411 protein-coding genes, 5 tRNA genes and 19 pseudogenes (2 of these 435 only partly in view) are annotated in these 456641 nt (G+C 69.4%); 221 read left to right on the top strand and 214 right to left on the bottom strand.

The window, feature by feature from the left end:
• The 7 genes and pseudogenes from AB0H86_RS05785 to AB0H86_RS05755 form a co-directional block, all read right to left on the bottom strand.
• A protein-coding gene (locus AB0H86_RS05785) for an acyltransferase (protein ID WP_362433366.1) crosses the window boundary here: on the bottom strand, positions 1–467 show its start. Its footprint begins 748 nt before the window's first position; the window shows 467 of its 1215 coding nt (coding positions 1–467); its start codon is at positions 465–467; its stop codon lies beyond the left edge, outside the window.
• Positions 460–1350, bottom strand: coding sequence for an alpha/beta hydrolase (locus AB0H86_RS05780; protein ID WP_362433363.1), 891 nt, complete (start codon positions 1348–1350; stop codon positions 460–462). Before AB0H86_RS05780 ends, AB0H86_RS05785 begins: the two co-directional genes overlap by 8 nt.
• Before the next feature lie 433 nt (positions 1351–1783).
• Positions 1784–2677 (bottom strand): alpha/beta hydrolase, encoded by an 894-nt coding sequence (locus AB0H86_RS05775; protein ID WP_362433360.1) that lies wholly within the window; start codon positions 2675–2677, stop codon positions 1784–1786.
• A 295-nt stretch (positions 2678–2972) separates the two neighbouring features.
• Positions 2973–4184 (bottom strand): kynureninase, encoded by a 1212-nt coding sequence (gene kynU / locus AB0H86_RS05770; RefSeq protein ID WP_362433358.1) that lies wholly within the window; start codon positions 4182–4184, stop codon positions 2973–2975.
• Positions 4177–5016 carry a tryptophan 2,3-dioxygenase family protein gene (locus AB0H86_RS05765; protein WP_362433356.1) on the bottom strand — a complete coding sequence of 280 codons (840 nt, stop codon included), beginning with the start codon at positions 5014–5016 and terminating at the stop codon, positions 4177–4179. The genes kynU and AB0H86_RS05765 overlap by 8 nt, the downstream gene beginning before the upstream one ends.
• A gap of 368 nt (positions 5017–5384) precedes the next feature.
• Positions 5385–5721, bottom strand: a pseudogene (locus tag AB0H86_RS05760) (SDR family NAD(P)-dependent oxidoreductase); the annotation flags it as partial.
• 101 nt (positions 5722–5822) lie between these two features.
• Positions 5823–6518, bottom strand: coding sequence for an alpha/beta hydrolase (locus AB0H86_RS05755; RefSeq protein ID WP_362433354.1), 696 nt, complete (start codon positions 6516–6518; stop codon positions 5823–5825).
• 94 nt (positions 6519–6612) lie between these two features.
• Between AB0H86_RS05755 and AB0H86_RS05750 the strand changes: the two genes are divergently transcribed.
• Both AB0H86_RS05750 and AB0H86_RS05745 read left to right on the top strand, forming a co-directional pair.
• Positions 6613–7245, top strand: a complete 633-nt coding sequence (locus AB0H86_RS05750; RefSeq protein WP_362433352.1) for a TetR/AcrR family transcriptional regulator — start codon at positions 6613–6615, stop codon at positions 7243–7245.
• A 71-nt stretch (positions 7246–7316) separates the two neighbouring features.
• On the top strand, positions 7317–7736 hold the full coding sequence (locus AB0H86_RS05745; RefSeq protein WP_362433349.1) for a DUF3151 domain-containing protein: 420 nt from the start codon (positions 7317–7319) through the stop codon (positions 7734–7736).
• Between the two features lie 124 nt (positions 7737–7860).
• On the opposite strand, the gene AB0H86_RS05740 is transcribed toward AB0H86_RS05745, so the two are convergent.
• The 8 genes from AB0H86_RS05740 to AB0H86_RS05705 form a co-directional block, all read right to left on the bottom strand.
• Entirely contained in the window at positions 7861–9327 is a 1467-nt protein-coding gene (locus tag AB0H86_RS05740; RefSeq protein ID WP_362433347.1) for an MFS transporter, read from the bottom strand.
• A gap of 89 nt (positions 9328–9416) precedes the next feature.
• The gene (gene fbaA, locus AB0H86_RS05735) at positions 9417–10448 is read right to left on the bottom strand and encodes a class II fructose-bisphosphate aldolase (RefSeq protein ID WP_362433345.1); all 1032 of its coding nucleotides are present in this window, start codon (positions 10446–10448) and stop codon (positions 9417–9419) included.
• A 206-nt stretch (positions 10449–10654) separates the two neighbouring features.
• Entirely contained in the window at positions 10655–11203 is a 549-nt protein-coding gene (gene pyrE, locus AB0H86_RS05730) for an orotate phosphoribosyltransferase (protein WP_362433342.1), read from the bottom strand.
• 10 nt (positions 11204–11213) lie between these two features.
• Complete coding sequence (locus AB0H86_RS05725) at positions 11214–12002, bottom strand: aldose 1-epimerase (protein WP_362433340.1); 789 nt, start codon at positions 12000–12002, stop codon at positions 11214–11216.
• Between the two features lie 32 nt (positions 12003–12034).
• Positions 12035–12859, bottom strand: a complete 825-nt coding sequence (locus tag AB0H86_RS05720) for an SRPBCC domain-containing protein (protein ID WP_362433337.1) — start codon at positions 12857–12859, stop codon at positions 12035–12037.
• Between the two features lie 234 nt (positions 12860–13093).
• Entirely contained in the window at positions 13094–14731 is a 1638-nt protein-coding gene (locus AB0H86_RS05715) for a polyamine aminopropyltransferase (RefSeq protein ID WP_362433335.1), read from the bottom strand.
• Positions 14732–14899: 168 nt separating this feature from the next.
• Positions 14900–15457: a DUF2617 family protein gene (locus AB0H86_RS05710; protein ID WP_362433332.1), complete on the bottom strand. Its 558-nt coding sequence runs from the start codon at positions 15455–15457 to the stop codon at positions 14900–14902.
• Between the two features lie 435 nt (positions 15458–15892).
• Positions 15893–16216: a hypothetical protein gene (locus AB0H86_RS05705; protein WP_362433330.1), complete on the bottom strand. Its 324-nt coding sequence runs from the start codon at positions 16214–16216 to the stop codon at positions 15893–15895.
• Between the two features lie 129 nt (positions 16217–16345).
• On the opposite strand from AB0H86_RS05705, the gene AB0H86_RS05700 reads away from it, so the two are divergent.
• A complete protein-coding gene (locus AB0H86_RS05700) occupies positions 16346–17536 on the top strand; it encodes a pyridoxal phosphate-dependent aminotransferase (RefSeq protein ID WP_362433327.1) in 1191 nt (396 codons plus the stop codon).
• Between the two features lie 567 nt (positions 17537–18103).
• Here AB0H86_RS05700 and AB0H86_RS05695 read toward each other — a convergent pair.
• From AB0H86_RS05695 to AB0H86_RS05685, 3 genes are all read right to left on the bottom strand, one after another.
• Positions 18104–18634 (bottom strand): YbjN domain-containing protein, encoded by a 531-nt coding sequence (locus AB0H86_RS05695; protein WP_362433324.1) that lies wholly within the window; start codon positions 18632–18634, stop codon positions 18104–18106.
• A 148-nt stretch (positions 18635–18782) separates the two neighbouring features.
• Complete coding sequence (gene clpB / locus AB0H86_RS05690) at positions 18783–21380, bottom strand: ATP-dependent chaperone ClpB (RefSeq protein WP_362433321.1); 2598 nt, start codon at positions 21378–21380, stop codon at positions 18783–18785.
• A 350-nt stretch (positions 21381–21730) separates the two neighbouring features.
• Positions 21731–22027 (bottom strand): (2Fe-2S)-binding protein, encoded by a 297-nt coding sequence (locus AB0H86_RS05685; RefSeq protein ID WP_362433706.1) that lies wholly within the window; start codon positions 22025–22027, stop codon positions 21731–21733.
• A 405-nt stretch (positions 22028–22432) separates the two neighbouring features.
• On the opposite strand from AB0H86_RS05685, the gene AB0H86_RS05680 reads away from it, so the two are divergent.
• Complete coding sequence (locus AB0H86_RS05680; protein ID WP_362433319.1) at positions 22433–23377, top strand: helix-turn-helix transcriptional regulator; 945 nt, start codon at positions 22433–22435, stop codon at positions 23375–23377.
• Here the strand turns inward: AB0H86_RS05680 and AB0H86_RS05675 are convergent.
• Positions 23340–24377 carry a helix-turn-helix transcriptional regulator gene (locus AB0H86_RS05675; RefSeq protein ID WP_362433316.1) on the bottom strand — a complete coding sequence of 346 codons (1038 nt, stop codon included), beginning with the start codon at positions 24375–24377 and terminating at the stop codon, positions 23340–23342. The two genes, AB0H86_RS05680 and AB0H86_RS05675, sit on opposite strands and share 38 nt — an antisense overlap.
• 389 nt (positions 24378–24766) lie before the next feature.
• Here AB0H86_RS05675 and AB0H86_RS05670 point away from each other — a divergent pair.
• Positions 24767–25178 (top strand): annotated as a pseudogene (locus AB0H86_RS05670) (TetR-like C-terminal domain-containing protein); the annotation flags it as partial.
• Complete coding sequence (locus AB0H86_RS05665) at positions 25175–26338, top strand: GDSL-type esterase/lipase family protein (protein ID WP_362433314.1); 1164 nt, start codon at positions 25175–25177, stop codon at positions 26336–26338. The pseudogene AB0H86_RS05670 and the gene AB0H86_RS05665, both read left to right, overlap by 4 nt.
• Before the next feature lie 105 nt (positions 26339–26443).
• Here the strand turns inward: AB0H86_RS05665 and AB0H86_RS05660 are convergent, their stop codons facing one another.
• Positions 26444–27562 (bottom strand): substrate-binding domain-containing protein, encoded by a 1119-nt coding sequence (locus AB0H86_RS05660; RefSeq protein ID WP_362433311.1) that lies wholly within the window; start codon positions 27560–27562, stop codon positions 26444–26446.
• Positions 27563–27812: 250 nt separating this feature from the next.
• On the opposite strand from AB0H86_RS05660, the gene AB0H86_RS05655 reads away from it, so the two are divergent.
• Positions 27813–29519, top strand: a complete 1707-nt coding sequence (locus AB0H86_RS05655; RefSeq protein ID WP_362433309.1) for a PA14 domain-containing protein — start codon at positions 27813–27815, stop codon at positions 29517–29519.
• Positions 29516–31255, top strand: a complete 1740-nt coding sequence (locus AB0H86_RS05650; RefSeq protein ID WP_362433306.1) for a PA14 domain-containing protein — start codon at positions 29516–29518, stop codon at positions 31253–31255. The genes AB0H86_RS05655 and AB0H86_RS05650 overlap by 4 nt, the downstream gene beginning before the upstream one ends.
• Before the next feature lie 30 nt (positions 31256–31285).
• On the opposite strand, the gene AB0H86_RS05645 is transcribed toward AB0H86_RS05650, so the two are convergent.
• Together AB0H86_RS05645 and AB0H86_RS05640 are read right to left on the bottom strand one after the other, a co-directional pair.
• Positions 31286–31876 carry a Uma2 family endonuclease gene (locus AB0H86_RS05645; protein WP_362433304.1) on the bottom strand — a complete coding sequence of 197 codons (591 nt, stop codon included), beginning with the start codon at positions 31874–31876 and terminating at the stop codon, positions 31286–31288.
• A gap of 81 nt (positions 31877–31957) precedes the next feature.
• A complete protein-coding gene (locus AB0H86_RS05640) occupies positions 31958–32416 on the bottom strand; it encodes an ATP-binding protein (RefSeq protein ID WP_362433302.1) in 459 nt (152 codons plus the stop codon).
• A gap of 166 nt (positions 32417–32582) precedes the next feature.
• Here AB0H86_RS05640 and AB0H86_RS05635 point away from each other — a divergent pair, with 166 nt between their 5' ends.
• Positions 32583–33464, top strand: coding sequence for a helix-turn-helix transcriptional regulator (locus tag AB0H86_RS05635; RefSeq protein ID WP_362433299.1), 882 nt, complete (start codon positions 32583–32585; stop codon positions 33462–33464).
• Positions 33465–33474: 10 nt separating this feature from the next.
• Complete coding sequence (locus AB0H86_RS05630) at positions 33475–33657, top strand: DUF397 domain-containing protein (protein WP_362433297.1); 183 nt, start codon at positions 33475–33477, stop codon at positions 33655–33657.
• A 56-nt stretch (positions 33658–33713) separates the two neighbouring features.
• On the opposite strand, the gene AB0H86_RS05625 is transcribed toward AB0H86_RS05630, so the two are convergent.
• The 5 genes from AB0H86_RS05625 to AB0H86_RS05605 form a co-directional block, all read right to left on the bottom strand.
• On the bottom strand, positions 33714–34166 hold the full coding sequence (locus AB0H86_RS05625; RefSeq protein ID WP_362433704.1) for a helix-turn-helix domain-containing protein: 453 nt from the start codon (positions 34164–34166) through the stop codon (positions 33714–33716).
• Between the two features lie 5 nt (positions 34167–34171).
• Positions 34172–35353, bottom strand: coding sequence for a molecular chaperone DnaJ (gene dnaJ, locus AB0H86_RS05620; protein ID WP_362433295.1), 1182 nt, complete (start codon positions 35351–35353; stop codon positions 34172–34174).
• A gap of 33 nt (positions 35354–35386) precedes the next feature.
• Complete coding sequence (gene grpE, locus AB0H86_RS05615; RefSeq protein ID WP_362433293.1) at positions 35387–36046, bottom strand: nucleotide exchange factor GrpE; 660 nt, start codon at positions 36044–36046, stop codon at positions 35387–35389.
• Positions 36043–37908, bottom strand: a complete 1866-nt coding sequence (dnaK, locus tag AB0H86_RS05610; RefSeq protein ID WP_362433290.1) for a molecular chaperone DnaK — start codon at positions 37906–37908, stop codon at positions 36043–36045. The genes grpE and dnaK overlap by 4 nt, the downstream gene beginning before the upstream one ends.
• A gap of 95 nt (positions 37909–38003) precedes the next feature.
• On the bottom strand, positions 38004–39029 hold the full coding sequence (locus AB0H86_RS05605) for an MraY family glycosyltransferase (protein ID WP_362433288.1): 1026 nt from the start codon (positions 39027–39029) through the stop codon (positions 38004–38006).
• A gap of 217 nt (positions 39030–39246) precedes the next feature.
• Between AB0H86_RS05605 and AB0H86_RS05600 the strand changes: the two genes are divergently transcribed.
• The 5 genes from AB0H86_RS05600 (at position 39247) to AB0H86_RS05580 (ending at position 45953) form a co-directional block, all read left to right on the top strand.
• Positions 39247–41544: a (Fe-S)-binding protein gene (locus AB0H86_RS05600; RefSeq protein WP_362433286.1), complete on the top strand. Its 2298-nt coding sequence runs from the start codon at positions 39247–39249 to the stop codon at positions 41542–41544.
• A 252-nt stretch (positions 41545–41796) separates the two neighbouring features.
• Entirely contained in the window at positions 41797–41919 is a 123-nt protein-coding gene (locus AB0H86_RS05595) for a hypothetical protein (RefSeq protein WP_362433283.1), read from the top strand.
• An 81-nt stretch (positions 41920–42000) separates the two neighbouring features.
• Positions 42001–43440: an FG-GAP-like repeat-containing protein gene (locus AB0H86_RS05590; RefSeq protein WP_362433281.1), complete on the top strand. Its 1440-nt coding sequence runs from the start codon at positions 42001–42003 to the stop codon at positions 43438–43440.
• The gene (locus tag AB0H86_RS05585; RefSeq protein ID WP_362433278.1) at positions 43437–44885 is read left to right on the top strand and encodes an FG-GAP-like repeat-containing protein; all 1449 of its coding nucleotides are present in this window, start codon (positions 43437–43439) and stop codon (positions 44883–44885) included. The genes AB0H86_RS05590 and AB0H86_RS05585 overlap by 4 nt, the downstream gene beginning before the upstream one ends.
• A 48-nt stretch (positions 44886–44933) precedes the next feature.
• Positions 44934–45953, top strand: a complete 1020-nt coding sequence (locus AB0H86_RS05580; RefSeq protein ID WP_362433276.1) for a YIP1 family protein — start codon at positions 44934–44936, stop codon at positions 45951–45953.
• Positions 45954–46046: 93 nt separating this feature from the next.
• Here the strand turns inward: AB0H86_RS05580 and AB0H86_RS05575 are convergent, their stop codons facing one another.
• The 3 genes from AB0H86_RS05575 to dcd form a co-directional block, all read right to left on the bottom strand.
• A complete protein-coding gene (locus AB0H86_RS05575) occupies positions 46047–46448 on the bottom strand; it encodes a DUF4234 domain-containing protein (RefSeq protein ID WP_362433274.1) in 402 nt (133 codons plus the stop codon).
• Positions 46449–46527: 79 nt separating this feature from the next.
• Complete coding sequence (locus tag AB0H86_RS05570) at positions 46528–47037, bottom strand: phosphoribosyltransferase (RefSeq protein ID WP_362433272.1); 510 nt, start codon at positions 47035–47037, stop codon at positions 46528–46530.
• Positions 47038–47056: 19 nt separating this feature from the next.
• On the bottom strand, positions 47057–47632 hold the full coding sequence (gene dcd, locus AB0H86_RS05565; protein ID WP_362433271.1) for a dCTP deaminase: 576 nt from the start codon (positions 47630–47632) through the stop codon (positions 47057–47059).
• A 643-nt stretch (positions 47633–48275) separates the two neighbouring features.
• Here dcd and AB0H86_RS05560 point away from each other — a divergent pair.
• Positions 48276–48349: transfer RNA gene (locus tag AB0H86_RS05560), tRNA-Gly, on the top strand.
• Positions 48350–48429: 80 nt separating this feature from the next.
• On the opposite strand, the pseudogene AB0H86_RS05555 reads toward AB0H86_RS05560, so the two are convergent.
• From AB0H86_RS05555 to AB0H86_RS05535, 5 genes and pseudogenes are all read right to left on the bottom strand, one after another.
• Positions 48430–48761, bottom strand: a pseudogene (locus tag AB0H86_RS05555) (conjugal transfer protein TraS); the annotation flags it as partial.
• 5 nt (positions 48762–48766) lie between these two features.
• The gene (locus tag AB0H86_RS05550) at positions 48767–49117 is read right to left on the bottom strand and encodes a hypothetical protein (protein ID WP_362433268.1); all 351 of its coding nucleotides are present in this window, start codon (positions 49115–49117) and stop codon (positions 48767–48769) included.
• A 125-nt stretch (positions 49118–49242) separates the two neighbouring features.
• On the bottom strand, positions 49243–49971 hold the full coding sequence (locus AB0H86_RS05545) for a GntR family transcriptional regulator (RefSeq protein WP_362433265.1): 729 nt from the start codon (positions 49969–49971) through the stop codon (positions 49243–49245).
• 89 nt (positions 49972–50060) lie between these two features.
• Positions 50061–50498: an ATP-binding protein gene (locus AB0H86_RS05540; RefSeq protein WP_362433262.1), complete on the bottom strand. Its 438-nt coding sequence runs from the start codon at positions 50496–50498 to the stop codon at positions 50061–50063.
• A gap of 276 nt (positions 50499–50774) precedes the next feature.
• Complete coding sequence (locus AB0H86_RS05535; RefSeq protein WP_362433260.1) at positions 50775–51515, bottom strand: GntR family transcriptional regulator; 741 nt, start codon at positions 51513–51515, stop codon at positions 50775–50777.
• Positions 51516–51596: 81 nt separating this feature from the next.
• Between AB0H86_RS05535 and AB0H86_RS05530 the strand changes: the two genes are divergently transcribed.
• Positions 51597–52691, top strand: coding sequence for a DUF1152 domain-containing protein (locus tag AB0H86_RS05530; protein WP_362433257.1), 1095 nt, complete (start codon positions 51597–51599; stop codon positions 52689–52691).
• A 197-nt stretch (positions 52692–52888) separates the two neighbouring features.
• Here the strand turns inward: AB0H86_RS05530 and AB0H86_RS05525 are convergent, their stop codons facing one another.
• Positions 52889–54991 (bottom strand): AAA family ATPase, encoded by a 2103-nt coding sequence (locus tag AB0H86_RS05525; protein ID WP_362433255.1) that lies wholly within the window; start codon positions 54989–54991, stop codon positions 52889–52891.
• 1167 nt (positions 54992–56158) lie between these two features.
• Between AB0H86_RS05525 and AB0H86_RS05520 the strand changes: the two genes are divergently transcribed.
• Positions 56159–56842, top strand: a complete 684-nt coding sequence (locus AB0H86_RS05520; protein WP_362433253.1) for a hypothetical protein — start codon at positions 56159–56161, stop codon at positions 56840–56842.
• 143 nt (positions 56843–56985) lie between these two features.
• Here AB0H86_RS05520 and AB0H86_RS05515 read toward each other — a convergent pair whose 3' ends face one another.
• The gene (locus AB0H86_RS05515; RefSeq protein WP_362433251.1) at positions 56986–57807 is read right to left on the bottom strand and encodes a hypothetical protein; all 822 of its coding nucleotides are present in this window, start codon (positions 57805–57807) and stop codon (positions 56986–56988) included.
• A 940-nt stretch (positions 57808–58747) separates the two neighbouring features.
• Here AB0H86_RS05515 and AB0H86_RS05510 point away from each other — a divergent pair.
• Complete coding sequence (locus AB0H86_RS05510; RefSeq protein ID WP_362433248.1) at positions 58748–58981, top strand: hypothetical protein; 234 nt, start codon at positions 58748–58750, stop codon at positions 58979–58981.
• Positions 58982–59093: 112 nt separating this feature from the next.
• Here AB0H86_RS05510 and AB0H86_RS05505 read toward each other — a convergent pair.
• A pseudogene (locus AB0H86_RS05505) lies at positions 59094–59422 on the bottom strand (hypothetical protein).
• Positions 59423–59967: 545 nt separating this feature from the next.
• On the opposite strand from AB0H86_RS05505, the gene AB0H86_RS05500 reads away from it, so the two are divergent.
• Positions 59968–60216 carry a transposase gene (locus tag AB0H86_RS05500; RefSeq protein ID WP_362433245.1) on the top strand — a complete coding sequence of 83 codons (249 nt, stop codon included), beginning with the start codon at positions 59968–59970 and terminating at the stop codon, positions 60214–60216.
• A gap of 358 nt (positions 60217–60574) precedes the next feature.
• Complete coding sequence (locus tag AB0H86_RS05495; RefSeq protein WP_362433242.1) at positions 60575–60964, top strand: hypothetical protein; 390 nt, start codon at positions 60575–60577, stop codon at positions 60962–60964.
• 30 nt (positions 60965–60994) lie between these two features.
• Here the strand turns inward: AB0H86_RS05495 and AB0H86_RS05490 are convergent, their stop codons facing one another.
• The 3 genes from AB0H86_RS05490 to AB0H86_RS05480 all read right to left on the bottom strand — a co-directional run bounded on the left by AB0H86_RS05490 (position 60995) and on the right by AB0H86_RS05480 (position 63847).
• Positions 60995–61549, bottom strand: a complete 555-nt coding sequence (locus tag AB0H86_RS05490; RefSeq protein WP_362433239.1) for a hypothetical protein — start codon at positions 61547–61549, stop codon at positions 60995–60997.
• Between the two features lie 238 nt (positions 61550–61787).
• Positions 61788–62647 (bottom strand): IS5 family transposase gene (locus tag AB0H86_RS05485; RefSeq protein WP_362433702.1). Its coding sequence is split into 2 segments (ribosomal slippage): positions 61788–62291 and positions 62294–62647, totalling 858 coding nucleotides; the frame shifts between segments, so codons are not numbered across the junction.
• Between the two features lie 438 nt (positions 62648–63085).
• Entirely contained in the window at positions 63086–63847 is a 762-nt protein-coding gene (locus AB0H86_RS05480; protein ID WP_362433236.1) for a DeoR/GlpR family DNA-binding transcription regulator, read from the bottom strand.
• A gap of 89 nt (positions 63848–63936) precedes the next feature.
• Here AB0H86_RS05480 and AB0H86_RS05475 point away from each other — a divergent pair, with 89 nt between their 5' ends.
• Both AB0H86_RS05475 and AB0H86_RS05470 read left to right on the top strand, forming a co-directional pair.
• A complete protein-coding gene (locus tag AB0H86_RS05475; RefSeq protein ID WP_362433234.1) occupies positions 63937–65139 on the top strand; it encodes an MFS transporter in 1203 nt (400 codons plus the stop codon).
• Positions 65140–65221: 82 nt separating this feature from the next.
• Positions 65222–65854 carry an HAD family phosphatase gene (locus AB0H86_RS05470; protein WP_362433232.1) on the top strand — a complete coding sequence of 211 codons (633 nt, stop codon included), beginning with the start codon at positions 65222–65224 and terminating at the stop codon, positions 65852–65854.
• 64 nt (positions 65855–65918) lie between these two features.
• On the opposite strand, the gene AB0H86_RS05465 is transcribed toward AB0H86_RS05470, so the two are convergent.
• The 4 genes and pseudogenes from AB0H86_RS05465 to AB0H86_RS05450 form a co-directional block, all read right to left on the bottom strand.
• The gene (locus AB0H86_RS05465) at positions 65919–66389 is read right to left on the bottom strand and encodes a zinc-binding dehydrogenase (protein ID WP_362433229.1); all 471 of its coding nucleotides are present in this window, start codon (positions 66387–66389) and stop codon (positions 65919–65921) included.
• Between the two features lie 656 nt (positions 66390–67045).
• Positions 67046–67427, bottom strand: a pseudogene (locus AB0H86_RS05460) (flavodoxin family protein); the annotation flags it as partial.
• Between the two features lie 76 nt (positions 67428–67503).
• On the bottom strand, positions 67504–67914 hold the full coding sequence (locus AB0H86_RS05455; protein WP_362433227.1) for a PIN domain-containing protein: 411 nt from the start codon (positions 67912–67914) through the stop codon (positions 67504–67506).
• A complete protein-coding gene (locus AB0H86_RS05450) occupies positions 67911–68132 on the bottom strand; it encodes a type II toxin-antitoxin system VapB family antitoxin (RefSeq protein WP_180989643.1) in 222 nt (73 codons plus the stop codon). Before AB0H86_RS05450 ends, AB0H86_RS05455 begins: the two co-directional genes overlap by 4 nt.
• A 410-nt stretch (positions 68133–68542) precedes the next feature.
• On the opposite strand from AB0H86_RS05450, the gene AB0H86_RS05445 reads away from it, so the two are divergent.
• Positions 68543–69220 (top strand): DUF4232 domain-containing protein, encoded by a 678-nt coding sequence (locus tag AB0H86_RS05445; RefSeq protein WP_362433224.1) that lies wholly within the window; start codon positions 68543–68545, stop codon positions 69218–69220.
• 130 nt (positions 69221–69350) lie between these two features.
• On the opposite strand, the pseudogene AB0H86_RS05440 reads toward AB0H86_RS05445, so the two are convergent.
• Positions 69351–69512: pseudogene (locus tag AB0H86_RS05440) on the bottom strand (IS5/IS1182 family transposase); the annotation flags it as partial.
• A gap of 322 nt (positions 69513–69834) precedes the next feature.
• On the opposite strand from AB0H86_RS05440, the gene AB0H86_RS05435 reads away from it, so the two are divergent.
• A complete protein-coding gene (locus AB0H86_RS05435; protein ID WP_362433222.1) occupies positions 69835–71199 on the top strand; it encodes a glutamate decarboxylase in 1365 nt (454 codons plus the stop codon).
• Positions 71200–71230: 31 nt separating this feature from the next.
• On the opposite strand, the gene AB0H86_RS05430 is transcribed toward AB0H86_RS05435, so the two are convergent.
• The 3 genes and pseudogenes from AB0H86_RS05430 to AB0H86_RS05420 form a co-directional block, all read right to left on the bottom strand.
• On the bottom strand, positions 71231–72064 hold the full coding sequence (locus AB0H86_RS05430; protein WP_362433220.1) for a class II glutamine amidotransferase: 834 nt from the start codon (positions 72062–72064) through the stop codon (positions 71231–71233).
• Between the two features lie 316 nt (positions 72065–72380).
• Positions 72381–72620: pseudogene (locus tag AB0H86_RS05425) on the bottom strand (potassium channel family protein); the annotation flags it as partial.
• 1 nt (position 72621) lies between these two features.
• A pseudogene (locus tag AB0H86_RS05420) lies at positions 72622–72861 on the bottom strand (VapC toxin family PIN domain ribonuclease); the annotation flags it as partial.
• A gap of 259 nt (positions 72862–73120) precedes the next feature.
• Here AB0H86_RS05420 and AB0H86_RS05415 point away from each other — a divergent pair.
• On the top strand, positions 73121–75367 hold the full coding sequence (locus tag AB0H86_RS05415) for a serine/threonine-protein kinase (protein WP_362433218.1): 2247 nt from the start codon (positions 73121–73123) through the stop codon (positions 75365–75367).
• A gap of 332 nt (positions 75368–75699) precedes the next feature.
• Here the strand turns inward: AB0H86_RS05415 and AB0H86_RS05410 are convergent, their stop codons facing one another.
• From AB0H86_RS05410 to AB0H86_RS05400, 3 genes are all read right to left on the bottom strand, one after another.
• On the bottom strand, positions 75700–77862 hold the full coding sequence (locus AB0H86_RS05410) for a SpoIIE family protein phosphatase (protein WP_362433215.1): 2163 nt from the start codon (positions 77860–77862) through the stop codon (positions 75700–75702).
• Positions 77863–78111: 249 nt separating this feature from the next.
• Entirely contained in the window at positions 78112–78363 is a 252-nt protein-coding gene (locus tag AB0H86_RS05405) for a hypothetical protein (RefSeq protein ID WP_362433213.1), read from the bottom strand.
• 33 nt (positions 78364–78396) lie between these two features.
• A complete protein-coding gene (locus AB0H86_RS05400) occupies positions 78397–79608 on the bottom strand; it encodes a hypothetical protein (RefSeq protein ID WP_362433210.1) in 1212 nt (403 codons plus the stop codon).
• A gap of 612 nt (positions 79609–80220) precedes the next feature.
• On the opposite strand from AB0H86_RS05400, the gene AB0H86_RS05395 reads away from it, so the two are divergent.
• The 4 genes from AB0H86_RS05395 to AB0H86_RS05380 all read left to right on the top strand — a co-directional run bounded on the left by AB0H86_RS05395 (position 80221) and on the right by AB0H86_RS05380 (position 85682).
• A complete protein-coding gene (locus tag AB0H86_RS05395; protein ID WP_362433208.1) occupies positions 80221–81465 on the top strand; it encodes an extracellular solute-binding protein in 1245 nt (414 codons plus the stop codon).
• Positions 81466–81563: 98 nt separating this feature from the next.
• On the top strand, positions 81564–82415 hold the full coding sequence (locus tag AB0H86_RS05390; protein ID WP_362433700.1) for a sugar ABC transporter permease: 852 nt from the start codon (positions 81564–81566) through the stop codon (positions 82413–82415).
• Complete coding sequence (locus AB0H86_RS05385; RefSeq protein ID WP_362433206.1) at positions 82412–83242, top strand: carbohydrate ABC transporter permease; 831 nt, start codon at positions 82412–82414, stop codon at positions 83240–83242. The genes AB0H86_RS05390 and AB0H86_RS05385 overlap by 4 nt, the downstream gene beginning before the upstream one ends.
• Before the next feature lie 85 nt (positions 83243–83327).
• The gene (locus tag AB0H86_RS05380; RefSeq protein WP_362433204.1) at positions 83328–85682 is read left to right on the top strand and encodes a glycoside hydrolase family 3 N-terminal domain-containing protein; all 2355 of its coding nucleotides are present in this window, start codon (positions 83328–83330) and stop codon (positions 85680–85682) included.
• A 113-nt stretch (positions 85683–85795) separates the two neighbouring features.
• On the opposite strand, the gene AB0H86_RS05375 is transcribed toward AB0H86_RS05380, so the two are convergent.
• The 3 genes from AB0H86_RS05375 to AB0H86_RS05365 form a co-directional block, all read right to left on the bottom strand.
• Complete coding sequence (locus AB0H86_RS05375) at positions 85796–86830, bottom strand: LacI family DNA-binding transcriptional regulator (protein ID WP_362433201.1); 1035 nt, start codon at positions 86828–86830, stop codon at positions 85796–85798.
• A gap of 84 nt (positions 86831–86914) precedes the next feature.
• Positions 86915–88948: an RICIN domain-containing protein gene (locus AB0H86_RS05370; RefSeq protein WP_362433697.1), complete on the bottom strand. Its 2034-nt coding sequence runs from the start codon at positions 88946–88948 to the stop codon at positions 86915–86917.
• Positions 88949–89358: 410 nt separating this feature from the next.
• Positions 89359–90585: a helix-turn-helix domain-containing protein gene (locus tag AB0H86_RS05365; protein WP_362433198.1), complete on the bottom strand. Its 1227-nt coding sequence runs from the start codon at positions 90583–90585 to the stop codon at positions 89359–89361.
• A gap of 313 nt (positions 90586–90898) precedes the next feature.
• On the opposite strand from AB0H86_RS05365, the gene AB0H86_RS05360 reads away from it, so the two are divergent.
• The 3 genes from AB0H86_RS05360 (at position 90899) to AB0H86_RS05350 (ending at position 93255) form a co-directional block, all read left to right on the top strand.
• Positions 90899–91729: a DUF4394 domain-containing protein gene (locus AB0H86_RS05360; protein ID WP_362433196.1), complete on the top strand. Its 831-nt coding sequence runs from the start codon at positions 90899–90901 to the stop codon at positions 91727–91729.
• A gap of 271 nt (positions 91730–92000) precedes the next feature.
• Complete coding sequence (locus tag AB0H86_RS05355; protein WP_362433194.1) at positions 92001–92774, top strand: polysaccharide deacetylase family protein; 774 nt, start codon at positions 92001–92003, stop codon at positions 92772–92774.
• A 43-nt stretch (positions 92775–92817) separates the two neighbouring features.
• A complete protein-coding gene (locus tag AB0H86_RS05350; RefSeq protein WP_362433191.1) occupies positions 92818–93255 on the top strand; it encodes a hypothetical protein in 438 nt (145 codons plus the stop codon).
• A gap of 113 nt (positions 93256–93368) precedes the next feature.
• On the opposite strand, the gene AB0H86_RS05345 is transcribed toward AB0H86_RS05350, so the two are convergent.
• Entirely contained in the window at positions 93369–93665 is a 297-nt protein-coding gene (locus AB0H86_RS05345) for a GYD domain-containing protein (RefSeq protein ID WP_362433189.1), read from the bottom strand.
• 210 nt (positions 93666–93875) lie between these two features.
• Here AB0H86_RS05345 and AB0H86_RS05340 point away from each other — a divergent pair, with 210 nt between their 5' ends.
• The 6 genes from AB0H86_RS05340 to AB0H86_RS05315 all read left to right on the top strand — a co-directional run bounded on the left by AB0H86_RS05340 (position 93876) and on the right by AB0H86_RS05315 (position 101776).
• Positions 93876–94976 carry a LacI family DNA-binding transcriptional regulator gene (locus tag AB0H86_RS05340; RefSeq protein ID WP_362433187.1) on the top strand — a complete coding sequence of 367 codons (1101 nt, stop codon included), beginning with the start codon at positions 93876–93878 and terminating at the stop codon, positions 94974–94976.
• A gap of 54 nt (positions 94977–95030) precedes the next feature.
• Entirely contained in the window at positions 95031–96629 is a 1599-nt protein-coding gene (locus AB0H86_RS05335) for an FAD-dependent oxidoreductase (protein ID WP_362433185.1), read from the top strand.
• Positions 96630–96740: 111 nt separating this feature from the next.
• Positions 96741–98870 (top strand): hydantoinase/oxoprolinase family protein, encoded by a 2130-nt coding sequence (locus AB0H86_RS05330; RefSeq protein WP_362433183.1) that lies wholly within the window; start codon positions 96741–96743, stop codon positions 98868–98870.
• Positions 98867–99466: a hypothetical protein gene (locus AB0H86_RS05325; RefSeq protein WP_362433181.1), complete on the top strand. Its 600-nt coding sequence runs from the start codon at positions 98867–98869 to the stop codon at positions 99464–99466. Before AB0H86_RS05330 ends, AB0H86_RS05325 begins: the two co-directional genes overlap by 4 nt.
• Positions 99467–99469: 3 nt before the next feature.
• The gene (locus AB0H86_RS05320; protein WP_362433179.1) at positions 99470–100750 is read left to right on the top strand and encodes a TRAP transporter large permease subunit; all 1281 of its coding nucleotides are present in this window, start codon (positions 99470–99472) and stop codon (positions 100748–100750) included.
• A gap of 24 nt (positions 100751–100774) precedes the next feature.
• On the top strand, positions 100775–101776 hold the full coding sequence (locus AB0H86_RS05315) for a hypothetical protein (RefSeq protein WP_362433177.1): 1002 nt from the start codon (positions 100775–100777) through the stop codon (positions 101774–101776).
• Positions 101777–101870: 94 nt separating this feature from the next.
• Here the strand turns inward: AB0H86_RS05315 and AB0H86_RS05310 are convergent, their stop codons facing one another.
• Entirely contained in the window at positions 101871–102557 is a 687-nt protein-coding gene (locus AB0H86_RS05310) for a DUF2848 domain-containing protein (RefSeq protein ID WP_362433175.1), read from the bottom strand.
• A gap of 169 nt (positions 102558–102726) precedes the next feature.
• Here AB0H86_RS05310 and AB0H86_RS05305 point away from each other — a divergent pair, with 169 nt between their 5' ends.
• Genes AB0H86_RS05305 through AB0H86_RS05295 form a run of 3 tightly spaced genes read left to right on the top strand, consistent with a single transcriptional unit; the run spans position 102727 to position 105277 of the window.
• Positions 102727–104091: an MFS transporter gene (locus AB0H86_RS05305; RefSeq protein WP_362433172.1), complete on the top strand. Its 1365-nt coding sequence runs from the start codon at positions 102727–102729 to the stop codon at positions 104089–104091.
• 59 nt (positions 104092–104150) lie between these two features.
• Positions 104151–104942, top strand: coding sequence for a carbon-nitrogen hydrolase family protein (locus tag AB0H86_RS05300; protein ID WP_362433171.1), 792 nt, complete (start codon positions 104151–104153; stop codon positions 104940–104942).
• Positions 104939–105277, top strand: a complete 339-nt coding sequence (locus AB0H86_RS05295) for a cupin domain-containing protein (protein ID WP_362433169.1) — start codon at positions 104939–104941, stop codon at positions 105275–105277. The genes AB0H86_RS05300 and AB0H86_RS05295 overlap by 4 nt, the downstream gene beginning before the upstream one ends.
• Positions 105278–105296: 19 nt before the next feature.
• Here AB0H86_RS05295 and AB0H86_RS05290 read toward each other — a convergent pair whose 3' ends face one another.
• The 3 genes from AB0H86_RS05290 to AB0H86_RS05280 all read right to left on the bottom strand — a co-directional run bounded on the left by AB0H86_RS05290 (position 105297) and on the right by AB0H86_RS05280 (position 108398).
• Positions 105297–105944 carry a GntR family transcriptional regulator gene (locus AB0H86_RS05290; protein WP_362433167.1) on the bottom strand — a complete coding sequence of 216 codons (648 nt, stop codon included), beginning with the start codon at positions 105942–105944 and terminating at the stop codon, positions 105297–105299.
• Positions 105945–106482: 538 nt separating this feature from the next.
• Positions 106483–106956 (bottom strand): hypothetical protein, encoded by a 474-nt coding sequence (locus AB0H86_RS05285; protein WP_362433165.1) that lies wholly within the window; start codon positions 106954–106956, stop codon positions 106483–106485.
• A gap of 167 nt (positions 106957–107123) precedes the next feature.
• Positions 107124–108398 (bottom strand): phosphatase PAP2 family protein, encoded by a 1275-nt coding sequence (locus tag AB0H86_RS05280; RefSeq protein ID WP_362433163.1) that lies wholly within the window; start codon positions 108396–108398, stop codon positions 107124–107126.
• A gap of 316 nt (positions 108399–108714) precedes the next feature.
• Between AB0H86_RS05280 and AB0H86_RS05275 the strand changes: the two genes are divergently transcribed.
• From AB0H86_RS05275 to AB0H86_RS05255, 5 genes are all read left to right on the top strand, one after another.
• A complete protein-coding gene (locus AB0H86_RS05275) occupies positions 108715–111423 on the top strand; it encodes a LuxR C-terminal-related transcriptional regulator (RefSeq protein ID WP_362433161.1) in 2709 nt (902 codons plus the stop codon).
• Positions 111424–111554: 131 nt separating this feature from the next.
• Positions 111555–111752: a hypothetical protein gene (locus tag AB0H86_RS05270; RefSeq protein ID WP_362433159.1), complete on the top strand. Its 198-nt coding sequence runs from the start codon at positions 111555–111557 to the stop codon at positions 111750–111752.
• 182 nt (positions 111753–111934) lie between these two features.
• Positions 111935–112624 carry an HdeD family acid-resistance protein gene (locus AB0H86_RS05265; protein ID WP_362433157.1) on the top strand — a complete coding sequence of 230 codons (690 nt, stop codon included), beginning with the start codon at positions 111935–111937 and terminating at the stop codon, positions 112622–112624.
• A gap of 280 nt (positions 112625–112904) precedes the next feature.
• Positions 112905–113387 (top strand): SHOCT domain-containing protein, encoded by a 483-nt coding sequence (locus AB0H86_RS05260; RefSeq protein ID WP_362433155.1) that lies wholly within the window; start codon positions 112905–112907, stop codon positions 113385–113387.
• A 32-nt stretch (positions 113388–113419) separates the two neighbouring features.
• On the top strand, positions 113420–113881 hold the full coding sequence (locus AB0H86_RS05255) for a hypothetical protein (protein WP_362433152.1): 462 nt from the start codon (positions 113420–113422) through the stop codon (positions 113879–113881).
• 152 nt (positions 113882–114033) lie between these two features.
• Here AB0H86_RS05255 and AB0H86_RS05250 read toward each other — a convergent pair whose 3' ends face one another.
• The gene (locus tag AB0H86_RS05250) at positions 114034–114612 is read right to left on the bottom strand and encodes a YceI family protein (protein WP_362433149.1); all 579 of its coding nucleotides are present in this window, start codon (positions 114610–114612) and stop codon (positions 114034–114036) included.
• A gap of 99 nt (positions 114613–114711) precedes the next feature.
• Here AB0H86_RS05250 and AB0H86_RS05245 point away from each other — a divergent pair, with 99 nt between their 5' ends.
• On the top strand, positions 114712–115566 hold the full coding sequence (locus AB0H86_RS05245; protein WP_362433147.1) for a helix-turn-helix transcriptional regulator: 855 nt from the start codon (positions 114712–114714) through the stop codon (positions 115564–115566).
• A 54-nt stretch (positions 115567–115620) separates the two neighbouring features.
• Here AB0H86_RS05245 and AB0H86_RS05240 read toward each other — a convergent pair whose 3' ends face one another.
• Both AB0H86_RS05240 and AB0H86_RS05235 read right to left on the bottom strand, forming a co-directional pair.
• Positions 115621–116538 (bottom strand): MFS transporter, encoded by a 918-nt coding sequence (locus AB0H86_RS05240; RefSeq protein ID WP_362433145.1) that lies wholly within the window; start codon positions 116536–116538, stop codon positions 115621–115623.
• A 119-nt stretch (positions 116539–116657) separates the two neighbouring features.
• Complete coding sequence (locus AB0H86_RS05235) at positions 116658–117065, bottom strand: hypothetical protein (RefSeq protein ID WP_362433143.1); 408 nt, start codon at positions 117063–117065, stop codon at positions 116658–116660.
• 207 nt (positions 117066–117272) lie between these two features.
• Here AB0H86_RS05235 and AB0H86_RS05230 point away from each other — a divergent pair, with 207 nt between their 5' ends.
• The 4 genes from AB0H86_RS05230 to AB0H86_RS05215 all read left to right on the top strand — a co-directional run bounded on the left by AB0H86_RS05230 (position 117273) and on the right by AB0H86_RS05215 (position 123486).
• Entirely contained in the window at positions 117273–118412 is a 1140-nt protein-coding gene (locus AB0H86_RS05230; RefSeq protein ID WP_362433141.1) for a substrate-binding domain-containing protein, read from the top strand.
• A gap of 30 nt (positions 118413–118442) precedes the next feature.
• A complete protein-coding gene (locus AB0H86_RS05225; RefSeq protein WP_362433139.1) occupies positions 118443–119219 on the top strand; it encodes an ATP-binding cassette domain-containing protein in 777 nt (258 codons plus the stop codon).
• A 182-nt stretch (positions 119220–119401) separates the two neighbouring features.
• Complete coding sequence (locus AB0H86_RS05220; protein ID WP_362433694.1) at positions 119402–120547, top strand: sugar ABC transporter permease; 1146 nt, start codon at positions 119402–119404, stop codon at positions 120545–120547.
• A 476-nt stretch (positions 120548–121023) separates the two neighbouring features.
• Positions 121024–123486 (top strand): SpoIIE family protein phosphatase, encoded by a 2463-nt coding sequence (locus AB0H86_RS05215; protein WP_362433137.1) that lies wholly within the window; start codon positions 121024–121026, stop codon positions 123484–123486.
• Positions 123487–123555: 69 nt separating this feature from the next.
• Here the strand turns inward: AB0H86_RS05215 and AB0H86_RS05210 are convergent, their stop codons facing one another.
• Entirely contained in the window at positions 123556–124944 is a 1389-nt protein-coding gene (locus tag AB0H86_RS05210; protein ID WP_362433134.1) for an MFS transporter, read from the bottom strand.
• A 489-nt stretch (positions 124945–125433) separates the two neighbouring features.
• On the opposite strand from AB0H86_RS05210, the gene AB0H86_RS05205 reads away from it, so the two are divergent.
• The 12 genes from AB0H86_RS05205 (at position 125434) to fabG (ending at position 137020) form a co-directional block, all read left to right on the top strand.
• A complete protein-coding gene (locus AB0H86_RS05205; protein ID WP_362433132.1) occupies positions 125434–126270 on the top strand; it encodes a 2-amino-3,7-dideoxy-D-threo-hept-6-ulosonate synthase in 837 nt (278 codons plus the stop codon).
• A complete protein-coding gene (locus AB0H86_RS05200; protein ID WP_362433129.1) occupies positions 126267–127481 on the top strand; it encodes a 3-dehydroquinate synthase II family protein in 1215 nt (404 codons plus the stop codon). Before AB0H86_RS05205 ends, AB0H86_RS05200 begins: the two co-directional genes overlap by 4 nt.
• A complete protein-coding gene (locus tag AB0H86_RS05195) occupies positions 127481–128935 on the top strand; it encodes a fatty acid--CoA ligase family protein (protein ID WP_362433127.1) in 1455 nt (484 codons plus the stop codon). The genes AB0H86_RS05200 and AB0H86_RS05195 overlap by 1 nt, the downstream gene beginning before the upstream one ends.
• Before the next feature lie 66 nt (positions 128936–129001).
• Entirely contained in the window at positions 129002–129277 is a 276-nt protein-coding gene (locus AB0H86_RS05190; protein WP_362433125.1) for a phosphopantetheine-binding protein, read from the top strand.
• Positions 129274–129633: an acyl carrier protein gene (locus tag AB0H86_RS05185; protein WP_362433122.1), complete on the top strand. Its 360-nt coding sequence runs from the start codon at positions 129274–129276 to the stop codon at positions 129631–129633. Before AB0H86_RS05190 ends, AB0H86_RS05185 begins: the two co-directional genes overlap by 4 nt.
• On the top strand, positions 129630–130925 hold the full coding sequence (locus AB0H86_RS05180; protein WP_362433120.1) for a beta-ketoacyl-[acyl-carrier-protein] synthase family protein: 1296 nt from the start codon (positions 129630–129632) through the stop codon (positions 130923–130925). Before AB0H86_RS05185 ends, AB0H86_RS05180 begins: the two co-directional genes overlap by 4 nt.
• Positions 130922–131788: a hypothetical protein gene (locus AB0H86_RS05175; RefSeq protein WP_362433118.1), complete on the top strand. Its 867-nt coding sequence runs from the start codon at positions 130922–130924 to the stop codon at positions 131786–131788. Before AB0H86_RS05180 ends, AB0H86_RS05175 begins: the two co-directional genes overlap by 4 nt.
• On the top strand, positions 131775–133502 hold the full coding sequence (locus tag AB0H86_RS05170) for a long-chain fatty acid--CoA ligase (RefSeq protein WP_362433115.1): 1728 nt from the start codon (positions 131775–131777) through the stop codon (positions 133500–133502). The genes AB0H86_RS05175 and AB0H86_RS05170 overlap by 14 nt, the downstream gene beginning before the upstream one ends.
• A complete protein-coding gene (locus tag AB0H86_RS05165) occupies positions 133499–134047 on the top strand; it encodes a hypothetical protein (protein ID WP_362433112.1) in 549 nt (182 codons plus the stop codon). The genes AB0H86_RS05170 and AB0H86_RS05165 overlap by 4 nt, the downstream gene beginning before the upstream one ends.
• A 3-nt stretch (positions 134048–134050) precedes the next feature.
• Positions 134051–134449 (top strand): NAD(P)H-binding protein, encoded by a 399-nt coding sequence (locus AB0H86_RS05160; RefSeq protein ID WP_362433109.1) that lies wholly within the window; start codon positions 134051–134053, stop codon positions 134447–134449.
• Positions 134450–134696: 247 nt separating this feature from the next.
• Positions 134697–136304 carry an MFS transporter gene (locus AB0H86_RS05155; protein ID WP_362433106.1) on the top strand — a complete coding sequence of 536 codons (1608 nt, stop codon included), beginning with the start codon at positions 134697–134699 and terminating at the stop codon, positions 136302–136304.
• A complete protein-coding gene (fabG, locus tag AB0H86_RS05150; protein WP_362433103.1) occupies positions 136301–137020 on the top strand; it encodes a 3-oxoacyl-ACP reductase FabG in 720 nt (239 codons plus the stop codon). The genes AB0H86_RS05155 and fabG overlap by 4 nt, the downstream gene beginning before the upstream one ends.
• A gap of 34 nt (positions 137021–137054) precedes the next feature.
• Here fabG and AB0H86_RS05145 read toward each other — a convergent pair whose 3' ends face one another.
• The 5 genes from AB0H86_RS05145 to AB0H86_RS05125 all read right to left on the bottom strand — a co-directional run bounded on the left by AB0H86_RS05145 (position 137055) and on the right by AB0H86_RS05125 (position 142260).
• Positions 137055–137993 (bottom strand): hypothetical protein, encoded by a 939-nt coding sequence (locus tag AB0H86_RS05145; RefSeq protein WP_362433100.1) that lies wholly within the window; start codon positions 137991–137993, stop codon positions 137055–137057.
• Positions 137990–138628, bottom strand: coding sequence for an RNA polymerase sigma factor (locus tag AB0H86_RS05140; RefSeq protein ID WP_362433098.1), 639 nt, complete (start codon positions 138626–138628; stop codon positions 137990–137992). The genes AB0H86_RS05145 and AB0H86_RS05140 overlap by 4 nt, the downstream gene beginning before the upstream one ends.
• A 148-nt stretch (positions 138629–138776) precedes the next feature.
• Complete coding sequence (locus tag AB0H86_RS05135) at positions 138777–141335, bottom strand: FtsX-like permease family protein (RefSeq protein ID WP_362433096.1); 2559 nt, start codon at positions 141333–141335, stop codon at positions 138777–138779.
• A gap of 5 nt (positions 141336–141340) precedes the next feature.
• On the bottom strand, positions 141341–142057 hold the full coding sequence (locus AB0H86_RS05130) for an ABC transporter ATP-binding protein (RefSeq protein ID WP_362433094.1): 717 nt from the start codon (positions 142055–142057) through the stop codon (positions 141341–141343).
• On the bottom strand, positions 142054–142260 hold the full coding sequence (locus AB0H86_RS05125) for a hypothetical protein (RefSeq protein WP_362433092.1): 207 nt from the start codon (positions 142258–142260) through the stop codon (positions 142054–142056). Before AB0H86_RS05125 ends, AB0H86_RS05130 begins: the two co-directional genes overlap by 4 nt.
• Before the next feature lie 224 nt (positions 142261–142484).
• On the opposite strand from AB0H86_RS05125, the gene AB0H86_RS05120 reads away from it, so the two are divergent.
• The 4 genes and pseudogenes from AB0H86_RS05120 to AB0H86_RS05105 all read left to right on the top strand — a co-directional run bounded on the left by AB0H86_RS05120 (position 142485) and on the right by AB0H86_RS05105 (position 145095).
• Positions 142485–143798: a sensor domain-containing protein gene (locus AB0H86_RS05120; RefSeq protein WP_362433089.1), complete on the top strand. Its 1314-nt coding sequence runs from the start codon at positions 142485–142487 to the stop codon at positions 143796–143798.
• Positions 143799–143808: 10 nt separating this feature from the next.
• A complete protein-coding gene (locus AB0H86_RS05115) occupies positions 143809–144468 on the top strand; it encodes a response regulator transcription factor (RefSeq protein WP_356775978.1) in 660 nt (219 codons plus the stop codon).
• A gap of 19 nt (positions 144469–144487) precedes the next feature.
• A pseudogene (locus AB0H86_RS05110) lies at positions 144488–144577 on the top strand (polysaccharide deacetylase family protein); the annotation flags it as partial.
• Positions 144578–144591: 14 nt separating this feature from the next.
• Entirely contained in the window at positions 144592–145095 is a 504-nt protein-coding gene (locus tag AB0H86_RS05105) for a DUF5990 family protein (protein WP_362433086.1), read from the top strand.
• A 15-nt stretch (positions 145096–145110) separates the two neighbouring features.
• Here AB0H86_RS05105 and AB0H86_RS05100 read toward each other — a convergent pair whose 3' ends face one another.
• The 3 genes from AB0H86_RS05100 to AB0H86_RS05090 form a co-directional block, all read right to left on the bottom strand.
• Positions 145111–145791: a response regulator transcription factor gene (locus AB0H86_RS05100; protein ID WP_362433084.1), complete on the bottom strand. Its 681-nt coding sequence runs from the start codon at positions 145789–145791 to the stop codon at positions 145111–145113.
• Positions 145788–147017: a sensor histidine kinase gene (locus AB0H86_RS05095; RefSeq protein WP_362433082.1), complete on the bottom strand. Its 1230-nt coding sequence runs from the start codon at positions 147015–147017 to the stop codon at positions 145788–145790. The genes AB0H86_RS05100 and AB0H86_RS05095 overlap by 4 nt, the downstream gene beginning before the upstream one ends.
• 115 nt (positions 147018–147132) lie before the next feature.
• Entirely contained in the window at positions 147133–149349 is a 2217-nt protein-coding gene (locus AB0H86_RS05090; protein ID WP_362433080.1) for an MMPL family transporter, read from the bottom strand.
• A gap of 561 nt (positions 149350–149910) precedes the next feature.
• Here AB0H86_RS05090 and AB0H86_RS05085 point away from each other — a divergent pair.
• The 6 genes from AB0H86_RS05085 to AB0H86_RS05060 all read left to right on the top strand — a co-directional run bounded on the left by AB0H86_RS05085 (position 149911) and on the right by AB0H86_RS05060 (position 154272).
• Positions 149911–150486, top strand: a complete 576-nt coding sequence (locus AB0H86_RS05085; RefSeq protein WP_362433078.1) for a hypothetical protein — start codon at positions 149911–149913, stop codon at positions 150484–150486.
• A gap of 145 nt (positions 150487–150631) precedes the next feature.
• Positions 150632–150988: a PRC-barrel domain-containing protein gene (locus tag AB0H86_RS05080; protein WP_362433076.1), complete on the top strand. Its 357-nt coding sequence runs from the start codon at positions 150632–150634 to the stop codon at positions 150986–150988.
• 77 nt (positions 150989–151065) lie between these two features.
• A complete protein-coding gene (locus AB0H86_RS05075) occupies positions 151066–151239 on the top strand; it encodes a hypothetical protein (protein WP_362433073.1) in 174 nt (57 codons plus the stop codon).
• A gap of 345 nt (positions 151240–151584) precedes the next feature.
• The gene (locus tag AB0H86_RS05070; RefSeq protein WP_362433071.1) at positions 151585–151788 is read left to right on the top strand and encodes a cold-shock protein; all 204 of its coding nucleotides are present in this window, start codon (positions 151585–151587) and stop codon (positions 151786–151788) included.
• A gap of 253 nt (positions 151789–152041) precedes the next feature.
• Positions 152042–153688, top strand: coding sequence for a DEAD/DEAH box helicase (locus AB0H86_RS05065; RefSeq protein WP_362433069.1), 1647 nt, complete (start codon positions 152042–152044; stop codon positions 153686–153688).
• A 248-nt stretch (positions 153689–153936) separates the two neighbouring features.
• Entirely contained in the window at positions 153937–154272 is a 336-nt protein-coding gene (locus AB0H86_RS05060) for an SCO5918 family protein (RefSeq protein ID WP_362433067.1), read from the top strand.
• Between the two features lie 103 nt (positions 154273–154375).
• Here the strand turns inward: AB0H86_RS05060 and AB0H86_RS05055 are convergent, their stop codons facing one another.
• The gene (locus AB0H86_RS05055; protein ID WP_362433064.1) at positions 154376–154750 is read right to left on the bottom strand and encodes a hypothetical protein; all 375 of its coding nucleotides are present in this window, start codon (positions 154748–154750) and stop codon (positions 154376–154378) included.
• 206 nt (positions 154751–154956) lie between these two features.
• Between AB0H86_RS05055 and AB0H86_RS05050 the strand changes: the two genes are divergently transcribed.
• Positions 154957–155301 (top strand): MerR family transcriptional regulator, encoded by a 345-nt coding sequence (locus AB0H86_RS05050; RefSeq protein ID WP_362433062.1) that lies wholly within the window; start codon positions 154957–154959, stop codon positions 155299–155301.
• Between the two features lie 47 nt (positions 155302–155348).
• On the opposite strand, the gene AB0H86_RS05045 is transcribed toward AB0H86_RS05050, so the two are convergent.
• From AB0H86_RS05045 to AB0H86_RS05035, 3 genes are all read right to left on the bottom strand, one after another.
• Entirely contained in the window at positions 155349–155960 is a 612-nt protein-coding gene (locus AB0H86_RS05045) for a phosphoribosylanthranilate isomerase (protein ID WP_362433060.1), read from the bottom strand.
• A 123-nt stretch (positions 155961–156083) separates the two neighbouring features.
• A complete protein-coding gene (locus tag AB0H86_RS05040) occupies positions 156084–157169 on the bottom strand; it encodes a substrate-binding domain-containing protein (RefSeq protein WP_362433057.1) in 1086 nt (361 codons plus the stop codon).
• 330 nt (positions 157170–157499) lie between these two features.
• Positions 157500–160721 (bottom strand): AAA family ATPase, encoded by a 3222-nt coding sequence (locus AB0H86_RS05035; RefSeq protein ID WP_362433055.1) that lies wholly within the window; start codon positions 160719–160721, stop codon positions 157500–157502.
• Between the two features lie 422 nt (positions 160722–161143).
• Between AB0H86_RS05035 and AB0H86_RS05030 the strand changes: the two genes are divergently transcribed.
• The 3 genes from AB0H86_RS05030 to AB0H86_RS05020 all read left to right on the top strand — a co-directional run bounded on the left by AB0H86_RS05030 (position 161144) and on the right by AB0H86_RS05020 (position 164655).
• Positions 161144–161785 carry a response regulator transcription factor gene (locus AB0H86_RS05030; protein ID WP_362433053.1) on the top strand — a complete coding sequence of 214 codons (642 nt, stop codon included), beginning with the start codon at positions 161144–161146 and terminating at the stop codon, positions 161783–161785.
• 192 nt (positions 161786–161977) lie between these two features.
• Complete coding sequence (locus AB0H86_RS05025; protein ID WP_362433051.1) at positions 161978–162655, top strand: DUF4255 domain-containing protein; 678 nt, start codon at positions 161978–161980, stop codon at positions 162653–162655.
• Entirely contained in the window at positions 162652–164655 is a 2004-nt protein-coding gene (locus AB0H86_RS05020; RefSeq protein ID WP_362433049.1) for an ATP-binding protein, read from the top strand. Before AB0H86_RS05025 ends, AB0H86_RS05020 begins: the two co-directional genes overlap by 4 nt.
• Before the next feature lie 105 nt (positions 164656–164760).
• Here the strand turns inward: AB0H86_RS05020 and AB0H86_RS05015 are convergent, their stop codons facing one another.
• A complete protein-coding gene (locus tag AB0H86_RS05015; protein ID WP_362433046.1) occupies positions 164761–166194 on the bottom strand; it encodes a hydrolase in 1434 nt (477 codons plus the stop codon).
• A 96-nt stretch (positions 166195–166290) separates the two neighbouring features.
• The gene (locus AB0H86_RS05010; protein WP_362433044.1) at positions 166291–167652 is read right to left on the bottom strand and encodes a DUF4157 domain-containing protein; all 1362 of its coding nucleotides are present in this window, start codon (positions 167650–167652) and stop codon (positions 166291–166293) included.
• Between the two features lie 244 nt (positions 167653–167896).
• On the opposite strand from AB0H86_RS05010, the gene AB0H86_RS05005 reads away from it, so the two are divergent.
• From AB0H86_RS05005 to AB0H86_RS04990, 4 genes are read left to right on the top strand one after another with little or no spacing between them, the layout of a single operon-like run.
• The gene (locus AB0H86_RS05005; RefSeq protein WP_362433041.1) at positions 167897–169486 is read left to right on the top strand and encodes a phage tail sheath subtilisin-like domain-containing protein; all 1590 of its coding nucleotides are present in this window, start codon (positions 167897–167899) and stop codon (positions 169484–169486) included.
• Positions 169487–169537: 51 nt separating this feature from the next.
• Positions 169538–169981 carry a phage tail protein gene (locus tag AB0H86_RS05000; protein ID WP_073499531.1) on the top strand — a complete coding sequence of 148 codons (444 nt, stop codon included), beginning with the start codon at positions 169538–169540 and terminating at the stop codon, positions 169979–169981.
• Positions 169981–170469, top strand: a complete 489-nt coding sequence (locus tag AB0H86_RS04995) for a hypothetical protein (RefSeq protein ID WP_362433039.1) — start codon at positions 169981–169983, stop codon at positions 170467–170469. The genes AB0H86_RS05000 and AB0H86_RS04995 overlap by 1 nt, the downstream gene beginning before the upstream one ends.
• Positions 170466–170624, top strand: coding sequence for a DUF6760 family protein (locus AB0H86_RS04990; RefSeq protein ID WP_356773893.1), 159 nt, complete (start codon positions 170466–170468; stop codon positions 170622–170624). The genes AB0H86_RS04995 and AB0H86_RS04990 overlap by 4 nt, the downstream gene beginning before the upstream one ends.
• A 2429-nt stretch (positions 170625–173053) precedes the next feature.
• Here AB0H86_RS04990 and AB0H86_RS04985 read toward each other — a convergent pair.
• Positions 173054–173242, bottom strand: a complete 189-nt coding sequence (locus AB0H86_RS04985; RefSeq protein ID WP_362433036.1) for a hypothetical protein — start codon at positions 173240–173242, stop codon at positions 173054–173056.
• 691 nt (positions 173243–173933) lie between these two features.
• On the opposite strand from AB0H86_RS04985, the gene AB0H86_RS04980 reads away from it, so the two are divergent.
• From AB0H86_RS04980 to AB0H86_RS04945, 8 genes are all read left to right on the top strand, one after another.
• On the top strand, positions 173934–174566 hold the full coding sequence (locus tag AB0H86_RS04980; protein ID WP_362433034.1) for an extensin: 633 nt from the start codon (positions 173934–173936) through the stop codon (positions 174564–174566).
• A 77-nt stretch (positions 174567–174643) separates the two neighbouring features.
• A complete protein-coding gene (locus tag AB0H86_RS04975; protein ID WP_362433032.1) occupies positions 174644–175069 on the top strand; it encodes a phage tail protein in 426 nt (141 codons plus the stop codon).
• 16 nt (positions 175070–175085) lie between these two features.
• The gene (locus AB0H86_RS04970) at positions 175086–175811 is read left to right on the top strand and encodes a LysM peptidoglycan-binding domain-containing protein (RefSeq protein ID WP_362433030.1); all 726 of its coding nucleotides are present in this window, start codon (positions 175086–175088) and stop codon (positions 175809–175811) included.
• A complete protein-coding gene (locus AB0H86_RS04965) occupies positions 175811–177715 on the top strand; it encodes a VgrG-related protein (protein WP_362433028.1) in 1905 nt (634 codons plus the stop codon). Before AB0H86_RS04970 ends, AB0H86_RS04965 begins: the two co-directional genes overlap by 1 nt.
• A gap of 55 nt (positions 177716–177770) precedes the next feature.
• Positions 177771–178214, top strand: coding sequence for a GPW/gp25 family protein (locus tag AB0H86_RS04960; protein ID WP_362433026.1), 444 nt, complete (start codon positions 177771–177773; stop codon positions 178212–178214).
• Complete coding sequence (locus AB0H86_RS04955; RefSeq protein ID WP_362433024.1) at positions 178214–180172, top strand: putative baseplate assembly protein; 1959 nt, start codon at positions 178214–178216, stop codon at positions 180170–180172. Before AB0H86_RS04960 ends, AB0H86_RS04955 begins: the two co-directional genes overlap by 1 nt.
• 58 nt (positions 180173–180230) lie before the next feature.
• Entirely contained in the window at positions 180231–180788 is a 558-nt protein-coding gene (locus tag AB0H86_RS04950; RefSeq protein ID WP_362433022.1) for a phage tail protein, read from the top strand.
• Positions 180785–182284 (top strand): zinc ribbon domain-containing protein, encoded by a 1500-nt coding sequence (locus AB0H86_RS04945; RefSeq protein ID WP_362433019.1) that lies wholly within the window; start codon positions 180785–180787, stop codon positions 182282–182284. Before AB0H86_RS04950 ends, AB0H86_RS04945 begins: the two co-directional genes overlap by 4 nt.
• A gap of 172 nt (positions 182285–182456) precedes the next feature.
• On the opposite strand, the gene AB0H86_RS04940 is transcribed toward AB0H86_RS04945, so the two are convergent.
• The 4 genes from AB0H86_RS04940 to AB0H86_RS04925 all read right to left on the bottom strand — a co-directional run bounded on the left by AB0H86_RS04940 (position 182457) and on the right by AB0H86_RS04925 (position 184737).
• Complete coding sequence (locus tag AB0H86_RS04940) at positions 182457–182738, bottom strand: SCO5918 family protein (RefSeq protein ID WP_362433017.1); 282 nt, start codon at positions 182736–182738, stop codon at positions 182457–182459.
• Positions 182739–183128: 390 nt separating this feature from the next.
• The gene (locus AB0H86_RS04935) at positions 183129–183332 is read right to left on the bottom strand and encodes a cold-shock protein (RefSeq protein WP_010986199.1); all 204 of its coding nucleotides are present in this window, start codon (positions 183330–183332) and stop codon (positions 183129–183131) included.
• Positions 183333–183589: 257 nt separating this feature from the next.
• Positions 183590–183949 (bottom strand): MerR family transcriptional regulator, encoded by a 360-nt coding sequence (locus AB0H86_RS04930; protein ID WP_362433014.1) that lies wholly within the window; start codon positions 183947–183949, stop codon positions 183590–183592.
• Positions 183950–184089: 140 nt separating this feature from the next.
• Positions 184090–184737 carry a hypothetical protein gene (locus AB0H86_RS04925; RefSeq protein WP_362433012.1) on the bottom strand — a complete coding sequence of 216 codons (648 nt, stop codon included), beginning with the start codon at positions 184735–184737 and terminating at the stop codon, positions 184090–184092.
• A gap of 220 nt (positions 184738–184957) precedes the next feature.
• On the opposite strand from AB0H86_RS04925, the gene AB0H86_RS04920 reads away from it, so the two are divergent.
• A complete protein-coding gene (locus tag AB0H86_RS04920) occupies positions 184958–185329 on the top strand; it encodes a hypothetical protein (protein ID WP_362433010.1) in 372 nt (123 codons plus the stop codon).
• Positions 185330–185355: 26 nt separating this feature from the next.
• Here the strand turns inward: AB0H86_RS04920 and AB0H86_RS04915 are convergent, their stop codons facing one another.
• Positions 185356–187491 (bottom strand): TerD family protein, encoded by a 2136-nt coding sequence (locus AB0H86_RS04915; protein WP_362433691.1) that lies wholly within the window; start codon positions 187489–187491, stop codon positions 185356–185358.
• Positions 187492–187756: 265 nt separating this feature from the next.
• Positions 187757–188434, bottom strand: a complete 678-nt coding sequence (locus AB0H86_RS04910; RefSeq protein ID WP_362433008.1) for a DUF4328 domain-containing protein — start codon at positions 188432–188434, stop codon at positions 187757–187759.
• Positions 188435–188600: 166 nt separating this feature from the next.
• Between AB0H86_RS04910 and AB0H86_RS04905 the strand changes: the two genes are divergently transcribed.
• Positions 188601–188972: a DUF6479 family protein gene (locus AB0H86_RS04905; RefSeq protein ID WP_362433006.1), complete on the top strand. Its 372-nt coding sequence runs from the start codon at positions 188601–188603 to the stop codon at positions 188970–188972.
• Positions 188973–189082: 110 nt separating this feature from the next.
• Here AB0H86_RS04905 and AB0H86_RS04900 read toward each other — a convergent pair whose 3' ends face one another.
• Positions 189083–189637 carry a hypothetical protein gene (locus tag AB0H86_RS04900; protein WP_362433003.1) on the bottom strand — a complete coding sequence of 185 codons (555 nt, stop codon included), beginning with the start codon at positions 189635–189637 and terminating at the stop codon, positions 189083–189085.
• 197 nt (positions 189638–189834) lie between these two features.
• Between AB0H86_RS04900 and AB0H86_RS04895 the strand changes: the two genes are divergently transcribed.
• Both AB0H86_RS04895 and AB0H86_RS04890 read left to right on the top strand, forming a co-directional pair.
• A complete protein-coding gene (locus AB0H86_RS04895) occupies positions 189835–190380 on the top strand; it encodes an FxLYD domain-containing protein (RefSeq protein WP_362433000.1) in 546 nt (181 codons plus the stop codon).
• Between the two features lie 172 nt (positions 190381–190552).
• Positions 190553–191632: an aminopeptidase P family protein gene (locus AB0H86_RS04890; RefSeq protein WP_362433688.1), complete on the top strand. Its 1080-nt coding sequence runs from the start codon at positions 190553–190555 to the stop codon at positions 191630–191632.
• Between the two features lie 9 nt (positions 191633–191641).
• Here AB0H86_RS04890 and AB0H86_RS04885 read toward each other — a convergent pair whose 3' ends face one another.
• The 3 genes from AB0H86_RS04885 to AB0H86_RS04875 all read right to left on the bottom strand — a co-directional run bounded on the left by AB0H86_RS04885 (position 191642) and on the right by AB0H86_RS04875 (position 194342).
• Positions 191642–192334, bottom strand: coding sequence for a DUF6445 family protein (locus tag AB0H86_RS04885; RefSeq protein WP_362433686.1), 693 nt, complete (start codon positions 192332–192334; stop codon positions 191642–191644).
• Positions 192335–192446: 112 nt separating this feature from the next.
• Positions 192447–193406 (bottom strand): chlorophyllase, encoded by a 960-nt coding sequence (locus tag AB0H86_RS04880; protein ID WP_362432997.1) that lies wholly within the window; start codon positions 193404–193406, stop codon positions 192447–192449.
• A 183-nt stretch (positions 193407–193589) separates the two neighbouring features.
• A complete protein-coding gene (locus AB0H86_RS04875; RefSeq protein WP_362432995.1) occupies positions 193590–194342 on the bottom strand; it encodes a carboxypeptidase regulatory-like domain-containing protein in 753 nt (250 codons plus the stop codon).
• A 312-nt stretch (positions 194343–194654) separates the two neighbouring features.
• Here AB0H86_RS04875 and AB0H86_RS04870 point away from each other — a divergent pair, with 312 nt between their 5' ends.
• A complete protein-coding gene (locus tag AB0H86_RS04870) occupies positions 194655–195362 on the top strand; it encodes a DUF4142 domain-containing protein (protein WP_362432993.1) in 708 nt (235 codons plus the stop codon).
• Between the two features lie 18 nt (positions 195363–195380).
• On the opposite strand, the gene AB0H86_RS04865 is transcribed toward AB0H86_RS04870, so the two are convergent.
• Positions 195381–197066 carry a glycoside hydrolase family 13 protein gene (locus tag AB0H86_RS04865; protein WP_362432990.1) on the bottom strand — a complete coding sequence of 562 codons (1686 nt, stop codon included), beginning with the start codon at positions 197064–197066 and terminating at the stop codon, positions 195381–195383.
• Between the two features lie 302 nt (positions 197067–197368).
• Here AB0H86_RS04865 and AB0H86_RS04860 point away from each other — a divergent pair, with 302 nt between their 5' ends.
• From AB0H86_RS04860 to AB0H86_RS04825, 8 genes are all read left to right on the top strand, one after another.
• Positions 197369–198304 (top strand): LAETG motif-containing sortase-dependent surface protein, encoded by a 936-nt coding sequence (locus AB0H86_RS04860; RefSeq protein WP_362432988.1) that lies wholly within the window; start codon positions 197369–197371, stop codon positions 198302–198304.
• Between the two features lie 197 nt (positions 198305–198501).
• Entirely contained in the window at positions 198502–199029 is a 528-nt protein-coding gene (locus AB0H86_RS04855; protein ID WP_362432986.1) for a hypothetical protein, read from the top strand.
• Entirely contained in the window at positions 199029–200588 is a 1560-nt protein-coding gene (locus tag AB0H86_RS04850) for a translation initiation factor IF-2 (RefSeq protein WP_362432983.1), read from the top strand. The genes AB0H86_RS04855 and AB0H86_RS04850 overlap by 1 nt, the downstream gene beginning before the upstream one ends.
• A 98-nt stretch (positions 200589–200686) precedes the next feature.
• The gene (gene mycP, locus AB0H86_RS04845) at positions 200687–202036 is read left to right on the top strand and encodes a type VII secretion-associated serine protease mycosin (RefSeq protein WP_362432981.1); all 1350 of its coding nucleotides are present in this window, start codon (positions 200687–200689) and stop codon (positions 202034–202036) included.
• Positions 202037–202213: 177 nt separating this feature from the next.
• Positions 202214–202687: a hypothetical protein gene (locus tag AB0H86_RS04840; protein WP_362432978.1), complete on the top strand. Its 474-nt coding sequence runs from the start codon at positions 202214–202216 to the stop codon at positions 202685–202687.
• 10 nt (positions 202688–202697) lie between these two features.
• On the top strand, positions 202698–204977 hold the full coding sequence (locus tag AB0H86_RS04835; RefSeq protein WP_362432977.1) for a DUF6571 family protein: 2280 nt from the start codon (positions 202698–202700) through the stop codon (positions 204975–204977).
• 38 nt (positions 204978–205015) lie between these two features.
• A complete protein-coding gene (locus AB0H86_RS04830; RefSeq protein WP_362432975.1) occupies positions 205016–205651 on the top strand; it encodes a hypothetical protein in 636 nt (211 codons plus the stop codon).
• 386 nt (positions 205652–206037) lie between these two features.
• Positions 206038–206691 (top strand): hypothetical protein, encoded by a 654-nt coding sequence (locus AB0H86_RS04825; protein ID WP_362432973.1) that lies wholly within the window; start codon positions 206038–206040, stop codon positions 206689–206691.
• Positions 206692–206787: 96 nt separating this feature from the next.
• Here AB0H86_RS04825 and AB0H86_RS04820 read toward each other — a convergent pair whose 3' ends face one another.
• Together AB0H86_RS04820 and AB0H86_RS04815 are read right to left on the bottom strand one after the other, a co-directional pair.
• The gene (locus AB0H86_RS04820) at positions 206788–207009 is read right to left on the bottom strand and encodes a DUF397 domain-containing protein (protein ID WP_362432970.1); all 222 of its coding nucleotides are present in this window, start codon (positions 207007–207009) and stop codon (positions 206788–206790) included.
• 126 nt (positions 207010–207135) lie between these two features.
• Entirely contained in the window at positions 207136–207894 is a 759-nt protein-coding gene (locus AB0H86_RS04815) for a GntR family transcriptional regulator (protein WP_362432967.1), read from the bottom strand.
• A gap of 127 nt (positions 207895–208021) precedes the next feature.
• On the opposite strand from AB0H86_RS04815, the gene AB0H86_RS04810 reads away from it, so the two are divergent.
• The 4 genes from AB0H86_RS04810 (at position 208022) to infA (ending at position 210712) form a co-directional block, all read left to right on the top strand.
• A complete protein-coding gene (locus tag AB0H86_RS04810; protein WP_362432964.1) occupies positions 208022–208315 on the top strand; it encodes a hypothetical protein in 294 nt (97 codons plus the stop codon).
• A gap of 297 nt (positions 208316–208612) precedes the next feature.
• On the top strand, positions 208613–209362 hold the full coding sequence (locus AB0H86_RS04805) for an ATP-binding protein (RefSeq protein WP_362432962.1): 750 nt from the start codon (positions 208613–208615) through the stop codon (positions 209360–209362).
• Between the two features lie 337 nt (positions 209363–209699).
• Positions 209700–210491: a GNAT family N-acetyltransferase gene (locus AB0H86_RS04800; RefSeq protein WP_362432960.1), complete on the top strand. Its 792-nt coding sequence runs from the start codon at positions 209700–209702 to the stop codon at positions 210489–210491.
• On the top strand, positions 210488–210712 hold the full coding sequence (gene infA, locus AB0H86_RS04795) for a translation initiation factor IF-1 (protein WP_093909198.1): 225 nt from the start codon (positions 210488–210490) through the stop codon (positions 210710–210712). The genes AB0H86_RS04800 and infA overlap by 4 nt, the downstream gene beginning before the upstream one ends.
• 87 nt (positions 210713–210799) lie before the next feature.
• On the opposite strand, the gene AB0H86_RS04790 is transcribed toward infA, so the two are convergent.
• Complete coding sequence (locus tag AB0H86_RS04790; protein WP_362432957.1) at positions 210800–211762, bottom strand: nucleoside hydrolase; 963 nt, start codon at positions 211760–211762, stop codon at positions 210800–210802.
• Between the two features lie 176 nt (positions 211763–211938).
• Positions 211939–213159: a threonine--tRNA ligase gene (thrS, locus tag AB0H86_RS04785; protein ID WP_362432955.1), complete on the bottom strand. Its 1221-nt coding sequence runs from the start codon at positions 213157–213159 to the stop codon at positions 211939–211941.
• Positions 213160–213532: 373 nt separating this feature from the next.
• Between thrS and AB0H86_RS04780 the strand changes: the two genes are divergently transcribed.
• Positions 213533–214312, top strand: coding sequence for a hypothetical protein (locus AB0H86_RS04780; RefSeq protein ID WP_362432952.1), 780 nt, complete (start codon positions 213533–213535; stop codon positions 214310–214312).
• Positions 214313–214345: 33 nt separating this feature from the next.
• Here the strand turns inward: AB0H86_RS04780 and AB0H86_RS04775 are convergent, their stop codons facing one another.
• On the bottom strand, positions 214346–215047 hold the full coding sequence (locus tag AB0H86_RS04775; protein ID WP_362433684.1) for a GAF and ANTAR domain-containing protein: 702 nt from the start codon (positions 215045–215047) through the stop codon (positions 214346–214348).
• Positions 215048–215481: 434 nt separating this feature from the next.
• Positions 215482–216825, bottom strand: coding sequence for a helix-turn-helix transcriptional regulator (locus tag AB0H86_RS04770; protein WP_362432950.1), 1344 nt, complete (start codon positions 216823–216825; stop codon positions 215482–215484).
• 120 nt (positions 216826–216945) lie between these two features.
• On the opposite strand from AB0H86_RS04770, the gene AB0H86_RS04765 reads away from it, so the two are divergent.
• Positions 216946–217134, top strand: coding sequence for a hypothetical protein (locus AB0H86_RS04765; RefSeq protein WP_362432947.1), 189 nt, complete (start codon positions 216946–216948; stop codon positions 217132–217134).
• Positions 217135–217195: 61 nt separating this feature from the next.
• Here AB0H86_RS04765 and AB0H86_RS04760 read toward each other — a convergent pair whose 3' ends face one another.
• Together AB0H86_RS04760 and AB0H86_RS04755 are read right to left on the bottom strand one after the other, a co-directional pair.
• Positions 217196–217741, bottom strand: a complete 546-nt coding sequence (locus tag AB0H86_RS04760; RefSeq protein ID WP_362433681.1) for a TerB family tellurite resistance protein — start codon at positions 217739–217741, stop codon at positions 217196–217198.
• A gap of 83 nt (positions 217742–217824) precedes the next feature.
• Positions 217825–219309, bottom strand: a complete 1485-nt coding sequence (locus AB0H86_RS04755) for a hypothetical protein (RefSeq protein WP_362432945.1) — start codon at positions 219307–219309, stop codon at positions 217825–217827.
• A gap of 283 nt (positions 219310–219592) precedes the next feature.
• On the opposite strand from AB0H86_RS04755, the gene AB0H86_RS04750 reads away from it, so the two are divergent.
• Together AB0H86_RS04750 and AB0H86_RS04745 are read left to right on the top strand one after the other, a co-directional pair.
• The gene (locus AB0H86_RS04750) at positions 219593–220003 is read left to right on the top strand and encodes a hypothetical protein (RefSeq protein WP_362432943.1); all 411 of its coding nucleotides are present in this window, start codon (positions 219593–219595) and stop codon (positions 220001–220003) included.
• Between the two features lie 398 nt (positions 220004–220401).
• A complete protein-coding gene (locus tag AB0H86_RS04745) occupies positions 220402–221298 on the top strand; it encodes a hypothetical protein (RefSeq protein ID WP_362432941.1) in 897 nt (298 codons plus the stop codon).
• On the opposite strand, the gene AB0H86_RS04740 is transcribed toward AB0H86_RS04745, so the two are convergent.
• Positions 221204–222544, bottom strand: a complete 1341-nt coding sequence (locus AB0H86_RS04740) for a PLP-dependent aminotransferase family protein (RefSeq protein ID WP_362432939.1) — start codon at positions 222542–222544, stop codon at positions 221204–221206. The two genes, AB0H86_RS04745 and AB0H86_RS04740, sit on opposite strands and share 95 nt — an antisense overlap.
• Positions 222545–222633: 89 nt before the next feature.
• Between AB0H86_RS04740 and AB0H86_RS04735 the strand changes: the two genes are divergently transcribed.
• From AB0H86_RS04735 to AB0H86_RS04715, 5 genes are all read left to right on the top strand, one after another.
• Positions 222634–223428, top strand: coding sequence for an alpha/beta hydrolase (locus tag AB0H86_RS04735; RefSeq protein WP_362432937.1), 795 nt, complete (start codon positions 222634–222636; stop codon positions 223426–223428).
• Positions 223429–223438: 10 nt separating this feature from the next.
• Positions 223439–224395: an endonuclease/exonuclease/phosphatase family protein gene (locus AB0H86_RS04730; protein ID WP_362432934.1), complete on the top strand. Its 957-nt coding sequence runs from the start codon at positions 223439–223441 to the stop codon at positions 224393–224395.
• Between the two features lie 222 nt (positions 224396–224617).
• Positions 224618–226480, top strand: coding sequence for a VWA domain-containing protein (locus tag AB0H86_RS04725; protein WP_362432932.1), 1863 nt, complete (start codon positions 224618–224620; stop codon positions 226478–226480).
• A 128-nt stretch (positions 226481–226608) separates the two neighbouring features.
• Positions 226609–228324 (top strand): methionine--tRNA ligase, encoded by a 1716-nt coding sequence (metG, locus tag AB0H86_RS04720; protein WP_362432929.1) that lies wholly within the window; start codon positions 226609–226611, stop codon positions 228322–228324.
• Between the two features lie 122 nt (positions 228325–228446).
• Complete coding sequence (locus tag AB0H86_RS04715) at positions 228447–228923, top strand: hypothetical protein (protein ID WP_362433679.1); 477 nt, start codon at positions 228447–228449, stop codon at positions 228921–228923.
• Between the two features lie 28 nt (positions 228924–228951).
• On the opposite strand, the gene AB0H86_RS04710 is transcribed toward AB0H86_RS04715, so the two are convergent.
• Complete coding sequence (locus AB0H86_RS04710) at positions 228952–229164, bottom strand: DUF397 domain-containing protein (RefSeq protein ID WP_362432927.1); 213 nt, start codon at positions 229162–229164, stop codon at positions 228952–228954.
• A complete protein-coding gene (locus AB0H86_RS04705) occupies positions 229161–230039 on the bottom strand; it encodes a helix-turn-helix transcriptional regulator (RefSeq protein WP_362432924.1) in 879 nt (292 codons plus the stop codon). The genes AB0H86_RS04710 and AB0H86_RS04705 overlap by 4 nt, the downstream gene beginning before the upstream one ends.
• 156 nt (positions 230040–230195) lie before the next feature.
• On the opposite strand from AB0H86_RS04705, the gene AB0H86_RS04700 reads away from it, so the two are divergent.
• The 5 genes from AB0H86_RS04700 to AB0H86_RS04680 all read left to right on the top strand — a co-directional run bounded on the left by AB0H86_RS04700 (position 230196) and on the right by AB0H86_RS04680 (position 233673).
• Positions 230196–230669, top strand: coding sequence for an ATP-binding protein (locus tag AB0H86_RS04700; protein ID WP_362432922.1), 474 nt, complete (start codon positions 230196–230198; stop codon positions 230667–230669).
• 231 nt (positions 230670–230900) lie between these two features.
• Entirely contained in the window at positions 230901–231764 is an 864-nt protein-coding gene (locus AB0H86_RS04695; RefSeq protein ID WP_362432920.1) for a helix-turn-helix domain-containing protein, read from the top strand.
• Positions 231765–231813: 49 nt separating this feature from the next.
• Positions 231814–232431 (top strand): Uma2 family endonuclease, encoded by a 618-nt coding sequence (locus AB0H86_RS04690; protein ID WP_362432917.1) that lies wholly within the window; start codon positions 231814–231816, stop codon positions 232429–232431.
• A gap of 88 nt (positions 232432–232519) precedes the next feature.
• On the top strand, positions 232520–232741 hold the full coding sequence (locus tag AB0H86_RS04685; protein WP_362432915.1) for a hypothetical protein: 222 nt from the start codon (positions 232520–232522) through the stop codon (positions 232739–232741).
• Positions 232738–233673, top strand: coding sequence for a hypothetical protein (locus AB0H86_RS04680; RefSeq protein WP_362432913.1), 936 nt, complete (start codon positions 232738–232740; stop codon positions 233671–233673). The genes AB0H86_RS04685 and AB0H86_RS04680 overlap by 4 nt, the downstream gene beginning before the upstream one ends.
• 178 nt (positions 233674–233851) lie before the next feature.
• Here AB0H86_RS04680 and AB0H86_RS04675 read toward each other — a convergent pair.
• Positions 233852–234046 (bottom strand): annotated as a pseudogene (locus AB0H86_RS04675) (pectate lyase); the annotation flags it as partial.
• 84 nt (positions 234047–234130) lie between these two features.
• Here AB0H86_RS04675 and AB0H86_RS04670 point away from each other — a divergent pair.
• The 4 genes from AB0H86_RS04670 to AB0H86_RS04655 all read left to right on the top strand — a co-directional run bounded on the left by AB0H86_RS04670 (position 234131) and on the right by AB0H86_RS04655 (position 237606).
• A complete protein-coding gene (locus tag AB0H86_RS04670) occupies positions 234131–234598 on the top strand; it encodes a hypothetical protein (RefSeq protein ID WP_362432910.1) in 468 nt (155 codons plus the stop codon).
• Positions 234599–234667: 69 nt separating this feature from the next.
• Positions 234668–236098: a hypothetical protein gene (locus AB0H86_RS04665; protein ID WP_362432908.1), complete on the top strand. Its 1431-nt coding sequence runs from the start codon at positions 234668–234670 to the stop codon at positions 236096–236098.
• A gap of 11 nt (positions 236099–236109) precedes the next feature.
• The gene (locus AB0H86_RS04660) at positions 236110–236721 is read left to right on the top strand and encodes a hypothetical protein (RefSeq protein ID WP_362432906.1); all 612 of its coding nucleotides are present in this window, start codon (positions 236110–236112) and stop codon (positions 236719–236721) included.
• Between the two features lie 21 nt (positions 236722–236742).
• Positions 236743–237606 (top strand): histidine kinase, encoded by an 864-nt coding sequence (locus AB0H86_RS04655; protein ID WP_362432903.1) that lies wholly within the window; start codon positions 236743–236745, stop codon positions 237604–237606.
• 76 nt (positions 237607–237682) lie between these two features.
• Here the strand turns inward: AB0H86_RS04655 and AB0H86_RS04650 are convergent, their stop codons facing one another.
• The gene (locus AB0H86_RS04650; protein ID WP_362432901.1) at positions 237683–239029 is read right to left on the bottom strand and encodes a polysaccharide lyase family 1 protein; all 1347 of its coding nucleotides are present in this window, start codon (positions 239027–239029) and stop codon (positions 237683–237685) included.
• Positions 239030–239232: 203 nt separating this feature from the next.
• Between AB0H86_RS04650 and AB0H86_RS04645 the strand changes: the two genes are divergently transcribed.
• The gene (locus tag AB0H86_RS04645; protein ID WP_362432898.1) at positions 239233–239598 is read left to right on the top strand and encodes a PH domain-containing protein; all 366 of its coding nucleotides are present in this window, start codon (positions 239233–239235) and stop codon (positions 239596–239598) included.
• 27 nt (positions 239599–239625) lie between these two features.
• Here the strand turns inward: AB0H86_RS04645 and AB0H86_RS04640 are convergent, their stop codons facing one another.
• Both AB0H86_RS04640 and AB0H86_RS04635 read right to left on the bottom strand, forming a co-directional pair.
• A complete protein-coding gene (locus AB0H86_RS04640; RefSeq protein WP_362432895.1) occupies positions 239626–239814 on the bottom strand; it encodes a DUF397 domain-containing protein in 189 nt (62 codons plus the stop codon).
• A 3-nt stretch (positions 239815–239817) separates the two neighbouring features.
• Positions 239818–239988: pseudogene (locus tag AB0H86_RS04635) on the bottom strand (Scr1 family TA system antitoxin-like transcriptional regulator); the annotation flags it as partial.
• A 4-nt stretch (positions 239989–239992) separates the two neighbouring features.
• Here AB0H86_RS04635 and AB0H86_RS04630 point away from each other — a divergent pair.
• Both AB0H86_RS04630 and AB0H86_RS04625 read left to right on the top strand, forming a co-directional pair.
• Positions 239993–240241 (top strand): annotated as a pseudogene (locus tag AB0H86_RS04630) (ATP-binding protein); the annotation flags it as partial.
• Positions 240242–240313: 72 nt separating this feature from the next.
• A complete protein-coding gene (locus AB0H86_RS04625) occupies positions 240314–241765 on the top strand; it encodes an ATP-binding protein (protein WP_362433676.1) in 1452 nt (483 codons plus the stop codon).
• Positions 241766–241809: 44 nt separating this feature from the next.
• Here the strand turns inward: AB0H86_RS04625 and AB0H86_RS04620 are convergent, their stop codons facing one another.
• From AB0H86_RS04620 to aspS, 5 genes are all read right to left on the bottom strand, one after another.
• Positions 241810–242232 carry a hypothetical protein gene (locus AB0H86_RS04620; protein ID WP_362432892.1) on the bottom strand — a complete coding sequence of 141 codons (423 nt, stop codon included), beginning with the start codon at positions 242230–242232 and terminating at the stop codon, positions 241810–241812.
• 231 nt (positions 242233–242463) lie between these two features.
• Entirely contained in the window at positions 242464–243807 is a 1344-nt protein-coding gene (locus tag AB0H86_RS04615; RefSeq protein WP_362432890.1) for an MFS transporter, read from the bottom strand.
• Between the two features lie 164 nt (positions 243808–243971).
• Positions 243972–244919 (bottom strand): intradiol ring-cleavage dioxygenase, encoded by a 948-nt coding sequence (locus AB0H86_RS04610; RefSeq protein ID WP_362432887.1) that lies wholly within the window; start codon positions 244917–244919, stop codon positions 243972–243974.
• Between the two features lie 160 nt (positions 244920–245079).
• Positions 245080–246051 carry an intradiol ring-cleavage dioxygenase gene (locus AB0H86_RS04605; protein ID WP_362432885.1) on the bottom strand — a complete coding sequence of 324 codons (972 nt, stop codon included), beginning with the start codon at positions 246049–246051 and terminating at the stop codon, positions 245080–245082.
• A 133-nt stretch (positions 246052–246184) separates the two neighbouring features.
• On the bottom strand, positions 246185–247948 hold the full coding sequence (gene aspS, locus AB0H86_RS04600) for an aspartate--tRNA ligase (RefSeq protein WP_362432883.1): 1764 nt from the start codon (positions 247946–247948) through the stop codon (positions 246185–246187).
• Between the two features lie 170 nt (positions 247949–248118).
• Here aspS and AB0H86_RS04595 point away from each other — a divergent pair.
• Positions 248119–250266, top strand: a pseudogene (locus AB0H86_RS04595) (SpoIIE family protein phosphatase); the annotation flags it as partial.
• Here the strand turns inward: AB0H86_RS04595 and AB0H86_RS04590 are convergent.
• A complete protein-coding gene (locus AB0H86_RS04590; protein WP_362432880.1) occupies positions 250248–251408 on the bottom strand; it encodes an AI-2E family transporter in 1161 nt (386 codons plus the stop codon). The pseudogene AB0H86_RS04595 and the gene AB0H86_RS04590 sit on opposite strands and share 19 nt — an antisense overlap.
• 162 nt (positions 251409–251570) lie before the next feature.
• Here AB0H86_RS04590 and AB0H86_RS04585 point away from each other — a divergent pair, with 162 nt between their 5' ends.
• The gene (locus AB0H86_RS04585; protein WP_362432878.1) at positions 251571–252509 is read left to right on the top strand and encodes a Bro-N domain-containing protein; all 939 of its coding nucleotides are present in this window, start codon (positions 251571–251573) and stop codon (positions 252507–252509) included.
• 92 nt (positions 252510–252601) lie between these two features.
• On the opposite strand, the gene AB0H86_RS04580 is transcribed toward AB0H86_RS04585, so the two are convergent.
• The 3 genes from AB0H86_RS04580 to AB0H86_RS04570 form a co-directional block, all read right to left on the bottom strand.
• Positions 252602–253573 (bottom strand): pirin family protein, encoded by a 972-nt coding sequence (locus AB0H86_RS04580; protein ID WP_362432875.1) that lies wholly within the window; start codon positions 253571–253573, stop codon positions 252602–252604.
• 167 nt (positions 253574–253740) lie between these two features.
• Positions 253741–254088, bottom strand: a complete 348-nt coding sequence (locus tag AB0H86_RS04575) for a hypothetical protein (RefSeq protein ID WP_362432873.1) — start codon at positions 254086–254088, stop codon at positions 253741–253743.
• A gap of 49 nt (positions 254089–254137) precedes the next feature.
• On the bottom strand, positions 254138–254608 hold the full coding sequence (locus AB0H86_RS04570; RefSeq protein WP_362432871.1) for an SseB family protein: 471 nt from the start codon (positions 254606–254608) through the stop codon (positions 254138–254140).
• Between the two features lie 152 nt (positions 254609–254760).
• Here AB0H86_RS04570 and AB0H86_RS04565 point away from each other — a divergent pair, with 152 nt between their 5' ends.
• The 5 genes from AB0H86_RS04565 to AB0H86_RS04545 all read left to right on the top strand — a co-directional run bounded on the left by AB0H86_RS04565 (position 254761) and on the right by AB0H86_RS04545 (position 260064).
• Positions 254761–256602 carry an acyl-CoA dehydrogenase gene (locus AB0H86_RS04565; protein ID WP_362432868.1) on the top strand — a complete coding sequence of 614 codons (1842 nt, stop codon included), beginning with the start codon at positions 254761–254763 and terminating at the stop codon, positions 256600–256602.
• Between the two features lie 129 nt (positions 256603–256731).
• Entirely contained in the window at positions 256732–258048 is a 1317-nt protein-coding gene (locus AB0H86_RS04560; RefSeq protein WP_362432866.1) for a M18 family aminopeptidase, read from the top strand.
• 98 nt (positions 258049–258146) lie between these two features.
• Complete coding sequence (locus AB0H86_RS04555) at positions 258147–258392, top strand: DUF6458 family protein (protein ID WP_362432864.1); 246 nt, start codon at positions 258147–258149, stop codon at positions 258390–258392.
• 423 nt (positions 258393–258815) lie between these two features.
• Positions 258816–259853 carry a glycosyltransferase family 2 protein gene (locus tag AB0H86_RS04550; protein ID WP_362433674.1) on the top strand — a complete coding sequence of 346 codons (1038 nt, stop codon included), beginning with the start codon at positions 258816–258818 and terminating at the stop codon, positions 259851–259853.
• A gap of 46 nt (positions 259854–259899) precedes the next feature.
• A complete protein-coding gene (locus AB0H86_RS04545; RefSeq protein WP_362432862.1) occupies positions 259900–260064 on the top strand; it encodes a hypothetical protein in 165 nt (54 codons plus the stop codon).
• A 330-nt stretch (positions 260065–260394) separates the two neighbouring features.
• On the opposite strand, the gene AB0H86_RS04540 is transcribed toward AB0H86_RS04545, so the two are convergent.
• Genes AB0H86_RS04540 through AB0H86_RS04525 form a run of 4 tightly spaced genes read right to left on the bottom strand, consistent with a single transcriptional unit; the run spans position 260395 to position 263851 of the window.
• Positions 260395–261420: a hypothetical protein gene (locus tag AB0H86_RS04540; protein WP_362432860.1), complete on the bottom strand. Its 1026-nt coding sequence runs from the start codon at positions 261418–261420 to the stop codon at positions 260395–260397.
• Entirely contained in the window at positions 261401–262522 is a 1122-nt protein-coding gene (locus AB0H86_RS04535; RefSeq protein WP_362432858.1) for a DUF3696 domain-containing protein, read from the bottom strand. The genes AB0H86_RS04540 and AB0H86_RS04535 overlap by 20 nt, the downstream gene beginning before the upstream one ends.
• Entirely contained in the window at positions 262519–263688 is a 1170-nt protein-coding gene (locus tag AB0H86_RS04530) for a DUF262 domain-containing protein (protein WP_362432855.1), read from the bottom strand. The genes AB0H86_RS04535 and AB0H86_RS04530 overlap by 4 nt, the downstream gene beginning before the upstream one ends.
• 10 nt (positions 263689–263698) lie before the next feature.
• Positions 263699–263851, bottom strand: a complete 153-nt coding sequence (locus tag AB0H86_RS04525; protein WP_362432853.1) for a hypothetical protein — start codon at positions 263849–263851, stop codon at positions 263699–263701.
• 93 nt (positions 263852–263944) lie between these two features.
• Between AB0H86_RS04525 and AB0H86_RS04520 the strand changes: the two genes are divergently transcribed.
• Both AB0H86_RS04520 and AB0H86_RS04515 read left to right on the top strand, forming a co-directional pair.
• Positions 263945–264679 (top strand): DUF5753 domain-containing protein, encoded by a 735-nt coding sequence (locus AB0H86_RS04520; protein ID WP_362432851.1) that lies wholly within the window; start codon positions 263945–263947, stop codon positions 264677–264679.
• Between the two features lie 10 nt (positions 264680–264689).
• Positions 264690–264893: a DUF397 domain-containing protein gene (locus AB0H86_RS04515; protein ID WP_362432849.1), complete on the top strand. Its 204-nt coding sequence runs from the start codon at positions 264690–264692 to the stop codon at positions 264891–264893.
• 36 nt (positions 264894–264929) lie between these two features.
• Here the strand turns inward: AB0H86_RS04515 and AB0H86_RS04510 are convergent, their stop codons facing one another.
• Entirely contained in the window at positions 264930–265316 is a 387-nt protein-coding gene (locus tag AB0H86_RS04510; RefSeq protein ID WP_362432846.1) for a cupin domain-containing protein, read from the bottom strand.
• Between the two features lie 52 nt (positions 265317–265368).
• Here AB0H86_RS04510 and AB0H86_RS04505 point away from each other — a divergent pair, with 52 nt between their 5' ends.
• Positions 265369–266373, top strand: coding sequence for a helix-turn-helix domain-containing protein (locus tag AB0H86_RS04505; protein WP_362432844.1), 1005 nt, complete (start codon positions 265369–265371; stop codon positions 266371–266373).
• Entirely contained in the window at positions 266370–266867 is a 498-nt protein-coding gene (locus AB0H86_RS04500) for an LURP-one-related family protein (RefSeq protein WP_362432841.1), read from the top strand. Before AB0H86_RS04505 ends, AB0H86_RS04500 begins: the two co-directional genes overlap by 4 nt.
• Positions 266868–266970: 103 nt before the next feature.
• Here AB0H86_RS04500 and AB0H86_RS04495 read toward each other — a convergent pair whose 3' ends face one another.
• Positions 266971–267744, bottom strand: a complete 774-nt coding sequence (locus tag AB0H86_RS04495) for a carbon-nitrogen family hydrolase (protein ID WP_362432839.1) — start codon at positions 267742–267744, stop codon at positions 266971–266973.
• 181 nt (positions 267745–267925) lie between these two features.
• On the opposite strand from AB0H86_RS04495, the gene AB0H86_RS04490 reads away from it, so the two are divergent.
• Positions 267926–268750, top strand: coding sequence for a maleylpyruvate isomerase family mycothiol-dependent enzyme (locus tag AB0H86_RS04490; RefSeq protein WP_362432837.1), 825 nt, complete (start codon positions 267926–267928; stop codon positions 268748–268750).
• A 120-nt stretch (positions 268751–268870) separates the two neighbouring features.
• Here AB0H86_RS04490 and AB0H86_RS04485 read toward each other — a convergent pair whose 3' ends face one another.
• Together AB0H86_RS04485 and AB0H86_RS04480 are read right to left on the bottom strand one after the other, a co-directional pair.
• A complete protein-coding gene (locus AB0H86_RS04485) occupies positions 268871–270181 on the bottom strand; it encodes an MFS transporter (RefSeq protein ID WP_362432835.1) in 1311 nt (436 codons plus the stop codon).
• Positions 270178–270828: a GntR family transcriptional regulator gene (locus AB0H86_RS04480; RefSeq protein WP_362432832.1), complete on the bottom strand. Its 651-nt coding sequence runs from the start codon at positions 270826–270828 to the stop codon at positions 270178–270180. The genes AB0H86_RS04485 and AB0H86_RS04480 overlap by 4 nt, the downstream gene beginning before the upstream one ends.
• 244 nt (positions 270829–271072) lie before the next feature.
• Between AB0H86_RS04480 and AB0H86_RS04475 the strand changes: the two genes are divergently transcribed.
• The 3 genes from AB0H86_RS04475 (at position 271073) to AB0H86_RS04465 (ending at position 274832) form a co-directional block, all read left to right on the top strand.
• Positions 271073–271975 carry a D-alanyl-D-alanine carboxypeptidase gene (locus AB0H86_RS04475; RefSeq protein ID WP_362433672.1) on the top strand — a complete coding sequence of 301 codons (903 nt, stop codon included), beginning with the start codon at positions 271073–271075 and terminating at the stop codon, positions 271973–271975.
• Between the two features lie 197 nt (positions 271976–272172).
• Positions 272173–273714, top strand: a complete 1542-nt coding sequence (locus AB0H86_RS04470; protein ID WP_362432830.1) for a PQQ-binding-like beta-propeller repeat protein — start codon at positions 272173–272175, stop codon at positions 273712–273714.
• 158 nt (positions 273715–273872) lie between these two features.
• Positions 273873–274832 carry a Bro-N domain-containing protein gene (locus tag AB0H86_RS04465; protein ID WP_362432827.1) on the top strand — a complete coding sequence of 320 codons (960 nt, stop codon included), beginning with the start codon at positions 273873–273875 and terminating at the stop codon, positions 274830–274832.
• A 102-nt stretch (positions 274833–274934) separates the two neighbouring features.
• Here AB0H86_RS04465 and AB0H86_RS04460 read toward each other — a convergent pair whose 3' ends face one another.
• Genes AB0H86_RS04460 through pdhA (AB0H86_RS04450) form a run of 3 tightly spaced genes read right to left on the bottom strand, consistent with a single transcriptional unit; the run spans position 274935 to position 278614 of the window.
• A complete protein-coding gene (locus AB0H86_RS04460; protein WP_362432825.1) occupies positions 274935–276383 on the bottom strand; it encodes a dihydrolipoamide acetyltransferase family protein in 1449 nt (482 codons plus the stop codon).
• A gap of 10 nt (positions 276384–276393) precedes the next feature.
• Entirely contained in the window at positions 276394–277401 is a 1008-nt protein-coding gene (locus AB0H86_RS04455) for an alpha-ketoacid dehydrogenase subunit beta (RefSeq protein ID WP_362432823.1), read from the bottom strand.
• A 1-nt stretch (position 277402) separates the two neighbouring features.
• Positions 277403–278614 (bottom strand): pyruvate dehydrogenase (acetyl-transferring) E1 component subunit alpha, encoded by a 1212-nt coding sequence (gene pdhA / locus AB0H86_RS04450; protein WP_362432821.1) that lies wholly within the window; start codon positions 278612–278614, stop codon positions 277403–277405.
• 342 nt (positions 278615–278956) lie between these two features.
• Here pdhA (AB0H86_RS04450) and AB0H86_RS04445 point away from each other — a divergent pair.
• Positions 278957–279054, top strand: a pseudogene (locus tag AB0H86_RS04445) (DNA-binding response regulator); the annotation flags it as partial.
• Between the two features lie 304 nt (positions 279055–279358).
• Positions 279359–280675, top strand: a complete 1317-nt coding sequence (locus AB0H86_RS04440; protein WP_362432819.1) for a phosphotransferase — start codon at positions 279359–279361, stop codon at positions 280673–280675.
• Between the two features lie 117 nt (positions 280676–280792).
• Here AB0H86_RS04440 and AB0H86_RS04435 read toward each other — a convergent pair whose 3' ends face one another.
• Positions 280793–282388, bottom strand: a complete 1596-nt coding sequence (locus AB0H86_RS04435; protein ID WP_362432816.1) for a protein kinase — start codon at positions 282386–282388, stop codon at positions 280793–280795.
• Between the two features lie 334 nt (positions 282389–282722).
• On the opposite strand from AB0H86_RS04435, the gene AB0H86_RS04430 reads away from it, so the two are divergent.
• Positions 282723–284360: a protein kinase gene (locus AB0H86_RS04430; protein WP_362433669.1), complete on the top strand. Its 1638-nt coding sequence runs from the start codon at positions 282723–282725 to the stop codon at positions 284358–284360.
• Positions 284361–284484: 124 nt separating this feature from the next.
• On the opposite strand, the gene AB0H86_RS04425 is transcribed toward AB0H86_RS04430, so the two are convergent.
• Complete coding sequence (locus tag AB0H86_RS04425; RefSeq protein ID WP_362432814.1) at positions 284485–285027, bottom strand: bacterial proteasome activator family protein; 543 nt, start codon at positions 285025–285027, stop codon at positions 284485–284487.
• A 493-nt stretch (positions 285028–285520) separates the two neighbouring features.
• Between AB0H86_RS04425 and AB0H86_RS04420 the strand changes: the two genes are divergently transcribed.
• Positions 285521–285760 carry a hypothetical protein gene (locus AB0H86_RS04420; RefSeq protein WP_362432812.1) on the top strand — a complete coding sequence of 80 codons (240 nt, stop codon included), beginning with the start codon at positions 285521–285523 and terminating at the stop codon, positions 285758–285760.
• 48 nt (positions 285761–285808) lie between these two features.
• Here the strand turns inward: AB0H86_RS04420 and AB0H86_RS04415 are convergent, their stop codons facing one another.
• Positions 285809–286789: an NAD(P)H-quinone oxidoreductase gene (locus tag AB0H86_RS04415; RefSeq protein WP_362432810.1), complete on the bottom strand. Its 981-nt coding sequence runs from the start codon at positions 286787–286789 to the stop codon at positions 285809–285811.
• A 285-nt stretch (positions 286790–287074) separates the two neighbouring features.
• On the opposite strand from AB0H86_RS04415, the gene AB0H86_RS04410 reads away from it, so the two are divergent.
• Both AB0H86_RS04410 and AB0H86_RS04405 read left to right on the top strand, forming a co-directional pair.
• Complete coding sequence (locus AB0H86_RS04410; RefSeq protein ID WP_362432808.1) at positions 287075–288130, top strand: ATP-binding cassette domain-containing protein; 1056 nt, start codon at positions 287075–287077, stop codon at positions 288128–288130.
• Entirely contained in the window at positions 288127–288975 is an 849-nt protein-coding gene (locus AB0H86_RS04405; RefSeq protein WP_362432806.1) for an ABC transporter permease, read from the top strand. The genes AB0H86_RS04410 and AB0H86_RS04405 overlap by 4 nt, the downstream gene beginning before the upstream one ends.
• An 88-nt stretch (positions 288976–289063) precedes the next feature.
• Here the strand turns inward: AB0H86_RS04405 and AB0H86_RS04400 are convergent, their stop codons facing one another.
• The 6 genes from AB0H86_RS04400 to pdhA (AB0H86_RS04375) all read right to left on the bottom strand — a co-directional run bounded on the left by AB0H86_RS04400 (position 289064) and on the right by pdhA (AB0H86_RS04375) (position 296083).
• A complete protein-coding gene (locus tag AB0H86_RS04400; protein ID WP_362432803.1) occupies positions 289064–290161 on the bottom strand; it encodes a potassium channel family protein in 1098 nt (365 codons plus the stop codon).
• Complete coding sequence (locus AB0H86_RS04395; protein WP_362432801.1) at positions 290158–291555, bottom strand: molybdopterin molybdotransferase MoeA; 1398 nt, start codon at positions 291553–291555, stop codon at positions 290158–290160. Before AB0H86_RS04395 ends, AB0H86_RS04400 begins: the two co-directional genes overlap by 4 nt.
• Positions 291555–292442 carry an NTP transferase domain-containing protein gene (locus AB0H86_RS04390; RefSeq protein WP_362432798.1) on the bottom strand — a complete coding sequence of 296 codons (888 nt, stop codon included), beginning with the start codon at positions 292440–292442 and terminating at the stop codon, positions 291555–291557. Before AB0H86_RS04390 ends, AB0H86_RS04395 begins: the two co-directional genes overlap by 1 nt.
• Before the next feature lie 76 nt (positions 292443–292518).
• A complete protein-coding gene (locus tag AB0H86_RS04385; RefSeq protein ID WP_362432796.1) occupies positions 292519–293946 on the bottom strand; it encodes a dihydrolipoamide acetyltransferase family protein in 1428 nt (475 codons plus the stop codon).
• A complete protein-coding gene (locus AB0H86_RS04380; RefSeq protein ID WP_362432794.1) occupies positions 293946–294950 on the bottom strand; it encodes an alpha-ketoacid dehydrogenase subunit beta in 1005 nt (334 codons plus the stop codon). Before AB0H86_RS04380 ends, AB0H86_RS04385 begins: the two co-directional genes overlap by 1 nt.
• Positions 294947–296083: a pyruvate dehydrogenase (acetyl-transferring) E1 component subunit alpha gene (gene pdhA / locus AB0H86_RS04375; RefSeq protein WP_362432791.1), complete on the bottom strand. Its 1137-nt coding sequence runs from the start codon at positions 296081–296083 to the stop codon at positions 294947–294949. The genes AB0H86_RS04380 and pdhA (AB0H86_RS04375) overlap by 4 nt, the downstream gene beginning before the upstream one ends.
• 189 nt (positions 296084–296272) lie before the next feature.
• Between pdhA (AB0H86_RS04375) and AB0H86_RS04370 the strand changes: the two genes are divergently transcribed.
• A complete protein-coding gene (locus AB0H86_RS04370) occupies positions 296273–296758 on the top strand; it encodes an Lrp/AsnC family transcriptional regulator (protein WP_362433667.1) in 486 nt (161 codons plus the stop codon).
• Between the two features lie 14 nt (positions 296759–296772).
• Here AB0H86_RS04370 and AB0H86_RS04365 read toward each other — a convergent pair whose 3' ends face one another.
• Together AB0H86_RS04365 and AB0H86_RS04360 are read right to left on the bottom strand one after the other, a co-directional pair.
• A complete protein-coding gene (locus tag AB0H86_RS04365; RefSeq protein WP_362432789.1) occupies positions 296773–297363 on the bottom strand; it encodes a TetR/AcrR family transcriptional regulator in 591 nt (196 codons plus the stop codon).
• Complete coding sequence (locus tag AB0H86_RS04360; RefSeq protein ID WP_362432786.1) at positions 297360–298877, bottom strand: 3-hydroxyacyl-CoA dehydrogenase; 1518 nt, start codon at positions 298875–298877, stop codon at positions 297360–297362. The genes AB0H86_RS04365 and AB0H86_RS04360 overlap by 4 nt, the downstream gene beginning before the upstream one ends.
• Before the next feature lie 160 nt (positions 298878–299037).
• On the opposite strand from AB0H86_RS04360, the gene paaN reads away from it, so the two are divergent.
• A complete protein-coding gene (gene paaN / locus AB0H86_RS04355) occupies positions 299038–300744 on the top strand; it encodes a phenylacetic acid degradation protein PaaN (RefSeq protein WP_362432783.1) in 1707 nt (568 codons plus the stop codon).
• A gap of 32 nt (positions 300745–300776) precedes the next feature.
• Here paaN and AB0H86_RS04350 read toward each other — a convergent pair whose 3' ends face one another.
• The 3 genes from AB0H86_RS04350 to AB0H86_RS04340 form a co-directional block, all read right to left on the bottom strand.
• Entirely contained in the window at positions 300777–301541 is a 765-nt protein-coding gene (locus AB0H86_RS04350; protein WP_362432781.1) for a TrmH family RNA methyltransferase, read from the bottom strand.
• 121 nt (positions 301542–301662) lie between these two features.
• A complete protein-coding gene (locus AB0H86_RS04345) occupies positions 301663–302994 on the bottom strand; it encodes an HTTM domain-containing protein (protein ID WP_362432779.1) in 1332 nt (443 codons plus the stop codon).
• Positions 302991–303782: a DUF5819 family protein gene (locus AB0H86_RS04340; protein ID WP_362432777.1), complete on the bottom strand. Its 792-nt coding sequence runs from the start codon at positions 303780–303782 to the stop codon at positions 302991–302993. The genes AB0H86_RS04345 and AB0H86_RS04340 overlap by 4 nt, the downstream gene beginning before the upstream one ends.
• A gap of 364 nt (positions 303783–304146) precedes the next feature.
• Between AB0H86_RS04340 and paaA the strand changes: the two genes are divergently transcribed.
• From paaA to AB0H86_RS04310, 6 genes are all read left to right on the top strand, one after another.
• Positions 304147–305181: a 1,2-phenylacetyl-CoA epoxidase subunit PaaA gene (gene paaA / locus AB0H86_RS04335; RefSeq protein WP_362432775.1), complete on the top strand. Its 1035-nt coding sequence runs from the start codon at positions 304147–304149 to the stop codon at positions 305179–305181.
• Positions 305178–305465, top strand: coding sequence for a 1,2-phenylacetyl-CoA epoxidase subunit PaaB (paaB, locus tag AB0H86_RS04330; RefSeq protein WP_362432773.1), 288 nt, complete (start codon positions 305178–305180; stop codon positions 305463–305465). The genes paaA and paaB overlap by 4 nt, the downstream gene beginning before the upstream one ends.
• A complete protein-coding gene (paaC, locus tag AB0H86_RS04325; protein WP_362432770.1) occupies positions 305462–306196 on the top strand; it encodes a 1,2-phenylacetyl-CoA epoxidase subunit PaaC in 735 nt (244 codons plus the stop codon). The genes paaB and paaC overlap by 4 nt, the downstream gene beginning before the upstream one ends.
• Entirely contained in the window at positions 306190–306780 is a 591-nt protein-coding gene (paaD, locus tag AB0H86_RS04320) for a 1,2-phenylacetyl-CoA epoxidase subunit PaaD (protein ID WP_362432768.1), read from the top strand. Before paaC ends, paaD begins: the two co-directional genes overlap by 7 nt.
• Positions 306780–307841 (top strand): 2Fe-2S iron-sulfur cluster-binding protein, encoded by a 1062-nt coding sequence (locus AB0H86_RS04315; RefSeq protein ID WP_362432766.1) that lies wholly within the window; start codon positions 306780–306782, stop codon positions 307839–307841. Before paaD ends, AB0H86_RS04315 begins: the two co-directional genes overlap by 1 nt.
• A gap of 119 nt (positions 307842–307960) precedes the next feature.
• Positions 307961–309094, top strand: a complete 1134-nt coding sequence (locus AB0H86_RS04310) for an acyl-CoA dehydrogenase family protein (RefSeq protein WP_362432763.1) — start codon at positions 307961–307963, stop codon at positions 309092–309094.
• Between the two features lie 37 nt (positions 309095–309131).
• Here the strand turns inward: AB0H86_RS04310 and AB0H86_RS04305 are convergent, their stop codons facing one another.
• The 4 genes from AB0H86_RS04305 to AB0H86_RS04290 all read right to left on the bottom strand — a co-directional run bounded on the left by AB0H86_RS04305 (position 309132) and on the right by AB0H86_RS04290 (position 312500).
• Positions 309132–309461 (bottom strand): rhodanese-like domain-containing protein, encoded by a 330-nt coding sequence (locus tag AB0H86_RS04305; protein ID WP_362433664.1) that lies wholly within the window; start codon positions 309459–309461, stop codon positions 309132–309134.
• A gap of 82 nt (positions 309462–309543) precedes the next feature.
• Positions 309544–310386 carry a hypothetical protein gene (locus AB0H86_RS04300; RefSeq protein ID WP_362432761.1) on the bottom strand — a complete coding sequence of 281 codons (843 nt, stop codon included), beginning with the start codon at positions 310384–310386 and terminating at the stop codon, positions 309544–309546.
• Positions 310387–310489: 103 nt separating this feature from the next.
• Complete coding sequence (locus AB0H86_RS04295) at positions 310490–311968, bottom strand: DUF2252 domain-containing protein (protein WP_362432759.1); 1479 nt, start codon at positions 311966–311968, stop codon at positions 310490–310492.
• Between the two features lie 448 nt (positions 311969–312416).
• Positions 312417–312500, bottom strand: a tRNA-Leu gene (locus AB0H86_RS04290).
• Between the two features lie 534 nt (positions 312501–313034).
• On the opposite strand from AB0H86_RS04290, the gene AB0H86_RS04285 reads away from it, so the two are divergent.
• From AB0H86_RS04285 to pknB, 6 genes are all read left to right on the top strand, one after another.
• Complete coding sequence (locus tag AB0H86_RS04285; protein WP_362432757.1) at positions 313035–313910, top strand: DUF3662 and FHA domain-containing protein; 876 nt, start codon at positions 313035–313037, stop codon at positions 313908–313910.
• 10 nt (positions 313911–313920) lie between these two features.
• Positions 313921–314433: an FHA domain-containing protein gene (locus AB0H86_RS04280; protein WP_362432755.1), complete on the top strand. Its 513-nt coding sequence runs from the start codon at positions 313921–313923 to the stop codon at positions 314431–314433.
• Between the two features lie 90 nt (positions 314434–314523).
• A complete protein-coding gene (locus tag AB0H86_RS04275; RefSeq protein ID WP_362433662.1) occupies positions 314524–316092 on the top strand; it encodes a Stp1/IreP family PP2C-type Ser/Thr phosphatase in 1569 nt (522 codons plus the stop codon).
• A 27-nt stretch (positions 316093–316119) separates the two neighbouring features.
• Positions 316120–317562, top strand: coding sequence for an FtsW/RodA/SpoVE family cell cycle protein (locus AB0H86_RS04270; RefSeq protein ID WP_362432753.1), 1443 nt, complete (start codon positions 316120–316122; stop codon positions 317560–317562).
• A complete protein-coding gene (locus tag AB0H86_RS04265; protein WP_362432751.1) occupies positions 317559–319034 on the top strand; it encodes a penicillin-binding transpeptidase domain-containing protein in 1476 nt (491 codons plus the stop codon). Before AB0H86_RS04270 ends, AB0H86_RS04265 begins: the two co-directional genes overlap by 4 nt.
• A 171-nt stretch (positions 319035–319205) precedes the next feature.
• Positions 319206–321200 carry a Stk1 family PASTA domain-containing Ser/Thr kinase gene (gene pknB, locus AB0H86_RS04260; protein ID WP_362432749.1) on the top strand — a complete coding sequence of 665 codons (1995 nt, stop codon included), beginning with the start codon at positions 319206–319208 and terminating at the stop codon, positions 321198–321200.
• A 101-nt stretch (positions 321201–321301) separates the two neighbouring features.
• Here pknB and AB0H86_RS04255 read toward each other — a convergent pair whose 3' ends face one another.
• Genes AB0H86_RS04255 through AB0H86_RS04230 form a run of 6 tightly spaced genes read right to left on the bottom strand, consistent with a single transcriptional unit; the run spans position 321302 to position 325611 of the window.
• Positions 321302–322057 (bottom strand): class E sortase, encoded by a 756-nt coding sequence (locus tag AB0H86_RS04255; protein ID WP_362432746.1) that lies wholly within the window; start codon positions 322055–322057, stop codon positions 321302–321304.
• Between the two features lie 12 nt (positions 322058–322069).
• Positions 322070–323233, bottom strand: a complete 1164-nt coding sequence (locus tag AB0H86_RS04250; protein WP_362432743.1) for a class E sortase — start codon at positions 323231–323233, stop codon at positions 322070–322072.
• Positions 323230–323868, bottom strand: coding sequence for an aminodeoxychorismate/anthranilate synthase component II (locus AB0H86_RS04245; protein WP_362432740.1), 639 nt, complete (start codon positions 323866–323868; stop codon positions 323230–323232). Before AB0H86_RS04245 ends, AB0H86_RS04250 begins: the two co-directional genes overlap by 4 nt.
• A complete protein-coding gene (locus AB0H86_RS04240; protein ID WP_362432738.1) occupies positions 323865–324062 on the bottom strand; it encodes a hypothetical protein in 198 nt (65 codons plus the stop codon). Before AB0H86_RS04240 ends, AB0H86_RS04245 begins: the two co-directional genes overlap by 4 nt.
• A gap of 16 nt (positions 324063–324078) precedes the next feature.
• A complete protein-coding gene (locus tag AB0H86_RS04235; protein ID WP_362433660.1) occupies positions 324079–324807 on the bottom strand; it encodes a class E sortase in 729 nt (242 codons plus the stop codon).
• 24 nt (positions 324808–324831) lie between these two features.
• On the bottom strand, positions 324832–325611 hold the full coding sequence (locus tag AB0H86_RS04230) for a DUF881 domain-containing protein (protein ID WP_362432735.1): 780 nt from the start codon (positions 325609–325611) through the stop codon (positions 324832–324834).
• Positions 325612–325751: 140 nt separating this feature from the next.
• Between AB0H86_RS04230 and crgA the strand changes: the two genes are divergently transcribed.
• Positions 325752–326006, top strand: coding sequence for a cell division protein CrgA (gene crgA, locus AB0H86_RS04225; protein WP_030665812.1), 255 nt, complete (start codon positions 325752–325754; stop codon positions 326004–326006).
• A 279-nt stretch (positions 326007–326285) separates the two neighbouring features.
• On the opposite strand, the gene AB0H86_RS04220 is transcribed toward crgA, so the two are convergent.
• Both AB0H86_RS04220 and AB0H86_RS04215 read right to left on the bottom strand, forming a co-directional pair.
• Positions 326286–327173: a rhomboid family intramembrane serine protease gene (locus AB0H86_RS04220; protein WP_362432732.1), complete on the bottom strand. Its 888-nt coding sequence runs from the start codon at positions 327171–327173 to the stop codon at positions 326286–326288.
• Positions 327174–327302: 129 nt separating this feature from the next.
• Complete coding sequence (locus AB0H86_RS04215) at positions 327303–327830, bottom strand: peptidylprolyl isomerase (RefSeq protein ID WP_362432729.1); 528 nt, start codon at positions 327828–327830, stop codon at positions 327303–327305.
• A 363-nt stretch (positions 327831–328193) separates the two neighbouring features.
• On the opposite strand from AB0H86_RS04215, the gene AB0H86_RS04210 reads away from it, so the two are divergent.
• Entirely contained in the window at positions 328194–328907 is a 714-nt protein-coding gene (locus tag AB0H86_RS04210) for a DUF5324 family protein (protein ID WP_362432727.1), read from the top strand.
• A gap of 946 nt (positions 328908–329853) precedes the next feature.
• A pseudogene (locus tag AB0H86_RS04205) lies at positions 329854–329979 on the top strand (IS701 family transposase); the annotation flags it as partial.
• 159 nt (positions 329980–330138) lie between these two features.
• Here the strand turns inward: AB0H86_RS04205 and AB0H86_RS04200 are convergent.
• A complete protein-coding gene (locus AB0H86_RS04200) occupies positions 330139–330630 on the bottom strand; it encodes an FBP domain-containing protein (RefSeq protein ID WP_362432725.1) in 492 nt (163 codons plus the stop codon).
• A gap of 71 nt (positions 330631–330701) precedes the next feature.
• Between AB0H86_RS04200 and AB0H86_RS04195 the strand changes: the two genes are divergently transcribed.
• On the top strand, positions 330702–331271 hold the full coding sequence (locus AB0H86_RS04195) for a WHG domain-containing protein (RefSeq protein ID WP_362432723.1): 570 nt from the start codon (positions 330702–330704) through the stop codon (positions 331269–331271).
• Positions 331272–331346: 75 nt separating this feature from the next.
• Positions 331347–332525 (top strand): GDSL-type esterase/lipase family protein, encoded by a 1179-nt coding sequence (locus tag AB0H86_RS04190; RefSeq protein WP_362432720.1) that lies wholly within the window; start codon positions 331347–331349, stop codon positions 332523–332525.
• 189 nt (positions 332526–332714) lie between these two features.
• Here AB0H86_RS04190 and AB0H86_RS04185 read toward each other — a convergent pair whose 3' ends face one another.
• Both AB0H86_RS04185 and AB0H86_RS04180 read right to left on the bottom strand, forming a co-directional pair.
• On the bottom strand, positions 332715–333038 hold the full coding sequence (locus AB0H86_RS04185) for a hypothetical protein (protein WP_362433658.1): 324 nt from the start codon (positions 333036–333038) through the stop codon (positions 332715–332717).
• 130 nt (positions 333039–333168) lie between these two features.
• Positions 333169–333241: transfer RNA gene (locus AB0H86_RS04180), tRNA-Ala, on the bottom strand.
• Between the two features lie 179 nt (positions 333242–333420).
• On the opposite strand from AB0H86_RS04180, the gene AB0H86_RS04175 reads away from it, so the two are divergent.
• Together AB0H86_RS04175 and AB0H86_RS04170 are read left to right on the top strand one after the other, a co-directional pair.
• On the top strand, positions 333421–333969 hold the full coding sequence (locus AB0H86_RS04175; protein WP_362432718.1) for a DNA-binding protein: 549 nt from the start codon (positions 333421–333423) through the stop codon (positions 333967–333969).
• Positions 333970–334165: 196 nt separating this feature from the next.
• Positions 334166–335728, top strand: coding sequence for a serine/threonine-protein kinase (locus AB0H86_RS04170; protein WP_362432716.1), 1563 nt, complete (start codon positions 334166–334168; stop codon positions 335726–335728).
• 57 nt (positions 335729–335785) lie between these two features.
• Here AB0H86_RS04170 and AB0H86_RS04165 read toward each other — a convergent pair whose 3' ends face one another.
• The gene (locus AB0H86_RS04165; RefSeq protein ID WP_362432713.1) at positions 335786–337066 is read right to left on the bottom strand and encodes a hypothetical protein; all 1281 of its coding nucleotides are present in this window, start codon (positions 337064–337066) and stop codon (positions 335786–335788) included.
• Between the two features lie 305 nt (positions 337067–337371).
• Entirely contained in the window at positions 337372–337500 is a 129-nt protein-coding gene (locus tag AB0H86_RS04160) for a DLW-39 family protein (RefSeq protein WP_003999697.1), read from the bottom strand.
• 337 nt (positions 337501–337837) lie between these two features.
• Between AB0H86_RS04160 and AB0H86_RS04155 the strand changes: the two genes are divergently transcribed.
• Entirely contained in the window at positions 337838–338218 is a 381-nt protein-coding gene (locus tag AB0H86_RS04155) for a DUF6344 domain-containing protein (protein ID WP_362432710.1), read from the top strand.
• Positions 338219–338616: 398 nt separating this feature from the next.
• On the opposite strand, the gene AB0H86_RS04150 is transcribed toward AB0H86_RS04155, so the two are convergent.
• From AB0H86_RS04150 to dnaA, 9 genes are all read right to left on the bottom strand, one after another.
• Positions 338617–338693: transfer RNA gene (locus AB0H86_RS04150), tRNA-Ile, on the bottom strand.
• Between the two features lie 108 nt (positions 338694–338801).
• Positions 338802–339674 (bottom strand): DUF3566 domain-containing protein, encoded by an 873-nt coding sequence (locus AB0H86_RS04145; protein WP_362432708.1) that lies wholly within the window; start codon positions 339672–339674, stop codon positions 338802–338804.
• Between the two features lie 18 nt (positions 339675–339692).
• Complete coding sequence (gyrA, locus tag AB0H86_RS04140; protein WP_362432706.1) at positions 339693–342287, bottom strand: DNA gyrase subunit A; 2595 nt, start codon at positions 342285–342287, stop codon at positions 339693–339695.
• A gap of 42 nt (positions 342288–342329) precedes the next feature.
• Positions 342330–344435 (bottom strand): DNA topoisomerase (ATP-hydrolyzing) subunit B, encoded by a 2106-nt coding sequence (gene gyrB, locus AB0H86_RS04135; RefSeq protein WP_362432704.1) that lies wholly within the window; start codon positions 344433–344435, stop codon positions 342330–342332.
• 362 nt (positions 344436–344797) lie between these two features.
• The gene (locus AB0H86_RS04130; RefSeq protein ID WP_362432702.1) at positions 344798–345373 is read right to left on the bottom strand and encodes a DciA family protein; all 576 of its coding nucleotides are present in this window, start codon (positions 345371–345373) and stop codon (positions 344798–344800) included.
• Positions 345370–346491: a DNA replication/repair protein RecF gene (gene recF / locus AB0H86_RS04125; RefSeq protein WP_362432699.1), complete on the bottom strand. Its 1122-nt coding sequence runs from the start codon at positions 346489–346491 to the stop codon at positions 345370–345372. Before recF ends, AB0H86_RS04130 begins: the two co-directional genes overlap by 4 nt.
• Positions 346492–346544: 53 nt before the next feature.
• Positions 346545–347420 (bottom strand): phosphogluconate dehydrogenase (NAD(+)-dependent, decarboxylating), encoded by an 876-nt coding sequence (gene gnd, locus AB0H86_RS04120; protein WP_362432697.1) that lies wholly within the window; start codon positions 347418–347420, stop codon positions 346545–346547.
• Between the two features lie 157 nt (positions 347421–347577).
• Entirely contained in the window at positions 347578–348708 is a 1131-nt protein-coding gene (dnaN, locus tag AB0H86_RS04115; protein WP_362432695.1) for a DNA polymerase III subunit beta, read from the bottom strand.
• 856 nt (positions 348709–349564) lie between these two features.
• Positions 349565–351559 (bottom strand): chromosomal replication initiator protein DnaA, encoded by a 1995-nt coding sequence (gene dnaA, locus AB0H86_RS04110; RefSeq protein ID WP_362432693.1) that lies wholly within the window; start codon positions 351557–351559, stop codon positions 349565–349567.
• A 372-nt stretch (positions 351560–351931) separates the two neighbouring features.
• Here dnaA and rpmH point away from each other — a divergent pair, with 372 nt between their 5' ends.
• The 9 genes from rpmH (at position 351932) to AB0H86_RS04065 (ending at position 358840) form a co-directional block, all read left to right on the top strand.
• The gene (gene rpmH / locus AB0H86_RS04105) at positions 351932–352069 is read left to right on the top strand and encodes a 50S ribosomal protein L34 (protein ID WP_005482975.1); all 138 of its coding nucleotides are present in this window, start codon (positions 351932–351934) and stop codon (positions 352067–352069) included.
• A 21-nt stretch (positions 352070–352090) separates the two neighbouring features.
• On the top strand, positions 352091–352462 hold the full coding sequence (rnpA, locus tag AB0H86_RS04100; RefSeq protein WP_362432691.1) for a ribonuclease P protein component: 372 nt from the start codon (positions 352091–352093) through the stop codon (positions 352460–352462).
• Positions 352459–352812 (top strand): membrane protein insertion efficiency factor YidD, encoded by a 354-nt coding sequence (gene yidD / locus AB0H86_RS04095; protein WP_362432689.1) that lies wholly within the window; start codon positions 352459–352461, stop codon positions 352810–352812. Before rnpA ends, yidD begins: the two co-directional genes overlap by 4 nt.
• Before the next feature lie 3 nt (positions 352813–352815).
• Positions 352816–354081 (top strand): membrane protein insertase YidC, encoded by a 1266-nt coding sequence (yidC, locus tag AB0H86_RS04090; protein WP_362432687.1) that lies wholly within the window; start codon positions 352816–352818, stop codon positions 354079–354081.
• A gap of 15 nt (positions 354082–354096) precedes the next feature.
• Complete coding sequence (locus tag AB0H86_RS04085; RefSeq protein WP_362432684.1) at positions 354097–354609, top strand: R3H domain-containing nucleic acid-binding protein; 513 nt, start codon at positions 354097–354099, stop codon at positions 354607–354609.
• Between the two features lie 115 nt (positions 354610–354724).
• Positions 354725–355444 carry a 16S rRNA (guanine(527)-N(7))-methyltransferase RsmG gene (gene rsmG / locus AB0H86_RS04080; protein ID WP_362432682.1) on the top strand — a complete coding sequence of 240 codons (720 nt, stop codon included), beginning with the start codon at positions 354725–354727 and terminating at the stop codon, positions 355442–355444.
• Between the two features lie 286 nt (positions 355445–355730).
• Positions 355731–356804 carry a ParA family protein gene (locus tag AB0H86_RS04075; RefSeq protein ID WP_362433655.1) on the top strand — a complete coding sequence of 358 codons (1074 nt, stop codon included), beginning with the start codon at positions 355731–355733 and terminating at the stop codon, positions 356802–356804.
• Positions 356801–357901, top strand: a complete 1101-nt coding sequence (locus tag AB0H86_RS04070) for a ParB/RepB/Spo0J family partition protein (protein WP_362432680.1) — start codon at positions 356801–356803, stop codon at positions 357899–357901. Before AB0H86_RS04075 ends, AB0H86_RS04070 begins: the two co-directional genes overlap by 4 nt.
• Before the next feature lie 321 nt (positions 357902–358222).
• The gene (locus AB0H86_RS04065; RefSeq protein WP_362432678.1) at positions 358223–358840 is read left to right on the top strand and encodes a GNAT family N-acetyltransferase; all 618 of its coding nucleotides are present in this window, start codon (positions 358223–358225) and stop codon (positions 358838–358840) included.
• Between the two features lie 52 nt (positions 358841–358892).
• Here the strand turns inward: AB0H86_RS04065 and trxA are convergent, their stop codons facing one another.
• The 7 genes from trxA to AB0H86_RS04030 form a co-directional block, all read right to left on the bottom strand.
• Positions 358893–359225 (bottom strand): thioredoxin, encoded by a 333-nt coding sequence (trxA, locus tag AB0H86_RS04060; protein WP_362432675.1) that lies wholly within the window; start codon positions 359223–359225, stop codon positions 358893–358895.
• Between the two features lie 41 nt (positions 359226–359266).
• Complete coding sequence (trxB, locus tag AB0H86_RS04055; protein ID WP_362432673.1) at positions 359267–360235, bottom strand: thioredoxin-disulfide reductase; 969 nt, start codon at positions 360233–360235, stop codon at positions 359267–359269.
• Positions 360236–360439: 204 nt separating this feature from the next.
• On the bottom strand, positions 360440–361372 hold the full coding sequence (locus AB0H86_RS04050; protein WP_362432670.1) for a hypothetical protein: 933 nt from the start codon (positions 361370–361372) through the stop codon (positions 360440–360442).
• Positions 361369–362094: an RNA polymerase sigma factor SigM gene (gene sigM / locus AB0H86_RS04045; protein WP_362432667.1), complete on the bottom strand. Its 726-nt coding sequence runs from the start codon at positions 362092–362094 to the stop codon at positions 361369–361371. Before sigM ends, AB0H86_RS04050 begins: the two co-directional genes overlap by 4 nt.
• Before the next feature lie 26 nt (positions 362095–362120).
• Positions 362121–363842: a protein kinase family protein gene (locus tag AB0H86_RS04040; RefSeq protein ID WP_362432665.1), complete on the bottom strand. Its 1722-nt coding sequence runs from the start codon at positions 363840–363842 to the stop codon at positions 362121–362123.
• Between the two features lie 118 nt (positions 363843–363960).
• Entirely contained in the window at positions 363961–366276 is a 2316-nt protein-coding gene (murJ, locus tag AB0H86_RS04035; RefSeq protein ID WP_362432664.1) for a murein biosynthesis integral membrane protein MurJ, read from the bottom strand.
• Between the two features lie 44 nt (positions 366277–366320).
• Positions 366321–368681 carry a DUF6049 family protein gene (locus tag AB0H86_RS04030; RefSeq protein WP_362432663.1) on the bottom strand — a complete coding sequence of 787 codons (2361 nt, stop codon included), beginning with the start codon at positions 368679–368681 and terminating at the stop codon, positions 366321–366323.
• 257 nt (positions 368682–368938) lie between these two features.
• Between AB0H86_RS04030 and AB0H86_RS04025 the strand changes: the two genes are divergently transcribed.
• Complete coding sequence (locus AB0H86_RS04025; RefSeq protein ID WP_362432662.1) at positions 368939–370381, top strand: CCA tRNA nucleotidyltransferase; 1443 nt, start codon at positions 368939–368941, stop codon at positions 370379–370381.
• A 47-nt stretch (positions 370382–370428) separates the two neighbouring features.
• On the opposite strand, the gene AB0H86_RS04020 is transcribed toward AB0H86_RS04025, so the two are convergent.
• The 3 genes from AB0H86_RS04020 to AB0H86_RS04010 form a co-directional block, all read right to left on the bottom strand.
• On the bottom strand, positions 370429–371715 hold the full coding sequence (locus AB0H86_RS04020; protein ID WP_362432659.1) for an MFS transporter: 1287 nt from the start codon (positions 371713–371715) through the stop codon (positions 370429–370431).
• A 148-nt stretch (positions 371716–371863) separates the two neighbouring features.
• Positions 371864–372946, bottom strand: a complete 1083-nt coding sequence (locus AB0H86_RS04015; protein WP_362432657.1) for an inositol-3-phosphate synthase — start codon at positions 372944–372946, stop codon at positions 371864–371866.
• Positions 372947–372990: 44 nt separating this feature from the next.
• Complete coding sequence (locus AB0H86_RS04010; protein ID WP_362432655.1) at positions 372991–373671, bottom strand: PadR family transcriptional regulator; 681 nt, start codon at positions 373669–373671, stop codon at positions 372991–372993.
• A 375-nt stretch (positions 373672–374046) separates the two neighbouring features.
• Between AB0H86_RS04010 and AB0H86_RS04005 the strand changes: the two genes are divergently transcribed.
• The 4 genes from AB0H86_RS04005 to AB0H86_RS03990 all read left to right on the top strand — a co-directional run bounded on the left by AB0H86_RS04005 (position 374047) and on the right by AB0H86_RS03990 (position 379548).
• Complete coding sequence (locus AB0H86_RS04005) at positions 374047–376740, top strand: transglycosylase domain-containing protein (RefSeq protein ID WP_362432653.1); 2694 nt, start codon at positions 374047–374049, stop codon at positions 376738–376740.
• Positions 376741–376936: 196 nt separating this feature from the next.
• Positions 376937–377317, top strand: coding sequence for a hypothetical protein (locus tag AB0H86_RS04000; protein ID WP_362432651.1), 381 nt, complete (start codon positions 376937–376939; stop codon positions 377315–377317).
• 162 nt (positions 377318–377479) lie between these two features.
• Complete coding sequence (locus AB0H86_RS03995; protein WP_362432648.1) at positions 377480–377860, top strand: hypothetical protein; 381 nt, start codon at positions 377480–377482, stop codon at positions 377858–377860.
• 152 nt (positions 377861–378012) lie between these two features.
• A complete protein-coding gene (locus AB0H86_RS03990) occupies positions 378013–379548 on the top strand; it encodes a glycosyltransferase 87 family protein (protein ID WP_362432645.1) in 1536 nt (511 codons plus the stop codon).
• Between the two features lie 87 nt (positions 379549–379635).
• On the opposite strand, the gene AB0H86_RS03985 is transcribed toward AB0H86_RS03990, so the two are convergent.
• From AB0H86_RS03985 to AB0H86_RS03975, 3 genes are all read right to left on the bottom strand, one after another.
• The gene (locus tag AB0H86_RS03985; RefSeq protein WP_362432642.1) at positions 379636–380667 is read right to left on the bottom strand and encodes an alanine racemase; all 1032 of its coding nucleotides are present in this window, start codon (positions 380665–380667) and stop codon (positions 379636–379638) included.
• A gap of 74 nt (positions 380668–380741) precedes the next feature.
• Entirely contained in the window at positions 380742–381863 is a 1122-nt protein-coding gene (locus AB0H86_RS03980) for a peptidoglycan bridge formation glycyltransferase FemA/FemB family protein (protein WP_362432640.1), read from the bottom strand.
• A 179-nt stretch (positions 381864–382042) separates the two neighbouring features.
• On the bottom strand, positions 382043–382357 hold the full coding sequence (locus AB0H86_RS03975; protein ID WP_362432638.1) for a hypothetical protein: 315 nt from the start codon (positions 382355–382357) through the stop codon (positions 382043–382045).
• Between the two features lie 264 nt (positions 382358–382621).
• On the opposite strand from AB0H86_RS03975, the gene rpsF reads away from it, so the two are divergent.
• The 4 genes from rpsF to rplI all read left to right on the top strand — a co-directional run bounded on the left by rpsF (position 382622) and on the right by rplI (position 384360).
• Positions 382622–382912: a 30S ribosomal protein S6 gene (gene rpsF, locus AB0H86_RS03970; protein WP_266400014.1), complete on the top strand. Its 291-nt coding sequence runs from the start codon at positions 382622–382624 to the stop codon at positions 382910–382912.
• A 75-nt stretch (positions 382913–382987) separates the two neighbouring features.
• Entirely contained in the window at positions 382988–383602 is a 615-nt protein-coding gene (locus AB0H86_RS03965; protein WP_362432634.1) for a single-stranded DNA-binding protein, read from the top strand.
• Between the two features lie 56 nt (positions 383603–383658).
• Complete coding sequence (gene rpsR / locus AB0H86_RS03960) at positions 383659–383895, top strand: 30S ribosomal protein S18 (protein WP_003949403.1); 237 nt, start codon at positions 383659–383661, stop codon at positions 383893–383895.
• Between the two features lie 18 nt (positions 383896–383913).
• Positions 383914–384360, top strand: a complete 447-nt coding sequence (gene rplI / locus AB0H86_RS03955) for a 50S ribosomal protein L9 (protein ID WP_286063466.1) — start codon at positions 383914–383916, stop codon at positions 384358–384360.
• Between the two features lie 131 nt (positions 384361–384491).
• Here rplI and AB0H86_RS03950 read toward each other — a convergent pair whose 3' ends face one another.
• Positions 384492–385838, bottom strand: a complete 1347-nt coding sequence (locus tag AB0H86_RS03950; RefSeq protein WP_362432631.1) for an MATE family efflux transporter — start codon at positions 385836–385838, stop codon at positions 384492–384494.
• A 452-nt stretch (positions 385839–386290) separates the two neighbouring features.
• Between AB0H86_RS03950 and dnaB the strand changes: the two genes are divergently transcribed.
• Entirely contained in the window at positions 386291–387772 is a 1482-nt protein-coding gene (gene dnaB, locus AB0H86_RS03945; protein WP_362432628.1) for a replicative DNA helicase, read from the top strand.
• A gap of 106 nt (positions 387773–387878) precedes the next feature.
• Here the strand turns inward: dnaB and AB0H86_RS03940 are convergent, their stop codons facing one another.
• On the bottom strand, positions 387879–388442 hold the full coding sequence (locus tag AB0H86_RS03940; RefSeq protein WP_362432625.1) for a dihydrofolate reductase family protein: 564 nt from the start codon (positions 388440–388442) through the stop codon (positions 387879–387881).
• Between the two features lie 215 nt (positions 388443–388657).
• On the opposite strand from AB0H86_RS03940, the gene AB0H86_RS03935 reads away from it, so the two are divergent.
• A complete protein-coding gene (locus AB0H86_RS03935; RefSeq protein WP_362432623.1) occupies positions 388658–390043 on the top strand; it encodes a serine hydrolase domain-containing protein in 1386 nt (461 codons plus the stop codon).
• Positions 390044–390109: 66 nt separating this feature from the next.
• On the opposite strand, the gene AB0H86_RS03930 is transcribed toward AB0H86_RS03935, so the two are convergent.
• Entirely contained in the window at positions 390110–390562 is a 453-nt protein-coding gene (locus AB0H86_RS03930) for a GNAT family N-acetyltransferase (RefSeq protein ID WP_362432620.1), read from the bottom strand.
• Positions 390563–390582: 20 nt separating this feature from the next.
• Between AB0H86_RS03930 and AB0H86_RS03925 the strand changes: the two are divergent.
• Positions 390583–390789, top strand: a pseudogene (locus AB0H86_RS03925) (MFS transporter); the annotation flags it as partial.
• Between the two features lie 67 nt (positions 390790–390856).
• Here AB0H86_RS03925 and AB0H86_RS03920 read toward each other — a convergent pair.
• On the bottom strand, positions 390857–391723 hold the full coding sequence (locus tag AB0H86_RS03920; protein WP_362432617.1) for a GNAT family N-acetyltransferase: 867 nt from the start codon (positions 391721–391723) through the stop codon (positions 390857–390859).
• A 195-nt stretch (positions 391724–391918) separates the two neighbouring features.
• Here AB0H86_RS03920 and AB0H86_RS03915 point away from each other — a divergent pair, with 195 nt between their 5' ends.
• Both AB0H86_RS03915 and AB0H86_RS03910 read left to right on the top strand, forming a co-directional pair.
• A complete protein-coding gene (locus tag AB0H86_RS03915) occupies positions 391919–392551 on the top strand; it encodes a haloacid dehalogenase-like hydrolase (protein WP_362432615.1) in 633 nt (210 codons plus the stop codon).
• Positions 392552–392969: 418 nt separating this feature from the next.
• Positions 392970–394619, top strand: coding sequence for a globin domain-containing protein (locus tag AB0H86_RS03910; protein ID WP_362432613.1), 1650 nt, complete (start codon positions 392970–392972; stop codon positions 394617–394619).
• Positions 394620–394671: 52 nt separating this feature from the next.
• Here the strand turns inward: AB0H86_RS03910 and AB0H86_RS03905 are convergent, their stop codons facing one another.
• From AB0H86_RS03905 to AB0H86_RS03885, 5 genes are all read right to left on the bottom strand, one after another.
• Positions 394672–395154 carry an NUDIX hydrolase gene (locus tag AB0H86_RS03905; protein WP_362432610.1) on the bottom strand — a complete coding sequence of 161 codons (483 nt, stop codon included), beginning with the start codon at positions 395152–395154 and terminating at the stop codon, positions 394672–394674.
• Positions 395155–395241: 87 nt separating this feature from the next.
• The gene (locus AB0H86_RS03900) at positions 395242–396183 is read right to left on the bottom strand and encodes a LysR family transcriptional regulator (RefSeq protein WP_362432608.1); all 942 of its coding nucleotides are present in this window, start codon (positions 396181–396183) and stop codon (positions 395242–395244) included.
• 224 nt (positions 396184–396407) lie between these two features.
• On the bottom strand, positions 396408–397577 hold the full coding sequence (locus AB0H86_RS03895) for a cystathionine gamma-lyase (RefSeq protein WP_362432606.1): 1170 nt from the start codon (positions 397575–397577) through the stop codon (positions 396408–396410).
• The gene (locus AB0H86_RS03890; protein ID WP_362432604.1) at positions 397574–398065 is read right to left on the bottom strand and encodes a low molecular weight protein-tyrosine-phosphatase; all 492 of its coding nucleotides are present in this window, start codon (positions 398063–398065) and stop codon (positions 397574–397576) included. Before AB0H86_RS03890 ends, AB0H86_RS03895 begins: the two co-directional genes overlap by 4 nt.
• A gap of 7 nt (positions 398066–398072) precedes the next feature.
• Positions 398073–398450 carry a phage holin family protein gene (locus AB0H86_RS03885; protein WP_362432601.1) on the bottom strand — a complete coding sequence of 126 codons (378 nt, stop codon included), beginning with the start codon at positions 398448–398450 and terminating at the stop codon, positions 398073–398075.
• A gap of 58 nt (positions 398451–398508) precedes the next feature.
• Here AB0H86_RS03885 and AB0H86_RS03880 point away from each other — a divergent pair, with 58 nt between their 5' ends.
• The 4 genes from AB0H86_RS03880 (at position 398509) to AB0H86_RS03865 (ending at position 400976) form a co-directional block, all read left to right on the top strand.
• Positions 398509–398826, top strand: coding sequence for a cupin domain-containing protein (locus AB0H86_RS03880; RefSeq protein WP_362433652.1), 318 nt, complete (start codon positions 398509–398511; stop codon positions 398824–398826).
• A gap of 157 nt (positions 398827–398983) precedes the next feature.
• Positions 398984–399196, top strand: coding sequence for a DUF5326 family protein (locus AB0H86_RS03875; protein WP_003991465.1), 213 nt, complete (start codon positions 398984–398986; stop codon positions 399194–399196).
• Positions 399197–399701: 505 nt separating this feature from the next.
• Positions 399702–400439: an IclR family transcriptional regulator C-terminal domain-containing protein gene (locus tag AB0H86_RS03870; protein ID WP_362433650.1), complete on the top strand. Its 738-nt coding sequence runs from the start codon at positions 399702–399704 to the stop codon at positions 400437–400439.
• A 99-nt stretch (positions 400440–400538) separates the two neighbouring features.
• Positions 400539–400976, top strand: coding sequence for an SsgA family sporulation/cell division regulator (locus AB0H86_RS03865; protein WP_362432599.1), 438 nt, complete (start codon positions 400539–400541; stop codon positions 400974–400976).
• A gap of 162 nt (positions 400977–401138) precedes the next feature.
• Here the strand turns inward: AB0H86_RS03865 and AB0H86_RS03860 are convergent, their stop codons facing one another.
• Positions 401139–402626, bottom strand: a complete 1488-nt coding sequence (locus AB0H86_RS03860; protein ID WP_362432597.1) for a YibE/F family protein — start codon at positions 402624–402626, stop codon at positions 401139–401141.
• A gap of 253 nt (positions 402627–402879) precedes the next feature.
• On the opposite strand from AB0H86_RS03860, the gene thiC reads away from it, so the two are divergent.
• On the top strand, positions 402880–404682 hold the full coding sequence (gene thiC / locus AB0H86_RS03855; RefSeq protein ID WP_362432595.1) for a phosphomethylpyrimidine synthase ThiC: 1803 nt from the start codon (positions 402880–402882) through the stop codon (positions 404680–404682).
• Positions 404683–405261: 579 nt separating this feature from the next.
• Here thiC and AB0H86_RS03850 read toward each other — a convergent pair.
• Positions 405262–407433 (bottom strand): tetratricopeptide repeat protein, encoded by a 2172-nt coding sequence (locus AB0H86_RS03850; RefSeq protein ID WP_362432593.1) that lies wholly within the window; start codon positions 407431–407433, stop codon positions 405262–405264.
• 205 nt (positions 407434–407638) lie between these two features.
• Between AB0H86_RS03850 and AB0H86_RS03845 the strand changes: the two genes are divergently transcribed.
• Positions 407639–408556, top strand: a complete 918-nt coding sequence (locus AB0H86_RS03845) for an aminoglycoside phosphotransferase family protein (protein ID WP_362432591.1) — start codon at positions 407639–407641, stop codon at positions 408554–408556.
• Between the two features lie 4 nt (positions 408557–408560).
• Here the strand turns inward: AB0H86_RS03845 and AB0H86_RS03840 are convergent, their stop codons facing one another.
• Entirely contained in the window at positions 408561–409937 is a 1377-nt protein-coding gene (locus tag AB0H86_RS03840) for a sporulation protein (RefSeq protein WP_362432588.1), read from the bottom strand.
• 210 nt (positions 409938–410147) lie between these two features.
• Here AB0H86_RS03840 and AB0H86_RS03835 point away from each other — a divergent pair, with 210 nt between their 5' ends.
• A complete protein-coding gene (locus tag AB0H86_RS03835; RefSeq protein ID WP_362433647.1) occupies positions 410148–410705 on the top strand; it encodes an ATP-binding protein in 558 nt (185 codons plus the stop codon).
• 326 nt (positions 410706–411031) lie between these two features.
• On the top strand, positions 411032–411328 hold the full coding sequence (locus AB0H86_RS03830) for a hypothetical protein (RefSeq protein WP_362432586.1): 297 nt from the start codon (positions 411032–411034) through the stop codon (positions 411326–411328).
• Between the two features lie 407 nt (positions 411329–411735).
• Here AB0H86_RS03830 and AB0H86_RS03825 read toward each other — a convergent pair whose 3' ends face one another.
• Positions 411736–412512: a GntR family transcriptional regulator gene (locus AB0H86_RS03825; protein ID WP_362432583.1), complete on the bottom strand. Its 777-nt coding sequence runs from the start codon at positions 412510–412512 to the stop codon at positions 411736–411738.
• A 164-nt stretch (positions 412513–412676) separates the two neighbouring features.
• On the opposite strand from AB0H86_RS03825, the gene AB0H86_RS03820 reads away from it, so the two are divergent.
• From AB0H86_RS03820 to AB0H86_RS03805, 4 genes are all read left to right on the top strand, one after another.
• The gene (locus tag AB0H86_RS03820) at positions 412677–413024 is read left to right on the top strand and encodes a hypothetical protein (RefSeq protein WP_362432581.1); all 348 of its coding nucleotides are present in this window, start codon (positions 412677–412679) and stop codon (positions 413022–413024) included.
• Complete coding sequence (locus tag AB0H86_RS03815; protein ID WP_362432578.1) at positions 413024–414325, top strand: FtsK/SpoIIIE domain-containing protein; 1302 nt, start codon at positions 413024–413026, stop codon at positions 414323–414325. The genes AB0H86_RS03820 and AB0H86_RS03815 overlap by 1 nt, the downstream gene beginning before the upstream one ends.
• Positions 414322–414519 carry a hypothetical protein gene (locus AB0H86_RS03810; RefSeq protein ID WP_362432576.1) on the top strand — a complete coding sequence of 66 codons (198 nt, stop codon included), beginning with the start codon at positions 414322–414324 and terminating at the stop codon, positions 414517–414519. The genes AB0H86_RS03815 and AB0H86_RS03810 overlap by 4 nt, the downstream gene beginning before the upstream one ends.
• 235 nt (positions 414520–414754) lie before the next feature.
• A complete protein-coding gene (locus tag AB0H86_RS03805) occupies positions 414755–416170 on the top strand; it encodes a replication initiator (RefSeq protein WP_362433645.1) in 1416 nt (471 codons plus the stop codon).
• Between the two features lie 138 nt (positions 416171–416308).
• Here AB0H86_RS03805 and AB0H86_RS03800 read toward each other — a convergent pair whose 3' ends face one another.
• Positions 416309–417874, bottom strand: coding sequence for a recombinase family protein (locus AB0H86_RS03800; RefSeq protein ID WP_362432573.1), 1566 nt, complete (start codon positions 417872–417874; stop codon positions 416309–416311).
• A 76-nt stretch (positions 417875–417950) separates the two neighbouring features.
• On the opposite strand from AB0H86_RS03800, the gene AB0H86_RS03795 reads away from it, so the two are divergent.
• A complete protein-coding gene (locus AB0H86_RS03795) occupies positions 417951–418079 on the top strand; it encodes a hypothetical protein (RefSeq protein ID WP_362433734.1) in 129 nt (42 codons plus the stop codon).
• Positions 418080–418253: 174 nt separating this feature from the next.
• Here the strand turns inward: AB0H86_RS03795 and AB0H86_RS03790 are convergent, their stop codons facing one another.
• The 3 genes from AB0H86_RS03790 to AB0H86_RS03780 all read right to left on the bottom strand — a co-directional run bounded on the left by AB0H86_RS03790 (position 418254) and on the right by AB0H86_RS03780 (position 421773).
• On the bottom strand, positions 418254–419117 hold the full coding sequence (locus AB0H86_RS03790; RefSeq protein ID WP_362432571.1) for a hypothetical protein: 864 nt from the start codon (positions 419115–419117) through the stop codon (positions 418254–418256).
• 193 nt (positions 419118–419310) lie between these two features.
• A complete protein-coding gene (locus AB0H86_RS03785) occupies positions 419311–420393 on the bottom strand; it encodes a metallophosphoesterase (RefSeq protein WP_362432569.1) in 1083 nt (360 codons plus the stop codon).
• 267 nt (positions 420394–420660) lie between these two features.
• Positions 420661–421773: a LacI family DNA-binding transcriptional regulator gene (locus AB0H86_RS03780; protein ID WP_362432566.1), complete on the bottom strand. Its 1113-nt coding sequence runs from the start codon at positions 421771–421773 to the stop codon at positions 420661–420663.
• A 453-nt stretch (positions 421774–422226) separates the two neighbouring features.
• Between AB0H86_RS03780 and hisC the strand changes: the two genes are divergently transcribed.
• From hisC to AB0H86_RS03755, 5 genes are all read left to right on the top strand, one after another.
• Positions 422227–423306: a histidinol-phosphate transaminase gene (gene hisC, locus AB0H86_RS03775; RefSeq protein WP_362432563.1), complete on the top strand. Its 1080-nt coding sequence runs from the start codon at positions 422227–422229 to the stop codon at positions 423304–423306.
• A gap of 184 nt (positions 423307–423490) precedes the next feature.
• Positions 423491–424999 carry a cytochrome ubiquinol oxidase subunit I gene (locus tag AB0H86_RS03770; protein ID WP_362432560.1) on the top strand — a complete coding sequence of 503 codons (1509 nt, stop codon included), beginning with the start codon at positions 423491–423493 and terminating at the stop codon, positions 424997–424999.
• Positions 425000–425019: 20 nt separating this feature from the next.
• Positions 425020–426027, top strand: a complete 1008-nt coding sequence (gene cydB / locus AB0H86_RS03765) for a cytochrome d ubiquinol oxidase subunit II (protein ID WP_362432558.1) — start codon at positions 425020–425022, stop codon at positions 426025–426027.
• Positions 426028–426106: 79 nt separating this feature from the next.
• Positions 426107–429607 (top strand): thiol reductant ABC exporter subunit CydD, encoded by a 3501-nt coding sequence (gene cydD, locus AB0H86_RS03760; RefSeq protein WP_362432555.1) that lies wholly within the window; start codon positions 426107–426109, stop codon positions 429605–429607.
• Between the two features lie 224 nt (positions 429608–429831).
• Positions 429832–430902: a M23 family metallopeptidase gene (locus tag AB0H86_RS03755; RefSeq protein ID WP_362432553.1), complete on the top strand. Its 1071-nt coding sequence runs from the start codon at positions 429832–429834 to the stop codon at positions 430900–430902.
• Between the two features lie 98 nt (positions 430903–431000).
• On the opposite strand, the gene AB0H86_RS03750 is transcribed toward AB0H86_RS03755, so the two are convergent.
• The 7 genes and pseudogenes from AB0H86_RS03750 to AB0H86_RS03720 all read right to left on the bottom strand — a co-directional run.
• Entirely contained in the window at positions 431001–431870 is an 870-nt protein-coding gene (locus AB0H86_RS03750; RefSeq protein WP_362432550.1) for an HAD hydrolase family protein, read from the bottom strand.
• Between the two features lie 80 nt (positions 431871–431950).
• Positions 431951–432862 carry an LLM class flavin-dependent oxidoreductase gene (locus AB0H86_RS03745; protein ID WP_362432548.1) on the bottom strand — a complete coding sequence of 304 codons (912 nt, stop codon included), beginning with the start codon at positions 432860–432862 and terminating at the stop codon, positions 431951–431953.
• 132 nt (positions 432863–432994) lie between these two features.
• Positions 432995–433564 (bottom strand): RNA 2'-phosphotransferase, encoded by a 570-nt coding sequence (locus AB0H86_RS03740; protein ID WP_362432546.1) that lies wholly within the window; start codon positions 433562–433564, stop codon positions 432995–432997.
• Between the two features lie 122 nt (positions 433565–433686).
• Positions 433687–434601, bottom strand: a complete 915-nt coding sequence (locus AB0H86_RS03735) for a MerR family transcriptional regulator (protein WP_362433642.1) — start codon at positions 434599–434601, stop codon at positions 433687–433689.
• Between the two features lie 281 nt (positions 434602–434882).
• Positions 434883–435029: pseudogene (locus AB0H86_RS03730) on the bottom strand (metal-dependent hydrolase); the annotation flags it as partial.
• Positions 435026–436810 carry an SDR family oxidoreductase gene (locus AB0H86_RS03725; protein ID WP_362432543.1) on the bottom strand — a complete coding sequence of 595 codons (1785 nt, stop codon included), beginning with the start codon at positions 436808–436810 and terminating at the stop codon, positions 435026–435028. The gene AB0H86_RS03725 and the pseudogene AB0H86_RS03730, both read right to left, overlap by 4 nt.
• Before the next feature lie 62 nt (positions 436811–436872).
• A pseudogene (locus tag AB0H86_RS03720) lies at positions 436873–437088 on the bottom strand (Xaa-Pro aminopeptidase); the annotation flags it as partial.
• Positions 437089–437350: 262 nt separating this feature from the next.
• On the opposite strand from AB0H86_RS03720, the gene AB0H86_RS03715 reads away from it, so the two are divergent.
• From AB0H86_RS03715 to AB0H86_RS03690, 6 genes are all read left to right on the top strand, one after another.
• Positions 437351–438328: an ABC transporter ATP-binding protein gene (locus tag AB0H86_RS03715; protein ID WP_362433640.1), complete on the top strand. Its 978-nt coding sequence runs from the start codon at positions 437351–437353 to the stop codon at positions 438326–438328.
• Positions 438318–439226 carry an ABC transporter permease gene (locus tag AB0H86_RS03710; RefSeq protein ID WP_362432541.1) on the top strand — a complete coding sequence of 303 codons (909 nt, stop codon included), beginning with the start codon at positions 438318–438320 and terminating at the stop codon, positions 439224–439226. Before AB0H86_RS03715 ends, AB0H86_RS03710 begins: the two co-directional genes overlap by 11 nt.
• Entirely contained in the window at positions 439223–440134 is a 912-nt protein-coding gene (locus AB0H86_RS03705; protein WP_362432538.1) for an ABC transporter ATP-binding protein, read from the top strand. Before AB0H86_RS03710 ends, AB0H86_RS03705 begins: the two co-directional genes overlap by 4 nt.
• Before the next feature lie 10 nt (positions 440135–440144).
• Complete coding sequence (locus tag AB0H86_RS03700; protein ID WP_362432536.1) at positions 440145–440864, top strand: ABC transporter permease; 720 nt, start codon at positions 440145–440147, stop codon at positions 440862–440864.
• 80 nt (positions 440865–440944) lie between these two features.
• Positions 440945–441184 carry a hypothetical protein gene (locus AB0H86_RS03695; RefSeq protein ID WP_362432534.1) on the top strand — a complete coding sequence of 80 codons (240 nt, stop codon included), beginning with the start codon at positions 440945–440947 and terminating at the stop codon, positions 441182–441184.
• A gap of 270 nt (positions 441185–441454) precedes the next feature.
• Positions 441455–441558 (top strand) — tRNA-OTHER (locus AB0H86_RS03690).
• Positions 441559–441656: 98 nt separating this feature from the next.
• On the opposite strand, the gene AB0H86_RS03685 is transcribed toward AB0H86_RS03690, so the two are convergent.
• The 9 genes from AB0H86_RS03685 to AB0H86_RS03645 form a co-directional block, all read right to left on the bottom strand.
• A complete protein-coding gene (locus tag AB0H86_RS03685; protein ID WP_362432531.1) occupies positions 441657–442475 on the bottom strand; it encodes an HAD family hydrolase in 819 nt (272 codons plus the stop codon).
• The gene (serS, locus tag AB0H86_RS03680; protein WP_362432529.1) at positions 442472–443749 is read right to left on the bottom strand and encodes a serine--tRNA ligase; all 1278 of its coding nucleotides are present in this window, start codon (positions 443747–443749) and stop codon (positions 442472–442474) included. Before serS ends, AB0H86_RS03685 begins: the two co-directional genes overlap by 4 nt.
• Positions 443750–444288: 539 nt before the next feature.
• On the bottom strand, positions 444289–445221 hold the full coding sequence (pheA, locus tag AB0H86_RS03675) for a prephenate dehydratase (protein ID WP_362432526.1): 933 nt from the start codon (positions 445219–445221) through the stop codon (positions 444289–444291).
• Positions 445222–445290: 69 nt separating this feature from the next.
• A complete protein-coding gene (gene efeB, locus AB0H86_RS03670; protein ID WP_362432523.1) occupies positions 445291–446628 on the bottom strand; it encodes an iron uptake transporter deferrochelatase/peroxidase subunit in 1338 nt (445 codons plus the stop codon).
• An 8-nt stretch (positions 446629–446636) separates the two neighbouring features.
• Positions 446637–448622 carry a copper resistance protein CopC gene (locus AB0H86_RS03665; protein ID WP_362432521.1) on the bottom strand — a complete coding sequence of 662 codons (1986 nt, stop codon included), beginning with the start codon at positions 448620–448622 and terminating at the stop codon, positions 446637–446639.
• A gap of 12 nt (positions 448623–448634) precedes the next feature.
• A complete protein-coding gene (locus tag AB0H86_RS03660; protein ID WP_362432518.1) occupies positions 448635–449102 on the bottom strand; it encodes a copper chaperone PCu(A)C in 468 nt (155 codons plus the stop codon).
• A complete protein-coding gene (locus AB0H86_RS03655) occupies positions 449099–449752 on the bottom strand; it encodes an SCO family protein (protein ID WP_362432516.1) in 654 nt (217 codons plus the stop codon). The genes AB0H86_RS03660 and AB0H86_RS03655 overlap by 4 nt, the downstream gene beginning before the upstream one ends.
• 139 nt (positions 449753–449891) lie before the next feature.
• Positions 449892–450629, bottom strand: a complete 738-nt coding sequence (locus tag AB0H86_RS03650) for a YcnI family protein (protein ID WP_362432514.1) — start codon at positions 450627–450629, stop codon at positions 449892–449894.
• A 160-nt stretch (positions 450630–450789) separates the two neighbouring features.
• Entirely contained in the window at positions 450790–451677 is an 888-nt protein-coding gene (locus AB0H86_RS03645; RefSeq protein ID WP_362432511.1) for a hypothetical protein, read from the bottom strand.
• A 230-nt stretch (positions 451678–451907) separates the two neighbouring features.
• Here AB0H86_RS03645 and AB0H86_RS03640 point away from each other — a divergent pair, with 230 nt between their 5' ends.
• The 3 genes from AB0H86_RS03640 to AB0H86_RS03630 all read left to right on the top strand — a co-directional run bounded on the left by AB0H86_RS03640 (position 451908) and on the right by AB0H86_RS03630 (position 454279).
• Positions 451908–452354 (top strand): ATP-binding protein, encoded by a 447-nt coding sequence (locus AB0H86_RS03640; protein ID WP_362432508.1) that lies wholly within the window; start codon positions 451908–451910, stop codon positions 452352–452354.
• A gap of 125 nt (positions 452355–452479) precedes the next feature.
• Positions 452480–453427, top strand: coding sequence for an intradiol ring-cleavage dioxygenase (locus tag AB0H86_RS03635; RefSeq protein WP_362432505.1), 948 nt, complete (start codon positions 452480–452482; stop codon positions 453425–453427).
• A 3-nt stretch (positions 453428–453430) separates the two neighbouring features.
• A complete protein-coding gene (locus AB0H86_RS03630) occupies positions 453431–454279 on the top strand; it encodes a triphosphoribosyl-dephospho-CoA synthase (protein ID WP_362432502.1) in 849 nt (282 codons plus the stop codon).
• Positions 454280–454553: 274 nt separating this feature from the next.
• On the opposite strand, the pseudogene AB0H86_RS03625 reads toward AB0H86_RS03630, so the two are convergent.
• The 3 genes and pseudogenes from AB0H86_RS03625 to AB0H86_RS03615 all read right to left on the bottom strand — a co-directional run.
• Positions 454554–454792: pseudogene (locus tag AB0H86_RS03625) on the bottom strand (GntR family transcriptional regulator); the annotation flags it as partial.
• Between the two features lie 13 nt (positions 454793–454805).
• A complete protein-coding gene (locus tag AB0H86_RS03620) occupies positions 454806–456299 on the bottom strand; it encodes an aminopeptidase P family protein (protein ID WP_362432500.1) in 1494 nt (497 codons plus the stop codon).
• 150 nt (positions 456300–456449) lie between these two features.
• Positions 456450–456641: the final stretch of a PP2C family protein-serine/threonine phosphatase gene (locus AB0H86_RS03615; protein ID WP_362432498.1), read on the bottom strand. Its footprint extends 1413 nt past the window's final position; the window shows 192 of its 1605 coding nt (coding positions 1414–1605); its start codon lies off the right edge, out of view — the gene reads right to left on this strand; it ends in the stop codon at positions 456450–456452.

The following is a 456641-nucleotide window of genomic DNA, read 5'->3' as shown; positions in this document are numbered from 1 at the left end:
GACAGCGCCAGCTTGACCAGTGTGCGCACCGTCGCGAACTCGGCGCCCGTCAGCAGGAGGGCCGTCGCCGTCACCGTCCACAGAGCCAGGACGGCCGCGACCGGTCTGAACAGGCGGGACAGCCGGGACGCCAGCCACTGGCCGTACGTCATGCCGCGGGCGCGGGCCGAGGTGTAGCCGAGGGTCGCCACATGGCCGCCCACCAGGAAGAACACGGCGAGTGTCTGGAACGCCCAGGAGATCGGGGCCAGCCAGGGCATGTGCTGGAGCGGGCTCGCGGTGCGCAGTCCACCGCCGTCCGCGACCAGGGCGGTCACCAGCCAGTGGCCGAGGACCACGCCGAGGATCGCGAGGGCGCGCAGCGTGTCGACCGCGCGGTCACGCTCGGCGGGGGTGGCGGCGTCGACCCGGTCGGCGCCCTGTCGTATGACCTCCCACACGCGGTGCGGGGTCTTCGTCTCACGCACGGGTGACCTCCGAGGTCGCTCCGAGGACGATCCGGGCCAGGTTGGTCAGGGAGGCCGAGCCCGGTGCGAAGTAGTCGCTGTGGCCTCCGTCGCCCGCGGCGAAGACACGGGCCCCGAAGGACGGGGAGAGCGGGTCGGTGCCGAAGCCGACGGTGGTGCCGAACAGGTCGGCCCTGACGTGCGGCACCTCGCCCACCCAGTCGTCGGAGCCGCGGGCCGCCCACACCCGGGCCCGGGTGTGCAGGCCGGCCACGGTGTCGGCGCCGGTGCCGGGGCTGCCGACCAGGGCGATGTCGTCCACGTCCAGGCCGGCGGCGGCACGCCCGCAGACGACCGAGCCGTACGAGTGGCACAGCAGGGAGAGCCGGGCCTTCTCGCCGACGATGCCGCGCAGTTGCCGTATGAACTCCCGCAGGTGCGGGGCGGCCTGCTCGGCGCGGCCGCTGGTGGCGACCGTGGTGCTGACGGTGTCCGGTGTCTCGTAGCCGAGCCAGGCCACGACCGCAACGCGGGGGTCCCGGTCCAGTGCCGTCCACAGGTGGGTCGCCGTCGCGCGGAAGCGGTCGTATGTGTCGAGTGAGGTGTCGGAGCCGGGGACCAGGACCGCGACGCGGTCGGCGTGGGCCAGGTCGCCGAGGACCTCCGCCGTACGACCGGAACCGCGGCCGTCGAAGGCGAGAAAGCGACGGGAAGGGGCGGCCATCGCACGGTCCGTCGCGGCGCGTGCCCGGTCGCCGTGGGCGTCGGCCATCCGGGACGCCTCCCCGGCGTTGGCCCGGTTCGCCGCGTACGCCTCGTCCAGCGTGGCCCCTGTCACCGGGGCCAGGGCGACGGGAGCCGGCGCGGGGATCTCCGGTCGGGCGGCGCCGGAGAGGGGAACCACGACGGCCGCGGTGACGAGGGCGGCGAGAAGACCACGACGCCACCCCTGCGAGCGTCGCCGCCCGTCAGGATCCCGACGCCCGCCAAGTCGGCGGCGCGGCCCGTCACTTCCAGGCCCCCGGTGCCGCTCCCCGCCCCCGGCCGGTCCCTCCCCTGCCCCTGCCCCTGCCCCTGCCCCTGCCCCCGACTCAAGCCCCACCGTCGTCGTCCTTCCAGTCCGCCCGGTCATCGGGCTTGTATGGAAGGGAAGTTACGGATCCGTGCTCGTCGTCCGCGTCACGCCAGGGAGCTCATCTGCGCTGTAGCTCTCAGGTATTACGGGTACGACCGGGGCGGGTCAGGGACAGCCGGAACCGGGCCGGACCACGGGCACGCGTACAGGCCCGCACAGGTCACGCGGGCACGCGTACAGGTCACACGGGCTCCCATACAGGTCACCACGCCAACTGCGCGATCTCCTCCCCCACCACCGCGCAGGCGTCGGCCACCGGATCGATCAGTGGGAAGTGGCCGACGTCCTCCAGGAGCGTCAGGCCCACCACCTCGCCCGCCTTCGCTGCCGCGTCCGCGTACGCCTCGGCGACCGCCTCCGGGACGACCTCGTCCGCGCGGCCCTGGACGAGGGTGGTCGCGATGCCGGTGGGGAGCAGGAGCGCCGGGTCGGCGTAGGGCCGGCGTTCGGTGAACCCCTCGTCACCGCCCAGCAGTTGCCGGCAGGCACCGCCGCACACGTCCAGCTTCTCCGCGACCGCGAAGTCGGCGATCGGGGCGAGGGCGACCACGCCGCGCAGCGGGACCGGACGGTCGACGCGCCACGGGGCGTCGGCGGGCAGCAGGTGCCGGGCCGCCGCCCACAGGGCGAGGTGGCCGCCCGCCGAGTGGCCGGTGATCACCATGCGGCGCGGGTCGGCCTGCGGGAGGGACACCCGGGCGAGGTCCGGCATCGCGTCGAGCGCGGCGGCGATGTCGTCGAAGGTGTCCGGCCAGCGGCCCGCGACCGGCCCGGACCCGCCCTCGCTCGCGCCCCCGCGCCGGTACTCCACGTTCGCCACCCCGAAGCCCCGACGTGCCAGGTAGTCCGCGAACGGGGAGATGTGGCGGCGGTCGTACGGTGCCCGCCAGGCGCCTCCGTGCAGCACGACGACCAGCGGTACCGGACCGCCCGGGCCCACCCCCTCGTGCGGGGCGTAGAAGTCGATCACCTGGTCGGGGTGATCGCCGTACGCCGCGGTGGAGTCGGGGTCGACCGCCGGGTGCGAGAAGGCCGACTCCTCTTCGGCAGCGGCACGGGCAGCTACTCCATCGCGAGCTGCGGCGTCGTCCGGCATGCTCCAACCTCTCAGCGTCGAAACGGATTTGGCGGACCGGGAAGACTCCAGGAGAGGACTCGGCCGTTGGCCGGGACGGTATCAGGCCCATGACGTGCACGGACCAGGGGATGTCACGCTCGGTGAGGCTCAAGCGGTTCTGCTTCTTCGTTGCGCCGACGGGCCGTCCGCCCAGGAGATCGGCCCGTGCACCGTGCGGGCCGCTATGTCCGCCGCGTCCGACACCGTGCGTCCCAAAGGTCGCACCGCCCGTGTCCGTACGGCCGTGCTCAGTACACCCGTACGGTCGTGATCGTCAGCCGCCGCCCCCACCCCGAAGGGTCCCCGCAAGCACCCCCGCCGCCCGCTCCACATCCGCGAACCCGACGTACAACGGTGTGAACCCGAAGCGAAGGACGTCCGGGTGCCGGAAGTCTCCGACGACGCCCTGTTCGATCAGCCGCTCCATGACCTGGCCGGCATCCGCACAGCGCAGCGCGACCTGGCTGCCCCGCTCCCCGTGGGGCACCGGCGTCAGCGACTCCACGCTGCCCGCCGGAACGTACTCGGCCACGCACTCCAGGAAGAAGTCCGTGAGCGCGAGGGACTTGGTGCGGACGCTCTCGATCGAGACGCCGTCCCACACCTCCAGGGCGGCCTCCAGGGCGAGCATGGACAGGATGTCGGGCGTGCCGACGCGACCACGCGGGGCGCCGGTGGCCGGTGTGTAGTCCGCACGCATGCCGAAGGGGTCGGCGTGCGAGTTCCAGCCGGGCAGCGGGGAGTCGAAGCGGTCCTGCAGTTCGCCGCGTACGTACAGGTACGCCGGTGAACCCGGGCCGCCGTTCAGGTACTTGTAGGTGCAGCCGACCGCCAGGTCTACCCCGTGCTCGTCGAGTCCGACCGGCAGGGCGCCCGCGCTGTGGCACAGGTCCCAGACGGCGATCGCGCCCGCCGCGTGCACGGCGGCCGTCAGAGCGGGCAGGTCGTGCAGCCGGCCGGTGCGGTAGTCGACGTGGTTCAGCAGCACGGCGGCGGTACGGTCGCCCAGCGCGCCGGGCACCTCCGCCGGCGTCACCGGGCGCAGGGCGCAACCCGTCATCCGGGCGGCGGACCCGGCGATGTACCCGTCGGTGGGGAACGTGGTCGCGTCGACGAGGATCTCGTCACGAGCATCGCCGTCGGCGAGCCGCGCCAGCCGTACCGCACCCACAAGTGCCTTGAACACGTTGACACTTGTGGAGTCGCCGACCACGATCTGTCCGGCCGCCGCGCCGATCAGCGGGGCGATCCGGTCGCCGATCCGCTCGGGCGCGGTCCACCAGCCGCTCTCCTCCCAGGAACGGATGCGCAGCTCGCCCCACTGCCGCCGTACGACATCCTCGACGCGCCCGGGGACGGCCGCCGGCAGCGCGCCGAGCGAGTTCCCGTCCAGGTACACGGCCTCGTCCAGGACGAACCGCGCACGCACTCCCGCCAGTGCGTCACCGGCGTCCAACTCCCGTGCTTTGAAAGCTAGTTCAGACATGGGAGCGCGCCGTCCACAGCTCCGGGAACACGTTGTTCCGGGCGCGTTTCTCCAGCCAGGCGACCCCGGCGGAGCCGCCTGTGCCGGCCTTGGAGCCCATCGCGCGGCGGGTGGCGACCAGGTGGTCGTTGCGCCAGCGCCACACCAGCTCGGCCACATCGGTCAACGCCTCGCCGAGGCGGGCCAGTTCGTCGCTCTCGTCACCGGAGTAGAGGGCCGTCCAGACGGCCTCGACCTCGTCGGACGGCTGGTACCGGCGCGAGACGTCACGTTCCAGCACCGCCCCCGGCACGGCATGCCCGCGCCGGGCCAGCAGCCGCAGCACCTCGTCGTACAGGCTCGGCTCGTGCAGCGCCTTCTCCAGCTCCGCGTGCACACGCGGCGCGCCGCGGTGCGGGACCAGCATGGAGGCGGACTTCTCGCCGAGCAGGAACTCCATCCGGCGGTACATCGCCGACTGGAAGCCGGAGCCCTCGCCGAGGGCGCTGCGGTACGCGTTGAACTGGGCCGGGGTGAGCTGTCCGAGTGGCCTCCAGGAGGCGTTCAGCGCCTCCAGCTCCCGTACGGAACGCTTCAGCGCGGCGACCGCCACCGGCACGTCGTCCTCGCGCAGGGCCCGCGCCGCGGTCTCCCACTCGTGGACGATGACGGTGAACCACAGCTCCATCACCTGGGTCGTGACCAGGAAGACCATCTCTCCGGGATCGTCGGAGAGGGTGTGCTGCAGGTGAGTGAGCACGTCCGCCTGTACGTAGTCCTCGTACGGGGTCGTGCCGTTGAAGTCGAGATGCGGGGTCTCGGGCTCCTGCGCTTCTTGAGCCTCTTGGGACATCGCTGTCTCCTGTTGTGTACTCCGGGTAGCGGTCCGCCCCTGCCGTTGTCGACACGGTGGCCCCGGTCCCCGCCGGGCATCTTCTTCGATGGTCCGCCAAAAACGCAAGGCCCGCCTGATCGCCCAGGCGGGCCCGGAGGGGAGGCGACGACTCAGCCCAGGGTCTGGGCGGCCGCCGGGGAGGAGTCCTTCAGGAACTGGGAGCAGCGCTCGTACAGGGAGTTGGAGAACGAGCAGATGCGGCAGTCCGGCCGGCACCCGGTGATCCGTCTCGATCCACGTCACTGCCGACACCTGCCGACGGCCTGTCGCGCTGGGAGCGGTAGTACCCCACGCCGCTGGCACGCCAGGGCGCGGCAGCTTTGGGGTTACCAGGGGATGACGCCCTCGTCCTCGAAGAACGAACCCGTCGGGCCGCCGTCGGGCAGCGTGGCGAGCCGGATCGCTGTGGCCGCGCCCTGCTCGGGGGGGCCCGTGGAAGTCGGTGAAGTCGGTCGCGACCAGGCCCGGGCAGGCGGCGTTGATCAGGATGTTCGTACCGGCGAACTGGCGGGCGTACTGCACGGTGACGGCGTTGAGGAAGGACTTCGACGGTGCGTAGGCCGCCATGATGGGGCCGATCTCGATGTCCGGGTCCGCCTGCCGGGTCAGGGAGCCGACGTAGCTGGAGACGTGCGGTCGAGGGGTGTTCGGTCGCTGGTCGAGACAGGTCAGCGGCACTCCGCCAAGCGGCTCAGGGACGGGCGAGGGTGGATCGCCGATCTCCTGGCCCTCGGATCACCGGCCCGGCTCGTCCGCGGCTGCCGTCACAAGCTCAGCAGCAGGTCCCGGACCGCTGCGGGCTGGGACAGGAACGGGTGGTGGCCGGCGTCGAGCTCGACGACGTTGCCGGCCCGGCGGGCGAACTCGCGCTGCAGCCGCGGCGGGGTGCCCCGGTCCTGAGCGCAGACGAGGTACGTCGAGGGCACCTGCTGCCATGCGGCGGCCCCGACCGGCTGCCCGGTCACCTGCACGCTCTGCCGGGCGAGGTGGTCCGCCGCCCGCGCCTGGACCTCGGGGTCGCAGTCCTGCAGGAACGTGTCCACGAGCAGCTCGGGGCGGACCCCGAACGTGCCGGCGTCGGGGTCGACGTCGAGGAACGGGGCGGGGCCGCCGTCCGCGAACTCCGACAGGCTCTGCCCGACCTCGGGCAGGTAGCTGGAGACCAGCAGCAGATGGCGCACCGACCCGATTCCCGCGGCGGCTTCCGCGGTGACGATGCCGCCGTAGCTGTGGGCGACCACGACGGTCGGCTCGTCGCCGGCCCGCAGCACCTGCCGCACCGCGGCGACATCCTCGGGCAGCCCCGGACCGTCGACGCCGCCGGGCAGGCCCGTCTCGCCGCAACTCGGCAGCGCCGGGGTCACGCTCGGCACCCCTCGCTCCCGCAGCAGCTCGGCGGTGCGGTGCCACCACCACGACCCGTCCCGCACGCACGCCCCATGCACGAAGACGACCCTCATCGCTACCTCCACGTCCGCCTTGACTGGCCTTGACTGGCTTGACTGCCCCCAGCCGACGATAGACGTAGCATTCGTTACGTGAAAAAGTAGGGTCATGGGCAGACGACCGCAACCGCACATCAAGGAGAAGCTGCTCGATGCCTGCGCCGATCACGCCCTCGCGCACGGCCTCCCCGACCGGCTCGAGCCGCTGGCCACCGCCACCGGCACCTCAGCCCGCATGCTGATCTATCACTTCGGCACCCGCGACGCCCTGCTGCGGGCCGTCCTCGGGCACGCGCGGCAACGTCAGCTCGACACCTTCGGCGACCTTCTGCGGGTGCGACCCGAGGAGCCCTACACGGCCACCCTGAACCGCGCCTGGATCTCCATCACCGGCCCGGACGGGCAGCCGTACCTGCGGATGTTCGGTCAGCTGCGCGAGAGTGCGGAGCAGCAGTTGTGGCCCAACTTCCGGCGCACCGCGACGACCGACTGGCTCGGGCCGCTCGAGGACGGCCTGCGCAGTATCGGCCGGCCGGATCTCGCGACGCTCGTTCTCGCCGTCATCCGTGGTCTCCTCATGGACCTCGACGCCACCGGCGACACCACCCGCACCGACCAGGCCTTCCGCGACTTCCTCGGATCGGTCGAGCACCTGCCCAGCGGCTACCGCTCAACCGCCTACGGCTCCCAGGAGCGCGCCGGCAGCAGCACGACCAGCACCGACACGGCGTCGGGCACATAGCGCGGCCGCAGGGTTCGCCTGCCCTGGCCGCTCCCCCGCATCCCCTGCCGCGCAAGTGGCAGACTGCTTCCATGACGACGCACAAGAACCTGCTCGGCGGCCCGGAGCCGACCTACCTGCCGGAGAACGAAGAGGCGTACCGCCTGCTGGGCGAGGAGTCCCAGCCCCCGGCCGAGGTCGCGGCGAAGTACCCCACGTTCTCGCTCGCCTGGGCGATGCTCGCCGACGACGCCTTCGAGGCGGGGCGAGTGGTCGAGTCGTACGCGTACGCACGCACCGGCTATCACCGCGGCCTGGACTCGCTGCGCCGGGCCGGGTGGAAGGGGCATGGCCCCATCCCTTGGGAGCACCGGGCCAATCGCGGGTTTCTGCGCTGCCTCGCCGCACTCGCTCGTGCCGCCAGGGAGATCAATGAGAAGGACGAGGCGGAACGTTGCCAACAGTTCCTTCAGGACAGCAGCGCGGAAGCGTACGCCGAGCTGAGGCGCTGAGCCGGTAACAGCCACCGCGGCTGAAGCGTCCGTGCCGCCGCCGTCACTCAGCCACGGCGACGGCACGGAACGCAGATAACGCAGAAACTCCCGCTACGGCACACCCCCGAGCCCGTAGTCCCCACTACGACAAACGCCCCCGCGCCCGCTCTCCCTCCAGCGGCGGCGCCGTAACGGACCCGTGCCTCAGGCACTCCGGCCTCTGGCAGCCCGGCGGAGGCCTCCGTACCGTCGCGAAGGCCACCGCCGCCCCGACCACCAGCACCCCCGCGCACACCACCATCGCCCGCCCGAACGCGGCGTCGAAGGCCTCCGGTGACCGGTACGCCTCCTCCCCCATCCCGACGATCAGCGGCAGCGCGGCCACCGCGATCAGCCCCGCCGCCCGGGCCGCCGCGTTGTTGACGCCGCTGGCAAGACCGGCCCGCGCGGTCTCCACGGACCCGAGGACACTCGCCGTCAGCGGAGCCACCAGGGTCACCATGCCCAGCCCCAGCACCAGCAGCGCGGGCAGCACATCGGTGACGTACGAGGCCCCCGGCCCGACCCGCAGCATCAGCAGCATCCCGGCGGCGCACAGCAGCGGCCCCACCGTCAACGGGATCCGTGGCCCGATCCGGTCCGCCAGCTCACCGGAGCGCGCGGACAGCAGCAGCATCAGGGCGGTCGTCGGCAGCAGGGCCGTGCCGGCGCCGAGTGCCGAGTAGCCGACGGCCACCTGGAGCTGGACCGCGGAGAGGAAGAAGAACCCGCCGAAGGCCGCGTACACACACAGCGTGACCAGGTTGACCGCGGTGAACTGGCGGGACGCGAAGATGTCGAGCGGCATCATCGGATCGGTCCGGTGCCCCTCGACGTACACGAAGGCCACCGCGGCCACCAGACCGGCGACGGCCGAGACAACGACGGTGAGGGTTGCCGAGCGGGCCTCGATCAGCGCGTACGTGAGCAGCGCGAGCGCCGCCGCGCCGAGGACCGCGCCGAGCACGTCGAAGCGGCCGTGGGTACGACTGTCCGCGGACTCCGGAACATGCCGTACGGCGATCGGCGCGCACAGCAGCGCCAGCGGGACGTTGAGCAGGAACACCCACCGCCAGCCCGGGCCGTCGACCAGCCAGCCGCCGACGAACGGCCCGACGGCCGCCCCGATCCCGCCGAATCCCGACCACAGGCCGACGGCCCGCCCCCGGTCGTCGGGATGGAAGGAGGCCTGGATGAGCGCGAGGGAGCCGGGGGTGAGGAGGGCGCCCCCGATCCCCTGCAGGGCACGGGCGGCGATCAGCACACCGGCGTTCGGGGCGATGCCGCACAGCAGGGAGGCCGCGGCGAACCAGACGACACCGACGACGAAGACCTTGCGGCGGCCGAGGCGGTCGCCCAGGGAGCCGCCGAGCAGGATCAGCCCGGCCAGCGTCAGCGTGTACGCGTTGACCGTCCACTGGAGGGCGGCGAGGTCCGCGTCGAGGTCACGGCCGATGGAGGGCAGGGCGACGTTGATGACGGTCGAGTCCAGCATGGCCATGCTGGAGCCGAGGACGGTGGTCAGCAGGATCCATCTGCCCTGCGGTGAGGCCAGCCGGACATCGGGCATGCCCCAGATATACAACGCGCCCGGTGCCGTGGCACCGGGCGCGCCGGAATCCGCCGGGGAAAGGTCGCGAGCGACCTCGACCAAGCGGGTTACTTGATCTTCGTGCCCGCCGAACGCAGGTGCTGCGTCGCCTCGACGACGCGCGCGGCCATGCTCGCCTCGGCCAGCTTGCCCCAGGTACGCGGGTCGTAGATCTTCTTGGAGCCGACCTCGCCGTCGACCTTCAGCACGCCGTCGTAGTTGCGGAGCACGTGGTCGGCGACCGGACGCGTGAAGGCGTACTGCGTGTCGGTGTCGATGTTCATCTTGACGACGCCGTTCTCCAGCGCGGTCGCGATCTCTCCCTCCGAGGAGCCGGAGCCGCCGTGGAAGACGAAGTCGAACGGCTGGGAGCCGGCCGACTGGCCGTACTTGGCGGCCACGCCCTCGTTCAGCTGCTTCAGGAGCTCGGGACGCAGCACCACGTTGCCCGGCTTGTACACGCCGTGGACGTTTCCGAAGGAGGCGGCCAGCAGGTAGCGGCCCTTCTCGCCCAGGCCCAGCGCCTCGACCGTACGCACCGCGTCGTCGACCGTCGTGTACAGGGAGTCGTTGATCTCGTGCGAGACGCCGTCCTCCTCGCCACCGGTCGGGGTGATCTCCACCTCGAGGATGATCTTGGCGGCGCGGGCCTTCTCCAGCAGCTCCTGCGCGATGGTCAGGTTGTCCGCCAGGGTCTCCGCGGAACCGTCCCACATGTGGGACTGGAACAGCGGGCCCAGACCGGCCTGGACACGCTTCTCGGAGATCGCGATCAGCGGACGGACGTAGGTGTCGAGCTTGTCCTTGGGGCAGTGGTCCGTGTGCAGGGCGACGGTGACCGGGTACTTCTCGGCGACGATGTGCGCGAACTCGGCGAGCGCGACCGAGCCCGTCACCATGTCCTTGCTGTACTGGCCGCCCAGGAACTCGGCGCCACCCGTGGAGATCTGGATGATGCCGTCGCTCTCGGCCTCCGCGAAGCCGCGCAGGGCAGCGTGCAGGGTCTGGGTCGAGGTGACATTGATGGCCGGGTAGGCGAACTTGCCTGCCTTCGCCCGGTCGAGCATCTCGTTGTAGACCTCGGGGGTTGCGATCGGCATCTGTCCGCTCCTTGGTATGTGCGGGTTGGCGTTCTGCTGCTACGGCCCTGACCTAGACCTTGGGGGTGACGTCGTCGTCGGCCCCATCTTTCCAGACTTGACCGAATGGTCGATGCCGCAGGTCAAGTCGTTATCTCAGGCGTTGCGTCAGTCGTTGTGCAGGCGTTGTGTCAGTTGTTGTGTCAGTCGTTGTGTCGGGCGTTGTGTCAGTCCAGGCCCAACTCGTCCTTGGAGTAGGCGAAGAGGTACGGGACGCCCGCGCCCTGCTCGATCTTCTCGGCGGCGCCGGTAGCCCGGTCGACGATGGTCGCGACGGCGACGACCTCGGCACCCGCCTCGCGCACGGCCTCGACGGCGGCGAGCGGGGAGCCGCCGGTGGTGGAGGTGTCCTCGACGACCAGGACCCGGCGGCCCGCGATCTCCGGCCCCTCGACCTGCCGCTGCAGGCCGTGCGCCTTGGCCGCCTTCCGTACGACGAAGGCGTCCAGCTTCCGGCCGCGGGCGGCGGCGGCGTGCAGCATGGCGCCGGCCACGGGGTCGGCGCCCATGGTCAGCCCGCCCACCGCGTCGAAGTCCAGGTCGGCGGTCAGGTCCAGCAGCACCTGCCCCACCAGCGGGGCGGCCTCGCCGTCGAGGGTGATGCGCCGCAGGTCGACGTAGTAGTCGGCCTCGAGACCCGACGACAGGGTCACCTTGCCGTGCACGACGGCCTTGTCCTTGATCTGCTGCAGCAGGGCGCCGCGAACGTCAGTCATGCCTGTCAGCTTAGAGGCGGCGCCAAGTCCACGTGGTGGTGGCTTCGAGCGGCTCCAGCGGCGTGACCAGCCGCGGGAGAGTGTTCAGTCCGTTGGGCGGCCCGGTCTGCGGCTCCACGCACACGGCCGCCTGCTGCTCGTCGTACACGACGACCCACTGTTCGGGGCTGGTGACCTTCAGCTCGAGTCGCTCGGGCCAGGTCAGCGTGACGTCGACGCCTCCCGGCATGCCGAAGCAGTCGTCCCAGGGACCGGGCGCCGGGTCGAGACGGGTGCCGGTGGGCAGATGGTCGGCGCCGCGCTCCTCCTGCCAGGCGGGGCTGAAGTCGAGCCGTACGTCGTCCTGTCCCAGGTTCCGGTTGAACCAGGGGTGCCAGCCGATCTGGGCCGGGAAGGAGGAGTCGTACGTCTCCACGGACATCGTCAGCGTCAGCGCGTCCCCGGTGAGACCGACCACCTGCGTGACCCGGCCCGGGTAGGGCCACGGCTCGACCAGGTCGTACGTGATGACCGCCTCGTCGTCGGTCACGCGGGCGGTGCGCCAGGCACCGTCGCGGGCGGTGCCGTGGATGGCGTGCGGCGGGGAGTTGAGCGGCATCTGGTGGACGGACCCGCCGTCCCGGAACCGGCCGTCCCTGGTCCGGCCGCACCAGGGAACCATCGGGAAGCAGCCGAAGCGGTCGCCCTGCCGGAGGAGCTCGACCCCGTCGACCCGGAGCCCTCCGATACGGCCACCATTGCCCGGCTGCACGGTCACTTCCGCGTCACCCGCGGTCAGTGTGATGTCTTCGTTACTCACGGGACGACCCTACTGGGGTGATCAAGCGGCGGTCACCGGCGTTTGCGCAGCACCCTGGTCACGACGATCGCCGACGCCAGCGCCGCCGCGGCTGCCGGCGCGGCCCAGCGGAGCGTCTGGTTGGGGGAGATCGTCTGCGGGGCGGGGACGGGGGCGTAGCGGCCCCGCGGCGGCGCGTGGTCGACCTCCTCCGCGCTGCGGCCGATCATCGTCCGCCGCGCGTGCGCCGCCTCGGCGGGCGGTCCACCGGCGTCCTCGAAGCGCTCGGGGAGGGACGACGGAGGGACGTCGGCCTCGAAGGCGGGGGACGACTCGGGAGGGGAGGGAGGGGTGGGAGGCGGAGGAAGCTCGGCGACCTGCGGCTCCTCGGGCGTCTGCCCCTCCGGCGTCTGCCCTTCCGGCGTCTCCCGCTCCCCCTCCGCCGCGGCCCCCGGGCTCTGAACGGCTCCCAGGTTCTCCGCGAACCGGGTGAGCAGACGGGTGGCGGCCGAGGCCACCGCGTCCGGCGGCAGTTCCGTGACCCGGCCGTCCGCGGAGGCGGTTCCCTCGAAGGTCACCGTGGAGCCGCCGTCCGCTTCCCGGACGGAGATCGTGAGCGTCAGCTTCACCGCGCCGGTGCCTCGGGCCTCGGTCGCGTCGCCCTCGGCGGCGTACGAACCGTCGTCCCGCCCGGAGATCCGCACCGAGCCGCGGTAGGTGATGGAGTGACTGCCGACGCGCACCTTCAGCCGCCCCGTGACGGGTTCGGCGCCGGCGTCCTGGTGGAGCCCCGGAACGGCCCGGGCGACCCGTGCGGGGTCGGCCAGTGCTTCCCTGAGCCGCTCGGCCGGAACCGGAACGAACACCTCATGCTCCATATCAGCGGACTCTACCCAGTGGCCGCCGTCGTGCACCTCGGTTGGCCGAAAGTGACCGCGCGTGGCCCCTGGTGTCAGGCCCGTGGCCCGTCGTGGTCAGTACCCGAGGCCCGTCGTGGTCAGTACCCGAGGCCCGTCGTGGTCAGTACCCGAGGCCCGTCGTGGTCAGTACCCGAGGCCCGTCGTGGTCAGTACCCGTGGCCCATGGTGGTCAGCCCCGTGGCCCCACGGTGGTCAGTACCGCGGATGCGCCAGCGTCGACACCGGCAGCCCCCCGATCCTCGTCCCGGCCGCCGCCCGCGCGTCCGCCGCCAGGAACGCCTGGGTCAGTGTGCGCGGCCGCGGTCCGTCCGGGGCGAGTCGCAGGGGTGGTCGGGGCGCGGCGGACGCGAGGACGAAACCCCAGTCGCGCGGGGCCCGTTCCGGGCCGGCCGTGCGGTCGGGGCCCGCGGTGAAGCCGGAGTCGCGGCCGCCGACGCGGTAGGGCGCGGTGTGCAGTCCGGCCGCCCGGATCGTCGTGTCCACGGTCCAGAACACGCGCGGGCGGGAGGCGACCGGCCCGGCGTGCACCGCCAGCCGGCCGTCGTCCGCCAGGACGCGGCGTGCGAGGTCGTAGAACTCCTGCGAGTACAGCTTCGTACTCGCGGTGATGCCCGGGTCGGGCAGGTCCGCGATCACCACGTCGTACACCGCCGAGGGCGCCTGACGCAGCCAGCCGAAGGCGTCCGCCGTGCTCACGCGGACGCGCGCGTCGCCGTACACATGGCCGTTGAGCTTCGCCAGCGCCGGGTCCTGACGGGCCAGCCGTACGACGCCCTCGTCGAGTTCGACGATGTCGACGCCGCGTACGTCCGGGTAGCGCAGCACCTCCCGCGCGGCCAGTCCGTCGCCGCCGCCGAGGACGAGCACCCGTGCGTGGGGGCCGTTCATCGCGGGGTGGACCAGCGCCTCGTGGTAGCGGTGCTGGTCCCGGCCGCTGACCCGGAGCCGGCCGTCGAGGAAGAGGCCGAATGGCCGACCGCCGGTGCCGCCGGTGAGGACGACCTCCTGGATGTCCGTCTGCACCGCCACCCGTACGTCGTCGCCGTACACCGCCTGCCGCGCGGCCCGTTCGAAGTCGTCGACGAGTACGGCGGCCGTGGCGAGGAGGGCGAGCACGGCGAGGTTGGCCGCCAGGAGCAGGCAGCGGGCCCGGCAGCTCAGGTCGCGGCGGAACAGGCCGAGGACGAGCACGGCACCGGCGACCGCGTTGACGGTGCCGGTGAGCAGGGCGCCGGTCAGCTGACCGAGGAGCGGCAGCAGCAGGAAGGGGAAGGCCAGACCGCCGACGAGGGCGCCCACGTAGTCCGCGGCGAACAGGTCGGCGACCGCGCCGCCGGCGTCCTGGCGGCGGATGCGCTGGATCAGCTCCATGAGGAGGGGGACTTCGGCGCCGATCAGCAGGCCGATGGCGAGGGAGAAGGCGACCAGGAGACAGCGGGGGCCGCTGGCCCACAGGCCGCCCCAGGCGCCGGTCCAGGCGAACACCGCGTACAGGGCCATCGCGCTGCATCCGCCGACGAGGGCGAGCGCGGCCTCCAGGGCGCCGAACGCGGCCGCCGCGTGCCAGCGCAGGCGTTTCGCGGCGAGCGAGCCGATGCCCATCGCGAAGACCATCACGGACAGGACGACCGAGGCCTGGGTGACCGAGTCGCCGATCAGATAAGAGGCCAGCGCGACGAGTTCGAGTTCGTACACGAGTCCGCAGGCCGCGCAGACGAAGACACAGGCGAGGACGAAGAACCTGCCCGTGTCGGGGCGGACGGGCAGCCGCGCGGGGCCTGCCCAGGGCGGCGTGGTGCCGGGCGGGGCGGGCGCGTGCGGTTCGATCACGCTGCGACGTTACGTCACGGAAACGGCACGCTTCGTCACCCACACGTGTGGAACTCCGAGTCAATCGGGCGCCCGGTGTTTGCGTGGGCGCCCCCGAGGACGTGCGAGACGGCGCCCCCGCGGACCGCCGCCCCAGGACTCCCGCCGTCGGCCTGAGCCGCCGTGCTCTCAGACGCCGGAGGGGCTCAGACGCGTCCGGCGTCGGCCGGGTCGAGCCGCCGCCACCCGGGCCCCCACCCTCGTCCGCGTGGCCACCAACTGCCCGTCCTGCGGGTACGCGTGCCAGGTCCGCCAGTGCATCTGTCCCTCGTGGCACTGGGCCAGCAGCGCGGTGAAGGCGTTCGGGCTGCCGGGGAAGACGCCCGCCAGGCCGTTGGGGTGATCGGTGACCAGGGCCAGCAACTCCTGGGCGCGGGCCGCGAACTGGCCCGGCGAGAGGACCTCGACGCGGGCGGCGAACTCGTACTCCCAGTCACCGACACGCTTGGCCACGCCGAGCGGGAGGGGCATGCTGCTGCCCTGGATGCATGCCACGGTCTCCGAACAACTGCCCCGCGCCTCTTCCAGAAGCACCTGGTGGGAGGCGCCGAGGAGCCTCAACTGGAGCTTGGACTGGGCCAGTTCGAGGTCGAGCGTGGCCAGTGCGGGAAGCGGCTCGCGCCCCAGGGCCCAGGCGAGGTCGGCCGCACGCGTGTCGGTGTAGGAGGTGTTCAGGGTCGTGAGCATGGATCGGCTCCGCTAGCACGCAACGAAAGGGAGGTGTGGGTCCGGCGCACCCCGGTCGGCACCGGGGGATTCGGCCAGGTCGGACCAGTCGGAGTGTCAGGGAGGGCTCCGCGGGAGGTCCGAGGCCGCGTTGGCGATTTAGAGGGAATCATGAACTGTGCTGCCGCCACAGCGTTTTTACCCAACTTCGTGCGGTTTCCATCCCTCAGAGGGCTCCACAGCTCAACTGTTCAACCACGGCGTGCGCCGGGGCGGCCGGAGCGTGCGCCGGAGCAGTGCTATGCCCGCCGGGAGCAGTACCCGGCGGGCATATGGAATGAGTAGCGCGGTGTGCGGTGAGTGGCGACGGGCGGGGGACTCGGTGGCGTACCCGCTTCCCCCCGCCGGGAGCTCAGCTGCCCCGTGTCAGCTGCCTCCCGGGAGCGGCCGCCCGTCTCAGCCGCCGCCTCCCCCGCACCCGCCCCCGCCGCCCCCGCAGGAGGACCCGCCGCCGCAGGACGAGCCGCCACCGCAGGAGTGGCCGCCGTGGTGCCCGCCCGACGATCCTCCGTCGGACGAGCCCGAGCCGCTGTCACCGATGAACGGCGCGCCCCCCGCGACCCACCAGCTGCCGTCGCCGGACCCGCTCCCCGACGACCGGTGGATCCGGCCGCCACGGCCTCCCGCGCGCACCGCGCTTCGCCGACGGTTCCGGGTCGAGGCGCGGAACGCGACGATCAGGACGATGCAGACAACCGCCAGGATGATGCCGATGAACATGGCGTCACCCTCCTTCCAATTCCCCCGAAGCGGCCCCCCGTGGGCGCCTCGCTGGGTGCGTGCCGAGGAGATGCCCCTCCGACTCACCGGCCAAAGCAGAGTTGAGGAACTCCAGAGCTTGGGCGCAGGATGACTGGCATGACCTCCAGCGCACGCCCTCTCCTGAACCGCCGGCTCGCCGAGTTCGGGACGACGATCTTCGCCGAGATGTCCGCCCTGGCCGTGAGCACCGGGGCGATCAACCTGGGCCAGGGCTTCCCCGACACGGACGGCCCCGAGGAGGTCAGAGAGGCGGCCGTACGGGCGCTGCGGGACGGTCGCGGCAACCAGTATCCGCCGGGTCCGGGCGTGCCCGAGCTGCGTACGGCGATCGCCGCCCACCAGGAGCGGCGGTACGGGCTGTCGTACGACCCGGACACCGAGGTGCTCGTCACCGCGGGCGCCACGGAGGCGATCGCCGCCGCGCTGCTCGCCCTGGTGGAGCCCGGGGACGAGGTCGTCGCCCTGGAGCCGTACTACGACTCGTACGCGGCCTGCATCGCGATGGCGGGCGGCACGCGCGTGCCGGTCACCCTGCGTCCGCACGAGGGCCGCTTCCGGCTCGATCTCGACGAGCTGCGCGCCGCCGTCACCGACCGCACCCGCCTGCTGCTGATCAACACGCCCCACAACCCCACCGGCACCGTCCTCACCCGTGCGGAGCTGACCGCGATCGCCGAGCTGGCCGTGGAGCGGGATCTGCTCGTGGTCACGGACGAGGTGTACGAGCACCTGGTCTTCGACGAGGCCGAGCACGTGCCGCTGGCGACCTTCCCGGGGATGCGTGAGCGGACCGTCTCGATCAGTTCGGCCGGCAAGACGTTCTCGTTCACCGGCTGGAAGGTGGGGTGGGTGACGGCCGCGTCCGGGCTGGTCGGCGCCGTGCGGTCGGCGAAGCAGTACCTGACGTACGTCTCGGCGGGGCCCTTCCAGTACGCGGTGGCCGAGGCGCTGCGCCTGCCGGACGCGTACTTCGACGGCCTCCGCGCCGACCTCCTCCGCAAGCGCGACCTGCTGGGCGACGGCCTCCGCGCGGCCGGCTTCGAGGTCTACCAGCCCAAGGGCACCTACTTCATCACCACCGACATCACCCCGTTCGGTGAGAAGGACGCCTACGCCTTCTGCCGCGCCCTCCCCGCACGCTGCGGCGTCGTCGCCATCCCCAACTCCGTCTTCTACGACGACCCCGACGCCGGCCGCAGCCAGGTCCGCTTCGCCTTCTGCAAGAAGGACGACGTTCTCCACGAGGCGGCCGGCCGCCTGCGAAGCCTGGTCAGCTAGGGCCTGTCGTTTGGATCAGGCCGCAGGAAAGCAGCGGTGCTTCCTGGCCGACCTGAGCGGGGTGTGGTGCGTGCAGCTGCAAGGCGGAGGAGGGCGTCGACGCGGAGCATCGGCAACCGACGACAACGCGGCAGATGTGCGTGCCACACCCCGCGTCTGCGGCGTGATCCAAACGACAGGCCCTAGCGCCCGCCTCGGGCTCCGGGCGAGGAAGCTCGTCGAGGTCGAGGGTGAAGGTACGGCCGTCGGTCAGAGGGATGGGGAGCTTCCCCGTGCGTGCGGAGGAGGTCGAGACGACCTCGGAGATCAGCAGGACGTCCTCGAAGCTGTAGTGCTTGCCTTCCGGTGCTGGAGATCCCCTCGGCACGTTGGGCCTCTTCGAGTCCGAGCCCCGTTTCCTGCTCCCCGCCCGCTGCCGCCCTCGCGCGGGCGTTGGTGCGGATAGCGAGAGCCCGGCCCTGGCACCGGCCGTGGTGGCCGGTGCCCTGGCCGGGCTCTCGTTCGACTACGGCGCGTATCTGGTCGTGATCGCCGACGCGCCGCTGTTGTTCTGGGGGGCCGAGAGGACTACTCCTCGTCGTCCTCGGGCTTCTCGGCCTCGTTGACCTCCTGCTCCAGGCCGAGCTGCTCCACGAGCCACTTGTCGAACTCGATGGCGGCCCGTACCCAGCTGACCGTGGAGGAGACGAAGTGCTCCAGGCTCACACCGGTGCCGATCAGCATCTGCGCCTCGCCGATGAGGCGGACGGTGCCGTCGTCGTGGGTGTGGCTGTAGACCTTGGGCCACAGGGTCCGCCGGTTCCAGTCGTCGATGGACTCCAGCAGCAGCGGCTTCTCGTCGATCTTGTGGGGCCGGTCGTAGAACGTCCGGACGGAGAAGACCTGCTGGTCCCCTTCGCCGCGGAACATGAAGTACGTACGGAACTGCTCCCACGGCGCCGCGAGGTCACCCTCATCGTCGACGACGTACTTGAGCTCCATCTGGTCGAGGAGCTGCTTCACAAGATCCTGATCCGGGACGACGGGGCCCGCCGGTCCTTGCGGCTGCGGCTCGGGCTGGCCCCCGAAGTTCGGAATCGAGGACGGGTCGATGGTCACCGTGATTTTCCCTTCGTACGGATCCCGCCATCCTCCCCCATGCGGGGAGGGGGGTGGCAAGCCCCGTCGGGGCCTGTCAGCCCTCGGCTGACAGGATCCGGTCGGTGCGGACGTACCGCCGGCGTACTGCGGACGTACCGCTGACGTACTACAGAGTCTTCCCCGTTACGGGGCCCACGATCAGCCCGTCTCCGAAGGCGTCCACCCGGACCGTGTCGCCGTCCTTGATCTCGCCGGAGAGGATCTCCTTGGCGAGGCGGTCGCCGATGGCGGTCTGGACGAGGCGACGCAGGGGGCGGGCGCCGTAGGCCGGGTCGTTGCCCTCGTCGGCGAGCCAGGCGAGGGCCTCGTCGGTGATCTCCAGGGACAGGCGGCGTTCGGCGAGCCGCTGGGCCAGACGGTTGGTCTGGAGGCGGGCGATCCGGGCCAGCTCGTCCTTGCTGAGCGCCGAGAAGACGACCAGGTCGTCGAGCCGGTTGAGGAACTCCGGCTTGAAAGAGGCGCGGACCACCTCCAGCACCTGTTCCTTCTTCTCCTGCTCGCTGGTGATCGGATCCACCAGGAACTGACTGCCCAGGTTGGACGTCAGCACCAGGATGGTGTTGCGGAAGTCGACCGTACGGCCCTGACCGTCCGTCAGGCGGCCGTCGTCCAGCACCTGGAGGAGGATGTCAAAGACCTCCGGGTGCGCCTTCTCCACCTCGTCCAACAGCACCACGCTGTACGGGCGTCGGCGCACCGCCTCCGTCAGCTGGCCGCCCTCCTCGTAGCCGATGTAACCGGGCGGGGCGCCGACCAGGCGGGACACGGTGTGCTTCTCGCCGTACTCCGACATGTCGATGCGGATCATCGCCCGCTCGTCGTCGAACAGGAAGTCCGCGAGCGCCTTGGCGAGTTCGGTCTTGCCGACGCCGGTGGGGCCCAGGAAGAGGAACGAACCGGTCGGACGGTCCGGGTCGGCGATGCCGGCGCGGGTGCGGCGCACGGCGTCGGACACGGCCCGCACGGCCTCGCCCTGGCCGATCAGCCGCCTGCCCAGCTCCTCCTCCATCCGCAGCAACTTCTGCGTCTCGCCCTCCAGGAGGCGGCCGGCCGGGATGCCGGTCCACGCGGCGACGGTGTCGGCGATGTCGTCGGCGCCGACCTCATCCTTGACCATGGTGTCCTTGGCTGCCTCCTCCTCGGCCTCCGAGGCGGCCTCCAAGTCCCGTTCCAGGGACGGGATCTCGCCGTAGAGCAGCTTGGACGCGGTGTCGAAGTCGCCGTCCCGCTGGGCGCGTTCGGCCTGGCCGCGCAACTCGTCCAGCTTCTCCTTCAGTTCACCGACCCGGTTGAGGGACTGCTTCTCCTTGTCCCAGCGGGCGGTGAGGCCGCGCAGCTCCTCCTCCTTGTCGGCGAGGTCGCGGCGCAGCTTCTCCAGACGCTCGCGGGAGGCGGGGTCGGTCTCCTTGCTGAGGGCCAGCTCCTCCATCTTCAGCCGGTCCACGGCACGCTGGAGCTCGTCGATCTCGACGGGCGAGGAGTCGATCTCCATACGGAGGCGGGAGGCCGCCTCGTCGACCAGGTCGATGGCCTTGTCGGGGAGGAAGCGGGAGGTGATGTACCGGTCGGAGAGGGTGGCCGCGGCGACCAGCGCGCTGTCCGCGATCTGCACCTTGTGGTGGGCCTCGTAGCGGCCCTTGAGACCGCGCAGGATCGCGATGGTGTCCTCGACGGTCGGCTCGGCGACCAGCACCTGCTGGAAGCGCCGCTCCAGCGCCGGGTCCTTCTCGATCCGCTCGCGGTACTCGTCCAGGGTCGTCGCGCCGACCATGCGCAGCTCACCGCGGGCCAGCATCGGCTTGAGCATGTTGCCGGCGTCCATGGCGGAGTCCCCGCCGGCGCCCGCGCCGACCACGGTGTGCAGCTCGTCGATGAAGGTGATGATCTGCCCGTCGGAGTCCTTGATCTCCGCGAGCACGGTCTTCAGCCGCTCCTCGAACTCACCCCGGTACTTCGCCCCCGCGACCATCGCGCCCAGATCCAGCGCGACCAGTCGCTTGTTCTTGAGGGACTCGGGCACGTCGCCCTTCACGATCCGCTGGGCCAGCCCCTCGACCACGGCGGTCTTGCCGACGCCGGGCTCGCCGATGAGGACCGGGTTGTTCTTGGTGCGGCGGGAGAGCACCTGCACGACCCGCCGGATCTCCTGGTCCCGCCCGATGACGGGGTCGAGCTTGCCCTCCCGCGCGGCGGCGGTGAAATCGGTCCCGAACTTCTCCAGGGCCTTGTACTGGCCCTCGGGATCTGCTGTCGTCACCCGGCGTCCTCCCCTTGCCTTACGGAACGCCTCCAGCAGCTTCTTCGCCGTGGCGCCCTGACCGGAGAGTACGTCGCCGGCCGCGCCGCCCTTCGCGGCGATACCGAGGAGCAGGTGCTCGGTGGAGAGGTACTCGTCCCCGAGCTCCGTGGCCCGCTCACCGGCGTCCGCGATCACCGCGAGCAGCTCACGGTTGGGCTGCGGGGGCGCGACGGTGGACCCGGTCACGCTGGGCAGGCCGGCCAGCACCCGCTCGACGCCGGAGCGTACGGCCGCCTGGTCGGCGTCGACCGCGGCGAGCAGGTCGGTGATGTTCTCGTTGTCCTGGCCCTGGAGCAGGGCGAGGAGCAGATGGGCGGGTGTGAGGTCCGGGTGCCCGTCGGACAGGGCGCGGTTTCCGGCAGCGTTGATCGCGTCCCGGCTCCGGTTGGTCAGCTCGGCGTCCACGTTCGCGTTCTCCTCCTGGCGTCATCCCCGTGCCGACTCAGCTCGCCGGCTCAGCTCGCTGACTCAGGCAGCGTACACAAACTTGAGTCTATTCCACTCAAGGTGCGGAGCGGGCGGGGTCGGCCCGTCCTGGGCGGGCGAGGTTCGCCCAGGAGGCGGGTACCCAAGAAGGAAAGCGCACGAGCGGTCGGTAAGAAGGCAGCGATGATCGACCAGTTCCAGCCACTACGAGATTCGGTCGAGATCCCGAAATATCCCGTGAAACTGCAGCGGCGTCACCGTGTTCAGGTCACGGTGACGCCGCTGCGGGGGGAAGCACCTGAGCGATCTGTTACGACGGGGGAATCGCGTCAGGCACTGCGGGGGGTGGCTGAGATGGTGTGCAGATCGGGAACGTCAGGCTCCACCAGACGATGGTCCCGCTGATCCAGATTCACAAAGATCATTCCGTATCGGATGGCACACCGCACGGGCTGTGGCGCCCCGCGAGGCTTCCGTAGACACCGGTACGCCCGTACGTCCTCGTCGTCGTCCCGCGTCACGACGACCGGCTCACCGAACACGGTCACCATCAACGAGTCACCGGCGTGGGGGATCGCGGTGGCAAGGTCGATGAAGTGCCAGCCCGAGCGGTAGGCGGTCGCCATTTCACGGCGGAAGGAGCGGTCGTCCGGTGGAGTGGTCACATCAGCTCCCGGCTTCTTCTGCCACAGAACCCGCCTCACCGGTGGTACCTGTGGCGCCGGAGTCCACTGGCGCCACCGGCCAGCTGCTGTTCGCCCGAACGTCTTCCTTCCCACCGGTCGCGCCACCCAGCGCTCCTAGGGCCACTACGGCGGAGAAGGCGGCGACAAGTACCGAGCGAAGCATTTTATTACGCATAGTCGGCTTCGTCCTCACTTGAAAGTCCCCTTATCCCCCGTCGAGTACGACGATGGCTCATTCGGGCACGTCATGGCCACACAATCGATGCATCATGTTCCTGCACGTTCAGGACCCTGGGGGGTGGAGATTTGGCAACGAATCGCACTAAAGGCATACATCCCCATGCGATGACGGAGTTGTGCGAGGAAGCCAGTCACCTTTACGCCACCGCTCTGCGAGTCGGCCGCGTCGCCCGTGCAGACGCGGAAGCCGCCCCGTGTCTGATGGAGTTCGCCCTCCTGCACCCGGACCCGGACGACCCCGAGTTGCTGCGCCCGGTGCCCCCGGCGGTGGCACTGGCCCAGCGGCTCAACCCGCTGGAACGCGAGATCAGCGAACGCCGACGCCGGTCCGTCCAACTCTCGGACGCCTTCGAGCCGTTCATGGCCCTCAGCACACAGGTGACGACGACGAGCGACTCCCTCACGGTTCTTGAGGGCGGCGACCGGATCAACGCGGCGCTCAACATGGCCACCGCCCAGTGCCAGTCGGTGATGCTCACGGTCCAGCCGAGCGACCGCATGTCCGAGGCCAGCCTGCTGCAGGGAATGGAACGCGACCGACCGCTGATCGAACGAGGCGTGCGCATCCGCACGCTGTACCAGCACACGGCCCGCTACAGCCAGGAGAAGCTGGCCTACGCCTCCCATCTCGCCGACGGCAAGGCGGAGTACCGCACCATCGACGAGCTGGTGGAGCGCCTGATCATCTGCGACGAGACCGTCGCCTTCATCCCCACCCGGGACGACCAGCAGGTCGCCCTTGAGCTTCGCCACCCCGGCCTCGTGCGCTATCTGATCAAGGTCTTCGAGTACCTGTGGGACCGCGCCGTCCCACTGAGCACCGGCGCCCCCTACGAGACCGCTCCCGACGGCATCACGGAGATCCAGCACTCCATCGCCAAGCTTCTCGTCGAAGGCCACGTCGACGAGGCGATCGCCCGCCGACTGGGCATGAACGTGCGCACCTGCCGAGCCCACATCGCCAAACTCGCCTCCGCCCTGGGCAGCGGCAGCCGCGCCCAACTCGGCTACCTCATCGCCCAGTCCGGGATCCTTGATCGGGCAGAGTGAGACGGGTGACCTGCGGCCGCGGCGACCCGTCCAGGCCCACCTGGGCGATCCGGACGCCGAGTTGGGTGCGGCTGGCCGCGCCGAGGGTCTCCGACAGCCGCGCGATGTGGGCCCGGCAGGTGCGGACGCTTATCCCCAGCCGTTCCGCGATCACCGCGTCCTGGTGGCCCTCCGCCAACAGGGCCGCGATGGACTGCTCGCGGTGGGAGATCCCCTCGATGCCGGTGTCGGGCAGCGGGGCGGTGAGCGGGATCGCCAGGCGCCAGAGGCGTTCGAAGACCGTGACCAGGTAGCCGACGAGGGCTGGGTGACGCAGTTCCAGGGCCAGCGTGCGGTCCGCGTTCGCCGGGATGAAGGCGACCGTGCGGTCGAAGAGGATGAGGCGTTCGATCACCTCGTCCAGCGTGCGCGCCTGGACCGTGCCGTCCATCAACTCCAGGTAGGTGAGCAGGCCTTGGCCGTGCCGGGCCACGTGGGTGTACAGGTCGCGCATGCGCACGCCCCGGCCGCGCAGGGCCAGCGCCCGGTGCAGACCCTCCGTCAGTTCGTGCTCGGGGCGGATGCCGCCGGGCTGCACGCTGATGACCTCGGTCGTGCACGCCTCGGTCGCCTCGTCCATCGCGGCCTGGATGCGGGACAGTCCGTCCAGGACCCGGATCGCGCTGCCCTCCGCGGCGGGCGCCTGCGGCCGCCGGCCGCCGAGACCGGCGTACCACTCGAAGGCCGCCACCGCCGAACCCACCCGCCGCTGGCTCGTACTGACCTCGTCGTACAGCCCGCGCAGCAGCCGTGTCATGACCTCCTGCGGGGCGGTCGGAACCAGCCAGTCCATGTCGTCGGGGTCCGGGTGCAGCAGGGCCAACTCCAGCAGACAGGGCACCGGTTCCGCGTCACGGCGCGGCACCCGACCTCGCCGTACGGCCCGGGAATACACGCGATCCCCGGCCTCGCACAGTCGGTCGGCACCGTGTGGATGCTGCTCCGCCGTGTGCCCGGCCATCGCCCGTTCCACCCCCGGTTCCAGCGTCTTCCGCAGCGCAACTATGCGCGGACCGGACCGGCTCCGCAACACGGCTCTCCGCGCCACCACCGCCGAAAAGCGGCCATTCGACCCGTTATTCACGGGCCCCCGACCAGCTCGCCGCAACAAGCCGACGGCCGCCCCGCGTACCCGCGGAAAGCCCCGGGGAACCCGCCCGTACAGGCGCCCGCGTCACCGTCAGCCAGACGGCCACCACCTGGTTGTACCGCACCGGCCCCTCCCCCAGGCACCGCACTGGCCGGAAATCACCGGCCGCCCCCGACCGCTCCCGTTTGCCTAAAACTCTTGGGAATCTCCGCAATTACTTCTGGCGAACAGGAGGAAGCTTGTGGGTGCGTACGACCCCGGAGGAGCTCGCCGACCGGGGCGCCGCCGCGCCGTCCGGCCGATCCGGCAAGGACGCGCCGACCGCCCTTGCCGACGTCTACCGCGACTACGCCCGCGAGCGCCCCGGCCGCTACGCGGCGGCCCGGTACCGGCGCGGTACCGGCTCGGTCCGGAGGCAGCCGCGGCGAGCGCCGGCGGACGGCACAGCGCGATGCCCCGGGCCATCCTGCGCGGCTACGACCTGACCGAGCCGGACCAGACCCACGCGGTCCGGCTGCCCGGCAGCGTCTTCCACGGTTACGTCAGCCTGGAGCCGGCCGGCGGTTTCAGCCACGGCGCCCCGGACAGTCAGGAGAGCTGGACAGTCAGGAGAGTTGGACACGGATCCTGGACGCCCTCAACACCCTGCTACGGAGCTGGCCCACACCATGACCTGGATCACCACGCCCCTCACCGAGGACCTGCTGCGCGGCGCCCTCGACCTCGAACGCACCGAGCACGGCCTGCTCCCCCACCGGCTGCCCGCCCGGGCCCGCGCCCAGTGCGCCGATCCGCAGCTGGCCATGGCCGAGTCCCAGCCCTCCGGCGTACGCCTGGTCTTCCGCACCCGGGCCACCGCCGTCGAGCTGGACACCCACCCCACCAAGCGGGTCTACGTGGGCGCACCGCCCCGCCCGGACGGTGTGTACGAACTGCTCGTCGAAGGCCGCCCGGCCGGCCAGGGCAGCGTGACCGGCGGTGACACCCTCACCATCGACATGACCACCGGAACCACCGAGCACCGGTCCGGCCCGTACGGCACCGTCCGCTTCACGGGCCTGCCGGACACCGAGAAGAACGTCGAGATCTGGCTGCCGCACAACGAGACCACCGAGCTGGTCGCCCTGCGCACCGACGCCCCTGTCGAACCCGCCCCGCCGTCGGACCGCCGGGTCTGGCTGCACCACGGCAGCTCCATCAGCCACGGCTCCGACGACACCGGACCCACCACCACCTGGCCCGCGCTCGCCGCCTCCCTCGGCGGGGCGGAGCTGATCAACCTGGGCCTGGCCGGCAGCGCCCTGCTCGACCCGTTCACCGCCCGCGCCCTGCGGGACACCCCCGCCGACCTGATCAGCGTCAAAATCGGCATCAATGTGGTCAACGCGGACCTGATGCGCCTGCGCGCCTTCGGCCCCGCCGTCCACGGCTTCCTCGACACCATCCGCGACGGGCACCCCACCGCCCCGCTGCTGGTCGTCTCGCCGATCCTGTGCCCCATCCACGAGGACACGCCCGGCCCGAGCGCCCCCGACCTCGGCCCCCTCGGCGCCGGAACGTTGCGGTTCCGGGCCATGGGCGACCCGGCGGAACGCGCGAGCGGGAAGCTCACCCTCGGTGTCATCCGCGACGAGCTGGCCCGGATCGTCGCCCAGCGGGCCGCCGACGACCCGAACCTGCACCACCTCGACGGCCGCGACCTCTACGGCGAGCGCGACCACGCCGAGCTGCCGCTGCCCGACGATCTCCACCCGGACGCCGCCGCCCACCGCCGCATCGGTGAACGCTTCGCCGAACTGGCCTTCACCAAGGGCCCCTTCGCCGACGCCTGACCCTGGATCCGCCGAGGCAGGCCGCGCGAGGGGGCCCCGACGCCAAAGGGCCGGGGAACCCTCCCCGGCCCTTCACCACGCCCCGTGGGGCCATGCCCCGTACGGCTACTGCAGCTTGGCGGACTTGCAGGCGCTCTCGAACTTGCTGGTGCAGATGTCGGACACCTTGTAGATGCTGTCCTCGATCACCGTGCTGCTGATGTTGCTCTTGGTCAGGGCGACCACGGGGACCAGCTGCGCGGGGATGTCCTTGTCGGTGGGGCTGTCGACCCGGTCCGAGGCGAGGGCGTCGAACTGGATGTCCTTGCCCTGGACCTTCGCCACCGCCATCTCGGCGGCGGCCTCGGCCTCCTGCGGGTACGACTTGTACACGCTCATGTACTGCTCGCCGGTCAGGATCCGCTGCACGGCCGCCAGTTCGGCGTCCTGGCCGGTGACCGGCGGCAGGTTGGTCACGCCCGCGCTCTTCAGGGCGTCGATGACGGCGCCGGCCATACCGTCGTTGGCGGAGTAGACGGCGGCGATGTTGCTCGCGCCGAGGGCATTGATCGCCTTCACCATGTTGGCCTCGGCGTTCTCCGGCTTCCAGTCCACGGTGTCGTAGGTCCTGGCGATCGTCACCTTGCCCTCCAGCTCGGAGAGCGCACCCGCCTTGAACTGCTTGGCGTTCGGGTCGGTGGACGAGCCGTTCATCATGACGATCTTGTCAGAACTGTCGATGCCCGAGCCCAGAGCGTCGACGACGGAGCGGCCCTGGACCTCGCCGACCAGCTCGTTGTCGAAGGAGACGTACGCGTCGATCGGCCCCTCGGCGAGCCGGTCGTAGGCGATGACGGGGATGCCCGCGTCCTTCGCCTTCGTCACACCGCCGGCTATCGCGTGCGCGTCGACGGCGTCCAGCAGGATCACATCGACCTGGTCGTCGATCATCTGCTGCAGCTGCTCGGCCTGCCGGCTCGCGCTCGCGTCGGCGTTGGCGTACTCGACCTTGCCCTGCTTGTCGGTGAGTTGGGCGACCTTGGCCTCGATGATCGGCTGGTCGAACTTGTCATAGCGGGTGTTCGCCTTCTCAGGGAGCAACAGGCCCACCGTGACGTCGTTCCCCTTGGTCGGGCTGGCCTCGCTGCTGCTCCCGGCCACTCCCAGCGCCCCGCAGGCGGAGAGGGAGAGCGTGAGGGAACCTACGGCAACTGCGATGCCGCTACGACGGGTACGGGTGTTCACTGCGCCTTGCCTTCCGAACGAGGGTGCTGTCGCGACCCAGGTGAAGGGAAGCCAACGTGGCCTTCACCAAATCGTCAAGGATCAACCACGCATTGAGATAGCAACGTTAATTTGTGCGGCTTCTGTGAAAACGTGAGGTGGCGGGGGTGACGGACGGGTTCCAAAAGTCGCGTACAACCAATCTCCGACATCGTCGGTCCTGATCATCAACGGCTCTGCCGGCCGTTTTCGATCAGGACTGAAGGACCGGATGAACCCAGCCAGACGCACGACCGCCGCGGCCTCGGCCGCCGTCGTGCTCGCCACCGCGGGCGGCCTGCTCACCGCGGTCGCCACGCCCGCCACCGCCGCCACGACCTGCGCCTCCCCCGTGTTCAAGCGGCAGTTCTTCGCCAACACCAGCTTCTCCGGCACCCCGAAGAAGACCGACTGCGACAGCGCGGTCGACCAGAACTGGGGCACCGGCGCCCCCGCCTCCGGCCTTCCGTCGAACAACTTCGGCGTCCGCTGGAGCGTGACGCGGGACTTCGGCTCCGGGGGGCCCTTCGCCTTCGCCGCCGAGGCGCAGGACGGTATACGGGTCTACCTCGACGGCGTCCGCAAGGTCGACCTGTGGAAGAACGTGTCGACGACGGTCAGCAAGACCGTGAACCTCACGATCCCCTCCGGCCCGCACACCCTGCGCGTCGACCACGTCAACTGGACCGGCACCGCCCGCGTCAAGTTCGGCTACACCCCACGCACCTCCGCCACCGTGGACAAAGTCAAGCCCCTCGCCCCGACAGGAACCGCGGTCAGCTACGACCAGGCCACCGGCAAGGCGAAGCTGACCTGGGCGAAGAACAAGGAGATGGACCTCGCGGGGTACCGCCTCTACCGGCGCCTGAAGGCCAGCGCCACCTGGAAGCAGGTCACCACCACCACCGCCGCCACGTACACCGACACCCCGCCGGCGACCGGCGACACCTACTACTACGAGGTCCGCGCCCACGACAAGGCCGGCAACGAGTCGGCCGGCGGCACCGACCGCCCGGTCGCAACCGTCGACCGGACCGCACCAGCTGTCCCCTCCGGGGTCGAGGCGTCCGACAGTCAGCCGGGCATAACGGTGTCCTGGAAGGCGGTGCCGGGGGCGACGCAGTACCTGGTGCACCGGCGGTGGGACGACGACGGCGGCGACAACCCGGTCGTGCAGGTGGCGAAGGTGACGACCACGTCCTGGCTGGACGCCACCGCCAAGGAGGGCCTGTACTACAGCTACTGGGTCAGCGCGGTCGACGGCGTCGGCAACAAGTCCGCGAAGGCGCCCGCGGACCAGATCTATCGGGGCGACTTCGCGCCCTCGGCTCCCACGGGCCTGACGGCCACGACGAAGGCGGGCGCCGGCGTCGCACTGACCTGGAAGACGCCCACCTCGCCCGTCACGAACGACCTGGCACGCTTTTGGATCTACCGCAACGGCAGGAAGGTCGACGAGGTCCGCGCCACGCAGACCTCCTTCACCGACATCTACGTGCGGCAGGGCACCACGTACACCTACACCGTGACCGCCGTGGACCTGCTGCGACACGAGTCCGCCCCGTCGACACCGGCCGACGGCACGGCCCCCGCCACCGGAATCGCGCCGGCTGCCGTCACCGGGCTGCGGGGAGCTGTCAAGGGCGAAGAGATCATGCTGAGTTGGCAGCGCAGCCCCGAGGAAGACGACGTCGACCACTACGACGTGTACGAGGCCGAACTGGTCGACGGGATCTGGCAGTACGGACGCCGCGCCAAGGCCTACGACCACGGCCTGGACGACACAACGACCCTTGCCTTCTTCTACGAGCTGTACGAGCCGCACGGCGAGACCAAGCGCTGGGCCGTCGTCGCCGTGGACTCCTACGGCAACTCCCGCTTCGACAGTGGCGAGGACTTCTCCTACGTCACCGTCACCGAACCCGAGAGCACGGAATGATCCAGACCCGTCGCACGACGGCCGCGGCCTCGGCCGCCGTCGTGCTCGCGACCGCCGGCGGCCTGCTCACCGCGGTCGCCGCCCCCGCGTCCGCCGCCACGACCTGCGCCTCGCCGGTCTTCAAGCGGCAGTTCTTCGCGAACACCGAATTCTCCGGCACACCGAAGAAGACCGACTGCGACAGCGCGGTCGACCAGAACTGGGGCACCGGCGCCCCCGCCTCCGGCCTTCCGTCGAACAACTTCGGCGTCCGCTGGAGCGTGACGCGGGACTTCGGCTCCGGGGGACCGTTCACCTTCACCGCTGCCGCGCAGGACGGCATACGGGTCTACCTCGACGGCGTCCGCAAGGTGGACCTGTGGAAGAACGTGTCGACGACCGTGAAGAAGACGGTCAACGTCACCATCCCCTCCGGCAGCCACACCCTGCGCGTCGACTTCGTCAACTGGACCGGCACCGCGAACGTGTCGTTCGCCTACGCGCCCCGCACCTCCGCCACCGTCGACACCGTCAAGCCGCTCACGCCGACCGGCACTTCGGTGTCGTACGACAAGGCCACCGGCAAGGCGAAGCTGACCTGGGCGAAGAACAGGGAGATGGACCTCGCGGGGTACAGGGTCTACCGGCGCCTGAAGGGCACCTCGTTCGGGGCCACGGCACTCGCGACGACGACCTCCACGTCGTACACCGACACCACCCTTCCCAAGACGGGCGCGACCTACTACTACGAAGTCCGCGCCCACGACAAGGCCGGCAACGAGTCGTCGGGCACGGCCGACCAGGGTGTGACCACCGCCGACCTGGTCGCGCCCGTCACACCCACCATCGTGCGCGCGACAGGTGAGGTGACCCCGACCGGCGGTACGGGCGGGCTGGAGGTCGGTTGGAACAAGGTCGCGGACGCCGTGTCGTACCGCGTCCACCGGGCGGCGAGCGCGGGTGGCACGTACACCGCGCTCGACAGCACGGACCAGCTCTCGTACCTGGACACCTCGGCCGTCGAGGGGACCGTCTACTACTACCGCGTCACGGCCGTCGACGCGGCGGGCAACGAGTCCGCCCGGTCCGAGCCCCAGCGGGGCAAGATCTGGGACAACGATCCACCGTCGCTCGTCACCGGGCTGCGAGTCACCCCGACCGAGTACGGCTTCCAGCTGAACTGGGACAAGAACCCGGCCCAGGATCTGCGGCACTACACGATCCACTGGGGCGAGTTGGCGGGCGACGAGGGCGAACAGGTCTGCTACGGCAGCCTGGTGGACTATGTCTCTCCCAACGACACGTCCTACGCGTACACCACGCTCCCGGACGGCGACGAGGTCTGCTTCTTCGTCGACGCCGTGGACGACGAGGGCAACTCCGCCATCAAGTGGAACGGTCCGACCGAGGCCGTGTCCGTCACCGAGCTCGACATGACGCCGAGCGTGCCGACGCCCGAGGGCTCGCCGCTCCACCTGGCGGCGACCGGGGCCGAGGGCGACGAGGGCAACCACCTCACGTGGTCCGGGCTCGGGTCCGACTCTCCGCAGGCCGCGGGCGGCTACCGCGTCTACCGGTGGGACCCCGCCACCTCCACGTACGCGAAGATCGCCGACCTCGGTGCCGGTGCCTTCGAGTACGTCGACACCGGCGCCCGCCACGGCACGACGTCCTACTACTGGGTGACCGCGGTGACCGCCGACGACACCGAGTCCCTACCCGCGGGTGACTGGGCCGTCACCGCGCCGACCAACTGACCCGACCCGCCAGGAACATCCGCACGACCGTCAGCCCCGCTTCGGACCCGTGATCGCCTCGCCGATCACGAAGCCCTTGGCGGGGCCTTCGGGGATGGTGACGTCGGTGCCGTAGGGGACACGGTGGATGTCCTCCCAGTCGGCCTTGTCTGGGCGGGGCCCGGTCAAGAGGGTGACGGCGCCTTGGCCGTCGTGGTCGTCGACGAGGACGTAGACGGGGATGCCTGCGCGAGCGTATTCGCGGCGCTTGCGGATGCGGTCGCGGTCTTGATTGGCCTTGCCGGGGGAGACGACTTCGACGATGAGGTGTACGGCTTCCGCGTCAACGCCGAGTCCGTCTTCGTCCACGTATGCGTCCAGAGCTTCGGGTGCTACGAAGACGTCTGGCACCCAACCCTTGCGCCTGCAGATGACGTCCATGACCTGGTAGGCCGAGTGCTCATCGCCCCTCAGAAAGCACTCCAGGGCGTCGCGTACTCGGTTGGCAACCAGGGCGTGGGGCAGGCGGCCAGCGGGCCACACCTCGATGGCTCCCTCGACGATCTCAGCGCGGTAGCCCTCGGGAAGCTCCAGGGCTTTCCACGCCTGCCACACGACCTCGTCCAGGTCGGGATCGGTCAAGATGGCACCTTCTCTCCAAGGGGTCGGCTGTGCCCCACGGTAAGTACGACATTGCAGCTGACCAGGTGACATATCCCTAGTTCACCCGTTCGAGCGAAGCCGGAACGATCCGCTGGTCCCGCCCAACTCGAACCACACCCCCTTCGCATACCGCCCCGCCCTCTCGTCGGCGACGCCCCACCCGTCCGCCATCTCCTCGACCAGCGCGAGCCCCCTCCCCCAGCAGGCGACAGCCCCGGCGGCGGGGTACGTGACGACGGGCGGGTCCGGACTCTCGTCGAAGACGCTGACCCGGAGGCCGGCCGGAGTGAGCCGGATGCGGAGCATGGCCGCGCCCTTGGTGTGCAGGTGCACGTTGGTCACCAGTTCCGAGGTGCACAGTGCGGCGGGCATGACGAGGCGCTCCCGGTCGTGGGTGAAGAGGACGGCGCGTACGAAGTCCCGGCAGACGCGGGGCGCGGTGGCGTCACCCGGGGCGAACAGGCTGTATTCGTGGGTGAGTTGGGCGGGGCGGTGGGCTGCGCGGCGGGACGGGTCCATGGGTGGCGGCTCCTGGTGGGCAGGGGAGGTTGCATGATTTCAGCGCGTGATCAGCTCAGCACTCAAGGTAGCGACAAAGGGTTCTCGCGAGCAACCTGATCGCAGAACCCGGTGGACTAACTCCCGCCGACGGGGCAGACTTTGGGTCGATCACCAAGGAGAATCCGTGGGACTGCGCACCACCATCAGTGAACGGCAGCGGCGGCTCGGCTTCGAACTCAAACAACTGCGCGAGCAGGCCGGTTTGACCACCAGCGAAGCCGCCGAGCGGATCGGCATGACGCGCGGACAACTGGGACACATCGAGGCCGGCCGAACCTCCGTCCTCACCGAACGACTGCTCGACCTCTGCCACGTCTACGGTTGCACGGGGGAGCCCTACGTCGAGGCGCTGGTCGCCATGTCCGAGTCCAGTGGCAAAGGCTGGTGGAGTGCATACCGGAAGCACATGGGGCCCGACTCCCTGAATCTGGCCGAGCTCGAATCAGAGGCCGTGGCCATCAGGACGCACGAGCCACTGTTCATTCCGGGTCTCTTCCAGACCGAGGACTACACGCGCTCCATCTTCACGAGCCCCAACCTGGGCTTCGCGAACATCGAGGAGGGGTTGAGGTTCCGCATGGAACGTCAGCACATCCTGACGCGCGACAACCCGCCGTCCGTGCATGCCGTCATCCACGAGTCCGCGTTGCACATGCGGTTCGGCGACACCAAGGTCGTTCGGGAGCAGTTGCTGCGTCTGATCGAGTTGGCGCGACTGCCGAACGTGACCATCCAGATCTATCCGTTCACAGCCCAGGCACACGCCGCACTGACCGGCAATTTCACACATGTCATCCCCGGCAACCCGAGCTTGGGCACGGTCGTGGTCGAACAGCTCCTGGGCTCCCACTACTTGGTGCAGCAGCGCCAGCTTGCGGAGTACGACTCCTTGTTCGACCGCATCGCGGAAAACGCCCTCGCGCCCATCGACGTATCGTTGGCCCCCGAAGCACACTCGGTGAAGGACTCGCTGACCCTTGTCCAGCATGTGCTCTACACCGCCTGAGGAGGCACGCATGTCTGAGCCGCACTGGCAGAAGTCGTCGTACAGCGGCGGCCCCGAAGGTAACTGCCTCTACCTCGCCCCCACCCCCGACGGAACGATCCGCCTCCGGGAGAGCGACACCCCCGACGTCATCCTGACCGCCGCCCCCGAGGGCCTCGCCGCTCTCCTGCGGAGCCTCAAGGCCGACGACTGAGGGGCCCGAAGGTTCAGGTGAACCTCCGGGCCCCTCACGTCAGTTGACTCGCGGCGTCAGTCCGACGCCTGCTGCCGCTTCGGTCGCCACACCACCAGCGCGCTGGTCTGCTGCACCTCCTGGTACGGGACCAGATCGCGGCGGTACGACGCGTGCACCGCCGCCTCGCGCTGCTGCATCGCGGCCGCCGCGCCGTCCAGGGCCGCCTGCATCTCCGCCATCCGGGACTGGAGGGCGACGACCTGGTTCTCCAGCTCGATGATCCGCTTGATGCCGGCCAGGTTGATGCCCTCGTCCTGCGACAACTGCTGGACGGTACGCAGCAGTTCGATGTCGCGGGCCGAGTAGCGCCGGCCCCGGCCGGGGGTGCGGTCCGGGGAGACCAGGCCGAGACGGTCGTACTGGCGCAAGGTCTGCGGGTGCAGGCCGGAGAGTTGGGCCGCCACCGAGATGACGTAGACCGGGGTCTCCTCGGTCAGTTCATACGGATTGCGTCGACGACCGTCCATCTCACTCATGCTCCCTTCGCGGCCTGAAACAGCTCCGCCCGCGGATCCTCACCCGCGGTCGCCTCGCGATACGCCTCCAGTGCGTCACGAGCCTTCCCCGTCACGTCCTTCGGGACACTCACCTCGACGGTGACCAACAGGTCGCCACGGGTGCCGTCCTTGCGGACCGCGCCCTTGCCGCGGGCGCGCATGGTGCGGCCGTTGGGCGTACCCGGCGGCAGCTTCAGGGTCACCGACGGTCCGCCCAGGGTGGGCACCCTGACCTCGCCGCCGAGCGCCGCCTCCGCGAACGTGACCGGGACGGTCACCGTGAGGTTGTCGCCCTTGCGGCCGAAGACCGGGTGGGCGTCGACATGCACGGTCACGTACAGGTCGCCCGACGGGCCGCCCCGTTCGCCGGGTGCTCCCTTGGCGCGCAGGCGGATGCGCTGGCCGTCGGAGACTCCCGCGGGGATGCGGACCTGCATGGTCCGCGAGGACTTGGCCCGTCCGCTGCCGTGGCAGATCTCGCAGGGGTCCTCGGAGATCAGTCCGCGGCCCTTGCAGTCCGGGCAGGGGTCCGTCAGCGAGAAACCGCCGCCCGAACCCCTCGCGACCTGCCCGGTCCCGACGCAGGTCGGGCACACCCGCGGGTTGCCGTTCTTGTCGCCGGTGCCGGAGCACGCCTTGCAGGGCTGCTGCGAGGACATCCGCAGCGGGACCGTCGCGCCCTCGATCGCCTCGGTGAAGCTGAGAGTGACCTCGGACTCGATGTCCTGGCCGCGCCGGGGCTGCGTACGCGTCCCCGTGCCCGCGCCGCCCCGGTTGAACAGGCCCCCGAAGACGTCACCGATCCCGCCGCCGAAACCGCCGGCGTTCTGGCCGCCCTGGGGGCCGCCTCCGAAGAGGTCACCCAGGTCGAAGTTGAAGGAGCCGCCGCTGCCTGCCTGCCCCGGACGGTAGCCACCGCTTCCGAACAGGGCGCGCGCCTCGTCGTACTCCTTGCGCTTCTTCGGGTCGCCGAGGATGTCGTTCGCCTCGGAGACCTCCTTGAAGCGGTCCTCCGCCTTGAGGTTCCCCTTGTTGGCGTCCGGGTGGAATTCGCGGGCGAGCTTCCGGTACGCCTTCTTGATCTCGGCCTCGGTGGCGTCCTTGGGGACGCCGAGAACCTTGTAGTAGTCCTTCTCGATGAAGTCCTTGGTGCTCATCCTCGACGTCCCTCCTTCCTTCTCGGTTCAAGCTCAGCCCTTGTCCGGGCCACCGGTCTCCTCGTCGTCGGCCGTCTCCGCGGAGTCCTCCGCCTTGACGGTCTGCGCCCCGGGCTGTGGTTCGGCCACGGCCACCCGCGCGGGGCGGATGGTGCGTTCGCCGAATCGGTACCCGGGCTGGAGAATCGCCACGCACGTCGTCTCGGTGACGTCCGGCGCGTAGCTGTGCATCAGGGCCTCGTGGATCGTCGGGTCGAAGGGCTCACCCTCCTTGCCGAACTGCTGAAGGCCCATCTTCGCCGCGACGGACTCCAGCGACTCGGCGACGGACTTGAATCCGCCGAGGAGTTCGCCGTGGTCCCGCGCGCGGCCGATGTCGTCGAGCACGGGCAGGAGCTCGGTCAGGAGGTTCGCGATGGCGATCTCCTTGACCGTGATCCGGTCCCGCTCGACCCGGCGGCGGTAGTTCTGGAACTCGGCCTGGAGCCGCTGGAGGTCGGCGGTGCGCTCGTCAAGTGCCGTGCGTACCTGGTCCAGCTGGGCCGTCAGGCCTGCGATCTGTGCTGAAGCGTCCCCGGCCGGGGCCGCCGCCTCCCCCGAGGAGGGGGCGGCGGCCTGCGGCTCGGCGTCGTCGGGGGTGGCGCCGGAAGGGACGTCGGGCTTCTCGTCGAAGCCCGGGGTCTCCTCCGTCACGCGGCACCGTCCTTGCGCTCGTCGTCCACGATCTCGGCGTCCACGACGTCGTCGTCGGCCTTCGATTCACCGCCGGCGGCACCCTCGGAGGCGCCGCCCGCGGCCTGACCGGCCTGGGCGTCGGCGTACATGGCCTGGCCGAGCTTCTGCGAAACGGCCGCGACCTTCTCGGTGGCGGTACGGATCTCGGCGGTGTTGTCGCCTTCGGCGGACTCGCCCTTGAGCGCTTCCTTCAGCTCGTCGACCGCGGCCTCGACCTCGGTCTTGATCTCGCCCGGGACCTTGTCCTCGTTGTCCTTGAGGAACTTCTCGGTCTGGTAGACGAGCTGCTCGCCCTGGTTGCGGGTCTCGGCGGCCTCGCGGCGGCGGTGGTCCTCCTCCGCGTACTGCTCGGCCTCCTGGCGCATCCGGTCGACCTCGTCCTTCGGCAGCGAGGAGCCGCCGGTGACGGTCATCTTCTGCTCCTTGCCCGTGCCGAGGTCCTTCGCGGTCACGTGCATGATGCCGTTGGCGTCGATGTCGAACGCCACCTGGATCTGCGGGACGCCACGCGGCGCCGGCGGCAGACCGGTCAGCTCGAACATCCCGAGCTTCTTGTTGTACGCCGCGATCTCGCGCTCGCCCTGGTAGACCTGGATCTGCACGGACGGCTGGTTGTCCTCGGCCGTCGTGAAGATCTCGGAGCGCTCGGTCGGAATCGTGGTGTTCCGGTCGATGAGCTTGGTCATGATGCCGCCCTTGGTCTCGATACCCAGGGACAGCGGGGTCACGTCGAGGAGCAGGACGTCCTTGACCTCGCCCTTGAGGACACCGGCCTGCAGGGCGGCGCCGATGGCGACGACCTCGTCCGGGTTGACGCCCTTGTTGGCCTCCTTGCCGCCGGTCAGCTCCTTGACGAGCTCGGCGACGGCGGGCATCCGGGTGGAGCCACCGACGAGGACGACGTGGTCGATCTCGTTGATGGAGATGCCGGCGTCCTTGATGACGTTGTGGAACGGCGTCTTGCAGCGCTCCAGCAGGTCGGCCGTCAGCTGCTGGAACTGAGCCCGGGTGAGCTTCTCGTCCAGGTGCAGCGGGCCCTCGGCGGACGCGGTGATGTAGGGCAGGTTGATCGAGGTCTCGGTGGACGAGGACAGCTCGATCTTGGCCTTCTCCGCCGCCTCACGCAGGCGCTGGAGGGCCATCTTGTCCTTGGCCAGGTCCACGCCGTGGCCGGACTTGAACTGCTGGACCAGGTAGTCGACGACCCGCTGGTCCCAGTCGTCGCCGCCGAGGTGGTTGTCACCGTTGGTGGCCTTCACCTCGACCAGGCCCTCGTCGATGTCGAGCAGCGACACGTCGAACGTGCCACCGCCGAGGTCGAAGACGAGGATCGTCTGCTCTTCCTTGTCCAGGCCGTACGCCAGCGCGGCCGCGGTGGGCTCGTTGACGATACGCAGGACATTGAGACCGGCGATCTCGCCGGCTTCCTTCGTCGCCTGACGCTCGGAGTCGTTGAAGTACGCCGGGACGGTGATGACCGCGTCCGTGACCTTCTCGCCCAGGTACGACTCGGCGTCCCGCTTCAGCTTCTGCAGGATGAACGCCGAGATCTGCTGCGGGTTGAAGGGCTTCCCGTCGAGCTCGATGTTCCAGTCCGTGCCCATGTGGCGCTTCACGGAGCGGATGGTCCGGTCCACGTTCGTGACCGCCTGGCGCTTGGCGACCTCGCCGACGAGCACCTCACCGTTCTTCGCGAAGGCGACGACGGACGGCGTGGTCCTGGCACCCTCGGCGTTGGTGATGACGGTGGGCTCGCCGCCCTCCAGAACGCTGACGACGGAGTTAGTCGTGCCCAGGTCGATGCCGACCGCACGTGCCATGGTGATCTTCCTCCAGCTGACTTGAGTGGAACGGGCTCAAGTGTGCACGACGTCCAGCCTCCGGTCAACAGACCTGAGTCGGACGGACTCAACTCTTATCCGTTCCTTACACGCAACTGGGCTCTGACCTGTGTGTTCACCGGGCGGCGAGGGGCATACGGCTGCACTCGAAGGAGTCCCAGTACGACCACCAGGGCACCCGCCGCCACCCAGTACACCCCCGACCCGGCCACCCACCCCAGATGCGCGAGGACCGCGACGAGTACCCCGGAGAACGCCCCCACACCGAGCACGACCGTCGCCCCGCAGGAGGTGAGCCCGAGCCGCCGCAGCCGGTGCGCGAGATGGTCCGGGCCACCGCGCAGCAGGGGCCGCCCGGCCAGTCGGCGGGAGAGCAGCACGAGGACCACATCGGCGCCCGCGAGGGCCGTCAGCGAGAACAACACCCCCGCGCTGGACGCCGGTTCGTGTCCGGTACGGGTGACCACGGCCGCCGACGCGAGCACGAACCCCGCGAACAGCGCCCCGCAGGAACCGAGTCCCGCGCGCGCGGGAGGCCGGTTGTGCATCAGGAACCCGGTCAGCGCGGCGGCCAGCACGCTCAGCAGCGCGGCCAGCCCGTCCATCATCTCGGCCGCCGCCAGCACCCCCACCCCGAAGGCGGTCACCACGGCCACGGTCCCGGCCAGCGCGTCCGCGTGATCGAGCGCCTTGAAGCCGACGGCGACGAACACGATCCAGCCGGCCGCCAACACCCCACCGCCGAAGCCGAGTTCGCCGTACGGCACCACCCAGGCCGCCGCCAGGGCCGTACCGCCCACGAGGAGCCGGGCCTTGACCCGCCGCACGTCGGCGACCAGCCCGAGCGCGGCGACCGCGGCCCCGGCCACGAGCAGTTCGCGAACCCCGCCGTCGAGCGGCGCGACCCCGGTCCACTCGCCGGCCGCCGCGACCAGACAGGTGACGAACGCGACGGCGATCCCGCCGCACTGCGGAACGGTCCGCTGGCGCCGCCGGTCGACGATCCCGAGCCGCCGGGCCGGGGCCCGGAGCAGGGCCGTGAGCACGGCGGTGAGGAGCAGGGCGGCGGTGGCGGCGGCGGCGGCGATCCCGTAGAGCACGGATCTAAATTAGGGGTGAATGTACCAATTTGGTATGAATAACACGATCGGATCGCCACAGATCTTTAAGGCAACCCTCAGCGACACAGATCACCGCACGGCTGGCTACAGTGCGACGGAAGATGGGGGTAATCTCAAACCGACCGGGTAAGTTACCGCTTAGTAATGTCGAGGACCCCCCTCGAAAGATCCCCTCGCAGGCCCGAGGAGCCCCGAAATGCAACTCGCCGCGATCATCGTGTCGCTGGTGCTGACCGTGGTCGGCGTTGCGCTGCTCGCACGCGCCATCGGCCAGTTCTTCCGGTATTTCAAGCTCGGCCAGCCCGTGCCCGCCGGCGCCCGGACCGACAACCCCTACCAGCGCAGTGTGACCCTGGTGCGGGAGTTCCTCGGCCACACCCGGATGAACCGCTGGGGCATCGTGGGCTTCGCCCACTGGTTCGTGGCCGTCGGCTTCCTGACGCTGCCGCCGACCATCATCACCGCGTACGGCCAGCTCTTCCAGGCCGACTGGACGCTGCCGGTGATCGGCGGCTTCCTGCCGTACGAGCTGTACATCGAGTTCATCGCCGCGATGACGACCGTCGGCATCGTCACGCTGATGGTCATCCGGCTGCTGAACCTGCCCTCGCGCCCCGGCCGCAAGTCCCGCTTCGCGGGCTCGAAGATGGGCCAGGCGTACTTCGTCGAGTACGTCATCCTCACCATCGGTCTGGCCATCTACGTCCTGCGCGGTCTCGAGGGCGCGCTGCACCACGTGGACCACTTCGAGGCCGCGTACTTCGCCTCGTACCCGCTGGTCCTGGCCTTCAAGGGACTGAGCGTCGCCACGCTGCAGAACCTGGTCTACCTGACCGCCATGATCAAGCTGGGCACCACCATGATCTGGATGATCACGGTCTCGCTCAACACGAACATGGGCGTCGCCTGGCACCGCTTCCTCGCCTTCCCGAACATCTGGTTCAAGCGCGAGGCGACCGGCGGGACCGCCCTCGGCGCACTCCAGCCGATGACCTCCGGCGGCGAGCCGATCGACTTCACCGACCCGGGCGACGACGACGTCTTCGGCGTCTCCCAGGTCGAGCAGTTCTCCTGGAAGGGCCTTCTCGACTTCTCCACCTGCACCGAGTGCGGGCGTTGCCAGTCGCAGTGCCCCGCCTGGAACACCGGCAAGCCGCTCTCCCCCAAGCTGCTGATCATGTCCCTGCGGGACCACGCGCACGCCAAGGCGCCCTACCTGCTCGCGGGTGGCGGCAAGACCATGGAGGGCGAGGAGAAGGCGTCCGCCGAGCAGCTGAAGGACGTGCCCGCCGCGGCTCTCGCCGAGGCCGAGCGCCCCCTCATCGGCACCGCCGAAGAGAACGGCGTCATCGACCCGGACGTCCTGTGGTCCTGCACCACCTGCGGCGCCTGCGTCGAGCAGTGCCCGGTGGACATCGAGCATGTCGACCACATCGTCGACATGCGCCGCTACCAGGTGATGATCGAGAGCGCGTTCCCGTCCGAGGCGGGCACCATGCTCAAGAACCTGGAGAAGAAGGGCAACCCCTGGGGCCTCGCCAAGAAGCAGCGCCTGGAGTGGCTCAAGGAGCTCGACTTCGAGGTGCCGGTCGTCGGCAAGGACATCGAGGACCTGTCCGAGGTCGAGTACCTGTACTGGGTCGGCTGCGCCGGCGCCCTGGAGGACCGCGCCAAGAAGACCACCAAGGCCTTCGCCGAACTGCTCCACATGGCGGGCGTCAAGTTCGCGATCATGGGCGGCGACGAGAAGTGCACGGGTGACTCGGCGCGCAGGCTGGGCAACGAGCCCCTCTTCCAGGAGCTCGGCATGGAGAACGTCGCCGCGCTGAACATGGCCTTCGGCGAGGAGCTGGACGACGAGGGCAACGTCACCGCGGAGTCGAGGAAGCCGAAGTCCGCGAAGAAGATCGTCGCGACCTGCCCGCACTGCCTCAACACGATCGGCAACGAGTACCCGCAGATCGGCGGCGACTACGAGGTCATCCACCACACCCAGTTGCTCCAGCGCCTGGTGGACGAGGGCAAGCTGATCCCGGTCACGCCGGTCGAGGGCATCATCACGTACCACGACCCCTGCTACCTGGGCCGCCACAACAAGATCTACACGCCGCCTCGCGAGATCATCGCCAGCGTCCCCGGTCTCCGGAACGAGGAGATGCACCGCCACAAGGAACGCGGCTTCTGCTGCGGCGCCGGTGGCGCGCGGATGTGGATGGAGGAGCGGATCGGCAAGCGCATCAACAACGAGCGTGTCGATGAGGCGCTGTCGTTGAACCCCGACATCGTCTCCACCGCCTGCCCGTTCTGCCTGGTCATGCTCACGGACTCCGTGAACGGCAAGAAGAACGACGGCCAGGCCAAGGAGTCCGTCCAGGTCGTCGACGTCGCCCAGCTGCTCCTGCAGTCCGTCAAGACCCCTGTCTCCGACTCCGACGAGCCCCCGGCGGGCACATCCGAGTCGGAGAACGAGCCGGAGCCGCAGCCGGTGAAGTAGCCGGAGAAGTAGTCTCTACGGCCGTCCGACGCCCCGTGCCCTTCCGGCGCGGGGCGTCTTCGTCTACCTCTGCGTCCGCCTCGAGAATTTACCGAACTCACGTACAACCCTTACGCGTCAGCGAAGGTCTCCTGATCGCCGCCCGCCCCGTGGAACCCGGGCCGACCACTGGAACCGACCACGGACGGCGGACGCTCATCATCGACTGCGGATGCCCGCCAGGCATCCCCCGCATGCCGCAGGAGACCTCGCATGCACAAGCGTTTCAGGCTGACCTTCGCGACGGCCACCGTTGGCTTGCGCACGATCTCCCCGAGCGCCTCGGGCGTCTCGACGACGGGTTCGCCGGACTTCGGCGCGAACTTCGCCGACTGACCTCGCCGACCGACCCGTACCCCTTCAGCACCGGCCGGGCACTCACGGGCCCGGCCTCACCCCTCTTCCGGAGACCCTGCCTTGCGCAAGCGCACACTCCTCCTCGCGACCACCCTCGCCACCGGCCTGCTCACCGCTCTGCCCGTCACCCCGGCCACCGCCGCACCCTCCGGTCTCGCCGGGGACTTCAACGGTGACGGCTACCGGGACGTCGCCATCGGCGCCATGAGCGCCGACGTCGGCTCGGTGCAGAGCGCGGGGGCCGTCGTCGTCCTGTACGGCTCGTCGTCCGGGGTTTCCGCCGCCAAGAAGACCGTGATCACCCAGAACTCCACCGGCGTCCCGGGCACGGCCGAGTACGGCGACCGCTTCGGCAACAGCCTCGCCGCCGGCGACCTGAACGCGGACGGCTACGCCGACCTGGTCGTCGGCTCCCAGTACGAGAGCATCGGCGACCGTGACGGCGTCGGCTCGGTCACCGTGATCTGGGGCGGCAAGTCCGGCCTCTCCGGCGGCTCGGGGCTGCCCGCGCCGTCGTCCCAGCTCTCCGAGTGGGGCGGCTACGGCGCCGGCATCGCGACCGGTGACTTCGACGGCGACGGCAAGACGGACGTCACCGTCACCGGCCAGAGCTACACCGGCCTGTACAAGGGCCCCTTCGCCCGTACCGGCGCGCCCACCGGCCAGACCTCCGTCTACGAGGTCGGCTCGACGTACGACGTGATCGCCGGCGACATCAACGGCGACAAGGCGGCGGAGCGCGTGTACCCGTACAGCGTCAGCAGCGACCACGGCGGCGTCATCGGCTACCTGGGCTACGACCCCGCGGGCTGGGAGAGCCACCCCGAGTCCAGCTACGCCCAGACCATGCTGCCGAAGGCCGACGGCGCCCTGGGCTCGGTCGGCGACATCAACGGCGACGGCTACGGCGACCTCGTTCTCGGTGACTACGAGGACCCGCGCAGCGACAAGCCCGGCGGCCACAAGGGCGGCCAGATCAGCGTCTGGTACGGCGGCCCGAACGGCCCCGACCCGGAGCAGCAGCCGACCGTCATCCACCAGGACACGGCCGGTGTGCCCGGCGCGGGCGAGGCGGAGGACCGCTTCGGCGCGGCGGTGAGCGTCGGCGACGTCAACGGCGACAAGTTCGCCGACGTCGCGGTCGGCGCCTGGGGTGAGGACAACGGCACGGCCAAGGACTCGGGTTCCGTGACGATCCTGTTCGGCTCGGCCACCGGGCTGAAGGGCTCGGGCGCCAAGTCGTACACGCAGAACACCGCGGGCGTCCCCGGCAGCAGCGAGAAGGACGACGCCTTCGGCATGGCGGTCCGCCTGGTCGACCTCGACAAGAACGGCAAGGCCGACCTGGTCACCGGCTCCGGCTACGAGAACGGCTACGGCGCGATCACCGTCCTGCGCGGCGCCGCCTCCGGCCTCACCGCCACCGGCGCCACGTCCTTCACCGCCCGTGGCGTCTCCCTCAAGGGCGGCGCGGACTTCGGCTGGGTGATCTCCCAGTGACGTACCGCCGACTCGCCGTCCTGCTCGCGGCCTCCCTCACCCCGCTCGCGCTGTCCGCCCCCGCCGCACAGGCGGCGACGCCCGCCACCCCGTTCGACTTCAACGGCGACGGCCGGGCCGACCTGGCGATCGGTGCCCCCGGCGCCACCGTCGGCGGCAAGGCGAAGGCGGGCGCCGTCTCCGTCGTCTACGGCAGCTCGACCGGCCTCAAGAGCTCCACGTACAAGCTGATCACCCAGAACACGGCGGGCATCCCGGGCACCGCCGAGACCGACGACGCCTTCGGCTCCGCGCTCGCCTCCGCCGACCTGAACCGCGACGGTTACGCCGACCTCGTGGTCGGCACCCCCGGCGAGGACCTCGACGGCGACACCAACGACGGCATGGTGGCCATCGTCTGGGGCTCGAAGACCGGTCTGTCCGGCGGCCGTGAGCTGCGCAACGACAACCATCGCGAGAACGACCGCTACGGCAAGGCCGTGGCCGCGGGCGACTTCAACGGCGACGGAACACCCGAGGTCGCGACCGGCTCGACCGGCAGGTTCGAGCTCAACTTCGTGTCCGGCCCCTTCACCAGGACCGGCGCCTTCGGCGGCGGCAACGGCGGGTCCATGGCCGGTGGCTCCCACCCGTTCTCGACGTCGTACGGCGTCGAGTACCTCTCCTCCGGAGACGTCATGAAGAGGGGGTTCCCGCAGCTGATCGCGCACGGTCGCCTCGACGGCACCGACGACGCCGTCACGACCCTGGTGGACGGCAGCATCGGCAACTTCAACGACTGGCTGGTGAACCTGCCCGCCGGTTACGTCTCCGCGGTCGGCGACATCGACCACGACGGCTACGCGGACATCGCCGTCGGCAACCACCGCGAGACGTCAGCCGACCCGGCGGGCGCGAAAGGCGGCAAGGTCACCGTCTGGTACGGCGGCCCGGACGGCCACGACAGCAACCGCGCCCCGCTCGTCATCACCCAGGACACGGCGGGCGTGCCCGGCGCCGCCGAGACCGGCGACGCCTTCGGCTCCGGTGTCTCCCTCGGCGACATCAACGGCGACACCTACGCCGACCTGGCGATCGGCGCGTCCGGCGAGTCCACCGGCGCCGCGGCCACCACCGGCTCGGTCACCGTCCTGTACGGCTCGGCCTCCGGCCTGACCACCAAGGGCGCCACGTCCTACACCCAGAACACGGCGGGCGTACCCGGCGCCGACGAGAAGTCCGACCGCTTCGGCGGCCGTACCAGCCTGCTGGACCACACCGGCGACCGCCGTGCCGACCTCTCCGTCTCCGCGCCGGGCGAGAACTCCGGCGACGGCGCGGTCTGGGCCCTGCGCTCCACGGCGACCGGCCCCACCACCAGCGGCGCGACCAGCTTCGGCCCCTCGACGACGGGCGTGTCCACGGCGGGCAGCCCCGGCTACGGTTCGACGCTGGGCAACTCCTGAGCGAACCCCGAGCAAACCCTGATCAACCCGTGATTCTCCCCTTAGGGGATGTCACAGCTCGGCCGCAAAGCCGGGTCCGGAACGCCGGGCCCGGCACCTCACTCACGGAGACCAGGTACGTTCGAAGACGTGGCTGGATTCAGGATCGGACGCGGCCGGGACAACGGCGCTCCTCAAGCGCGACCGCAACAACCTCCGTACGGGCAGCGGCAGGCGCCCCACGGGAACGGGCAGCAGGCGCCCCAGGGCCAGACGTACGGCTCGCCCCAGGGGCGTCCGTCGTACGGCTCCCCACCGGCGCCGCAGCCCTACCCCGGGCAGCAGCAGTACGGGGGCGGCGGCACCCAGGCCGGTGGTTATGACGAACCGGAGTACTTCGGCGACGGCGGCACCTACCCGCCGCAGCCGGGCCCGGACCCGTACGCCGCCAACAACCCTGGGAGCACCCAGGCGTTCTCGGTCGGCGACGACCCCTACAACCAGAGCGGAACGTACCGCGCGGGCGCGGCTCCGGCCGGACCGATCGGGCCGCGTCTGCCGTGGAAGGACCTGCTGAGGGGCATCTTCCTGGCCCCCAACCAGACCTTCCTCCAGATGCGCGACTACACGATGTGGGGCCCCGCCCTCATCGTGTCCTTCCTCTACGGCCTGCTCGCGGTCTTCGGCTTCGACGGCGCCCGCGAGGACGCGATAAACGCCACACTCTCGAACGCCGTTCCCATCGTCCTGGTCACCTCCGTGGCGATGGTCCTGTCGTCCTTCATCCTGGGCGTGGTCACCCACACCCTGGCCCGCCAGCTCGGCGGCGACGGCGCGTGGCAACCGACGGTCGGCCTGTCGATGCTGATCATGTCCCTCACGGACGCCCCCCGCCTGGTCTTCGCGATGTTCCTCGGCGGCGACGCGCCCTTCGTGCAGATCCTGGGCTGGGTCACCTGGATCGCGGCCGGCGTCCTGCTGACCCTGATGGTCCGCCACTCCCACGACCTGGCGTGGCCGAAGGCCCTGGGCGCGTCGGCGATCCAGCTGATCGCCCTGCTGTCGATCGTGAAGCTGGGCACGTTCTAGTAGTCCGCTAGTCCGCTAGTCCGCGGCGGTACGGATCGCGGTAGTACGGAGAGGGGCTCCCGGCACGCATGCCGGGAGCCCCTCTCTCGCACCTCAGGCTGCGAGAGGCACCTGCTCGCCCTCTTGTGGGATCTGGTAGTGAGCCCAGATCTGGTTCAACTCGTGCTGGTAGTAAAGCGGGTACAGAGCGGCCACGATGAAAAGGATCAGTCCGATCCAGGGATTGCAGTCCCGCTGCATCCCGGCCGACTGCTGCATGCGGGAAATTCGCAGACCGGTGTTGTAGACCGATACGAAGGGCGGAATTATCACCAGCCAGCCGACGGTGACAGCCAGAAGGGCCATCACCGGATTGACCTCGATCCGGTGATCAAAGTCCCGAGCTTCGCGATTGATTTTGTAGTACCACACCAGGTGGTAGATGCCCAGTGTGATCAGCGGCCAGATCAGCCAAACGAGAAAGATGTTGCGGGTCCTGCCAGCGCGACCTGACATGACGCACCTCCCATAAACCCAGTGCATCACGACCGGCCGCGCCGCGCGCGTCGGGCGTGTTGGGCAGGGAGTCCGCAGGTCAGACGGCTTCCTCGTTCTCCTTCGGTAGCTCTCCCGACCTATGTACCGGAGGCAACACACTCCACGGGAAGTTGATCCACTCCTCGGTCCGCTTCCACACGTACTCGCACTTCACCAGCGACTGCGACTTCTCGTAGATCACGGCGCTGCGGACCTCGGCGACGGTGTCGAGGCAGAAGTCGCGCACCAGCTTGAGCGTCCTGCCGGTGTCGGCGACGTCGTCGGTGATCAGGACCTTCTTGTCGGAGAAGTCGATGACGTCGGGCACGGGAGCGAGCATGACGGGCATATCGAGGGTGGTCCCCACGCCCGTGTAGAACTCGACGTTCACGAGCGAGATGTTCTTGCAGTCGAGGGCGTAGGCGAGCCCGCCGGCGACGAAGACGCCCCCGCGGGCGATGCTGAGCACGATGTCGGGCTCGTACCCGTCGTCCGCGATGGTCTGCGCGAGCTCGCGCACGGCGACACCGAAGCGCTCGTAGGACAGATTCTCGCGTACGTCACTCATGTCGCTGCCGCCCCGTTCGTCACACCTGGGTCCGATGGAAGTTGAGGAAGGACCGGGAGGCCGTGGGCCCCCGCTGCCCCTGGTACCGCGATCCGTACCGCTCACTCCCGTAGGGGGACTCGGCGGGCGAGCTGAGCCGGAACATGCACAGCTGGCCGATCTTCATCCCGGGCCAGAGCTTGATGGGGAGCGTGGCGAGGTTGGACAGTTCGAGCGTGACGTGCCCGGAGAAACCGGGGTCGATGAACCCGGCGGTGGAGTGGGTGACGAGCCCGAGCCGCCCGAGGGAACTCTTCCCTTCGAGCCGCGAGGCGAGATCGTCGGGGAGCGAGATGACCTCGTACGTCGAGGCGAGCACGAACTCCCCGGGGTGGAGGATGAACGGCTCGTCCCCCTCCGGCTCCACGAGCCGCGTCAGATCCACCTGCTCGACGGATGGATCGATGTGGGGGTACCGGTGATTCTCAAACACCCGAAAATACCGATCAAGCCGTACATCGATGCTGGACGGCTGCACCATGGATTCGTCGTAGGGATCGATCCGTACGCGTCCGGCGTCGATCTCGGCCCGGAGGTCCTTGTCTGAGAGAAGCACGCCCCGAGGATACGCAAGGCGCGCGGACCGGCCACAATCGGACGCCGCGCGCCTGCGCTACTGCCTGTGCGTGTCTACTGCTTCTGGCTACTGCTTCTGGCTACCGCTTCTCACTGCGACCCCTCACCACGGCTTCTCACCACCGCTTCTCGTCAGCGCTTCTCGTCAGCGCTTGCGGCCACTGCTTCCGGATGCTGCCTCCGACCGCTGCCGCTGGTCCTCCAAGGCCACCGGCACCACACTGCGGAGCCGGGCACACCGTGGACACCGCAGCAGCCGACCGGGGCCGAGCCGCTCGGCCTGCTGCATCGGGAACGAAGCGGTACTGAACACGTGCCCATCGGCACATCGGACGACGGTGCGCTCCATCAAGTCCTAGAGTTCCTTCCCCAAAGAGCCTCGTCGGGCTACTGCTCACCCGACGATAAATGCCACGTTACGGGATCAAAGGGACGACTCTACAGGCGGCACTCCGGCCTCGCCCGGACCCTCTCCCACCCCTCCACCGTACGCCCCAACTCCCGCACCCCGCAGCCCCGTCCCACCCCTGAAACGCAGTCAGCCCCCACTGCTTCAGCACCGGGGGCCGGACATGAGGTAAAGTGACAGAGCGTTCCGACACCGGCCCTGACCGGCGTCTTTCGCGGGTGTAGTTTAGTGGTAGAACATCAGCTTCCCAAGCTGAGAGTGCGAGTTCGATTCTCGTCACCCGCTCCATGAAGAAGGCCCAGGTCATCGACCCGGGCCTTTTTGCTGTCCGCTGTGATCACTCGCCGCGTGCCAGATTCGTGCCAGAACGAGGCGGCGACGTCCGCGGGCTCCTGGCCCGGAGCCAGCCGCAGCCGGACACACAGGCCCGTCGTGGTGGGCCGGATGATGCCCCGACGGGGCGGAACAGGATCTCCCGACAGCTGGTCACCTTGATGGCCAGCACCCGCAGCCGGGACGGCGCGACGGTCAGGCCACAGGCGTCCATGGTCGAGGAGTACGAGGCCAGCAGCCGGGCCACCGAGACCGGCAGCCCGACCGTGGACCAGTACGCGGCCGGGTTGGCGTGCCGGACGTAGGCCGCGCCGCCTATCGCAGCGAGCGAGCCGCCCAGCTCAGCCAACGTGATCAGGTCCGTCACGGCGATCAGCCCGCCTGAGCGACCGGGAAGGCGCCCGGCGCAATCGCGGTGGCTCGGTAGGCGATGCCGTGCCGCTGCTGGCCGTTGAACACGCTCTCCCACGGCCGGGCGATGAGGCCCGGCAGCGATACCGGAGAACCAACGCTCAGGCCCTCCGTCACACCGCTTTCGGGAACGGTGACCTGGATGAGCGACGAGTCCCCCTCGTCGATGAAGACAACGCCGACGGTCATCAGCGCCTCACCGCTCACGGTGTCCTTGGCAACCTCACCGGTCTGCCGGTGACGCACCTTCGGTGCCGGCGCTTCGGTGAGCAGGATCGTGGCGGTCGAGGCGTCAACGCGGATCACACGCACAGAGAGTTCTCCTTCTGAGATCGATCAACCCATCACCTGACAGGTTGACTTAGCAAGTTCGAAGTTAGAGTTGCCAAGTTGACTTGTCAAGTGTGAATGGAGCTCAACTGCCCATGCACTTGGGCTCAGTTCAAGCGATACGTGTCTTCGAGCTCCTGCCCATCCGCAGGAAGCAGCACGTCGGAGACCTGCAAAGCCCGCCCCGACGCGTCATGGGCGATGACCAGGACGCTGAGAACAGGCACACCGTCGGCCAGACCGAGAAGCTCGGCTTCACCCGCACCGGGCAGTCGAGCCGAGACCCGCTCCGTCACGTGGTCGAAGCGGAGCTTCTTCCGAGTTTCCAGGTATTCCCGGACGCCGGCGCCCAGCGGTTCGGAGCTCTCCAGTTCGGTGCCCTCGACGAGGTCGGCGGGGAAGTACGACGAGACGAGCTCGACCGCCTCCCCCTCCTCCTCGACCAGGAATTGACGCATCAGGACTTGGGCCCGCTTCGGCAGCCCGAGCGCGGAGGCGATGCGCGCCGGAACCGGCACCTGGTCGACTGCAACGAGACGGCCCGGAATCTGGGACTCGTTGCGCTCCAGCGCTTCGCGCCCTCGGCGGTCCTTCTGCTCGACGACGGCCGGCCGCCCGCGCACCGTAGTGCCGAACCCCTGCCGGGACTCCACCCAGCCGTCCCGTTTCAGCAGCTCAAGAGCGCGCACGACGGTTGGCCGAGACATCCCGAATGCTTGGACCAGCTGATTCTCACTGGGGACCCGGGTGCCCGGCGGGTACGTGCCATCCTCGATGCGGCGTTGGATCGTCTGGGCGAGGCGTACGTACTTGGGTGCCTCCACTTCATACGCCATGAACGCCGCCTGTCGAGATTGGCCAAGTCAACTGGTCAACCAGACTAGCGATAAATCCAATTGCGCAATACTGCGGCGCCACACCTTCCTCAGGCAGGCCACGCATCGGTCATCACGAAGGAAACGACTGTCCCGCCGAGGCGGCTGGGCCCAAGGTGCCACGACTCGGCGATGGAGTCGACGAGGAGCAGTCCGCGGCCGTGAGCGTCATTGGCCTCCGGGTGCCGGAGTCGGACGTTCGCCGGGAAACCCGGGTTGTGCACCTCGACTCGGAGCGAGGCCCCCTCCCGGAACCACTCGCCCCGCACGGCCCACTCGTCTTCCGAGCGTCCGTAGGAGATGGCGTTGGTCACCAACTCCGAGATCATCAACGTGCAGTCGTCGACTGAGCAGGCCGGGTTGTACGGGGCGATGAACTTACGGAACCAGCGCCGGGCGCGGGGCACCGACTCCGGGACAGGGTGCAAGGTCATCGCTCCGAGTCGTGGCGAGTCCTGGCAGGGGTAGCGGTCGATCGTGTAGCCCATCCGTGCTCACTCCTTGCCGCTGCCGTCGCAGTCGAGGCAGCGCCGCTTCGATGTGGCACGAGCACGGTCAGCAGTGGTGGCAAGCGCCAAGGACGTACGCGAACCGACGCGTTTCCAGCCGCGCCCCCGGCAACCCCGGCAAGGTAAGTGCGTGCCCTGATCCGGCCGCTGACTCGTCACACCGTGCCCCCTTCCGATGAAGTGGCCTTAGCCACTTAATGGATAGTGGCATTAGCCACTCACGCTGTGCAAGCGATTCGCCGAAATGACGATCCGTCAGGTAAGGGGGTAGCCCTGCTCGAACGCCCAGCGATGCGGCGGATACGTGGCTTCGGCGAACTCCAACGGCCGGTCCTGCAGGTCGAACACGACGTGGTGCACGATCAAGACCGCCGATCCGGGCTCCAGTTGCAGGTCAGCCGTCTCTTCACCGGTCGCCTGCCGGGCACACATACGGTCTTCGGCGTAACTCCCCTGTCGTCCCGTCATGTTCTCGACGTACATCAACGTGCCCTCTTGGATCCGTTCAGGCTCCAGAAGCCTGGGCGCCCGTTGACCGACGTCCGGCGCGAACCACGAAGTGGACAGCGTGATGGGGCCGTCCTGATTATTGGTCACGCGCCGGCGGTGCACCGCCCGACGGTCCTTGACCAGGCCCAGCGCCTCAGCAACGTGATCCGGCGCCTCCAGCCAACCCGCTGAGGTGATCACCGCATACTCGCCAGGGGTGTAGATCTTCCCTGTCTGCCTCGTCCGTCCGTACAACTCCCGGGCCCGCCGGTTGACTTCAAGGCTCCGCACATACGTGCCCGAACCCTGCCGCTTCTCGACGAGCCCCTGATGACTCAGCGCCTCCAACGACCGCGCTGCCGTCGGCCTGGACACCTTCCAGTTCGCCGCCAGTTGCCGCTCCGAGGGGACCTCGTCCCCCGGCCTCAGGTCGCCCCGAAGGATCTGATCGCGGATGTAGTGAGCGATCTGGAGATACTTCGGCTGCGCCTCTTCGATCTGAGGCATGTCCCCTCCTCGTCCAAGTGGCTATGGCCTCTAGCCACTATAGGGTGAGCGGCCAGGGGCCGAGCCCGTAATGTTGAGCACATGACGCGGTTGATCGTCGCAGCAGGAGGAGGGGGCGACGCAGTCGCCGCCGCAATGCTTGACGCCGCCCTTTACGGCGCCGACGACCAGGCGGTGATCCTCACCTACGCGTGGGACCGTTTGTTGGTCGACCCTGTCCCAGGCCCCCGAGGCCCGTCCGACTTCACGGGACTTGAACCGCTCACTCCGTTTGTCTGGTCAGTGCCGGCCGAGGCCCGTCCGATCTCTCCAGCAGGATCAACCCTCCCCCGGCTTGCGGCAGAGCTCCCGTACACCTTCGCCCTGATCGACCCGCATCACGGCGCCGAGGGCGTCACCCGCCAACTCGAAGAGCTGGTGCGCCACTTCGAGCCGACGTCGATCGATCTCCTGGACGTGGGCGGTGACGTCCTCGCGCGAGGCGACGAACCGACGTTGAAGAGCCCGCTTGCCGACGCCCTCACGCTGGCCGCATGCTGCCAGGTGAACGCTCCCGTCAGGCTCCTGGTCGCCGGTCCCGGCCTGGACGGTGAACTCCCGCTCGACGAAGTGCGGAGTCTGCTCGGGCCTCTCGTCCGCACCTTGACCGCGAAGGATGCAGAGCCAGTGAGGTCGGTCCTGGAGTGGCACCCCTCCGAGGCGACCGGGATACTCGCCGCAACAGCGCGAGGGGTACGAGGCATCTGCGAGGTACGAGACGCCGGACTCTCCATTCCCCTCACGAACGAAAGCCCGACGGTGCGCAAGGTCGACCTGGACGAGGCCCTAAACCGCAACGAGCTGGCTCGCGCCATCCTGTCGACCACCAGCCTGGATGAGGTCGAGGCGCACAGCCGCGAGGTCTGCGGCTACTCGGAAATCGACTACGAGCGCAACAAGGCCGCATGGCTCAAGGACCAGCCAGCGGTGGAGCTCGATCCCGGCACCGTGCTGCCCCAACTCGACGAGTTCGAGAACGAGGCCCGAAGCCGCGGAGTCACCCACACGACGTTCCGCCACCTCACGGAGGTCCTGAATCTCAGCGGCTCACAACGCGATGACCTGCGCCAACTCCTCATCAGCAGCCGACCAGAGCGCTACGTCGCGCCACTGTGGCAGATCCCAGCCGAAGCCTGAGTAACAACCTTCTCTACGGGTTCAAGGCGGCTCGCTCCGCTCCCCGCGCGCGGCCCGGCCCCCGGCCGGGCCTGAGCTCCTGTCTCCGCCCCGCTCCAGCCCGGCCGGGGGCCGGGCCGCGCTGATAACGGTCAGCTACCGGACGTCAAGGAAGGGGTCGTCGTAGCTGAAGTGGCTGGCCGCCTCAGGACTGAGCTCTACTCCTCAAAGAAGCTTCGGAAGATCAAGTCGAATTCGCACTCGCCAGCAGGGGCATCTTGCGCAATAGCGGATCTAATCGCGCTAGCCGTTCGATGCTCATCGCAAAAGCTCTGCGCTGCCGTCAGCTTGTCTCCTGAAATCGCATCGGGGTAGTAGTCTTCAATTGCACCCCGTTCAAGCACATAAATCTTCTCAGTTCGCAAAGACAAGAGAAGATCATTTTTTGCCTCAGAAATCTCCGCCGAGGGCGGATATTTAACGAGAATCGTTCGCAAGTCGCGAGTCACCGCTCGGGTAAAGAAGTCCTCAACTTTCTTCTGCAGCTCGGGCCACTCACAACCCCCCTCGATAAAAAGATCACCAAACTGCTTCGCATCTCTCCAGAGTTCCTTCATGGCAGGAGCATCACGCAACCTACGGGCCTGATTATTGGAAATTTCGTCAGACGCTGCACCGTTGGCTGAGATATTCTCCCCAACCAACTGCATGAGGTGACGTTGCTTTTCTAGTGAAGCCTGGCCGGCACCCAGCTTGCCAAAGCCCTCGGAGATGGCGTCAAGATCCACTAGGACGGCTACCGAGACACCAAACCGCTCAAAGAATTCCCGATACCTTGCAATGCTCGACTTTCCGTTAACGCGCGCGATAGCCACAGACTGTTTATCGAAGTCCCAATCCGGGTGTAGCATATGCGCGATATGCGGAATTAGAATATGATCACTATCTCCTTCTACAAGAAGTACCTTGTCGGAGAAGAAGGCTGCATCGTTGTTCTCTTGACGAATCATCTGGAACTGATCCTTCGCCTTGAGGTGGGAAAGATCTACCGGATACGCAACGGCAGTTGGAGGCGTCGTGGTCCGATTCTTCGCGATCTTGACGAAAGTACCCGTCGCTTGAGGACTATAGAAAGCGGTGGAATGCGTGCTGACGAGGACATGATTGTCCTGCGCGAAAATGCGCAGCGCCTCGAATAGTTGGCGCTGAGCACGTGGGTGCAGGAAGAGTTCGGGCTCCTCGAACAGGAGCAAATAGGGTCTCGGCCTAACCTCTGCGGCGTCTCCTCGCACAGCAGCTCGCAACTCTGCGTAGGACCGCAGAATAGCGAACGTCACAGACCTGCGGAGTCCGTCACCTTTGCTCTTGAAAGCCCCACGGATTCCGTCATCGACCGTAACGGTCGCATTTGACAAGATACTCCGAAGGTCAGGAGGAGGAATTTCGATGCTCACCGAAGTATCGGGAAAGGCAGCTTGCAAATTTCCTTGCACCAAAGATTCGATTTGGCGAACCTCGTGAAGCCGATTGTCGCTCAACGTGCCGTCAGGCAAGACCTCGGTATTGAGATAATTACGCAGCTGCCCAAACAATGTGTCGATGTCGGAAAGTTGAGGCTTGATCTGCTCAAACAGAATTCCCAAAAGCTTCCCGAAAGAGCTACTCTCGGAAGTTTTAAGATCATCAGAGAGCTCTTTCACGGCCGGGATATAGATGACCTCAGGCAAAAGCGCTTGGATGGATCTATCCATTCCCGTTACAAGATCAACGTCGCCTTTGATCCGCGCGGCGGGCGGAAGGTTGGCGGACAGTTCGGAGATTGCCTCCTTCACCTCCTTCTGTGACGGCTTCGGTGACAATTTTTCACGAAGCTCAGGAAATGCGTAAATGGCACCTTGCCTAAGCTCCTCCCCACGCTTACCCGCCACAAGTTCCTGAACAGAAGAAGGCCAGTAGCGCTTATCTGACGGGATATCGTCAACTTGTTTGAGTACGCCCTTGCCAGGGGCAGCGTACACTCGTGACAGTGTCAACTTTCCACCTTCGGCTACCTTTTCAATGCGACCCCTATGCTCCTCTGCAAGTCGCGCAAGGTCCTCATCTTTGATCTCGTCGAACGTGACCTCGATGCGCAATGGGCTACGCGCATCATAGAAATCCGAGTCCTTCAAGGTAGGACCACTGAAGAAAATATCGAAGGCTTGCAGAATGGAGGATTTACCCGCGTTGTTCTCTCCGATGATGCAGCCGAATTGAGAGACTGGAATCTGGAGATCTCGAAGTCCGCGATAATTCTGGACATGTACATGCGAGATCCGCATCGCTGTGCCTCTCATGGATCATGGGCCCCAAGCCCGCCTGTGCCCTGGTTCTTGAGCTAACTAGCGTAGATCTATGAGGCTCATGTGAGTGCCGGTTTCCCCGAGTTGGCTGATCCTGCCGACAGCTCCCCTACATACAGGGGGCGTTGGCAAACGATAGGCCCAGGCCACACGCCTCGCGACGAAGGAAGCTTCCGCAGGCGCGCTGTTGGCCCAGGACCGTGTGCCACGCGACGAGGCCACGACCAAGCTGTTACCGATCAGCGCCCTATCAGTCCCAAGGTGATCGCAGCTTCCTGAGCTGACAACGTTCTGGCGGATGCGCCCGAGTCGCCTTCGCGGGCTGGCCGTCGTGGCATGCTCTGGTCGACGGCACCGATAGCGTGGCTGAGGTCGGTGGGGGCGCAGGGACACACGCGCGCCCCGTCGGCTGGCTGACCCGTCGTCGTGGCTGACTGTCGTCGGCTGAGGCTCAATCGGACAGCATCAAGGCGCACCGCCGTCAGCTGAACGCGGAGTGCACCGGTCCAGGTTGAGCCATTGCCGGGGCCGCTCGAGGTTGCTCAACAGTGCCCTACGGAGGGCTACCGGCTAACGGACTATACAGGCCGAATCGATGGGGGGGGTTATGCACGAGAATGAACTGCGTCAGCTTGAAGAGCAACTGCATCAAGTGCTTATCGCGTCAGGATTTGAGTGGCTAACGGACGCCGTACAAGATTCAGCCGCCGCGGGAGTACCGCAGGAGAAGTTGCTTAGGCGGCGACGGCAGTCGCGGCCTACAGAAAGCGCTATCGACGGAGGGGGATCTGAGGAGCCTGAATACACGACTGTATCCAACTACACACAGCGTCAGTACCGGGCTGGACAGCGTACTGGAAGCGTGGTGATTTCAACACGCCCAATGGAAACGCGAGAACGTGTCGAGCTACTCCTCGATTCGCTGCATCGAATGTTCGTGGAACTGCCCGAGGTAGAGGAAAGCACCTTGTCAGTTCTCGAGGAAGGGGATGGGCGGCGACCTCCCGTGTTCAGCGTTAGGTTCATCCCAGCTGACACCGATCGACGTCGACCTACAGAGGAAAGGGTGCTCTCACGCGAACGTGCTGAGCTTCACCGTCGAGACATCTCGCAAATCATCGTTGCTCTACGGGAAGGCATCCGCGGATGAGTGGGATCGACGACCTTCTCAACGAGGTTAAGTGGCTGATCGCTGCTCAGAGCCTCTCGTACACATCCGCTTCTGACGCCTGTGACGTTTACGAGGGATTCCTATTCTCCCTAGTGGTCAGCACCGCCAGCAAGTGGAGCGCGCAGGTGCACTATGAGGACGTGCACGGCAACACTGTCCAGGACCTCTTGTTCCGTACCGGCCCGGGTCAGCTATATCAAAAGGCAAAACCGTTCACTCATGCCGTGATCGAGTTCGACCGTGCCCCAGCCTTGGAGGCGCACGTGGGTGTACGAGTCCAAGGAGGCTCTGGTGTGCTCCACGAGTGCGACGTTGTCGTACTTCAAGCAGACGAGGCAGCGCTAAGTCGTCGCGAGGGCATCGCACCGCGCGGCAACAAGTGCCTCCTCGCCATCGAATGCAAGTACTACGCCACTCACTTGGGAATCGAACTTGCGCGCAACTTCGAAGGGCTGCATGCGGACCTGAAGGCGCAGCACGAACTATTCGTTTCCAACACGAGTGCACCGAACGTTCTCCGGTACTTGTCCGCGCGCAAGCGCGAGTACGAGCCTCTCGTGGCACCCAGCGCGCCCGACCGCGTCCAAGAAGTCCGATCCCAGATTCGCCGAGCCTTCAAATCTTACCTCAGCGGGTACACGGGTTCAGCCCTCATTTGAGCACCAGCAGGTACCGCTTGCCGACATCCCACCTGGCCGTCCATGCACGCCCAATCCGTCGGCCCGGCTACGTACTCCTAAGACAGATGTGAGCGCGGTCGGCCCAGCTTAGTGACAGCCTCTGTCAATTATACGGATTTGCCTTATTTCTCGAACAAACGCTCCTGGCCATCACTGACGCGCAAGAATCGGTATTCAGTCGACCGCGCGTGGCCAAGCCTGTCTGTCTTTCGGGCTACCTCGACAACGAATGAGACCGTCATGCCGAGTTCCAAGTGCATACCGATAAGCCCTTCCGGGTCAATTCGAACCTCGTATGCAGAGGACGTCCTTGAGACACCCGTCTTGATCTTAACGACGCCGGACTCCCTAAGCTCTGTAATCCGGCCGGTGATGCCCATCTTGGATTTCTGCACCTCTGTGTTCCGGAGGCTACGGACGTAATCCTTCCCTCGCCTTGATAGGTGCGATGACCTAACGGTTCCATCCAGACTGAACCAGCGCATATCCATGGACAGGTCGAATTTATCAAGCGCTTCGACTACGCCGTCCAAGCCGGGCACTATGCGCTCCCACCGGCGCACGTCCTGCTCTTTTTCCGCAGCGTCAACCAGCTTGAGAAAGTCACGCATTGCAGGGTCAGCGATGGATGAATCAACGACCGCGAGATCCTCGTCGGTGTCACTGACGATCTCAGGAACGCTGGGTCGCACATGCAGAATAGTGCTTCCCCTAGATACACCCGTCAGTTCAAGTTCAACGTCTTTTCGGGCAGCCGCAGAAACACCTTCCCTGAGTGGCTTTAGTAATGCGTCGCCGATTCGGAAATCAAGAGCGCCCCGGTCGGCCGCCTCACCTCGAAGGCGCACAACTAGCTCTTCGTGAAGCTGTGCAGCGGGATCGTAGTGACGTACTGCCTCAAGCCAGTGCCGGCGTAGCTCCTCGTCGTAAGCGTCTTCGCTCAAATGCTCTGGATCTTGATCAGCGAAGAAGCGAGCGTTGGCCTCACGGTTTCGCTCAAGGGCACGTTGTCGCCAGCTAGTGCTCACAACGTCACCTCCACGTAGCCACGCCGGGGGGCCGCACTGTGTAGCGTCGGCTTACCCTTGTCTACCCCATTGGACCGACAACGCTGCCACCAGTCGTCCCAGGCTCCACGCTCACGTAGGTAGGCCTGCTCAGCCGGATCGAGCCGCTCTGAGCGAAAAACGGACACTATCGGCCGGTACCCGACCCTGAGGGGCGAAACCCCAAGCTCCGCCAGACGTGCTTTGCGGTTGAAGGCCGACGCGAGCCACCGTGTCCCCTCCAGACCACGGATAGCGGCCACAGCGCCCTCATCTATCAACACCGTTAGATCTATGTTCTGAGGGTTCAACTTCGTGCTGACGTAGCTGCCACCCAACCAGATGGCATGGATGAGGGAACCGTCTCCGATCGCCGCTCGATATCGGTCCTCAAGATCTAAAAAACGACTCAGGTAGGTCTCCAGACCTACCCATAACGACTGTCGAGTATCCGAACCAGCGAAGCGCGGATCATGAACCAGCTGCTGTTCGGCTTGCTCGGGATCCAGTCGGTACCGGCCGGGTGCGAGAAAACCGTTTTCCCCCCACTCGAGAACCACGTGCCCCCCTCAGCGTTGTTGCCTCCCGCCTTCATGATCGGTGCACTGGCGCTCGTCGACAAGAGCGCTGATGGGCCTTTGCTCGCGCCGCAGCCTCCATGGTGTGCAGGCCCATCGAGTGTCTAACTGCGTGACAACGTCCACGAACAACAGCGGACAAGCGCGAACGTCTACGGACCATCAGCGCAGGTGAAGAAGACTGCAACCAAGGCAGCACCCCAGCCCAAGTTGCTTCGGGACGAAGAGGTCGGTGCCGAGCTCAGCCCTAAGGTGAGGGCGTGCGAAACGACCGACACGACGAACCGCTCTCCGATGAGGAGCTGGTGCTCTTCTTGCAGTACCTCCATCGCTTTGCCGACCACGACGTCGATCAGTTCGCGCTCATGGAGGTAGGCGACGCTGAGTACCCGTGCTACGTGACCATCTCCCGGGCTTTGGAGCCCGGGATCGACCGCGCCGTCTACCGCCGTCCAGAACCAGACCGTGTGGTGCTATCCGACATCCACGACTGACATCAACAGCGCCGGACGCCGGCAGTTTCCGGCGATCGTTGGTGTCGATTCAGGCCCCGCAGCATCCCACCGCAGAGGCGACCTGATCGAACTCCTAAGGCGGTGCTCCCGCTCAAAACGAGGCTGTGAAGCCGGCGGACCGGTCCAGGTGGAACGAGGAGCCCGAAGCCGTCGGGGTCCAACCCTCACGCAGGGCGAGCCGTACCGCCATGGCAACACCAGACGGCAGTGCAGCTCAGCCTCGCGACCGATCCAGTTGCTCGGATGCGGCTGGTCGGTGGTGACCACGAGCGTCGTGCCTGGGGTGGCCACATGCTCGACCGCGAACGTGCACGGCGACCAGGCCAGGCCCTGGAAGTACGTCGGTCGGCCTCGCAAACGCCAGCGGTAGGTCATGCCGTCGACGACGATCCGTCGTGATCCCTTGCGGACCAGTGCCATGGCTCCCCCTTCAACAGCGACGATGCTAGCGAGCCAGGCCCCGCCCTCCGTCTCAGTTTCCGTCTCATTCAGCGCCGTTCACGGCCGTTCAGGCCGGACCGAAGCCGGTAGCCGCCCCCACGATCGACCGCCCATGAATGTAGGTGAACAGCCCTGTACGCGGCCAAGCGGGGCACCACCACAGTTGGAAAGCGTGCACACGAGACCGTGCACCGGCTGTACCGACTCGCGTGCGCGTGGAGCTTCCATGCAGTCAGGCATGCGCCCTCCCCCGAGACGGGCGAGGAAGTGCACGCTGGGCTCCGGCCCGTGAAGCGAACTACCGGGGGTGGACGGTGGGTGAGTGGAAGCAAGGCAAGTGCGGTTGGCCGACCGCGGCTGGGCACCGTTGTCAGAACAAGACGATGAAGGGCACGGCAGGCTGCTACCTCCATCAAGGCGACTGGACGAAGCGCGGCCAGGCCGAACTGAAGAAGCGAGCTAGCAAGCGTCGCAGGAAGTGAACTCCTGTCGCAGCACTAGGGTCCGTCTTCAAAGATCATCGGATGGTGGATCATTGTGGGGTGATATGCCGTCATGAACTCACCGATCAGGAGTGGGAGTTACTCGCTCCGCTGATACCGCGGGCCGTCACTGGCCGGCCGCGTGTGTCTGACCGGCAGGTCGTCAACGGGATGGTCTACAAGATCCGGACTGGTATCTCCTGGCGCGACCACTGCTCTCCATGCCCAGCCACCTCGGCTGAAGGCCGTGCCGCGGCCAGTCCACATCCTCGGGAACCCGTATGGGAGTAGGGCGGTCCCGTCCGTGCTCCGCCCAGAGCCGCAACGCCCGATCGCGCTCGGATCCGGGCTCCGGCTGACCGATTGGGACCGGCACCAGGCCGGCGGCTGCGCTGCTCATCGCACCCCAGGTCAGGAACGGCGGCAAGGATACTGCGCACAGTGCGCGAACTGTGCACTCAGGGCGCGCAGGGTCGGTTACGGCTCAGGGAGGGGTTACGGCCAGTCGATACGCCGTCCGTACGGTGACGCGCCACCCCCTACTGGGGAATGGCCGGTTCCTTCCCTGTAGGGACTTCGATGCCGTGCGCATGATGAGCAGGTCAGCTATCGACTGCGAGGGGCGATCATGCGGATACGGACAGCGGTCATGGCTGCGGCTAGCGCGACCGCACTTACCATCGGCTTTGCGGGCTCAGCGGAAGCCAACGCCTGGGCTTTTTACACCGCTGTGACGACGGATCCAGCGGCAGCGGGGTCCGCAAGACTGGAATACCGATACGAGCCCGACGGCTCTGGCGCCTACACCGCCTACGTCAGAGGCGGTGGTGTGACGTCGTATTACAGCGACGGGCACGGTGCCATTCTGCGGATGCATGACGGAAGCGCGACGATCGACAAATGGAAGACCGTCGACGCTGGCACTGCTGGCACTGGGAGCGTGGAGTATCCCGGCGTGCAAAGCGTGTGGTTCGAGGTCTGCAACTACAACCTGTCGACGAACGCAACGTACTCCTGCGCCCGACTGCGCAAGGAGTAAGCGCTGCCAGGCCGCCACTCAGCCACCTCGTCACTTCGCGTTGTCCCCGCACTCAGGCGCGGAGATTCTCTTCGGCGTCCCTACGAGCTCCACCGCCACTTTGTTGTGCACTGGCTCGTACTTGGCGAGCGCCTTCATCGAGACAAGCCGGTCGTCGAGCCGCCCCCAGCCACGGCCGTTCCGATCGCGAAACGCGAAGTACCGGTCAGTGACATACATGATCCGGCGTGGCAACTTGGCCCGCTCGCCGTCCGCACTACGTGTCCGTAGTTGGCCTGGCTCGATGGTCTGGAGAGAGCACGGCGGCAAGGGGTCGAGGATGATCTGCGCTGATGCCATCGTGTCCGGCTCCGACTCATCCGCCGAGAAGATGCGGAGCTGGAACCTCATTTGGGAGGCACCGACCGGGTCAGGCGATCTGTTCATCACGTGGAGCACAAGGTTCTCTGTCCCTTGGCCTTCAAACCAGAACGAGACCTGCGTCGCTTGACTGCGCGCTTCCCGCTCGGAGTCCTCTATCGACTGGTCCAGTTGATCCTGTGACACCCGAGCGCCGTAGTACGTGGCGACGCCTGTGAAAGCCACGCTTCCGATACCTGCAAAGACAGTGAGGACGGTGCCGATACCGACCCACGGGGTCCGCCGCCACCACCGTTCCGGACGCCCTCTGCGCGCCCGGACGCGGTTCAGCCTGGTTCGCTGCCTCGCAAGTCGTGACTCCACACGCCTCAGTAACCCGTTCGCCACAAGTCCCCCCTGTCTCACCAGGACGATAGCTTCCAATGCGGCGCAACTCACAATTGAGAGGTGCTAGAGTCCGTCTTCAAACGGATCTTGCCCAGAGCAGGAATGACGCCAGACTGACCGCTGCTTCGTAGGAGGTGGCGGTCTTGTCATATCTGGTGGCGATGCCACGGAAGCCTTTGAGCTGGTTGAAGCAGCGTTCAACAATGTTGCGTCGGCGGTAGATCTGGCGGTCGAATGCCGGTGGCCGGCCTCCGTGGCGGCCACGGTTGTGACGGTGTCGCTGTTGGTCGTTCTTCTCCGGGATGGTGCACGCGATGCCTCGTTTGCGCAGGTAGGCGCGGAAGCCGCGGGAGCTGTAGGCCTTGTAGGCGACGACCTGGTCGGGTCGGCAGCGGGGGCGGCCCAGGCCGGTGCGGGGGACCCGGATCCGTTCCAGGAAGGGGCGTGCGCAGATGCTGTCGTGGCGGTGGCCGGGTGTCAGCAGGATGGCGAGGGGTCGGCCGCGGCCGTCGCAGGCGAGGTGGACTTTGGTGGTCAGTCCGCCTCGGGATCGACCGAGGGCGTGATCGTCCGGTTCGTCCGGTCGGTGGATCCCCCTTTTCTTCCCGTCGCAGCGGCGTGCTGGTGGGCGCGGACGATGGTGGAGTCGATCTGGACGAGCCAGTCGATGTCGCCGCCCGCGTCCGCGCGGGCCTGGATCTGCTGGAGAGCTCGGGTGAACACACCGTCCAGGGCGTAGCGGCGGAAGCGGGTGTAGACCGTCTGCCATGAGCCATAACGTTCCGGTAGGTCGCGCCAGGAGATCCCGGTGCGGATCTTGTAGACCATCCCATTGACGACCTGCCGATCCTCCACGCGCGGGCGGCCTGTTACTGCCCGCGGTATGAGAGGAGCGAGTAACTCCCACTCCTGATCGGTGAGTTCATGACGGCGTATCACCCCACCATGATCCACCATCCAGCGATCTTTGAAGACGGACCCTAGCGGCGACGCCGACGAGGGCTCGCACCACAAGCGCACCAGATGGAGCGGGGAGCAAGGGGGAATCACGGGGAAAGTAGTGCAGCCCGACGAGGCCGCGACTCGACAGTTTGCCCAGGTCAGCGCCAAATGCAGATTCAAATGACCGCAGCTTCCCAAGCTGAGAGTGCGAGTTCGATTCTCGTCACCCGCTCCAAAAATCGCCCCCAGGTCAACGGCCTGGGGGTTGTTTGTTGCCTGGTCCAATTTGGGGGTGGCGCGCCCTCTGCGTTGGGCAAATGGGATCCAAGTCACGTGCGCGAAGGGCGATTTGCCGGGCGGCGTGCAGTCGCTCGGCCTGAGGCAGCCGGCCGCCCGACCCGCTCTTGGCGGAAGACGTCGGCTCACGTCTTGTCAGACGGCCTTGACGGCGATGCCGGTGCCTTCGAGTGCGGTGACCTCGTCGGCGGGTGCCGTGGTGTCGGTGACGAGGGTGTGCAGGAGTGTGGCGGGGCCGACGTGGGCGTAGGCGGTGTGGCCGAGCTTGCTGCCGTCGGCGGCGACGATGATGCGGCGCGTGGAGGCGATGCCGGCCTTCTTCACGGCCGCGTCGTCGAGGTCGTAGGCGGTGAGGCCCTGAGCTGCGCTGAGACCGCAGCAGCCCATGACGGCGGTGTCGAAGCGCAGTGCTGCCAGGGACGTGAGAGTGAGGGGGCCGGTGAGGGCTCCCTCGGCGGCGCGAGGCTGCCCGCCGGGCACCATCAGCGTGGCCGGGCCCGGGCCCTCGCCGAGTACATGGATGGCCTGCAATGACAGAGGCATCACCGTGACCGGCCGTCGGCGCAGCAGGTGGGCGATCTCCAGGCATGTGGTGCCGCTGTCGAGGAGGACGGTCTCGCCGTCGGCGATGAGCGAGGACACCTCCGCCGCGATGCGGCGCTTGGCATCGACGGCCTCGTGAGCACGCAGCGCGAAGGGCGGCTCCTCGCCCCTGAGCAGCAGAGTGCGCGCCCCGCCACGGACGCGCTCAAGGACGCCTTGCGCCGCCAGCGTGTCGAGGTCGCGCCGGATGGTCATCTCGGAGGCGCCGGTCAGTTCGGCGAGTTCCTGGACCGTGATCCTTCCCGACTCTCTGACGGCCTGCGCGATCATCCCGTGCCGGTCTGCGTTGCTCATGCCGCGATTGAACACCACACGAAACGAACATTCAATGTGTGTGAAGTGACAGTATTCAATCGCGATTGATGTTCGTTACGGTGGCTTTCATGAATCATTCGCTTCGAGCCGCCCGCGTAGCGACCTTTGTCTACTTCAGCCTGTGCGGCACTCTGATGGGCACCTGGGTGGTGAACATCCCCGCCATCGAGGAGCGCGTGGGCATCAGTCACGCGACGCTCGGGGGACTGCTGGTGCTGCTGGGGCTGGGGGCCTTCATCGGTATGCAGGTGGCCGGGCGTCTGACCGACTCTCTCGGGGCGCGCACAGTCGTCCCCGCCACCGGCGTGCTGTGCAGCGTGGCCCTGGTGCTGCCCGGCCTTCCCCGAGAGCCGTGGACGCTGGCAGGTGCCCTGCTGGTCTTCGGTTTCTGCAACGGCTGCCTGGACGTGAGCATGAACGCCCACGCCGTGCACGTGGAGAAGGCGTACGGACGGCCCGTCATGTCGGCCTTCCACGCCACGTTCTCGGTCGGCGGTGTGCTCGCCGCACTCGTCGGAGCGGCCACGGCGAGCGCCGGTCTGAGCCCTGCCGCGGGCATGGCCGCCATGGGAGCCCTGGGCATCGTGATCGCCCTGGTGTCGGCACGCGCACTGCTGCCGGCCGTACCCACGGCCGCCGACACCGATTCCGCGGGGCAGGTCGAGCAGGCGCCGGCCGCCGAGCGCCGCAGCACCAGCGGGCGCATCTGGATCCTCGCCGCCCTGGCTCTGATGGTCATGCTGTGCGAGGGAGCCGCCAACGACTGGAGCGCGCTGCACCTGAAGGACGTCCTCGGAGCACCCGCGAGCACTGCCGCCTTCGCTTACGGCACCTTCGCGGCGACCATGACCATCGGCCGGCTGCTCGCCGACCGCCTCGTCGCCCGGTTCGGGTCCATGGCGATCCTGCGATACGGCGCGGCGACGGCTGCCGTCGGCATCACGATCGTGGCCGCCTCCCCGTGGATCTGGGCCGCGTTCGCGGGATGGGCGCTGTTCGGTCTGGGGCTGTCCGGCTGTGTCCCGCAGTTGTTCAGCGCGGCCGGGCACGCCGACCCCTCCGCCGCGGGGGCCAATGTCTCCCGCGTCGCCGGGCTCGGCTACGTCGGCATGCTCGCCGGCCCAGCCGTCATCGGCTGGCTGACCCACTTCGTCGCCCTGAACCACACCTTCGTACTGCTGACCCTGCTGTGCGCGATCACCGCTGTGGCCGCCCGGATCCTGCGCACCGAATCCGACCGCACGCGCGAGATGGCACACGGCAGTCACTGACCGCCTGTGCGGCACGGCTCACTCCGTGCCGCACAGGCTTTTCCTCTCGCCCCGGCCGTCAGAACCCGGAGGAACCCTCACCATGCCCACCGACCGACGCATCGTGCTGTTCGACCTCTTCGGGGTCCTCGCCCGCCACCAACGCCCGGGCGCCCTGGAAAAGATGGCCGCCCGCTGTCACACACCCACCGAAGCCTTCACCACGGCCTACTGGACCTGCCGCCCGCCCTACGACGCCGGTCAGCAGTCCGCGCCCGAGTACTGGAGCGCCGTACTGCGACGGCTGTCCCTGTCCGTCGACGCCGACACGATCGAGGAACTGCGCGTCACCGACATCGACAGTTGGTCACGCGTCGACGACCGGATGGTCGCCTACGCCCTGTCCCTCCGCGACGTCGCCGAGGTCGCCCTGCTGTCCAACATCCCCTCGGACCACGCGGACGCCTTCCTCGCCGCGCAGCCCTGGCTGCACGATCTGGACCACGTGGCCTTCTCCGGGAAGATCAAAGCGGCGAAGCCGCACCCGGCAGCCTTCCATCACTGCGTCGTCACCATGCGGGCCGCCCCGGCCGACTTCCTCTTCGTAGACGACCGCGAGGAGAACGTACGCGCCGCGCGGGCCACCGGTATGAACGGACACGTCTTCACCGATCGCGACGAACTGGCAGCCGTCATCGACACCTGGTTGCCCGCTCGACGACCCGCGGAGAAGTGACACCTGACATGAGACACCGTGAGCATGCCCAGGTCACGGCGTCGGAGGATGACGCGGGATTCCGTCAAGCACCGATCCGCAGAACGATGCGTCCCTTGCCGTGCCGTGTCGCGGCAAGGCGGTGCGCGTCGGCTGCCTCGGACAGGGGGAGAACCGCTCCGACGTGCGGGAGGAGGTGGCCGCGTGCGGCGAGTTCGGTCACCGCGTGCAGGTCTGCGGGTACCAGCCGCGCGAACACCGGGCGGGTGCGGGGATCAGTGATGTCGACGGTCGACGCATAGCGCGTGACGTCGTGTCCGGCCGCGGTCGCGCGCGCGAGCATGCCTCGGCCGACGGTGTCGAACACCGCGTCGATCCCGCCGGGGACGATGGTGCGGACCCGCTCGGTGACCTGTTCGTCGTCGCCGACCGGTGTCGCGTCGAGGCCCCGTAGGAACTCGGCGCGATCAGCCGCGTAGGCACCCAGCACTGTCGCCCCGCGAGCCACCGCGATCTGGACGGCCATCGATCCGACGCCGCCCGCGGCGCCGTGCACCAGAAGGGACTCCCCCGGCGGTGGCGCCGGAACGCTTACGAAATCCTGACCAGGCGCGCGGGTCCCGGGATACCCGCCGCGGAGCGTGCCACTCTCGTTCTGCTCGTCTCCGAACAGGCGGGCAGCTCCGTGGTGTTGGGAAGCGGCCGCCACGGAAGGGGAGCCCCGGGCCGCCCGGGGCTCCCCGCGCACGCGTCGGGCGTTGTCGAGACCGGTGCGTACGGCTCGATGCCGGACCACGCCTCGGCGGCTCACACCCAGACGTCGTCGCCCGGATCGCCGTCCTGCGCTGCAATGGCGAGCTGCGCCAACGCAGTCGCCCCGCCCCCCTCGTACGCGGCGCATGCCTCCGGGGAGGGCAGGTCGCGATGGACCAGGCGGAGCAGGGTCCCGCCGGAGACGGCTTCGAGGGCCAGGGTCCGCGGATCGGACTGCGCCAGAACCCGGGTGGGAACGGCTCTGGGGAAGGGGGCAGCTACCCGATGCGCTGCGTCGCCGTACGGGTACGAGCGGTGGCCTCAGACAGCGCAGCCGCTCCGACAGTCAGTACAGGCTTCAGCCGCTCCCGCACGTGTTTCTCGGCTCATCTTCGGCGTCGCGATCCACCGGGTGGCGCCCAACCCTGCGGCCGGTAGCGACTTGTCTTCGGCATCTCGCTACCGGCGCTCGGGGTTCTCGTAGTCGCGGCGGCAGCCGGCGTCCCAGGCGGTGCGCTGGTTGCCGTAGGCGGGGATGCCTCCGAGATCCTTCAGCGCCCAGGCCAGGTGCAGCAGGTTTCCAGGTCATGAAGGTGGTGTTGCGGTTGGTGAAGTCGTTCTCCGGGCCGCCCGAGCCTGGGTCGAGGTAGGAGGGGCCGGGGCCTGCCTCGCCGATCCATCCGGCGTCCGCCTGGGGCGGGATGGTGTAGCCCAGATGCTGCACGCTGTAGAGGACGTTCATGGCGCAGTGCTTGACGCCGTCCTCATTGCCGGTGATCAGGCAGCCCCCGACGCGGCCGTAATAGGCGTACTGTCCCTCGCCGTTGAGCAGGCTGGAGCAGGAACCCCCTTGGCGGGTGCGCCGCACCGCATACCGTCGGGACGGGTGTCGTCAACCTGTCGGGCGACAACGCGGCTCAGGCCACCTCGTGGATGTTGTGCTCGGTCAGGTCGGATGCGTGCCGGGCAACAGCGCGGTAGTCGGCATCGTCATGGAGGACGGCCAGACCGTGGTGGGCCGCGGTGGCAGCGATGACGAGGTCCACAGCCGAGGCACTGCGATGCTCCCCGGCCTGGGCCATACGGTGTTGCACCGCGCTGATCCAGCGCCCCGCGTTCTTCGGCACCGAGACGTCGGGGTAGAGGTCGGTGAACATCTCCGCGATCTCGTCGTACTCGCGTCCGTTCCGGGCACTGTGGAGAAACTCGGCGCGCTGCACATAGCAGGACGCGATGGCTCCTGCGTCGATCGCGTCGTGCCAGGCCGATTGCAGTTTTGGATCGCGGAGCAGCCGGACCAGGCCGGACGTGTCGAGCAGGTAGATCACCGGCTGTGCTTCTCCGCTCGGTGCAGGCGTTCGGCGTCCTCGACGGCACCCCACTCACGCGCACGCTCGAAGTGACGGCTGATGCGCGCCGCACGCTCCTGCTGCTCGGCGTAGAAGTGCAGAGCGAGATTGACCGCCTCCTTCTTGGTCCTGACCTTGGCCAGAGCCATGGCACGTTCCAGGGCGTCGTCGTCGATGTCGATCTGGGTCACAGACATGCAACACCTCCCGCACAATGTTGGTGATGTACATAGAAGAATACGTCACCAACATTCACGGGTCGACGTTTCAGTGCCGGATCCCGGCATGTGCAGTCGCGGTTGCAGCAAGCTGCTACGCATGTCGGTGTGGTCGCCGTTCCGGCGCAACGTGTCCTGGGCCATAGCGCCGAGGGAGCGGAGTAGCCATTGCACGTCCCTGGCACGTGCCCTAATGCCGTGAGCACGGCATGACGGCGTTCCTCAGGACCTGAACGCGCAGGCCGACGAGGTCGTGGCCGAGGAGCCCGGTGATCTGCTGCGTCGGCCGCCTGTGACAGAACGAAGACGTCGTGGAGGACGGCCTGTAACTCGGTGCGAGATACAAATACTTCAGACCACACGCACCGCGCTCCTTCTGGGGGAACACCGTGAAGTACACCCGCATCGCCGCTCTCGCCGCCATCGGCGTTGCCGCCTCCCTCTCGCTCACCGCCTGTGGCGGCACTGACTCCGGGAAGGACTCGTCCTCCAAGGGCTCCTCTTCCTCGTCTTCGTCGTCCTCGGAAAACGGCTCGAAGGCGGAGAGCGGCTCGGACTCCGACAGCTCGCAGTCGGAGTCCGACGACACGAAGACGGGTTCCGGACAGGACACCAAGGCCAACGCCGGCGCCGCGAACGGCGCGACGGAGACCGGCAGCAAGGTCGAGTTCTGCAAGACGCAGGACCTGGCCATCGACGCCAGGGACGCCGCGACCGACGAGGCCTCCGGCAGGATCGACATCACCATGATCAACCGGGGTTCGGCCACCTGCTCGGTGACGGGCTTCGCGGGCGTCGACATCAAGGACACCGACAACACCTCGAACCCCATCGAGCGCGGCCAGGCCCAGCCGCGTATCACCACCCTGAAGTCCGGCGACGCCGCTGTCTTCAACCTGGCCTACGACATCGACAACACCGGCGACAGCCTCACGCGCCCGACCAACATCCTGGTGACGCCCCCCAACGAGACCCACTCCGTGAGCCTGGAGTGGCCCGCGGGCGCGGGAGAGATCAAGGGCGCCTACACCGATGTTCAGGTCTACCCCACGCACACGACCAAGTAGGGGTCGCGGCCAGCCCGGTGGCTGGTAGTTGTGGTGTATCGAGCCGCCACTGGCCTTCACGATCCGAAGCGCCAGTGCTTGGCGAAGCATCCAGCCTCGGCGACTTCGGCCTGGGCGCTTCCGCAGCATCGATGCCCTTGCGGGCGATGCGGGGCCGGATGCCGCGTTCGCGCAGCCATTTCCGGAGGTGGTCGTAGTCGTAGCCCTTGTCGGCATGCAGCTTGGCCGGACGGCGCCGACGAGGGCCGCGGCGGGAGCGGATGGGCGGGATCCCACGCACGAGCGGCTGCAGGCCGAGACTGTCGTGGGTGTCAGGGGAAGGTCAGACCGCTCGCTTGGTGGCGCCGTCCATGTAGGCGTCGTACTCGCGTTGAGTGATCCCCGTCTGGGCACGATGCGCCGACCGGACCTCCTTGGGAGAGGCCACCTGGCCGGACCGTAGACGTTCGTCTGGCACGTCCGTCCGGTGCGCTTCGTGGCTGTGGTCGGCCGGGCCTGTCACGTGTCGCGGCTCACCCTGGCGGCTGGGGTCTCGTTCGTGATCGGCGGCTCGCTGTTCCGTCTCGGTGTGTCCCCCACCGGGGGAGGATCCGTCACTGTTTGAATCGCTTTTCATGACCAAGCGCGACGACGGGGCTCTCTTCGGTAACCGATTCCTGACCGTGCCCGCTCCCTCGGAGACCTTCCCCGAGGAAGGCATGGCCGCGACGGACGCGATGAGGCTGGTGGGTGAGGACCTCGCCATGGAGGGCGACCCGCAGCGCAACCTCGCCACGTTTGTCACCACCTGGATGGAGCCGGAGGCGCAACGGATCATCGCCGAGAATCTCCACCGCAACTTCATCGACCATGCGGAGTACCCCATTTCCGCCGAGATCGAGCAGCGCTGCGTGCGCATGCTCGCCGACCTCTTCCACGCGCCGGGCAAGGCGACCGGATGTCGAACCCAGGGCTCGTCCGAGGCGATCATGCTCGGCGCGCTGTCGCTGAAGTGGAAGTGGCGGGAGCGCCACCAGGCGGCCAACCTGTCGGTCGACCGGCCCAACCTGGTCTTCGGCGGGGACGTCCACGTCGTGTGGGAGAAGTTCTGCCGCTACTTCGACGTCGAGCCGCGGATCGTGCCGCTCGCCGAGGACAAGTACACGATCGGCCCGGAGGACGTGGAGCCCCACCTCGACGAGAACACGATCGGCGTGGTCGCCGTCCTCGGCACCACGTTCACCGGTCACAAGGACGACGTCGTCGGGATCGACAAACTCCTGCGGGACATCCGCAAGGAGCGGGACCTCGACATCCCGATCCACGTCGACGGCGCCAGCGGCGGCTTCGTATGGCCCTTCCTCTACCCGGACTCGAAATGGGACTTCCGGCTCGAGCAGGTCCGTTCGATCAACGTCTCGGGACACAAGTACGGCCTGGTCTACCCCGGCATCGGCTGGCTGGTCTTCCGCGAGGAGTCCGACCTGGCCGAGGACCTCGTGTTCTACGAGAACTACCTGGGCAAGACCGACGCGACGTTCACGCTGAACTTCTCGACCGGCGCTTCGATGGTGCTCGCGCAGTACTACAACTTCGTGCGGCTCGGCCGCCAGGGCTACACCTACGTCATGGAGACGATGCAGGAGAACACCCGCGCGTTGGCGGACAACCTGCGCAGCGGCGGCCGCTTCGAAGTGATCGGCAGCGACCTCGAGCAACTGCCGCTGGTCGCTTTCCGCCTCGCCGGCAAGAACGCCTACGACGAGTCCGACATCGCCTGGCAGCTGTCGGCCGAGCGCGGCTGGATGGTGCCGGCATACACGCTCCCGCCCAACGCGGAGCGGGTGAAGATCCTCCGTGCCCTGGTCAAGGAAACCCTGAGCCGCGAGCAGATCGACCGTCTGAGCCAGGACATCGCCGACGCGTGTCGCACTTTGGACGACAAGGGTGCGGCCCACGGGACCGAGCGGGCCAAGGTCAAGCGCGGTACCGGCTACTGACCCAGGGGCGGGCGACGAAGTCGCTCCATCACTACACGGGTTGCGGGGCGAAGGGGAGCAGGTCGTCCGCTCCGGGCCCCACCACGCCGTAGCTGCTCTCGGGGACCTCGTTCCAGGCGCCGGGCAGATCGCCCAGCGGCTCGGACACGATGAGGCGGGTCTCGTCGGACACCTCCTTCAGGACTGCCACGTCGGGGTGGAGTGCTCGTAGCGCCTCCACCTCGGTGCTGTAGTACAGCGAGCGGGAGGCTCCCTGGCTGGAGTAGCGGAAGGCCCACATCCGCTGCCCGTCGGTCACGGCGACCGTCATCTGCAGTGGAAACTCCACCCCGTGCTCATGACCGGTCCGTTCCACCATGCCGACCATTCGCGCGACGGCGCCCGGCGGGTCCTGCTCCAGACCGAAGGTCAGTGCCAGGTAGAACATCATCTCGGAGTCCGTCGATCCCTCGATGTCGAGGAAGAGTTCCGGGTCGACCGCCAGGGCGAGATCACGCCGTACCTGGTGAAAGTCGGTGATCCCACCGTTGTGCATCCACATCCAACGGCCGTGGCGGAACGGGTGACAGTTGGTCTGCTGCACCGGGGTGCCGGTCGTGGCCCGGATATGAGCGAAGAACAGCGGGGACCGGACGTGGTCGGCGATCTCCCGCAGATTGCGATTGCTCCATGCCGGGCCGGTGTCCCGGACGACCGCGGGGGTGCCGTTGTCCGGTGCGTACCAGCCGACGCCGAACCCGTCGCCGTTGGTCGTTTCGACGCCCATCCGGGAGTGCAGGCTCTGGTCGATCAGCGAGTGGACCGGTTTGTAGAGCACGGTGTCGAGCAGGACGGGCGTTCCTGTGTAGGCGAGCCACCGGCACATCGGCTACCACCTTTCCGGTGTTCGGAATTACGCCGCGGGGGTCATCCCCCGACGGAGGCCCAGCGGCTGCCGCTCATCAGGGCGATCTCCACTGTGGGCCCGCTGAATGTGGTTCCGCATCACCCGGGACAGGTGAGTGACGAAAGTGGTCCCCTCGATGGCCTCGGCGGCTCCGCGTGAACGCACGGCTCCGTCGGCCGTCGCGCCGATGCGGTCGCAGAAGGCTCGGACCGTCAGCCCGGAGATCACTGCTCCGATGCCCTTGGCCCACAGACCTGCCAGGACGGCTGGCGACTGCGAGGAGCTCAGAGCACAGTCACATGTTCTTCGGGTCCCGTCGCCGCCTGCCGGTATCGACGGCCTTGACCACCACCCGGGCCGCGATCCCGACGAGCAGGATTCCGCCGGCCATCTGGATCATCGTCATGACGCGTGCCGTTTCGGTGCGGGCGGTGATGTCGCCGAAGCCCACGGTGCTGAACACGGTGAGCGCGAAGTACAGGGCGTCGGTGCGGGTGAGGGGCTCGGTGAAGCTGCCGGGTGTGGCCCGCTCCAGCGTCGTGGAGGACGGCCAAGCCGTGGTGGGCCGCGGTGGCGGCGATGACGAGGTCCACCGCCGAAGCACTGCGATGCTCCCCGGCCTGGGCCATACGGTGTTGCACCGCGCTGATCCAGCGCCCCGCGTTCTTCGGCACCGAGGCGTCGGGGTAGAGGTCGGTGAACATCTCCGCGATCTCGTCGTACTCGCGACCGTTTCGGGCGCTGTACAGGAACTCGGCGCGCTGCGCGTAGCAGGATGTATCAACGCAGGCCAAAGCCATGAAGTCCGTTCAAGCGCCATCGCTTCCCACGCTGATGTCGCGAGTTCGATAGCTGATGTCGCGAGTTCGATTCTCGTCACCCGCTCTTCCTTGTCTGGGCCTCAGCGCTTCCAGCACTGCCCACTCGTCGTCCGTCAGATCCCCACCGATCCGCGGTACGGGCGGCTCCGGTTCCGGGGCGGCAGGCCCTACCCTGATCACCGAGGCAGGCCGGCGCTGGGAAGGATGATCTGCGATGACGCCCCTGAGCACCGGAGACCCGGAGTCCATAGGCGGTTACACCCTTCTCGGTCGGCTCGGGGCGGGCGGTATGGGAGTGGTCTATCTGGGCGTCTCCTCCTCGGGACGGCAGGTCGCGGTCAAGCTCGTGCACACGTCGTACGCCCAGGAAGAGGAGTTCCGAACACGCTTCCGGCAGGAGATCGTGGCAGCGCGCAGGGTGAGCGGTGCTTTCACCGCGCCTGTCGTGGATGCCGACCCGGATGCCGAAGTGCCGTGGATGGCGACGCTCTACGTGCCGGGGCACAGCCTTGCCGAACTTGTGAAGAAGGACGGCCCGCTGAGCCAGCGGGAACTGCGCGCGCTGGGACTGGGGCTCACCGAGGCGCTGCGCGACATCCACCGGGCGGGCCTGGTGCACCGGGACCTCAAACCGGCCAACGTCCTGATGACCGAGGACGGTTCGCGCGTCATCGACTTCGGTATATCGCGCGCTGCCGACAACCAGAGCCTCACCATGACCGGGCGGGTGATCGGCACTCCGCCCTTCATGTCGCCGGAACAGCTCGCCTCTCCCCGAGACGTCACCCCGGCCTCGGACGTGTTCTCGCTGGGGTCACTGATGGTGTTCGCGGCCGTCGGCACGGGGCCGTTCGACGCCGACAGCCCCTACCTGACCGGCTATCAGGTGATGTACGAACCCCCGGACCTCGCCGGGGTGCCCGAGGCGCTCCTGCGCATTGTCGAGCGCTGTCTCGACAAGGACCCGGCTGCCCGGCCGGAACTGGCGGATCTGTACCGCATGATCGAGGCACTGCCGGAATCCGACGCCGCCGCGCCCCCGGAGACCAGGGAGGAGTCCGCGAGACCCCGGCTCCGCCCCACTCTGCGGGGCGCGGCCACCACCTCCGCGGCCACCACCTCCGCGGGCGCCACCTCCGCGGGCGCCACCTCCGCGGGCGCCGCGACCGCGGGCGCCGCGACCGGCACCGGCACCGGCACCGGCACCGGCACCGGCACCGGCGGCAAGGGACGCCGACCCCGGAGGCTGCTCGTCGGCCTCGGCACGGCGCTGGCCGTCACGGGGCTGGGTGTCGGGGTGGCTGTCTTTATGTCGGGCTCGGACACCATCGCCGCCTCCGACACCAGCGGCACGACCACCGCCCGTGCCGCGTCCCTGCCCGACGGCTGGCGGCCCTGGCGCACGGCCCTGCGGTACGACGTGAAGGGTGTCCCTCTCGACTACGGGACCACCGGGTGCGTGGCGGACGGGAGCAGCGCTCTGTTCTGCGGCGGTACGGGCTTCACGGTCGCCAGGATCGACGCGGCCTCCGGCCGCACCCTGTGGCGGACCGGGACCCGCCCTCAGGGGGCGCGGCCGATCGGCGTTCGCGACGGGCTGGTCTACGTGTACGAGGATCCGGACGATGCGACCAGGCGCGTGGTGGCCCTCGACGCCGATACCGGGCACCGGCGCTGGCAGCGCGACATCAACAAGTCCGCGGACCCGGTCCTGTACGACGGCGGACTGCTGACCCTGTCTCCGGACTACTCGTCATTCGTCGCCTACGGGCAGTCCGGCAAGGAACTGTGGCGGGCGCCCTCGCTGGACGAAGTATGCACTCCGTCGGCGCTGGGCGGCGTCCCCTACGCCCTGTGCTCGGCCGGCACCGAGCCCGGCCAGGCCCCGGTCGACCTGATGAAGCTCGAACCCGACAGCCTGACCGAAACCGCCACACTGCCCCAGAAGGCGGAAGCGCTCGGCGCTGTCGGCGGGCAACCCCTGTTCCTCGCCCCCCAGACCGCGAAGGACGTGTACGAAGCCGGGTACGAACGGCCGTACAACGCGCTGCTGCGAGTGGACCCGGAAACCGGGCAGGTCAGACGGATACCCCTGGCACGTCCGCTGACCGGCGCGGCCACCCTTGTGGACGGCGTCGTCTACTTCGTCCGGTCCAACGGGTCGGTCACCGCGGTGTCCGCGGACAGCGGCAGACAGCTCTGGCAGAAGGCGACGGACATGGAGAGTCTGTCCGCGCCCGCGGTGTCAGCGACGTACAAGCGGGTCTATTTCTCCAACCGCTTCGGCCGCCTGCTGGCACTGGACAGCCGCACCGGAGCGGAGGTATGGCGCGCCTCCGCACTGAACGACCCCGGGGACAAGGCGCAGAACACCCCGCCGCGCGTGCTGCTCGTCAAGGACGCGATCGTGGCGACGGCCGGAGACACGGCCTTCTCCCGGAGCCCGGACGGGCCCGACTGACCGGCCGACAGATCTGCGTCCATGACTACCGCGTGTCGGCGCGGAAGAGGTCGAGCGGGCTTCGGGGAGTGGCTCGGTGATGGTGGCCGCGGGCCGCGGCAGTAATTCCGGCCCGGGCCGCGCGCCGTGCGGGAGACGGTCACCGCGATGTGGGAGTGGCTGCGCGTCCACTACCAGGACGACCCCGACTCCTGGCACCCCGCCACCCGTACCAACGGTCGCCACCCATACCAACGGTCGCCGCCCGTACCTGCGGTCGCCGCTCGTACCTGCGGTCGCCGTCGGTGGCGCCGCCTGACGAGCGCGCGCCGCCCGACCCACCCGCAGCCGCGTCACCTCGCGACTGACGCCCAGACCACCTTGCCGGTGTCTGTCCACCGCACCCCCCACCGGGTGGTGAGTCCATGCACGACGCGCAAGCCACGACCACCGTCGTCGAGGAGCCCGCGCCGGCCCAGCCGCGGCCTGCCGCTGCCGGTGTCGCCCACCTCGCACAGCAGCCCGTGACCGGTCCTGATCAGCCGTACCGTGAGGGGGCCGTCGGCGAAGCGGACCGCGTTGGTGACCAGTTCGCTGGCCACCAGCAGCACGCTGTCCCGGGTGTCGTCTCTGATGCGCCATCGCCCCAGCAGCGCGGAGACCAGCGTGCGGGCCCGGGCGGCCGCGTCGGCGCGGGCGGGCAGACGCCAGGTCGCGGTGTCCCCCTTGCGATAGCCGACCATGCGCGCGAGCAGCAGGGTCACGTCGTCGCGCTGGCGCCCGGGCGCCAGCGCGGAGACCACGCGCCGCGCGGCCGGCTGCAGGGCATCCCAGGGGTGCACCGCGGACGCGGCGTCCGCCAGCCTGCCGATGCCCTCGTCGATCGACAGGTCGGGATCCTCCACCAGGCCGTCGGTGTAGAGGGCGAGCAGCGAGCCCGGAGGTGCGGCGAACGCGTGCACGTCGAACGGCTCCCGCAGCGCGAACTCGGCGCCCAGCCCGGGGTGGGGGCGTACGGCGACCGGGCCGGCGGGCCCGTCCGGGGGCACCAGGATCGGGGGGAGGTGGCCGGCGCTGGACAGCGCCACGTGGTGGCTGACCGGGTCGTAGACGGCGATGCAGCAGGTCGACCCGAGGGCGCTGTAACCGGCCGCCAGCCCGGTATCCGCGTCGTCCAGCAGCGTGACGGTCTCGTCCAGGTGCTCCAGCACCTCGTCGGGCGCCAGCCCCGCGGACAGCAGCGCGCGGGCCTCCATGCTCAGCTGTCCCATGGTCGCCGCGGCTCCCAGGCCGTGCCCGACGACGTCACCGACCATCAGCGCGGTACGGCCGTCCGGCAGCGGAAAGCTGTTCGCCCAGTCACCGCCGACGCCCGCGCTGTCGGGGGTGGCGGGCTGGTAGACGCCGGCAGTCTCGATGGTGTCATCGCCGGACCGTGGCAGCAGTCGGCGCTGCAACGCCAGCACCTGCGTGTGCTCGCGCTGGTGCTGACGGGCCAGGTCGACGTGATGGGAGGTCCTGGCCACCAGCTCCTGCAGGTCCAACAGCTCGCTGTCGTCGAAGGGGCGGTCCGCCCGCCGCCAGACCTCCGCCACACCCAGAACGACGGGCGGCGCGCCGTCCAGGACCAGCGGTACGCACGCCACACCCGCCGCCTGGTCACCGGGCACCAGGGCACGTACCAGCCGCGGACTGCCGAGTACCCGCTCGATCGCCTCCCGGCCGGGTATGACGATGGCCTGCGCGGCATCGTCACGCCGTATCGCCTGCGACAGCAAGCGGCTCGCATCGCCGGGAAGGTCGTCGCCCGGCGTTACGTAGCCGTCGGGCCACGCCCGGTCCGGCACCAGGGCCGCCCGCCGCAGATGGATGCGCCCCTGCGGCCGCTCGGTGAGCATCTCGCCCGTCCACACGGCGAAGTCGAGGTCGATGGCGGCCACGTCTCCCCAGGCCAGCAGTGACTCCGCCAGTGACTGCGCGGTCTCGCCGATGTCCAACGAGGTGCCGATCGCGGTTTCGGCGGCGTACAGGTGCAGCCTCCTGGCCATGGCGATCAGCGTGACGGTCAGGCCCTCCTGAGGCGCCGCGGCGGCCAGGATGCTCATCGAGACCACCAGCTCCGACCCGTCGCTGCGCCGCAGCCGCTGGACCCGGGCGACGTGCGGCTCACCGGTCTCGAGGACCTGCAGCAACCGCCGAGTGACCGTCGGTACGTCCCAGGGAGGCAGAAGATCGACGAACCGGCTCCCGGTCACGGCCTCCACTCCCGCGAACACGGGGGCGTCCAGATTGCAGCGGGTGATTCTCAGATCCCGGTCCAGGTTGACCGCGCCGAGGATCTGCTCCTGACGGCCCGGGGCCGGGTTGGCGTGTACGCGTTGGCGTGCGGCGCTGTCGCCCTGCGGATCGGCAGAACCGGCGGCCGCTGCCGCTCCGCCGCGTGGCATGTACTGCCCCAAAGCGCCGCTGACCATGTCGAACGGCGACGCAGACGAGGGGGAGGGGGTGGAGTCCATGCCGGTCTCTCAGCTCGCTCGCCAACCCCAGCACAGCGCCGGGGCCGTACCAGAACCCGGGCGACAGGGTCCTAGCTCCTGACCGCACATCCTCACATCTCATTCAATAACACCCGGGGCCACTTCGCCTATATCAGCGGACCGCACAGTTGGTACTTTGATCGGTCCGCAGGCGTCGAGGCTCAGCATCCCCTTGATCACGGACATCCGGAGGGGTGTCGCGGGCGATGAACAGCGCACTACTGCGAATCATCCGTCCGTGCCGTCGTCGCCGCTCCGCCCGACCTCCGAATCCCTGGCGAGCCGGGTCGCAAGGTGGTAGGCGACGGTGACGTCCTGGTACTCCTGACCGGGGATGACCGGGTCCGGCAGGTGGGTGCGGTCACTGTGGCTCGTCGACTCCCGCTTCCCGGTGCCGGGGAAGCGGACGGCTGTCCGGGGTTCCCGCGTGAAGCGGAGCCGTTCGGCGCGAACCGTGGACCGGAACAGGATGTCCCCCACGCCCACGGGGCTCTCGGCTCCCGTGCCTCGCGTTCAGGGCGGCTCCTCCGGCTTCCTGGCGGCATGACGGCGACTGGACCTTGGTGGCAGCTTCCCGTCCTCTCCGCGTACCCGGCGCGTGCGGGTGCCGTCTTGGCTCCGGCCGGCTCGGCCCCGCTCACCCTCCGCGCCCTTGCGCGCCGCACGCGGCTCGGCCGGCTCGGTACCTTCCGCGGTGGCGTTCGCCGTCTCCGCGGCGTCCGCAACGGCGCGGCCGCCGTCCCGTGCCGTGTCGCCTGCCGCTTCCGCCCCACCCGCGCCCTGTTCGGCCACACTCCCAGCGGTGCCGCCCACCGCCTCGCCGGCGCCTCCGACGGTCCGGCCCGTCTCCTGGCCGACACCCTCCACCGCGCGCCCCGCACCACCGCCCGCCGCCTCACCGGCGCCTCCGACGGTCCGGCCCGTCTCCTGGCCGACACCCTCCACCGCGCGCCCCGCACCGCCGCCCACGTCCTGAACGGCCCGGCCGGCTCCCTGACCGACATCCTGCGCGACGGAGCCGGCGCCCCGGCCCACGTCCTGGACAGCGGCACCGGCCCCCTGCCCCACATCCTGGACAGCAGCACCGGCCCCCTGCCCCACATCCTGTACGGCGGCTCCGGCCCCCTGCCCCACATCCTGTACGGCCGCACCAGCGCCCTGCCCCACGTCCCGGACGGCGGTCCCCGCGCCCTGGCCGACCTCCTGGACGGCCCTTCCGGCACCCGTACCCAGCTCCCCCACGGCCTGGCGGGCTCCGCCGCCGACGTCCTGCACGGCGGACCCGACTCCACGCGCCAGCTCGTGCAGGATCTCCGGGTTGCGGTCGAGCGTGGCGAGCACTCGGTCGATGATCTTCGCGACGTGGTGGAGACGCACCTTGAGCTGGGCCTGTGCCTCGACGCCCGAGATACCCAGGTGCACCCGGCCGAGCGTGACGTCGGCGCCCACATTCAGTTTGAGCAGATCCAGCACCTCGGCCTGCAGCGAGACATGCGCCCGCAGGTCCTCGACGTCCAGGTCGATCTCGTCGACCTTCAGGATCGGAACGTCGAGGTAGACGTCAGGGCTCGCACCGGCCGCGTCCTCCTCGTCGTAGAGCACCGGCTCCTCGTCATAAGCCTCGGGATCGGCGTGCTCGTCACTGTCCTCGGCGTCGAGTTCGTCACCGCGCTCGTCGTCATACTCCTCGACGGAGCCCTCGTCGTTCTCGGCGTTGCCGCGCATCGCCACGCCTCCGCAGTTTCGGCGTACGTTTCGACCATTTTCATCCACTATGGCAATCGATGCGCGGTCAGTACCGTCCGTCCAGCGAGGGTGATGGCCGCCAGGCGGGCTTGGATGGGCTCGTCGAACCAAGCTGAGTCGGGTTGACGCGCAGGTCAGAGGGGTCAAACGACTAAGCCGGCACGTCGCCACGGTGAGAGTCGGCAGTACTGAGCGTGCGACCGCACCGGATCGCGGCGGTCGTGGGCCGGCGGGGCCGTGTGGAGTACGCCCGGCGGCAACGACGGCAACGGCGCCAGGGCCCATGGGAAGAACCGGCCCGTTCGATCCACGGTCACGCTCGGGCGCGAAAATGTTTCGTAACCGAGGAATTTCCCTCCCTTGTCGCCGCTGTGAATTCCGTGTCAGTGTCCCGGTCCAGCAGGCAGGCCGTCCGCGGTGTTGACGTCCGAAAGCATTTCGCACCAGCCGCCCATCTGCCTGGCGCATGAATACGGCATGCCAAGAGAAGAGAGGCAGATTATGCGCGGAATTCCGGCACTCGGAGTCAGCGGTGCGAGTATTCCGAGAGGGCGACGCGGGGTCGCTGCCGCCATCGCCGTAGCGGCGGCCATGTCCCTTGCCGCGTGCGGGACTTCGGGGCCGGCGGGCTCGTCCGCGGGTTCGTCGTCGAAGGGCCTGACCCTGTGGGCGCTCAACGACCAGACGATCCTCAAGGAGTCCGTGGAGGCCTACAACAAGGACCACCCGGACCAGAAACTCACCCTGCGGCTCTTCGCCAACGACGACTACAAGCAGAAGCTGCGCGTGGCCTTCGGCGCGAACCAGGCCCCGGACCTCTTCTTCAACTGGGGCGGCGGCGCGCTGGACGACTACGTGAAGGCGGGCAAGGTCGACACCGTCACCGACGCCAAGGTGGACCTGCTGCGGTTCACACCCAGCGTGCTGAAGAGCGCCACCTTCGACGGCCAGGTCTACGGCGTCCCGGCGAACGGTCTCGCACCCGTCGTCCTCTACTACAACAAGAAGGTCCTGAAGGACGCGGGCGTCGAACCGCCGAAGACGTACGACGACCTGCTCGCGGCCGTGAAGAAGCTGAAGGGCGACGGCGTCACCCCGATATCCCTCGCCGCGAACTCCAAGTGGCCGACGCTGATGTACCTGGAGTACCTGCTGGACCGCACGGGTGGCCCCGAGGTGTTCGACAAGATCGCCTCCGGTGTCGCCGCGGGCTGGAAGGACCCGGCGGTCACCGCGGCGGGCACCCGCCTCCAGGAACTCGCCGAGGCCGGTGCCTTCGGCAACAACGCCTCGTCCGTGAACTACGACCAGGGGGCCTCCACCGCCCTGCTCTACACCGGCAAGGCCGGCATGGAGCTGATGGGCACCTGGGAGTACGCCAACCTGGTCAAGGCCGCGCCGGACTTCGCGAAGAAGGACCTCGGCTACGTCGCCTTCCCGTCGCTCTCCGGCGGCAAGGGGGACGCGAAGGACATCGTCGGCAACCCGTCCAACTTCCTGTCGCTGAACGCGGCGAGCAAGAACAAGTCCGCGGCGCTGACGTACCTGAAGGACTACGTCATGAACGGCGACCAGATCGACGCCTACCTCGCTTCCGGCAGCGTGCCGCCGGTCAACGGGCTCGACTCGAAACTGGCGAACGCCAAGTCGGACGACAAGGCGTGGCTGACCTTCGTCTACAAGCTGGTGCAGGACTCCCCGAACTTCCAGCTCTCCTGGGACCAGGCCCTGCCCTCCGACCAGGCCGACCCGCTGCTGACGAACGTGGACAAGTCGTTCCTGCGGCAGACCACGCCCGAGGGGTTCGGTACGGACATGAGCAAGGCGGCGAAGTAGTGGCCACCGCGGTTCGTACGTCGCGTCCGGTCGCGTCCCACAGGGCGCGGCCGGGCACGGCCCGTGGCGGGCGGCGCCGCGGTTTCAGCGGCCTGCTGATGGCCGCCCCGGCGCTGCTCCTGTTCGGCCTGTTCGGCCTGGTCCCGCTGGTCGGCGTGCTGGTGCTCAGCCTCTCCCGCTGGGACGGCCTGGGTTCCGTCGGCTGGGCCGGCCTCGCCAGCTGGACCGGCGTCCTGGGCGACGGCGCCACCTGGCAGGCGCTGTGGCTCACCCTCAAGGTGATGGTGATCAGCTGGCTGGTGCAGACGCCGCTCGCCCTCGCGCTCGGCGTCTTCCAGGCCCCCCGGGGACGGCTGCGCGCACTGTTCGCCGTGCTGTGGTTCCTGCCCCTGCTGCTGTCCGCCGTGGCGATCGGCCTGACCTGGCAGGCGCTGCTGGACCCGTCCTTCGGTATCGGCGCCACGCCCGGCCTGCACTGGCTGGCCCAGCCCCTGCTCGGTTCGCCCGACCTCGCCCTCTATACGGTCATTTTCGTGATCGCCTGGCAGTTCACGCCGTTCCACGCGCTGCTCTACCAGGCCGGGATACGGCAGATCCCGGTCTCCCTCTACGAGGCCGCCGCGCTCGACGGCGCCGGACCCGTGACCCGCTTCCTCCGCATCACCCTCCCGCAGCTGAAGTACACCTTCGTCACGTCGAGCACGCTGATGCTGGTGGGCTCGCTGACCTACTTCGACCTGCTCTTCGTTCTCTCCGGAGGCACCGGCGGCCCCGGCACCGCGACCCGCGTGCTGCCGCTGGCCATGTACATCACGGGCTTCCAGGTCCACGACATGGGCCGGGCCAGCGCGCTCGCCACCCTCCTGGTGGTCTTCGGTCTCGCGCTGTCGCTGCTCACCACCCGCCTGTCCGGCTTCACCCGGATGGACAGCCAGCAGGAGGGCCTGTGAGTACCGCCGTCGCCACCGTGCGCCGCACCGTCACCGGCGGTGCCACGCTCGTATGGACCGCGCTCGTCGTCGTACCCGTCTACTGGCTGGTCGTGACCAGTCTGCGCGGCGCCACCGACTTCACGACCGCGAGTCCCCTGGCCCCTCCTGCCCACCCGACACTGGACAACTACCAGACGGTCCTCGACGGCGACTTCACGAGCTACCTGCTCAACAGCGTGGTGGTCACGGCGGCGGCGGTCGCGATCACCGTGGTCGTCGCGCTGATGGCGGCCTTCTCGATCGTCCGCTACAACAATCCCTGGTCGCGGCTGTCCTTCCGCCTCTACCTCCTGGGCCTGGCGATCCCCCTCCAGGCGGTGATCATCCCGGTGTACCTGCTGATCATCCGGCTCCACATGTACGACAGCCTGCTCGCGATCGTGCTGCCCTCGGCGGCGTTCGCGCTGCCGGTGACGGTGATGATCCTGGTCAGCTTCCTGCGGGACGTGCCGCGTTCGCTGTTCGAGGCGATGGTCGTGGACGGCGCCGGCGACTGGCGGATGCTGTTCTCGCTCGCCGCGCCGCTGGCCAGGCCCGCGCTGGTGACGGTCGCGGTGTACGACGGCCTCCAGGTCTGGAACGGCTTCCTCTTCCCTCTCATCCTCACCCAGAGCGGCGACAAGGCCGTCCTGCCACTCGCCCTGACCCTCTACCGGGGCCAGTTCGGCATCAACGTGCCCGCGACCATGGCGGCGGTCGTCCTGTCCACCCTTCCCATGCTGGTCGTGTTCGTCCTCGCCAGACGGCAGCTGGTCGCCGGACTGACCGCCGGATTCTCCAAGTAGCCAACGCCCGAAGGGAGTCGGTCGGGGCATCAACGCCGCCGGCCGCCCTCGGTATGCCCGCGCAACAACCCCCGAGGAGTCGTGTATGACGACCACCACGCCGGACCACGCCGATCTCTCCCCGGCGGACGACGACCGCCCCTGGGCCGACCCCGCCGGCCCGGTCGACGAACGCGTCGAGGCGCTGCTGGCGAGGCTCACCCTGGAGGAGAAGGTCGCCCAGCTCGGCAGCGCCTGGGAGGACGTCGAGCCGGCCGGCCCCGAAGTCGCCCCCGGCACCAACCTGTTCGGCCGGGTCGGTGACCTCGACGAGACCGCCCGGCTCGGCCTCGGCCAGCTCACCCGCCCCTACGGCACCGTCCCGCGCCCCGCCCTGGAACACGCCCGGCTGCTGGCCGCACGCCAGCGGCAGATCATGGCGCTGAGCCGCTTCGGCATCCCGGCGATGGCCCACGACGAGTGCCTCACCGGCTTCACGGCCTACGGCGCCACCATCTACCCCACCTCCCTGGCCATGGCCGCCACCTTCGACCCCGCCCTGATTCGGCGGGTCGGCGCCGCCATCGGCACCGACATGGCCGCGGCCGGGGTCCACCAGGGCCTCGCCCCGGTCGTCGACGTCATCCGCGACTACCGCTGGGGGCGCTGCGAGGAGACGTACGGCGAAGACCCGTACCTGGTCGGGGAGATGGGCGAGGCGTATGTCCTCGGCCTGCAGGGCGCCGGGGTGTACGCCACCCTCAAGCACTTCGCCGGCTACTCCTCCTCCATGGGCGGCCGCAACCACGCCCCGGTCGGCATCGGCCACCGCGAGCTCACCGACGTCATCCTGCCGCCCTTCGAGCGGGCCGTCGCCGCCGGAGTGGGCTCGGTCATGAACTCGTACGCCGAGATCGACGGCGAGGCCCCCGCCGCGAGCCGCCGGCTGCTGACCGGTGTGCTGCGCGAGCGGTGGGGTTTCCAGGGCACCGTCGTCTCCGACTACTGGTCGCTCCCGTTCCTGGTGAGCGCGCACCGGGTGGCCGCCGATCTGCCGGGCGCGGGAGCGCTGGCTCTCCGCGCGGGCCTGGACGTCGAACTGCCCGACCAGCGCGGCTTCGGCGCCGCGCTCGTCGACGCCGTCCGCGACGGAGCCGTCGACGAGGCCGATGTCGACCTGGCCGTGCGGCGGGTCCTGCGGCAGAAGGTCGCCCTCGGGCTCCTCGACCCCGACTGGGACCCCCAGTCGCCCGCCCTGCGCGAGGGAACCCTGGACCTGGACAAGCCGGAGAACCGTCAACTCGCCCACGCCGTCGCCCAGTCCAGTGCCGTGCTGCTGCACAACGCCGGGGGCCTCCCGCTGCCCTCCGCCGGCCGGATCGCGCTGATCGGCCCGTGCGCCGACGACGTCCGCACGATGTTCGGCTGCTACAGCTTCCCCAACCACGTCCTCTCCGACCGCGACGACCTCGGCAACGGGGTGGAGGCGGTGTCGCTCCGGGCCGCGTTGGCGGATGAACTCCCGGGTGTGACATGGCTGTTCGCGCCGGGGTGCCCGATACGGGACGAGGACCGGGGCGGCATTCCGGCCGCGGTGGAGGCGAGTTCCACGGCCGACCTCACCGTCCTGGTCGTCGGCGACAAGCCCGGCATGTTCGGCATCGGCACCTCGGGAGAGGGCTGCGACGTCGAGGACCTGCGGCTGCCGGGCGTGCAGGAGGAACTGGTCGAGGCGGTGCTCACGACGGGCAAGCCCGTCGTCCTCGTCGTCGTCAGCGGACGCCCGTACGCCGTGGGGCGGTTCGCGGCCGGTACGGCGGCCATGGTGCAGGTCTTCCTGCCGGGCGAGGAAGGGGGCCGAGCGGTCGCCGAACTCCTCTCCGGCAGCGCGAACTTCAGCGGCAGGCTGCCGGTACAGATCCCCAACTCGCCCGCCGGACAGCCGTACACCTATCTGCACCCGCCGCTCGGCGACCGGCAGAGCTGGCTGTCCAACCTGGACCCGACCCCCGCGTTCCCCTTCGGGCACGGCCTGTCCTACACCGGGTTCGAGATCCACGGCCTGGAGGCGGACCGTCAACTCGTGCCCACGGATGGCGAGTTCACGGTCCGCGTGAAGGTGCGGAACACCGGCGCCGTCCCCGGCGCCGAGACCGTCCAGCTGTACTTCACCGACCCGGTCGCCCAGGTCACCCGGCCGGTCCGGGCACTGCTGGTCTTCGCCAAGGTGCCGCTGGAGCCGGGGGAGGAGGCGAGCGTCCGCTTCGACGTCCACACCGACCGCCTGGCCTTCACCGGCCTGGACGGCCGACGCGTCGTCGAGCCCGGCGAGATCCTGCTCTGTGCCGGGTCCTCCAGCGGGGACACCCCGAACGAGGTGAGCGTGCGGCTCGTCGGTGCGCAGCGGGACGCGAGCGTCATACGGCAGCACGGAGTGCCGGCGGCGGTCGAGCGGAACTGAGGGCGGAACCGAGGGCGGAACTCAGGGTCGGAACTCAGGGTCGGAACTGAGGAAGGACCCACACCGCGAGGGCGGGCAGTTTCCGCACGGGACCGCCCGCCCTTTCGTGCCGCTCAGCGAAGGTCGCGCGGGGCGGCCGTGGAGGCTCGGAGGATCAGCTCCGTGGCCAGTTCGATGCGCGGCGAGGCGGGCGGGCGGCCCTCGGCCGCCGACAGCAGTACCCGGGTGGCCTCGCGCCCCAGCTCCTCGAACGGCTGGCGCACCGCGCTCAGCGGCGGGGAGGCCATGGCCGCCACCAGGGTGTCGTCGAAGGACATCACCGCCAGGTCGTCGGGCACCCGCAGTCCCCGCTGGCGGGCGGCCTCCAGCACACCGAGCGCCTGGGCGTCACTGGCCGCGAAGACGGCCGTGGGCGGCCGCTCGCCGCGCAGGATCTTCAGACCGGCCAAGAGCGCCTCGTCGTAGTCGAAGTCGGTCGAGCTCACGATCGCCGGGTCGTAACCGATGCCCGCCTCCTCCAGCGCCGCCCGGTAGCCGTGCAGCCTCGCCGCGCCGGCCAGCGAGTGCGAGCGTCCCGCGACCATGGCGATCCGGGTGTGGCCCAGACCTAGGAGGTGCTGGACCGCTTCCCTGGCCCCGCTCCAGTTGGTGACCCCGATGCTCGGGATGTCGGCCGACGGCGCGCTCAACGGGTCCACCAGCACCACCGGCAGCCGTTGCTCGACGATCCGCCGCTGGTCGTCCTCGGCCAGCATGGAGATCACGATGATCAGCCCGGCGGCGCCGAGCGCCAGACACTCCTCCAGCCACTGGGAGATGGACCGCCGGCTCGTGGTCCCGGTCACCACGTCGACGCCGAGCTCACCGGCCGCGTCCACGATCCCGCGGACGACCTCCAGGGTGTACGGGCCCGACAGGTCCCGGAAGACGGCGATGATCTGCCGGGACGCGGCGGACTCCTGGTCCCAGGAGCGCACGTACCCGTACCGCCCCAGCAGTTCCTCGACCCGGGACCGGGTCTTCGCGCCCACGTCACGGCGCCGGTGCACCACCTTGGACACGGTGCTGAGCGACACCCCCGCCTCCTGGGCGATGCTCGTCAGCAGGCCGTACTGCGCGTCCAGCTGCCCCTTGTCCTGAACGGTCACTGTCCTCGTTCTCCCGTTGGCGGCCTGGCGCAATGCAACAGCAGCGGGCGCCGGCAGACAAGACTCCGGCGCCCGCTGGTGCGACTACTGGACTCTGCTCCACTGCTGGGTGGCGTTGCCGAGGCCGGTCCACAGCTCGACCTTCGAACCGTTGGCGGTGCCCCAGTCGGTCACGTCGATGACCAGACCGTTGGAGCGGTTGACGATCGTGCCGTCCACGCGGAACGCCCACTGCTGGCTGGTCCTGCCGTTGCAGGCCCACAGGATCAGCGTGGTGCCCGCGGTGGTGCCGTCGCCGTTCGCGGCCAGGCACTTGCCGGAGATCCGCAGCTCGCCCGCGCTGGTCCGGGTGATGGTCTGGTTGGCGTTGCCCGAGCAGTCGTAGATCTGGACCTGGACGCCGGTCTGGCCGTTCGGGACGTCGAGGCAGCGGCCGGAGTAGCTGCCCTTGAGCGTGAACGTCGAGTCCGTGGGGAGCGGGTCCTGGACCAGTTTCCAGTCCTGCGAGCCGTCGTTGGCCGAGGCGGCCAGGGTGACGGAGCCGCCCGCGGTCGCGCCCGCCATGTAGAGGCTCGTGTTCCGCACCGAGCGGAGCTTGTAGTACCCGCTGGTGGAGGCGGCGACCAGCGTCCACCGCTTGTCGGTGGCGTCGTCGTCCACCCACTGGGCCAGCTTCTGGCCGGCTGTCGCGCTGCCGGTCCAGACGGCGAGGGCGCGCCCGCCGGCCTTGTTGAGGAGGGTGACGTCGGAGCCCTTGGCCTGGGTGTGCCAGCGCTGGGTGGTGTCCGAGGAGCTCACGGCACTCGTGACCAGGTCGGCGGCATTGCCGGTGAGGTTCGCGTCCTGCGTCTTGCCGGAGGCGGGGGCGAGGGCCTGACCGGTCAGCCGGTTGACGAGGGTGTAGTAGGCGCCGTCGGACCGGCCGAGGTCGACCTCGGCGTACTTCACCGGCCCCACGCTGGCGCCGCTCCAGGACGCCTGCAGGATCAGCACGCGTCCGGTCCCGTCGACGTACTGGAGGTGACGGCTGTACCCCGCGGCGATCGGCGTCTGGTACTGCTTCCAGGTGCCGGTGCTCAGCCCGGACTCGTTCACCCACACACTTCCGCTGCCGGCCGCGTTGTAGACGATCCGCCCGTCGGGCATGGGGAGCAGGACCGGACTGCCGCCGGTGGCGAGGGTGTTGCCGCCCGACGGCACGGGCAGCGAGGTGATCGCCGCGTCCGTGCCCGCGTAGAACTTCGTCGGGTCGTCGGCGATCCGGTACCGGACGTTCGTCCCACCACCCCAGTACTCGTACGTCATGATCCACTTGCCGTCGGTGGTCGGCGCGACCGTCGTCATGCCGGGCCGTCCGCCGCCGATCTCCGTCTTGCCGCCTCCCATGGCCACCGTCGAGCCGGGGACGTCGACGACCGGGCCGCTCCAGGCGGACGTGCCGGTGCCGTTCCAGGTCCGGTGCATGAGGATCTGGCCGCCGGAGTCCGTCGCCGTGGTGTTGGCGGGGTCGAGGGCCGGGGCGCCGGTGCCGGTGTCGTAGCCGGTGTAGTCGTCCTCGTCGGAGTAGTAGGCGATCAACTGCCCGTTGTGGGCGAGCAGATGCGGTTCCCAGACCGGGTCGACCTGCTTGTACGTGTTGGCGGTCGAGGTGCGGCCGACGTTGCCCGCGCTGCCGCCCTGCCAGCCACCGGCGGCGATGATGTTCCGGAAACTCCAGGTCGCCCCGTCGTCGGTGCTGGAGTACAGGGCGAGCGCCACGTCCTTGCGGTCGCCGTCGCTGGTCGGTGTCCAGCCGGCGTTCGCGGCCTTCTGCTCCTTGTAGTAGAGGTCGTCCCCCGAGACGATGCTCGCGAGCAGCAGCGTGCCGGCGCTCAGGTTGCCCACGCTCTGCGGAAGAACGTAGAGATACGGGTTCGTCCAGTTGCTCGTGTACTTCGCGTACGCGGAGTCGGTGGACAGGTAGGCGGGGGCCTTGACGTCGGCAAGCTTCGCCCAGGTCGTGCCGTCGTCGTCGCTCTTGTAGACGGGCATGGTCTGCCCCACCGGAGCGGTCTCGCTGTCCTCGAACGTCGCCACGATCCGGCCGCTCGGCAACTGGGCCGACTTCGGGTAGAGCACGCAGGGGCTCTTGTTGCAGGCGGCCGAATTCGTCGCCGTGTAAAGGTTCGCGGGACCGGGCTGATATGCCGACGCGGTCCCCGCGGAGGCGATGGTGAATGCCACACCGATGCCCGCGGCCGCTGCCGCCGCGAACACCCTCCGTATCCATGAATGAATCAACGCGGCTCCTTCGGGGCCTGGGCGGTTCCTCCGGCAGAAAATGCCGGACGAAAGGTGAGGACAGTATTGGGACGCGGCAGCGGTGTGTCACGGGCACGTTTCCGAAAGTGTTTCGCGTACGGGCGGTCACCGGGTGTTGACGAGACGACCGCGCGTGCTGACGAGTGCCGGGGCCGGCGGCGAGGTCCTTGGACGCGGCAACCCGGAACCGGACGAGAGGACGGGGTGGGGCAGGGCCGCCCGTCGGGTCAGCGCCACGCTCCCGACAGGCGCCGCGTGACCACCGCGCTGAGGGTCCGTACGCCATGGGTCGAGACCGGGTCGATGTCGGTGAGCTCCCTTACCCGGCGGAGGCGGTAGTCCAGGGTGCGCTGGTGGACGTTCAGGGCTGCCGCCGTGGCAGCGCGGTTCATGTCGTGGCGGTAGTACGCGTCGAGCGTGCGGATGAGGTCCGGGCCGGGTTCGAGGCGCCCGGCCACCTTTTGGAGCCAGTCGTCGACGAACGGCACGTCATCGACCGCGAGTTCGACGAAGACGTCCGCCATGGTGTGCGGCCGCAGCCGCGCGGACGCCTGCCTCAGCGGGGCCGCCCTGCTGATCCGACGGGCCCGGTCGAGGGCGTCGGCGAGCTCGGGCAGCGGTGCGGTGGCGGTGCCGGCGGCACAGGGGCGGCCGAGAGCCTCGGCGAAGTTCCGTACGAGATCCGATACGAGATCCGATACGAGATCGGGGCTTTCGGGCCGTGAGGTCGGTTCGGCCGTGTCGAGGGTCAGGGGGGTCAGCGCGATCAGCTCGCCGCCCCTGCCGCCGCCCTCCGGGCACCAGGTCACCGGTACCCGGTACGTCTTCACCAGCGCCTCGATCTCGCTTTCCAGGTCACGGTCGCCGGCGGGGCGGTCCGGCACCCGGATCACGGTCACCGCGCAGCGCTCGGGCACTTCCATGTCCAGGAAGGGGGCGAGTTCCGCCGCCATGGGGTCGCCGGTCAGCAGCGACCTGGCCAGCAGGGCGACCTGCTCGACGTACGGCAGTCGGCGTCGCAGCACCGTCACGAATCCCTGGCGGTAGGCGACGATGCCCCGCTCGCCCTGCGGGGCGAACCAGGTCATCACCTGCATGAGTTCGTCGACACCACCGCCGCGCTGCCTCTCGGTCGCCTCGTTGATCTCACGCAGCATGAGCTCGGTGTGCAGGCGCAGGACCCGCTGCCGTGAGTCCACCGACATTCCGGCCCCGGCCCGTAACTCGCCGATCGAGGCGATGTAGCCGAGGTCGGCCTCACTCAACTGGCTGTTGTCCGGCGACAATTCGATCGTGCGGCGCCTGAGCCACACCGAGTACTCCATCGTCTCGGCCCTGGCCCGGGGGTTCGCGTCCAGGATGCCGAGTTCCGGGATCTCGCGCGCATACGTATCGACCTCCCGGCGTGCGCTGGCGGGCACCTGCCGGGCCAGCTCGGCGAAGAGGCTGCCCATGGACGTGAGCATGCCATTCCCGGCAATGGGTGGACAGGCGAGATCCGGACGACATTTATCACTTGGCGTAAATCGGGGGCGGGTGCGTCGGCAGCGAATTGTCACGGTGCGCAAAGTTCCCTGATCCGGGCCCTGTTGTTGTTCGATTCACTTGTGGAGCCACGGTGAAGGCTGCTTAATGAGTGCCATCGGAATTCCCGAATTCGCATGCGCAGAGAGTTCACCCTGCGTGCGTAATGAAATTCGCTCGAACGGGAGGGAAACAGTCATGAAAGCAGGAATCAGAAAGAGACTCGCGGCGGCGGTCGCGGTCATGTCCGTTTCGACAGCGCTCATGCTGAGCGTGCCGGGAACCAGCTCGGCCGCCCCCGCCGCGACCCCGAGCCTGCGGGCGTACGGGATCACCGGCGACGGCACCCTCATGGCCACCTTCACCACCGACCAGCCGAACGTGCTCAACTGGGTCAGGACCATCAACGGCCTCGTCGGCGACAAGAAGCTGGTCGGGATCGACTTCCGTCCCCAGGACGGTCTGCTGTACGGCGTCGGCGACGCCGGCGGCATCTACACGATCAAGATGCCGCCGGTCACCACGGACGTCGTCGTCACCAAGGTCTCCCAGCTCCAGGTCGCCCTGTACGGCACCAACTTCGACATCGACTTCAACCCGGCGGCCGACCGGCTCCGCCTGATCAGCGACAACGGGCAGAACCTGCGGCACAACCTCAATGACCACACCACGATCGAGGACACCACCCTCACCACCCCGCCGCTCACCGGGCCGACCAGGGGCGTCACCGCGGCCGCCTACACGAACAACGACCTGAACGCGGCCACCGCGACAGCGCTGTTCGACATCGACACCACCCTGGACCAGGTCGTCATCCAGGCGCCGGCCAACAACGGCACCTTGTCCCCGATCGGCTCCCTCGGCTTCGACGCGGGTGCCAACGCCGGCCTGGACATCTTCAGCTATCTGACCAACGGCAAGACGACCTCGGTAGTCGCCTTCGCCTCGCTCACCCCGTACGGCGCGAGCACGCCGTCCCTCTACAGCGTCAACCTCTTCACCGGCGAGCCGACTCTCGTCGGCCAGTTCCCACTGAACCTCACGGACCTGGCCATCACCCTCACCGGGAGCTGAGCCCCAACCGAAGCTCACGCCTTCGCCGCGGCCCTGCTGCTCCCGGGTCGCGGCGAGTTCGGGTGTGGGCCGTGCCGGACGTCGGCTCCGGCGGGCCACCGCGGTGGGCGCGCGCCGGTTCCGCCCGCTGCTCGCCCGGTTGTCGGCGAACTGCCCCGGGATTGTCCTTGATCGGTAACGGACGCATCCCTTTGCCGCCGCTTCTCGTCCTTCCAGTTGGTCGCGAGGTGACCAGGGAATTGGCGAGGAACTGCGGGAAAGCGGGGCGGACATGGCGCGACACGGCGGCGGGCGTGGCTGGTACGGCAAGATGCTCGGCGCGGCGCTCGGGGTGACGTTGCTCGCCTCCGGTGCCTCGATGTGGACCGCGCAGGCCGGTGTCGTGGGCGGCTCGTCGCCGAAGGCGAACGCGTCGGCCAAGCCGGGCAGTGACGGCAAGCCGGTCGCGGTAACCATCGCGCACGCCTCGGAAAAGGGGGCGCGCGGCGTCAACATCACCATCGACGACGGCCCCGACCCCGTGTGGACCCCTCAAATGCTCGACGTGCTGCGGGAGTACGGGGTGAAGGCCACGTTCTGCATGGTGGGGACGCAGGCGCAGGCCCACCCGGACCTCGTGAAGAAGGTGGTCGCGGCCGGGCACCGGTTGTGCGACCACTCGGTGTCGCACGACACCACCATGGACAAGCAGTCCGAGTCCTACCAGTCGCAGCAGATCCTCGACGCCGAGCGCATGATCACCAAGGCGTCCGGGGGCGTACGACCGATGTACTACCGGGCGCCCGGCGGGGCTTTCACCCCGTACAGCCGCAAGCTCGCCGCCTCCCGCGGCATGCGCCCGCTGGGCTGGAACGTGGACACCAAGGACTTCGAGCGGCCGGGCACGGACGCCATCGTCGCCACCGTCGAGCGGGAGCTGCCGGACGGGCCGACGCTCCTCTTCCACGACGCGGGAGGCGACCGCTCCCAGACCGTCGAAGCCCTGCGCCGGGTCCTCCCCCGACTCAAGGAGCAGGGCTACGCCTTCGGCTTCCCGGTGCGCTGAGCCCCGGTCCAGGAGATCCTCACCCAGCGCGGACAGCACCGCGGTGCTGGGCCGGTCGACCTGGTGGTGTGCGCCGGCTGAGCAATCCCCCAAGGACGAGACCGATTCTGGTGACGTTTCTCGCCTTGCCTGGATCACCGTCCGCGACGGCACGACGCTGAGCTACTGGATCTTCCCGCAGTCCGACGCCACCACTCCATGGGTGTCCGCCGGCTCCGACGACAGCACCTGCGTCGCCGTCGACTTGATCTTCACCGACGGCAGTGATCTGCGGGACTCGGATGCCACCGACCAGTCCGGCACCGGTATGCATCCGGCCGACCAGTGCGGCCATCTCACGCTCGACGCGTGGAACCACGTCACCGTGAACCTCGGCGCGGTCAAGGCGGGGCAGGCGATCAGCAAGATCCTCGTCGGGTACGACCGTCCGGGCGCCACAGGTGGCTATCGCGGCTACCTCGACGACTTGAGCATCGCCTGACATCGAGAATCCGCTTGGTGGGCCGGCACCTGCCGTCGGCCCACCTGACATCGACGACGCCGGACGGGGACGCACACCAGCGCCCTCGTCCGGCGTCAAGGTCTGCCCTGCCCTCAGCCGGCGGCCTTGGCGACGATGCGGTCCATCTCCTCTCGGCCGAAGGCCCGCAGGGTCGTGCTACGGACGTTGCCCACCCCGCCGAGCTGCAGGAGCACCGCGGTCGCGGTTTCGTCGTCGGGCGCGTCGACAACGGCCACGAGGTCGTACGAACCGACGGTCCAGTAGAGGTTCAGGACCTTCGTCCCGAGCTTCTGTGCCGCCGCGGCGAAGGCCTCGGCCCGCTGTGCGGTGTCCTTGTAGTGCCGGATCCCTTGATCGGTCCAGTTCAGCAACGTGACATACGTCGGCATGGTCTTTCACCTTCGTGAGGGAACACATCGCAAGGTTGATCCTGTGCGTAGTGGCTGAAACACGCACAATCTGCGCACCCGAATGAGCGACGGCAGCCGATCACCACTTCTGTCCCAAGCCTTGACCCGCCGGACGGCGAGGGGCACTCTCCAGTTATGCGCATTAGGTAATACGCATTAACGGCGCCGCCGCGGAGGAGAGAAGTCACTGTGGAACCCAGGAAGCGGCCCGGACGTACGCCCGCTCCGGCCGGACGTACGTCGCGGCCACGGCAGGCCGAGGTGGCCCGGCTCGCGGGGGTGTCGCAGGCGACCGTGTCCCTGGTGCTCTCCCCGAAGCCGGACGGGAAGGGCCGCATCATCTCCGAGGAGACCCGCCGGCGGGTCCTGGAGGCGGCCCGCAGTCTCGGCTACGTGCCCGATCCTGCCGCCCGGCGGCTGGCCGCCGCCCGCAACAACCTTCTCGGCGTCTTCAGCTTCACCGCCACGTTCCCCACCGATGTGCAGCACTCGTACTACCCCTTCCTGGTCGGCGTGGAGCGCGAGGCGGCGGCGCTCGGCTACGACCTGGTGCTGTTCACCGGGTCGAGCACCGGCGGCGCGGGGGCCGCGGGCCCCGACGCCCTGAGCCGGGTCCGGCTCGCGGACGGCTGTCTGTTCATCGGCCGGCACACGCCCCGGACGGAGCTCAAGCGGCTGGTCGAGGACGGCTTCCCGGTCGTGCACCTGGGCCGCCGCGAGGAGTTGGAGGGTGTGGCATGGGTGGGTGCGGACTATGTCGAGGCCACACGTGACGTCGTGGGCCGGCTGGCCGAGTCGGGGCATCGACGGATCGTCCTCGTCCGCGAGGACGACGACGCGCCCGCCTCGGCGGACCGTCAGCGCGGCTTCCTGGAAGGGCTGGAGGCGGCAGGTCTGCCCTCCGGTCCCACGACAGTCTTCCGGTCCGCGGATCCGCGGCGGGAGCTCACGCCCGAACGGCTGCGTGCCTGGGCCGACGAGGGGGTGACGGCCTTCGTCGCGGAGGAGACCGACACCGGGGCGGCCTGGCGAAGCCTGCTCTCCGCCGTGCGCGAGGCGGGCCTCGACTGCCCCGCGGAGGTGTCCCTCGCCCTGCTCGGCAGCCCGCCCTCCGATCTGGCGAGCGAGCCCGTACCGACCGGATTCGACATCCCCCGGCCGCGGTTGGGCGCCGCGGCCGTGCGGCTGCTGGCCGCGCTCGTCGCGGGCGAGGAGGCGCGCGAGCCACTCGTCAGCTGTGTCTTCCGCCCGGGCCCGACGACCGGACCTCCGCCGCCTGCCCGTCCCTGAGCACGGTCCATACGGACCTCCCCCCATGAACCTGATCCGGCAGCAAGGAGAAGCGTGATACCCGAAGCGGACATCCTCGTCGTGGGCGGCGGCCTCGGTGGCGTGGCCGCCGCACTCGCCGCCTGCCGGGCGGGACGCAGCGTCGTACTCACCGAGGAGACGGACTGGATCGGCGGCCAGCTCACCAGCCAGGCCGTACCGCCCGACGAGCACCCATGGGTGGAGCGGTTCGGCACGACCGCCTCGTACCGGCGGCTGCGTGAGGAGATCCGGCGGTACTACCGCCACTGGTACCCGCTGCGGGCCGAGGCCCTGGCGCTCACGGACCTCAACCCGGGAGCGGGCCGCGTCAGCAAGCTCTGCCACGAGCCGAGGGTCGCCCTCGCCGTCCTGGAGGGCATGCTCGCGCCCCACCGTGCGGCGGGCCGGCTGACGGTACTCACCGAGCACCGGCCGGTCTCCGCCGAGTCCGACAACGATGTCGTACGGTCGGTGACCCTGAAGAACCAGCGCGACGGGACGCATCGCACCCTCACAGCGCGCTACGTCCTGGACGCCACCGAGACGGGCGAACTCCTCCACCTCGCGGGAGTCGAGCACGCGAACGGGGCCGAGGCACGCGCCGAGTTCGACGAGCCGCACGCCCCGGACGAGGCCCAGCCCGACAACCAGCAGGGCATCACGGTCTGCTTCGCGCTCTCCCATCACGAGGGCGAGGACCACACGATCGACCGCCCGCAGGACTTCGACTTCTGGCGCGCCTACCGGCCCTCGTTCTGGCCCGGTCCGCTGCTCGGCTTCGAGGCGCCCGACCCGCGCACGCTGGAGCCGGTGCCGCGGACCTTCGTACCGAATCCGGATCTCGACCCGCTCGGTGTCTCCGCCGACCAGAGCGCCGACGCCGGCGACAAGGAACTGTGGGGCTTTCGCCGTGTCCTCGCCCGCAAGCTGCACACGCCGGGCGCCTTCGACTCCGACATCACACTCGTCAACTGGCCGCTCAACGACTACTGGCTCAAGCCGTACATCGGCCAGGAGGCCGAAGCGCTGTGCGAGGCACGGCAGTTGTCGCTGTCGCTGCTGTACTGGCTGCAGACCGAGGCGCCGCGCCCGGACGGCGGCACCGGCTTCCCGGGCCTGCGGATCCGCCCGGATGTGACCGGTACGGCGGACGGCCTGGCCAAGGCGGCGTACGTCCGCGAGTCCCGCCGTATCAAGGCCGTCACCACGGTCACCGAGCACGATGTGGCGATCGACCTGGTCGGCCCGTACGGCGGCACCCGGCACCGCGACTCGGTGGGTATCGGTAGCTACCGCATCGACCTGCATCCCTCGACCGGCGGCGACAGTTACGTCGACATCGGTTCCGTGCCGTTCGAGATCCCGCTCGGGGCGCTGGTGCCGCGGCGGGTCCGCAACCTGCTGCCCGCGGGCAAGAACATCGGCACCACCCACATCACCAACGGCTGCTACCGGCTCCACCCGGTGGAGTGGAACGTCGGCGAGGTCGCCGGCGCACTGGCCGCACACTGCGTGGCCGAGGACGTCGAGCCGCACCAGGTGCAGGCCGAGGACAAGCGGTTCGAGGAGTTCGCGCGGCTGCTCGACCGCGACGGAGTGCAACGCCACTGGCCGGACGTACGCGGCTACTGAACGACCCCCGCGCGGACGGGAGTTGCGGGCCGGGCGGCTCCATGCGCCCCGCCCGGCGACGGCCCGCGCGAACCGATCCAGCGCAAGTCCAGCACAAGGAGGTGCCCGGACATGAACACACCCCGCATCCGCGTCGGCATCGACGTGGGCGGAACCTTCACCGACGCGGTGGCCGTGGACGCCACGACCCTCGAACTCCTGGGGCAGGTCAAGGTCCCCACCAGCCACCATCACGAGGACGGCGTCGCACACGGCATCGTCGAGGCGCTCGACCGACTCCTGGGGCAGACCGGCCGCGCCCCGACCGACGTCGCTTTCCTCGCGCACGGCACGACCCAGGCCACCAATGCCCTCCTGGAGGGCGACGTGGCGACCGTCGGACTGATCGGCATCGGGACCGGCCCCTCGGCGGCGTTCACCCGGCGCCTCGCCTCGTTCGGCAAGCTCGAACTCGCCCCCGGCAAAAGGCTCCCGCTGGCCTACGCGCATGTCAGCGACCCTGACGACACGGCGGCCGTCCGCCGCGCCGTCGAACAGCTGAAGGGCGAAGGCGCATCGGTCCTCGTCGCCAGCCAGCCGTTCAGCGTCGACCGCCCCGAGGGCGAGCAGGCCGTCCTGGACGCGGCACGGCCGTACGGGCTGCCGATGACCGCCGCGCACGAGATCACCTCGCTGTACGGGCTGCACAAGCGCACCCGCACCGCCGTGGTCAACGCGGCGATCCTGCCCCGCATGCTGGCCACCGCCGACCTCGTCGACGCCTCCATCACCAAGGCGGGCGTGACCGCGCCCCTGATGGTGATGCGCTGCGACGGCGGCGTGATGGCCCTCGACGAGATGCGCCGCCGACCGCTCCTGACGGTGCTGTCGGGACCGGCCGCCGGAGTCGCGGGCGCGCTGATGCAGGAGCGGGTGAGCGAAGGGGCGTTCCTGGAGACCGGAGGCACGTCGACCGACATCAGCGTCGTACGCCGCGGCAAGGTCGCCGTCCGGCACGCCACCATCCTCGGCAAAACCTCGTACCTGAGCGCCCTCGACGTGCGCACGGTCGGCGTCGGCGGCGGCTCCATGGTGCGGATCGGCGACGGCCGGGTGACGGACGTGGGACCGCGCAGCGCCCACATCGCGGGACTGCCGTACGCCTGCTTCGCCTCCCCCGACCAGCTGCGCGACGCCACGGTGGACACCGTCCGGCCCATGGACGGCGACCCCGCCGACTATGTCGTGCTCGACGCGGCGGGCGGGCGGTTCGCCGTCACCATGACGTGTGCCGCCAACGCCCTCGGCCGTGTCCCCGAGGGCGACTTCGCCCACTGCGACCCTCAGACCGCGCGTGCCGCGATCGCGCCGCTGGCCACCGTGCTCGGCACCGACATCGCGACCGCGGCCACGCGGATCCTCGACGCGGGCGTCGCCCAGGTGAAGACGGTGGTGGACGCCATGATCCGCGACTACCGCCTCGACAAGGACACGGCCGTCCTCGTCGGCGGAGGCGGCGGTGCCGCGTCCGTCACCCCGCATCTCGCCCGCACCAGCGGCATGGAGGGGCGGATCGCCCGCCACAACGAGGTCATCAGCCCCATCGGCGTCGCCCTCGCGCTCGTACGGGAACAGGTCGAGCGGATCGTGCCCGGCGCCTCGCAGGAGCAGATCCTCGCCGTCCGGGCCGAGGCGGAGCGGGCGGTCGTCGCCCAGGGCGCCGCCGCCGAAGGCGTCGAGGTCGAGGTCACCGTCGACCCGCAGACCAACACCGTGCGCGCGGTCGCGACCGGCGCCACCGAACTGCGCACCCAGGACCGGTCCCACCGCGCCGACGACACCGAGCGACTGCGTGCCGCGGCGGCCAGTCTCAGGACCGACCCCGCGGACGTCCACGTCCTGGCGGGCACCGCCGCCCACACCGTCTACGGCACGCGGACGCACCGCCGCCTGCGGCCGACCCGCCGGCCCGTACGGATCGTCGACATGGACGGCGTCGTACGCCACCACGCCGCCGACGCCCGCGTGGAGACCACCACCGTGGCCGGCGCCCCCGAGGTGCTCGCCCGGCTGGTGGGCGAGTCCACCTCGTACGGCGACGGCGGGGTCCGCGCTCCCGCCCTGCGGCTGCTGCTCGGCTCCCGCATCGCCGACCTGTCCGGCGTCCTCGACCCTCAGCCTCTGCTCGCACTGGCCCGCAGCGAGTTGCGGACCCGCACGGCCGACGAGCCGGTGGTCGCGGTCCTGGAGGTGCGGTCATGACGGCCACTGAACTCACCTCGAACGACCGGGAGTTGATGGACCTCACGTCCGTCGACGACATCGAATGGGCCGTCCGACTGCTGGCCGCCACGCCCACCCACGAGGGCCGTGACCGCGAACTGCTGCGCCAATGGGCCCGTAGAGCCGACGAGTTCGGATCCCGGCTCGCCCCCGTCCCGTCCACCGCGCGCGTGATCGAGCGGGACGACGGCCTGGAGCGGATGCTGCTCGCCCGCTACACGTCACGGCCGGCGACGGTCGAGCTGTACACCGACACGCTCACGCTCGCCGAGGAGTTGGTCGACGCCCGCGGCTGGCGTGCCTGGTACCCGCCGGGCTCGGTGCGCGCGGCCGCGCTCGCCCACGAGGCCGTGCACGCCCACCTGCACCACGGCACCGCGAAGGCGGCGCTCAAGCAGGCACTCGACCACACCGTGCTGCGCGTCGGACGCCACCGCGTGGCCGGCCATGTCGCCGGTGCCGAAGAGGTCGCCGCCCACGCCTACGCCCGAACCGTCTGCGGGCTCGGCCGCAGCCCCCTGCTCCTCACCGCGGCGCTGCGTGCGGCGCTCACCCGGCCCGGAAGAGAGAACTGACCCATGGGTGTCGTGATCCTCCTCGTCATGGCGGCCGGCGTCGGCCTGATGCTCACCCGCAGACTGCCCACCGCCTTCGCGCTGGTGCTGCTCGCCGTCGTCATCGCCTTCCTCGCCGGGGCACCGCTCACCGGCGAGAACAGTGTGCTGGACACCGTTCTCCAGGAAGGCGCGCCGGCCCTGGCCGCCACCATGATCGCGATCATTCTGGGCTCCTGGCTGGGCAAGCTCCTCGACGAGACCGGTATCGCGGGCACCCTCGTCCGCAAGATCGTCGAGTTCGGCGGTGACCGTCCGACCGTGGTGGCCCTCGGCGTCCTCGCCGTGTCCGCGCTCGTCGGCACGGTGACCGGCTCGGCACCCGCCGCCATGCTCGCCGGCATCATCGGCATCCCCGCCATGATCGCCGTCGGCGTGCCCAAGGTGACCGCCGCGGGCACGGTGCTGATGGGCATCGCCGTGGGCATCCCCTTCGAGCTGCCGGTGTGGCAGTTCTTCTCCACCGCGCTGGAACTGCCGATCCCGACCGTGCGCGGCTTCATGGTGAAGCTCTTCCCGTTCGCCCTGGTCGCCGCCCTCGCGTTCGTCCTCGTAGAGACACGACGGCGTGGCACGGAGCACGCCTGGTCGCTCAAGTCCGTCGACGCGAAGCCTCGTTCACGGCGCCAGGAACTGGGCGACGCGCCCTGGTACGCGCTGCTCGCCCCCGCCGTCCCGCTCGTTCTCGCCCTGGGCCTCGAACTCGCCATCATCCCCTCGCTGTTGGCGGGCATCCTGTACGCGCTGGTCACCACGACCCGGCCCGGCGCGATGAACAAGCGGCTGCTGCGCACCCTGTACGGCGGCTTCGAGGTGGCCGCCCCGCCGATCGCCCTGTTCATCGCCATCGGCATCCTGCTCGCGGCCGTGAAACTGCCGGGTGCCGTGGACGCGCTCGAACCGCTCGTCAAGGCCCTCAGTCCGCACAACCCCGTGGTGTTCGTCCTCGTCTTCACGCTCCTCGTCCCGCTGTGCCTCTACCGCGGCCCGCTCAATGTGTTCGGGCTCGGCGCGGGCATCGCGGGCGTCCTCATCGCCACCGGCATCTACCCCGCGGCCGCCGTCCTCGGCATGGCCACCTCGTACAACCAGGTCTTCGGCGTCGCCGACCCCACCAGCACACAGACCGTGTGGAGCGCCCAGTACGCGGGCGTCACTCCCCAACAGGTCATGGTGCGCACCCTGCCGTACGTCTGGGCGGTCGCCCTCGGCGGTCTGTGCGTCACCGCCGCCACCTACCTCTGAGTCCTTCCGTCATTGGAGCCCACCATGCAGGAGCACCACCTCGACCGGCGTCTCTTCTTGCGCACCACCGCCGCCACCGGAGCCGCTCTCGCCGTCGGTACGGCCGTGGGTGCCCAGCCCGCGGCCGCGGCGCCCGGCGGATTCCCCGACCACACCTACGTCCGCACGCTTCTGACAGCGTCTCAGCTGAAGTACAACCCCACCGGCGAGATCATCTTTCCCTGCGTCCGAGGCGTGTACGACAAGCTGAGCTCCCCCCTCGGCCGCTACTACCTGTACTACGCGCCGCACGACGCGCCCGGTGGGATCTGCCTGGCCTACGGCAACTCGCTGGAAGGACCGTTCACGGAGTACCCGTCGAACCCGATCGTCTCCAACACGTGGTCACCGCACTACTCCGTCAGCCATGTCTCGTCGCCCCATGTGCTGTGGAACCAGGACGCCAAGGAATTCTGGCTGTACTTCCACGGAGAGAACACCACGACCCGCCTCGCCCGCTCGGCCGACGGGATCCACTTCACGTACGACAAGGTCGTGCTGTCGGCGTCCATGCTCCCGACAGGCACCACGGAGACGTCGTACGCCCGGGTCTTCCGCCACGACCTGCCCTCGCGCGGCGCCCGCTACGTGATGGTCTTCATGCTCAACAACACCACCGACCACCGTGACATCCACTGGGGTTGGTCCGCCGACGGCCGCACCTGGACCTACGACCAGCAGCCGCTGATCCGGCACGGCGACGTAGGCGCCGTCAACGTCGGCGGTCCGCACCTTCTGCACCGGAACAACAGCACCTACGTCGTCTACAACAAGGACAAGGCGAGCGGCGGCGACATCATGATCACCGAAGTGGGCAACGACTTCAGCAAGCGCACCCACCTCGGCGTCTTCTACGACTCGCGCGGCGCGGCTCCGGAGAACGGGCGCGCCGCGGCGCCGTCCTTCGGCACCGATGGCGGCGTCCCGTACATGATCTACGAGGCCGGAGAGCGGCTCGCGGGATCCATCGCGGTGGCCCGGGGCTGACCCGGCGGACCGACTCCCCGGGTATCCGGACCAGGGGGCGGCCGCACACCACAACCGCACCACAGGGCGTGGCCGGCTGCCCCGGGCCGTCGCGTCAGCCGATGGGCGCCGGCATGGGCTGGACGTCGTACTGGAGGCGGATCGTGTCGCCGGTGGCGGGGTCGGCCAGTTCCACGCTCCAGCCGTCGGCGAATTGGTCGACGCCGGGGGCCATGGGGATGGTGCCGGAGATCAGGACGGTGCCGGGCGTGAGCGCGCCGCGCGAGCGCAGGACGTCGATCCAGTAGGCGGGGGCGAGGAGTTCGGCGAGGGTGCCGTGCTGGATCTCCGTCGGCGTGCCGCCGTGGGTGACCCAGGCGTGCAGGGTGAGGTCGTCGAGGCGGGACTCCACATCGGCCAGCCGCCAGGCGCGGCGGGCGAGGACGTCGGGGCCGGCGTTCTTGCTCCAGGCCACGCCGTGCACCTCCAGGTCGCGGTCGGTGTGGTCGCAGGCGGCCGTCAGCAGCAGCTCCCCGTCGTTCGCCACGACGAGCGCCCACTCCGCCTCGCCGGAGGTGTGCCCGTGCTGCGCGTGGACCCGGTCCGTCTGCTGGGCGAGGTAGGGGGAGACGGGGTAGAGGGCGGGCGTCACGGACGGGCCGGGCACGCCCAGCTCGGCGAGCTCCGCGACGTGTGCGGCGACGTCCTCCTGGCTGCGTCCGGCATACCCGGCGTTGAGGACCTGGACGACGTCGACCTCGCGCGTCGATCCGTCGGGCAGTTCGAAGGTCAGCACGGCCATGAGGGGCACTCCAGAGATCGGGTGACGGGACCGCGGCGGCGGTGCGTCCGGTTTCGCCGCGGTGAAGTTCTCGTCGCGGTCGAAGTTCTCGTCGCGCAGGGCTTGCGCATACGACCTGTATACAAGAAGTATGCCGAAAGGTCGATGTCTCCGAGCAAGGATGGGAACCATGCCCGAAACCCTGAAGGACGACGCGAAGGCGTTCGATCGGCACTCCGGCGTCCGCCGGGCCTTCGTCGCGAGCCTGACCGGCACGGCCCTGGAGTGGTACGACTTCGCCGTCTACTCCGCCGCGGCCGCCCTGGTCTTCGGCGACCTGTTCTTCCCCTCGGAGGACCCGCTCACCGGCACGCTCCTGGCGTTCTCCACCTATGCGGTCGGCTATCTGTCGCGCCCGCTGGGCGGGTTCGTCTTCGGTCGCCTCGGTGATGTGATCGGCCGCAAGAAGGTGCTGATCGCCACGCTGATCCTGATCGGCGTGGCCACGTTCCTGATCGGCGTCCTGCCCGCGTACTCGTCGGCCGGCGTGGCCGCCCCGATCGCCCTGGTCGTGCTGCGCTTCGCGCAGGGCGTCGGCGTCGGTGGCGAGTGGGGCGGCGCCGTACTGCTGTCCAGTGAGTTCGGGGACCCGCGCCGCCGCGGTTTCTACGCCTCCGCCGCCCAGGTCGGCCCGCCCGCCGGCAATCTGCTGGCCAACGGCGTCCTGGCCGCCCTCGGCGCGTTGCTGACCGAGGCGCAGTTCGAGTCGTGGGGCTGGCGTGTGGCGTTCCTGTTCTCCGGCGTTCTCGTCGCGTTCGGGCTGTGGATCCGGGCGAAGCTGGAGGAGACTCCGGTGTTCAAGGCGATGGAGGCCGAGCACTCCCGGCCGCAGGCACCCGTCCGCGAGGTGTTCGCCACGCAGCGCCGCGCCCTGCTCGCCGCGATCCTGTGCCGCGTCGGCCCCGACGTGCTGTACGCCATGTTCACCGTCTTCGTCCTCACGTACGCCACCGAGGAACTCGGCATGTCACGCGGCTCCGCCCTCGCGGCCGTGCTCATCGGCTCCTCGATCCAGGTCTTCCTCATGCCGCTGGCCGGTGCCCTCTCCGACCGGATCAACCGCCGTCTGCTGTACGGCGGTGCCGCGGTGGCCGCCGGTGTGTGGCCCTTCGTGTTCTTCCCGATGATCGGCGGTGGCACCTGGCTGCCGCTCGCCACGGGGGTCGTCGTCGGCCTGGTGATCCACTGTTGTCTGTACGGTCCGCAGGCCGCCTTCATCGCCGAACAGTTCACGCCCCGGCTGCGCTACACCGGCTCGTCCCTGGCCTACACCCTGGCCGGGATCATCGGCGGCGCCGTCGCCCCGCTGCTGTTCACCAGCCTGCTGAGCGTCTACGGCAGCTGGGCGCCGCTGGCCGTGTACATCGCCCTCGCCTCGGCCGTCTCCCTCGTCGGCGTCTTTCTGGGGCGCGGCCCCGAAGCCGCCGTCGACGAGGACGCCGCCCTCGCCGCGCCGAAGGCGCCGCACACGGCGGACGCCACCCCCTCCCACTGACCCGCAAGTTCGGCGTTCGAAGTTCTTTCGGCGTTCGAAGTTCTAAGGAGGACCGCACCGTGCGGATCGCCCTGAGTCAGCTCACCACCGGCCCCGGCCCCGAGAAGAACCTCCGGCTCGTCGAAGAATGGACACGGCGGGCAGCGGACGCCGGAGCTCGCGTCGTCGTCTTCCCGGAGGCGTCGATGGCCTGCTTCGGCACCCCATTGGCACCGCTCGCCGAGCCCCTGGACGGACCGTGGGCCGACGGCGTGCGGCGGATCGCCCGCGCCACCGGAACGGTCGTCGTGGCCGGCCTGTTCACCCCGGCCACCGGGGGCCGCGTGACCAACACCCTGCTCGCCACCGGGCCCGGGGTCGAGGCGTCGTACGACAAGATCCATCTCTACGACGCCTTCGGCTTCCGCGAGTCCGACACCGTCGCCGCGGGTTCCGCTACGACGGTCATCGACGTGGACGGCGTACGGCTGGGCCTGGCCACCTGCTACGACATCCGTTTCCCGGAGCTGTTCCGGGCGCACGCCGATGCCGGAGCCGTCGCCACCCTGCTGGCCGCCTCCTGGGGCGCCGGGCCCGGCAAGCGCGAGCAGTGGGAGCTGTTGGCGCGGGCCCGTGCGCTGGACGCCACCGTATGGCTCGCCGCCGTCGGCCAGGCCGACCCCGGCACCGGCCCGGGTCCTGCCCCGACGGGGATCGGGCACAGTCTCGTCGTCGGACCCGACGGGACCGTACGGCACGCTCTGGGCGCCGAGCCCGAGCTGCTGGTGGCCGACCTGGACATCGACGAGGTCGCCGCGGTCCGGCAGCGGACCTCCGTGCTGGCCAACAGGCGCCCGGAGGTGTGGCGGTGAGCAAGCCCGAGCTGGAGTTCCATCTGCCCGACGGACCGTGGCGGACCCCGGCCGGCGCCGGCCCGGGTGTCGAGGAGCGCGTCCTGGCGGACGACCCCGAGCGCCGGTCCCGTACGGCGCTCGTCCGCTGGGCGCCGGGCACCGACACCTCGGCGGACGGCGTGACCCGCCACGACTTCTGGGAGGAGGTCTACCTCGTCGAGGGAGCGCTGCACGACCTGACGCTCGACCGGACCTTCACCGCGGGCATGTACGCCTGCCGCCCGCCCGGGATGCCGCACGGCCCCTGGACCTCCCGGGACGGCGTCACCATGCTGGTGATCACATACCCGTAGCCCCGGATCGGCAGGGGCCCTAACCCGCGAGCAGTACCTTGAGCGTCGACTCCAGATGGTGGTCGATGGCGGCCCACGCGGCCTGCGCGTCACCGGCGGCCAGGGCGTCCAGGATGGCCTCGTGTTCCTCCAGCACCGCCTGCTGACGGCCCTGCTGGTTGAAGAGGGCGACCACTCCGGCACGGACTTGGCGGCTGCGCAGGCCGTCGTAGTGCCGGTCGAGGAGGGCATTGCCGACGGCGGACACCAGGGCCGAGTGGAAGCGGTGGTCCACGGCGATGAACTCCCGGGCCTGGTCGGCACCGGTGAGCTCGCGCTGCCGTTCCAGCAGGGACCGCAGCTCCGCCACCGACGCTGCTCCCGCGGAGACGAGCTGCTGGGCGGCGTACCGCTCGACGATCCCCCGCAGCTCCATGAGCTCGCGGATCTCCCGTCCCGTCAGGGGGGACACCCGGGCACCCCGCTTGGGCACCAGCTCGACCAGGTCCTCGGCGGCGAGCTGCAGCAGCGCTTCCCGGACGGGCGTGCGGGAGACGCCGATACGGTCCGCGAGCTCCTGCTCCGACAGGAAGGCGCCCTGCATCCCGGGATCCGTCAGCACCGTGTCCTTGAGATACGCGTACGCCTTGTCCCGACCCGACGTCACGGCAACCCCCAGCTGTCGCATACACCTTGTATACGGACGCTACCACGCGCCTTTCGTGGGGAGCCTCCGACGGCGACGCATTCGTGGAGCGGGCCGCGTCCACGCCCTGCCGCGAGCTGCCGTGGAGGGTCAGCCAGGTCCGCAGGGGTGTCGAGGAGGACCGGGGCGCCTGGTGGGCCGGCCCGGTCCAGGGGGGCGAAGCGGGTGCGGGCGAGTTCGCGGGCGTCGGACGGGGCGACGAGCGCGTGGAGGGTGAGGGGGTCGGTGGTGTGGACGACGGCGGGCGTCCCGGCGGCGATGGCGCGTCGCAGGGCGCGTTCGGCCTGCGTACCGGCGTGCGGCAGGTCGCACGTGGACGCGGGTGCGCTGTCGCCGAGGACCCATCCGAGCTCGGCCGCCTGGGCGGAACGCTCGGCCGGGTGTCAGCGGCGCAGGGGGCCAGTGCCTTGAGCTCGGGGCCGTCGATGTGCACGTCCACGGCCGGTACCCCGACGGGATGCCTCCCGTCGGCCCGGCTCAACTGGCCGCCCTGGCCGCCCCGTTGTCGGGACCCTGGAGATCAGTTCTCCGTCACGCGGAACCATTCGGTGCCGCCGACCAGGTACTCGTAGAGGGGGCGGCCCTGGCTGCCGCTGGTGCGGAACGGTTTTCCGTGGTCGTCGATGCGGGTGGTGCCCTGACGGCCGCCGCTGGACCACTGCAGCTCCACGTACCAGTGCACATCGTGGGCGTCGGCATGGGCGGTGATGTACAGCACCTCGGGGTCGGACTGGCTGACCTTGTAGGGGACACCGCGTTGGCCGGCCTTCGGCACGATGGTGGGGTGACCGGCGTCGAGGTCCGTGTCGAACGACCTGGTCTCCACGCCGCCGCCGCAGCCCGACGACCCCAGGTAGGCGTTCCAGGCCTGGGGCGCGCTGGAGTCGACCACACGGACGTGCAGGGACTCGATGACGACGGTTTCGTCCCCGGTGCCCTGGACGGTCAGCGCCACCCGCTGCTCGTCGGCGGCGATGGCGCCGTGCGCATTCACCCAGCCCGGCAGGTACTGGCAGGACAACCCGGCGGACGCCCTCGCCTGGTAGCCGCCCGGTATCCCACGACACAGCCGCCGTCCGGCCGCACCGCGCGTCCCGCCTTCACCGGGGGCGCGGTGGCGTCGGCGGCGGCAGCGACGCCCGCAATCCGAGGCACCATGCCTCAAGCCGGTTCGAGTCGCGGTTCCGATCGCTGCGCCGGTACGGCCTTCGGATCCCACAGCTTGGTGGTCCGCATATAGCCGTAGACCACTGAGGCCACCGCCAGAAGGAGAAGTGGGCCGAACACCCACGGATATTCGGCCATCTCCATCGGCAGATAGCGATACGACACCAGGAGCGCGGCGAAGACCGTCGCACCGTAGGTGACCAGTTGGATTCCTGACCGGTCCCAGCCGCGGTCGAAGGAGCGCAGCGCCGCCTCGATCGTGAGCGCGAAGACCACGCCGGCCACGAGATCCACGCCGTAGTGGTAGCCGAATCCCAGCGTCGCGGCGAGCGTGGCGATCAGCCAGAACGTGCCGGCGTAGCGCAGAAACCGTGGGCCCTTGCGGGAATGAATGAAGATCGCGGTGGCCCACGCCGTGTGCAGGCTGGGCACGCAGTTGCGGGGGGTGATCCCGTCGTAGGGCATCGGTTGCGGGATGGCGAGCGGCGGCGGCGTGTGGGGCCACAGGTTGGCCAGTGCCCACTGCACGCCGCCGGTGCCGGAGGCGCCCGGGCCGTAGGCGAAGACCGGTCCCACCACCGGGAAGAGCATGTAGATGCCCGGCCCGAGGAGGCCGATCACCAGAAAGGTGCGCACCAGATGGTGGCCCGGGAAGCGGCGCTCGGCGGCCACATCGCGCAGCTGGTACAGCGCGACGACGACCGCGGCCACCGCGAGCTGACCGTAGACGAAGTGAAGGACATGGCTGCCGATCGGGCCGGTGGCCGTGACGATCCGGCCCGCCAGCCAGGACGGGTCGCCCAGGGCGTGATCGGCGGTTGCCACGTACTGGTCGAGCACCAGCGGGCGGGTCTTCGACGTGATGAGCAGCCAGGTGTCGCCCGTCTTGCGGCCGGCCACCAGCAGCAGGCCCAGCCCGACGCCCTTCAGCAGCAGGACACGTTCCTGGCCGGTGCGGCGCGTGACGGCGATGACCGCGCAACCCAGCATCACCCACAACGCGCCGTTGCCGAAGAAACGACCGTCGGTCACCTTGGCGTCGAGCGCCCACCGTGCCAGTACGAAGACGATGTCGATGCCGATCGCGACACCGGCCGCGACGAACCGCTGCCGCCAGGTGAGCACCACCATCATCAACGCCATACCGGCGTACAGCGGTCCCGGTTTGGGGGCGAATATCACCTCTCCCACCTGGGTGGTGAGCGGCCCCGGTATGCCGTAGCGACGCGCGACGATCTCCATCGCGACGAGGAACCCGAGAGTCGCCACACCCGCCAAGGCCCATAGTCCCGCCCGTGGTTGACGCCACTCGGAGAACTTGGGCGCCTCAGTTCCGCGGCTTATTCGTGAAAACACCCATGCCGGTATATATCTCAATTTTCAGTCGATTTCATATCTTTTGGTTTCCCACGAAAAGGTCGCTTTCTCCTCCACGCAGAAGAAGACGGCGGGATCATAGTCCGGGTTCCGGCGGGCCGGGAGGGCGTACCGCGCGGAGGGGCCGAAACACTGCGATGCTGAGTCAGGAAGCGCTGCTCATGACCTGACCTGACCCTGACCCTGACGGACAGTGGTGGTGGGCGCCGTGGCACAGACCGAGGAGAACGCTCCAGGACCGACCGCTCGGACCGTTCCGGACGCCGATCCCCTGGGGGATCCGTTTCTGCTCAGCCGGTTCGCCCTGCCGACGCGGCCCGGCACCTTCCTGCGGCGGCAGCGCCTGGTCCAGCACCTCGACCAGGCTCTACGGACGCCGTTGACGCTGGTGATCGGAGCGGCCGGCGCGGGCAAGACCCTGCTGGCCGCCGACTGGGCCGCCGGCCTGCGGCAGCCGGTCGCCTGGCTCACCGCCGAGGTGGGGGACCAGCGTCCCGGAGTGTTCTGGTCGTACGTCCTCCAGGCCCTGCGCGCCTGCGGTGCCCTGGCGCCCGGCGCGGTCGGGTTTCCGGCGGACGCGACCCAGGTGGACCACGGGCTGCTGGCAGCGCTCGCCGCCGAACTGGACGCTCGTGACCAGCCCGTGGTCGTCCTGCTCGACGAGTACGACCGCGTGAGTGCCCCGGAGGTCGCGGAACAGCTGGAGTTCGTCCTGCACCACGCCGGGCGGGGCATACGCCTGATCCTCGTCACCCGCACCGAACCACTGCTTCCGCTGCACCGTTACCGGGCGGACGGCCGGCTGACGGAGATCCGCGCCGCGGAGCTGGCCTTCACCCCGGAGGAGGCCGACTCCCTGCTGGAGATGCACGGTCTGAGCCTTCCCGCCCCCGCCACACGCGCCCTGGTAAACCGCACCCGGGGCTGGGCCGCCGGCTTGCGCCTGTGCGCCCTGGCCGCTCTGGAGAGCGCCGACCCGGAGGTCTACCTCAAGGAGTTCGAGGCGGACCGGAGCACGGTCGCGGACTTCCTGCTGGCCGAGGTGCTCAAGCGGCAGACGGAGCAGACCCAGGACCTCCTGCTGCGCGTCAGCGTCCTGGAGGACTTCTGTCCCGATCTGGCGAACGTGCTGACCGACCGGAGCGATGCCGAGCCCCTCCTGGTCGAGCTGCACCGCGCGAACGCCTTCGTCGAGCACGTCGGACACGCGTGGTACCGGCTCCACCCACTGTTCCGGGAGATTCTCCGGGCCCATCTGCGCGTACGTCTGCCCGGGCTGGAGCCAGAACTGCACCGACGGGCCGCGCAGTGGCTGCGCCGCTCCGGGACCCTGCCCGAGGCACTCGCCCACGGCGCCGCCGCGAGCGACTGGGATCTCACCGCCGCCGTCCTCGTCGACGACCTGGCGATCGGACAGCTCTTCACCGGCCCGCGCTCCGACGACCTGGCCCAGCTGTTCTCCCGGATGGGCCCCGAAGCCGCGAGCCCCGCCACGGAGCTCGTACGGGCGGCCCGCGACCTCTCCCGGTTCGACCTCGACCACGGCCTCGCCCACCTGCGTCAGGCCGAACAGCGTCTGGCCGCCGACGCGCCCGACTCGGCGGCCCCGCGACTGAGCTGTGCGCTGCTGGAGGCACTGGCCGCCCGGCTGACCGGTTCTCCCCCACAGGCCGAAAAGGCCGCCGAGGCGGCCGGTGAACTGCGGAAGGAGATCCCCGCGAGCCTCCTGGACAAGCATCCCGAGCTCACCGCGCTCCTGCTCACACACCTGGGCTCCGCGCGCCTGTGGGCCGGGCGGTTCGAGGACGCCCGCGCCGCCCTGTCCGCCGTGGCCGGTGCTCCCGGCGAAGCCTCCACCGTGCTTCCCCGGGAGGAGTCGATGGGACACCTGGCGCTGATCGACTACCTGAACGGCTGGCTCGGCAGGGCGGAGCGAAAGGCACTGGCGGCGGTGTCCGAGGCGGAGCGGCTCAACCTGCCGCGGCCGAACGGGTCCGAGATCGGGCGGCTGGTCCTGGCCGCCGTGGCCGTCGACCGTGACGAACTGGGGCCGGCCCAGGCGCTCCTCGACGAGACGGCCCACCCGCGCCCGGACACTCGCGATCCGGTGCCGGCGGCGGCACGCGCCCTCGCCACGGCCCGTCTCCTGCTGGTCCGGGGCAACGCCGGAGCCGCCGTCGAGGCGGCGACTCCGGCCGTCTCGGCCGCCGTAGTCTCACCCTGGGCGGCGAGCCACGAAGCGCTGGTCGCCTCCGCGGCACACCTGGCCCAAGGACAGCCGGAGAAGGCCGCGGAGTACCTGCGAGGCGTGTCCGAGGACCAGCCGACGTGGGCCGTGGAGGCCGCCCGGATACACCTCGCCGCAGGCCACCCCGAGGCAGCGATCGACCTGCTCGACGGCGTCCGCACCGGGTCCCGGACCGGTCCGGCCGTGACCGTCCGGGCGGCGCTGGTGAGGGCTCAGGCCGCGGCGGGGGCGGGCGACGCGGCCACCGCCCGGAGGCTCGTCGCACAGGCCCTGCTCGACGCCCGGCGTGAGCGGTTGCGGCGTCCGTTCCTCGACGCCCTGGCGTGGCTCCGGCCTCTCCTGGCCACGCCGCCGCTCCACGAGCTGGCCGCGGGCTGGCTCGTCCCCGGCCCGCCGCGACGCGGTGAGCCGCACGGGCCCGAAGCGTTCCGGCCCGAAGCGTGCCGGCCAGAAACGCCGTCCTCGCCGCTCGTCGCGGTGGAGCTGAGCGGGCGCGAACTCGACGTTCTGCGGCGGCTGGCCGCGATGATGTCGACGCAGGAGATCGCCGCCGACCTCTACGTGTCGGTGAACACGGTGAAGACCCACCTCAAGAGCGCCTACCGGAAGCTGGGGGTGAACCGGCGCAACGACGCGGTACGCCGCGCACGCGACCTCCGGCTGCTGTGAAGCGCCTTCTGACGCCGAGGGCCGGGCGGCAGGTCACCTGTGCCGGGTGATGCCCCGCGAGGCGCTGAGACGGACGATCGCCGGGAACGGGCCCGTCAACAGTCCCCAGGCTCCCCGTCGGAGGACAGCTCATGCGCTACGAGATCCGGATCGACGGACACCTGTCGGAAACGCTCGCCAAGGCATTCCCGGAGCTGGGCCACGTGGCGATGTCCGGCCAGACCGTCCTGTACGGCCCTGTCGTGGACGAGGCGCACCTGTACGGGCTGCTGGCCCGCTGCCAGTCGCTGGGACTGCGCGTCGTGGAGATGCGGCAGCTGCCGGAGTGATCGGGTCCCGTTGCCACCCACCGCCACGGTGGTGCGGGCGGATCACCCGCCGTGGGTGACGCGGTGGTCCGCGGCGCGCGGAACGCTGAAGCGGTCAGGTCCCCGCGCACCGCCCCGTCGGCCTCCCTCGGCGGTCCGGTCGCATCCTTCGATCGCATCCTTCGATCTCCCGAGGAGGAGCCATGGCCATACCGCATGGTCCGGCACCGGGTACCGGACCGGGACACGGGCCCGACGGGACGGCCCCCGGCCCGGTGGGCGACCAGGCCGGCCTCGGCCCGATGGGCGACCCCGCCGACGTACTGGCGCGCCTCGGCCGGTCCTGGACCTGGATCCTGGGCTCGGCGGTCGCGACGCTGGTGCCGGGCATCCTGGTACTGGTCTGGCCGGACGAGACCCTGCATGTCATGGCGGTCCTCGTCGGCCTGTATCTGCTGGTGAACGGGGCGTTCCGATTCGTGGCCGTGTTCGCCGGGGAAGGGCACGGCGAACGGCTTCCGGGAGTGCTCCTGGCCGTGCTGTACGTCCTGGCCGGAGTGCTGTGCCTGCGGAACCCGCTGCAGACCATCGCCGCGCTCTCACTGGTCGTCGGGCTCCTCTGGCTCGTGTCCGGCATCGTCACCCTCTACACGGCCATCGCCGCCAAGGACCTGCCGCATCGTGGTGTCGTCCTCGCCAGCGCGGTGCTCGGCATCGTCGCGGGAATCGTGGTGCTCGCCCTGCCGACCGAGTCGGCCCGCGCCCTGACCCGGCTGCTCGGCCTGTGGCTCGTCCTGCTCGGCCTGGCCGAGGCGATGGTCGCGATCGCGTGGCGGGCCGCACTCCGCAAGGCGCGCGCCACGGGCCCGCCCGGCCCCACCACGCCGGTCTGACACCGCAGCGCCTGCCGCCCCGGCGGCTGCAGACACCGGACGCGCACCGGGCGCGCACCGGTGTCGGCAGCCGTCGCACCGGTCAGCGCCCGTACCAGCGGGCCACCGCACCCGGCGAGCGCACGAAGTCCGACTCATGACCCGACCGCGGAACGCGTCGTCCAGGGCCCGCGGCTCGCACATTCACCCGCGTCGGGTGAGGCCGCCCGGTGGTTGCCGTGGGCACGCTGAGACGGCACAGAACGGCTGCCGGGCGAGCGCCCGGGACGGAGGACGGACCATGAGCGCGCAGATGAACCTGGCGTACGACTATCCGCTGCTGAGCGCCTTCTGGACCATGCTCGTGTTCTTCCTGTGGATCATGTGGTTCGTCCTGCTCTTCCGCATCATCGTCGACATCTTCCGTGACGACACCATGGGCGGCTGGACGAAAACCGGCTGGCTGGTGTTCGTCATCGTGCTGCCCTTCCTGGGCGTCTTCGTCTACGTGATCGCCCGCGGCAAGAACATGGGCCGCCGGGAAATGGCGCAGGCGCGCGCACAGCAGGAGGCGTTCGACAGCTACGTCGGGGAGACCGCCCACGGCGAGGGCCGGCCCAGCAGCGCCGACGAACTCGCCAAGCTGTCCCAGATCCGCGCCAGCGGCGACATCACCGACGAGGAGTTCCGCAGGGCGAAGGAACTGGTCCTGACCGGCCACGGTCCGACGGAACGCCAGGGCGCCGCCACCAGCTCCACCCACACCTCGACCTCCGATCGCTGAGCACGCAGGACGACACGAAACGAGGCAGCAGGATGACCGCGACACACACCCCCTCGGCGCACACCGCGAAGCAGGAATGGGCAAGCGGCCTGACAGTCTTCGCAGCCGTCATGCTCATGCTTGCGGGCGTACTCGACATCTTCCGGGGCATCATGGGGATCGCCGAGGACGACGTCTTCGTCACGACGAACGACTACGTCTTCAAGTTCGACCTGACCAGCTGGGGCTGGATCCATCTCGTCCTGGGCGTGCTCGCCGTGCTCGTCGGCTTCGGACTGATCCGGACCGCGACGTGGGCGCGTTTCGCCGGCGTGGCCATCGCCGGACTCGTCATGATCGCCAACTTCCTCTCCCTGCCGTACTACCCGGTCTGGTCGGTCGTGATGATCGCGATCTCGGGCTTCATCATCTGGGCACTGTGCGTGGTCCGACAGGACGACTCCTACGTCCCGTACGAGAGCACCCCGTACGAGCGCACCCCGCACCACGTGTGAGCGACGCCGTGCCCGGCGGGCTGTGAACGCCCAACGGAGTCAACCGACTTGACCGGCCGAGGCCGGAGTGGAACGTGCGGCGCCCCTGAAGGACGCCGCACGTTCCGCCGTCAGCCACCAGTCACCAGCCGTCAGCCCTCAGCCACCAGCCCTCATCCGTTCTGGCTCTGCGGTTCGACGAACTGAATGTCAAGGTGGATCTTGACGACATCGCCGAGGAGCCCGGTCCCGAAGTCCAGTCCGAAGTCGCCGCGCCGGATCTCACCCGTCGCCTCGAACCCGGCGTGCCTGCGCTGATCCAGAGGGAAGTCCACCACCCCGCCCAGTTCGACGGCGAGCGTGAGCGGACGGGTCACGTCCCCGATGGTCAGGTCCCCCGCCACCGTCCAGTTCTCGCCCTCCCCGGACACCCGCGTCGAGCGGAACGTCATCGTCGGCCGCTTCTCCACGTCGAGCAGTTCGGCCGAGCGGGTGTGCGCGTCGCGGTCGGAGTTCCCGGTGTCGATGGAGGCAAGGGCGACCTCGGCGCTCACCCGCGTGTCGTCGAGCGTCTCACCGACGTACAGCCCGGCCGTGAAACCGGTGAACCGGCCGCGCACCTTGGCGATCCCGAGGTGGCGGATGCTGAAGTTGACCGCCGAGTGAAGGGGATCGAGTTCCCAGTCGCCGGGGGAAAGGGGCAGTGCGGCGACGGAAGTGGCAGCGGTGTTCGCGGAGTTGTCATTGCTCATGCCTCATCGTGCGAGCTCCGTGGCGGGGTAGGGAGGCCGGGCGAAGAGTCGTACTGGCAGGGCCACCCTCCGCGACGGCAGGCGTTGTACGTTCGGCAGGTGAAGGACAACGAGTTGGGCGTCTTCCTGCGTGCTCGTCGCGAAGCCGTGACCCCCGCCGAGGTGGGCCTGCCCGCGGGCTTCCGCCGCCGCACACCGGGGCTGCGCCGCGCCGAGCTCGCCGGCCTCGCCGGCATCAGCGTCGAGTACCTCGCCCGGCTTGAGCAGGGCCGCGACCGCAACCCCTCGCCCCAGGTGCTCACCGCGATCGGCGACGCCCTTCACCTGGACACGGCGGACCATGTCCTGTTGCACCGGCTGGCCAAGGACCACGGCGCGAACAAGTGGCTGTGCCAGTCGGTCACCGCACCGCGGACGCGCACGGTGCGCGCCACCCTCCGGTCGCTCCTCGACCGCCTGGAGCCCACACCGGCCGTCCTGCTCAACTGGATGGGGGACATCGTGGCGTACACCGGGGGCTACGAGCGGTACGCCCGCCCGCTCGGCCTCCTCGACGCGGACCCACCCAACCTGCTGCGGTATCTGTTCACCGACGAGCGGGCTCGCGCGGTGTACCCCGGATGGGACAGGCTGGCCGACGAGCAGGTCGCCCATCTGCGCGAGGAGACCTCGCTGCACGACCCTCATGTGGCCGCCCTGGCCGAGGAACTGACGGCGGCGGGTGCGCCGTTCAGCGACCGGCTCGCCGCCGTTCCGGTACGGCCCGCCCGGTTCGGGACCGAGCTCGTGGACCACCCCGAGGTGGGCCGCCTACGTCTGTCGTACGAGACGCTCGCGCTCCCGGACGAGGGCCAGCGCCTGGTGGTGCACACCCCGGCCGACGAAGCCACAGCCACCGCGCTCGACCGTCTCAACGGCCGCAGGCCAGGAGCGCTGCGCGCGGTGAGCGGCTGACCTCCGTGAGCCGCATCCCGCATGCGTAGGGGCGGCTGCCGTGGGGGGACGACCTCAGCGCCGGCGCAGCGCCAGCACCGCGTTGTGGCCGCCGAAGCCGAAGGAGTTGCTCAGGGCCAGGTCGCCGTGTTCGGGCAGGAGGCGGCTGACGTTCCTGACCACATCGAGCGGAATCGCGGTGCGGCTCTCCACCGCCCAGAAGGCGCCGAGCAGGACGGCGGCGGCGATCAGGGCGAGGCCCGCGACCAGGTCGAGGCCGTCCTCGCCGACGCGGGTGACGCCGTAGATCCCGGCGAACAGGCCCAGGGTGATCAGCACCGCGCCGGGGAGATCGATCCGGCTGCGCTGTTCGGCGCGGCTCTCGTCGACGACCATCGGCACGATGACGATGGCCGCGATGGCCACGGGGATGTTGATGAAGAAGGCCCAGCGCCAGGAGAACACGTCCGCGAGGACACCGCCGAGGATCGCGCCGACGCTGAAGCCGGAGCTCATCATCACGCTGTTGAGGCCGAGCGCGCGGGTGCGCATGCCGGGCTCGGTGAAGGCGGTGGTGAGCAGGGCGAGCGCGGCGGGCGTGACGGCGGCGGTGGCCAGGCCCTGGAGAGTGCGCGCGATCAGCAGCATCGTGGCGGAGTCCGCGACGCCGCCGATCAGCGAGGAGACGGCCAGGACGACCATCCCGGCGGTGAAGACGCGCCGCCGTCCCACGTAGTCCCCGACACGTCCGAACACCAGCGTGCATCCGGCGGCGCACAACGCGAACGTCGTGGTGATCCACTGCAGGCTGCCCGTGGAGAACCCGAGCGACGTGCCGACCTCGGGCAGCGCCACGTTCAACGCGGAGAAGTCGGCGGCCATCATGAACTGCGACGCCAGCAGCACGATCAGAGCGGCGACCTGACGCCCGGTCATACGTACGGCGGTCGGCTGCGCGGCGGTGGCCGTCGCGGTGGTATCAGCGGTAGTCATGCCACCAGGCTCTGGCGCACGGCCCTCACCAGCCAGACCCCCCTTGACAGCACCCCTGGGGAGACTGTCACCGGCAGTGTCACCCTCAGCCGGTCGGGGAATCCCGACGCGACGTGCCGTCAGGCTCCGTTCAGTCGTCCGGCTCGCTTCGTGGAGGCGATCACGGCGGAAGCGGCGGCGGTCGCGACGAGGGTCCCCATCATGACCATCCCCACGCCGATCACGAAGAGGCCGCTGGAATCGTCCGACCAGTCGGAAAAGGCGGCGATGGTCAGGCCGACCGTGGTGCCGAGCACGGCGCCCGCGAAGTAGCGCCGGGATGCCGCCAGGTACACCGGCAGCAGCAGGGTCAGCACCAGCCCGATCACCTGCCACGCCTCGTACGGGCCGGTCGTCGCGCCATCAGGCTGTACGTCACGATGCTGGTCCCAGCCCAGCCAGGCGGCCCACGCCGCCACTGACACGCCTGCGAGCACGAGGATCAGCAGCAGCTGGAGAAGAACTGGTTTCAGTGATTTCGGGTGCATGTTCCCAGCGTGTCGGCTCGCCCCTTCGCCGACCAGAGCGCAAGTACTCAGCTCCACCCGAGTACATGAGCCCGTGGGCTCCAGGAGGAGCGGCAGCGGGGAGCGGGCGGTCGGAACTCAACGGGACGAAACCGTCGTCTTGGTTAGGCTTGGTATCAAACGCCTATTACCCGATATGTTCGGAAAAATGTCTCTAAGGAACCGACGATGGGTCTCGGTGTCAGCCTTCCGGCCATGAAGCGCAGGTGGGTCACCCGCGCCTCCCGCGCTTCCCGTGTGTCTGTGGCGGTCGCCGTTGCCGCCGGTCTGGCGATGACCGGAGCCTGCGGCGAGAGCAGCGGGAGCGGAGGCGGTGGTGACGACAGCATCAGTGTCGGGGTGCTGCTCCCGGGTGGCGGGGCCTCTCGCTTCGGGCAGTTCGACAGGCCCCTGATGGAGAAGCAGCTGAAGCGGCTGTGTCCGCACTGTCCGGCGGCGACCGTCGCGGCCACGCCCGAGGCGGCGGTCCAGCGGCAGCAGCTCGAAGCCATGATCACCCGGGGTGTGGACGTCCTGATCGTCGCCGCCATCGACCCCGAGGCGCTGCGCTCGTCGATCGAGTCCGCGGACCGGGCCGGTATCCCGGTCGTCGCCTACGACCGACTCGCGCAGGGCCCCATCTCCGGCTACGTCACCTTCGACGGCGCGACGGTCGGCAGGCTCCAGGGCCAGGCGCTCCTGACGGCCATGGGAGCGAAGGCGCGCGGCGGCCAGATCGTCATGATGAACGGCGCCACGATCGATCCCAACGCCGGCTGGTTCAAGCGGGGAGCGCTCTCCGTCCTCAACGGCAAGGTGAGGATCGGCAAGTCGTACGACACCGTCGGATGGCGGCCGGAGAACGCCTACGTCAACATGACCGGCGCCATCGCCTCTCTGGGCCCGGGCAATATCGACGGCGTTCTGGCCGCCAACGACAGCCTCGCCGGAGCCGTCATCGCCGCCTTGAACGCCAGCTCGGTCAGGCCGCTGCCCCCGGTCACCGGCCAGGACGCCGACCTCGCGGCCGTGCGGCGCATCGTCAAGGGCGACCAGTACATGACCGTATACAAGCCGTACAAGCCCGCGGCCGACGCCGCCGTCGACATGGCCGTCGCCCTGGGCCGCGACAAGTCGGTCGCCTCCATTGCCACCGGCACCGTCGACAGCGCCACCACCAAGGACATCCCGGCGGTCCTGCTGCCGTCGGTCTCGGTGACGGTCGGCAACATCAAGGACACTCTGGTGAAGGACGGTATGTACACCATTGACCAGATCTGCACCCCGAAGCTCCGGTCCGCCTGCGACAAGGCCGGACTCACCCCATGAGCTTCCCCGAAGGCGGAAGGAGGTGGCCCCGTGGTTCAGCCCCTGCTGGCGTTGCGTGGCGTCTCCAAGCGCTTCGCCGCCGTCCAGGCGCTGGTGGACATCGAGCTGGAAATCAGGGCCGGGGAGGTGGTCGCCCTGGTGGGCGACAACGCCGCCGGCAAGTCCACCCTGGTCAAGGTGATCTCGGGGGTCGGTCCCGCCGACAAGGGCGTCATCGAGTGGGAGGGCAGGGCCGTCCAGATCAAGCGTCCCCAGGACGCCCAGCTCCTCGGGATCGCGACCGTCTACCAGGACCTCGCGATGTGCGGCAACCTCGATGTCGTCGGCAATCTCTACCTCGGCCGGGAGATCCACCGGTTCGGCATCCTCGACGAGGTGGCGATGGAGCGCCGGACCCGTGAGCTGCTGCAAACCCTGTCCATCCGCATCCCCGACGTGCGGGCGCCGCTCGCCACCCTGTCCGGCGGCCAGCGGCAGGTCGTCGCGATCACCCGCTCGTTCCTCAGCGCGCCGAGGCTGCTCCTGCTCGACGAGCCCACCGCCTCCCTGGGCCTCGAGCAGACCAACCAACTGCTCGACCTCATCGAGGAACTGCGCGACCGGGGCGCCGGGGTGCTCCTCATCAGCCACAACATGGGCGACATCAAGGCCGTCGCCGACCGGGTGGCCGTCCTGCGCCTCGGCCGCAACAACGGCGTCTTCGACGTGAACACCACCTCCCAGGAACAGATCATCTCCTCCATCACCGGCGCGGTGGACAATGCCGTCCCGCGCCGCCCGCCGAGCCCGGAGGAGGTGTGGCCGTGAGATGGAAAGGGAGGCGGAGGGGGAGCCATGTGCGCTCCTCCGACGCCGCGCCCGTCTCCGGTACCGCTCCCTCCGACGCCCCGCCCGCCGCGGACACCACACCCGCCGCCCACCGGCACCGCGACGCGGGCCGGTGGTACACCGGACGTCTCAAAACGTCCGCGGGCACCGTACGCCGCAGACTGCACGAGGGTGAACTGGGCCCGGTCCCGGCTCTGCTCGCTCTCGCCGTGACCTGGATCGTCTTCCAGAGCCTCAACGACAACTTCCTCTCGCCGCGCAACCTGTCCGTCCTCAGCGTGGACATCGTCGGCACCGGCATGGTCGCCGTCGGTGTCGTCTTCGTGCTGCTGATCGGCGAGATCGACCTGTCGGTGGGCTCGCTCGCCGGCCTGTCGGGCGCCATGTTCGCGGCGCTGAACGTGAACCTCGGAATGGCGGAATGGCTCGCCGTGATCATCGCGGTGATCGGCGGTGCGGCGGCCGGGGGATTCCAGGGGTTCGTCTTCACCAAGATCGGCGTACCCGCGTTCGTCGTGACCCTCGCGGGCCTGCTGGCCTGGAACGGCCTGATGCTCTACCTGCTGGGGCCGGAGAGCTCCATCGCCTTCAGCGAGGACGGACTGGTCTCCATGCTGACCAGCCGCTACTTCAGCGCCGTCGTCTTCACCTACGGCCTGGCGGCCCTCGGCACCGCCGCGTACCTCGTCGTCTCCTACGACGACCGCAGGCGGCGCGGCGCCGCCGGGATGCCGTACCGGCCGGTGGGCGAGATCTGGGCGCGTACGGCTCTCCTCGCGGTGGTCGCGTTCACCGCCGTCTACGTGCTGGGCCGGTTCGAGGGCCTGCCGCTCGCGCTCCTGATCTTCCTCGGCGCCATCGTCGCCTCCGACCTCTTTCTGCGCCGCACGCCCTACGGCCGTCAGGTCCTCGCACTCGGCGGCGGCGTGGAGGCGGCCCGGCGGTCCGGCGTCCGTGTGTCGCGCGTGCGGATCTCGGTGTTCCTGGTGTCGGGGACCCTGGCCGCGGTCGGCGGCCTGTTCGTCGCGTCGCGGCTCTCCTCGGCGACCACGGTCCCGGGCTCCGGCATGCTGCTGATCAACGCCATCGCCGCCGCCGTCATCGGCGGCACCAGCCTGTTCGGCGGACGGGGCTCGACCTGGTCGGCGCTGCTGGGGGTGCTCATCATCCAGTCGATCGCCTCGGGCATGGCGCTGCTGGGAGTCGAACCCGCGGTCCAGTTCATGATCACCGGTGGAGTGCTGCTCACCGCGGTGGTCTTCGACTCGTTGGCGCGACGCGCGGCGGAGTCACGCGGTCGGGCCTGAGGGAGGCCGGGCCTGAGAGCGAGGCCGGACCTGAGAGCGAGGTCGGGCCTGAGAGCGAGGTCGGGCCTGAGAGCGAGGTCGGGCCTGAGGAAGGCCGGACCTGAGAACGAGGCCGGACCTGAGGAAGGCCTGACCTGAGAGCGAGGCCGGACCTGAGAACGAGGTCGGGCCCGAGGAAGGCCTGACCTGAGAGCGAGGCCGGACCTGAGAACGAGGTCGGGCCCGAGGAAGGCCTGACCTGAGAGCGAGGTCGGCCTGAGGGAGGCCCGGTCGGCCACCCGGCCGGGGCGGTGGCGACGGCGGCGTGCCGGATGAGCGCGGCAGGGCTCGCTCGTACGCCCCGTTCCCCCGTCCCTCGTGCGGGGGCGCGGGCGTGGGCCCGCACAGTCGTCGTCCCGCTGCCAGACTGGTCGAGAGGAGAGGGCTCCGGCCACCGCGACCCGCACGGGTCGGGCGAGAGCGAGGCGAAGAGGTCCATGGACCGTAGGGGCGTCACATCCGGAGGCACTGCGTCGGGACGCGTACCGGAGGACTTCGCGGTCGTCGTCGACGCCGGTGGGACGATCATGGTGTGGAGCGCCGGAGCCGAGCGGCTGCTGGGATACGAACCCGCCGAGATCGTGGGCCGGCCGGCCGCCGGCCTGCTCGCCGCCCGCCTGCCCGAGTCCACGCGGCGGAACGTGGCCGACGGCCACCGGGCGGTCAGTGAGGTGGCGCTGCGGGACCGGGGCGGAGACCGGATCGTGGTGCGGCTGCAGGGAACGCCGTTGGCGGACGCGGGCGGCGGTCGGCCCTGGCTCGTGACGGGAGTCGCACCGATCAGCGGGGCCGGGCTGGCCGGGCCGGGGACGGAGGCCCTGTGGGACCTCACGCTCGCGCAGCTCCCCGTGCCGGTGGCGGTCTACGACCGCGAGGCCCGGCTGGTGGCCGCCAACGCGGTCATGGCGCAGGTGATGGGAATGACGATGGACATGACCATGACGGAGATGCGGGGCCGGACCCTGTGGGAGATCCAGCCCACCCCGCCCTTCGACGAGTACGAGCGCCTCCAGCGAGAGGCCCTGCGCACCGGGGAGACGCTGTTCCACGAGGACCACGGCAAGGCTCCCGGTGAGACCCGGGAGCACGCCTGGTCGATGTTCGTCTCACCGTTGAAGGACGAGACCGGCACGGTCCAGGGGGTGTCCGCCGCCGCCTTCGACACCACGGAGCAGTACTGGGCCCGCAGGCGCCTCGTGGTCCTCAACGACGCCGGTGTGCGCATCGGCAGCACCCTGGACGTGATCAGGACGGCCGAGGAGCTGGCCGAGGTGGCCGTGACCGGGTTCGCGGACTTCGTCACGGTGGATCTGCTGGAGTCCGTGGCCCTGGGTGACGAACCGGCACCGGTACCGCCGGGCGAGCCCGTCACCGTACGCCGCACGGCACAGCGGTCGGTGCTCGAGGGCGTTCCCGAGTCGGTGGTCGCCTCGGGTGAGACGACCGTCTACCCGGTGGGGACACCGCCGATGCAGTCGCTGATAGTCGGCCGGGGCACCCGGCACACACCGGGAGAGCCGGGGATGCAGGAGTGGATCAGGTCCTCCGAGGCCCGCGCCAGGACCGTGACCGAGTACATGATCCACTCGGTGATGCTGGTGCCGCTGCGCGCCCGCGGGGTGACCCTGGGCCTGGCGCACTTCCTGCGGCACCGGACAACGGAGTCCTTCAGCGACGACGACCTGCTGCTCGCGGAGGAGATCGTCGCCCGAGCGGCGGTGAGTGTGGACAACGCCCGCCGCTACACCCATGAACGCCGGACGGCGCTGGCGCTCCAGCGCAGCCTCCTGCCCGACCGGCCGCGGGATCTGGCGGCGGTGGAGGTGGCCCACCGCCATCTGCCGGCCGGTTCCGGCGCGGACGTGGGCGGGGACTGGTTCGACGTGATCCCGCTGTCCGGCGCCCGGGTCGCCCTGGTCGTGGGCGACGTGGTGGGCCACGGCATCCACGCGTCGGCCACGATAGGCCGCCTGCGGACCGCCGTACGGACTCTCGCCGACGTCGACCTGGCCCCCGACGAACTGCTCACCCAGCTGGACGACCTCGTCATCAGGCTCGACCGGGAGGAGGGGCCCCAGGCCCGCGGGCGCTCGCGGGACGCGTCGGGGGAGGTCGGGGCCACCTGCGTGTACGCCGTGTACGACCCCGTCTCCCGGCACTGCACCATCGCCCGCGCCGGACATCCGCCGCCCGCCGTGGTGACCCCCGACGGCGGCGTACGGTTCCTGGATCTGCCGGCCGGGCCACCGCTCGGCCTCGGCGGCCTGCCGTTCGAGGCCGTCGAGGTGGAGTTGGACGAGGACAGCCTGCTCGCCTTCTACACCGACGGCCTTCTCGAGGCGGCCGACCGTGACGTCGACGCCGGTCTCGCCCTGCTGCGCCAGGCGTTGAGCGGCCCGGCCGCACCGCTGGAGGACACCTGCGACCAGGTGCTGCGTACGGTGCTGAGCGACCGTCCCGGCGACGACATCGTGCTGATGCTGGCTCGCACCGCCGCGTTCGACGCCGGAAAGGTACGCACCTGGCAGCTGCCGCGGGACCCGGCGGCCGTGGCCGGGGCCCGCAAGGAGGCGGGTGAACAACTGGCCGCCTGGGGGCTGACGGAGGCGGCGTTCGCCACCGAACTGATCGTCAGCGAGTTGGTCACCAACGCCGTCCGGTACGGCGACGACCCCGTCGTGCTGCGGCTCATCCGCGACGCGACGCTCATCTGCGAGGTCTCCGACGGCAGCGGCACCGCCCCGCACCTGCGGCGGGCCCGCGTCTTCGACGAGGGCGGGCGCGGGCTGATGCTCGTCGCCCGGATCGCCGAGCGCTGGGGCACCCGCCAGACTCCCACTGGAAAGACCATCTGGGCGGAACAGGAACTGCCCACCGGGACACTCCCCGCCCCGTCCTGACGGTCAGCCGGTACGAGCGTGCCAGGTGACGAGCGTGCCAGGTGACGAGGGCGTCAGGTGTCGAGGGCGTCAGGTGTCGAACTCGTGGCCGCGGGTCTCCGGAAGGGCCAGCAGGCACAGCAGGCTCAGCAGGCAGAGGCCGCCGGTGTAGAAGCCCAGGACGAGCGGGGACTCCCACCGGCTGTTCAGCCAGGTGGCGACGAGCGGGGCGAAGCCGCCGCCGAGCGTGTTGGCGAGGATGAAGGCCGCGGAGGCACCGGTGTAGCGCAGCCGGGCGGGGAACAGCTCGGGGAGGAAGGCCGCCACCGGGGAGAACATCAGCGCGAGCAGCATGAGTCCGACCGTGTAGGCGCCGGTGATCACCCAGGCGTCGCGCGAACTCAGGGAGGCGTACATGGGCACCGCCCACAGCACGCAGCCGACGGCTCCGGCCAGCATCACCGGGCGTCGGCCGATCCGGTCGGACAGCCTGGCGACCGGGAGGGTGATGGCGATTCCGGCCGCCGCGCCGACGCCTGCGGCGGTCAGCATCGTGTTCTGGGGGATGCCGAGTTCCTTCGGCCCGTACGAGATGCTGTAGACGATCGTCAGGTAGTAGACGGCCGAGCCGCCGATCGCCGCGCCGGTGCCGAGCAGCACTCGGCCGGGATACCGCTTGAGCAGCGCGCCCAGCGGGAAGCGGGACTCCGCTGCCGACATCGGCGCCTGTGCCGTACGGCGGGCCGCGGAGCTGAACACCGGTGACTCGGAGACCCTCACCCGCACCCACAGGCCGATCACCACGAGCACGGTGCTGAGCAGGAACGGGATCCGCCAGGCCCATTCGACGAAGCCGTCCCGGCCCACGATGTTCAGGGTGGGCAGGATGACCGCGGTGGACAGCAGGAAGCCGAGCGAGGGGCCGGCCTGCGGGATGGACGCGTACAGCGCGCGGCGTCCGGGCGGCGCGTGCTCCGCGGCGAGCAGCACCGCCCCGCCCCACTCACCGCCCATGCTGACGCCCTGCAGCAGACGGAGCGTCACCAGCAGTACGGGAGCGAGGAGTCCGGCGGTCTCGTACGTGGGCAGCAGTCCGACGCCGATCGTGGCCACGCCCATCAGCAGGAGCGAGCCGACCAGGGCCTGTCTGCGGCCCAGCCGGTCACCGATCGTCCCGAACAGGACGACACCGAGGGGACGGGACAGGAAGGCCGCGGCGAACGTGAGGAACGCGGCCAGGGAAGAGACGGTGGCGTTGCCGGAGGGGAAGAAGGCGGGGCCGAGGACGAGCGCGGAGGCGGTGCCGTACACGGCGAAGTCGTAGTACTCGATCGTGGTGCCGACCAGGCTCGCGACGGCGACCCGAGGGGCCTCGGTCTTCGCGGTGGCCTTCGTGGCGGTCTCCGTTGTCCGCGGTGGGGGCGCGGCCGGTCTGGGGCCGACGGTCTCGGGAACGGTGTCGGACGGTAATTCGGGCATGGGGGGTCACTTTCCGGTATGCCCGGAGCGAGGGAATGGTCCGGGTCCAGGCGGGGAGGGGGAAGGACTCACGTGCAAGACGAACCGGAACGCCTGTCACCCTAGGCCCGGAAATTCAATTTCGACAAGGACGTCCGACGAGAATTCGCTCCGTCCGAATTACCGAACGAGACCGCGAGAACCGGCGGAAGAACCAGGCGGAAGAACCGGGCGGAAAAATAATCAACTCGCACATCAACCCACGAACAGTACCCATGGGCGCAGTCAACCCCGTCATACCTGTCGAATCACTGTCAATATAGATGTCTGACTCCGCATAAAAATTCACGTGGGGTCACGCCTTGCCAACCGGCAGTCACGCGGGAATGCTCATGGCGGCTGAGATTGAAAGTTCTACAACCATCGATTTTCGGACACGGAGAATCGCAACAGGATGTCGCGGTTCGGCTTTCTTAAATGCGGCCCCCGGGCTGGGAAGGCTCATTACCCATGCTGAAAACCGGCAAGCTATTACGCTTGAGAAGACTTTCGCTGGCGGGTGACGACCGACATCTGCTCGTGCCACTCGACCACAGCGTTTCGGACGGCCCGATCGTCCCCGCCGACAAGTGGGACGACCTGCTGCGAGCACTGGTGGCCGGCGGCGCCGACGGGATCATCGTCCACAAGGGACGTGCCCGTGCCTTCGCGCCGGACATCCTCAGAAGCTGCGCGCTGGTGGTGCACCTGAGCGCCAGTACCGCCCGCTCCGCCGACGTCAACGCCAAGGTGCTGGTCGCCGACGTCGAGGAGGCCCTGCGGCTCGGCGCGGACGCGGTGAGCGTCCATGTGAACATCGGCTCGGACACCGAGGCGCAGCAGCTGGCCGATCTGGGGGCGGTGGCCCGTTCCTGCGACGCGTGGGGCATGCCGTTGATCGCGATGGTCTACCCCCGCGGCCCCCGGATCGAGGACCCGCGCGACCCCGCCCTTCTCGCGCACCTGGCCAACGTCGCCGCGGACCTGGGCGCGGACATGGTGAAGACCTCCGTCGCCCTGCCGCTCGAACGGATGGCCGAGGTGGTGGCGGGCAGCCCCATTCCCGTCCTGGCGGCCGGCGGTCCCCCGGACGGCTCCGACCTCGTCGAGTACGGCACCGCCGTGATGGCCACCGGCTGCCGGGGCCTGGCCATCGGCCGCCGGATCTTCTCGGCCCCCTCGCCCGCCTCGCTGGTGTCCCGGCTCTCCGCGGTCGTGCACGGCGGCGGCGACAGCATTCCGCATGACATGGACATGACTCAATCCGAATATTCGACGATCGTGGCAGGAGTGGCAGGAGTCGCATGAGGTTCGCATGGATCGATCTCCGTGAAGTCCCCCGTCCGCAGCTCCAGGCAGTGGTGGACGCGGCCGTTCACGCCCGGATGGCCGGAGTGGTGGCCGCCGACGCCGAACTGCTCGGGACCCTCCCCCCTACCGTCACCCGGGTGCTCGTCTCCGAGGGCGGTCCGGTCCCGGCCGCCGCGAAGAAGCCCGGCGAGAAGTCCGGTGACAGGGGGGTGAAGGGTGGCGACGGTGCCAAGGAGGCCAACTCCCCTACTGGGAAAGGCAGTTTCCCGCTCGTCACCGGATTCGACGTCCTCCTCCGGAAGTTCGGGACCCAGGAAGAGCTGGACGCCCTCGCCGCCGGCCACCGCGCCGCCGACCGCGCCCCCGTCGCGGGCACCATCGACGTACGGGACGACCGCACCCTGCAACTGTCGTGCGCGGGCGCCCTGGTGCTGCCGTACACCGTCATCCGGTTCGCCGACCCGACCAAGATCCCGCTGGAGATCGTGCTCGCCGCGGCCGAGTCCGCCGACGGCAAGCTGGTGACCGTCGTCGACGGACTGGAAGAGGCGGCGATCGTCTTCGACGTCCTTGAACGCGGCTCGGACGGCATCCTGTTCACTCCCCGCAGTGCCGACGAGGTGTTCGCGCTGGCACGGCTGCTGGAGGCCACCACGCCCCAGTTGGAGCTGTCCACGCTGACCGTGGAGAGCATCCGGCACGTCGGGCTCGGCGACCGGGTCTGCGTGGACACCTGCTCGCACTTCGAGGAGGACGAGGGCATCCTCGTCGGCTCGTACTCCTCCGGGTTCGTGCTGTGCTGCAGCGAGACGCATCCGCTGCCGTACATGCCGACCAGGCCGTTCCGGGTCAACGCCGGCGCCCTGCACTCGTACACCCTCGGGCCGGACAACCGCACCAACTACCTGAGCGAGGTGGGCTCCGGCAGCGCCCTGCTGGCGGTCGGCGCCGACGGCCGCACCCGGCGGGTCGTGGTCGGCCGCGCCAAGCTGGAGTCCCGGCCGCTGCTGGAGATCCGTACCCACGCCGAGGACGGGCGGCTGGTCAGTCTGACCGTGCAGGACGACTGGCACGTACGGGTGCTCGGCCCGGGCGGGAAGGTCCTCAACGTCACCGAACTGCGGACCGGTGACGAGTTGCTCGGCTACCTGGCCGCGGACAAGCGCCATGTCGGGCTGCCCATCGGCGAGTTCTGCAAGGAGGTCTGATGGGCGGCCTGTTGGACGGCCTGCGGGACGATCTGTCCGGTGGCCGGGCGGGCGACGGGATGAGCTCCCTGGTCAAGGCGCTGTTCGACGCGCGCGACGACGGTCTGCCGTATCTGACGCACCAGCAGGAGACTGTCACGCGGGCGGAGTTACGGGAACGGGTGAGCAAGCAGGCCGCGGTCTTCGCCGGGTACGGTATCGGCCCCGGCAGCACCGTGGGCCTGCGGACACCGCCCAGTTTCACCCAGCTCGAGGTACTGCTCGCGCTGTGGCGGCTCGGCGCCCAGGTGCTGCTCTTCGACTTCCGGCTCAAACCGCCCGAGGTGGCGGCGCTCTGCGCGTCCTGCCGGCCGCAGTTCATGGTCGGCGCCGGTTCCAACGTCCGGGCGGCGTTCGGTTTCCGGTCCGAGTACGAGGTCGTCACCGAGTGCCGCAGAGCCGGCCGGCAGGCCACCACCGGGCACCGGCTGGTCCAGTTCAGCTCGGGCTCCACCGGGCGGCCGAAGGTGATCGGCAGGACCGCCCGGTCGCTCGCCGCCGAGGTGGACCGGTTCGCCCGGATCCCCGGTATGCCGGGCGAGGGCGACCGGCTGCTGCTGCTCAGCTCGACGGCGCACAGCTTCGGTCTGATCGGCGGGCTGCTGCACTCCCTCGCCGCCGGTGCCCGCGTGGTCTTCGCGCCCCGGGCCCTGGCCCGCGACATCCTGCGCACCGCGGTGGAGCACCGGATCACCGCCCTGTTCGGGGTGCCGACGCACTACGAACTGCTCGCCGCGGCCACCGAATCCGCCGCGCTGCCCGAGCTGCGGGTCGCGGTGTCGGGCGGCGAGATCATGCCCCCGCGGGCCGCGGCACAGTTCGCCGAGCGGTACGGCGTCGCGGTCGGCGAGGCGTACGGGACCACGGAGACCGGCATCGTCGCGATCGACGTCGGCGGCGCGCTGCGGCCGTCGGTCGGCCGGGCCGCGCCGGGTGTGGTGGTCCGCGAGCGGCGGGGCGAACTGGACGTCGCCCTCGACGAGTCGCCATATCTCTTCGACTCGGGAGGCGCCCAGTACGCGGACGGCTGGCTGCACACCCGGGACCGGGCCACGGTGGCGGACACCGGGCTGGTCCTGGTGCACGGACGCGCGGACTCCCTCGTCGTGATCGGCGGCCTCAAGGTGGACCTCACCGAGGTGGAGAACGTCCTGCGTGAGCACCCTGCGGTCGAGCAGGCGGTGCTGGTGCACGAGGACGTGACCGAGGCGTACGTCGCCCTGGCCGCCGGCGTCGAACGCCCGTCGGATCAGGAGCTGCTGCGCTGGTGCAGGGAGCGGCTGGCCGACTACAAGGTGCCCCGGGTCGTACGGCTGCTGGAGTCCCTGCCGCGTACCTCCAACGGGAAGCTGGTGCGCCAGGCGGCCACGCTCCAGGCAGCCACGCTCCATGCGGCCGTGACGGGTGACACGTAGCCCGGCCGAGGCTGTCCGCAATCCTTCCCGAACATTTTCGCCACCTCTCACACGGAGATCTTGATCATGAGCACGTCACTCTTGGAAGACGAGATCCGCGAGTTCGTCCTGACCGCGGTCATCGACGAGATGAACATCCTGATGAGCCGCGACGGCATCACGGACGACAGTCCGGTGACCGTCGGCGGGCTGGATGTGGACTCACTGAGCCTGATCGAGCTCACGCTGCGGCTGGAGTCGCGGTTCGGCGTGGAGATCCCGGACACCGACATCGAGCCCCTGGCCACCCTGACTCTCGGCGGGCTCGTCGCCGAGGTCGTCCGACGCGGTGCGAAGGCATGAGCGCGAGAACCACGGCGAGCGACGCGGACCCCGCGCTGCGCCCCGTCACCACCGACACCGTCCGGGAGCTGCTGTCGGACCGCAAGATCTTCCCAGGGCTGCCCGACGACCTCGGCGAGGACGCCGAACTGGTGCTGGACTCCCTGGGGTTGGTGTGGCTGCTGCACGTGGTGGAGGAGCGCTACGGCCTGATCGTGGAGCCCACCGACGAGGACATCGCCGGGCTGACCTCGCTCCGGCGGCTCACCCGATATCTGCGCACGGCCCAGACGAACCCGCCGGACCGTGCGGAGGGGGCGGGACCGGCGCGACAGGCCGGAGCGACCGGAGCGACCGGAGAGGGGCGGCCGGGATGAGCGGTGAGGTGACGGTGACCGGATTCGGCGTACGCACCGCGTTCGGCACGGGCGCCGAGGCCCTCCGGCGCGGAGTCTTCGCGGGAGTCCCCGCGTTCGAGCCCACCACCCGGTTCGACACCGGCCCGTACCGTACGCCCGTGGCGGCCGCCGCCCCCGACGGACCCGACGCGGTCGAGGACTGGGCGCTGCGGCACGCTCTCGGCCGGTGCGGAGCGGATGCGTTGGGCATGGCCGGGCTCGGGGCGGGTGCGGAGGCGGCGGTGCTGCTGGGGGTCGCCGGTGATCATCGCAGCGTCACGCGGTACTGGGCCTCTCGCGCCCACGCGGCGGAGCCGCACTTGTCACAGCCCCGCATCCCTGAAGGGGCGCTCCACCGCGGCGAGTTCGACCGATCCCGCTCGGGCACCGCGAACGTACCGCTGCACGTGCCCGGGCCCCGGCCGGACGCGGGCCACGCCGCGGAGCGGGTCGCCGACGCGGTGCCCGCTCAGCTCACCGAACTGCTGGCCGACGGCCTGGGGCTGACCGGGCCCCGGCTCACCTTCACCAATGCCTGCGTCGCCTCCGCCGCCGCGATCATTCACGCCTGCCGGCTGATCTCCTCCGGGCGGATCGACACCGCCGTCTGTGCGGGCGGATACCTGGTGGAGGAGGAGACCTTCGGGAAGTTCGACTCCGGCCGGGCGCTGTCCCGCGACGGCATGGTGCGCCCGTTCAGCGCCGACCGCAGTGGTCTCCTGCTGGGCGACGGGGTGGCGGCCGTCGTGCTGGAGTCCACCGAGCACGCGCGGCGCCGCGGTGCCCGGCCGCTGGCGACCGTGGTGGGCTGGGGCGCGGCGACGGACGCCCACCACATCGCCCAGCCGCACCCGGAAGGTGTCGGGCTGGCCCGCGCGACACGGCAGGCCCTGCGGCTCGCCGGCGACCCGGACGGGGTGACACTCGGCTACGTCAACGCCCACGGCACAGGCACGAAGTACAACGACGGGGCCGAGACCCGTGGCCTGCGGGCCGCGTTCCCGGAGCGTGCCGAGTCGATCCCGGTCAGCTCCACCAAGAGCACCACCGGCCACCTCCTGGAGGCGGCGGGCGTCGTCGAGTTCGTGATCACGATGCTGGCTCTGCTGGACGGCGTACTGCCGCCGACCGCCGGATTCGGCCGGCCCGACCCGGAGTGCGACCTCGACTACGTACCGAACCGGCCCCGTCCTGCCGATCCGCGGCGGGCTCTCACCGTCAACGCGGCCTTCGGGGGCGCCAACACCGCACTCGTCCTGGAGCGGCCATGACCACGACCGACAAGACGGTCCCGCGCTCCCCCCTCGGCATCCTCGCCACCGCCACCGCCACCCACGACACCGGGCGGGACGACGACATCGCGCTGCCGAAACTGCCCGGCTTCGTGGAGTCGGCCTTCAGTCCGCTGGCCTACGAGGTCAGCGGGCGGTGCCTGACCGAGCGGCCCGGGGACGGCTCCCGTACCGCCGTCGCGCTGGCGAGCCTGATGGGTGACACCACCACCGCGGACCTGGCCAGCCGGCGGGTGGTGTCCGGCCGGGTCCACAACCCGCTGCTGTTCATGCAAGCCACCGCCAACTCCGTACTGGGGCACACGAGTCGCGAGTTCTCAATCACCGGGCAGATGTTCAGTCTCTCCACCCTCGACGACCCGGTGACCGAACTGCTGGCCATGGCGGATCTCCTGCTGGAGGACCCGGACCTGGACCGGGTCCTGGTGGTGGGCGTGGAACTGGGCGGCGGCGATCGCGTGGCCGCCGTACACCACGAACTGGCCGCGCACAGCGGGCGTCCGCTCCCGGCACTCCCGGCACTCCCCGCGTCCGCCGGTCTCGCGGCGGCGGTGCTGCTCGGCCGTCCCGGCGCGGGGGCACCGGTGTCGGTCCGGTCGGCCGAGACGACGTACGACACCGGCGAGGCACGACAACTCGGAGGAATCCAGGGACTGTTCGAGCTGGCCGCCGCCCACCGGCGGCTGCGGCGGGACGGCGGCAGCCACCTCCTGGTGACGGCACCGGACGCGCCCGCATTCATCCTCACCGCCGCCACCGAAACCGCGTCAACCGAAGCCACGTCCACCGAAGCCACGTCCACCGAAGCGGGAAACGAGACGGAGACCCATGCTCATCAGTAGGCAGGAGCGGGCGCGGATCTGCTCCGACCCCGAACTGGGCGCCGGCAACGTCCTGGAGCGCCTGACGGCATACGGCCGTCCACTCGACGAAGTCGTGCTGCGGACGGACGGCAACTGGCGCGCGCCCGACGGAAGTTGCCCCGAGGCGCTGACCCTCGGGCAGCTGCACGAGGTCGTCGGGACCTACGCGGGCTGGTACGCCGCCCAGGGTGTGCGCCCCCGCGACCCCGTCGCCCTCCACTCCTTCTCCAGCACCGAGTTCGCGGTGAACTTCCTCGCGCTGACGTCCCTCGGCGCGATCCCCTCGTTCGTCAACGGCAACCTGCCGCCCGACATCGCCCGGGAGTACGTACGCCGGCAGGGCGCCGTAGGTGCCTTCACGGACCGGGAGCATCACACCGTCCTGTCGGCGGCCCCGGAGCTCGGCTTCCGCGCGACCGCCGCCGACATCCACCCCGAGCACCGCGCGTCGCTCCCGCCCTCCCACCCGTACCGGCACGACCCCACCGACCCGGTGCTCATCTCGCACTCGTCCGGAACCACCGGGATGCCCAAGGGAGTTCCGCACACCCACCGCACCCTGATGTACGCGCAGACGCACCGGCTGCGCTACTCCACCGGCACCGACATGGAACGCACCCTGGTCGCACTGCCCGGCGCGCACAACGCGATGGTGGCCACGCTGCTGTACTGCCTCCTGCTGCGCACCGACATCAAACTGCTCTCCAGCCAGCGCGGCACCGACGTACTGGACGCCATCGAGGAGTTCAGGCCCACCACCGTGCTGGCCTTCGCCGGGACCTTCGGCGAGATGGCCGCCGAGGACCTGACGACGCGTGATCTGTCCAGTGTGCAGGTGTGGTTCAACACCGGGGACGCGGCACACGAGGCGCACATCCGGGCCCTGGTGGAGCACGGCAGCCATCAGACGATCGGAAAGGACCTGCGCCGCACACGGGTCGACGGCTCGGTCTTCGTGGACGGGCTCGGCTCGTCGGAGGCCGGCTATTCGGTCTTCCACAACCGGCACACCAAGGACACCTCCGCCTACTCACGCTGCGTCGGCAAGCCGATCAGCTTCGCCGAGGCCGCCGTGCTCGCGGAGGACGGCACCCCGCTGCCGCCCGGGCGGATCGGCCGCCTCGGCCTCAAGTCGCCCACCCTCACGCCCGGTTACTGGAACGACTCGCTGACCTGGAACCGGACGCGGCTGGGCGGCTACTGGCTCACCGGGGACCTCGCCCACCAGGACGAGGACGGCAACTTCTACCACCTCGACCGGGCACCGGACGCCATCCGCACCCGCGCCGGCATCGTCTTCAGCACCCGGACCGAGGAACTGCTGCTGCGGGAGCTGCCCGAGCTGGCCGACTGCACGGTCGTCGGGGCGGCCCCCGAGGACGTACGGGCCGACTGGGACGGCGACGGCGAGGCCGAGGCGTACGCACTGCTCCAACTCGCGGACGAGCGGAGCGATGACGGTGCGTGGACCGACGACGGTGCGTCGACCGACGGCGGCACGTCGACCGACGACGGTGCGTGGACCGACGACGGTGCGTGGACCGAGCGGGTCAACGCCGTCCTCACAGCCGCCGGGTTTCCCCCGGTCGCCCGCGCCCTGCGGATGAAGCCCGACGACGTGGCCAAGGGGGCCACCGGCAAGGTCCTGAAACGAGTGATGCGCGACCGGTTCGCCGCCAGGGGGCAGGTGTGAGCGCCGACGAGATCAACCACCGCGCCCAGACCGTGGAGGCGTACCGGCTGTGGTGGCAGCACGACGCCCACTGGTACCAAGGGGTGGCCGCTCGGTTCGGGCAGCAGGTCGCGAACGAGATCAACGCCGAGGCGCTGCGCAAGGTCGCCCTGCACGTCGGGCAGCGCGTCGCCCGCCGGTCCGGCCCGCTCCCCGACAGCGGGGACGGCCGCAAGGACCTGGAGGAACTGCGCCGCCGCTACGACGAGTGCGGTGACCGGATGTTCCCGCCGGAACTGCGCAACGCCTCCACCGAGGTGGCGGACGACGACCTGATCGTGCTCACACTGCGGCGGAACTTCGCCATCACCATGGTGCGGATGGCCGGTTCGCTGGAGGGCTATCAGTGCCCGTGCACCGCCATCCACGCCGGTTGGTCCGAGGGACTCGGCGTGACCCTGACGGAGAACCGGGCCGAGAGCTGTCTGCGCGACGGCGACACGGCGTGCCGCCTGCTGATGCGGCTGCGGTCGCCCGCCCCTCTTACCCACGGTACGGAGGACTGATCCGTGCGGGTACTTGTCGCCGGGGCCACCGGAGTTGTCGGACATCCGCTGGTGGGTGCGCTGCGGGCGCGGGGTCACCAGGTGAGCGCGCTGGTACGGGAGGAGTCCCAGGCCCGGGCCCCCGAGGCGGACGCCGTCGTGGTCGCCGACGCCCTCGACCGGGAGAGCCTGCTGGCGGCGGTGTCGGCCGCCCGGCCCGAGGTGGTCGTCCATCAGATGTCGGCGCTGCGGCGGCTGCGCGACGACCCGCCGGGAGCCTTCGCGCGGACCGCGCGGCTGCGCACCGAGGGCACCGCCCACCTGGTCGCGGCGGCGCGCGGCGCGGCGGGCGACCGGGCCCGTACGGCGCTGGGCTGGAAGCCGCTGCGGCCGAGCTGGCGCGACGGGCTGGGCCAGGAATGACGGGGCCCGGTGACACCGACGGGGCCGTTCGGCCGGGCGCGCTGTCAACGCACACGGTCGCGTCCCGGGCGACCTCCACCCGCGACACGGTCGCATCCCAGATGCCCGCCACCGGCGACACGGTCACATGCCCGGCGACCTCCACGTGCGACACGGACACACGCCCGGTGACCACAACCGGCGACACGGACACACGCCCGATAACCACCACCGCCGACACGGACACCACACCCGACGGAGGCCCCCGATGAGCACGGCAAGCCGGGCGGAAGAGGGAGAGAAGGCCCCCGCCCCGTCCCGGTCGTGGGCTGTTCTCCTGGTCGTGGTCTGCGCGCAGATGCTGATCTGGCTGGACACGTCGATCCTCAACGTCGCCGTCACCACCCTGGCCGACCCGGCCGAGGGGCTGGGCGCGACCCCCGCCGAGTTGGAGTGGGTGGCGAGCGCCTACACCCTGGTCTTCGCCGGCGCCCTCTTCGCGGGCGGCGCGCTGGCCGACCGGTTCGGTCCCCGGACCACGCTCCTCGCCGGCCTGGCGCTGTTCGGCGCCGCCTCCGCCGCCGGGGCGTTCGCGGTGAACCCGGCCTGGCTCATCGTGGCGCGCGCCTTCATGGGCGCGGGCAGTGCGCTGCTGATGCCGGCGACCCTGTCGGTCATCGTGCAGAGCACCCCGGAGGACAAACGCACCCGGGCGATCGCGATCTGGAGCTCGTCCAGCGGTCTGGGCGTGGCCGTCGGCCCGGTCGTGGGCGGGGCACTGCTCGGCAGCTTCTGGTGGGGTTCGGTGTTCCTGGTCAACGTGCCGATCGTCGCCCTGTGCCTGGCCGGAGTGGCGACCGTCGTACCCGGGCTGAGGAGTCCCCGGCGCAGGCCGCTCGACCTTCCGGGCCTGGCTCTGTCGGTGCTCGGCCTCGGCGGCGTGGTCTACGGGATCATCGAACTCGGCAACGGACAGGACTGGTACGGGCCGCACGTCCTGCTGCCCCTCGTCCTCGGCGGCGCCCTGCTCACCGCCTTCGTGGCCGGTCAGCGCAGGTCCCCGGCGCCCAGTCTGGATCTGCGGCTTTTCCGGCAGCCCGGGTTCACGGCCGGGAGTGTGGTGCTGCTGATCGCGTTCATGGCGCTGGCCGGGCACCTGTTCTACGCGGCCTTCTATCTCCAGGGGCCGCGTGGGCTCTCCCCCGCCGACGCCGGAACCGTGATGATCTCCGCCGCGGTCGGCATCGTCCTCGGCAGTCAGGTGTCCCCGGCGCTGAGCAGGCTGCTGACGGCACGGTGGACGGTCGCGGTCGGCGTCCTGGCCACGGCGGCCACCTACGTCGCCTACGCCTGGCTCGACGGGCGGACCCCGGTCTGGGTCATCGTCGCGCTGCTGTGGATCCAGGGCTTCGGGATGGGCCTGGTCGGTACGCCGGTCACGGCCGCGATGATGAGCGGGGTGCCGCCGCGACTGGCGGGCGCCGGCTCGGCCGTCAACAGCGTCACCCGGCAGGTCGGCGGAACGCTCGGGGTGGCGATGGCCGGTTCGATCCTCTCCGGGGTGTACCGGGAGCGGATGGCGGATGCCGAACTGCCCGGCCCCGCCCAGGGGTTGTCGCCGGCCGCCGCGGAGCAGGCCCGGACCTCCGCCGAGGCGGCCCGTTCACTGGCCGGTGCACTGCGCCTGCCCGACCTGGCGACCACGGCCGACCGCGCCTTCCTCGACGCGATGTACGCCGCCACCCTCTCCATCGCCGCGCTGGCGCTCGTCGGATGCGTGGTGTCCGTCGCGGGCCTGCGCACCCGGGCGCCGCGTCCCCCGAACGCCCCGGCCGCAGAACCCAGGAGTCCACACGACAGGAGAGGGACAGCATGACGGCGCAGGCAACGGCCCGTTCGGTCCTCGTCACCGGGGGAAACAGGGGCATCGGGCTGGCCATAGCCCGCCACTTCGCGGCGGCCGGTGACCGGGTCGCGGTGACCTACCGAGGTGAGGAGCCGCCCGTGTCCGCGGGATTCCTCGCCGTACGCTGCGATGTGACGGACAGTCAACAGGTGGACCGGGCCTTCAAGGAGGCCGAGGCGGCGCACGGTCCGGTCACCGTCCTGGTGGCGAACGCGGGCGCCGCCAACGACCGCCTGCTGGTGCGGATGAGCGAGGCGGACTTCACCTCCGTCCTCGACACCAACCTCACGGGGGCCTTCCGGGTCGCCAAACGAGCGATGCGCGGGATGCTCGGAGAAGGCCACGGCCGTATCGTCCTGATCTCCTCCACGGCGGCCCTGCACGGCTCCCCCGGGCAGACCAACTACGCGGCGGCGAAGGCCGGACTGGTCGGTTTCGCACGGTCACTGACCCGCGAACTCGGCCCCCGGGACATCACCTGCAACGTGGTGGCGCCCGGTCTGACCGAGTCGGACATGAGCCGTGCGCTCACCGCCCAGCAGCGCCAGGATCTGCTGCGGCAGACCCCTGCCGGACGTCTGGCCCGCCCCGAGGAGGTCGCCGACGCGGTCGCGTTCCTGGCCGACGCCGGCTATGTGCGCGGTGCCGTGATCCCGGTCGACGGAGGCGCCGGGCTGGGGCACTGAGGCCGTACCGGGCACACGGGACGTGGCGTGCGGGTCAGCCGATCTTGTCCGTGAAGCCCGCCGACAGGTACGTCTGGTGGGTGGCCTTTCCCTTGCTGGGGCCGGCGGTCCACGTGAAGGTGTACTCCAGGATCGCGCTCGTCTTCGGGTCGACGATCACCCGGCCGACGCTCTTGGCCTCCGCGAACTCCACGGCCGTCCCACGGCGCCCGGTGCTGTCCTTGACGGTGCCGAGCAGTTTGACGCCCTTCAGTCCCGCCATCGCCCTGAACAAACCCGCCCGCAGTTTCGGGCTCGCGGGGGAATCACCGAGCAGGGTGGCCGCCTGGTCGAAGGGGGAGATGCTCTTGGGCCGCGGCGGAGTCTGCAGCAGTTGGAGCAGCTTCGCCGGATCCGTGGTCAGCTGGTCCAGGCTCTTCCAGTCGAGGTCCTTCGGCCCGAACTGCCAGTCGGGCCGCTGCCCCTTCTTGTAGGCCTTGCCGTCCTTGACGACGTAGAAGTCCATGGATGCCGAGAGGTACGCGTCGCCGACGTTCGTCCGTGTCTTCCAGTACTTCCCCGAGGAGACCGACTGGGTGGCGGCCACCGTGGAGATGTCGTTCAGGAAGACGGACGCGGTGTCCGCGCTCGCCTCGCTCCGGGTGCCCGGGCCCGCGGGGGCTGTGCCGGTGTTCGCGTACGTCACCACGCCGGTCGCCACCGCGGCTGTGGTCAACAGGCCGATCAGGGCCCGGCGGCGCCCCGACAGCCGCCGGATCGGCGTCGCCACGACAGCGCCCGTGTCCGGACCGGCCCGGCCCGTGGTCCCCTCCGCGGCCACCGCCGCCTCCACCTCCGCCAGCACCCTGGCCAGGGCCCGCTCCGACGGCGGCTCGACCCGTCCCGCGGCCATCAGTTCATCGGCGCCGGGGAAGTCCAGCAGCGCCCCTCGCTCGTTCATCCCGTTCTCCTCCACGTCGTTGTTCGTACTCATGCCAGGTCTCCTGTCGCGGACAGGTTTCGTCCGGCCGGGCGGGGCGCCGCGAGCCGGTCACGCAGCCGGCCGCGGGCCCGGTGCAACCGCGAACGTGCGGTACCCGCCGGGATGCCCACGACGGCGGCGGCCTCGGCCGGGGTGAGCTGCTCCCAGCTGATCAGGAGCAGCACCTCCCGCTCCTCGACGGGCAGTTCGGCCAGCGCCCGGCGCAGTGCGGGGGCCAACGCCGCCGCGTCCAGCCGCTGGTCCACCGCCTGCCAGGGGTCGGTGACGTCCGGTCCCGCTACGACCTCTGTCCGTCCCGCCCGCCGCAGATACTGGGCGAGCACGTTGTGGGCCACCCCGAACAGCCAGCCACGGGCCGAGCCGCGTGAGGGGTCGAACGTGCGCCGCGCGGCGAACGCCTGCAACCAGGCCTCGGACAGCAGATCGTCCGCCGCGCCGGGCATGCGCCGGGCGAAGTAGCCGTGCAGGGCGGACGAGTGCGTCTCCACGAGCCGGGTGAACGCCGCCGCGTCGCCGGACGCCGACCGCGTCAACTGGGCGTCGCTGTCGCCGTGATCGTCACTGTCGCGGTAGCCGTGCCGGCCACGTCGCCGATTGCCCGGTTTATCCGGTTTATCCGGTTTCACCGAATCTCCGTCTCCGACCGCCGGACGACGGTCTCACCCTGTACTTGTCATCTGACGCGACTAGCGTTCGCGCTCCCGGCCGTACGTCCCGCCTCCATGTGGTGTCCGGCTCGCTCCGGGAGGGCTCGGCCCGTTTCACATGGCTCGCTCACTGGGCGCGGATCGCGTCGGCGGGTGGGGTGCGGAGGGCCTGGCGGGTGGGGAGTTCGATGGTGAGGAAGGCCGTGAGGGTGACCGTGAGAGCGAGGGCGGGGAGGAGCCAGGCCGGGCCGGCTGGCCAGGGGCGGCCGAGGAAGACCTGGCCCAGGAGGGCGAGGGGGAGGCCGGACAGGAGCAGGGCCGTGACGAGGGCGGTGGCGGCAGTGACCGCGGCCTCGCGGCGCATCATCGCGCGGATCTGGCGTGGTGTGGTGCCGTTGAGGCGGAGGGCGCCCATCTCGACGCCACGCTGGGCGGTGGCGGCGACGAGCTTGTTGGCGATGCTGAGCAGGAGATAGACGAGCAGGACCACGATGACGGCCAGGTTGATCCACACCTCGGGCGGGGCGTCCTTCAGGCCGCCGACGGACGTGGGATTCGTGTCCTCGACGGTCAGGCCGGGGCGGGACGCGGCCAGGGCCGTGAGGTGCTGACGGGCGGTGTCCGTGCCGTCGGTGCGGACGAGGAGGGACTGGTCGAGCCCGGTCGAGGTGTGTCCGGCCGCCAGGTCGTGGGAGAGGGCGACCGTGCCGAAGCCGAGACCACGGGCGTACACGGCGACAACCTTGGCGTCGACCCGTGCGCCGTCGCCCAGGACCAGGTTCATCCTGCTGCCCGGTTCCGCTCCGCGCGCGCGGGCGACCTCGCTGCTGACGGCGACGGTGGCGCCGGTGAGACCGCTGAGGCTGCCGTCCCGTACGTCGAGGTCGAGGACGTCCGCCGCGTCCGGAGTGAGGATCATCGCGGAGCCGGCCTCGGTCGCCGGCTCGCCGAACTCCTCGTACGTCCACACGACGGTGGTGTCACCGACGGGCACCGCCGCCCGTACGCCGGGGGTCTTCCGTACGGCGGCCAGGGTGCCGTCGGGCAGCGCGCCCAGTCCCGGCGCGCTGAGGCGCTGCTGAGCGAGGGTGCCGGCGCGGGTGTCGTTCGCGGTGGCGGCCAGCACGGTGGTCTGGGCGAAGGTGTAGGTCAGAACGAACATGACCGCCATGGCCAAAGCGCTGACGATCCCGGCGTTGCGCAGGGCGTAGGCGCGGACGTTGGACATCGCCAGCCAGGTCGGCGCGGACGCGCGGGAGCGGGTACGACGGGACGCGGCGGCTCCGACTGTCCGGACCAGGGCCGGGCCGGCCAGGGCCAGGCCGATCGCGCCGACGATGCCCGCCATGGAGGTGCCGGTGGCGCCGATGACCGTACGTGAGAAGAGCGGCAGGACCGACATGGTGAGCGCCGCGAGGATGACCAGCAGTCCGGCACGGGTACGGGCCTTCGACGGGTCGCGGGGTTCGCTGCGGGATTCCGCGACCGCCTCGGTGGCCGGCCTGCGGGAGGTGCGCCAGGCCGCGCCTCGCGCCGACAGCTGCACGGCCAGGGCCGTCAGGAGGATCGTCGCGAGGGCGGGCAACGGGCTGTAGGTGAGCGGCAGTTCGGACGGTACGACACCCCGGTCCGCCAGCAGGTCACGGAACTGCCCGGCCAGCGGATAGCCCAGCGCCACACCGGGCACCAGCGCCACGGCCGCGATGACCGTGGCCTGGGCGGCGGCAAGTCGACGGATCTGCCGCGGAGTCGCCCCGACGGCCCGCATCAGCGCCAGGTCGCGGCGCTGCCCGCCGACCGACACGGCCAGCGCGCTCGCCATCACGAACCCGGTGATCAGCAGGACGATCCCGGAGAGGGAGGAGGCGAGGAGGATCAGCAGCGAGCGGGACGCGCCCGAGCCGGGTGCGACCAGGTCCCCGCGGCCCGCGCCGGTGACCGTCACCAGCCCGGTGCCCTTCAGCTTCGTAAGCCGTGCGCGTACCTCCGCGGCGACCCGTTCCTCGGCGCCCGGTGCGGTGCGCAGGCCGATCAGGTCGACGGTTGTGGCACGCGCCCCGGCGTCGCCGCTCGCGCGACCTGACAGTCGTACGGCCGTCGTGTCGGCGAAGAGGATCCCGGCGCCCGGGGCGTCGACCACCGCCGAGACGCGGTAGCCGGCGGCGGGGCGGGCGCCCGCGACGACCTTGACCCTGTCGCCGACCCGGACCCCCGCCGCGGCGGCGGTGACGCTGTCCACGGCGACCTCGCCGGAACCGGTGGGCTCGCCGCCGTCGACCTTCGGGGCGTTCAGCAGGCCGGTCGAGGACCAGCCGTGTCCGGCGGACGCGGGGTCCTCGGTCGGTACGACCCGGCCGCGGGCGTCGACGAGGGCGGCGGGGAAGCCGATGTCGCCGACCGTGGCCTCGACCCCCGGCAGCCCGGACAGTTCGGTGACGAGGCGGGCCGGGACCCTACGGCGCTCCGGGAGCGCGATCGGCAGGTCGCCGCTCGAGTGGAACACCTGGTCGGCCGCGACCACGACATCCGCGCCGGCCAGGCGGCCGGCCGGCAGGTGGGAGCGCAGACCGGACTCGGCCAGCACTCCGGTGCCGGTGATCAGGGCGGCGCCGCCGAGGACCGCGCAGGCAACGGCGATCAGCGCGGTGATCCGGTGCCCGGCCATACGTATCGCGAGACGGAACACGGCTCTCACACCTCTCCCAACTCGACTAGACGGTGGGCCAGTTCGGGGGCGGTCGGCTTGTCGAGGGCCTCGACCACCCGGCCGTCGGCCATCACCAGCACCTGGTGGGCGCGGGCCGCCGCGGCCGGATCGTGGGTGACCATCACCACCGTCTGGTTCAGGTCGTCGACCAGATCCCGCAGCAGGTCGAGGACCTCGTGGGCGCTGCGCAGATCCAGCGCGCCGGTCGGCTCGTCGGCGAACACGACGGCCGGTTTGGCCACCAACGCCCGGACGACCGCGGCCCGTTGCTGCTGGCCGCCGGAGAGCTCCGCCGGCCGGTGGGCCAGCCGGTCGGCGAGACCGACCCGCCGCACCAGCGTCCGCACCCAGTCCTGGTCGGGGGCGCGTCCCGCCAGCCGCAGCGGCAGCGTGATGTTGTCCTCGACGCTGAGCGACGGGATCAGGTTGTACGCCTGGAACACGAACCCGACGCGTTCCCGGCGCAGTTCGGTACGGCGGGTCTCGTTCAGTCCGCCGATCTCCCGGCCGTCGATACGGATGCTCCCCGACGTCGGGGAGTCCAGCCCGGCCGCGCAGTGCATCAGCGTGCTCTTGCCGGAGCCCGAAGGCCCCATCACGGCGAGAAACGTTCCGCGGTCCACGGTCAGGGACACGTTGTCGAGGGCGCGTACCCCTCCCGCGTACTCCTTGCTGACGTCCACGAGGGCGATGGCGCTCATCGACGGCCCCGCAGGCTGCGCACGACGAGGGCCCCGCCGCAGAGCACGGTGAGGGCGCCGCAGGCCAGGTGCACCCAGGTGTCCGCACCGCCGAAGGAAGCCGCCATGTTGGCGACCGCGCTGACCACGACCACGATCCACAGGAGCGTGCGGGCGACGTCTCCTCGGGTGAGGCGGTCGGAGTCGGCGGTTGTGTTCGTCATGGGGCTTCTCCCGTGGTCGTGGGCGGTCGATGTGCGGTCCGTCAGGGGCCCGTGTGCGGTCCGTCGGCGGGCCTCGCTGTCGTCACCGACGCTATGGATCGGCACCCCTCCCGGCCGATCCCGCAGCCGGGCCGGTTCAGGTACAGCAGGCTGTACTTCCCGGCCTCGGGGCCACCCGCCGACCGGCAAGCGACATAGGGTCGTTCGCGAACGAGGGAGGGTGGATGGCACCGCACGAAAACAGCGCTGACACCGCTGCCGCCGGCCGGGGCGCGGGCTTCAAGGACATCTCCGTACGCACCCTGAACGCCGCCGGCACCGCGATCGGACAGCTCGCGTCCGGGCTCAACACCGCACTGCTCGCCCTGCTGGTGCTGCTCTGTACGGCCGTCGCCGCCGTGACGAGCCTGGTCGGGGTGGGGCTGCTCATGGCGCCCGTCGTGCTGCGCGCGCTGCATGCCGTCGCCGGACGGGAACGCGTACGGCTGGCCCGCTGGGGCCCGGAGGTCGTCGCCCCGGAGCCCCCGCCGACCCGGCTACGGCCCGCCCTGGTCGACCCCACCACCCGACGGGAACTGCGCTGGCTGGTCCGGCACGCGACCCTCGGGTTCCTCCTGGGGCTGCTCGGGGTCCTCCTGCCGCTCCTGGCCGTGCGGGACAGCGCCTTTCCGCTGTACTGGAAGCTCCTGCCGGGGGATACAACCGCCACGTCTCTGGGAATCGGGCTCGCGCGATCCTGGCCCGACGCCCTCGCCGTGGCGCTGCTGGGCCTGAGCTGGGTCATCATCGTTCTCGGGCTCGCGCCCGGCATGGCCCGTCTGCAGGCCCGGCCCGGCAGGCAGCTCCTCGCCGCCGGTCCCGACGTCGATCTCTCCCTGCGCGTCGCGGAGTTGACGGCCACCCGCGCCGCCGCGCTCGACGCCCACGCCACCGAACTGCGCCGTATCGAACGCTCGTTGCACGACGGCACCCAGAACCGCATCGTCAGCGTCACCGTCCTGCTGGGCGCGGCCCGACGCATGGTGGCCCGCGACCCGGCCGGCGCCGACGAACTCCTCGAACGCGCCCAGTCGGCCGCCGAACAGGCCCTCGCGGAGCTGCGTACGGTCTCCCGGAGCATCCTGCCCCCCGTGCTCGCCGATCGCGGACTGGCCGGCGCGCTCTCCGGCCTGGCCGTGAACTGCGCGGTGCCGTGCCGGGTCGACGTGGACGTACCCGCGCGGTGCGCCGCCTCCGTCGAGGCGACCGCCTACTTCGTGGTGGCCGAGGCCCTGACCAACATCGCCAAGCACAGCGGCGCCGCCCACGCCACCGTCACCGCCCGCAGCCGCGGCGGCCGACTGCGCCTGCGCGTCGAGGACGACGGCCGGGGCGGCGCTGGGGGCACCTCCCAGGCATTCGGCTCTGGGGGAGAGGACGGCGGCTCCGGGCTCACCGGTATCCGCCGCCGGATCGCGGCGCTCGACGGTAGCCTCACTCTGGCCAGCCCGCCGGGCGGCCCGACAACCCTTGAAGTGGACCTTCCCTGTGGATCGTGACGATCGTGTCCTGCGGATCGTGATAGCCGAGGACGACCCGTTGCTGCGTGAGGGGCTGGCCCTGCTGCTGCGGGCCGAGGGCCTCGACGTGGTGGCCACCGCCGGTACCCCGGACGGGGTGCTGGACGCCATCGACGTACACAAGCCGGACGTCGCCATCCTCGACGTACGGATGCCGCCGACCCACACCGACGAGGGGATCGTCGCGGCGGTCGAGGCCCGGCGCCGACGGCCCGACCTGGCCGTCCTCGTGCTGTCCGCGTACGTCGAGCAGAGCTTCGCCACCGAGTTGCTCGGCGGCGGTGTCACCGGCCTCGGCTATCTGCTCAAGGAGCGGGTCGGGCGGGTGGAGGAGTTCCTGGACGCCCTGCACCGGGTGGCCGACGGCGGCACCGCCATCGACCCCGAGGTCGTCGCGCAGCTGTTCACCCGCTCCCGCCAGGACCCCCGGCTGGAACGGCTCAGCCCCCGCGAGCGTGACGTACTGGCCCTGATGGCCGAGGGGTTGGGCAACACGGCCATCGCCGAACGGCTCGTCGTCACCGACGGCGCGGTCCACAAGCACATCCGCAGCATCTTCGCCAAGCTCGACCTGTCCCCCGCCGACCAGGTGGACCGCCGGGTCGCCGCGGTTCTGCGGTATCTGGAGGATGTCCGTCGCTTGGGGTGAGGGGTGAGCGCCTCGGATGAGTACGTCGGTGAAGGCGGTCGCGGCCGAGTACGGTCTGACCGAGATCATCTGGAGCGTCGACTCGCAGGACTGGAACGGCGCCGGTACGGCGATGATGGCGGGATGCGCATCCGTATCGACGCAGTCGACCTGCCCGGCCGCACCTGCCGGGCCCCCACCTCCGCCCTCACCCCCGCGGACGCCAACACCGACGCCGACGCCGACGCCCCGGTGTACGGCAACGTCCACGTCGCCGTGCAACGCCGGGACCGTCCGGCCGAGCTCCTCGAACCACGGCCCGGCGACGCCGCGTCCGCGACCTGGACCCTGGAGTGCACCGCGGACTCCTCGCCGACGGGCACGGACGTCAAAGGCCCGTACGTGCAGGACCGGTTGGGCCGCCGGTTCGTCTACCTCTCGTGGGGCACGGTCGACGAAGCGGGCGTCTTCACCATGTTCCGCCGCGCCAAGCTCATGCTGGACGTCATCCCCGCCGACGTGCTCGCCGCCGCCGCCCGTGACGGCCTGCTGGTCGGACGCCTCGGCCTGACCGACCCCTCCGGCAACCCCGTCTGCGCACGGGTCGAACCCCCGCGGATCACCTGGACCGCCGAGACCGCCCGCTAGGAACGGCCGGCCAGGTCAGGAGCCGGACGGGGCCGCCCGTACCAGGCCGGTCTGGTAGGCGATGACGACCAGTTGGGCACGGTCGCGGGCACCCAGTTTCGTCATGGCCCGGTGGACGTGGGTGCGTACGGTCAGCGGGCTCAGCGTGAGGTCGTCGGCGATCTCGGTGTTGGAGAGGCCCTCCGCGGCCAGGGCCATGACCTCGCGTTCGCGGACCGTGAGCTCGGCCAGGCGTTCCGGGGGCGCCAGCTGGGTGCCGGGGGCGGGAGAGGTGAGGAAGCGGGTGATCAGGGTGCGGGTGGCGCCGGGTGACAGGAGTGCCTCGCCGGAGGCCACGGTGCGCAGGCCGGCCAGCAGGGTGTCGGCGGTGACGTCCTTGCCGAGGAAGCCGCTGGCACCGGCGCGCAGTGCCTGGGCGACGTAGTCCTCGGTCTCGAAGGTGGTGAGGATGAGGACGCGGGTGTCGACCAGTTCCGGGTCGGCGCAGATCGCGGAGGTGGCGGCGAGGCCGTCCATGCCCGGCATGCGGATGTCCATGAGGACGATGTCGGGGCGGTGGGCGTGGGCGAGCTCGACGGCCTCCTTGCCGTCGGACGCCTCGCCGACCACCTCCATGTCGTCGTTGGAGTCGATCAGGATCCGGAACGTGGCCCGCAGCAGGGCCTGGTCGTCGGCCAGCAGTACCCGAACGGTCATGGTGTGTCGCTTTCTCGGACGGCGGAGGGCTGAAGCGGCAGCGCGGTGGTGACCTCGAAGCCGCCCTCGGGGCGGGGGCCCGCGCACAGCTGGCCGCCGATGGAGTGGGCACGTTCGCGCATGCCCATGACGCCGAAGCCGGTGCCTCGCGGGGTCGCGGGGGCGACGGGGGGACCGTCGTTGCTGACGGTGATCTGCAGCCGGGAGTCGGCGTAGGCCAGCCGCACGTGTGCGCTCTCCGTCGCGGCGTGCTTGGTCACGTTGGTCAGCGCCTCCTGCACGATCCGGAACGCCGTCAGGTCCACGCCGGGGGACAGCGGCTGCGGCTCCCCGTCCGTGGTGACCGCGACGGTGAGCCCCGCGGACGCGCACGCCGAGACCAGCTCCGGCAGACGGGCGAGGCCGGGGGACGGCTCCAGGGGCACGGAGTCCTGGTCGTCGCTGTGCCGCAGCAGTCCGAGGGTGGCCTTCAGCTCGCGCAGCGCGGCGGACGTGGTTCCGGTCAGGTCCGTGAGGATCTCCTTGGTCTGGAGCGGATCGGCGAGCACGATGTGGGCGGCGGTGCCCGCCTGGGCGTTGGCCAGGGCCAGGTGGTGGGCGACGACGTCGTGCAGTTCGCGGGCGATGCGCATGCGTTCCTCGGTGACGCGCAGCCGGGCCTCCTCCTCACGGGTGCGCTCCGCGTGTTCGGCACGGGCCTGCACGGACCGCAGATAGGCGCGCCGCAGCTGGGTCATGCGGCCGAGGGCGAGGGGCAGCAGCAGCCAGAAGAAGGGGCCGATCGTCCTGAGCAGCAGGGAGACCTTGTCCATCGAGTCGGAGACGGCGGCCGCGACGATCAGCGCCACCATGGTGGCGATGCCGTAGTCACGGGTGGTCTTCCGATCGGTGAGGGTGGCCAGCCAGTAGAGCGCGGCCATGATGGGCCCCAGCAGCAGAGGGGTGAGCAGGTACCCGAGGCAGACCGCGACCACCGTGCAGGCCGCGGTCACGACAACGGAGGTGCGCGGGTGGGCGCGGTGCCTCAGCAGGGCGAGGCAGGACACGCCCATGAGGATGACCGCGGCCTTGTCCTGGTCGGGCGGTTCGGCGCCCGGCAGGGTGAGCGCGCTGCCGAGGGTCGCGCAGCCCATCAGGGCCAGGACCACGACCACGTGAAGGGCGTGGGGATGGCGGTCCGAGTACTGCTCGACGCGGTCCGTGTAGCGCTCCAGGCTGGTGCTCATCGTGCTCTCCGGTCGGTGGACTGGGCCCATCGTGGACGCTTCGGACGGGAACGGCCGACGGGGCCGCCCGTGTCCTTCGCCACGGGCGGCCCCTGGTGGGGGGTGGTCGGTCGGATCAGGTGCGCACGGTTTCCAGGTCTGCGGTTTCGGACGGCGTCGGGTGCGGGTCCGCCTCGGGTCGTCGGCTGAGCGCCTCGCCCTCCACGTCGACGCGGGGCAGCAGCCGGTCCAGCCAGCCCGGCAGCCACCAGGCCTTGTGGCCGAGCAGGGCGAGCACGGCGGGCACGATCGCCATCCGGACGACGAAGGCGTCGAAGAGAACGGCGCCGGCCAGCCCGAACCCGATCATCTTGATCATGGAGTCGCTCTCGCCGATGAACCCGGCGAAGACCGCGATCATGATCATCGCGGCGGCCGCGACGACCCGGGCGCTGTGCCGGAATCCGCTGGTGACGGCCTCGGCGGGCGAGTCGCCGTGGACGTACGCCTCCCGCATCCGGGAGACCAGGAACACCTCGTAGTCCATGGCCAGGCCGAACACGATGCCCACCAGGAAGATCGGCATCAGGCTCATGATCGGCCCGGTCTGCTCCACGCCGAGGAGTTCGGCGCCGTGGCCCTGCTGGAAGACCAGGACGACCACGCCGAGGGAGGCCAGCACCGACAGCAGGAAGCCGAGGGCTGCCTTCAGCGGGACGAGCAGGGACCGGAAGACCACCATCAGGAGCACGATCGCCAGACCGACCACGACGATCAGATACGGGACCAGCGCCGACTGGACCTTGTCGGAGATGTCGATGTTCAGCGCGGTGGTGCCGGTGACCTCGAAGGTCGCCCCGGTCTTCGACTCGACCCCGGGACGCTCGTCCCGGATCGTCGTCACCAGGTCCTTGGTCTTCTCGTCGGTCGGCGCGGTCGAGGGCACGACCGAGAAGACCGCCGTGTCACCGGCCTCGTTGAACCGCGACGGGGAGACGGACACGACACCCTCGGTGGCGCCGATCTCCTTCGCGACCGTGTCCGCGGCGCCCTTCGGGTCGGAGTCGCCCTTGGCGTCCACGACGACGGTCAGCGGACCGTTGAAGCCCGGCCCGAAGCCCTCGGCGAGCGCGTCGTAGGCCCGGCGTTCGGTGGTGGAGGTCGGCTTCGCCTCGTCGCCGGGCATGCCCAGCTGCAGGTCGGTCATCGGTATCGCGAGGGCCCCGAGGCCGACCACGCCGAGGAGCAGCACGGGCACCGGGCGGCGCAGCACGAACCGCGCCCAGCGGGTGCCCCCGTTGTCCCGGGGGCCCAGCTCGATCCGGCCGCTCTTGCGGGCCCGGCGGGCGAGCACCGCGTTCGGCCAGAAGCCGAGGAGCGCCGGGACCAGCGTCAGCGCGATCAGTACAGCGACGACGACCGCGCCGGCCGCGGCCAGGCCCATCTTGGTGAGCATCGGGATGCCGACGACCGCGAGCCCGGCGAGCGCGATGACGACGGTGAGCCCCGCGAAGACGACCGCGGATCCGGCCGTGCCGACCGCCAGGCCGGTCGCCTCCTGTGGGGTACGGCCCTTGGCGCGCTCCTCGCGATAGCGGGAGACCACGAACAGGGCGTAGTCGATGCCGACCGCGAGGCCCAGCATCATCGCCAGGGTGCCGGTGGTCGTGGACAGGCCGAGCGCACTGGACAGGGCCATGATCGTGGCCATGCTCACGCCGACACCGATGATGGCGGTCAGCAGCGGCAGTCCGGCCGCGGTGAGGGAACCGAAGGTGATCAGCAGCACGACCGCGGCTATCGCGACACCGATCAGCTCGGCCGCGCCGCCCGCCCCACCGGCGTCGGACATCGCGCTCCCGCCGGCGTCGACGGTCAGTCCGGAGTCCCGCGCCTCCTCCAGGGCCTTCTCCAGCCCGCTCTTGCTCGTGTCGGTGAGGTCGGTGGCGGCGACCTTGTAGGTGACGGTCGCGTACGCCGTCGTACCGTCCTTGCTGACCGCCTTCGCCTGGAAGGGGTCGACGGCGCCCGCGACCTGCGAACCGTCGCCCAGTTCGGCCACGGTCCGCTCGACGATCCGCTTGTTCTCGGCGGCGGTGACCTTCTCGCCGCTCGGCGCGACGAAGACGACCCGGGCGGTCGCGCCGTCGGCGGTGGCGCCGGGGAAGCGCTGTTCCATCAGGTCGAACGCCTTCTGGGACTCGATGCCCGGCATGGAGAACCCCTCGTCGGATGCTCCCGGCGCCTTGACGGCGCCCAGCCCGACGGCGGCCAGGACGGCCGCCCAGACCAGAGCGACGTACCAGCGCCGCCGGAAGGCCAGACGGCCCACTCGATAAAGGAAAGTAGCCACGGCAGGAGGTCTCCACATCTGGTGCCGAATGTGGGTCCAGGCTGTCCGGTGCGGGGCCGTCCTGTCGTCGTGCGGCTGCCGTCACTCCGCGCTACTCAGAACGCAGTACGGACCGGCCGCCGGGTCCGCCGCTGGTACGAGGGGGCGGGCTCTCGGGTCAGACCGAGGTATCGCCGGTATCGCCGGATCGGCGACACGGCCAACGCGGTAACTGCCGCCGGGTAGTGGAGAGATCCCGTAGAAGCATGGTCGTGAACTGTGTCCGCAGGCCGTTTCCCCTCCGATTGAGCTCGGGTTGGGCTGGACATTCCCGAACCCACCCTCACCGGTGGGTTCTTGGCCTGAAGGTCCCGGCCCGCGGCACGACCTGCGCCGACGAGACCCAGCCGCCGTCCTCCACGCCCACGGTGCCGGGCCCTTCCCGGGCCCGGCGCCTCCCGCATGCCGAAAGCGCTTCCCGGCGGCGTGCAACCTTCCGGGATACCAAGCCGTCTCCTCCAATAACATCTTTACTGGACGAAGCGACACCAAGACAGAACAAGCCAGACCAAGGGGGACAACATGCGACGAATTGGAGCAGCCGTTGCGGCGCTCGCCCTCGCGGGCGGCATGCTGGCGGCCGGAGCGGCCACAGCGGGCGCCTCGCCGTCGACCGCCGCACGCGCCTCGGCCTGCCCGACGGGCTGGGGCAGCGGCGTCAAGGGATCGGTCGACACCGGCGCCGTGCCGCTGAAGGACATCAGGACCGGACAGCACGACTGCTACGACCGTCTGGTGTTCGACGTCCCCGGCGGCGGCACCGTCGGCTACTACGTCCAGTACGTCGACCAGCTCCACCAGGTCGGTTCCGGTGAGTACATCCCGGTGGGCGGCGGCGCCGTACTCGAAGTCCGGGTCGCCGCGCCCAGCTACTCCCCGGACAGCGGCACGCCCACCTACCCGGCCCGGGCGGGCCTCCCGCTGCCCGGTGTGGACATCACCGGATACAGCACCTTCAAGGACACCCGGTTCGCCGGCAGCTTCGAGGGCGAGACCCAGATCGGCGTCGGCGTCCGCGCCCGGCTGCCGTTCCGGGTGACCCAACTGCCCGACCGACTGGTGGTCGACGTGGCCCACAGCTGGACGAGCGGCGCCTGACCTTCCGCTGCCCGAACTCACCGGCACCGTGAGCGTCTTCGTCCAGGCGCCCCAGGTGCCGGTGCTCTCGACAGACGCCTCCCCCGGTGCCGGAAGGGCGTCGTGGTTCTACGATGAAAAGTGGGCCGGCAGACAGGGAGCAGGCATGATCCGTTCAGCCGACATCCGCGAGTGGCGCAACCACGACGTGGTCGATCCCAAGGGCCGCAAGATCGGCATGCTCGAAGCGGTCTATGTGGACACGGCGACGGACCAACCCGCCATGGCCACGGTCCGCACCGGGCTGCCCACCCGCCAGCGACTGGCCTTCGTCCCGCTCGACGAGGCCGTCCTCGGGCCCGACTATGTGCGGGTCTCCCACCCCAAGACAGCGGTACGGAAGGCTCCTTCGATCGGGACGGACGACGTTCTGCCCGCCGAACGGGAGGAATCGATCTTCCGGCACTACGGCATGGCGTATCAGCCGGGCGTCAACGGGGAACGTCGCCTCGCCCGCCGCTGACCTCGCGACCGAGCGACCTCGCGACCGCTCGGCTATTCGGCCATTCGACCAAACCGTTCGACCAGGAGGTGTTCGGGATGTTGGTGGCCTTCCTGCTACTGGTCCTCGTGGCCGTCGCCCTGGGCATCATCGGTGCGGCGGCGGACGGTCTGGGTTATCTGCTGGCCATCGGAATCGTGCTGTTCATCGGCGCTGTGGCCTTCATCACGGTACGAGGGGCGCGGCGGGTCCGACGGCGGCCCGTGCGCTGACGCGGGCGGCGGCACATCGGCCCCCGGAAACCCGCTCATGGGCAGGTGGGAGGGGGTACGGCCACGACTGCCGGACGCGGACCGCAGCGACGCTGCGGTCCGGGCGGAGCAATATCTGTGGCCATGAAGTGAGAATTCGACGCCACGCGCGATGAGTATTCCCGGACCCGCGACCCGATCCCCTCCGGATCCGAATTACCGACCCGACACAGCCGATCACCACATGCTACTGTCGTTCCCAGTTGCAGTTGTGGTGGCCAGAAGGTTTTTTCCGACGGGCTGATCATCACGGCGACCGGAGTGCGCACACCGCGGACTCCGAACACCGTACCGAAGGAGATAAACATGGCTACCGGAACCGTGAAGTGGTTCAACTCTGAAAAGGGCTTCGGCTTCATCGAGCAGGACGGCGGCGGCGCCGACGTCTTCGCGCACTACTCGAACATTTCCGCCTCTGGCTTCCGCGAGCTGCTGGAAGGCCAGAAGGTGAGCTTCGACATCGCTCAGGGTCAGAAGGGCCCGACGGCCGAGAACATCGTTCCCGTCTGATTTGGCCTCTGACGCTTGATCGCAGCTGGGGCCCGCACCTTGGGGTGCGGGCCCCAGCTCGCTGCATTTCAGAAATACTCGGAGATTCTACGCGCATCTCCGCGAATCCCCAAAGGAATTCTGGGGATTCTCCACGCCGCATTCACCGCTCTGGGCGTTTGAAACGTCAGAGCCTCGGCTCGTTCTTGCGATTCCCTGCCGCTTATTCGCCGCGGGAATTCCTTGATACGTGCCATATCAAGGAAGGTTCCGCATGAACCGCGTACGAACGAACGACCGATACGCCCGCAAGCGCACCGGGGCGCCTTCGAGCGCCGGGAACTCCGGCTCCGGCTACGGCGGCGGCAGCCGCTCCGGCGGTCCGCGCCGCTCCAAGGGCCAGGGAAGCCGACCGGCAGCCCTCCAGGGTGAGTTCGCCCCGCCGAAGACGATCACGCCCGCCCTGCCCGCCGTCGAGGCATTCGCCGAACTCGACATGCCGGCCGGGCTGTTGACCGCGCTCGGCCACGAGGGTGTGAGCGTGCCGTTCCCGATCCAGGCGGCGACCCTCCCGAACTCCCTCGCCGGACGTGACGTCCTCGGCCGTGGCCGCACCGGTTCGGGCAAGACCCTCGCCTTCGGCCTCGCGATGCTCGCCCGTACGGCCGGCCGACGGGCCGAGCCGCGACAGCCGCTCGCCCTGGTCCTGGTCCCCACCCGCGAGCTGGCCCAGCAGGTCACCGACGCGCTCACTCCGTACGCCCGCGCCGTGAGCCTGCGACTGGCCACCGTGGTCGGCGGAATGTCGATCGGCAGGCAGGCCGGGGCCCTGCGGGGCGGGGCCGAGGTCGTCGTGGCGACGCCCGGGCGGCTGAAGGACCTCATCGACCGCGGCGACTGCCGACTGGACGACGTCACCATCACGGTCCTCGACGAGGCCGACCAGATGGCCGACATGGGCTTCATGCCGCAGGTCACCGCGCTTCTCGACCAGGTGCGCGAGGGGGGCCAGCGGATGCTGTTCTCGGCCACCCTCGACCGCAACGTGGACCTGCTGGTCCGCCGGTACCTGTCCGACCCGGTGGTGCACTCCGTCGACCCCTCCAAGGGCGCGGTCACCACGATGGACCACCACGTGCTCCATGTGCACGGCACGGACAAGCAGCGCACGACCACCGAGATCGCCGCGCGCGACGGCCGGGTGATCATGTTCCTGGACACCAAGCACGCGGTGGACAAGCTGACCAAGCACCTCCTGAGCAACGGTGTCCGCGCCGCGGGCCTGCACGGGGGCAAGTCCCAGCCGCAGCGCACCCGGACCCTGTCGCAGTTCAAGGACGGACATGTGAGCGTGCTGGTGGCGACCAACGTCGCCGCCCGCGGTATCCACGTCGACAACCTCGACCTGGTCGTCAACGTGGATCCGCCCACCGACCCCAAGGACTACCTGCACCGCGGCGGCCGTACCGCCCGGGCCGGCGAGTCCGGCACCGTCGTCACCCTGGTGACCCCCGAGCAGCGCCGCGACATGAGCCGGCTGATGCAGTCCGCGGGCGTCACCGCGCAGATCACCCAGGTCCGGTCGGGCGAGGAGGAGTTGACCCGCATCACGGGCGCCCAGGCCCCGTCCGGTGTCCCGGTCGTCATCTCGGTGCCGGCGCCGGCGACCGAACGTCCGCGCCGCAGCACGCGCTCCTCGTCCCGGGGCCGCCGACGCGCTCCGGGCAGCGGCGCCGGCGGCGAGGCCGGGCGTCGCGGCGGTACCACGAGCGAGGGCGGACGCCGCGGCGGCTCGACCGGCGAGACCGGGCGTCGCGGCGGCGCCACGGGCGAGGGCGGACGCCGTGCCGGTTCCACCGGCGAGGCCGGGCGTCGCGGTACGGAGTCGCGGCGACGGTCCACCTTCGACTCGGCCGCCTAGGACCTGCCGACCGGTCACGTCGCAGGAAACCACGGTGCCTGCGACGTGCCGGTGCGCGGGGTGTGGTGCATACAGCCGCAAGGTGGAGGAGGGAGTCGACGCGGAGCGTCGGCGACCGACTACCACGCGGCAGATGTGCGTGCCACACCCCGCGTCTGCGGCATGATCGGCCGGACAGGCCTTGAGCGCGGCACCCCGCCGTTCCCGCTCCCTCCCCCAACCCACCCTTCCGCCCCCTGTGAGGCATCATGCGCTGTGTCATCGCTCGGTACCCGTTCGAACTCACCAAGGACGGAGTGCTGGAATCGATGAAGGGCATCAAGCCCGAGCTCGTCGTCGGTGAGTCCGTGACCATCGGACGCCGCCGTTACCCCGTCAAGCAGGTGGGTCAGGTCCTCACCCGGCAGGACCGCCGCGACTTCACCAGCGGTGAGGTCGTGCGGGCCATGACCCGGCTCGGCTTCACCTGCCACGAGGACGTCGCGGCCGCGCCCGCCCCCGAGCCCGCGCTCAACCCGATCCAGGCGGCGTCGGCGATGCTCGGTGGCGTTCCCGCCGCCGAGGCCGGTAGCCAGGCCGTGTAGCCAGGCTGGGTAGCCGGCATCCGCACAGCCACCAGAGCCACGAGGGCCCTGCCGACGCGCGTCGGCAGGGCCCTCGTTCTCGTGCTCGTTCCGCCCGCTCAGGTCACTGGTCGGAGTAGCTGAAGTCGCCCACGGTCCAGGCGCTGACGTCCTCGATGGCGACCCGGTACATGCCGCCCGTCTCGGGGATGCCGGTGGTGCCCTGCAGGATCCTGGCGAGATGGAAGTGCAGGTGCGTGGGCGTCCCGCCGGGGTCGGGCCGGGGTTCCGTCCGGTCGGTGGTGAAGACGTCGGAGAACGGGCCTAGACGGTCCGAGTCCTTGAGGACCTCCGACACTCGCTCCCTCCACAAGGATTCGGGAGCCAGTCGTCCGGTGATGACGGCACCTGCGACGACGACGGTCAGCGACATCTGGTTGCTCTGGTCCCGCTCCACCATGGTGGAAAGGGCGACGAGCAGTTCGTCGGGGTTCGACATGAGAGCCGATTCTATGCCGGACCAGCCCCATCAACCCCGAACTCGATCAGAGAGCGAGCATTCCTGCGCCTCTGGCGAGCTGAAATCTATGCTGATCAACGTAGACATTGCTGATTTGCATGGGTATGGTTTTTGCGTTCAGTTTTCTCGGGGCCCTGGTGCCGTACGGCGTCAGGGCCCTTCCACGCGTTGCTCAACGAGGTGACATGCCAGCGGAAACTCCGCTCAGCGATCGTCTGGACGACGACGACTACCCCGCTTACACGATGGGCCGGGCCGCCGAGATGCTCGGTACCACCCCCGGTTTCCTCCGGGCCATCGGTGAGGCCCGTCTGATCACTCCGCTGCGTTCGGAGGGCGGACACCGCCGCTACTCGCGCTACCAGCTCCGGATCGCCGCGCGCGCCCGTGAACTGGTCGACAACGGCACCCCGATCGAGGCCGCCTGCCGCATCGTCATTCTCGAGGACCAGCTGGAGGAGGCCCAGCGCATCAACGCCGAGTACCGCCGGGCCGCGCGGGACGCGTCCGGCTCCGCCGGCGCCGGCTGACCCGACAGGCCGGCGGCCGCCCGCGTACACCGCGCTCAGGACCGCGCTCAGGACCGCGCCCGGGCCGCCTTCACGAACGCCGTGATCAGGGCGGGGTCCTTCACACCCCGGGTGTGCTCCACGCCGCTGGACACGTCGACGCCCCACGGACGCGTGGTGTCGACGGCGTCCCGGACGTTGTCCGGGCTGAGGCCGCCGGCCAGCAGCCACTTCTCCCCGGGGGCGGCCGACGGCCCGCCGGACCAGTCCCAGGCGAGGCCGGAGCCCGGGACGGGGGCGTCGAGCAGGAGCATGTCCTCGCCCAGCTCCCCGCAGCGCGGCACGGGGTCGCCGAACGCCGTCGCACGGATCAGGGTCCACCCGCCCGCCGCGAGGTCGTCGTAGTAGCCGCGGTCCTCCGGCCCGTGCAGCTGGACGGCGCGAATGCCCGCCTCCGTGGCCAGGGAGCGCACCTCGGACAGGGGCTCGGCCCGGAAGACGCCGACCGTCAGTACGTGCTCCGGTACCCGACGGCACAGCCGTGCGGCCGTGGCGGCGTCGACGCGGCGCGGGCTGTCCGAGAAGACGAACCCGATGGCGTCCGCGCCCGCCTCGACGGCCGTGTCGACGTCCCGCTCGGTCCTCAGGCCACAGATCTTGACGAACAGGGGGTCGCTCACGTGCTGCTCCATCGCGTTCGGCGTACATCCTCGGACCGAGGCAACGCTACTGGGCCCCCTGGTCGTCTCCCGGACCGGCCGGTCGGCCCACCGTGACGGCGGCGGCGGGCCTTCGGCGGGTGGCTACTCCAGGCCGATCGCGGCGCAGTCCGACGCGTACTTCGACGTGCAGATCTGCTTGGCGGTGTAGACGCCGTCCTGGATCACCGTGTCCTTGATGTTGTCCTTCGTGAGCGCCACGACCTTCACCAGCTGCGACGGGATGTCCTTCTGCGTCGGGCTGTCGACCGAGTCTGGGGTCAGCGCCTCGAACTCGATCGAGCGGCCCTGGACCTTGGCGACCGCCATCTCCGCGGCGTTGTCCGCCTCCAGCAGGAACGACTTGTACACGGTCATGAACTGCTCGCCGGAGACGATCCGCTGCACCGCGTCCAGATTCGCGTCCTGACCGGTCACCGGCGGGATCTTGGTCGCGCCGGCCTCCTTCATCGCGTCGATGACGGCGCCCGCCATGCCGTCGTTGGCCGAGTACACGGCGGCGATGTTGCTGAGCCCGATGGACTGGATCGCCTGCTTCATGTTGGCCTCGGCGACCTCGGGCAGCCACTCCCTGGTGTCGTACTGCTTGGCTATGACCACGCGGCCCTCGAGCTCGCTGAGCGCGCCCTGCTTGAAGCGGGCGGTGTTGGGGTCGGCGACCGAGCCGTTCATCATAACGACCTTGCTGGTCGCCGCCTTGTCACCGAGGGCACCGACGATCGCGCGGCCCTGTACCTCACCGACGAGCTCGTTGTCGTGCGAGACGTACGCGTCGATCGGGCCCTGCGCGAGCCTGTCGTACGCGATGACGGGGATGCCGGCGTCCTTGGCCTTCTGGACGGCCGGCGCGATGGCCTTCGAGTCCACCGCGTCCACCAGGATCACGTCCGCCTTGTCGGCGACCATCGTGGCCATCTGCCCGCTCTGCTTGGACTGGCTCGCCCCGGCGTTGGCGTAGAGGACCTTGCCCTTGTTGTTGGTCAGGGCGGCGACCCGCTTCTTGATGAGGGGGTAGTCGAACTTCTCGAAGCGTGCCGTCTCCTTGTCGGGCAGGAGGAGTCCCACAGTGATGTCGTTGCCCTTCTTCGGGACCGCGGAGCTGCTGCTCCCGCCGATGCCGTCGATCACACCGCATGCGGCGAGTACAAGTGCCGATGTGGAGGCGGTCATGGCGACGGCGATCCGACGGACCGCGGGACTACGGGTGGGGGAATCGTTCACAGCAGGTGCCTTCCGAGGGCGAACAACCTGGCGACCAGGGTGGCTGAAAGCCAACGCGGTTGTGGTACATACCGTCAAGTGTTCCGGTTAACGAGATCGCAACAGCAACTACTGACGAGTTTCACAACCAGGCGTTCACGTGCGGGTTTGGTGTTTGGACACCCATCAGCGCACTGCGGCGGATCCAGGCGGACGCCGGGAAGCAGCCGGACGTACGGAAGTTGAAGCCCGTGCGAACCGGGGCGCGGCACGTGGCGGGTCGGGCGGAGTCCCGCGCCGCTATCCCTCCGCCGTCTCCAGCACGGCCCTCAACTGCGCCCTGCGGCGGATGCCGAGTTTGCGGTAGGTGCTGGTCAGGTGGGTCTCCACGGTGCGTCGGGCGACGTGCAGGAGATCCGCTATCTCGGTGTTCGTACGGCCGCCCGCGGCGAGTTCCGCGATACGGCGCTCGCTGCCGGTGAGCGATCCGGAGCCGGTGAACGCGGCGGCGGAGCGACGGGCACCGCCCGCCCGCAGGGCCTCCTCGACGCGGGCCCGCAGCCGTGGCGCGCCGAGTCGTTCGGCACGCTCGGCCGCCTCGCGCAGACAGTCACGGCCCCGCGCCCGGTCCCCGGCGGCGGTCAACAGCCGTCCCTGCGCGAGCAGCGCGGAGACCAGTTCGTGCTCGGCGGGTGCGGGACGCAGCAGGACGACGGCCTCCTCGGCCAGCTCCAGACCGCGTCGCCCACCGGTCGCGAGTCCCAGCACCCGCAGGGCCCGCCCCATAGTGCGCGGGGTGTTCCACACCCGGGCCAGCCGCAGTTCCTCCTCCGCCAGCACCAGCGCCTCCCGGGCCAGGCCCATCGCGAGCCGGCACTCCGCGGCGGCTGTCCGCCAGGGCGTGACGACAGGACTGACCACGGCCCGGGCCGCCTGGCGCCGGCCGCACTCCAGGAAGTCGTGCAGGGCGCCCGTGACGTCACCCTCGGCGCGACGCAGCACGCCGCGCGCGTACAGGAAGCGGTTCATCTCCCAGGAGTCCGGCGCCCGGCCCGGATCGAAGCGGTCCGCGAGCCGCCGTGCCGCGTCGGCGCGCCCGGTTTCCACGAGCGCGACCACGGCGTGCGCGTCGGCGTTGGTCGGGCCCGTACGGTGCTCCGGCAGGGTCCGCTCGGAGTGCGCGGCGAGGACCTGGCCGTACTGCCCGCGGGCGGCGGCGATGTCGGCGCGTACGTCCAGCAGGGCCCACTCCATCGGGTGCAGCAGCGGGGTGTGCCGCACGGCCAGGCCGCGCTCCACCAGCCGTTCGGCGTGGTCGAGTTCGTCGGCCCACTGGGCGACGGCGGCTGCCGTGCCCATCAGGAAGGGCTCGGCCAGTGCTTCGGCGGGGCGCTCCAGCAGCGTTCCCAGCCGGGCCATCGCGTCCTGGGCCGAGAGGGCGCCGGCGGTGGCCGCGTACCGCACGAGCAGGGCCCGGCCGGAGGGGCCGGCCGCCTCCGGGGAACGTTCGGCGACGTCGATCAGCGCCCGGTAGGCCTCCTGGCGGACCGTGTGGTCGTGGTCGGACAGCAGCGCGGACGCCGTCTGCACGGTGTGGGCCAGGTCGGGGTGGCCGGTCAGCCGGTCCTCAAGAGTGCGCAGCACGTCCACGGCCGTTCGCACCTCGCCCCGGCGGGCCAGCGCGGTGCCGAGGGCTATCGCCGTGCGGACCCGGTCGTCGGGGCGGGCCGGCAGCTGGAGCGCCTCGGCGAAGCGGGGGATGCCGGGGGCATCGGTGGCGGCGTACTCGAGGGAGCCCAGCTCGGTCAGCAGCCGCTGCCTGAGGCCGTCGTCCAGCGGCTCCTCCAGGGCCCGGCGCAGATAGCCGACGGCGTCTTCGGGGCGGGACTCGCGCAGGGCCACCCGCGCCGCGTCCCGCAGCACGCGCGCCACCCAGGGCATGCCGACGGCGCGGGTCCGCAGTAACGTCCGGGCCACCGCCTCGGCACGGTCACCGCGCCGCACCATCGCCTCCGCCGCCGCCAGATACACCTCCTGCCGCCGCCCGACCGGCCACCCGGCCAGCACCGCGTCCCGCAGCAACGGATGCGCGTAGCGCGGGCGCCCGCCGACATCGGTCCGCAGCACCCCCAGCCACACCATCGCGGTGAGCCACCCCCCGACCCGAGCGGGATCGGCGCCCACGGTCTCGGCGAGGAGATCGACGAAGTCGGGCGCGGGGCCTGTCGGTTCGGGGGCGGGATCGACTGATTGGGGTGCGGGGGCCGGGGATTCGGCCGCGTGACCCGTCGACTCGGGTGCGGGGGCCTGGGGTTCGGCCGCGTGACCCGTCGGCTCAGGCGCGGGGGCCGGGGGTTCGGCCGCATAATCCGCCGACTCAGGCGCGGGGGCCGGGAGTTCGACCGTGGGTTGTGGCGATTCCGGCGCCGGGCCCACCTGGGGAGCCGGGGAACCAGGTGTCGGGCCTGCGGACCCTGGTGCCCCGCGCGCGGATCCCCGTACCGTACGCGCCGGGAAACCGGCCTCGCCGAACGCCGCCCCGTCCGCCAGGAGACCGGCCGCACCAGGCGCCCCTTCCCCCGGCACCCCCACCGAGGCGGCCACGCCCGCCACGTCGACCGCGTCAATCACGCCGATCGGACGCCCCATCACACCGCCCGCCGAAGCGCCCGGTGTCTCCTCGCCCCCGTCCACAGGCCATGTCTGTTCGAGGGCGGCGAGGGCTCGGGCGACCTCCGTTGTCGCCGGGCCGGTGCTGTCCAGCCACCACTGGACGGCTGCCGGGTACGCGCCCGGGTAGAGGGCGGCGCAGGTGTCCGGCAGGGTCGGGGGGAGGGTCTGAGGCGGCATGGCGACCAGGTCGTCCAGCAGGGCCCGCAGCAGGAGCGGGCTGCCCGCACCGGCGCGTACACAGTCCGCCGTCCACCGCGGCGAGGCCGAGGGCAAGGCGGCGCGGACGAGTTCGGCCGCCGCGGTGTGGGTGAGCGGGGCGAGGGTGTGCGAGCGGACGAGGGAGGGGGACAACGCGTGGGCGAGGCCGGCCGACGGCGGGTCGATGTCGTACTGGCTGCGCTCGGTGGCCACGAGCAGTACCGGTAATCGGTCGATACGGCGGGCCACCTCGACGAGCCAGCGACGCGAGGCGGCGTCGGCGAGATGGACGTCGTCGACGGCCATCAGCAGCGGGGCCTCGTCGGCGTACGAACGCAGCAGCCGCCACAGCCGGGCCGCGCTGACACGCTCGTCGTCGCCCGCCGTCAGGTCCGCGAACTCCGGTATGGAGCCCAGCAGTTGGAGCACCGCGGAGAAGGGCGCGGTGGAGTCCTCGGGGGAGCAGCGCCCCCGCAGTACGCGCATCCCGCGGGCCGCGGCGGCCTCCGAGGCGGCCTCCAGGACGGCCGTGCGGCCGGTGCCCGTGGCGCCGCGCAGCAGGACGAGGCCGCCGTTCCCGGCCCGGGCCCGTTCGGCCTGGGCCGCCAACAGCGCGTGCGCGTCCTCGCGTTCGTGCAGCGGTACGGTCATCCCTGGCTCCCCTGGTGGATGCGTCGTCCTTGGTGACCAGGACGCGGAGGCACCGGATCCGGTGCTGTGACGTGCGCCACGGATCGGGCCCGTCCCAGGCGCCGTGCCCTGCCCGGCGGGCGGACGCGCTCCCTCCAGTTGCTGTGGCGAGACTCACGGCGGTGTCCGCGGAGAGCCCACCGGCCCGCCCACCCTTCCAAACACCCACGCTGACCTGCGACGATGCCCACGCACGGCGCCACTCGTGGTGTTCGCGCCGCTGGTCTCGTGGTCCGCCTCGTGGTGCTCCACGATTGCGCATGCCACAGCAGTCCCAGAAGTGTGGAGCACGCCCACCCGCCACCGGTCCGCACCGGACGGCGGGATCGCGAACTTGGGGGAACCGGTTGCTCAGCTCACCCCGGACCACACACGGCGGCGCCATGGACACCGGCGCCGTCGGCCCCGGGCGCCGCATACCCGTGGCGGTGGCGGCTTCCGACCCGCTGTCCCGCGAGGGTGCCGTCAGCCAGCTGCGCCGGCACCCGGAGATCGAACTCCGCGAGGAGACCGGCCCCGACACCGTGGCGCTGCTGATCGAGGACACCCTTGACGAAGTGGCGCTCACCCGGCTGCGCCGGACCGTGCGCAGCGAGGGGGCCCGTGCCGTGCTCGTCGTGGGCACGATCCGCGAGAACGAACTGCTGGATGTCATCGAGTGCGGAGTCGGGGCGATCGTCTGGCGCCGCGAGGCCACCCCGCACCGGCTGGTCCAGGCGGTCCTCGCCGCCGCCCGCGGGGACGGCGACCTGCCCTCCGACCTGCTCGGCAGACTCATCAGCCAGGTGGGAACACTGCACCGGGGCGCGGCGGGCAGACCCGGCACACCGTCCCTGGGCCTCGCACCCCGCGAGGTGGACGTCCTGCGACTGGTCGCCGAGGGCCTCGACACCGGAGAGATCGCCAGCAAGCTGTCCTACTCCGAACGCACCGTCAAGAACGTCATGCACGGGCTCACCACCCGACTGCATCTGCGTAACCGGGCACACGCCGTGGCCTATGCCCTGCGCGAAGGCTACCTCTGACCGGACGGGCAGACTCCGCCGCCCCGGCGGGCAGTACGGCTGCCCGGCCGCCGACCCCAGGGTGCCTGCGGCCCGGACACCGCAGGAGGGACGATCGGTGACGGACGATCAGTGACGCACGATCGGTGACGCACGATCAGTGACGGACGACATCGAGCGGGTCCGACAGCACGGCAGGGCAGGAGCGAGACAGTGATCCACGAGGTGGACGAGGTCCTCAAGAGCCTGCTCGGCGGCGGTGCGCTCACGGGTTCCGGCATCGAGGTCTCCTTCGAGGCCCCGACCCGGGACTGGGCGGCCCGGCGCAACGCGCCCGTCGTCAACGCCTACTTGTACGACATCCGGGAGGACGTGGCCCGGCGTCAGCGCGGCCAGATGGCCGTGCGCGACGAGCGGGACGTGGTGGTACGGCGGCGCCAGCCGCCGCGCTGGTTCCGGCTGTCGTATCTGGTGACCGCCTGGACCAAGACGCCGCAGGACGAACACCGGCTGCTGTCGGCGGTGCTGGCCACGATGCTGCCGCGCGAGCTGCTGGCCGCCGATGAACTCCCCGGATCCCTAGGCGCGTTGGGCCTCGCGGTGCCGGTGACGGTGGCCGGCAGCCAGACCGAGTCCCGTTCCCTCGCCGAGATCTGGTCCGCCCTGGGTGGCGAACTCAAGCCCTCCCTGGACCTGGTGGTGACCGCGCCCTTCCCGTCGTTCCCCGAGTACGACGCCGGGCCGCCGGTCACCGAGGGCGCGGCGGTACGGGTCCGCGGCCTGGACGGAGACCCGCCCGAGTCCGCCGAACGCGCCCACCGTCCCCACCAGGTGGCAGCGGCCCGAGCCGCCCGCGCCGAGGCCGCCGCCCGCCGACCGGGCCCCCGATGACCACCGGGGACGGGGTGGTCACCGACCCCGCCCACTCACTGCTCGTACGCCTCGCCGTGCTGCGGGAGCGGGTCGGCGCGCTGGTGGACCAGCGGACCGTCGACGACCCCACCGCCGGTGATCCGCTGCGCGGCCTGTACCTGTCCGAGGAAGCAGTACGGCATCTGCTGCACACTGTCCCGGCCGCCCTCGCCCCCGGCCCCGACTCCGCCGACTCCGCCGAGGACGCGACGGTCGTACCCGGGCCCGGTGACCGTCTGGCCGCGCTGGCCGCCCGGACGGATCTGACCGAGCTGGACACCGCCATCCTGCTGGTGGCCCTGGCCCCGGACATCGACCGCGCCTTCGAACCGCTCTACGGCTACCTCAACGACGACGTCAGCCGGCGCCGCGCCACCACCGGACTCGCCCTAGACCTGTGCGCGACGCCCGTACACCTGGCGGCGGCCCGCGCCCGCTTCCACCGCTCGGCGCCCCTGCGCGCGCTCGGCCTGCTGGACGTCGAGGAGCCTGAACGCCCCTTCCTGTCCCGCTCCTTGCGCGTGCCCGACCGGCTGATCGCCCATCTGCTCGGCGACGACACCCCGGACCCGGCACTGCTCCCCCACCTGAGCCCGATGGCCGAACCCCTGTCCGTCGACGACGACTTCGTGCACCGGCTGGCCGCCCGCCTGCGCGTCGGTCCGCTCACCGCCTACCTTCGCGAACACCGCGAGGGCGACGGACTCGCCGCGATCGGCTGCGCCCTGCGCGCCGCCGGTCTCGACGCCCTGCACTTCTCGGGTCCCGAGGACCGTGTCCCCGACCTGCTGCGCGAGGCACGGCTCGGCGGCGGCGCCGTCGTACTGTCCGGTCTGCCGGACAAACCGGGTCCGCTGGTGCGGGCGTTGTCGGCGGCGACGGACGTCACCGTGCTGCTGAGCGACCCGCACCCCTACGACCCGCAGTGGAGCGTGTGCGACCCGCTGGTGCTGGAGGCGCCCCGGCGCGGTGCCGGCGGTACGGCCGTCTGGTCGGCGGCGCTCGGGCCGGACGCCCCCGGATTCGACCTGGCCGCCACCGTGGCCCCGTACCGCCTCGGCGGCAACCAGGTGGCCCGGGCCGCGCGGTCCGCCCTTACCCTCGCCGCCTTCGAGGGCACCCCCCTCACCGCGGCCCACGTACGGTTGGCCGCCCGTCAGCAGTCGGCGTCCGGTCTTGAGCGGCACGCCCGCCGGATCCGGCCCGAGGTCGGCTGGCAGGACCTGGTGCTGCCCGACCGGCCCCTGACCCAGCTGCGTGAACTCGCCCTGCGCGCCCGCCACCGCGACCGTGTCCTCGGCGAGTGGCGGCTGAGCGCGGGCGGCGGCCGGGGCCGGGGCGTGCTCGGGTTGTTCGCGGGCGAGTCCGGCACCGGCAAGACCCTGTCGGCCGAGGTCGTCGCCGCCGAACTCGGGCTCGACCTCTACGTGGTGCAGTTGTCCTCCGTCGTCGACAAGTACGTAGGCGAGACCGAGAAGAACCTGGAACGCATCTTCACCGAGGCCGACCGCACCGACGCCGTGCTCCTCTTCGACGAGGCCGACGCCGTCTTCGGCAAGCGGTCGGAGGTGAAGGACGCGCACGACAAGTACGCCAACATGGAGAGCGCCTACCTGCTCCAGCGCCTGGAGTCCTTCGACGGCATCGCGCTGCTCACCACCAACCTGCGCGCCAACATCGACGAGGCGTTCACCCGCCGTCTGGACCTGGTGGTCGACTTCCCGTTCCCGGACCCCGAACAGCGCCTGGCCCTGTGGCGGCACGGACTCTCGCACGTCCCGTGTACCGCCGGCATCGACCCGGCCCCGCTGGCCAAGGACTTCGAACTGGCCGGCGGCTCGATCCGCAGCGCGGTCGTCACCGCCGCCTATCTCGCCGCCGGCCGGGACTCGCCGGTCGGCGCGGACGACCTGCTGGAGGGGGCCCGCCGCGAGTACCGCAAGGCGGGCCGGCTGGTGCCCGGCGAGGCCAACTGGTAGCTGCGGTACCGGACTCAGGGGTGCGGGTCGACCAGGCCCCCGGCGGTGCTCAGCACACCGCCGGGCCGAGCACCGTCAGACCGAGCACCCTCAGACCAAGCACCCTCAGACCGTGAACTTGACGGCTTCGAGCCAGCGGTCGTTCTCCAGGGCTCCGCCGAAGATGTAGCGGGGGCGCGGATCGGCGCACCCCTGGGCGCCCCAGTCGAAGCCGTGGACACGGGCGGTCTGGCAGACCTTGCCGCTGCCGATGTTGATGGCGAAGCCCAGCATGTCCGGCGCGTCCTTCTTGCTGCTGCCGATGTAGTTGTTCTTGCCGTCGGCGACGATGGCCGTCCACGAAGGCGACCAGCGCCCCTTGCCGTCGGTCGACTCGGGGTTGTGGAGGAAGGCGTTGGCCGCCGAGCCGCCGGCGCCGTACACCGCGATGTTGAGGGCCTTGATCGGCTTGTTCTGGCCCGTCGTACCGGCGAACGTGCCGTCGCACACCGGCTTCTGCCAGCCGTCGCCGGTCACGAAGGCGCGGTAGCAGATGTGCCGTCCGGTCGGGTCGTCCTTGGCCAGGCGGTTCACGGCGGTGGCGGCGGTGTCCTGCGGGGGCTGCGCGGTCACGGTGGCCGTGCCTCCGCCTCCGCCGCCGCCTCCGCCGCCCCCCTCACCGGCCGCCGCGTCCTGCGTTTCCTCCACCACCGGGGTCGTGGGCGTCACGCTGGGCTGCGGCGGCGGGGTCGGTGTCGCGGAGGGGCTCGGCGGCGCGAGGGTGCTGCCGACCTCCTGGGACTGCGCGTCCGCCAGGCTGGCCACCCGTGGCTGGTACGAGATCCAGATCATGACGAACGCGATCGCCAGGGCCAGCATGATGCTCAGCGCGGTCGCCAGCCAGCGCGGCAGGAACCCGCGCTGCACATAGGTGCCGTCCACCTCCGTCGGCTGGACGCCCGACCGGCGGACCGCCAGCCGGTACGGCTGCTCCTCCTTCGACCCGAACCAGATGATCTGCCGGGGCCGCAGCGTGGTGTTCACGAACGTGGCCCGGCCGGGCTCGATCTGCACGTTGGCCGGCTGGATCTCGTACGACAGCCGGTCCCCGGTGTCGCTGCCGCTGAGGGAGGCGGTGACCTTGGTGTTGCCCAGGTTGTCGATGGCGAGCCGCGGCCGCCCCCGGAACCGTCCCTTCACGGTGTGCGGCACCAGCTCGGCCCGCACCTCGCTGAACGGCGTGATCGTGAGGGTGCCCTCCGGCACGGTCACCGCGTCCGGATGCTCGGTCGGCGTGATCCGCACCGCGAACGGATTCGGCCCCGCCGTCGCGTCCGGGGTACGCGGCGGCGCGAACGTCAGCTCCACCGTGCCCGTAGTCCCCGGATAGAGCCGCAGCGTCGGCGGCTCCACCGTCGTCCAGGGCGCCACCGCCCCCACCGGCTCGAAGCGGTACTCGTCGACGACATCACCGGTGTTGCGCAGCCGCAGGCGTATGCGCGTACTGCTGCCGGGGTCGACGGTGGCGGAGGCGGGTTCGAGGGAGGTCCACAGGCTCACGTAAGGACGCTACGGCCGGTGCCGGGTGCGGGGCAGCGGACCGAGGGGCAGACGTGGGTGCGGAAAGTTCCGTACGCGCTGCCCGGAAGTTCCTTCCTAGCGCGCTTCGTTGTCGACGAGGTCGTTGTCGTTCGCCTGTTCCACCAGAGCCGTGACGCTGGCCATCAGGGTGAGCACCGTGTTCCACGTCCTCTCCGTGTCCCGGTTACCGGGGTCACGGCTGTGGTAGTACTCGTACACCTGAGCCTCCTTCATCACGCGGGCCTCACAACTCAGGTACTGCGAAATGCAGTTGCCCGGGTACCTGCTGTCCCAGACGTACGACGGCCCGCTGACGCCGATCTTCACCGCGATCCCGTAGCTGAGCCGGTCGATGGGCACATAGAGGCGGGACAGGTGCTCGTAGACGTTCTTGAGGTAGCCGACGGCGGTCTTGATGGGGTTGTCGAAGCGTTTGTGGGCCGAGTTGGCCCGGGGCGTGAGAATCGTGAGGTTCGCCGCCGCCGTGCCGTCGCCGCCGAAGTCCGCGTTGAGCAGATGGCCCGCGATGAAGGGGATGCGGTAATGGCTCCTGGCATCGTCGATCGCGGCGGGCAGCCGGCTGTCGGCGTCGGTGCCCATGCCGAAGAGGCTCCTCGGCCCGAGGATCGCCTTCGACATCGCACCGCCCGCGCCCCGTGGGCTCCCGCGGGTGTATTCCGGAGCCGAGACGAAGAGCGGCAGGGACTCGACTCGTACGCGGGCACGCCGGGTCGACGTGCCGGCGGTGACGGACGAGTACACCCGCTGCACGGGCGCGGGCCCCGGCCCGGTCGCCCGCTGGACGGACCCGGGAACCCCCAGCTCGGGCGCCGCCCCCTGGGCCAGCCGCCTGCCGTTGGCGGCTGACTGGACCTCGAAGGGGTCGTTGCGGGAGGAGACCTTCGCGCCCGCGCCGTTGTCGGTGCCGGCCACGGGCCCCAGGCTCTGCTGCCGGACGTGGTCGATCTCGTGGTAGATCGTCTCGTCGTCCAGCTGCGGGGACGCGGAGACGATGTGCGCGCCGGTGGTGTAGGCGAGGGCGCCGAGCTCCACCGCCGAGCGCTGCGCGACCGGGCCGGTGTGCACCCGTACATGGCCCAGGTCCATGCCGTAGGCCTGCTCCGCCGTCTCCCGGATGCGCGCGTCCAGGGGCCGCCAGGGGGACGCGACGGCCTCGTCCACCGACGAGCGCCGCTGCACGGCGGGCCCCCCGACGGCCGACTGCGGGACCGTGGACTGCTCGACGGCCGACTGCGCGTGTCCGCACCCGGGAGCGTGCTCGTGCCGCTCCTCCTCGATGGCGCGGGCCACGGCCGCGTTCCCCGCCATGCGCTGCAGGGTCAGCAACCGCTGGGCGGGCCCGCTCGGCGCGCCGCTCACCCGGCGGGCCTGATCCTTCTCACCGGTCTGCTGGGACCGTGTTCCGTGTGCGCGCACGACGCTCCCTTCGACACCGGACGACTGGCCATCCAGCTCTACCGGACCGGCCCGGCCCGTCGAAACGTCCTCCGGGGCAACATCGCGGGCAGCGACACCACCCCTACGGACCGACGGCCGAGGGGAAGTGCCCTTGAGGGCAGGAGAGTTGCCCCCGATCCGGCACCCGAGGACGTTTCGACGGACGCGCTTCGCGCGTGACGGTGAGAGGCGACCTGACTCGTACCCCGAGGAGAGCACAGCTATGCCGTCCTACCTGTCGCCCGGCGTATACGTCGAGGAGGTGGCCAGCGGCTCCCGCCCGATCGAGGGGGTGGGCACCTCGGTGGCGGCCTTCGTCGGGCTCGCCCCGACCGGCCCGCTGAACGAGCCGACCCTGGTGACCAACTGGACGCAGTACGTGGCGGCCTTCGGTGACTTCACCGACGGGTACTACCTCGCCCACTCCGTCTACGGCTTCTTCAACAACGGCGGCTCCGCGGCGTACGTCGTCCGGGTGGGCGGTTCCTCCGCGGGCGCCTCCGGCGACTCGGCCTCCCCCGCCGCGGTGTCCGCCTCGGCCGCCCCGGCCGCGCTGCCCTCCGGTGAGCCCAGGCAGCTCGGCACGTTCGCCGTGACCGCCAACGCGACCGGCCAGAACGGCAACCCGCTGAGCGTGGAGGTCGCCGACCCGGAGGGCGAGGGTCCGGCCGAGCGGTTCAAGCTGATCGTCAAGGACGGCGACAAGCCGGTCGAGACGTTCGACGTGACGGCCAAGAAGGGCAACCGCAACTACGTCGTCACGCAGGTCAAGGAGCGCTCCAAGCTCATCACCGTGACCGAGGCCGCGCCCTCCGCGCAGCTGGCCCGCCCGGACAACCAGACCGTGGCACTGGCCGCGCCGCCCGCCGTTCCGGCCGGTGTCGAGGAGCCGCCCGCGCAGTCGGTGGGCCCGGCGCAGTACCTCGGCGACAGCGCCGACCGCACCGGCTTCGGCGGCCTGGAGGCGGTCGACGAGATCTCCATGGTCGCGGTGCCCGACCTGATGGCCGCCTACCAGCGCGGCGCGATCGACCTGGAGGCCGTCAAGGCCGTCCAGCTCGGCCTGATCGCGCACTGCGAGCTGATGGGCGACCGGGTCGCCATCATCGACCCGCCGCCGAGCCTGAACGCCCGTCAGATCCGGGTCTGGCGCCAGGAGACGGCCGGCTACGACTCCAAGTACGCGGCCCTGTACTACCCCTGGATCAAGTCCTTCGACCCGGCCACCGGGCAGGCCCGGCTGGTCCCGCCGAGCGGCCACGTGGCCGGCGTCTGGGCCCGCAACGACTCCGAGCGCGGCGTGCACAAGGCCCCGGCGAACGAGGTCGTACGCGGCGCGGTGGACCTGGAGATCCAGATCACCCGGGGCGAGCAGGACCTGCTCAACCCGATCGGCGTCAACTGCATCCGTGCCTTCCCCGGCCGCGGCATCCGGATCTGGGGTGCCCGCACCCTGTCCTCCGACCCGGCCTGGCGCTACCTGAACGTCCGCCGGTACTTCAACTACCTGGAGGAGTCGATCCTGATCGGCACCCAGTGGGTGGTGTTCGAGCCGAACGACCACGCCCTGTGGGCCCGGATCCGGCGCAACGTCTCGGCGTTCCTGGTCAACGAGTGGCGCGCCGGCGCCCTGTTCGGCGCCAAGCCCGAGGACGCCTACTACGTCAAGTGCGACGAGGAGACCAACCCGCACGAGTCGGTCGACGTCGGCCGGGTGGTGTGCGAGATCGGTATCGCGCCGGTCAAGCCCGCCGAGTTCGTGATCTTCCGGCTGGCCCAGTTCTCCAGCGGCAACGGAGAGCTGGAGGAGTAGACGCGCCTTCACTTCCGTACACCGAGTCAACTCCCCTAGAAGGACGAACAGATGAGTCTCCAGCCGGGTGACGCCCTTACATCGCACAACTTCGGGCTCCAGATCGACGGCGTGATGGTCGAGTACCTCGCCGAGGTCAGCGGTCTCAGCCTGGAACAGGACGTCATCGAGTACCAGCAGGTCTCCGCGCAGGGCAAGCCGGTCACCAAGAAGCTGCCCGGCGTGAAGAAGGCCGGTACCTGCACGGTCGTACGCGGTATGACGCAGTCCGCGGCGTTCAACACGTGGATCACCGAGTCGATCAACGGTGTGATGGGCAGCGCCCGCAAGAACGCCACGATCATGGTGATGGACTACCAGAACAACCCGGTCAAGCGTTACAACATGCGCAACGCCTGGTGCAGCAAGATCGACACCAGCACGGTGAAGGCCGGCGAGGCCGCGGCGCTGACCGAGACCGTGACGATCACATTCGAAGAACTGGTCATCGAGTAATGCGGCGTACTGCTGTCCGGGCGGCGGGCGGGGAGCAGGTCGCTCCCGCGCCCGCCGCCGCGCCCGTCCCGGCGCCCGCGTCCGCTCCCGCTCCCGTGCCGACGGCGCCGGCGTACCGCCTGCAGACGGAGTTCCCCTTCGAACTGCCGCGCGGCTACGTCGACGATGCGGGCACGGTCCACCGGGACGGCGTGATGCGGCTGGCGACGGCGAGGGACGAACTCGTGCCGTTGCGGGACATCCGCGTCCAGGAGAACCCCGCGTACCTGTCGGTGGTGCTGCTGGGCCGGGTCATCACCCGCCTGGGCACGCTGGCGATGGTGCACGACGGGATCGTGGAGAACATGTTCGCCTCCGACCTGGCGTTCCTCCAGGACTTCTACCGCCAGATCAACGCCGAGGGCCACACCCGCGCCTCGGTGCAGTGCCCGCACTGCGCGGAGCCCTTCGAGGTGGAACTCGGCGGGAGCCGCCTGGGGGAATCGTGACGTACGCGACCGACCGGCTGCACGAGGAGATCGCGTACGTCGCCTTCCACTTCCACTGGAGCCAGGACGAGATCCTGGACCTGGAACACCACGACCGGCGCCGCTACGCCGACCGCATCGCGTCTCTCGTGACGCGGGGCGGGGCGGAGGGCTGAGCCATGGGGCTTCTGAACCGATTCCGGGGCCGGGGTTCCCGTCCGGCCTCTGGCACGGAAGGGGCCGGGACCGGTGGTTCGAGTGCCGGTCCGGCGGCTGGTCCCGGGTCTCGGGGTGAGGCTGAGGGTGGGGCTGAGGGTGGGGTGCCGCCGACTGGTTCCACGGCTGCCGATGTGGTCCGACCGCGCCCGGCCGCCTGGCCCACTCTGCCGCCCATCCAACGCTCGGCCCGGGGCACGTCAGGTGTCGCCGACGCCGACTTCGGCAACCGCCTGGCCACCTGGCGCAACCCCTCCTTCGGCGACACGCGCCCACATGTCGTCCTGAACACGGCACCGGCCGGCATGACGGGCAACCGACTGTCCACACCGGCGCGGTCTGCGGAGCGTGGGGGTGCGGGGGGTTCGGCGGGTCCGGAGGGTTCGGGGGGTCCGGGGGATTCGGGGGGTGCTGTGGGCTCTGCGGGTTCTACGGGTGCTGTGGGATCCGCGGGATCTACGGGCTCTGCGGGTGCTGTCGAGCAGCCCGTCGCCGTTCAGCCGGTGGCCGCACCGCCGTCACCGGCCAACCCCGTTCCTCCCGTCCAGGGGCGGGGCATCCGCGTGCTCCCGACACCGCCCCGTCCGACCACGGCAGCGGCCCCGCTGACCAGGTCGACCACGCCTCCGGTACAGCGGCGCACGCTGCCCGCCCGGATCCCGGGCACGGCAGCGCCCGCCGGGGGCGACGGCGGGGGCTCGGAAACGGGCGGTGGCGGGGACACCGGTGGCGGCGGGGCGGCCACCGGCAAGGAGCCCGCCCCGGGCAGCGGCCCACTGCCGGATGCCGGTGGTCTGCCCACGCCGGACGGTTCGGCCCGGGAGTACGACACCGTGGCACCGGCCGTCCAACGGACACAGCCCGTGCGGCCCGGCCCGACGGGTGGTTCGTCCGACGCGTCGGACACAGCCGGCTCCGCCCGTACGGCACCGGTTTCCCACCCGAACGTTCCGCACTCCGACACAGGGTCGACGTACGCGGTCCGGCCGGGGGAGACATCTGCGTCCGTCGCCCCCGTCGCGTCCGTCACGTCGACCGGCCTGCAGCGGTCAGTGAACTCTGTGGCCGCCTCCACGGCTACGTCCACGGCGCCCAAGTCGGCTTCCTCGGCGGCCGGTTCGGTCCCTGACGTCCAGCGGAGCGCGTCCAGTACGACGCCGCGTCGCGCAGGCTTGGGCGCGCCGACCCCACGGGGGGCTGCGCCCGGGTCTGACGGGGTGGTCGGGGCGTTGTTTCACGTGAAACAACGCCCCTCGCCCCCGTCGTCCGTCCAGCCATCGGCCCCGCAGACCTCGCCGTCCACCGAGAGGGCGGTCACCGGGTCCGCCCGGCCGGTCACGCCGCACAGCACGCAGGGCACACCTCCGGCCTCGCCCGCCGCCGCGCAGGCCCGGCCCTCCGTCCAGCGGACCACACCATCGACTCCGCAGCCCGCCCCCTCCACCAGGCCCACGCCACAAGGGACTTCACCTACCGCGCAAGAGACGGCGCCCGCCTCCCAAGGCACGCCGACCTCCGCGCAGGGGACTGCACCCGCCTCGCACAGCACACCTACGACCACCCCCTCCGCCCAACGCGCCACGCCACCGAACCCGCAGACACCCCCCTCCACCGCGCCCGCCCCGAACGGGACTTCGCCCGCGCCGCAAGCAACCGCGTCCGCCTCCCAAGGCACGCCGACCGCCCCGCCGGGACCCGCAGCCGCCACGCAGGGCTCACCCTCCGCACAGCGATCCGCCGCACCTGCCCCACACCAGACTTCGCCCGCGCCACAACCACAAGCAGCCGCGCCCGCCCCCCAAGGCACGCCGACCGCCCCGCCGGGACCCGCACCCGCCTCGCACGGCACGTCAGCGGTGTCACCGATCGCGCCCTCCGCACAGCGATCCACCGCGCCCACCCCACACGGAACTCCACCCGCGCCGCAAGCAGCCGCACCCGCCTCACACGGCACGTCAGCGGCCACCCCGACCGCGCCCCACGCCCAGCGATCCACCGCGACCGCCCCACACGGAACTCCACCCGCGCCGCAAGGCACAACCTCGTCCCCGCGGGGGACCACGGCCACCCCACGCGGGACCGCCCCCACCTCGCACGGCACGCCTCGGGCGGCCACACAGACCACCCCCGCCGCGCCCCAGCCCTCGCCATCCGTGCAGCGGGCTCTGCCGACGGCTGCGCGGACACTCCCCCCCGTGCAGAGATCCACCGCGCCTGCCCCACACGGGACTTCACCCACCGCGCGACAGTCCACAGCCGCTCCCCAAGGCGCCCCCTCCACCCCGCAGGGCACCTCAGCCACCCCACACGACACACCTCCGGCCGCACAGGCCACACCCTCCTCCCAGTGGTCCACCGTGCAGGCCTCGCAAGGGACTTGGTCGCACTCTCAGTCCACGCCCGCAGCCCAGCCGTCCGGCGCGCCCACCCCGCAGGGAACGTCGTCCGCCACGCACGGCACGTCTCCGGTCGCACCGCCCGCGTCCCACGTCCAGCGAGCCACGTCGTCGGCCACGTCATCCGTACAGCGAGCCACGTCGTCGATCACGCAGCCGACGCCGGCCGCCGGGCAGGCCACCGGACCCTCTCCACACGGGGCATCGACCGCTCGACAGGCCACCACGCCTGCCCCGAACGGGACTTCATCCACTCCGCGGACCACACCGCACGTACAGCGAGCCACACCATCGCCTCCGCCCGCCCAGCAGGCGACTCCGCCTGCCCAGCAGGCCATCGCACCCGCGCCGCAAGGGACGCCGCCCGCCCCCGTCGCCGCCACAACGGGCACGCCCCTTCAAGCCCCGCCGTCCGCTGAGGCATCCCGCCCGGCGGCCGCGCCCCAACACACCGAACCCGCTGCCACGACACGGAGCCCACGGGGTGCACGGGGTCCACAGGGTCCACAGGGTCCCCAGGATCCACGGCCACTACCCCCGATCCAGCGCAGCACCTCCGCCCTGGGCGCCCCCCTGCCGCACCCCACCACCGCCCCGCCCCGAACCCGTACCGCACCGGCCGCCCGCCACGCCCCCACGTCACCCGCCCGTCCTCCGCTCGGCGCCCCCCTCTCCTCCCGCCCCGTCGACGCGAAGCCGCTCGGCACGACGGGAGCCGTACCCGCCGTACAGCGCACCGCGACCACCCGCCCGGCAGGAGCGCGACGTTCGGATGCCGCGGTCCCGCCACTCCCCGCCGCGCTCACCACTCCCCGTGCGGCCACCCCGCTCCCCCCGCACGCCAAGCCGCCGTCCGCAGCCGAAGGCAACACCGTGCCCACACCCACACCCACACCCGCGCCCTTCCCCCTCACCACACCGACGGCCCCCACCGTCCCCAACGCCTCGACCAGCACCACCCCGACGCCCATGAAGCCCACACCGCAGACACCGCCCCGCCCGCCGGCGGCAAGCACCGCACCCATCATCCAGCGCCGCCCGACCCCCACGGCCGCCGTGCCCCTGCGTCGTACCGCACCCGGCGCCGAAGCCCGGCCCGTCGTCCACCCCCAGCACGCGCCGACACAGACCGCTGCCCCCTTGGTGAGCCCCCCGCCCGCCATCCCTTCCACGCAGCCCCCCGCCATCCAGCGCACCCCGGCGACGCCGGCCCCCACGGCAGCCCCGCCCGCCACCCCGCCACCCCCGTACGCACCGCCCGGAAACCAACCCCCCGGAAGCCCGCCCCCGTACTCCGAAGGCGCGCCCCCGCCGGCCTACAGCCCGGGACCCGCGCCGCCCTCGTACTCGGCGGTCCCCAAGGACGCATTCGACCCCCGTGCCCTGACCGACTTCCAGCTCGACGAACTCACGCACCGCCTGACCGGCCGCATCACCCGGCTCCTGCGCACCGAACTACGCCTCGACCGGGAACGCATCGGCAGACTCCGCGACCCCCGCAACTGACCCGCACCACCCGCGGCGCCACCAGCAGCAGCCGCAGCGCACCACCCCGCGAAACCCGCCCCAGAAAGGCCCCCGCGATGTCCCGCGATCTCGACCCGGGCTCCACCATCTTCTTCACCCTGACCATCGACGGCGAGAGCCTCGGTTTCTTCAACGGGTGCGAGGGGCTGTCGTCCCAGGTGGAGGTCGAGCACCGGCAGGAGGGCGGCAACAACGGCTTCGTGTGGCAACTCCCCTCCCGCGTCACCTTCTCCACGATCCGGCTGACCCGCCCGCTCACCCCGGACACCACCAAGGTCGCCAAGTGGATCTCCTCGGTCACCACCGGTGTCACCCGCCCCACCGCCCAGATCGCCGCGCTGCGCGCGGACGGTTCGGAGGTCGCCCGGTGGGGCCTGATCGATGTGCTGCCGGTCAGCTGGAAGGGGCCGTCCCTGGATCCGGCCAGTCCGGGTGTCGCGACCGAGGTCCTGGAAATCGCCCACCACGGGTTCACGGACTGACGGGGAGGAACGAACCATGGCCAAGGGAAACAAGGGCGGGGCCGGCAAGAGCCTGGTCCGCGCCACCCTCGCGATCCACGAACCGCCGGTGGGGACGAGCACCACGCCGGGCGGCCTGATCAAGTCGTTCGCGCTCGACTTCAACCCGTCACAGCTGTCGCTGTCGCGCCGCTCCCAGTGGAAGGCGACGCCGACACCGGCCGTACGCGACGGCGCCACACCGGAGTTCATGGGGCCCGAGCCCCGCGAGATGACCGTGGAGATCTTCCTGGACTCCTCCGACCAGCCGAGCAGCAACAGCGTGCTCAAGAAGGTCGAGTCGCTGCTGGAGTGCTGCGAGGTGACCACCAAGAGCATCGCGGCCAAGCAGCCCTCCCCGCCCTGGGTGGTCTTCCAGTGGGGCTCCTTCTCCACGGCCCGGTTCACCGCCTACGTCAGCAGCGTCGAGGCCACGTACTCCCTCTTCGGGACGACCGGCGTGCCGATCCGCGCCACCTGTCAGGTGCGCCTGCACGAGATCCCCAGCAAGACCAAGGGCCAGAACCCGACCTCCGGCGCGCTGACCGCCCAGCGGGTGCACCGGGTCGTGGCCGGCGACTCCCTCCAGTCCCTCGCGTGGCGCGAGTACGGCGAGGCGTCCGCCTGGCGGTCGATCGCCGAGGCCAACGGCATCGACGACCCGAACCGGCTGCCCCCCGGCATCGAACTCGTCCTGCCCGCCGCCGAGGAGGTGAGGTTCTGATGGTGCAGTCCGCCTACTCCAGCGTCATCCAGGTCAAGCTCGGCGGCCGTCCGCTGCCCCCGGACTTCGCCCCGCTGCTGGTGGACGGCTGGGTCGACCAGGGTCTCGGGGTGCCGGCCGCGTTCCGGCTCACCTTCCGCGACCCCTACCGGCTGGTCCTCGGCAAACTCGGCGTGAAGTTCGGCACGCCGGTGGTGATCACCCCCATCGCCGACGGCAAGGGCGGCTCCGACCCGCTGCTGACGGGCGAGGTGAGCGGCCTGGAGGCCGACTACGACGGCACCGGCTCCTTCACCGTCATCCGCGGCTACGACCACGGGCACCGGCTGATGCGCCAGCGCCGGGTGGCCGCCTACCGCAACCAGAGCGCCTCCGACATCGCCCGCAAGCTGGCCGCCCAGGACGGCGTCCCGATCGGGCGGATCCAGTCGACGAAGACGGTGTACGAGTTCATCAGCCAGGCCAACGTGACCGACTGGGACTTCCTGGCCCGGCTCGCCGACGAGAACGAGATGGTGATGTCGGTCGACGCGAAGGGGAAGTTCCAGTTCGTGAAGCCGGACCCGGCGTCCGGCGCCCCGGCGGTCAGCACTCCCGGCGACAAGAGCCCGTTCGTCCTGGAGGCCGGCACCGACATCCTGCGGCTGCGGGCCTCGGTGACCGCCGCCGAGCAGGTCGGCACCGTCGAGACCCGCGGCTGGGACGTGACGACGAAGAAGAAGCTCACCGCGACCGCGCCCGCCAAGTCCAACCCGGGCATCAGCATCGGCACCACACCCGGCGAGGCGGCCGCGAAGTTCAAGCCGGCCAAGCTGGTCGACCCGCAGACACCGTACGACCGGCAGTCGGAGGTGAAGTTCGCCGCCGAGGCCCTCGCCGACGACGTCACCGGCTCGTTCGCCGAACTGGAGGTCATCGCGCGCGGCACGCCCAAGCTGCGGCCCGGCCTGCCGGTCACCCTCGCCGATGTCGGCGCGCCCTTCGAGGGCAAGTACACGGCGACCTCCGTACGGCACGTCTTCGGCGACGGCAAGCACTACGAGGCCTGGGTCACCGTCAGCGGACGGCAGTGGCGTTCGCTGTACGGGCTGTCCTCCGGTGGCGGCGGCACGGGCAACGGCCTACGGCTGCCCGGCACCGCCAACGCCCTGGTCACCGACGTCCGGGACCCGCTCAGGCAGGGGCGCGTCAAGCTCCAGTTCCCCTGGCTCGACGACGCCTACGTCAGCGACTGGACGCGCGTGGTGCAGTGGGGCGGCAAACGCGGCGGCTCGATCTTCCCCCTCGACGTCGGCGACGAGGTGCTGGTCGGCTTCGACCGGGGCGCCCTTGACCACCCCTACGTCATCGGCGGCCTCTACAACGGCAAGGACAAACCGACCCCCGTCAAGGACGTGCCCCTGCACGACGGCGCCCGGCAGCGCGCCTCCCGGCACACCCTGTCCGACCGCGAAGGCAACCGCCTGGACCTGCTCAGCCAGCGGACCGGCGGCAAGCAGGGCGTACGGCTGACCAGCGGCGACGACAAACTCGTCATCAACCTGGACCGGGCGCAGACCGAGATCACCGTCGACAGCAAGGGCACCGTCAGCATCACGGGCAGCCGCTCGGTGTCCATCGAGGCCGGCACGGACCTGTCGCTGAGCGCACGGCGGAACCTGACCATCAAGAGCGGCGGGATGCTCACCATGCAGGGCCGCGGCATGGTCAACCTCAAGTCGCTCGCCGGCGCCGTGACGGTGGACGCGATGGGCGCCCTCAACCTCAAGGCGGTGGGCTCCACGCTGGTCTCTTCCGGTGGCACCCTCCAGGTCAACTCCCTGGCGAACGTGGGCATTCGAGCCGCCACCCTGCTGCTGCAGGGCGTGGTGCTGGTCAACAACAAGCCGTATCCGCTGCCGTGACGGCGAAGCGGTCGGTCGAGAGAAGCCGAGACAAGGAAAGGCGGGTGGCCCTCTGATGGCCGAGCAGTTCGTCGGATCCGGGTGGGCGTTCCCGTTGCGCATCGGGCCCACCGGAGGCATCGCCCTGGTCAGCGGGGAACGGGAGATCGAGGAGGCGATCCGGCTGGTGCTGGCCACCGCGCCGGGCGAGCGGCCGATGCGCCCGGAGTTCGGCTGCGCCATCCACGACCTGGTGTTCGCGCCGGTCAACGAGGCCACCGCGGGCCGCATCCAGCACGAGGTGTACGGCAGCCTCGACCGCTGGGAGCCGCGCATCGAGGTCAATGACGTCGAGGTCACCGCCGGCGCCGAGCAGGGCGTGCTGTTCATCGACGTCCGCTACTCGATCCGCGGCACCAACAACCCGCGCAGCCTCGTCTTCCCCTTCTATGTCATCCCCTCCCACGAGGAGCCGGGTACGCCCGACGGCCCCGGCAACTCCCCTGAAAGCGACCGCTGATGGCCCTGCCCTCCCCCAACCTCGACGACCGCCGCTTCCAGCAGTTCGTCGACGACGCCAAGCGCTACATCCAGCAGCGCGCCCCGGAGTGGACCGACCACAACGTCTCCGACCCGGGCGTGACCCTGGTCGAGACAGTGGCCCACATGGCCGACCAGATCGTCTACCGCCTCAACCGCGTCCCGGACAAGAACCACTTGGCGTTCCTGGACCTGGTCGGCATCCGTCTCTTCCCGCCCTCCGCCGCCCGCACCGACGTCACCTTCTGGCTGTCGGCACCACAGGAGGAGCCGGTGCTGCTGCCGGTGGGCACGGAGGTGGCGACGGTCCGCACGGAGAGCGAGGAGGCGGTCGTCTTCGCCACGGAACGCGAACTGACCGTCGTGCCCTGCTCGTTGACGTATCTGGTGGTCCAGCTCCAGGGCGAGCCGGTGGTCGACCGCACCACTGACCTCGTCGAGGGCAAGGACCTGACGTGCTTCGCGGAGGCGCCCCGGCCCGGCGACTGCATGCTGCTCGGGCTGAGCTCCGCCGTCCCGCACTGCGCCCTCGCCCTGGAGCTGGACAGCAGGGTGGACGGCGTCGGCGTCGACCCGCGCCAGCCGCCCCTGGTGTGGGAGGCGTGGACAGAGGACGGCTGGCAGGACTGCGAGGTGGAACGCGACGGCACCGGCGGCCTCAACCGCCCCGGCGAGGTGATCCTGCACATCCCCGGCGGCCATGTCCTGTCGCGCTCCGGCGGCCAGGAGGCGGGCTGGCTGCGCTGCCGCGTCACCGAACCGCTCCCGGCCCAGCCCTTCTACACCACCTCCCCGACGGTCCGCTCGGCGGAGGCCTTCACGATCGGGGGCACGGCCCCGGCCCTGCACGCCGAGACGGTGTACGACGAGGCCCTCGGCGAGTCGACGGGCCTGCCCGGCCAGCGACTGCGCCTGACCCACGCGCCGGTCGTGGGGGACGACCCCCCGCTGCTCCTGCAGACCGCCGAACACGAGGGCTGGACCGACTGGCAGGTCGTCCCGCACTTCGCCGCCTCCGGCCCGTACGACCGTCACCTCACCCTCGACGCCGCCACCGGCGAGATCGCCTTCGGCCCGTCCGTACGCGAACCCGACGGCACCCTGCGCCAGTACGGCGCCGTCGCGCCCAAGGGCTCGGTGATCCGCGCCCGCCGCTACCGCACCGGCGGCGGCCGCGCGGGCAACGTGGCCCGGGGTGCCGTACAGGTGCTGCGCACCTCCGTGCCGTACGTCTCGGAGGTCGTCAACCGGGAGGCCGCGCGCGGCGGGGTCGACGGCGAGACCGTGGACGAGGCGAAGGTCCGCGCGCCCATCACGCTGCGCGCCCAGGAGCGGGCGGTGACCCTGCGCGACTACGAGCAGCTGGCCCGCCGCGCCGCGCCGGAGACCGCGCGGATCACTTGCCTGGAGGGCCAGGAGGGGGAGCACGGGGCGTACGCGGTACGGGTGTTGGTGGTGCCGCAGGCCGTCGCCGACCCGGGCGGTCGACTGCGCTTCGAGCAACTCGTGCCTGGTGACGCCCTGTTGGAGCGCATCACCCGGTACCTGGACGAACGCCGCCTGATCGGAACGAGGTTGGCGGTCGGGCCGCCGTACTACCAGGGCGTCACGGTGGTGGCCACCGTGCACGCGTTCCGAGGGGTCGACACCGACCGGGTGCGCCGCCAGGCCCACGACGCCCTCTACCGCCACCTCGACCCTCTGACCGGCGGCACGGACGGGCGGGGCTGGCCGTTCGGGCGGCCGGTGCAGTCCGGGGAGGTCTTCGCGGTACTGCAACGGGTGCCGGGAGTGGAGCTGGTCGACCAGGTCACCCTGCACCCCGCGGACCCCCTCACGGGCAAACGCGGCGACGCGACCGACCGCATCGACCTGGACGCGCCGGCGCTGGTGTTCTCGTACGACCACCGCGTCCGGGTGATCGGGGACGGGTCGTGAACGGGCGTAGCGCTGGTCGGGGACGGCTCATGGGCGGGCGTATCAAGGGGGCCGGCCGATGAGGGGCTCCGTCGACGGGCTCGGCTCGTCCGCGCCGATCGGGATGATGCTGCCCGCGGTGTTCGCCGACGACGACCTGGCGCAGCGCTTCGTCGCCGGGCTCGACGAGGTGATCGCGCCGATCCTGAACGTCCTCGACTGTCTGCCCGCCTACTTCGACCCTGCCCTGGCGCCGGTCGACTTCACCCGCTGGCTCTCCGGCTGGATCGGCGCCGAGACCGACGGCACCGAACCGGAGCCGAGGCTGCGGGCCGCCGTCGCCGCCGCCGCGTATCTGCACCGGGTCCGGGGCACCCGGCGGGGTCTCGCCGAGGCGGTGCGGCTCGCGTTCGGCGTGGAGCCGGAGATCTCCGAGAGCGGCGGTGCCGCCTGGAGCGCCCGCCCGCTCGGCCCGGTCCCCGGCGAACCCCGCCCCCACCTGCACGTCACCGTCCGGCTGCCCGACCCGGGCCCGGCCGACGAACACCGCCTGGACGCCCTCGTGGCGGCCGCCCGCCCCGCCCATATGCCGTACACGGTCAAGGTGACCGCCGCCGAAAGGATTCCGGAGAGATGACCACCCAGAACTGCGCCGAGTGCGGCACCCGGGCAGAACCGGGCCAGTCGTTCTGCGACGCGTGCGGCGCCGTACTGAGCTGGACGGACCGGGGACGGACGGGTACGGCGGAACGGACCGGCGAGCGGGCGGGAGGAGTCGCTTCGGGCGCCGGTACGAACGCCGGTGCGGGCTCCGCTGCGAGCGCCGGTGCGGTCGGCACGGCCACGGCGAGCGGGGGCGATCCGGCGGGCACCGGCGCCCCCGTCGGCACCACTGACGCCTGGTCCGCCCAGGGCGCCGCGGGAACCGCCGCCGACAGCGGCGAGCCGACCTCCCACCCCGCCACCGTGGTCTCCACCGCCGCGCCCTACGCCCCCAACGCCCACGATCCGTCCCCGCGACCCACGGACACGGAACGCACGAGCGCTGATCCCATGAGCGCGGGACACGCTCCGGCCGGAGGAACCGCGGCCGACGCCAGCGGCTTCCCCGCCCATCCCGGCACCGGGCAACCGCCGTACGCCGCGCGCCAGGGAAGCGCACCGCACGCCATCGACGACACGGCACCCACCGAACCCGTCCCCCCGGTCGCGTCCCCCGCGCTCGGGGACACCATGGCCGCCCGCGCCCGTTCCCTGCTCGTCCCCGTCGCCGATCCGGAGGCCCCGCCTCCGGCGCCGCAGCCCGTCGCGCCGGTGCTGCCGGGCCGGCCGGTGGCGGACCGGCCGCAGGTGCGGGCGCCAGGGCCCGAGCAGGGTGCCGAGACCGGGCCGCCGTGCCCGTGGTGCGCCACCCCCAACCGGCCCGACCGGCACTACTGCGCACGCTGCGCGATGCCGATGGCCGGGGACGACCGCGCACCGGAGCGCCACCGCCCGTGGTGGCGCCGCCTGTTCGGCTTCGGCAACAACGAGATCCCGTGGGCCGGGGAGCGCCCCCGGCTGCGGCGGACCTTCGACCGCGTGGTCACCTGGGTCACGGGCGCGGTGGTCCTCGCCCTCCTGATCACCGCCGCGATCTACACACCGGACGCCATCCAGGCCACCCGGGACCACTTCGCCAAGCGCGCCCCGGTCCCCCCGGACCGGGTCGCGGCGTCGCGCTCCTACCCGCAGCACAAGCCCGAACTGGCCTTCGACATGCTCAACAACACCTGGTGGGGCCCGGGCGTCTCGGAGTCGGCGGAGGGCGAGTGGATCGAGGCCAACTTCGACGAGCCGACCCGGCTGCTGGACGTGATCATCACGTCGGGCATCTCCACCCGTGCCGAAGACCGCACCAAGGCGGCGCTGCCGCACCGTCTCAAGGCGACGATCACCACGAAGGACGGCAGGACGACGACCCGGCAGCTCACCCTGGACCAGTCCTCGGGCGGCCAGCGTCGCGCGTTCCGCGTCGGTGAGGTCACCAAGGTCCGCTTCACGATCGAGTCGGCATTCCAGACCTCCGGAAGCAAGCAGGTGTCCATCGCGGAGATCGAGTTCTTCGGCCGGTCGAGCGCGAACTCGTCCTGACCGCACCACCCGGGCAGTGCCGGGCCGCGGGGGCGCCTCCGCGGCCCGGGACCCGTACCCCGACTCCCACGCAACGGCGCCGACGCAACGACGCCGACGCAACGACGCCGACCCGTCAGCCTGAGGGCCGGCGGATCGGCGTCGGAACGCTGCGTGGAGGGCGCGGGGCGGGTCAGCCCAGGGTCGGGAAGGACTCCGAGCGTGGCGCGGGGGTCTCCAGGGGCGCTGTGTGACAGGTGAAGCCGAGGCGGGTGAGCGCCCTGGTGACCTCGAAGGCGGTGAAGTCGCGGCGGTCCTGGCGGGTGATGATCTCGCCCACCTGCTTGACCGGGAACACCTTGCGCCCGATGGCCACGCAGGCCCCGGTGGCGGCCTCCGGTCGGACGCCCTCCATCTGTGTCTCCACCTCGGACTTGATCAGGTCAAAGGGGTAACGGGCGATCACGCAGCGCATGGGGGCCTCACCAAGGGTCGAGGGAACGGCAGAGGGTGCCTTCGGGGCCGGTGTCGGTCAGTGTCGGCCGGGACGGTGCCAGGCCGTGACCGTGATCCGCGGACGGTGGTCGGCGGGGTGGTGGTTCGCGGACCGGGATCAGCGAGGGCTGGGGATCCGCGAGGTGGGCGAGTCAGCGGGGGCTGTGGTCAGGGGGGCTGTCCAGGACGCCCGGCGCGTATTCGCGAGGGTCGATCACGGGGGACACACCCGACATCGCAGCGCGGGCGGCGCCAATTCGGGGGGCTGGATCCGGCTGGGCTTCCCGGCGGGAAACAGGGGAAACAAACGGGGCCCGCACCCAAGGTGCGGGCCCCGTTTCGCCGTAGCGCGCGAGCGATCGCGGATAAATCAGGCAGGGACGATGTTCTCGGCCTGCGGGCCCTTCTGGCCCTGCGTGACGTCGAACGTCACCTTCTGACCTTCCTGGAGCTCACGGAAGCCCTGGGTGGCGATGTTCGAGTAGTGAGCGAAAACGTCGGCGCCGCCGCCGTCCTGCTCGATGAAGCCGAAGCCCTTTTCCGCGTTGAACCACTTCACGGTACCGGTGGCCATGTCATATCTCCTGAAGGCAGTGCTTGGAAACCCGCACTGCGCGAGCCTCCTCATCGCTGCGATGATCACCTGCCCGGAAAAACCGGCAGCAAAATGGCAACCACAACTGCAACTGCGACTGAGCCTAGCACGGGAGGTCCCGAAGCAAATCGGAGGCGAGAGCGAAGTAATGCGGGTGAAAAAATATGCACTAAAATCCTGCCGGGATCACCAAGGAATTCTTTTCCACCGCGGCCCGCAATCCTGCTCCGGCGATGTCAGTTTTTCACTCGCGGCTCGCCCCGGCTCCGGAAACCCTCCTCCGGGCGACGCAGCTCCTCGTTGTCCCGCAGGGCGTCCTCCAGCCGGTCCTCCAGGCCGATGATGCGGCAGGCGGCATCGACGGGCGTGCCCTGGTCGACCAGTTCCCGGGCCCTGACGGCCAGCCGCAACTGCTGCCGCGAGTAGCGGCGGTGACCGCCGTCCGACCTGGTCGGAGTGATCAGCCCGGCCTCGCCGAGGGTCCGCAGGAAGGCGGGCGTGGCGCCGATCAGCTCAGCCGCCCGGCCCATCGTGTACGCCGGGTAGTGGTCGTCGTCTAGCGGGTCGCCGGCGGCCGGCTGCTCTTGTGAGGGCATGTGCGTCTTCCCGCGGGTCGCCGGGGCGCGGCCCGCCACAGGGGCTGGTCCCCGCCCGGAACTCTAGTCGCCCGGGTGGAATCCCTGCTATGGCGAGCACAGATATTCCGCTCGATGTTCAGCTGCTGTACGCGTCCCGCTCAGGGGTCGACGACCAGGGCCCGGCGCGGGCCGGACGGGACCCCGAGCAGGCCGTCGTCCCGGGGCTCGGCGGCGACGGATCGCCAGCCCCAGGACCGCAGCGCGTCCAGGGTCCCGGTGTCGCCCCGGTCGACCAGGAAGACACCGAGCGCGCCGTCGTGGTCGGTGAGCAGCCGCTTCTGCAGTCGCCGGGCAAGGTTCCATTCGCGGTCCTGGTCGTAGGCCCGCACCCGTTCCGGCACCAGGATCCCGGAGACCGCGAAGAGCCCGCCGGAGGCGGCGAGGCTGAGCAGGGGCCGGGGGAGGCATCCGTCCAGGCCCTGCCACCAGGGGCCGTCGACGCGTACCGGAAAGCCGTACGCGCACCCCGTCAGCACGGACGTCTCGTCGCGGACGACGGCCTCCGCGATCAGCAACCCGAACCCGGGCTGCCGTACGTCGACCGCCAGCCGCCGCAGGAAGGCGGTGCGGGACCGGGCCCACTGCCCCGGCCCGACGCCTGAGGTCTCCGCGTACAGATCACCGAGTTCCTGCCAACGGTCCTCGACCTGGCCTCGGCTCAGCGGGCGGACGCGTTCCCCTTCGAGGGGCGAGGGGCCCCGACGCCGGCGCGGCGACGAGGCGAGAGACTGCACGTTCAAAGTCATCGCCCGACCCCTGCCCCAGGCGCGGACGGATCCGGCCCGGCGTCGTGGTGCGCCGAGAACGGCGCCGGTGAGAGGGGCGCACGAAGAGTCCTCGGCTCTTTCACGGTACTCCCGCCCGCACGCCCCCTGCCCGGGCCGGCCCTGTCCGACCGACCGGAAGCGTCCGGGCGTACGGTGGACATATTGGGGCATGTGGCGGAACCGGAGACAGGTGACCGTGATGCGCACGAGGCCCGACAGCTCCCCCCGCACCCAGGGTGCGCGGACGGCCCTGCCCGTCTCCACCCCCGTACGAACCGAAGCGGACGCGCACTTCGCCGCGGGCATGTTCCCACCCGAGGGCGAGGAACTCGCCGAGGTCCGCATCATCGCGACGGACCCCGATGTCGCCCAACGGGTCGCGCTGCTGCTCCGCCAGGGCTTCCACTGCGACGAACCGCGCAGCTATCCGGCGGGCCCGGACGGCCACGGCACCCTGCTCCACCTGACGGTCGACCCCCACCGCCCCCCGGACGAGCCACCCACCGACTCCCCCTGGCTGATCAGCAGCCGCTCCCAGGCGTCCCGCTCCCACACGGACGAACCGGGCTGAGACAAGGGGTTCGACGTCGGATCAGGTCAGACCAGGTCAGGCCGGGGCGACGCGGGACGGTCCAGGTCGGTCACCACCGTGGCGTAGAAGCGGTGTACCGCGTCGTCGACGCTGCGGATGAAGCTCGACTCCGTGTTGCCGCGGGTGTTGCCCATGCTCTTGAAGAGGGACAGGCGGAAGCCGGTGATCTCCGTGCCGTTCTTGGGAAGCAGGTCCGCCGGTTCCGGGCGCAGGCGTTCCAGGGTGCCGCGAGGGCCGCCCGTGTCACCGTCGACCAGCGTTTCGACATGGAGGTCCGCCGGGGCCTGGGAGAGGCGTTTGACGAGGCGCTTGACCCAGGTCAGGGGGTAGCCCTGGTCGGGGGCGGGGATCTCGACGGAGGTGCGGAGCTTCCCGGTGCGCAGGTCGGCGGTGAGGGCGAGGACACCGGGCGTGCCCTCGATACGCAGCTCCGAGTGCAGCCTCCCCGCCAGGCACAGCTCGTCCGCCATCCGCGCCCGCCGGGCCGCCGGGTCCGTGCCGCGCTTCGCGCGTCGTACGGGGAGCATCTTCTGGCCGAGTTCACCGCCCATCCGCAGACAGACCTGACGGATCAGCCGCTCCCAGCTCTCGACCACCTCCAGCGCGCGGGGGTCGCCCTGGCACAGGGTCTCGTCGTCGATCCCCTTGCGGACGGGGACCCAGGCCGCGCCCATGTTCTGGAAGCCGTGGCAGCCGGAGTTCTCGTGCTGGAGGTAGTGCAGGAGCTCCTGGAGCAGCCAGGCGTGCGCGCTGTTGCCGACGCCCTCGTGCCTGATCAACAGCTGGGCCTGGTGGGCGACTTCGGCCCAGGAGAGGTGCCGGAGCGCCACCTTGTGCTTGCGCCGGCCGTCGATCTTGACGTCGACCAGCGGGCTGCCCTCCAGGGCGACATCGTTCGACAGCGTGATCACGGCCTCGTAGCCCCGTCGTGCGGCGATGTCCATGTACGCCTGCACCTGGTCGGCCTTCAGCCCGTTGCCGTTGGTCTTCGTCTCCACCAGCGCCGTCCACAGCTTTCCGGCCCGCTCCACGCGGATCACACCGTCCGGTCGTCGTGGTGAGTCGCCGTGCGCCAGCGTGACCTCGGTGAACGTCTCCATACGGCCCGCGGGGGCGCCGAAGGCCGCCGTGAGCCGTCTGCCGAACTCCGGTACCTGCGCCATCACCGACAGCAGCACGGACGTGGCGCGTGTCTCCCGGTCCCGGTCGCTCTTGAGCACCGGAACCGGGAAGAGGCGGGCCCCCTTCCAGGACTCGTTCTCCGCGAGGGACCTTGTCACCGCCTTGGGCAGGACGACCTTCTTCTTGGCGGTACGGGGGCGTGCGGACGTCTTCTTCGCCGCCGCCGTGTCCTCGTCCGAGCGGCGGGGAGCGGGGACGGCGTCCAGCGTGACCCGCGCCTGCTGCTCCACAGCCGTGAGGCCGGGTTCCGTAGCGGGTACGGGGTGCGAGGCCGACTCGGGGTGCGAAGGGAGCCCGGGGCGCGGAGCAGCCCCACTCGCGGCCGAAGTACCGTCGGTAGCCGCCACACCCGACGACGCTTCGCCCTCGTCGACCTGCTCGACCCCGTGGGCCTCGGCGACCGCCTCCGCCTCGTCCCCGGCGTCATCCTCGATGTCGACCCCGAAGTCCGTCGCCAGTCCGGCGAGGCCGCTGTCGTAGCCCTGTCCGACGGCGCGGAACTTCCACTCGCCCTCACGCCGGTACAGCTCGCCGAAGATGAACGCGCTCACCGCTCCGGCGTCCTCGATCGCGAACCTCAGCAGATCGTCGCCGGAGCCGTCGGCCAACGTCACGCGCAGGTCGTCCAGTTCGGCGAAGCGGGCTGCCTCGTACCGGCTCGCGGCGACGACGATCCGTCCGACGTCGGCCGGGATCGCCGTGAGGTCGAAGCAGATGCGGTCCTCGCTGCCCTCCTCGGCGGGCTTCTTGCCCAGGAGTTGCACGCTGCCGTCGGCGGCGACCGGGTTGTTGTAGAAGTAGAAGTCGCTGTCGCTGCGCACCTTTCCGTGCGCGCCCAGCAGCATGACGGAGACGTCCGCGTCACCCTCACCCGTCGAACTGGCCCATCCCAGGCTCACGATCACGGAGTCGACGTTCTCGCTCAGCGCCGTCAGACCGACGTTGGCGCCCTTGACCATCTCGTACACAAAGCCCCCCCAGAGCCCTCACGCGGGCGCACGGGCGAGCCGAGGATCCCCCCACCGACCGCCCCGCACCCTGTGTGACATGACGCACACTCAACGCACGGCGAAACTCTAGTCCCCAGGCGGGCGGCCTGTGGTGATCCGCCGGAATCTCCACAGCGGGAGGGAAGAGACGGAAAGTCTGCCCGGGAGGGCCTTCGGGAGCGGGCCGGATGCGGCAGGCCGTGGGGCGGACGCCCGCCCTGCGCCCCCTCGCCTGTCATTCGTCCGTCATCCGCTCAAGCTGCGCCGCCGTGACCGCGCGGACGACGAAGACTGCTGCCACGGCCGCGCCCACGATCGCCGCGTCGGAGGCCAGGAGCATCCATACGTCGGTGTAGGCGCGGGCGATGATCTCGTCCGTGTCGTCGGCGTATATGAGGCCGACGCCGCCGGCCAGGCCTATCAGCCACAGGCCCCACCACCAGTTCACCGAGCTCGGCAGCCGCCTGCCGGGGGCGCTCGCGCGGTGGATGTCGACGACGAGGCCGCGCGGGATCCAAAGGTTGGCGAGGGGCAGGATCCAGCCCAGGTACATCCAGATCCAGGAGTAGCGGGGCGGTTCACCGGACAGGGCGCGGGCGTTGTCCCGTACGCGCCACAGCCAGGACAGGAACAGGAGCGCGCAGAGCACGGCGGTGGCGCTGCCCAGGGTGTTGACGATGTGGTACGCGTCCTCCAGCGGGGTCAGTTTCCGGTGCTCGCCGCCGCCCTGGTCCGGCGGCCCGGACGCCGGCTGCCCCGCCGCCGCGAGGCGTGCCTCCCACAACGCCCGGGCCAGCCAGGCGACCCCGGTGAGGGCGAGGGCCGCGACGGCACAGCGCGCCGTCCACAGAACGGGCCGCAGGGCGGAGGGATCGGCGGCAGAGCTGGAGGGCTGCACATCTTGATCATTCACCCGGTCAATCCTGGGGGCCACGGCACCCGTAGGCCATCACGAAATCACTCCTCCATTGTCACAGTCATGCCATACGCCCCGCCCTCCTGGTCGGCGGAGCACCTTGTGACAAAGCCTTGAATGACCCGGATCACGCAAGCCATTGGTTTTCGGTCATAATCGACATATGAGTACGGCGACGTTTGAACTAGCGGCTACGTCGAGCGAAGTACTCAACGTGGTCGCCGCCTTTGCCGGTGGGCTGGTCATCGCCGGCGCACTGGTGTGGGCCGTGGTGTTCGGCATGCGGGTCCGGGACCGGGAACTGCCGCGGCCCAGCCCCGAGGAGCAGCCGCGGCTTCCTCTGAACGGCCCGATCCACGAGGTCCGGGAGATGCGGGAGCCGGACGAGGTGCCGGTGCCCGCGGACAAGCGGGAACGGCTCATGCCGTACCAGCTCCACTCCTCCGGAACCCGACGAGGAAAGGACCAGGTCAGAAAGCGCTGGCTGCCGGGTTCCAGCGGCTCCTTCGGCAGCGGCGGCATCGGTCACACCTGAGGACGTCACACCTGAGGACGTCACACCTGAGGACGTCACACCTGAGGACGTCACACCTGAGGACGTCACACCTGAGGACGTCACACCTGACGGAGCTGAACAGGTCGCGGTCAGGTCTGCCCGCGGGTCGGTCGGTACGTCGCGAGCGCCCAGATCACGAAGACGTTCACGGCGATCATGATGATCGACCAGACCGGCGCGTACGGCAGGAACAGGAAGTGGGCGACCATGCTCAGCGCCGCCAGGAAGATGCCGGTCAGCCGGGCCCACGCGGCGCCCTTCAGGATCCCCGCGCCGGTGAGCGCGGCGAGCGCGCCCAGGACGATCAGGATCACGCCCCAGCCGGTGAGGTTGATCTTGTAGACGTAGTCGCCGAGGTTGGCCCAGACATCGTCCTTGGCGAGCGCGGAGATGCCCTGGAAGATCGCCAGGACGCCGTCCACCAGCATCAGGACACCGGCGAAGACGACCCCGCCGGTGGCCCAGGCGGTCTCGGTCGGCGTGAGCGCGTCGCCGTAGTCGGGTCGCCCGGAGGGTCCACCGGCCGGCCGGTGGGTGTCGTCCCAGACCGGCGGTGGCCGCTCTCCGCCGGTCGGTCGCTGTCCGCCGGTCGGTTGCTGTCCCCCACCGGTGGGCGGCTGCGTGGTGTGCGGCTGTTGGGTCATGGCCGGACCCCGTTCCTTCCGGGGCGGCAGGCGCGGGACGCCGTCCGCCGGTGCCGAGTGGTGTGTCCTGCGGTTCGACCATCAAGCGGGGCAGGGGCCCCCGCCACGGGGACTGAGCCGTATGGGTGACATCCGGCATGCGCCCGTCCGCGCTCGGACCTTCACTGGACAGAACACATCGCACCCCGGGAGGCGAAATGACCGGTACCCGTGCGCGCCGGGCGACGGGCGCGGCACCGACGGCGGTCACGGCCGCCGTCCTGACCGGTCTGACCCTGGTCGCGGTGACCGGCCTGACCGGCTGCTCCGACGGCGACAGCGCGTCGAGCACGGTCAGCAAGGCCGCGTCCGCCGCCCGGTCGGCCGGCGAGGAGGCGACCGCCGCCGCGTCCTCGCTCGCCTCCGAGGCCTCCTCGGCGCTGGCGTCGGCGACGGCGGAGGCGGGCCGGAGGCTCGACGACATCAAGGGCGGCGTGGACGCGAAGGGCTCCGTCGAACTGGGCAAGCCGACCGCCGACGGCGACCGTACGAAGGTGGAGGTCACCGCGAAGAACTCCACCGACTCCACGAAGTCGTTCGCGGTCCAGGTCGACTTCACCGACCAGGCCGGCAACCTGCTCGACACGGTCGTGTTGACGGTCTCCGACGTCCCCGCGGGCGACTCCGGCAAGGCGACCGCCCGCAGCAACCGTCAGCTGACCGGCGAGGCGAGGGCGGAGGTGGCGCGGGCGGTGCGGTACTGACCGGCGTACGACCGAAGGGAACGGCCGAGACGCGGGCCGCGTGGCAGGACGGCGAGGCAGGACCATGACTGAGACACCGAGGGGCGGGACACCGAAGGGCGGGACACCGGAAGGCCGGGCACCGAGGGACGCGTCACCGGTGCCCTTCACCGAGCAGGACTACGCGGCCCGCATGGACCGTGCCGCCCGCGCCGCCGCGGCCGTCGGACTGTCCGGACTCCTCGTGCCCCCCGGCCCCGACATGGTCTGGCTCTGCGGCTACCGCCCGATCGCGATCACCGAACGCCTCACCCTCCTCGTCCTCACCCCCGACTCCTCCGACTCCCGGCTGCTGGTCCCGGCGTTGGAGCGCCCGGACGCGGAGGAGTCGCCCGGGGCGGGTGCCCTGCGGATCTCCACGTGGCGGGACGGCCAGGACCCGTACGCGGCGGCAGCCGGGCTGCTGCGTCCGCACGGCCGTTACGGCGTCTCCGACTCGGCCTGGGCCCTGCATCTGCTGGGCCTCCAGGAGGCGCTGCCGCTGACCACGTACCGCGCGCTGACCGTCGCGCTGCCGATGCTGCGGGCCGTCAAGGACGAGCACGAGGTGGCCCGGCTCGCGGCGGCCGGTGCGGCGGCGGACGCGACGTACGAGGAGATCCTCTCCGTACGGTTCGCGGGGCGCCGCGAGACCGACCTGGCCGCCGACCTCGCCCGTCTGCTGCGCGAACACGGCCACAGCCAGGTCGACTTCACGGTGGTGGGCGCCGGGCCCAACGGCGCGAACCCGCACCACGAGGCGGGCGGGCGGGTGATCGCCGACGGTGACATGGTGGTCCTGGACTTCGGCGGTCTCAAGGACGGCTACGGCTCCGACACCACCCGTACCGTGCATGTGGGCGAGCCGACGGACGAGGAGCGCGCGGTCCACGAGATCGTCCGCGCGGCGCAGCAGGCCGCCTTCGAGGCCGTACGGCCCGATGTGCCCTGCCAGGAGGTCGACCGGATGGCCCGCGCGGTGATCGAGGACGCCGGATACGGCGAGCACTTCGTCCACCGCACCGGCCACGGCATCGGCGTCACGACCCACGAACCGCCGTACCTGGTCGAGGGGGAGGACCAGCCCCTCGTCCCCGGCATGTGCTTCTCCATCGAACCGGGCGTGTATCTCCCGGGCCGCTTCGGCGTCCGCATCGAGGACATCGTGACGTGCACGGAGACGGGCGGGCGCCGCCTGAACGCGACCCCGCACGAGATGGCGATCGTGAACTGACGCCGCCGCTCAGGCCATCCAGAAGAAGACGGCGGTCATCCGCTTCTCCGCCGTCGTGCGGCCGAAGTAACCGGTCGCGCTGTGCACGAGGTTGGCGTTGTAGAGGAGCAGGCGGTTGTACCGGTGAGGCACGCGTACGTCCTCCTCGAAGGCGTCGGGCGCGACGAACCGCGTACCGAGCGCGTCGACGAGGTTGTTGTGCGGGGCCTGCACGACATTGCCGCCGAGCCGCCCGCCGGGCAGGGACTGCCTGTAGAAACTGGTCCCGCAGTCCTTGGGCACACCGGGGTTGAGATACAGGACGGCGGCGTACCGGCACAGCGACCGCGAGTCCGTGTGCGGCCGGGGCGTGCTCTCCCCCTCTCCCACCACCTGCACGCAGTTGTGGTTGAGGGTGCCCCCGCCGGGCGCTTCCTGCACCCACAGTTCCTTGACCCCGGTCGCCTTCCTCACCGCCCGCTCCACCCGCGCGAGTTGCCCCGGCTCGAGCCCGGGCATCGCGCGCAGCCCCGGCCACGCCTCCGGCTTGTGCGGATACCCCTCGACCCAGTCGTCCTTGCCGAGACAGCCCTCCCGCACGGCGTCGACGTCCGGCAGCACGTCGTCGATCACCCAGTAGTCGCGGCCCTTGGTGGGCTTGCGGTAGGGAAGCACGGGGAGGGACGCGGCGGCCCTCCCGGGCCGTGAGGGCCGATGCGGCATGGACATGCCGCGAATCTAGGGCCGAGGCCCGTCAGGACTCTCCCGCGTTTGCCTCCGGAGTCTCCCGCGAAGTGGTCAATGTTCGGTCAACCGGGCAAGCCAACTGGTGCGCCTACTTGGATTCGACGCGTCCGAGCGGGTCGGGGCCGGCCGTCAGCGCGTCGCACGCCGCCTTCCAGGCGGAGTCCCCTGGGTAGAGCTCGGTGCGGAGGTAGGCCCAGGTGAGGCGTTGGACCGCGGACACGCGCTCGGGGTTCTCGTCCGTGGTCTCGGCGACGTCGTATCCGGAGATCCCGCCGAGCCCGTGTTCCGCGTCGAACAGGGTGAGCAGGGACTTGGGGCCCGGGGCCAGGACGTACGGGTCGGCGTGCCAGTCCGGGCCCCGGACCGTCAGGTGGGCGGAGGCGTCCTTGTCGCCGGCGACCACGAGTGCGGGCGTCGTCATCCCGGAGAAGTCCGTGGTCAGGAAGAAGGGGAGGTTCTCGGCCACGGACTCGGTGAGGGCGTCACCGCCCCTGCCGGGCGCGGCAAGCAGTACACCGGCCTTGATCCGGGGCTCGGCCAGGTTCACCTCCGTTCCGTCGTGCGGATCGGTGAGCCGGGCGCCCAGCAGCAGGCTCGCGGTGTGCCCGCCCATCGAGTGCCCGGCCACGGCGACCTTGCCGTGGTCCAGTCGCCCGAGGAGCTGTGGGACGGCGGCCTCGATCACGTCGAGGCGGTCGAGGACGCGCTTCATGTCCTCGGCTCGGGATCGCCAGTACAGCGGTGCCCCGGGGGTGTCGGGATCCAGGCTCAGCGTCCTCGAGCTGAGATGGGTGGGCTGGATCACGACGAAGCCGTGCGCCGCCCAGAAGTTGGCGAGGGGGGCGTAGCCGTTCAGGGAGGAGAGGTGGTTGGAGTAGCCCTGCCCGTGCGAGAGGAGGATGACCGGCAGGTCGCTTCCGGTCACGGGCGCGGAGACCCGTACCTCCAGGTCCACGGCTCGGTCGGGCGCCGGCAGCACCACCGGACCGACCGAGAGGACGGGCGTGGGAGAGCCGAAGGTGTCGGCCGCGTAAGTCGGTTCACTCATGATGCGACTTCCGTTGAATGGCCTCTGCCGCCTGTTGCCGGATCATCCGGTCGGCGGCGGGTGAGGCGGTCAGGAGCGCCCGGCTTCAGGCACGCTGAAAGCGGAGCGACGTTCCGTTTAACATACGGAACACCGTTCCGTTTTGTCAACGGCGATCGGGAACCCCTGCCCAACCCCCGGCCCTCACCGACCCACCGCACCCACCGTGATGGCGATCTGCTCGCTCACCGCGCTCACCCCGTTGAAGCTCGCCGTCACCTGGAGGCGTCCCGAGCCGGTGGGCAGGGCCACGGACGGGACGCAGGACCAGGCACCCTTCGCTGTGGCCGTCGTCGCGCAGACCTCGTTCTCCTCCCCGTCCCGCACCGTGACCTGGGCGCCCGGGAAGGCCGTACCGGAAGCCTTCGGCAGGGCGAGCAGCGGGACCCCGGACTCCGGTCGGGTCAGGGCCGGCTCGGGCAGGCCGACGGTCACCGCGCAGGTGCCCTCGTCGCGTACGGCTCCCCCCGCCTCCGTGAGCCGCACGGCGCAGCCGCTCAGCCGGGTGCCCGGGACGGCGTCGCGCGGCACCGACAGCACGAACGGGAAGGTGCGCCCCTGCCACGCCCGCGTCGCCACCCCCTCGTCGAAGGTGTACGTCCCGCTGCCCCGGTCGGACGCCACCGCGCCCCGGAAGCCGTGGGCGTCCAGCGGCGCGTCCGCGACCTCCGCGCCCTCGGGTGCCGTCAGGGTCAGCACGGAACCGGCGCCGAGCGGTGCCCCCTGGTAGCCGGTCACCTCGACCGTGCCCTCACGGCCGGGCACGATCGTCACGGCGCCCCACAACTCACGGCCGAGCCCGGCGGCCTGGGCCCGCTCCTGCGGCGACCCCGACCACGCGATCGTTCCCGCCACGGCGATACCTGTCAGCGCGGCTGCCTTCCTGGTCCTGTTCATCGACGGCTTCATCGTCGGCGGAGCTCCTCACGGGGACATCGGCGACACTTCTCCGTGCGATTCTCGCGGCCGTTTCCGCAGGTGGCGTTTGCTGTGCGGCCGTACGGGCGAGAGCGGGCGCGAGAGGCCCCCCAGCCGAACGTGACTCCCGCCCGGCCAGGCCCCCACCGAGACCGGAGATCACCCTTTGCCTATTCTTTACCAAATCAAAAGACTTCTGGGTGGCTCGTCTCCGTACTCCTGTCCGTCAGGCCCGCCGATCGGTGGGCACCCGGCCGGGCAGGAGGCACCGTGGGTATCTCGCGGAACGCAATGGGAACTCTCTTCGTGGGTGGTGCTCTCACGTTGACCCTGGCAGCGCTCGCCTATCCCTCGATGCTCGGTCTCGACACCGTGTCCAGCGCTCAGGACAGAGTCATCTCCCAGACCCAGTGGGGGCCGTTGACGGAGGGGGACCGCGACTTCGTGGTCAAGGTGCGCGCGGCCGGGCTGTGGGAGTACCCGGTGGGGCAGATCGGACTGGGCAAGGGGACGTCAAAGGAGGTCGTGACGGCCTCCAACCACCTGATCGACGGCCACGCCGCGCTGGACACCACCTGTCGCAAGATCGCCCCCATGCTCAACATCACCCTGCCCAACGTGGCCAGTCCGCAACAGGTGGGCTTCGTCAACCAGCTGACCGCGGACCCCAAGGGCACGCAGTTCGACTCCGACTTCGCCAACATCCTTCGAGTGACGCACGGTTCGATCTTCAACACGATCGCGAAGGTCCGGTCCACCACGAAGAACAGCCTGGTGCGGCAGCTGGCCGACCAGGCCAACGCCACCGTCCTGGACCACATCACGGTCATGGAGAACACCGGCATGGTCAACTTCGACCAGGCACTCTTCACCCAGACCACCCCACCGAAGCTGCCCTCGGACCAGCTCACCCCGCCCGCGGCGCAGGCCGGCGAACCGATGATCGTCCTCACCCCGCCGCCGACCGCAACGACGACCCCGCCGACCATCAAGCAGTAGTCGGCCGGCTGAAGGGTCCTACGCGACCCACACCGTGGTGTCCGGGCCGAGCCGCCCGTCCGCCAGGGGAGCGCTGCTCAGCAGAACCTCTCCGGGCGGCAGCGGTACGGCCGCCCCGGACAGGTTGGTGACACAGCGCCAGCCGCCGTGGCGGGCGAAGTCCAGCACCCCCGGCGGGCTGTCGTCCGCCCAGGTCAGCGACTCGCCCTCCTGCAGTTTGCGACGCAGCCTGAGGGCCGTGCGGTAGAACTCCAGGGTCGAGCCGTCGGTCCCGTCCTGTGCCTCGACGGCGTACCGCGCGAAGCTCTCCGGCTGCGGCAGCCAGGCACCACCCGCCCCGAAGCCGTACGACGGTCCCGTCGTCGCCCACGGCAGCGGCACCCGGCATCCGTCGCGCCCCTTGTGGACATGTCCCGTCTGTGCCCAGATCGGGTCCTGGAGCACCTCGACGGGCAGGTCGGCGACCTCGGGCAGGCCGAGTTCCTCGCCCTGGTAGACGTACGACGATCCGGGCAGCGCCAGCATCAGCAGCGTGGCCGCCCGGGCCCGTCGTAGGCCCGCCGCCTCGTCCACCGACGGGGCGCGGCCGCCGGACAGCAGCCAGGCGTTGTCGTCGGTGCCGGGCGGGAGCATCAGGCGGGAGGCGTGCCGGACGACGTCGTGGTTGGAGAGCACCCAGGTGGCGGAGGCGCCGGCCGCTCGTGCGGTGAGCATCGAGTCGGTGATGACCTGGCGGAGTCCGTCCGCGTCCCAACCGGCCTGGAGATACTCGAAGTTGAAGGCCTGGCCGAGTTCGTCCGAGCGGGCGTACAGCGCGCGTCGGGCGCCCGGGACCCATGCCTCGGCGACGGCCATCCGGGGCGGGCGGTAGGCGTCGAGGATCTTGCGCCAGTCGCGGTAGATCTCGTGGACGTCGTCGCGGTCGTAGAAGGGGTGGGTGCCGGGCGGGAACTCGGCCAGGGCCGCCTCGCCGCTGAGTGCGGGGGCGCCGAGGTCACGCAGCGGTTCGGCGAGGTCCTTGGCGAGGGCGTGGGCGACATCGACGCGGAAGCCGTCGACCCCGCGGTCGGACCAGAAGCGCAGGGTGGTGCGGAAGTCGGCGCGGATCTCCTCGTTCGCCCAGTTCAGGTCGGGCTGCTGGGGCGCGAACAGGTGCAGGTACCACTGGCCGTCCGGCACCCGCTGCCAGGCGCTGCCGCCGAAGACGGACTGCCAGTCGGTGGGCGGGAGTTCGCCGTGCGTGCCGCGTCCGTCGCGGAAGACATAGCGGTCGCGGGCGGCGGAGCCGGGGCCGGCGGCGAGGGCCTCCTGGAACCAGACGTGCTGGTGGGAGGTGTGGTTGGGGACGAGGTCGACGATCACCTTGAGGCCGAGGCGGTGGGCCTCGGCAGCCAGGGCGTCGAAGTCGTCGAGGCTGCCCAGGCGCGGGTCGACGTCCCGGTAGTCGGCGACGTCGTAGCCGCCGTCGGCGAGTTCGGAGGGGTAGAAGGGGCTCAGCCACAGGGCGTCGACGCCGAGGGCGGCGAGGTGGGTCAGCCGCTGGGCGACGCCCTTCAGGTCCCCGAGTCCGTCGCCGTCGGCGTCGGCGAAGCTGCGGGGATAGACCTGGTAGACGACGGCCTGCCGCCACCAGTCGGGGTCACGGGAGGACAGATCGGGAGGCAGGTCGGGGCGGACGGAACGGTCGGCGTGGGCGTCGGTCACGCGGTCTCCCTCGGGGCGGTGGTCCACGGCAGGCACTGCGCCACTCACGTACCTGTCCCCATTGTCGGTAAAGCGAACTCGAACGCGGTCCGGAGTATTTCATTCCCTGTGTGATGAGATTGTGATGACCTCTTGAACTATCCCTGTATTGCCGCAGGTTGACAGGGTTACGCAGTGAGATCCACGATGTGCGAACACCGTGATTCATGTGATTCCTGTGAATCATGTGACCAGTGAGTCCGGTGTTCTCATGCCCGGTGCTCTGTGGAGCACCCGCCACCCCCTCACCCGATGGGAACCGCATGTCCATAGTCAGACGTGTCTCCGCGCGCCGCCTGCTGGGGACGGGTGCCGCGGCGCTCGTCCTCTGTGCCGTCTCCGCCCCGACCTCCTGGGCCCACGGAACCCCCGGCGGCGATGGATGGAAGTCCGGCGGCACCTACAAGCCCGGCACAGGCGCGGGCACGGAGACCGCCACCGACCGCTGCCAGTTCTCCCTGGACGGCTCGAGCTTCTTCGACTCGGTCAAGGTCGATGACCAGAACCTCAAGCCCACCGACGACGGCAAGATCCACGTCAAGGTCCGCACCGCCGGTGACGCCGAGTCCTGCACGGCCTCCCTCGCGTCCTACCTCGCCCACGGCGCCACCTTCAACACCTCCGGCGAGCAGATCTTCGTCGACTTCGACACGGTGACCGTGAAGCCGGGGCAGACCGAGTCCCTCGACATCGCGGTGCCGGACGCGGGCTGCTTCGCGCAGGTCGACCTGTACCGGGGCGCGGTCAAGTTCGACGGCGAGCTCGACTCCAAGGACGGCTTCGTCCACGGCGAGGTGCCCATCGGCCCGGAGCGCCCGGTCATCAAGGAAAAGCTGATCGCGGGCTGGAACGGCGGCACGAAGGAGTGCACGGAGGTTCCGTCCGAGCCGCCGGCCACCCCGACCTCCCCGCCCGCGACGACCCCGGAGGAGCCGGAGCCCTCGACCCCGGCCGAGGAGACCACGCCTCCGGCCACCGAGCCCCCGGCCAGCGAGACCCCGGGCACCGAGACCCCCACCCCCTCGGCCTCCGAGTCCACCACCGCCCCGGCCACCACGCCGAAGGGCGGCGGCGACGACCTCGCGGAGACCGGTGCCAACAGCAACACGGGCCCGATCGCGATCGGCGCGGCAGTGCTGCTGGCTGGCGGAGCGGGCATCGTGGTGATGACGCGGCGTCGCAAGGCGACTCGCGCCTGATCCACGCGGACTGAACAGTCCTGAACCTGAAGAGGCCGCCCGCCGTCCTGGCGCGGGCGGTCTCTTCGGCGTTCTCGTCACGGTGTTGGCCGGAATCACCTCGCTCTCCGACAACGGTCTGGATGTTCGTTGTCACTGCTGGTAGTTAGAGTTACTCATCAGTCGTCGACTGCTGATGGTGTACGGGGGAGGACAGGGTGTTATCGAGCGACGGTGGCGCGACGGCGGGGCCGTCATGGGTGTTCGACGTCTTCGACATGGCACGGGAAGCTGCCGGCGCCGCGAACGAAGTGGCCGCCGAGCTCTCGTCGTTCACAAAGTTCCGGACCCGCGTCGACGAGCTGATCCGAGACCTGAAGGGTTCGGCCGCGGGCCCCGACAAGGTCGGCCAGGAGCAGCTCGTACGCCATCAACTCGGTGGCGGGGACGGGGCATGGGCGGAGGCGGCCGGACTCCACGGCGCGTACGAGACGGTGATCCGCGAACTGGAGGCCCTGTCCAAGCTCCTGTCCGACTCCATGGAAGGCATGGGCATCGCCGTGCTGGCCTCGCACAAGGGCTACCAGAACATCGACCTGGATGTCCGTGACCGGATGACGGCGATCAGCGCGGAGACGACGAAGCACTACGGCGGGAGCTACGACCCCGAGCAGGCGCGCACAGGCCAACGCGGCGTCGACAAGGGCAACAGCCCGTCCGGCGACGACGCCGGAGGCTCGATCTGATGCCGGCCACCGGACCCACGGGCGGCACGCCCTTCGAGGACATGAGCCACGAGCAGATGCTGGCATGGCTGGATCGGGCCAACTCCGGCACGGTGCAGGCAGCGGCCGACCGCCTGATCGCGGCGGCCAAGGAGATCCGCGCCATCGCCGAGGAACTCAAGGTCCGCCCGCAGTACGTGGAGTGGAAGGGCGAGGGCGCACAGGCCTTCCGCACCTGGACCGGCGACCTGGCCAACTCCACCCTCCGCCTGGGCGACTTCAGCGAGGACGCGGCGAAGTGGCTGGGCCAGGCGTCGGGGGCGATCGCCGTGGCGCAGGCTTCCATTCCGCGCGATACGCCGGGCGCGCGGGCCAACCTCGCGGCGGCGCAGTCCGCGCACAATGACCCGGACGCGGCGGCGGTCAGCGCCAAGTCCCGCAGCGAACTGGCCGCGCTGACGGCGGACCGGGAGAGGGTCCGCCTGGAGGCGGCCGCGCAGATGCGGAAGCTGGGGCAGACGTATCAGGTTTCGGCTGCGCAGATGGAGGGGTTGGAGCGGCCTCGGTTTCCGCCGCCGCCGGAGGCGTTTGTGCCGGATCCCAGCGCGGCGGTCCACACCGGCACATCTGAGGCCCGCTCCAGCGGCCCCTCGGCAGGGGCTTCCTCGTCGAGTGCCGTCTCATCCACAAACCTGGGCTCTGCCCGAGAGAGTTCCTCCGGCACTCCCGACCCGCGGCATCCCTCAGGCGCAGCATCACCGGAACGCCATCCGCAGCTGAACGTGGATCAGCCCACACGGATGGGCATCGACTCCGTCGACACTCTGCCTCCGCGTACGCAACCCTCACCTGGTGTGCCGGGCGCCCTGCCCAGCCCCGACCAGTTGAAGGGCGGTGTCACGACGGGCACGGCTCCTCCGGCGTTCGGCCTCCCGGTCAACACCCCGGCACGGCAAGGGCGGACTCCTGGCATGGGCCGGATGCCCTTCCAGCCTGGGCAAGGGGCAACGGCGAATCCCGTACGCATGCCAGGTGGTGGCGGCGGAAGCGGCAACGGTGTCGTCGGGGGTCGCCCTGTGCCACAGTCCCCGGGCAAGTCAATGGGCATCCCGCGCGGCACCGTCGTAGGCGGCGAGGGCACGTCCGCGCGCGGACCGTTGGGGCCGACCGCCGGTTCGACGAATCCAGTCGGCCGTACGACAGGCCAGCAGGGCCAGACGCCTGGTCGTCGTCCCTCGGTCTCGAACGGCGGCGTCATCGGCGGCCGTCCACTCCCGAACGACGGTGCGGGTAGCGCCCGTCCCCAGCAGCCGGGACGTGCGGGAGCGGCAGTGCCCAGACCTGGCAACCCAGGCACCGCGACGAGTCCCGGCACAGCGGGCCGCGGTGTCGTAGGCGGCACGTCCAGCGCGGGGCGCCCGGGCGGGAGTCAGGGTGTCGGCGGATCTGGTGCTTCCCAGCAGACTTCGGCGAACAGAACGCGCAACGGCAACGGCAATGGGCGACCACATGGCGTGGTCGAGGATGAGGAGACCTGGCGTCAGGGCATCCGCCCCGCTATGCCGCCTGTCATCGACTGACGTATCCGGGATCGAAGAGAGCGAAGTTCATGCGTACCAGTGGCACTCGACACAGGGCCCACCGCGCGACGGTCACGGCGGTCCTCGGCCTGCTACTGGTGGGCACCGCAGGCACGCCGGCCAGCGCGGAGTCCACCCGCGAGAAGCAGTGGTTCCTCGACGCCATGAAGGCCGAGCAGATGTGGCAGACCAGCACCGGCAAGGGCATCACTGTCGCCGTCCTCGACACCGGCGTGGACCCCAGCAATCCCGACCTTAAGGGGCGCATTCTGCCGGGCAGGGACTTCGCCGAAGACCAGCCCGGAGACGAGCACACCGACTACGAGGGCCACGGCACGGGCATGGCCGGCCTGATCGCCGGAACCGGCGGGTACAACGGCGGCAACGGCGCCTTCGGACTCGCCCCCGGTGCCAAGATCCTTCCGATCCGTCTGCCTAAGAGCGGCACGGCCGCCAACTTGGCCGAGGGAAACAAGGCCTTCAACGCAGCGCTCGCGCCGGCGATCCGCTACGCCGCTGATGAGGGCGCCGAGATCATCAACGTCTCGCAGGCCATTTCAGAAGGCTCACCGCAAGTGACCGCAGCGGTTGAATACGCTCTCGAAAAGGGATCGTTGATCTTTGCCGGCGTGGGAAACGACGGGGATCAGGCCAATCAGGTCATGTATCCCGCAGCAACATCAGGCGTCGTAGGCGTCGCAGCGGTGGGCAAGGACCTACGCAGAACCGCCGAGTCCGAGTACGGCCCGCAGGTCGACATGGCCGCACCCGGCGAGGACATGGTCGCCGCCTGCGGGAGCGAAACCGGCCTTTGCCGCACTCACGGCACCAGCGATTCCACGGCCCTGGCCTCCGCCAGCGCCGCCCTGATCTGGTCCGCGCACCCGACCTGGACCAACAACCAGGTCCTCCGCGTCCTGCTCAACACCATCGGCGCCCCGACAGACGGCAAGAAGCGCAACGACGCCATCGGCTACGGCATCGTCCGGCCCCGGATCGCCTTGCAGAACCCGGGCGATCCGGGCAAGGCCGATGTGTACCCGCTCCCGGACTTGGCAGCCGCGGCAGCGGCATCTCCCTCTCCCCGTGGCTCCGCTTCGGAGTCGGAGGACACTTCGGCTTCGGACACGGCCAAGGCAAAGAGCGAGGACAACAACACCGCACTCTGGGCGGTATTGGGGGCGGTCGGCGTAGCGGTGCTGGTGGGAACACTCGCTGTCTTTGTTCTCGTACGCAGGCGTTCGACCGCACCGCAGCATGCGGTCCCGGCTCAGCAGCCGACCCACCCGGGAGGCCCGTATCCGTACCCGGTCCAGTCGGCCCGACCGCCCTACCCGGTGGACGCGCAGCATCCGACCCACCCGAACCCCATCGCGCAAACGCCACAGACATGGCATGACACGGGTGCACAGCCACAGCCCCAACAAGATCCAGGCACTCATCAGTAATTTCGCGTCATGTGAATGCAATGTCGTGCGGGCGGCACGAGTGTGAAGTACTGATGAGAGGTGACGCTTGAGCAATCAGGCTGTCACCGCCCTTGATGATTTTAAGACGTTGGTAAGAACCCCGCGATCAGTCCTGACGGGCTGACGCGGCACAGGGATCGCGGGAGGGCACGGGGGATGGCCTGGGACGAGTGGGAGCAGCTCAAGGCCGATTCGGCCCAGAGAAGCTCGACACACATGCAGCTCAACCAGCTTGCCGCGGATGGCGGCGGAGGCGGGGGCAGCAGCAGCAATCTGGTGGTGAACCAGGACGACCTCGGCGCCGTCGGGCATGAGGCGCACACCCTCTTTGAGGACCTCCGCACAGGAACGGACATCGCTGGCCTGCACACAAACGGTGCCGGCTTCACGATGCAAGCCGCCACCTCGCTGAAGTCACACGGCTTCGAGATCGGCGGAGCCCTGGAGTTGACGGTCGAGGTATGGACCTCCCAGGCCAAGACAGTCCTCCAGGCGTGCGCGCACATCTCCAACCACCTCGACTACAGCAAGAAGCAGCACGCACACGACGACGACAAGATCGCGGCCCAGGTCCGGCACCGAGACGGCTCCGCGGCATCCGTGTCCGAACTCAGCAAGTACTTCAAGTAGGAGCAGACCCGTGGCCCTCACCTACATGGACTTGATCGAGGTCGACCTCGGCAAGCTCGGCACGGCCGTCTCCGACTGGAAGGACAAGGTCGGCAAGCTCAAGACCGCGGCGGACAACGCCCGAGAGGGCATGAAAGCCAAGTCGGACAAGGCCCGATGGGCCGGCGTGAACGCCACAGTGACGCGCGACTTCGTCAATAAGACGACGAAGGAGATCGCCGACCTCCACACCGAGGCGAACAGCATCTACCACGTGCTCGACGACGCCCACCGCGAGCTGGTGGCGCTGCAGCGCAAGGTGAAGACCCTGAAGGACGAGGCTGGCAAGAAGGGGTTCACCATCCACGACAACGGTGACTGCACGGTCACCGTCTCCCTGTACATCCCGCCCGGCACGCCGCCGGATAAGGAAGACGACTCGGACGCCCGGCAGCGCTACGCCGACGAAATCAGTGCGAGCCTCGGCCGTGCCAACGATATCGACCAGTCGGTGAAGTTGGCGCTCAAGCTCAGCCACGGCAGCGATCCCAACAACGCCGGCCATAGCTCGTACGACTCGCTGAACGACGCCCAGGTCGACCGTGCCCTCGAACTCGCCAAAAGGGGCGAGCACATGACCAATGGCGAACTCGCCGAGTTCAACCGGCTGGTGAAGTTCAATGGCCAGGACAAGGACGGCGAGTTCGCGACTGAGTTCTACAAGGGACTGGGCGACCCGAAGAAGGCCCTTGAGTTCTACGGAACCATGGCCCTCGATGGCACGGCGGGCGACGACAAGTCCCGGCTCGCGCTGACGAGGGACCTGCAGAAGAGCATGGGAATGACCCTGGCCGTCGCTACCGACCCAGACACCAGGACACACTTGCCCGGCAGTTGGGGTGATGAGTTCCGCAAGCTCGGTGCCGAGCGGTTGAACATCCCGCGCGCAGGGCTCACCCAACCGTACGGCTATCAGGTTCTAGGCGGTCTCCTGCGCTACGGCGACTACGACACCCGGTTCCTCAAGCCCATCGCGGAGCATGTCGTTCAGATGCACCACACGGAACCCAACCTCTTTGCACTGGCCAGGCCCTCAACGGGAGGAGTGGACCTCGACTACGGCTACAACCCTTCGGGACGGGTCGGCGCCGGGTACGACCCGCTGACCAGCGTTCTCGAAGCACTGGGGCACAGCCCGGAGGCGTCCAAGGCGTTCTTCTCGGACGACGACCCGACCGTCTACAACACCGACGGGACGGAGAGCAAGAACAAGGACGCCTTACTCGGTTACACGTACTTCGACGAGCTGACCGGCAAGGACTTCCACTGGCCGACAGACAGCCTTGGCGTCGTCAGCAAGGCCCACGGCGTAGACGCACTGGGGCACGCGCTGGAGGCCGCGACACTCGGGCACGCCTGGGACGACACGACCCCTACGCTGGCCCGCGACGAGCACTCGGCCAAGATCATGGAGCAGGTCGTCCACAGGTACGGCAGCGATCCCAAGTTCACCAAGGAACAGGAAATCCTGTCGGACAGCCTCGGCCGGATGGGGGCGGGCTACATCGACGACCTGAATTGGGGACTCGACGAGAACCGCAAGGGCAGTACCTTCGCACCCACTTCGGGGGCCGACGAGCATGCCAGGTTCGGGCAGAGCGACACCATCAGTTTCCTCAGCACCATCGGACAACATCCGGACGCGTACGCCGATGTCTCCACCGCCGGGCAGGTGTACACCACCAGCGTGCTGGAGGGGCAGGTGAGTGCTGACGGCTCCATCAGCGAGGGTCCTGCGCGCGACGCGACTCGTAGTGGCGCCCAGATCCAGGGGATCCTGGACCAGGCTCGAGCGGACCAGCTCAAGGCCGAGGGGGTCGCGGCGGACAAGGAGTACAACGAGGCACTCGAGAAACGCAACGGCTGGGTCGAGTTCGGAACCGGCGCGGCCGTCGCGGCCGGTGTGGCCTTCTTGCCTGAGGTAGCCGCAGTAGGTGTCGTGGCCACGGCAATCCCAGTGCTGACTGACACGGGACAGGGCATGTTGGAGCAGCAGATCGGCAATGTCATCGGAGACTGGACCGAGGCGAAGCAGCAGGACAGCAGCGATGACGTCCAGGGGCAGGCCAGGAACATCTTCACTGCTGGCAGGGAGAACTCCGAGGCTCCGGCCAGGAATTTCATGGCCAACCATCACATCCAGGACAACTCCGTCTTCGGACAGGACCTGGAAGATGCGTGGACTGGCGGCTACAACGACGGCACCAACCGAGAGGACCAGCAGGGGCAGTTGCCCCAAACCGGAGAATGAACGTACTGAGAAGCAACCCCACACGTCGACTTGCTGTGATGACAGCTGCTGTCGTCATTCTGACGTTCCCCGTCGCGGCCTGCGACAGCCAGGAACAGGCGAAGGAGCCGAAGGCGGAGGCCACCCCGTCGACGCTGTGCGGAGTGCAGCTCTCCGCGGGAGCAAGGAAAGCGCTGCTGAATCTGGTCGGGGGCAAGGAGCTCGATTCAAACGGGTCCAAGGAAAGCCTTTCCGACACCGCTCGGGCACTGGCCTCCGGCTATCACGAGAACGGGGCCGACGACTACGAGGAGTACGACCTCTGCACGGCCTTCGGTTCCGCGACCACCGCCGGTGCCGACCTATCCTTCTACCTTTCAGAAAAGGTACCAACGTCGATTTCTCCGAAGTTCACCCAGTACGACATGGGTGAATTGACTCTCTCCAGGCCGTCGCACGCGGCCCTGTACATGAAATGCTCCAGCGACAAATTCCGTTCGAGTAGCAAGCCCATATTGATCGAAGGGAAGCTGACCAACGCTCAGGCTCCCCCGGGTGACGCAGAAAAGGTACGGGAAGAGAACCTGAACGTACTACATGCGGTCACCCTCGCGATGGCCAAGCAGCTCGGTTGCGAGCGTGACGCCGACTTGCCGCAGCAGTTCAGTTCGCCGCCAAAGCTGACCGAAGACTGACCGGCATTATCTTGCTTGGAATTTGGCCAGCTTCCTCATTTCCAGCACAGCATTCTGATTCGCTGCACAAGAGAGCATCTCTCAGTGCCGTCGCGGCCATTGCCGTACCGGTCCTGGTGAAGTCGGGCGGCGAGGCGTTCAACGCCGCCTATGGCAACCACGCCATTCACCATCTAGAGGACAACGAGTTCAAGAACGACCCGGAGGCCCTGCAAGCAGTACAGGGTCATGAGGGCGGTCGGTGAGCGCGGAGCTTGGGTGCCCGTCTCCAATTATGCCGACGCCATCGGCATAACCCAGCAGGAGAAGGACGTACTCAACCGAGAGATTGAAGGTTCGTACAGGGATGGGAAGGACGCCATCTCAGACGCGGAGAAGGTGTCACAGTGAGGTGTAGTAATAGGGCTGTTGCAGCCCTGGGTATTGTCGTCTCTGCTGCCATGCTTTCCGCCTGCTCCGGAGACGAGGAAGCCAGTCGGGACAGGAGCGACGCTCCGAAGGGCTGGAGCGTGTGCAATGATCTATTCGGCTCCAGCAGGATCGATGCACTGCAGGACGAGTTGGGCAGTGGCACCTTGACGGTCCTGAACGAGCTCACGCCTTTAGATGAGTTGATGTCCAACCGGGCAAGCATTGCAAAATCCTGGGAGCCCGGTAGCGAGGTGCACTACTCGAACACGAGCCAACCTTGTGACCTAGGTATCGACGGAACAGGCAAGAGATTCAATTCCTATGTGAGCTGGTCCGTTGATTCAGCGAGGGACATTAGTTCCGGTGATGACTCAGGTGGTGATTGGCATTCCTTGGGGAACGTCAAACGCGAGGACGGGGGCCTGCACCTGACCGCAGTGATCCCGTGCAAGGTCAAGGGATCCCAAGAGGCCCAGGAGTCGGAACTGCCCCTGGAAGTGGAGACCGAAGTCAAGAACGTCCCCGACTTCGACACCAAGCTCCTGAGCGAGATGACCGCCAAGCTCGCAGGCAAGTTGGCGGACGGTCTCCCGTGCGCCAATAACCCTGCCATACCGAGTAAAGTCTGATCTATTGGCACACCTTGGGTACCGACCGGTGGCAGCGTGCGGGACACCTTGCGCATCAGCGCTGGGTGGTTCCGTGCAGTTGAGGAGCAACAGGCTTCAACTGATACGGATGCCGGAGCTGGCTTTCAGACCATCGATGAATACGGCGAACGTATCGGTACCTACGGTGAATCCGCCCCGCCCCAGGGTTTTGGAGTCGCGTATCCCCACCCGTGTCACAGCATGGGCTATCTCCAGGCACTCGTTGTCTGCCGCGCTGTAGCTGCTCTTGAACCAATCTCCTGCTGTGAGTTGGTGTGCGGCCGGCGTCTCGTTCATCGGGTGAGCTCCTGTTTGACTGCGGCTAGCAACTCAAGGCTGACCGACGTGTCGGCCGCTTGTGACCGCAGGTAGTCAAACACGTCTGCAGGTTCGCCGCTCATGACGTCTGAGAAGCTCAGAGAGCTACGCCCGGTCGGCCCCGAACTCATAGGCCACTTCCCAGCGAACGTCCGGAACGACGATGTCCGCGGTCTCTACAGGCCGCCCATCGGTGTCGTAGTACGTTCGCTCGATCTCAATCACCAAGTCCCCCACGCTGATGCCCAGCAGGTTGGCCTGGGCCTGGGTTGCCCTGGCGGGGCGCGGTACTTCCACCGCGGTCTCGACCTGCACGCCGATGGAGTGCATACGCTCGACCACTCCCGTGCCGGCCAGGGGCCCCATTTCGGGGAGCACGACCGGTGTTCCGTCCGTGATGGCCATCGGCTCCCAGGACTCGGACAGTTGGACCGGGCGCCCGTCTGCCAGGAACTCGTATCGGGTGGTCACGCAGAGATCCCCCGGTTTGATGGCGAGCCGCTCCGCGATGGATTCCGGGGCGGGAACCCGGGCCTGACTGTGCGATTCCCAGGTCCCGGCCTGACCCCGCTCCTTCATGTCGGCGCGGAAAGGGGACCCTCCTCGGCGTTCGCGGTGTCGTGAGCGGACCATGCGCATCCGCTCGCGCGGCTTGCGGACATACGTGCCCGATCCCGCGCGTCCCTCGAGGAGCCCCTCGATGATGAGGCGGTCCATGGCTCGCTGCGTGACGTTGCGTCCGACGCCGTACTCCTCGGCGAGCTGCGCCCGCGAGGGGAGGCGGAAGCCGACCTCCCACTCTCCCCCGAGGATCCGGGCGCGCAGTGAGTCGGCTACTTCGAGGTACGGCGCCTCTCGGGGCATGGACGGCTCTCCGATTCCTCCGCGTTGCGGTGGGTCTCTCCAATGACATTGACAAGCTACTGCATCAGGTAGAAGCTACTGAAGTAGAAACACTCTCCGCATTCACTGCGTCACAGGAGGCTTCTTCGTGTGTTCTGCGAAGTCACGAGCGGTCGCACTGGCCGCCCAACTCACTGCTCTGGCAGGGAGCGCGGCGCACACCGAGGAGTTCTCCGACCGGATCCGCGTCCGGATCACGCTTCCCCCACACCTCCCCGATGGCCGGCGCCGCGCGCTCCTCACCGCGCTCGCCGGCGCCGACCGATACGGCCACGACGTGACGGCGGATCACTCGGTCATCTGGGTCGAGGTCAAGGTCGACGACGACGGTGAGAGCGGAGTGGCGCAGGACCCGACAACGGCTCGCCCAGATCGGAGTTGACCACATGGCCCATGCGATCGCTCGCACACTGGACCGCGTCCGAACCCTCTTCGCTCCATGGGGGAAACTCCGTGTCCAAGCGCTGCCGTCGCATCCCGACCCGTGGAGATGGGCCACGGCAAGCATCGACCGTGCGGCTCCGCTCTCTGATCAGTCGCAGGCAGAGAGCGCCCCCACCGCCCACGAGCGCGAGGAGAAGGCCCGTCTCCAGAGGTTGCGCCGTGACACCCTCTGGTGGGCCACGTATGGCGTCGACCTCGATACCCGGGACATCCACGCCTGTCTGGGGGCGGCGTCATGAACGGCGACGCGAGCCACGTACGGCTCCTGCCCTGGACCGGCGTCCACGGGAAGCCCTGTCTGCTCGTCACCGACGGGGACGGGGCCGTCTCACGGCTCGCCGACCGGATCGAGGGCGTACAGCTCGGGTTGGCGGAGCGGCTGTTGGTGCGGGCGCGGGAGATGGTCGCGACGCCAGAGCTGTCGGGCGGTGAACTGAGCGCGCTGGCAGTCCAGTTGGTTGATGCCCTGCACGATGCGCTGCTCATCGCCGGGTGCCGGAGCGCTCGTCTCGAGAGGACGGAGCAGTCAGGAGTGCGCCGGGTGGACGGGACAACAGGGCCTGTTCCCAGCGGTGTCGAGGCGCCGGTCTTCGCCCTGCTCACCCTCCCAGGTCCCGACCGCGCCTCCGCCGGCATCGCCCGACGCCATGTGCGCGACACCGCGCGGTCGTGGGAGCTGCCTGCGCGTGTGACGGACGACCTGGAGACGATCGCCGGAGAGCTCGTCGCCAACGCCCTGGAGCACAGCGGGAGTCACGCCATCACGGTCACCTGCGCCCTCTCCGCCCGGTCGGCCACGATCAGCGTGACGGACCAAGGCGGCGGGGGCCGTATGCCCGTGGCCCCCACCGAACCGTCCCGCCCGGACCAGGAGCACGGACGCGGTCTGCTGATCACCGACGCGCTGGCCGACCGATGGGGAACGCGACGGGCGGGCGGCGAGCTGACGGTATGGGCCGAGGTCAGCCTCACGTCCCTCGAGTGATCCCCGACATCGCCTGGCAACTCCTCCCGCTGGAGCTGAGGTTCGGGTCCGGGCAGACCTGTCGGCGGTGCCTGGGCCCGGGCCGGAGTCTTCGTGCGGTTGCGCCGGATCCTGCTCGCCGAGCTCAACCTGATCGCGTTACGAGCTCATGGAAAAGGGTTTGAGCGAGGCGGCGCCCCGCTGCTAATTTCGTGGTGGACCGTTAAGTCGTCGTATGGAGGTGAGTCCCGTGAACACAGTTACCCATGGGTGCTCCCTCAACCCGTCACGGTCCGGCGGCTGACAATCGGTGTCGCCAGGAGCGCCTGAGATCGAGGCACTCCTGAAGGAGACTCCGATGAATACGAAGCCTTTCACATCTGGCCTGAGCGAGAACGCGGTGATGATCACGCGCGTCGCGGACAGGCAATGGCATGCACTCGATGACGACCTGGTGGTCGGCCGCGGGCATGCGCAGCACCGGCCCGACGGGCGCTTGTTCGTCAGCATCGACGCCTGGCACGACGCCGCTTTCGGCCTGCTCGCCGAGGCGATGCTTTCGGACCTGCCGGCACCGCTGTACACGGTGGTCGACGAAGCCGACGTAGAGCTGACGGCCGGCTGGCGACGGGCCGGTTTCACGATCCGGCGCCGCGAGTGGGAGTACGTCGTGCCGACCGACCCGCGGGTCACAGGGCTCGAAAGTGTCCTGCCGCCTTCGGGCGTGACGATCGTGCCCGCCGGTCGGGCGGACGAGAGTCTGCTGCGGGCGGTGGACCGCGCGATCCGTGACGAAGTCGAGGCGACCGTCGGGTGGCAGTCGATGCCCGCGGAGGTAATTCCCCGCCTCGAAGGCGACACCATCGTCGACCCGTCGAAGTACGCGGTGGCCGCGGCGCCGGACCGCTACCTGGGTCTGATCCGGGTGGTGACGGTGATCCGGCCGCGCGTCGGGCTGGTCGCGGTCCGGGCCGGCGAGCAGCGCCGCGGCATCGCGCGGGCGCTGCTCGCCCACGCGCTGGGGACGCTGCACCGCTCCGGGTTCGCCGCGGCCTGGACCGAGGTCCACGAGTCCAACCAAGCCGCCTCGGCGCTGTTCGAGGGCATCGGCGCCCGGCCGATGAGCAGCAACCTGGAGCTGGTGCGATGACGAAGAACAAGAACGTCATCGAAGTCGAGGGCAAGGTCGTCGAGTGCCTGCGCAGCGCCATGTTCACCGTGGAGCTCGAGAACGGCCACCAGGTGCTCGCGCACATCAGCGGAAAGATCCGCAAGAACTACATCAAGATCGTGCTGGAAGACCGGGTGCTGGTGGAGCTCCCGCCGTACGACCTGACGCGCGGCCGGATCGTGTTCCGGTACCGGAACTAGGGCCTGTCGGCGGTCGGCACCTTCCGCGGTAGCTGATCCTGGGCCCCGGTCACCTGCGTGGTCTTGAATACCCGCGCAGGTGACCACCTACGGCGTCTCCACGGTCGTCAGCCACAGCTTCACGTAGCGCTCCACGTCGACGCCCAACGCCACGTCCACCAGGGGCTGTTCGCGGAAGCCCTCGTGGATCTCGGACTCGCCGGGGCGTGGGCGGCGGTCGACAATGGTCTGGCCGCGGGCGGGGCCGGGGGCCAGGTTCACCTCGACCGGCAGCGGTTCGGTGGTGATGCCCTGCGGGTCGACGACCGCGCAGACCGCGCCCGCGTCACCGAGGCCGCCCATGGGGGTGGGGTCGCCGGAGGTGGCCGGGTCACGGTGGGCGAGGAGTTCGCCGGCCAGCCGGAGCCGGGGTTCCGAACTGGCGCGCAGCCGCTGGACGTCGGCGGCCGGGACGAGGACCTGCTTGAACACGTCGAGGCCGTACATCGTGATCGGTACCCCGGCGGTGAGCAGGACCGCCGCCGCCTCCGGGTCGTGCCACACGTTGAACTCCGCGACCGGCGTGGCGTTCCCGGTGGCGACCGCGCCGCCCATGAACACGATCCGCTCGATGTTGCGCACCACCTCGGGGTGGGTGCGCAACAGGAGGGCGATGTTCGTCAGGGGCGCGGTGGGGATGAGCGTGACCGGGCGCGGGCATGCGAGGATCTCGCGGCGCAGCAGTGTCACCGCGTCGACGTCCACCGGGACCCGGGTCGGCGCGGGCAGCCCCAGGTCGCCCATCCCGTCCTCTCCGTGCACATGCCGAGCCGTGCGGACGGGCTCGATCAGCGGGCGTTCGGCGCCCCGGGCGACCGGTATCCCGGGCGCACCCGCCTGCTCCAGCACGGTCAGGGTGTTGCGGACGACCCCGTCCACGTCGGTGTTCCCGGCCACACAGGTCACCGCCCGCAGGTCGAGCGCGGGGTGCCGTACGGCGAACAGCAGGGCCAGGGCGTCGTCGACACCGGTGTCGCAGTCGATGATCACCGGGATGGGCTGACCGGTCACGGCTGGGGTCCTCTCGCCACGGGCTGGGAAACCGACCTTACGCAGCCGACACTACGTAGCCGACATTACGTAGCCGACCCACCGTGGTCGACCCACCGTGGTCGACCCACCGTGGTCGACCCACCGTGGTCGACCCACCGTGGTCGATCTGCGGCGGTCGACCTACGGCGCTCGATCTACGCAGCCGCCCACAGTTCCGCGCCGCGAGCACCGACGCGGGCCGCGATCCGGTCCAGCAACTCCCCGACGGGTACCGCCCCGGGGCGCCTGCCGTCCCTCAGCCGTACGGCCACCAGCCCGTCGTCGGCCTCCCGTTGCCCGACCACCGCCTGGTACGGCACGAGCCGCGCCGCGCGGATCCGGGCGCCGAGGGTGCCCTCGCCGGGGCCGTGGAGTTCCGCGCGCAATCCCCGGGCCAGGGCCTGCCGTACGACCTCGTGGGCCTGCTCCTGCTGTGCCTCGGCCACCGGCAGCACCGCCAGCTGCACGGGGGCCAGCCAGGCCGGGAACGCGCCGCCGTGTTGCTCGATGAGGTGCGCGACCGCCCGTTCCACGCTGCCGATGATGCTGCGGTGCACCATGACGGGCCGGTGTTTGGCCCCGTCGGCGCCGATGTAGTGCAGGTCGAAGCGTTCGGGCTGGTGGAAGTCGATCTGGACGGTGGAGAGGGTGGACTCGCGGCCGACGGGATCGGTGATCTGCACGTCGATCTTGGGGCCGTAGAAGGCGGCCTCGCCCTCGACGGCGTCGTACTCCACGCCGGAGGCGTCGAGCACCTCCCTCAGCAAGGCGGTGGCCCGCCGCCACAGTCGCGGGTCGGCGACGTACTTGCCGCCCTCGCCGGGGAGGGAGAGCCGGTGGCGGGAGGCGCGGATACCGAGGTCGGCGTAGGCCCGCCCGATCAGCTCCAGGGCGGCCCCGGCCTCCACGGCGGCCTGGTCCAGGGTGCAGAAGATGTGGGCGTCGTTGAGCTGGATGGACCGCACGCGGGTCAGGCCGCCGAGCACTCCGGAGGGCTCGGAGCGGTACATGCCGCCCAACTCGGCCATCCGCAGGGGCAGTTCGCGGTAGCTGTGGGAGCGGGAGCGGTAGATGAGCGCGTGGTGGGGACAGAGGCTGGGCCGGAGCACGACCTCCTCCGCGCCCAGTTCCATCGGCGGGAACATGTCGTCGCTGTAGTGGGACCAGTGGCCCGAGATCTCGTACAGCTCCCGCTTGCCGAGGACGGGCGAGTACACGTGCCGGTACCCGGCCGCTCGCTCGGCCTCCCGGACGTACTCCTCCAGGGCGTGCCGTACGACGGCCCCGTCGGGCAGCCAGTACGGCAGCCCCGCGCCCATCAGCGGGTCGGTGTCGAACAGGTCGAGATCACGGCCGAGTCGTCGGTGGTCGTACACGGTGGGCTCTCCTCACGGTCGCCCGGCCCGAGCCCCCGCACGACAAAGCCCCGGGGCACTCGCCCCGGGGCTCGGAAACTGACTCAACGATCAGCGCGCCGGGACATTCTCCGGCGTCGTCGTGGAAGACGGGCGTACTGCGTGGGCGCGCTGCATGGGGGGACGGTAGCAACGGGGCGGCGGGCGGGGCGACGGAATTTCCCGGGCCATGTGTCGGCGTCAGCAGGCCCGGCCACACGTCAGCGCCGACGCCGGCGGCACGTGTCGGTGGCCGTCCCCTCACCCGGACGGACCGGCTCGCTGGTGGAGCGTCGGTGGTGGTGGTGCCGTAAGAGGGCGTACTCGATCTTGGATGCCCCAAGGAGGCACCCCGATGACCCCGTCCCCGGCCCGCGCCCTCGCCCTCGCCTCCTCCGCTCTCGCCCTGGGCGCCCTCCTCGGCACCGCCTCCTGCTCCGCCCTCAGCACCCCGCCCACCGCCGAGAAGCCCGACTTCGCCCCTACGACCACCACGCCCACGGCATCGCCGGGAGGCGCCCCCGCGCTCACCCAGGCGCAGGCGCAGGCCGCCCTCGTCACGGCGGCCGACCTGGGGGAACCGTGGGCGCCCACGCAGGGCGTGGCCACCTGGCACGACGGGCTGCTGAAGGCGACGGCCCAGCAGCCCGACTGCCGGCGCCTGGTCGACACCCTGTACGCGGAGGATCTGTTCGGCGCGAACACCCGCGCCCGTGCCGTGATCGGCCTCGACGACGTCTGGAACGGGTCCCAGCTGCGCTACCAGGTCGTCACCCAGAGCCCGGCCGACGTGAACCGCACCCTGGCCTGGCTGAAGACCCTCCCGGAGAGGTGCGCCGAGTTCACGGTGACCACGGACGGCGGCACCGTGCAGGACGTCCAGGTCACCGACGCGGGCCTGCCGGAGGTGGGGGACGCGCGGCAGGGGCTGCGGATCACCCTGTCGGGTGCGACGCTGAACGACGAACCGGTCCTGCTCACCCTGGACGTCGCCGTCGTCCGGGTCGGCGACGACGCGATCGGGCTCACCCACGGCGGCCTCGGCGATGTCTCGCCCGACGTCACACAGGCTGCCGTACAGCTGGGGGCGCAGCGCCTGGCGGATGTCCGCAAGCGCGGCCGGGCACAGATCTGATCCAGGCACGTCGCCGTGCGGGAGCGTCCTCAGTCACGGCTCGCGGTCGAATCTCTCCTTGTGCGAGACCACGTCGTGCGCCAGCTCCAGGGCGGTGCGGTTGTTCGCGAAGGCGTGGGCGCGCAACCGGGCCAGCGCCTCGTCCGAGGCGACACCGAGCTGCACCATGATCATGCCGATGGCCTGGTAGATCTCGTCGTGATCGGTGGCCAGGCCGCTCAACCAGGGCTCTTCTCCTCCATAGCCGTTCTCCTCCCCCCGGGGCAGCGCCATCAGGGCCGCCGTCATGACATCGGCCACGAGTTGCGCGGTGCGCACTTCCTCGGCGGTGAGCCCGCCGGGGGCGCGGCGGTAGAGGTCGATCGTGCCCACGCACACGGCGTCGTTTCCGAGGGGAAGCGAGTACACGGCCTGTACCCCGGCGGCTGTCGCCTGTTGGGCGAAGACCGGCCAGCGCCGTGCGTCCCGCCCGCTCGTGAGGTCGGAGGCGAGCACCGGGGCGCCGATCTCGGCCGCGTACGTGCAGGGCCCCTCGCCCAGGGTGGCCTGGACCTCCGACAGGTGGGAGGCCTGGTCGCTGCTCGCGCCCAGCTGGACGGGCATGCCGTCACTGCGCAGCGACACGCTCGCGCCGATCACCGGCAACAGCTCGACCGCCACCGTGCACAGCCGTCCGGGAATCTCCACGGGCACCGCGCCCCGCACGCCCTCCGCGATCACGTCGACCGCCCGCACGTGCTCTCGTTCCCGCGCCTGTGCCTGGTCGCGTGCCTGGTCGCGTGCCTGGTCGCGTTCCCGCTCCCGTTCCCGCTCTCGTCTCTGCTCGCGAGGGTCGTCGCGGCCGTTCTGGCGTGGATCGCCGCTGTTCGACGCGCCATGCGGACCGGAGTCGTCGCCACCGGGGTCCCTCGGCCGCACGTCCACCGCCTCCTTCGATCAGCGCGGCCATCATCGTCCATGGCCTCCCACGGCGGGAGCATCCGAAGCAGGGTCAAGATTCGTGGCGCCCGCGCGGGGCGCCGCCCGACTACCCGCCGTCCGAGGGTCGAAACGCACCGCGAACGCCGGAAGCGGGGCGCCGGAAGCGGGGCGCCGGAGGCAGGGCGCCGTGCACGCCCTGTCACCGCTGCTCGTACGAGCCCGTCGCCAGCTCGTCAGGTCAGGTCAGGTCACAGCGAAGGCTGTGCGGGGGCGGGCCCCAGGGTGGTCGTCCCGGGGGCCGTACGGTGCCCCAGTCCCGTCCGGTAGGCGTCCAGCGCCGCCTCCACGCGTCCCGTACGACGCAGCAGGTCGCCCAGCAGCCGGCACAGGTCGGCCAGGTCACCGGCGGCGCCCGCGCGTTCCAGCAGGCTGAGCGCACGGACGTAGTGCTCCTCGGCGGACTCGGTGTCCCGGGCGTCCTCGGCGATGATGCCGAGGAGGCGGTGGGCGGCGGCGGAGTGCAGTGCGCCGCGTTCGGGGCTGAGGTCGCTGAGCACGTCGTGCAGCAGGACCGCGGCCTCCTCGGACTTGCCGCGCCGGTGGAGTACGTCGGCGAGCTCGACGGCGGCCTGGCTGGAGTAGAGGGCGGCGCGGCGGGCCGTGAGCATGGTGAGGGCCTGCCTCAACTCGTCCTCGGCGCGCTCCAGTTGGCCGTTCTGCGCATACACGTACCCGCGCATCCAGTGGCAGTTGGCCAGCTCGGTGCGCAGTTGCAGCTGCCGGTACAGCTCGGCGGCCTTGGCCAGTGAGGCGTCGGCCTCTGCGACCCGGCCCTCGGCGATGAGGGTGCGGGCGACGGAGCGGTGCATGCGGGCGACCAGGGCCGGGTCACCGGACTGCGGGGCGAGAGCGAGGGCGAACTCGGCGGCCTGGGCGGCGCGGGCGTGCGCGCCCATGTCCATGTAGGGGCCGATGACGCTGGCGTAGAGGAGGAGCAGGGCGTCCGGGTCGTGCAGGCCGGCGCGGTTGAGCTCGTCGATCGTGGACTCCAGCAGGTAGACGGAGTACCGGAGTTCACCCGCCAGGTAGTGCGATACGGCCCGTCCGCGCAGGGCCGGGACGCGGACCGGTAGCGGGACGTCCCCGAACGCCTCCCCGGCCCGCTCGAAGTAGCGGCGCCCCTCCTCCAACTCGCCGGTCTCCAGGGAGCATTCGCCGAGCCCGAGCAGGGCCGCCGCGCGCACCTCCCCGAGGTCGAACGACTCGGCCTCGGCGAGCAGGAGGGCGTACTGCTCGGCGGCCGCCTCGGCCTCTCCGGTGGCGAGGGTGCGCTGGGCCTCGGTGAGCCTGAGCCGCAGATCGATGACGAGCCGGGCCGGCCGCCCGGTCGCCAGCTCCTCGAAACCGACGCCGAGCCGGTCGGAGAGATGCCGGAGCGCGTCGTCGGAGGGGCGGACCCGGCCGGCCTCCAGGGTGGAGATGTACGCCGGGGTGTAGGCGGGCTCGGCCAACTGTTTCTGGGTCAGCCCGCGTTCCACGCGCAGTAACTGCACTCTGCGCCCGATCGTCACCGGGTCGTCGCGGTCCGACATCGCCCAACTCCCCTTGTGCCTCTTGCCGTTCGACTCTGACAGCCCCTAGGTTAAACGGCGTATTAAGCGTGCTTAAGCTGTCGCTGAGCTGTTCCGAGCTGTCGTCGCTGCGAGGTCGCCGTGCTTGAACGCCCCAGCACCACCGAGCGTTACACCCGAGGTCTGGCTGCCGCCGTGATCGCGGTCGCCGCCCTGGTCCTGGCGGCGAACGCGGGCCCGGCGAGGGCGGCGGAGCCGACGCAGGTCCAGGGACAGCATGCCGTCCATGCCATGGGCCCCGCCGCCGGTTCGGGGAGTCAGCGGTCGTAAGCCCTGGCCTGCCGGGTCCCCTTCCGGGCCCGCTGCCGGACCTCGACGGCCGTGGCGCGACTCAGAGCTGGAACTCCGCCGGAGACACCCCCAGTGCCGCGCAGGCCTCCCTGAGGACCGTCTGCTCGGCCTGGGAGAGGTGGCCGTCGGCACCGGCGATGACGATGCCGGTCTGGATCACCGCGCGTGCCTCGGTCGGCTTCTTGGCGGCCTTGGCGATCTCCTGCAACGCCTCGGCCCTGCCCTGCTGGAAGTCCCTGGTGAGCTGGCTGACGTGCTTGTGGAAGCGCTGCCGCAGCTGCTCCGGCGGGAAGTTCTGCAACACCTCGTTGCTGAGGATCAGCGACTCCACCTGCTGCTGCTCGGTCGCGTCCACGTGCCCGTCGGCGGCCGCGACCAGTGCGCACATCGCCATGCTCGCGTCCCGGTAGGCACCGCTCTTCAGCTCGGTCTTGAGAGTGCCGAGCTGTGTCTTCAGGACACCGACCAACTGGGCCCGCGAACCACCACCGGACCCGGTGCCGCCGCGCCCACCGGTCGGGCCGCGCCCGCTCTGGGACTGCTGCATCGTCTTGGCCTGGTCCTTGAGCTTGTCCCACAGCGGCAATGCCGTCACCTCGGTAGTAGTCGGAGCCATCACCCGACCAACGGCCACCCCAAAGTAAAGGTTCCACCAAGTGCCACGGGACGCTAACTCTGTGTCTGCAGCTGCCGCAGCTGTCGGTGGATGTTCTCCAGGGCGCCCTGCCGTCGCCCGGGCACCCTGCCCCGCAACTCCGCGAGCCCGGAGCCGAGTTCACGAGCGAGCGCCAGGTCACGGATCTGGCTCCACTGGTGGTGCGCCCGGTCGACGGCCGCCTCCACGGCGGGCGAGTCCGGCGTCTGCCCGGCGGTCAGCCGAGCCTCGGCCACCGCCAGCCAGGTACGGCAACTACGCACCGGATCCCCAGCGAACATCGCCAGGTCCGCCCGCACCTCAGCCCAGTGCAGGGCCTGCTCGGACCCGGGCCCATGCGCACGTACGGCAGCCTGCTCATGCTCAGCGGCAAGAGCATCGGCATCACCGTGCCGACCGGTCTGAACGGCGGCGGTGATGTAGGTGTGCGGATCGTCGTCAATTTCCGGGCGCCGGTCGAGTGCATTCAGCCCGTCGAAACCGTCCGGGCGCCGGTCCGCTGCTTTCAGCCCGTCGACACCCTCCGAACGCCGGTCGACTGCTTTCAGCCCGTCGCCACTTTCCGGGTGCCGGTCGACTGCCTTCAGCCCGTCGCCACTTTCCGGGCGCCGGTCCGCTGCTTTCAGCCCGTCGCCACTTTCCGGGCGCCGGTCCGCTGCTTTCAGCCCGTGGTCACTTTCCGGGTGCCGGTCGAGTGCCGTCAGCCCGTCGCCACCTTCCGAACGCCGGTCAGCCATTTTCAGCCCGTCCGGCGTTTGAGGACGAGGCCGTTCAGGCCGATACGGGGGTCTGGGGGCGGAGCCCCCAGAGACGGGCACCACAACGCCAGGCACCGCAGGAGGAACGGGCACCGCAACCCCGCGCACCGCAAGACCCGGCACCGTCAGCACGATGTCCCCGTACGCCTCACTCCCCAACCGCCCCAACGCCTGTTGATGCAACTCCGTGAGATCAGGCCGCCACCCGCTGCGCAAAATCGTCGCGATCGCCTTCATGTACGCCGGCACCGCCACCGTCCGCCGTGACGGCGGCGGCGCTATCCGCCCGTACACCGCGACGCCCCTGCCGCAGTCCAGCGGATTGGCCCGCAGCCACGCCCAGGTCTCCGCGTCCGCGTGCAGATCGAGGAACAGGGCCGTCGACCCGGGCGCACGCAGCCGCAGTTCCTCGCGGATCCAGTGCCAGGGGAAGGCGGTGTAGCGGGCGGTGGACGTGGTGGTGCGGGCCAGCGCCAGGTGGGGCAGGTGCTGACGGCGGTCGAGCAGGAGCTGGCCGGTGACGAACACGGTCAGCGGTCCGGGCGCGGTCGCGGCGGCCCGCAAGCGGGTGAGGACGGCCTGCGGCTCCAGCGGGTCGGCGAGCTCGACGACGTTCGCCGTGTCGGTCCCCGACAGCACCGCGGGCGACACGGCCGCGAGGACGGGAAGCACGGACGCCGCGTCCACCAGACAGCCCTTGCCCACCGGTGCGGCGGCGAGCAGCAGCACGGTCCCCGGCATCGGTCCCTCCCCATCCCCCGTCGATCACGTACCTCAGCACCGTAACCGCTGCGGCTGCAAAGGAGGACCTCAGGACTGCAAACGTCCCTTCCGAGGGAGCGTCCGCGCGAGGAAACTCCCCGTTCCCCGAAAAGAAGCCGCTCCGGCCGACTTGCCGGCGCCTGTCTCCAGGTGTGCTCTGGAAGGGCGAGGAGAGAGGAGTCCTCTCATGGCTCATGCGGCACCCACGCCCGGCGGCACGCGCGACACACCCAGTACCCGCAGAACACGCGCGACGAACCGGATGACCAGGCCGATTCACACGCCCGACGTCTTCGACGAGCGGTTCCACCGGATCGCGAGATTCGCCATCCCGGTGGTCCTCGGACTTGTCTACGGCTACTGGGCCGCGGCCAACCGACGCGGCGGCGGCCCCATCACCGGCTGGAACATCCTGTTCGGCTTCGTCACCGCACTCGCGTTCATCGTGCTGTGCATCGCCGTGGCGACCCTGGCCCCCCTGCTGAAACGCGAACTGCACTCGGGCGTCAAGTCCGCCTTCGCCGGCGCGTCCGTCGGCTTCCTCTACAGCCAGAGCGACGACAGCGTCCTGCGCTCCGCGGTACTTGGCCTGGTGGTCGCCGCGGCCATCTTCGTCGTGTTCTTCTACCGCTACTACACACGCGAGGACGCGGAGGGCAACCGCATCCGCTGACCCGGATCCGCTGCCCCGGCGACACCACATGGGCCCCGGGCGACACCACGTGGGCCCGGGGGCGACACCACATGGACCCCGGCGAGTCGACCGGGGCCCACGTGTTTCCCTCATCCCTCCACTCACCGGTCGACCGGGACCCGGTCCCAGCCGGCCGACGAGGTTCCGAAGACACTCCACGTCCGCGGGGCCGGAGTGGTGCGCAGGAATCGGCCTCTTTCGCACCCACACCTCCCCAACACCAGGAAACACCCGTTCGGGTGAACCCTCCACCGGAGAGCGGACTCCCCAGTTCCGCCAAGGCTCGCGGCAGATCGGCGACCCGTTCGGTCCGCTCTCCGCGCCCGGATGCAGTCACCCCGCTCGCGGCCCCCGTGCCCCGGGTCTTGCCTGGAAGGGTGCTCCCACGTCTCCGGAACACCCTGTCGGCCGTGCTGATCGCCCTGGCCTGCCTCCTCGTGCCCTTCGGCGCGCTGGCGGCCTGGGCGACGTACGGGCTGGCCGACACGGGCCGGTACGTCAGCACGATGGCGCCGCTCGCCACCGACCCGGCCGTACGGGACGCCGTCGCGGACGAGGTCGGCGCCGGAATCACGCACGAGGTCCGCATGGAACGGTCGCTGCGCCCCTTCGTGCAGGACGCGGTCCGCTCGTTCACCCGCACCGAGGCCTTCCACACGGTCTGGGACGCGGGCAACCGGGCCGTCCACGCCGCGGTGCTGCGGGCGGTGCGCGACGGCGACGAGCACGCGGTGACCGTCGACCTCGCTCCCGTCACCGCGCAGCTGAAAGAGCAACTGGCCCACGACCACGTGCCGTTGGCCCAGCGCATCCCGGTCCGGCACACCGAGGTCGCGGTGCTCCCGGCCGCGGATCTGGCCCGGCTCCGAAAGGGGTACGACGTGCTCGACATCGCCAGTTTCTGGCTGCCCGTCACAGCGGCCGCCCTCGCCGTCACCGGGATCGCCGTCGCGGCCTGCCGCCGCCGCGCGGTCACCGCGACCGCGCTCGGCACCGCGCTCGGCGGCGTGCTCCTCGCCCTCGCGGTCGCGATCGGCCGCCGGCTCACCCTCGCCGACCTGCCCGACCCGGCCCACCAGCAGGCCGCCGGAGCGATCTACGACGCCCTGACGGCCACTTTGCGCACGGTCTCCTGGCTGCTGGTCGCGCTCGGTCTCATGGTGGCCCTGACCTGCTGGCTCACCGGCCGCTACGGCCCCCTCGCGCGACGTCGGCGAGGGTCCGCAGGGCCCGCTCCAGATCCGGCTCGGCGGCCGACGCGAGTCCGAGCCTGACCGCGTCCGGGGTGCGGCTGGGATCCACCGCGAAGGCGGGCCCCGGGGTGACGGCGATCCCGTGCGCCGCCGCGGCGGCCGTGAAGGTGTCCGCGCGCCACGGGGCCGGCAACTCCCACCAGGCGTAGTACGCGCGCGGATCGGACCGTACGCGAAAGCCGTGCCCGTGCAGCTCCCGGGCGAGGATCCGCTGCCGGTGCGCCGCGTCCGCCCGCTTCGCGGCGACCAGCCGGGCCACCGTCCCGTCCCCGGCCCAGCGCACCGCCGCCTCCAGCGCGAACCGCCCCGGGCTCCAGCCGCCGGACCGCACGGCGGCCGCCACGGCGTCCACCCGGTGCGGCGGTACGACGAGGAAGCCGACGGTGAGCCCGGGCGCGACCCGCTTGGAGAGACCGTCGACGACATGGGTGAGGGCGGGCGCGTGCACGGCCAGCGGAGCGCCCGGATCGGCCAGGAAGGACCAGATGCGGTCCTCGACGACCGGGATGTTCAACTCGACGATCGAGTCCGCGAGTTGGCGCTTGCGCTGGTCGCTCGTGGTCAGGGACGTCGGGTTGTGCAGGGTCGGCTGGAGGTAGAGGGCGGACAAGGGCGTGGCGCGGTGGGCGGCGGCGACGGCCTCCGGGCGGACCCCCTCCTCGTCCGAGACCAACGGCACCAGCACGACGCCGAGCCGGGCCGCGATCTCCTTGACCACGGGATACGTCAGCGCCTCGACACCGACCCGGCCGCCCGGCCGGACGAGGGAGGCGAGGGCGGCGGCGATGGCCTGGCGGGCGTTGCCGGCGAACAGGAACTGGTCGGGAGCGGGGCGCCAGCCGGGACCGGCCAGGACACCGGCGGCCGCCTCCCGGGCGGCGCGGGTGCCGGTGGCGGCGGACGGGCGGAGCGCCTCGGTCAGTACGTCGGGCCGCAGCAGGGACGCGAGCGTGGGGGCCAGCAGCTCCGACTGGCCGGGCACGGACGGGTAGTTGAGCTCCAGGTTGACGGGAGCGGACGCGATCGGCTCGGTCAGCGCCCGGCCGGTGGGCGCGGCCGGAGCCGCCCGCACGAACGTCCCGCGCCCCACCTCGCCGACGACCAGTCCCCGGCGCACGAGTTCGCCGTACACCCGCCCGGCCGTGGACCCGGCGATCCCGCGCCGACGAGCGAACACCCGCTGCGGTGGCAGCCGTTCACCGGGCGCGAGCCGTCCGGCGGCGATGTCGTCGGCGAGCCGGTCGGCGATACGCCGGTAGTCGTTCACGAAGTCCCCCGTGGAGCCGTGCCGTTGGATTGCACCGAGAGCAAAGATCTTATTGCACCGAGGAGTTGGGGCACTATAAGGTCGCTCACATGCCCCCTTTCCAGGAGTTCCTCGCATACGATGACAAAGGCACCGATACCTCCCGTGTCCCCCTGATTCTGGTCCACGGCCATCCCTTCGACCACACGATGTGGGCCCCGCAGATCGCGGAGTTCTCCGCCACCCGCCGGGTGATCGCCCCCGACCTGCGCGGCTACGGCGCCTCCCCGCGCACACCCGCGGTCACCCGCTTCACACGGTTCGCCCAGGACATCGAGGAACTGCTGGACGACCTCAAGGTGGAGACCTTCGTCCTCGCCGGACTCTCCATGGGCGGCCAGATCGCGATGGACGGCTACCGCCGGTTCGGCGACCGGGTCCGCGGCCTGGTCCTCGCGGACACCTTCCCGGCGGCGGAGACCCCGGACGGCAGGCGGGCCCGCGACGCGATGGCGGACCGGCTCCTCAAGGAGGGCATGCGGGGGTACGCCGACGAGGTCCTGGACAAGATGGTCGCCCCGTACGCCGACGCCGAGGTCAAGGCCCACGTCCACCGCATGATGACGTCCACGCCCCCACAGGGCGCCGCGGCGGCCCTGCGCGCCCGCGCCGAACGCGCCGACCACCGCGAGCTGCTGACCCGGGTCACCGTCCCCGCGCTGGTCGTGGTGGGCGCCGACGACGACTACACCCCGGTCTCCGACGCCCGGGACATGCACGCGGCCCTCCCCCACTCCACGCTCCGGGTCATCGAGGGCGCCGCCCACCTGCCGAACCTGGAGCGGCCGGCGGAGTTCAACGAGGCGCTGGGGGAGTTCCTGGCGCGGGTGGACGCCACCTCGTAGCCTCAGGACGGTGAAAGACCAGCGGAGACGGCGACTCGGCGGCTGGAGTGCCGCCCTGCTGTTCGCCGGGGTCAGCGTGGTCGTCGGATGCCGGGTCGCCGACACCGACGGCATCACCCCCGTCCCCCAGCTCCTCGCCTTCCTCCCCTGGCTGCTCGCGCCCGCCGGACTGGGTCTGGCCCTCGCGCTGCTCGCCCGGTGGTGGACCGGAGTGGTGTGGGCGGTCGTGATCCTCGGAGCGCTGGCCTGGTTCATCGAGCCGTACGGCAAGAGCACCGAACCCCACGGGCCACCGCTCGCCACACTCCGCGTGCTCACCTCGAACGTCGAGTTCGGGCGGGCCACCACCCCCCTCGTCACCGCCGTCCGCCGTGAGCACCCGGACGTCGTGTTCGTGGAGGAGTGCGAGTACAGCTGCGACGCCACGCTGAAGCGGGACCTCGCCACCGCCTACCCGTACCGGCGGGCCGTCGCGGCGGGCGGTTCGGAGGGCTCCGTCATCCTCAGCCGCTTCCTCCTGAAGGGCACCGACGGCGTGCCCGGCACCATGGGCATGCCCGGCGCCCTCGCCGACGTGGACGGGCACCCCGTACGGCTGCAACTCGCGCACCCCATGCCCCCGCTGCCCGGCCAGCTCGACGTCTGGCGGCGGGAGCTGGGCGCTCTGCGCGACTTCGCCGCCGACCGCGCGGACACCCCGACCGTCCTGGCCGGCGACTTCAACGCCTCCCAGGACCACGCGGCCTTCCGCAGCGTCCTCGACACCGGCCTACGTGACACCGCCCGCCTCGCCGGAGCCGACCGCACCCCCACCTGGCCCGCCCGCACCGCGCCCACACTCGGCGCGCAGATCGACCACGTCCTCGTCTCCGAGGACTTCTCCGCACGCGACGCCCGCTTCCTCCACCTGGCCGACACCGACCACCGCGCCCTGCTCGTCGACATCACGCTGCATGGGCGGGAATGACGGGAATGGGACGACGGCAAGGTGTGGGAGCGGGGCCCGCCGATCAATTAGGGGTGAATCCGGGTTGGCTGCAGGCCGGTTGACGGTGACCGGATGTGAGCCTTGACGGGGCAGACACCGTGTGGGCCGCCCCTGCCAATGATCATCGACAAGGGCCGCTAACCTTACGTGTCCGTCCTGGCCAGGGATTGACGGCTTCAACTCACGCGAAGGGTTGCGCACATGGGCATTCTCACTCTCCTGCGGAATGCGTTGGGCAGGTCCCGCAAGGGGCGTACCGCCGAGGCAGAGGGTGTGGAACCCACTCCTTCGCAGGAAACCGAGCTGATTCCTTCACAGGGGGCGGACCGGGCTCCCTCGGAGGAGACGGACCGTACTCCCTCACAGGAAGCGGCGCCGAAGGTACCTTCCCCGGCGACCGAACCCACCCCCGAACCGGCCCCCGAGCCGCAGCCGACGGCCGCCACGACGGCGCCGACATCAGCTCCCGCACCAGCGCCGAAGCCGGCACAGGTCCCGGAGCCCCGCACGTCCCCGCTCTCCGCGAAGGAGGAGCACGACCTGGTCGCCGCCGCCTTCGACAACATCGCGGTCCCCCAGCAGAACGCTCCGACGGACCCGTCGACGGCGGGCGACGACGGCGAGCCGGCGGGGGAGGCCGTGGTCGAGAAGCCGGTGGTCGAGGAACCGGTGGTCGAGGAACCGGTCGTCGAGAAGCCGGTAGCTGAGGAACCGGTCGTCGAGGAACCGGTGGTCGAGAAGCCGGTCGTCGAGAAGCCGGTAGCTGAGGAACCGGTCGTCGAGGAACCGGTGGTCGAGAAGCCGGTCGTCGAGAAGCCGGTCGTCGAGGAACCGCAGGCGGAGAAGCCGGTGGTCGAGAAGCCGGTCGTCGAGAAGCCGGTCGTCGAGGAACCGCAGGCGGAGAAGCCGGTGGTCGAGAAGCCGGTCGCGGTAGAGCCGGCGGTCAAGCCGGTCGCCGAGGCGGAGCCGAAGCCCAAGCCGAAGCCGGTCGCGGCGGCGGAGACCGCTCCCGAGCCGGAGCCCGCCGCCGAAGTCACTCCCGAGCCGGAGCCCGAGCCCGAGCCGAAGGCAGCGGCGGAGCCCGTCGCCGAGGTCGCCGCGGAGGCCACCCCGGAACCGGAGCCCGTGGTGGACACCGTCTCCGCCCCCGCCTCCGAGCCGGTAGCGGAAGTCACCCCCGAGCCCGAGCCGGTGATCGAACCGACGCCGGAGCCGGAAGCGACGGCCGAGGACACCCCTGACCCGACCCCCGACCCGGCACCGGAACCGGCATCGGAACCGACCCCCCAGCCGGCCGCCGCGGCCGCCGACGGCGAGGACGCCCCACAGGGGCCACCCGCAGCCGAGAACGAACCCGTCACGGGTGGTGCGGGTGGGAACGAACCGGCCGAAGGCGAAGCCGAGGCCACCGCACCCCCCGCAACCGTCCCCGTAACCCTCCGCACCGCCTACACCGCCGCCGCCACCACCCTCGCCGCCAAGAACCTCACCGGCACCACCGCGAAGGTCTACCTCGTCCTCGACCGCTCCGCGTCCATGCGCGCGTACTACAAGGACGGCTCCGCCCAGGCCCTCGCCGAGCAGACCCTCGCCCTCGCCGCCCACCTCGACCCCGCGGCCCCGGACGCCAAGGTCCACGTCACGTTCTTCTCCACGGAAGTGGACGGCACCGGCGAGCTGACCCTCACCGACCACGACAACAAGATCGACGAGTTGCACGCGGGCCTCGGCCGCATGGGCCGTACCAGCTACCACGTCGCGGTCACGGAAGTCCTCGCCCACCACGACAAGGAAGCCCCCGGCACCCCCGCCCTGGTCGTCTTCCAGACGGACGGCGCCCCCGACGCGAAGACCCCCGCCACCCAGTCCCTCACGGACGCGGCGGCGAACCATCCCGGCGTCTTCTTCTCCTTCGTCGCCTTCGGTGAGCACGACAACAAGGCGTTCGACTACCTGCGGAAACTGAAGACCGACAACACGTCCTTCTTCCACGCCGGCCCGACCCCCCGCGAGCTCACGGACAAGGAGCTCTACGAGGGCGTACTGGCGACCTGGCGCCCGTAACCCGGCACCACCCCGTCGGACGACGAACGGCCGCCCCTTCCCACTGCGTAAAACGGGAAGCGGGCGGCCGACCCATGTCGGCTACGATTTCAAGGTTCGTAAGACGACCGACTTGGGAGCAGCCCCCGATGGCTCGACACCTCATCACCAGCGCCCTTCCGTACATCAACGGAATCAAGCACCTGGGCAACATGGTGGGGTCCATGCTCCCGGCAGACGTGTACTCCCGCTACCTGCGCCAGCGTGGCCACGACGTCCTGTACATCTGCGCGACCGACGAGCACGGCACCCCGGCCGAGCTGGCGGCGAAGGAGCAGGGCATCCCGGTGGCGGAGTTCTGCGCGCAGGCCCACGACCAGCAGAAGGCGATCTACAACGGCTTCAACCTGGCCTTCGACTACTTCGGCCGCAGCTCGTCCCAGCAGAACCACGAGATCACGCAGGAGATCGCCCGCGAGCTGAAGTCCAACGGCTTCATCGAGGAGCGGGCCATCCGCCAGGTGTACTCCGTCACCGACGGCCGTTTCCTCCCCGACCGCTACATCATCGGCACCTGCCCCCACTGCGGCTACGACAAGGCCCGCGGCGACCAGTGCGAGAACTGCACGCGTGTGCTGGACCCGACCGACCTGATCGAACCGCGTTCGGCGATCAGCGGCAGCAGCGACCTGGAGGTCCGCGAGACCAAGCACCTCTTCCTCCTCCAGTCGGCCCTGGCCGACGAGGTCGAGGCCTGGGTCGACGAGCGCGCCGACAACTGGCCGGTGCTCGCCTCCTCCATCGCCCGCAAGTGGCTCACCGAGGGCCTGCACGACCGGGCGATCACCCGTGACCTGGACTGGGGTGTGCCGGTCCCGGCCGACACCTGGCCGGACCTGGCCGCCGAGGGCAAGGTCTTCTACGTCTGGTTCGACGCCCCGATCGAGTACATCGGCTCGACGAAGGAGTGGGCGGACCAGGACCCGGAAAACCGCGACTGGCGCTCATGGTGGTGGGAGTCGGACGCGAACGTCCACTACACGCAGTTCATGGGCAAGGACAACGTTCCCTTCCACAGCGTGATGTTCCCGGCGACCCTGCTGGGCACCCGCGCGCCATGGAAGAAAGTCGACGTCATCAAGGCCTTCAACTGGCTGAACTACTACGGCGGCAAGTTCTCCACCTCGCAGAAGCGAGGCGTCTTCACGCACGACGCCCTCGAAATCCTCCCCGCCGACTACTGGCGTTACTTCATGATGGCCAACGCCCCCGAGTCGGACGACTCGTCGTTCACCTGGGAGCACTTCACGGCCACGGTGAACAAGGACCTGGCGGACACCCTCGGTAACTTCGTCAACCGCGTCCTGTCCTTCTCCCGCAAGCGCTTCGGCGACGAGGTCCCGGCGGGCGCGGAGCCGGGCGAGGCGGAGACGAAGCTGGGCGAGGAGATCGCGCGCCTGCTCACCGAGTACGAGGGCCACATGGAGGCCATCCAGTTCCGCAAGGCGGCCGCGTCCCTGCGCGCCCTGTGGTCGGCGGGCAACTCCTACCTGGAGGAGAAGGCGCCCTGGCTGGAGATCAAGACCGACCAGGACGGCGCCGCCCTCACCCTCCGTACGGCGATGAACCTCATCCACCTCTACGCGGTGGTCTCCGAGCCCTTCATCCCGACATCCGCGGCGGCCATGCGCGGCGCCTTCGCCCTGAAGGACGACACCGCGACCTGGGTGACCGCGGACGAGGCCCGCACTCTCACCTCGGTTCCCGCCGGCACCCCCTTCACAGTCCCGCCCGTTCTCTTCGCGAAGATCACAGACGAGGACCTGGCGGCGTACAAGGAGCGTTTCGGCGGCGAGCCGGCGTAACACCGGCCGGAAGAACGTAGGGGCCCGGGAAACGCGCCACTTCCCGGGCCCTTCTCGATACCCCATACCCCATACCCCCTGCCATGACGTCCGCGCCAGACCGTATGGTTTCCGCCATGGCAATGGCAGTTCCCGAGGTCATTCCGATCGCTTACGTACCCAGAAGCCACACGGAGAGCATCGGCCGGTACGCGGACGGTCAGTTTCTGGCGTCGATCACGTATGCCTTCCCCGAGGGGTTCCGTCCCGACGAGGGCTGGGAAGAGCAGAAGCGCCTCTACACGGTGCTCCACACCTTCGACGCCGAGGGCCACTACCGGGACTCGGAGATCTGGTGCGCGGGCACCTGGGCCGAGCAGCAGCGCGCCCCGATCGGCGACGACTCGGTCCTCGGCCGCGCCCGGATCCACCTGGCGAAACTCCTGCGCAGCCTCCCCCGCCGCTCCTACACCCACATCGCCGTCCGCCCCTTCCAAGTCACCGTCGACGGCGTCCGTTTCGGCCTGGTGATCCGCGATTCGGAGGGCGAGTCCTGGGCCGAGCTCTACCCCGACCGCCTCGAATTCGCCGAACCGTGGGACGGGCGGTACGTGACCTGAGCCGGCGCCTCGAGTCGGGCGGTTGCCGTCAGCTTCCCGACGCGTACGTCACGAAGGCTGCCCACGCGTCAGCCGTGAGCGCGAGCTGAGGGCCTCCGATGTTCTTGGAGTCGCGGACGTGGATCGCGCGTTGAGCGATCGCGATCTCGACGCAGCTGTCTCCCTCGGTGCCATCGCTGTAGCTGCTCTTGAACCACCGCAGCTCAGAGGCGGCGTCCCCGGCAGTGGCTTTGCGGATCATGTCTCTCCCAGCACCTGCTCGATGAAAGCGAGTGACTCCCCCGGCGTGAGAGCCTGAGCCCGGATGATGCCATACCGCATTTCCAAGATCCGAAGCTGCTTCGGGTCGGAGGTCGGGCGGCCACCGTACGCGCCGTCGGAGCGACCCACCGCTGTGCCGTCCGCGAACTTCAGCACCTCGATCTTGCCGTCCACGCCAGGGTGGGCATCCGTTTCCGTCGGCATCACCTGGAACGTCACGTTGCGCAACTGCGCCACCTCCAGCAGGTGTTCGAGCTGTCGGCGTCGCGCCATTGTCCCTCCGATGCGACGACGCAGTGCCGCCTCTTCCTGGACAAAGCTGAGTACCGGCATGGGAGACCGCTCGAAGACAGACTTCCGCTCCACTCGGGCGGCCACCAAGCGCTCCACCTCCTCGCCCGCGTAAGGCGGTTGCCGCGCCTCGAACAGGGCCCGAGCATGCTCAGGCGTCTGCAACAACCCATGAACACTGAGCCCGACGTACACCCCGATCTCGACTGCCTGAGCCTCCAGCTTCGCCAGATCCCGAACCTTCTTCGGATACCGGACCCTGGCCACGTCCTCCTTCATCGCCGAGATCAGCCCATCCGCCCCCAACACCTCGTCCGCCCTGTCCAGGAACTCAAGCTGAGGGATCCGCTTGCCCCCTTCGATTTTGTAGACCATGTCCTCCCCGTACCCCACCGCCACCCCGAACTCGGCGGCCCGCATCCCCTTCGCCTCGCGCCGCAGTTTCAACTGCCGACCCACCGTCGCGACGACCGCCACACCCCAGTCGTCGTCTGGGTCCACCTCCCAGCCCGGCTCGTCCGCCTCGCCCTTGAGCCGACCCGTGTCGCCGTTCACCTGCTGCATCCCGCGCCCCCTCCGTCGTCCGTCCGCGCCGCAACGCCCCGTACCCGCACAGCCCGTGCCGACAGCCCAGACAGCCTCGGACAAACTCCGGACAGTCACGGTACGTACCGCACGAGTCACCACTCACGGTAGGCACGGACCGCCACGCTCAGTGATGTGAACCAGAAAAAGTCCACCCAACTCGGCTCCCCCACCCGTCACTTCAGCGTGCTTCTGTCCCCCACTCCACGCGGCGCCCGCCTCGCCCGCCTCCTCGCCACGGAGTGGCTGCGCACCTGGGATTTGCCGACCGGCCTGACCGACACCGCCGCACACCTCGTCGCCGAGCTCGCCTCGAACGCCGCCACCCACGGCCGACTCCCCGGCCGGGACTTCTGTCTCGTCCTCCACGCCACCGCCGACGTCCTCCGCATCGAGGTGACGGACACGCGCGGTGACGACCTCCCGTGCCCTCAACACCCGTCCGCCGAGGCCGAATCAGGGCGCGGACTCCTCCTCGTCGAGGCACTCGCCGACCGCTGGGGCGTCGAACCAGGCCCTGTCCCACGCAAGACCGTCTGGGCCGAACTAAATCTTCAGACACCGGAGCATGAGGCTTCGTGCTCCGGTGCGACCGGCGGTCTTTTCTAAGAACCACGAGAGAGAAAGAACCCCACCAAGCCCCACCCCTCCCGCCCGCAGCGCAAACTCACTCGCCCGAGTGAATATGCCCAACTCGGCTAGGTTTGCGACGGGTTGCCTGCCCTACGCTCAGCGCGACAGAGCACGACCGCAGACATGCGGCAGGACATGCGACGGCCCCCGCCGGGACTGCAATCCCACTGCGAGGGCCTGACCACCGAGGAAGTTCGGAGCTTCCTGATGGACACCGAAAACCCTAGCGCGCCCCCGCGCGCCCAGTCCCGTATCCCGGGCAAAAACCACCCCCGCAGGCACCCTCATTCCGGCGTCGTCCACGACAACGCCCGCCACACCACCCGCTTCACGGTGATCGGCAACCACCTCGCCCAGCACCCGGAGCTGTCCGGACTCGCGATCGGCCTGGCGGTCTACATCCAGTCCCTCCCCGCCGGCGCCCCCGCCGACATCAAGACCCTCGCCGCCCGTTTCCCCGAGGGCACGACCCGTATCGCCGCCGCCCTGCGCGAACTCGAAGCCCACGGCTACCTCCGCCGCACCCGCGTGCGCACCGAGACGGGCCGCATCGTCACCCGCACGGTCTCCTGCAACCAGCCCGGCCACCAAGGCACGGCACCCGACACCACCAGGCCACCCACCCGACGGCCCGCCCCGGACAACCGTCCACCCCGCAAGAAACTCCCGCTGGTCCCCAGACCCACGAACCCCTTCCCCAGCCTCCTCCAAACAGCCACCGACCTCCTCGCCGGCCTCCGCCGCGAAGACCCCCGCCTCCTCCTCTCCGCCTCCGACGCCGAGCACCTCGCACCCGGAGTCGCCGCCTGGATGGAACGGGACCTCACCCCCACCGCCGTACGCCACGCCCTCACCACGAACCTCCCCCAGGAGCCCCTGTACCGCCCGGCCGCCTTCCTGGCCCACCGCCTGGCCGAGCAGCTCCCACCCCCGCCCCCGTTCCGAGCTCCAGCACCGCCACCGGCCGTCCGGCACCCGCTTCGGAATTGCGACGGCTGCGACCGCGGCTTCCGTGACCCCGGACCCGGCCGCTGCCACGACTGCCGATCCGATCTCCCCGAGTTTGCCTAGCATGAACGTGACGATCCTTGCCCCTGGGCACAGACGAGGAGCGAGCGCCATGACCGTCGCCCCGGACAACGCGCAGCAGGGCGCCTCCCGTCAATACCGGGCCATGAGGGACTTCCTCGAGGTCATGGACGACACCCTCCCGGGCAAGTTCGAGATCACCCGGGAAGGGATCGTCCACGACATGAGGGAGCCCGTCGGTCCCCACGAGCTGACCACGCTGCACCTTCGAAAACGCCTTGAGAGGGTCATGCCGGAAGACCTGGTCGCTCACACAGGGAGGCCTGACGTCGAGGCCGAACTCGAAGGCATCATGCGCCGCCCCGACGTCATGGTGATCGCTTGGGCGGACATGGATGTCCCGGGCTCCTTCGATCCGCAGACCCTCATCGCCGCCATCGAGGTCGTCTCCCGGTCCAACCCCGACAACGACTGGGTGACCAAACTGCGCGACTACTCCCTGATCGGCGTCCCCGTCTACGCGATCTTCGACCCCCGCACCGGAACGGGTGCCGTCCTGACCGGCATCCACCCCACCCCCGACGGCCCCCGCTACGCCACCCGCAAGAACTTCGTCTACGGCGAAGACGTCACCATCGCCGACTGGACGATCTCGACCAACGGGCTGCCTCGGTACAGGAGCCAAGAGAGCGAGCGCCCCGGACACTAAGGCACAGCCAGCTGGACAGCCCGAGCGCGTCGTACGGGGAAAGCCCGGGTCGAAGTGGCTGACCACCGCCTTCCAGAGTCGGACCAGGATGAGAGAGAAGTTCGGCGTCTCGCCGCTTCGCATCGGGTACCAGCCCGTTGCCCATATCTTCGAGCCGGAGCGCTTCACGTCCGACGAACGGACATACTTCACGCAACGGGGTGTGTGGGACGACTGGTGGCAGCGCTGCAGACTGCCCGACCGGAACGACCGCTCACCGTCCGAAGAGAGTGCCGCCCCGGCACGCGGCTACCTGGAGGTGCGACTGTGACCGGCGACAGCTGGCGTGAGCGCAGGCGCGCGCTCCGGGAAGACGACGACTCTGCCGAGGCTGAGCGCGCCGCACGTCTCCTCGGCATGCTGGGCACAGAGGACCGGGACGACGAGGAGATCGAGGCAGAACACCGGGCCAGTCGGCTGGCCGCGGCACGCGAGTACGCGCCGGACGCCCGGCTCGACGAGGAACTTCAGCTCCGACTGACCGGGCCGGACACCGACGGCGGCGCTCTCCGCTTCCAGTGGGGCGACGCGCTGCTCGAACCCGTGGAACACATGGTCTCCGTCGCCGCGGGCACTCCAGTACAACTGGAACTCACGGGGATCTCCACAGGCAGCACTGTCGTGCACGCCCGACCCGTCACCGCCCCTGTCGATTCCGGCGAACCCGACACCCTGGACGCCCCCGCCACTTCCGCCGCTTCCACGGGCCTCGGCGCCCTCACCACGCTGCTCGACGCTCTGGAGTCGGAGCACGACATCCGCGAATGGGCAAGGCTCTTCGACGCGGTCGAAGCGGTGTCCAGGGCACTGAGCCGGTACGCACTGGACCTCGGCGTGACCTGGTACGACGCCGACGGCCACATGCGCCGCGCCCGACTGACAGAGCGGGGCAGGAACTACGTGAAACGGCTCCGGGAAACCAGGGACCGCGACCAGGAGATCACCATCTCCGGCCGCATCACGGAACTGCGCGAGAGCGGCCTGGTGAAAGTGAAGACAGGCACGGCCAAGAACGCGCCCGCCTACGACGTCCGCTTCGAGGAGCCCGCGGAACTGCTGCGCATGCGCCCCGGCCTCGGGGACAACGTCCACTTCCGGGTCCGCTTCCGCCAGCAACTGGACTCCATGGGCATCGCACGGTCCACGGAATACACGTACCTCGGAGCGGCCCCCGAACAGACGTCACTCTCACTCGGTCCGTAGGCGTGCCTTCTCTCCCGGACCGTCACCGGGGACAGTCCGCCAGGGGGCGCTGCCCCGGCTGAACCGCGAACACCGTCACTCGCCGCCTCCGCACACCCGTCCCCTTCGCATGTGCACGCTCCCTGGGACGCGAGGGCCGGGGGGCTCGTGGTCACCCGGCCCTCGCGCGTCTCGTGTGCTACTGGAGCACGCCCGCCCCCGTCGTCGCCCCCAGTGAGGTCGGCAGGTTCTTCGCCGAGGACTCCAGCCCGGTCGTGAGGGTCGGGGTCCAGTCGACCGTCGTCATCAGGTCCTTCGAGGACGCGGCGTTGTAGGCGGCGACGACATCCGTCACCGTCCCGTTCACGAGGTTTCCGCTGCCTGCCACGGATCCGTGCCGGCGGGAACCGAAGCCGAGCTTCCGCGTGATCGATTTTGGTGCGCTACGGTGTCGGATACGCAAAGGGAACGCAAAGTCGTGATCACCAGCATCGGGGGGTGGCCCGTCATGGGCTTCGATGAGGAATGGGCCGAACTGCGAGCCGAAGCGGCCGAACGGCGCTCCACGGCCATGCGATTGAACCGACTTCCCGAGGCCGGCCCGGTCCCCGGCGGCACGCCGATGCTCGTGTCGACGCCGGCCGAGAAGAACGCCGCCGCCAGCACCATTGAGAACGAGCTGCTGACCAGTACCAAGAAGGCGGCCGAACATGCAGACGAGGCCAACGGCAAGGTGGTCAGCGCGTTCAGCGGATGGGCGACCGCAACCGCGCTGAAAAAGGTGCAAACCGCCTGGGACGGGCAGGTGAAGACGCTCATGGGCCGCCTGGGCAACGAACGAGACGGCCTTAGGAACACCGTCACCACCCTGACGGGAGTCGACATCGGCCGCCGCGACGACATCGCCGGAGTCAAGACGCCGTCCGTGTTCAACGGCTACGAGTGAGCCACCGCAGGCCACTACACGACTCCGAAGCGCCCCAGGGGAATGAGCATGCTCACCTATCACGAAGCCATGACGACCGACTTCGGGAAGCTCTCCACCGCTGCCGACAAGTGGACGTCGATGGCGGGAGAATTCGCGAAGGTCGAGAAGCGCTACCGGGACAGCGTCCAGAAAATCACGTTGGGCGACGGCTGGCAGGGCGAGAGCGCGAACGCGGCCTCCATGAACTTCGCCGCAACCCGGTACGAGTACCAGGCCGCCCAGACCCAGGCGAAAGCGACGGCGACACTGCTGCTGAACGCGCACGCCCAGTTCGTCGAACTGAAGAATCAACTGGAGACCGCACGCGCCGACGCCATCAAGGCGGGCATGAAGGTTTCCGAGCAGGGCAACGTCGCCTTTGATCACGAGAGGGCCACCGAGAGCGAGCGCAACGCCCTCCACCACGACCCGGACTACGCCAAGAGCGTCCGGGAGAGCGAGCAATCCTGGGCCGACTACATCAAGTCCTGCGTCAAGGCGGTCGACGACGCCGACCAGGACCTCCAGAAGGACCTCGTCGCCGTTGTCAAGGACAGCGGCGACGGCAAGAACGACGGCACGCCGGGCGGCTTCAACGGCAATGCCGACAAGGTCGCGAAGTTGGACGACCAGCAGAAGCAGGAGCGCATGGAGCTCGCCTCGCTGGCGATGCGGGACGGCGAGACCCTGGACGACTATCTCCAACGCCTCCAAAAGGATGGCGTGGAGAAGGCAACCGGCAGCAGGAGGCTCGCGGAACTCTTCGCCGCCGTCCAGAAGGGCACGATCACCGCCTCGGCGTTCGCCGCCTCGGCCGGCGGAACCCTGGGCGGGTCCTGGAAACTATTCAAGTACCTGAAGCAGGGCAAGGACATCACCGCGCCCGGCACCTTCCTCAACACCTTCATCAACAACCGCATGGCCGGGGCCGCGCCCGGAAGCCTGTTGGGCAAGGTTCCTCCCGGTATGGTCAACGCCCTCACCGGGTCCGACGAAGCAGCCATGTTCGGCGGATACATGCGCAACGGCTCCTTCTTCATGCCGTCGGCGGCGGAGGCCAACCTGGCCAAGGTCGCGCAGAACGGCGGCCTCGCGAACGCCGCCAAGGCCGCCGGATGGATCCGGGGCGCGGGTGTCGTCGGCGGTGTCGCGGCGACCGCGTACGGCGTGGCGAACCTCGCCACGTATGACACCGACATGATCAAGGCCAATCCCTCGAAGTTCGCCAGCGACCTCAGCGGAACGGCGTTCAGCGCGTCGATGACCGCGTTGACCGTGGCGCCCAATCCGGTCACGGCCGGCCTGGCGGTCGGCACAGGCGTGGTGTACGCCGGTTGCCTGATCTGGGACAACCACGAGGCCATCGGCGACGGAATCGACAAGGCCGGGGACTGGATGGGCGACAAGGCCTCGGACATCAAGGACGGCATCGCCGGCGAGGCGAAAAAGCTGGGCAGCGCCCTCAACCCGTTCGACTAGCGAGGGACGACATGCACACGACTATCAGCCCTTTCACACTCGCGTACTGGAAGGAGAAGCAGCCCACCGGGCGAACGAAGTTCGGCTGGGAGGGCACTTCTCCGGAGCTCGGCGACATCCAGGTGGTGTATCCGGCGGGTCGGGACGTGCCGAACTCGATCGTCACGGATGTGCGCGGTGCTCTGATCCCCACGGCCACGTTCGAGACGCGTGGCGTGCACACGGACGTCCTGGCGATGCCGACCCTCAACCGCGCGACGCTCCGGGTGGGCGACGGGCTCGTGCGAACGAGCCGGAACCGGTGGGCGCTTACGCACCGGGGGCGCTCCCTGCACATGACGTATCTGGGCGACGCGTACAGGCTCACGGCGATCAACCGCCGGGCGTACACGCTGTCCCGGCAGCCCGATGCCGAAGACCCCGGTGTCGTCATCACGGTGCGGCAGTCGGGTCTTGGAAGCGGCAGGAAGGTGACCATGCAGGCGGCGGGCCGGGTCCTGCCCGCCGACGTCTCCCTCGCGGTTGTCTTCTCCGGAGTCGACCGGTCCGTGCTGACGCGGCGCGGCGCCGTACGGGCGGGCTTCTCAAGGATCTTCAACTTCTGGGCCGATGCCCAGTCCTGAGCCACTACCAAGTGAGTGTGTATGCCTTCGTTCGACATTTCCCGGTGCCGCTTCCGGCTGGCCGACGAGCATGTGATCGTGCTGTCCGAACTGGCCGCGGGGGACGCGGTGCCCGACGAGTTCGCGGCGGCCCGGAAGGAACTGCTGGACTGCGGTCTGATCGATGAGGCCGGGAAGCTGTCCCCTTTGCTGCTGCCGCTGATGAAGACCGTCCTCACACCGGGGGTGGTCATCTCGCTGGAGGCCGCCGGCCGGCAGGGCAAGCTGCACCACGGCATGCTCATCGGTGAGGAGCACGTCGTCGCACACGAGGCGTGGCCGGGGGTGACCGAGGCCGAGTACTCCTGCGTCGCGCCGAAGATGCTGGTCTGGAAGCTCGCCGACATGGTGAACCTCCAGCAGTCCCCGGCCGGTCGGGACACGGCTCTCTCCGCCGTCGAGACGACCATCAGCACCATCGAGGCGGGTCTCGCGGTCCTGGAAGGCGAGGGCCTCGTCCGGTCCGCCGACGACGAGCGCAAGGCGATCCGCCGGGCCCTCGCGACGGGCGTCGGCCTCGGCGAACCGGCGCTGACGCTCGTCGTCGACCTGATCTCCGAACTCCGCTCGAGCTGGCGCCTGACCTCGGCCTGGCAGGCCAGCCACGAGGGCCAGGACGGTGTGGAGACGCGCGGCTTCGCCGTCTGGGACTGCGGCCCCCTCGGCTACTGGCTGCGGGAGCTGCCGACCGAGCCTGTGCCCGCGGAGCGGATCACCCCGACAAGCACCTTCAGGCTCGTCCGCGTGGATGCCAAGACGATCTGGACGCGGATCACCGGCCTCCTGCCCGACGAGGGTGAGCTCGGGCACGCGGCATCGGAGAACAACGTCATGCGCCTTGCATGAACCGCCTTGCGGACGGCCTGCCCGGCAGACGCCGCAAAGGCCCCGGGAAATCACACCGGAGCCCCTCACCCATGCGCTACTGCAGAACGCCCGCCCCCGTCGTCGTCCCCAGCGACGTCGGCAGGTTCTTCGCCGAGGACTCCAGCCCGGTCGCGAGCGTCGGGGTCCAGTTGACGGTCGTCTTCAGCTTCTTCGACGTGGCGGCGTTGTAGGCCGCAACGACGTCCGTCACCGTCCCGTTCACGAGGTTTCCGCTGCCCGCCACGGACCCCGTGCCGTCGCCGCTCAGCAGCTTGGCGACCTTTGTGTCCGACGGGAGCTTCCAGTAGTTGTTCTGGGCGACGACCTGGGCCTTGGCGCGGGAGTTGATGCTGTACTGCGTCGCGTAGCCGTTGAGGGTCGTGACGTCGTAGTAGTTGTTGTAGATGTGGATCTGGCCGATGCGGGCCAGCGGCGCACGCTGGACGATGCCCTTCCAGACGTTGTGGTGGATGGAGACGCGTAGCTTGCCGACGCTGTCGGTGTCGCTGCTGCCGATCAGCATCGTCTTGTCGTGGTTGGTGAACTGGCTGTGCGAGACGGTCACCAGGTCGGAGCCCTTGGTGATGTCGAGGGCGCCGTCGTGGATCTGGTACTCGCGGCCGTAGTACGTCGGGTTGGCGCCATCGAGGTGGGGCGCGTCGGTGAACGTGTTGTGGTCCGCCCAGACGTGGGTCGCTCCGCGCAGGGTGACGGAGTCGTAGTTGGAGTTCCAGTTGCCGTCGTCGCCGTCGGTCGGGTCCCACTGCGGGAAGCAGTCCTCGGTGGCGGCGAAGGTGAGGTTGCGGACGACTACGTTGTCCACGTTCTGGATCTGGAGCATGCCGCCGGTGATGCTCGCCTTGGTGCCGGGGACACCGACGACGGACGTGTTGGCCGGCACCTTGAAGACGATGTTCCTCGCCTGCTTGCTCTGGGCGGCGGCCCGCGCCGTCTCCTGGGTGCCCGACGGCAGCTTCGAGGTGCCGTAGCTCGCGGGGTCGAACGCCTTCAGGTAGGCGGAGAGCGAGTAGCCGGTGCCCGACGCGTAGTCGGCGCAGGTCAGCTTCTTGCCGGCGTCGTCGGTGTTGGCGTCGATCGTGCCCTTGACCTTGATGATCCGCGGGGTGGTGTCGGAGGCCGACCCCAGCGCCTTCACCAGCTGCGCGCGCGTGCTGACGGTGAAGGTGTGCGCGGCGTCGGCCTTCGTACCGCCGGTGGTTCCGGTGCCGGAGGACGCCCAGCCGTCCTTCGCGGCGAGGCTCTGGTGGTACAGGTCGACGGCTTCCGCGTTCGCGTTCATCACGAGGAAGGAGGCGCCGAGACCGGCGGCCGCGACGGCGGCGGAGCAGACCACGAGGGTGCGCCGCTTGCGAAGGGACCGGCGGTGGGAGGGGGTTGCCACGAAGGAGGGTCCTTACGGGTGGGTGGGACGTGCTGTCACCCCGTCAGTGGCCGCGGACCTCAGAAGGGTTGCCGTTCGCGATCACATCTCCCGTCCCTCTGTACACAGTTGCCCATCGAACGGTATACAGCACGAAGATCATGTGAAGCCGGGCGAAACGGAACGCGCCCGGCCACATGCGCCAACCAAGTGGGGGGATTTACATGGGAATGTTCGGAAACGCGCACACCGTCGACCCGAGTCAGGCGCAGCAGGACTACGCCCGTCTGCTGGGCGCCGGTGAGGGAGTACAGGCCGCCTTCCAACTGGTGCGCGACGTCATCCTGTTCACCGACCGCCGACTGATCCTGGTCGACAAGCAGGGCATCACCGGCAAGAAGGTGGAGTACCACTCCATCCCGTACCGCAGCATCACCCACTTCGCGGTGGAGACGGCCGGCACCTTCGACCTCGACGCCGAGCTGAAGATCTGGGTGTCGGGCAATTCGGTGCCGATCGAGAAGACCTTCACCAAGGGCGTGGACATCTACGAGGTGCAGGCGATCCTCACGCAGTTCGTGGCGCGGTAACCGCCACCGTCTCGACCCGCCCGGGCACTACCGCCCGGGCGGTGTCGCGTCGCGGAGGTGATCCAGGAGGGCGGCCACTCCCGTGGGACCAACGGAAAGTATCCGGACCGGATCGTCACTCTCACGGAGGAGCAACGAGGCTTGGCCGTGGGCGAGTTCGACGCACTCGTTGCCGTCCGCTCCGCCGGAGAACGAGGACTTCTGCCACTCAGCCATGTCTCACAGCTCCTTCGCCAACCGGTGGATGTAGTCGCGCGACCTCGAGTGATCCAGGGACGCCGACTCCACCTTACGGAAGAGTGTTCGCATGGATTGCAGTTGGGCAGCGGCGTCCAGGAAGGCCGAACCGTACGGCGTGTCCCGCTGAACGGTGTCCAGCGCGGGCACACGCGGCAACGCCGTACGCCACACCAAGGGCCCCGCCGCCCTGCGCGTCCGCTGGTCGGCCGGCATCCTGCGGATCGGCGCGTGGGACGCGGACCCCGAACCACCCGAGCCACCCGGCGAGCTGACGTGCCTGACCGACGCCGAAGAAGGCCGCGGCTTCGCCCTCGTCCGCGCCTGCGCCGACGTATGGGGCTGGCAGCCGCTGTCGAGACACGGGAACCGAGGAAAGTACGTGTGGTGCGGACTCCTGGTTGCGAAACTGCGCGTGTTATGTAGATTCATTCTACGTAGAATGAATCTACATAACTGTTCCTGCTCGGGAGGTCTCATGCCCACCCCTTTCGTAGGCCGCCAGGCTGAGCTGGCCCTCCTCCGCAAGCGCCTCGACCGGGTCACATCGGACGGTGCCGGGGTGGCCGTCGCCATGAGGGGGCGGCGGCAGGTCGGGAAGTCGCGGCTGGTGCAGGAGTTCTGCGATCGGGCCCGGCGGCCGTACGTCTTCTTCACCGCGACGAAGGGCGCCTCCCCACGGGAAGGCATCGCCGACTTCATGGCCGAGCTGAGAGAGTCCTCCCTCCCGGCCGACCCGGAACTGGTACCGAAAAGCGCCCCGATCAACTGGCCTGATGCCTTTCGCGCACTCGCCGCCGTCCTGCCCGACTCGCCCAGCGTCGTGGTCCTCGACGAGCTGCCCTGGCTGGCCGAGCAGGACCCCGTGTTCGACGGGGCCATGCAGACAGCCTGGGACAGACTGCTGGCCGGCAGACCCGTGCTCCTGCTACTGCTCGGCAGCGACCTGCACATGATGGAGCGGTTCACCGCGTACGACCGGCCCTTCTACGGGCGGGCCGACAGCCTGGTCCTCGGGCCGCTCAACCCGGCCGAGACCGGGGACGCACTGGGGCTGGACGCGTCGGATGCCATCGACGCGCATCTCGTCTCCGGAGGCCTGCCGGGGATTCTGCGTGCGTGGCCGCAGGCGACCCCGGCGCTCGATTTCATCGAGGCGGAGTGCGCGGACCCGGCCTCCCCGCTCTTCGGCGTCCCGGAGGCGGCACTCATGGCCGAGTTTCCCGCGCCCGACCAGTCCCGCCGGGTACTGGAGGCGGTGGGCAGCGGAGACCGTACGCACGCCAACATCGCGGCGACGGCAGGGAGTCAGAGTGGTGCGCTGCCGTCGGGGATACTGTCCCCCCTGTTGCGACGGCTCACCGAGGAGAAGCGGGTCCTCGCCACCGACACCCCGCTGTCCACCAGCCCGGGCAAGCCCGCCCTCTACCGCGTGGCGGACAGCAACCTCCGCCTCTACCTGGCCGCCATGCGTTCCGCGCAGGCCTTGTCACGACGCGGCCGCCCCGAGTCCGCGTACCGGCTCGTCGTACGACGCTGGGCCGCCTGGCGGGGCAGGGCCGTCGAGCCCTTGATCCGGGAAGCGTTGGAACTGGCCGCCGCGTCCGGGGACTTCCCCTGGCCGGACACCGCGGTGGTGGGCGGCTGGTGGAACCGGAGGTTCTCCCCGGAGATCGACCTGATCGGCGCCGACCGCGACCCCGTCGCGCACACCCTCCACTTCGCCGGCTCCGTGAAGTGGCTCTCCTCCCCGTTCGACCATCACGACCTGGCCGCCCTGCAGACGGGCGCCGCCCAAGTGCCCGGCTTCGTCCCCGGCTCCACCGGTCTTGCCGTGGTGTCCCTCTCCGGTACGACGGGGCCCATGGCCGACGCCGGCGTCGAGCTGGTGTGGAGTGCGCGGAACGTGGTCTCCGCCTGGCGGGCCTGAAGCCCTGAGGTTCGGGACCACAACCGCCGGACAGCGAAGGCCGCTCACCCCGACCTGGCGAGACCCCGCGCGTCACTCCGCCGCTCCTGCCCCAGCACCGGCGCCGGCTGGTCGCTGTCGAGCCCGAGGGCGGTCCGGGCCTCGTGGACGTGCTGGAGTCCTTCCACAGCCGTGCGCTTCACCTGGGCATACTCCGCACCGGAGTGGGCGGTGGCGAGTTGGGCGCGGGCGGTGCGGAGTCGTTCGGTGGCGTCCGTCAGGGACTGGACCGCGTGACGGTCGGCGCGTGCCAGGGTCCGCACGTCGAGAGCTGACAGGCTGCCGCCGAGGTGTACCACCCACCGGTTGGCCTCGGCCTCCTCGTCCAGGTCGGACAGGGCGTCCGACCGGCGGGCACGGCGGTGCGCGACGACCGCGCCCACCGCACCTGCGATCAGCAGCAGGGAGAGCAGGACTGCGAATGCCACGGTTTCCACCTCCGGCGGCTCAGGGTCGTACGCGAGTCGTACGGCTTTCGTGTACCCCATGAGACCGCCTGCCTCTGTGCCTCCCCCGCGATAAATCTGTGCGGCGCCCATGAGGGTCCCGAGAGCGCCCGGCCACCGGACGGCCATGTCCGGCCACAGGCCCGACGGGCCGGTCGTACGCGGGCGCCCGGGGTGCCGTCACCCCGGGCGCCTACTCGTGGTTTCCGGTGTTCAGGAGACGACCGGTCGCGCGTCCGGCTCCGGGGTGGTGGTCCGTGCGGGGGCGTCGGGGGTTCCGCGTGTGTTCCTGACGTAGAACACCCCGATCACCGCGAGCAGTGACGCGGCGGAGAGGGTGTACAGGCCGCCGTTAGTGCTGCCGGTGGTGTCCTTGAGGTAGCCGAAGAGCGTGGGGGAGACGAAACCGCCCAGGTTTCCTATGGAGTTGACCACCGCCAGCCCCGGCGCGGCGACTTTGAGGTCGAGTCCGGACTGGGCCATCGGCCAGTACAGGGTGGCCGCGCACTTCCCGCCGACCGCGGCGAGCGTGAGGGCGGCGAGTCCGAACCAGGGGGAGCCCAGGGTGGCGAGGAAGGTGCCCACGGCCGACAGGACCAGGGCGATCGCCAGATACGGGCGGCGGTCGGGCGCCTTGTCGGTGTAGTGGCTCACCGTGTACATCGCGATCACGGCGCAGATCCACGGGACGGCCGTGAGCAGCCCGACCTGGAAGGGGGAGAGACCGCCGATGTCGTCGACCAGGCTCGGCAGCCAGAAGGTGATCGCGTAGCCGGTGAGCGCCATCGCGAAGAAGACGCCGGTCAGCAGGGCGACCTGCGGGTGGAGGATGAGCTTGAGGCGGGACACCTTGGGGGCCCGTGCGCGGGCCTCCTCGTCACGGGCGACCGCCGCGCTCAGCGCGTCCTTCTCCGCCCGGGTGAGCCAGCCGGCGTCCTCGATCCTGGAGACCAGGAAGAATCCGGCGATGACACCGACGAGGATCGAGAAGGCGCCCTCCAGCGCGAACATCCAGCGCCAGCCGGCGAATCCGCCCGCTCCGTGCAGTTCGAGCAGCGCGCCCGTGATGGGCCCCGTCACGATGTACGCCGTGGCCGAGCCGCCGAGGAAGATCGCGCTCGCCCGGCCCCGGCTGGAGTCGGGCAGCCACTGGGTGAAGTAGAGGAGCACTCCGGGGAAGAAGCCCGCCTCCGCGACACCGAGGAGGAAACGCAGGGCGTAGAACATCGTGACGTTGTGGATGAAGCACATCGCCACGATCACCAGGCCCCAGGTGATCATGATGCGGGTCAGCCAGACCCGGGCGCCGAACCGCTCCAGGAGCATGTTGCTCGGCACCTCGAAGAGCGCGTACCCGATGAAGAAGAGGCCGGCGCCGAGACCGTACGCGGTGGCGCTCACCCCTACATCGGCCCGCAGTTCGTCCTGGACGAAGCCGACGTTCGTCCGGTCCATCTGGTTGACCAGCAGCATCAGGACCAGGATCGGCAGCATGCGTCGCAGGAACTTGCCGACGGCTCGCTGTTCGGCGTCGGGTGGTGTCACGGCTTCTGACATCGTTGTCTCCCTCGTGTGCACATACGTGAACTACAATCACGTACGCGGGCACTGAGGGACGTTACGGAGGCTCATGTTCCGGGTCAATGGGTTGGGTCGAGGTTCATGTATGCGAACCGGATGAACCTCGTAAACCATGCGATACCCATTGACCCGGGCGATGATCAGGTGCCGTCGTTCGTCTCGTCCGGCGTGACGCCCATCGTGATGGTGCCGAGCACGCCCTTGGCGATGTTCTTCTTGTTGTACTTCAGCTTGAGCAGACCGCCCTGGGTGCCGCTCTGGTCGTAGATGGTGTCCTCGGTGAGCGTGGTGCGCTCGGTGGTGCTGGTGGAGTACGGCTCGACCTCGGCGGAGGCGAGCACGGACTCCTCGTCGAAGAAGAACTGGCCGGTGTGGCAGGCGTGCCCGCCCTCGTAGCCGGCGTCGGTCCACGTGCCGTCGACGTGCACCTTGGTGTGGATGTGAACGGTGCGGCCCTGGTACCAGCCGGGGAACACCGTCTTGAAGGTGACCTGGCCCTTCTTGTCGGTCTTCCAGGTGCCGCGCAGATACCGCTCGTCGTCGGTGGGCTCCTGGTGGCCCCCGCCCCCGCCGGTACCGCCGGACGGCCCGCCCGACGGCGGCTCACCCGTCGGGGTGCCGGTGGGCGTGCCCGAGGGAGCGTCGGTCGGGGCGCTGCCGCCGCCGGTCGACAGGCTCTCGTAGCCGGAGTAGAGGCCCAGCGCGTCGCAGTGCCAGATGTCGACGGCCGCGTTCTGGACCGGCTTGCAGGTCTCGGAGTCGATCACCTTGAGGGTGAGGGTGAGCGGGATGCCCTCCCGGTCCTCGGTGATGTCCTGGCGGAGCTTGTCCGCGTCGATGTAGTACGGGCCCTCAGTGGTCTCCGAGGTCAGCTTGTAGCAGGTCTCCGCGGCACTCGACGTACTCGAAGCCGTGCTCGACGCCGTGCTCGACGCCGCGGTCTCCTTCACCTCGTCCGCGGAGGCCGTCATGGCGAGTCCGCCGGCCACGCCCACCGCGGCCACCGCGGCACTGCCCGCCACGACTACCTTGCGACGCGTCAGGTCCTGCTTGTGTTTCGGCCCTTGAGCCGTGTGGTTTCCCGTCATGACTCGGGAATTTAGGTAAGAAGGCTGTCAACGCGGTGGGAAAGGACTGTGGTTTCCCATGGCTTTCCCGCGCACAGGCAAAAGGGGCTTGAAAGCAGTGCCGATTCAAGCCCCTTCTCACCTCACCATCCCACATGTAATTTAGGAAAGGCTTCCCTTATTAGGAGGTCGCGGAGGTCGAGGCGCTCGGCTGCGGCGGGAGGTCCTGACCCTCGTTCGTGGACTCGGGGTCCACACCGACCGTGAGTGACGCGTGGACGCCCTTGGCGATGTTCCGCTTGTCGTACCTCAGCCGGAGCAGGCCGCCCTGGGTGCCGCTGCCGTCGTAGATCGTGTCCTCGTCGAGCGTGGTGCGCTCGGCGGCGTTGGACACATACGGCTCCAGCTCCGCCGAGGCCAGGACCGACTCCTCGTCGAAGAAGAACTGGCCGGTGTGGCAGGCGTGCCCGCCCTCGTAGCCGGCGTCCGTCCACTCACCGTCCACGTGCACCTTGGTGTGGATGTGAACGGTGCGGCCCCGGTACCAGCCCGGGAACACCGTCCGGAAGGTGACCTGGCCGTGCCGGTCCGTCCGCCAAGTGCCGCGCAGATAGCGGGTGTCGTCGGTCGGCTCCTGGTGGCCGCCGCCCGGGGGCGGGCCGGTGGGGGCATCGGTGGGCGTACCCGTGGGGGCGTCGGTGGGCGTACCGGTGGGGGCGTCCGTGGGGGCTCCGGTGGGGGCCGGTCCGCCCCCGCCCCCGTTGCCCTGGCCCTCGTACCCGGAGTAGACGCCCGCCGCGTCGCAGTGCCAGATGTCGACGGCCGCGTTCCTGACCGGTCTGCACGTCTCGGAGTCGATCACCTTGAGGCTGAGGAGAAGCGGGATGCCCTCCCGGTCCTCGGTGACGTCCCGGCGGAGCTTGTCCGCGTCGATGTAGTACGGGCCCTCGGTGGTCTCCGAGGTCAGCTTGTAGCAGTCCTCGGCCGAACTCGCGGAAGCGGTGCCCTCCTCGTGGCCGTCGGTCGCGTTCGTCGCGAAGGCGGTGCCACCAAGGCCCACCACCGCGATCGCTCCGGCGCCCACGGCAACGACCTTACGGCGCGTCAGATCCTGGGATTCCTGCGGCTGTTGAGGCTGTTGATTCACTGTCATGCGCCGGGAAGTTAGATAAGAACCCTGTCAACGAGCTGAGAAAACGGCCCGTTTTCCGCGCGCACGCAAAAGGGACCGGAAATCGACGTCGATTTCCGGTCCCTTTGCGATCAGCCCAGTTAAAAGGCTTGCCTTACTTCGGCTGCGGCTTGCGCACCGACAGGTGCAGCTCCCTGAGCCGCGTCTCCTCCAGCTCCGTCGGCGCGCCCATCATCAGGTCCTGGGCGTTGCCGTTGAGCGGGAAGGCGATCGTCTCGCGGATGTTGGGCTCGTCCGCCAGCAGCATCACGATGCGGTCGACGCCGGGCGCGATGCCACCGTGCGGCGGGGCGCCGAAGCGGAGCGCGCGCAGCATGCCGGCGAACTCGCGCTCCACCGTCTCGTTGTCGTAGCCCGCGATGTTGAAGGCCTTGAGCATGATGTCCGGCTCGTGGTTCCGGATCGCGCCGGAGGACAGCTCGACGCCGTTGCACACGATGTCGTACTGCCAGGCCAGGATGTCCAGCGGGTCCTGGTTCTCCAGAACGTCCATGCCGCCCTGGGGCATCGAGAACGGGTTGTGCGAGAAGTCGATCTTCCCGGTTTCCTCGTCCTTCTCGAACATCGGGAAGTCGACGATCCAGCAGAACCGGAAGACGTTCTCCTCGAAGTGCCCGGCGCGCTGAGCGGCCTCGACCCGCACCGCACCCATGATCTTCGAGACCTCGTCGAACTCGCCCGCGCCGAAGAACACGGCGTGACCGGCGGCCAGTTGGAGCCGCTTCGTCAGCTCGGCGACGTTCTCCTCGGTCAGGAACTTGGCGATCGGGCCGGACAGCGAGCCGTCCTCGGCGACGCGCACCCAGGCCAGGCCCTTCGCGCCCTGCGAGACGGCGTAGTCACCGAGCTGGTCGAAGAACTTGCGGGGCTGCGCCGAGACGTCCGGCACCGGCAGGGCGCGCACGTGCTTGCCGGCGAACGCCTTGAACTCCGAGCCCTCGAAGATGTCGGTGATGTCGACGAGCTCCAGCTTGGCGCGCAGGTCCGGCTTGTCGGAGCCGTACTTCAGCATCGCCTCGCGGAACGGGATCCGCGGGAACGGCGAGGTGACCTCACGGCCGCCGCCGAACTCCGTGAACAGCTCGGTCATCAGCTGCTCGATCGGCTGGAAGACGTCCTCCTGCTCGACGAAGCTCATCTCGACGTCGAGCTGGTAGAACTCGCCCGGCGAACGGTCCGCGCGCGCGTCCTCGTCCCGGAAGCAGGGCGCGATCTGGAAGTAGCGGTCGAAGCCGGAGATCATCAGCAGCTGCTTGAACTGCTGCGGCGCCTGCGGCAGGGCGTAGAACCTGCCCGCGTGCAGACGGGACGGGACGACGAAGTCGCGGGCGCCCTCGGGGGAGGTCGCCGTCAGGATCGGCGTCGCCATCTCGTTGAAGCCGAGGGTGACCATCTTGTGCCGGATCGCGGAGATGACCGCCGTCCGCAGCATGATGTTGCGGTGCATGCGCTCGCGGCGCAGGTCCAGGAAGCGGTACTCCAGGCGCCGCTCCTCGTTGACACCGTCCTCGGTGTTGATGGTGAAGGGGAGCGGCTGGGCGGCACCGAGCAGCTCGACCTCGTTCACCTCGACCTCAACCTCACCGGTCGGCAGGTCCGGGTTCACGTTCTCCGTGCCACGGGAGACGACTTGGCCGTCGACGCGGACCGTGGACTCCTTGGTCAGCCCGTCGAGGGCCTCGTACGCGGGTGTCCCGGGACGGGCGACGAGCTGCGTGATGCCGTAGTGGTCGCGCAGATCGATGAAGAGGATGCCGCCCAGGTCGCGCCGATTGTGCAGCCAGCCACTCAGCCGGACGTCGGTGCCGACGTCAGAGGCGCGGAGCTCGCCGCAGGTGTGGGACCTGTACCGGTGCATCGTCGTTTCATCCAGTCTTCGCGGATCGGGGTCTGTTGCACGAGTCTGTTTCGCGCGTCTGTTTCACGTGAAACTCCGCCCAGCGTACCGGGCACCCCAAGATCGGCTCCCCACCATTTGGATCTGCTGATCAGTAGCACTCTCCATCCGCCTCTCCATAAAGTGGGTCAATGCGTACTGGAGAGCCCCTGCCCGCCGTGGGGGAGGCCCTCGTCGCTCTCGCGACAGGCCTGTGGCGCTGGGACAACGACGCGGGGCTCGTCATCTTGGACGCCGAGGCCGCGCGGCTGGTCGGGTTGCCCGCCCGGCAGACCACCCTCACTGAGGGCGCGATGCGCTCCCGCTTCCACCCCGTCGACTGGAACGAGATCGACGGCATAGTCCAGCTCGCCGTCGCCGAGGGCACCCTCGCCGAGGCCCGGCTGCGGATCATGGACGAACACGGCCATGTCATCCGTACCGTGCGCAGCCGCTCCAAGCCGATCGTCGACCCGACGACCGGCGATTACGAGCTGATCGGCACCCTCCAGGAGGTCGCCGAGCCGCCGCCGGGCACCGCCGCGCGCACCCCGATCACCGGCGACTGGCGCCGCTCCCGCGAGGCGTTCCTGCTGGACGCGGGCCGTGCGCTGGCCGAGGCCCGCTCCACGGCGGAGGTTCTGCGGGTCGCGGCCGGCCTGTCCATGCCGGGCTTCTCCCCGGACGGCCTGGCCGTCTTCGGTGTGCAGGGCGACCGCCTCACGATCATCGGCCACCACGGTCAGCAGGCCGGCGACGAGAGCCCCTTCTCCCACATGGCCCTCGCCACGGACTACCCGGCCGCCGAGGTGGTCCGCACCGGCCGTGCCGTCTACCTCTCCACACCCGAGCACTACAAGACCCGCTACCCGGTCACCTGGCCGCTCGCCCAGTCCTTCGGCCGTCATTCCTGGGCGTTCCTGCCGCTGACGGTGGCCGGCCGCACCATGGGCGCGTGGATGGCGGCCTTCGCCTACCCGGTGGCGTTCACGCCGGACGAGCGCTCGGTCCTGACGACGGTGGCGAGAATGCTCGCGCAGGCGCTGTCCCGGGCCGGCGTGGCGGAGTCGGAACGGGAGCTGACGGACGGCCTCCAGCGCTCGATGCTCCCCTCCCTCGGCCCCGGGATTCCGGGCATGAGCGTCGCGGCACGCTATGTGCCCACCGGCGGCGGTCTCCAGGTCGGCGGCGACTGGTACGACATGATCCCGCTGCCCAACGGGCGCTTCGCCCTGGTCATCGGTGACGTCCAGGGCCACGACGTCCGGGCGGCGGGCGTGATGGGGCAGCTCCGGATCGCGCTGCGCGCGTACGCCTCGGAGGGCCACCGCCCCGACGCGGTCCTCTCCCGCGCGTCCCGCTTCCTGCACGGGATCACCTACGGCGACCCGGACGGTGCCGACCTCCGCTTCGCGACCTGTCTGTACGTGGAGGTCGACCCGGCGACCGGCATCCTGGACGTCGCCCGGGCCGGCCATCCCGACCCGGCGATCCGTATGGCGGACGGCACGGTCATGGCCCGCCCGACGGCCGGCGGCCTCCCGCTGGGCATCGACCCGGACGCCGACTACCCCACCACCCGGATCACCCTGGAACCCGGCGAGACGCTCCTGCTCTGCACCGACGGACTGATCGAGACCGGCGGCCACGACATCGAGACCGGCTGGAAACGCATCCGCGCCATCCTCGAGGGACACGACGGCGACCTGGAGGAACTGGCCGACGCCCTGGTCCAGGCCGTCCACGGCCCGTCCTCCCACCACACCACCGGCACGCTGGCCGACCGCCGCGAGGACGACATAGCCGTACTCCTGCTGTGCCGGCAGGGGGAGGGCTACGGCCGGGCCGACACGGCGGTCATCCACCCCATGGTCCGCCGCACGATGCTGTCGGTGGCCCAGGCGGAACCGGAACGGGTGGCGGTGGCCCGCCAGCAGCTGCGGGAGCTGTTGCACGACTGGACGTCGGCGGACCAGGTCGACTCGGCGGTGTTGCTGTTGTCCGAGATGCTGACCAACGTCCTGGTCCACACCGACGCCGACGCGCTGCTGCTGGCCGAGGTGCGGGGCGGTCGGAGCGGGGCGGTCGGGCCGGACGGGCCGGACAGGCAGGGCAGACGCCGGGTGCGGGTGGAGGTCACCGACACGAGCGACGACCTTCCGCACAAGCGCAGGCCCGGCGAGCTGGCCTCCTCCGGGCGTGGTCTGATGCTGATCGAACTGCTCGCGAACGCGTGGGGGGTGGATCCGCGGGGCGAGGGGAAGAGCATCTGGTTCGAGCTCTACGAGGCGTCGGACGGGCCCGGAGGGGACTCATCGGACGGGCCCGGAGTGGACTCATCCGGCGTCTCCGCCAGGGAGTTGTTCGGTGACTCCGCCGGTGACTCCACCGGTGACTCCGCCGGAACTTCGTAGCGCGTCCGCAGCTCGTGTACGACCCCGAAGGCGGCGGCGGTCAGCGGTACGGCGAGTAGTATCCCGAGGACCCCCGCCACCGAAGCCCCCGCCGTGATGGCGACCATCACCAGCGCCGGATGCATCTGCACGGTCCGACTCTGGATCGCCGGCTGCAGCACATGCCCCTCCATCACCTGCACCGCGAGCACCACCCCGAGCGCCCACAACGCGATCACGAACCCCCGGTCGGCGAGCGCGACGAGCACGGCGAGGGCGCCGGAGAGGAACGCGCCGAGATAGGGGATGTAGGCCCCCACGAAGACAAGCGCCCCCAGCCCGACGGCCCCCGGCACATCGAGGACGAGCAGCCCGACGGTGATGCAGACGGCGTCGATGAAGGCGATCAGCGTGGTCCCCCGCATGAACCCCTCGACGGCCTTGAACGCCCGCCGGGCCATGGCTTCCATGAGGTCACCACTCTGCCGCGGGGCGACGGACCGCAGGCTGTCCATGGCCTTGTCGGAGTCCCGCAGGAAGAAGAAGACGAGCAGCAGGGCGAGTACGGCCATGGCGATGGACTCGCCGACGACACTGACCCCGCTGATGACACCGGAGGCCGCCGTACCCCCGAACTTGCCCAGGAGTTCCCGCGCGTTGGAGGCGAGGTCGTCCAGGGAGGTGCCGGCGGACCCGAAGTGGTCCGTGAGCCCCCGAGCCGCCTGCTTGAGCGAGGTGACGATCTCGTCCCCGGTGTCGATGAGCGCGGCCACCACGATGTACACGGCTCCGCCGACGACGGCGACCACCGCGACACAGGTGAGCCCGGCGGCGAGGGACCGGTTGACCTTCGCCTTCACCAGCCGCCGGTGGAACGGCCTGAGCAACGCGGTCCCGAGCAGCGCGAGCAACACGGGCACGACGGCGGTACGGAACTCCGCACAGAGCCGGATCGCGAGGTAGACGACTCCGGAGACGAGCAGGGCCACGGCACACCAGGCTCCGAGACGGCGAACGGGCTCGGGGAGCAGCGGTTGCGGTGCGGACACCCTCTCATCTGGCCATACGTCAGATGCGGTGTCGCGCTGGGGAGCCCGAACGGGGGCCACTGTGCAGAATCGACACTTCTGCACACTTTCGGATGAACATCCTTGCGCTGGACGTGAGTTGTACCTACTTGTGCCTACCTTCCGGAGCGGAGGTGATGCTCGATGTACGAGCAGAACAACATGCCGCCGGACGAGTCGGCTGAACAGCAGCGGGACGCGATCGACGTCAACGACTTCGTGTTCGCGGCGACGGGGGCGCGGGTACGGAGGCTGACGACCCCGGCCCGGGAGCACTGGTTCGTCGCGGCGGACGTGGCGGCGGATCTCGGCTACGCAAACACGCGGCAGGCACTCATCGCACATGTTCCAGCAAGTTGGCAGATGAGCCTGAGCGATCTTGCACGAAGCGTCTATGGAACAGACGCTTCGCACAAAATTGCAGGTCACGGCCTCAAGAAGTCGATGCGCATGGTGAACCTCAAGGGTCTCATCAGCCTGGTCACCGGTTGCACCAAACCAGAGTGCGCGCCTTTCAAGGCCTGGGTGGGCGAGGTCATCCTGACCGTCCAGCGCGAAGGCTCCTACTCCCTGGAACCGGCCCCCGCACCACCCCCCGCCACCGGTGGCACCGCCTACCTGATGCCCCAGCAGGTCGCCGACGCCATCATGCGACTCGAAGACCGCAACCTGGCGGCGGACGAGATGCTGGCGGCCTCCGCCGGGGAGCGCAATGAACTGCTACGGCAGATCAGCCGCAGCCAGGACGCGATCGCCGATGCGCTTCAGAACCTCGCCTGGGCTCTGAGCCGACCCGGCGAACGAACCGGCCCCACCCCGGAACCGAGGTTGACGGCCCAACAACTCCTCGCCGCCTGGAAGGCGAAGAACCTCGTCATCACCGACGATGTCCACTCGGTCGCAGCCTGCCTCGCCCCGGCGCTGGTGCAGGGCCGGACCAGCCCTCGCATCGAGGAGATCGCCAACCGCACGGGCCTGCCCCAGGACCGCGTCCACGACTGCCTGCGGATGCTGCTGAAGCGGGGGTGCATGCGACAGGTGGACTGCAGCCCGGAGGGAGCGCCGATCTACGTACTGCCGTAACGCCGTAACGCCACCGGACTGAGACAGGCCCGAAGCCGCAAAACAGAGTTGCGGCTTCGGGCCTGTTCGTAGGGTACTGAACTACACGAGCTCTACAGTCCGCCTTCCGACATTCCGTGCACCGCCGGGATCGTGCCCAGCCGGCCCTTCTGGAAGTCGTCGAACGCCTGCTGGAGCTCGTCCTTGGTGTTCATGACGAACGGGCCGTAGTGAGCCATCGGCTCGCGGATCGGCCGGCCGCCCAGGAGGACGACCTCCAGGTCCGGCGTGTGGGAGTCCTGCTTCTCGTCCGCGCGGACGGTCAGCGAGGAACCCGCGCCGAAGACCGCGGTCTGCCCCAGGTGGATCGGACGCCGCTCCGCGCCCACCGCACCCTTGCCCGCGAGCACGTACGCGAGCCCGTTGAAGTCCTCGCGCCACGGCAGGGTGAGTTCCGCACCCGGTGCCAGCGTCGCGTGGACCATCGTGATCGGGGTGTGGGTGACTCCGGGACCGTCGTGACCGTCCAGCTCGCCCGCGATGACGCGCAGGAGCGTGCCACCGTCGGGGGTGCTGAGCAGCTGGACGTTGCCGCCGCGGATGTCCTGGTAGCGCGGCGCCATCATCTTGTCCTTGGCCGGGAGGTTCACCCACAGCTGGAGCCCGTGGAAGAGACCGCCGGACATCACCAGGGACTCCGGCGGGGCCTCGATGTGCAGCAGGCCCGAGCCGGCCGTCATCCACTGGGTGTCGCCGTTGGTGATGGTGCCGCCGCCACCCTGGCTGTCCTGGTGGTCGAAGACGCCGTCGATGATGTAGGTGACGGTCTCGAAGCCGCGGTGCGGATGCCACGGGGTGCCCTTCGGCTCCCCGGGCGCGTAGTCCACCTCGCCCATCTGATCCATCATGATGAACGGGTCCAGGTGACGGTAGTTGATCCCGGCGAACGCCCGGCGCACCGGGAAGCCCTCACCCTCGAAACCGCTCGGCGCGGTCGTGACAGTGAGTACGGGACGGGCCACGGCGTCCGCGGGTGCGGCGACTCGCGGCAGCGCCAGCGGGTTCTCGACGGTCACTGCAGGCATGTCGGTACCTCCTTGTGCTCCGAGTTTAGTTGAGCGTTGAACTTTCTGCTACCCCTAACCCACACAGCGGGGCAGGCATTCCCACTCGGCTTCAAAAAAAGGGGGCGGCGGGCGCGAACAACGCCAGGAGGCCGGTGCCCGACGGGGCACCGGCCTCCTGTGACCACTCAATCAGGCTCGGGCGACCGACTCGATCTCCTTGGCCGAGCCCGCCCCGGCCTCCGCCGGTTCCACCTCGTCTGTGCCGGTCCGGTCTCCACCGCCGGCATCGCCAGACAAGCGCCGAGGCCGAGCAGCCCGAGGGCGATCTCCGGGGCCGTGAAGCCGGAGTCGGCGTCCACCGTGGTCAACAGGGCGAAGCAGGCCACGGCCACCATCACCGGCATGCCCGCGAGGATCACCCACCGATTGCCGTACTTCGCGGCGAGCGTGACGCCCACGCCGTTGCCGAGCAGGGCCGTGACCGCCAGCGGCAGGAAGGCGGGGCCCGCCTTGACCGGGGAGTAGCCGAGCACACTGCCGGCGGTCCGGCAGGCGACGGCGCCCTACAAGCGGTAAGCAGACTCAGCCGTACATCCGGCGCATCGCGAACTCGACCATCTGTTCGACCGCCTTCGCGTCGAACACCATCCGGTGCTCGCCCTCCATGTCGAGGACGAAGCCGTACCCGGTCGGGAGCAGGTCGATCACCTCGGAGCCGGTGATCACGAAGTACTTGGACTCCTTGCCCGCGTACCGGCGCAGCTCCTTGAGCGAGGTGAACATCGGGATCACCGGCTGCTGGGTGTTGTGCAGGGCGAGGAAGCCGGGGTTGTCACCGCGCGGGCAGTAGACCTTCGAGGTCGCGAAGACCTGCTGGAAGTCCTCCGCGGTCACCTGGCCGGTGGTGAAGGCACGCACCGCGTCGGCGAGCGAGGGCGGGGACGGCTCCGGGTACAGCGGCGACTGCTGCCCATAGCCGCCCGCGCCGGACATGGGCTGCTGCGGCGGGGCGTACTGCTGCTGAGCGCCGACGTTCTGGTCGTAGCCGTACATGCGCGCAAGCGTACCGACTAGACCCTTCTCACACTTGACCGAGTAGGGGTTGCTTCTTATTACCGACGGGTAGCATCATCGGAGCTACTGATTGGTACGTGAACTACGTTGCGAGGAGTCATGCCTCGCCGATCCCTTACGGAGCCGTCGCCATGGGGCACTACAAGTCGAATCTCCGCGACATCGAGTTCAACCTCTTCGAGGTGCTCGGGCGCGACAAGCTGTACGGGACCGGTCCGTTCGCGGAGATGGACACGGACACCGCGAAAAGCATCCTGGAGGAGCTGACGCGCCTCTCGGAGAACGAGCTGGCGGAGTCCTTCGTCGAAGCCGACCGCAACCCGCCGGTCTTCGACCCGGAGACCAACACCGCGCCGGTCCCCGCCTCCTTCAAGAAGAGCTACAAGGCTTTCATGGACTCGGAGTACTGGCGGCTCGGTGTGCCCGAGGAGATCGGCGGCACCACCTCCCCTCGCTCCCTGATCTGGGCGTTCGCGGAGCTCATCCTCGGTTCCAACCCGGCCGTGTGGATGTACTCCTCCGGTCCGGCGTTCGCCGGCATCCTCTACGAAGAGGGCAACGAGGTCCAGAAGAAGATCGCGCAGATCGCGGTCGAGAAGACCTGGGGCTCCACCATGGTGCTGACCGAGCCGGACGCCGGCTCGGACGTCGGCGCCGGCCGCACCAAGGCGGTACAGCAGGAGGACGGCTCCTGGCACATCGAGGGCGTCAAGCGCTTCATCACGTCCGGTGAGCACGACATGGAGGAGAACATCCTCCACTACGTGCTGGCGCGCCCCGAGGGTGCCGGCCCCGGCACCAAGGGCCTGTCCCTCTTCCTCGTCCCGAAGTACCTCTTCGACTTCGAGACCGGCGAGCTGGGCGAGCGCAACGGCGTCTACGCGACGAACGTCGAGCACAAGATGGGCCTGAAGGCCTCCAACACCTGCGAGATGACCTTCGGCGACCGCCACCCGGCCAAGGGCTGGCTGATCGGCGACAAGCACGACGGCATCCGCCAGATGTTCCGGATCATCGAGTTCGCGCGGATGATGGTCGGCACGAAGGCGATCTCCACGCTGTCGACGGGCTACCTGAACGCGCTGGAGTACGCCAAGGAGCGCGTCCAGGGTCCGGACCTCGCGAACTTCATGGACAAGGCAGCGCCCAAGGTCACCATCACGCACCACCCTGACGTGCGCCGCTCGCTGATGACGCAGAAGGCGTACGCGGAGGGCATGCGCGCCCTCGTCCTCTACACCGCGTCCGTCCAGGACGAGATCCAGGTCAAGGAGTCCGCCGACGAGGACACCTCCGCGCTGGAGGCCCTCAACGACCTGCTCCTGCCGATCGTCAAGGGCTACGGCTCGGAGAAGGGCTACGAGCAGCTCGCCCAGTCGCTGCAGACCTTCGGCGGCTCCGGCTTCCTGCAGGAGTACCCGATCGAGCAGTACATCCGCGACGCCAAGATCGACACCCTGTACGAGGGCACCACCGCGATCCAGGGCCAGGACTTCTTCTTCCGGAAGATCGTCCGCAACCAGGGCGCGGCCCTGAACTCCCTCGCCGAGGACATCAAGAAGTTCCTGGCACTGGGCACCGGTGGCGAGCAGCTCTCCGCGGCCCGCGAGCACCTCGCCAAGGCCGCCGTGGAGCTGGAGGCCATCGTCGGCCTGATGCTGACCGACCTCGCGGCCACCGAGCAGGACGTCAAGAACATCTACAAGGTGGGCCTGAACACCACCCGCCTGCTGCTGGCCTCCGGTGACGTGGTCGTCGGCTACCTGCTCCTCAAGGGCGCCGCGATCGCCGCCGAGAAGCTGGAGACGGCCTCGTCGAAGGCGCTGTCCTCCAAGGACGTGGCGTTCTACACCGGCAAGATCGCGGCGGCGAAGTTCTTCGCGGCCGACGTCCTGCCCGGTGTGACCCTGGCCCGCAAGATCGCCGAGGGCGTCGAGCTGGACCTGATGGAGCTGGACGAGGCCGCGTTCTGAGCTCCGTACCGTCCCGATCCTTCCGATCCTTCTGACCTTCTGATCCCCGCGATCATTCCGATCAGCTGTCGCGAAGGCCCGCTCCCCGGCTCCGGGGAGCGGGCCTTCGCCCGTCGTTAAGGTGAACCCATGAGCGAACCCTCCCGCTTCGACCGCGGACTCACCGATGACCTGATGTCCTTCCTCGCGGCGAGCCCGTCGCCCTACCACGCGGTGGCCAACGCCGCCGCGCGGCTGGAGAAGGCCGGCTTCCGGCAGGTCTCGGAGACGGACGCCTGGGACGGGACGAGCGGCGGCAAGTACGTGCTGCGCGGCGGGGCGATCGTGGCCTGGTACGTCCCCGAGGGCGCCGCCGCGCACACACCGTTCCGGATCGTCGGCGCGCACACCGACTCCCCCAACCTGCGGGTCAAGCCGCTGCCGGACATGGGGGCCCAGGGCTGGCGGCAGGTGGCCGTGGAGATCTACGGCGGTCCGCTGCTGAACACCTGGCTCGACCGCGACCTGGGGCTGGCGGGCCGACTGTCCCTGCGGGACGGTTCGACGCGTCTGGTGAACATCGACCGGCCGCTGCTGCGGGTGCCCCAACTCGCCATCCACCTGGACCGTTCCGTGACGGCCGAGGGCCTCAAGCTGGACAAGCAGCGGCATCTGCAGCCCATCTGGGGACTGGGCAACGACGTACGCGACGGTGACCTGATCGCCTTCCTGGAGCAGGAGAACGGGCTCGGCGCGGGCGAGGTGACCGGCTGGGACCTGATGACCCACTCCGTGGAACCGCCGGCCTACCTGGGCCGCGACAACGAACTGGTCGCCGGACCGCGCATGGACAACCTGCTGTCGGTGCACGCCGGGGTGTCCGCGCTGGTCGCCGTCTCCGGCAACGACCGGGCCTCCGCGCTGGAAGGGCACGGCCCGTACATCCCGGTACTGGCCGCCTTCGACCACGAGGAGAGCGGCTCTCAGTCGGACACGGGCGCGGACGGGCCGCTGCTCGGCGGTGTGCTGGAGCGTTCGGTGTTCGCGCGCGGAGGATCGTACGAGGACCGGGCGAGGGCCTTCGCCGGCACCGTCTGTCTGTCCTCGGACACCGGCCACGCGGTGCACCCCAACTACGCGGAGCGGCACGACCCGACGCACCACCCACGCGTCAACGGCGGCCCGATCCTCAAGGTCAACGTCAACAACCGCTACGCCACGGACGGTTCGGGGCGTGCGGTCTTCGCCGCCGCCTGCGAGAGGGCCGGCGTGCCCTTCCAGTCCTTCGTGTCCAACAACTCCATGCCCTGCGGCACCACGATCGGCCCGATCACCGCGGCCCGGCACGGCATCCACACCGTCGACATCGGTGTCGCCATCCTGTCCATGCACAGCGCCCGGGAGTTGTGCGGCGCGGACGACCCGCATCTGCTGGCGAACGCGCTGGTGGCGTTCCTGGAGGGGTAGGGATCGTTCCGGAACGGCTCGGCGCGGCATGGGGGTTGACAACCGGGGTACTCGCAGTCACGGACCGGAACGACCGGACCGGACAGGGAGGCAACACCATGGGCCTCGGCGGATGCATCATCCTCATCGCCGTGGGAGCCATCCTCACGTTCGCGACCGACTGGGACATGCAGGGGGTAAACCTCGACCTGGTCGGCATCATTCTGATGATCGTGGGTCTGATCGGCGTCTCGACATTCAGCAGCATCGCCCGGCGCAGGCGGGTCGTGGCACCTCCCACGACCACGGTCGTCGAGGAGCGCCACCACACGCGCGACGGATACAGCGACGGCTACGGCCTCTGACAGCTCGGCAGGTGGACGGCCGGAACCTCGATTTCGGTCACAAGCGACACGGGCATAACAGCACAGGCACAACCAGCACAGGCACAATCAACACGACACAACCATTTCGGGCACAAGCACCGGAGCGGCACAGGACCCCCGGCACGGTATGCACAGGGCAAGAACCGACAACCTTGAGCATTCCGTGACCTGGGGTGTCTTGTGTGGTTGTGTGAAAGTCGTGAAGACTCTGGGTTCTGAAGCCCGGAGGTGGACGCAGCGCCGGGCTCTACCACTGCACTTCGGGGGGTCCACGTGCTCGACCTCGCTTCCCCTGCGGCGACCGCCCCGGCCCGCGATCCGTACCGAAGCCACCACGGCCGGCACGCCGCCCGCCGGGCCCACGCCGCCCCCGAAGCACCCGGCCCCGTACCGCGGCTCGCGGTGCTGATACCGGCTCACAACGAGCAGGACCGCATCGCCGCCGCCATCCAGGGCCTGTGGGACCAGACGCGGCGCCCGGACCTCGTCGTGGTCGTCGCCGACAACTGCACCGACGACACCGCCGTGATCGCCGAGGCGTACGGCGCGCAGGTCTTTTACACGCACGGCAACACCCACAAGAAGGCCGGCGCCCTCAACCAGGCCATCGCCTGGATCCTGCCCCACCTGGACGACCGGGACCTGCTGTTGGTGCAGGACGCCGACACCGTTCTCGACGCGTCGTTCGCCGAGACCGCTCTCGCCACCTTCAACCGCAAGGTCGGCGCCGTCGGCGGCGTCTTCTACGGCGAACCGGGCGGCGGCCTCCTCGGTCTGCTCCAACGCATGGAGTTCCACCGCTACGCCTGGGAGCTGGAGCGCACCGGCGGCAAGGCCCAGGTCCTCACCGGCACCGGGACCATGTTCCGCGCGCGGGTGCTGCGCGAGGTGCGCGCCGCCCGCCGTGACGGGGTGATCGGCGGTGGCACGAGCTACTACAGTCTCGCCTCGCTCACCGAGGACGACGAGATGACCAAGGCCGTCAAGACCCTCGGCTACCGCGCCATGTCACCGGCGGGCTGCGCGGTCACCACCGAGGTCATGCCCACTCTGGGCAAGCTGTGGCACCAGCGTCTGCGCTGGCAGCGCGGCGCCCTGGAGAACCTGCGCGACTACGGCTGGACCCGGGTCACCGCCCGCTACTTCGTCCAGCAGTTCCTGATGGGCTTCGGCGCGCTGTCCTTCCTCGTCTATCTGACCTTCATGGCCACGTACACGACCATGTACGGCTGGCCCGGCTACTCGCCGTTCTGGACCACGATCGGCCTGATCTTCATGGTCGAGAAGACCGTCTCCGTACGCCGCGCCGGCCCCCGGGCCGTCCTGGTCGCGGCGTTGATGATCCCGGAGATGCTCTACGACCTGTTCCAGCACGCCGTCTTCTTCTCCTCGCTGTGGGGCCTGCTGCGCCGCAGCGAGGAGAAGTGGGTGGCCACCTGAACCCGCCCCCCACGCGTCAACGCACGACCCTCCGAGGAGAACGACCATGTACGGAAGAGTGATCGGCGCTGGTACCACCGGCGCGGGCGGTGCCACCCTTGCCGCCACCGGCATGTGGCTGAACAGCATGGCGCTGATGGTCACGGCCACCACGCTGGTGGCCGCGGGTGTGGCCCTGTACAAGCTGGCGCCGCGCCCGCGCCGGCGCTGACCGCGACGCCCGCCCGGCGTCGTCCAGGCCCGCGAGTACCCGTGCCGACCGGTCCGCCGCGCCCTCGGTGAGGCGGACCGGGACGCCCCGGTCCCGCCGCTGGCAGTGGCCGGCCGGATACTCGTCGGCTCCCGCGGCGGAGCCGGTGTCACCTGCCGTGTCGGCGCAGGATGCGGCCCTGGGCTCGCACGGATCCGTCGCGAGGGTGGTGACCTCGCCGGTCGCCGGGTCCTGGGGGCCGCAGGGGGTGGTTCGAGGCGGACCTCGTGGCTCGCCCTGGCCCCATGGCCCGCGACCGTGCCCGAGTCGGCGCGGATGGGCTGAGCCGACTCAGGTCGACAGATGCCCCACGAAGATCCCGACGAGGATCCGGTCGTCGTACGCGGAGATCGGCAGGGAGAAGTGCACCCGATCGCGATCCCACAGTCGCTTGCCGTGCCACTCGCAGCGGTAGGTGGCTCCCCCGTGGTCGACGTTGCGTTGCTCCCACGCCTTCGCGTTCTTCTTCGTGTTCGCGTTCTCGGGGGAGATGTCCAGGCCCAGCGCGTCGAATCGGCGTATGACCTGCCTCTGGTCGCCGCCGCAGTCGGCGAGTATCCGGGTGAAGTGGTCGTTGAGCGCACCGAGCAGCTTCACCAGCCAGGGCAGGACCTCGGCGTAGGAGCCCTTGAAGTGGTGCAGCCGCAGGGAGCCGGCGAACAGCAGCCGGGGAAAGGCGTCCTCGGTGAGGGTGAAGAAGCGCTCGGCCGGGACGTGTTCGTGGGTGAGCACACCTCTCCAGAAGCCCTGTGCGTCCTCCGGTGACCGCAGGATGTGCGCCTTCACCTCGTCGTGGCCCGCGTCCGTCGTCCGCGTGACGGTGAGCCATCCGGACGGCCAGTCGGGTTCCGTGGCGTACGGCGCGAGGAGGCAGGACATGGCCCGGCCTTCCGCTGCCCTGGCCAGGGCGTGGGCCATGCCCCAGGACGGCTCTCGCCAGGGGCCGTCGGCCACCCGGACCGGCTGCGGAAGATCCGTCTCTTCGGGTTCCACGCTCCTGCACTTGTTCAGGAGTTGCAGCAGACGGACCCGTTCGTCATGGGGCAGTTCACCGTCGCAGGAGTACAGGGCGTCGATCAGCGGGACCGACGGCAGGCACTCTCTGTCGTACGCGGGTTCCATGAACGCGGCCCTGCGTCCGTCGGCGAAGGGCTGGAGCAGATCCCCGAGCGTGTCGAGGGCGTCCCGCAGGCCGGATCGCGTCAGCTCCCGCCAGTCGAAGCACTCCTCACCGACGACGACGCGGTAGTCGTCGGCCTCATGGACCGATGTCTCAGCCGATAAGTCCTGTCCGTTCCTACCCGCCGCGTCGGGCACGGGCCAGCCTCCCCAGGTCCGTCTCGATCTGGTCGAAGAAGCCGCTGGGCCAGTGGCTGAGCTCGCCCTTGTCATTGATGCCGATGGGCAGGGTCCGGTCATGGTCGAAGTAGTGCGTGATCATGTTCTGCGCCGGCAGGGAACGGTCCTGCGCGACGGCGAGCCGGGCTCCGTTGAGCACATGGTCGCTGTGCGTCTCCACCAGGACCTGCACCCCGCTGCCCGCCACCCGCGCGAGGAACCGGCCCAGCCGGGACTGTCCAGCCGGGTGCAGATGCGCCTCCGGGTTCTCCACGATCAGCAGGTCGCCCGGCTCGGTGAGCAGACCGGCGACGATGACGGGGAGGGCGTAGGAGACGCCGAAGCCGGTGTTGGCGGGGCGGATCTCCTCGCCGCTCAGGCCCGTCTCGCCGAACCGGATCGTCCCGGCCATGATGCCCACGGCCACCCGAGCGGTGATCCGCAGCGGGCGGATGATCTCCGAGGCCCATGCCTCGGCCTGGACCCTCAGTTGAGGGCCGGCGGCCTCAGGGTGGTGCAGCGGACTCCGGACCGCCCTGCGGACACCGACCGCGCGCGACTCGCGCAGCGCCAGCACCTGTGCCGTGAACTCGCCCCGCACCCCCACGCCGATCCGGTCGGGCTCCTCGGCGGACACGGACAGTGTGTCGCGCGGCCCGAGGCGTTCCGCGCACAGGTAGGTGAAGGCGGGATCCGCGACGCCCGGCCCGATTCCAGGTACGACCGCCACCGGCAGCCGCCGTACGTCCAGGTGCAGCGCCTGTTCGGCATCGGGCAGGCCGAAGCCGAACACCCATGACTCACCGCCCGGCCCGCCCAGTCGTACGGTGATCTCCCGCGCGTCGGCCGTCCAGTTCAGCACGTCCCGGGCCTCGCCGAGGGCGAGGCCGAGCGGGCCGTTCAACCGGACCGTGCCACCCGCCGTACGGCCCGACACAGCCGCCAGCCGCGCCAGTAGCAGGGACTGGATCGCGGTGCTCTTGCCCCCGCCGTTGACACCGGTGAGGACGGTCAGCGGGCACAGCTCGAACGACTCCGACTCGAACCGCTTGAAGCCCCGGATCTCCAGGGAGGTGATCATCGGTCGGCTCCCGCGTCCGCCACGGCGGCCTTGAAGCGGTAGTCCACCCGGAACCGGTCGGCGGTCGAGGAGGTGATGGCGTTGAGATAGCTGACGTCGACGGTCATCCGCTCGCGGGCGGCCGTCACGATCGCCTTGCGGCGCGCGCGCAGGTCCGCGGTCGTGTGGTCGGGGCCAGCCAGGGCCATGGACCACGTCTCGAACAGGGCGCGGTTGATCGGACGGCGGTAGTCGTCACCCTTCGGCCACTTGCGGAAGGCGTGCTCGCCGAAGACGAGGTAGGCGTGGGTCATCGCCCGCTCGAAAGCGGCCTCCAGCTCCGCCACCCGCTCGTCCGGCACGGCTTTCGGTGAGTCGAGCATCTCGGTGGCGTCCATGAGGAACTGCTCCATGACCGGCCGCTCGTGATACGCCTCGACGCCCTTCAGCCAGAACGCGGCGAACCTCAGCGCCATCTCCCGGTCGTTCATCCGGATGTGGTCGGTGAGGCGGCCTCCGGTGGCCTTGGCGAAGGCGTCTGTGTGGGTCATCCGGTGCAGGATGTCCCGGCTGCGCGGACTGCTCATGCAGTGCCGGATCTCCTGGGCGTTGAGCGGAGTGCCACCGGTGTTGATCCGCTTGAAGATTTCGTACGTGACCCCGCGCGGCGTCGTGGGATCGATCACGTTGACGATCAACTGGGTGTTGTTGATCCGCCGTTGGAAAGGCACGGGGAGGTCGCTGAAGCGCAGGTCCTTCAGATCGTCCAGGTGCTCCAGCTTCCCCAGCGCGAAACCGGTCTCCCCGCCCCTGACGAACGCGTGCAGCGTGGACAGCCGTTGAAGGCCGTCGACGACCCGGAACGACCCGTCCGCGTCCTCGGCGAAGTAGAACGCGGGCAGCGGGATCTGCAGCAGCAGGGACTCGACGAGCAGGGACTTCTGGTCGGCGCGCCAGACCCGCAACCGCTGGAAGTCCGGGGCGAGTTCGATGGAACCCTCGTCGATCTGGTCGAGGATGTTGCGCAGGGAGAACTGGCTGGTGTTCACCCGGATCTGGTCCGGGTTCCATGGCCGCTGGATCCGGGCGGTGTCCTCCCCGGCATCCTCCACCTCGATGTCCGTGGCGTACCCCTCGAACACGTCCTCGACCACGTCAGGGGTCGTCTGCGCGCCATCCATAGCCATGCGAGCCATCCTAGGGGCGGGGTGTCCCGGGGCGTGGAGGGTTGCCCTGGCTGATCGTCGTCCGGCCGACGGTGATGGCGAGGACGTCCGCGAGTGACTCGATCAGGCGGTCGGCGATCCAGGGGCGTCCGTCGGCCGTGAGGCGTGCGCCGCCGTCAGCCATCGGCCGGGCGAGCGGCCATCGGCCGGGCGAGACCCGGGATCACGACCGCTGTTTCGAGCCGCTGTTGCCGGTCCGGGGCTGGCTTTCCTGGGCGTGAATCAGACCCAGATCAGCCACATCGAATCCGGCCGGTTCGGAATCAGCGAGCAGCGACTGCGCAGACTGGCCGGGCTCTTCGAGTGCGATGACAGCCAACTCGTGGACGCGCTGGTCGACATGGCGGCGCCACGCTCCAAGGACTGGTGGGAGGAGTACCGGGGCGTGCTACCTCCTCAGGCGCTCGATCTGGCCGAGCTGGAACACCACGCGTCGTACCTTCGCGCTTTCGAGGTGGTGCACATTCCCGGAGTCCTCCAGACCGAGGAACACGCGCGTGCGGCCTCGCTCTTCGTCGAACCCAACCTCCCGGCGGAGGACCGTGAGGCCGGCATCTCATTCCGGATGCGGCGCCGACAGGTGCTGGATTCGGGCACACCGTACGACGTGATCATCCACGAGGCCGCGCTGCGTATGCGCGTCGGCGGTTCCGAAGTCACCCGCACCCAACTCGAACACCTTCTTCAGGCTTCTGGCAGGAAGTCACTCACCCTTCGCGTCATCCCCTTCACCGCCGACGGATTCGCAGGGGCCGGATTTCCCATGCAGTACGTTGGCGGAGTCGTCCCCCAACTCGACACTGTGCAGATCGACACGACGCACGGCGCCGAGTTCATCGACGCCGCAGCACGGCTGAACCGGTACCGGACCCTCTTTGCGAGCATCGACAAGGCAGCACTTCCGCAGGATGCTTCCCTCGACCTCATTCGCCGTACCGCCCAGGAACTGTGAAGGAACCCCCGTGCCCCAAGCCCTCCGCTGGCAGAAGTCGTCGTTCTCCGGAGGCGGCGCCGACACCAACTGCCTGGAGATAGCCGCCGCCCCCACCACCCTCCACCTCCGCGAGAGCGACACCCCGGCCGTGATCCTCTCGCCCACCGCCACCGCCCTGAACGCCCTGCTCACGGCGGTGAAAAGCACGGCCGCGCCCAGCCCCTCCGGATGAAGGAGCCGGGTGCCGCATTGTCCCGTCGGTGAAGGGTCAGGCCAGCACGTGGCCCGTCGTCGCGTCCACGTGCGCCGGTACCTCGTCGTGGCGGTCGCCGACCGAGAGGGTGCCGGTGGGTTCGAAGACCATGATCGCGGTCGGTCCGGGGGCGTACGGCTTGTGTTCGGTGCCGCGTGGCACGGTGAAGACCGAGCCCTTGGGCAGGACGACCGTGCGTTCACCGTCCGGCTCCCGCAGGGCGATGTGCAGTTCGCCGTCCAGGACCAGGAAGAACTCGTCGGTGTGGTCGTGGACGTGCCACACGTGCTCGCCCTCGACCTTCGCCACGCGTACGTCGTAGTCGTTGACGGCGGTGACGATGCGGGGGCTCCACCGCTCGGTGAAGGAGGCCAGGGCGTCGGACAGCGAGATGGGTTCCATGGGCCCATCGTGCGGGGTGCCCGGGGTGCCGTACGAGTGCTAGAAATCGCATATGCCGCAAGGATTCTCGCAGCCTGGGCGCCCGCACAGGGTCGCCGTGATCGTCGACGAGGGCACGAACCCGTTCGAGGTGGGCGTGGCCACCGAGCTGTTCGGACTGCCGAGGCCTGAACTCGGGCTGCCACGGCCGCCGTACGAGGTGACGCTCTGCACGCCGACGCCCGAGGTGCGGATGAACCACGGGTTCTTCACCCTCACCGGAGTGCCCGGGCTGGACGCGGTGGACGACGCCGACACCCTCGTGGTGCCCGGCCGTCCGGACAACGTCGTCCCGCGCGGGGTCGCCGTGCTCGAAGCGATCCGCCGCACGCACGCGCGCGGAGCCCGCGTCCTGAGCTTCTGCACCGGCAGCTTCGCGCTCGCCGAGGCCGGGGTGCTGGACGGGCGCCGGGCGACCACCCACTGGCAGTGGGCGGAGACCTTCCGGCGTCTGCATCCGAAGGTCCTGCTGGAACCGGACGTGCTGTTCGTCGACGAGGGCGACCTGCTGACGGCGGCGGGCAGCGCGGCCGCCCTGGACCTGGGGCTGTACATCTGGCGCCGCGACCACGGTGCCGAGATCGCCAACGCCGTGTCCCGGCGGCTCGTCTTCGCCGCCCACCGGGACGGCGGCCAGCGGCAGTTCGTGGAGCGCCCGGTGCCGAACGTGCCCGAAGAGTCGCTCGGTCCGCTGCTGGAGTGGGCGCAGGAGCGGCTGGGGGAGCCGCTGACGGTGGCCGGCCTCGCGACGCGGGCGGCGGTGTCGCCGGCGACACTGCACCGGCGTTTCCGCGCTCAGCTCGGGACGACCCCATTGGCGTGGCTGACCGGGGAGCGCGTGGCGCTGGCCTGCCGGCTGATCGAGCGCGGGGAGGAGCGGCTCGACGTGGTGGCGGCGAGGAGCGGGCTGGGGACGGCCGCGAACCTCCGCGCGCGCGTGCGGCGCGAGACCGGGCTCAGCCCGTCGGCCTACCGGCGGCGTTTCGGACCTGCCGCCGGGGAAGCGGTGAGGGTATGAGATTCCTCGTACGCGACCGGCTCCTCGGCATCGGTGACGACTACTGGATCGAGGACGACCACGGCAACAAGGTGTTCCTCGTCGACGGCAAGGCCATGCGCCTCAGGGACACCTTCGAGCTGAAGGACACCCAGGGGCGGGTCCTCATCGACATCCACGAGAAGGTGTTCGCCCTCCGGGACACGATGGTGATCGAACGGGAGGGCGAACAGCTCGCCCGCATCACCCGCAAACGGCTGTCGCTGCTGCGCAACCACTACCGGGTGTCCCTGGCGGACGGCAGCACCGAACTCGACGTCAGCGGCAAGATCCTGGACCGCGAGTTCGCCGTCGAGTACGACGGTGAGCTGATCGCCGTGGTCTCCCGACGGTGGCTGCACATCCGGGAGACCTACGGCGTGGACGTCGTACGGGAGGACGCGGACCCGGCGCTGCTGATCGCGGTGACGGTGTGCGTGATCCACCTGGCGGAGAAGGAGCGGGAGGACGACTGAGGCCGCCTGGGAGAGCCGAGGAGAGTCGGAGCGACACGGGCCATACGGGCGATACGGGGCAATGCGGAGCAATAAGGGGCGTTCCGAGGTGGTCCCGGAAAAGCTAGAGAACCCGATCCTTCAGGGCCGGGAACTGCTCGCGGGTCGTCGCGACCTTCCCGGGATCGAAGTCGACGGTGAGGATCTCCTCGTCCGCGCCCGCCTCCGCCAGGACCTCGCCCCAGGGATCGACCACGATCGAGTGACCGGCCTGCGGAACTCCCGCATGTGTCCCGGCCGTTCCACACGCGAGCACGAACGCCTGGTTCTCCACCGCCCGCGCCTGGGCCAGCAGCGTCCAGTGCCCCCGGCGGCGCTCCGGCCAACCCGCCGGCACGACCAGGGTCTCGGCGCCGGCGTCGACGAGACCGCGGAAGAGTTCGGGGAAGCGGAGGTCGTAGCAGGTGGCCACACCGAGGACCGTCTGGGGCAGACGGACCGTCACCAGTTCCCGGCCCGCGCCCATCAGCACGGCCTCACCCTTGTCGAAGCCGAAGCGGTGGATCTTGCGGTAGGCGGCGGCCAGGTCACCGGAGGGTGAGAAGACGAGGGAGGTGTTGTAGAGGGAGCCGTCAGGGTCGCGCTCGGGAATCGAGCCCGCGTGCAGCCACACACCGGCGTCGCTCGCCGCTTTGGCCATCGCCTCGTACGTCGGCCCTTCGAGGGGCTCGGCCTCGCTCCCGAAGTCCTCGTAGGCGAAGGCTCCGGTGGTCCACAGCTCGGGCAGTACGACGAGGTCCGACCCGGCCCGGTCCCGGACCAACGCCGCCACGCGCCGTCGACGGGACCCCACCGATTCGCCCTCACCCACGGCGATCTGGATCAGAGAGGCGCGCACACTACCACCGTCCTGGCATTCGAGCCGTTCACACGGGCCTACGATCGTCACACGAAAGCACTGCCGGGGTGCCTCGCAGCAGCGTAACTTAGCGTTCCAAGACACCCGCCGACAGCCACCTCCCGCAGGCAACGCCGCCGCCACAACCACCCGAGTACCGACCGCCGAGGGGTCCCGTTCCGTGAGTCTGCATCCCACTCTCCAGCCCTACGCCGACGCCTGGACCCACTCCATCGATGCGATAGCCGAGCTGGTGATGCCCCTTGTGGAGGGGGAGTGGAACCGGCGCACCCCGTGCCCCGGATGGTCGGTGCGTGACGTGGTCTCCCATGTCATCGGCCTGGACTGCGAGATGCTCGGCGACCCGCGCCCCATCCACACGCTGCCGCGCGACCTGTTCCATGTCACCAACGACCACCAGCGCTACATGGAGATGCAGGTCGACGTCCGCCGCCACCACACGGCGCCCGAGATGACCTCCGAGCTGGAGTACGTGATCATCCGCCGCAACCGCCAGCTGCGCAACGAGTCACGCGATCCCGGCACGAAGGTACGTGGCCCGCTCAGCACGGAACAGACGCTCGAAGAGTCCATGCGTGGACACGCGTTCACCGTGTGGGTGCACGAACAGGATCTGCGCACCGCCCTCGGCCGCCCCGGCAACCTCGACTCCCCCGGCGCGCACATCGCCCGTGACGTGCTGCTCGCCGCGCTCCCCGAGGTCGTCGCGGTCAAGGCCGACGCCCCGCGCAGCTCGGCGATCGTCTTCGACGTGCACGGCCCCATCGAGTTCCTGCGCACGATCCGCATCGACATCCAGGGCCGCGGCACCCTCGAATCCACCCCCGCGCTGGGCCCCGCCGCCACCCTCACCCTCGACTGGGAGACGTATGTCCGCCTGGCTTGCGGGCGCGTGACGCCGGAACAGGTGAAGGACCGCCTGAAGACGGAGGGGGATCCCACGCTCACCGGGGCGATCCTGCGGAACTTCGCGGTGACTCCGTAGCGACGGCACCTGTGTCGCTGGGGGGGGCGGCACGGGTGGGCGCGGGTGGTACCGGTGGGCGCGGTCGGCACCTCGCGGTGCCGGGTCGCCGACCCGTCCCCCTGCCCCGGCGCGGAGTGCCTAGGCGGGGACGTGCACCGTCTCGACGCGGCTCGCGACCAACCGTTCACGCTCCCTGCGGGCCACCCGCTTCCGCAACCGCAGAATCTGGCTGACGCCCAGCGCCTGCAGGACGAACACCACGGAGAACGCGACGCTGTAGTCGTTCCCGGTCGCGTCCAACAGCACCCCGACCGCGAACAGTGTCGTCATCGAGGCGACAAAGCCGCCCATGTTCGTGATCCCGGACGCCGTCCCCTGCCGCTCCGGCGGATTCGCCGGCCGCGCGAAGTCGAACCCGAGCATCGACGCGGGCCCGCACGCCCCCAGCACCGTGCACAGCGTCACCAGCAGCCACATCGGCGCCCGCTCACCGGGATACGTCAGCGTGACCGCCCACATCAGCGCCGTCGCCCCCACGGTGCCCAGCGCCAGTGGCAGCCGCGCCTCGTGATGCCGGGCGACGACCTGCCCGTACACCAGCCCGATCATCATGTTCGACAGCACGACCAGCGTCAGCAGTTCGCCGGCCGTGGCCCGGGACAGTCCCTGCGCCTCGACCAGGAACGGCAGTCCCCACAGCAGCAGGAACACCATGGCCGGGAACTGGGTCGTGAAGTGCACCCACAGCCCGAGCCGGGTCCCCGGCTCCCGCCAGGACGCGGCGATCTGCCGCCGGACGTACGCCCCGCCCTTGTGCGGGAACGGCTCCGGTTCGTGCCCCTGAGGATGGTCCTTGAGGAACAGCAGCACCAGCACGAGTACGACGGCACCCGCGAACGCGCTGCCCGCGAAGGCCGCCGTCCAGCCGATGCCGTGCAGCAGCCGGGCCAGGACGAGGGTGGAGACCAGGTTGCCCGCCATGCCGATCAGCCCGGCGGACTGCGCGACCATCGGTCCGCGCCGGGCCGGGAACCAGCGGCTGCCGAGACGCAGTACGGCGATGAAGGTCATCGCGTCTCCGCAGCCCAGCAGCCCACGCGAGGCGAGGGCCGTCCCGTACGACGGTGAGAACGCGAACCCGAGCTGCCCGGCCGTGAAGAGAACCGCCCCGAGGCTCAGCACCTTCTTCGTGCCGAGCCGGTCGACCAGCAGGCCGACTGGTATCTGCATGCCCGCGTAGACGAGGAGTTGGAGGATGGAGAAGGTCGACAGCGCGGAGGCGTTGACGTGGAAGCGGTCGGCCGCGTCGAGGCCGGCCACCCCCAAGGACGTACGGAAGATGACGGCGACGAAGTAGACGGAGACACCGACGCCCCACACGGCCATCGCGCGCCGTCCGCCCGGCGGATCGCCCGGCAGCGAGACCGAGGCGGCCGAGGAAGCGCTCATCGGACCTCACCCCGCGCGAGGTGCGAGAACCAGCTGACGTGCCGCTGAACGAGGCCGACCGCGGCCTCCGTGTCGCCGGAGCGCAGCGCTTCGAGGATCTCCTCGTGTTCGACGAGGGTCTTGGCGATCCGGTCGGGGTTGGAGTGCATCATCGCGACGCCCATCCGCAACTGGCGGTCGCGGAGCTGGTCGTAGAGCCGGGAGAGGATCTCGTTGCCGCCGCTGCGGACGATCTCGGCGTGGAAGCAGCGGTCGGTGACGGCGACCGCGGCCAGATCGCCGGCGGCGGCCTGCTCCTTCTGCTTCGCCAGCAGTCCCTCGAGCCGCTCGATGAGCCCGGCCGGGGCCGGCACGGCCTTGCGCGCCGCGTGTTCCTCGACCAGGAGCCGGGTCTCGACCACGTCCGCGATCTCCTGGGCGGAGACGGGCAGGACGAGCGCTCCCTTTTTCGGGTACAGCTTGATGAGCCCTTCGGCCTCCAGCCGAAGCAGCGCCTCACGCACTGGCGTTCGGGAGACGCCGACGGCCTCCGCGAGCTCGCCCTCGGTGAGGAGGATGCCGCCTTCGTAACGGCGGTCCAGGACACCCTGCTTGACGTGGGTGTAGACACGGTCGGCGGCGGGAGGTTGCTTCACGGCCAGACTCATGCCGACATCATAGATACAACAGGTGCACATAATGGAGACCGGTCCGGCATACGGGACGGTAGCGATGCCCAGCTACCCGGAAGAGGGATCTTCCGGCAAAGAACCCCACCCCGGTCCAGCGGCCGCACAACCTTCTGTGCTACTTACGAGTCACACACCTGCGGCCCCACTTTCCTTGCACACCTCAATCGGCCGCACCTCATGGGCATTCGAGACAATCGGGGTATCTCAGTTGATAATCGGCATCAAGGACGGCTTCAAAGTTGTCCGCTTCCGCCGAGCCGCCGCCGTCACCGTGACCGCCGGCGCCGTCCTGGCGACCGGAGCCCTCACCGCGGCGCCCGCACAGGCCGTCACCGTGCCCACGATCGTCGCCAAGGGCGGCTACGTGATGAACAACGCGAACGGCGCGGGGCTGTACAGCAAGGCCGCGACCACCAAGCGCTCCACCGGCTCCACGACGAAGATCATGACCGCGAAGGTCGTGCTCGCGCAGTCGAACCTGAACCTGGACGCCAAGGTCACCATCCAGAAGGCGTACAGCGACTACATCGTGTCGAAGGGCGCCTCGTCGGCGCGTCTGATCGTCGGTGACAAGGTCACCGTCCGTCAGCTGCTGTACGGGCTGATGCTGCCGTCCGGCTGCGACGCCGCGTACGCGCTGGCCGACAAGTTCGGCTCGGGCTCGACGCGGGCGGCGCGCGTGAAGTCGTTCATCGGCAAGATGAACGCCAGCGCCAAGAGCCTCGGACTGACGAACACGCACTTCGACTCGTTCGACGGCATCGGCAACGGCGCGAACTACTCGACGCCGAAGGACCTGACGAAGCTCGCCAGCAGCGCGATGAAGAGCTCCTCGTTCCGTACGGTCGTGAAGACGAAGGCGTACACGGCGAAGACCATCACCAAGACGGGCAGTACCCGCACGATGGCCACTTGGAAGAACACCAACACGCTGCTCAGCAACTACAGCGGCACGATCGGGGTGAAGACCGGCTCCGGCGACGAGGCCGGGTACTGCCTCGTCTTCGCCGCCACCCGCAACGGCAAGACGGTCTACGGCACCGTCCTCTCCTCCACCAGCGCGCCCCAGCGTGAGACGGACGCGAAGAAGCTCCTCAACTACGGCTTCGCGAAGCTCGGCTGACACCACACCGGGTAACACCTGAGCAACGGGCCCCTCGCCGACGGCGGGGGGCCTTCACCATGTGGGCGTGACGATCGTCCGATGCCGAACTCCGTTGCCGCGCGGGGCCGGGCGACGCACGCAAACCCCTCTCAAGCGGACATCCCTCAGACCAGCGCCTCTCAGACGAACGCCGGTCACCCAAAGGAGAAGCCCCCATGTCACACCCGCCCGGGCCGTACGGGCAGTACCCGCAACAACCCGGGCCGTACGGGCAGCAGTACCCGCAGCAGATGCCGCAGGGTGCGGGGTACAACCCGTACAACCCGTACAACCCGCACGCGCACCCGTACCCCCAACCTCCCCAGCAGCCCCCGGTGCAGACCGGCCCCGGCGGCCCCGGCGGCCCCGGTGGCAAGCGGCGGCGTCTTGTCGTCGTGCTCGGTTCCGTCCTCGCCGCGCTCCTGGTGATCGGCGTCGGTACCGTCGCCCTGCTGAGCGGTGACCAGGGTTCCGAGCGGGCCGACGGCAAGGCGACTGGCACGCCCCGTTCGGCTTCCCCGAAGCCCACCGGCACCAAGGGCACGGAACTGTTCCAGGTGGCCGCGCCCAAGGAGGGCGAGGACGAGTACGTGCAGACGCCCGGCGCCTGGGTCACCTCCCGCTACTTCGCGTCCGGCGAGAAGAACGCCGTCACGGGCTACGACGTGGCGACCGGCAGACGCGCGTGGACCATCAGCCTGTCCGGCGGCCTGTGCGGAGCCTCCCGCGACATCACCGGCGGCGGACTGGTCGCCGTCGTCTTCCACGCGACGAAGGACACGCACAAGAGCCGCTGCTCCCGGTTCACGGTGATCGACGTGAACAAGGGCGCCAAGGTGTGGGAGAAGCCGATCGAGGACGAGAGCATCAGCCTCGGTCTGGGCCTGAACGTCGCGATCAGCGACTCGGTCGCGGCGGCGGGCTGGCCCGGCGGATCGGCCGCGTTCCAGGCATCCAGCGGCGCCCCGCTCTGGGACGCCCCGGCCCAGGGATGCGCCCAGGAGGAACACCTGGGCGGGCGGCAGCTGCTCACCCTCGCGTACTGCCAGACCTCCGCGGGCATGCGCTTCCGCGTCGGCGAACGCGACCCGCGGACCGGGAAGGCGACCTGGACGTACGAGGTGCCGAAGGCCAAGGGAGCCTGGCTCGTCTCCAGCGAACCGCTCGTGCTCGGCCTGGTGCAGAGCGAGGACGGCCTCGACGCCGAGCAGCTGGTGACCGTCTCCAACCGGGGAAAGGTGGAGTCCACCGTCGAACTCGGCGACGACTACGTCGCCGGCTGCGGTGAGACCGGCGCCTGCGCCGCCACCGTCGTCACCGGGAACACCGCCTATATCGGCACCGACCCGCACAGCTACACCACGGGCAACAGGATCACCGCCTTCGACCTGCGCACCGGCAAGTCCCTGAGATCCTTCGACGCCACCGACAAGTCGACCTGGGTCCCGCTGCGCGCCGACGGCAAGGCACTCATCGCCCTCCAAGTGGCCGAGCCCACGACGCCCGCCCGCGTCCTGCGCCTTGACCCCAGCACCGGCCGGGTCACCAAGCTGCTGGAGATGCCCAACGAACTGTCCGTCAACAGCATGCTGCACTCGATGATCACCAAGGACGGCAAGGATCCGGCGCGGTACGAGGACGGCCGGCTCTTTCTGCACCGCGTCAGCGGCTATCTCGGGGGCGACGACCCGATGACGCAGGCCTACTCGAACCGGTGACGCCGTCCGGTGGAGCGGGCCTGCCGGTCTGTCGTACACGCACCGATGACGTCCAGCACCGGATTTGGCGATCTTTTCCCTCGCAATCGTGAACATCCTTGTGCGGACTGGCATATTCGATTTGCGCCGCTCTACGTTCCGCGGCGGAGGTGGTTCACATGATCGAACCCAGCAAGCACCAGCCCGACCCTCGGACACAGCACGACGCGATCGACGTCAGCGACTTCGCCTACGCGGCCACGGGGGCCCGCGTCCGGAGGCTGACGATGCCGGACGGGACGCACTGGTTTCCGGCGGTGGATGTCTGCAAGGAGTTGGGGTACACCACCCCTCGAAAGGCGCTCCTCGACCATGTCCCAGAGGAGCATCGAGAGTTTCTCGAGACAGTGACTGGAGGTCACTGTCTCAGCATTCCCGCAGGTCGGGAGTGGCGCCGAGACTTGCGCCTCATCGACCTTCAGGGCCTGATCCTCCTCGTCAACGCCTGCACCAAACCCACCTGCGCCCCCTTCAAGCAATGGGTCGCCGAGGTGATCGAGACGGTCCAGCGGGAGGGCTCCTACACCCTCGACGAGGCCGAGGTGCAGCCTGCCGATCAGGGGGCTCCGATCGCGTACGCGATGCCGGAGCAGGTCGCGGAGGCCATCGTCCGGCTTGAGGCGCACAACCTTCAGATCGACGAGGAACTTGCGGGCGCCCAGCGCGAAGTGCTCGCTGTGCAAAGGGAAATGCTGGAGATGCAGCGCGCGACGCTCGCCACTCAGCAAGCCATCGCCCAGGCCATGGAACGCATCGCGAACCGGCTCGACGTCGTGACGCTCGACCGTCCGACGCCCACCGCCGACTTCTCCACGCATCCGACCACCGAGTCCGTACTGGCCGACTGGCGGCGGCGGCTGTCCGTGACGTCGGACGTCTGGGCGGTGGCGGTGGTGATCGCCCCGGTGCTCATCGAGCAAGGCGAGCTGCGTCAGCCGCTCGACGCGATCGCGGCACGTACCGGGCTGTCGGTGCACCGTGTCAACGAATGCCTGCGTCTGTTGCGCAAGCACGCCTGCATCCACTCCCGGGGCGGGACGGAGGACGGGGCGCCGGTCTACGTACTCAACCGATCCTGACGCACGTACTCGACGATCCTGACGGACTGAATGGTGGAAGGGCGGTCGCAAAAGGAACTTGCGGCCGCCCTACCGAGGTTCAACGAATCCCGTCCCGATTCGTCACGCCCAGGTGATCAACCGCTTCGGCTGCTCCAGGATCGCCGCCACATCGGCCAGCACCTTCGACCCCAGTTCCCCGTCCACCAGACGGTGGTCGAAGGACAGGGCCAGGGTCGTGACCTGGCGGGGCTTCACCTTGCCCTTGTGGACCCACGGCTGGAGCCTGATCGCGCCGATCGCGAGGATCGCGGACTCGCCGGGGTTGAGAATCGGCGTGCCCGTGTCGACGCCGAAGACGCCGACGTTGGTGATCGTCACCGTGCCGCCCTGCATCGCGGCGGGGGACGTCCTGCCCTCGCGTGCCGTCGAGACCAGCTCGCCCAGTGCCTGGGCCAGCTGCGGGAGGGTCTTGTCGTGTGCGTCCTTGATGTTCGGGACGATCAGCCCGCGGGGGGTCGCCGCCGCGATACCCAGGTTGACGTAGTGCTTGAGCACGATCTCCTGGTTCGCCTCGTCCCAGGACGCGTTGACGTCCGGGTTGCGCCTGATCGCGACCAGCAGGGCCTTGGCGACCAGCAGCAGCGGATTGACCCGCAGGCCCTGGAGCTCCTTGTCCTGCTTGAGCTCCTCGACCAGCTTCATCGTCCGGGTCACGTCGACCGTCACGAACTCCGTGACATGCGGCGCCGTGAAGGCCGAGCCGACCATCGCCGCGGCCGTCGCCTTGCGGACGCCCTTGACCGGGACGCGGGTCTCCCGGGCGGTGTCGTACGTCGGCGCCGCAGCCGGTGCCTGGACGCGGGCGGGCGTCTCGACAACGGGCTCGGGAGCCGGCGCCGGTGCCACGGCCGCGTGCACGTCCTCCCGCGTGATGATGCCGTCCGGGCCGGACGGGACGATCGTCGCCAGGTCGACGCCCAGGTCCTTGGCCAGCTTGCGCACCGGCGGCTTGGCCAGCGGACGGGACTTCACGGCGGCGGCAGCGCCGTGGCCGTTCAGCTCCGCCTGGATCGCCGTCGACGCCTCCTGGACCGGGACCTCCGAGCCCTTGCGGGGGCGGCGCTTGGTGGAGGAGGCCGCCACGCCGTAGCCGACGAGGACCGGCTGGCGGCCGGAGCCCACCGGGCTCTTCTCCTCGGGCTTCCGCTCCCCGGACTTCCGCGCCGCGGGTTCCCGCTCCACGGAGGCCGGAGCCTCCACGGGGGCGGGGGCCTTCATCGGGGCCGGCGCCTCGGTCGGCGCCGCACCGCCCGCCACGTCCACCGCGATGATCGCCGTGCCCACGTCCACCGTGCTGCCCTCGGCGAAGCGGAGTTCCCGTACGACCCCGTCGTACGGGATCGGCAGTTCCACGGCCGCCTTCGCGGTCTCGACCTCGCAGACCACCTGGCCGTCCGTCACCGTGTCGCCAGGCTGGACGTACCACTTGAGGATCTCGGCCTCGGTGAGCCCTTCGCCCACGTCCGGCATCTTGAACTCGCGTACGGACGCTTCCGTCATCGTCGTCACGACCCTCTCCTCAGTACGCCAGGGCACGGTCGACGGCGTCGAGCACCCGGTCCAGGCCCGGCAGGTACTCCTCTTCCAGGCGCGCCGGCGGATACGGGGCGTGATAGCCGCCGACCCTCAGCACCGGGGCCTCCAGGTGGTAGAAGCAGCGCTCCGTGATCCGGGCGGCGATCTCCGCGCCGGAGCCGAAGAACACCGGGGCCTCATGGACCACCACCAGGCGGCGGGTCTTCTCCACCGACGTCTGGATGGAGTCGAAGTCCAGCGGCGACACCGAGCGCAGGTCCAGGACCTCCAGGGACTTGCCCTCCTCGGCGGCGGCGTCGGCCACCTCCTGGCAGAGCTTCACCATCGGGCCGTAGGCGACGAGGGTCAGGTCTGTGCCCGGGCGGACGACCCGTGCCTTGTGCAGGGGGTCGGGGATCGCCTCGGAGTTGACCTCGCCCTTGTCCCAGTAGCGCCGCTTCGGCTCGAAGAAGATCACCGGGTCGTCGCTCTGGATGGCCTGCTGCATCATCCAGTACGCGTCGGACGCGTTCGAGGGGGAGACCACCTTCAGGCCCGACACATGCGCGAAGAGCGCCTCGGGGGACTCCGAGTGGTGCTCCACCGCGCCGATGCCGCCGCCGTACGGGATACGGACGACGACCGGGAGCTTGACCTTGCCGAGGGAGCGGGCGTGCATCTTCGCGAGCTGCGTGACGATCTGGTCGTACGCCGGGAAGACGAAGCCGTCGAACTGGATCTCCACGACCGGGCGGTAGCCGCGCAGGGCGAGGCCGATCGCCGTGCCGACGATGCCGGACTCGGCGAGGGGGGTGTCGATGACGCGGCTCTCGCCGAAGTCCTTCTGCAGGCCGTCCGTCACCCGGAAGACGCCGCCGAGCTTGCCGACGTCCTCGCCCATGACGAGGACCTTGGGGTCGGCCTCCAGGGCCGCGCGCAGCGACTCGTTGATCGCCTTCGCGAGAGCCATGCTCTTCGCTGTCACCGCTGTGGATGTCACGGTCCCGGCCATCTCAGTTTCCCCCCTCTGCGTCCGCGAACGACGCCTGGTAGGCGGCGAACTGCGCTCGCTCCTCGTCGACGAGCGCGTGCCCGTCCGCGTACACGTTCTCGAAGATGGCGAAGTGGTCCGGGTCCGGCATGGCGCGGACCGCTTCGCGCACTCGCCTGCCCAACGCCTCGCTCTCCGCCTCCAGTTCCGCGAAGAATCCCTCGTCCGTGTGGTTTGAGGCCTCCAGATGCCGGCGAAGGCGCAGGATCGGGTCCTTCGCCTCCCACGCCTCACGCTCCTCGTCGGCCCGGTACTTGGTCGGGTCGTCGGAGGTGGTGTGGGCGCCCATGCGGTACGTGTACGCCTCGACCAGGGTCGGGCCCTCGCCGCTGCGGGCGCGCTCCAGCGCCCACTTGGTGACCGCGAGACAGGCCAGCACGTCGTTGCCGTCGACGCGGACGCCCGGGAAGCCGTAGCCCTGCGCGCGCTGGTAGAGCGGGACGCGGGTCTGCTTCTCGGTGGGCTCGGAGATCGCCCACTGGTTGTTCTGGCAGAAGAACACCACGGGGGCGTTGTAGACCGAGGAGAAGGTGAACGATTCGGCGACGTCGCCCTGGCTGGAGGCGCCGTCACCGAAGTAGGCGATGACCGCCGAGTCCGCGCCGTCCTTGGCGACGCCCATCGCGTAGCCCGTGGCGTGCAGGGTCTGGGAGCCGATCACGATGGTGTAGAGGTGGAAGTTGTTGCTGTTGGGGTCCCAGCCGCCGTTGTTCACGCCGCGGAACATGCCGAGGAGGTTGCTGGGGTCGACGCCTCGGCACCAGGCGACGCCGTGCTCGCGGTAGGTCGGGAAGACGTAGTCGTCCTCCCGGGTGGCGCGGCCGGAGCCGATCTGGGCGGCTTCCTGGCCGAGCAGGGAGGCCCACAGACCGAGCTCGCCCTGGCGCTGCAGAGAGGTGGCCTCGGCGTCGAAGCGGCGGGTGAGCACCATGTCGCGGTACAGGCCGCGGAGTTCTTCGGGGGTGATGCCGGCGACGTACTTGTCGTAGTCGGCGTTCTTGACGCGCTTGCCCTCGGGCGTCAGCAGCTGGACGAGTTCGGGCTCGCCACTTGGCGGATTCTTTGCGGTCGCCGAGGGCTTCTTGGCGGTCGTACGCTTGCCGGCCGTGCTCTTCGTACCGGTCGTACCCGCGCTGCGTCGCGGTGTGCGCGCGGCAGTGCTCTCCACGGTCACGTGTGCTCCTCCGTCGGTCCGGCTACCCGGGTTCGCCGGGCGCCAGTGCGGCTCACCTGGCCTCACGGACGCACGGGGTGGGTGCGGCTCGTTCGGAACAGGAGTGACAAGTTGCCCCGGCGAGCGCCCTGCACCTAGGCACGTTACCCAGTGCTCCACAATTCTGTGAAACCCCTCCTGACCTGCGTTTTTGCTTGGATTTCCAAGTAAATCGCAAAATCGGGAACAGTTCCTGGTCACAGCCTTGCAGGGGGCCGGAACAACGGCACGTTATCCCGGTGACCCAGCTCACGGGAAGAGTCGTCCAGGGCGGGTCCCAAAGCCCTGTGTGAAACCGCCCGCGTGCGCGAAGCCGCAAAAATCAGGGTATTCCCCTGGACGACCATGCGGTGGTCCGCCGCGACGAACACGCACTCCTGTCCGTCGAGGACGGCATCGAGGACTGCATCGAGGTCGACATGGCGACCGACGCGCCGGCGCGGATTCCGGCCATGCCGACCATGTCACCGAGCAGCCGAGCACGTCACCGAACAACAGTGCGGGATCCTCGATCCGATCGGAGAGGACTGGCCACCGGGCTGGAGTCGAGGTCGACTTCGCGGCCAAAGACCCTTGCTTTGAGCAGAAAGCCACTTCGAGCGCATCCCGTGACCGAAAGCGACTGTCTGTGACAACCCCCAGCTCAGAGGGCTCATCCGTGCCCTAGCATCGGGCAGCGTGCCGCGCTCTTGTGTACCACCCCTCATGCTTCACGCGCCCCCGTTGGGCGCCCTCCTCCGCCAGTTCGCCGCCGGGTCCGCCCTCACCTGCGAGCCTGTCGACCAGGGGCTCCTCAACCGCGGCTACCGCCTGTGCACGACCCGCGGCCGCTACTTCCTCAAGCACCACTTCGACCCCGAGACCGCCGACCCGGACGCGATCGCCCGCCAGCACCGGGCCACCCAGCGCCTCGCCGACCTGGGCGTCCCGGTGGCGCCCCCGCTGACCGGTCGTGACGGGCGCACGGTCGCGGTCGTCGGCGGCCACACCTACGCCCTGCACCCCTGGATCGACGGACGCCACCGAAACGGCGGTCAGCTCACCACCGAGCAGTGCGCACGGCTCGGGTCACTGCTCGGGATGGTGCACGCGAGCCTGGAGCACGTGATGCCGACGCAGACGCGGGCGCGTGTGGAGGGGCGGGCGCCGGCCGAGAGCTCCGGTACGCGGGCGCACGGAAGGCGGCCGGACGAGCCGGGTGCCGACGGGGTCGGCGGGGTCGTAGGCGTCGCCGCGGCACACGTCCCGGGCCCCCGTCCGTCCACCGCGTCCCCGGCCCACAGCACCGACAGGCGCGCCTCCCGTACGACCGCACACCACGGCGACACGCGCCTCTCCGCGCCGCCCGCGCGGGCCCAGGGCGACCCCGTACCGCCCACACCGATCCCCCCGGCCGCCGGGCCACCCACGCCTCCCCCGTACGCCTCCGAGCCGCTCACCCCCGACCTGCGTCCGCTGAGCGCCGACCCCGCCGACACGTTCATCCTCATCGACGAGCTGCTCGCCCGCGTGCGTCGGCACCGGCCCGCCGACTCCTTCGACGAACTGGCCCGGCACCGGCTCCTGGAGCGGCGCGCACTGTTGGAACAGCACGCCGACCGGCGGCCTCCGCGCGGGGGCTCGGTGGGCTGGGTGCACGGGGACTTCCACCCGTTCAATCTGCTCTACAAGGGTGACGCCCCGGCGGCGATCGTCGACTGGGACCGCCTCGGCGTGAAACCCCGTGCGGAGGAGGCCGTACGTGCCGCCGCGATCTTCTTCGTGCTGCCCGTGGGCACCCTCGACCTGCCGAAGGTACGGGCCTACGCGCGCGCGTACCGGCGTACGGCCGGCGCCACGCCCTCACAGCTCGCGGCGGCCGTGCACCGCGTGTGGTGGGAACGCCTGAACGACTTCTGGATGCTGCGCTGGCACTACGAGCGCGGCGACACCCGCGCGGACCCCCAGTTCCCGGCGGCCTCGGCGCTCGCGGTGTGGTGGACCCGGGAGTACGACGCGGTGTGCGCCGCGTTCGCGGACTGAGCGACCCTCCCGAGAGCCAGAGGTTCCGCACAACAGCACGCGCGCGTGCAGCCCGTTTCCGGGTCGCACGCGCGCGTGATGGCTCGTGACGGCTGCCGCGATGAGCGGGGCAGGCGGTCAGTTCCCGCCCTCGCCCCCCTCATTGCCACCCAAGGCGCCCGAGACGGTGCCCCCGGTCGGATCCGCCGGCTCGTCCGTCGGCTCCGGCGGATCCTCGGTCGTCGGATTGTCCGTCGGGTCCGCGGTCGTCGGGTCGTCCGTCGGATCGGCGGTCGGGTCCTGTGTCTCCGGCTGTGTCGGCGTGTAGGACGGCGAGTACGACGGCGGGTACTGCTGACCGGGTCCCGTTCCCGTGCCGGTGCCCGAGCCGTCGTCCGTGTTCGTGTCGGTGGGCTCGTCGCTCGTGTCGTCGCTCGGTGTCTCGTCGGCCGTCTCGTCGTCGGTGGTCTGCGAGACGGTCGGCGACGTGGTGGTGCTGGGGTCCTTGTCGTTCCCGGTGCCGCCCTGGAGCGCCAGCGCCACACCCGCCGCGATGGCGATCACTGCGAGGACGGCGAGGATCCACAGCTTGCCGCGGCCGCCACCCCGGTTGCCGTGCCCCTCGAAGCCGCCGTCGTCCCCGCCGCCGTAACCGGAGGGCAGGATCTGCTGCGGGATCTGCGTGGTGCCGGACGCGTCACCGGGGTGCTGCATCACGGACGTGCCGGCGAGGCCCGCCGCCGGGGTGTGCCGACCCTCGTGCACAGCGACGTGGCCGGTGTTCCAGGTGCCGGTGTGGCCGCCCTGCTCGTACAGCATCTGCAGGCCGTACTGGATCAGGCCGCGCATCTCCTCGGCCGTCTGGAACCGGTCGTCGGGCTCCTTGGCGAGGGAGCGCATGACAAGCCCGTCAAGCTCCGGCGGGACTGCCTCGGAGACCTCGGACGGGGGTGTCGGAATGTCCTGGACGTGCTGGTAGACGACCGACAGCGGGGTCTCACCGGTGAACGGGGGCCGCAGCGCGAGGAGTTCGTAGAGAAGGCAGCCCGTCGCGTAGAGGTCGGAGCGGTGGTCGACGGCCTTGCCGAGCGCCTGCTCCGGGGAGAGGTACTGCGGGGTGCCCATGACCATGCCGGTCTGCGTCATCGTCGTGGACGCGCCGTGCAGCGCGCGGGCGATGCCGAAGTCCATCACCTTCACGGCGCCGTTCTCGGTGATGATGACGTTGGCCGGCTTGATGTCGCGGTGCACGATGCCGTGCTGGTGCGAATAGGCGAGCGCCTCCAGGACACCCGAGACGATGATCAGGGCCTGCTCGGGCCCGGGCGCCTCGGCGTTCAGGAGCAGATCGCGGATCGTCCGACCCTCGACGATCTCCATCACGATGTACGGCACGGACTGGCCGCCGACGAAGTCCTCGCCGGAGTCGTACACGGCGACGATCGCGTGGTGGTTGAGGCCGGCGACAGACTGGGCCTCGCGCGTGAAACGCGCCTTGGAGGTGGGGTCTTCGGCGAGGTCGGCACGCAGCAGCTTGACCGCCACGGTGCGTCCGAGGCGTACGTCCTCAGCCGCGAACACCTCTGCCATTCCGCCCCGGCCGAGTCTGTAGGTCAGTCGATATCGACCGTCCCCGACCAGTCCGCCGTTCCCCCACAGTTCCGGCGCATCTGACATCCCGCCGCCAGTCGCCTCGGGGTCGGACGGGCCCTGAGCGCGCTGCTGCTGTGCCATCAGTCCTCGCCGTCGTTTCTGCCCGCGGTGCGCGCGGTGTTGTTACGGTCTCCGTCGGCCACGCTACAGCCTCCGCGCAAGCCGCCGATCCGGGAAGACCCCGGGAACCGGCCCGAGGCAGACCGGTCATCAAACCGTCAGTACGTGCTGACGTGCAAATTATGTGTGCCGGCCGTACGCCTGCGGTAACGCTTGCGCGACCTTTCTTTCGCGTACGGTCACGGAACGGGCACCGCGCTTGACGTGTCAGTGCCCTCCGGCAGACTTGGCCGGGAATGCACTTTGGATCAACGGCACGCATCGGCGCATGAATGCCTACGGGGGACGCGGAGAGATGAGCCAGGACGGCGCACAGGGCCGGTACGCGGGGCGGGCGATCGCCGGCGGCCGTTATCAGCTGCGCGACTTGCTCGGCGAGGGCGGCATGGCCTCGGTGCACCTCGCGTACGACTCCGTGCTCGACCGGCAGGTCGCGATCAAGACACTCCACACCGAGCTCGGCCGCGAGCAGGCCTTCCGTGAGCGCTTCCGCCGCGAGGCCCAGGCCGTGGCCAAGCTCACGCACACCAACATCGTCTCCGTCTTCGACACCGGTGAGGACGATCTGGACGGCACGACGATGCCGTACATCGTCATGGAGTACGTGGAGGGCCGGCCGCTCGGTTCGGTGCTGGACACGGACGTGGGGCAGTACGGCGCGATGCCCGCCGACAAGGCGCTGAAGATCACCGCGGATGTGCTGGCGGCGCTGGAGATCAGCCACGAGATGGGGCTGGTCCACCGGGACATCAAGCCGGGCAACGTGATGATGACCAAGCGCGGGGTCGTCAAGGTGATGGACTTCGGCATCGCGCGCGCCATGCAGTCCGGCGTCACCTCCATGACGCAGACCGGCATGGTCGTCGGCACCCCGCAGTACCTCTCTCCGGAGCAGGCGCTGGGGCGCGGCGTGGACGCCCGCTCCGACCTCTACTCCGTCGGCATCATGCTGTTCCAGCTGGTCACCGGGCGGCTGCCGTTCGACGCGGACTCGCCACTGGCGATCGCGTACGCGCACGTGCAGGAGGAGCCGGTCGCTCCTTCGTCGATCAATCGCGCCCTGCCGCCGGCGGTGGACGCGCTGGTCGCCCGCGCGCTGAAGAAGAACCCGAACGAGCGTTTCCCGAGCGCCGAGGCCATGCGCGACGAGTGCCTGCGCGTGGCGGCGTCCTTCCAGCCCGCCCCGCCGAGCATCGTGCCGGGTACGCCGACGCAGAGCGGCGCGGGCGTCGGTTCCGCGGTGTTCCCGCCGATCGACCAGACGCCGCCGCCCCAGGGCAACGTGCATACGCCGTACCAGCCGACGCCGAATCCCTACGGCACCCCGGCCCCGTCGGCGCACTCCCCGGCGTACGGATATCCGCAGCAGCAGCACGGTTACCAGGCGCCGGGCCCGGCCGCGTACGCCCAGCAGCAGGGCGCGTCGACAACGCCGCCGTACAACATCGCTCCCCACACGACAGCGTCCTCCCCCGGAGGCGGCGGCAAGAGCAACAAGCCGGTGATCATCGGCTCGATCGTCGTCTCGCTGATCGCCGTCGGCGGGCTGCTCGCGGCGCTGATGATGAACGGCGGCGGCAGTGACGACGCGGGCGGGGACACCAGTGCCAGCCCGTCGGCCTCGGCGACCAAGGCATCGGGCTACCGCGGGCCGGACACGACGAAGACGATCGAGACCACCGAGTGCACCGAACCTGAGGAGTCGTACAACGACCCCGACCAGGTGCAGATGCCGAACTTCCAGTACAAGAACTGGGACTCGGTTCTGGAATGCCTGAAGGCCGCGGGCTGGAACTACACCACGAGCAAGGTGGACGAGAACACCTTCGGTGACGGCGCTGTGATGAAGCAGTTCCCCGAGAAGGGCACCGACTTCGATCCGAAGAAGCCGCCGAAGATGCAGTTCGACATCTCCACCGGCAACCCCTCCTGATCGCGGAGAAGCAGCGAGAAGCAGGCGGAAGCGGAAGGGCCCAGCAGCGCTGGCTGCCGGGCCCTCTTCGCTGGTCGGTCCGGTCGGACTCGTCGGACTGCTCCGGTTTACAAGTACGGCCCTTTTACAGGTACGGCCCGCCCGAGCGGCCGCCCGCGCGCGGGTCGTCGGTGTCCTCGTGGCCGCCTGCGCCCGGCGGGAGGGCCCGGCGCATCTGCTCCAGCTGGGCGCGGGCGGCCATCTGCTGGGCGAACAGCGTGGTCTGGATCCCGTGGAAGAGCCCTTCCAGCCAGCCGACCAACTGGGCCTGCGCGATCCGCAGTTCCGCGTCACTCGGGGTCGACTCATGTGTGAAGGGCAGCGAGAGCCTCTCCAACTCCTCGACGAGCTCAGGAGCCAGGCCGTCTTCCAGTTCCTTCACCGAGCTGGCGTGGATCTCCTTGAGCCGCACCCGGCTCGCCTCGTCCAGAGGAGCCGCGCGGACCTCTTCCAGCAGCTGCTTGATCATGCTTCCGATCCGCATGACCTTCGCCGGCTGCTCCACCATCTCAGTCACCGGAACCTCACGGGAGTCCTCGTCGCCTCCGCCGCCGAGAGCCATCCCGTCCTGACCCAAGACCAGGATCTGGGGATTCTCCGGCGACCGTTCGTTCCTCGGCATCTCCATGCCGCCATTCTCTCGCACCGCTCCATCTCATCAGCGTGGTGCCCCCGATAAGGGCTGATCCACCGTCTTCGGCCGCTGTCGCCGCTATGGGTCAACCAGAAATGCCGGTGTAGTCAGCAAATGCCAGGGTTGTTCCGTGACTCCATGGGTGCGGGCGACGGTACTGCTCATCGCGGTGGGGGCGGGCGGGACCGTGTCCCCTTACGGCAGTGCACGGGCGTACGGGGGCGAGTCGGCGCCGCGTGCCACCGCCTCGGCCTCCGTCAGCCCCTCCCCCTCCGCCGCCGTGCCCTCGCGGGCCGGGAGCCGGGCGGGTGTGGGGCGGGAGCGGCCGGGGCGGCGGGAGCCGGTGGAATCGGACCCTGTGGGATCGGAGCCTGTGGAATCGGACCCGGCGGATTCAGACCCGGCGGCATCGGACCCGGCGGATTCAGACCCGGCGGCATCGGAACCTGCACCGGAGGACGAGGAGGTCCAGGACGCCGAGGAGGGCGTGGACGGCGACATCGACGTCGACGGCCAGGCTGACGGTGAGGTCACCGCCGTACCGGAAGCGTCTCGGGAGCCCACCCTCGTGCCCTCCGCGCCGCCGACGCGGGGCGTGGACCAGGCCGTAGGGCGTCCCGCCGAGCCGCGCCTGCAGATCCTGCCCCTGGGCGGCGGGCTGATCCTCGTAGGACTCGGTCTCGGACTCGCGTTCATCGCGCTCCGGGTGCGGCGAGGGGCCTCCTGAGACCCGCGGGGTGCGGGAACCCATGAGGCCCCAAGGAGTGACAAGCGGCTACGGAGTGACGAGCAGGACCTTCCCGATGTGGCCGCTCTCCTCCACCACCCGGTGTGCGGCGGCCGCGTCGCTCATCGGGAGCTCGCGGTCGACGATCGGACGTACGTGACCGGCGTCGAACAGCGGCCACACGTGCTCGCGTACGGCCGCCACGATCGAGGCCTTCTCACCGAGCGGGCGGGCCCTGAGCGAGGTCGCGCTGATCGCGGCCCGCTTGGTCAGGAGCGCGGCGATGTTCAACTCGGCCTTGATGCCGCCCTGCATGCCGATGATCGCGAGCCGCCCGTTGACGGCCAGCGCCCGCACGTTGCGGTCGAGGTACTTGGCACCCATGTTGTCGAGGATGACGTCGGCGCCCGCACCGTCGGTGGCCTTCCTGACCTCTTCGACGAAGTCCTGCTCCCGGTAGTTGACCAGTACGTCGGCGCCCAGCTCGGCGCATCGGTCCAGCTTCTCCCTGGTGCCCGCGGTCACGGCGACCTTGGCGCCGACGGCCTTGGCGAGCTGGATCGCCATCGTGCCGATGCCGCTGGAACCGCCGTGCACAAGCAGCGTCTCGCCCGGGCGGAGGTGGGCGACCATGAAGACGTTCGACCAGACCGTGCAGACCACCTCGGGCAGCGCCGCGGCCTGCACGAGGCCGATGCCCTTCGGCAGGGGCAGCAGCTGGCCGGCCGGGACGGCGACCTTCTCCGCGTAGCCGCCGCCCGCGAGCAGCGCGCACACCTCGTCGCCGACCGACCAGCCGGAGACACCGGGGCCGAGCTCCGCGATCCGCCCCGAGCACTCCAGGCCGGGGTAGGGGGACGTGCCGGGCGGCGGGTCGTAGAAGCCCTGCCGCTGCAGGATGTCGGCGCGGTTGACGGCACTGGCCGCCACCTCGACCAGCACCTCGCCCTCGCCGGGCACAGGATCCGGGACCTCGTCCCACACCAGCGCCTCGGGCCCACCAGGTTCGGGAATCGTGATCGCATGCATGAAAAGGACGCTACCCCTCGGCCCCGGGCCCGACCCGCCGGGTCACCGACGCCCCGCCTCTCCCCGGCCTTCCCAGGTCTCCGTCCCCGGTCCGGCCTCTCCTAGGTCTTCGGGCCCGTGCCGACCTCTCCCAGGTCTTCGGGCCCGTGCCGGCTCCGTCCCCGGTCCGGCCGATTCTCCGTCCTTCGGCCCATCTCCCGGAAAATCCCTGTGCGCGACCGATGAGTTTGCGCGACGGTAAAGGTCTCCCCATGCGTCACCCAAGAACGCGGAAGGACACCCACCATGAGCCAGCACACGTCCGGCCTGGCCATCGAGACCGCAGGCCTGGTGAAGACGTTCGGCGAGACACGGGCCGTCGACGGAGTCGACCTCGCGGTGCCGGCCGGCACGGTCTACGGCGTTCTCGGCCCGAACGGCGCCGGCAAGACGACCACCGTGAAGATGCTCGCCACCCTGCTGCGCCCCGACGGCGGCCAGGCCCACGTCTTCGGCCACGACATCGTGCGCGAGGCCGACGAGGTCCGCGGCCGGGTCAGCCTCACCGGCCAGTACGCGTCGGTGGACGAGGACCTCACCGGCACCGAGAACCTGATCCTGCTCGGCCGCCTGCTCGGCCACGGCAAGAAGGCCGCGCGGGAGCGCTCCGGGCAGCTGCTGGAGGCCTTCGGCCTCAGGGACGCGGGTGCGAAGCAGGTCAAGCACTACTCCGGGGGCATGCGGCGCCGTATCGACATCGCCGCCTCCATCCTCAACACCCCGGACCTGCTCTTCCTCGACGAGCCGACGACCGGCCTCGACCCGCGCAGCCGCAACCAGGTGTGGGACATCATCCGCGCGGTCGTCGCCCAGGGCACCACCGTGCTGCTGACCACGCAGTACCTCGACGAGGCCGACCAACTGGCGTCCCGGATCGCCGTCATCGACCAGGGCAAGGTGATCGCCGAGGGGACCAAGGGCGAGCTGAAGGCGTCCGTGGGCGCCGGCTCCGTACATCTGCGACTACGTGATCCGGCGCAGCGGCCGCAGGCCGAGGAGGTGCTGCGGCTGGCCCTGGACGCGGATGTCCAGCTGGAGCCGGACCCGGTGGCGCTGACGGCCCGCGTCGGGGCGGGTGCGGCGAACGGGCAGGGCGCGGCCGAGCAGGCGGCCCGGGCGCTCGCCGAACTGGCTCGCGGCGGGATCGTCGTCGACAACTTCTCCCTGGGGCAGCCCAGCCTGGACGAGGTGTTCCTCGCCCTCACCGGACACGACACCCACGAGACCGAAACCTCGGAAGCCTCGAAGGGCTCGAAGGGCTCGAAGGGCTCGGACGACTCCAAGGACGAGGTGGCGGCATGAGCACCGCGACGACCACGGAGACCAAGGACCTGGCCCCAGTCAGTGCCGAATCCCTCGCCGCGCTGCTCGTCGCCGGGGAGCGGCCTCCACGGCCCAGCGCGCTGTCGGCCTCGCTGACCTTCGGCTGGCGGGCCATCCTCAAGATCAAGCACGTGCCGGAGCAGCTCTTCGACGTCACGGCGTTCCCGATCATGATGGTGCTGATGTACACGTACCTCTTCGGGGGTGCCCTGGCCGGGTCCCCGGAGGAGTACATCCAGTTCCTGCTGCCCGGCATCCTGGTGATGTCGGTCGTGATGATCACGATGTACACGGGCGTCTCGGTGAACACCGACATCGAGAAGGGCGTCTTCGACCGGTTCCGGTCGCTGCCCATCTGGCGGCCGTCGACCATGGTCGGCTATCTCCTCGGCGACGCCCTGCGCTACACGATCGCGTCGGTCGTGATGCTCACGGTCGGCGTGATCCTCGGCTACCGCCCGGACGGCGGGGTCGGCGGCGTTCTCGCCGGGATCGGTCTGCTGGTCGTGTTCTCGTTCGCGTTCTCGTGGATCTGGACGATGTTCGGGCTGATGCTGCGCACCGAGAAGTCGGTGATGGGCGTCAGCATGATGGTGATCTTCCCGCTGACGTTCCTGTCCAACGTCTTCGTCGACCCGAAGACCATGCCGGGCTGGCTGCAGGCCTTCGTCAACAACAGCCCGGTGACCCATGTGGCATCGGCGGTTCGCGGTCTGATGGCGGGCGACTGGCCGGCCGACGAGGTCGCCTGGTCGCTGGGCTGGGCGGGCCTGTTCATGGCGGTCTTCGGGCCGATCACGATGCGGCTGTACAACCGCAAGTAGCCGACCCCTCGGCGACCGTCGGCCCGGTGCCGACGGTCAGCCCTGGGAAGCCGGCGGGACGGCCGGCCCTGGTGAAGCGGACGGGCGTTCAGTCCTGGGGAAGCGGTCGGGTGTCGGGCGCGATCTGACTGCCCGGCGTCGCCCGCACGATCGTGATCAGTCGGTCCGTCAGTTCCAGCGTTCCGACCGCCGGATCGTCGTAGCCGAGCACCCGGTGCCCGCGTACGACGCTCACCACCAGGTCGTCCGTCTCCCGCGCCCGCTTGCCCACCTCGGCCTTTATGACCGGCCGTTCGATGATGTCGAGCCCGCTGCCCTGCTGGATCAGGTCCTCCATCACCATGCCGGCCGCGGGGCTGAGCACGGACAGCCCGAGCAGCCGTCCGGCCGCACTGGCGCTGGTGATCACCGCGTCGGCGCCGGACTGCTTCAGCAGCGGCGCGTTCTCCTCCTCGCGCACGGCGGCCACGATCTTCGCGGCCTTGTTGAGCTGGCGGGCCGTCAGGGTCACCAGGACCGCCGTGTCATCGCGCTGGGTCGCGATGATGATCTTCCGCGCCTTGTGCACCTCGGCCCGCTTCAGCACCTCGCTGCGGGTGGCGTCGCCCAGGACACCCGCATAACCGTTCGCGGTCGCCGCGTCGATCGCGTTACCGCTGGGGTCGACCACCACGACCTGCTCCTTCTTCAGGCCCGTCGCACAGACGGTCTGGATCGCCGACCGCCCCTTGGTGCCGAAGCCGATGACGACGGTGTGGTCGCGCAAGGTGGACCTCCAGCGGTTGAGCCGCCATTCCTCCCGGGTGCGTTCGGTGAGGACTTCGAGCGTGGTGCCGACCAGGATGATCAGGAACAGCACACGCAGGGGCGTGATGACGAAGATGTTGGTGAGCCTGGCGGCATCGCTGACCGGGGTGATATCGCCGTAGCCGGTGGTGGACAGGGTGACGGTCGCGTAGTACCAGGCGTCGAGGAAGTCGACCGAGCCATCGGAGCTGTCGTTGTAGCCGTCGCGATCCACGTAGACGAGCAGGGCGGTCGCCACGAGGACCAGCAGGGCCATCGACAGCCGTTTGGCCACCTGTCGGAACGGGTGCTCCACCACGGTGCGCGGGAGCTTCACCCGATGGGTCACGAGATGTTCGTCCGCCTGCCGGGCGATCGCGTCATGGCCCGGAAGTTTCACGTGAAACACACCCCGATTCCGGCGCTCGCCCAGGGCAGATCGAGGAGTTCGCTCTCCTGACCGGCCCGCGAGCCACCGGGTGGTACGACGGCCAGAGCATCGGCCGCGGCGATGCCCCGCAGCATCGCCGGACCGTTGTAGTGCAGCGGCACGGCCCGGTCGCCACGCAGGACGACCGGGATGAGCCGGGTGTCGTACGGGTGCCCGTGCACCTCGTCCTGGAGCGGCAGCGTGTACGACTCCGGGACGGGCCGTGACGCGAGAGCCCGCAGCAGCGGCTCGGCGAGCGTGAGCAGGCCGGAGACGGCCGCGAGGGGATTGCCGGGCAAGCCGACGAGGTGCTGGTTCTCCTTGGTACGGGCCAGCAGCATGGGGTGACCGGGACGCACCTTCACGCCGTTCACCAGCAGCTCGGCGCCGATGCGGCGCAGGGTGGGATGGACGTGGTCTACAGGGCCCGCGGCGGTGCCGCCGGTGGTGACGATCAGGTCTGCCCCGCTGGTGGTGATCGCCTTGTACAGGGCATCGGCTTTGTCACCGAGTCGGCGTACGGCGATGACCTCGGCGCCCATCGCACGCAGCCAGGGCGGGAGCATCGGGCCGAGCGCGTCACGGATCAGCCCGTCGTGCGGAGTGCCCTCGGTGAGCAACTCGTCGCCCAGGACGATGACTTCGACACGGGGGCGGGGGACGGCGGTCAGGGTGTCGTATCCGGCGGCCGCGGCGAGGCCCAGCACCGCTGGGGTCACCAGGGCGCCGACCGGGAGGAGTTGCTCGCCGCTGCGGCACTCCTGGCCACGCGGCCGGATGTCCTGGCCGTGCGCCGCCTCGCGGGTGGGGTGCAGACGGCCCTTGTCGTCGGTACGGCCGTGCTCGCTGCGGAGGACCGCGGTGGTGTCCGGGGGGACGCGGGCGCCGGTGGCGATGCGGACGGCCTCGCCGTCGGTGAGTGGCTCGGGCTCGGCGTGCCCGGCGAGGACGCCCTCGTCCCGGACGTCCCAGGGGCCGGGGCCGGCGACCGCCCAGCCGTCCATCGCGGAGGTGTCGAAGGAGGGCAGGTCCGTGAGGGCGGCGAGCGGAGCGGCCAGGGTGAGGCCGAGGGCGTCGTCGAGGAGGACCGAGACGGGGGCGCGGCGGGCGCCACGGGTGGTGCGGGCGGCCCGTTCGGCGATCGTGCGGGCCTCGGGCCAGGGGGTGGCCCGGTGCCGGGTTCCCGGCTTGTGTTCCTGCGGGTGCGTCGCGCCCTGCGGGTCGCTGTGGTGACCGTCCCCTGTGCCGGGTGCGGGTACCCGACCACCGGCGGAGTGGCCCTGGTTCTCGTTCACGAGGGCGAGCACCTCCTCGACGTCAAGGTCCTCGGCGTCCTCGCCGGTCCGGGTGGCGCGGGCGGTCATCAGGCGTCCGGGGCGGCGTCGGGCTTGGCGTCGGCGGTGTTCTCGTCGGCCCAGCGGAGGGCGAGGGCGGCTGCCTTGCGGGACGCCTCGGCCACCGCCTCCGGTCCGCCGCCGGCCCGCGCGGCCGCATAGCCGACGAGGAATGTGGTCAGTGGGGCCGCGGGCCGGGCCACGCCGTGGGCGGCGTCGCGGGCGAGGTCGAGCAGCAGGCCGGTGTCGACGTCGAGGTCGATGCCCAGTTCGTCCTTGACTGCGGTAATCCATTCATCCAACACGTGCCCATGCTCCCTGATGCGTGCCCTGGCGGTGGCGATGTCGTCCCAGGTGTCGCAGTCGAAGGACGCGACGGGGTCGGGGACGCGAGTGAGGTCGAGCCCCGCGGTCAGCCTGCGCAGGGGAAGACCGGTGAGGCCGCCGCTCTCGGCGGAGCCGCTCCTGGCCGGCACTCCGTTGAGCACGGTCAGCTCCCGGCGCAGTGCGGACGTGCGGTACGCGGCCACGAGCGGCTGGTCGCGGCCGTCGGTGTCCGTGACCAGCACGCCCTCGGCGTCGCTGGTCCCCAGGGCGGTCAGCAGTCGCCGTACCGTCTCCTCGGTCAGGAACGGCAGGTCGGCGGAGAGGACTACGACGTCCTGGGCTGTGGTGTGCCGCAGTCCGGCGTAGAGCGCGGCCACCGGTCCGCCGCCGGGTGGCCTCTCACGCGCCCAGGTCACGGGCCGGACGGTCGGCCGTGGGTCGGCGACGACGACGGTGGTGCGGGCGTCGGCGCAGGCGGCGAGCACCCGGTCGAGCAGTGCGCGCCCGCCCACGCGCACCCCGGGTTTGTCCGCACCACCGAGCCGCCGGGCGGCACCTCCGGCGAGCACGACGGCGTCGTATGCGGTCACCCCCCGAGTATGCGTGCCACGGCGATCACAGGGAACGCGGGGGAGTCGGCGCAATCAAGGTGCGATCAAGGTGCCGTCACAGCGTGCGCAGCAGGATTGCCGGTTGTTCCACGCAGTCCGCCACGTAGCGCAGGAAGCCGCCGGCCGTGCCGCCGTCACACACCCGGTGGTCGAAGGTGAGTGAGAGCTGGACGACCTGCCGCACCGCCAGCTCGCCCTCGTACACCCACGGCTTGGGGATGATCCGGCCGACGCCGAGCATGGCCGCCTCGGGGTGGTTGATGATCGGTGTGGAGCCGTCGACGCCGAACACGCCGTAGTTGTTCAACGTGAAGGTGCCGCCGGTGAGTTCCCGAGGCGTGAGGGTGCCCGCACGGGCCGCCTCGGTGAGCCTGGCGAACTCCGCGGTGAGCGACTCCGCGTCCCGTGTGTGTGCGTCCCGGACCACGGGGACCACCAGACCTCGCTCGGTCTGGGCGGCGAACCCGAGGTGGACCTGGTCGAGTCGGACGACCTCCCTGGCCTCCATGTCCACCGTGGAGTTGAGCTCGGGCCAACGGGTCAGGGCCGAGGTGCAGATCCTGGCGAGCAGGGCGAGGAGGGAGATCTTCGGGCCGCCGGAGGCGTTCATCGCCGTACGCGCCCGCATGAGCTCCGTCGCGTCGGCGTCCACCCAGCAGGTGGCGTCCGGGATCTCCCGTCGGCTGCGGGAGAGCTTGTCGGCTACGGCGCCGCGGATGCCCTTGAGGGGGATGCGGGTGCCTGAGGAGGAGGGGGCGGTCGTGGTGGCGGAGGCGGTCGCCGTGTCGGGGACGGCCGTCTGCGTGGGTGCCACGCGCGCGTGCGGCTCGGCCGACGGGGTGGCGGGGCGGGCCGGGGCGGCGGGGCGGGCCGGGGCGGCGGAGGTGGATGCGGAGGTGGAGGTGGAGGCGGAGGCGGCCCGCAGCGCGTACTCCACGTCCGCCCGCAGGATCAGCCCGTCGGGCCCGGAGCCGTTGAGTTCCCGCAGGTCCAGGCCGTTCGCACGGGCCAGCCTGCGCACGAGGGGGGAGATCACGGGAACGGGCCCGTCCGCCACGTCGGGCGCACCGACCTGGCCGTTCGCCGCCCCGGAGACACCGGTCGGCGCCGCTGCCCGCGCTCCCGGGGCCTGGGTCGGCTGTCCCGGGCGTACCCGGCGCCGCCGCGCGGGTGACTCGGAGGTGCCGTAGCCCACCAGCACGTTCCCGGAGCCCTCGGTCTGGACGTCGGAGGCCGGCGCGCCCACCGCCACGGTGATCAGCGGCGCCCCGACGGGCAGTTCGGTGCCCTCCTCGCCGAAGCGGGCGGTGACCACACCGCCGTAGGGGCAGGGCACCTCGACCATCGCCTTGGCGGTCTCGACCTCGACGACCGGCTGGTCGACGGCGACGACCTCGCCGACCTGGACCAGCCAGCGCACGATCTCCGCCTCGGTGAGACCCTCCCCGAGGTCGGGGAGCTTGAACTCCAACACCTGTGCCATCAGCTCTCGGCCTCCCACTGCAGGCGCCCCACGGCGTCCAGGATCCGGTCCACGCCGGGCAGGTGATGACGCTCCAGCATCGGCGGCGGGTAGGGGATGTCGAACCCGGCCACGCGCAGCACCGGTGCCTCCAGATGGTGGAAGCACCCTTCCGTGACACGGGCGGCGATCTCCCCGCCCGGGCCGCCGAAGCCGCCCGACTCGTGTACGACGACCGCTCGCCCGGTCCGCCGTACCGAGGCGCAGACCGTCTCGTCGTCGAACGGCACCAGGGAGCGCAGGTCGACGACTTCGAGGTCCCAGTCCTCCTCCCGGGCCGCCTCGGCGGCTTCGAGGCAGACGGGCACGGACGGTCCGTACGTGATCAGCGTGGCGCTCCGGCCCGGGCGCCGCACCACCGCGCGGCCAATCGGTTCAACGGCGGACGGCTCCTCGGGGTTCCAGGAGTCCTTCGACCAGTACAGGCGCTTGGGTTCCAGGAAGACGACCGGGTCGTCGGAGGCGATGGCGGCGCGCAGCAGACCGTAGGCGTCGGCGACGGTCGCGGGCATGACGACATGGAGCCCCGGAGTGGCCATGTAGTACGCCTCGGACGAGTCGCTGTGGTGCTCGACGCCGCCGATGCCGCCGCCGTAGGGGACACGGATGGTGAGCGGGAGCGGCATCGCGCCCCGGGTGCGGTTGCGCATCCGGGAGACGTGGCTGATGAGCTGCTCGAACGCGGGGTAGGCGAATGCGTCGAACTGCATCTCCACGACCGGGCGCAGCCCGTACATCGCCATGCCGACGGCCGTGCCGAGGATGCCCGCCTCGGCCAGCGGGGTGTCCGTACAGCGGGCCTCGCCGAACTCCTTGGTGAGGCCGTCGGTGACCCGGAAGACACCGCCGAGGGTGCCGACGTCCTCGCCCATGACGTGCACGGTCGGGTCGGCGGCCATCGCGTCGCGCATCGCGCGCGTGAGGGCCTGCGCCATGGTGGCCGGCTTGAGGGCGACGGTGGTCATCGGTGCGGGCCTTCCTGCTCGGCCTCCAGCTCGGCCCGCAACTGGTCGCGCTGCTCACGCAGTTGCCGGGTGGGCTCGGCGTAGACGTGGGCGAACAGGTCCATGGGGTCGAGCACCGGGTCCTGGTTCATGCGGGTGCGCAGGTCGGCGGCCATGCTCTCGGCGGCGTCGCGCGCGGCCCGGACGCCGTCCTCGTCGAGGAGGCCGCGTTCGGTCAGTTCGTGTTCCAGGAGTGCGATCGGGTCGTGTCCGCGCCAGGTCTCGACCTCGGTGTCCTGCCGGTAGCGGGTGGCGTCGTCGGCGTTGGTGTGGGCGTCGACGCGGTACGTGATCGCCTCGACCAGCGTGGGCCCGCCTCCCGCGCGCGCGTGGCGTACGGCGTCGGCGAGGACCTCGTGCACGGCGGCGACGTCGTTGCCGTCGACCAGGCGGCCGGGCATCCCGTAGCCGACGGCCTTGTGGGCCAGCGACGGGGCCGCGGTCTGCTTGGCGAGCGGTACGGAGATCGCGAAGCCGTTGTTCTGCACCAGGAAGACGACCGGGGCCTGCCAGACGGCGGCGAAGTTCAGTGCCTCGTGGAAGTCGCCCTCGCTGGTGCCGCCGTCGCCGACCATGGCCAGCGCGACCACGTCGTCGCCCTTGAGGCGGGCGGCGTGCGCGAGACCGACGGCGTGCGGCAGCTGCGTGGCGAGCGGGGTGCACAGGGGGGCCACGCGGTGTTCGCGCGGGTCGTAGCCGGTGTGCCAGTCGCCGCGCAGCAGGGTGAGGGCCTGGACGGGGTCCAGGCCGCGTGCCACCGCGGCCAGGGTGTCGCGGTAGCTGGGGAAGAGCCAGTCGCGTTCCTGGAGGACCAGCGCGGCGGCGACCTCGCAGGCCTCCTGGCCGGTGCTGGAGGGGTAGACGGCCAGCCGGCCCTGCTTGGTGAGGGCGGTGGCCTGCGCGTTGTAACGGCGACCACGGACCAGTTCGGCGTAGAGCCGGCGCAGCAGCCCGGGATCGACCTCCTTGGCCGCGTCCGTGCCGAGGACGCGGTACGGCTCCGCGTCGGGCAGCAGCGGCGCGGGGTCCGTGCGGGGCTGCCAGGCGGGCGGCGGCGATGGCCGGTACGCGCCCCGCTGCTCCATGACCGTCATAGCGGCACCTCCTCGTGGAAGCGGCTTCGGACGCGTCACGGATGTGATGCGCCTCACCTACCGATTGTTCGGTCGTCGGCACATTTTGGCTACAGGCACCCCCAGGCTGTGGACAAACGGTTCTCCACAGCCTGAGATGGACGCAGTACGTCCACGACAGGAAGGCAGGGGGACGTGGCATCTGAACAAATGGTCGAGAGCCCTGACGGCAGCGGCCCTCGGCCGTCCCCTCGCCCCCTCGACGCCATCGACGAGGACATCCTGCAGATGCTGCAGACGGACGGCCGCGCGTCGATACGGTCGGTCGCCGACCGGGTCCATGTCTCGCGCGCCAATGCCTACGCGCGCATCAACCGCCTCATCGAGGACGGCGTCATCCGCGGCTTCGGGGCCCGCGTCAACCACGAACGCGCGGGTCAGGGCACCTCGGCGTACATCACCCTGAAGATCGTCCAGAACTCCTGGCGCACAGTGCGCGATCAGCTCAGGCAGCTGCCGGGGGCCTCTCACATCGCGCTGGTCGGCGGCGACTTCGACGTCCTGCTGCTGGTGCACACCTCCGACAACCGGGCGCTGCGCGAGGTGGTGCTGACCCGGCTGCAGGCGATCCCGGAGGTGCTCAGCACCCGCACCCTGCTGGTGTTCGAGGAGGAGGACCTGGAGCCGCAGGGCTGAGCGTCCCGGGCTCCTCAGACGGGTCTGCCCAGTCCCCCGAACACCAACTGCACCACCGCTTCGGCGACGTCGCGCTCGCTGATGCCCCGTCCGTCCGGCCGGTACCACTCGACGATCGAGTTGATCATCCCGAAGACCAGCCGTGTCGCGAGCCGGACCTCCACGTCGCCCCGCACGTCCCCGTCCGCGGCCGCCGCCTTCAGCAGCTCGGCGACCCGGTGGTCGAAGTCGCGGCGCCGCTCCAGGGCCCACCGCTCGGTGCCGGTGTTGCCGCGTACACGCAGCAGCAGGGTGACGTACGGGAGCTCGGCTATGAGCACCTCGACCATGCGCCGTACGACGTACTCCAGGCGCTCCGCGGCCGGTCCCGCGCGCGCGTGCTCCTCGTCGAGGATCCCGAAGAGGCCGTCCAGCGCCCGGCTCACGGCCCGGCGCAGCAGCTCCTCCTTGCCGGTGACGTGGTGGTAGATCGACGACTTGGAGATGCCGGCCGCCTTGGAGAGGTGCTCCATGGAGGTGCCGTCGTAACCGCGCTCGTTGAAGACCTGGACGGCGACGGACAGCAGCGTCTCCGGGGTGTACGTGTCGCGCTTGGCGGTCGTCATGACGTACTGCCCTCCCGCTTGTCGGTGGCGTACGCGTGGCGGTACAGCGCGAGGGACGGCGCGTAACGCCCTGAGGGGTCGCGCATGTGCAGGTCGTCCAGGAGGGCGTAGGCCCAGTTGCGGCCCAGGCGGCGGCTCCACTCGAAGGGGCCCAGCGGGTAGTTGACGCCGAGCCGCATCGCCGTGTCGATGTCCTCCTCGGTGGCCACGCCCTTGGCGACGGCGTCGTGCGCGAAGTCGACGATCCGGGCGACGATCCGGGCGACGATCATGCCGGGGACGTCGCCGATCACGCTGACCTGCTTGCCGAGCGCCTGGAAGAGTCCGGTGGCCTCGGCGAGCGTCTGCGGGGAGGTGTCCTGGGAGGCGGACAGCGCGATACGGGACGCCCTGCGGTAGTCGAGCGCGAGGTCGAAGTAAACAACGTCCCGGAACTCGACCGAGGTCTGTCCGTCGGCGAGGGCCAGCTGACCGCCGCTGGGCAGCACCAGGCGGGTGCCGTGGTCCTCGTCCTCCTCGCGGACCTGGAAACCCGCCTCGCGGATCAGGGGGACCAGCTCCGCCGCGGGCCCGAGGTCGCCTTCGACGACCACGTACGCCGGTCGCCGCGCCGGCTCGGCGGTGTGCGGCTCGGGTTGCTCGGCGCCCTCGTCGTGGTCGTACCAGCCCTGTCCGGTCTTGCGGCCGAGCCGGCCCGACTCGACCAGGCGCTGCTGGGCGAGCGACGGCGTGAAGCGCACATCCTGGAAGAAGGACCGCCACACGGAGCGCGTGACGGACTCGTTGACGTCCTGGCCGATCAGGTCGGTCAGTTCGAAGGCGCCCATCCTGAAGCCGCCGCACTCCCGCAGGACCGCGTCGATGGTGGCGGGGTCGGCGCCCTGGGCCTCGTAGACCGCGAACGCCTCGGCGTAGAAGGGCCGCGCGATGCGGTTGACGATGAAGCCCGGGGTGTCGGCGCAGGCGACCGGGGTCTTGCCCCAGGCGCGGGCCGTCTCGTACGCGCGCGTGGCCGACGAGACGTCCGTGGAGAACCCGGAGACGACCTCGACGAGCGGGAGCAGCGGGGCGGGGTTGAAGAAGTGCAGGCCGACGAAGCGGCCGGGGTTGCTCAGGGCGCCGCCGATGGCCGTCACCGACAGGGAGGAGGTGTTGGTGGCGAGCAGGCAGTCCTCGTCGACGACACCCTCGATCTCGCGGAACAGCTCCTGTTTGACGTCCAGCCGCTCCAGAACGGCCTCCATGACCAGGGTGCAGTCAGCGAGGTCGGCGATGCTCACGGCGGGCAGCAGACGGGTGCGTGCCGCGTCCCGGTCTGCGGCGCCGAGACGGTCCTTCTCGACGAGCCGGTCGAGGCGCGCGCCGATCGCGTCGGCGGCCTCCCGGGCCCGTCCGGGCATGGCGTCGTACAGCCGTACGGTATGGCCCGCGACCAGTGCGACCTGGGCGATGCCCTGGCCCATGGTGCCGGCGCCGACGACGGCCACGGGGCTGCTGAGGTCGATTCCTGTCATGTGCGCGATCCTCCCGCACGGGGTTTTCCACAGATGCGGCGGACCCCCTTGTCCCGACCGATCGTTCGGTTACTCTAACTCTGACTGCCTGTTCCCGCCCATGTTTCTGCCCAGGTCATGAGCTCGACGAAGAGTTCAGGAAACGAGGAGTTGGTCCCGCATGGCCGCCGAACTCACCGCGCACGATCTGATCGCCAAGCACCGGCCCACCCTCGACCAGGCGCTGGAAGCGATCCGCACACGCGCGTACTGGTCCCCGCACCCCGAACACCCCAAGGCCTACGGCGAGAACGGCAGCCTGGACGCGGCGGCGGGCAAGGCCGCTTTCGACGCCCTCCTGGGCACCCGCCTGGACCTCGGCCAGCCCGGCACGGACGACTGGGTGGGCGGCGAGGTCTCCCCGTACGGCATCGAGCTGGGCGTCACCTACCCGCACGCGGACGTCGACGCGCTGCTGCCCGCCATGAAAGCCGGGCAGCAGGCCTGGCGGGACGCGGGCGCGGAGATCCGCGCGGTGGTCTGCCTGGAGATCCTCAAACGGATCAGCGGCCGGACGCACGAGTTCGCGCACGCGGTCATGCACACCTCCGGCCAGGCCTTCATGATGGCGTTCCAGGCGGGCGGCCCGCACGCGCAGGACCGCGGCCTGGAAGCGGTGGCGTACGCGTACGTGGAGCAGGTCCGCACACCCGACACCGCGGAGTGGACCAAGCCGCAGGGCAAGCGCGACCCGCTGGCCCTCACCAAGCAGTTCACACCGGTACCGCGGGGCATCGGCCTCGTCATCGGCTGCAACACCTTCCCCACGTGGAATGGCTACCCGGGCCTGTTCGCCTCCCTCGCCACGGGCAACGCGGTCCTGGTCAAGCCGCACCCGCGCGCGGTGCTGCCGCTGGCGCTCACCGTGCAGGTGGCCCGCCAGGTGCTGGCCGAGGCCGGATTCGACCCGAACCTGGTGGCACTCGCCGCCGAGCGTCCCGGCGAGGGCATCGCGAAGACGCTGGCCACCCGACCCGAGATCCGGATCATCGACTACACGGGCTCGACGTCGTTCGGCGACTGGCTGGAGGCCAACGCCCGCCAGGCGCAGGTCTACACCGAGAAGGCCGGCGTCAACAGCGTGCTGGTGGAGTCGACCGGCAACTACAAGGGGATGCTCGCCAACCTGGCCTTCTCGCTGTCCCTGTACAGCGGCCAGATGTGCACCACCCCGCAGAACCTGCTCGTCCCGCGCGACGGCATCCGTACCGACGAGGGCCCAAAGTCCTTCGACGAGGTGGTCGCGGACCTGGCCCGCTCCGTCGACGGCCTCCTCGGCGACGACGCGCGCGCGAACGCCCTGCTCGGCGCCATCGTCAACCCGGATGTGAAGGACCGTCTGGAGGCGGCCTCCGGGCTCGGTGAGGTCGCCCTGGCCTCGCGGGAGATCAGCAACCCGGAGTTCCCGGGAGCGGTCGTCCGCACACCGGTCATCGTCAGGCTGGACGGCGCGCGGAAGTACTGGGACGCGGCGGACGACGAGGCCGCCTACCTGAGCGAGTGCTTCGGGCCCGTGTCCTTCGCCGTCGCCGTCGACTCCGCGGCCGACGCGACGGAGCTGCTGCGCCGGACCATCCGCGAGAAGGGTGCGATGACGGTCGGCGCGTACACCACCGACGAGGAGGTCGAACGGGCCGTCCAGGAGGTCTGCCTGGAGGAGGCGGCCCAGTTGTCGCTGAACCTCACGGGTGGGGTGTACGTCAACCAGACGGCCGCCTTCTCCGACTTCCACGGCTCCGGCGGCAACCCGGCCGCCAACGCGGCTCTCACGGACGGGGCGTTCGTGGCGAACCGCTTCCGAGTCGTGGAAGTCCGGCGCGAGGCGTAGGGCATCTCGTAGGGCATTTTGTAGGGCATCTCCTAGGAGATGCCGAGTGTGCCCCCGGTCGCGCTCCAGTGGTACAGCGTCATGGCCACACTGGTCGCGAGGTTGTAGCTGGAGACCTGGGGGCGCATCGGCAGCGCCAGCAAGTGGTCGGCCCGCGCGCGCAGTTCGGCCGACAGGCCGCTGCGTTCCGAACCGAAGGCGAGTACTGCGTCGTCCGGGAGCTTGGTGCCGCGCAGGTCGTCGCCCTCGGGGTCCAGCGCGAACACCGGCCCGGCGGGCAGTTCGTCGACGGTCAGCCGCTCCACCGCGGTCGCGAAGTGCAGCCCGGCTCCACCGCGCACGACCGTGGGATGCCAGGGGTCGAGCGTGCCGGTGGTGACCACTCCGGTCGCGCCGAAACCGGCGGCCAGACGGATCACGGCTCCCGCGTTGCCCAGGTTGCGCGGGTTGTCGAGCACCACGACCGGCGCGGTGCGCGGGGTGTGCGCCAGCCTTTTCAGATGGGACGCGCGAGAGGGACGTACGGCCAGGGCGGCCACCGCGGTGGGGTGGGGGCGCTGTACCAGAGAGGTGTACGTCGTATCCGGGACCTCGGTCAGGAGTGCGTCCAGCGTGTCCCGTACGTCGGGGGCCAGCTCGTCGGCGAGGGCGAGCGCGGCGGCCCGGTCGACGGCGACCGCCACCGGCACCTCGGCGCCGAAACGCACCGCGTGCTTGAGGGCGTGGAAGCCGTCGAGCAGGACGGAGGCATCGGCGAGCCGGTGCCAGTGGCTCACGGGATCGGGGGCGGCGGTCATGCCGTGAAGCCTAGGTGCGTGTGCTTGGGGGCCTTGGGGTCCTCGGGGTTCGTTTGAGGCCTCGGGGCCCTCGGGGTTCCTTTGGGCGCTCGGGTCCTCGGGTCCTCGGGCAGCCTGGTGTCTAGGAGTGCTCCTGGGCTTCCTGGTTCTTCGGCGCCTCCTGGGGCTTCGGGGCCTCCGCAACCTCCGGGTTCGTCGGGTTCGTCGGGTTCAGCGAGGCCTCCGGGTCCACCGGGTCCACCGGGGTGCGTTGCCCCGGCACGCCCATCGGTACCCCCGTACGCCCCCTGCCCGCCGACCCCACCGTGACGGCTGGCACCGCCGGTATCCGCTCACGCGCGCGCGTCGCCCATCCGCCGAGACGGCGCAGGAACGGCGTCGGCAGGAACACGGCGTCGGCGGCGATCATCGCCAGCGAGAAGAACGGCAGCCCCAGGATCACCGCGATCGCGGCATGCTCGAAGATCATGGCGGTGAGCAGGACGTTCTTGACGCGTCGGTTGAACAGCGTGAACGGGAAGGCGACCTGCACGGCGACGGTGCCGTATGTCACCAGCATCACCATCGTGCCGCTGGCCGACAGCAGGTCGGCAAGGGCCGGCCAGGGCGAGAAGTAGTCGAGGTGCAGGGGGTAGTAGACGGCGGTGCCGTCCTGCCAGCGGGAGCCCTGGATCTTGTACCAACCGGCCGTCGCGTAGATCAGACAGGCCTCGGCCATGATCACGAGCAGGGCCCCGTTGTGGACGATGTTGCCGACCACGTCGAGCAGGATCCGCGGCTCGCCGGACCTGGTGAAACGCCCGACCGCCCACCACAGGGCCTGCGCGAGCCACACGACCCACAGGAGCACCGGAACCGTCGGGTCGCCGCCGAGCCGACCCGCCAGGGTCACCGCGACCAGCGCGAGCCCGAGCACGCTCCACAGGACCGGCCCCACCCGGTCCGTGACGCGCTCCCCACGCGCGCGTGCCGCCCGCGAGAGCCGTGCCCGGCGCGTGTCCAGCGACCACACCTGGCCGCAGCGGGTGAAGACGAGGTAGATGCACATCAGGTGCAGGACGTTGTCGCCGCCGTCCCCCATGAAGACGCTGCGGTTCTGCAGCGAGAGCACGCCGACCATGAAGAGCACCGATATCGTGCGCGTGCGCCAGCCCAGCAGGAGCAGGGCGCTCGTCAGGACGGCGAGTGCGTAGAGGACCTCGAACCAGAGCCGGCCGTCGGACCACATCAGGGCCGTGAAGGAACCGTTCGTCGAGATCAGCTGCTCGGCGAGGTCCCAGCTCCAGGGGCCGTCGGGACCGTACATCTCCCGGCGGTGAGGGAACTCGCGCAGCAGGAACAACAGCCAGGTCGCGCTGAAGCCGATGCGGATCACGGCGGTCTGGTACGGACCGAGGGCTGACTCGGTGACGCGGGCGATGCCGGTCGAGACGGAGAGGGCGAATCGGTTCACTTCGCGCCCCCCGCGGCCTTGTCCGCCGTGCCCGCTGTGTTCGCTGTGTTCGCTGTGTTCGCTGTGTTCGCCTTGTTCGCTGTGTTCGCCGTGTCCAGTGCGGCCGACCACCAGGGCAGCACGCGGTACATCGGTTTGTCGGAGACCTGCTCCTCGCTCCACTTGGGCGCGGGCACGTTCGTGGTGCGGGAACGTATCTGGACGAGGTCGATCATGCCGCCCTTCCCGGCCGCGTTCTCGCGTTCCAGGCGCAGCGACACTATGCGGCGCAGGTAGGTCTCGGACAGGGAGCCGCGCAGGCCCGTCGAACGGTTGTCGGTGTTGTGCGTGGCGACGAAGAAGTCCCAGGCCCGGCGCAGTTCGTTCTGCTGGGTGTGGCTCGGCAGCAGATTGCCGTCGATGGCCCGGCCGTCCTGTGCGGACAGGTCATACCAGCCGCTGGTCCGTATCCCGCCGTCCGCGGACCGGACCTGCGCGCGGACCTGGACCGCGACGTTCTGCTGCAACGGGTTCGGCGCGAAGAGCTTCCAGTTCTGCTCGAACTCCGGGTAGATCCAGTCGTCGATCGCCTTGCCGTGCTGTTTGGTCAGCGTGTTCGACGGCGCGACATGCAGGAACACCATGCCGACGTGCACACAGACGGCGACCGCGACGACGGCGAGGGCCGCGGCGACAGCGATCTGGTACCGGAGGGAGAGGGCCGCGAGTCCGGCCCGGGCGTCGGCGTCGGGGGCGCTGGGCTCGTCCGGCCGGTGCGAGGGCCTCCAGCGTTCGTCGTACGCGTCCATTCCGCCCCGTCTCCCCATCCCGGTCCTGCTCCGGTCCTGCTCCGGCCCTGTCCTGGCTTCTTCCCGCCCTGTTCGCGGCCTGGCGTCCGTCCGCGTCCTCTCGCCCGCACCGCCCGCGCCGCCCGCCCCGCACACGGCTCCCACGACGCTCGCACGGAACGGTACTCAGAGCCGCCCTCCCGGCACAGCCCCCATCGGACCCGCCGCGAAGTCACCCCGGTTGTCCACAGACCACGCCGGGAGGACGCCCGCGAGTTATCCACAGCGGTTGACACCTTACGGCGCCCGTCTCACCATGGAATCGCACGAACCGAACGATCGGTCGGGAGCAAGTACCGGCAGAGTCCAGGTCGAGGGGGACCTCATGGCGACAGCAGCCGCGCACCAACCGGCCCAGACGGCCGGAGCACAGGAGTACGGCGGACAGGGCGGCGTTCGTCAGGACCACGCCGCCGACACCGCCGCGTACCAGCGCGCCTTCGACGCCGCCGTGGCCGCCGAAGAGCGCGTCGAGCCGCGCGACTGGATGCCCGACGCCTACCGCGCGACCCTGGTACGGCAGATCGCGCAGCACGCCCACTCCGAGATCATCGGCATGCAGCCGGAGGCGAACTGGATCACGCGCGCGCCCTCGCTGCGCCGCAAGGCCATCCTGATGGCCAAGGTCCAGGACGAGGCCGGGCACGGGCTCTATCTCTACAGCGCGGCCGAAACCCTCGGCACCGGCCGCGACGAGTTGCTCGACAAGCTGCACACCGGCCGCCAGAAGTACTCCTCGATCTTCAACTACCCCACGCTGACCTGGGCGGACGTCGGCGCGATCGGCTGGCTGGTGGACGGCGCCGCGATCACCAACCAGGTCCCCCTGTGCCGCTGCTCGTACGGCCCGTACGCACGCGCGATGGTCCGCATCTGCAAGGAGGAGTCCTTCCACCAGCGCCAGGGGTACGAACTGCTGCTGGCCCTCAGTCGGGGGACCCCCGAGCAGCACGCGATGGCGCAGGACGCGGTGGACCGCTGGTGGTGGCCGTCCCTGATGATGTTCGGCCCGCCCGACGACGAGTCCGCGCACTCCGGCCAGTCGATGGCCTGGAAGATCAAGCGCCATTCGAACGACGAGCTGCGCCAGCGTTTCGTCGACATCTGCGTCCCCCAGGCCGAATCCCTGGGCCTCGCCCTCCCCGACCCGGACCTGAAGTGGAACGAGGAGCGGGGGCACCACGACTTCGGCGCCATCGACTGGAGGGAGTTCTGGGACGTGCTCAAGGGCAACGGCCCGTGCAACGAACAGCGGATAACGCAGCGCAGGCGGGCGCACGACGAGGGCGCCTGGGTACGGGACTCGGCCGCGGCGTACGCGGCCAAGCACAACGCCGGAACGGGAGTGAGCCGAGGATGACGAACACCGACTGGCCTCTGTGGGAGGTCTTCGTGCGCTCCCGCCGCGGTCTCTCGCACACCCACGCCGGCAGCCTGCACGCGCCGGACGCGGAGCTCGCCCTGCGCAACGCCCGCGATCTGTACACCCGGCGCGGCGAGGGCGTCTCGATCTGGGTCGTCCCCTCGTCCGTGATCACCGCGTCCTCGCCCGACGAGAAGGACCCGTTCTTCGAACCGGCCGCCGACAAGCCGTACCGCCACCCGACGTTCTACGAGATCCCGGAGGGGGTGAAGCACCTGTGACCGCACCCGAGACAAAGACCACACCCGGATCCGCTGCCGCCCTCGCCCTCGGCGACGACGCCCTGGTGCTCTCGCACCGTCTTGGGGAGTGGGCAGGCCATGCGCCCGTCCTCGAAGAGGAGGTGGCCCTCGCCAACATCGCGCTGGATCTGCTCGGCCAGGCCCGGGTGCTGCTGTCCCTGGTCGGCGACGAGGACGAACTGGCGTATCTGCGCGAGGAGCGCGCCTTCCGCAACGTCCAGCTAGTGGAACAGCCGAACGGCGACTTCGCCCACACCATCGCCCGCCAGCTGTACTTCTCCACCTACCAACACCTGCTCTACGCCGAACTCTCCGCCGGAGACGGCCTGTTCGCCCCGCTGGCCGCGAAGGCCGTCAAGGAGGTCGCCTACCACCGCGACCACGCCGAGCAGTGGACGCTGCGGCTCGGCGACGGCACCGACGAAGGCCACGACCGGATGGGGCGCGCCTGCGAGGCGCTGTGGCGGTTCACCGGTGAGATGTTCCAGCCGGTGGAAGGGCTCGACGTCGACCGGGAGCGGCTGGAGGGCGCCTGGCTCGACTCCGTCGAGGACGTGCTGCGCCGGGCCACCCTCACGGTCCCGGAGGGCCCGAGGTCCGGGGCGTGGCAGGCCGGCGCGGGCCGACAGGGCCTGCACACCGAGCCCTTCGGGCGGATGCTCGCCGAGATGCAGCATCTGCATCGCAGTCACCCGGGGGCGTCATGGTGACGGTCACCGCCCTGGAGGCGGAACTCCTGGAGGTGGCCGGTTCGGTGCCCGACCCCGAACTGCCCGTGCTCACCCTCCAGGAGCTGGGTGTGCTGCGCGCGGTGCACATGCGCGGGGCTGACGCGGTCGAGGTCGAGCTGACCCCGACGTACACCGGCTGCCCGGCCATCGAGGCGATGTCCCTGGACATAGAGCGCGCACTGCACCAGCGCGGCATGCGGGAGGTCACCGTGCGCACGGTGCTCGCGCCCGCCTGGTCGACGGACGACATCACGGACGAAGGGCGCCGCAAGCTACGGGAGTTCGGCATCGCCCCACCTCGGGTACGGCGGGAGCCCGAACCGGTCACGCTCGCGCTCGGACCGACGCGCACCCGGGCCGGCGACACCACGGCGGCCTGGGGGCCCGCGGCGACCGAAGCGACCGAAGCGACCGAAGCGATGGAGAAGGCTGACCCGATCCACTGCCCGCACTGCGGTTCCGCGGACACCGAACTGCTCAGCCGTTTCTCCTCGACGGCGTGCAAGGCGCTGCGGCGCTGCCTTGCCTGCCGTGAACCGTTCGACCACTTCAAGGAGTTGTGATGGCCCGCTTCCACTCGCTCCCGGTGGCGGCGGTCGACCGGCTCACCGACGACTCCGTGGCGGTCACCCTCGCCGTGCCGCCGGAGCTGCGCGAGGAGTACCGGCACGCACCGGGCCAGCACCTCGCCCTGCGGCGCAACGTCGACGGCGTCGAGATCCGGCGTACCTACTCGATCTGCTCCCCGGCTCCCGCCACGGCCGGCGAGGGGCCGCGCACCCTGCGGGTCGGAGTACGGCTGGTCGAGGGCGGCGCGTTCTCCACCTTCGCGCACAAGGAGATCGGCATCGGCGACGAACTGGAGGTGATGACTCCGGCGGGACGCTTCACGCTCGACCCGGCGCCCGGCTTGTACGCCGCGATCGTCGGCGGCAGCGGCATCACCCCGGTCCTGTCGATCGTGGCGACACTGCTGGCCCACGAGCCCGCGGCCCGGTTCTGTCTGATACGCGGCGATCGGACCTCCGCCTCCACGATGTTCCTGGAGGAGGTCGCCGACCTGAAGGACCGCTATCCCGAGCGGCTCCAACTGGTCACGGTGCTGTCCCGGGAGGAACAGCAGGCGGGGCTGCCGTCCGGGCGGCTCGACCGAGAGCGGCTGACCGGACTGCTCCCGGCACTGCTGCCGGTGGGGCAGGTGGCGGGCTGGTTCCTGTGCGGGCCGTTCGGTCTGGTCCAGGGGGCGGAACAGGCACTGCGGGAGCTCGGGGTCGCCCGGACCCGTATCCACGAGGAGATCTTCCACGTGGACCCGGTCGCCCCCACCGTCGCCGTCTCCGCTCCCGCGCACAGCACGGTGACCGTCCGGCTCGACGGCCGGGGCGGCACCTGGCCCGTCCAGGACGGCGAGTCACTGCTGGAGACGGTCCTGCGCAACCGGCCCGACGCGCCCTACGCCTGCAAGGGCGGGGTGTGCGGGACCTGCCGGGCCTTCCTGGTCGGCGGCGAGGTGCGGATGGACCGCAACTTCGCGCTGGAGCCGGAGGAGACACAGGAGGGGTATGTGCTGGCCTGCCAGTCGCATCCGGTGACGGAGAAGGTGGAGCTGGACTTCGACCGGTGAGAGCCCGGAGGCGGCCGACCGTTCCCTTCTTCTAGAACCTGTTCTATCTTGACGCCCCGTCAGGTATCAGGTCGTCGGGCCGGCCGTGGGCCGGTGTGCGCGTGGGAGGGGCAGGGACCGTGGACTTCACCTTCACCGAGGAGCAGCAGGCGGCGGCCGAGGCGGCGCGGGGGGTGTTCGCCGGGGTCGCGCCGGACACGGTGCCCAGCCCGTCACTCACCGCGGGCGCCGTCGCCGACGACTTCGACCGCGCGCTGTGGACCAGGCTCGCCGAGGCGGATCTGCTGAGCCTGACGGCGGCCCCGGAGTACGGCGGTGCCGACCTGGACGCCATCGCGCTGTGCCTGGTGCTGCGCGAGGCGGCGCAGGTGCTGGCGCGGGTGCCGCTGCTGGAGCACAGTGCGGCCACGGCGGCCGTACAGGCCCACGGCGGCGAGGAGTTGAGGTCCGCGCTTCTGGCCCGGGCCGGGCGGGGGGAGATCGTACTGACCGTCGCCGCGAGCGGCCGCACCGGCCACGACCCGGCCGAACGCGCCGTGACCGCACGTCAGGAGGGCCTGGAGTGGATCCTGGACGGAGTGCAGACGGCGGTGCCCTGGGCGTACGGCGCGGACCTCGTCGTCGTACCGGCACACACGGCCGCCGACCGGACCGTCCTGGCGCTGGTCCCCCGCCTCCATGCGGGCGTCGTGCTAGCCGAACAGATCTCCACCACCGGCGAGCGACTGGCCGAACTGCGCCTGGAATCGGCGCGAATCGCGGCCCGGGACGTCATCGACGCCGACGGTGCCTGGGAGTGGCTGCGCGATCTGCTGACCACCGGGACGTGCGCGCTGGCGCTCGGCCTGGGCGAGCGGGTCCTGCGGATGACCAGCGACTACACCAGCAAGCGGGAGCAGTTCGGGTTCCCGGTCGCCACCTTCCAGGCCGTCGCTGTCCAGGCCGCCGACCGCTACATCGATCTACGGGCCATGGAGGCCACGCTGTGGCAGGCGGCATGGCGGCACGGCTCGGGGGCCCCGGGGGCGCTGCCCGTCTCCGGTGATGTGGCCGTCGCCAAGATCTGGGCCGCCGACGGCGTCCGGCGGGTCGTGCAGACGGCGCAGCATCTGCACGGAGGGTTCGGTGCCGACGTCGACTATCCCCTGCACCGCTATCACGCCTGGGCCAAGCACCTCGAACTGTCGCTCGGCCCGGCGTCGGCGCACGAGGAATCCCTGGGCGACCTGCTGGCAGCCCACCCACTGGGCTGAACGAAGGCCTTGCAAGGCCCCCAGGGCTCCGGCTCCCTCAGAGGACGAAGCCCGGCCCGCCCTCGTTCGTCACGACGGGCCGGCCCGCGGCCGCCCACACCTGCATACCGCCATCGACGTTCACCGCGTCCACGCCCTGCTGGACGAGGTACATCGCGACCTGGGCCGAACGCCCGCCGGAGCGGCAGATCACATGAACCCGCCCGTCCTGCGGTGCCGCCTCGGTCAACTCGCCGTACCGGGCCACGAAGTCACTGATGGGGATGTGCAGCGCCCCGTCGGCGTGGCCCGCCTGCCACTCGTCGTCCTCGCGGACGTCCAGCAGGAAGTCGCCGTCCTTGAGGTCCTTGACCTCGACCGTGGGCACACCAGCTCCGAAATGCATGCCACCGACGCTACCCGACGAAGAAGGCACCGAGAGAGCCGACCGGACCGCACCCGAGCCCCGGCTAGGCGAGCAGCTCCGCCAGCTCCGTCTCGCGCGTGGCCACGTCGGCCAGGAGCTTGTCGGCGATCTCATCCAGGAGACGGTCGGGGTCGTCCGGAGCCATCCGGAGCATCGAGCCGATCGCGCTCTCCTCCAGGTCCCGAGCGACCAGGGCCAGCAGTTCCTTGCGCTGGGCGAGCCATTCGAGGCGGGCGTACAACTCGTCGGCGGGCGTCGGTCCCTGCTCCGGGGGCTTCGGCCCGGCGGCCCACTCCTCTGCCAGCTCCCGCAGCAGCGCCTCGTCCCCGAGGGCGTAGGCGCCGTTGACCCGGGTGATGAACTCCTCACGCCGGCCCCGCTCGGTCTCGTCCTGCGCGAGGTCGGGGTGCGCCTTGCGGGCCAGGTCGCGGTAGAGCTTGCGGGCCTCGTCGCTGGGGCGCACCCGCTGCGGAGGCCGCACCGGCTGATCGGTGAGCATCGCCGCGGCCTCCGGGAACAGCCCCTGGCCGTCCATCCAGCCGCCGAACAGCTCCTCGACACCGGGCATCGGCATGACCCTGGCCCGCGCCTCGTCGGCCTTGCGCCGGTCCTCGGGATCGCCGGTGCGGGCGGCCATCGCCTCGGCGATCTGTGCGTCCAGCTCGTCGAGCCGGGTGTACATCGGGCCGAGTTTCTGGTGGTGCAGCCGGGAGAAGTTCTCGACCTCGATCCGGAAGGTCTCGACCGCGATCTCGTACTCGATCAGCGCCTGCTCGGCGGCCCGCACAGCCCGCTCCAGCCGCTCCTCGGGCCGGGGCGCACCGCCTTCGGGCGTCTGCCGGCTCTCGCCGGCGACATCACCTTGCTCAGCTTCCGGGGTCGTCACCCGACCAGCCTAGGCCACAGCCGGAGGAGACCTCGGAACGCGCCACTCCCACCCGTTGGCCTCGGCGGCACCCGCTCCTCCACCAGCACCCCCTCCTCCGCTCTCACACCCCCTCGTGCGCCGCGATCCGCCCCGCCCGCACCGCCGCCACCAGTTCCCCGTGATCCGCCTCGGTGCGATCTGCGTAGGAGACGGCGAACGCGGCGAACGCCTCGTCCAGTTCCTCGTTCTTGCCGCAGTAGCCGGCGATCAGGCGGGGGTCGGCGCTGTGCGCGTGGGCACGCGCCAGAAGGGCGCCGGTCATGCGGCCGTAGTCGTCGATCTGGTCGGCGGCCAGGGCCGCGGGGTCCACACTGCCCTTGCGATTGCGGAACTGCCGTACCTGGAAGGGCCGTCCGTCGACCGTCGTCCAGCCCAGCAGGATGTCGCTGACGACCTGCATGCGCTTCTGCCCGAGAACCACCCGACGCCCCTCGTGGTCGACCGCGGGCGCCTCGAAGCCCGCCGTCACCAAGTGCGGCACCAGCACCGAGGGACGGGCCTCCTTGACCTGGAGGACCAGCGGCTCCCCTTGGTGGTCCAGAAGCAGCACGACGTAGGACCGGGTTCCGACGCTGCCCGTGCCGACCACGCGGAAGGCCACGTCGTGCACCGCGTGCCGAGCCAGCAGCGGGAGGCGGTCCTCGGAGAGGGTGGTGACGTACTCCTCCAGGGACGCGGCCACCGCCGCGGCTTCGTCGTCCGGGACGCGCCGCAGCACCGGCGGGGCGTCGACAAAACGGCGTCCGCCGTCCTCGGTCGGCTCGGTCGACCTCGCGGCGAAGCGTCCGCTGGTGTTGGCCCGTGCCTTCTCGGAGACCCGCTCCAGCGTGCCGAGCAGATCGTGGGCGTCGGTGTGGGAGACGAGTTCCTCGTCCGCGATGGCGTTCCACGCGTCCAGGACCGGGAGCTTGGCGAGCAGCCGCATGGTGCGACGGTAGGAGCCCACCGCCCCGTGCGCGGCCTTGTGGCAGGTGTCCTCGTCGGCGCCCGCCTCACGGCCGGCCAGCACCAGCGAGGCGGCGAGCCGCTTGAGGTCCCACTCCCAGGGGCCGTGGACCGTCTCGTCGAAGTCGTTCAGATCGATGACCAGGCCGCCGCGCGCATCGCCGTACAGGCCGAAATTGGCCGCGTGGGCGTCGCCGCAGATCTGGGCGCGGATCCCGGTCATGGGGGTACGTGCCAGGTCATGGGCCATGAGGCCAGCTACTCCGCGCAGGAAGGCGAAGGGCGTGGCCGCCATCCTGCCGACCCGTATCGGCGTGAGTTCAGGGATCCGGCCACGGCCGGACTCCTCGACCGCGCTCACCGCGTCGGGCCGGGCGCCGTCCAGGTCGAGGATCGCGTGCACGGCGCGCGGGACCCGGCGCCGCAGCGCCTTGCCCTCCTCCTTGGGCGTCCCCTCGGCGGGCCACCCGGCGAAGCCACGCACCTCGGGGAGTCGACGGGCCCGCGCCGCGCTCACCGCCGCCTGATCAGCGGGCACCGCGGCCTCTTCCACAGACACCATGTCCGTCACCGTCTCCGCACCGTCCTGGGTCATGCCGACCGTCTCCCCCGCACCCGAACTCGTACCCGCGCCGGCACTCGCGGCGCGGCCTCAGCCACACGAACATCAACTCGTGCCGACCGTACAACCGGTGGCCGAAACCCGTCACACCCTGTGGACAACTCCAGAGCTGTGGAAGATCCGCCGGACCTGGGGGAGCAGCACCCCAATGGCACGGTGATCCACCGATCTCGCCACGAACCCCGTCCCGCACATCACAAGGGCCCCGCCGAGCGCCTCACCGCGTAACGCTCCAGAACGAGCGAAACCGAGCCGGACCGAGCGAAACCGAGCGGGGCCGAGCGAACCGCAGCGCCCCGCGAAACACCCCGGCGACAGCCCCCAAAACAGCCCGCTGACCTGAGACGTTCCTCACAGGCCTCCGCGTGCGGGCATAGCAGAACGGGCGGCATCGTATCTACGATGCCGCCCGTTCCAACGGTGCGCGAGGGGGGAGTTGAACCCCCACGCCCTTGCGGGCACTGGAACCTGAATCCAGCGCGTCTGCCTATTCCGCCACCCGCGCATTGGGTGTGTCCTTGGGCTGTTCCCCCTTGGGGGTGGCGCCTTCCGACACGCAGAACATTAGCACGCAGGGAGGGGTGGATTCACATCCCTTACGGCTGGGCAGCCGCCCACCAGCGCAGTCTCGCGAACCCACCGAACCGGACGGGCCTGCGGCTACGTATCAACGAGTGTCGGTTCACGTATCAACCTCGTACCGGTCCCGCCCGTCTCCCCAGGAGCCGGTCCGGGTCCACAGCCCGGTGCGGGACACTGGGCTGCGGCCGCCTCTACGATCCCTTCGCAGGACTACGTCCGAGAAGAGTTCGAAGAGGAGCTCCACAGGGAACCTCGACAGGCGTCGACACCCGTCGACACCCGTCGAACGGTCCGACAGGGGGAACCAGCCGATTCACCGGCGCGTGGATACGATCAGTAAGCAGTACGAGCAGCACGAGCGGTATCAGCGGTACCGAGCGCGGTATCAGCGGTACCAAGCAGGGAAGTACCCGCTCAGCGGGATGCAGAACGCCAGCAGCTACGGAGGAGGTGCCCCATGGGAGTCCTGAAGAAGTTCGAGCAGCGTCTCGAAGGTTTGGTCAACGGCACCTTCGCCAAGGTGTTCAAGTCTGAGGTCCAGCCCGTGGAGATCGCGGGAGCACTCCAGCGCGAGTGCGACAACAACGCGACCATCTGGAACCGCGACCGGACAGTCGTCCCCAATGACTTCATCGTGGAACTGAGCACACCGGACTTCGAGCGGCTCAGCCCCTACTCCGGACAGCTCGGCGACGAGCTCGCCGGCATGGTGCGCGACTACGCCAAGCAGCAGCGCTACACCTTCATGGGCCCCATCAAGGTCCACCTGGAGAAGGCGGACGACCTCGACACCGGCCTGTACCGGGTGCGCAGCCGTACGCTCGCCTCCTCCACCGACCAGCAGGCTCCCGGGAGCGCCGCGGCGGCCCCGGCCCCGGGCCGCCCGAGCCCCGGTGCGCCCGGCGGCTACGGATACCCGCCGGCCGCGTCACCCGCGGGCGCCCCGCCGATGCCGGCCTCGCCGCCCGGCGGCCGCCCCGGCGGTCACAGCTACCCGCAGCCCGCGGGCGGACAGCGGCCCCCGGCCGCGGCCGCTCCGGCGGCCGGTGGTCGTATGCGCCACTGGATCGAGATCAATGGCACCCGCCATCAGATCTCCCGCGCGACGCTGGTGCTGGGCCGCAGCACCGAGGCCGACGTGCGGATCGACGACCCCGGCGTCTCCCGCCGGCACTGCGAGATCCGGACCGGAACGCCCTCGACGATCCAGGATCTTGGCTCCACCAACGGCATCGTGGTGGACGGGCAGCACACCACCCGCGCTACGCTCCGCGACGGCTCGCGGATCGTCGTGGGCAGCAGCACCATCATTTATCGGCAAGCCGAAGGGTGAAGCGGGGGCAATGTCAGAGCTGACCCTCACGGTCATGCGGCTGGGTTTCCTAGCCGTACTGTGGCTGTTCGTGATCGTGGCCGTGCAGGTCATCCGCAGCGATCTGTTCGGTACGCGTGTCACCCAGCGCGGTTCGCGCCGGGAGGCCGGACGGCCCCAGCAGGCCGCCCGGCAGGCCGCGCCTCCGCAGCAGCGCCAACAGGCCGCCGGGGGCCGGCAGCGTCGTAACGCCCCCACCAAGTTGGTGGTGACCGAGGGCACACTCACCGGTACCACCGTCGCGCTCCAGGGCCAGACCATCAGCCTGGGCCGGGCCCACGACAGCACCATCGTGCTGGACGACGACTACGCCTCCAGCCGGCATGCCAGGATCTATCCGGACCGCGACGGCCAGTGGATCGTCGAGGACCTGGGCTCCACCAACGGCACGTACCTCGACCGAACGCGGCTGACGACCCCCACACCGATCGGGCCGGGCGCACCGATCCGCATCGGCAAGACCGTCATCGAGCTGCGGAAGTAGTACGACAATGAGCGAGCGGAGCGAGCACGCAGTGGCGGCCCCCACCTCGGGCCCCGGCGCGCTCCCGACCGGAGGGTGGGCACCGTGCGGATGTACCCGGAGCCGACGGGCGAGGTGCGCATGAGTCTGTCACTGCGCTTCGCCGCCGGATCGCACAAAGGCATGATCCGGGAGGGAAACGAGGACTCCGGATACGCCGGTCCGCGTCTGCTCGCCATCGCCGACGGCATGGGCGGCGCGGCGGCCGGCGAGGTCGCCTCCTCCGAGGCCATCTCCACCATCGTCGCGCTCGACGACGACGTGCCCGGCTCCGACGTCCTCACCTCGCTCGGCACCGCCGTCCAGCGCGCCAACGACCAACTGCGCTCGATGGTCGAGGAGGACCCGCAACTGGAGGGCATGGGCACCACGCTCACCGCCCTCCTGTGGACCGGTCAGCGACTCGGTCTCGTGCATGTCGGCGACTCGCGCGCGTACCTGCTCCGCGACGGTGTCCTCACCCAGATCACGCAGGACCACACCTGGGTGCAGCGCCTCGTGGACGAGGGCCGGATCACCGAGGAAGAGGCCACCACCCACCCGCAGCGCTCCCTGCTGATGCGCGCGCTGGGCAGCGGCGACCACGTCGAGCCCGACCTCTCCATCCGCGAGGTCCGCGTCGGCGACCGCTACCTGATCTGCTCCGACGGCCTGTCCGGGGTGGTGTCCCACCAGACCCTCGAGGACACCCTCGCCAGTTACCAGGGCCCCCAGGAGACCGTCCAGAACCTGATCCAGCTCGCGCTGCGCGGCGGCGGCCCCGACAACATCACGGTCATCATCGCCGACGTCCTCGACCTCGACACCGGGGACACCCTCGCCGGGCAGCTGTCCGACACCCCGGTGGTGGTCGGCGCGGTCGCCGAGAACCAGAACCACCTGCACGACAACGGCATCATGCAGACCCCGGCGGGCCGCGCCTCCGGACTCGGCCGCCAGGTGCCCGGACAGGGGGGCTCAGGCGGCGAGTTCGGCCCGCCCGGCTCCGCCGACAGCACCGGCTACACCCCCGAGGGCAGCTTCGGTGACTATGACGACGACGACTTCGTCAAGCACCGCAAGGGCCACAGGTGGCTGAAGAGATCCCTCTACCTCGCGCTCGCGCTCGGCGTCATCGGCGGCGGCCTCTACGGCGGCTGGCGCTGGACGCAGACCCAGTACTACGTCGGCACCAATGCCGAGCACGTCGCGCTGTACCAGGGCATCAGCCAGGACCTGGCCTGGATGTCGCTCTCGAAGGTGTCGAAGGACCACCCCGAGATCGAACTCAAGTACCTGCCGCCGTACCAGCAGAAGCTGGTGGAGAGCACGATCGCCGAGGGCGACCTGAAGAGCGCCCAGAAGAAGATCAGCGAGCTGTCCGTCCAGGCCTCCGCGTGCGAGAAGCAGTCCAAGCAGCAGGCTGCCGAGAGCGAGAACAACTCCAAGACCGGCGCGGGCGAGGCCGGGGGGACCACGGGAACCACCCGCACCTCCCTCACGTCCAAGGCGACACCGACACCCAACCCGTCGGGTTCGCAGCCGTCCTCCCCGTCCCCGTCCACGACCGCACCCCCCAGCCCCGGCCCCACTCTCTCGGAGGAAGAGCAGAAGGTCGTCTCGCAGTGCGGTACGCAGTAGGCAAGCCGTGAGAGGCCCCGTCACACGATGAGCAGTTCAACCAACCCGTCGACGCAGCACACGTCCACGATCGGCTCGATCGGCACGCCGAGCCGGCGGAACACCGAGCTCGCCCTGCTGGTGTTCGCGGTCCTCATCCCGGTGTTCGCGTACGCCAACGTGGGCCTGGCCATCAACGACAAGGTGCCGCCCGGACTGCTGAGTTACGGCCTCGGACTCGGCCTGCTCGCAGGTATCGGCCATGTGGTCGTCCGGAAATTCGCACCGTACGCCGATCCGCTGATGCTGCCGCTGGCAACCCTGCTGAACGGGATCGGTCTGGTCGTCATCTGGCGTCTGGACCAGTCGAAGCGGCTCAGCAACTACGCCGACGCGGCACCGCGCCAGCTGTTGTACTCCGCGATGGGCGTGGCCCTGCTGGCGGTGGTGCTGATCTTCCTCAAGGACCACCGCGTCCTGCAGCGCTACACCTACATCTCCATGGCCTGCGCGCTGTTCCTCCTGCTTCTGCCGCTCGTACCCGGACTCGGCGCGAACGTCTACGGCGCCAAGATCTGGATCAAGATCCCCGGCCTCGGCACGCTCCAGCCCGGCGAATTCGCGAAGATCGCCCTCGCGGTGTTCTTCGCCGGCTATCTCATGGTCAAGAGAGACGCCCTGGCCCTGGCCAGCCGCCGCTTCATGGGCCTGTACCTGCCGCGCGGCCGCGACCTCGGTCCGATTCTCGTCGTCTGGGTGATCTCCATCTTCATCCTGGTCTTCGAGACCGACCTCGGAACATCGCTGCTGTTCTTCGGAATGTTCATCATCATGCTGTATGTCGCCACCGAGCGGACCAGCTGGATCGTCTTCGGTCTGCTGATGTCCGCGGTCGGGGCCGTCGGCGTGGCGAGCTTCGAGCCGCACATCCAGACGCGTGTGCAGGCCTGGCTCGACCCGGCGCACGAGTTCGATCTCAGCCGCTCCGGGGTCCAGGACGGCATCGTCCACTCCGAGCAGGCCATGCAGGCCCTGTGGGCCTTCGGCTCCGGCGGCACGCTCGGTACCGGCCTCGGGCAGGGCAACTCCGACCTCATCGGCTTCGCCGCCAACTCCGACTTCATCCTCGCCACCTTCGGCGAGGAGCTGGGGCTGGCGGGCGTCATGGCGATCATGCTGCTCTACGGCCTGATCGTCGAGCGCGGCGTACGCACCGCACTCGCGGCCCGCGACCCGTTCGGCAAACTGCTGGCCATCGGTCTGTCCGGCGCCTTCGCCCTCCAGGTCTTCGTCGTGGCCGGCGGTGTCATGGGCCTCATCCCGCTGACCGGTATGACGCTGCCGTTCGTGGCCTACGGCGGTTCCTCGGTCATCGCCAACTGGGCCCTGATCGGCATCCTGCTACGCATCAGTGACACCGCCCGGCGCCCTGCGCCCGCCCCTGCCCCCAGCCCCGACGCCGAGATGACCCAGGTGGTCCGCCCGTCATGAACAAGCCCCTGCGCCGGATCGCGATCTTCTGCGGACTCCTCGTCCTGGCACTGCTCATCCGCGACAACTGGATCCAGTACGTCCAGGCCGACAGCCTGCGTGAGGACACGGACAACCGCCGTGTCGCCATCGAGCGCTACGCCACTCCCCGCGGCAACATCATCGTCGGCGGCGACCCGATCACCGGCTACGCCACGACCACCTCGGGCGACTTCAAGTACAAGCGCACGTACAAGAACGGCGCGATGTGGGCGCCGGTCACCGGCTTCGTCTCGCAGGCCTACGGCGCCAACCAGCTCGAGAACATCGAGGACGGCATCCTCACCGGCAACGACGACCGGCTGTTCTTCCGCAACACCCTCGACATGATCACCGGCAAGGAGAGGGAGGGCGGCAACGTCGTCACCACCCTCAACGCCGCCGCGCAGAAGGCCGCCTACAGCGGGCTCAAGGCGCGTGGGAAGGGCGCCGTCGCCGCGATCGACCCGTCCACGGGCAAGATCCTGGCGCTCGCCTCCTACCCGTCGTACGACCCCTCCACGATCGCCGGCGGCAGTGACTCGGATGCCGAGGCCTGGAAGAAGCTGGCCAAGAAGAACAACCCCGACGACCCGATGCTGAACCGGGCGCTGCGCGAGGTCTACCCGCCCGGCTCGACCTTCAAGGTCGTGACCGCGGCCGCCGCGCTGGAGAACGGCCTGTACGACAGCGCGGACGTGAAGACGAACTCGCCGCTGCCGTGGATCATGCCGGGCACCACGACCCCGCTGAAGAACGAGGGGAACATCCCCTGCAAGAACGCCACGCTGCGCGAGGCGCTGCGGGTCTCCTGCAACAGCGTCTTCGGCAAGGTCGGAGCCGACCTCGGCAACGACAAGATGCTGGAGGAGGCCAAGAAGTTCGGCTTCGACTCCGAGCAGTTCACGCCGGTCCGCTCCAGCGCCTCGGTCTTCTCCGACGACATGAACCAGTCGCAGACCGCGCTGTCCTCGATCGGCCAGTACAACACCGCCGCGACTCCGCTGCAGATGGCCATGGTCGCCTCGGCCATCGCCAACGACGGCACCCTGATGAAGCCGTACATGGTCGACAAGCTCCAGGCCCCGAGCCTCGACCCCATCGAGTCGACGGAGCCGGAGACGCTGAGCCAGCCGCTGACGGCGAAGAACGCCCAGATCCTCCAGTCGATGATGGAGACCGTCGTCAAGGAGGGCACGGGTACCAAGGCGCAGATCGGCGGCGACGTCACCGTGGGTGGCAAGACCGGTACCGCGCAGCACGGCGAGAACAACAGCAAGAACCCGTACGCCTGGTTCCTCTCGTACGCCAAGCTCGCCGACGGCAGCTCGCCGGTCGCGGTGGCCGTGGTGGTCGAGGACGACAACGCCGTCCGTGACGACATCTCCGGCGGTGGCCTGGCGGCGCCCATCGCGAAGAGCGTGATGGAGGCGGTCATCAACAGCAAGAAGTGACCCCGCTCACGTCCCCTTCACATCGGTGCACGTTGCGATACCGGTCCTGTATCGGGTGACGGGCTTGGCCAGGTCACACAGAGCCAGCCGGGTACGGTAGGCCCGGACGGCAGCCTCCGACCCGCACGAGCCGTGCGGGACGGGACCGACGGAGAGGGCTGGTAGGAAGCTATGGAAGAGCCGCGTCGCCTCGGCGGCCGGTACGAGCTGGGCCAGGTGCTCGGTCGTGGTGGCATGGCGGAGGTATATCTCGCCATGGACACGCGCCTCGGCCGCACCGTGGCGGTGAAGACGCTGCGTGCGGACCTCGCACGCGACCCGTCTTTCCAGGCCCGGTTCCGCCGGGAGGCCCAGTCGGCCGCCTCGCTCAACCATCCCGCGATCGTCGCGGTCTACGACACGGGCGAGGACTACATCGACGGGGTCTCGATCCCGTACATCGTCATGGAGTACGTCGATGGCTCCACCCTGCGTGAGCTACTCCACAGCGGCCGCAAGCTGCTGCCGGAGCGCACGCTGGAGATGACCATCGGCATCCTCCAGGCTCTGGAGTACTCCCACCGGGCCGGCATCGTCCACCGCGACATCAAGCCGGCCAACGTCATGCTCACGCGCAACGGCCAGGTCAAGGTGATGGACTTCGGCATCGCCCGCGCCATGGGCGACTCCGGCATGACGATGACGCAGACATCCGCGGTCATCGGCACCGCCCAGTACCTCTCCCCGGAGCAGGCCAAGGGCGAGCAGGTCGACGCGCGGTCCGACCTCTACTCCACGGGCTGTCTGCTCTACGAGCTCCTGACGGTCCGCCCGCCGTTCGTCGGCGACTCCCCGGTGGCGGTCGCGTACCAGCACGTCCGGGAAGAGCCCCAGGCTCCGTCCGTGTTCGACCCCGAGCTCACGCCCGAGATGGACGCCATCGTCCTGAAGGCGTTGGTCAAGGACCCGAACTATCGCTATCAGTCGGCCGACGAGATGCGCGTCGACATCGAGGCCTGCCTCGACGGCCAGCCGGTCGCGGCCACCGCAGCGCTGGGCTCCGTGGGCTACGGCGGCTACCCCGACGACCAGCCGACGACGGCTCTCCGCGCCGACGCGGGCGGCGGGGCGACGACCATGCTCCCCCCGATGAACCCGGACGACGGCGGCTACGGCTACGACGATCGCCCTGACCGGCGCCGCCAGAAGAAGTCGAGCACGTCGACGATTCTGCTGGTGGTGGCGGGAGTTCTGGTACTCGTCGGCGCGATCCTGATCGGGAAGTGGATCTTCGCGGGTGACGGGGTGGCCAACGACACCACCACCGTCCCCGACTTCGTGAGCCACACCAAGGTCGAGGCCGACGGGTTGGCGAAAAACGCCGAACTGAAGGTCGTGTACACGGAGAAGGCCTGCGAGGACCAGAGCAAGGGCAAGATCTGCGATCAGGACCCTGACTCGGGCAAGGACGTCAAGAAGCAGTCCACCGTCAACCTGGTGATCTCCACCGGGGCGCCGAAGGTGACCGTGCCAAGCGTGATCGGCCTGAGCCGCGACGACGCCGAGGCGAAGCTGGAGGGCACCGACTACCAGCTCAAGGTCAAAACGGAGACACGGGAGTCCACTGACGACCCGAACAAGGTCCTGGACCAGGATCCGATTTCCGGCAAGGAGGTGGAGAAGGGATCGACGATCACCCTCACCATCTCCAAGGCCGAGGAGAAGGCCACCGTGCCGGACGTCTTGGGCAGGTCCTGTGACGAGGCCAAGGCTCAGATGACGGCCAACAACCTGGTCGGCAACTGCACCGAGGTGGAGACCGAGGACCAGAACCAGGTCGGCAAGGTCATCGAGACCACGCCGCAGGCGAACTCGCAGGTCGACAAGAACTCCACGGTGGAGATGAAGGTCGGCAAGGCGGCCGAGAAGAAGACACAGGTTCCGAGTGTCGTCGGCCAGACGGTCGGGCAGGCCAAGCAGACCCTGCAGGCGGCCGGCTTCACCAACATTCAGTTCGCCGACGGAAGCAACCAGAGCGACACCGCGTTCGTGACCCAGCAGGATCCGCAGGGCAACTCCGAGATCAAGGGCGACCCGGCCGGCACCGCGATCACGCTGACGACCATCGGCGGCGACAACGGGAACGGCGGCAACAACGGCGGCGGCGGATTCATCGGCGGTACCTGAACGACGACCCGCACGGAGGGCTGACACCCCTTCCGCACGGCAGAGCCCCGGCACCCACCAGCGTGGGGACCGGGGCTCTGACGTTGGTCGAAGAAGCTCTGTCAGCCGCTCAGTTCCTTCGGCGGCGTCCGCTCGCTGTCCACCTTGTCCACCCGCTCCAGCTCGCCCCACACCACATACCGGTACCGGGACGTGAACACCGGCGTGCACGTCGTCAGGGTGATGTAGTGGCCCGCCTTCTTCTTGCCGGACTCCTTGGGGACCTTCGACAGGACCTTGACGTTGTACTTCGAGGTCTCGGGGAGGACCGCGTAGACCTTGTAGACGTACCACTTGGTCTTCGTCTCGAAGACGATCGAGTCGCCCTTCTTCATCTTGTCGATGTTGTGGAACTTCGCGCCGTGGCCGTCGCGGTGGGCGGCGAGCGAGAAGTTGCCGTTCTTGCCGGTGGTCGGGAGCGCGGACTTGACCGGGTCGGTGTAGTAGCCGGCGACACCGTCGTTCAGCACCTTCGACGAGGTGCCCTTCTCGACCAGGACCTCGCCGTTCTTCATCGCGGGCACGTGCAGGAAGCCGATGCCCTCCTTGGTGTCGAACGCACCGGGCCCGGTGTCCTTCTGGGCCGCCCAGTTGTCACGGACCTTGTCGCCCTGCTGGTCCGCCTTGCGGTCGGCGATGACGTTGGTCCACCACAGGGAGTAGACGACGAAGAGGCCGAGGACCAGGCCGGCCGTGATGAGGAGCTCGCCGAAGACACTGACCGCCGTGGCGATACGGCCGGGGCGGCGAGGTGCCTCGGGAGGCGCGGACGCGTCGGTGTGCTCTTCGTGCTCGGTGTCGTCGGTGGTCGCTGCCACGTTCATCTGCCCTTACTGGACGAGCGCATCCGGCTTGCCCTTGCTGCGCGGCCGTTCCTCGACCATCTTGCCCCAGACGATCAACCGGTACTTGCTGGTGAACTCCGGGGTGCACGTGGTGAGCGTGATGTACCGGCCGGGCCCGGTGAATCCGGAACCCTTGGGGACGGGGTCGATGACACTGGTGTTGCTCGGAGACGTCACCGGCAGGATCGACGCCATCTTGTAGACGTAGTACTTGTCCTGCGTCTCCACGACGATCGGATCGCCCGCCGTGAGCCTGTTGACGTAGCGGAACGGCTCACCGTGCGTGTTGCGGTGACCGGCGAGCGCGAAGTTGCCGGTCTTCGCGCCGGGCATCGCCGTCTTCAGCGCGCCCTCGCCGTAGTGGCCGACCATGCCCCGGTCGAGCACCTTCTTGTTGCTGACGCCCTCGGCGATCGGCACGACCACGTCGAGCTTGGGGATGTGCAGGATGGCGAAGCCCTGCCCCGGTGCGAAGGTGCCCGGGTTGCGCTTGCCGCTCGCCCAGTCGTCCTGGAGGCTGCTCGTCTCCTTGTCCGCCTGCGCGTGCGCCCGGACGTTCGTCCACCACAGCTGGTAGCTGACGAACAGCAGCATCAGCACACCGGTGGTGATGAACACCTCGCCGATCGCCCGGCTGGCGACGACACCGGGACTGGCCTTGCGCGCCCGCGCCTGCTTGCGGGCCTCCACCCGGGAGAGCGGCCTGCCCCCCTCCGACGTCGGCTCCGATTCAGACTCAGACTCAGATTCCGGCTCCAGCTCCGGCGATGGGCCGCCGTGACGCCCATGACGGCGCTTGGCGGCCTTTCTGCGGGCCGCACGGCCACCCGGGGTGGTTCCAGTGGCAGGTGATGCGGATGAGGCGCCAGGGGCGGACATGGGCTCGCCGCCGACCCGGCGCGTCGGCGGCTCGGGTATCCGCAGAGCCACGGTCTCGTCGTCCCGCGGCAGCACATTCCGCAGAGCCACCGTCTCGTCGTCGCGCGGCGGCACGTACGGAGCCGGGTCGGCGACGGGCTCGTAGGACACCGGGTCGGGGGGCGGCTCGTATGCCGCCGCGTCGACCGGGGTCTCGTACGGCGCCGAATCGTAGGACTCGTACGGCGTGCCGCCGTACGAGTCCTCGCGCTCGGGGCGCAGCGCGGTCACGCCGTGGCCCTGCCCACCACCGGGGCGAGCCCCACCGACCTCGCCACCGCGCCCTGGTCGCCGCACTCCACCAGCCAGTTGGCCAGCATGCGGTGGCCGTGCTCCGTCAGCACCGACTCGGGGTGGAACTGGACGCCCTCGACGGGCAGTTCGCGGTGGCGCAGGCCCATGATGATGCCGTCGTGCGTGCGGGCCGTGATCTCAAGCTCCGCCGGGACGGTCGCGGGCTCGGCGGCGAGGGAGTGGTAGCGGGTCGCCGTGAAGGGTGTGGGCAGGCCCGCGAAGACTCCTTGGCCCTCGTGCTCGACCAGCGAGGTCTTGCCGTGCAGCAGCTCGGGCGCGCGGTCCACCACACCGCCGTAGGCCACCTGCATCGACTGCATGCCGAGGCAGACGCCGAAGACAGGGACGCCGGTGGTGGCGCAGTGCCGCACCATCTCGACGCAGACGCCGGCCTCCTCAGGGGTGCCGGGGCCCGGCGAGAGCAGGACACCGTCGAAGCCGTCCTGGGCGTGCGTCGTGGACACCTCGTCATTGCGCAGCACCTCGCACTCGGCGCCGAGCTGGTACAGGTACTGGACCAGGTTGAAGACGAAGCTGTCGTAGTTGTCGACGACGAGAATCCGCGCAGTCACTGGTTGTCCACCGTCACATCGTTGAAGGGAAGCAGCGGTTCGGCCCACGGAAAGACGTACTGGAACAGCACGTAGACCACGGCCACGACCAGCAGGAGTGAGATCAACGCCCTCACCCATGCGTTACCCGGCAGATGCCGCCAGATCCAGCCGTACATGCCGTCCCTTCCGTCGCACCACGGCACCAGACTCACGCCGTACCGCACCAGACTAACGGCGTAGAGCCCGAGGTTTCCCGGCCTCCACGGGCTGTGTGGAGTCCAGATGCGCCCAGACGATCAGCCGATGGCTGTGCCCCCACTCCGGATCACAAGTGGTCAGCGTGAGGTAGCGGCCCGGACGCGTGTACCCCGACTTACGTGGCACAGGGTCGATCACCTCGATGTCCGAGGGCACGGTTTTGTAAGGGCCTTTGTCGATCCGATACGTGAACCAGGTCGATCCGTCCGTCAGCACCACCGCGTCACCGCGGCGCAGCTCGGGGAAGTCCTTGAAGGGGTCGCCGTACGTACGCCGATGGCCGGCCACCGCGAAGTTGCCCTTCTGCCCCAGCCGCGCGGTGTTCGCGTAGTGGCCGAGCCCCTTCTTCAGGGTGTTGGTGGCGGTGTTCTCCAGGACCGGCTTGTTCCACGTGAAACCAAGCCGCGGGATATACATGATCGCGAAGGGTTTCCCGCCTTTGTACGACGTAGGCGGCGCCGGGGGCTCGGAGGCGCCGGCCCCATCAGGTGCGCCGGGGGTGGCCGTCGTGTCGGGCGGGGGCGTCGTCGTGGGGCCCAGGGTGCCCTGCGACCACTGCTCCTGCAGCTGGTCGATCTGGTCGTCCATGACGTGGTCGGCCTTCACGCCGGTCCAGAACAGTACGTAGGCGACGAACAGCACAATCAGTGCACCGAGGGTGATACAGAGCTCGCTGAGGGTCCTGACGATCACCCGCACCGACACAGAGCCCCCCCCCGGCGGCTACTCCACAGGCTTGGCGTACTGCAGATCCACTGTGCCCGAGTAGCCGGGCAGAGTCACCCGTCCATCCTCTTCGACTTTCCATCCGAGCCCGTAGACGTTGACGTACACCATGTAGTTCTGGATCGCCGGTGACGCGGTGAGCGCCTTCTGCAGCTTCTCCGGGTCGCCGACCGCCGTGATCTTGTACGGCGGCGAGTAGACGCGGCCCTGGAGGATCAGCGTGTTGCCCACGCAGCGCACCGCGCTGGTGGAGATCAGCCGCTGGTCCATGACCTTGATGCCCTGGGCGCCGCCCTGCCACAGGGCGTTCACCACCGCCTGGAGGTCCTGCTGGTGGATGACCAGGTAGTCGGGCTGCGGTTCGGGATAGCCGGGGAGCTTGGCGGTGGCGTCCGGCGGGGCGTCGTTGAGGGTGACCGAGATCGCCTTGCCCGTGAGTTTCTGGGTGCCCGCGTTCTTCTCCAGGGCGGCCAGCTTGTCGTCCTCGGCCTTGGTGCTGCCGTCGTCCCGCTCGGCGAGTGACTCGATGTCGTTGCGCAGGGCCGCGTTGGACTCGTCGAGCTCGCCGTTCTTGCCGCTGCGCTCATGGATGAGGTCCGAGAGCTTCAGCAAGGACGTGTCCGTCCGGATATTGGTGCCCTTGGCCGTGTTGAAACTGGTGAAGAAAATGAGCCCAGCGAGAGCGAAGACACCCGCCGTGAGCGCCCGCACCGGCCGGAAACCTCGTCGGCGCCCAGGACTGGATCCCGTCCCGGGGAAGTCGGCAGAATTGCTCAACGTACCCTTATCTCCTTCGGCACCGCGGAAGCACTACGCTAACGGACGCCCGGGGGAGCACTCAGTGTCCCCTTGTACGCTGCCTCGGAGCCAGCCCGTTCCCTGCGCGGCCACGCAGCGCATCGACAGGAGAGACCCTCGTGCCGAAGTCACGTATCCGCAAGAAGGCCGACTACACGCCGCCGCCGGCGAAGCAGGCGACCGCGATCAAGCTGACCAACCGGGCCTGGGTGGCGCCGGTGATGCTGGCCATGTTCCTCATCGGTCTGGCCTGGATCGTCGTCTTCTATGTGACCGACGGTTCGCTGCCCATCGACCAGCTGGGCAACTGGAACATCGTGGTGGGCTTCGGGTTCATCGCCGCCGGATTCGGCGTCTCGACCCAGTGGAAGTAGCGGCCACGGGCAGGTGAACGTACCTCTGCCCAGGGCTATCCACTGAGTTATCCACAGTCGCTATCCACACGGTGGGGAAAAGAAAGACGATCTGTGGATAACTCATCGAGTGTTGACGCCGGTGTGACTGACTGACCGGCAATCGAAAACCCGTTCGCCCCCTGCCTGACCTGCAGAAACACTGGTCAGTGACAGGGGGCACACGTGTTCTTGCACGGTATGCACAAGATCCGCCACTCGCTGTGGACAACCGGCCGCTCACCTGCTTGAAACGTCGGCTCAGGTGAGCTGAGCCGACCTCAGCACCGTCATGATCACAATCACGGCGAGGACCAGTGCGCAGGTGCCGTACTGGACCAGTGCCCGGCGTTCGCGCGGGGTGTTGATCATGGCGTAGCCCGTGATGACACCGGCGACGAGGCCACCGATGTGGGCCTGCCAGGAGATGTTGAAGCCAGGGCTGAAGGTGAAGATCAGGTTGATCACCAGCAGGGCGATGATCGGCCGCATGTCGTAGTTGCGCCGCCGCACGAGGACGGCGGTGGCACCGAAGAGGCCGAAGATGGCGCCGGAGGCACCGAGCGTGGCCGTGTTGGGGGACGCGAGCAGATAGGCGAGGGCACTGCCCGCGAGGCCCGAGATGAAGTAGACCGCGAGATAGCGAGACCGGCCGAGGGCCGCTTCCAGCGGACCGCCGAGCCACCAGAGACTGAGCATGTTGAACCCGATGTGCCAGTACTCCTGGTGCGTGAACATCGAGGTCACCAGTCGGTACCACTCGCCGTCGGCGACGCCCATGGTCGGGGCGTACGGCGCCGGAGGCCACGCGCCGACGAGCACCAGGTCGTTCAGCAGCGACGGGGAGATCTGGACGGCGATGAACACGGCGAGGTTGATACCGATGAGGATCTTGGTGAACAGGCGGGGGTCGGCCGCGATGGTGCCACCGGCGAGGGTGCGGGGCTGGGAGGCGGTCGGGGCATGTCCTGTGCCGGAGCCGCTGCGGACACAGTCGGGGCACTGAAAGCCCACGGAGGCGCTGACCATGCACTCCGGGCAGATTGGGCGCTCGCAGCGAGTGCAGCGGATACCGGTCTCACGGTTCGGGTGCCGGTAGCAGCCGGGCACGCTCTGCGCACCCTGCGAACTGCTTGCCGCCTGGTCCATGACATCCCCTAAGTCGTCGTCCGCACATGCACCGCCCCGCCCATCCTTACGGATGAACGGGGCGATTGGTTCCCTTTCGCGCAGGCCGGAGAGGTAGTCGGCCCTGGGCGGGTTCCCGTGGTCTCAGCCCTAGCGGGTCTCGACGACGACCGACTCGATGACGACGTCCTTGACCGGGCGGTCGTTGGGACGGGTCGTCGCGACGGCGGCGATGGCGTCAACGACTTTCTGGCCGGCCGGGTCGGTGATCTCACCGAAGATGGTGTGCTTGCGGTTCAGCCAGGCCGTCGGGGAGACGGTGATGAAGAACTGCGAGCCGTTGGTGCCCGGGCCGGCGTTGGCCATGGCCAGCAGGTACGACTTGTTGAAGGAGAGGTCCGGGTGGAACTCGTCCTCGAACTCGTAGCCCGGGCCGCCGATGCCGGTGCCCAGGGGGTCACCACCCTGGATCATGAAGCCACTGATGACGCGGTGGAAGATCGTGCCGTCGTAGAGCTTCGCGGTGGACTTCTCTCCGGTGGCCGGGTGAGTCCACTCGCGCTCGCCCTGCGCGAGCTCGACGAAGTTCCGGACCGTCTTCGGGGCGTGGTTCGGCAGAAGCCGGACCTCGATGTCGCCGTGGTTCGTCTTCAGGGTGGCGTAGAGCTGCTCGGCCACGATGTGCCTTCCGTTGTCTTACTATGCCCCACCGATCCTTGCATGGTTCGCGTCGCGCGTCGCCCGGCACCCGCCCGTACGCCCGGCTTCGGCGATTTCGCTTCCAGAAATCCGGTCGAGTGGCTCCGGGCCGGGGGCGCGGCGCGGCGATCCGTGGCATTGTCGACGACAAGCTCGTGTTGCCCTGTATTCATCCGCTATTGCACGCGATCAGATCTTGAGCAGCTCTTGATCGGAGATGGCCGGGAGTCAGCGTTCATGACCCGGATGCCCTCCCTCACATGCCCAGGCTCGTCCGGACATGCATGATCCGTAAAAGGGTGGAAAGTCGAATTACCGTACGCCACCGAGGAGGAGGAACCCGTGACCCGCATCGACAGCGTGCGCGCCGCGACCGGCTCGGCGAAGGACAGCGTGCTGCACGCCGCGGAAGTGGTGGCGCCCTACGCCGACACAGCCATGGACAGGACCGCGCACTACGCACACGAGGCACGCGTACGGCTCGCGCCGAAGATGACGCAGGCCGCCGAACAGGCTCGTGTCCAGTACGACGCCCATCTCGCGCCGCGTCTGGACCTGGCCCGCTCGCAGGCTCTCGCCCATGTCCCGCCGAAGGTCGACCAGGCCGCCCACGAGGCTGCTGCACGCACTCGCAAAGCCGCCAAGCAGGCCGCCGACTACTCCCGACCGAGGATCGGGCAGGCGGTGGCCGCGGCCGGGCCCGTTCGGGACGAGGCGGCCGCCCGCAGCACCGCCGCGCTGGCCGCCCTGCGCGGTCAGGTATCGCCCAAGCAGATTCAGAAGCTGGTTCGCAAGCAGGAGCGACGTGCGCGGGCAGGTCGGCTCGCCAAGGCGCTGGCTGTTGCCGGCCTCGTCGCGGGCGGCGCCTTCGCCGCCTGGAAGTGGTGGGACAAGCAGGCCAACCCTGACTGGTTGGTCGAGCCGCCCGCCGCGACGGAGGTCCCTGAAACGACCCGGCTGACCTCGGTGGACGGCAGCGGCCAGTCCGTGCTCGACCCCGAGGTGCAGGCCAAGCAGGCCGAGGAGGAGGCCGCACACCGCGACGAAGGGCACTGACGATTCACCGACGCCCGTGTTGTGGGGCAGGAGACCTTGACGTCTCCTGCCCCACGGCTGTTGCGGGCTGTTTCTGGCTGTTGCGGTGACGGACGGTTTCACGTGAAACACGAGACATTCGCCGGCCGAGAAAATCCGACCCACCGTTAAGGCTCCTACATACCTTGCCGACCTCGCCGCGGCGTCGACCAGGGGCAACGGAGGAACCCTCCGAGAGGGATCGGTCCTTCCGGTCCGGGAACCGCCGCCGGGCGACGGTGGTGGTGACGACGAGGCCGGAACAGCAGGGTGCCCGGGACGGTGGACCGTCCCGGGCACCCTTCGTGATCGGCTGGCCCGGCCGGCGAGTGGCGATCCGCGTGGCCAGGTCAGCGCGACTGCCGACGGGCCGACCGTACGGGCGATCAGCGGATCTCCGCCGGAGCCGTCGGGTACGACCCGTCGAGGGGACCGGCTCCATCGGATAGTCACTGGCTGGGCTTTGGCGTCACTAATCCTGGCACCTGCTGTCGGGAGCAGGGAGTAGTGGGATGGCCGGTGCGGCATCGATTCGCCGCGGAGAGCAACAGGTTCGGCCGTGAGGCCAGTGGACATGGAGCGGATGAACACCGGGCTCGCAATCAAGATGATCCGGCTGGCCGACACGGAGCCGGCCATCCGTACGGCCTGGCTGATGGCGTGCGACCAGGTGGAGAGTGAGATGGCCGAGATCATCGCGCAACGACTCGGCCTTCCGCCGAGGACATCGGCGCCGCCAGCGACGACAACACGCCGTTTCAGGGTCCAGTCGGTCGGCTTGAGGTCCAGGGACAGCCGGTCGGAGTCCAGCCGGGAGACCTGCTCGTCGAACATGACCGCGGTACCGTCCTTGGCCACGTCGTAGAGCAGGACATCGGCGTGTAGTTCGGTTGTCGAGCCACTCAGCCGTCCGGGACCGCGCTTCTTGGTGGGCATCTCCACCACCACGTCGGCCCAGCCCGACAACGCGGTACCGGGAAGCGAGCCGTACTCGGGGACCGGACGGCCGCCGGTTGCGAAGTACCCGGATGTACCCCGGTCGGTGAAGGAAATGGTCCTCGCCGCGGACCGGAGAGCCGCGTGGCCCGTCCAGTGGCGCGAGGGCTCCCGGCCCGGCACGGGCAACTCCGGCAGCAATCGGACGCACTCCCGGTTCGTGGCCTTGCGGTGGGTCATCCAGTACGGGCAGGTATGGCGTGCGTGGCCGGCTGCTTCATGCGGTGACCTTGGCGATGAACGCGGCGAGGTTCACGACGGTCCGCTGGATCTTCTCATCCAAGGTGAGCGACTCGGGAAGCCGCGCACCGACGCCCGCATCCTTCTTGCCCCGCACGTACAGCGGGCAGGCGAGGTCGCCGCATATGTAGACGCCCACGGAGTTGCCCTGCTGCCCGGCCTTGCCCGCCTTAGCGGCGACCATCAGTGAGACGCCCCCGGTGTGGGTGGTCATGCACATCGAGCACATGCTGCGCCGCATCTGCGACGAAGTGGCACTGGGGCAGCGCAACGCGAGCGCCACCGGGCGGCCGTCCAGCTCGGTGGCGAGGTAGGCCCGGCCGGGCGCCTGGGGGTCCCGCCAGCCGAGGAAGTCCAGGTTGCCCCAGGGCCGCTCAGCCAGGTCGCGGGGGACGGACAGGCGCTTCGCCTCACCCTTGGTGCAGTTCACGAACGCGGCACGGATCTCTTGCTCAGTCAGCGGCTTCATGAGTGATATGCTATTTTACCTATAAGTATTAGGCAAATACTTAATGGTTATCGCTGAACAGAAGGAAGACTATGGTTCGAGTAGGACTGACCACGGAGCGTCTGACCCGGGCGGGTGCGGAACTGGCCGACGAGGTCGGCTTCGACCAGGTGACCGTCTCGGAGCTCGCCCGGCGGTTCGACGTCAAGGTCGCGAGTCTGTACTCGCACGTGAAGAACTCCCAGGACCTCAAGACGAGGATCGCCCTCTTCGCGCTGGAAGAACTCGCCGACCGGGTCGCAGCCGCCCTGGCTGGACGGGCCGGCAAGGACGCGCTGGCCGCCTTCGCGGACGCCTACCGCGACTACGCCCGGGAGCATCCTGGTCGCTACGACGCCGCCCGTCTCAGGCTTGACCCCGAGACGGCCGCCGCCAGTGCCGGGGTGCGGCACGCACAGATGACGCGGGCGATCCTGCGCGGCTACGACCTGACAGAGCCGGGCCAGACGCACGCGGTCCGGCTGCTGGGCAGCGTCTTCCACGGCTACGTGAGCCTGGAGATGGCCGGAGGCTTCAGCCACACCGCCGTCGACTCGCAGGAATCCTGGGCGTGGATCTTGGATTCCCTCGACGCTCTGTTGCGAAATCGGACCACACCCTGACCAGCAGGGGCCGCGCCGCCGGAGTGCACCGGCACACCTGAACAATCCGGAAATCTTGATCAACAGGCTGAGGCAATGACCACTGAGCACAACTGGATCACCACACCTGTCACCGCGGACATCCTGCGCGGTTTCCTCGACGTGGAACCGACCGCACACGGCCTGCTGCCGCATCGACTGCCCGCTCGGGCTCGTCGGCAGATCCCTGACACCCAACTGGCCGTGGCCGAGGCCCAGCCCTCCGGCGTGCGGTTGGCCTTCCGCACCCGGGCCACCACCATCGAACTGGACACGCTGCCCACCAAGCGGATCTACCAAGGTTTCCCGGCCCCTGCGGACGGCATATACGACCTGCTGGTTGATGGCCGACTCGCTGCCCAGGCCACAGTGGCCGGCGGTAACGTCCGCACGATTGTCGACATGGTCACCCAGTCCGCCGAACTGCGTGAGGGGCCTGCCGGCACCGCCCGGTTCACCGATCTGCCGGCACGTGACAAGGACATCGAGATCTGGCTTCCGCATACGGAGATCACCGAGCTGATCGCCCTGCGCACCGACGCCCCCATCGAGCGAGCACCGGACAACGGGCGCAGGGTGTGGCTGCACCACGGCAGTTCCATCAGCCACGGCTCGAACGCCGCCCACCCGACCGCCATCTGGCCGGCCCTGGCCGCGGCCCAGGGCGGAGTGGAGCTGGTCAACCTGGGGTTCGGCGGCAGCGCGCTCCTCGACCCGTTCACCGCCCGTGCGATGCGGGACACCCCCGCGGACCTGATCAGCGTCAAGATCGGCATCAATATCGTCAACACCGACGCGATGCGTCTGCGCGCCTTCACCCCAGCCGTCCACGGATTCCTCGACACCATCCGCGAGGGGCATCCGACCACGCCGCTGCTGGTCGTGTCCCCCATCCTGTGCCCGGTCCAGGAGGACACCCCCGGCCCCCTGGCACCCGACTTCGACGGCGGGACCTTGCGGTTCAAGGCCACGGGCGATCCGGCCGAACGCGCCGCCGGGCGCCTGACGCTCAACGTCATCCGCGACGAACTCACCCAGATCGTCGAACAGCGGGCGACCGATGACCCGAACCTGCACTACCTCGACGGCCGTGACCTCTACGGCGAGCAGGACTACGCCGAACTGCCACTGCCCGACGAGATCCACCCCGATCCCGCCGGACACCGCCGCATCGGCGAGAACTTCGCGCGGCTCGCATTCAGCGACGGCGGCACCTTCGCCACCAAGACCGGCTGACCAATTACTGAGCGCTGCGCGACTTGCGAGCGAGCACGGCATGGCGGAACTCAGCCAGAGGGTGATCGACACCGTCGGCGGCGTGGATCCGCTGGTCAATAACGGGGGCACGACGACCGGGGCGACGCTGACACTGGACCGCTCCGACGAGTCGTGGCGCTCCGAACTCGCGAGGAATCGCCCGCCTCGCTACGCAGGCAGTCCTACGGCGGCCCGACGTTCGGCGACTTCCTCATCCTGACCCTCTACCGCTCGGCCCGGCCCACCTTCCACGCCGACTGCGGCACGGAGTTCGACCGCCCCGCCGCGGCATCGGAGCTCGTCCTGATCCCGACCGGCGGCGACCCCATAGGGAATCCCGCGCTGGACCGGAAGCTGGCCGAGCGACTCGGAGCGCAGTCGCCGGAGCTGGAAGGATCCCCGAAGGCCGGACAGCAGCCAGCTCAGCCGTGCCTTGTCGGTGCGGGCCCGCACGGCCCCGATGACGGTGAGCGCACAGATCACCACTTCCATGCCACGCGAGCGCCCCACCACGACCAGGGCCACCACGGTCAGCACAATCGCGCTGCCATGCCAGCACGGGAAACTGGGACAAAAACACCCCCCTGATCGCGTTCCCGCAGTTCAGAGGGGTGTACCTATGTGGAGCCTAGGGGAGTCGAACCCCTGACATCTGCCATGCAAAGACAGCGCTCTACCAACTGAGCTAAGGCCCCGAAGATGAACGACCGCCGGAACAACCACGTACCGGTGGGCGCCGCAGACCAGAGTACCGGGTCACCCCCGTGATTCCGCAAAAGGATTGGGGTCCCGGCGGACAACCACTCTCCGTAAGATGCTCCGCGTGGTTCGCTACCGCGAACCACGGTTTTTGGGGAAGCGATGGGGAGACGCAATGGACGCCGCACAGCAGGAAGCGACCGCGAGAGCGCGGGAACTGCAGCGGAACTGGTACGGGGAGCCGCTGGGGGCGCTCTTCCGTAAGCTCATCGACGATCTTGGTCTCAACCAGGCTCGTCTCGCGGGGGTACTGGGACTGTCCGCACCGATGCTGTCGCAGCTGATGAGCGGTCAGCGGGCGAAGATCGGCAATCCCGCGGTGGTCCAGCGGGTGCAGCTGCTGCAGGACTTGGCGGGGCAGGTCGCGGACGGCAGCGTCAGCGCGGCCGAGGCGACCGAGCGCATGGAAGAGATCAAGAAGTCGCAGGGGGGTTCGGTGCTCAACAACACCACACAGACGACGAGCAGTTCGGGGGCGCCCACGGTCAAGCGGGTCGTCCGCGAGATCCAGTCGCTGCTGCGCTCGGTCGCGGCCGCGGGAGACATCATCGAGGCGGCTGACACCCTCGCCCCGACCCACCCGGAACTGGCAGAGTTCCTCCGGGTGTACGGCGCCGGCCGCACCTCCGACGCCGTCACGCACTACCAGTCCCACCAGAGCTGAACCCGCGGCCCAGTCGCCGAAGGGGGTTCGGCGACCGGGCCGACGGCCGAGGAGGCACGAGGGGGTCGTGCCCGTCGTCGGGGGAGACACGTGGGGGCGTGTCACTCACCGACGACGGCATGGAGGGGTCGTATCGCTCATCGAGGGGGAAGCAAGGGGAGGTAGGGGAACCAAGGGGGAGGAGCGACGCACGGCCATGGGTGAGGTCTTCGCCGGACGGTACGAACTGGTCGATCCGATCGGACGCGGAGGGGTCGGCGCGGTCTGGCGCGCCTGGGACCACCGCCGCCGACGTTATGTGGCCGCCAAGGTCCTGCAACAGCGGGACGCGCACGCCCTGTTGCGCTTCGTCCGCGAACAGGCGCTCAGGATCGACCACCCTCATGTGCTCGCGCCCGCCAGCTGGGCCGCCGACGACGACCAGGTCCTGTTCACCATGGACCTGGTCGCCGGCGGATCCCTGGTCCACCTCGTCGGCGACTACGGCCCGCTGCCTGCTTCCTTCGTCTGCACCCTGCTCGACCAGCTTCTGGCCGGACTTGCCGCGGTGCACGCGGAAGGCGTGGTCCACCGCGACATCAAGCCCGCGAACATCCTGCTCGAAGCCACCGGCACGAGCCGGCCCCGGCTGCGCCTGTCCGACTTCGGCATCGCCATGCGCCTGGGTGAAGCCCGCCTGACGGAGACCAACCTCGTGGTCGGGACGCCCGGTTACATCGCACCCGAGCAAATGCTGGGCGCGGACCCGGACTTCCCCGCGGACCTGTTCGCGGTCGGACTGGTCGCGCTGTATCTCCTGGAGGGCGCCAAGCCGGACGCCAAGGCCCTCGTGGAGTACTTCGCGGCCCATGGCACCCCGAGCGCGCCCAAGGGCGTCCCCGAGCCTCTCTGGCAGGTTGTCGCCTCGATGCTGCAACCGGATCCCCAGGCCCGCTTCCGCACGGCCACGGGGGCCCGCAAGGCGCTCGCGTCCGCAATGGAGCTCCTGCCGGAGCCTGGCCCCGACGACGAACAGATCGAGATATTCGATCAACTCGGCTCTCTGCCACCGGGGTTCGCCCCTGAAGGTCCCCTCAAACAGGCACCGGGTGTGGACACGGGGAGCACAGGTTCGAGGGCCGCCCGCCCCGGCACCGGCACCGGCTCGTCGTCCGCCTCGAGCGCGGGCGTCGTATCTCCTGACCCTCGACGGGACGGCCCGCTCCCGGGGCCGGACGGCGCGGTGTCTCGGTCCATGCCCGCTCCCGCCCGTCCCACCGCCGCCCCGGAGTCGGCCGCCCCGTCTCAGCCGATCACCATGTCGGACACCGGCAGCTTCCATCTGCCCCCGCCTCAACCGACCACGTCGTCCTCCCGAACGGCCAGCCCACCCGCCCCACAACCGCATCCCGCGCCCCCTCAGCCCCACGCTCATCCGCAGGCACAGGCACAGGCACACCAGGCTTTCCCGGATCAGTCCGCCGATGTCTCCCCCCACGACCCCGCTCACCTTGTCTCCTCCCCCCGACCGCCTGCTCCGCGATACCCCGCCCACTCTCCGACAACGGCGCTGCACCAGCGCGTTGATGCCTCTACTGCTTCGTACACCGCTCAGGCCCCGCAGGTTCCACCTTCTGCTCGGGAAACCGCGCCAACCGCGCAACCGCGTCACCGAGCGGCCCGCCGCCGCTCCGGCCCGCCTGCCAAGGTGGCGATCCCGCTCCTACTGCTCGCGCTGGTCTGCTACGCCGTGGGTTTCTGGGCCCTCACCCGCATCTGACCCCCGTGCCCCGTGCCCTGGCCGCCCACGAAACTCCGGCCCCAGGAGATCCCAGCCCTACGAGATCCCAGCCCTGCGCCGCCCCAGCGCCGTCCACACCCCGAGCCCCATCAGCAACGCGGTCCCCATACCGATACCGCCGGCCGCAAGCAACCTCATCGCGGTGTCGCCGTCCGTAGAAGTCCCGCCCTCCGCGGCCGCCGTCTGCCGACCTCGTGCCGTGACGTCGAAGACACCCTGTGGCTCGGACTCCCCCGCGTATCCGGGGCCGGCCGTCGACGCGCCCGTGACCCGCACGCGCAGGGTCAGGTCGAAGGGCCCCTCGCCGAATTTGTCGGCCACCTGCTCCGAGAGGTGCACGGCGAGGTAGTACGAGCCCGCGAACCGCATCCCGCTCACCCGGTCGGAAACGTCGTACCGGTTGGCGTACCCGACCGGCGGCAACGGTTCGAGTTCCGCCGCGCGCTGACTGCCGTCGTAGACCACGCTCGCGTCGTCGACGAAGCCGCGCACAGGGTTGTAGAGGGACACGACCAGCGCCCTGGCCACAAGGCCGTTGTCGTCGCTCGAACTGCCCAGCTCGGCGGTGGTGTAGAGCTGCTGCCCCCAGTCCACGGGCACCGCGTAGAACAACGTCTCCCCGGGCACGATGTCGTCGCGCCATACTCCCTGCCCCACCGGGGTCGCCCCGGCGAAGCCCGAGGCGCCCTGCCGAGACGTGGCCTCGCCGGTCGCCGCGGCGGGCGGGGCGGAGTCCCAGACCTCGGGCGCGCTCGTCTCACCGGCCTGCTTCAAGGCGGGCTCCGACGCCGTGGCGAGTTCCAGTCCCCAGGCGTCCGACGAGGACCCCGGTCGATGAACGCGCTCGACGAGTACGTAGTACGCCCCGGCGCTCTTGCACCGGGACCCGGCGCGCGAGGTGTCCCGTGCGCCCAGGGCGGTCAGAGGGTGGGGCCGGCGGTCCGTACCGACGCTGGCGGTGTCAATGGAACAGGAGTGGCTGTCGGCGTCCTGGACGGACACCTTGATGCCGTCGGTCGCGGAGACCGTCGTACCGGAGCCGGGGACGGCGGTGACGGACACGTACACGGTCGACGAGGCGTCGAGGTCGAGGCGGTAGTAGACCTTGCCATCGACGGGGAGGGAGCTCCGATACGTCGAACCGGGAGCCAGGGCCGTGGCATTTCCGGTGCTTGCCGAGCCGACGACGGACCGGCCGTTCGCGTCGAAGCCGTAGGAGTCCCATGGTCCGGCCGCGCGTGCGGACGGACCGGACACCATCGCCACCAGGCACAGCACCGCACCCACGACAGCGGCCCGCCGGAGGACGACGGTCACTCGCCCGGCAACCGTACGCAGAGGCATTGGCGGACAACCGTCCCCGTGCCGCCTCCACCCCGTACGCCGCCCCATGCCGCGCCACCCCACTCGTCGTTGCCCGGACCGTTCGACCGTGTGACCGTCGCCCATCCTGCCCCGCCGGACGGCACACCATCCGCGTAATCCGTACGAGCGTCCGAAACACCCGGTGCCGGCATGCGCGGCGCGGCGCGGCGACAGGCCCATGGCACAGGAAACGAGCCCTCGCAACACAAAACCCCGACCGCGAAGGCGGTCGGGGTCTGTTCAGAATCGGTCGGTACTCACGAACCCGTGGGCACGGAGTCAGTCGCCTCCGTCCACAGATCCTGCTCGGCGCGATCCGCCTGGATCTGGCGGTACACGAGGAGCCCGCCGATGGCGGCCAGTGCGACCAGGAGAAGCTTCTTCACCGCGCGACCTCGTCTTTCCTTGACGTAGGGGACCTCTGGCGCCCGACTATACACACCGACCGAGACCGATCGGTGACCTGCGTAGGGCCTCAACTTCCGTTCAGAACACCGCAGTACAAGCGGACCATGACTCTCCGATCAGAGGGTGATCACACCCACACAGACAGTGACTAATCGGTGCTATTTGCTCGCATCGCCTCATTCTCTCCCTTCTTGCACCCATCCGAGTGGTGTTCATCCGAAGATCGACGCGCCACGGGCGTCAGTCCACCACTTCGCCGCCCCCATACACATCATGAGGGAGTACGCAAATCGCCCAACCCGAAAGTGAGGGACCATGGCCCAGAACAAGGTCATGAACCTGTGGACCGCCTTCGTCACCGTCTTGCTCGCGCTGTGCACGGCGCTCGGACTCATCACGACGACCGCCGCCGCGGCTGTACCGCAGACCGAGTCGGCTCGCAACAGCACGACGGAGCCGGCGACACCATCGGTGATGTATCCCGGGCCCTTGCCCTGGTCCTACGCCAAGGACCTGCCCCCCACGATGAAGCAGCGCATCCGAGCCGAGGCCCACGGCAAGACCCCCAGTTGCCGCCACCGGCCGCCCACAGACACCGACACGGCGGCCTCGGCAGGTGATACAGCGGTTTCGGCAGATACAGCCTGCGACTCCGCCGCCACTCCGGACGAGCCCGCCACACCCCTTCAGCGCTGACAGCCCCGAAAGCCTTGAAAGCCTTGACGGCACTGAAAGTCCTGACAGCACCACCCGCGAGGCGCCCGAGGGGCGCTGCGGAGCCCCACAGATCTGCCACGCCTTCTCTCTCACGTCCCTGACGGAACGGCGATCTTGCGTACACGCCCTTGAGAAGGAAACCCTCAGCCCCCAGCCGGATATGGCTGGGGGCTATCTCTCCGCTGAGCCGCTCCTCTGAGCCACTTCTCTGAGGCGCTCCTCTAAGCCATTTCTCCGAGCCACTTCTCCGAGCCGCTCCTCGAGCCGCTCCTCGAACCTCTCCTCGGAACCTCTTCGCCGAGCCTGACGGCGCGGCGGTTGGTGTCAGCCGTACACGCCAGAGGCCCCCAACCGTGATCGGTTGGGGGCCTTCATGCTGGTGGGGCTAACAGGATTTGAACCTGTGGCCTCATCCTTATCAGGGATGCGCTCTAACCAACTGAGCTATAGCCCCGCCGCGCTTTGCGGTGTGTCCCGCGCGCTGACCCCTGAAGATTAGCGCACGACGTGGGCAGTCCCAAAATCGGTTCCCGGGGGACGGTCACCGACGTTTGGAGCGTGGTCACTCGTCCTCGGCCAGCGTCAGCTCAACGCCGCCGACGAAGCCGGCGGAGAGGTTGTAGATGAACGCGCCGAGCGTCGCGAGAGCCGTCGCGAGCACGACGTCGATGACCGCGATGATCGCCGTGAACAGCAGGACGTTGGGCAGCGACAGGAACGACTGCAGGTCGAAGCCGTTCGACTCGTTCGAGCCGGTCGCCTCCGAGATCGTGCCGCCGACCGTCGAGAACACGCCCATCGCGTCCATGACCATCCACAGCACCGCGGCCGCCACGATCGTGCAGATGCCCAGCGCGATGGAGAGCAGGAAGCTGACCTTCATCACGGACCACGGGTCGGCCTTGGCCACGCGCAGACGTGCCTTGCGGGTACGGGGCGTGGTGCGCGCGCCGGTGCGCGGGTGTCGTACCCCGGCGGCCTGCGCCTGCGTCGGGTACGCCTGCGGTGGGTGATAGGGCTCGGCGGGCTGCTGCGGCTGCCGTTCCCCCGGCAGCGGAGAGGCCGCGGCGGGTGGCGCGGGCCGGGCCGGCGGCTGAACCTGGGCGCCCGGAGCGGCCGCGGCCTGGCTCGCGGCGGTGGCGTGCCGCTGGGCCTGCGGACCTCGGGTGTCCGTCACAGTTCCCCCCTGGGATCCATGCGTGTCGGGCGAGCGCGACTCGGTCGCGGGAGACTTGATCGCCTGCAGGTTGGTCGTATGCGGGTCTGTCGCGTCCGCTGTGCGCGGATTCGCCGTGCGCGCGTCCGCCGTGCGCGCGTCCGCCGTGCGCGATTCTGTCGCTTTCGCGGCGGAGCCACGGCCGCCGCCGTCCGTCTCCGAACCGGTGGAAGGACCGGCTGAGGTTCCGGACGATCCGGCGCCCGTGGCTCCGCTCACGATTACTCTCTCCTCGTGCTACTCGGTCGAGGGCGCCTCACCCTCGTCCGTGCCGGTGGTCGCGACATCTTCGGCGGTCTCGTCGACGACGATGTCGCCGTCGACCTCCTCCGCCTCGCGTCCCGCCTCGGCGTTACGTGCGATGCCGACCACGGCATCGCGCTTGCCCAGGTTGATCAGTTGGACGCCCATGGTGTCACGGCCCGTCTCCCTGACTCCGCTGACTCGCGTACGAATCACACCGCCGGACAGCGTGATGGCGAGGATCTCGTCGGCCTCCTCGACCACCAGCGCACCGACGAGCGATCCACGATCCTCGACGATCTTGGCGGCCTTGATGCCGAGACCGCCGCGACCCTGGACGCGGTACTCGTCGACGGCGGTCCGCTTCGCGTACCCGCCGTCCGTAGCAGTGAACACGAACGTACCGGGTCGAACAACATTCATCGAGAGCAGCTGGTCGCCCTCGCGGAAACTCATGCCCTTGACACCCGAGGTGGCACGGCCCATGGGGCGAAGCGCGTCGTCCGTTGCCGTGAATCGGATCGACTGTGCCTTCTTGCTGATCAGGAGCAGATCATCCTCGGCCGAGACAAGTTCGGCTCCGATCAGTTCGTCGTCCGAACCGTCCTCCGTCTCACGGAGGTTGATCGCGATGACACCACCGGCGCGGGGCGAATCGTAATCCTTCAGAGGCGTCTTCTTCACCAGACCGCCCTTGGTGGCCAGCACCAGGTACGGCGCCACCTCGTAGGTGCGGATCGCCAGGATCTCGGCGATCGCCTCGTCCGGCTGGAAGGCCAGCAGGTTGGCGACATGCTGTCCACGCGCGTCCCGCCCGGCGTCCGGCAGTTCGTAGGCCTTGGCCCGGTACACCCGGCCCTTGTTGGTGAAGAACAGCAGCCAGTGGTGAGTGGTCGACACGAAGAAGTGGTCGACGATGTCGTCTTCCTTGAGCTTCGCGCCCCGTACGCCCTTGCCGCCACGCTTCTGGGCTCGGTAGTCGTCCGTCTTGGTGCGCTTGACGTAGCCGCCGCGCGTGACGGTGACGACGATGTCCTCCTCGGCGATCAGGTCCTCCATGGACATGTCGCCGTCGTAGGGCATCAGCATGGTCTTGCGGTCGTCGCCGAACTTCTCGACGATCGCGGCGAGTTCCGCGCTCACGATGCCGCGCTGCCGGACCGGCGAAGCGAGGATCTCGTTGTACTCGGTGATCTTCGCCTGGAGTTCGTCGTGCTCCTGGACGATCTTCTGGCGCTCCAGAGCGGCCAGTCGACGCAGCTGCATCTCCAGGATCGCGTTGGCCTGGATCTCGTCGATCTCCAGCAGGCCCATCAGGCCCGTGCGCGCGATGTCGACGGTGTCGCTGCGCCGGATCAGCGCGATGACCTCGTCGATGGCGTCCAGGGCCTTCAGCAGACCACGCAGGATGTGCGCCCGCTCCTCGGCCTTGCGCAGCCGGAAGCGCGTACGACGGACGATGACCTCGATCTGGTGCGTCACCCAGTGGCGGATGAACGCGTCGAGCGACAGCGTGCGCGGGACACCGTCGACCAGCGCCAGCATGTTGGCGCCGAAGTTGGTCTGCAGATCGGTGTGCTTGTACAGGTTGTTCAGCACGACCTTGGCGACCGCGTCCCGCTTGAGCACGATCACGAGACGCTGACCCGTGCGGGAGCTGGTCTCGTCCCGGACGTCCGCGATGCCGCCGATCTTGCCGTCCTTCACCAGGTCGGCGATCTTCTGCGCGAGGTTGTCGGGGTTGGTCTGGTACGGCAGTTCCGTGACCACCAGGCACTGGCGGTTCTGGATCTCCTCGACCGCGACGACCGCGCGCATGGTGATCGAGCCGCGGCCCGTGCGATAGGCCTCCTCGATGCCCTTGCGGCCCACCACCAGGGCGCCGGTCGGGAAGTCGGGGCCCTTGATGCGCGCGATCAGGGCGTCCAGGAGCTCCTCGTGCGAGGCCTCCGGGTTCTCCAGGTACCACTGGGCACCGGACGCGACCTCGCGCAGGTTGTGCGGCGGGATGTTGGTCGCCATACCGACCGCGATACCGGCCGAACCGTTGATCAGCAGGTTCGGGAAGCGGGCCGGCAGGACGGTCGGCTCCTGCGAGCGGCCGTCGTAGTTGTCCGTGAAGTCGACGGTCTCCTCGTCGATGTCACGGACCATCTCCATGGACAGCGGCGCCATCTTGCACTCGGTGTAGCGCATGGCCGCCGCCGGGTCGTTGCCCGGAGAGCCGAAGTTGCCGTTGGAGTCCACCAGCGGCATCCGCATCGACCACGACTGCGCGAGGCGGACCAGCGCGTCGTAGATCGAGGAGTCGCCGTGCGGGTGGTAGTTGCCCATGACGTCGCCGACGACACGGGCGCACTTGTAGAAGCCGCGCTCGGGGCGGTAGCCGCCGTCGTACATGGCGTACAGGACACGGCGGTGGACGGGCTTGAGGCCGTCCCGGACGTCGGGCAGCGCACGCGAGACGATGACGGACATCGCGTAGTCGAGGTACGAACGCTGCATCTCCGTCTCGAGCCCCACGGGCTCGACACGCTGGGCGATAACGCCGCCCTCTTCAGAGGTGACGGGAGTGTTCTCGTCGGCCATTGCTGGTGGGGATCCTTCCTGGTGCGGTCAGCTGAGACCGACTCAGATGTCGAGGAAGCGGACGTCCTTGGCGTTTCGCTGGATGAACTGGCGGCGCGCCTCGACGTCCTCGCCCATGAGGACCGAGAACAGATCATCGGCCTGGGCGGCGTCGTCGAGGGTGACCTGGCCGAGGACGCGGTGCTCCTGGTCCATGGTCGTGATGCGCAGTTCCTCGGCGTTCATCTCGCCGAGACCCTTGAAGCGCTGGATCGAGTCCTCGCGGACGCGCTTGCCGCGCTGGCGGCCCAGCTCGATGAGCGCGTCACGCTCCCGGTCGGAGTACGCGTACTCGGCGTCCTCCCGGCCCCACTTGATCTTGTAGAGCGGAGGGCGGGAGAGGAACACGTGCCCGGCCTCGACCAGCGGGCGCATGAAGCGGAACAGGAAGGTCAGCAGCAGGGTGTTGATGTGCTGGCCGTCGACGTCGGCGTCCGCCATCAGGATGATCTTGTGATAGCGCAGCCTCTCGATGTCGAAGTCCTCGTGAACTCCGGTACCGAAGGCGGAGATCAGCGCCTGGATCTCCTGGTTCTGCAGGATCTTGTCGATCCGCGCCTTCTCCACGTTGAGGATCTTGCCGCGGATCGGGAGGATCGCCTGGTACTGCGGGTTACGGCCGGACTTGGCCGAGCCGCCGGCGGAGTCACCCTCGACGATGAAGATCTCGCACTTGATGGGGTCGTTCGACTGGCAGTCGGAGAGCTTGCCCGGCAGCGACGCCGACTCCAACAGGCCCTTGCGACGGGTGAGGTCACGGGCCTTGCGGGCCGCCACGCGCGCGGTGGCCGCCTGGATGCCCTTGCGGACGATGTCCGCGGCCTCGACCGGGTTGCGGTCCAGCCAGTCGTTGAGGTGCTCGTAGACCGCCTTCTGTACGAAGGTCTTCGCCTCCGTGTTGCCCAGTTTGGTCTTGGTCTGGCCCTCGAACTGCGGCTCGCTGAGCTTCACCGAGATGATCGCGGTCAGACCCTCGCGGATGTCGTCACCCGTGAGGTTGTCGTCCTTCTCACGCAGCAGCCTCTTGTCGCGCGCGTACTTGTTGACCAGGTTCGTCAGCGCCGCGCGGAAGCCCTCTTCGTGCGTACCGCCCTCGTGCGTGTGGATGATGTTGGCGAAGGAGTACACGCCCTCGCTGTAACCGCTGTTCCACTGCATGGCGACTTCGAGGGAGAGGCTCTTGTCCTTGTCCTCGGCCTCGAGGTCGATCACCGTCGGGTGCACCGCTTCGCCCTTGCGGGAGTTGAGGTACTTCACGAAGTCGACGATGCCGCCTTCGTAGTGGTACGTGACGGCCTTGACCTCGGCGGTCTCGTCCGCGCCTGCCTCGTCCGCCCCGGAGGTGGCCTTCGCCGACTCGCGCTCGTCGGTGAGGTTGATCGTCAACCCCTTGTTGAGGAACGCCATCTCCTGAAAACGCCGCGAGAGCGTCTCGAAGGAGTACTCCGTGGTCTCAAAGATGTCCGCGTCGGCCCAGAAGGTGACCGACGTGCCGGTCTTCTCGATGGCCTCGTGCTTGACGAGCGGCGCCGTGGGGACGCCCATCTTGTAGTCCTGTGTCCAGCGGTGGCCGTCGGTCCTGACCTCGACGGCGACCTTCGAGGACAGCGCGTTCACGACGGAGACACCCACGCCGTGCAGACCGCCGGAGACCGCGTAGCCGCCGCCGCCGAACTTGCCGCCCGCGTGCAGCACGGTCAGCACGACCTCGAGGGCGGGTTTGCCCTCGGAGGCGACGATGCCCACCGGGATGCCACGGCCGTTGTCGATGACGCGTACGGCGCCGTCGGCGAGGATCGTGATGTCGATGGTGTCCGCGTGGCCGGCCAGCGCCTCGTCGACCGAGTTGTCGACGACCTCGTACACAAGGTGGTGCAGGCCGCGCTCACCGGTTGAGCCGATGTACATACCGGGTCGCTTGCGGACCGCGTCCAGACCCTCGAGGACGGTGATGGCGCTGGCGTCGTACGAGGCGGTGACCTCGCCGTTCGAGGCGGTGACCTCGCCGATCGAGGTTTTGGCCTCGCCGTTGGCGCCGGCGTCGGTGGACGGGATGTTCTCGTTGGGGTTGCCGGAATCGGCCACGAAGCGCCCTTTCTGGCACAGCACGAGCCAGGCTCGTCGGCGGGTTGCCGGAGCGGCTGCGGCATGTTGCGTTGGTAAGCCTTGATCAGCGTTGCTCAGCTTGTCCCGGACGGTCCCCACGTTTGGGGCGGGATTGGGTTCCAGTCTACCGGTAGCGCCGACAGTGATGGGGGTTTGCCGGTACCTGAGTCCTCATGTGGCGCCCTGAACCGGCATCTGCCGGGTCCCCATATACGGAGCGGGGCTCCAAGAGGCTCACAGCGGCACTCAGCGCTTTCGGCTGTCAACCCTTTGCTACTTGGGAGTCAGGTCGATGTGCGCAACCGCGTCCGGTTGCGCGACGGGCTCTCCGACGGCGCCGCCGATCACCGCAGATGTGAGGCAGGTCACCCGTAGGTGTCGCCGGGACCGGTGCTGCCGGGGGCGCGCAGCGGGCCGTAGCGGCGGGGGGCACCACCGGGACCGTTCACCTTGATCAACTTCACCGCGCCATGGCCGAGATCCTCGTTGAGGCGGGCGACCAGCGTCGGGGCGAGCAGGCGCAGGTTCGTCGCCCAGGCCGTGGAGTCACAGCGCACGACGAGGATCCGCTCGTCCTCGTCGTACTTCTCCGGCACGCAGTGCTTGGCGACGTCCTCGCCGACGATCTGCGGCCAGCGGCCCATCACGCCGCCCATCGCGGCCGGAGTCTCCCAACCGCGCTCGGTGATCAGCCGGTTGATGGCGGCACCGAACGCCATGGGGTCGCGCCGATCGGCGCGGGCGCCGGAACGCAGCCCGCTCCGCCGTGCCTGTTTCTTCTGCTGTGCCGCGTCCCCACGCGCGCGTGCCTGCTCCTTCGCCGCCCTGAGCGCCACGCGCGCGAGGTCGACACCGGAGGGTTCGGGCGCCTTGGCCTCGCTCTCGCTGGGGGCCTCGGCCGAGGGGCGTGCGGGCCGGGGCACGGGCTCGTCCGTGCTCATACGCGCTCCACCGCCCCGTCCGACACGGAGAACCGCGTCCCCGCCAGTACATGCGGCACGTCGTCGTCGACCGCGGCCGTCACCAGGACCTGCTCGCCCGGCGCGACCAGTTCCGCCAGACGTTCGCGGCGACGGGTGTCCAGCTCGGCGAAGACGTCGTCGAGGACCAGCACCGGCTCGTTTCCCTCGGACCTCAGGAGGTCGTACGACGCCAGGCGCAGCGCCAGCGCGTAGGACCACGACTCACCGTGGGAGGCGTACCCCTTGGCCGGCAGCTGACCGAGTTTGAGCAGCAGATCGTCCCGGTGCGGCCCCACGAGGGTGACGCCCCGCTCGATCTCCTGCTTGCGGGCCTCGGCGAGCGCGGCCATCAGCTGCTCGTAGAGGTCCTCCCGGGTGTGCGCCTCGCCCGGCGCGGACGGCTTGTAGTCGAGGGCCACCGGGCCGCCGCCGGGGGCCAGCTGTTCGTACGCCTTGTCGGCGAGCGGCTGGATCGCGGCGATCAGGTCAAGACGCTGGGCGAGCAGTTCGGCGCCCACGCGCGCGAGGTGCTGGTCCCAGACCTCGAGCGTGGACAGGTCCATGGAGCGACCACCGTGCCGCCGGGCGAGCGCGGCCGACTTCAGCAGGGTGTTGCGCTGTTTGAGGACCCGCTCGTAGTCGGAGCGGACGCCGGCTATCCGCGGAGAACGGGCGGTGATCAAGTCGTCGAGAAAACGGCGCCGCTCCCCGGGGTCGCCCTTCACCAGGGCGAGGTCCTCGGGCGCGAACAGGACGGTCCGTACGATCCCGAGCACGTCCCGCGGCCTGACCTGCGAGGACCTGTTGATGCGGGCCCGGTTGGCCTTGCCGGGGTTCAGCTCCAGCTCGACCAGTTGCTGCCGCTCGCCCTGCTTGACCTGCGCCCGGATGACCGCGCGGTCGGCGCCCATGCGGACCAGGGGGGCGTCGGAGGAGACGCGGTGGCTGCCGAGGGAGGCGAGGTAGCCCACCGCCTCGACCAGGTTCGTCTTGCCCTGCCCGTTCGGGCCGACGAAGGCGGTGACGCCCGGGTCGAGCGCGACCTCGACCCGGGTGTACGAGCGGAAGTCGGCCAGCGACAGATGCGTGACGTGCATGGTCGTTCGCCGACCTCCCCCAGGGTTTGTGGACCGCTGAGCAGCCCTGTGGATTACTTCTTCTCGACCGCGTGGCCACCGAACTGATTGCGCAGCGCGGCGATCATCTTCATCTGCGGAGAGTCCTCCTGGCGCGACGAGAACCGCGCGAAGAGGGAGGCCGTGATCGCGGGCAGCGGCACGGCGTTGTCGATGGCTGCTTCCACAGTCCAGCGTCCCTCGCCGGAGTCCTGTGCAAAACCCTTCAGCCCGCCCAGGTGTTCGTCCTTGTCAAGGGCGTTCACCGCGAGGTCCAGCAGCCAGGAACGGATGACCGTGCCCTCCTGCCAGGAGCGGAAGACCTCCCGGACGTCGGTCACGGAGTCGACCTTCTCCAGCAGTTCCCAGCCCTCGGCGTAGGCCTGCATCATCGCGTACTCGATGCCGTTATGGACCATCTTCGCGAAGTGGCCCGCGCCGACCTTGCCGGCGTGCACCGCGCCGACGTCGCCCTCGGGCTTCAGCGCGTCGAAGATCGGCTGCACCTTGGCGACGTTCTCCGCGTCACCGCCGTACATCAGCGCGTAGCCGTTCTCCAGCCCCCAGACGCCGCCGGAGACGCCGCAGTCGACGAAGCCGATACCCTTGGCCGCCAGCTCCTCGGCATGCCTCTCGTCATCCGTCCAGCGGGAGTTCCCGCCGTCCACGAGGACATCACCCGGCTCCAGTAGCTCGGCGAGCTCGTCGACGGTCGACTGGGTCGGGCCACCGGCCGGGACCATCACCCAGATCACGCGCGGGCCCTCGAGCTTGCCCACAAGCTCTTGAAGGCTGTGGACATCGGCGAGGTCCGGGTTGCGGTCGTATCCGATGACGGTGTGGCCTGCGCGGCGTATCCGCTCGCGCATGTTGCCGCCCATCTTGCCGAGGCCGACGAGACCGAGCTCCATCAGTTGTTCCTTAGGTTTTGCGAGGTGGCGTGACGGCACATGCGTGCCGCGGCACTTTCGTACCTGCGTCCGAGCCTAGACCCGGACGCTCGCTCACATCTGTGGGCATACGCGCTCAAACGTATGCCCCGACCTGCGGGTTCTCCGACGGGCGTGATCAGCCGCTCAGGCGCACCGGCATGATCAGGTACTTGTAGGCCTCATCCGCCTCGGCGTCCAGCGCGGGCTTGCCGCTCAGCAGCGCGGGCTTCGTGGACGTCGTGAAGGACAGCTGGGCCACCGGGGAGTCGATGGCGCTCAGGCCGTCCAGCAGGAAGGTCGGGTTGAAGGCGATCGAGACGTCGTCGCCCTCCAGCTGTGCGTCGACTCGCTCCACAGCCTGTGCGTCGTCGCTGGAGCCCGCCTCCAGGATCAGCACGCCCTGCTCGAAGCTGAGTCGCACCGGCGTGTTTCGTTCGGCGACCAGGGCGACGCGCTTGACGGCCTCCACGAAGGGGGCGGTCTCGATCACGGCGATGGAGTTGAACTCTGTCGGGAACAGCGAACGGTACTTCGGGAGGTCGCCCTCCAGGAGGCGGGTCGTCGTACGACGCCCTGCACCCTCGAAACCGATCAGGCCCTCGCCCGCACCCGAACCGGAGAGCGCCAGGATGACGCTGTCGCCGCTCGTGAGGGCCTTGGCGGTGTCCAGGAGCGTCTTGGCGGGCACCAGGGCCACCGCGGACGCCTCCGGGTTCTCCGGCTTCCACAGGAACTCACGGACGGCGAAGCGGTAGCGGTCGGTGGAGGCCAGCGTGACGGTGTCGCCCTCGATCTCGATGCGCACGCCGGTGAGGACGGGCAGCGTGTCGTCGCGTCCGGCGGCGATGGCGACCTGGGCGGCGGCGGCGGCGAAAACCTCACCAGGGACCGTGCCCGTGGCGTTCGGCATCTGCGGCAGGGCCGGGTACTCCTCCACCGGCAGGGTGTGGAGTGTGAATCGCGAGGAGCCACAGACCACCGTCGCCCGTACACCGTCTGTGGAAATCTCCACCGGGCGGTTGGGGAGGGCGCGGGAGATGTCGGCGAGCAGTCGGCCCGAGACCAGGACCGTGCCCTCCTCGTCGACCTCCGCCTCCACGGAGACCCGCGCCGAGACCTCGTAGTCGAAGCTGGACAGGCTCAGCTGGCCGTCCTCGGCCTTCAGCAGAAGGCCGGCGAGGACAGGCGCCGGCGGACGGGCCGGGAGGCTGCGAGCTGCCCAGGCCACTGCCTCCGCGAGTACGTCGCGTTCCACCCGGATCTTCACTGTTGCCGCCTCCTGCTGTTGCCGGCGCTTCTCGGCCTGCCTGGCTTCGTCGTCTGTCGTGGTGTCGTCGGTCCCTGTGAGGGGGAAGTCACCGGGGAACAGTCTGACGCACGGCACTGACAGTAGGTGCCTCTCGGGTCAAGTCGTGACGAGGGGCAGTCGGGGGCCGGAGAGCAAGTTGTGCACAGGACCCCCTTCGAAACGGATTCCTAGCTCTCTCTAGTTGGGAGTAGTAGTAGGGGCTGTGGATACCGTGGATAACCTCGTTTTCGCAGGTCAGCCCGGAAATTTTGTCCACGGGCCCTGTGGGCGGAGACGGTGGACAACTGGGCCTGTCTGTGGAGAACGGAAAGTTCTGCACACCCCATGCACAGACTGAGGCAAGTTCTCCCCAGCGTCGTCCCCAGCTTTACCCGGCTTTCCCACAGCCCGGCCCGGCACCTTCGTGTGACGCCTTTCACTCGACTCGGTGATCAGGCGCGTCGCGTTGCCGAACAGTGGACAGTCATGTGGAGAAGCCGGAGATCGCTGGGGACAACCGCCCTCAGCCTGTGGGTCGGCAGTGGACAACTCGATGCACAGGCTGTGGATCACCGCTCTGTCCACAGCCTGTGGAGATCGTTCGTCCACCAATCCACAAGTACCTGACCTGGCCTGATGGTCTTTCACCAGTTGAGGCTGTGGACACGATCTGGACAACTTCCCAGTCCCCAGGGTGTGGACGCGAAAAAGTAGCCAAATCTGTGGAGAGAGGCCGTAACCCCGCAGGTAATCGAACAGAGGGCAAGCGCCGCATGAAGAAGGGCGCCCCCGCAACTCCTCCGGGGACGCCCTCAGCGACGGGTATCTGCGGCCGTCAGCCGTTCTTGATGCGGTTCGTCAGCTCGGTGACCTGGTTGTAGATGGAGCGTCGCTCGGCCATCAGATTGCGGATCTTGCGGTCCGCGTGCATGACGGTCGTGTGGTCCCGGCCACCGAACAGCGCGCCGATCTTCGGCAGGGAGAGGTCCGTGAGCTCTCGGCACAGGTACATGGCGATCTGGCGGGCTGTGACGAGCGCGCGGCCGCGCGAGGTGCCGCACAGGTCCTCGACCGTGAGTCCGAAGTAGTCGGCCGTCGCGCTCATGATGGCCGTGGACGTGATCTCGGGGGCCGAGTCCTCGCCGCCGGGGATCAGGTCCTTCAGGACGATCTCGGTCAGGCCCAGGTCCACCGGCTGCCGGTTGAGCGACGCGAACGCCGTCACCCGGATCAGCGCGCCCTCCAGCTCGCGGATGTTGCGCGAGATCCGCGAGGCGATGAATTCCAGTACCTCCGGCGGGGCGTTGAGCTGCTCCTGCACCGCCTTCTTGCGCAGGATCGCGATGCGCGTCTCCAGCTCGGGCGGCTGGACGTCGGTGATCAGGCCCCACTCGAAACGGTTCCGCAGCCTGTCCTCCAGGGTCACCAGCTGCTTGGGCGGCCGGTCGCTGGACAGCACGATCTGCTTGTTGGCGTTGTGGAGCGTGTTGAAGGTGTGGAAGAACTCCTCCTGCGTCGACTCCTTGTCCGCCAGGAACTGGATGTCGTCGACCAGCAGGATGTCCATCTCGCGGTAGCGCTTGCGGAAGCTGTCGCCCTTGCCGTCGCGGATCGAGTTGATGAACTCGTTGGTGAACTCCTCCGAGCTCACATAGCGCACGCGGGTGCCCGGGTAGAGGCTGCGCGCGTAGTGCCCGATGGCGTGCAGCAGGTGCGTCTTGCCGAGACCTGACTCCCCGTAGATGAAGAGCGGGTTGTACGCCTTCGCCGGCGCCTCGGCGACGGCCACCGCGGCCGCGTGGGCGAAGCGGTTGGACGCGCCGATGACGAACGTGTCGAAGAGGTACTTCGGATTCAGGCGCGCGGTCGGCTCACCGGGGCCGGTCGCCGGCGCGGGCTGCGCGGCCAGCGGGCCGGGGGCGCCGTTGGCGGGCAGCGAGGAACCGACCGGGCCGCCCCGGTGGACGCGTCCGGAGCCGGACGGGCCGTCTGGCCGGTCCCGGCGGCCGTCGCGTGGGTCGTAGTCGCCGCGCGATTGGTCGTACTCCGACCGCTTGTCGTAGTCAGGGCGCTGGTCGTAGTCCGGACGCTGCCCGTCGTACGCGGAGCGCTCCGTCGGCTGCTGACGGTAGTCCTGGCCGTAGGAATCCTGCGACGGGGGTCGATAAGGGTCCTGTTGCGGGGGCCCATAGGAGTCCTGCGGAGGCGACGCGTACGGGTCACGTTCCGGAAAGCCGAGCCGCTGCTGCTGCCAGCTGTACTCGTCCTGCGGCGGACGCGGCCAGGAGCCGGGCTCCGGGCGCTGGTACTCGGAGGGGTAGGCGGGGCGGGCGGTCGGGAGCTGGTCCGGCCGAGAAGGGTGGGACGGGTGGGACGGGTGGGACGGGTGGTCGCGGTCGCCCTGAGGCCCGGGCCGCTGCTCGGAGCGGCCCGGCATGTGGTCGTCGGCGCGGTGGCGGCCGTATCCCCCCTCGTACTGGGCGGGAGGGAGCTCAGGCTCCTCGTAGCGTGACGGAGGCCGGCCCGGCGCCGCCGGTGTGGGCGCGGGCTCGCCCGCCGAGTCGTCGACGGTGATCGCGATCCGGATCGGGCGACCGCACTCGCGGCTCAGCGTTTCACTGACAACCGGCGCGAGGCGTCCTTCGAGCACGCCTTTCGCAAATTCGTTCGGCACGGCGAGCAGGGCGGTGTCCGCCACCAGAGCCAGGGGCTGGCAGCGCCGGATCCAGTGTTCGTCCTTGGTCTCGACACCCTGCCCTCTTCCGTCACCGAGAAGTTGCTCCAGTACTCGTGGCCACACTGCGGCAAGATCGGCAGGTACATCAGCCACAGGGCACGCTCTCTCATGGGTCCCACGAACGTGTGGTTCGGGACGGGTCGGGATTCAAATGGGGCGGGGCAGGTGCAAGGGAACGAATCAGAGTTCAGCCACGGTAGTCAGGGCGACGGGTACGGTTCAAGTTGTTGTCCCCAGGCTGTGGATAGTGTCTCCCGGTGACCCCTGGTTTGACCGGATGGCGTAGCCGCGCGTACCGTAACCAGGTCGAGTTGTCGATGGCTGCTGCCGCCTGCCTCCGATGGGCACAGATCATTTGGGTGATCGGTCAGCGGTGCACTCGGGCGTAACGCGAGCTACTCGTGGGCGCACGGTGACAGCCAGGACGGCACCCCGAAAACCCCGATTTATCTCTGGAGCCCTCGAGTGAGCAAGCGCACCTTCCAGCCGAACAACCGTCGTCGCGCCAAGACCCACGGCTTCCGCCTGCGGATGCGCACCCGTGCCGGCCGCGCGATTCTTGCGAACCGCCGCAGCAAGGGTCGCGCCAGCCTGTCCGCCTGATCCCGATCAGGTCATGACGTCGTGCTGCCTACCGAGCATCGGCTGAGGCGGCGCGAGGACTTCGCGACCGCGGTACGACGGGGCCGTCGGGCTGGACGCCCGACTCTCGTTGTCCACTTTCGTAGCGGTGCCACGGACCCGCACGCGCCTGGGGAGAGCGCTTCCCCAACGCGTGCGGGTTTCGTTGTCAGCAAGGCCGTGGGCGGTGCGGTGGTGCGTAACAAGGTGAAGCGCAGGCTTCGTCATCTGATGCGCGATCGAGTCGCCCTGCTGCCCCCCGGTAGCCTGGTAGTCGTACGAGCGTTGCCCGGCGCGGGTGACGCCGACCACGCACAACTGGCCCGAGACCTGGACGCCGCCATCGAGCGGCTGCTGGGAGGGGGCGCGCGATGAAGTACCCGCTGCTGGCGCTGATCAAGCTGTACCAGTGGACCATCAGTCCGTTGCTCGGGCCGGTGTGCAAGTACTACCCGTCGTGCTCCCACTACGGCTACCAGGCCATCGACCGCCACGGTGCAGTCAAGGGAACGGCACTCACGGCCTGGCGCATCCTGCGATGCAATCCGTGGTCGCTGGGCGGTGTGGACCATGTCCCGCCGCGCAAGCGTCCGCGGTGGCACGAAATGCTGCGTAACGCCTGGCGTGCACGCAAGGGCGGGCCCTCCTCCGCCGAACCGGCCACCGAGGGGCAGGCTCCTACGAGCCCGGCCGCAGAGACCCCGTCCCATGCCCAAGGAGCATGATTAGTGGACACGATTGCCAGCTTCTTCAGCTTCATCACGACACCTGTCTCCTGGGTCATCGTCCAGTTCCACACGGTGTACGGGTCGATTTTCGGCCCTGACACGGGGTGGGCCTGGGGCCTGTCCATCGTGTCGCTGGTGATCCTGATCCGCATCTGCCTGATCCCGCTCTTCGTGAAGCAGATCAAGGCGACCCGGGCCATGCAGACGCTGCAGCCCGAGATGAAGAAGATCCAGGAGCGCTACAAGAACGACAAGCAGCGTCAGTCCGAAGAGATGATGAAGCTGTACAAGGAGACGGGCACCAACCCGCTCTCCTCGTGCCTTCCCATCCTGGCGCAGTCACCGTTCTTCTTCGCCCTGTACCACGTGCTCAACGGCATCGCGAACAACGAGACCATCGGTGTCATCAACACGAGCCTGCTGCAGAGCGCTCAGAAGGCGCACATCTTCGGCGCCCCGTTGGCCGCGAAATTCACCGACAGCTCCGCGGACGTCGTCGCGCTCGACGCGTCGCTGACCACCGTCCGCATCGTGACCGCGGTCATGATCATCATGATGTCGGCGTCGCAGTTCTACACGCAGCGTCAGCTGATGACGAAGAACGTCGACACCACGGTGAAGACGCCGTTCATGCAGCAGCAGAAGATGCTGATGTACGTCTTCCCGGTCATGTTCGCCGTCTTCGGCATCAACTTCCCGGTCGGTGTCCTCGTCTACTGGCTGACCACCAACGTGTGGACCATGGGCCAGCAGATGTACGTCATCCACAACAACCCCACCCCGGGTTCCAAGGCCCAGGCCTCGTACCTGGAGCGTCTGTACAAGCACGTCACTCACCACGGCAAGACGCGCAGCCGTGGTGAGAAGGCCATCGTCAAGGCCATCGTGGCCAAGGGCCGCGACCGTAACGAGTTCGAGCGCAAGTTCATCAACGGCCTGAACAAGGCGGGCCTCACGGCCCAGGCGGACGGCACCGTGGTGAGGGGCGAGGGCCAGGCCGAGGCTGCCCAGGCCGAGGACGGCACGTCGACGAGCGCCGCCGCCCCCAAGAGGCAGCAGCCCAAGCGGCAGAGCAAGTCCCAGCGCCAGTCCGGAGCCGCGAAGGCAGCCGGCGAGACCACGTCGCTGAGCAAGTCCGACGAGCCCGAGGACGCCCAACCCGCCGCCAAGAACGCCCCGCAGAAGCCTGGTGGGGGCACCCGCAGCAAGGCCCAGTCCGGACAGCGCAAGGGCCCGCAGCGGCCCAAGTCCCCGTCCAAGAAGTAAGAAGGAGTCCATCCCGTGACGGAAGGCACCACCTCCGCTGCTGCCGAGGGTGCAGACACCCTGACCCGCCTGGAGCAGGAGGGCGAGATCGCGGCGGACTACCTCGAGGGTCTGCTGGACATCGCCGATCTCGACGGCGACATCGACATGGACGTCGAGGCCGACCGAGCCGCTGTCTCGATCGTCAGCGACACGAGTGGCCGTGACCTGCAGAAGCTGGTGGGTCGGGACGGCGAGGTGCTGGAAGCCCTGCAGGAGCTCACGCGCCTGGCCGTGCACCGGGAAACCGGCGACCGCAGCCGACTGATGCTGGACATCGCGGGCTACCGTGCCCAGAAGCGCGCAGAGCTGTCCGAGCTGGGTGCCAAGGCCGCCGCCGAGGTCAGAAGCTCGGGCGAGCCTGTGAAGATGAAGCCGATGACGCCGTTCGAGCGCAAGGTCGTGCACGACGCGGTCAAGGCCGCCGGCCTGCGCAGCGAGTCCGAGGGCGAGGAGCCACAGCGCTTCGTCGTTGTGCTTCCCGCCTGATCGGTCCGTACGTTCCTCCGGCCCCGTCTGTTGCGCAGGCGGGGCCGAAGTTTGTCAGCCTGATAGTTCTGGTGTCGGCGCCCGGGCGCCGTGCCGTACGGAAGGACGGTCCCCCGTGACGGAGGCAGCGGAGCTTCCCCCCGCGCCCGAGCAGGCGCGCGAGGTCTTCGGTGATCGCTTCGTAGACGCGGTCCGCTACGCGGAGCTGCTCGCTGAGGCGGGTGTGAAGCGCGGTCTGATCGGGCCGCGTGAGGTGCCCCGCCTGTGGGAGCGGCATCTGTTGAACTGCGCGGTGCTTTCGGAGGTCGTACCCGAGGGCGTGACGGTGTGCGATGTCGGCTCGGGCGCCGGTCTGCCCGGCATCCCACTGGCGCTGGTCCGGGAGGACCTGAAGATCACGCTGCTGGAGCCCCTGCTGCGGCGTACCAACTTCCTGACTGAGGTCGTCGAGCTGCTGGGACTGGACCATGTGACGGTCGTCCGCGGGCGGGCCGAAGAGGTGATGGGCACCATCACGCCCGTCCATGTGGTGACGGCACGGGCCGTGGCCCCGCTGGACCGTCTGGCGACCTGGGGCATTCCCCTGCTGCGGCCGTACGGGGAGATGCTCGCGCTCAAGGGCGACACCGCCGAGGAGGAGCTCAAGAGCTCGGCGACGGCGCTGAGCAAGCTGGGTGCCGTCAAGACCTCCATCCTGCATGTCGGAGAGGGCGTGGTCGATCCGCTGTCCACGGTGGTGCGAGTGGAGGTCGGCGAGAGCCCGGGGGGTGTGCGGTTCGCGGCCAAGCGAGCCAAAGCAGCCCGCACGGGACGGGCACGTCGACGTCGCGGGTAACCGCTCGAGGGTCCGGCGCGCTCCGTCCTGACGGTGAGACGTACTCCACACAAGCTGCCAAACCTACGCATGCGGAGTGTCGCGACAGTTCGGGCCCTGTTCGCTGTGCATCGTGTTTCACGTGAAACGTCGCTCACTGCTGCACGGCATCATCAGTCGGGGCCGGGCTGCGGCCGAACCCCGCGACCGGAAGCCCCTCGGTTCACTCCGAGAGGGTATGGAGTTGTCCACAGAGGTGGATTTCTCCACAGAACAACAGGCCTCACTGGTTCACCACCCCGAAGGCATGGGAGGCTCTGTTCATTGCGAGCCTGAAGTCGAGGAGAGTGAATCGTTGCGGTCCGACGCCAACATCGCGGGACCGATGACCGATCCGGTCCCCGGTCCCCGTACCGAGTCGATGGGGGAGGATGTTTCACGTGAAACACCACCTCCGATGGACGACACTCCGATCGGTCGTGCTGCCCAATTGGCGGTAGAGGCTCTGGGTCGTGCCGGCGAGGGTCTGCCGCGTCCTGAGCAGACCAGGGTCATGGTGGTCGCCAACCAGAAGGGTGGGGTGGGCAAGACGACGACGACCGTCAATCTTGCCGCTTCGCTGGCTCTGCACGGTGGCCGTGTGCTCGTGGTCGACCTCGATCCGCAGGGCAACGCCTCCACGGCGCTGGGTATCGACCACCATGCCGAAGTCCCTTCCATCTACGACGTGCTGGTCGACAGCAGGCCGCTCTCTGAAGTCGTTCAGCCGGTCCCCGATGTTGAGGGACTCTTCTGCGCCCCCGCCACCATCGATCTCGCCGGTGCGGAGATCGAACTGGTGTCACTGGTGGCCCGCGAGAGCCGGCTGCAGCGAGCGATCCAGGCTTACGAGCAGCCGTTGGACTACATCCTCATCGACTGCCCGCCCTCGCTCGGCCTGCTGACCGTCAACGCGCTGGTCGCCGGCCAAGAGGTACTCATCCCGATCCAGTGCGAGTACTACGCACTGGAGGGCTTGGGTCAGCTGCTGCGTAACGTCGACCTGGTGCGGGGGCACCTCAACCCCGCCCTGCATGTGTCGACCATCCTGCTCACCATGTACGACGGCCGGACGCGCCTCGCGTCTCAGGTAGCGGACGAGGTGCGCACCCACTTCGGCGACGAGGTGCTGCGGACGAGCATTCCCCGCTCGGTCCGTATCTCCGAAGCGCCGAGCTATGGACAGACGGTGCTGACCTACGATCCAGGATCGAGTGGTGCACTGTCTTATCTTGAGGCGGCACGAGAAATCGCGCTGAGGGGTGTCGGTGTCTCCTACGACGCGACACACGCGCACATCGGCGCACAGAGTGACCCGAATATGGTGGAGGGGATCCAGTGAGTGAGCGACGGAGGGGGTTGGGCCGTGGTCTCGGCGCACTGATCCCTGCTGCCCCGACGGAGAAGCAGGTGACTCCGACCGCGGTAGGGGGCGCTGCTTCGACGTCCCCGGCAGCGGTGCCCGTACTGACCACAGACCGTGGGGTGGCCGCGGCGAAGGTGGCCACGCTGCCGCCTGTTTCACATGAAGCCGAGGAGCCGTCGGCGAGCGGTTACACGGAGATGCCGGCGGCTCCCGTGGGCGCCCACTTCGCGGAGCTCCCCCTCGACTCCATCACGCCGAACCCGCGACAGCCACGTGAGGTCTTCGACGACGACGCGCTCCAGGAACTCGTCACCTCCATCCAGGAGGTCGGTCTCCTCCAGCCTGTCGTCGTTCGGCAGATCGGTCCCGCGCGCTACGAGCTCATCATGGGCGAGCGGCGCTGGCGGGCCTGCCGTGGTGCGGGGCTGGAAGCGATCCCGGCGATCGTACGAGCCACCGACGACGAAAAGCTTCTCCTGGATGCCCTCCTGGAGAACCTGCACCGGGCGCAGCTGAACCCACTGGAGGAGGCCGCCGCCTACGACCAACTGCTGAAGGACTTCCACTGCACGCACGATCAGCTGGCGGACCGCATCGGTCGCTCCCGCCCGCAGGTCTCCAACACTCTGCGTCTGCTGAAGCTCTCGTCGGCGGTCCAGAAGCGGGTGGCCGCCGGCGTGCTTTCGGCGGGACATGCCCGGGCGCTGCTCTCCGTCGAAGACTCGGAGGAGCAGGACCGGCTGGCCCATCGGATCGTTGCCGAGGGGCTCTCGGTCCGTGCCGTCGAGGAGATCGTGACCCTGATGGGCTCGCGGCCACAGAAGGCCCAGCGGTCCAAGGGGCCTCGGGCCGGTGCCCTGGTCTCACCGGCGCTCACTGACCTCGCGACCCGCCTCTCGGATCGCTTCGAGACACGGGTGAAGGTCGATCTCGGTCAGAAGAAGGGCAAGATCACCGTGGAGTTCGCCTCCATGGAGGACCTGGAGCGGATCATCAGCAGCCTTGCTCCCGGAGAGGGGCCGGTTCTTCAGAAGAGTCTTCTGGACGGCGGCGCCGAGGAGACGGAGGACTGATCCTCCGGCCGCGGAACGACCTCTCAGCGGTCGACAGGGCGGGCTGTGTCCGATGTGTACGGGACACGGCCCGTCCTTTGCTTTCAGGCGGTATCGGTGGAATCGCATCGTGGATACGATGCGTTCGGGTATGGCGCATCCACCCGGCAGCACCTCTGAGGGGAGGGCAGGGGCAATGCGAACGGTGAGCCGCACCGGACTGGTGAGCGCGGGCCTTGGGCTGGGCGCGGTCGGCGGCTTCGTCGGCAGCCTGCTCAGGGAACGGAGCGCTCTGACTGCCGCCCGCGACGCGGCGGGCGAAGGAAGCGAGGAACAGCCTTCATGGGCCGCCGGCTCGTACCGCTCACGCTGGACAACCTTCAGGACCTTCCCAGGCGCTGTCGCGCGTGTGTCTTCTGGGAGTTGGACCCAGTCAGCGGCGAAGCCGCGGTAAAGGCGGGAACGCCCGCCCTGGAGAAGGAAGCCTGGATCTCCGCTGTTCTGTTGGACTGGGGATCCTGCGGCAGAGTCGTGTATGTGGACGACGTACCGGTGGGCTTCGTGCTCTACGCCCCTCCGGCCTATGTCCCTCGCGCGACGGCGTTTCCCACGAGCCCGGTCTCGCCCGATGCGGTGCAGCTGATGACCGCGTTCATCATGCCGGGCTATCAGGGGCAGGGGCTTGGGCGCGTGATGGTGCAGACGGTTGCCAAGGATCTGTTGCGGCGGGGCTTCAAGGCCATCGAGGCGTTCGGCGACGCACGCTGGAAGGAACCGGGCTGTCTGTTGCCCGCTGACCATCTTCTGGCGGTGGGCTTCAAGACCGTCCGGCCGCATCCCACATATCCGCGCCTGCGACTGGAGTTGCGGACCACGCTCTCCTGGAAGGAGGACGTGGAGATGGCGCTCGACCGGCTACTGGGGGCAGTTCAGAAGGAACCGGCACTGCGTCCGCTCTAACGCGATGGGGCCGGCCCTTCCGGGTCGGCCCCATCGCGTTTCACGTGAAACATCACTCGGCGATGAAGTCCTCGAGGTCGCGGACGATCGCGGCCTTCGGCTTGGCGCCGACGATGGTCTTGGCGACCTCGCCACCCTGGTAGACGTTCAGCGTCGGAATGGACATGACGCCGTACTTGGCGGCCGTACCCGGGTTCTCGTCGATGTTCAGCTTGACGACCTCGATCTTGTCACCGTACTCGGTGGCGATCGCCTCAAGGGACGGCGCGATCTGGCGGCACGGACCGCACCAGGCGGCCCAGAAGTCCACCAGCACGGGCTTGTCGCTCTTGAGGACGTCCCTCTCGAAGGAGTCGTCAGTCACATTCTTCAGGGTGCCGGCCACGGCGGGCTCCTTAACTGGTTGTGCGTGGGGTGGGTAGGGGGTCAGACGGAGGTCTTCTCGGGCTCGGCCTTCTCCTCGTCCGCGAGGGCGGCGAGGAACCGCTCGGCGTCGAGGGCGGCCGAGCAGCCGGTGCCGGCTGCGGTGATGGCCTGACGGTAGGTGTGGTCGACCACATCGCCCGCGCCGAAGACACCGGTCAGGTTCGTCCGCGTGGAGGGCGCCTCTACCTTCAGGTAGCCCTCTTCGTCCAGCTCCAGCTGTCCCTTGAAGAGTTCGGTGCGCGGGTCGTGGCCGATTGCGATGAACAGGCCGGTCACCGGGAGGTCCGAGAGCTCGCCGGTCTTGAGGTTGCGCAGCTTCAGACTTGCCAGCTTCTGGTCGCCCTGTACCTCGGCGACCTCGCTGTCCCATACGAACTTGATCTTCGGGTCGGCGAAGGCGCGTTCCTGCATCGCCTTGGAGGCACGCAGGGTGTCACGGCGGTGGACGATCGTCACGGACTTGGCGAAGCGTGAGAGGAAGGTGGCTTCCTCCATCGCGGTGTCGCCGCCGCCGATCACGGCGATGTCCTGGTCCTTGAAGAAGAAGCCGTCACAGGTGGCGCACCAGGAGACACCGCGACCCGAAAGGGCGTCCTCGTTCGGCAGACCGAGCTTGCGGTGCTGCGAACCAGTGGTGACGATGATGGCCTTGGCCTTGTGGACGGTGCCGGCGGTGTCGGTGACGGTCTTGATCTCACCACTCAGGTCGACGGCGACGACGTCGTCCGGGAGGAGCTCGGCGCCGAAGCGCTCGGCCTGGGCCCGCATGTTGTCCATGAGCTCGGGGCCCATGATGCCGTCCTGGAAACCCGGGAAGTTCTCCACCTCAGTGGTGTTCATCAGCGCACCACCCGCGGTGACGGCGCCCTCGAACACCAGCGGCTTCAGCGACGCGCGCGCGGTGTAGAGCGCCGCCGTGTAGCCGGCGGGCCCGGAGCCGATGATGATCACGTTACGGACGTCGGTCACGGCTTGATTCCTCGTCTCTGGACAGCGTCGTAGAACCGGGGGAGTTCCTCTCGGAACTCTCACCCCACCCAACGGATCCTAAGGGTCGCGCATTCCCGCTGTGTCCGGGCACACGCAGACGCGACACCGCTCGGGACACCACGCAAAACGAAGGGTGGAGCGTGCGCTCACGGGGCGGGGTGCAGGACTCGCTCTGGAGAGCGCTCAGGACTGCGGGTAGGACTGCTTCAGCAGAACCTCGGCCTTGCCGACGGACGGGTCGGCCACACAGGCCGTGTCCATGATGTAGGCCATCACGCGGGAGGTGTCGGACGCGTCGGGGAGCAACACGAGCAGGGCGTCCATTCCCTTGTAGGTCCCGGGCTCGCTCGCGAGTGCCGAGTCGCCGCGACCGATGCCCTTCTGGACGCAGTCGGGGACCGGGATGGGGTCCTGCAGGATCTTGGGCCCGTCGCCCGGGACGGACTCCGCGCCCAGGGTGTGCGGCGAGCGGGACCCGCTTCCTCCGCTCCGATTGGTGGCCAGCAGATCGGAGACCTGCTTCTCCAGGTTGCCCTCAGCGAAGGTGTCAGCAGAGGTGGACTGCTCCCCACGTGCCTCGGGACCGGACGGCTTGCCGTCGTTCATGGAGGACAGCAGCGCGGAACCGAATCCCAGGGCAGCGGCCGTGAATACGGCCCCCAGGACGACACTCCTGCGTCGATTGCCCTTCTTACGCTTACGCCCCGGCCCGGTTGTCGAGGTACGGGCGTGGCCCGAGGGACGGTCGGGTGTCGCCGACGTTTCACGTGAAACATGCGCGCTGTCGTCCGAGGCCGTGGTGGAGACGGACTGGATTGTCGCGGCAGCCGGCGGCTGCGGGTCCACGGCCTCGGGCGCCGTGGCGTGCAACAGGGCCTCCGCTGCGAGGGCGGCGTCGATTCGACTGGCGACGTCGGCGGGCATGCGCGAGGGTCCCGGCAGGGTTCCGAGCAGTCCGCGGATCTCCTCCAGCGAGGCGTAGACGTCCGCGCAGAGTTCGCACTCGTCCAGATGCCGCCGTACGTCCGCGGTCCGCGACGGTTCGAGCAGGCCCTCGGTGAGGTCGGAGATTTCCGCGACGTCCGGGTGCCCGGCCGTCTCTGTCGTGGATGTCACGCTCGCCCACCTCCGCCCTTCACAGCAGCTGAATCGCTTGACCCTGCCTCCGGGGGACCCGCCTCACGCGGTCCCGCTGCGGGTGGGACGGATGTCCCCTGCGTCCGGTTCCGCCCCGCGCCCGCTTGTCTGCCGTCACCGGTGCTTTCCGGCCGTAGGTGGGTGAGGAGGGGCAGGAGTCTGGCTCGGCCTCGGGCACAGCGACTCTTCACCGTCCCGGTCGGCACGTCGAGCAGGCGGGCGGCTTCCGCGACCGGGTAGCCCTGCATGTCCACCAGGACGAGCGCGGCCGCCTGGTCGGGCGGAAGGGTGCCGAGCGCCTCCAGCAGCTGACGGTGGAGATCATTGCGCTCCGCGGGTGCCGAGGCCGACTCGTGCGGCTCCAGCAACTGCTCCAGGCGCTCGGTGTCGTCGACGGGGGACGTCTTGCGGGAGGCCGCCTTGCGGGCACGGTCCAGACAGGCGTTCACGGTGATCCGGTGCAGCCAGGTCGTGACGGCCGACTGGCCCCGGAAGGTGTGGGCGGCCCGGTACGCCGACACGAGGGCGTCCTGGACGGCGTCAGCGGCCTCCTCGCGGTCCCCCAGCGTCCGCAGAGCGACAGCCCACAGCCGGTCGCGGTGCCGGCGCACGATCTCGCCGAACGCCTCGGGATCGCCTTCTACGTGGAGAGCCAGGAGGTCCTGATCGCTCGTGTCGCCGTACGCGGTGTCATCTGCCATCGGACCCCCTTCCCCTTGGCGACTGCTCAGCCGGTGAACTTCACGTCGGTAATGGCCTGCTTGTAGCCGGCGTCGCTGTATGCGCTCGGATCCGCGGCTGAGTGCGGCACAGCGGTGAGCCATACGAGCACGTACCGCGTCTTCACCGACTTGGTGACCTTCACCGTGGCCGTGGTGCCGTTCGTGGTGACGCTGCCGATCTCGTCCATCGAGTCCAGCGAGGACGGCGTCAGCGAGTCGGAAGCGTACAGCTTGGCCGTCGTGTGATTGCCGGAGTAGCGCAACCCGATGCTGGCGCCCGAGAGCTCCTGCGCCGACCCCAGGTCGTAGACGATGCCCACGCCCGGCTTGTAGGGCTCGAGGGTCGGTCCCTGCAGGAAGGTGCTCGTCTTCCAGTACGTCGAACTGTTGCCGTCGTACGTCTTGCCGACGTCGCCGGGGTGCTGGGCGTCGCCCTCCGCCACGAACTCGCTGGCGTTCTCAATGCTCAGTGTCTTGACCGGCTTGGGAGCGGTGCTGTTCTTGTCGTCCCCGTCGGTCGTCTGCGTGTTGCCGGTGTCGTCGGACTTGTTGCCCTGGTCCATCAGCGCGTCCGCCAGCTGCCAACTGCCCAGCCCCAGCGCGGCGATGAGGAGGGCCGAGACGGCCCACTTCAACGCCTTGCCGGTACGAGTCTGCAGCGGGGGCGGCGGGGCGGGGGCCGGCTGCGCGGCACCCGGGTGCGCGGACGGGCGGCCGTACGTGCCCTGCTGGTACGTCGTGCGCTGGTAGTCCGGCGGGGCGGCGAAGGTGGGCTCCGGCGGACGGATGCGGGGCATCTCGGCGATCGCCTTGACCAGTTCCTCGGGCGTGGTGCACGGGGACTCGTGGCGGGAGGCGGTGGCGCCGTCGTTGGCGAGTGCCCTCATGGAGAGCTCGGACAGGCCGCGGTGGACACCCGCGCGCACCTGGTCGGGGGCGATGAGACCGATGTCCTTGGGCAGGCCGGACAGACCGTAGGCATCGCTCTCGTACGGCCAGCGCTGGGTGAGCGCCGCGTACAGCAGGGCACCGATCGCCTCCGTGTCGGTGCGCTGTGGGGTCTCGGAATTGATGCCGCGCAGTGCCGCGTTCACGGCGAGGCCGCGGATGCGCCACTGGCCGCTCGAGGTGCGCAGGACGGCGTTCGGGTTCAGCCGCAGGTGCGCCAGACCCTCGCGGTGGGCGGCGGACATGGCCGAGGAGATCTGGCTGACCATCTGGGAGGCGTCGTACACCTCCAGCGGGCCGGAGGCCAACAGCGTCGTCAGTTCGGTGGCGTCTGGCAGCCATTCGTGGACGACGTAGACGAGGTCGTTCTCCTCGACGGCGTCGAGGACTTGGACGAAGCGCGGATCGCCCAGCAGCGCGGAGGACCGGGCCGCGGCCAGCACCGAACGGGCCCGCGAGTGGTCCGCCGGCAAGAGATGGACGCCGACGGCACGCCGCAGCTTCTCGTCCACGGCACGCCAACTGCTGAACCCGTCCAGACGGGTGACGCACTCCTCAAGGCGGTAGCGTCTGGCGAGCTTGTGGCCGCTGTGCATCTCCGGCGGTGAGGCCTTCCCGGGACTTTCGATCCCGCCGCTCCCCTGTGCCTCGACGTCTTCCGTGTCCCGCTCCCGGTTCTTGGCCACCCCGTCGGCCGTGGACTGGTCCGCCTTGGCGGTCAGCGGCTCGTCGCCGCTGTTGTCTGCCACGTCGACGGCAGCCGTGCTCCGTTCCGCCACCGTCGTCCCTGCCTCCCCATCCATTGCGCGTCATGCGACGCCGAAACCAATTGTGCCCACAGTCCGCCGCTATGCACGACACGCGGTGGCGGACGATGGTTGTGCGCCTACCCCCGCCTCAGCGCCCCAGGCGCCCTCGCACCATGCCGACCAGCGAGTTCAACTCCTCGATGCGCATGCGGCGAGCCGCGACGAAGAAGACCCCGAGCAACACCGCGCCGCCTGCGATCAGGGCCGCGAAGGAGCCAAGGACGCCTTGGCCGAGCGAGTGGGCGATGCCGTAGCAGGCAGCGCCGCTGAGCAGGGCAGCAGGCACCGAGGCGATGCCCAGTCTGGCGTATGTGCGCAGCACGCGATTGCCGTCCAGGTCGCCGCCCAGCCGCTTGCGCAGGCGGTTCCAGGCGACACCGACACCGATCGCGTAGGCGAGACCGTACGAGGCGGACATGCCCACCACGGCCCAGCGGGGCGGCAGTACGACGTAACAGAGCGCCGAGGCGCTCGCGTTGACCACGGCCACGATCACCGTGTTGTAGAAGGGAGTACGGGTGTCCTCGTAGGCGTAGAAGGCGCGCAGGACGACGTACTGCACGGAGTACGGGATCAGGCCGAGGGCGAAGGCCATCAGCATGTACCCCATGTTCGTGGCCTCGCTGATGCCCGAGGAGCCGAAGATCAGCGTGCACATCGGGATGCCGAGTGCGAGGAAGCCGAAGGCGATCGGGACGATGGCGACGGCCGTGGTCCGCAGGCCCTGGGAGATGTCGTCGCGGACGGCTCCGGGGTCGTCCTCCGCCGCGGAGCGGGAGATGCGCGGCAGCAGGGCGGCCATCAGGGAGACGGTGATGATGGCCTGCGGCAGGCCCCAGATCAGCTGTGCGTTGGCGTAGGCGGCGAAGCCGGTGCCGTCGACCGGAGAGTCGGTTCCCGCGGCGGTGGACAGCTGCGAGACGACGATCGCGCCGGCCTGGTTGGCGAGGACGAACAGGACGGTCCACTTGGCGAGCGTGACGGCCTTGCCGAGGCCGTGGCCCTTCCAGTCGAAACGCAGCCGCGGCCGGAAGCCGGTCTCACGCAGATACGGGATCATCGCCAGCGCCTGCACCACGAGACCGAGCAGAACACCGATGCCGAGGAGCCGCTGACCCTCCAGCGGGATGGTCGTGACCTTCATGCCGGAGTCGGCCGCGGTGCCGTAGACCCACATGAACATGCCCAGCGTCACGATGATGACGATGTTGTTCAGGACGGGCGTCCACATCATCGCGCCGAACTTCCCGCGTGCGTTGAGGATCTGCCCCATCACCACGTGGACGCCCATGAAGAAGATCGAGGGCAGGAAGTAGCGGACGAAGGTGACGCCGACCTCGTTGGCCGCCGGGTCGCTGGCCACCGAGTCGGACAGCAGGCGGATCAGGAACGGTGCGCCGAGGACCGCCAGGACGGTCAGTGCGCCCAGGGCCACCATCACGAGGGTCAGCAGTCGGTTGGCGAACGCCTCGCCGCCGTCCTCGTCCTCCTTCATGGCACGCACGAGTTGCGGCACGAAGACGGAGTTGAGGCCGCCGCCGACGGTCAGGATGTAGATCATCGTCGGCAGCTGGTAGGCGACCTGGAAGGTGTCGCCCAGCAGGCCGACGCCGAGAGCCGAGACGATCAGTGCGGAGCGGATGAAGCCGGTGAGGCGGGAGACCATCGTGCCCGCGGCCATGACGGCGCTCGACTTCAGCAGGCCCGTGGCCCGGCCGCTCTTCTTCGCCGCGGGAGCGGCGGAGGCCGGTGCCGGAGCCGGTGCCGCCGGAGCGGGCACCTCAGCCACGGGAGGGGTGGGCGCTGCCTGGTACTGACCCTGGGGCATCGGTGCCTGGTACTGGCCCTGGACGGGGGGTGTCGCCGCCGGGTACTGGCCCACGTGCGGAGCCGACGCCGGGCCGGGCACCGGCGGTGGCTCATACGACGACTGCCCACCACCCTGCTGCTGGTCGCGGAAGAGATGGGCGAAGGCATCCGGCTCGTGGCGCTCCTCGCCGGCCTGGGTCACCAGGTCGTCGACACCCACGAACTGGGTGGTGCGGGGGTCGTCGCCGTACGGCAGGTACTGGGTCGGGCCCTCCGGTTCGGGCGCCGGGGTCTGCGCCCACACATTCGGGTCAGGGGCGTACGGCGACTGGGGAGGCTGGGAGTACAGAGGCTGCTGGGGCTGGTACGTGCCCGGAGTCGGCGGTGGGTGCGCGGCGCGGTCGTAGAGCGCCTCGGCGACCGGATCCTGGGTGGAGATGTCCTGTGCTCGGTAGGGGTCCTGGTCGTAGGCGTCCTGGAGGTACATGTCGGCGGGGGACGGCGGCGGGACCTGGCCGTCCTGGGGCAGCGGGCCCTCGGGGTCGCCGGAGCCGCCCGCGGCCTGGCCGCGGTCACCGTCATACGGCGCGTTCATGGTTACCCCACCTCATCGTCCCGGGCCCACCGGCCACGACAACCTCAACGGTCCACTCTCTCACCCGTGCCGGACGGGCCGGCGCTTTCCCCTGCGGTGTCCGGTGCCGGGTCACTCGGCTGCTGCGGATCGTCCGTCCGGCTCTGAGTGCCGGACTCCCCCTTGGGACGACCGTCGCCGCCGTCGGGGTTCTCCGGGATGTCGACGGCCTCGCCCGTCTCGTCGGGGCCGTCCTCCTCGGCCTCGCGGGCGGCCGCGCGCTTGCGCTGGGTGTACATCCGGAAGCCGGCGAGAACGAGCAGGAGGAAACCGCCGCCGATGACCAGCATCACAGTTGCCGTGTATTCGGTGACCCTCACGTCGAACTTGACGGGCTGGCCGTACGGCTGCCCGTCCTCCGTGTACAGCTGGGCGACCACCCTGGCCTGGCCGTTGGCCTTCGCCGTCGTCGTGAACTTCACCGTCTGGCTGTGACCGCCGGAGACCTCGACAGGCTGCTCGTAGTAGGAGTCGTCGCCGATCTCCAGGCGCTTCGGGCTCAGTGAGGTGAGCCGCAGCACCAGGTGGTCCGCGCCCTGCACCAGGTTGTTCTGCACGGTCACCGGGATCGTGGCGCTGCGTCCGGAGAGTTTGGTCTCGGACTTGTCGATCAATTTGACCTGATCGGTCAGCGCGTCCACGTACACCTCGACGTCGCTGCGGAAGGAACTCGCCTCGGTGGGCCGGCCGCGCCAGGACGTGGACATCTCACGGTTCGCGGCCCGCCCGAAGGGGGTCACCACCCGGGACTGGTCGCTGAGGATCACCTTGAAGTTGTCGAGCTTGTCCTGTGTGGTCGCGATCTCCAGGAAGGCGGACCGAGGCAGTTCCTGCTTGCGCAGCGAGGAGGGATACCTGGACGTCGACGGCACGGTCGTGGTGGCAGCCGGGTCCGGCTTGGCGGCGGCCGCCGCGGTGAGCTCCTGGGACTGGGACCAGTTGCTGCTCTGCAGGGCGGTCAGCGCCTCAGCCATCGCCTGGGCCTGACGCGCCGACGGCATGCGCTGGGGGGCGACGACGACGCTGCGCTGCTTGTCCGTCTGAAGGTCGAGGGCGAGGCTCTGGGCGAGGAACTTCTGCACGGCGAGTGTGGAGGCGGAGGCCTTCGTCAGGTCGCCCCGGAATGCTGTCGACAGCCGTGCGTCCGCGACGACCGCCGTGGTGCCGCCGCCGATGGGACGGGCGGCCGAGGGTGTGTACGGCAGGCTGCCTGTCTCCTGCAGGCTGTCGCTGCGCGCGATCACCTTGTCGGCACCGGCGGAGGTGGCGACCTTCACGATCGACGGGTCCACCGCGCCCTCGACCGGCCAGGCGAAGTCGGTGCTCGGTGTCACATGGAGCACGGTCCGCACCGTGGTGGAGGCGACATCGGTGGCCTCGTTGAGATGGCTGAGAGAGCCGGTGACGCTGGTGCCGTTGTGCGCGAGGGAGGCGAGATCCGGGTCGGCGAAGGGGAGGGCGACGACCTCCTTGGTCGCCACCGCCTCCTGCAGTCCGGCGAGCCACTGCTTGGCGACCGCCTGATGCGTGCCTGCCCGCGTCGTGTCACCTGACCTGACCCGGTAGGTGCGGGTCATCGCGTCGACGGAGGCCAGCAGGTCCGGGTCGATCACCCAAGTGACGTCGAGGTCCTTGCCCAGTGTCAGGAGCTGCTCGAGGCGGCCGCCCGGAGAGATCTCCTTGGCGAGGTCGTCGTTGAGGAAGACAGGCGTCTGCTGCTCGTTCGAGCCTGTCTCCGCCGTCATGTGGGCGGTGGAGATCAGGGGCCACAGGTACGTGCTCTTCGTCTTGGTGACGGCCTCGTCGGACTGCCACGGCAGGAACGTCCGCTCCATACCGAGCACCTGCTCCCAGTGCTGCGCGGATGTCTCCCCGGAGAGGGAGACGGCGAGCTGGTAGACGCCGCTGTCTCCAAGGTCCAGTGCGTCGGCCGGTACCGAGATGGAGAAGGGCTCGGCGACGCCCGGCGTCAGCTTGGGGAACTTCTCGACGTACTTGCCGCCGATCTCCGAGCCGGTGGCGGCCTGGATGTCGCTGCTGTTCTTGGCGGCGTTGTCGATGGCCGAGCGCGTGGTCAGCTCCGGACCCACCCGCAGCCCCACGTGGGCGTCCGTGACGGCCTGCTTGCCGGTGTTGGTCACCGTGCCCGACACGATGACCGTGTCGCCGTCCGTGGGGGCGCTGGGAGTGAGTGCGTCGAGGGCCACGGAGACCGTGCCCGAGTCGTCGGCCTGCGCAGGCGTGGCGGTGGGCAGCTGCAGCAGTCCGGCCAGCAGGGGCGCCCCGGCGAGCAGGGCTGCGGTGCGCCGCAGCCAGCGGCGGGCAGGTGAGGCACTGGCCCCCTGGAAGTCTGCCGCCTCGGCCACGCGCTCGCCCGTCCCTCGTCGTCGTCAGTGGTCGTCGGAATGTGCGTCCACGCATGGTAACGATGCGCGCTGAGGGGAAGTGCCGCGGACTGCTCCACAAGATCGGGAAACGACGTCGTGCTGTCCCGAATGTGTACGTATAAAGGGGGTCGCTTCCGTGCCTTTCGAGGCCAGATCTTGCTCAGGGCCGAGTGGAGGGTCTGTGCGCGTTTAATGGAGGCGCTCACCGTCGCCCCGGCCACGTACCCTTTTCTGTTGTGCCGAACGCCAACGAAGACACCTCCAGCGCCCTGAGCCAGGTGCAGCACCACGCGGTGAGTGAACTGCTGCGGGTCGCGCCTGTCGCCGACGATCTCGCCCGCCGCTTCCAGGAGGCCGGGTTCTCGCTCGCCCTGGTCGGCGGCTCGGTCCGGGACGCGTTGCTCGGCCGGCTCGGCAACGACCTGGACTTCACGACCGACGCCCGCCCCGAGGACGTACTGAAGATCGTCCGACCGTGGGCGGACGCCGTGTGGGAGGTCGGGATCGCCTTCGGCACGGTCGGGGCGCAGAAGGACGGTTACCAGATCGAGGTGACTACCTACCGGTCGGAGGCGTACGACCGGACCTCACGCAAGCCCGAGGTGAGGTACGGAGACTCCATCGAGGAGGATCTGGTTCGTCGCGACTTCACCGTGAACGCGATGGCCGTCGCGCTGCCGGAGAAGGAGTTCATCGATCCCCATGGCGGGCGCGACGACCTCGCGGCGCGAGTGCTGCGCACTCCGGGCACTCCCGAGGGATCCTTCTCGGACGACCCGCTGCGGATGATGCGGGCCGCGCGCTTCGCTGCCCAGCTCGACTTCGAGGTCGCCCCTGAGGTCGTCACGGCCATGAAGGAGATGGCCGGGCGCATCGAGATCGTCTCGGCCGAGCGGGTCCGGGACGAGCTGAACAAGCTGATCCTTTCCACGCACCCGCGCAAGGGCCTGACGCTGCTGGTGGACACCGGGCTTGCCGACTACGTGCTGCCCGAGCTTCCGGCGCTGCGCCTGGAGAGTGACGAGCACCACCGGCACAAGGATGTCTACGAGCACACGCTGATCGTTCTGGAGCAGGCGATCGCTCTGGAGGAGAACGGCGCCGACCTGACTCTCCGTCTCGCCGCACTGCTGCACGACATCGGCAAGCCGCGAACCCGTCGCTTCGAGAAGGACGGCAGGGTCTCCTTCCACCACCACGAGGTGGTCGGGGCGAAGATGACCAAGAAGCGCATGACCGCGCTGAAGTACTCCAACGAGCTGGTGAAGGACGTCTCGCGTCTCGTCGAACTCCACCTGCGTTTCCATGGCTACGGCACCGGTGAATGGACGGACTCCGCGGTCCGCCGCTATGTCCGTGACGCCGGACCCCTGCTCGACCGCCTCCACAAGCTGACCCGCTCGGACTGCACGACGCGGAACAAGCGCAAGGCCGCCGCGCTCTCGCGGGCGTATGACGGTCTGGAAGAGCGGATCGCCCAGCTGCAGGAACAGGAGGAGCTGGACGCGATCCGTCCGGACCTCGACGGCAACCAGATCATGGAGATCCTGGGAATCAGCCCGGGCCCGGCCATCGGCCGTGCGTACCAGCACATGCTGGAGCTACGGCTGGAGAACGGGCCCATGGAGCACGATGACGCGGTGGCCGCGCTCAAGGAGTGGTGGGCCGAGCAGAGCTGAGGCCGTGAAACGGGGTCGTGTTTCACGTGAAACACGACCCCGGCTCCCTACCGGGGAGAGTCCGGATGTGCCGAGGGGTGTTGTTTCACGTGAAACATGACCCCGACCACCCCGTAGACAACGGCGACGGTGATCACCAGGGGCACCGAGCGCCCGTCCGGCGGCAGCATCAGGGCGGCGACACCTGCGGCGCCCACGAAGGCGACGTTGAAGAGCACGTCGTAGACGGAGAAGATCCGGCCTCGGAAGCCGTCATCGACCGAGGACTGCACGATCGTGTCCGTGGCGATCTTCGCGCCCTGGGTGATCAGTCCCAGGACGAATGCCGCGACGAGTACGGGCGCTGTGGCGAACGGGAGGCCGAGAGCGGGTTCCAGGACGGCGGCGGCAGCGGCACACATGATGATCCAGCGCCCGGGCCCGTACCGACCCGCCGCCCATGGCGTCACGACCGCAGCCGCGAAGAAGCCGGCGCCGGAGATACCCAACGCCAGCCCCAGCAGGGCGAGACCGTCTTCGGGATCGGACGTCAGGGTGTATCGGCAGAGCATCAGCACCATGACCAGCAGGGCGCCGTAGCAGAACCGCATCAACGACATCGCGGCCAGCGCCCACGCGGCCTCCCTGCGTGAGGGGGCGGCGAGATGGCGTACCGCCGCTGCCAGGTCGCGGGCGGTGCCGGTGAGCGCTGTCGACAGACGAGGCTGCACCAACTCGCTGTCGGGCCCCAGCAGTTCCGGTGAGATGCGCAGCGACGCGAGAGCCCCGCATAGATACAGCCCGGCTCCCAGGAGCACCACGGCCGCGTCGGAATCCGCGACCGCCAGCCGTACGACGAAGGCGAGACCGCCGCCGGCGGTCGCGGCGAGTGTTCCGGCGGTCGGGGAGAGGGAGTTGGCGATCACCAGTCGCTCGGCGTCGACGACCCGGGGCAGCGCGGCGGACAGGCCGGACAGGACGAAGCGGTTCACAGCGGTGACGCACAGGGCGGAGAGGTAGAAGAGCCAGTCGGGAGCATCGCTGACCATCAGGACGGCTGTGGCCGATGCCATCAGGGCGCGCACCAGGTTGCCGTACAGAAAGACCTGGCGGCGGCGCCAGCGGTCCAGGAGGGCGCCGGCGAAAGGGCCCACCAGGGAGTACGGGAGTAACAGGATCGCCATCGCGGAGGCGATGGCGGTGGCCGAGGTCTGCTTCTCCGGTGAGAAGACGACGTAGGCGGCGAGCGCGATCTGGTAGACACCGTCGGCGCCCTGGGAAAGCAGGCGCACGACGAGCAGGTGTCGGAAGTTCCGGAGGCGGAGAAGGACGCGCAGATCACGCACGACGGACATGGGGCACAGCCTCACACACGGGGAGATCCCCCGGGCTGTACCACCCGGAGGACCCTCAACAGCTCTGGCAGGAGCGATTTCCGCACGCGGCGCGCTGTCTCGCCGCCGCGCAGTGCTTTGTCTCGGTGGAGCGCGGAGCTCTGTCTCGCTAGCGCTCGACCTCGCCCTTGATGAACTTCTCGACGTTGTCGTAGGCCTCGTCATCGAAGTACTGAACCGGCGGGGACTTCATGAAGTACGAGGACGCCGAGAGGATCGGGCCGCCGATGCCGCGGTCCTTGGCGATCTTCGCGGCGCGCAGCGCGTCGATGATGACGCCGGCGGAGTTCGGGGAGTCCCAGACCTCGAGCTTGTACTCCAGGTTCAGCGGGACGTCACCGAAGGCACGGCCCTCGAGACGGACGTACGCCCACTTGCGGTCGTCGAGCCAGGCCACGTAGTCCGAGGGGCCGATGTGGACGTTCTTCTCGCCCAGGTCGCGGTCGGGGATCTGCGAGGTGACGGCCTGCGTCTTCGAGATCTTCTTGGACTCGAGGCGGTCGCGCTCCAGCATGTTCTTGAAGTCCATGTTGCCGCCGACGTTGAGCTGCATGGTGCGCTCAAGGCGGACACCGCGGTCCTCGAACAGCTTCGCCATCACCCGGTGCGTGATCGTGGCACCGACCTGCGACTTGATGTCGTCGCCGACGATCGGGACGCCCGCCTCGGTGAACTTGTCCGCCCACTCCTTGGTGCCGGCGATGAAGACAGGAAGGGCGTTGACGAAGGCGACCTTGGCGTCGATGGCGCACTGGGCGTAGAACTTCGCCGCGTCCTCGGAGCCGACGGGCAGATAGCAGACGAGAACGTCGACCTGCTTGTCCTTCAGGATCTGAACGATGTCGACGGGGGCCTCGTCGGACTCCTCGATGGTCTCGCGGTAGTACTTGCCGAGACCGTCGAGGGTGTGGCCACGCTGGACCTGGATGCCCTTGTTCGGGACGTCGCAGATCTTGATGGTGTTGTTCTCGCTGGCACCGATGGCGTCCGAGAGGTCGAGGCCGACCTTCTTCGCGTCGACATCGAAGGCTGCGACGAACTCGACGTCCCCGACGTGGTAGTCGCCGAACTGGACGTGCATCAGGCCGGGGACCTTCGACGCCGGGTCGGCGTCCTTGTAGTACTCCACTCCCTGCACCAGCGACGCGGCACAATTGCCCACGCCGACGATGGCTACGCGCACCGAACCCATTCCGGTTGCTCCCTGTGTGTACGAGTGAGGCCCTGGCAGGGGCCTCACATGGTGGTGTCGCCGGGCGTATCCGGGCCGGGGGTGTCCCCGGTCCGGGGCAGAACGCCCGGCGCTCCCTCTGTTGTGTCGCGAGCGGTTTCTCCGTGGCCGGGGCCCTTGAGGTCCCGGCCCGCCCGCTCGCTCTCGATGAGCTCGTTCAGCCAGCGCACTTCGCGCTCCACGGACTCCATCCCGTGGCGCTGGAGCTCAAGCGTGTAGTCGTCGAGGCGCTCCCGGGTGCGCGCCAGTGAGGCGCTCATCTTCTCCAGGCGTTCCTCGAGCCGACTGCGACGGCCCTCCAGGACGCGCATACGCACATCACGAGAGGTCTGCCCGAAAAAGGCGAAGCGAGCAGCGAAGTGCTCGTCCTCGTACGCGTCGGGCCCGGTCTGCGAGAGGAGCTCCTCGAAGTGCTCCTTACCTTCCGCCGTCAACCGGTAGACGATCTTCGCTCGACGCCCTGCGAGTGGTGCGGCGAGGGCGTCCTCGGTGGTGTGCCCCGGCTCTTCGATCAACCAGCCGTTGGCGACCAGCGTCTTGAGGCAGGGGTACAGGGTCCCGTAGCTGAACGCACGGAACACACCCAGCGATGTGTTGAGTCGCTTGCGCAGCTCATAGCCGTGCATCGGGGACTCGCGGAGCAGGCCGAGTACGGCGAACTCAAGGATCCCGGAACGCCGGCTCATGGTCGCCTCCTCTCTGCCGCGGTCGGGCCGTGACGGTCTTTATGCCGAGCCGATGTATCGACTCGATACATCACGACGATAGAACGGCCTTCCGGATGCGACAAGTGGGGGGATGGTGAACGGGATCACATCACTGATTCACGGGGGGCGAGTTGCCTGATTTGGGGTGAACTTCGGGGCTAGGAGGGTTTTGACGGTGCGTAGTCTGTGCGCCATGCACACCACCGGGAACCGAGTGACGCCTGGGGGGCGTCGTTGTCTTTGGTGCAGTACGGATGAATGCGCAACCGACCGCATCCGTACTTCGGGGGGACCGGAAACCAGCCGCCGTTTCCAGGCGCGCAAGGGTGCGCCTGCCCGAGGAGTAGTCGTTCGATGAGCGAGCACCGTCGCAAACCGCCGCAGCCGCAGGGAGGCGGACGTGCCGCGGCCCGACGCGGCCAGTCCGGCTCGTCCCCCGGCCGCCGTGCGGCACCTCGAGGCGCCACCGGATCTCTGTCCGACTCCTATGGGACCAGTTCCCACGAGTATGGTCCGGGAGGCGAGGAGTCTTCGTACAGCGGCCGCGCCGAGAGTCGCAGGGCCGCACAGAGAAGCAGCAGCGGCGGCCGGCGCAAAGCTGCCGAGCCCGCCGGACGCGGCCGACGCGGCCCCGGCGGTCCCAGTGGACCCGGACGTGGCCGCGCGACCGCCTACGACAAGAAGCGGATCATTGACTACCCGCGCGCCGGCAAGTACGGCGCGGCGCGCTGGGTGCCGTCGTGGAAGCTGGTCACCGGGCTGTTCATCGGGTTCTTCGGCAGCATGGTGGCCGTCGCGGGCATCGCGTACGCCATGGTCACCGTTCCGACCCTCGCCGACACCGCCAGGGCCCAGAACAACGTCTACTACTGGTCCGACAAATCCGAAATGGTCGCCACGGGCGGTGAGACGAACCGGCAGGAGGTCAATCTCGCGCAGATCCCCAAGGCGATGCAGAACGCCGTGATCTCGCAGGAGAACAAGACCTTCTACTCCGACAGCGGCATCGACCCCAAGGGCATCGCCCGCGCTGTGTTCAACATGGCCAGGGGCGGTGAGACGCAGGGCGGCTCCACCATCACCCAGCAGTACGTGAAGAACGCGATGCTCGACGACCAGTCCCAGACCGTCTCGCGTAAGTTCAAGGAGATCTTCGTCTCGGTCAAGGTGGGCTCCACCGTGTCCAAGGACAAGATCATGGAGGGCTACCTGAACTCCGCGTACTACGGTCGCGGGGCTTACGGCATTCAGGCGGCCGCGCGAGCGTACTTCGACAAGGATGCCGCCAAGCTGAACGAGGGCGAGTGTGCCTTCCTGTCGGCGATGCTCAAGGGCGCCACGTACTACGACCCCGCGGGTGCCACGTCCTTCGACACGGCCGCCACCCAGGAGGCCAACAGTAGGCGGGCCCTGCGGCAGATGCAGGACACCCTCGACAAGATGGTCGAGTACGGACATCTGGACGCCGCGACGCGCGCCAAGTACACCAAGCTCCCCGACTGGAAGAACCCGCGCTCGAACAACGAGCTGAGTGGCCAGGTCGGCTATCTCGTCGACCTCGCCAACGCCTCATTGGTCAGGAACAGCGACAAGACGGGAATCACCGAGAGGAAGCTGCGCGAGGGCGGCCTGTCGATCTACACGACCTTCGACAAGAAGAAGGTCAACGAGCTCAAAGCCGCGGTCGAGAAGGTTCAGAAGAAGAACATCAAGCCCAAGGAGCGCCCCGAGACGGACAAGTACGTCCAGTTCGGCGGGGCTTCCGTGGACCCGGCGACCGGGGCCATCAAGGCCATCTACGGCGGTGAGGACGCGACGAAGCACTTCACCAACAACGCCGATGTCACCGGTGCCCAGGTCGGCTCGACGTTCAAGCCGTTCGTGCTCGCGGCGGCGATGAAGTGGGGTGTCCGGGACAAGGACCTCCCAGAGAACCAGGCCCAGGACGAGCGGACCAAGGTCAATCCGCAGAGCCTGTACAGCGGCCAGAACGATCTCAAGATCAAGGAATACGACGGATCGGTCTGGAAGAACGAGAAGGACGAGGAGTGGCTCCAGGAGAACGACGGCCAGAAGTCGTACGGCTCTCCCCCGGGCTACAAGATCGACCTCCGCGATGCCATGAGGGAGTCCGTGAACTCCGCCTTCGTACAGCTCGGCATGGACGTCGGGCTGGACAAGGTGAAGGAGTCGGCGATCGACGCGGGTCTCCTGGAGGGCAGCCTGACCGGCACCAGCTATCCGTCCTTCTCCATCGGCATCTCCGACCCGAGCGCGATCCGTATGGCGGGCGCGTACTCCACCTTCGCGGCCCGTGGAAAGCAGCGCGAGCCCTTCTCCGTCCTCAAGGTCTCGGGCAAGGACGGCACGATCTACACCCACGAGGACGAGACGAAGCAGGCGTTCGAGGAGGATGTCGCCGACAACGTGACGGACGTGCTCAAGACCGTGGTCGAGGACGGCACGGGTAGCAACGCCCAGCTGACCGGCCGTGAGGTGGCGGGCAAGACCGGTACCACCGACGGCAACAAGTCCGCGTGGTTCGTGGGCTACACCCCGCAGCTGGCCACGTCGATCAACATGTTCCGCTACGACGACAACGAGAAGAGCAAGAACCGCACGTTCCTGAAGATGTACGGAACGGGTAACCAGAAGAAGATCCACGGTGCCTCGTTCCCGTCCGAGATCTGGCACGACTACATGGAGCAGGCGCTGAAGGGCACGGAATCGGTGCCCTTCCCGACGCCGGCGCCCATCGGCAAGGTCATCAACGACGCCCCGAGCCCCACTCCGACCCCCACGGTCAGCGACACTCCGACGCCGACCCCGACGCCGACCCCGACGCCCAGTGAGTCGGAGGCCTCCCCGACGCCCTCGGAGAGCGAGTCCTGCCAGTTCGATTTCCAGTGCACCGGCGACACCGGCAGTACGGACACCGGTGGCACCGACGGGGGTGTGACCTCCTCACCCACGGCCACGGAGTCGGAAGGCAGCACCAGAGGCAACGGCAACGGCAACGGAGGCCTCTTCGCAGGCCCGACGGGTTGACCCCGGCTGATCCGGAAGTCCGGCCGCTGCCCGGGTAGTTGAAGGCAAGGGTGGCCACCACGCGCTGAACGCCGTGGTGGCCACCCTTGATTCATTTCCGGGGTCAAATACGTTGACGTCGTGCCGGCATGATCTTAGAATTTCGTTCGAATGTTTGTTCTAGGATTGAGCAAGGCCTTCTGAAAGGACTGCAATCTTGCGCGCACTGAAGCGCTCTCTCGTCGTGCTGCCCATCGCGGCCGCCCTGACGTTGGTGGGTACCGCTGCCCAGGCGTTCGACTGGGACTCGATCGGCTGGGATGCGGGTGCGAATTCGAACGGCTCTCGGACGTTCTTCGAAGATGACGGAGAGCACCTCTACATCCTCGACAACAACAAGGACGGACACTCGGCGGTCTCGGAGATCGAGTACGGCTCCCGTCACCTCACCTACTGGAACGCCAGTGGTGTCGACACCACGCGTGACGTGAACCTGGACATCACCGACGGCACGTACGTCCGCTACAACGCCTGCTACGGCGAGTACGAGGGCTACAAGATCATCGGTTGCGGCTACTGGGTGGGCGACACGGCCTGAGCCGGTTCCATGGTGGTGCGGGCCGTGTGGGCCCGCACCACTCTCGTACGCCTGCTCGGATGGCAGGAGGACGTGCCTCGGACGGCCGAGGAGAGGACGGGCCTGGACGGCCGAGGAGAGAAACGTGCCTTGGACGGCCGGAGGAAACGAAGGATGCGCCAGTTGAACCACACAGCCTCCCGCCGGGCGATGTCTGGCGCGGTGCTCGCCGCCTGCCTCGCCGCAACGGCCGGCTGCGCCGGCTCCGGGGTGGCCGAGTCCGCGGCGTCCACCGCCCCGGCAGCGAGTCCCAGAGCCCCGCTGCCCAGTCAGGTGGGCAAGCCTCTGCCCGTCGCGCTCGACGCGGCCGTACAGGCGCGTTACGGGTACGGCCTCAGCGAAGCGAACGGCGGGGGCCAGCTCGAGCGCGTTACCCCGCAGCAGTGGAAGGTGTGCTTCCAGAAGCCCGGCCCGCTCAGCGACTCGGTGATCTTCGGCGTGGTCCGTACCCAGGAGACGTGTCCGGGCCACTGGATCGACAAGCTGGCGTCACCGACAAGCTGATGTGACGGACCAGTCGACCGGGTGGACAAGCCGTCGAGACAGGCAGCCTGTCGTGGCCGGCACGCGCACACGCGCGCGCGTACCGTCGTGGAACAGGGCGAGCCGGACGTCCGTCGCCGACCCCGCACCGGTTCTCAGGTGCGTACGGCAGGATGTGCGACATGCCCAGCGCAGAATCGACGCAAGCGAGCGTGCACGAGCCCGAGCCCGAGCCGGTACGGCCGACGAAGGACGACGCGGTCGCCGCGGCCGGCAGTGAACTGATCGGTGGCCCCCTGGGGCGGCGCGCCCTGCTCGGAACGTCCTGGTGGACTCCCGTCCGGGTGATCGCTCTGGTGGCGATCGGCATGTTCGTCCTCGGCCTGGTCCAGAAAGCACCCTGCTACAACGGCGCCTGGTTCTTCGGCGCCAGTTCGCAGTACACGCACGCCTGCTACTCCGACATCCCGCACCTGTACCAGGGGCGTGGCTTCGCCGACGGGCTCGTCCCGTACTTCGACAAGCTGCCCGGTGACATGCAGTACCTCGAATACCCGGTGCTCACCGGTGTGTTCATGGAGGTCGCCTCGTGGCTCACACCCGGCAGCGGCAGCATCCAGGACCAGGAGCAGTGGTACTGGATGGTCAACGCCGGGATGCTGATGGCCTGCGCAGCCGTCATCTCCGTATGCGTGACCCGTACGCATGCCCGGCGCCCCTGGGACGGTCTGCTCGTCGCCCTGGCGCCTGCCTTCGCCCTGACCGCCACCATCAACTGGGACCTTCTGGCAGTCGCTCTGACGGCCGCGGCGATGCTGATGTGGTCCCGGGGCCGATCGGTCGCCTTCGGTGTCCTGCTGGGGCTCGCCACGGCCGCCAAGCTCTATCCCTTTCTCCTGCTCGGCCCCTTGCTCCTGCTGTGCTGGCGCGCGGGCAAGTGGCGGCAGTTCGGCACCGCCCTGGCGGGCGCGGTGGTCGCCTGGCTGGTGGTGAACCTGCCGGTGATGTTCTTCGCTTTCGACGGCTGGTCGAAGTTCTACACGTTCAGCCAGGAGCGGGGCGTCGACTTCGGTTCCTTCTGGCTGATCTGGGTCCAGAACTCGAACGACCCGCCCGCCACCGACACCGTCAACACCATGGCCACGCTGCTGATGCTGCTGTGCTGTGCCGGCGTCGCGGCCCTGACCCTGACCGCTCCGCGCCGCCCGCGCTTCGCCCAGCTCGCCTTTCTGATCGTCGCGGCCTTCATCCTCACCAACAAGGTGTACTCGCCGCAGTACGTCCTGTGGCTGGTGCCGTTGGCCGCACTGGCGCGGCCGAAGTGGCGGGACTTCCTGATCTGGCAGGCGTGCGAGGTGGCGTACTTCCTGGGGATCTGGTTGTACCTCGCGTACACCAGCAGCGGAGACGCCCACAAGGGCCTGCCGACCGACGGCTACCACTGGTCCATCGCCCTGCACCTGCTGGGCACGCTGTACCTGTGTGCGGTGGTTGTGCGCGACATCGTCGTGCCCGAGCGGGACGTGGTGCGCCTGGCCGGTGACGACGACCCCTCGGGCGGCGTGCTCGACGGCGCGGAGGACGTCTTCGTCCTCGGCCCCTCCGCGCATCCGCCGCGGCACGCGGCCCACTTCGACGGGCCTCAGGTGGAGTGGGGCATCCGGGAAACCGGGTCGACTACGCCGCCCTCCACAGACAGTTCGCTCTGAGCGAACACTGCGGAGGGGGCCCCGAATTGCCCATACGAAAGGCCGTACACGGAGCTCCGTGTACGGCCTTTCGGTTGTCCGAAAGTGTCAGCGGTCGACGATCCGGTCGAACTGCGTGGTGGTGTGCCGCAGATGGGCCACCAGTTCGTCGCCGACCGTCGGCTCCGCGGCGTCGGCGGGCACGAACAGGATCGACACCTGCATGTGCGGCGGCTCGGCGAACCAGCGCTGCTTGGCGCCCCAGACGAACGGAGAAAGGTTCCGGTTGACGGTGGCGAGGCCGGCGCGGGCGACGCCCTTGGCCCGCGGCATGACGCCGTGCAGCGCCTTGGGGGCCTCCAGTCCCACCCCGTGCGACGTTCCGCCCGCCACGACCACCAGGAAGCCGTCGGAGGCGGCCTTTTGCTGCCGGTAGCCGAAGCGATCGCCCTTGGCCACGCGCGTGACGTCCAGGACGGCACCGCGGTACTCCGTGGCATCGTGGTCGCCGAGCCACAGCCGCGTACCGATACGGGCGCGGAAGCGGGTCTGCGGGAACTGCTGTTGGAGCCGGGCGAGGTCCTCGGCCTTGAGGTGGCTGACGAACATCGTGTGCAGCGGCAGCCGGGCCGCGCGCAGCCGGTCCATCCAGCCGATGACCTCCTCGACGGCGTCCGAGCCGTCGGTGCGGTCCAGCGGCAGGTGGATGGCGAAGCCCTCCAGGCGGACGTTCTCTATGGCCGCGTGCAACTGGGGAAGGTCCTGCTCGCTGATGCCATGGCGCTTCATCGAGGACATCACCTCGATGACCACGCGCGCACCCACGAGGCCGTAGACCCCGTCGATCGAGGACACCGAGCGAATGACCCGGTCGGGCAGCGGCACGGGTTCCTCGCCGCGCCGGTACGGCGTCAACACCAGCAGGTCACCGCCGAACCAGTCCCTGATCCGGGCGGCCTCGTACGTCGTGCCCACGGCGAGGACGTCCGAGCCCAGGCGAGTGGCCTCCTCCGCCAGACGCTCGTGTCCGAAGCCGTAGCCGTTGCCCTTGCAGACGGGGACGAGCCCCGGGAACTGCTCCTGCACGTGCTTGTGGTGCGCCCGCCAGCGCGCGGTGTCGACGTAGAGCGTGAGCGCCATGGCCGGACCTGGAACCTTTCTCGGGGCTGCGGTGTATCAGAGGTATGGGTGCTATTGAAGCGAGGAACGCGACGTCAGCGGCGCGACATGTAGATGTCGAGCGCCTTGTGGAGCAGCTTGTTGAGCGGGAAGTCCCACTCGCCGAGGTACTCGGCGGCCTGGCCGCCCGTACCCACCTTGAACTGGATCAGGCCGAAGAGGTGGTCGGTCTCGTCCAGCGAGTCGGAGATGCCCCGCAGGTCGTAGGCGGTCGCGCCGAGCGCGTAGGCGTCGCGGAGCATCCGCCACTGCATCGCGTTCGAGGGCCGGACCTCACGGCCGATGTTGTCGGAGGCGCCGTAGGAGTACCAGACGTGCCCGCCGACGATCAGCATCGTCGCCGCCGACAGGTTCACGCCGTTGTGCTGGGCGAAGTACAGCCGCATGCGGTTGGGGTCCTCGGTGTTGAGGGCCGTCCACATGCGCTGGAAGTACGACAGCGGGCGCGGCCGGAAGTGGTCGCGCACGGCAGTGATTTCGTAGAGCCGCTGCCATTCCTCAAGGTCCTGGTAGCCGCCCTGGACGACCTCGACGCCCTCCTTCTCGGCCTTCTTGATGTTGCGGCGCCACAGCTGGTTGAAGTTCTTGTGGACCTCTTCCAGGGAGCGGTTCGCCAGGGGCACCTGGAAGACATAGCGAGGCTGTACGTCACCGAAGCCGGCGCCCCCGTCCTCGCCCTGCTGCCAGCCCATGCGCCGCAGTTTGTCGGCCACCTCGAAGGCGCGCGGTTCGATGAAGTCGGCCTCGATGTCCCGCAGTCGCTTCACATCAGGGCTCTGGATGCCCTGCTTGATGGAGGGGGCCTCCCAGCGCCGGATGATGACCGGCGGGCCCATCTTCACCGAGAAGGCGCCCTGCTGCTTGAGGTGCGCGAGCATCGGTTCCAGCCACTCGGTGAGATTTGGCGCGAACCAGTTGATGACCGGGCCCTCGGGCAGATAGGCGAGATAGCGCTTGATCTTGGGCAGCTGTCGATAGAGGACGAGCCCCGCGCCGACCATGTCGCCGGTGCGGTCGTCGAACCAACCGAGGCTCTCGGAGCGCCACTCCGCCTTGACCTCCGCCCAGGCCGGAACCTGCATGTGGCTCGCCGACGGCAGGCTCTGGATGTATGCCAGATGCTGCTCGCGACTGATCGTCCTCAGGGTCAGGCTCATTCGGGGCGCTCCTCGGGCTGGTGTGTCCCCATGGGTACAGGGGCTCCTGGCTCTCGCGGCGAAGCCTACTGCGCCTTGCGAGCGCCTCGACTGGGCATACGGCACCTTCGCCCCGGCCTGTGGGTGCCGAGGCGTTCCGCGGTGTCTTTATGAGGGGTTGGAGAGCGGTGTCCGTGGCGTCAGCCGACGACCCCGCCGAAGAGACCGCCGTGCGCCATGCCGAGGAAGAAGCCGACCCCTGATGCGCCGAGGCCGAGGATCAGCCCGAAGCGTTCCCGGGTCGTCTCCGAGATCCACTGCCCGTACGCGCCCGTGAGGATCCCCACCAGGCCGGTCCAGGAGCTGAGCAGGTGCAGGTCGTCGAACATCGCCGTGACGAACGAAGTGATGCCCAGTACCAGGGTCACCGCGAGCAGTGTGTCCTGGAGAGGGTGGGACTTGCCGTCCGTGGCGAACAGTCCTCCGACGGTGTTGGGTCGCAATGCTTGTGCCATGGGGCACCTCCTGCGAAAGGCGGCGCATCGTAGCGCCATACACACCCGATGGGTACAGATTGACGGTCCCGGCGGCCGGATTTCAACCGGAAGCCGGTGTGCGGGTAGGCTGTACCTTCTGCACCGGTGTCTGCCCACGTCACGGTCGAGGAATCCCCCGAGGAACCCCGACTGTCAGTGGTGGCCGATACCGTTGCGTACGCATCACAACCCTCCTGCCACGGAACGACCGTGGCCGCTGAGTCCAAAGGAGGTGGGTTCCACATGCGTCACTACGAACTGATGGTCATCCTCGACCCCGATCTGGAGGAGCGCGCTGTCGCCCCCCTGATCGAGAACTTCCTCTCCGTCGTCCGCGAGGGCAACGGAAAGGTCGAGAAGGTCGACACCTGGGGCCGTCGTCGTCTCTCGTACGAGATCAAGAAGAAGCCTGAGGGCATCTACTCGGTCATCGACCTGCAGGCCGAGCCTGCGGTCGTCAAGGAGCTCGACCGCCAGCTGAACCTGAACGAGTCGGTCCTCCGGACCAAGGTCCTCCGCCCCGAGACCCACTGAGCTCTCCCGCTCAGCTGATCTCGGGATTCGAGTAGCAGCCAGCAGCCAGCAGCAAACCCGCCGAGAGGTTCCCCCATGGCAGGCGAGACCGTCATCACGGTCGTCGGCAATCTTGTCGACGACCCCGAGCTGCGCTTCACCCCCTCCGGTGCGGCGGTCGCGAAGTTCCGTGTCGCGTCCACTCCTCGCACCTTCGACCGTCAGACCAACGAGTGGAAGGACGGCGAAAGCCTGTTCCTGACCTGCTCGGTCTGGCGTCAGGCTGCGGAGAACGTCGCCGAGTCGCTCCAGCGAGGCATGCGCGTCATCGTGCAGGGCCGGCTGAAGCAGCGGTCCTACGAGGACCGTGAGGGCGTCAAGCGCACGGTCTACGAACTGGACGTCGAGGAAGTCGGCGCCAGCCTGCGCAGTGCCACGGCCAAGGTCACCAAGACCACCGGTCGCGGTGGGCAGGGTCAGGGCGGTTACAGCGGCGGTGGCGGTGGCGCCCAGGGCGGCGGCAGCTGGGGCGGAGGCTCCGGCGGCGGCCAGCAGGGCGGCGGCGGAGCACCCGCCGACGACCCGTGGGCGACCAGCGCTCCCGCCGGTGGCAACCAGGGCGGTGGCGCCGGTGGCGGCGGCTGGGGTGGAAACTCCGGCGGCGGCAGCGGCGGCAGCGGCGGCGGCTACTCGGACGAGCCCCCCTTCTAGGCCCTCGGGCCGAGGTGGGCCGTACCCACACTTCTTGATCACACAGGAGATACACCATGGCGAAGCCGCCTGTGCGCAAGCCGAAGAAGAAGGTCTGCGCTTTCTGCAAGGACAAGGTCACGTACGTGGACTACAAGGACACGAACATGCTGCGGAAGTTCATTTCCGACCGCGGCAAGATCCGTGCCCGCCGCGTGACCGGCAACTGCACGCAGCACCAGCGTGACGTCGCCACGGCCGTGAAGAACAGCCGTGAGATGGCGCTGCTGCCCTACACCTCCACCGCGCGATAAGGGAAGGGTGACTGACACATGAAGATCATCCTCACCCACGAGGTCTCCGGCCTCGGTGCCGCGGGCGACGTCGTCGACGTCAAGGACGGCTACGCTCGCAACTACCTGATCCCGCGGAAGTTCGCTATCCGCTGGACCAAGGGTGGCGAGAAGGACGTCGAGCAGATCCGTCGTGCTCGCAAGATCCACGAGATCCAGACCATCGAGCAGGCCAACTCTGTGAAGGCCCAGCTCGAGGGCGTCAAGGTCCGTCTGGCAGTTCGCTCCGGCGACGCCGGTCGTCTCTTCGGTTCCGTCACTCCGGCCGACATCGCTTCCGCGATCAAGGCTTCCGGTGGCCCCGAGGTCGACAAGCGCCGCATTGAGCTGGGCACGCCGATCAAGACGCTGGGCGCCCACGAGACGTCCGTGCGTCTGCACCCCGAGGTTGCCGCCAAGGTCAACATCGAGGTCGTCGCGGCCTGATCGCCGGATTTCGGCTGAACAGCTGAGAAGGGGCCGCACCCAGCCAGGGTGCGGCCCCTTCCGCGCGCCCAAGGGCCCTGACCGACAGGGAGGCCATGTTTCACGTGAAACGCCGGTTTCACGTGAAACGGTCAGCGGGTGGCACCCGTGACCAGCCAGTGGCCCGAGCGGGAACGGAGCCAGAGGGTCAGAATCCGGACTGTCATCATCAAAGTCATCGCTCCCCAGATGGCGGTGAGACCGCCACCGACCGTAGGGACGAGCAGGGCCACGGGGGTGAAGACCACAAGGGTGAGCACCATCGCCCAGGCGAGGTACGGTCCATCGCCCGCTCCCATCAGGACTCCGTCCAGGACAAAGACGATCCCGCAGATCGGCTGGGAGAGCGCCACCATGAGAAGGGCCGGCAGGGCGGCGTCCGTGACGATCGGATCACTGGTGAACAGTGGCAGGAAGAGTGGCCTAGCGATGACCACCAGCAGACCGAGTATGACACCGGCCGCGATGCCCCATTCCACCATGCGACGGCAGACGGCTCGGGCTCCTTGGGGATCGTCGGCGCCCAGATAGCGTCCGATGATGGCCTGCCCTGCGATTGCGATCGCGTCGAGGGCGAAGGCCATCAGACTCCATAGGGACAGGATGATCTGGTGTGCCGCGATGTCGGCGTCGCCGAGGCGGGCCGCGACAGCTGTGGCGATCATCAGGATCGCTCGCAGGGAGAGCGTGCGGACCAGTAGTGGGACGCCGGCTTGAGCGGAGGCGCGGATCCCGGCGGCGTCGGGGCGTAGGGAGGCTCCGTGCTGACGGGCACCGCGGACGACGACCACCAGATAGGCGGCGGCCATGCCGCACTGCGCGATGACGGTGCCCCACGCGGAACCCGCGATGCCGAGGTTGGCGCCATAGACGAGCCCCACGTTGAGGGCGGCGTTGGCGAGGAAGCCCGCGATGGCTACGTACAGAGGTGTCCGCGTGTCCTGCAGCCCGCGCAGGACACCGGTCGCGGCAAGAACAACCAGCATGGCCGGTATGCCGAAGGACGAGATCCGCAAGTAGGTGATCGCGTACGGGGCTGCGGTGTCGGAGGCGCCGAAGAGTTCCACGATCGCCGGTGCTGCGGGCAGGACGACCGCGATGACGGCGGCGCCGAGCAGTAACGCGAGCCAGATTCCGTCCATGCCCTGGCGGATGGCGGCTGAGAGATCGCCGGCGCCAACACGTCGGGCGACGGCGGCCGTGGTGGCGTAGGCGAGGAAGACGAAGATGCTGACGGCGGTCGTGAGGAGAGCTGAGGCGACGCCGAGTCCGGCGAGTTGTGCCGTGCCCAGATGGCCGACGATCGCGCTGTCGGCAAGGACAAAGAGGGGCTCGGCGACGAGTGCGCCGAAGGCCGGAAAGGCGAGAACGACGATCTCTCGATCGTGCTGTCGCCGGGCGGTCCTGGCGGGCGCGGGAGCCTGTGTCATGAGCACCAATCTAATCATCCACAGGTAAGAGATACAACGCTTCACTGACCCTTACTTCAGTGTCAGGAGCGCCCACTCTTCGTGATGACTTCAAGTGATCTTGGTCCGACTGAGGAAGTTTTTCTTCTGCACAGCCGGTGGATGGGAAACTTGCAGGTCAGGGAGGTCTTCGCAGGATGGGTCGAAGCTTGTTCACAGGCCTGTCCACTGTGTCGTGCACAGGTTTTGTGGAGTTCTCCACAGCATCTGGGCCGTCGTCCACATGGCCTGTGGATAACCAGATTGGCTGACGGTGCCCGCGGGCCTACGGTAGTCCGACGCCCACTCCGTCCGTCGGCCCGAAAATCATCACAAACCCGACGCGTCAGAACCGGAGTTGGGCCTCTTACTTGTCAGTGCCGTGCCGTAGAAATGAGAGGCACGGTAGAGGTCCGCTTCGCGGACGGGAGGAGGTGGCTCGGGTGAGTATTTCCGAGCCTTTGGACGATCCTTGGGCCGACAGCGGTCCCAGTGATCGTCTGCCCACTTCCCGCAGACGAGGGGACGGAGGAGCCAGGGGTCGTGACGAGCAACACGACCGCGGCGGGGAGAACGGAGCCTGGGACGGTGGCGGTTCGGCCTTCGAACGCGTACCGCCGCAGGACCTCGATGCCGAGCAGTCCGTCCTCGGCGGCATGCTCCTGTCGAAGGACGCCATCGCTGACGTCGTGGAGGTCCTCAAAGGCCACGACTTCTACAAACCCGCGCACGAGACCGTCTACCAGGCGATCCTCGACATCTACGCCAAGGGTGAGCCGGCGGACCCCATCACGATCGCCGCCGAGCTCACCAAGCGTGGCGAGATCAACAAGGTCGGCGGCGCATCGTATCTGCACACCCTGGTTCAGACCGTGCCGACGGCGGCCAACGCCGAGTACTACGCGGAGATCGTCCATGAGCGGGCGGTGCTGCGCCGCCTGGTCGAGGCCGGCACCCGCATCACGCAGATGGGATACGCGGCCGAGGACGACGTCGACGAGATCGTCAACCGCGCCCAGGCCGAGATCTACGCGGTCACCGAGCAGCGCACCAGCGAGGACTATCTGCCGCTCGGCGACATCATGGAAGGTGCCCTCGACGAGATCGAGGCGATCGGTTCACGCAGTGGCGAGATGACCGGCGTGCCCACCGGCTTCACCGACCTCGACTCGCTCACCAACGGCCTGCACCCGGGCCAGATGATCGTCATCGCGGCCCGTCCCGCCATGGGCAAGTCCACGCTCGCGCTCGACTTCGCGCGTGCCGCGTCGATCAAGAACAACCTGGCCAGCGTCATCTTCTCCCTCGAAATGGGCCGCAATGAGATCGCCATGCGTCTGCTGTCGGCCGAGGCGAGAGTCGCCCTGCACCACATGCGTTCCGGCACCATGACGGACGATGACTGGACGCGCCTGGCACGCCGGATGCCCGAGGTGTCGTCCGCTCCGCTCTACATCGACGACTCCCCGAACCTCTCGATGATGGAGATCCGTGCGAAGTGCCGTCGGCTGAAGCAGCGCAACGACATCAAGCTTGTGATCATCGACTATCTCCAGCTGATGCAGGCCGGTGGGTCGAAGCGTTCCGAGAGCCGTCAGCAGGAGGTCTCGGACATGTCCCGTAACCTCAAGCTCCTGGCCAAGGAGCTCGAGGTCCCGGTGATCGCGCTCTCGCAGCTCAACCGTGGTCCCGAGCAGCGCACGGACAAGAAGCCGATGGTGTCCGACCTGCGTGAGTCCGGCTCCATCGAGCAGGACGCCGACATGGTGATCCTGCTGCACCGTGAGGACGCCTACGAGAAGGAGTCACCGCGCGCGGGCGAGGCGGACATCATCGTGGGCAAGCACCGTAACGGTCCGACGGCCACGATCACGGTCGCCTTCCAGGGCCACTACTCGCGGTTCGTGGACATGGCGCAGACTTGATCCCCGGGCCTGTAGGGTCTCGCGGCTGATGTCGTAATCTCACGGGCCGTGTCGTACCGATGTCGCATACGACATCACGGTGAGACCAGCGCGGGGGTGCTGCTGCTCAGCGCCTCGTCTCGTACCTGGTCAGGAACACGCCGCCGGGAAACGTCCGCGTCTCCACCGGGTTCAGGTTCACCCAGTTGTCCAGCGCGGTGAAGAACGGCGTGCCGCCGCCCACCAGGACCGGCGCGGTGGCCAGCACGTACTCGTCAATCAGCCCGGCCCGCATGGCCGCCCCGGCGAGCGTCGCGCCGCCGATGTCCATCGGGCCGCCGTCCTCGGCCTTGAGCCGGGTGATCTCGGCGACCGCGTCGCCGGTGACCAGGCGGGTGTTCCAGTCGACCTTGTCGATCGTCGAGGAGAACACCACCTTCGACATGTCCCGCCAGCGGCGCGCGAACTCGATCTCCGCCGGGGTGGCGTTGGGCTGCTGGTCACCGGTCGGCCAGTAGGAGCTCATCGTCTGCCACAGCTTGCGCCCGTACAGCGTCAGTTCGGTCGCCTGCAACTGGTCGGACCAAAACTGGAACAGCTCGTCGCTGGGCACGCTCCAGCCGATGTCGTCGCCGGGCGCGGCGATGTAGCCGTCCAGGGTCAGGTTCATGCCGTAGATCAGTTTCCGCATGGCGCCAGCCTTCCGTGAGTCGGTCTCACGCGTACAGACCGGCGCGGCGCGGGAAACTCATCGGTGCGCGATCTGAGCTCACATGTCGTCCTCGTACGCCCACGTCACGCAAGATCGACATGTCACGAGCGGCGAGACCCTACAGGGCCGGCCCGGCCCCAGCCTTCGGCCAAATGGAGTCGACGCCCACGGGGTCAGCGGGGTGGACTGGCGGCATGACGACACCTCAGGAAGAGCTGCTGCCCGGCACGCGCCGTGCGTTGCTGCACCGGATCGCCGTGGCCCAGGCCGAAGGGCGAGCTCCCTCACTGGTCGCCGCGGTGGTACGGGACGGGCGAGCCGTGTGGCACGGCTCGCGGACATCGGTGGACGGACACGGTCCCGACGAGAACGTGCAGTACCGGATCGGTTCGATCACCAAGACCTTCACGGCCGTTCTCGTACTGCGGCTGCGCGACGAGGGCGTGCTCGACCTCGGTGACCCGTTGGAGAAGCATCTGCCCGGCACCGGGGCGGGGGAGGCCACCGTCGCCGACCTTCTTGCCCACACGGGCGGGTTGGCGGCCGAGTCACCCGCGCCGTGGTGGGAACGCACCCCGGGCTCTCTGCGGCCCGAGCTCGCCGACGTACTGGGCGAGCAGCCCTTCCGGCATCCGACCGGACGCCGCTTCCACTACTCCAATCCGGGCTACACGTTGTTGGGAGCGCTCATCGAAAGGCTGCGTGGGGCTCCGTGGGAGGAAGTACTGCAGCGCGAAGTGCTCGAACCTCTGGGCCTCCGTCGCACGAGCGCGCAGCCGCAGGCGCCCCATGCCGGCGGCTGGGCCGTGCATCCCTGGGCGGATGCGATGCTCCCGGAGCCGGCCGAGGACCTCGGCCGGATGGCACCGGCCGGTCAGCTCTGGTCCACGACCGGTGATTTGGCACGCTTCGCTGCCTTCCTCACCAAGGGGGACGACAGGGTGCTCGGCGCACGGAGCGTGCAGGAGATGCGTACTCCCGCAGCGCCGGCGGAGGCCGCGGATGTCGCGGACGGTGCCACCTACGGGCTCGGCCTGCAGATCCAGCACCGGGACGGCCGGCTGCTCGTGGGGCACTCGGGTTCGCTGCCGGGTTTTCTGGCCGGGCTCACCATCAGCGTGGCGGACGACGTCGCGGCGGTGGTCCTGGCCAACTGCACCTCCGGGCCGCTGCTGGCGACCGTGGGCGCCGATCTCGTGCGGATCGTCGCCGAGGCAGAGCCGCGGATTCCCGATCCGTGGAAACCACTGGCCGAAGTCGACGCCTCAGCAATGGAGTTGGTCGGGCAGTGGTACTGGGGAACCCATGCGTTCGGTCTACGACTGACGGCCGACGGACTCGTCTCGCTGGAGCCGCTGTCGGGCAACGGCCGCCGTTCGCGGCTCCGGGCCAACGGCGACGGCACCTGGACCGGCCTGGAGGGCTACTACGCCGGAGAGCTCCTGAGGGCCGTACGGCGGCCTGACGGATCCCTGAGCCACCTCGACCTCGGGTCGTTCGTGTTCACGTGTCAGCCGTACGAGGAGGGGCCCTCTGTGCCGGGCGGGGTGGACCCCGAGGGGTGGCGGGGTATCGGTTAGACGTCCTCGCGCATGGCGTCCTGTTTCACGTGAAACAGGACGCCATGTCATGTCGGGGCGCTGGTGTCACAGCTGAAGCTTGAAACCCAGGTGTGAGGCCGTGAAGCCGAGCCGTTCGTAGAAACGGTGGGCATCCGTGCGGGTGTTGTCCGAGGTCAGTTGGACCAGCTGACAGTCCTGGCGGCGGGATTCGTCGATGGCCCACTCGATGAGCTGTGTGCCCAGGCCGCTGCCACGCTCATCGGCGTGGATGCGTACGCCCTCGATGATCGACCTGGTGGAGCCGCGCCGGGACAGTCCGGGGATGACCGTGAGCTGAAGCGTGCCGACGACGCGGCCCTCGCGTACGGCGACGACGAGGTGCTGGTGAGGGTCGGACGACAGACGTTCCAGTGCCGTCAAATACGGGGTCAGGTCGTCCGGTGACTCCCGTTGGGCGCCCAGAGGGTCGTCAGTCAGCATCGCGACGATCGCGGGGATGTCGACACTCGTGGCGGCTCGTATCTCAAGATCTCCCATAAGCGCACCCTAGGTGCGGGGGCAACGCGCTCTCCGCCTGGCTCGGAGGGCTCGTCATCTCGGCCGGCCTCGGCCACACCGCCCCCAACTGGGTCGGCGCCGCCGTAGCCGCGGGCGCCCTGCTGCTCGCACTTCTCTCGGTCGCTCTGGAGTGCCGTGACAGCGGGCCCAGCACGGTGGTCACACAGGGTCGGCCGGCGCGACAGCCGGCCGCGGTCCGTCACTGATCCGCGCAGGCCACAACGCGCCGGTTCCCGGAGCCTCCGGGAACCGGCGTCGTTCTGGCGGCGCGTCTCAGCCCGCGGCTACCGTCAGCGGGGCGAACCGCCGGCTCCAGTCACCGGGCAGTTCCGCGATGCCGTAGGTCATGACCGCGTTAAAGGCAACGGATACCAGGCCCCGCTTCTTCGCCCACGCCAGCAGCTCTTCGTGCCGTACGTCGATGTCGGTGCGTAGCGGACGGTCGGAGTGTGCGGCGAGGGAAGCGAGCAATGCCTTCGCAGTCCGGGTGTCGCGGGCGATCAGTGGGCCGACGACCTGGGTGTCCATGTTGGGCCACACGCCCGCGTATCCGATGATCCGGTCGCTCTCCTCCGCAACGCGCAACTGATCGGCGAAGGCGGGCAGTCGGGTGATGATGTGGGTGCGATCGGCGCCGAACACCTCCTCGTCGAGTCGGAGGATGCCGGTGAGGTCCTCGGCGGTGGCCGGACGTGTGGCGATCCCAGGATTCGTCCCGTCCGGCGTGAAGTGTCCGAGCAGCATTTCGGTCTGGCCGATGACCTTGAACCCGAGTTCTTCGTAGAGCGGGCGGCCGTTCGGTGTCGCGTGCAGGGTCAGCGGTGTGGTGCCCATGGCCGAGACGATGTGCCGCATGAGTCGGCGCCCGACGCCCTGGCGGGCATGCCGTTTGGCGACCAGGACCATTCCGATGGCCCCGAGGTCGGGGCGGTCCTGTAGTCCGTACTCGGTGACGACACACGCGGCGACGAGCCCGCCTTCGGGGTCGTCGATGCCGTAGCCCTTCCCGGCGGCGAGGAGGAAGCCCCACTTGTGTTCCTCGCGTGGCCACCCCCGGTCCTCGGACAGGTCGGCGCAGGCGGTGTGATCGCGAAGCGTCAGACGGCGGATGGGCAGAACAGTGGGGGAAGGAGTCGGCACGCAGGTCAGGCTGTCTGACGTGTGCCCTCGACGTCTACCTGTTTCCGTGGGGACGTAGGAGCTTTTGGCCATGTCATAGCCAACTCCACAGTGTCCGAACTGAGGCTGGGTGTTTCACGTGAAACACCGACGAACGGATCCTGTCCGGTGACGGTCGATCAAGAAGCGGAAAAGGCACCGCACTAGCCTCAGGGCATGGCCAGACTGCATCTCTTCGACCTCGACGGCACGTTGTTGCACGGAACCACGGCGCCTGTGGAGATTTCCCGACAACTCGGTCTGGAAGCCGAGGCAGTGGCGCTCGACCAAGCCATCGGGGCGGGGCTGATAGGGCCGCCCGAGTACGCGGCAGAGGTGTACGCGCTCTGGGCCGATCTCACTGAGGCGCATGTGGCAGCGGCCTTTGACGGCGCACCGTGGCTGGCTCGGATCCGTGAGGTCTGGACGGAGATCAGAGAGGCGGGCGACTACTGTGCCGTCGTCTCGCTTTCCCCGTCCTTCTTCGTGGAGCGGCTCATCGGCTGGGGTGCGCACGCGGCGCACGGTTCTCTTTTTCCCGCAGTGCCCTTCACGGAGCCTGTGGACCCTGCCGGAGTCCTCAGTGCAGCGGCCAAGGTACGGATCGCCGACCGGCTGTGCGAGGAGTTCGCTGTCACGCGGGCCGACTGCGTCGCGTACGGCGACTCGTTCTCCGACAGGGACTTGTTCGGCGTAGTGCCGATCTCCGTCGCGGTCAATGCGGACCGTCATCTGTCCAGTCTCTCGACCCACTCTTATATGGGGAGAGATCTGTGGGAAGCATATGAATTGGTGCGGCACGCCCGGTAATTGATCTATTTACTGTTTTGCCCCTGCTCAATTCGTGGTGGAGGAGGCGGGACTTGTGTGCAGACCGTCGGCCGGTATGGTCGACTCCGGTTCGGGTCGGGGCGAGGTGTACATCCTGTGCACCCTGTGCGGATCCGGAGTAAGACATTGCAGCTTAACGGGATGGAGAGATCGAAGACCCGCATTTCCTGTTATGCGGCCGAGGCTCCCCTACCAGTGGGACGCTGCGGTGAGAGGCCTGCGGCCAATGTCACACTCTCGCCTTACTTGTCCGTACGGAGTCGGAACACGGGTTGAATGAGGCTGTATTGGCTGCGGTAGCGAACGGGGAAAGCAAGCCGTCTACGGGGGGAAGCAGGCACTTTCCGACCAGGGAAGTGCGCAGACCGACCGAAAGATGTTCGAGGCGAGGCACACCATGGACGCTCCGACCACCACGTCGGCCGACAACGGCACGTCCGGCGGCGGGGGCGGCTGGTTCACGCCGCACAAGCAGCCTGCGGCGCCTTCTGGCGACGAACGGGAGGCAGCCGAGGGCAGCCGCCTGGCGGCGATGCGCCCAGTGGGCAGGACCACGACAGGCACTGGCACGACCCCACCACCGGAGGGCTCCACCCCGCCCGCCACGACTGACGACGCGCAGCAGCCCGCCTCACCGGCCCCCGAGGCCGTACCGCCCGCCTCGGCGGCGGACGACCTACCGCGGCCCATGACAGCCGGAGACGGCGGACCGGCCCCGATACGGGACGCCGGGCTACAGCCCGCGCCCCAGGCCTCCTCGACACCGCCCCCCGCCTTCGCCCCCGCCACTGCCACCGCTCCGAGCACGGCGCCGCCCGCAAGGGGCGCGCTCGCTGTGGCCCCGCCCGTCGAGGCCCAGCCCACCGAAGCCCCGCCCGTCGAGGCCCCGCCCGCCGGTCAGCGCGTCCCGACCCAGCGGCCGGCCCCGACCCGGGACGCCTCTCCGGACGCCGTCCTCATCCGCGGGACCATGGCCGAGATCGGCCCCGTCGCCGACAAGGTCACGTCGTACTTCTACGCGCTCCTCTTCGTGCGCCACCCCGACCTCCGGCCGCTGTTCCCGGCGGCGATGGACACCCAGCGGGACCGCCTGCTGAAGGCCCTGCTCACCGCGGCCGAGCACATCGACAACACCAAGGTCCTCGTCGACTACCTGCAGAACCTCGGCCGCGGCCACCGCAAGTACGGCACCCGTGCCGAGCACTATCCGGCGGTCGGTGAATGCCTGATCGGCGCCCTGAGCAAGTACGCCTCCGGGTGGGACGCGGAGACTGAAGCCGCGTGGGTCCGCACGTACACGACGATCTCGCAGGTCATGATCGACGCGGCGGCCACGGACGAACTGCGCGCTCCGCCCTGGTGGCACGCGGAGGTCGTTTCGCACGACCTCAGGAGGCCGGACGTCGCGGTCGTCACCGTCCGCCCCGACCAGCCCTACCCCTTCCTCGCCGGGCAGTACGCGAGCCTGGAGACGCCGTGGTGGCCACGGATCTGGCGGCACTACTCCTTCGCCTCAGCACCCCGCTCCGACGGCCTGCTGTCGTTCCATGTGAAGGCCGTCCCGGCGGGCTGGGTCTCCAACGCCCTGGTGCACCGCGCCCGCCCCGGTGACGTCATTCGGCTCGGCCCGCCGACAGGTTCGATGACCGTGGACTACACCTCCGACAGCGGACTGCTCTGCCTGGGCGGCGGCACCGGCATAGCGCCCATCAAGGCTCTGGTGGAGGACCTCGCCGAACACGGGGAGCGGCGACCGGTCGAGGTGTTCTACGGCGCTCGTACCAACCACGACCTCTACGACATCGACACGATGCTCAGGCTCCAGCAGTCCCACCACTGGCTCTCGGTCTGGGCGGTCGTCGATGAGCAAGCGCATCTCCAGCTCCCCGACGCCATACGCCAGTACGGCCCGTGGGACGAGTACGACGCCTATCTGTCGGGCCCGCCCGGCATGATCCGCAGCGGGGTGAACGCGCTCAAGGACATCGGCATCCCGTTCGAGCGCATACGCCACGACTCGTTGGAGGAGCTCGTCGCCGCTCTGTGAGTTACGGCCGCTGTCAGCCAGGCCCGAACCATCGGGTGAGGCCTGACGGCTGTCATCCCAGGTCCGGTGCGTGCATGGCGCGTACGCCCTCGATGTTGCCGTCCAGGTAGTGCCGCAGGGACAGCGGCACGAGATGGACGGAGGCGATGCCGACCCGGGTAAAGGGCACCCGTACGATCTCGTACTCGCCGATGGGCTCGTCCACCTCGGGGCCATGGCGCAGAGCCGGATCCATCGATTCCAGGTGGCAGACGAAGAAGTGCTGCACCTTCACGCCGGTGGCGCCGCCATCCTCGCCGATGTGTTCCACGGTGTCGACGAAGCACGGCACCACGTCGGTGATCTTGGCGCCGAGTTCTTCGTGCACCTCGCGGTGGAGGGCGTCGATGACGGTCGGGTCCTCCGGCTCGACCCCGCCGCCGGGAGTGAGCCAGTAGGGATCAGTGCCAGGCTTGGTGCGTTTGATCAGGATCAGGTCGTCACCGTCCAGCAGGACGGCGCGTGCGGTGCGCTTGACCACGGGTCGGACGGTCATGGGAGGAATGTGGCCCCGTTGGTTCCACGTGAAACATCGCGATACGTCACCGGGTGAATCCGTCCTGTGACCAGCGGGAATCGGGGCTCAGCACCAGCCGTCGGACGCCCGTAGAAGCCACTCGTGCGCCCGTGCGATATGCGGCATGGCGAGTGTGCCGGTCCGGACCGACAGGAAGTACGTGCGCAGGGGCGGCACCGCGGGATCGTGCAGGGCGACGACGTCACCGCGCCACAGAGCGGCCGCGCACAGATAGCGCGGCAGCACGGCGAGCCCGGCGCCCGCGGCCGCACACGCCAGGGCCGCCCGCAGGTCGGGGACGATGACGGTGCCCGGGGCAGCGGGGCGGGAGTCGAAGACGGAGGCCCAGTAGCGGGAGACGAAAGGCAAGGACTCGTGCACCTCGACCACGGGGACGCTCTCCAGCGCATGCGCCCCCTTGGCCGCCAGAACGTTCTCCAGCGCTCGTGCTCCCCTGCGGCGGGGTTTCCCGGAGCCGAGCAGTTCGACCCACCGCGGAGCGGCGACCAGGACGTGCTCCTCGTCGCAGAGCGGAGTCGCCGTGAGCAGGCCGCCGCGCGGACGGGCCGTACTGATGGCCAGATCATGATGTCCGGCGGCCAGCCCCTCCAAGGCTTCCTCGGCGTTTCCGAAGGAGGTGCGCAGCGCGAAGCCCTGGCCGTCCTCGCCGGTCAGCGCGGTGAGCGCCGGTAACGCCCGTTCCGCGGTGAACTCGGGAGGCCCGACGAGATGCAGGGTGCGCAGGGAGGACTCGTCGTCGAGACCGGTCTCCGCGATCTCCACCAGGGCGTCGAGGTGCGGAGCCGCCTTGTGGGCGAGCTCGTCGCCGATGGTCGTCGGGGTGACTCCGCGGGCCTGCCGCAGGAACAGGGGGCGTCCCAGCTGCCGCTCCAGCGTACGGATCTGCGAGGTGACAGCCGGCTGGGAGAGTCCGAGCAGAGCGGCGGCGCGGGTGAAGGAACCGGCCCGGTGCACCGTCACAAAGGTGCGCAGTAAGGCCAGATCCATGGCGACGCCCTCCCCTTGCCCTTCTCCCGCCCCGAGGCAGGGCCCAACTATAAATATGTCGATAGGCCTCTGTCGCTACTGTGATTGGACACTGACACAGAGTCAACTAGCCTTGGTCACGCGGTTCTTCGCGCGCGGAACCGAGGGCGGTCCGAGCCACGAGGGGGGAGGCTCGGACCGTCCGCTGTATGTGGCGGAGGTCGCACGGCGCGGGCGCGACGTGGTCAGGGTGCCGACGCGTCCAACGCTCGCAGCACATCCGCCACCAGGTCCTCCGGGTCCTCGGCACCGACCGAGAAACGGATGAAGCCCTCCGACACGGCGTCGCCGCCCCACCGCCCGCGCCGCTCGGCCGTGGACCGCACCCCGCCGAAGCTGGTCGCGTCGTCCACCAGCCGTAGCGCGTCGAGGAAACGTTCGGCACGCGCGCGCGTGGCCAGCGTGAAGGTGAGCACGCAGCCGTAGCGGCGCATCTGTTGCGAGGCGACCTTGTGCGAGGGGTCGTCGGGCAGCCCGGGATAGCGCAGCCCGGTCACCTCGGGCCGCTCGCGCAGCGCCTCGGCGAGCACCAGGGCGTTCGCGTTCTGCCGGTCGACCCGCAGGTGCAGCGTGGCGATCGAACGGTGCGCGAGCCAGGCCTCCATGGGTCCCGCGATCGCCCCGACGATCTTCCTCCAGCGGCGTACGGCGGCCATGGCCTCGGCGTCGCGACCGGTCACGTATCCCAGGAGGACGTCGCCGTGGCCGGTCAGCTGCTTGGTGCCGCTGGCCACGGAGAAGTCGGCGCCCAGCTCCAGCGGGCGCTGCCCGAGCGGTGTCGCGAGCGTGTTGTCGACCGCCACCAAGGTGCCGCGCGCGTGTGCCGCCTTGACGAGCCGTCGGATGTCGCACACGTCGAGCCCGGGGTTCGACGGGCTCTCGATCCACAGCAGTTTCGCGCCGTCGAGGATGTCGAGCTGTGCGTCGTTGCCGGTCGGCGCGGTCCGCACCTCGATGCCGTACGCCTCCAGCTGGGCACGGACCAGGGGCAGCACCTGATAGCCGTCGTCGGGCAGGGCGACCGTGTCCCCGGCGCGCAGTTGTGAGAAGAGCACGGACGAGATGGCGGCCATCCCGGAGGCGAAGACCAGCGTCTCGACGCCGTCCTGCCCGGGCGCCTCCAGTTCGCCGATCGCGCGCTCCAGCAGGGTCCAGGTGGGGTTGTCGTCGCGGCCGTAGCCGTACGGACCCGTCACCTCGCCCGGCAGATGGAAGTGCGCGGCGAAGACCGGGCCGGGCAGGGTCGGCTCGTTCTTGGCCGGCTCGGGCAGCCCTGCCCGCACCGCGCGCGTGCCGTCCCCGGCGCCCGCAGAACCCGCCGCGCCGATCTCGTCACCCTTGCCGGAGTCGCTCATGCCGCCCCATTCTCCACGTCGTTCCGTACCGCGGTGAGCAGAGCCTCGCTCGCCGCCTCCACCATCTCAAGGCACTCCTCGAAGCCGTTCATGCCCCCGTAGTACGGGTCCGGCACGTCGAGGTCGGCGCCCGCGGCGGGATCGTAGGCACGCAGCAGCCGTACCTTGTCCGCGTCCTGCGCGGTGGGCGCGAGGCGGCGCAGTGCCCTGAGGTGGCCGGTGTCGAGGGCGATGACGAGGTCGAGGCGGGAGAACCAGGAGGGCTGGAACTGCCGGGCGGTGTGCGTGGCGTCGTAGCCGTTGTCCACCAGGACGGTGACGGTGCGCGGGTCGGAGCCGTCGCCCTCGTGCCAGCCGCCCGTGCCGGCGCTGTCGATCTCCACGAGGCCGTCGAGCCCGGCCTCCCGCACGCGGGCGCGGAAGACCGACTCGGCCATCGGTGAGCGGCAGATGTTGCCCGTGCAGACGAAGCAGACGCGGTAGGTCATGGCGTGCTCAGTCCTCGTCGGGCAGGACGACGTGAAGCGCCCAGGACACTATCGAGATGATCAGGCCGCCCAGGACGGCCGTCCAGAAGCCCTCCACGTGGAAACTCAGGTCGAGCTTGTCGGCCAGCCACGAGGTGAGCAGCAGCATCAGGGCGTTGACCACGAGGGTGATCAGGCCGAGGGTCAGGATGAACAGGGGGAAGGTAAGTACCTTCACGATGGGCTTGACCAGGAAGTTCACCAGGCCGAAGACCAGGGCGACGACTATCAGGGCCCAGATCTTCTTGCCGGTGCTGTCACCGGTCAGGGTGATCTTGTCCAGCAGCCATACGGCAACCGCCAGGGCGCCCGCGTTGGCGATCGTCTTGACTACGAAATTCATCATGTGTCTGATCGTGGCAGACGAGATCAGTTACGAGTACGGGCAGGGGCGGACTAAGTCGATGAAGGCATTCCGGTTGGATGAACTGGAGGCGGAACGCGCCGCCAACGACGGCGCTTACCTCCAGTTCCTGCGGGAACGGAACATGTCGGTCGGCCTGTACGCGCTCGACGCGGGCGAGCGCGATCCCCAGCAACCACACAACCAGGACGAGGTGTACTTCGTCGTCAGCGGCCGCGCGGCGATCACCGTCGGCATGGAGACCACCGAGGTGGCGCGCGGCAGCGTGGTGTACGTACCGGCCGGTGTCGGGCACAAGTTCCACCACATCAGCGAGGACCTCAGGGTGCTGGTGGTGTTCTCTCCGCCCGAGAGGTGACCCGCGACCTCGGGGTTCCCTAGGGGATCAGTCAGGGGCGGACAAGGGATGCGAGGCCCCCGCCGGCCCGCTCCTCGCCCTAGCATCGAGTGCAGGACATTGGCAGATCCGGCACCAAGAGCGCCGGGTGTGGACAGGTATCGGAGAGGTAAGGGCGATGCGAGAGATCTTCGCGGGACTACCGTGGTGGGTTAAGTGGGTCGCGGTGCCGGTCATCGCCCTGGTCGTGTTCGGCGGGCTGATCGCCAGTGTCGTCGGCTTCGTCATCGGACTGCTGTTCAAGGTGCTGGTCTTCGTGGCACTGGTCGGCGGACTGATCTACGTCGTACGGAAGTTCACATCCAGCTCCTCGTCGCGCAGCGATTGGTGAGCGCCCGGTGCGACCGGGCCGTCTCGGGCGACGAATGAGAGGTACACGCGGGGCAACCGGCGATCGGTAACAGGAATCGCCGGTTCCCTCGCGCGAGGGAAGTTTCCCGGGCAGGCCGTCTGCGAGCGACGACGGGCCATTAGAGTCCGGATTCGTCGCGGGGACGAACCCCCGTGAGTGGCGTACCAGCCCTCCCGTGTTCCCCAGCACGGGCCGCCCCCTCGCGCTTCGGGAGTGCCCCTTGGCCACGGTTGACACCGCCCACACGGAAACCCCCGCACCCCGCGCTGACGCCCGGGTCGCCGTCCCGACTCCGGGGTCCCGGATCCGGCCACCCGAGCAACCCGCAGCGCCGACAGGACGGCCGCGCTCGACGTCGACGTCCACCGAGCGGCCCGCGCTGCCGGCACAGCCACGCTCGACGACGCCCCCTCCCGCGCAGCGGCGGACGCCCCCCAGGCAACGGCACCCGACGGAATCCTCCGCGGCGCCGCAGTCCGCGACCCTGATCGGGTCGGTGCAGCGCGCCATGCGTCTGCTGGAGGCCGTGGCCGAGCACGAACACGGGGCTCCCGCCAAGCAACTGGCCCGCGAGACGGGTCTGGCGCTCCCCACGGCCTACCACCTGCTGCGCACCCTTGTGCACGAGGGCTATCTGTCCCGGGACAAGGGATTGTTCTTCCTCGGCGAGGCGGCCGAGCGACTGGGCAGCAGCGGAGCGCGGCAGAAACGTCGCAGCACCGTCGTCGACACGCTCGCCGACTGGCGTGACGCCATCGGCGTCCCCGTGTACTACGCCATGTACCGCGAGGGCGAGATCGAGGTCGTGTGCGTCTCCGACGCCCCGGGCAATCCGGCGGTCGAGGAGTGGGCCGACTTCCGCGAGACCGGGCACGCGCACGCCATCGGTCAGTGCCTGCTGGCCCAACTGGACGAGGACGCCCGCCGCGACCACCTCGACCGGCACCCTGTGCAGTCCATCACCCCGTACACGGTGCGAGACGGCCACACGCTCCTCAGGCGGCTCGAACGTACGCGGCGCATGGACGCGGTGACGGAGCGCCAGGAGTACGCGCTGGGCACCGTGTGCGCGGCGATTCCGATCACCGTGGGAACGACAGCCGCGACCATGGCCATTTCCCTCCCCGCGCACCAGGCCGATCGTCTGCCTGCGGCGACACGGCAGTTGCAGAACGCCGTGGGGCGGCATCTGGGGTCGCTCGCCCTCTCTATCAGTATCTGAAAACTCACTCCTTGTGATCTGTCGTGCACGTTCAGCAAGATGCCAACAGTGTCAGAGGGGTCATTCCCGGCCAGACGACGTCACACGACGGGGTAGGCGATGCGAGAGTCCGTACAGGCAGAGGTCATGATGAGCTTTCTCGTGTCCGAGGAGCTCTCCTTCCGCATCCCGGTGGAGCTGGGCTACGAGACCTGCGATCCCTATGCCGTCCGGCTGACCTTTCATTTGCCCGGCGATGCCCCGGTGACCTGGGCCTTCGGTCGTGAGCTGCTGATCGACGGAGTGGGACGCCCATGCGGGGAGGGCGATGTACGGGTCGCGCCCGCCGACGCCGACACACTGGGTGACGTACTGATCCGGCTGCAGGTCGGCGGCGACCAGGCGCTGTTCCGCTCGTCCACGGCACCGCTGGTCGCGTTCCTCGACCGCACCGACAAGCTGGTGCCGCTGGGCCAGGAGGGCGCGCTGGCCGACTTCGACGCCCATCTCGACGAGGCGCTGGACCGCATCCTGGCGGAGGAGCAGAGCGCCGGCTGAAGGGTTACGGCGCCGGAACCGGCAGAAGCGTTACGGCGCCGGAACCGGCACAAGATTCCGCACAGTTGAGAGGGTTCGCAGGAACGCTTCTGCTCGGATGGTCGGGCGAGGCCTGGGAGGGCGGCGGAGGAGACGCGACCGAGGCCGGCCGAACCTCCCGCGTCAGTGCTTGCGCCGGCGCCCCTTCCCACCGCGTGCCGGAGCCGGGCGGTCGGCCACCGGCATCGGTCCCGTTCCCGTGACTCCTGCCCCTGCCGCAGCTGCGGACGTCCCTGTTCCCGGCCGGTCGGCCGAGACCACCAGGGCCGCGAGGGCCGTGGTGACCGGTACCGAGGCGACCAGGCCGATCGAGCCCACCAGCGTGCGCACGATCTCCTCAGCGACCAACTCGCTGTTGGCGACCGTCCCCACGCTGCTCTGGGCGATCGAGAAGAGCAGCAGCAGCGGCAAGGCGGCGCCCGCGTAGGCGAGGACGAGCGTGTTGACGACCGAAGCGATGTGGTCGCGGCCGATGCGGATGCCCGCCCGGTACAGCCCGCGCCAGCCCATCGACGGGTTGGCCTCATGCAGTTCCCAGACCGCCGACGTCTGTGTGACCGTCACGTCGTCCAGGACACCGAGCGAACCGATGATGACGCCGGCGAGCAGCAGACCGCTCATGTCGATCGACGGGTACAGGCCGTGGATCAGTCCGGTGTTGTCGTCCGTATTGCCGGTGAGCGCGGCCCAGCCGATGAACTGCGAACCCAGGACGCCGATCAGGAGCAGTGAGATCAGTGTGCCGAGCACGGCCACGGAGGTCCTGGCCGACAGTCCGTGGCACAGGTACAGGGCGATCAGCATGATGGCGCTCGCCCCGACCACCGCCACGAGCAGAGGATTCGAGCCCTGCAGGATCGCGGGCAGGATGAAGAAGTTCAGGATCATGAAGCTGATGGCCAGCGCGACCAGCGCCATGACACCGCGCAGCCGGCCCACCACCACGACGGCGATGGCGAAGATTCCGGCGAGCAGGGCCATCGGCAGCCTGCGGTTCACGTCGGTGACCGAGTACTGCAGGTCCTTCGGCGCGGAGGGCTCGTACGCGACCACGACCTTCTCGTCCTGGTTCAACTGCCGAGACTGGTCCGGCTGCACGATCTCCGTGAACGTACGGCCCTTGTCCTTGCCGGTGTCGACCCGGATCGTGGCCCGCTTGCAGGTACCGTCCGCCTGCTGCTGGGCGGACGAGCCCTCGGCGGTGGAGGTGTCGCCGGTCGGGGCGTCCCCCGAGGCGTTCACCGACTTGCAGCTGACGCTCTCGACCTTCGTGACCGTCGCCTGCTGCGTCTGCCGGTCGAAACCGACGCCGGTTCGCTCGTGAGCCGGCGCGCCCCCGGGCCACAGCACCGCGAGCCCGACCACCACCGCGACTCCGAACGGGATCAGGATGGCGGCGATGACCTTGCGCAGGTGCTGGGATACGGGGGCGGCCGGACCATGACTGTGGCTGTGACCGTGTGAGTGGCCGTGTCCGCCACCCTCGGAATCCGGTCCTGGCCCGCTGTCACCGGGCCCCTGCCCGCCATCAGAGCCATGGTCGCCGTTGCCGGGACCGAAGCCACGGGGCGGCTCGGGCGGTGGGTACGGAGGCTGATGCGTCGTGGTCACCGCCCGATCATCGCAAGAACGACAGGGGCCCCCTGTTCACCGCGCCCGAATTGACGCTAGCGTGGAGACACCTTTGAACACGCGGGAGCTCGGAGCACCGGGCTGAGAGGGCGCTGACCTCCGTCTCATCCATGTTTCACATGAAACATCGCCACAAGCGAGTGATGTTCCACACGAAATGTTGGCAGACGGAAACCGCTGCGTCGACCGCCGAACCTGGTACCGGGTAATGCCGGCGTAGGGAGTAGGTCACATGACCAACAAGGACACACGCACGCCTGCCTCCGTTCAGGACGAAGAGTCCAAGGAGGCCGGGAAGTCCATCGGCTGGCACAAGGCGTACATCGAGGGCTCGCGCCCCGATCTGCGGGTGCCGGTCCGACAGGTGCACCTCACCAACGGGCGGTCGGTCACGCTGTACGACACGTCCGGCCCGTACACCGATCCGCTGGTCGAGACCGATGTCCGCAGGGGCCTGTCGCCCCTTCGGGAGAACTGGATCGTCGGCCGCGGCGACACCGAGGAGTACGCGGGCCGACCCGCCCTCCCCGAGGACGACGGGATCAAGCACACATCGCCCCGAGGGGGCCTGCGCAATCTCGACGCGGTCTTCCCAGGACGCCCCCGCCTGCCGCGCCGCAGTCGCGACGGGAACGCGGTCACTCAACTCGCGTACGCCCGCCGGGGCGAGATCACACCCGAGATGGAGTACGTGGCCGTCCGGGAGAAGGTTTCCCCCGAGGTGGTCCGGGAGGAGATCGCGGCGGGCAGGGCCGTGCTCCCCGTCAACGTCAACCACCCGGAGATCGAGCCGATGATCATCGGCAAGCGGTTCCTGGTGAAGGTCAACGCCAACATCGGCAACTCCGCGTTGACGTCCTCCATCGAGGAGGAGGTCGAGAAGATGACCTGGGCGACCCGCTGGGGCGCTGACACGGTCATGGATCTGTCCACAGGCCGCAACATCCACACCACCCGCGAGTGGGTGCTGCGTAATTCCCCCGTCCCCATCGGCACGGTGCCGCTCTACCAGGCCCTGGAGAAGGTCAACGGCAGGGCCGAGGATCTGACTTGGGAGATCTACAAGGACACGGTCGTCGAACAGGCCGAGCAGGGCGTGGACTACATGACGGTCCACGCGGGCGTGCGCCTGCCGTACGTGCCGCTGACGGCGAACCGTAAGACCGGCATCGTCTCGCGCGGCGGGTCGATCATGGCCGCGTGGTGCCTCGCGCACCACAAGGAGAGCTTCCTGTACGAGAACTTCGAGGAGCTCTGCGAGATCCTCGCCGCCTACGACGTCACGTACTCGCTCGGCGACGGCCTGCGGCCCGGCTCCATCGCGGACGCCAACGACGAGGCGCAGTTCGCGGAGTTGCGCACGCTCGGGGAACTCAACCGGATCGCGAAGCGTTTCAATGTGCAGACCATGATCGAAGGCCCGGGACATGTCCCGATGCACAAGATCAAGGAGAACATCGACCTTCAGCAGGAGATCTGTGATGAAGCTCCGTTCTATACGCTCGGCCCGCTGACGACGGACGTCGCGCCGGCGTACGACCACATCACTTCCGGCATCGGTGCCGCGATGATCGCCTGGTGGGGCACGGCCATGCTCTGCTATGTCACGCCCAAGGAGCACTTGGGCCTCCCCAACCGTGACGACGTCAAGACCGGCGTCATCACCTACAAGATCGCCGCCCACGCAGCCGACCTCGCCAAGGGGCACCCAGGTGCGCAGGAGTGGGACGACGCCCTGTCCGACGCCCGCTTCGAGTTTCGGTGGGAGGACCAGTTCAACCTCGCCCTGGACCCGGACACGGCACGGGAGTTCCACGACGAGACACTGCCGGCCGAGCCCGCCAAGACGGCTCACTTCTGCTCCATGTGCGGGCCCAAGTTCTGCTCGATGAAGATTAGCAAAAGCATCACAAAGCAGTTCGGCGGTACTGCGGCTGCCGGGGCGACGGCTGAGGAGGTCGCTGAGGGGATGCTCCAGAAGTCCAAGGAGTTCGCGGCTAGCGGGAACAGGGTGTACTTGCCGCTTGCTGACTGAGCGTCCCATGCACCTGGTTTCTGCGCCCCTGACCAGTCCAGGGGCGCAGAAACCACGCACTGTTTCCGCCGGGGCGGTGCGTACGTCAGTCTTCCCTCTGCCTCGTTGCACTTGTCGGCGGAAGCGGAGGTTGGGTGTAGGAGAAGCCAGAGAAGTCTCGTCCTTGGTTCACCTGGCTGTTGAAAGTGCCGCCACTGATCGTGTTCGTTACCTCTCCGTCTCCCGTCCGCACCAACTTCGCCTGCTCCCACCACTGCTGCAGCTCGTGTGAGAACTCCGCGTCCAGTGCAGCACGCACGGCCAACGCTACGCTGAGGGCATTTGCGCGGGAAAGATCGGTCGGTACTTGATCAAGCCGAATCAGCTCAGGTTCTGCAGAGCTCACTCCAGGAGCCGTTGGTGAGTCGTCCTCACCACGCCGAAACGGGCGCTGCACCAGGCCAGTCAACGCACCCCAAACTTGTCGTCCGGCCTCGCCCCCCGCACCTCCTGCCAGAGCCACCAGTACCGATGCCGAGATCGGGTCCATCCCGCACTCCCCTCCTGGTCTAAGTTCCAGTCCTTAAAACGATCCAGTCTCTACGAGAGTTCCTGCCCTCGCAAAAGTTCTTGCGCCATCGAATGATAGGCTCGGGATTGGGTCAGATTTCCCGCATCACGTTCAAGGACCGACAGGTTTAGCAGCACCATACTTTCGCCGCGGCGGTCGTTACTCTCTTGATAGTAATTTCGGGAACGATTCAAAATGTCGCGAGCATCTTGAAATTCACCTGCTCTCATGCGGGCATTTCCCAGATTCATTAGAGCAATAGCCAACCCATGCCGATCTCCCAATTTCTGATAGATTTCAATCGCCTTTTTGAAATGTGGGATCGACTCTTTTATCTTGCCCATTTGTGAAAGTGTCGCCGCGAGACCGGAGTGCCCTGAAGCCTGCTTCCTGCGGTCTCCGCTGAGGTTGTGGTAGTCGATGGATCGAGCGTATGCCTCGGCAGCCTCAATGAACCTTCCTGACTCACGGTGCAAGCTGCCCAAGTTGGTCAGCGCGGTCCCAGTAATCAGTGGATTCTTCGTAGCTTCCCCAATCGCCAGGGCGCGTTTTAGTGCAGCTATTCCCGAATCGGGACCGTTAACGCTTCTCAGGGCCATCCCCAGGGCGATAAGGAGATCGCACTCTGTGTCTACGTTCTGTGCCTTGCGCGCAAGAATGATCCCCTCTTGGAGCATCGGAATCGCCTCATTGAATCGTCCTATACTTGAAAGGGTGAGCCCTACATGGCTGAGAGACCTGGCTTGCCAATCGACATTCTTGGCTTTCCGGGCAGCTCTGAGAGCGGCAGTAGCTACCTTTACCGTGTCAGTCACTCTCCTGCGAAGATCCAGATACAGCCCAAGATTCATAGATATTTGATAGGCGCCATCAAATAGGCCCTCCTGCTCTGCAAGTGATGTTGTCGAAATTAGATTAAATTCCTCGTCCTGAAACCATTCTGAGGCCTCTCCATTCCTGTCGCGGAAGCGACGCACCTCCGCCTTTGATGCTCTATCTCTGAGGATCCAGTCGGCCTTCTCTGATGTATTTGCGTAGTAGTTGATCAGGCGACGAATGGCTTCGCTTCTTCCGTCCGCCTCTTTATTGGATACACCCTTTTCGTCTGCGTAGAGCCGTAGTAGATCGTGCATCCTCCAGCGTCCCCACTTATTGCTGCTCTCGATCAAGTGCGCTCGCGCAAGAAACTCGAGTAGTCGTCCTGTTTCACGCGGCTCACGGCCAATAAGGTTAGATATGGCCTGAGTTGAGACATCTGGACCAGTGTTAATTGGAAGCAAGCGGAATGCGCTTGCATGGTCATCTGGCAGGTTCCTGTATGACAGGTCAAACACCGCGCGAACAGTTCGGTCTTCGCGTTCGAGAGTGTCTAGTCTGGAATGAGAGTCAACCAGCTCGCCGGCCAAATCTCTCACTGGGCGACCTGTGGAGTCTGCAAGAAGTGCCGCAGCTATCTGCAGAGCCAAGGGGAGCCGGCCGCACAATTCGGCTAGCCTAAAAGTTTCCTCGGGCTCTTGGTCTACTCTACTGTCGCGGTCTCCTCTGATTTTCTGTACAACCGAACGAATCAAATTTGTCGAATCTTCTGGTGAAAGGATTTCTAGATCGCAGATTGGGGCGCCCAGGGAAAGCGTGTGTCGGGAGGTGACAAGAGCGGCATTGATTCCATCGCTAGGGAGCAACAGTGACGCCTGATCGGCAGAATCTACATTGTCAATGACTATCAGGATTCTATGCCCGCGTTGGGCGTATGCCGTAAGAGCAGAGCGGTACAATCTGGCGCGATCTTGAGTTTCTTCCGGAATGGATTCATTCGGAACTCCTAGTGAATTTAGCAAACTTCCGAGCGCTTCGCTCGGCTCGATCCGTCGATCTCTGTCGTAACCCATCGGATCGATGAACAGAGCCCCTCCGGGGAACCAGCCGAGTTCTCGTGTGACTCTGTGGGTTACCTGCAAAGCAAGTTCAGTCTTGCCTACCCCGGCCATTCCGGTGATAGCGACTATGGAATCTTCGCTCGAACCAGATGGTGCTAGCTTGTTAATTACTTCGTTTATTTCTTGCTCGCGCCCGGAGAAAGTCGAGGATCGGCGAGGCAATCCTGACAAGGCTGGGATAATTGCCGAGGGCAGTTCAATCGTCACGTTTTGCCCTTGAATTACCGTGTTGAAGTATGTGCCGCCTTTAATCTCGTTATGCATGCGAGCGTCCTTTTCTGGGTTAGAACGGGAAGAGGGTGTGAAGCGGCTGAAAATCTGGTATCGGGCGTGGAATCCGGGTTTGAAGACGCGCTCGTGCGCGGTGTCCTGCACGGGTACGGTCGGGTAAGTGTCTGGCGTGCGACAGGTTGGTCACCTGTAGTTGTGCGTCAGTTGATCGCGCGCGACTAGGGGAGCTGGTTCGGGCATGGCGGCTGAGGCTGCTCGGGGTTCGGAAGAGGGGTTCACGTCGGCGGGGGCGACGCGGGTGATGGTTGCCGCGTGCCGGTCTGCGGGGCTCGATGACAGAGACGCGGATCTGATCCGGCTTGGGGAGAACGCGCTGTTTCGGTTGGCGTCCGCGCCGGTCATCGTGCGTGTGGCGCGTGGGGAAGAGTGGATGCCACGAGCGCAGGTCGAGGTGGGCGTCTCGCGCTGGCTGGCTGATGAGGGGTTTCCGGCTGCTCGTCTCGTTGAAGGGCTGGAACAGCCGTTCCTGATCCACGGGCATCCCGTGACCTTCTGGCGCCTGATCGTGGAGGGGGACCGGAAGGCGACGTACGGAGAGCTGGGCCGGGTGCTGCGCGACCTGCATGCCCTTTACGTGCCGGACGGGCTTGAACTGCCGACCTTCAACCCCTTCCACAAACAAGAGCTGAGGCTCGACCGCGCCGTGGTCCCGCAGGATGACAAGGTCTTCCTGCGTAAGAGGTGGCGTGAACTCAAGGAGCAGTACGGGGAGTTGACCTTCGAGACTGCCAAAGGCCCGGTCCACGGTGACGCCCACGTGCAGAACCTCATGGTGGACGATCAGGGGCAAGTGATCCTGATCGACTTCGAAGCCTTCTGTTTCGATCACCCAGAGTGGGATCTGATGGTCACCGCCACTGAGCATCACAGTCTCGGGTGGCAGACCGACGAGCAGTACGGCGACTTCGTCGCCGCGTATGGGCGCGACCTGTACGACTGGCACGGGTACAACACCCTGCGCAGGATCCAAGAGTTCGGCATGACGACGTGGCTTATGCAGAACGTACAAGAGGATGAGGCGACCGCGGCCGAATATCAGCGCCGTATCGCCGGGCTGCGCAATGATGACGACCCGAGGGACTGGTGCCCCTGGTGACGGGCTAATCGTCGTCCTCCAGACGAGCCATCGCCTCCCGTACCTGCTCGTTGAACGCGGTCACGGTCGGGTTCCCGGCGTGCAGGGCGGTGACCTCCGTCTGGAAGTCTGTGACGTAGCGTCGGAAGCGGGATGACTGGAGTGTGTCGCCGCCGTCCACGGCCAAGCTGGCTGTCGTGACGGCGGCTTCCAACTCTCCGTTCAGCAGGTGGCTTTGAGCGAGCACCATGCGGCAGAACCCGAGGGTGCGGGCGTACTTGGGGTCGGTGTCGTCGACCGCGCGCTGTGCGGCCTTGACCGACTCGCGGCGCATCCTGAGATCTCGGAAGCAGTGGCACAGCTCACCCATAAGTTCTGCTGAGTCGAAGTAGCCCAGCCACGCCGGATCCTCGCCGGTGTCGGCGCGCTCGAAGTGGCGCTCTGCCTCGTTCATGGCTCGGCCGGCGGCGATAGGGTCATCGGCATTGGCACAGGCGCGTGCCTCCATTGCCGAGTTCAGGGCCATTACGCGCGGGGTTGCTCGACCCTTGGCGCCAGCGACGGCCGCGCGAGCAAGTTGGATCGCTTGGGCGTGGTTGCCTAGATAGTTCGCCTGGTGGCTGAGGTTACCGAGGATGCGGGCGCCGAACATTCGGTCGTCGATGACTTGCGACAGGCGCAGCGTGGAGGTCAGGTACTTGTGCGCGAGGCGGTGGTTTCCTGCGTCGTACGCGGTCCAGGCGAGCAACTGTGAGACCTCGGACGCGGCGCTGAAGAGCTCGTTGCCTACGCGCTCGCTGTAGCTGGCATCGAGTAGCGGCAGGACTTCGTGGCGGAAATAGTGGCGCAGCGCTCGGTGGCCGTGGCCTCCGCCGTACTTGAAGTCGAGCTGCATGAACGTGCTGGCGGCTTCTCTGACCGCCCGCACGTCGCGCATGCCGACGCGTTGTGAGGAGGGCCGGTCGGCCTGGATGCCGTCGGGGCGGGCGACGATCCAGGACAGGACGGCGGAGCTGAGGTCGGCCTCCGCAACGACCAGTTGCCCGGGGCTGGGAGTGTCGGCGCGCTCCTGAGCGAGACCGTCCAGCATCGACAGGACGTCGGGGACAGTGCTCGGGTAGCCGACCGCCTGCGGTGCAGAGGGCTCCGACAGGTCGAAAAATCCGAGGTCTCCGGGCGTGATCTTGCGGCGGAGCTTGGTGCTCAGAACATCTGCCATGATCGCGGCCGTGCGGGGCTGGATACCTGAGCCCTCGCGCCATCGCTGTACGGCGACGTGAGTCGTTCCGAGGGAGATGCCACGTTGTGCTGCGGCGTCCTTCATGCGTTTCGCGAGGCCCTTGTTCGAGACCTTCGCTTCGTCCATAGCGGCGATTAACTGCGCGTTCCGCTCTCGGCTCATGCTCCCCTGCCAACCCGAGAAATGACGGCGAGTAACCATCGTGGCACAGCCCACTGACATCAGGGGGTTCATTGGTGAACCCCCTTCCGTTTGCCGGTGTTCACGTGAACCCCCTGGTGAACGCTCCCGGTCACGCACCTTCCGCCGTGTACTGGCTTGCGTGCAGCAAGTAATGACGTGAGGGCCGTCGCCGGCTCGGAAGGGAACGTGATGGATGCGGGGAAAGCCCAGAACGTGGCGAGCGAGTTGGACGCCTACGCCCACTGGTTCGTGGTGCCGGATCCGTGCTCTGGCGGGCACTTCCTGGCGCTGACGCTCTTCGCCGAGTCCAGCGGCACGGCACGCGTCGCGCGCGACACGACCTCCGTGTTTCTTCGAGGCGCGGTAGCAGACGAGATCGTGGACGACGCTCGGTTGGCCGTCTCGGAACTGGTCGGCAATGTGGTGAATCATGCCGTGCCGGATCGCCCTCTGGCCCGTCCGGGTGGGGGTCGGCGTATCGACGTGAAGTTCAAGCTGTATCCGAAGTGGCTCTTCGTCGGGGTCGCGGATGAGGACTCGACTCCTCCGCTGCTTCCCATGGGGGACATGCTCTCGCCGGAGTTGGCGGGGGAGCTGGCCGAAGCGGTCCTACCCGACAGTGGTCGTGGGCTGATGATCGCCCAGCGGGTGGCAACGGCGGTTTGGTGGACGCCGGGAGAACAGGGCGGCAAGACCGTCTGGTGCCGCTTCGACCTGGAGGGCGGGGCTGATTACGGACCCGTCTGATGATCTCCGGGTCGTCGCCATGATGCTTGGCTCCCTCGCGATCGGGAGTTGGCGGCGGCCCGGACACCGGCCGGAGTCTTGACCCACTCCGGCCAGCGGCGCGGCTCCTCCTGCCCATGGGGGCTCCCCTCCCAGCTGAGGGGCCGCGCTTCACAACCGAAAACCGAGACCGGGCCACCCCATCAGCCCTGGAAAGCGAAGGGTGGCCCGGCTGGGAACACGGCGGTTCCCGGTGCCTGATGGTACCGGGGCCGTCGTGCTGCGTTCTGGCCCTGGCACAAGGAAGTTGACGATCCGTTACCTAGATCAGGGCAGAGGTGGACAGGGTGACTGGCTCCGGTGAGGACCGGCTGAACGACGGTCTTGATGTCACGGGTGCTGACTCCGGGCTGTGGGTGTCCGGTGTCGACTACATCGAGGGCTGGCGCGGGGCGCGCAACGCTGCGGACCGGTTGAACAGCGCGCTCCTGAGTGCGGGCTTCGAGCTGTCCGCCGTACGGGCCGTCGCGTCCACGAACGAGGACGGGCGCGGAGTTGTACGCCTGGCGGGCTGGCCGGACGTGGTGGAACGGCTCGCCGGGCTCCTGGAGGCGCTCGCCAATGGCGATGGCGGTGCGCGATGAGGGGTGTTTCCGCGGGTGAGCGGTGCGCGTGGGCACGTCGCCGGCCGCGGAGACTTTGGGCGGTAGCTGCCATGGGGCGAGTGAACAGGGGGCCTTACGCTCGCCAGCGGATCGGGCAGTCCTTGGAGCTGCCCGCAATAGCCCGATCGGCCCCCTGTTCTTCGAGGCTCGCCCCAGGGGAGCTGCCTAAAGTCTCGGCGGTCGTCGACCCCCAGCCCACCACGACCCGGCCTGCGAGGGCGGCTCGACGCCTGGACTCCTTGGGCGTGCTGCGGGTGGGGGCGTCGGGCGACCGGACGGGACCGGCGGCCACGCCGCACGCCCGGCCGAGGCGGCCGGGCGGCCCGGCGCGCCGCAGGCGCGCCCTTGAGGAAGTGAAGGCTGTTTCGACCGATGCCGGTTGGCGCTCAGGTGCGGGCGCGTTGCGCGGGCTGCTTGTCGGCGGTGATCCGGTAGGCGAGTTCGGCACGGTCCGCGCCGAAGCGAAGTTCTTCGAGGAACAGCGGGCGGTCGTCGGTGTCGTGCGTGACGCGGGCGACGTGCAGGATCGGTGTGGCGTCCGGGAGCTTGAGCGTGGTCCGCTCGTCGGGCAGCGGCATGCGGGCGCTCACCGTCTCGGTCCATGTCAGCTGGCCGTCCTGGGTGAGCAAGCGGTAGATGGCTGCTGGGCGCGTGCGGGGCTCCTCTGCAAGCATCCGGATGCCGTCCGCGGCCTCGAAGGGGATCAGTGTGCGGTGCATCGCGCGCGTGCCGGTGCCTGGATCGATGAGCAATCGGTCGCACCCGAACAGGGCTTCTTCCTCGTCGAGTTGGAGGAGTCGGCCGGTGACCTTCGTTGTGCGGGTGCGGTAGGTGCTCGGCTCCTCGGCCTCCTGCCAGATGTCGCCGTTAGGCATCACGAATTTGCCCTCGGCGGTGCGGCTGATGCGGCGTTCGATGATGAGCAAAGGCTGTCCGCTGGAGCGTACGAAGCTGCCCTTGCCGTGGCGGACGTCGATGAGACCTTCCGCGCGCAGTGCCGCGATGGCGTTGCGGACGGTCGGCCGCGAAACGCCGTAGCGGGCCATGAGCTGAGCTTCGGATGGCAACAGGGAGTCGGGCGCGAACTCGCCGGACAGGATCGCCTCTCGGATCGCGGCGGCCACCTGTTGGTAGAGGGCTCCGGGGCGCTGGATCTCTGACATCTCGGCATCTCCGGGGTGAGGTCGTAGGCACGTCGCACGCGCGACATCACTCGTCAGCATAAGCAGTTGCACTCCTGCCGTACAGCGCCTCATAGTCGTAACTCGTAAGGACAAGTGACGTCAGTACATCACTGACTTTCTGACTGGCCAGGGAGGCCAACACAATGCAGTCCATTCCCGTGGACACGGCGCGGCTCGGCGTACTGCGGTGCGCCATCGCGCCCGAAGCAAAGCTCACCAACCCCGACACGCAGGAGGTGAAGAGGGACCGGGACGGCAACCCGGTCTGGACCGTGGCGGTCACCGTGCGACAGGACCGACGCCGTATCTCCGTCATCGAGATCGCCGTGAGCGGCCAGCCGAAAGGAATCGAGGAAGGACAGATCGTCCGCGTTACCGGCCTGACCGCGTTCATGTGGGCGATGGGCGACCGGCACGGCGTCAGCTTCCGTGCGGACGCGATCACCCCGGAGCGCGGAACTCCCATGCAGGGCAAGGGCGGTGACGCGTGATGGGACCGACCCTGCTTGCGCTCGGCCTCGCCGTGCTGGCCTGGCTGCTCGTCATCGGCGACCTGGTGCGCCGGCGCCGCCCGGCCTGGCACTGGTACCTCGTCGGCTACCCGGTCACCGCGTGCCGGGTGCTGGCGACCTGGCGCAAGGTCGCCATGCTCAACGACCTCGCCGTCTCCCGACGCCCGCCGCGCGGGCTGCTCGGGGACCTGGTCGTCAAGGGCGATCCGCTGCGGCCGGTGGCTCCTCGGATCTCCTTCCCGCGCTCCACCCGCATGGGCCTGACCGTGAGCGTGCGGCTGCACGCGGGGCAGACTCCGGCGACGTACATGAAGGCGGCTGACGCGCTGGTGCACGCGTGGAAGGTGCACGCGGTGCGGGTGACGTCGCCGGAACGCGGCCTGGTTCTACTGACCGCCATGGCCAGCGACCCGCTTCAGCGGCCCGGCTTAGCCACCGCACCTGCCGAGTTGCTGTCCGCACTCATCGGTGCCCTGGAGAGCGATGGTGCCTGGGTGATGAACCTGCGGCTCGTCCCGCACTGGCTCGTCGCCGGGGCCACCCGATCGGGCAAGTCCACCCTGTTGGCCCGGCTCATCACCCAACTCGCCCCGCAGCCGGTCGCCCTGGTCGGCATCGACTGCAAGGGCGGCATGGAACTCGGGCTGTTCGTAGGGCGGTTGAGCGCGCTGGCGACGTGCAGGCGCGAAGCGGTCGCCGTACTCTCCGCGCTCGTCGTCGACATGCAGGACCGGATGAGCGTGTGCCGGTCGGCCGGAGTGCGCTCGACCTGGGAGCTCCCCGACAAGCTACGGCCCATACCGGTCGTGGTGCTCGTGGACGAGATCGCGGAGCTGTATCTGTCCGACGGCACGCGGGAGGGCAAGGCAGAGGCAGAGCAGTGCTCCACGCTGCTGCTGCGCCTGGCCCAACTCGGGGCCGCGCTCGGCCTGCACCTGGTCGTTGCCGGCCAACGGGTCGGCTCCGACCTCGGCCCCGGCGTTACTGCCCTGCGCGCACAACTCGGCGGCCGGATCTGCCACCGCGTCAACGACCCCGGCACCGCCGAGATGACGTTGGGCGACCTCAACAAGGACGCCGTCGCGGTCGCGCAGGCGATCACAGCGGAGGAACGGGGCGTGGCCGTGTGTACCGGCCCGGACGGCGGCTGGAGCCGTGCCCGCTCACACATGACGCCGACGGATGAGGCCGTAGCGACGTCCCGGAAGCACTCCGCCCTGACCCCGGAACTGCCCGCCGTAGACCGCGCTCTTGCGGTGCTGGAAGGAGACGTCAAGTGATCAGCGAAGGAACGGCGTTCACGTTCGCGGTGATCTTCGGGATCATCACCGTCCTCCTCGTCCGCTCCCGCGACGTGCGCGCCTGGGAGGCGGTCTGCGTCGGCCTCTTCGGCGTCTACCTCGGCCAGACCCCCGTGATCTACACCGTCCACGGTCTCGTGACCTGGTTCGTCAGCGGCTTCTCCCACACCTGAGCAGGAAGGACACGACGTCATGCCTATGCCTCGCGTGAGGTGCCCGCACTGCAAGGGCGATGGGGCCCGGAGGACGTGGACCGGACGGCTGCGGCGCTGCCGCGTCTGCCGGGGCGCCGGCACCATCCGATAAACCCACCGCACCACTGATCAGGAAGGACGTGGTTCCCATGACCACCGGCGCACCACCAACTATCCGTGCCGCTACGGCGGCCCACCGCGGAAGGTCACCACCATCACTCCGGAGTTCACCCCGGCTGACAGGCGCGCCGCCCTCGACCGCGCGGCGCGCCTGCGTCAGCTCCCCGAAGCAGACCGCGACGCAATCCGCATCGCCCAAGACCCCGACTTCCGCCGCTGGCTGGACCAGATCACCGCAACTGGCGGCTGCTCCCACCCCGTCCACCTGACCGGCTCCACCACCGTCCTGGATGGGGCAACCGGCGAGATACTCCGCCACTACGACACCCGCAGCGAACCCGGCGAACGCCTCCTCGTCCGCTGCCGCAACCGCCGCGCGACCATCTGCCCGGCCTGCTCCCGGCTCCACGCAGGCGACACCTTCCACCTCGTCCGCGCGGGCCTCCTCGGCGGCAAGAACGTCCCCGCCACTGTCCGCACCCGGCCCCGCCTGTTCGTCACCCTCACCGCCCCGTCCTTCGGGCCGGTCCACCGGACTGGGGAACTGTGCCGGCCTCGTCGCGGTGGCGGTGCCTGCACGCACGGCCGTTCCCTCGGCTGCGGCGCCGTTCACGGCGTGGCAGATTTACTCGTTGGCCAACCTCTCTGCCCGGAGTGTTACGACTACACCGGCCACGTGCTGTGGCACGCGCACGCCTCCAAGCTGTGGGACCGCTTTGTCATCGACGTCCGACGCCGTCTCGCCTCCTCGGCCAGCATCGTGCAGTCCCGCTTCGCCCAGCACGCGCGGTTGTCCTTCGCCCGCGTCGCCGAGTACCAGAAGCGGGCGGCGGTCCACGTGCACGCCGTCGTCCGGCTCGACGGCCCGGACGGACCGGCTGATGATCCCCCGGCCTGGGGCACTGCCGACCGGCTCACCGATGCCGTGCGGGCTTCGGCCGGTCGGGTCCTGGTCCGCACCCCGTACAGCCCTGCCGTGGGTGAACTGGTGTTGCGCTGGGGATCCCAGATCGACATCCGGCAACTGCGCGCCGACAGTGACGGGCCCGACGATGACGCCGTAGCCGCGTACGTCGCCAAGTACGTCACCAAAGGGGCGAGAGAGACAGGCGCCGGCACTGACCACAAGCTCATGGCCTCGGCCGACATCGACACGGCACCCGTGAGCGGACACGTCCGCGACCTCATGCGCACCTGCTGGCGCCTCGGCGGCCTCCCCGAGTACGCGCCCCTGCACCTGCGCACCTGGGCCCACACGCTCGGTTACCGGGGCCACATCCTGACCAAGTCGCGTGCGTACTCGACGACGTACGCGGCACTCCGCGCTGAACGCGCACACCACGTCGGCCACCTCGACATGCCCGACACGATCACGGATGCCCACTGGCGCTACGTCGGCTCCGGCCACACCCCCGGTGCAGCACTGATCGCCGCCGGAGTCGCCGAAGAACTCGCCTTGAATCGAGTTGCCGCGCGCGAATCCCTCCCGGCTGGCGGTGATGCCGTCTGAGTGTGCCTTCGAGTAGGGCAGACAGAGCGGAGCGAGAGAAAGCGGCAGTGCAGGCGTGGATCGAGCGGCAGCTACGCGAGTCTCCCCCGCTCTCCGATGATCAGTTGCGGAGCGTGGGGGAGATCCTCGGGCTTCGGCTCATCCGGAGGTCCGCCACACAGGCTTGAGCAGATCGGGATCGAACGTCTTGTTGCCTTTCCCCCCAGGCGAGGCGATCACTGTGCTCAGCACTTTCTTGATCGCCTCGCGCTTCTGCGTGATGGTCTTCGACCCCCACGACTTCCTGACGTCCTCCTTGGCCTCGTCGGCCTCGGCCTTCAAGGCCTCGTGCGCCTTCTCGGCTGCGCGCAGCTCTTTGATCCGCCGTTCGAGGACAGGGAGGTTGCGGAAGAACGTCTCATCGTCGATGTCCGTGTCCTCGTCGTCGTGCCAACGGCGCTCCAGTTCCCGGCGGCTCTGGAGGGTCCGTTCCAGCACATCGGCCTTGTCCCAGTCCGGCACTTCCTGAGCCTTGGTGGCGGCGTCCCGCTCCAGCTTGGCGATCACCAGTTCCTCGATGGCCTCGTCCGTCTTGTCGCCACGCTTGTACGTCTTGTTGCAGCCACCGTCGACGGTCTTCTTGCACATGTAGGCGTGCTTGTACTTGAGCCAGTCGTTCGCCTTGATACCGATCATCTTGTTGTTGCAGACCGTGCCGTCCTCCAGGACGTTGCCGCACCGCAGGATGTTGGTCAGCAGGTACTTGTGGACCAAGCCACCGCGCGGCATCCCCGTGCCGCCGCCCCGCTCCCTGATCTTGGCCGTGACAGCGAACCACTGCTTCGGGGTGATGATCGCTTCCCACTCGCCCACGATGGGCTGTTCGTCGCCGTCGCGAACGATCTCACCGTTGATCTCGCGGTAACCGCAGAGACGGGCATTCACCAGGACCTGCTTCACCGTCTGGTACTGGAAGGGATTGCCGCGGCTCGTGATGAACCCGGCCTCCTTCCACTGCCGGGTGATCTCCGAGATGGACGCTCCGCCGATCACGTCGTGCACGGCCTTCCGGATGGCCTCGGCCTCCTCCGGACGCAACGTAACCTTGTCGTCGTCCCACCCGAAGGGACGCCAAGCCGCTACCGCCTGTCCGCGAATGGCCCGGCTGCGGTGGCTGTTCCTGCTGCGCCGCTGCTTCTTCCTCGTCTCGCTGAGGGACATGGCGACTCCCACGAGTCCCTTGATCTCGAACCCCTCGGCGTACAGGTCCTGGAGGCCGTTCGAGTCGTGGTACACGCGACCCTCGTGTGAGGTGAACGCCTTCAAGTACCGCTCCCAGTCGCTCGGGCGCCGGTACAGGCGGTCGTCGTTCACGGCCATGACGCCGTGGACCGGGTACCCCTCCGGAGTCGTCCCCGCGGCAAGATCGGCGATGAGCTGCTCGAAGTCGTCGCGAACGACGCTCTCCTTGCTGGCGCTCTTGTCGTTGTCCGTGTAGCGGTAGACGACCAGCCACCTGAATCTACGGGCGGTGTCGGTCATGTCGCGGTGCTGATCCTCGATGCCGTGGGCGTCCTTCACCCGGCCGTCGAACGAGATCCGTGCGTAGCACACGACGCACTTGAGATTCGGATCGGCGGCCAGCATGGCGCGTACCTCCTCGACGGACGGCAGTCCGTCGGGCACCCCTCGCAGCTTGCTGACCAGCTCTTCGCGCTTGCCCACGGTGTTCCCCCTCGGTCCATGTCTGGGCTGCTGGAACGACCGTAGCGCATGTGGGGTTCTAGTAATGCTCTACTCGATGAAGATCTCCCACGACATCCGTCGCCGCCACGGTGGAAGCCCGGAGGAGATCGAGGAGGGCATGGTCCAGAAGTCGAAGGAGTTCGCGGCGGCGGGCAACCGCGTGTATCTGCCGATCACGGACTGACCCGGCAGCCCTTCCGGACAGGCGGGGCTGGAGCACCCACTGCTACGCCCGGCTGAGGTACCTCAGATGGCCGTAGGGGATGGCGGACGCCGGCTCGTCGGGCGGAGCCCGATGCCGGGTCGTCGGCTTGCGCTCCCCTGGGTGGGGGCGCAAGCCGAGGGGCTGTGCCGGCTGCTACTCCGGCTTGTGATCCGGCCCCCCGAAGTCCGGGCTGGAGTAGTCCGGGCTCGTGAAGCTCGGGCGCGCGCTGCCGGAGCCGTCGTCCGGGCTGCTGAAGCCGGGCCGGCCGTAGCCCAGGTGCGGCATGCGGCTGGTCGGCGCCGGTGGTGACGTACGGCCCAGTGTGGCGGTGCCGGGGTCCGCGAGCGCCTCTCGCAGAAACGGCAGGATGCCGCGCTCCAGCAGGGCCTCGCGCCAGGATTCCCTGGCCCGGGTCACCTCCGCGCTTATCTCGCCGTACGGTCCGGCGGCGAGCGCGGGCCTGTTGCGCAGGGCGGTGAGCAGCAGCCCGACGGCGGCGACGAGGATCGCGGCTGCTGTCACGGCGCCGAACACCCATCCGGTGGTGAGCATGGTCTGGGCGAACGCCGGCTCGGGGTCGAGCATCTTCAGGATGTAGCCCACGAGCAGAAAGATCGCCGCGGCGGTTCCGGCAAGGACGGGTGCCAGGACCGCGACGACGGCGATGGCGCCCGCGCCGGCGGTCTCGGCGACCTCTCCCATGGTGGTGGCGAGCCCCATCGCGCCGGTGTCCGGATCCGCGGATCCGGTTTCGCGGTTGGACGACGGGGTGGACGGCGCGGGGTGGCGCAGTTCCTCGCGGACCTTCACGTAGTGCTGGTACTCGGTCGCCGCGGCCGCCGTGATGAGTGCGGTGGCGTTGAGCGCCATGGTGCGCAGCTGTTCCGGATTGAGCCGTTGTCCGACAGCGGTCAGTTCCGGGTGGTGTGGTGCGGAGCGCAGCGCCTCATCGAGGATCCGCTCGTATTCCTGGCGGTCCTCGCTCAGCAGGTGCTGCGGAACGCTGTTCATGTGCATCCCCCGATGCTCCGTAGGGCTTGGGGCTCGCACGCTGACGAGCCGTCGGGCAGAAACGGAGGGGAGCCTGCTACGGATAAGCCGATGGTAGAGCGATGACGGCACGGCGTGACAGGGGGTTTACCGAAAATGCCCCGTGGCCAGTGCCGTCGTCTGTCGGTCCTCCGTGGGGGAACGCCTGCCCTGTGAACGCTCAGATATCCAGCGGCAGTTGCTGGACCAGCAGCTTTCCGGCCATGGTCACGCCGCCGTCCATCCCGATGGCGAGTCCGTCGGCGTAGAGATGCGGTCCCTCGACCACGGGACCGGAGGAGTCCTCGCCGTCCTCGGCGCCGACCTCGCCCAGGAGGTACGGGATGGGGCTGTGGCCATGAACGATCCGGGTGCCACCGTACATATCGAGCAAAGAACGCACATGGTCGGCGCCGCCTTCGTCGCGGAAGGAGAAGCGCCTGGTGAGCTTGCGGAACACGTCCCACACCTCGTCCGCGTCATTGCGCGCGATCGTCTCGCGGACGGTGTCGTTGACCGCTTCGATCGAGTCGCCGTAGTCGAGGTAGGCGGTGGTGTCGGAGTGGACGAGCAGATGGCCGTCGACCTCCTCCATGGCATCGAGGCGGGCCATCCACTGCAGATGGTGGTCCTGGAGACGGTCCATGTCGGTCTTCTGACCGCCGTTGAGCAGCCAGGCCGCCTGGAAGGTGGCGGTGCCCGCGCCTGAGTTGACGGGGGTGTCGCCGAACCGCTTGGCGCCGAGCAGCAGCAGCTCGTGGTTGCCCATGAGCGCCTTGCAGTAGCCGCCGGCCGCGGCGGCCTCGGCGGACAGCCGCATCACGAGGTCGATGACGCCGATGCCGTCCGGGCCGCGGTCGGTGAAGTCGCCGAGGAACCACAGCCTGGCGGTGCCCGCGCACCAGTTGCCCGCGGCGTCGAGGAGCTCCTTCTCCTGGAGGGCGCCCACCAGCTCGTCGAGATAGCCGTGCACGTCTCCGACGACGAACAGCGGACCGGGACCGGCCGTCGGCTGCGGGGCCGGGACGGACTCGGGGTCGACGGCCGTCTGAAGCGTGTCCCCCCGGTTGATGACCGGCAGGTCGCGCTCCGTGGGGGTGTAGCCCTCCGGGTGCTCCACCGGTTCCTCGACCGGGCTGATCGTGTCACCGGTGTGCACGCCCTGCGGGTACGGACCGGTCTCATGGACGTACGCGGGCACCCGGAAGTCGCGCAACGTCGCCGTCCGCTCCACCTCGGGTCCCTGACCGGCCCCCTGAGTCATCAGACCCCTCCACCATCGCGCCGCATCTGCACCGCATCGGACTGCCTGGTCGCAGCGGCCCGCGGTGTCGTGGGCCCATCATAGGAATGCGGATCGCGCCGTGTGATGACCCAGGGGTGGTGAATCGAAGCAAGACTCCAGTTCATCGCGGCTTTCGCCCCGATTGGGCAGGTCTTCGGCCACCCCGTGACCAACGTCGCAGCGCCCTGCGACGGCCCTTGCCCCGTCCCCTTGCACGCGCGTGCCGTCCGCCCGGCCGCTGCGGAGCTACTCCTCCTCGGGCGACCGCGGCGGGCTGACCGTCGTCCGCGGCGGCCGCCGCTGGGACGAGGTACGCACGATCAGTTCGGTCGGTATCACCTGCTCGACCGGCTGGTCCGACTCGACCCCCTCGATGGCGTCGATGAGGAGCTGGACGACGGCCGTGCCGATACGGCGCGGCTTCAGGGAGAGCGTGGTGACCGGCGGCTCGGTGTTGGCGTACACGGTGGATTCGCTGCAACACACCAGAAGCAGGTCGTCCGGTACGCGCAGTCCGTAGCGGCGGGCCGCGGCGAGCAGGTCGGTGCCGTTCGGGTCGAAGAGACCGTAGACCGCGTCGGGGCGGTCGGGCCGGGCGAGCAGTCGGTCGGCGGCTACGGCGCCCGCGCACGGATCGTGCGCGGGATAGGCCTCGTACACCGGATCCTGGCCCACACGCTCGCACCAGCGCAGGTAAGCGGTGGTCGACAGATGGGTGTACGTGTCCGTGGAGGTCCCGGTCAGCAGGCCGATACGGCGGGCGCCGGCGTCGGCCAGGTGGTCGAGGATGCCGAGTACGGCGGCCTCGTGGTCGTTGTCGACCCAGGCGGTGACCGGGAGCGCGCCGGCCGGGCGGCCGTCGGAGACGACCGGTAAACCCTGCCGGACCAGTTCGCTGACGACCGGGTCCTGGTCGGAGGGGTCGATGACGACGGTGCCGTCGAGGGCGACGTTCGACCACACGTCGTGGCGGGAGGTCGCGGGGAGGATGACGAGGGCGTAGCCGCGGGCGAGCGCGGCCGAGGTGGCGGCCCGTGCCATCTCCGCGAAGTACGCGAACTCGGTGAAGGTGAAAGGTTCATCCCCGTACGTCGTCACGGTCAGACCGATCAGTCCGGACTTGCCGGTACGGAGTGTGCGGGCGGCGGCCGACGGCCGGTAACCCAGCCGGTCGGCGACCTCTCGGACATGGCGTCGGGTGGCGTCCGGGAGCCTGCCCTTCCCGTTGAGGGCGTCGGAGACGGTCGTGATGGACACTCCGGCGGCGGCGGCAACGTCTCTGATGCCCGCTCGTCCCGGCCGACTGCCTCGCCGTGAGGTTTCCGCGCGGCTCACCTGGTGCTTCCCTGCTGCTGTCATGGCGAGCCGATAGTAGGGCTCATGCGGTGGGGTAGGGCGGACGCATATGCACGCGTTGACAGGCACGTTTCTGCAAGGACGCATTGGGTCAATTGCCTTGGAAAATAAGGTAGTTGAGTGATTCGAAGGCAGGACGTGACGTGTCGACGTGCACCGACCTGCCAAGTCGCGGATGTTTCGAAGCGGTCTCAACTCACCTTCACGGGGGATGCGCGCCACGGCGCGAGCCACCGGCGCATAGATATATGTGGCCGCGCCCCTGAATTCGTACGCCTTCGTACGGTGATGCCCTTGATGCGGCTGCGATGTCGACCGAGACGTCCCAGGTTGGGGGGCTGTTGGGGGACGAGGTCGCCGCGCACCTGTACGCACCGGAGCGGAATCCTCATAAGGTGAGGAGTTATGGGAAGCCGGTGGTGCTGACGCCCGCCGGTGGTCACGAGGAGGACTGCGGTGAGCGAGACGAGCCCCAAGCTGCGTGCCGAGCTGGAGGGTATCCCCACCTATGTGCCGGGCAAGCCCGCCGCGGCCGACGGCCCGGTGGCGTACAAGCTGTCCTCCAATGAGAACCCGTATCCGCCGCTGCCCGGCGTGCTGGAGACCCTGACGTCAGCCTTCTCGTCGTTCAACCGCTACCCGGACATGGCCTGCACCGGCCTGATGAACGAACTGTCCGAGCGCTTCGCCGTGCCCCTGTCCGACCTGGCCACCGGCACCGGCTCGGTCGGGGTCGCCCAACAGCTGATCCAGGCGACCTCCGGACCCGGCGACGAGGTGATCTACGCCTGGCGGTCCTTCGAGGCGTACCCGATCATCACGCGGATCAGTGGGGCCACGCCGGTGCAGGTGCCGCTGACGTCGGGTGATGTGCACGACCTGGACGCCATGGCGGACGCGATCACCGAGCGGACCCGGCTGATCTTCGTCTGCAACCCCAACAACCCCACGGGCACGGTCGTACGGCGGGCCGAGCTGGAACGGTTCCTCGACCGGGTGCCCGGTGATGTGCTGGTCGTGCTGGACGAGGCGTACCGCGAGTTCATCCGCGACGCCGAGGTGCCGGACGGCGTGGAGCTGTACCGCCGGCGGCCCAACGTCTGCGTTCTGCGCACGTTCTCCAAGGCGTACGGCCTCGCCGGTCTGCGCGTCGGCTTCGCGATCGCCCATGAGCCGGTGGCGGCGGCGCTGCGCAAGACCGCGGTGCCCTTCGGGGTGAGCCGGCTCGCACAGGACGCCGCGATCGCCTCGCTGCGGGCCGAGGACGAACTGCTCGGCCGAGTGGGCTCACTGGTGTGCGAGCGCACGCGCGTGGTCGACGCGCTGCGTGCCCAGGGCTGGACGGTGCCGGAGACCCAGGCCAACTTCGTGTGGCTGCGGCTGGGGGAGCGCACGGTCGAGTTCGCGCAGGCGTGCGAGCAGGCGGGGGTGATGGTCCGGCCGTTCGCGGGCGAGGGCGTGCGGGTCACGGTCGGGGAGACCGAGGCGAACGACATCTTCCTCAAGGCGGCGGAAGGGTTCCACAAGGAGCTCTAGCCAAGCCTGGTGAGAAGGGGGGTTTCCCGCGAGGGGGACCCCCCTTCGAGTGTCGAGAGTCAGTGCGTCATAATTGCTTGTGAATGTGAACGCGTTCACAAGCCTGTCCCGATTGCTCCAGTGATGTGTGTGACAAAAGGGGCAAAGAGCCGCTGTATCTCGGCGACGTAAGGAGAGTGACGACGTGGAACTGGCTCTGGCGCCGGAGACCCTGGCGCGCTGGCAGTTCGGAATCACCACCGTCTACCACTTCCTGTTCGTCCCGCTGACGATCTCGCTGGCCGCTCTCACGGCCGGACTGCAGACCGCGTGGGTGCGCACGGAGAAGGAGAAGTACCTCAGGGCCACCAAGTTCTGGGGCAAGCTCTTCCTGATCAACATCGCGATGGGCGTGGTCACCGGCATCGTGCAGGAGTTCCAGTTCGGCATGAACTGGTCCGACTACTCACGCTTCGTCGGCGACGTCTTCGGCGCCCCGCTCGCCTTCGAGGCCCTGATCGCCTTCTTCTTCGAGTCGACCTTCATCGGCCTGTGGATCTTCGGCTGGGACAAGCTGCCCAAGAAGATCCATCTGGCCTGCATCTGGATGGTCTCGATCGGCACGATCCTGTCGGCGTACTTCATCCTCGCGGCCAACTCCTGGATGCAGCACCCGGTCGGCTACCGGATCAACGAGGCGAAGGGACGGGCCGAGCTCACCGACTTCTGGCTGGTACTGACCCAGAACACCGCGCTCGCCCAGGCCTTCCACACCCTCTCCGCGGCCTTCCTCACCGGCGGCGCCTTCATGGTCGGCATCTCCGCCTTCCATCTGCTGCGCAAGAAGCACATACGCGAGATGAAGACCTCGCTGCGCCTCGGTCTGGTGACCGTCGCCATCGGCGGCCTGCTCACCGCGGTCAGCGGGGACGTGCTCGGGAAGATCATGTTCGAGCAGCAGCCGATGAAGATGGCCGCCGCCGAGGCACTGTGGGACGGCGAGGCGCCCGCGCCCTTCTCCGTCTTCGCCTACGGCGACGTCGACGCCGGCCACAACAAGGTAGCCATAGAGGTCCCCGGCCTGCTGTCCTTCCTCGCGAATGACGACTTCAGCTCGTACGTGCCGGGCATCAACGACGTCAACAAGTCCGAGCAGGAGAAGTTCGGTCCCGGTGACTACCGGCCCAACATCCCGGTCGCCTACTGGGGCTTCCGCTGGATGATCGGCTTCGGGATGTCGTCCTTCGCCATCGGGCTGGCCGGACTCTGGCTGACCCGCAAGAAGTTCCTGCTGCCGCAGCACCTCAGGGTCGGCGACGACGAGGTACCGCATCTGGTCCTCTTCCGGAAGAAGGCGCTCGGACCGAAGCTCACCACGTGGTACTGGCGCATTGCGATCTGGACCCTGGCCTTCCCGCTGATCGCCAACTCCTGGGGCTGGATCTTCACCGAGATGGGCCGCCAGCCGTGGGTTGTCTACGGCGTCCTGCAGACCCGGGACGCGGTCTCCCCCGGTGTCTCACCGGGCGAGGTCCTCACCTCGATGATCGTCTTCACCAGCCTGTACGCCATCCTCGCCGTCGTCGAGGTCAAGCTGCTCGCGAAGTACGTGAAGGCCGGCCCGCCCGAGCTCACCGAGGCCGACCTCAACCCGCCCACGAAGATCGGCGGCGACTCCCGTGACGCCGACAAGCCGATGGCCTTCTCGTACTAGGCCGAGGGAGCTGCACAGTCATGGAACTTCACGACGTCTGGTTCGTACTCATCGCCGTCCTGTGGACCGGCTACTTCTTCCTGGAAGGATTCGACTTCGGGGTCGGCGTTCTCACTAAACTGCTCGCTCGCGACCGGACCGAGAAGCGGGTGCTGATCAACACCATCGGACCTGTCTGGGACGGCAACGAGGTGTGGCTGCTGACGGCCGGCGGCGCGACCTTCGCCGCCTTTCCCGAGTGGTACGCCACGCTCTTCTCCGGGTTCTACCTGCCTCTGCTGCTCATCCTGGTCTGTCTGATCGTCCGGGGTGTCGCCTTCGAGTACCGGGTGAAGCGGCCCGAGGAGAACTGGCAGCGCAACTGGGAGACCGCGATCTTCTGGACCTCGCTGATCCCGGCGTTTCTGTGGGGTGTGGCCTTCGGCAACATCGTGCGGGGCGTCAAGATCGACCGGAACTTCGACTACGTCGGCACCTTGTGGGACCTGCTCAACCCGTACGCACTCCTCGGTGGTCTGGTGACGCTGACGCTGTTCACCTTCCACGGCACGGTGTTCACAGCGCTCAAGACCGTCGGGGACATTCGGGTACGGGCGCGGAAGCTGGCGTCCGTCATCGGTCTGGCCGCCGCGGTGCTGGCGCTGCTCTTCCTGCTGTGGACGCAGGTCGACGGCGGTGACGGCAAGAGTCTGATCGCGCTCGTTGTGGCGGTCGCCGCGCTGGTCGCTGCCCTCGTGGCCAACCAGGTCGGACGTGAGGGCTGGTCGTTCGCCTTGTCCGGTGTCACCATCGTGGCCGTCGTGGCGATGCTCTTCCTGACGCTCTTCCCGAACGTCATGCCGTCCTCGCTCAATGAGGACTGGAGCCTCACGGTCACCAACGCCTCGTCGAGCCCGTACACACTGAAGATCATGACGTGGTGCGCGGCGATCGCCACGCCGGTCGTCATGCTCTACCAGGGCTGGACCTACTGGGTGTTCCGCAAGCGGATCGGCACACAGCACATCGCCGCCGACACCGCTCACTGAGTCCGACAGGGAGCGGTCACCATGGTTTCGCGATGTTTCACGTGAAACACGGTGACAGGCACCCCCTGGACCGAAGGGCATGTTTCACGTGAAACCGATCGATCCGCGTCTGGTCCGGTACGCCCGGACCACTCGGCCCTTCCTGATGGCGGTAGTCGGCCTGGGTGCCGTCGGTGCAGGACTGGTCATCGCGCAGGCGATGCTCATCGCCGAAGTGGTGGTGGGAGCTTTCCAGCACGGCATGTCCGTCGCCGACCTCCGGACTCCCCTGCTGCTGTTGGTCGCCGTCGCGGGCGGCCGTGCCCTGGTCTCCTGGCTCACCGAACTCGCCGCGCACCGCGCCAGCGCGGCAGTGAAGTCGGAGCTGCGGGGGCGGTTGCTGGAGCGCGCTGTCGCACTGGGGCCCGGGTGGCTGAGCGGACAGCGGACCGGATCACTGGTCGCGCTCGCCACGCGGGGGGTCGACGCCCTCGACGACTACTTCTCGCGCTATCTGCCGCAGTTGGGCCTCGCGGTCGTCGTGCCGGTGGCGGTGCTGGCGCGGATCGTCACCGAGGACTGGGTCTCTGCGGCCATCATCGTCGGGACCCTGCCGCTCATTCCGGTTTTCATGGTGCTGATCGGCTGGGCCACGCAGTCCCGGATGGACCGGCAGTGGCGGCTGTTGTCCCGACTGTCCGGGCACTTCCTGGACGTGGTGGCCGGCTTGCCGACCCTGAAGGTGTTCGGGCGGGCCAAGGCGCAGGCGGATTCCATTCGGCGCATCACCGGGGAGTACCGGCAGGCGACCATGCGGACGCTGCGGATCGCCTTCATCTCGTCCTTCGCGCTGGAGTTGCTCTCGACGCTGTCGGTGGCGCTGGTCGCCGTGACCATCGGAATGCGGCTCGTGCACGGGGACATGGACCTGTACATCGGCCTGGTCATCCTGGTGCTCGCGCCCGAGGCCTATGTGCCGTTGCGGCAGGTGGGAGCGCAGTATCACGCGGCGGCCGAGGGTCTTGCTGCCGCGGAGGAGATCTTCTCGGTGCTCGAGACGCCAGTGCCGGCCTCGGGCCGCGGCGCCGTGCAGTCGGGGGCCCTGGCCTTCGATGGGGTCACCGTCCGGTATCCCGGGCGGTCGGCGGACGCGGTGACGGACCTGTCCTTCGCCGTCGAGCCCGGGGAGACGGTTGCGCTTGTCGGGCCGAGCGGTGCGGGCAAGTCGACGCTGCTCAACGTGATGCTGGGATTTGTGCAGCCCAGCGAGGGCCGGGTCCTGGTCGGGGGAGTGGATCTCGCCGAGGCCGATCTGGAGCAATGGCGCTCGCGGATCGCGTGGGTGCCGCAGCGGCCGCACCTGTTCGCCGGGACGATCGGCGAGAACGTACGCCTCGCCCGTCCGGACACTGACGACACCGCCGTACGACGTGCCCTCGGTGACGCCGGTGCGCTGGAGTTCGTGGACGCGTTGCCCCTGGGCGCCGACACGGTGCTGGGCGAGGACGGGGCCGGGCTGTCCGCCGGCCAGCGGCAACGCCTCGCGCTCGCCCGGGCGTTTCTCGCCGACCGGCCGGTGCTGCTGCTCGATGAACCGACGGCGGCGCTCGACGGGGCGACAGAGGGCCAGGTCGTGGAGGCGGTACGGCGACTGTCCGAGGGACGGACGGTCCTGCTGGTGGTGCACCGGCCGGCGCTGCTCGGAGTGGCGGACAGGGTGGTACGGCTGGCGGAGCCTCTTTCCCCCGCCGAGGTGGAAGGCGCGGCCCGGACTCCCGAGGCACTTCCGATCAGGGCGGGAGAGAGTGCTGCCTCGGAAGCGTCCGAGGCGGACGTGCCGGAGTCCCACGCCCGTCACGTACTCGCTCGCGTGCGCGCCCTGTCCGGTGCCCGGCGCGGACAGTTCGCTCTCGCGCTGCTGCTGGGCAGTCTCGCGCTCGGCAGTGCCGTCGGTCTCATGGCTACCTCTGGGTGGCTCATCTCGCGAGCCTCGCAGCAGCCGCCGGTGCTCTATCTGATGGTGGCCGTGACGGGTACGCGGGCTTTCGGGATCGGGCGGGCCGTCTTCCGGTACGCCGAGCGTCTCGTGTCGCACGACGCCGTGTTGCGCATGCTGGCCGACACCCGGGTCGCCGTGTACCGGCGTCTGGAGCGGTTGGCGCCCGCCGGACTGCGGCGCACCCGCAGAGGGGACCTGCTGTCCCGGCTCGTCACCGACGTGGACGCCTTGCAGGACTACTGGTTGCGCTGGCTGCTGCCCGCCGGTGCCGCCGTGCTCGTGTCCGCCGCGTCCGTGGGCTTCACCGCCTGGCTGCTGCCGGAAGCCGGAGCCGCGCTCGCCCTCGGGCTGCTGGCCGCCGGCGCGGGTGTCCCGCTGATCACGGGTGCCGTGGCGCGACGGGCCGAGCGCAGGCTGGCCCCCGCGAGGGGAACGCTGGCGACCCGGGTGACCGACCTGCTCACCGGAACCGCCGAACTGACCGTCGCCGGTGCGCTGCCCGGACGTACCGCCGAGGCCCGACGGGCCGACGGGACACTCACCCGGATCGCCTCGCGCACCGCCGCCGCCACCGCGCTCGGTGACGGACTCACCGCGCTGATCTCCGGCCTGACCGTCGTCGCGACCGCTCTCGTGGGCGCCCAGGCGGTCGCCGACGGGCGGCTGGGCGGCGTGGCCATGGCCGTTGTCGTCCTGACTCCGCTGGCCGCCTTCGAGGCCGTCCTCGGCATGCCGCTCGCCGTGCAGTACCGCCAGCGGGTGGGCAGGAGCGCTGAGCGCGTGTACGAGGTGCTGGACGCGCCCGAGCCGGTCCGGGAGCCGGAGCGGCCCCGGCAGGCGCCCGCGTCCCCCTTCCCGGTCGTGGTGAAGGGCCTGACCGCCCGGCACGCAGGGCAGGACCGGGACGCGCTCGCCGAAGTCGACCTCACCTTGGAGGAGGGACGCCGGATCGCCGTGGTCGGGCCGTCCGGGTCCGGCAAGACGACGCTCGCACAGGTGCTGCTGCGGTTCCTGGACGCGGAGGAGGGCTCGTACAAGCTGGGCGGCGTGGACGCGTACGCGCTGGACGGCGACGACGTACGGCGGCATGTCGGCCTGTGTGCGCAGGACGCGCACCTCTTCGACAGCTCGGTGCGCGAGAACCTCCTCCTCGCCAGGAAGGACGCGACCGAGGACGACCTGCGGGACGCGCTGCGGCGGGCCCGGCTGCTCGGCTGGGCCGACGCCCTGCCCGACGGTCTGGACACACTGGTCGGCGAGCACGGAGCGCGGCTGTCCGGCGGGCAGCGGCAGCGGTTGGCGCTGGCCCGGGCGCTGCTGGCCGACTTCCCCGTCCTCGTGCTCGACGAGCCCGCCGAGCATCTCGACCTGCCGACGGCCGACGCGCTCACCGCCGATCTGCTGGCTGCCACCGAGGGCCGTACGACCCTGCTCATCACCCACCGGCTGGCCGGCCTGACAGCCGTGGATGAGGTGATCGTGCTGGACGAGGGGCGTGTGGTGCAGCGGGGGGCGTACGCGGAACTGGCGGCGGCGCAGGGGCCGTTGCGGGGGATGGCGGAGCGGGAGGAGGCGGCGGACCTGCTGGTGGGGGCGCGATAGGGACATGTTCCCGGCGCCGCCCTCGCGGTCCCCGTCGTCCGCAGCGGACTTGAGCCGCACCGCACGTGTTCGCTGACAGTCGGAACGGACCCTGCATCGGGAAGGGCGGCGGCGGCACGGCGGTGGTGTAACAGGCGCCGTACTGAGCCATCTGCCGCAACCGGTCCCCCAGCCGTACGACTTGAACAGGACCGCGCCCCCGTCGCGGGGTCACGATCGCTGATATGCGCTCACCTCGCTGTCATCCGCTGCTCGTTCCGGCGCTGCTGTGCGCGTTCGCGGTGCTGGCAGCCCGGCCCATCTACGCCGCTGACGGCGAAGGGAGCGAGGGTGGGCACGGTGGCGCGGAGTTGGGGCTCAGCGCGCAGGTGGCCCGGCTCTACGAGGACGCGGCCATGGCCACCCAGCGGTACGAGGCGGGGCGCCGCGAGGCCGACACGCGGCGGGCGCGGGCGCTGCGGGTGGAGGCGCTTCTCGACCGTGAGCGGCGGGAGATCGCCGTGCTGCACGAGGACCTGGGGCGGATCGCGCGGGCCCAGTACCGCACTGGCGGTGGGATGCCGCTGACCGCGCAGATCATCCTGGCCGGCAGCCCTGAGGAGCTGATGCGCGGTCAGCACGTCTTCTCCCAGACGCAGCTCGTCGTCAACAACGCGATCGGCAAGAGCCGTCGGGCCGAGAGTCGGCTGGTCGCGGACGAGGCGAAGGCGGCGGCTGCATGGCAGGCCCTGGAGCGGCGGAGCTCCGAACTCGCCGACCTGAAGGACGACATCGAGCAGAAGCTGGAGCAGGCGCGTTGGCAATTGCAGGGACAGGCCGACGCCTCCGTCGCCGCGGGCTCCTGCCGCGGTGCTGTCCGGCTGGAGCAGCCGCAGGCGGCCTTCACGAGCGCGTGGGTCGCCCCGGTGGAGTCGTACCAGCTGTCCGCCGGTTTCGGCAGCGGTGGTGCCCGCTGGGCCAGTAGGCACACCGGGCAGGACTTCGCGGTGCCGATCGGCACGCCGGTCCGGGCGGTCGGCGCGGGGCAGGTGGTGAAGGTGTCGTGCGGGGGCGCCTTCGGCATCGAGGTCGTCGTGGAGCACGTGGGCGGCTACTACTCCCAGTACGCCCATCTCGCCGCCGTCACCGTCGACCAGGGCGAACAGGTGAGCCCCGGTCAGTGGATCGGACAGTCGGGCACGTCCGGCAACTCCAGCGGTCCGCACCTGCATTTCGAGGTGCGGGTCACGCCGGAGATGGGGTCTGCGGTGGATCCGGTGCCGTGGTTGTCGGCGCGAGGGGTGCCGGTGGGATGAGGACCCCAAGGGCCGCCGGAGCCACTCGGGGCACGGGGCCGGTGGGGCCTTCTGGGGTCTGCTGGGGGCGCTGGACCCCCTCCGGCTCCACCTCCGTTCTACCCTCGCTCCGCCACCAGCCGTTCGATCACGACCGCCACCCCGTCGTCGTTGTTGGCGACCGTCCGGCCGGAGGCCGCCGCGATCACATCCGGGTGCGCGTTGCCCATCGCGTACGACCGGCCCGCCCACGTGAGCATCTCGACGTCGTTCGGCATGTCCCCGAAGGCGACGACCTCCTCGTGCGAGATACCGCGCTCGGCGCAGCACAGGGCGAGCGTGCTGGCCTTGGAGACCTCGGGGCCGCTGACCTCCAGCAGGGCGCTGGGGCTGGAGCGGGTCACGTTCGCGCGTTCGCCGATGGCGAGGCGGGCGAGGGTGAGAAAGGCGTCCGGGTCGACCGTGGGGTGGTACGCGAGGATCTTGAGGACCGGCTCGTCGGCACCGGGGGCGTCCGGCGCCAGCAGTGCTTCGGCCGGTGCGAGGAAGTCGGGAATCTCCATGTGCAGCTTCGGATAGTCGGGCTCCTGGTAGAAGCCGTACGTCTGCTCCACCGCGTACACCGTGCCGGGCGCCGCCTCGCGCAGCAGCCGTACGGCGTCCAGCGCGTTCTTCCGGGCCAGTTCCCGTACCTTCACGAATCGGTGGGCACCCGGGCCGCCGTGCAGATCGACCACGGCCGCACCGTTGCCGCAGATCGCCAGGCCGTGGCCGTGGACATGGTCGCTGACGACATCCATCCAGCGGGCCGGGCGACCGGTGACGAAGAAGACCTCGATGCCTGCCTCCTCGGCGGCGGCGAGGGCCGCGACGGTGCGCGGCGAGACCGACTTGTCGTCACGCAGTAGGGTGCCGTCCAGATCGGTGGCGATCAGTCGCGGCGGAACGGTGGCGGCCGGGGTCTCGGGCTGTCGAGTCGCTGAGGTCACCCGGCCATTCTCCAGGAGATCTCCCGCACGTCCGTGCGGGAGCCGCACAGGTGCGACGTCACCGCCTCTCACCTGCACCGTCACCGCAGCTGGGCGGGTGCCTCCATGGCGATCTGCTCGAAGATCTTCTCGTCGGCGGCGAAGTCCGATGCGGAGATGGGCCAGTGGATCACGATCTCGGTGAAGCCCAGATCGCGGTGCCGGCCTGCGAAATCCACGAACGCGTCGAGGGACTGGAGCGGACGGCCGCGCTCCGGGGTGAAGCCGGTCAGCAGGATCTTGTCCAGCTCGCGCGAGTCCCGCCCGAGCGCGGCACACGCGTCGGCCAGCTTCTCCGTCTGCCCGCGAATAGCTTGAACCGACTGCTCGGGAGTGCCGTTCTCGTACAGCTTGGGGTCGCCGGTGGTCACCCAGGCCTGCCCGTACCGGGCGGCGAGCTCCAGCCCGCGCGGCCCGGTCGCGGCCACCGCGAACGGCAGCCGGGGGCGCTGGAGACAACCGGGGATGTTGCGTGCCTCGTGCGCCGAGTAGTGATCGCCCTCGTATGACACTCCCTTGCTACCGTCCTCGGTCAGCAACCGGTCGAGGAGCGACACGAACTCGGCAAAGCGGTCGGCGCGCTCGCGCGAGGTCCACGGTTCCTGCCCGAGCACCGTGGCGTCGAAGCCGGTGCCGCCCGCGCCGATACCGAGCGTGACCCGTCCGCCGGAGATGTCGTCGAGGGAGATCAGCTCCTTGGCGAGGGTCACCGGGTGCCGGAAGTTCGGCGAGGTCACGAGGGTTCCCAGGCGCAGGGTGTCGGTGACACCCGCGGCGGCGGTCAGCGTCGGGAGGGCACCGAACCAGGGCCCGTCCCGGAAACTGCGCCAGGACAGGTGGTCGTAGGTGTAAGCGGTGTGGAAGCCGAGCTGCTCAGCGCGCTGCCATGTCGAACGGCCACCCTCGTGCCAACGGCGGTACGGAAGGATCACGGTGCTCAGACGCAGACTCATGGATCGAGCGTATGCGGACGAGCGCGTTTCACGTGAAACGGTCACAGACGGTCATTACACCCGTCCGCTGAGCCATGGGGTGAACGTGAGTATCGGCAGGTACCCCGGGCACTCGACGAACCCCGGCGGCCGTCAGCGCGGCTCGGGAAACCGCAGGTACTGCGGGGGCACGGCCTTCGTCAGCCACACTCCGTTGGCGCTGACCTGGAACACAAGACCATCCCGGTGCATGGCGCCCGAGTCCACCGACAGTACGACGGGGCGGCCGCGGCGGGCCCCGACGCGGGTCGCCGTCTCCCGGTCGGGCGAGAGATGCACGTCGTGCCGGTTCATGGGCCGCAGCCCCTCCGCGCGGATCGCGTCCAGATGGCGGTCCGTGGTCCCGTGGTAGAGATACGGCGGCGGGGTCGCCGGTGCCAGCCCGAGGTCGATGTCGATGCTGTGGCCCTGGCTGGCGCGAATCCGGGTGCCGTCGATCGCGAAGCGCTGCTTGTCGTTGGCGGCGACCACATGGTCCAGCTCGTCCCGGCTGAACCGGAAACCGTGGGCCCCGGCCGCGGCGATCAGTACGTCGATCTCGACCCATCCGGCCTCGTCGAGGATGAGCCCGATCCGTTCCGGCTGGTGCCGCAGGTGCTTCGAGAGGTACTTGGACACCTTCACGGTCCGTCTCTCGGCCCTCTCCTTTTCGTTCTCGTTCATCCCACCAGCGTGCCGGGAGAGATGTGAATCACGCGAATGATTTTGCTCCGGATGTTTGATCCACAGCCAAGTTGGGTTATCCACAGGGGAATTGGCGATTCTGTGGACAACTACCCTTTGATTCAAGGCGCTTCGTCAAGGTCGACCGATATGCCGTGACTTGTGGCGAGCCGATCCAAGTCCCGGGCCCTCACCTCTCGTTCGGCGGCCAGCGCGATGAACTCAGGAGCTCGCTCTGCGCCAACCAGCCCCTCGACGGCCCGCATTGTCTCCGCCGGCATCGTCACAGAACACGTCCGGTCCTCGGGCGGCGGAGCCTCATCCGCTCCGAGGTGCAACCGCAGATGTCGTACCGCCAACAGGCGTATGGCCCGGGCGAGTTCGGCGTCCACCGTCTGCTGCGCGAGGGGGCGCAGCCGTCGTACGAGCGAGGCCGCCATGACCGCGTCCGCGTCGCTCGGACGGTGCGGTCCGTCGAGACAGCGGTCGAAGACATGCTCGGTGGTGAACTCCAGGAAACGGGAGGCGATGTGCTCGACCTGGCCCCTCAACTCCCGTAGATGGCCCGAGATCGCAGACAGGGGCACGCCGGCACCATGCAACTCGGCTGCTACGGCCAGCTCTTGGGGACTCGGCACGAGGTAGACGTCGTCGTCACCGGGGACCGGCTCCAGCACACCCAACTGCAGGGCCTCGGCGACCGCCTCGTTGTTAGGAGTGCCGCCGAACCGCTCGTCCAACTCGGCGCGTGAGATCCGTACCGCCTCCTCGTCGGTCCACGGACCGTCGACCTCGGCGACCAGCCCGAGCACCCCGCCCAGGCCCCGTCCCGCGTCCCACGCCTCCAGCAACTCCTTGATGGAGGCCAGGGTGTAGCCGCGGTCGAGGAGGTCGGCGATCTGGCGCAGACGCGCGAGATGGGCGTCCGCGTAGAGGTTGGCCCGGCCTCGGCGCTCCGGGCGGGGGAGCAGGCCGCGGTCCTGGTAGGCGCGGATGGTGCGGACCGTGGCCCCACTGAGGTGGGCGAGGTCCTCGATCCGGTAGGCGGGACCCTCGGCCCGACGGGCGGGCCCGCCCGTCCGGCACGTGGAGCCCTCGGCCCCACGGGAATGCCCACCGGTCCGGTGCGCGGGGCTCTCGGCCCGGTGGGAGGAGTCGCCTGCCGGGCCCGTCACGAGGCCTTCCTCGGCGCCTGGGACCGCTCCACGTACGCCACCGTCCGGCCCAACAACCCCTCTCCCGACAGGTGGTACGACCGCAGGAGAGACCGCGCTGACGCCGCGCTCAACTCCCGCCAGGACGGCAACAGGCAAGCGTCGAAGACCTTCACGAACCACCGCTCCCCCGTCGGCGGCGGACGCGGCATGTTGACGGCATGGGTCGCGGTCGGTTCGCCGGGGATCCGATGCCGCGGGGTCCGTGACGGGTCGAAGACCACCCGGCGCGGAGCGATGCGGTGGCTCACAGCGGCGGCTCCAGCCGTGCGACAGCCCGCAGCGCCCCCGGCGTGAAGCGGGACAAGAGGCGGGCACCCCGGGCCTCGGGCGTCACCGGGACCACGGCCTCGTTGCGCACCACCGCCCGCAGGATCGCGTCGGCGACCTTCTCCGGCGGGTAGTTGCGCAGCCCGTACAGGCGGGCGGCGCGCTTCTGGCGACGCTTCTCCTCGGCGGCGCCCACGCCCGCGAACCGCGCGGTGGAGGTGATGTTGGTGTTGACGATGCCCGGGCATATCGCGGTCACCCCGATGCCCTGGCCGGCCAACTCCGCCCGCAGACACTCGCTGAGCATCAGTACCGCCGCCTTGGAGGTGCTGTAGGCGGGCAGCGCCCTGGAGGGCTGGTACGCCGCCGCCGACGCGGTGTTGACGATGTGACCGCCCTGCCCGCGCTCGGCCATCTGCCTGCCGAAGAGCCGGCAGCCGTGGATCACGCCCCACAGGTTGACGTCGAGGACCTTCTTCCAGTCGTCGGGGGTGGTGTCGAAGAAGGAGCCCGACAGGCCGATGCCGGCGTTGTTCACCAGGACGTCCACCACGCCGTACTCGGCGGCGACCTTCGCGGCGAGTTTCTCCATGGCCTGCTCGTCGGAGACGTCGACCGTCTCCGCCCAGGCCTCGGGCGCGCCGAGCAGCCGGGACAACTCGGCGGTGCGGAGCGCGGCCTCCGGGTCCCGGTCGACGGCCAGCACGCGCGCGCCGGCCTCGGCGAACGCGAACGCGGTGGCCCGCCCGATGCCGCTGCCCGCGCCGGTGACCAGGACGAGCTGTCCGCCGAACCGCTCGGCGTACTTGCCGGTCGCCGTTCCGGCAGCCGACTTTCCGCCTTCCACGGACGTCACGAACTCCGTGATCCAAGCGGTCAGTTGGTCGGGACGGGTGCGCGGGATCCAGTGCTTGGCCTTCATCACCCGCCGGGTCAACTGCGGAGCCCACCGCTCCAGTTCGTCGTAGAGACGCTCCGACAGGAACGCGTCCCCCAGGGGCGTGATGAGCTGCACGGGCGCGTGCGCGTACGCGTCGGTGCGTGGACGGCGCAACCGGGCGCGGACGTTGTCGCGGTACAGCCACGCCCCGTGCGCCGCGTCCACGGGCAGCGACGAGGTCGGGTAGTCGCCGCCGGGGACTTTTTCGACGCGCTCCAGGATGCGGGGCCAGCGCCTGCCGAGCGTGCCGCGCCAGGCCAGCTCCGGCAGCACGGGCGTGTGCAGCAGGTACACGTACCAGGACTTGGCGCCCTGGCCGAGCAGCTGGCCGACCCGGCGCGGAGTGGGGCGCCTGAGGCGCTGGTTGATCCAGTGGCCGAAGTGGTCGAGGGACGGGCCGGACATCGAGGTGAAGGAGGCGATCCGGCCCTTGGTGCGTTCGACCGTGACGAACTCCCAGGACTGCACCGAGCCCCAGTCGTGCCCCACCAGGTGCACCGGCCGGTCGGGGCTGACCGCGTCCGCGACGGCCAGGAAGTCGTCCGTCAGCTTCTCCAGCGTGAACCCGCCGCGCAGCGGCTTCGGTGCGGTGGACCGGCCGTGCCCGCGGACGTCGTAGAGCACGACATGGAAGCGCTCGGCCAGCCTGGGCGCGATCTTGGACCACACCTCCTTGCTGTCCGGGTAGCCGTGCACCAGGACGACCGTCGGTGCCGAGCAGTCCCCCAGCTCGGCGACGCACAGCTCGACCCCGCCGGTTCGTATCCGGCGCTCCCGGGCGCCCTGCGGCCAGGTCGATCCCGCCTGCGGAAGGCCCGTCACGTGTCCTCCGCCCAGCGCCGCGCTCCCCCACGCTCGAACGAGCTCGCTCCGGGGCACGCGACGAAGGCCGTGCGGTCCCCGAACCAGGCGAAGGGCAGGCGGAACCAGTACCGCGGGCCCCGCTCGCGCAGCCAGGACCGCCGTATCCGTGCCGCCTCCCGCCCGGTCACCGGCCGCAGCCGGCCCGCCACCGCTTCGGCGCACTCGTACGTCGGCCGCTGGACCCGCCGGAACTCCCGCAACTTTGAGGAGAGTTCGTCCGTCACCGCCGCAGTCATGCCACCGCCCCCACCTGTCCATGTCGGTCGCACGCGCGGTACGTGCCCGTAACCTGACACTGGCGAATGTGACAGTCGTTGGAGGCCGCGTCAATAGGCCTGTGCCGGGCTGTGGACGATCGCGCGGATGTGGATAACCGGACCCGCGTTGTTCGACCTCAGAGGGACCCTTAGGGCCCCGTACGACTCGAGGCTGATATCAAGACAGCTCTGCGGAGTGACGACCGGCGTGGCCCGCGTCACTATGGTCGAAGACGTGACTGTGATCGCGACCGAAAGCCTGAGCAAGCGGTTCCCCCGGGTGACCGCGCTTGACCGGCTCTCCGTGGACGTCGGACCCGGTGTAACCGGACTCGTCGGAGCCAACGGAGCCGGCAAGTCCACACTGATCAAGATCCTGCTGGGTCTGTCCCCCGCCACCGAGGGCCGCGCCGAAGTGCTCGGCCTCGATGTCGCGACCAAGGGCGCCGACATCCGCGAGCGGGTCGGCTACATGCCGGAACACGACTGCCTGCCGCCCGACGTCTCGGCCACCGAGTTCGTCGTCCACATGGCGCGCATGTCCGGCCTGCCGCCGACCGCCGCACGCGAGCGCACCGCCGACACCCTGCGCCACGTCGGTCTGTACGAGGAGCGCTACCGTCCCATCGGCGGCTACTCCACCGGCATGAAACAGCGCGTGAAACTCGCGCAGGCCCTCGTGCACGACCCGCAGCTGGTCTTCCTCGACGAGCCGACCAACGGCCTCGACCCGGTCGGCCGGGACGAGATGCTGGGCCTGATCCGCCGCATCCACACCGACTTCGGCATCTCGGTCCTGGTCACCTCCCACCTGCTGGGCGAGCTGGAGCGCACCTGCGACCACGTGGTGGTCGTCGACGGCGGCAAACTCCTGCGCTCCAGCTCCACCACCGACTTCACCCAGACCACCACGACCCTCGCGATCGAGGTCACCGACACCGACGAGCACCCGGACGGCACCCACGCGGTGCGCGACGCGCTTCACGCGCGCGGGGTGGACGTCGTCGACAGTGGCGGCGGCTTGCCGGGCGCCGGCCATGTGCTGCTGCTCACCGCACAGGGCGAGGAGACATACGACCTGGTCCGCGACGTGGTCGCCGACCTCGGCCTCGGCCTGGTGCGCATGGAACAGCGTCGGCACCACATCTCGGAAGTCTTCACGGACAGCGACGAACAGCGTGACGCAGAGCGGAAGGAGGCGGTCGGCCATGGCAACTGAGCACCCCGTAGCAACACCCTCAGGTGACCAGACCCGCATTCACAACATCGGCTACCGCACCTACGACGGCCCGCGCCTGGGCCGCGCCTACTCCCGCCGCTCCCTCTACTCGCAGTCCCTGCGCGGCGCCTACGGCCTCGGCCGCTCGGTCAAGTCCAAGGTGACGCCGATGCTGATGTTCGTGGTGATGTGCGTACCCGCGGCCATCATGGTGGCCGTCGCGGTCGCCACGAAGGCCAAGGAGCTGCCCCTCGACTACACGCGCTACGCGATCGTCATGCAGGCCGTCATCAGCCTGTACGTCGCCTCGCAGGCACCCCAGTCCGTCTCGCGGGACCTGCGCTTCAAGACCGTACCGCTGTACTTCTCACGGCCCATCGAGACCTCCGACTACGTGCGCGCGAAGTTCGCGGCGCTGGCCACGGCGCTGTTCGTCCTCACCGCCGCCCCGCTGCTGGTGCTCTATGTGGGCGCCCTGCTGGCCGAACTCGACTTCGCCGACCAGACCAAGGGCTTCGGGCAGGGACTGGTCTCCGTGGCATTGCTCTCGCTCCTGTTCGCCGGCCTCGGCCTGGTCATCGCGTCGGTCACCCCGCGCCGCGGCTTCGGTATCGCGGCCGTGATCGCCGTCCTGACCATCTCCTACGGCGCCGTCTCCACGCTCCAGGCCATCGCCGAGGCGCAGAACAGCACCGGATCCATCGCCTGGATGGGCCTCTTCTCGCCCATCACCCTCATCGACGGAGTGCAGTCCGCGTTCCTGGGCGCCAGTTCGGCGTTCCCCGGAGGAGTCGGCCCGACGAACGGGGAGGGCGTGGTCTACGTCCTCGCCACCCTCGGTCTGATCGCCGCCTGCTACGGCCTCCTGATGCGCCGCTACCGAAAGGTCGGACTGTGACCACGCTCAACATCGACCACGTCTCGCGCTGGTTCGGCAACGTGGTCGCCGTCAACGACATCACCATGACCGTCGGCCCCGGCGTCACCGGCCTCCTCGGCCCCAACGGCGCCGGAAAGTCCACCCTCATCAACATGATGGGCGGCTTCCTGGCCCCTTCCACCGGCACCGTCACCCTCGACGGACAGCAGGTGTGGCGCAACGAGGCGATCTACAAGCACATCGGCATCGTCCCCGAGCGCGAAGCCATGTACGACTTCCTCACCGGGCGCGAATTCGTCGTCGCCAACGCCGAGTTGCACGGCCTGGGCGCCAAGGCCGCCCAGAAGGCGCTGGCCACGGTCGAGATGGAGTACGCGCAGGACCGCAAGATCTCGACGTACTCCAAGGGCATGCGGCAGCGCGTGAAGATGGCGAGCGCCCTCGTCCACGACCCTTCGCTGCTCCTGCTGGACGAGCCCTTCAACGGCATGGACCCACGCCAGCGCATGCAGCTCATGGACCTGCTGCGGCGCATGGGCGACGAGGGCCGCACGGTGCTGTTCTCGTCCCACATCCTCGAAGAGGTCGAGCAACTCGCCTGGCACATCGAGGTCGTGGTCGCCGGCCGGCACGCGGCCAGCGGTGACTTCCGCAAGATCCGCCGCCTGATGACCGACCGCCCGCACCGCTACCTGGTGCGTTCCAGCGACGACCGCGCCCTCGCGGCCGCGCTGATCGCCGACCCGTCGACGGCCGGCATCGAAGTCGACCTCGCCGAGGGCGCGTTGCGTATCCAGGCCGTCGACTTCGGCCGATTCACCGCCCTGCTGCCGAGGGTCGCGAGGGACCACGGCATCCGGCTGCTCACGGTCTCACCGTCGGACGAGTCCCTCGAGTCCGTCTTCTCGTATCTCGTCGCGGCGTAGGAGGCCCAAGATGTACGACCCCACAGTCGCCCGACTCACCTATCGGGCCCTGCTCGGCCGGCGCCGGGCCCTCATCCTGGGCGCCCTGCCGCTGCTGCTCATCGTTCTCTCGGTCGTGGTGCGCGCTCTGGCCGGCGCCGACGACCAGACGGCGTCCGACCTGCTCGGCGGGCTCGCGCTCGCCACCATGGTGCCGATCATCGGAGTGATCGCGGGGACCGGCGCGATCGGACCCGAGATCGACGACGGCTCGGTGGTCTACCTGCTGTCCAAGCCGATCAAACGGCCGACGATCATCTTCACCAAGCTCATCGTCGCGATCGCCGTGACGATGGTGTTCTCGGCGGTGCCGACCCTGATCGCGGGCTTCATCCTCAACGGCAACGGCCAGCAGGTCGCCGTCGCCTATACGGTGGCCGCCCTGGTCGCCTCCATCGCCTACGCGGCGCTCTTCCTGCTGCTCGGCACGGTGTCGCGGCACGCGGTGGTGTTCGGGCTCGTCTACGCGCTGGTCTGGGAGGCCCTGTTCGGCTCCCTGGTGCCCGGGGCGCGCACGCTCAGTGTCCAGCAGTGGTCGCTGGCGGTGGCCCAGAAGGTCGCCGGCGGAGACCTGGTGACCTCGGACGTCGGACTGACGACGGCGACCGTCCTGCTGGTCGCCGTCACCGTGCTCGCCACCTGGTACGCGGGGCAGAAGCTCCGGACGCTGACGCTCGCGGGCGAGGAGTAGGCGCCCCGATGTGTTGACATCGGCTTCACCTCTGTCCGGGCACACTGGGCGAACAGAGGTGTACGGCTAGGAGGACGGGGATGGCAGGCGAGACGCCGGAGCACGACGGCCGCGAACGGGCCGAGGACGAGGTCTGGAACGACCTCGTCCTGGACGAGGACTTCATACGGTCCGCCGAGACGTCCGAACCGTCCGCACGGGCGCGGATGCTCGCCGCGCGCTGGCGCACCGAGAAGCCCGAGCCCCAGCCCTGGCGTTCCGACGAGCCGCCCGCGGGGTGGTTCTTCAGCAAGCGCCGGCGCAGGTGGCGTCGCCGGTGAGGGAGTTCGGGGCCACCCGTTAATCAGTGGCGCCGAACTCGGCGTACCGGCACAGTGGTTATGTCCAGGACGCCGGGTTCGAGTCGGCGCCACACACCGGGGAGGAGCCGGACGATGTCCATGCACGACAGTACGTCCAGCTCCCACCAGGGCAGCCCGCGGCGGACTCCGGAGTAGTTACTCCTCCGTCGAGTCCGCCCATACGCGGGGAGCTGCCCGGGGCGGCCGCTTCGAGCACGCGGATCCCACTTCGCGTGAGGCCGCCCACCCGGAGGATTGGCCGAGTGGTAAGGCACTGGCTTGCGCTGTGTTCAATCAAGCGAGTCAAGGTCGGGCCTGAAAAGCCCGCGCACGTTCGATTCGTGCATCCTCCGCCGGACGTTGTCACTGGGACCGGGCCGGGTCGCGGGCCCGGGCCCGGTGAACACCTCAAGGAGCCCGTTGGGTCGGTGACCCGACGAAGCCACCTGGGTCACCGACCCAGCAACCGCTCCAGCACCACCGCGATCCCGTCCTCCTCGTTGGAGGATGTCACCTCGTTCGCGACCGCCTTGAGTTCCTCGTGGGCGTTGGCCATGGCCACGCCGTACGAGGACCAGGCGAACATGGGGATGTCGTTGGGCATGTCGCCGAAGGCGATCGTGTCCGCCGCCTTCATGCCCAGGCGCCGGGCCGCCAGGGACAGTCCCGTCGCCTTGGAGAGGCCGAGGGGGAGAAGCTCGACGATGCCCTCACCGGCCATCGTGACCGTGACGAAGCCGCCCGCGGCCTCACGGGAGGCTTGTGCGAGTTGGTCGTCCGTGAGCGACGGATGCTGAATGTAGATCTTGTTCAGCGGGGCGGTCCACAGGTCGGACGCGTCCGTGAAGGGTGTCGCGGGGAGCTTGCCGGTGACCGCGTAGCCGGGGCCGACCAGCACCTCGCCCTCCAGGCCGTCCCGGCTCGCCGCGAGGTACAGCGGGCCGACCTCCGCCTCGATCTTGGCGATAGCCACCCCGGCCAGCTGCCGGTCCAGCGTTACCGAGGTCAGCAGGCGGTGCTCGCCGGCGTCGTACACCTGTGCACCCTGGGCGCAGACGGCGAGGCCGTTGTAGCCGAGGTCGTCGAGGATGTGGCGCGTCCACGGGGCCGCGCGGCCCGTCACGACGATGTGGGCGGCCCCCGCCGCGGTGGCCGCGGCGAGTGCCTCACGGGTGCGCCGCGCGACCGACTCGTCGGAGCGCAGCAGCGTTCCGTCGAGGTCGGTCGCGATCAGGCGGTAGGGAAAGCCCGGGGCGGCGGACGTACTCACTTGGCGACCGGCTCCAGGACCTCACGGCCGCCCAGGTACGGACGCAGCACCTCCGGCACGCGCACCGAACCGTCGGCCTGCTGGTGGTTCTCCAGGATCGCCACGATCGTGCGCGGTACGGCGCACAGCGTGCCGTTGAGCGTGGCCAGCGGCTTGACCTGCTTGCCGTCACGGACCCGGATGGACAGCCGACGGGACTGGTACTCGGTGCAGTCCGAGGTCGAGGTCAGCTCGCGGTACTTGCCCTGGGTCGGGATCCACGCCTCGCAGTCGAACTTGCGGGCGGCCGAGGAGCCGAGGTCGGCGGACGCGACATCGATGACCCGGAACGGCAGTTCCAGGGACGTCAGCCACTGCTTCTCCCACTCCAGCAGGCGCTGGTGCTCGGCCCGCGAGTCCGCCGGGTCGACGTACGAGAACATCTCGACCTTGTCGAACTGGTGCACGCGGAAGATGCCGCGGGTGTCCTTGCCGTGCGAGCCGGCCTCACGGCGGAAGCAGGGCGAGAAGCCCGCGTACCGCAGCGGGAGCCGGTCGGCGTCGATGATCTCGTCCATGTGGTACGCGGCGAGCGGGACCTCGGAGGTGCCGACCAGGTAGAGGTCGTCCTTCTCGAGGTGGTAGACGTCCTGGGCCGCCTGGCCGAGGAAGCCGGTGCCGGCCATCGACTGCGGGCGGACCAGCGCGGGCGTCAGCATCGGCATGAAGCCGGCCGCAGTGGCCTGCCCGATCGCCGCGTTCACGAGCGCGAGTTCGAGGAGCGCGCCGACACCCGTCAGGAAGTAGAAGCGCGAGCCGGACACCTTGGCGCCGCGCTCGACGTCGATCGCGCCGAGGATGTTGCCGAGTTCCAGGTGGTCCTTGGGGTCGAAGCCCTCGGCGCCGAAGTCGCGGATGGTGCCGTGCGTCTCCAGCGTGACGAAGTCCTCCTCGCCGCCCACGGGCACCTCGGGGTGCACGAGGTTGCTGAGCTGGAGGAGGAGCTGCTGGGTCTCGGCGTCGGCCGTGTCGCGCTCGGCGTCGGCGGCCTTGACGTCGGCGGCGAGCTGGCTCGCCTTTTTCAGCAGCTCGGCCCTCTCGTCCCCGGAGGCCTTGGGAATGAGCTTGCCGAGCGCCTTCTGCTCGGCACGCAGCTCGTCGAAGCGGACGCCGGACGACCTGCGACGCTCGTCGGCGGACAGGAGGGAGTCGACGAGCGCGACGTCCTCTCCACGGGCCCGCTGGGATGCGCGCGCACGGTCGGGGTCCTCACGGAGCAGGCGAAGGTCAATCACGTGCTCAAGGCTACCGGTGCGGGGTGACGGCTCACGACTCACTATTCAGGGCATGCCGAATCACGGCTTACGTTCCGTTATGGGGGAATTGCCGAGCGTGTCAATAAAAGGTGTCTCACTCCCTGGGATGGGGGAGGTGGCAGGCGCCGGGTTGACTCGATTCCCTTGTGGAGAACGGGACTTGGGAAGTCGTTCATCCACAGGGATCCGCAGCCCCGAAAAGTTATCCACAGGGTGTGCGAAAGATCTGTGGATGCCGGAAGTGATCATTCCGAAACGGACTCTCAGGGCCAAGGATTCCCGAGTCAAACCACCTTCACGCCCACTTTCGGGTGGAATTGGGTCGCTCCAAAGGATGGAGTAAAGGAAACGGGTGGACGAAGGGTGACCTGCGGGACTGTGGACGAACTTGAGCGCCGTAGGGCGATTTGTCGACTGAATGGCATTTCGTTGTCGACTTGTCCCCAGGTCGAGAAGCCAACCTGTGGATAACTCCTGTGGATAACTAAAATATGCAGGTAGGAGCGGCCGGAAACGTCTTAGAAACGTCCGTCCTGACAGCGCGCGACCCAGTCCGCCGCCGCGACGAACTCCTCGTCGGAGGTGCCGATGTACGGCTGTCGTACGTTCGCCACATCGGCGTCCGCACGCGGGTACGAACCGAGGAACCGCACCTGGAGGCAGATTCGCTTGAGCCCCCTCAGGGCCTCGGCGACCCGGCGGTCGGAGATGTGGCCCTCGGCGTCGATGCAGAAGCAGTAGTTGCCGATGCCGGCGCCGGTGGGCCGGGACTGCAGCAGCATCAGGTTGATGCCGCGCGTCGCGAACTCGCCCAGCAGGTCGCGCAGACCGCCGGGGTGGTCGTCGCGCTGCCACAGCACGACGGACGTCTTGTCGGCGCCGGTCGGCGCGGCGGGCCGGGCGGGGCGGCCGACCAGCACGAACCGCGTCTGGGCGTTCTCCGCGTCGTGGATCCCGCTCTCCAGGGCCCTCAGGCCGTACCGGGCGGCCGCGAACTCGCCCGCGAAGGCGGCGTCGTACTGGCCCTCCTGGACCAGGCGGGCGGCGTCCGCGTTGGACGCGGCCGACTCCCAGTGGGCGTGCGGGAGGTTCTCCTTGAGCCAGTTGCGTACCTGAGGCTGGGCGGCCGGATGCGCGGAGACCGTCTTGATGTCCGACAGTTCGGTGCCGGGCCGGACCAGCAGCGCGAAGGTGATCGACAGCAGCACCTCGCGGTAGATCATCAGCGGGGCGCCCGCGACCAGTTCGTCGAGGGTCGTGGTGATCCCGCCCTCGACGGAGTTCTCGATCGGCACGAAGGCGGCCTCGGCCTCGCCGACGCGGACCGCGTCGAGCGCCGACTGCACGGACACGTACGGAATCAGCTCCCGCGTCGCCGCTTCCGGAAGTGTGCGCAGGGCGACTTCGGTGAAGGTGCCCTCGGGACCGAGATACGCATAGCTCGCTGGCATGACCTCACCCTAATGGGCCTTGCGAAACCCGGTGTAACGTTCCTGGCCCCGTCCCTCCGAGGGGTGAGCTCACCCTTCCAGCAGCCGCTGCCCCACGTACTCCCCCCGCGCCGCCCCGCCCGGCACCGCGAACAGTCCGCTGGCCTCGTGGCGGATGTACTGCGACAGGGCGTCGCCGCGGTCGAGCTTGCGCTGGACCGGGACGAAGCCGCGCACCGGGTCGGCCTGCCAGCAGACGAAGAGGAGGCCCGCGTCGGGGATCCCGTCCGCGTCGAAGCCGTCGTGGTACGAGAACGGGCGGCGCAGCATCGCGGCGCCCCCGTTCTGGTCGGGGCGCGTGATGCGGGCATGTGCGTTGATCGGGACGACCAGATTGCCCTTGGCGTCGGTCTTCTCCAGGTCCATGGCGGTCGTCTCGGTGCCTCCGGACAGCGCGGACCCGTCGGACTTGCGGCGCCCGATCACGTTCTCCTGGGCTTTGACCGCGAGCTTCTCCCAGTCGTCCAGGAGCATGCGGATCCGGCGTACGACGGCGTAGGAGCCGTTCGCCATCCAGGAGGGCGTGCCGGACTCGGGCACGAAGATCCGCTGGTCGAAGTCGGGCTCGGCCGGCTTCGGATTGCGGGTGCCGTCCATCTGACCCATCAGGTTGCGGGCCGTCATGGGATGCGAGGTGGCACCGGGCGAGCGGTTGAAGCCGTTCATCTGCCAGCGGAGCCGGGCCGCGCTGCCGGCGTCCTTCTGGAGGGCGCGCAGGGCGTGGAAGGCGACCAGGGCGTCGTCGGCGCCGATCTGCACCCACAGGTCGCCGTCGCTGCGCTTCTTGTCGAGGTGGTCCGAGGAGAAGTCGGGCAGCGGGTCCAGTGAGACCGGGCGCTGCTTCTCCAGCCCCGTCCGGCCGAAGAAGCTGTGACCGAAGCCGAAGGTGACCGTCAGGGAGGACGGGCCGGCGTCCCGGGCCACGTCCGTGTCGTCCTGGAGCGCCGGTTCACCCGCCATCAGCCGCTCGGCCGTCCGTGACCAGCGGCGCAGCAGCGCGACGGCCTCCTTGCGGCCCGCGCCCGCCGCCAGGTCGAAGGCGACGAGGTGGCCACAGGCCTGCAGGCCCTGGGTGATCCCGGACTGATGTTTCCCGTGAAACATTGCCTGACCGCTGCCCAGGGAGGTCAGCGGCGTGGCCTCGGCGGGCCTGGCGGTGTATCCGACGGCCCCGCCGGCCGCACCGAGGACGAGCCCGGTGGCACCCGCGGTCCCGAGCAGCTTCCGCCGTGTGAGGCGCCCCGCCGAGGGGGCGGCCTGGTCGGAGGCGGCCCCCTCCGGCGCAGGAGCACCGGCCTGAGCGCGGGCCTGGGGACCGGCCTGGATACGGGCCCGGTCACGGGCCTCCGGAATGGACTGGTCAGGCATGTCGCGGGTCAGCCGATCTGCGCGTTCTTGGAGATGGTCGTCTGGTCGATGTCGGAGGTCCGCACGGTCACCGCGATCTTCCATTCGCCGGCCATGGGGATCTGCACCGCGTTCGCCGACCAGTGACCGGTGGCGATGTGGTCGGGGACGACGGGCAGCGGCCCGATGTCCTTGGACTCCAGGGTGAAGGCGACCTTCACCTCGGGGATGTCGAAGGCGCGCCCGTTGGGCCGCTGGACGTAGACGTGCATCTCGTTGCCGCCCACGCGCGCGGGGTCGAGGTCGACCGTCACGACGCCCTTGCCGTCCTCGCCGCCGGTGTCGAACGACATGTCCAGGGTCAGCGCGCCGGCCGGCGACTCCGACGAGGAGGACGAGGAGGAGGACGACGAGGCCGCCTTGGCATCCTCCTCCGTGCGCCCGGGCTCGGTCTGCGTCAGCACGGTGGTGACGGCGAGCAGGACGACGGCGACCCCTGCCTCGGCGAGCACGGAGCGGCGCAGCCCGAACCGGTTCGGGTCGGCGTCCCGCGCCCGCTTCTGCCGCGCGGCGGCCACCGCGGCCCGCTGCCGGGCGAGCTGCGAGGCCCGCTTGGAGCCACCGCCGTTGGAGCCACCGTCGTCGGAACCGTCCCCCTTCGAGGCACCCCCGCCCTTGGAACCGGCGTTCTTCGCGCCGGAGTTCCCGGCACCGGCACCCTTGGCGTCACCGGCAGCGGCGTTGGCCGTGACCCGCTGCTTGCGCGGCTTGGTCCGCTGGACCACCGTGTCCGCCAGCCGTGCCGTCCACCCGCGCGAGAGGTACGCGATGCCGACCAGCAGCGCCACGAGCCCGATCTTGACGAGCAGCAGCTGTCCGTACCGGGTGTCGGTGAGCGCCGACCAGGAGCCGAGCTGGCGCCACGACTGGTAGACGCCGGTCGCGATCAGCGCGACCACACTGCCGGAGGCGACCTGCGAGAAGCGGTGTACGGCGACCGTGTCGACGGGTCGGTCCGAGGGCGCCCAGTACAGCGCGACGAGCAGCGCGGTCAGCCCGCCGAGCCAGGCCGCCACGGCCAGCAGGTGGACGACGTCGACGGGCATCGCGATGCTCGCCTGGAGCCCGACGGAGGCGTGCTCGGACATCGCCCAGCTCGCGGCGATTCCGGCGGCCACGACAGTCCCGCCGATCGCCAGCCCGAAGGTCAGATCCCGCTTCTCCTCGTTCTCCCGCTTCTCGTACGCCCCGAAGAGCACCGCGATGAACAGTGCCGCCGCGGCGAGGAGCAGCAGCCGGGAGACCAGCGCCGCGCCCGTCTTGGTCTGCAGCACCTGTCCGAGCAGGTCGAGGTCGAAGATGTCGCCGATCTTCCGCGAGCCGGTGTAGGAGCCGCGCAGGAGCAGCAGGAAGAGGGTGGCGGAGGTGAGTGCGAGCCATCCGGAGACGACGAGCCGCTGCATGGCCCGTACGCCTGCGCCGCGCTGCCAGCAGGCGAGCACGAAGGTGGCGCCGCCGGCCAGCACGATGAAACCGGCGTACGACATGTACCGGCCGAACCCGTACAGCCAGCCCACGACTCCGTTGCCCGCCGTGCCGTCGGAGACCGAGACCGACGTGGAGGAGGGCGTGCCGACCGAGAAGGTGTAGGCGCCGGAGACGGGATGGCTGTCCGCGGACACGACCTGGTAGGTGACGGTGTAGGTGCCGTCGGGCAGTCCGCTGTGCAGTTGCACCGCGTAGGTCGTGCCGCTCACGTTGGACGGCTTGCCGTTCTGCACCGGCTTGCCCTTGGGGTCCAGCACGCGCAACGAGTCGGCGGACAGCGAGACCTGCTCGGAGAAGGTCAGCGAGACCTGGGTGGGTGCCTTGTCGACCACCACACCCTGCTGGGGGTCGCTGCCGGTCAGTGCGGCATGCGCGGAGGCCGGAGCGGCCGTGGCGAGGAGCAGTCCGGCCGCGGCCAGGAGCAGCAGCACCAGGGTCCGGACGCGGGGGGCGATGGTCTGCGTCAAGGGGTTCCTCCCTCAGTGTCCGGTCGTCGGCGTGTAGGTCGCCGACTTCACCGGCATCTTGACGACGACCGGGGCGGACTTGGTGAAGTGCAGTTCGACCGAGATGGTCTGGCCCTGCTTCGGCTTGCGCTTCAGCTTCTCGAACATCAGATGGTTGCCGCCGCTTTTGAACACGAGTTGACCATGTGCGGGGACGGGGAGGTCCTGGACCTCCTCCATCGAGCCGCCGACCGTCTCGTGCACGGTGACCTCGCCGGCCTGGTCGCTGGTGACCGAGGTCAGCTCGTCCTTCGTACCGCTGTCGTTGACGATCGTCAGGAAGCCGGCGGCCATGTCGTCGGAGACCGGCTGCGGGACGTAGGCGTCGGAGACGGACAGGGCGCCCCCGCTGTCGGAGCCGGAGTCCCCACCGCACCCGGCGAGGACGAGTGACAGGGCCAGGGTTCCGCCCGCGGCGGCGGTCAGGGAGGGACGCCTCACGGGTTCTCACCCTTGATGATCTTGGGGAGATCCTTGATGTAGTCGTCGACCGTGGCGTCCTCGCCGTACAGCAGATAGCCCGCGTCGGTCTTGGGGGAGAACGCGACCACCTGGGTTCCGTGCACGGAGACGAGCTTGCCGTTCTTGTCCTTGTGCGTCGGCTCGATGGAGATGCCGAGGGTGCGGGCGCTCGCCTGGATGGTGGCGAAGTCGCCGGTCAGGCCGACGAACTCGGAGTCGATGCCCTTGAGCCACTTGCCGAGCTCGGCCGGGGTGTCACGCGCGGGGTCGGTGGTCACGAACACCACGCGCAGCTCGTCCTGTTCGGACTTGGGCAGCTGCTTCTTGGCGACGGCGATGTTGTTCATCGTCAGCGGGCAGACGTCGGGGCAGTGGGTGTAGCCGAAGTAGACCAGGGTCGGTTTGCCCGCGGTCTCCTTGCGGAGGTCGTACTTCTTTCCCTGGGCGTCGGTGAGTACCAGGTCCGGCTTCTCGAACGGCTGGTCGAGCACGGTGGCCGCCTTGTCCGAGCCGGCCTCCTCGGAGACCACGGAGACGGGCGAGCCGCTGTCGTCATCGCTGCCGCAGGCGGAGAGGGTCAGAGTGGCGGCGGCGAGCAGCGAGGCCGCGGCGAGCGTCTTCTTGCGCATAGAAAAATGTCCCAGATGTGATGGTGCCGACGTCCACCGGGGTCGTACACGCGGTCCTACGTGCGGTTCCACGTGCGGTTCCACGAGTTGGTCCTACGAGCATGCGTACGACCCCGGTGTGCGGGCGGGCGAGCGATCCTCAGGCGTCGGTGCGCCGACGTCCGGCGAGCACGCCGTAGGCGACGCCCAGCGCGCCGACGACGATGCCGACGACGCCGAGGACGCGGGCGGTGGTGTCGCTGCTGTCGGCCGGGGCGGCGGTCTCGGCGGCGGCGTTCTCGGTGGACTTGGTGTCGTCGGAGGCATCCTCGGCCGCTGCCGAGCCGTGGTGGCCGTCCTCCGAGGCGGCGGACAGCGTGAGCACGGGAGCCGGCGTCTCGGGCTCCTCGTCGCCCTCCTTCTGCTCCTCGATCCAGCGCACGACCTCCTTGTTGTCGTAGGTCTGGATCGCCTTGAAGGCCAGTTCGTCCGTGTCCTCGGGCAGCGCGCCGACGGAGACGGGGAACTTCTCGAAGTAGCCGGGCTCGATGCCCTTGCCGTCGGCGGTCCAGGTGACCTTGCTGACGGCCTCGGTGAGCTGCTCGCCGTGCGACTCGACGGGCTTGGCGAGCTTGGACTTGGTGACCTTGATGTCCCAGCCGGCCATCGGCTCCGGCATGACGGAGGCGAGCGGATGGTCGGTCGGGAAGTTGACCTCCAGCTTGGTGGTGGAGGCGTTGTCGCGCTCGTTGGGGACCTTGAAGTCGATGACCGCGTAACCGCCCTTGGCGGCCGCCCCCTCGGGCTGCACGCTGACGTGCGCGAACGCGGGCGAGGACAGGACGACGACGGCGGTGGCGGCGAGGGCGCCGGTGGCGGCGAGACGAGGGGCCTTCATGGAGGCACTCCACTTCCGTGAGTTCCGGTGATGAGGAGGGGTACGCGTGCGTGAGCGATCACTGGAGAACGCGGGCACACGCGCGTGCCGCACGACGGCGGCCCTCCCCACGGACGTACGGATGTGATGTACGGATGTGGAGTGTGCGGGTCGCGTCGCGTCAGGCGGCGAGGGAGAGTGCGGCGGCCGGCGGGCCGCGTCTGATCACCGTGTGCTGGAGTGCGGCGGTCCGTGGCCCCGGCGGCGCGTCCGGGGTGGTGCGCGGCGGTCGCGGGCCGGCCTCGGGCGTGCCAGGCAGCCCGGCACGAAGGGCGCGCACCAGCGCGAGCGCCCCGCGCAGGGACCGTACGAGTGCTCCCTCGGCGACCGAGTGCGCCGACACCGCCGACAGTTCGACAAGTCGTAGCAGCGCCATGTCCCCGCGGCGCAGCAGCCATCCGGCGGCGAGGGCCGCGAGGACGTGGCCCAGCAGCATCGGCAGGGACGGCAGCAGCGACATGGAGGAGCCCGCGGCCGTGGACATGGCGTCCGCGGGGTGGCGCACGGCGCCCGTGCCGGTGCCGGCGGTCGTACCCGGGTGGATCCGGGCGTCGACGAGGATCCGATGTGCCTGGGCGGGGTTGAGCGCCGCGGCGGTGCTCCCGCACACGAGTCGCGCGGCCTGCTCGACCAGTGAGGCGTCGGACATCGGCGCCGATCCGATGGACGTCCCCGAACCGGCGGACGCCATCGATCCCATGGACGAGGCCGACGCCGTCGCGGCGGCCGTGCCGTGCTGGCCCAGTCCGAACAGCACGTGCAGCACGGTCTGTCCGACGGCGAGCAGCGTCGCGATCCCGGGCAGCGAGCGCTCATGTCCGGCGAGCGGCATCGCGACCAGGAGGACCCCCAGGAACCCCGCGCCCAGTGTCCACAGCGGAACCGTGGTGCAGGAGGCGAGGGCGTGACCCGCGGCGGCCAGCACGACGCAGACCGCGGCGAAAACCGCGGCCCGCAGGACCCGGAGATCTCCTCCGGAGCGCGACGCGCGCGGGTGGGGGGCAGTCATGGCGGGGTCATCATCGCACTGGCCTTACGGACGCCATACACCAGGTCCACAAGATGACGTACGGGCGATACGACCGGAAGGTCTCTTGTGTCGCGCGCTGTCCCACATACACCCCACACCACCCCTGGTACATCCCCCATATGGGCGGCATCACGTCAGCGATGTGCTTACACCCGGGCACTCGCGGCAATACGTAACGGTATGTCGAGCCGCAGCCAGGAGGCTGGAGCATGAGCATCTGGTGGTCACTCCATTTGCGGCGCGAGGCTGCGAGCGTTCCGCTCGCCCGGCGCCTGCTGCTCGGCACCATGGAGACCGCGGGAGTCGATCCCGATGTCTCGTACGACCTGTCCGTGGCCCTCAGCGAGGCCTGCGCCAACGCCGTGGAGCATGGCGGGGACACCGGATACGGCGACCCCTCGGAGGCGTTCCGGGTCACCGCCTACATCGACGGCGAGAAGTGTCGTATCGAGGTCGCCGACTCGGGCCCCGGCTTCGCCCGCGTCCAGCCCGTCCGCCTCGCCCCCAGCGGGGCCGAGAACGGCCGTGGTCTGTGTCTCATCCAGGAACTCGCCGACCACGTCCACATCGGCAACAAGCCCGGCCGGCGTGGTGCGGTGGTCAGCTTCGACAAGATCCTGAAGTGGAAGAAGGACGCGCCGTTGATGGCCGTCTAGCGCCAACGCGCCGTCCATGCCGCCGTCCTGAAGATCGCCGCCCTGAGGATCCGCGGTGCGCATTCTCAGGTGGCGCACAGGAAGTGCTCAGGTTTTTGACGGATGCTGTCCCTACGTTCATGGACATGACGGGAAACCACAGAGACACCTCGATCACCCGGCGCCGCGCTCTCGTGGTGGCGGGCGGCACGGTGGCGGCCGGTGGCCTTGCCGCAGCCGGGTACCAGGCGGCCTTCGCCGACGACGCGACGACGACCACCACCGGGTCCGCCTCCACCGCCTCGGCGACCTCCACCAGCGGTGAGTGCATGACGCTGATGTCGAGCGTCACCGAGGGGCCGTACTACCTGGACGGCGCCCTGGTACGCAAGGACATCACCGAGGGCAAGAGCGGTGTCCCGCTGACCCTGCGCCTCACCGTCGTGGACGCCACCGACGGCTGCACCCCGGTTCCCGGCGCGGCCGTGGAGATCTGGCACTGCGACGCCTGGGGCTACTACTCCGGCTACACCACCGCCAACCCCGGCGGCTCCGCGCCCGCGGAGAGCGAGGACGGCTCCACCGCGAACGACACCACCTACCTGCGCGGTTACCAGGTCGCCAACGTCAACGGGGTCGTCAAGTTCGAGACGATCTTCCCCGGCTGGTACACGCCCCGTACCTGCCACATCCATCTCAAGGTGCACACCGGGGGCGAGAAAGCGGACGGCACCTACGAGGGCGGCAAGGTCAACTACACCGGCCAGCTGTTCTTCGCCGACGACATCGCCGAGGAGATCTTCACGTTGGAGCCGTACTCGAAGCACTCCGGCAGCTACACCACCCTCGACAACGACATGGTGTACGACGGCGGCGGCGCCTCCAGCGGACTGCTGACCCTCAAGGCCGTGCACAAGAGCGACCCCTCCAAGGGCTACAAGGGTTCCCTGACCCTCGGCGTGGACCCGGACGCGGAGAACACCGGCGCGGGCAGCGGCGGTGGTGGCACGCCCCCGAGCGGCGCCCCGGGCGACGCTCCCACGGGCGCCCCGCCGACCGACAGCGCCTCCCCGTCGGCCTCGGCGTCCTCGTAGCGCATGCGCAGCCGCGAGGACGACGCGTTGGCCCAGGCCGCAGTGGACGCGCTGACCGTGCAGTTGGCCCTGGCTCCCAAGCCGGGCCTGCCCGATCCGCGTGACCTCGCCGCCCGGGCGGGACGCCGGGACCACGACTCCCTGCGCTGGTCGGCCAAGGCGCTCGCGCCCGGCCTCACGGCGATGGCCGCCGCCGCCCGCCGCACCGGCGAACCCACGCCCCAACTCCGTATCGAACTGGGCGCGATCGGCAGGTGCACCGAGCACTCGGTGGGCCTCGCCGGGGGCGGCCACCGGGGCGCCCTGTGGACGCTCGGCCTGCTGGTCGCCGGGGCCGCTCTCGACCCCGGCGCCCGGGCGCGGGAGGTGACCGCGGCCGCCAAGCGGATCGCCGCGCACCCCGACCGACGGGCACCGCGGCGGCCCTCGCGCGGCTCGTCGATCTCGGCGAAGTTCGGGGCGGCCGGCGCGCGCGGTGAGGCACGGGCCGGATTCCCGCACGTACGGCGGGCGTTGGACGCCCTCACCGCCGCCCGCACCGCCGGCGCCACGGAGGACGAGGCCCGTCTGGACGCCCTCCTGACCGTGATGTCCACCCTTCAGGACACCGAACTCCTTTACGCCACGGGCCCCATCGGCCTGCGTCACGTCCAGGCGGGCGCCCGTGCGGTCCTGGAAGCGGGCGGTACGGCGACCGATCCGGGCCGCGACGCCCTGCACAGCCTCGACGCGGACCTCCACGCGCGCGCGTGGAGCCCCCGCGGCAGCGCGGGGCTACTGGCCGGGGCGCTGTTCCTGGACGCGCTTGCGGTGACGGTCGGTGCCCGAGGGCGGGTGGCCGTGCATTCGTGAGGGGTTCGCCGTAACGGGCGGTCGTCACCTCGTAAGGCGGACGGTTCGTGGCAACGGGCGGTCGTCGTCAGTTCGCGAGGACGGGCCGTCCGAGCTCCGCGGGTGGTGGGCCCGGCGGGTCGCCGGGCCCATCGCGTACGACGCCGCCGGCGTCGCCCCGCCCAGCAGCAGCGAGGTCAGGACCAGCGGGCCGAGGGTGCGGGCGACGGTCACGCCGGTGCCGCCACGCCGACGAGGGCGCGGCCGCGACGGCCCGCCGCAGGGCCCGTGATCAGGCGGCCGCCGGGAACGCCCCCACATCCGGGCTCCCAGGCCGCAGATCGAACCGCGGCGCACGCGCGCGTGCGGCTGCCTCCGGCGGCTCGCACCCGACGGAGGCAGCGGTGCGACCTCCGTACCGACCCCCTGCCGAGCGGTCAGACAGCCCTCGGCGACGAGCTGGTCGTAGACCGCCTTGACGGTCCCCCGCGAGACCCCCAGCTCCTCCGCGAGCCGCCGGGTGGCAGGGGTCCTACAGGGAGCTGTATCAGCTCTTCTTCAGGGCCGCCATCCACGCCTCGACCTCGTCGGAGCGGCGCGGGAGACCCGCTGACAGGTTCCGGTTGCCGTTCTCGGTGACCAGAATGTCGTCCTCGATCCGGACACCGATCCCCCGGTACTCCTCGGGCACGGTCAGATCGTCGGCCTGGAAGTACAGACCGGGCTCGACGGTCAGTACCACCCCCGGCTCCAGCGTGCCGTCCACATACGACTCCACGCGCGCGGCGGCGCAGTCGTGGACGTCCATGCCGAGCATGTGCCCGGTGCCGTGCAGGGTCCACCGGCGCTGCAACCCCAGCTCCAGCACCCGCTCGACCGGCCCTTCGACGAGCCCCCACTCCACGAGCCGTTCGGTCAGCACCCGCTGGGCCGCGTCATGGAAGTCCCGGTACTTCCCACCGGGCTGCACGGCCGCGATACCGGCCTCCTGGGCCTCGTACACGGCGTCGTAGATCTTCTTCTGGATCTCGCTGTACCGGCCGTTGACCGGCAGCGTGCGCGTGACGTCCGCGGTGTAGTACGTGTGCGTCTCGACGCCCGCGTCGAGCAGCAGCAGGTCACCGGAGCGCACGGGCCCGTCGTTGCGCACCCAGTGCAGTGTGCAGGCGTGCGGCCCGGAGGCGCAGATGGAGCCGTAGCCGACGTCGTTGCCCTCCACGCGCGCGCGGAGGAAGAACGTGCCCTCGATGTACCGCTCGGAGGTCGCCTCCGCCCTGTCGAGCACCCGGACGACGTCCTCGAAACCGCGGACCGTCGAGTCGACCGCCTTCTGCAGCTCACAGATCTCGAACTCGTCCTTGACCAGCCGCGCCTCGGACAGGAAGACGCGCAGTTCGTCGTCGCGTTCGGCGGTGACCTTGTCGGTCAGCGCGGCCTCGATCCCGGCGTCGTGTCCGCGCACGACCCGGACCGGGCCGGTGGCCTCGCGGAGCCGGTCCGCCAGTTCGCGGACGTCGGAGGCGGGGATGCCGTACAGCTTCCCGGCCTCGGTCAGGGAGTGCCGGCGGCCGACCCACAGCTCGCCCTGGCCCGACAGCCAGAACTCGCCGTTCTCGCGGTCGGAGCGCGGCAGGAGGTAGATCGTCGCCTTGTGGCCGTCGGCGGTGGGCTCCAGGACGAGGACGCCGTCCTCCGTCTGGTTGCCGGTGAGGTACGCGTACTCGACCGAGGCCCGGAACGGGTACTCCGTGTCGTTCGAGCGGGTCTTCAGGTTGCCCGCGGGGACGACGAGACGCTCGCCGGGGAACCGTGCGGAGAGCGCGGCACGGCGGGCGGCGGTCTCGGCGGCCTGGGTGATCGGCTTCAGATCACGCAGCTCCGTGTCGGCCCAGCCGGCCTGCATGTTCTCGGCCAGCTCGTCGGACACGCCCGGGTACAGACCGTTCTTCCGCTGCTTGATCGGCTCTTCCGGCTCTTCGGCTTCCGGGCCCGCTGCGATGGCAGCGGCATCTGACTCTGCCGGGGTGAGCTCGTCGGCCACGGTCATCCTCCTAGATACGGCACTGGACCCCGTCCATCGTACGGTCGTACGGAAGGGGGCCCAGGGCCGAAGGGCCTGTTACCGGCCTCTGTCGCCCGCTCCTGGCACCGGTTCTGGCACCGCTCCCGGCACCGGTTGCGCCGCGGGTGACTACTCGAAGTGAGCGGCGAGCAGAACCACGTCCTCTTCGCTGTCCGCCTCGTCCAGCCCGTCCGGCAGCACGGCCCGCAGGACGTGGTCGACGATGGCGTCCGGGTCGTGCCGCAGCGCCTTGGGGACACCGGCCGCCGCCGCGTGCAGCCGGGCGAAGGCACGGTCGGTGGGGTCGCCGGTGCGGTGCAG

It is taken from the genome of Streptomyces sp. NPDC050997 (genome assembly GCF_040660135.1).
In the GTDB taxonomy this organism is placed as follows: domain Bacteria; phylum Actinomycetota; class Actinomycetes; order Streptomycetales; family Streptomycetaceae; genus Streptomyces.
Note: the sequence above shows the minus strand (reverse complement) of the source record. Positions and strands in the feature narration are given on the sequence as shown.

Bases quoted from the DNA above. Each gene is read 5' to 3' on its own strand.
- AB0H86_RS05775 (WP_362433360.1), bottom strand. From the start codon at position 2,677: ATGCCGGACGACGCCGCAGCTCGCGATGGAGTAGCTGCCCGTGCCGCT.
- kynU (WP_362433358.1), bottom strand. From the start codon at position 4,184: ATGTCTGAACTAGCTTTCAAAGCACGGGAGTTGGACGCCGGTGACGCA.
- AB0H86_RS05765 (WP_362433356.1), bottom strand. From the start codon at position 5,016: ATGTCCCAAGAGGCTCAAGAAGCGCAGGAGCCCGAGACCCCGCATCTC.
- AB0H86_RS05755 (WP_362433354.1), bottom strand. From the start codon at position 6,518: ATGAGGGTCGTCTTCGTGCATGGGGCGTGCGTGCGGGACGGGTCGTGG.
- AB0H86_RS05750 (WP_362433352.1), top strand. From the start codon at position 6,613: ATGGGCAGACGACCGCAACCGCACATCAAGGAGAAGCTGCTCGATGCC.
- AB0H86_RS05745 (WP_362433349.1), top strand. From the start codon at position 7,317: ATGACGACGCACAAGAACCTGCTCGGCGGCCCGGAGCCGACCTACCTG.
- AB0H86_RS05740 (WP_362433347.1), bottom strand. From the start codon at position 9,327: ATGCCCGATGTCCGGCTGGCCTCACCGCAGGGCAGATGGATCCTGCTG.
- fbaA (WP_362433345.1), bottom strand. From the start codon at position 10,448: ATGCCGATCGCAACCCCCGAGGTCTACAACGAGATGCTCGACCGGGCG.
- pyrE (WP_362433342.1), bottom strand. From the start codon at position 11,203: ATGACTGACGTTCGCGGCGCCCTGCTGCAGCAGATCAAGGACAAGGCC.
- AB0H86_RS05720 (WP_362433337.1), bottom strand. From the start codon at position 12,859: ATGGAGCATGAGGTGTTCGTTCCGGTTCCGGCCGAGCGGCTCAGGGAA.
- AB0H86_RS05710 (WP_362433332.1), bottom strand. From the start codon at position 15,457: ATGCTCACGACCCTGAACACCTCCTACACCGACACGCGTGCGGCCGAC.
- AB0H86_RS05705 (WP_362433330.1), bottom strand. From the start codon at position 16,216: ATGTTCATCGGCATCATCCTGGCGGTTGTCTGCATCGTCCTGATCGTC.
- AB0H86_RS05700 (WP_362433327.1), top strand. From the start codon at position 16,346: ATGACTGGCATGACCTCCAGCGCACGCCCTCTCCTGAACCGCCGGCTC.
- AB0H86_RS05685 (WP_362433706.1), bottom strand. From the start codon at position 22,027: ATGGCGACCGCCTACCGCTCGGGCTGGCACTTCATCGACCTTGCCACC.
- AB0H86_RS05680 (WP_362433319.1), top strand. From the start codon at position 22,433: ATGACGGAGTTGTGCGAGGAAGCCAGTCACCTTTACGCCACCGCTCTG.
- AB0H86_RS05675 (WP_362433316.1), bottom strand. From the start codon at position 24,377: ATGGCCGGGCACACGGCGGAGCAGCATCCACACGGTGCCGACCGACTG.
- AB0H86_RS05665 (WP_362433314.1), top strand. From the start codon at position 25,175: ATGACCTGGATCACCACGCCCCTCACCGAGGACCTGCTGCGCGGCGCC.
- AB0H86_RS05655 (WP_362433309.1), top strand. From the start codon at position 27,813: ATGAACCCAGCCAGACGCACGACCGCCGCGGCCTCGGCCGCCGTCGTG.
- AB0H86_RS05650 (WP_362433306.1), top strand. From the start codon at position 29,516: ATGATCCAGACCCGTCGCACGACGGCCGCGGCCTCGGCCGCCGTCGTG.
- AB0H86_RS05640 (WP_362433302.1), bottom strand. From the start codon at position 32,416: ATGGACCCGTCCCGCCGCGCAGCCCACCGCCCCGCCCAACTCACCCAC.
- AB0H86_RS05630 (WP_362433297.1), top strand. From the start codon at position 33,475: ATGTCTGAGCCGCACTGGCAGAAGTCGTCGTACAGCGGCGGCCCCGAA.
- AB0H86_RS05625 (WP_362433704.1), bottom strand. From the start codon at position 34,166: ATGGACGGTCGTCGACGCAATCCGTATGAACTGACCGAGGAGACCCCG.
- dnaJ (WP_362433295.1), bottom strand. From the start codon at position 35,353: ATGAGCACCAAGGACTTCATCGAGAAGGACTACTACAAGGTTCTCGGC.
- dnaK (WP_362433290.1), bottom strand. From the start codon at position 37,908: ATGGCACGTGCGGTCGGCATCGACCTGGGCACGACTAACTCCGTCGTC.
- AB0H86_RS05600 (WP_362433286.1), top strand. From the start codon at position 39,247: ATGCAACTCGCCGCGATCATCGTGTCGCTGGTGCTGACCGTGGTCGGC.
- AB0H86_RS05595 (WP_362433283.1), top strand. From the start codon at position 41,797: ATGCACAAGCGTTTCAGGCTGACCTTCGCGACGGCCACCGTTGGCTTG.
- AB0H86_RS05580 (WP_362433276.1), top strand. From the start codon at position 44,934: ATGTCACAGCTCGGCCGCAAAGCCGGGTCCGGAACGCCGGGCCCGGCA.
- AB0H86_RS05575 (WP_362433274.1), bottom strand. From the start codon at position 46,448: ATGTCAGGTCGCGCTGGCAGGACCCGCAACATCTTTCTCGTTTGGCTG.
- AB0H86_RS05570 (WP_362433272.1), bottom strand. From the start codon at position 47,037: ATGAGTGACGTACGCGAGAATCTGTCCTACGAGCGCTTCGGTGTCGCC.
- AB0H86_RS05545 (WP_362433265.1), bottom strand. From the start codon at position 49,971: ATGGCGTATGAAGTGGAGGCACCCAAGTACGTACGCCTCGCCCAGACG.
- AB0H86_RS05540 (WP_362433262.1), bottom strand. From the start codon at position 50,498: ATGGGCTACACGATCGACCGCTACCCCTGCCAGGACTCGCCACGACTC.
- AB0H86_RS05535 (WP_362433260.1), bottom strand. From the start codon at position 51,515: ATGCCTCAGATCGAAGAGGCGCAGCCGAAGTATCTCCAGATCGCTCAC.
- AB0H86_RS05530 (WP_362433257.1), top strand. From the start codon at position 51,597: ATGACGCGGTTGATCGTCGCAGCAGGAGGAGGGGGCGACGCAGTCGCC.
- AB0H86_RS05525 (WP_362433255.1), bottom strand. From the start codon at position 54,991: ATGCGGATCTCGCATGTACATGTCCAGAATTATCGCGGACTTCGAGAT.
- AB0H86_RS05520 (WP_362433253.1), top strand. From the start codon at position 56,159: ATGAGTGGGATCGACGACCTTCTCAACGAGGTTAAGTGGCTGATCGCT.
- AB0H86_RS05500 (WP_362433245.1), top strand. From the start codon at position 59,968: ATGGTGGATCATTGTGGGGTGATATGCCGTCATGAACTCACCGATCAG.
- AB0H86_RS05495 (WP_362433242.1), top strand. From the start codon at position 60,575: ATGGCTGCGGCTAGCGCGACCGCACTTACCATCGGCTTTGCGGGCTCA.
- AB0H86_RS05480 (WP_362433236.1), bottom strand. From the start codon at position 63,847: ATGAGCAACGCAGACCGGCACGGGATGATCGCGCAGGCCGTCAGAGAG.
- AB0H86_RS05475 (WP_362433234.1), top strand. From the start codon at position 63,937: ATGAATCATTCGCTTCGAGCCGCCCGCGTAGCGACCTTTGTCTACTTC.
- AB0H86_RS05470 (WP_362433232.1), top strand. From the start codon at position 65,222: ATGCCCACCGACCGACGCATCGTGCTGTTCGACCTCTTCGGGGTCCTC.
- AB0H86_RS05450 (WP_180989643.1), bottom strand. From the start codon at position 68,132: ATGTCTGTGACCCAGATCGACATCGACGACGACGCCCTGGAACGTGCC.
- AB0H86_RS05435 (WP_362433222.1), top strand. From the start codon at position 69,835: ATGACCAAGCGCGACGACGGGGCTCTCTTCGGTAACCGATTCCTGACC.
- AB0H86_RS05430 (WP_362433220.1), bottom strand. From the start codon at position 72,064: ATGTGCCGGTGGCTCGCCTACACAGGAACGCCCGTCCTGCTCGACACC.
- AB0H86_RS05415 (WP_362433218.1), top strand. From the start codon at position 73,121: ATGACGCCCCTGAGCACCGGAGACCCGGAGTCCATAGGCGGTTACACC.
- AB0H86_RS05410 (WP_362433215.1), bottom strand. From the start codon at position 77,862: ATGGACTCCACCCCCTCCCCCTCGTCTGCGTCGCCGTTCGACATGGTC.
- AB0H86_RS05400 (WP_362433210.1), bottom strand. From the start codon at position 79,608: ATGCGCGGCAACGCCGAGAACGACGAGGGCTCCGTCGAGGAGTATGAC.
- AB0H86_RS05395 (WP_362433208.1), top strand. From the start codon at position 80,221: ATGTCCCTTGCCGCGTGCGGGACTTCGGGGCCGGCGGGCTCGTCCGCG.
- AB0H86_RS05390 (WP_362433700.1), top strand. From the start codon at position 81,564: ATGGCCGCCCCGGCGCTGCTCCTGTTCGGCCTGTTCGGCCTGGTCCCG.
- AB0H86_RS05380 (WP_362433204.1), top strand. From the start codon at position 83,328: ATGACGACCACCACGCCGGACCACGCCGATCTCTCCCCGGCGGACGAC.
- AB0H86_RS05365 (WP_362433198.1), bottom strand. From the start codon at position 90,585: ATGGGCAGCCTCTTCGCCGAGCTGGCCCGGCAGGTGCCCGCCAGCGCA.
- AB0H86_RS05360 (WP_362433196.1), top strand. From the start codon at position 90,899: ATGTCCGTTTCGACAGCGCTCATGCTGAGCGTGCCGGGAACCAGCTCG.
- AB0H86_RS05355 (WP_362433194.1), top strand. From the start codon at position 92,001: ATGGCGCGACACGGCGGCGGGCGTGGCTGGTACGGCAAGATGCTCGGC.
- AB0H86_RS05345 (WP_362433189.1), bottom strand. From the start codon at position 93,665: ATGCCGACGTATGTCACGTTGCTGAACTGGACCGATCAAGGGATCCGG.
- AB0H86_RS05330 (WP_362433183.1), top strand. From the start codon at position 96,741: ATGAACACACCCCGCATCCGCGTCGGCATCGACGTGGGCGGAACCTTC.
- AB0H86_RS05325 (WP_362433181.1), top strand. From the start codon at position 98,867: ATGACGGCCACTGAACTCACCTCGAACGACCGGGAGTTGATGGACCTC.
- AB0H86_RS05320 (WP_362433179.1), top strand. From the start codon at position 99,470: ATGGGTGTCGTGATCCTCCTCGTCATGGCGGCCGGCGTCGGCCTGATG.
- AB0H86_RS05315 (WP_362433177.1), top strand. From the start codon at position 100,775: ATGCAGGAGCACCACCTCGACCGGCGTCTCTTCTTGCGCACCACCGCC.
- AB0H86_RS05310 (WP_362433175.1), bottom strand. From the start codon at position 102,557: ATGGCCGTGCTGACCTTCGAACTGCCCGACGGATCGACGCGCGAGGTC.
- AB0H86_RS05305 (WP_362433172.1), top strand. From the start codon at position 102,727: ATGCCCGAAACCCTGAAGGACGACGCGAAGGCGTTCGATCGGCACTCC.
- AB0H86_RS05290 (WP_362433167.1), bottom strand. From the start codon at position 105,944: ATGCGACAGCTGGGGGTTGCCGTGACGTCGGGTCGGGACAAGGCGTAC.
- AB0H86_RS05270 (WP_362433159.1), top strand. From the start codon at position 111,555: ATGCGCTACGAGATCCGGATCGACGGACACCTGTCGGAAACGCTCGCC.
- AB0H86_RS05265 (WP_362433157.1), top strand. From the start codon at position 111,935: ATGGCCATACCGCATGGTCCGGCACCGGGTACCGGACCGGGACACGGG.
- AB0H86_RS05260 (WP_362433155.1), top strand. From the start codon at position 112,905: ATGAGCGCGCAGATGAACCTGGCGTACGACTATCCGCTGCTGAGCGCC.
- AB0H86_RS05255 (WP_362433152.1), top strand. From the start codon at position 113,420: ATGACCGCGACACACACCCCCTCGGCGCACACCGCGAAGCAGGAATGG.
- AB0H86_RS05250 (WP_362433149.1), bottom strand. From the start codon at position 114,612: ATGAGCAATGACAACTCCGCGAACACCGCTGCCACTTCCGTCGCCGCA.
- AB0H86_RS05240 (WP_362433145.1), bottom strand. From the start codon at position 116,538: ATGACTACCGCTGATACCACCGCGACGGCCACCGCCGCGCAGCCGACC.
- AB0H86_RS05235 (WP_362433143.1), bottom strand. From the start codon at position 117,065: ATGCACCCGAAATCACTGAAACCAGTTCTTCTCCAGCTGCTGCTGATC.
- AB0H86_RS05230 (WP_362433141.1), top strand. From the start codon at position 117,273: ATGGGTCTCGGTGTCAGCCTTCCGGCCATGAAGCGCAGGTGGGTCACC.
- AB0H86_RS05215 (WP_362433137.1), top strand. From the start codon at position 121,024: ATGGACCGTAGGGGCGTCACATCCGGAGGCACTGCGTCGGGACGCGTA.
- AB0H86_RS05210 (WP_362433134.1), bottom strand. From the start codon at position 124,944: ATGCCCGAATTACCGTCCGACACCGTTCCCGAGACCGTCGGCCCCAGA.
- AB0H86_RS05205 (WP_362433132.1), top strand. From the start codon at position 125,434: ATGCTGAAAACCGGCAAGCTATTACGCTTGAGAAGACTTTCGCTGGCG.
- AB0H86_RS05200 (WP_362433129.1), top strand. From the start codon at position 126,267: ATGAGGTTCGCATGGATCGATCTCCGTGAAGTCCCCCGTCCGCAGCTC.
- AB0H86_RS05195 (WP_362433127.1), top strand. From the start codon at position 127,481: ATGGGCGGCCTGTTGGACGGCCTGCGGGACGATCTGTCCGGTGGCCGG.
- AB0H86_RS05190 (WP_362433125.1), top strand. From the start codon at position 129,002: ATGAGCACGTCACTCTTGGAAGACGAGATCCGCGAGTTCGTCCTGACC.
- AB0H86_RS05185 (WP_362433122.1), top strand. From the start codon at position 129,274: ATGAGCGCGAGAACCACGGCGAGCGACGCGGACCCCGCGCTGCGCCCC.
- AB0H86_RS05180 (WP_362433120.1), top strand. From the start codon at position 129,630: ATGAGCGGTGAGGTGACGGTGACCGGATTCGGCGTACGCACCGCGTTC.
- AB0H86_RS05175 (WP_362433118.1), top strand. From the start codon at position 130,922: ATGACCACGACCGACAAGACGGTCCCGCGCTCCCCCCTCGGCATCCTC.
- AB0H86_RS05170 (WP_362433115.1), top strand. From the start codon at position 131,775: ATGCTCATCAGTAGGCAGGAGCGGGCGCGGATCTGCTCCGACCCCGAA.
- AB0H86_RS05155 (WP_362433106.1), top strand. From the start codon at position 134,697: ATGAGCACGGCAAGCCGGGCGGAAGAGGGAGAGAAGGCCCCCGCCCCG.
- fabG (WP_362433103.1), top strand. From the start codon at position 136,301: ATGACGGCGCAGGCAACGGCCCGTTCGGTCCTCGTCACCGGGGGAAAC.
- AB0H86_RS05145 (WP_362433100.1), bottom strand. From the start codon at position 137,993: ATGAGTACGAACAACGACGTGGAGGAGAACGGGATGAACGAGCGAGGG.
- AB0H86_RS05130 (WP_362433094.1), bottom strand. From the start codon at position 142,057: ATGAGCGCCATCGCCCTCGTGGACGTCAGCAAGGAGTACGCGGGAGGG.
- AB0H86_RS05125 (WP_362433092.1), bottom strand. From the start codon at position 142,260: ATGACGAACACAACCGCCGACTCCGACCGCCTCACCCGAGGAGACGTC.
- AB0H86_RS05120 (WP_362433089.1), top strand. From the start codon at position 142,485: ATGGCACCGCACGAAAACAGCGCTGACACCGCTGCCGCCGGCCGGGGC.
- AB0H86_RS05105 (WP_362433086.1), top strand. From the start codon at position 144,592: ATGCGCATCCGTATCGACGCAGTCGACCTGCCCGGCCGCACCTGCCGG.
- AB0H86_RS05100 (WP_362433084.1), bottom strand. From the start codon at position 145,791: ATGACCGTTCGGGTACTGCTGGCCGACGACCAGGCCCTGCTGCGGGCC.
- AB0H86_RS05095 (WP_362433082.1), bottom strand. From the start codon at position 147,017: ATGAGCACCAGCCTGGAGCGCTACACGGACCGCGTCGAGCAGTACTCG.
- AB0H86_RS05085 (WP_362433078.1), top strand. From the start codon at position 149,911: ATGCGACGAATTGGAGCAGCCGTTGCGGCGCTCGCCCTCGCGGGCGGC.
- AB0H86_RS05080 (WP_362433076.1), top strand. From the start codon at position 150,632: ATGATCCGTTCAGCCGACATCCGCGAGTGGCGCAACCACGACGTGGTC.
- AB0H86_RS05075 (WP_362433073.1), top strand. From the start codon at position 151,066: ATGTTGGTGGCCTTCCTGCTACTGGTCCTCGTGGCCGTCGCCCTGGGC.
- AB0H86_RS05070 (WP_362433071.1), top strand. From the start codon at position 151,585: ATGGCTACCGGAACCGTGAAGTGGTTCAACTCTGAAAAGGGCTTCGGC.
- AB0H86_RS05065 (WP_362433069.1), top strand. From the start codon at position 152,042: ATGAACCGCGTACGAACGAACGACCGATACGCCCGCAAGCGCACCGGG.
- AB0H86_RS05060 (WP_362433067.1), top strand. From the start codon at position 153,937: ATGCGCTGTGTCATCGCTCGGTACCCGTTCGAACTCACCAAGGACGGA.
- AB0H86_RS05055 (WP_362433064.1), bottom strand. From the start codon at position 154,750: ATGTCGAACCCCGACGAACTGCTCGTCGCCCTTTCCACCATGGTGGAG.
- AB0H86_RS05050 (WP_362433062.1), top strand. From the start codon at position 154,957: ATGCCAGCGGAAACTCCGCTCAGCGATCGTCTGGACGACGACGACTAC.
- AB0H86_RS05040 (WP_362433057.1), bottom strand. From the start codon at position 157,169: ATGACCGCCTCCACATCGGCACTTGTACTCGCCGCATGCGGTGTGATC.
- AB0H86_RS05035 (WP_362433055.1), bottom strand. From the start codon at position 160,721: ATGACCGTACCGCTGCACGAACGCGAGGACGCGCACGCGCTGTTGGCG.
- AB0H86_RS05030 (WP_362433053.1), top strand. From the start codon at position 161,144: ATGGACACCGGCGCCGTCGGCCCCGGGCGCCGCATACCCGTGGCGGTG.
- AB0H86_RS05020 (WP_362433049.1), top strand. From the start codon at position 162,652: ATGACCACCGGGGACGGGGTGGTCACCGACCCCGCCCACTCACTGCTC.
- AB0H86_RS05005 (WP_362433041.1), top strand. From the start codon at position 167,897: ATGCCGTCCTACCTGTCGCCCGGCGTATACGTCGAGGAGGTGGCCAGC.
- AB0H86_RS05000 (WP_073499531.1), top strand. From the start codon at position 169,538: ATGAGTCTCCAGCCGGGTGACGCCCTTACATCGCACAACTTCGGGCTC.
- AB0H86_RS04995 (WP_362433039.1), top strand. From the start codon at position 169,981: ATGCGGCGTACTGCTGTCCGGGCGGCGGGCGGGGAGCAGGTCGCTCCC.
- AB0H86_RS04975 (WP_362433032.1), top strand. From the start codon at position 174,644: ATGTCCCGCGATCTCGACCCGGGCTCCACCATCTTCTTCACCCTGACC.
- AB0H86_RS04970 (WP_362433030.1), top strand. From the start codon at position 175,086: ATGGCCAAGGGAAACAAGGGCGGGGCCGGCAAGAGCCTGGTCCGCGCC.
- AB0H86_RS04965 (WP_362433028.1), top strand. From the start codon at position 175,811: ATGGTGCAGTCCGCCTACTCCAGCGTCATCCAGGTCAAGCTCGGCGGC.
- AB0H86_RS04960 (WP_362433026.1), top strand. From the start codon at position 177,771: ATGGCCGAGCAGTTCGTCGGATCCGGGTGGGCGTTCCCGTTGCGCATC.
- AB0H86_RS04955 (WP_362433024.1), top strand. From the start codon at position 178,214: ATGGCCCTGCCCTCCCCCAACCTCGACGACCGCCGCTTCCAGCAGTTC.
- AB0H86_RS04950 (WP_362433022.1), top strand. From the start codon at position 180,231: ATGAGGGGCTCCGTCGACGGGCTCGGCTCGTCCGCGCCGATCGGGATG.
- AB0H86_RS04945 (WP_362433019.1), top strand. From the start codon at position 180,785: ATGACCACCCAGAACTGCGCCGAGTGCGGCACCCGGGCAGAACCGGGC.
- AB0H86_RS04940 (WP_362433017.1), bottom strand. From the start codon at position 182,738: ATGCGCTGCGTGATCGCCCGTTACCCCTTTGACCTGATCAAGTCCGAG.
- AB0H86_RS04935 (WP_010986199.1), bottom strand. From the start codon at position 183,332: ATGGCCACCGGTACCGTGAAGTGGTTCAACGCGGAAAAGGGCTTCGGC.
- AB0H86_RS04930 (WP_362433014.1), bottom strand. From the start codon at position 183,949: ATGCCCTCACAAGAGCAGCCGGCCGCCGGCGACCCGCTAGACGACGAC.
- AB0H86_RS04925 (WP_362433012.1), bottom strand. From the start codon at position 184,737: ATGACTTTGAACGTGCAGTCTCTCGCCTCGTCGCCGCGCCGGCGTCGG.
- AB0H86_RS04920 (WP_362433010.1), top strand. From the start codon at position 184,958: ATGCGCACGAGGCCCGACAGCTCCCCCCGCACCCAGGGTGCGCGGACG.
- AB0H86_RS04915 (WP_362433691.1), bottom strand. From the start codon at position 187,491: ATGGTCAAGGGCGCCAACGTCGGTCTGACGGCGCTGAGCGAGAACGTC.
- AB0H86_RS04905 (WP_362433006.1), top strand. From the start codon at position 188,601: ATGAGTACGGCGACGTTTGAACTAGCGGCTACGTCGAGCGAAGTACTC.
- AB0H86_RS04900 (WP_362433003.1), bottom strand. From the start codon at position 189,637: ATGACCCAACAGCCGCACACCACGCAGCCGCCCACCGGTGGGGGACAG.
- AB0H86_RS04895 (WP_362433000.1), top strand. From the start codon at position 189,835: ATGACCGGTACCCGTGCGCGCCGGGCGACGGGCGCGGCACCGACGGCG.
- AB0H86_RS04890 (WP_362433688.1), top strand. From the start codon at position 190,553: ATGGACCGTGCCGCCCGCGCCGCCGCGGCCGTCGGACTGTCCGGACTC.
- AB0H86_RS04885 (WP_362433686.1), bottom strand. From the start codon at position 192,334: ATGCCGCATCGGCCCTCACGGCCCGGGAGGGCCGCCGCGTCCCTCCCC.
- AB0H86_RS04880 (WP_362432997.1), bottom strand. From the start codon at position 193,406: ATGAGTGAACCGACTTACGCGGCCGACACCTTCGGCTCTCCCACGCCC.
- AB0H86_RS04875 (WP_362432995.1), bottom strand. From the start codon at position 194,342: ATGAACAGGACCAGGAAGGCAGCCGCGCTGACAGGTATCGCCGTGGCG.
- AB0H86_RS04870 (WP_362432993.1), top strand. From the start codon at position 194,655: ATGGGAACTCTCTTCGTGGGTGGTGCTCTCACGTTGACCCTGGCAGCG.
- AB0H86_RS04860 (WP_362432988.1), top strand. From the start codon at position 197,369: ATGTCCATAGTCAGACGTGTCTCCGCGCGCCGCCTGCTGGGGACGGGT.
- AB0H86_RS04850 (WP_362432983.1), top strand. From the start codon at position 199,029: ATGCCGGCCACCGGACCCACGGGCGGCACGCCCTTCGAGGACATGAGC.
- AB0H86_RS04840 (WP_362432978.1), top strand. From the start codon at position 202,214: ATGGCCTGGGACGAGTGGGAGCAGCTCAAGGCCGATTCGGCCCAGAGA.
- AB0H86_RS04830 (WP_362432975.1), top strand. From the start codon at position 205,016: ATGACAGCTGCTGTCGTCATTCTGACGTTCCCCGTCGCGGCCTGCGAC.
- AB0H86_RS04820 (WP_362432970.1), bottom strand. From the start codon at position 207,009: ATGAACGAGACGCCGGCCGCACACCAACTCACAGCAGGAGATTGGTTC.
- AB0H86_RS04815 (WP_362432967.1), bottom strand. From the start codon at position 207,894: ATGCCCCGAGAGGCGCCGTACCTCGAAGTAGCCGACTCACTGCGCGCC.
- AB0H86_RS04805 (WP_362432962.1), top strand. From the start codon at position 208,613: ATGAACGGCGACGCGAGCCACGTACGGCTCCTGCCCTGGACCGGCGTC.
- AB0H86_RS04800 (WP_362432960.1), top strand. From the start codon at position 209,700: ATGAATACGAAGCCTTTCACATCTGGCCTGAGCGAGAACGCGGTGATG.
- infA (WP_093909198.1), top strand. From the start codon at position 210,488: ATGACGAAGAACAAGAACGTCATCGAAGTCGAGGGCAAGGTCGTCGAG.
- AB0H86_RS04780 (WP_362432952.1), top strand. From the start codon at position 213,533: ATGACCCCGTCCCCGGCCCGCGCCCTCGCCCTCGCCTCCTCCGCTCTC.
- AB0H86_RS04770 (WP_362432950.1), bottom strand. From the start codon at position 216,825: ATGTCGGACCGCGACGACCCGGTGACGATCGGGCGCAGAGTGCAGTTA.
- AB0H86_RS04755 (WP_362432945.1), bottom strand. From the start codon at position 219,309: ATGCCGGGGACCGTGCTGCTGCTCGCCGCCGCACCGGTGGGCAAGGGC.
- AB0H86_RS04750 (WP_362432943.1), top strand. From the start codon at position 219,593: ATGACCAGGCCGATTCACACGCCCGACGTCTTCGACGAGCGGTTCCAC.
- AB0H86_RS04735 (WP_362432937.1), top strand. From the start codon at position 222,634: ATGCCCCCTTTCCAGGAGTTCCTCGCATACGATGACAAAGGCACCGAT.
- AB0H86_RS04725 (WP_362432932.1), top strand. From the start codon at position 224,618: ATGGGCATTCTCACTCTCCTGCGGAATGCGTTGGGCAGGTCCCGCAAG.
- metG (WP_362432929.1), top strand. From the start codon at position 226,609: ATGGCTCGACACCTCATCACCAGCGCCCTTCCGTACATCAACGGAATC.
- AB0H86_RS04715 (WP_362433679.1), top strand. From the start codon at position 228,447: ATGGCAGTTCCCGAGGTCATTCCGATCGCTTACGTACCCAGAAGCCAC.
- AB0H86_RS04710 (WP_362432927.1), bottom strand. From the start codon at position 229,164: ATGATCCGCAAAGCCACTGCCGGGGACGCCGCCTCTGAGCTGCGGTGG.
- AB0H86_RS04705 (WP_362432924.1), bottom strand. From the start codon at position 230,039: ATGCAGCAGGTGAACGGCGACACGGGTCGGCTCAAGGGCGAGGCGGAC.
- AB0H86_RS04695 (WP_362432920.1), top strand. From the start codon at position 230,901: ATGGACACCGAAAACCCTAGCGCGCCCCCGCGCGCCCAGTCCCGTATC.
- AB0H86_RS04690 (WP_362432917.1), top strand. From the start codon at position 231,814: ATGACCGTCGCCCCGGACAACGCGCAGCAGGGCGCCTCCCGTCAATAC.
- AB0H86_RS04685 (WP_362432915.1), top strand. From the start codon at position 232,520: ATGAGAGAGAAGTTCGGCGTCTCGCCGCTTCGCATCGGGTACCAGCCC.
- AB0H86_RS04665 (WP_362432908.1), top strand. From the start codon at position 234,668: ATGACGACCGACTTCGGGAAGCTCTCCACCGCTGCCGACAAGTGGACG.
- AB0H86_RS04660 (WP_362432906.1), top strand. From the start codon at position 236,110: ATGCACACGACTATCAGCCCTTTCACACTCGCGTACTGGAAGGAGAAG.
- AB0H86_RS04655 (WP_362432903.1), top strand. From the start codon at position 236,743: ATGCCTTCGTTCGACATTTCCCGGTGCCGCTTCCGGCTGGCCGACGAG.
- AB0H86_RS04645 (WP_362432898.1), top strand. From the start codon at position 239,233: ATGGGAATGTTCGGAAACGCGCACACCGTCGACCCGAGTCAGGCGCAG.
- AB0H86_RS04640 (WP_362432895.1), bottom strand. From the start codon at position 239,814: ATGGCTGAGTGGCAGAAGTCCTCGTTCTCCGGCGGAGCGGACGGCAAC.
- AB0H86_RS04625 (WP_362433676.1), top strand. From the start codon at position 240,314: ATGCCCACCCCTTTCGTAGGCCGCCAGGCTGAGCTGGCCCTCCTCCGC.
- AB0H86_RS04615 (WP_362432890.1), bottom strand. From the start codon at position 243,807: ATGTCAGAAGCCGTGACACCACCCGACGCCGAACAGCGAGCCGTCGGC.
- AB0H86_RS04610 (WP_362432887.1), bottom strand. From the start codon at position 244,919: ATGACGGGAAACCACACGGCTCAAGGGCCGAAACACAAGCAGGACCTG.
- AB0H86_RS04605 (WP_362432885.1), bottom strand. From the start codon at position 246,051: ATGACAGTGAATCAACAGCCTCAACAGCCGCAGGAATCCCAGGATCTG.
- aspS (WP_362432883.1), bottom strand. From the start codon at position 247,948: ATGCACCGGTACAGGTCCCACACCTGCGGCGAGCTCCGCGCCTCTGAC.
- AB0H86_RS04585 (WP_362432878.1), top strand. From the start codon at position 251,571: ATGTACGAGCAGAACAACATGCCGCCGGACGAGTCGGCTGAACAGCAG.
- AB0H86_RS04580 (WP_362432875.1), bottom strand. From the start codon at position 253,573: ATGCCTGCAGTGACCGTCGAGAACCCGCTGGCGCTGCCGCGAGTCGCC.
- AB0H86_RS04570 (WP_362432871.1), bottom strand. From the start codon at position 254,608: ATGTACGGCTACGACCAGAACGTCGGCGCTCAGCAGCAGTACGCCCCG.
- AB0H86_RS04565 (WP_362432868.1), top strand. From the start codon at position 254,761: ATGGGGCACTACAAGTCGAATCTCCGCGACATCGAGTTCAACCTCTTC.
- AB0H86_RS04560 (WP_362432866.1), top strand. From the start codon at position 256,732: ATGAGCGAACCCTCCCGCTTCGACCGCGGACTCACCGATGACCTGATG.
- AB0H86_RS04555 (WP_362432864.1), top strand. From the start codon at position 258,147: ATGGGCCTCGGCGGATGCATCATCCTCATCGCCGTGGGAGCCATCCTC.
- AB0H86_RS04545 (WP_362432862.1), top strand. From the start codon at position 259,900: ATGTACGGAAGAGTGATCGGCGCTGGTACCACCGGCGCGGGCGGTGCC.
- AB0H86_RS04535 (WP_362432858.1), bottom strand. From the start codon at position 262,522: ATGATCACCTCCCTGGAGATCCGGGGCTTCAAGCGGTTCGAGTCGGAG.
- AB0H86_RS04530 (WP_362432855.1), bottom strand. From the start codon at position 263,688: ATGGCTATGGATGGCGCGCAGACGACCCCTGACGTGGTCGAGGACGTG.
- AB0H86_RS04525 (WP_362432853.1), bottom strand. From the start codon at position 263,851: ATGGCTGACGGCGGCGCACGCCTCACGGCCGACGGACGCCCCTGGATC.
- AB0H86_RS04510 (WP_362432846.1), bottom strand. From the start codon at position 265,316: ATGGAACCCATCTCGCTGTCCGACGCCCTGGCCTCCTTCACCGAGCGG.
- AB0H86_RS04505 (WP_362432844.1), top strand. From the start codon at position 265,369: ATGCCGCAAGGATTCTCGCAGCCTGGGCGCCCGCACAGGGTCGCCGTG.
- AB0H86_RS04500 (WP_362432841.1), top strand. From the start codon at position 266,370: ATGAGATTCCTCGTACGCGACCGGCTCCTCGGCATCGGTGACGACTAC.
- AB0H86_RS04485 (WP_362432835.1), bottom strand. From the start codon at position 270,181: ATGAGCGCTTCCTCGGCCGCCTCGGTCTCGCTGCCGGGCGATCCGCCG.
- AB0H86_RS04480 (WP_362432832.1), bottom strand. From the start codon at position 270,828: ATGAGTCTGGCCGTGAAGCAACCTCCCGCCGCCGACCGTGTCTACACC.
- AB0H86_RS04470 (WP_362432830.1), top strand. From the start codon at position 272,173: ATGTCACACCCGCCCGGGCCGTACGGGCAGTACCCGCAACAACCCGGG.
- AB0H86_RS04465 (WP_362432827.1), top strand. From the start codon at position 273,873: ATGATCGAACCCAGCAAGCACCAGCCCGACCCTCGGACACAGCACGAC.
- AB0H86_RS04455 (WP_362432823.1), bottom strand. From the start codon at position 277,401: ATGGCCGGGACCGTGACATCCACAGCGGTGACAGCGAAGAGCATGGCT.
- AB0H86_RS04440 (WP_362432819.1), top strand. From the start codon at position 279,359: ATGCTTCACGCGCCCCCGTTGGGCGCCCTCCTCCGCCAGTTCGCCGCC.
- AB0H86_RS04435 (WP_362432816.1), bottom strand. From the start codon at position 282,388: ATGGCACAGCAGCAGCGCGCTCAGGGCCCGTCCGACCCCGAGGCGACT.
- AB0H86_RS04430 (WP_362433669.1), top strand. From the start codon at position 282,723: ATGAGCCAGGACGGCGCACAGGGCCGGTACGCGGGGCGGGCGATCGCC.
- AB0H86_RS04425 (WP_362432814.1), bottom strand. From the start codon at position 285,027: ATGGAGATGCCGAGGAACGAACGGTCGCCGGAGAATCCCCAGATCCTG.
- AB0H86_RS04415 (WP_362432810.1), bottom strand. From the start codon at position 286,789: ATGCATGCGATCACGATTCCCGAACCTGGTGGGCCCGAGGCGCTGGTG.
- AB0H86_RS04410 (WP_362432808.1), top strand. From the start codon at position 287,075: ATGAGCCAGCACACGTCCGGCCTGGCCATCGAGACCGCAGGCCTGGTG.
- AB0H86_RS04405 (WP_362432806.1), top strand. From the start codon at position 288,127: ATGAGCACCGCGACGACCACGGAGACCAAGGACCTGGCCCCAGTCAGT.
- AB0H86_RS04395 (WP_362432801.1), bottom strand. From the start codon at position 291,555: ATGACCGCCCGCGCCACCCGGACCGGCGAGGACGCCGAGGACCTTGAC.
- AB0H86_RS04385 (WP_362432796.1), bottom strand. From the start codon at position 293,946: ATGGCACAGGTGTTGGAGTTCAAGCTCCCCGACCTCGGGGAGGGTCTC.
- AB0H86_RS04380 (WP_362432794.1), bottom strand. From the start codon at position 294,950: ATGACCACCGTCGCCCTCAAGCCGGCCACCATGGCGCAGGCCCTCACG.
- pdhA (WP_362432791.1), bottom strand. From the start codon at position 296,083: ATGACGGTCATGGAGCAGCGGGGCGCGTACCGGCCATCGCCGCCGCCC.
- AB0H86_RS04370 (WP_362433667.1), top strand. From the start codon at position 296,273: ATGGTCGAGAGCCCTGACGGCAGCGGCCCTCGGCCGTCCCCTCGCCCC.
- AB0H86_RS04365 (WP_362432789.1), bottom strand. From the start codon at position 297,363: ATGACGACCGCCAAGCGCGACACGTACACCCCGGAGACGCTGCTGTCC.
- AB0H86_RS04360 (WP_362432786.1), bottom strand. From the start codon at position 298,877: ATGACAGGAATCGACCTCAGCAGCCCCGTGGCCGTCGTCGGCGCCGGC.
- paaN (WP_362432783.1), top strand. From the start codon at position 299,038: ATGGCCGCCGAACTCACCGCGCACGATCTGATCGCCAAGCACCGGCCC.
- AB0H86_RS04350 (WP_362432781.1), bottom strand. From the start codon at position 301,541: ATGACCGCCGCCCCCGATCCCGTGAGCCACTGGCACCGGCTCGCCGAT.
- AB0H86_RS04340 (WP_362432777.1), bottom strand. From the start codon at position 303,782: ATGGACGCGTACGACGAACGCTGGAGGCCCTCGCACCGGCCGGACGAG.
- paaA (WP_362432775.1), top strand. From the start codon at position 304,147: ATGGCGACAGCAGCCGCGCACCAACCGGCCCAGACGGCCGGAGCACAG.
- paaB (WP_362432773.1), top strand. From the start codon at position 305,178: ATGACGAACACCGACTGGCCTCTGTGGGAGGTCTTCGTGCGCTCCCGC.
- paaD (WP_362432768.1), top strand. From the start codon at position 306,190: ATGGTGACGGTCACCGCCCTGGAGGCGGAACTCCTGGAGGTGGCCGGT.
- AB0H86_RS04315 (WP_362432766.1), top strand. From the start codon at position 306,780: ATGGCCCGCTTCCACTCGCTCCCGGTGGCGGCGGTCGACCGGCTCACC.
- AB0H86_RS04295 (WP_362432759.1), bottom strand. From the start codon at position 311,968: ATGACCCAGGACGGTGCGGAGACGGTGACGGACATGGTGTCTGTGGAA.
- AB0H86_RS04285 (WP_362432757.1), top strand. From the start codon at position 313,035: ATGGGAGTCCTGAAGAAGTTCGAGCAGCGTCTCGAAGGTTTGGTCAAC.
- AB0H86_RS04280 (WP_362432755.1), top strand. From the start codon at position 313,921: ATGTCAGAGCTGACCCTCACGGTCATGCGGCTGGGTTTCCTAGCCGTA.
- AB0H86_RS04275 (WP_362433662.1), top strand. From the start codon at position 314,524: ATGTACCCGGAGCCGACGGGCGAGGTGCGCATGAGTCTGTCACTGCGC.
- AB0H86_RS04270 (WP_362432753.1), top strand. From the start codon at position 316,120: ATGAGCAGTTCAACCAACCCGTCGACGCAGCACACGTCCACGATCGGC.
- AB0H86_RS04265 (WP_362432751.1), top strand. From the start codon at position 317,559: ATGAACAAGCCCCTGCGCCGGATCGCGATCTTCTGCGGACTCCTCGTC.
- pknB (WP_362432749.1), top strand. From the start codon at position 319,206: ATGGAAGAGCCGCGTCGCCTCGGCGGCCGGTACGAGCTGGGCCAGGTG.
- AB0H86_RS04220 (WP_362432732.1), bottom strand. From the start codon at position 327,173: ATGGACCAGGCGGCAAGCAGTTCGCAGGGTGCGCAGAGCGTGCCCGGC.
- AB0H86_RS04200 (WP_362432725.1), bottom strand. From the start codon at position 330,630: ATGAAGCCGCTGACTGAGCAAGAGATCCGTGCCGCGTTCGTGAACTGC.
- AB0H86_RS04195 (WP_362432723.1), top strand. From the start codon at position 330,702: ATGGTTCGAGTAGGACTGACCACGGAGCGTCTGACCCGGGCGGGTGCG.
- AB0H86_RS04190 (WP_362432720.1), top strand. From the start codon at position 331,347: ATGACCACTGAGCACAACTGGATCACCACACCTGTCACCGCGGACATC.
- AB0H86_RS04185 (WP_362433658.1), bottom strand. From the start codon at position 333,038: ATGGAAGTGGTGATCTGTGCGCTCACCGTCATCGGGGCCGTGCGGGCC.
- AB0H86_RS04175 (WP_362432718.1), top strand. From the start codon at position 333,421: ATGGACGCCGCACAGCAGGAAGCGACCGCGAGAGCGCGGGAACTGCAG.
- AB0H86_RS04170 (WP_362432716.1), top strand. From the start codon at position 334,166: ATGGGTGAGGTCTTCGCCGGACGGTACGAACTGGTCGATCCGATCGGA.
- AB0H86_RS04155 (WP_362432710.1), top strand. From the start codon at position 337,838: ATGGCCCAGAACAAGGTCATGAACCTGTGGACCGCCTTCGTCACCGTC.
- gyrA (WP_362432706.1), bottom strand. From the start codon at position 342,287: ATGGCCGACGAGAACACTCCCGTCACCTCTGAAGAGGGCGGCGTTATC.
- AB0H86_RS04130 (WP_362432702.1), bottom strand. From the start codon at position 345,373: ATGAGCACGGACGAGCCCGTGCCCCGGCCCGCACGCCCCTCGGCCGAG.
- recF (WP_362432699.1), bottom strand. From the start codon at position 346,491: ATGCACGTCACGCATCTGTCGCTGGCCGACTTCCGCTCGTACACCCGG.
- gnd (WP_362432697.1), bottom strand. From the start codon at position 347,420: ATGGAGCTCGGTCTCGTCGGCCTCGGCAAGATGGGCGGCAACATGCGC.
- yidD (WP_362432689.1), top strand. From the start codon at position 352,459: ATGAAGTACCCGCTGCTGGCGCTGATCAAGCTGTACCAGTGGACCATC.
- AB0H86_RS04075 (WP_362433655.1), top strand. From the start codon at position 355,731: ATGGGAGGCTCTGTTCATTGCGAGCCTGAAGTCGAGGAGAGTGAATCG.
- AB0H86_RS04065 (WP_362432678.1), top strand. From the start codon at position 358,223: ATGGGCCGCCGGCTCGTACCGCTCACGCTGGACAACCTTCAGGACCTT.
- sigM (WP_362432667.1), bottom strand. From the start codon at position 362,094: ATGGCAGATGACACCGCGTACGGCGACACGAGCGATCAGGACCTCCTG.
- murJ (WP_362432664.1), bottom strand. From the start codon at position 366,276: ATGAACGCGCCGTATGACGGTGACCGCGGCCAGGCCGCGGGCGGCTCC.
- AB0H86_RS04020 (WP_362432659.1), bottom strand. From the start codon at position 371,715: ATGTCCGTCGTGCGTGATCTGCGCGTCCTTCTCCGCCTCCGGAACTTC.
- AB0H86_RS04015 (WP_362432657.1), bottom strand. From the start codon at position 372,946: ATGGGTTCGGTGCGCGTAGCCATCGTCGGCGTGGGCAATTGTGCCGCG.
- AB0H86_RS04010 (WP_362432655.1), bottom strand. From the start codon at position 373,671: ATGAGCCGGCGTTCCGGGATCCTTGAGTTCGCCGTACTCGGCCTGCTC.
- AB0H86_RS04005 (WP_362432653.1), top strand. From the start codon at position 374,047: ATGAGCGAGCACCGTCGCAAACCGCCGCAGCCGCAGGGAGGCGGACGT.
- AB0H86_RS03990 (WP_362432645.1), top strand. From the start codon at position 378,013: ATGTGCGACATGCCCAGCGCAGAATCGACGCAAGCGAGCGTGCACGAG.
- AB0H86_RS03985 (WP_362432642.1), bottom strand. From the start codon at position 380,667: ATGGCGCTCACGCTCTACGTCGACACCGCGCGCTGGCGGGCGCACCAC.
- AB0H86_RS03980 (WP_362432640.1), bottom strand. From the start codon at position 381,863: ATGAGCCTGACCCTGAGGACGATCAGTCGCGAGCAGCATCTGGCATAC.
- AB0H86_RS03975 (WP_362432638.1), bottom strand. From the start codon at position 382,357: ATGGCACAAGCATTGCGACCCAACACCGTCGGAGGACTGTTCGCCACG.
- rpsF (WP_266400014.1), top strand. From the start codon at position 382,622: ATGCGTCACTACGAACTGATGGTCATCCTCGACCCCGATCTGGAGGAG.
- AB0H86_RS03965 (WP_362432634.1), top strand. From the start codon at position 382,988: ATGGCAGGCGAGACCGTCATCACGGTCGTCGGCAATCTTGTCGACGAC.
- rpsR (WP_003949403.1), top strand. From the start codon at position 383,659: ATGGCGAAGCCGCCTGTGCGCAAGCCGAAGAAGAAGGTCTGCGCTTTC.
- rplI (WP_286063466.1), top strand. From the start codon at position 383,914: ATGAAGATCATCCTCACCCACGAGGTCTCCGGCCTCGGTGCCGCGGGC.
- AB0H86_RS03940 (WP_362432625.1), bottom strand. From the start codon at position 388,442: ATGCGGAAACTGATCTACGGCATGAACCTGACCCTGGACGGCTACATC.
- AB0H86_RS03935 (WP_362432623.1), top strand. From the start codon at position 388,658: ATGACGACACCTCAGGAAGAGCTGCTGCCCGGCACGCGCCGTGCGTTG.
- AB0H86_RS03930 (WP_362432620.1), bottom strand. From the start codon at position 390,562: ATGGGAGATCTTGAGATACGAGCCGCCACGAGTGTCGACATCCCCGCG.
- AB0H86_RS03915 (WP_362432615.1), top strand. From the start codon at position 391,919: ATGGCCAGACTGCATCTCTTCGACCTCGACGGCACGTTGTTGCACGGA.
- AB0H86_RS03910 (WP_362432613.1), top strand. From the start codon at position 392,970: ATGGACGCTCCGACCACCACGTCGGCCGACAACGGCACGTCCGGCGGC.
- AB0H86_RS03905 (WP_362432610.1), bottom strand. From the start codon at position 395,154: ATGACCGTCCGACCCGTGGTCAAGCGCACCGCACGCGCCGTCCTGCTG.
- AB0H86_RS03900 (WP_362432608.1), bottom strand. From the start codon at position 396,183: ATGGATCTGGCCTTACTGCGCACCTTTGTGACGGTGCACCGGGCCGGT.
- AB0H86_RS03895 (WP_362432606.1), bottom strand. From the start codon at position 397,577: ATGAGCGACTCCGGCAAGGGTGACGAGATCGGCGCGGCGGGTTCTGCG.
- AB0H86_RS03890 (WP_362432604.1), bottom strand. From the start codon at position 398,065: ATGACCTACCGCGTCTGCTTCGTCTGCACGGGCAACATCTGCCGCTCA.
- AB0H86_RS03885 (WP_362432601.1), bottom strand. From the start codon at position 398,450: ATGATGAATTTCGTAGTCAAGACGATCGCCAACGCGGGCGCCCTGGCG.
- AB0H86_RS03880 (WP_362433652.1), top strand. From the start codon at position 398,509: ATGAAGGCATTCCGGTTGGATGAACTGGAGGCGGAACGCGCCGCCAAC.
- AB0H86_RS03875 (WP_003991465.1), top strand. From the start codon at position 398,984: ATGCGAGAGATCTTCGCGGGACTACCGTGGTGGGTTAAGTGGGTCGCG.
- AB0H86_RS03865 (WP_362432599.1), top strand. From the start codon at position 400,539: ATGCGAGAGTCCGTACAGGCAGAGGTCATGATGAGCTTTCTCGTGTCC.
- thiC (WP_362432595.1), top strand. From the start codon at position 402,880: ATGACCAACAAGGACACACGCACGCCTGCCTCCGTTCAGGACGAAGAG.
- AB0H86_RS03850 (WP_362432593.1), bottom strand. From the start codon at position 407,433: ATGCATAACGAGATTAAAGGCGGCACATACTTCAACACGGTAATTCAA.
- AB0H86_RS03845 (WP_362432591.1), top strand. From the start codon at position 407,639: ATGGCGGCTGAGGCTGCTCGGGGTTCGGAAGAGGGGTTCACGTCGGCG.
- AB0H86_RS03840 (WP_362432588.1), bottom strand. From the start codon at position 409,937: ATGAGCCGAGAGCGGAACGCGCAGTTAATCGCCGCTATGGACGAAGCG.
- AB0H86_RS03835 (WP_362433647.1), top strand. From the start codon at position 410,148: ATGGATGCGGGGAAAGCCCAGAACGTGGCGAGCGAGTTGGACGCCTAC.
- AB0H86_RS03825 (WP_362432583.1), bottom strand. From the start codon at position 412,512: ATGTCAGAGATCCAGCGCCCCGGAGCCCTCTACCAACAGGTGGCCGCC.
- AB0H86_RS03820 (WP_362432581.1), top strand. From the start codon at position 412,677: ATGCAGTCCATTCCCGTGGACACGGCGCGGCTCGGCGTACTGCGGTGC.
- AB0H86_RS03815 (WP_362432578.1), top strand. From the start codon at position 413,024: ATGGGACCGACCCTGCTTGCGCTCGGCCTCGCCGTGCTGGCCTGGCTG.
- AB0H86_RS03795 (WP_362433734.1), top strand. From the start codon at position 417,951: ATGAAGATCTCCCACGACATCCGTCGCCGCCACGGTGGAAGCCCGGAG.
- AB0H86_RS03790 (WP_362432571.1), bottom strand. From the start codon at position 419,117: ATGCACATGAACAGCGTTCCGCAGCACCTGCTGAGCGAGGACCGCCAG.
- AB0H86_RS03785 (WP_362432569.1), bottom strand. From the start codon at position 420,393: ATGACTCAGGGGGCCGGTCAGGGACCCGAGGTGGAGCGGACGGCGACG.
- AB0H86_RS03780 (WP_362432566.1), bottom strand. From the start codon at position 421,773: ATGACAGCAGCAGGGAAGCACCAGGTGAGCCGCGCGGAAACCTCACGG.
- cydB (WP_362432558.1), top strand. From the start codon at position 425,020: ATGGAACTTCACGACGTCTGGTTCGTACTCATCGCCGTCCTGTGGACC.
- cydD (WP_362432555.1), top strand. From the start codon at position 426,107: ATGTTTCACGTGAAACCGATCGATCCGCGTCTGGTCCGGTACGCCCGG.
- AB0H86_RS03755 (WP_362432553.1), top strand. From the start codon at position 429,832: ATGCGCTCACCTCGCTGTCATCCGCTGCTCGTTCCGGCGCTGCTGTGC.
- AB0H86_RS03745 (WP_362432548.1), bottom strand. From the start codon at position 432,862: ATGAGTCTGCGTCTGAGCACCGTGATCCTTCCGTACCGCCGTTGGCAC.
- AB0H86_RS03740 (WP_362432546.1), bottom strand. From the start codon at position 433,564: ATGAACGAGAACGAAAAGGAGAGGGCCGAGAGACGGACCGTGAAGGTG.
- AB0H86_RS03710 (WP_362432541.1), top strand. From the start codon at position 438,318: ATGGCAACTGAGCACCCCGTAGCAACACCCTCAGGTGACCAGACCCGC.
- AB0H86_RS03700 (WP_362432536.1), top strand. From the start codon at position 440,145: ATGTACGACCCCACAGTCGCCCGACTCACCTATCGGGCCCTGCTCGGC.
- AB0H86_RS03695 (WP_362432534.1), top strand. From the start codon at position 440,945: ATGGCAGGCGAGACGCCGGAGCACGACGGCCGCGAACGGGCCGAGGAC.
- pheA (WP_362432526.1), bottom strand. From the start codon at position 445,221: ATGCCAGCGAGCTATGCGTATCTCGGTCCCGAGGGCACCTTCACCGAA.
- efeB (WP_362432523.1), bottom strand. From the start codon at position 446,628: ATGCCTGACCAGTCCATTCCGGAGGCCCGTGACCGGGCCCGTATCCAG.
- AB0H86_RS03655 (WP_362432516.1), bottom strand. From the start codon at position 449,752: ATGCGCAAGAAGACGCTCGCCGCGGCCTCGCTGCTCGCCGCCGCCACT.
- AB0H86_RS03650 (WP_362432514.1), bottom strand. From the start codon at position 450,629: ATGAAGGCCCCTCGTCTCGCCGCCACCGGCGCCCTCGCCGCCACCGCC.
- AB0H86_RS03645 (WP_362432511.1), bottom strand. From the start codon at position 451,677: ATGACTGCCCCCCACCCGCGCGCGTCGCGCTCCGGAGGAGATCTCCGG.
- AB0H86_RS03640 (WP_362432508.1), top strand. From the start codon at position 451,908: ATGAGCATCTGGTGGTCACTCCATTTGCGGCGCGAGGCTGCGAGCGTT.
- AB0H86_RS03635 (WP_362432505.1), top strand. From the start codon at position 452,480: ATGACGGGAAACCACAGAGACACCTCGATCACCCGGCGCCGCGCTCTC.
- AB0H86_RS03630 (WP_362432502.1), top strand. From the start codon at position 453,431: ATGCGCAGCCGCGAGGACGACGCGTTGGCCCAGGCCGCAGTGGACGCG.